Below are 452,263 nucleotides of genomic sequence, written 5' to 3' on the forward strand. Positions count from 1 at the left end.
GGGTACGCGGAGTAACCTCGCCCCGGCCCCTTGTGGACGCGCTGTCGACACCCCTCAGGGATCCGCGCCCCACACCCCCCACGGGTACTCCGTGCGAGGCCTGCGGTACCCTGACGCCATGCGTGCCGTACGCCTTCTGCTTAGCGAGCCGCGCTGAACACTGCCGACCGATGAACAGATCCGGTCGGACTCGGCGCGGCGCCCCCTCCTGTGCGAGGGGTTTTTTCGTTTGGCGATTCGATCACGGATCGATGAGCGAACGCTCGTAACCGCCGGCAGAGACGATCGATGGAGCTTTGAGGACATGAGCGAGACGAACACCGCTGCCGCCGCAGAGACGGCCGCGCCGCACCGCTACACGGCGGCCATGGCCGCCGACATCGAGGCACGCTGGCAGGACTTCTGGGACGCCGACGGCACCTACGCGGCGCCGAACCCGACGGGCGATCTGGCCGGTGACCCGGCCGTCGCCGCCCGGCCCAAGAAGTTCATCATGGACATGTTCCCCTATCCCTCGGGCGCGGGCCTGCACGTCGGCCACCCGCTGGGCTACATCGCCACCGACGTCTACGCCCGCCACCAGCGCATGACCGGCCACAACGTGCTGCACACGCTGGGCTTCGACGCCTTCGGCCTGCCCGCCGAGCAGTACGCCGTGCAGACCGGCACGCACCCGCGGATCTCCACCGAGTCCAACATGGAGAACATGAAGGCGCAGCTGCGCCGGCTGGGCCTGGGGCACGACAAGCGCCGCTCCTTCGCGACGATCGACCCCGAGTACTACAAGTGGACCCAGTGGATCTTCCTCCAGATCTTCAACTCCTGGTACGACACCGACGCGAAGAAGGCCCGCCCGATCGCCGAGCTGGTCGCCGCGTTCGAGGACGGCAGCCGCGAGGTGCCCGGCGGCCGTGAGTGGGCGGCGCTGGGCGCCGTAGAGCGCGCGGAGATCCTCGGCCAGTACCGCCTGGCGTACGCCTCCGACGCCCCCGTCAACTGGTGCCCGGGTCTGGGCACCGTCCTGGCCAACGAGGAGGTCACCGCCGACGGCCGTTCCGAGCGCGGCAACTTCCCCGTCTTCAAGGCCAAGCTGCGCCAGTGGAACATGCGCATCACCGCCTACGCGGACCGCCTGATCGACGACCTGGACGCGCTGGACTGGCCGGAGGCCATCAAGCTGCAGCAGCGCAACTGGATCGGCCGCTCCGAGGGCGCCCGCGTCGACTTCCAGGTCAGCGACACCGACGCCATCACGGTCTTCACCACCCGCCAGGACACCCTGTTCGGCGCCACCTACATGGTGCTGGCGCCCGAGCACGAGCTGGTCGACACCATCGTCCCGGTCGCCTGGCCCGAGGGCACCCACGACGTGTGGACCGGCGGGCACGCCACCCCGGCCGAGGCCGTCGCCAAGTACCGCGCGTTCGCCGCCGCCAAGTCGGACGTCGAGCGCCAGGCCGACGCCAAGGAGAAGACCGGCGTCTTCACCGGCGCGTTCGCCACCAACCCCGTCAGCGGCGAAAAGGTTCCCGTCTTCATCGCCGACTACGTACTGATGGGCTACGGCACCGGCGCGATCATGGCCGTGCCGGCGCACGACACCCGCGACTTCGCCTTCGCGCGCGCCTTCGAGCTGCCCATGCGCTGCGTCGTACAGCCCGACGACGACCGCGGCACCGACGCCTCGACGTGGGACGAGGCGTTCGCCTCCTATGAGGCGAAGCTCGTCAACTCCGCCAACGCCGAGATCTCGGTGGACGGCCTGGGCGTCGTCGAGGCCAAGGCCAGGATGACCGACTGGCTGACCGAGCGCGGCATCGGCGAGGGCACCGTCAACTTCCGGCTCCGCGACTGGCTGTTCAGCCGCCAGCGCTACTGGGGCGAGCCCTTCCCGATCGTCTACGACGAGGACGGCGTCGCCCACTCGCTGCCCGAGTCGATGCTGCCCCTGGAGCTGCCGGAGGTCGACGACTACTCGCCGCGCACCTTCGAGCCCGACGACGCCGACACCTCGCCGGAAACCCCGCTGTCCCGCAACGAGGACTGGGTCAACGTCGAGCTGGACCTGGGCGACGGCGTCAAGAAGTACCGCCGCGAGACCAACACCATGCCCAACTGGGCCGGTTCCTGCTGGTACGAGCTGCGCTACCTGGACCCGCACAACAGCGACAAGCTGGTCGACCCGGCCATCGAGCAGTACTGGATGGGCCCGCGCGAAGGCATGCCGACCGGCGGCGTCGACCTGTACGTCGGCGGCGCCGAGCACGCCGTGCTGCACCTGCTGTACGCGCGCTTCTGGTCCAAGGTGCTGTTCGACCTGGGACACATCTCGTCGGCCGAGCCGTTCCACAAGCTCTACAACCAGGGCATGATCCAGGCGTACGTCTACCGGGACGGCCGCGGCTTCCCGGTGCCGGCCGTCGAGGTCGAGGAGCGCGACGGGACGTTCTTCTTCGAGGGCGAGCCCGTCAAGCGCGAGCTGGGCAAGATGGGCAAGTCCCTGAAGAACGCGGTCACTCCGGACGAGATCTGCTCCGAGTACGGCGCCGACACCCTGCGCCTGTACGAGATGGCGATGGGCCCCCTGGACGTCTCGCGCCCCTGGGACACCCGCGCGGTCGTCGGCCAGTACCGGCTGCTGCAGCGCCTGTGGCGCAACATCGTCGACGAGGCGACCGGTGAGGTCACCGTCACCGACACCGAGCCCGACGAGGCGACCCTGCGCGCCCTGCACAAGGCGATCGACGGCGCCGGCGCAGACCTGGCGGGGCTGCGCTTCAACACGGCCATCGCCAAGATCACCGAACTGAACAACCACCTGACCAAGGCGGGCGGCCCGCTGTCCCGCTCCGTCGCCGAGCGGCTGGTGCTGCTGATCGCCCCGCTGGCCCCGCACATCGCCGAGGAACTGTGGCGCAAGCTGGGCCACACCGGCTCCGTGGTGCACGGCGACTTCCCCGTCGCCGACCCGGCGTACGTCGTGGACGAGGCCGTGACCTGCGTCGTGCAGATCAAGGGCAAGGTCAAGGCCCGACTGGAGGTGCCGCCGGGCATCTCCGACGACGATCTGGAGAAGCTCGCCCTGGCCGACGAGGCCGTCGTCGCGGCGCTGGGCGGCGCGGGCATCCGCAAGGTCATCGTGCGGGCGCCGAAGCTGGTGAACATCGTTCCCGCGTAGGGCCCGAAACGGCACTGGGGGCTTCCCCCTACGGGCAGGTTGGGGGTTCCGCGGGAACCCACGGCCTGCCCGTTCCGTTTACGGTGGAGGGGACGACACCGACCGAGGGGACGTTCATGGAAGCCGCGATCCTGATCCTGGCACTGCTGTTCGTCGCCTTCGTGGGGCTCGGCGTGTACGTGACGGTCAAGGTGGTCGGCGCCGCCAAGCGGGGCGTGGAGCGTACGGTCACCCAGGCCCGCAGGACCGTCGAGGACACCACGCTGCGCGCCAAGAGCGTGGGGCAGCCCGGCGTCGCGGGCCAGCTCGCCCAGCTGCGCCTCTCGCTGCGCACCTCGATGCGGGCCACCCAGGAGGCGCTGCACGCGCGGCTCGCCGAGGACGCGTCCCTGAAGGAGTCCCTCGCCCTGTTCGAGCGGCTCAGCGGGCACGGCCACGAACTGGACGACGAGCTCAGGCGCCTCGAGCGGGAGCCGGACAAGCGCAGGATCGCGGACCGGATGCCGGAGCTCCGCGAGCGCACCGAACGGATCACGCGCTCCGCGGACTCACTGCGCTGGGCCGCCCGGGACCGGGCCCGGCAGTTCGCCGACGACGAGCTCGCCTCGCTCAGCGAGCAGATCGAGATGGAGTCGGGCGCCCTGCGGGACTGGTCGGTCAAGGCGCCCACGGCGGACGGATCCGCGTCCTGGGATGATCTTTCGGACAACAACGTGCCCGCGCCGGGTCGCGCGTCCCAGGAGCCGCAGCGCGGCGGGCCGGCTCGCGAGGAGCCCCCGGCCGGGACACCGCAGGCGATAGGCACCGCCCAGCCGCAGGTGAGGTACCCGTGGCAGAAGGCACCCCGCCCCGAAGCCACGAGCTGAGCCGGCGGACACCGGCAGGAGCCGTGGGAACCGCGCCGTCGCCACCGACCCGAACTGATCATTCCACCAGGCCGGACTGCCGCGCGGCGCCCTCGGCGGGTAACCTCCCGCTCATGTCCCGCCATGTCGCGATCGTCACCGATTCAACGGCCTATCTGCCGCCGCAGACGATGGAGCGGCACAGCATCACCGCCGTGCCGCTGACCGTCGTCCTGGGGGACCAGGCGCTGGAAGAAGGCACGGAGATCTCGGCCCGCTCGCTGGCCCTCGCCCTGCAGAAACGACGCTCCGTCACCACGTCGAGGCCGAGCCCCGCGGTGTTCGCGGACACCTACGCGAAGATCGCCGAAGCGGGTGCCGAGGGGATCGTGTCGCTGCACCTGTCGGCCGAGTTCTCGGGCACCTACGACGCCGCCGTGCTCGCGGCCAAGGACGCTCCCGTGCCGGTGCGCGTGGTCGATACCGGGATGGTTGCGATGGCCCTCGGATTCTGCGCGCTGGCCGCGGCCCAGGTCGCCGATGCGGGCGGCACCCTGGACGAGGCAGTGGCCGCTGCCGAGAAGCGGGCCGGCGCGACCTCCGCCTTCTTCTACGTCGACACCCTCGACTATCTGCGCCGAGGCGGCCGCATCGGCGCCGCGCAGGCGCTGCTCGGCTCGGCCCTCGCCGTCAAGCCGCTGCTCCAGCTCGACGACGGCCGGATCGAGATGCTGGAGAAGGTGCGCACCGCTTCCAAGGCCATCGCCCGCCTGGAGGAGATCGTGGCCGACCGGGCGGGAAGCAGCCCCGTCGACATCGCGGTGCACCATCTCGCGGCGCCCGAGCGCGCCGCCGCACTGGCCGACAGGCTGCGGGCGCGGGTGCCTGGGCTGGTCGACCTGTACACCAGCGAGGTGGGGGCGGTGATCGGCGCGCACACGGGGCCGGGCCTGCTCGGCGCCATCGTCTCGCCGCGCTGAGCCGGTTCGAGGGAGGGTGGAATTCGGGCGGTGGGGGGAATCCGCGGGCTGAACCGCGCGACGCGAGCGGAAATCCGCGCGGGCTGATTCCCTCCAGCGGGTGACCGGGTTATCCACAACTGGTGGGTTGTCCACCGGAATTGAGGGTGATCAGCGGGTTCGCCCCGACGTGCCTAACGTTTCGTGGCATGGCAATCAGATCACCACGCACCGCCACGAGCGGACCCGGCCGGGCCCCCGGCTCCGACGGGCGAAGCCGGCCCGGTCACGGCCGCCGCAGCCGCACCGCGCGGCCCTGCGCCCCGGTCCCGACCGCACGCGGCCGCGCGGCCGCGCTCTTTCTCCCACCGCCTCCGGGTGGGCCACCGCCTCCGGGCACGGCCGCCCCGCCGCACGAGCCTCCACCGGCTCCCTCCTCATACCCGCCCGAACCGGCCGGGCGGGTGACTCCGGCCCACTGCGCCGCCGCACCGGGGGCGGGTGAGCGGGTCTGGGCTGCCGTGCGTGAACGGCTGCCGCTGTGGGCGCAGTCCAGGCTGAGTCTCGCGCCGCGCAGTCTGGCGGCGCTGTGCCTGGTCCTCCTCGTCACGGCCGGCTTCACGGCGCAGCACTTCTGGGCCGGACGTCCGCAGTCCGTACGCGCCCCGGACCTGGCCGAAGGGCAGGGGCCGCCCGCGCACGGCATGAAAAGCGCGGGCAACGACGCGGAACGCGGGGCCGGAGGCGGGGCGAGAGGTGGGACGACCGGTGGAACGACCGACCGGGTGGGCGCCGCGGCGATGTCCGGGCCGGTGGCCCAGCCGACGCCCTCGCCGGCCGGAGTGCTGGTCGTGGACGTCGCAGGGAAAGTGCAGCGGCCCGGGGTCTACCGCCTGCCCGCCGGATCGAGGGTCGCCGACGCCCTGACCGCGGCCGGAGGTGTGCGGAACGGAGCGGACGTGACCGGGCTCAACCGTGCGAGGCCGCTCACCGACGGGGAACAGGTGCTGGCCGGTGTGCCGGGCGCGGCACTTGGCGGACCGGGCGTGGGCGGCGCTTCCACCGGCGCCTCCGTCGCAGGCTCCCACAGCGGCTCGACGGGCGGGCCGGGCGGTCCGGTGAGCCTCAACTCCGCCTCGGCACAACAGCTGGACACGCTGCCGGGCGTCGGCCCCGTACTCGCCCAGCACATCGTCGACTACCGCGCCCAGCACGGCGGCTTCCGCTCGGTCGATGAACTGCGCGAGGTCAAGGGGATCGGCGAGGGGAAGTTCAACGACCTGCAAGCCCTGGTGCGGCTGTGAACCGCCTGAAGATCCATGCCGAGTCGGGCGCCCGGCTGGGGGCGGCCAACCCGTACCGGGAAGGACCGACGGACCTCCGCCTGGTCGGACCGGCCCTGGGCGCCTGGGGTGGCGCGGCCTGTGCCGTGAACTCCTCGATGAATCAGGCGAGTTGGGCGGCCGCGCTGTGTCTCGCGGTGGCGACCGTGCTGGTCGCGCCGGCCGTTCGGCGCGGGGTGCGGCGACGGGCCGGGAGTTCGAGGTCGGGGGAGGCCGATGCAACAGAAGAGGCGGATGCGGCAGGAGAGGTTGAAGGGGGCTGGAGGTATCGGGGCGCGGTCGCCGGGGTGTTGGTCTGTGTCGCGGTCGGGATCATGGCGGGCGGGCTGCACGCAGAGGAGGCGCGCCGGGGTCCCTTGCCGGGCCTGGCGAGGGAGTTCCGGCAGGTCACCGTGGAATTGGTGCTGAGCACCGACCCGAGGCCGACCCGCGCGGGCGGCTGGGGCGGAGCCTCGGTGGTGGTGGACGCGGAGGTGCGGCGTGTCGTCGGAGCGGACGGCGGAACGCGTGGCGTGCACACCCCGGTCCTCGTCCTGGCGCCCGGCAGCTGGCAGGGGCTGCTGCCCTCCACCCGGCTGCGGGTGACCGCGCGGCTCGCACCGGGCGACGGGAAGATCGCCGCCGTGCTCAAGGTGGCGAACGGGCCACCCCGGGTCGCGGGCGCACCAACTGCCGTGCAGAGACTGGCGGGTGAGCTGCGCGCCGGGCTGCGCTCGGCGGCCCAAGGGCTCGCGCCGGATGCGCGGGCGCTGTTGCCCGGCCTGGTCGTCGGCGACACGTCGAGGGTCACGCCCGAACTGCGCGCCGCATTCCGGGCGACCGACCTCACCCACCTCATGGCGGTGTCGGGCAGCAATTTGATGATCATTCTCGCCCTGCTGATCGGACCACCGGGGAGGGCGCTGCTGGCCGAGCGGGGCGGCCTCGCGCCACGTCTCGGGATTCCCCTGCGCCTGACCGCCGTGCTCGGCGGGGCGCTCACCCTCGCCTTCGTCGTGGTGTGCCGACCGGAGCCGAGTGTGCTGCGCGCCGCCGCGTGCGGGCTTGTCGCCCTGCTGGCCATCGGCACGGGCCGGCGCAGATCCCTGATCCCGGCGCTGGCGGCCGTCGTACTGCTCCTGGTGCTGTACACGCCCGAACTGGCCCGCAGTTACGGGTTCCTGCTCTCGGTCCTCGCCACCGGGGCGCTGCTCACGATCGCGCCGGGGTGGAGCCAGGCGATGCGACGGCGCGGGGTGCCCGACCGGCTCGCCGAGGTGCTGGCCGCCGCGGCGGCGGCGCAAGCGGTGTGCGCGCCGGTGGTGGCGGTGTTCGCGGCGCGGATCAGCCTGGTCGCGGTGCCCTGCAACCTGCTGGCCGAACCGGCGGTGGCCCTGGCGACGGTGGCGGGATTCGCCGCACTGGCGGCGGCCCCGGTCGCGCTGCCGGTCGCCGAGTTCTTCGCCTGGTGCGGAAGTTGGCCCACGCGCTGGATCGCGACGGTGGCCCGGACCGGAGCGGCACTGCCCGGCGCCGAGTGGGGGTGGCCGGGCGGCTGGTGCGGGGGAGCGCTGCTCGCGTTCGTCACCGTGGTGCTCGTGCTCGTGGCGCGGAAGCTGCCCCGGTATCCCTGGGCGGCCGCGGCGCTCGCCCTGGCGCTGTTGCTCGCGGTGGTGCGGCCGGCCCCGCTCACCAGGATCGTCACCGGCTGGCCGCCGCCCGACTGGTCGTACGCCATGTGTGACGTCGGTCAAGGGGACGCCACGGTGCTGGCGGCGGGGGCGGGGACGGCCGTGGTGATCGACGCCGGACCCGAGGCCCTGCCCGTCGACCGCTGCCTCCATGAACTGGGCGTCACCCGGATCCCCTTGCTCCTGCTGACCCACTTCCACGCGGACCACGTGGGGGGCCTCGCCGGGGTGTTGCGGGGGAGGTCGGTCGGGGTCATCGAGACGACGGGCTACGCGGAGCCGCCCGACCAGGCGGCATTCGTGCGGCGAATCGCGGCGGCGCACGGGGTGTCCGTGACGACGGCCGCATACGGCGAACGGCGCACGCTGGGCGGGCTCTCGTGGGAGGTGCTGTGGCCGCCGCCGGAACCGGGGCCGGTGCCCGACGGGCCGAACGACGCCAGCGTCACCCTGCTCGTCCACACCGCCGGCGGGCTGAGCCTGCTGCTGCCCGGCGACCTCGAACCCCCCGCCCAGCGAAGGCTGTTGCGGCAGAACCCGGCGCTGGCCCACGTGGACGTCCTGAAGGTGGCCCACCACGGTTCGGCACACCAGGACCCGGGGCTGCTCGGGCTCGTACGCCCGAGACTGGCGCTCATCTCCGTCGGGCTGGGCAACCGATACGGCCATCCCGCGCCGGGCACGATCGCCGTGCTGCGCGCGTGGGGCGCCGCGGTCCTGCGGACCGACACGGACGGGGCGATCGCGATCACCGGGGTGGGCGGCGGCCTGCGCGCGGTGCCCCGGGGACCCGACGCGACGCGGGCGGGAGCGGTGCGCCGGGCCTCGCCTCCTGAGACGACGGCCGCATGCGACGGGTGTGCGGGAGCGGTGCGCCGGGCCTCGCCTCCTGAGACGACGGCCGCATGCGACGGGTGTGCGGGAGCGGTGCGCCGGGCCTCGCCTCCTGAGACGACGGCCGCATGCGACGGGTGTACGGCCGGTCCGTCAGCGCGTTGGCAGGGAGCGGAACCGGACAAACGGAATGGCCAATTCGGGCCTCTGGTGACAGGTGCCTCAACTGTGCGCAGGCGCCGCGTTTGCCACGAACAGCACAACAGTGATCGAATGCGTCTTCGTCAAGGGGCCGCAGACCTGCTGTGGCGAGGACGGACGAGGATGTCTGCCCCCTGCGCGGCCCGGCAGATTCTTCTTCGCACGGGGGTGCGTGCACAGTGTTCAGCCGCTGGTTCGGCAAGAGCTCGACCAGTTCTCCACTTCGTACCGGGCCCCTGGCGGGCCTGTCCGTCCCGTCGACCGGGGGCGTGCTCGGCTGCCGGGTGCTCGACCCCGTCAACGAGCCTGTCCAGCGGGCCGAGTTCGTGGTCAGCGATACCTCGGGCCGACGGGTCGTCGGCGGTGAGACCGACCCGTTCGGCACGGTGGTCACCACGGTGCCGGCGGGCGAATACCGGCTGGCCGTCACGGCCGAGGGATACACGCCCTTCCACGGCAACGCCACCGTCACCGCGAGCGGGCTCACCGCGCTCGGCGACATCATGCTCCAGGTCGCCGCCCCGGTGGCGCTGCCGGATCCCGGTGAGTGGGAGCTCGACCCGACGCACTCCCAGATCGGGTTCACAGCGAGTCACATCGGACTCGCCCGTATCCACGGCCGGTTCAACACGTTCGCCGGGGCCATCCGCATAGGGGAGCGCATGGAGGGGTCCGCGATGCACGTCATCATCGACACCGCCTCCATCGACACCGGCGTCCAGATGCGCGACGACCACCTGCGGTCGGGCGACTTCCTGGACGTGGGGAGCTATCCGACGATGGAGTTCTACAGCGACCGCTTCGTACACCGGGGCGGCGGACGGTGGGCGATCATCGGCGGGCTCACGCTGCACGGCGTGAGCCGCACGGTGACGCTCGACACGCAGTACCTGGGCCTGGGAACGGGGCTCGGCGGCGAGACCAGGGGTGCCTGCCGGGCCACCACCGAGCTGCACCGCGAGGACTTCACGCTCACCTGGCAGACCATGCTCGCCCGGGGCATCGCGGCGATCGGATCGTCGATCTCGATCGACCTCGACATCCAGGTCGTGCCGAAGACGGGCTGAGCGGGCCCGACGGCTGCCCCGCTGCGGTCCATGCCGTACGGGGTCGCCGAGCGAGGTCGTCGTACGGGGTGCGCCGTACGGAGTCAGGGGGATTCCAGCCAGCCGTCGTGGTCGGCGACCAGGGTGTCCAGGGCCTTCGGGTCCAGGCGGCCGTCCGGGTCCTCCACGACGACGAGCCACTGGGCGTCCTCGGCGTCGTCCTCGCCGGCCAGGGCGTCGCGCACGAGCTGCGGCTCATCGGCGAGGCCGAACAGGTCGGACAGCTCGGTGGCGACCTCCTCGGCGGCGTCGCGGTCCGGGAGCACCAGTACGTGTCGGGTCACATCGTTCACCTGGTCATTCTCCGACATGCCGGGCGGGGTGGTGCCCGGTGGGGGGAGCGGACCGACGGGCACTGTCGGTGGCCCGTGGGATGCTGGACGACGATGGCCACCAGGAAGAATTCCACCGACGATCCGCTCGCCCCCGTCACGCTCGCCGTGGGCCAGGAGGACCTGCTCCTCGACCGCGCCGTGCAGCAGGTGGTGGCGGCCGCCCGTGCCGCCGACTCCGACACCGACGTGCGTGACCTGACCTCCGACCAGGTTCAGCCCGGCACGCTCGCCGAGCTGACCAGCCCCTCGCTCTTCGCGGAGCGGAAGGTCGTGGTCGTACGCAACGCGCACGATCTGTCCGCGGACACGATCAAGGACGTGAAGGCGTACCTCGACTCTCCCGCCGAAGAGATCACCCTGGTGCTCCTGCACGCGGGCGGCGCCAAGGGCAAGGGGCTGCTCGACGCCGCGCGCAAGTCGGGGGCGCGGGAAGTGGCGTGCCCCAAGACCACGAAGCCGGCCGAGCGGCTCACCTTCGTACGGCAGGAGTTCCGGGCGCTGGGGCGTTCGGCCACGCCGGAGGCCTGCCAGGCGCTGGTCGACTCGATCGGCAGCGATCTGCGCGAGCTCGCTTCCGCGGTGTCGCAGCTGTGCGCGGACGTGGAGGGGACGATCGACGAGGAGGTCGTCGGGCGGTACTACACGGGCCGTGCGGAGGCCTCCAGCTTCACCGTCGCCGACCGGGCGGTGGAGGGGCGGGCCGCGGAGGCGCTGGAAGCGCTGCGGTGGTCGCTGTCGACGGGGGTCGCGCCGGTGCTGATCACGAGCGCGCTCGCGCAGGGGGTGCGGGCAATCGGGAAGCTGTCCTCCGCGCGGGGGGGCCGGCCGGCGGATCTCGCACGGGAGTTGGGGATGCCGCCGTGGAAGATCGACCGGGTGCGGCAGCAGATGCGGGGGTGGACGCCGGAGGGGGTTTCTTCGGCCCTGCGGGCCGTGGCTGAGGCGGATGCGGGGGTAAAGGGTGGGGGGGACGATCCCGAGTACGCCCTGGAGAAGGCGGTCGTCGCGATTGCCCGAGCGGCTCGGGCGGGCCGCTAGGCCTCTCGCCGGCCCGGGGTTCGAGATCACCCGGGGCTTGCCCCCGGGCCCCTTGCCGTCGTGTGCGGACCGAGCCCGTGTCTCGCGCAGTTCCTCGCGCCCCTGTACCCGCTGTTGTCTGCGGACCGTGCCCCCTGACCCCGCTTTCGCGTGCGGGCCTGTGCGTGGCTGGTCGTGCAGTTCCCCGCGCCCCTGGGGGCCTGGGCTTCGCCCTGCCCCCCGGGCCCCTTGGACGGCCGGTTTTCGTGTGCGGACCGAGCCCGTGTCTCGCGCAGTTCCTCGCGCCCCTGTACCCGCTGTTGTCTGCGGACCGTGCCCCCTGACCCCGCTTTCGCGTGCGGGCCTGTGCGTGGCTGGTCGTGCAGTTCCCCGCGCCCCTGGGGGCCTGGGCTTCGCCCTGCCCCCCGGGCCCCTTGGACGGCCGGTTTTCGTGTGCGGGCCGTGCCCCGCGTCTCGCGCGGTTCCCCGCGCCCCTGACGGGGCGCGGGAGAGGCAACCTCGGCCCTTCGGGCGCGAAACGGGGTCTGGGGTGGGGCCGCAGGGCTAGGCGGCTCGGCGCCAGCTCACTGGGGGCTGGTAAGGGTGGCGGCGCCAGGCCGCCAGGGGGATCACGGGGGCCAGAGGCAGGGCGGGTTCTCCGGTCAGGGAGAGGAGGACCACGGCCAGAGCCGCCAGCTCGGCCTCGGTCGGGGTGCCTTTCAGCACGCGGAACAGGGGCTCAGTCGAATCGTTCGGCACGCTCGCTCCTCACTGCGGTGGGTTGCCGTGCTTGCGGGACGGCAGGTCTGCGTGCTTCGTGCGAAGCATCGCCAGGGCGGAGGACAGCACGGCCCGTGTCTCGGCCGGGTCGATCACGTCGTCGACCAGGCCCCGCTCGGCTGCGTAGTACGGGTGCATCAGTTCTGATTTGTACGCCGCGATCTTCGACGCGCGCACCGCCTCCGGATCGTCCGAACTCGCTATCTCCCGGCGGAAGATGACGTTCGCCGCACCTTCCGCGCCCATCACCGCGATCTCGTTGGTGGGCCACGCGTAGGTGAGGTCCGCGCCGATGGACTGGGAGTCCATGACGATGTACGCGCCGCCGTAGGCCTTGCGCAGGATGAGGGAGATGCGGGGGACGGTCGCGTTGCAGTAGGCGTACAGGAGCTTCGCGCCGTGGCGGATGATCCCACCGTGCTCCTGCGCGACACCCGGCAGGAAGCCCGGCACGTCGACCAGGGTGAGGAGCGGGATGTTGAAGGCGTCGCAGAGCTGCACGAAGCGGGCCGCCTTCTCACTTGCCTCGATGTCGAGGACGCCCGCGAGGAACTGCGGCTGGTTCGCCAGGATCCCCACCACGCGGCCGTCGATCCGGGCGAGGGCGCAGATGATGTTGCGTGCCCAGTGCTCATGGACTTCGAGCAGGTCGCCGTGGTCGACGATCTCCTCCACGACCTTGCGCATGTCGTACGGGCGGTTGCCGTCGGCCGGCACCAGGTCGAGGAGCACGTCGTTGCGGCGGTCGGCGGGGTCGTCACCGGGCGGCAGCGGCGGGGGCATCTCCCGGTTGTTCGACGGGAGCATCGAGATGAGGTAGCGCACCTCCGCGAGGCACGTCTCCTCGTCGTCGTGGACGAAGTGGGCCACGCCCGACACCCCGGCGTGCACGTCCGCGCCGCCGAGCCCGTTCTGGGTGATCTCCTCGCCCGTCACCGCCCGCACCACGTCGGGCCCTGTGATGAACATCTGCGATGTATCGCGGACCATGAAGACGAAGTCGGTCAGGGCGGGGGAGTACGCCGCGCCACCGGCGCACGGGCCGAGCATCACGCTGATCTGCGGGATCACACCCGAGGCCCGCGTGTTGCGCTGGAAGATGCCGCCGTAGCCGGCGAGCGCGCTGACGCCCTCCTGGATACGGGCGCCCGCGCCGTCGTTCAGCGACACCAGCGGGACACCGGCCGCGATGGCCATGTCCATGATCTTGTGGATCTTCGTGGCATGCGCCTCACCCAGCGCGCCGCCGAAGATACGGAAATCGTGGGCGTACACGAAGACCGTACGGCCCTCCACCGTGCCCCAGCCGGTGACCACACCATCGGTGTACGGCTTCTTCGCCTCCAGCCCGAACCCCACCGCACGGTGCCGGCGCAGCTGCTCGATCTCCTGGAAGGAGCCCGGGTCCAGGAGCAGGTCGATGCGCTCGCGGGCGGTCAGCTTGCCCTTGGCGCGCTGGGCCTCGGTCGCCTTCTCGCTCGGCCCGAGCCTCGCCTGCTCGCGCAGTACGTGCAGTTCGGCGACGCGCACGGCCGCGGTCTGCGGCGCCGGCTGATCAGTCACGGTCATGTTCGGTCCCCTCTTGTCGCGCGTTCCTGCGACGCATCTGCTGTGACACATCCCTTGCGACGCATTCGCTGTGACGCATTCGCTGTGACGCATTCGCTGTGACGCATCCGCTGTGACGCATTCGCTGTGACGCGCCCCTTGCGACGCGCTGCCTGTTACGCGCTTCTCGTTGCGCGCTTCTTGTTACGCGTTGTCATGGTGAGTCGCCCGCGCCCGGACCGCGTCCAGCAGGCTCGCCTGCTCCAGGCACTCCCCGGCGTCCGGCGACTCGACGGCACCCGAACGCACCGCGCGCACGAACGCCCTTACCGTGGCCGCGACTTGGTCGTGCGGAGCCAGCGTCAGCTCGCGCGGCCCGTGCGCGTCCGTGATCCACACCGCCGGCTTGTGGTCGGCGGGCGGAGTGAACGCCGGCTCGACGCGGATCCGGCCCTCGCTGCCCCACAGTTCGTACGCCGAGCGATAGGCGTGCTCCATGCCGAACGCCAGCTGCCCGAGCACCCCCGAAGGCGAGCGGACGAGCACCGCGCCCGACGTCTCCACCGCAGAGCCGCCCGAGCTCTCCAGGGCGGCGCCGACGATCTCCAGGCCCGCGCCCAGGAAGTACAGGGCCGCCCGCACCGGGTAGTAGCCGACGTCCAGGAGGGCGCCGCCGCCCAGCTCCGGGCGGTGTCTGATGTTCCCGGCCGGCAGCGCCGGGATCGCGAACGCCGCGCTGAAAGCCCGGAGTTGACCGATCGCACCGCTCGTCACCAGCTCCCGTACGACCGAGTGCTGGGGGTGATGGACGAACATGACGTTCTCCATCAGGACCAGGCCCGAGGCGCGCGCCAGGCCGAGCAGCGCCTCGGTGGTCGGCCGGTCGGCGGTCAACGGCTTCTCCGCCAGGACGTGCTTGCCCGCCCGCAGCGCCCGGCCCGCCCACTCGGCGTGCAGGGAGATGGGCAGCGGAACGTACACCGCGTCCACGTCGTCCCGGGTCAGGGCCGCGTCGTAGGACTCGACCGCGGCGCAGCCGAACTGCGCCGCGACCTCCCGAGCGCGGCCGCCGTCCCGGCTCGCCACCGCGGTCAGCTCGATGTCCGGGTCGGCCGCCATGGCGGGCAGCACCCGGCGGCGGGCGATGTCGGCGGTGCCGAGGACGGCGATGCGCAGGGGGCGTTCAGTCATGCGTCAGATGTCCCATGGCGTTGAGGCAGGCGAGGAGCGTCCTGGCCTGCACATTGACATAGTGGCCGTGCTTGATCAGATCCGTGAGCTGGCTGACCGTCACCCACTGGTACCCCGTGGGCGGTTCGATCGGTGCCTCCTGCTCGTCCGACTCGATGACCAGGTAGCGGTTCTCGGCGTACAGGAACCGGCCGCCCTCCTCGGAGTGGATGGCGTCGTAGCGGATGCGCTCCGCGGGCGCCGACATGACGAGGTCGAGGAACGGCGGGCGGACCTGGAGGCCCTCGAAGTTGTCCGGGGAGCACTGCACGGTGGGGGCCAGCTCGACGGTGTCGAGGAAACCGCCCTCGACCTTCGCGTTGGCGAGCACGTGCAGCACACCGTCGAACGAGCGGGTCAGGAAGGCGGCTATGCCCCGGCTGCACGGCTCGATCAGCGGCTGGGTCCAGCTGGTCACCTCGCGGTTGCCGGCCTGCACCTCGACCGCGACCACGTTGAACCAGCGGCCGTCGTCCTTGCCGATGCGCGCCTCGTCGCGGGTCCAGCCCGGCACGTCGTCCAGCGGGATCCGCTCCGCCTGCACGTCGTAGCGCGAACGCTCCGAGGTGAACCAGGACAGCAGGTCGACGTCGGTGAGCAGCGCGCCGGCCCATGGATCGCGCGAGCGGGCCAGGGCCTGGCTGAACTCGTCACTCGCCACGGCGCCCGCGCGGTAGGCCGGCAGACAGGCCAGCACGGTGCGCGAGTCCATGTTCACCAGGTTGTCCTGGTGCAGGAGTTCGGAGATCTGACCCAGCGTCAGCCAGCAGAAGTCCTCGTCGAGCGGGACGTCACCGTCCACTTCGACGATCATGTTGCGGTTGCTCTTGTGGTAGAACCACGAGCCGTGCTCGGACTGGAGCACATCGGCGAGGATGCGCCCGCGCCCGCTGCCCGTGAAGTACTCGATGTACTTCACGTCCGTGCCCTGGTGGACCTTGGTGTAATTGCTGCGGGTGGCCTGCACTGTGGGGGAGAGCTGGAGCAGATTGCGGTTGCCCGGCTCCATCTTGGCCTGCATCAAGAAGTGCAGTACGCCGTCGAACTCCTTCACCAGGATCCCGAGGATGCCGACCTCGGGCTGCTTGATGATGGGCTGGTACCACTCCTTGTGCGGGCCGTCGTCCGTGGTGACGTGCAGCCCCTCCACGCTGAAGAAGCGGCCGCTGGAGTGCACCAGGTTCCCGGTGTCCGGCTCGAAGGACCAGCCGCGCAGCTTGGAGAACGGGATGCGCTCGATGTGGAAGCGGCCCGCCTTCCTGCGCTCGGCGAACCAGTGGTGGAACTCCCCGGTGGTCAGGAGTCCGCCGGTGGTGGCCGCGGACGCCGCGATCCGGTCGGGGACCGACACCGGCTCACGGGGCTGGACCACCGGCTGAAGCTCAGTCAGCTCCGCAAGTGTCGACGACATGTACGCTCTCTCCTCGTCAGGGGTGCTGGGGTTGAGGGGTGTCGGGGGGCGTCACCAGCCGGCGACGAAGTCCCGGATCGAAGCCGTCATGAAGTCGGTGTGCTCGTCGGTGAGGCCGGGGTACACGCCGATCCAGAAGGTCTGCTCGGTGATGATGTCGGAGTTGGTGAGGTCGCCCACGATCCGGTGCGGTGCGTCCACGTAGGCGGGCTGGCGCGTCAGGTTGCCGGCGAACAGGTTGCGCGTGCCGATCTTCCGCTCCTCCAGGAAGTTCACCAACTCCTTGCGCTTGAACGGCGCGTCGGGGTCGACGGTGATGACGAAGCCGAACCAGCTGGGCTCGCTGCCCAGGGTGGCCTCCGGCAGGATCAGGTGCGGCACGCCCTCAAGACCCTCGCGCAGGCGCTGCCAGTTGCGGCGGCGGGCGGCGGTGAAGTCGTCGACCTTGTCGAGCTGGGTCAGACCGAGCGCGGCCTGGAGGTCGGTGGCCTTCAGGTTGTAGCCGATGTGCGAGTAGATGTACTTGTGGTCGTAGCCGGCCGGCAGCGTGCCCAGCTGGTACTGGAAGCGCTTGAAGCAGCGGTCGCTCTCGCCCGGCTCGCACCAGCAGTCGCGGCCCCAGTCGCGCAGCGACTCCACGATGCGGGCCAGCGCCAGGTTCGAGGTCAGCACGCAGCCGCCCTCGCCCATCGTCAGGTGGTGCGCCGGATAGAAGCTGACCGTGGTCAAGTCGCCGAAGGTGCCGGTGAGTTGCCCGTTGTAGAGCGAGCCGACCGCGTCGCAGTTGTCCTCGACGAGGAAGAGGTCGTTCTCCTCGGCGATCTGCGCGACCTCGGCGACCTCGAAGGGGTTGCCGAGCGCGTGCGCGACCATGATGGCGCGGGTCTTGGGGCCGACGGCCGCCTTGATGCGCTCGGCGGTCGTGTTGTACGTCTTCAGCTCGACGTCCACGAAGACGGGGATGAGACCGTTCTGCAGGATCGGGTTGACGGTGGTCGGGAAGCCCGCGGCCACCGTGATGACCTCGTCGCCCGGCTTGAGGGCGCGGTCCTCCAGGTGCGGCGAGAGGAGCGCCGACATCGCCAGCAGGTTGGCCGAGGAACCGGAGTTCACCAGGTGCGCCTTGCGCCGCTTCATGTAGCGGGCGAAGCGGGACTCGAACTTGCGGGAGCTGGTGCCCGCGGCTATCCGCATGTCGAGCGCCGCCTCCACCAGGGCCACCCGGTCCGCGGGCTCCAGGACCGCGCCGGAGGGCCAGATCTCGCTGACGCCCGGCACGAACTCGCCGGACTGCTCCTTCTCCAGGTGGTACTCCCGCACCTGTTCGAGAATCCGTGCCTTGGTGTCACTCATTTTGGCTGCCTCCATGGTCGTCAGTTCGGCACGAAGCCCTCAGCGGTGATCCGACACGGCCATCGTCGGGGGCGCGACTTGAAGGGCACTGGACAACGGCTCGCGATGGGCGGCGGACTCGGGACGCGGGGCGCCGGGCGACGGCACGCGCTCGACGGCGGCGCGGGCGTGGGCCAGCAGATCGCGCAGTGAATCGTCCAGGCTGCGCCGCGGCGACCAGCCCAGGAGCCGTTTCGCACGCCCGATGTCCATGCGCTGCCACTCCGCCTCCGGCGGCCGCCCGCCGGCGCTCGGCGACTCCACGATCTCGGCGGCCGCACCCGCCAGCTCGGTCAGCCGCAGCACCAGGCTGCGCACCGAAGTCGCCTGCCCGCCGCCGATGTTGAGGACCTGACCGCTCGCGCCGGAGCGGGCCGCGGCGAGCGCCGCGTCCGCCACGTCCCGTACGTCCACGAAGTCGCGGTGGGCGAGCAGCGGGGCGAGCCGCAGCGGCTCGGGGGCGGAGGTGGCCAGGTGATGGGCGACCATGCCGAGCAGGCTCGCCCGGTGCGTGCCGGGTCCCGACACGTTGGACACGCGCAGGACAAGGCCCTCCGCCCGCCCCGACGCCGCCGCGTCGAGCAGCGCGCGGGCCCCGGCCAGCTTCGAGCGGCCGTACGGGGTGACCGGCGAGGTCGGGGTGTCCTCGCTGATGCCGGTGCGCGGCACGGGTCCGTATTCGTGCACGGAGCCGAGCTGGATGAGCCGGGGCCGAGCGGTCAGCGGGGCGGTCGCCGCGACCAGGCGCTCCACCAGATCGGTGTTGGCGCGCGTCATGTCGTCCTCGGTGGCCTGCCACACGGCGCCCGCCGCGTTCACCACCGCGTGCGCGCCGCGCTCCGCGAGCAGCGCCGCGATGCGGTCCGGAGCGGAGCTCACCACATCAAGCGCCGTCGTTTCATAGGGAGTTGGCGGTCCGCTCACGCTGCGGGCGACCCCGGTCACCCGCCAGCCCGCCGCGTCGAACACCTCGCAGACGTGCCGGCCCACGAACCCCGTGGCGCCGAGCACCACCACCGATCCGGCCGCGCCGCCTCTGCCGCCTGCTCTTCGGTCGTTCACCGACACCGTTGCTACCTCCTGTATGCGCGGTTTGAGCGGCACTGTGGCGCGTGGCGCTCGGGGACCGCTGGACAGGTGGTCATGCGGCGCTACCGGAACTTGAGTACGGGCGCCTACCGTCCGCCACCATGAGGATCGAAGAGACCGCCGTACCGGACGCGTACCGCATCATGCCGAAGCTGCTGACGGACCCCCGCGGCAGTTTCCACGAGTCGTACCGCTACGACCTGCTCGCCGCCGAGACCGGACACGCCTTCGTGCCGCGCCAGGTCAACTACTCGGCGTCCTCGCGCAATACGGTGCGCGGGCTGCACGGCGTGGCCATCCCGCCGGGCCAGGCCAAGCTGGTCAGCTGCGTGCGCGGGGCGCTGCTCGACGTGGTCGTCGACGTACGCGTGGGTTCGCCCACGTTCGGCGAGCACGTGACGACGGTGCTCGACGCGCGGGACGGGCGGGCGATGTTCGTGGCGGAGGGGCTCGCGCACGGGTTCGTGGCGCTGACCGACGACACGTGCATCAGCTATCTGTGCTCCACCGAGTACGTGCCGGGTACGCAGCTCGACCTGCGGGCGTTCGACCCGGAGCTCGGGCTGCCGTGGTCGCGGTGGCTCACGGGGGATCCGGTGCTTTCCGAGAAGGACGCGGCGGCACCTACGGTGGGCGAGGCCGCGGAGCTCGGGTTGCTGCCCACGTACGCGCAGTGCCTCTCCCTCTACGCGAGGGGCCAGGAACGCCCCCGCCACGCCGCGTAGCCGCATCCGCGCCCCCTCGGCACTCCGGCCGCGCCCCGCACCGGCCCGAGAACGCCCCCATCCCGCGCAGTTCCCCGTGCCCCTTGGCTGCTCGGTGCCGGGCGGTGCGCACATCGTCGGCCCGTCCGGCGTTTGAGGACGAGGCCGTTCAGGCCGAACGGAGTCCGGGGCTGAGCCCCGGCAGCCCCGCTTTCGGGTGCGGACCGTGCGCGCGTCCCGCGCAGTTCCCCGCGCCCCCAGTAGGGCACCCGGCATGCCAAGTCGCCCGCGTCCGCCGTGGCGGAGGGGCACAGCGCTTGGGCCCGCTCCCGGAGGATTCCGGGGGCGGGCCCAAGGCGTTGTGTCAGCGCGTCAGTTGGGGTGTTTCCGCCGGGGTGAAGCCCAGCTCGGCCAGTGCGGTCGACGGGGACTCCTTTGCTGTGCCCCTCGCGGCCAGGTAGCCGTCGGGGCGGATCAGGAGCCAGGTGCCCGCGGGGGCGCCCAGGGCGGTGGACAGGTGGCCGGCCGGGTCGGACAGGGCGTCCGGGCCCGGGGTGTTGACCGTCCGGACGCGTACCGAGGGGCCGAAGCGGTGCTCGAAGGCCGGTCCGAAGGTGAGCAACAGCCATTCGGGACGCTGGAGTTCGGCGACGGTCTCCTGCCAGCCGGGGCTGGTCGCGAGGACCGGCGCGGTCACGCGGGCCACGCGTTCGCCGGGGCGTACGCCGGCGGAGGGAGCCGAGGCGTGGGCCAGGGGGCCGGCCGCGTAGCCGAGGCCGAGTGCCGACATGCCGCCCATGATCTTGCGCTGGATGCGGCCCTTGACCGGGGGCAGCGAGCGCAGGACCGTGAATGCGGCGCGCAACGCGGCCGCCGCCCTGCGGCTCTTCAGCTGGACCAGCATCGTCGCCATCTTGGTGGTGCGCAGCAACTCCGCGCCCACCGGCACCCGTTCGTCGCTGTAGCTGTCCAGGAGCGAGTCCGGGGCCTCGCCGCGCAGGACCGCGGCCAGCTTCCAGGACAGGTTGACCGCGTCCTGGACACCGGTGTTCATGCCCTGCCCGGAGGCCGGGCTGTGCACGTGGGCCGCGTCGCCGGCGAGCAGGACCCGGCCGGTGCGCATCGAGGCGATCATGCGCTGCTGGATGGTGAACACCGAGACCCAGGACGGCGATTCGACCACCGCGAGCTTGCCGGTGCCGGTGGTGATCTTCGCCGCGAAGCGCCGGGCCACCATCGCGTCGTCGCCGCCGTAGGACGTCTCCGCGGTGTCGAGCAGGCGCCACTTGCCGGGCTCGGGGAACGGGACCATCATCACGGTGCCGGTCGGGGTGCGCATCCAGTGGATGCTGTCCTTCGGCAGGTCGCAGTGCACGGTCGCGTCCGCGATCAGCCAGGTCTCGCTCGATTCGCCCTCCAGCTTCAGACCGAGCTGCTTGCGGATGGTGCTGTGGCCGCCGTCCGTGCCGACCAGCCAGTCCGCCGTCACGGTCTCGGCGGTGCCGTCGGCGTGGACGAGGCGGGCCCGTACACCCTCGGAGCCCAGGTCCTCGAACTCCGTGAGGCGCACGCCCCATTCGACCTCCACACCCCGGCGGGCCGTCGCGGTGCGCAGCACCTCCTCGGTGATGACCTGGTCGACCATCAGCGTGAACGGGAAGCGGGTGGGCAGCCGGCTGTAGTCGGTGTCGAAGCGGATCAGGCGGTTGCCGTTCTGGTGGAGCGTGAAGTGCTCCACCCGCTGGCCGCGCGGCAGCAGCTCGTCCAGGATGCCCATCTGGTCGTACGTCTCAAGGGTGCGGGCATGCGTGGCGAGCGCCCGGCTGGTGGTGGCGGGGCCGGCCGCCGCGTCCACGAGCCGGACCCGCACACCGTGCCGGGCCAGCTCGTGGGCGGCGCTGAGCCCGACCGGTCCTGCGCCCACGACCAGCACCTGGGGTGCGGACGCCGTCGCGTCGAGCAGTGTCACTTCTGGTCCCCCTGCGGCGCGTGCTTGACCGCCTTCCACCAGCCGGGATTGTCGCGGTACCAGGCGGCGGTCTCGGCGAGACCGTCCTCGAAGGAGATCCGCGGCGCGTAGCCCAGCTCTTCGGCGATCTTCGCCTCGCTCAGCGAATAGCGCAGGTCGTGGCCCTTGCGGTCGGCGACCCGGACCACCTTCGACCAGTCGTTTCCGGTCAGCTCCAGGAGGCGCTCGGTGATCTGGCGGTTGGTCTGCTCGTTGCCGCCGCCCACGTTGTAGATCTCGCCCGCGCGGCCCTCGGTGAGGACGAGCTGGATGGCCCGGCAGTGGTCGTCGACGTGCAGCCACTCACGGATGTTGGCGCCCTCGCCGTACAGCGGGACCGTCTCGCCTTCGAGCAGATTGGTCACGAAGCGCGGGATGAGCTTCTCGGGGTGCTGGTAGGGCCCGTAGTTGTTGGAGCAGCGGGTGATCGACACGTTCAGGCCGTGGGTGCGCCAGTAGGCGCGGGTGATGAGGTCCGAGCCCGCCTTGGAGGCGGCGTACGGGGAGTTGGGAAGGAGCGGCCACTCCTCGGTCCAGGAGCCCTCGTCGATGGAGCCGTACACCTCGTCGGTGGAGACGTGCACCACGCGCCGGACACCGGCGCGCAGCGCGGCCTCCATCACGTTCTGCGTGCCGCCGACGTTGGTGGCGATGAACTCGGCGGCCGACTCCAGGGAGCGGTCCACGTGGGACTCGGCGGCGAAGTGCACGACCGCGTCGTGGCCGGGAAACAGCTGAAGGAGCAGCGGCAGGTCGCAGATGTCGCCCTCGACGAAGGTGAGCCGGGGGTGGTCGGCGGGCAGATTCTCGCGGTTGCCCGCGTAGGTGAGCTTGTCGAGGACGGTGACCTCGGCGTTCTCGTACCCCTCGTAGCCGCCCGCGAGGAGTGTGCGGACGTAGTGCGAGCCGATGAAGCCCGCGCCGCCGGTGACCAGGATCTTGTTCAAGGCTCTCTTCTCCGTGCCGCTCTTGCCCGTGCCGCTCTTGCCCGTGCCGCTCTTGTCCGTGTCGGTGTTCGTCATGCCGCGACCTCCACGCGGGTGTGGTCGCCGACCACCAGACGGTGGTGGCGGCTGGCCAGGTCGATGCCCGTGACCGCGGCGCCCCGGCCGAGCAGGGAGCCGTGCAGGCCCCGCACCGCGGAGATCGTCGCACCGTCGAGGGCGATCGAGTAGTCGAGATGGGTGCCGGACAGGACGCAGTCACGGCCGATGGACGTGTGCGGCCCGACGTGGCTGTCCTCCAGGACGGTGCCCGCGCCGATCACGACGGGGCCCTCCACGAACGACCGGGTGATCTTCGCGCCGGCCTCGACGACGACCGCGCCGATCAGCACGCTCTGGTCGTCGACGTCGCCGTCCACGCGGCGCGCGATGCCGTCGAGGAGCATCTGGTTGCACTCCAGGACGTCCTCGACGCGTCCGGTGTCCTTCCAGTACCCCGAGTACTCCTGGGCCCGGACGGTCGCACCGCTGGTCACCAGCCACTGGATCGCGTCGGTGATCTCCAGCTCGCCGCGCGCGCTCGGCACGATCGAGTCGACGGCCTCGTGGATGGCCGGGGTGAAGAAGTAGACGCCGATGAGCGCCAGGTTGGAGCGCGGCACCGGGGGCTTCTCGACGAGCCGCTCCACCACACCCGTCGCGTCGACCTCGGCGACGCCGAAGGCCCGCGGGTCCTCGACCTGCGCGACCAGCACCTGCGCGGCCGGGCGCAGCGCGTGGAACTCCGCGGCCGCCTCGGCGATGCCGTCGGGGAGCATGTTGTCGCCGAGGTACATCACGAAGTCGTCGTCGCCGAGGAAGTCCTGCGCGAGCTGCACGCACTGGGCGAGACCCTTCGGGCTCTCCTGCGGGATGTACGTGATCTCGACGCCGAGCCGGGAGCCGTCGCCGATCGCCTCGGCTATCTCCTCGACGTGGTTGCCGACGATGATGCCGATCTCGGTGACGCCGAGGTCACGGATGTTGTCGAGCACCCGCTCCAGGACGGGCTTGTTGGCGATCGGGATGAGCTGCTTGGGCATGGAGTAGCTGAACGGGCGCAGTCGGCTTCCCGTACCGCCGCTCAGAACCAGAGCCTTCATGGGGTCCTCTTCTGTCGTGGTTACGTCGTGATCGACACATCAACAGGCACATGAATAGGGGATGTTGAGGAGCGCGGGTGGTCCTGTGGCCGCGGGTCAGGCGGCGGGCACCAGCCGGACGGTGGGGGTGGCGGCCTCCGTGGCGCGCGCGGAGGCGCCCTGGGCGAGGCCGTCGGCGCCGCCCTCGGTGAGACTCTCCACCAGGTCGGCGAAGGCGTCGGTGGCCTCGTGCAGCAGGGCCTCCGTCTCGGGTTCCAGGCCGGCGAAACCGCACGGGCCCTTGCGGATGCCGCCCGCGTGCACGAAGAAGCTCTCCGAGACGGCCCGCGGCTTCATCGACATCAGCACCGGGCGAAGCCCGTAGTCGAGCGCCAGCACATGGGCGAGCGAGCCGCCGGTGGCCAGCGGCAGCACGACCTTGCCCGCGAGGCCGAACTGCGGAAGGACGTCGAGGAAGGACTTGAGCAGCCCCGAGCAGCCCGCCTTGTAGACCGGAGTGGCCAGGACCACGGCGTCGGCCGCCGCGAACAGGGCCGCAGCATCGGCGAGTTGGGGGTTGCTGAGGTCGGCGCGCAGGAGCTCGGCCGCGGGCAGGGTGCGCACGGCGAGCGACTCCACGCGGTGCCCGCGGGCGGCGAGCCGCTCCGCGGCGAGAGTGAGCACCTGGTGGGTGCTGGAGACCGGCGACGGACTGCCGGAGACGGCGAGGATCGTCGGCATGGACAACCTCCTGGGATAAGAAGGGAGTTGCTCGTGGTCAAGTCCGGGCAACGGGCGGCGGTGCGAGCCGGATCGGGATCGGCGGCGGCGCAGCCCGGCCGGGGTCAGGCGGCGAGGGCCGGCTCGGCGGCCGTGGCCGCCTCGCGGCGCACCGCGGCGACCCGCTCAAGGGAAGCCAGTACCAGCTCCGGGTCGGCGACGAAGTCCACCAGGCAGGCGATCTCGTCGACACCGGCCGCCCGCACCCGGCGCGCGGTCTCGGTGCACTCCTCGACCGACCCGATCAGCGAGTTGCCCGACAGGTAACGGTTGAGGCCGAGCTCGGCCAGCTTGCGCTGCGCCTTCACCGCGGACAGCACCTCGCGGCCCTGCTTGTTGCCGCTCATCCGGCCGCCCGCCTCGACCGCGAGGGCCTCCAGATCGATGGCGGAGAGCAGATAGTCGCGCAGGCTGCCGCCGCCCACCCGGCGGGCCTCGTCGGCGTCGTCGGCGACGTAGGTGTGCATCATCACGGTGATCGTGCCGGGACCCTCCCAGCCGGCCTCGGCGCGCGCCGCCCGGTACAGGGCGATCTTGTCGCCGAGCGATTCGACGTCCTGGTTCTCCAGATGGGTCAGGATGTTGCAGCCGAGCCGGCCCGCCTCGCGGAAGGTGCCCTCGCTGCGCGAGGCGGTCACCCACACCGACAGGTCGTCCTGCACCGGACGCGGGAAGACGGGCAGCGTGGTCTCGACACCCAGCGGATTGGGCCCGGTCCAGTGCCCGGTGCGCCAGGCCGTCCTGATGTCACCGACATCCTTGATCATCTGCTCGCGCCGGTTCTCGTACTTGTCCGGCGCGATCACGAAGTCGTTGACGTTCCAGCCCGAGCCCACCGAGATCGCGACCCGGCCGCCCGATATGCCGTCCACCATCGCGAAGTCCTCGACGATGCGGGCGGCCGGGTGCAGGGGCGTCACGACGCTGCCGGCCCGGATCTGGATGCGGCCGGTCACCGCGGCGATCGCCGCCGACGTCACCGCCGGGTTGGGGAAGGCACCGCCGAAGCGGTGGAAGTGGCGCTCGGGCGTCGATACGAAGCCGAAGCCGAGCTCGTCGGCGCGGCGGGCCGCGTCGAGCATCAGACGGTAGGTCTCCTGAGCCCGGTCGCCGACCGCGGCGAAGAAGAAGACACCGAAGTCCAGCGGCCGCTCACCTGCCGAGCCGTCCGCACCCTGGCTGCCGGTCTGCCGGGAATCCGCGTTCATTTAGCGCTGCCTCCTTCCCCGTCGGACGTCGTCGCGGCGGGGTCGTCACCATGGGGGCTTGCTGCCCGGCGACACCATGGGGCGGCCTCCTCGCACCGGACTTGAGTCCCGGGCAGGCCGAGCGCTCCAGTACGGCTCAAGTCCTGCGCGAGTTCGACCCGTTGTCATGGATCGAGCGACAGACGAGGACGGCTCGAAGCCCGGGGTGCGGGGAACTGCGCGACCAGCCACGGACGGCCCGCAGCCGAACCCCGTACAACTCGCAGGGTGCGGGGTTCCGGCCCCGCAGGGCCGGCGTCCACCGACGCTCGATCCGGGGTCGAGGCAACCCCCTCACGCTCGGGTGACCCCCATCCGTTCCGATGACCACGAGGTTGCTGGATGACGACTCAGACGCTGGTTGCCGCGGACACCGGCACCGACACCGACCCCACCGTCCCCACCGTCTATGGGTTGCTCGCCGCGGCCGTGGCCACGCGCCCCGACGCCCCCGCGGTGCGCGACGCATCGGGCGTGTGGACCTACGCGGAACTGGACGCCTGGTCACGGGCGTACGCCGACTGGCTCACCGCCCAAGGCGTGGGGCACGCGGACCGGATCCTCGTCCGCGTCGGCAACACCCGCGCCTTCACCGCCCTGATGTTCGCCGCCCTGCGCCGCGGCATCGTCTTCGTGCCGGTCAACCCGGCGATGAAACGCTTCCACCTGAACACCGTCGTACCGGACTGCGACCCGGTCCTCGTGATCGGTCAGGACGCCGAAGACACCGCGATCCTGCGGGAGTTGACGAGCAGCCCGGTCTTCGGGCTCGACGAGGTGCGCCGCGGCGCCGAGGCGCTGTACGACGAGGCGCCCGCCACGCTCGACGAGGCGCCCGTCGCCCCCGACGACCTCGGACTGCTCATCTACACCTCGGGCTCCACCTCGGCGCCCAAGGCCGTGGTCAGCACCCACGCCCCGATCGTGTTCGCGGCCCGCGCCATCCAGGCCCGGCTGAACTACCGCGAGGACGACGTCGTCCTAGTGGCGGTGCCGGTCTCCTTCGACTACGGGCTCTACCAGATCCTGCTGTCCGTGATCGCCGGCGCCCAGGTGCTGCTGACCTCGCCCGACCGTCACGTACGGCTTCTCGGCACCCTGCACGAGCACAAGGTCACCGTCGTTCCGCTGGTGCCCTCGCTCGGCGAGATGCTGCTCACGCTGGCCAGGCGGGACCGCCGCGAGGCACCCCCGGTACGCCTCTTCACCAACACCGGCGCGGCCCTGACCGGGCCCGTCATCGCCCAGCTGCGCGCGGCCTTCCCGCACGCCCGGGTCTCCCCGATGTTCGGCACCACCGAGTGCAAGCGCATCACCGTGCTCGAACCGGACGGCGACATCGAGCGCCCCGGCTCGGTCGGCCGCGCACTGGACGGCACCGAGGTGCTGATCCTGGACGACGACGGCCGGCTGCTGCCGCCCGGCACCGTCGGCGAGATCTGCGTCCGGGGACCGCACATCATGACCGGCTACTGGCAGGCCCCGGAGCAGACCGCGCTGCGGTTCCGCCCCGACCCGGTCACCGGCGAGGTCACCCTGCACACCGGCGACTACGGGCACCTCGACACCGACGGCCACCTCTACTTCGAGGGGCGCCGCGACGACCTGTTCAAGCGCAAGGGCGTCCGCATGGGCACCCTGGAGATCGAGACGGCCGCGCTCGACATCGAGGGCGTCACGGCCGCCGCCGCCCTGGCCCCGGCCGAGGGCCACGACCTCACGCTGTACGCCGTCACCTCCCTGACGCCCGACGAGGTGCTCGCCCAGCTGACGGAGCGCCTGGAGGCCGCCAAGGTCCCCGCCGCCTGCCACCTGCTCGACGCGCTTCCGCTCACCCCGAACGGCAAGACCGACAAGCAGCGCCTGCGCCGCGAACAGAAGTGACCGAAGTTATCCCGTAAGGAGATTGAGCCATGACCACCACTGACGTCTCGTGGGACGCCGGCTTCGAACAGCTGCTGACCTCGGTCCTGCCACGGGTCACCGCCCCGCTGGACCCCGCGCTCGACCTCAAGGCCGTCGGCCTGGACTCGATGGCCACCATCGAGCTCCTGGTCCGCCTTGAGGACCAGTACGACGTGGAGATCCCCGAGGACAAGCTCACGGGCGCGACCTTCGCGACGCCGGGTGCGCTGTGGGCGGTACTCGCGGCCCAGCGCACCGCCGCACACGCCTGACCCGCACGCCACGTTTCCGCCGCACCATCCAACCCCCCACCCATATACGTCCTTTGGAGGACACCATGAGCCACCTCATCATCGGTCTCGCCGTCACCGTCGTCGTCTGCCTCGTCGTGAAGTTCGGCGGGGACGCGCTGAAGAAGCGCCGCGGCTAGTCCGTACCGGCCGTCCCCCGAAGGGGCCCCCGACCACTCCGGTCGGCGGGCCCCTTCCGCATGCGCGGGCCTCAGCCCCTGGCTCCGCCCTAGACCCCGACGCGTTTTCCCAAGGCCTTAAGGGCCAGGGGGACCCCCATGACGGGCTGAGGATGTCCATGCCGCCCGGCACCGAGCAGTTAAGGGGCGCGGGGAACTGCGCGAGAAGCGGGCACGGTCCGCACACGAAGGCGGGGTTAGGGGCGCGGGGAGCTGCGCGAACGGCCTCGGGCGTGGGAGCAAGGGGCAGGGCCCCTGCCGGGAGTGGCAAGGGCCCTGCTGTGAGGCGGAGTTGGGGATCAGCTCACGACCAGCCGCTCCAGATCCTCCACCACCCGCGCCGGACTCGGCATCTCCGCCATGTCCGCCCGCAACTCCTGCGCACACTTGAGGTAGCGCGGGTCGTCCAGCACGTCCCGGATCGCCTCGCGCACCTGGCCGGGGTCGTTCTGCGGGGCGGCCTCGCCGAGGACTCGGGCGGCGCCGGCCGCGGCCAGCAGTTCCGCCGAGGCGAACTGGTCGACGATCTGCGGGAGGACCACCTGGGGGAGGCCGAACGAGCACGAGGTGAGCGTCGTGTTGGCGCCCCCATGGTGGATGACCGCGTCGCAGTCGCGCAGGAACAGGTTGAGCGGGACAGGCTCGACGACACGGACGTTGTCCGGCACCGTGCCGAAGCCCTCGTGGAAGGACGCGTCCGCCGTCACCACCGCCTCGACGTTCTCCAGCCCGTCGAACGCCGCGATGATCGAGCGGTACAGCCCGGTCCCGTTGAGGACGAGAGTCTGGCGGCCCAGGCACACCACGACACGGCGCACCCCGTCCGCGGCCGGCCGGTGCAGCCGGTCGGGCACGGTGCCCGTGCCGTTGAAGGGGACGTAACCGATGGGTGCGCCCGGCGCCGCGCTCGGGTGGCGAAGGGCCGGCGGGCACGGGTCGAGCAGCAGGGTCGGGTCGGGCAGGCCGTCGAGGCCGAGGCGCTCGGCGGTCCCGTGCAGGAAGTTGCGGGCCGAGGCGCGCGAGGGCCCGCTCAGCGGGTCGACGCCCCAGCGGTGCTGCACGGAGGGGATGCCGAGGGCGCCGGCCACGAGCTGGCCGGCCAGCTCCATCTGCTCGGAGACGATGAGGTCGGGCCGCCACTCGCGGGCGAACTCCAGGTAGGAGCTGACCAGATAACGGGCGTGGGTCTCCCACAGCTTGGTGGCGCCCGCCATCTTCGCCGGCGGCGTCGGCCCCATCAGCTCCAACGGGCGTACGCCGGAGGGGAGATGACGCTGGAGGACGTCCAGGCCGTGGAAGCGGTCGCCGATGTCGACGGCCGAGATCCCGGCGGCGCGGGCCGCGTCGGTGACGTCAGGCTGCGCGGCGACCATCACCTCGTGGCCCGCTCCCCGCAGCGCCCAGGCCAGCGGCACCATGGGGGTGAAGTGCGTGGGGAAGGGGGTGCTCAGCATCAGTACGCGCATCGTCGTCGTCCTCCTCGGACTGTGGGGCGGCCTTCTCGGCGGGTGCGGGGGTGGAGGCGGGGGTGGGGGAGTCGGCGGACGCCTCAGCGCCAAAGGCGTCGGCGGGCTCCGCGTCCGACGGGCCGGCGGCCCCGTCGGCCAGCGCGTTCACGTCGACGTCCTTCATGAGCAGGGCGGTGACCAGCGCGACCAGCAGGAGCCCCGCGGCCGTCAGGAGCAGCGTGGACGTGGCGTGCGCGAAGGCGTCGGTCACCAGGTGGCGGCGGACCGCGTCGAGCCCGGCGAGCTGGGCGGCCGCGGCGTCCGGGTCCTTGACGCCGGAGGCTCCGGCCGCGGACGCGAAGCGGGCGCTGAGCACCGCGCCGAGCACCGTGCCGCCGATGGTGGTGCCCAGCATCGTGGCGAACCGGGACGTGGTGGTGACCACGCCCAACTGGTCCGCGGAAGCGGCCGATTGGGTCATGAACAGCGCGATCTGGGTCACGCCGCCCAGCCCCACCCCGAGCAGCAGGAGCAGCAGGTCGAGCTGCCAGACGCTGGCGTCGGCCACGGTGAGGCCGAGCCCGGCGACCGCGGTGGTCGCCGTCGCCGTGGTGGCCACCAGGACCGGCTTGCACCTGCCGGTACGAGTGATGATCTTGCCCCAGCCGAGGAAGACCAGCACGACGCCGACGGCGAGCGGGATCAAGTGCAGGCCGACCGCGTCGAGCGAGACGCCCCGCACGATGTTCAGGTAGTTGATGAGGAACACCGGCAGCGAAAGCAGCGCGAAGCCGCCCACGAACTGGAGGATCGCGGCGGGCCTGAACACCTTGTCCTTGAACAGGGTGAGCGGCATCAGCGGATCGGCCGCCTTCAGCTGCCGGGCCACGAACGCGCCGGCCATCAGGAAGCCGCCGTAGAAGTAGGGCAGGACCGGACCCGAGAACGAGTTGTGCTCGCCGTACGCCTTCACGCCCAGCAGCAGCGCGCACGTGGCGGCCGCGATGAGCACCGAGCCGAGGATGTCGACCTTCTGCCGGGTGCCCTTGACCGGGAGCCGCAGCGCCCAGGCCACGCCGGCCAGGGCGAGGCCCGCGAGCGGCACGTTGAGCAGGAAGATCCAGCGCCAGGACAGGTTCTCGCTGAGCGGCCCGCCGATCATGGGCCCGGCGATGATGCCGGCCGCTATGAGCGCGCCGCCCGCGTTGGAGCGTCCGGCCCGCGACTTGGGCGGGTACAGGGTGGCGATCACGATGAGCGTCATGCTCATCAGACCGCCGCCGCCGAGCCCCTGGACGGCACGGAAGACGATCAGCTGGGTGAGCGAGTGCGCGGTCGCGCACAGCGCGGAGCCCGCGAGGAACGTGCCGAGCGCCGCGAGGTAGATGCGGCGCGGCCCGTAACTGTCGCTGAGCCTGCCGTACAGCGGCTGCGCGGCCGTCGCGGCCAGCAGGTACGCGGTGATCAGCCAGGGGAAGCGGTCGATGCCGTGGGCCGGGTCGAGGTCGCGCACGATCGGCAGGACGGCCGAGGAGATGATCGAGCCGTCGAGCAGGGCCAGTGTCATGGTGGCCATCGCGCAGACGATGAACACCAGGACCTGGATGTCGCTCATGCCGTTCGGATTGGGCTTCTTCTCCTTGGCCGCCACGTCGGCCGTCTCCTGGGCTCCCGTCTTGGCCGCCTTCTGGGGGGCCGAGTCGTTTCCGGTGGCTTCGGCGGTCACGTCGGTGCTCACGCCAGTACCTCCTGACGTGTCGTCAACTGTTCGAGCAGGGGGACCGTGTCGGCCGCGCTGGGCATGGCGCGCACCTCGTCGCGCAAGCGCTCGGCGGCGGCGCGGAAGGCGGGCTCCGTGAGCAACCGGCCGATCGCGGCGGCGAGTTCGGGCTCGCTGTTCTGGCGTTCGGCGCTGTCCAGGGTGATCGCGGCGCCCGCCGCCGCGACCTTGTCGCCCGCGAGGAACGTCTCGTCGAGCTGCGGGAGCACCAGCTGGGGGATGCCGAGCGCGGCGGCGGCGAGCGTGGAGCCGGGCCCGCCGTGGTGGACCACGAGGTCGGCCCCGGGGAAGAGCAGGCCGGGCGCGCTCTCCCCGGTGTACGTCATGCCCTCGGGCAGGGCGCCGATCGCCGCCCGGTGCTCGGGGGCCGCGTGGACGACCGCCTCCACACCTCCCGCGGCGGACAGCGCGTCCAGGACCCGGCGAAGGAGCGGGGCTCCGTCCAGGTCGAGGGTGTAGCCGCCCAGCGCCACCGCGACCCGGCGCCCGGGTGCGGCCGTGTACGTCCAGGGCGTGCCGCCGCCGGTGTGCGGCTCGGGGCGGATCGGCCGGGCGGGGGGTGCGTCGGCGCTCCCGAGGGAGGTCGGCGCGGGGTCGAGGATCAGGTCCGGCTCCGGTACGGAGCCCAGACCCAGGCGCTCACACAGCGGGCCGAGCCACATCCGGGTCAGGCCCAGCATGAACGCGCTGGTGGGGGCCACGCCCCAGCGGTGCCAGACGCTCGGTACGCCCAGCACCTCGGCGACGATCGGGCCGGCGAACTCCATGTGGTCCGAGATCACCAGGTCGGCCCGCCACTCACGGGCCAGGTCGAGGTAGTCGTACAGGAAGTACGGGGCGTGGTTGCGCCACATCTGGGCGGCGCCGTCGATCTGCTGGGCCGGCGGGCGGCCCACCACCTCGATGGGGCGCAGGCCCTCGGGCCGACGGCCCCGGCGCAGATCCATGTAGTGGAAGGCCTCGCCGAACGTGGCGGTCGCGAGGCCCGCGGCCGCGGCGGGCCCGGTCACGTCGGGCTGCCCGGCGACGAGCACCTCGTGGCCCGCGCCGGTGAGCGCGCGGACCAGCGGCAGCAGGGGCAGGAAGTGCGTGTCGACGGGGGTGGCGATGATCAGTGCGCGCATCGGAGGTTCTCCAGGTCACGGACGACGGCGGCGGGGCTCGGCATGGCGGCCATGGTCTCGGCGAGGACGCCGGCGCCCTTGGCGAAGCGCTCCTCGGCGAGCAGGGTGCGTACGGCCTCGGCCACCTGGGCCGGGTCGTTCTGCGCCTCGGCGGTGCGCAGCGTCAGGCCGGCGTCGGCGGCGGCCAGCAGATCGCCGCCCTCGAACTGGTCGACCAGCTGCGGCATGATCAGCTGCGGTACGCCGAAACTCGCCACGGCGAGCAGGGTGTTGGCGCCGCCGTGGGTGACCACCGCGTCCGTCGTGTCGAGGAAGCCATTGAGCGGGGTCGGCGCGATGATGGTCACGTTGGACGGGATGGTGCCGAGCTCGTCGACGAACTCCTCCTGCACCGTCATCACCGCGTCGGTCTCCGGCAGGTCGCCGAAGGCCTCGACGATGCCGCGGAACATGGGGAGGCCGCCGAGCGAGATGGTCTGGCGGCCCATGGTCACGCAGACCCGGGGCTTGTCACCGCGGTGGCGCAGCCAACTCGGCACGGATCCCGTGCCGTTGAAGGGGATGTGCCGGATCGGCGCGCCGGCCGGCGCGCCCTTCACCAGGAGCTGCGGGGGCGCCGGGTCGAGCAGCAGATCGGGCTTGGGCAGGCCGCCCTCGATGCCGAGCCGCTCACAGGTGCCCTGGAGCAGGTCCTCGGCGGTGGCCCGCATCAGGTGGCTCATCGGGTCGACGCCCCAGCGGTGCGACACCACCGGGATCTTGTGCACGCCGCCGACGAGGCACGCGACCCAGTCGAAGATCTCGGAGATCACCAGATCGGGCTTGAACGCCGCGGCGACTTCGAGGTACTTGGGTGCCATGTAGCGGGTGTGCAGCACCCACACCCGGGAGCCGATCATGGTCATCTTCGGGGTGAGCGGCCCGACGATCTCGATGGGCCGCTTGTCGGGCGGCAGCGGCGGGCTGAGCAGGTCCTTGCCGAAGAACTGCCGTCCCACGGACACCGTGTTGAGGCCCGCCGAACGAGCCATCGGGATGATGTCGGGCTGCCCGGCGACCAGGACCTCGTGCCCGGCGCCGCGCAGCGCCCAGGCCAGCGGCACCATGCAGGTGAAGTGGGTGGACTCGGGGCTGCTCAGGATCAGTACACGCATGAGGTGTCCTTGGAGGGGGTGAGGGGAGCGGCGAGGGGCGCGGCCGGTGCGGCGGGGCCGCGGCGCAGACGCTCGGTGTACGAGGTCACCACCCGGTCCGCGATCTCGGCCGGGATCCGGTCGGTGCGTACCGAGGCGGTGATCAGGGCGCCGTCCGGCGTGATGCGGACGTCGAGCTCCAGCTCGGTGAACATGGTGGGCGCGCCGATGCGCGACAACTGGGCGGTGCAGTCGGCGAGTTCGAGGCGCGGGTCGGGGTCGTCCTGCATGAGGAAGCTCGGCATCGGGCGCAGCGACTCGCCGCCGCCGGTCAGCACCACGGTGCGGGCCAGCTGGGCGCCGCCGGTCTCCTGGGCGGCCAGCGCCTCGTCGACATGGGTGACCGCCCGCTCCAGGAGCCCGGCGCCGTCGTCCTTGTGCGGCGGCCAGAAGCGCAGGAAGAGCAGGTCGACCCGGCAGCTGATGGCGGAGGCGAGCACCTCGCTGCCGCGCCGGGCCACCGGGACCTTGACGGCGATGTCCTCCTGTCCCGTCAACTCCCTGAGTACCAGGCCGAATTGTGCGGCGAGGAGAGCGAAGCGGGTGGTGCCGAGTTCGCGGGCCCGCTCGTCCCAGCGGGCGAGCTCGGTGTTGGTGACGGTGAGCGAGGGGGAGTGGCCGGGCCCGGCGTTGATGTCGTTGTCGGCGCGGCCCGGCAGCTCCAGGGGTTCCTGAAGCTCCAGGTGGTCCTCCCAGTACTCGGCCTGCTCCGCCAGGTCCACCCGGGACATCACCCTGCGGTGGTCGGCGGACACCTCGGCGAGGGTCGCGGCCGGAGCCGGGAAGGCGGGGGCGCGGCCCGCGAGCCGGGCGGCGTAGGCGAGTGAGAGGTCGCCGGCGAGCACCGTCTCGGACGCCCCGTCGAACGCCACGTGGTGGGCGACCAGGCCGAACAGGGTGCGTCCGGTGTCCTCGGCGCGCACCGCGGCGCACCGCCACACCTCGGCGTCGCGCACCCGCAGCGGGGTGAGCGCGGCGGCCAGCCAGTCCCGGGCGGCCCGCCGCTCGTCGGCCGCGTCGTCGAGCAACAGCACCTCGGCGGCGGCCGGTGTCTCCGGCACCACCGCGTAACCGATCTCGTTGTTGCGGATCAAGTACCGCGCGTGCAGGGCCTGGTGGCGCAGATGGACGTCGCCGACCGCGCGCGTGAGGGCGTCGACGTCGACCGGCCCCTCGATCCACCAGGTCATCCGGCACAGGCCGCCGAGACCGTCCTTGTCGTGGGCGGCGGCGAACAGGAAGCCGGACTGCTCGGGCGGCAGCAGGATCTCGCCGGGTTCCAGGCCCGGGACCGGGGCGTCGGCGGCCTCGGCCGAGCGGGCCGTGGCGTCGAGCCACGCGGCGAGCCGGCGCACGGTCGGAGTGCGGAAGATCTGCGAGGGCTGTACGGCCGCGCCGAGCACCGCGTCCAGGTGCTGGCACAGCCGGGCCGCTTCGAGGGAGCTTCCGCCGAGCTCGAAGAACGAGACGTCGCCGGGCACGCGGTCGGTGTCGAGCACCGCCCGGAACCCGTCGGCGACCAGGGCCGCCGTGCCCTCGAACGACTCGGCGGGCCCGGCCGGATGCTCCCGCTCGGGACGCACCCGGGCGGCGAGATCGCGCCGGTCGACCTTGCCGTTGGCGAGCTGCGGGAACCGGTCGACGAGCTGGACCCGGCGGGGCACCAGATACTCCGGAAGCAGCTCGGCCAGGCGCCGGCGCAGCTCGGCGGGGCCGATCCCGGCGGCGCCGCGCGTGTAGAACAGCGCGAGCCCGTGATAGGAGCCGTCGGGCTTGGGCACCGGCACCACCGCGGCGCCGGTCACCGTGGCCACCCGCTCCACGGTGCGCTCCACCTCGGCGGGCTCGATCCGGTGGCCCCGGATCTTGATCTGTCGGTCGCCGCGGCCCGTGTAGTGGAACACGCCCTCGGCGGACCGGTTGCCCAAGTCACCCGTGCGGTAGAGGCGTTGGGGGTGTCCGTCGATCTCCACCTCGACGAAGACCTCCCGGGTCAACGCCGGATTCCCGAGGTAGCCCAGGGCGAGGCCGGGACCGCCCAGGCACAGCTCGCCGGTCTCGCCCGGCGCGCACACCCGGGTGCCGTCCAGGACGTACACATCGGTGTGCGCGAGCGCGCGGCCCAGCGGGATGCCGGCCGGATCGTCGCAGTCCTCGTCGCGCACCACGTGTGCGGTGACGACCGCGCCGCACTCGACGGGCCCGTACACGTTGAGCAGCGGGATGCCGGGGTGCTCGGCGAGGAAGGCGCGCACCCGGGGCGGGGCGGCCCGCTCGCCGCCGATGGACAGCCACTTCATCCCGGCGAAGGCGCCGACATCGGTGGTGACCAGCATGTTGAACAGCTGGGTCGTCATGAACGCGGCGTTGACGCCCTCCTCGGCGATCAGCGCCCGCAGGGTGCGCGGCACGAGGACCGTCTCGTCGAGCAGCACGGTGCGCCCGCCGGTCAGGAGCATGCTCCAGCAGTCGAGCGCGAAGCCGTCCCAGGTCGGGGGAGCGGTCTGCGGCATCACGGTGCCGGGGCCGAGCTCGGCGTAGAACGCCCCGTCGAACAGGCGCACCACGTTCTCGTGGCTCGACACCACACCCTTGGGAGCACCGGTGGAGCCCGAGGTGAAGAACACCGAGCAGGCGTCGGAGCCGCTCACCGCGACCGGCGCGGGGGTCAGGCCGCGCGCGGCGGTCAGCGACAGCTCCTCGGCGGGCGGCGCCCAGACGGGCACGGACCAGTCCCCGTCCACGGTGGTCACCAGGAGCGGCGCGCCCAGCCGGCCGGTCACTGCCTCGAGCCGGTCGACGGGCCAGCGGGCGTCCAGGACCGAATACGCGGCCCCGCACTTGAACAGCGCGAGCAGCACCGCGATCTGCGGGATGCCGCGCTCCATGAGCACCGGCACCAGATGGCCCCGCCGCACGCCGCGCGCCTGAAGGAGCGCCGCGTACGCGTCGGACACGGCGTCGAGCTCGCGGTAGGAGACGCCGACCCCCCTGTGGCGCACGGCGACCGCCTCCGGGAAACGGCGGGCCGCGTCCTGGAACAGGCCGTGCATCGTCTCGCCCCGCACGAAGCGGTTCGTGCCCGTCGTGGGCTCAAGGAGTACGGTCATCGTCTTCCTGTCTCCTCAGGTGTGGGAACGTCCGTGCGACCGGCTCTCACGCACTGCTCCAGGAAGCCCACCAGCCGGTCGGGGGTGGGCATCCGGTCGTTCTCGGCCCGCAGCGCCTCGGACCGCTCCCGGTAGGAGGGCCGCCGCAGCAGGTCCTGTACGGCGGCTCCCACCGCGCCCTCCTCGGCGTCCGCGGGCAGCGCGGTCCCCGCGCCCGATGCGCGCACCAGATGCGACCAGTGCTCCTGGAAGGCGTTGCGCGGCAGGAGCAGCTGCGGAAGCCCGTGGGTGACGGCGATCAGCCCGCTGCCGACGCCGCCGTGGTGGACCAGCGCGTCGCAGTGCGCGAGCAGCACGTCCAGCGGGAACGACTCCACCATCCGTACGCCGTAGGGGAGTTGACCGGTGTTCGCGGCCTGCTCGGGGGTGACCGCGAGAACGACGTCGGTGTCCAGGTCGAGCAGCGAGCGCACCACGTGGTCGCGCACCTCGTCCAGGGCGGACGTCGTGACGCCGCCGGTGACACACACCAGGGGGCGGCCCGAGCCGCGCTCCGAGCGCAGCCAGTCCGGAAGGGCGGCGGGGCCGGCGAACGGGATGTAGCGCATGTCGGCGCGGCGCACCCCGTGCGGCGGGCGAAGGCCCGGCGGGCACGGGTCGATCCACACCGAGGGGCCGACCACCGGGTCGGCGTCGAAACGCTCGAAGAGCCTGGCGTAGGAGGGGCGCAGTTCGGCCTCGCTCTCGCAGTGCACGCCGAGCGACACGCCCCAGGTGTGGCCGACCGCCGGGACCTTGACCGCGGCGGCGGCCACCAGGCCGGCCGCGGCCGCCGTGTCGTGCACCACGATGTCCGGGCGCCAGAAGCGGGCGAAGTCGACGAGGTCGTCGGTGAGGGTGTCGGCGACGGCGATCATCTTCTCGATGAGCGCCTCGCTCAGGTCGGCGTCCAGGACCGCGACCGACTCGGCCGCCGCCTTCAACCTGCCCGGACCGAGGCCGAGTCGGCGGGCCGCGACCTCGGCGGTCGCGGCCTCGTCACCGACGGGCACGGCCACCAGACCGGCCCGGGTGACCGGGGCCACGCACTGGGGCCGCACCGCCACCCGCACCTCGTGGCCCGCAAGGCGGCAGGCCCAGGCGAGGGGGATGATCCAGGGGACATGGGCCGGGCCGTGCCCCACGAACAACACGCGCATTCAGTTGCCTCACTCCATCGCGTACGGTCAGTGGCAGGGCAAGGGTGGGGGCATCCGCTCGAATGCGACTCGCGTCCGGTACGAACACGAAAGTGCCCGCAGGGGGAGTCCCTGCGGGCACGGTCGGACGAGCTGCGGATCAGGCGCGGCGGCCGCCCCTGCGGTAGGCGAAGGCCGCGAAGGCCGCGAGCAGCGCCGTCCACAGGGCGAGCACCCCGAGGCCGGTGCCGCTCGGCGCGGAGTTGGCGGCCGCGTCCCAGGAGAGCTGGGCATAGCGGTAGACCGGGGTCTCCTTCGACAGCGGCTGGAGCCAGCTGGGCAGCGTGTCGGTCGGCATCATCAGGCCGCCGAGCAGCGTGAGGGTCAGGTACGAGACGGTGCCGGCGATCTGGGCGAGCTGCGCCTTGAAGAGGTAGCCGATGCCGATGCCGAGCATCGCGAGCGGGGCGATGCCGACCCAAAGCAGCAGGAAGATCTCCAGCCAGGTGCCGGGCGACAGGTCGACGCCCCGGTAGAACTTGCCGATCAGGCCGATGACCACGATCGGCAGGATGCCGAGGCACGTGGCGACGGCGCCGCGGGCGATGACGACCTGCACCGGCGAGAGCGGGGTGAGGCGCAGCTGGCGCAGCCAGCCGAGCGCCCGGTCCTCGGCGATGCCGGTGCCGTTGGTGATGACCACGCCGAGCGCGCCGAACGCGGCCGCGCCCACCATCGCCCGCACCAGGGACTCCTGGTCGGGGCCGCCGCCCGCGAGGGTGACGTAGAGGCCGACCGGCATGATGAGGCTCATCATGAGGTAGCCGCCGTTGCGGACGAGCCGCAGGATTTCGAGGCGGATGTAACCGAGCATCAGGTGGTCCGTCCTTCCGGAGCGGCGGCCGCGTGGCGGGACTGGTGGGTGAGCGCGATGAAGGCCTCTTCCAGGCCCACGCCCGACACCTCCAGGTCGGTGAAGGCGTCGGCGCGGGAGAGCGCGTGCACCGTGGAGTCGGAGTCGCTGGTGCGCAGGTGGACGCGCCCGCCGCGGTGCTCCACGGAGGAGACGCCGGGCAGCAGGTCGAAGCCCTCCTGGCGGCCGCGCGGCACGAAGCTGACCGTGCGGCCCTCGATCATCGACTTGATCTGCGAGGTGGTGCCGTCGGCGACGACCCGGCCCGAGGCGATGACGACGACGCGGTCGGCGCTGTCGTCGGCCTCTTCGAGGTAGTGCGTCGAGAACAGGACGGTGTTGCCGCGCTCCGCGTACCGCTGCATCGCGGCCCACAGCTCACGCCGCGACTCGACGTCCAGGGCGGCGGTCGGCTCGTCCAGGACCACCAGGTCCGGGTCGCCGGCCAGTGCGAGGGCGAAGCGCACCCGCTGGGCCTGGCCGCCGGAGAGCCGGTCCACGTTCCGGTTCGCGATCTTGGAGAGCTCGGCCAGGTCCAGGATCTCCTGGAGCGGCAGCGGCTTGCGGTAGGTCTGACGCACGAAGTCGACCAGCTCGCGCACCGACACCCGGGGAATCATCTTCCCCTCCTGGAGCATGGCGCCCAAGTGGCCCGCCCGCATGGCGAGTTCGGGCTTCTTGCCGAAGACCTCGATGGTTCCCTGGTCCGGCGGGAAGAGCCCGAGGAGCATGTTGATGGTGGTGGACTTGCCGGCGCCGTTGGGGCCGAGGAGGGCGACCGTCTCACCGCGGCCGATCGTCAGATCGATCCCGTCGACGGCGCGGACGCTGCCGTACTCCTTGACGACACCCTTGAAAACGACCGCGGGCGGGCCGTGCTGTTCTGCCATGGGGGGTGGCACCTGTTCCCTTTCCTGTGTGAGTGAGCGCATGTCAGATCAGCCCTTCCAAGGTGTGGACCAGTTCCGTGGGGCCTGGCAGGCATTCGATCTCCGCGCGAACGTCCTGCGCGGCCTTGCGGTGGCGCTCGTTGTCCAGCAGACCGGCGAGGGCCTCCCGGACGAGCGAGGGGTCGTGCTGCTCGGCCTCGGTGGCGAGGCTGATCCCGGAACCGGACTCCTGGACGAGCCGGCCGGTGGTCTGGAGGAACGGCTTGTCGCCGGGCAGCACCAGCTGCGGGACGGCCGAGGCGAACGACGTCATGCTGGTGCCGCTGCCGCCGTGGTGGACGGCGAGCGCGGTGTGGCGCATCACCGGGCCGATCGGGAAGCGGTCGACGACCTTGACGGAGGACGGAATCCCGGCCAGCGCCGCGTGGTACTGGGCATCGATCGGGAACAGCACGTCGAGGCCCCGCTCGGTGCAGGCGTCCAGGACGTGCCGGAAGCCCAGCGGCAGCTCGCCCGTCTCGGCCAGCACCCGCCCGTGCCACATGCCCAGGCACAGCAGTGCCCGGGGCCGCTCGGGCCGCAGGACCGCCCAGTCGGGCAGTTCGGCGGTGCCGCAGTACGGCACGTACCGCGAGAGCAGGCCCGGGGTGTTGTCGCCCCCGGGGAGCAGCGAGGCCGGGCTCGGGTCGATGATCAGGGCCGGGTCGGGGAAGCCGTCCGCCCCGAACTCGGCGCACAGGTCGTGGAGTTGAATCCTGGCCTGGCGAAGGAGCGGGCTGGTGAAGTCGTCCGGGCCCCAGCGGTGGACGACACCGGGCACGCCGAGCGCCCCGGCGACCACGAGACCGCCGAACTCCACCGGGTCCGTCATCACCAGATCGGCCTCCCAGTGACGGCCGAGGTCCACCAGCTCGTCGATGTACCCGCCGAGCCGGGTGCGCCAGCGCTCGCCGGCCGCGTCCCACTCGGAGTCCGCGCGGCGGTCCATGCCGGCCCGGTCGGGCATCGCCACGGCGCCGGGCCGGGTCATCCGCTGGCGGGTCTCGCCGCCGCCGACGAGGCGCGTGTCGAGGCCGGCGGCGGAGGCGAACGTCACCAGCTCGGCGTCGCCCGCCACCAGCACCTGGTGCCCGGCCGCGCGCAACGCCCAGGTCAGCGCCACCATCGGCACGATGTGGCTGGGGACCAGAGCGGTCACTAGGACGCGCATGTCTTCTCCTGGGCGGTCGCGGCCACAAGGGCTTCGAGGTCGGTGACGAGCTGCTCCACCGGCGGGCAGGCGAGGACGGAGCGCCGCACGGCCGCCGCGCGCAGCCGGAAGGCCGGCTCGGTGAGGAGCCGCCCCAGCGCCTCGGTGACGGTCTCGCCGGTGACCCAGTAGGCGGGCAGGTTGATGCCGCTGCCGACGTCGGCCACGTGCTCGGCGGAGTTGGGCTGGTCGTCGTACATCGGTGTGACGAGCATCGGCGTACCGCTGCGCAGCCCCTCGCGGATGCTGCTGTGGCCGCCGTGCGTGACGAACACGTCCGCGGCTTCCAGCAGCACGTCCTGCGGCACCCACTCGGTGAGCAGCCGCACGTGCTCCGGCACCTCGCCGAACTCCTCGGGGTCGCGGCCCACGCCGATCGACACGAGCGCCGTGCACTCCAGACCGGAGACGGCCTCGATCACGGCGTGCAGCACCTCGTCGGACTTCCACGGCATGGACGGCGCCATCGTGCCGATCGAGGCGTACACCACCGGCTTGTCGTCGGGCAGGTGGGCGAGCCAGGGCAGGGCCTTGTCGTCGCTGCGGTAGGGCGCGGTCTGGCGGTAGTGGCGCAGGGTGCGCGGATCCAGGTCGTCGCCGGTGCACTCGGCCGGGAGCCAGCTGATCAGGCCGTGCCGGTAGACGGAGTTGTCGTCCTCCTCCGCGCGGGACGCGGGCAGGCCGAGCTCGGCGCGCAGCCGGTTCAGCGGCTCGTGCGTCACGGCGGGCGGCAGCAGGTGCGTCGAGCCGCCGGCCACCGCGATGTGCGGGATGCCGAGCGCTTCGGCGGCGAGCAGCCCGCCCATCTCCTCGCCCTCGCGGACGATGACGTCGGGCTTCCAGCCTGCGGCGATCTCCAGGATGTCGCGGGCCGCGGCCAGGGCCGGCGGCCCGAGCACACACTCCACGAGCCCGTCCTCGTACGCCTCCTGGTCGCCCCGGAACAGCGGGAGCGCGATCGCCTCGATGCAGAAGGGGTCCTTGGCCCAGTCGAAGCCCGCGGGGAAGAAGGTGAGCCCGTAGCTCACGCTCTCCTCGCGCATGGACTCGTCGTCGGCCACGGCGACGGTGTGCCCGGCCCGGACGGCGGCCTGGGCCAGGGGGATCAGCAGACGCAGATGCGACTTGCCCGCATGGGCGGTGAACAGGATGCGCACGGCGGGTCTCCGATGGGGGGTGGGAGCGGTCCGTGAGGACCGCCCGTCGGTCATGCCCAAGAGCGTGACCGGCCCCGCTCGAATGTCACTTGAGCCGCCCTTGTCCTGACCTTCCCCGGCCGCACTCAAGTCCGATTCGAGAGGCGGTGGCGACCTTGGGCGCATGCCGTATGCCCGAAGGATCCGACCGAACCGCCGAACAGGGGAGTAGCTGGATGCGTTGGAACGAGATCTATGTCGCCTCGCTCGGCACCTGGCTGCCCGAGCCCGTCCCGGTGGCCGAGGCCGTCGCGGCCGGGGAGTGCGGCCAGGAGTGGATCGACGACTTCGGGTACGAGTCGGTGCGGATCGCCCGCGAGAGCGAGGCGGAGGGCTGGACCGCGCCGCCGGACATGGCCGTCGCCGCGGGCCGCACCGCGCACCAGCGCTCCGGCCTGAACAAGTCCGCGTACTCCCTGCTCCTGCACGGCAGCACCTGGTTCCAGGGCCTCGACATCTGGCCGGCCGCGTCCTACATCGCCAAGCGCACCGTGGGCGCCACCGTGCCCGGCCTCGACGTGCAGCAGCGCTGCAACATCGGCATCAGCGGACTCGATCTGGCCGCCGCCCACCTCGCGGCCGGCTACGGCCGGGGCAGCGCGGTCATGCTCACCACCGCCGACCGCTTCGGCGGGCCCGGCGCCAACCGCTGGCAGCTGCGGCACGGCAACGCCTACGCCGACGGCGCGACCGCCACCGTCCTGTCCACCGAAGGCGGCTTCGCGCGCCTCGTGGCCACCGCGACCGTCGCCGACAACTCCCTGGAGCCGATGGCCCGCGGCGACGAGGAGTTCGCCCCCGTCTCGCGCGCCGCCGAACGGCAGATCGACCTCACCGCACGCGGCGACGCCCACAAGGCCGTCAGCGACGAGACGATGACCAACATCCGCTTCGGCAAGGTGATGCAGGAGGCCAAGCAGTCCGTCCTGGACGACGCGGGCCTGGAGATCGACGACATCGCGTTCGTCATCATCCCTTCCACCGGACGGATCAAGGGCCCCTTCCAGATCCACCACCTGCTCGGCGTCGACGAATCCGAGACCACCTGGGAGTTCGCCCGCCGCAGCGGCCACATCGGCGCCGGAGACTGGGCCGCAGGGCTCGAAAACCTGCTGCTCACGGGCCAGTTGAAGACCGGCGACCACGTGATGCTCTACGGCGGCGGAGCCGGCTACACCATCACCACCGCCGTGCTGGAAATCCTGGAGATCCCCGCCTGGGCCGCACCCGCCGCGGCCTGAACAAGCCGCCCGTCACAAGGAGTTGGCACACCCCATGGAGATAGTCGGCAGGGGCTTCCTGGCCGGACACCTGGCAGGCATCGCCGGCCACCACCCCGACGTGGTGGCGCTGGCCGCCGGGGTCTCGGCCGCCGGCGACATTCCGCCGGAGCAGTACACCCGCGAGTCCAAGCGTTTGTACGAGGTGCTGCGGCACTGCGAGAAAACGGGCAAGCGCCTGGTGTTCTTCTCCACCGCGTCCGCCGGGATGTACTCGGTGCCCGACGCCTCGCCCGGCCGTGAGGACGGCCCCGTCTACCCGGCGACCCCGTACGGCCGCCACAAACTGTCCCTCGAAGCGGTCGTCAAGTCCTCGGACGTCGAGTACCTGATCCTGCGCCTGTCGCACGTCGTCGGCTTCAACCAGCCGGCGCACCAGCTCCTGCCCGCACTGGTACGGCAGTTGGTCGGCGGCAGCATCCAGGTGTACCGCGGCGCGCAGCGCGACCTGATCGACGTCGAGGACGTCATCAAGATCGTGCACACGCTGCTCGTCGACGGCCGCACCCGTGACGTCGTCAACGTCGCCTCGGGCCACGCCCCGCGCATCGAGGACGTCGTCACCCACATGGAGGGCCTGCTCGGCGTCCGCGCCGAGAAGTCCTACGTGGAGGCATCCGGCGCCCAGCCCGTCTCCATCGACAAGCTCTGCCGCCTCGTGCCGCCGGTGTACGGGCTCGGCTTCGGACCGGAGTACTACCGCACGGTTCTCGACAAGTACGTCCACGCCTATGCGCAACTGCCGGTCACCGCGTAACCCATCCACCCGAAGAATCGGAAGGTCCACCCCATGAGCGAGAACAGCCCCGTCGTCGCGGTCGCCCACTTCGTCCTCAAGGACAAGCACAAGGCGAAGGGCGCCGAGTTCGAGAAGGCCTACCTCAAGTACAAGGAGGCCGTCGCCGCCAAGGACGGTCTGCTGCGCACCGCGCTGCTGCGCGGCATCAAGGAGCCCGACAACTTCGTCATCCTCACCTGGTGGCGGGACGCGGACGCGCACCGCACCGTCGTCGGCGACTGGCAGTTCTTCACCGCGGTGAGCAGCCGCTTCGTCTACCTCGCCGCCATCACCAGCGTGCACGGCCCGGTCCTGGCCGGCCAGAACGCGGCCGACGGGCTCGGCGAGCTCGCGGTGCCGTCCGCGGACGCGGCGGTCGCGCTCACCACGTTCACCCTGCGCGAGGGCGCCGACCAGCAGGCCTTCGAGGGCTCCTTCCTCGGCCACCTCTCCTTCGTCAAGGGCCACGAGGGCTTCCTCGGCCACCAGCTGGTGCACTCCAACCGGGAGACCGGCGCCTACGTCAACATCGGCTGGTGGAGCGGCCCCCAGGCCTACCTGCCGGTTCTGCGGAGCCCGGAGATGGCCGCCGACGCCCAGATCATGGCCGTGCACGCCGAGGTCAAGGGCGGCCTCTACACGGCGGTCGTCGACTCGGCCCGCACCGAGGTCGCGAACGTCTGAACCACCGCACACGAAAGGCGGGCCGGGTCTTCGAGACCCGGCCCGCCTTTCGTGTCCGACGCCTTCACCCTCACCGAGCGGTGAAGAGCCCCTCGGCCACCTCGATCGACGGGTTGCCGAACGCGATGGTGCGCAGCACCTTGCGGTACACCGGGGTGTGCTTGACGACGGCCGCCAGCTTCGGGCGCACCCGCGTCGCGAACGTGCCGGTCGACAGCATCGCCTTGGACTGCATGCCCTGGAGCCGCATCATCGTCGCGATGTCGGGCGCCCTGCGCTCCTCGAACCGCGACAGGAACGCGGCGCTCGCGTCGCCGCGGCCGACCGACTCGACGAGCAGCGGATGCAGCACGACCGCGTCCTGCACCGACAGGTTGATGCCCTGCGCGCCGATCGGGCTGTGCGTGTGCGCGGCGTCACCCATCAGCACGAGACCGTCCGCGGCCCACCGCTCGGCGCGCCCGGAGAACACGTCCAGGAGGCTCAGGTCGCGCAGCGAGGTGATCTGCCCGTCGATCAGGTCCGCATACGCCGGCACCGCCTTCGCCAGCTGCTCCTTGACGTGGCCGAGCCCCTGCGCGACGACATTCTTGTAGCCGCCGTGCGGCAGCGTCCAGCCGACCTGGATCCGGTCGGGCCAGGACCCGTACGCGAGGACCGGGCTGGTGCCCGCCCCCCTGAACACCCTTACGTCGTGGCTGCCTTGAGGCTCGCCGCTGGTCAGCTTGAACCACAGCACGTCCTGGTCGAACGCCTCGCTGCGGCCCGCCTCGATCCCGGCGAGCCTGCGCACCTTGGAGAACCGCCCGTCGGCGCCGACCACGACCGCGCTGTGGAAGACGTGCCCGTCGGCGGCGGCCCCCGTGATCCGGCCCCGCTCGTCGCGCAGCAGCGCGTTGACACGGCAGCCGTCCACGTACTCGAAGTCCGCGAACTCGGCGCAGTGCAGCAGGAGTTCGGTCAGCAGGTGCGACTGCGGGATGGACAGCAGATGGTCGTACGGGGCCGGGAGCGCGCGGTAGTCGATGTCGAGCAGCACCCGGTCCTGCTCCACGAGCCGGAAACGGTCGTGCTCGTGGCAGCCGCGGGCACGGGCGCCGTCCAGCACCCCGAGCCGGTCCAGGACCCTCATCGCGCCCGGCTGAAGGATCTCGCCGCGGAACTCCCGCTGGTGCGAGCGCGACCGCTCCACCACGCTCACCCGCACCCCGGACCTCAGGAGCAGCAGCGCGAGGGTCAGACCGGCGGGGCCCGCCCCGACGATGCACACGTCGCTGCGGTGCTCCTCGTCGACGCGGGCCCCGGCACGGACCTCCTCGGCGGCCGCGGTCATCGCTGCCCGGCCAGGACGAGCGCGGACCGCACGTCGGTGGTGGCCAGTTCGAGGACCCGGTCACGGCCGGCGGACGCCACGGCGAGCACGTCGGCCTGCACCACGACACCGCCGGGCCCCTGCGTCAGACGCCAGCGGCGCCGGTACAGCTCGGCCGGTCCCGGCGGCGTCAACGGCTTCTGCACGAGGGTGTGTCCGCCGTGCTCGATCTGTACGCTCCGCACACCGTCCCGGGTGCCGAACCAGGCGCTGTCGTCGCCCTCGCGCGGCGGCAGGGCCGCCAGGAGCCGGGCGTGCACCTCGGCCACCGAGCCGGACACCACCGCCCGGTCCTCCACCCGGATCACGTCCGAGGTCAGCGCGCCGGGCTGCTCCGTCTTGGACTTCAGGGTGCGCATCTGGAGCCCGCCGTGCCGGTCGAGCTCGCCCGCGGTGTCCTGCGGATCGGCGTCGGTGGTGAACCAGTGCCCGGACACCACCTGGCAGCCGCCGCCGGGGCGCGGCAGGAAGTCCCAGGTGCCGCCCAGCTCCTTGATCGGGCCCACCGAGCCCTGCTGCGCGAAGTCCATGCGCAGCGCCACCGGGTCGAGGGTCCGCCGGGAGGTCCAGATGCGCAGCCCGCCCTCGGGACCCGGGCGCACCGCCCAGAACTTCACCTCGTCGTCCTGCCCGTCCTGGGCGACGATCTCGGTGTGTGCGATCCAGGGGTAGAGCAGCGGCCAGTCGGCCACGTGCGTCAGCGCCCGGTAGACGGTGTCGGCGGACGCGTCGATCTCGATCCCGGCGCGCGTCCGGTGGATCTCCCTGTCGGTCGTGGAAGTGGTCACAGCGGTACCTCTCAAAGGATGGCGGGGGAGGGGGTGGCGGCGGCCTTGGCGCGGAGCATGCGGCTCAGGGTCAGACCGGGGTCGGTGACCACGACGGGCCCGAGCGCGGCATCGATGCGGGCGAGGAGCTCCGGGCCGAGCACGGCGTCGGCGGCCGCGAGGTTGCGGCCGATCTGCTCGGGCGCGGAGGCCCCGATGACGGCCGTGGCGACGGCCGCGTTTTGCAACACCCAGGCCAGCGCGAGCTGGGGCATCGTCAGGCCGGTCTCCTCGGCGAGCGCGGCGACCCGGCCGACCGCGGAGAGAACCTCGTCCGACAGGAAGCGGTAGCGCTGGATGGACACCTCGCCGCCCTGGGCGGCCACCGCCCGCGACCCGGCGGGCGCCTCACGGCCCGGCCGGTACTTTCCGGTCAGTACGCCGCCGGCCAGCGGTGACCAGACCATCTGGCCGATGCCGAGCGGTGCGCAGGCCGGCACGACCTCGGCCTCGACGACCCGCCACAGCATCGAGTACTGCGGCTGGTTGGAGACGAGCTCGATGCCCAGCTCACGGGCGAGCTCCGCGGCCCGCTCGATCTCGTCCGCGGCCCACTCCGAGACGCCGACGTGGCGGACCTTGCCCGCGGCGACGGCGTCCGCGAACGCGCCCATGGTCTCTTCGAGCGGCGTCGAGTCGTCGTACAGATGCGCCTGGTACAGGTCGATGTGGCCGGTGCCGAGGCGGCGCAGCGAGGCGTCGAGCGACTCGGCGATCCGGGTGCGCGACAGCGCCCCCGGGCCGGGCCCGCCGCCCCTGCCCACCTTGGTGCAGACCACGACGGCGTCCCGGTCGACGCCCGCGAGGGCCCGGCCGAGGTGCTCCTCGGCCCGGCCCTCGGCGTACGCGTCGGCGGTGTCGAACGTGGTGATGCCCGCATCCAGCGCGGCCCGCACGCAGGCGGACGCGGCCCGGTCGTCCAACTGGTTGCCGGCGGTCAGCGAGTTCCCGAACGCGACCCGGCTGACCACCGGTCCCGAGGCGCCGAGACGGCGGTACTCCATGGTGAATCCCTTCTCTGTGCGAACTCTCTGTCCCGGCCGTGGCCCGCCCCGCGAGCCGTCAGGCGCCGGCCGGGGCGAACGCGGCGCGGTTGCCCGCGACCGGGGCGGCGGGCGTGGTGCGCACCTCGGCGAGCGCGGCCAGCGCCCCGTACTGGGGCAGGGCGGTCGCCGCGAGCGCGGCCTCCGCGGTGCGCCAGCGGGTCAGGGCGGTGAACCCGCCGGGCCGCGCGAACAGCGACTTGGCGAGGTCGGCGGCGACGAAGCCGTCGAGGGCCGCGGCGGCCTCGGCGTGGGCGCGGAAGGCGCCGATGAAGGCTCCCGGGTCGCCCTCGACGGTGAAGGAGTCCACGAGGAGCACATCGCCGGGCTCGCCCGGGGCCCCGTCGAAGCGGGCGATCCCCATCGAGGGGTCGGCCTCCACGGAGACGATGGCGTGGAACTCCTCGGCGTGCTCCTGGAACGTGGCGCTCGCGAGGACCTCCTTGAAGTCCTCGGGACGCTCCCACCAGCCGAGGTTGATGTACACCTCGGGCCGGTCGGTGGAGCGCACCGCCTGGTGGGCGACGAAGCCGGGACGGGTGCGCATCCACTCCACGTGGGACAGGAAGCGCGCCTCGAACTCCTCGGCGCCCGCCGCGTCGAGCAGCGTGAACGTGTTGATGACGGTGAAGGACATGCGGGACCTCTCCGGTTCAGCCCGCGACGGGCTGACGAGCCGTCAACTGCTCGGCGAGCAGACGGCGTTGGATCTTTCCGTTGCCCGAGCGCGGGATCGCGTCGAGCGTCATGGCGTCGCGCACGTGCTGGTAGTACGGCAGGGCGTCATTGGCCCGCGCGATCACCTCCGCGAGCACGGCGTCGGCGCTCTCGTGGACGGGGCGGGCGCCCGCGAGCACCACGAGGGCGCCGGCGACCGCGCCGTGCCCGGCGTCGGCGAGCTCGACGACGACGACGTCGGCGACCCGCGGGTCACGGCGCAGGACGCGCTCCACGTCCGAGGGCGCGACCAGGAAGTTGTCGCACTTGAAGACGTCCTTGAGACGGTCCACCAGGAACAGCCGGCCGTCCTCGTCGATGCGGCCGACGTCGCCGGTGTTCAGCCAGCCGTCCGGTTCGAGACCCGTGCCGTCGGGCCCGCCCACATACCCCTGCATCACCTGCGGTCCGCGCAACTGCACCTCGCCGACGCCCTCGGCCGCGAGCACCGCACGCGACTCGATGTCGACGACACGGCACTCGGTCCCGGCGACGGGCGTGCCGACGGAGCCGTGCACCGGGTGGTCCGGGTCGTCGCTGTGGGTCAGCGGGGAGGTCTCGGCGAGCCCGTACCCCTGGAAGACCGGCACCCCGAACCGCTTGGACAGGCGGCGCGCGGCCGGCACCGGGAGGCCCGAGCCGCCCGACGCGATCCGCTGGATCGTCGGCAGGGAGAGGGAGTCCAGATCGGGGTCGGCCGCCAGCCGGGCCAGGCGTACCGGAAGGCTGTACAGGATCGTCGCCCCGTGCCGGTTGGCGGTCAGCAGCGCGTTGTACGGCTCAGGCGAGGCGCACAGCACCTGCGTGGCGCCCGCGGCGATCGCCGAGTTGAGGTGCATCGGGTGGTAGGTCGGCAGGTGGTTGAGGCTCACCGTCGAGCCGTCGAGCCGGTGCGCCCGTGCGATCTGCGCCGCGTTCACGGTCACGTTGCGGTGGCTGAGCCGGACCGCCTTGGGGCGACCGGTGGTGCCGCTGGTGAACTGGAGGGCCGCGGTGTCCCCGGGGCCCAGGCCATGCGGGGCGAGCGGCGCGTCGCTCGCGAGGACGTCCACGCCGTCACTGCCCGCGCCGATGAGCACGACGTCGTACAGCGCGGGCAGCCGGTCGCGGACCTTGTCCAGGCGCGCGTTCAGGGCCGGATCGATCAGGGCCACGCGGGCCCCGGCCAGACCGAGCACATGCGCCAGGTCGTCCTCGCGCAGCAGGGGGTTGACCACCGCGACGGTGTGGCCGGCCCGCACGGCCGCGTAGTACGCGACCGCGACATCCGGGTGCAGCACCGTACCGACCGCGACGACCGACGGCTCCGGCGCGAGCGCCCGGAGCCCGGCGGCCACCTTCGTCACCCGGGCGTCGAAGGTGGCGTAGTCCATCGTGAAGTCGTCGGTGACGACGGCGGCCCGCGCCGGGTGCGCGGCGGCCGCACGCGACAGCAGCTGGTCGAGCCGTTCCGGCACCTCGGGAAGCGTGTCAGCCACGGAGCGCCTCCGCGTAGGTGCGCGCCAGCTTCAGGGTGTTGGTGGAGTTGGTGGACAGCGCGCGGTGCACATAGGCACGGGCGTCGGCGACGGTCTTGCCCTCACCGAGGTACTTCTCGATGGTGTCGGTGCGCAGCGTGACGGTGTGCCGTGAGGTCACATCGACGCCGTCCGGCGTCTCCACGATCGTCCAGCGGCCGGTGTGCGCGGTCATGAGCCCCGGCACGGTGGTCTGCTTGTAGACGATGCGGTCCGGCGCGAACACGACCCGGATCGACTCGGTGGTGTGCACCGAACCGTCGGCGGTGCTGGTGTCCATCGCCATGACCTGCACGCCCGGCTCGTCCTCGGTCAGGTCCAGGCGCGCCACGTGCGGCAGCCGCTCGGGCCACAGGTCGGCCCGGTTCAGAAAGTCGAACACGTCACCGGCGTCGGCCTTCATGTGGACGGTGTCGTCGAAGGTGAAGACGAGCTCGTCCAACTGGGCGTGCTGCTCGGCGAGTTCCTTGATGTTGTTCAGCTCGGCCGCGCTGTTGCGGTCCACTGCCGCGCGGATCCACTCCACCGAGGCCGGCACGTCGTCGACGGCCTCGAAGTCGTGGTGGAGTTCGAGCAGCGCGGTCTCGGCGTCCACGGGCGAGACGACCCAGGCGCCGCCCATGCCGGCCACCGGCGGCGCGGAGACCTCCTGGCGGAAGTCGACCCGCAGCCGCTCCGGGTCGAAGGTGCGGCGCGAGATCCAGTTCTTGACGGCGCCGTTGGCGGTCGCCCAGATGTGGATGCGCTCCGCGCGGTCGTCCTGCTCCAGGTGCTCGACGTGCACGTTGGGGCCGAAGTACTGCGGCCACTTGGTGACATCGGCGACGATCCCGTACACGACCTCGGCGGGGGCGGCGACGGCGACGCTGTGGAGGGTGTGGTGCTTCGTTCCGGTCACGGACACGGGTGGATTCCTTCGCTGCTCGGGGAGTTGAGGGAGCCGTCGGGCTCGTCGGGGCCGGTCGGACCCCGTGGGGGTCAGAAGTTGCCGAGGCCGCCGCAGACGTTGAGGGCCTGCGCGGTGATCGAGGCGGCGGTGTCGGTGGCCAGGTAGCCGACGAGCCCCGCGACCTCCTCCGGGGTGGAGTAGCGGCCGAGCGGGATCTTGGAGGTGAACTTGGCGAGGATCGCGTCCTCGGAGGTGTCGTACGCCTCCGCGTAGCCCTGCCGCACGCGCTGCGCCATCGGCGTCTCGACATAGCCGGGGCACACCGCGTTCACGGTGATGCCGGTCGGGGCGAGCTCGTTGCCGAGCGCCTTGGTGAAGCCGACCACGCCGTGCTTGGAGGCGGAGTAGGGGGCGCCGAGCACCACGCCCTGCTTGCCCGCGGTGGAGGCGATGTTGATGATGCGGCCCCAGCCGCGCTCGCGCATGCCGCCCACGTTGAGCGCCTCACGCGTCACCCGGAACACGCTGTTCAGGTTGGTGTCGATGACGTCGTCCCACAGCTCGTCCGACACGTCGGCGGTCACGCCGCCGCCGCTGCGGCCCGCGTTGTTGACGACGACATCGACGCGCCCGTACGCGGCGACGGTGGCGGCCACGACGTCCTTGACCGACTCGGCGCTGCGGACGTCGGCGCTCGCGCCGGACACCTCCAGGCCCTCCTCGCGGAGCTCCTTCACGGTGAGCTCCACCGACTCGGCGTTGCGCGCGCAGATGAACACCGCGAGACCGGCCTCGCCCAGCGCCCGCGCCGACGCCAGGCCGATCCCGCTGGTCGCCCCGGTGATGAGCGCGACCCGGCGCTCGCTGGTGACCTTGGGCTGAGTCATACGAATCTCCTCGGATGAGTTGGTGTACGCGGCCAAAGTGCGCCGGGCCACTCGAACCGGTGTCGAGCCGGGCTTGACCCTCATTGCGGGGCGCGGCGGGCCCGCCGGCCCCCACCGGCGCACCAGCGGGGGTCGAGCGGGCGCCCCGATGCTCAGGGGGCAGGAAGATCCAGGAGGAGAGGACCCCCATGAGCGTCACCGAGCTGCCGCAGACCACCACGGCCGGGCTGTACACGGAGATCCAGCAGTTCTACGCGCAGCAGATGCATCTGCTCGACGACGGGCGCGTCGAGGAGTGGGCCCACACCTTCACCACCGACGGTGTGTTCGCCGCGAACGCGCAGCCGGTGCCGGCGGTCGGCCGCGAGGCCATCACCGCCGCGGCCGCCGCCGCGACGGAGGCGTACGCGAAGGCCGGCGTCCAGCGCCGCCACTGGCTGGGCATGGTCTCGGTCGAGGGCGTCGACGGCGACGTCGTGACGGCCCGCTGCTACGCCCTGGTCATCGAGACGCCGCGGGGCGGGCGGCCGGAGATCAAGGCGAGCACGCTGTGTGTGGACCGGGTGGTGCGGGTGGACGGTGCCTGGCAGATCCAGGACCGCCAGATCACCCGCGACGACCTGATCTGACGTCCCGCCCCTCCGGGGCCCCAGAACAAGTGCCCGCACGCGATCCCCCGGCGTGCGGGCACTTTTGCGCGTGCGCGGCGGGGAGGGTATGGGTGCGCGGCGGGGGTGGGTGCGCATGTCACCTGCGGGCCGTGCGTGGCTGGTCGCGCAGTTCCCCGCGCCCCCAACAGCACTGGGCGTGAGGCATTTTCAGCCCGTCCGGCGTTTGAGGACGAGCGCCCTTGAGGCGCGAACGGGGTCCGGGGCGGAGCCCCGGGAACGCAGAACGGCTGCCGCGTCCCGTAGGGGACGCGGCAGCCGAGGGAGGGGCTACGCCGCAGCCGTCGCGGACGACAGGCACTCGTTGATGAACTCCAGCAGCACCCGCGGCGTCGACGCCTCGGCCACCGTGTCGTCGGACAGCTGTATCTGGTAGTCGCGCTCGATGACCCCGGTCACCTGGAGGATCGCCAGGGAGTCGTACCCCAGGTCGTCGAACGGCACGTCCAGGACGTCGCCGTCCAGGTCGATCCCCTCGCCGACACCCGCGCACTCGCGCAGCAGCGTGGTCAGTTCCTTGAGATTCATGAAGCTCGCCTCTCTCAACGCCAGCAAATGGCAACTACAAATGGGGAGTTCAGTGCGCCGCGGTCACGACGGCCGCCGCGTTGAAGCCGCCGGTCCCGCGGGCCAGGACGAGTGCGGTGCGGACGGGCCCGCGCCGGGCCTCGGTGACCAGGTCGAGCGCGTCGGCCGCGACCGGCGAGGTGACGTTCACGGTCGGCGGGATCACCGCGTCCCGGATGGACAGCAGCGCCGCCGCCAGGTCGAGCGAGGCGCCACCGGCCGACAGGCGGCCCGTCATGGTCTTGGGGGCCGTCACCGGCACCCCGCGGGGGCCGAAGAGGGCGGTCAGCGCCGCCTCCTCCTGGCGGTCGAGCTCCGGCACCCCGGACGCGTCGGCGAAGACGACGTCCACGTCACCAGCGCTCAACCCGGCTTCGGCCAGAGCGAGTTCGGCCGCGCGCCGCAGGCCCGGCTCGCCACCGCGGCCCGGCCCCGGGTCGAACGTGGCGGCGTAACCCGAGAGCTGTCCGTAGATCCGCGCGCCGCGCTCACGCGCCGCCTCGGCGTCCTCCAGGACGAGGATCGCGCCGCCCTCACCGGCCACGTAACCGCTGGCCTCGCTGTCGAACGGCAGGAACGCGCGCGCCGGGTCGGCGACGGAGCTCATCCGGCCGCCGGCGAGCTGCGCCGTCCAGCCCCAGGGGCAGACCGCGCCGTCCACGCCGCCGGTGACGATGAGCTTGCTGCCCTTGCGCAGCTGGCGCCGGGCCTGCGCGACCGCGTCGAGCCCGCCCGCCTGCTCGGTGACCAGGACACCGCTGGGTCCGCGCAGCCCGTGCCGGATGGAGATCTGGCCGGTGTTGACGGCGTAGAACCAGGCGTACGACTGGTACGCCGAGACGTACTGGCCGCCCTTGCTCCACAGCGCCTGGAGCTCGCGCTGGCCGAATTCGAAGCCGCCCGCGGAGGCCGCGGTGACCGCGCCCGCCGCGTACGGCGGAAGCTCGGCCGGGTCGGCGCCGGAGTCCTCAAGGGCCTCCTTGGCGGCGGTCAGCGCGAGCCGCGTCATGTGGTCGGTCTGCGGAAGCAGCCGGCTCGGGATGTGGTCGGCGGCCTCGAAGCCGGGCACCTCGCCCGCGAGCGTCGCCGGGTAGCCGGAGGCGTCGAAGCGGGAGACCGGGCGGATGCCGCTCTCGCCGGCCACCGTCGCCTCCCACCAGGCCCGTGTGCCAAGGCCGTTGGGGGCGGTGACGCCGATCCCGGTGAACACCGCGGTGGCGGAGCGCACCGCCGTACGTTCGAGCAGCTCGCTCGTCATGCCGTCTTCCTCCGCTCGGGCTTGGTGAGCACGATCGCGCTCTGGAATCCGCCGAAGCCGCTGCCCACACTGAGCACGGTGTTGATCTCGCGCTCGCGGGCGTGGACCGGCGTGTAGTCGAGGTCGCACTTGGGGTCGGCCTCGTGCAGATTCGCGGTGGGCGGCACCATGCCGTGCTCGATGGCGAGCGCGGACGCGGCGATCTCCAGGGAGCCGATGGCGCCGAGCGAGTGCCCGATCATCGACTTGATGGAGGAGACGGGCGTCGCGTACGCGTGGTCGCCGAGGCTCTTCTTGAACGCGGCCGTCTCGTGGCGGTCGTTCTGCAGGGTGCCCGAGCCGTGCGCGTTGATGTAGTCGATGTCGGTGCCGGGGATCCCGGCCTCCTCCAGCGCCGCGCCGATGGCCTCGGCCATCTCCGCGCCGTCGGCCCGCAGGCCCGTCATGTTGTACGCGTTGGAGCGCGAGGCGAACCCGGCGATCTCGGCGTAGATGTGCGCGCCGCGCGCCACGGCCTGCTCGTACTCCTCCAGGACGAACACCGCGCTGCCCTCGCCGAGCACGAAGCCGTTGCGGGACTTGTCGAAGGGCCGCGAGGCCGTCTCCGGCTCGTCGTTGCGGTTCGATGTGGCCTTGATGGCGTCGAAGCAGGCGACCGAGATCGGCGAGATCGGCGCCTCGGTGGCCCCGGCGATCATCACGTCGGCGCTGCCCTCGCGGATCAGCTCGACGGCGTGGCCGACCGAGTCCAGGCCCGAGGTGCAGCCGGTGGAGACCACGGCCGTGGGGCCCTGCGCGCCGAACTCCCAGGCGACCTCCGCCGCGAACGAGCTCGGCACGAAGTAGTCGTAGAGGTGCGGCACGGCCCGCTCGTGGTCGACGAGCCACTCGGCGCCGTTGTTGCTGACCGCCGCGTACTCGTAGTCGAGCCCGGTGGTCGCGCCGACCGCGCTGCCGATGGTGACACCGGTACGGAACGGGTCGATGCCCGTCATGTCGAGGCCACTGTCCGAGACGGCCTCACGGGCGCCGACCAGGGCGAACTGGGCCGCCCTGTCCAGGCGTCCGGCCTGCTCCTCGGTCAGCCCCTGGGCGACGGGGTCGAAGTCGACCTCCGCGGCGATCCTCGACCGGAAGGCCGAAGCGTCGAAGAGCGTGACGGCCCTGGTCGCGGTGCGTCCCGCGGTCAGCAGGGACCAGTACTCCTTGGTGCCGACGCCTCCGGGGGCGACCACACCGATTCCGGTGATGACTACGCGTCGGCTCACCTGTCCCCCTCGTTGGGCTGGGCCTGGGGGTGCGCCCCGGGAATGTGCAGCACGGCTGCGTCACCTCTCTGATAGGTCCACTGTCAGATCCGCTGTCGGAAGGAGTCTCGTACCGTCCTCTTGACGCCCGCTCGACCCGCCGCCGTACTTCCCCTTGAGCGACTCCCGCAGCTCGAGGGCCACCTCGCGCAGCAGCTCGGGAACCACGCGCTCGCGTACGAAGAAGTGGTCGCCGGGCATGGTCTGGAGGCGGAAGTGGGTCACCGAGTAGTCGGCCCACTCGGCCACCTCCCACAGCGGCGCGATCGGGTCGTCCCGGCCGGCCAGCGCCATCAGCGGGGTGCCCACCGCCTTGTCGGCGTTGACCTGGCACAGGGCTTCGCCGAGGCGCAGGTCGTCGCGGAGCGCGGGGATCACGTGTCGCTGCCACAGCGAGCGGTCCCGGCCGCCGGCCTCGGGCGGCGCCGCCTCCAAGTCGACCAGGAGATCGATGAGTTCGTGGTCCGGGAGCCGCGCCCCGCGCAACAGCGTGTTGCGCAGGTGCGGCGGCGGTACGGCGCCGATGACCAGACGGGCCGGCGGCAGCAGGCCGTCGTCCTCCAGGGTCCGGGTCAGCGCGTGGGCGACCAGGCCGCCGAGGCTGTGCCCGTACAGGAGGTAGGGCCGGTCGAGCAGGGGGGTGATCAACTCCCGCAGCTCGTTCATGAGGTCGGTGGCGTCGGTGATCCGGGCTTCCTTGGCGCGCGGGCCGCGGCCCGGAAGGAGCACCGGCACCACCTCGGCCGTGTCGCCCAGGATCTTCTGCCACTTGGCGAAGGAGGAGATACCGGCGCCCGCGTGGTGGAAGCAGAACAGCCAGGGCGTCACGGTGTCCTCCCGTGTGGCGCTCCCGGATCTCATTCGTCGATCAGGGCGACGGCCCGGGTCCAGCCCGCCCCCGCTCCGGCGATCTTCACGGGGAAGCAGGACACCCGGAAGCCGTGCGTGGGCAGGGTGTCGAGGTGGGCGAGCCGCTCGACCTGGCAGTACTCGCGGCGCCGGCCCGCGAAGTGCGCGGGCCACAGGACCGACGTGTCGCCCGTCTCCTGGAAGGTGCGGATCATGTGCCCGAAGGGCGCGTCCAGGCTCCAGGCGTCGGTGCCGATGACACGGACGCCGAGGTCGAGCAGGAAGTCGGTGGCTGGGCCGTCGAGCCCCGCGAAATCGGTGAAGTATCGTGGTGTGCCCGCGTGTTGGGATGCCCCCGTGTGCAGCATCACGATGTCGAGGGGCCGCGGGGTGTAGCCGGTCTCGGCGATCTGCTTCTCGATGCGCTCGACACCGATGGCGCCGATGCCGACATCGCTCACGTCCAGGACGACGGCCGGGCGCAGGAACCAGTCGAGCGGCATCTCGTCGATGTGCCGGGGCCGCCCGTAGTCACCGACCGACCCGTAGTGCGAGGGCGCGTCCACGTGGGTGCCGGTGTGGCTGGTCAGGGTGAGCGTGTCCAGGGAGAGGAGTTCGCCCCCGGGCAGGTCCGCCGGGTCGAAGTCGAGCCCGAAGTGCTCCTTCATCTCCGCCGCCATGTGCGCGGCGCCCTCGGCGGGCGTCATGATCTCGTGGACGATCGGGTCCGGTTCCCAGCCGGCCGCGTCCACGGGCGACGACAGATCGATGACTCGCAAGGTAACCCCCAGTGTCGTTGGCGACGTTCGGGGGGCACTGTGCGTCCGCCTCCTAGAGGCGGGATCGAGCCACGCACGCGTCGGACCCCGCCCTGTGGGGGGAGAGGGCGGGGTCCGGACGCGTTGCTGCCGGGCGGTCGGGCCGCCCGTGCGCCGCTCAGGCGGCGAAGAGGTCGAGCACCGGGCGGCGCCCGGCCAGGTGCGAGTCGAGCGCCGGGTCACCGGCGAGCACCGCGCGGTGCAGCTGCTGGAGCCGCGCCGACGGGTCGAGACCCAGCTCCTCGGCGAGCCCGCGCCGCAGGTTCTGGAACACGTCCAGCGCCTGCCACTGCCGGCCGGAGCGGTAGAGCGCCACCATGCACTGGGCGTGCAGGCCCTCGTGCAGCGGGTGACGAGCCGTCAAAGAAGTGAGTTCCGCGAGCAGTTGCATGTGCCGCCCGAGCCGCAGATCGGAGTCGATGCGCTGCTCCAGGACACCGAGCCTGCTCTCCTCCAGGCGCACCAGCTCGATCTCCAGGAGCGGGCCGAGGCGGACGTCCACCAGGGCGGGTCCGCGCCACATGCCGAGCGCGTCGCGGTAGAGGGCCGCCGCGCTCTCGTCGTCGCCGCGCTCGGCCGCGCCGCGCCCGGTCGCCACCAGACGGTCGTACTCGTGCACGTCCACGTCGCCCGGGGTCACTTCGAGGAGGTAGCCGCCGTGCCGGGTGGCCAGCACCTCGCGTGCGGTGTAGGGGCTGTCCGGGCCGAGCGCCCCCGCGATCAGCCGGCGCAGCTGAAGGATGTACGTCTGGAGGGTGGTCAGCGCGCTGCGGGGCATGTCGGCCCCCCAGATCTCCTCCATCAGCGTCGGCACGGGCATGACCTGGTTGGCGTACACCGAGAGCAGCGCCAGTATCTGACGGGGCTTGCCGGCGCTCGGGACGACCGACGTGCCGCCCGATTCGGCCGTGAGCGGACCGAGAACCTTGATCTCCATGGGATTCCTCCGGGGTCGGATCTGCCGGATGACCCGATGGTGTGCGCCACCCGGCTCCAAGCACCCTCAAAAGCTGTCACCCGGGCCCGAGTTGTGGCAGTGCCGGGCTCCTGAACCCGGCATGTGAGTGTCCTGGACACAGGTATGAAAGTTTCATGTGCATCCCGTGAGCGCGGCACTGGGGCGGATTCGTCCGACCCGGCAGAGTTCTGGACGTCGGGCCGACCAGGAGTCGAGTACCGGCGGCTAGGGGGACACGTTCCCCCGGGCCTTCACCAGTTGTCTGCCAGGGGGAAAACATGAACGCGAATCTCGGCCTCGGTCTCACCGTCTCCGCCAGTGACGACCTCGTGATCGAGGAGTTCGGACAGTCCTCCTACTCGTTGCAGGCCGCGCTCTACACCCAGTGCATCGCGAGTTCGCTGCTGGTCACCGAGTCCGCCCAGCACGCCTGATGGCATCTGTGCGGACCGCGGAGCCCCGCCTGGGGTTCAAGCCGCACCTGCGGGTCGAGCAGGTGCCGGGTGAAGCGGTGTACCTGATCTCCGACCAGCGGGTGACCGCTCTGCACGGCGAGCAGATCGCCTGCCTCGCCCCGCTCCTCGACGGCACCAGGCCTCTCGACCGGATAACGGCAGACGCCGGGGACACTCTCCAGGCGGGCCAGGCGGCCCGACTGGTCCAGCGCCTGAACGGCGCCGGGCTTCTCTCGGACCGCGGCCCGGCAGAGGTGGCACCCCAGATCGCGGCTGAGCAGGCGTACTGGGAGGCGGCGGGCCTGGACGGTACCGCCACGGTGGCTGATCGCCCGCACACGCTGGTACGGGCCCTCTCGGTGGGCAGCGCAGATGTACGGGCTCTGGTCGATTGCCTGACCACCGCGGGCCTGACCGCCCTCGCCCCCGAGAACGACTGCCCGGACGCGCTGACCGTCGTCCTCTGTGACGACTACCTCGACCCCGCCCTCGCCGTGGTGGACGCCGCTCACCGTGCGGCAGGCCGCCGCTGGCTTCCGGTGAAGACCGAGGGAACCGAGCAGTGGATCGGCCCGTTCTTCGGGGACCCCGACGGGCCCTGCTGGTCCTGCCTGGCCGAACGCCTGTGGCGGTCCCGCCCCGTGGAGGCCCACGTCCAGCGGATGCTGGGACGATCAGGCCCGGTGCTCCGACCCTCGTGCGCTCTGCCGGCCGCACGAGTGGCCGCCATGCAGACCGCCGCGTTCGAAGCGGCCAAGTGGCTCTCGGGATACCGGCACTCCAGCCAGCTGTCCCTGCGAACGATCGATGGGCTCACTCTCGCCGACGAGCTCCACCCGGTGGTGAGGCGTCCGCAGTGCGCGGAGTGCGGCGAGCCGGGTATGACAGCCGCGCACGTGCAGACACCTGTGGTGCTGCGATCGCGCTTGAAGGTTGATACGGGCGGCGGCGGACACCGCACGATGAGCCTGGATCAATTCATGCACCGCTACGGTCACTTGATCGACCCGGTGACTGGTCTCGTCCGCGAAATCCGGCGTGACCCCCGCGGCCCCGAGTTCTTCAACTCGTTCTGCGCCGGGACCAATCCCGCCGCCGGCAAGGGCGGGATCGGCGGGATACGGGCCGGACTGCGCTCCACCTGCGGTGGCAAGGGAGCCACCGAACTGCAGGCCAGGGTAGGTGCGCTGGCGGAGGCCCTTGAGCGTCACTCCGGCCAGTTCGAGGGTACGGAAACCGTCGTGCGCGGCAGCTTCGCCACTCTCACCGACGAGGCCGTCCACCCCGACACCGTGCAGCTCTACGACCCCCGGCAGTTCGGCGGACGTGCGGAGTGGAACGCGGCGCACGGCCCCTTCCAGCACATCTGTGATCCGTTCGACGAGGAGGCGGAGACCGACTGGACACCCATATGGTCGGTCACCGAAGAGCGCCGGAAACTGCTGCCCACCGCACTGCTCTATTACGGAGTGACGCAGTCGCCGGGCCACGTCTCCTTCTTGAGCACCTCCAACGGCACCGCCGCCGGCGCCAGTCTGGAAGACGCGGTGCTCCAGGGGTTCCTCGAACTCGTCGAGCGTGATGCCCTCGCCCTGTGGTGGTACAATCGGACTCGTCAGCCCGGCGTCGACCTCGACGCTTTCGACGATCCCTGGATCGCCGAACTCCAGCGTGTACATGCGTCGTTGGACCGGGAAGTGTGGGTACTCGACCTGACCGCCGACCTCGGAATCCCCGTGATGGCCGCCCTTTCGAGGCGTACGGACCGCGCGTCGGGGCAGGCGGAAGACATCATGCTCGGCTTCGGCGCCCACTTCGACCCCGCGATCGCGCTGCGCCGCGCCCTGACCGAGCTCAACCAGATGATGCCGCACGTGGTGACAGCGGACGGCGGCATGTCCCGCACGCTGACCGAGGACCCGGACATACAGGAGTGGCTGCGCACTGCGGCAGTCCTGGCCTACCCCTATCTGGCCCCTTCGGACGCGGCGCCCACCGGTCCGGACACGCACCTCTACACGCCGCACGACGACCTGCGTGACGACATCGTGGCAGCAGTGGAGATCCTCAAGGCCAAGGGGCTGGAACTCCTGGTCCTCGACCAGACAAGACCCGATGTCGGACTGCCGGTGGTCAAGGTGGTGGTGCCCGGACTCAGACCCCACTGGGCCCGCTACGCTCCCGGACGCCTCTTCGACGTCCCCGTGGAGCTCGGCAGACTGGCCGCGCCGACCCCGTACGAGGACCTCAACCCGGTCCCCCTCTTCCTCTGAACCCGCTGGACCCGCACGTCGCACGCGCACACCACACCCTGCCCGGTGGAAGGACCCCCCTCATGCGTATCGACCGCCTCGCGGCCCGTGAACTCGGCGAGTTCTGGTCGCTGCGTGAGGACGTCATGGTCCTGTTCGGCCAGAACACCGTGCTGCGCACGCCCTGGGGGGAGCTGCGTCTGGAACGGCCGGGCCCGCTGCTGCGCGAGGCGCTGCACCGGATGCAGCTCGGCCCCGTGTCGCTGGGCAACGTGGTGCCGGGCTTCCCCGGCTATGACGTGCCCGAGGGCGAGTGGAACGGGGCGTCCAGGCAGCTGCTCCGCGCCCTGTCACCGCTCCAGCACGTCATCGTGCGTCACCTCGCGATCGGTGCCTCACCGCTCCTGAGTGTGGTTCCGATCTCACCCCGCGCCAGATTCCGCCCGCCCTCGGTGGCCCCAGGAGGCGAACTCCGTGTGCCGAAGGAAGCAGTGCTGCGCGGGCCGGGGCGCGACCCTGTGATCGCGTACGAGGGTGGTGATCATCGCGTCGAGCTGCACGGCCCGGACGCTCCGCGACTGCTCGTCCACCTACAGGGCGGGAAGGGCGATTTCCAGTCACCGCTCGATGTTCCGCTGCCGCAGGCGGTGGTGCGTGCCGCCCGCGCCTACGCGGTCGCCGCGGGCGTGCTCTCGGCGGTTGATCTCAACGGTGCGGCCCGGCTGTGAAAACCGGTCGAGCACTACAGGTTCGGCCGCCGGATTGCCTATGATCCGGTCCGGAGACGTGCTTCTGACCGGGCACCGAAAGCCATGGGGGACAGTTGAAAGCGGAAATAGTCGACGAGGCGGAGGTCTTCTTCGCTGATGTCGGCCATCAGGTGTTGCCACCTCGAAAAGCGATTGCCATCACGGCCGTGGTGCTCCTCGGCTTCTTCGTCATCGACGGCTCGTACGTCTGGTTCGAGCAGCCACCGCTGTGGGAGCTCGTCGGGGCCCTCCTTGGCTTTGCCGCCATCCTGGGGTTGCAACTCGGTCATTCTTTTCCCAGTCTTGCGCCGTGGTTCTCCCGCTACAGGTACGTGACGTGGGGGCTCCAGGGTCTGCTCGCCTATCTTCCGATCCTCCGGTTCGGGGTGGCTTGGGGCGGTATGGCGGTGTTCTTCACCGCTTCTGCGGTGCTGGTGTTCCCGGCGGTCACCGGCTGGTCGCTCTTCTGCCTCGGAGCCTTCGCGCAGAGCCTCGTCTTCTACCATTTCCGTACAGGCTGGAACTCCGCCGCCTACGCGGCGGTCGAGTCGGTCCTGATCCCGTTGATCGTGATCGGGCTCTCGCGGATGTCCGACATGATCGTGAAACTCCACCGCTCACGCGAGGAACTCTCGCGTCTGGCCGTGGCAGGCGAACGGCTTCGGTTCGCGCGCGATCTGCATGACGTTCTGGGCTTCAGCCTCTCAGCGATTTCCCTCAAGTGCGAGCTTGCCTACCGGTTGCTGGCGGATGCGCCTGCCAAGGCGCACGAGGAGCTCGGCGACGTGCTGAGCACCTCGCGCAAGGCGCTCGCCGACGTCCGCTCGGTCAGCCGGGGTTACCGCGAGATGTCTCTCTTCGGCGAGGCGAACGCCGCTGTCTCGATGCTGTCGGCCGCGGGCATCCGGACCCAACTGAAGATCGAAAGCACCGGGCTGCCCGCGGCGGCGGATACCGTCCTCGCTGCTGTGCTGCGTGAGGGCCTGACCAATATGCTGCGCCACAGCAAGGCGGAACAGTGCGAAATCAGGGCCGAACTCCGGGGGCGCACCGCGGTGTTGATCCTCGCCAACGACGGTGCCGGGCGCGCGAAGCATCCCAAGGGCGCCGCGGACGGCGGCCTGGCCGCGCTCGGCTCCCGGGTCGAGGAGATCGGAGGCACTCTCGCCCATGGCTGCGACGGGCAGGGCTGGTTCCGCCTCGAAGCCGTCGTCCCCCTCCCCGACCGTGCCGCGCACGCACTGAAGGCGGGGCCGCCGTCCGCACGCCAGTTCAGCGATGCCGAAAGGCCCGTGCGCGAGTCCCGTGGTCTCGGCCACGCCGACATGGTGCCGCGCGCCGCGTCAGCGATCGCCCTCTCGGTACTGGTCGGCTACTTCTTGGCCTACTCGATGGTCGCCCTGTCCTTCCAGCCCACCTTCGGCGAGGGAGTGGGGCTTGAGCTCTGCCTGTTCGCGGCGCTCGTGCTCCAATGCGTGGTCTCCTTCCAGTGGCGGTTCGCCAGGTCGGTCCGCAGACCGAGGCTGCTGCGCTACGGCGCGCTGGGGGCCCTCGTACTGCTTCACTGCGTGCCCCAGCTGTTCCTCGGCCGGATCTACCTGGGTCTGCCGGGCTTTGTCGCGGGCTCGGCACTTCTGGTGCTGCCCGCCGCTGCCGGGTGGCCGGCCCTCGCCGCGGTGACGGCCGGGGGAGGCGTCTCGCTCTACCTGGCCGAGGGGTCGCTCGAAGACATTACCTACGCGTCGGCGTACACCGTCATTTGCGCCCTCGTCGTCTTCGGCCTGTCCCGCATGGCCCAGCTGGCCTCCGAACTCCACTGGTCCCGCGCGGAGATCGCCCGGTTGGCGGTGACGACGGAGCGGCTCCGGTTCGCTCGGGACCTGCACGATCTGCTGGGGTTCAGCTTGTCCGCGATCACATTGAAGTGTGAGTTGGTTCGGCGTCTCGCGGAGAGCCGGCCGGTGCAGGCGCAGGAGGAGCTGACGGAGGTGTTGCAGATCGCGCGCCAGGCGCTCGCGGATGTGCGGACAGTGGCTGACGGGCGGCAGCGGATGAGCCTGTCGGCGGAGGCGGAGAGCGCCATGGCGATGCTGGCTGGTGTGGGCATCCGGGCTACCGTGGACACGGACTGCGGTGAACTGCCCGGTGACGTGGACACGGTGCTCGCCACCATGCTGCGCGAGGGTCTGACCAACATGCTGCGGCACAGCAAGGCCGCCCACTGCGAGATCACGGCGGAGCGGACCACCGCCGGAGTGCGGTTGACCCTGGTCAACGACGGCGTCGACGGGGACGCGGCGCCGGGGCTCGACTCCACAGTCGACGGCGGCAGCGGGATCGGCAACCTGACGACCCGGGTCAACGCGGTGAACGGCCGGCTGGAGGCGGGGGCTCGGGCGGACGGCTGGTTCGAGTTGAAGGCCGAGGTTGCCCTCCTGGCGGCTGCCGCCTGACGCCCAGGCAGGGACGGGCCACGACGTCGTACGTCCACGCAGCGTCGTGGCGGGGCCGACGCGGCACGCGGCATTTCCGCACAGCTGGATCCGGTCCGAAGAGGGGCTTCTGACCGAGGGCCACGAGGCATGGGGGACAGTTGGAAGCAGAAGTCGTCGGCCGTTCGGAACGAATATCCGCAGACGTGGGCAGCGTGTTCCTTCCGCCGCGTAAGGCAATAGCCGTGACCGCGGCCGCATTGCTCGGATTCTTCGTGATCGACGCCGTCTACATCTGGGCCGAGAGTCCGCCATGGTGGGAACTCGGCGCGGCCCTGATCGGATTCCTGGTCATCATGGGCCTGCAACTCGCGCACTCTTTTCCGCAGTTCGTGCCTGAACTTCATCGATACCGGTATGCGACCTGGAGCCTCCAGGCGGTCCTGGCCTACGCGCCGCTGGCCGTGTTCGGCTTCGCGTGGGGCGGGATGACGGAGTTCCTGACCGCCTCGTCGGTCCTCGTCCTCCCCGCGGTGATCGGCCTGCCGCTTTTCGGCGCCGGAGTGTTCACCTGCTGGAGCCTGTACAGCGAGCGCGACACCAGCACCCTTGTCTACAACGTCCTCGAAGGCGCCCTGATCCCCCTGATCATCATCGGACTCTCCCGGATGTCCGACTTGATCATCAAGCTGCACCGGTCCCGAGAGGAGCTCTCCCGGCTCGCGGTGGCGGGCGAGCGGCTCCGGTTCGCCCGCGACCTCCACGACGTCCTGGGCTTCAGCCTGTCCGCGATCTCCCTCAAGTGCGAGCTGGCGTACCGACTGTTGGCGGACGCGCCCGCCAAGGCACAGGAAGAGCTCGCCGACGTGCTGCGCACCTCGCGCAAGGCGCTGGCCGACGTCCGCTCGGTGAGCCGCGGCTACCGCGAGATGTCCCTGTCCGGCGAGGCCAAGGCGGCGGTCTCCATGCTGAGCGCCGCGGGCATCCGCACCACGCTCAAGTTCGAGGCCGGACAACTGCCCGCCCTGGTGGATACCGTCCTCGCGACCGCGCTGCGCGAGGGCCTCACCAACATGCTGCGCCACAGCAAGGCCGAGAGCTGTGAGATCCGGGCCGAACGCGTGGGCGCGAGCGCCGTTCTGACCCTCACCAACGACGGCATCGGCCGCGTCCGGCCCGCCAGGACCGCCACGGACGGCGGTCTCGCCGCGCTGGAGTGCCGCATCGCCGCGCTCGGCGGCACCCTCGGCCACGGCTGCGACGGCCAGGGCCTGTTCCGCCTCGAAGCCGTCGTACCCCTGCCCGACCGCGCGGAGGAGGACCGCGACGGGCATCCCGCGGCCGTCCCCGGCACGGACGACACCGAAGGGCCGGCGGCGCAGCCGCACGGCCACCGCGACCTCGTGCCCCGGGCCGCCTCCGCGATGACGCTCACCGTCCTGGTCGGCTACTTCCTCGCGTACTCGGTGGTCGCCGCCTCCTACCACCTGCCGCTCGGCCAGGCCGTCGCCACCGAACTCTGCATGTTCGCCACGCTCCTGCTGCAACTCACGATCTCCTTCCAGTGGCGCTTCGCCCGGCTGGCCCGGCACGGCCGCCCGCTGCGCTACGGCGCCCTGGCCGCGCTGCTGCTGCTGCAGTGCGTGCCCTGGTTCTTCCTCGGCCCGATCTACCTCGGCATGCCCGGCTTCGTCGCCGGCTCGGCGCTCCTGGTGCTGCCGGCGTACGGGGCCTGGTCGCTGAGCGCCGCCGTCTGCGTGGCCAGCGAGATCGTCTTCTACCAGGTGGACCGGGTCACGACGGAGCTCTTCTACGAGGCGGGCTACACCGTCATCTGTTCCCTGGTCGTGTTCGGCCTGTCCCGCATGGCCCAGCTCGCCTCCGACCTCCACTGGTCCCGCACGGAGATCGCGCGGCTCGCGGTGACGACGGAACGCCTGCGCTTCGCCCGCGACTTGCACGACCTGCTCGGATTCAGCCTGTCCGCGATCACGCTGAAGTGCGAGCTGGTCCGCCGCCTCGCGCAGACCAGACCCGTACAGGCGCAGGCGGAGCTGACGGAAGTCCTCCAGATCGCCCGCCAGGCCCTCGCCGACGTACGGACGGTGGCGGACGGCCGGCAGCGGATGAGCCTGTCCGCGGAGGCGGAGAGCGCGACCGCGATGCTGGCCGGCGTCGGGATCCGCGCGACGGTGGACACCGACTGCGGCGACCTGCCCGGCGACGTGGACACGGTGCTCGCGACGATGCTGCGCGAAGGCCTGACCAACATGCTGCGGCACAGCAAGGCCGCCCACTGCGAGATCAAGGCCGAACGCACCGACGCCGGCGTGCGGCTGACCCTCGTCAACGACGGCGTCGACGGCTGCGCGGCGGCGGGCCTCGGCTCCACGGCCGACGGCGGCAGCGGGATCGGCAACCTGACGACCCGGGTCAAGGCCGTGAACGGCCGTCTCGTGGCGGGGGCCCGGCCGGACGGCCGCTTCGAACTCAAGGCAGAGGTCGAACTCCTCGCCACCGCGGCGTGAGGGACCGCGGGACGCCCGCATGAAGGACGGCGCGCCGTCCGCGTGCCGATCCGCTGGGCGAGGCATCGCCCGCGACCGAAGAAGTGCAAGCTCATGGGGGAGAGTTGAGGACGGATGCGGCCGGCCGCACCGAGCGGGAACCGGTCGGAGGTCAGGGCCGCACGGCACAGGGCCGGTCGCTCCCTGGGGGGTGGGCGGTGCCTCAGGGGCAGGCGCTGCCGCAGCGCGCCGCGATCGCCATCACCGCCGTCGTGCTGGTCGGCTTCTTCGTCATCGATGGTGCGTGGGTGTGGTTCGCCCACCCGCCGCTGTGGGAAATGCCGGTCGCCGTACTCGGCTTCGCCGCCATCCTGGCGCTCCAGCTCGCACACTCCTTCCCGGGCCTCGCGCCGTGGTCCTCATCCCCGCGCCGCCGATGTGCGACCTGGGGGCTCCAAGGGCTGCTCACCTATCTGCCGATCCTGATGTTCGGGGTCGGCTGGGGAGGGATGGCGGCCTTCCTGACGGCGTCCGCGGTGCTCGTCTTCCCCGCGGTGGTCGGCTGGCCCCTCTTCTGCCTCGGGGCGCTGGGGGACAGCCTCGTGTTCCTCCACTTCGGGACCGGCTGGGAGACCGCGGTGTACGCGGCGATCGAGGCGGTCCTGATTCCGTTGATCGTGGTCGGTCTTTCGCGGATGTCGGACATGATCGTGAAACTGCACCGTTCGCGTGAGGAGCTGACACGGCTGGCGGTGGCGGGGGAGCGGCTGCGGTTCGCGCGTGATGTGAACGAGGTGCTCGGCTTCGGCCTGTCGGCGATGTCGCTCACATGTGAGTTGGCGTACCGGCTGTTGGCGAAGGAGCCGGCCAGGGCGTACGAGGAGATCGGCGCGGTGCTCGTCACCTCGCGCAGGGCGCTGGCGGATGTGCGCTCGGTGAGCCGGGGCTACCGCGAGATGTCGTTGTCCGACGAGGCGCACGGGGCCGTGCCGATGCTGTCGGCGGCGGGCATCCGCGTCTCGCTCGCCGTCGACGTGGGGGAGCTGCCCCGCACGGTGGACACGGTGCTCGCGGCGGTGCTGCGCGAGGGCCTGACGAACGTGCTGCGGCACAGCAAGGCCGAGGCGTGTGACATCCGGGCCGAAGTGAGGGACGCCTCCGCCGTGTTGACCCTCGCCAACGACGGCGTCGGGCGGGCCCGGGTGCCCAGGGCCGGCGGCACGGACGAAGGCCTGGCCGCGCTCGGCGCCCAGGTGCGGGAGCTCGGCGGCACTCTGTCCCACGGCCCGGACGAGCAGGGCCGGTTCCGCCTCGAAGCGGCCGTCCCGCTACGCGATTTCACCGGGCCGAGAGCCGCCGGGGCCCAGGAATCCGCCGGGGCCCAGGAACCCGGCGTGCGAGGGGAGTCCGGCGCGCACGCGGCCGACGAGCCCGACCCGGTGGCCCCTGCGCTTCGTGGACTGGGGCACCCCGATCTGCTTCCGCGTGCGGCCGCCGCGATCACGTTCGCGGTCCTGGTGGGCTACTTCCTGGCGTACTCGGAGATAGCCATGGCCTACCACCCCGCGCTCGGCCACGGCGCCGTGACGGAGCTCTGCATGGTCGCCACGCTCGTGCTGCAGCTCGCCATCTCGTTCCCGTGGCGATTCGACCGGCCCGTCCGCCGCCCGCGGGCGCTGCGGGCGGCTGCGCTGGCCGCGCTGGTGCTCCTCCAGTTCGCTCCGTTGCTGTTCCTCGGCCCGACCTGGATCGGACTCCCGGGCTTCGTCGGGGGCGCGGCGCTCCTGACGCTGCCGGCCGCGGCCGCCTGGCCCCTGCTCGCCGTCTTCACCGCCGTGAGCGCGGCGGAGCTGCACCTGACGGGCAACGGAGCCTGGGACATCACGTACCAGAGCGCCTACACCGTCATCTGCTCGTTGGTCGTGTTCGGTCTGTCGCGGATGGCGCAGTTGGCGTCGGAGCTGCATCGTTCGCGTGCGGAGATCGCGCGGCTCGCGGTGACGACGGAGCGGCTGCGGTTCGCTCGTGATCTGCACGACCTGCTGGGGTTCGGTCTGTCGGCGATCACGCTGAAGTGCGAGTTGGTGCGACGGCTCGTGGAGCGTCAACCCGCCCGTGCGCGGGCTGAGTTGACGGAGGTGCTGGGGATCGTGCGGCAGGCGCTCGCGGATGTGCGGGTGGTCGCGGAGGGCCGGCAGCGGATGAGTCTGGTCGCGGAGGTGGAGAGCGCGACCGCGATGCTGGCCGGGGTGGGGATCCGTGCGCGCGTGGACACGGCGGGCTGCGGTGAGCTGCCCGGCGACGTGGACACGGTGCTGGCGACCATGCTGCGCGAGGGCCTGACGAACGTACTGCGGCACAGCAGGGCCGCACGCTGCGAGATCCGGGCGGAACGAACCCGAGCCGGGGTACGGCTGACCCTGGCCAACGACGGGTTGCACGCACGCGCCGTCCCGGAGCCCGGCTCCACGGCCGGAGCGGCCGACGGCGGCAGCGGGCTCGGTAATCTGACGACGCGGGTCGAGGCGGTGAACGGCCGTCTCGTGGCGGGGGCGCGGCCCGACGGCTGGTTCGAGTTGAAGGCGGAGGTCGACCTGCCCGCCGTGGCCGGTTGACGGACAGTCACGTCCCCACGCGCCACGCGGAACCGCACCACTCGCCATCGAAGAGGCAGAAGCAAGCTCATGGGGGAGACTTGAGGATCGACGCAGTCGGCCGCGCGGAGGGGGGACCGGTGGGGGCGCCGGTGCGCGGGGATGGGCGCGAGGAGCGGCGCGGAGAGCGCAACGGGGAGTGGCGCGGGGAGTGGCGCGAGGCGGGGTGGGCGCTTCCTCGGCGTGCCGCGATCGGCGTCACCGCCGTGGTGCTCGTCGGGTTCTTCGTCATCGACGGCGCCTTCCTCTGGAAGGAGCACCCGCCGGTCTGGGAGGGCGTCGGCGCGGTCCTCGGCTTCCTCGCGATCTTCGTTCTCCAACTGGCCCACTCCTACCCGGCGTTCTTTCCCCGCCTCGCCCGCCACCGCACGGCGACCTGGACGACGCAGGCGCTGCTCTCCTACCTCCCGATGCTGCTGGTCGGCGATGCGTGGGGCGGCATGCAGGCGTTCCTCGGCGCGTCCGCCGTCCTGGTGTTCCCCGCGGCGGTCGGATGGCCGCTCCTCGGCGCGATCACCTGCGTCACCTGCACGGTCCTCGTGGAGATCGGAAGCGACAACGCGACCATTCTGTACAGCACCTTCGACGCCGTCCTGATCGGCCTCATCGTGATCGGCCTCTCACGGACGTCGGACCTGATCGTGAACCTGCACCGTTCGCGTGCCGAGCTGTCGCGGCTCGCCGTGGCGGAGGAGCGGCTGCGCTTCACCCGCGATCTGCACGACGTCCTCGGCTTCAGCCTCTCCGCCGTCGCCCTCAAGTGCGAGCTGGCGCACCGGCTGTTGGCGGAGGCGCCGGCCAAGGCGTACGAGGAACTCGGCGAGGTGCTCGCCACCTCGCGCAAGGCGCTGGCCGATGTGCGCTCGGTGAGCCGGGGCTACCGCGAGATGTCGCTGTCCGACGAGGCCGACGCGGCCGTGTCGATGCTGTCCGCGGCCGGCATCCGTACGACGCTGGCGTTCGAGGTCGGCCGCCCGCCCGCGGTGGTGGACACCGCGCTGGCGGCCGTACTGCGGGAGGGCCTGACGAACCTGCTGCGCCACAGCAAGGCCGAGGCCTGCGAGATCCGGGCCGAACTCCGCGCGGGCGCGGCGGTGTTGACCCTGGCCAACGACGGCAGCGCGCGGGTGCCGGGTGCCGGGGCGGGCGCGGGTGACGGCGCCGGGGGCCTCGCCGCGCTCGACTCCCGGGTACGGGAGCTGGGCGGCGCCCTGGCCCACGGCCCGGACGGGCGAGGCTGGTTCCGGCTCGAAGCGACCGTTCCGCTGCCCGACGGGCCGGAGCGTGCCGCGCGTCCGGAGCGTGCCGCGGGGCCGGAGTTCGGCGCGGGCCCGGAGTTCGGCGCGGGCCCGGAGGCCGGTGCGAGGCGGGGGCCCGGGGTGGATGGGCCCCTCGCGGATGACGCCGGCGTGTTCACGGGCGCCGGGCACGGTCGTCTGACGGGCGCCGGGCACGGTCGTCGGGCCGCGCGCCCGGGGCGCGGCCCCGGGCGGCCCGAGCTGCTTCCGCGTGCGGCGTCGGCGATCGCGTTCGCGGTCCTGGTCGGCTACTTCCTGGCGTACTCCGTGATCGCCATGTCCTACCTGCCGCCGCTCGGCGAGGCCGTGGCGATCGAGCTCTGCATGGCCGCCACGCTCGCCGTGCAGTGCGCGGTCTCCTTCCAGTGGCGGTTCGACCGCCTCGCCCGACACGGCCGTCGGCTGCGCCACGGCGCCCTTGCCGTGCTGGTGCTGCTCCAGGGCCTGCCGTGGCTGTTCTTCGGCCCGATCCGGCTGGGGCTTCCCGGCTTCGTCGGGGGCGCGGCGCTCCTGTCGCTGCCGGCCGCGGGCGCCTGGCCGTTGATCGTCGGCGTGACGGTGGCCGGCGACATCGCGGTGCACGAGGCGGGCGGCCCGCCCTGGGACTGCATGGACGAGGGCGCGTACACGGTGATGTGCGCTCTGGTCGTGTTCGGCCTGTCCCGCATGGCGCAGCTGGCGTCCGAACTGCACCGTTCCCGTACGGAGATCGCCCGCCTCGCGGTGACGACGGAGCGCCTGCGCTTCGCCCGCGATGTGCACGACCTGCTCGGGTTCAGCCTGTCCGCGATCACGCTGAAGTGCGAGCTGGTGCGCCGCATCGCGGAACGCCACCCCGTGCGGGCGGGGGTGGAGCTGACGGAGGTGCTGGGGATCGCGCGGCAGGCGCTGGCCGACGTACGGACGGTGGCGGACGGGCGGCAGCGGATGAGCCTGTGCGCGGAGGCGGAGAGCGCGACGGCGATGCTGGCGGGGGTGGGGATCCGGGCGACGGTCGACACGGCGGGCTGCGGGAAGCTGCCGGGCGACGTGGACACGGTGCTCGCGACGATGCTGCGCGAAGGCCTGACCAACATGCTGCGGCACAGCAGGGCCGCGCACTGCGAGATCCGCGCGGAGCGAACGCCCGGCGGGGTGCGGCTGACCCTGGCCAACGACGGATTGCACGCGTGCGCGGTACCGGGGCTCGGCTCCCCCGTGGAGGGCGGCAGCGGCCTCGGCAACCTGACGACCCGGGTCGAGGCGGTCAACGGCCGCTTGACGGCGGGCGCCCGGCCGGACGGCTGGTTCGAGCTGACGGCCGAGGTCGAGCTGACGGCGGTATGAGCCCGAAAGCCCCCGGGCCAAGCCCACCGGGGCGGCCCTGGCCCGGTGGCCGGTCCGGCCCCGGTGAAGGGCGACCGCGCCGGTGCGGCCCCGGCTCCGTGCAGTCGCGCCCCCGGCTCCGTGCAGCCGCGCCCACGCCCCGGGAGGAACGTTTCCCTCGGGGCTGCCGCGGGTGTCGCCGGGAGACGGGCCGGAGTCAGACCGAGTGCAGCCAGCCCGCTTCCCGGGCGATACGGATGGCATCGACCCGGTTACGCGCGTTGAGTTTGCTGACGGCCGAAGTCAGATAGTTGCGTACGGTGCCGGACGACAGGTGCAGCCGGGACGCGATCTGGCCGGCCTCCATGCCCTCGGACGCCAGTTGCAGCACCTCCCGCTCGCGGTCGGTGAGCGGGGACGGGCCCGAGTCGAGCGTGGCGAGCGCCAGCTGCGGGTCGATGACGCGCTCGCCCGCCGCCACCTGGCGGATCGCGGCGCACAGGCTGTCGGGGTCGGAGTCCTTCGGGAGGAACCCGGAGACGTGGGCGGCCAGCGCCCGTCTGAGGTTCCCCGGTCTGCCCAGACTGGTCAGGATGAGGGTGCGGCACTCCGGTACCGAGGTGTGCAGTCCCGCGGCGGCGGTGATCCCGTCGGTCCCGGGAAGGTCGATGTCGAGGACGGCGACATCCGGCCGCATGGCCATCGCGGTCGGCACGATGTCCGTACCCGACGACAGCTCGGCGACCACTTCCAGGTCGGACTCCAGTTCAATGAGCGACACCAATGCCTTGCGCAGCATATGCATGTCTTCGGCAATCAGAACGCGCACCATGGTGCCCCCCGTTGTGCTGGATCATGGGTCGGTCCCAGCGATTATGCAGTAGGCCACGAGGCGTGACCCGGGGCTGAGACTAATCCGGAACATGCCGTTTCAGGTCCGGTACGGGCGGATCGGCACCCGCACCTTTCAGCCAGAACCCGACCGAGGCTCAAGCGGCCGGTCCCATCCTCCCTCCACCCAGGCGCCGTCCGGCGGCCGGGGGGAAGGGAGAGGTGACGTGAACATGAACGGACACCCCAGCTCGGAAGGTGTTCTCTGACATGGCCGGCCGGGAAAATCAGGATGTTCCGGGCGGCTCGGGCCGCCGTCCCAAGGGCTCGTGGCGCCGCCTCATCGGCCGTTGCCTGCGTCCCGTGGGCGAAGCCCTCATGGTGCACGGCGGTGTCGACCTGTATCTGGCCGCCGCGGACGGGAACAGGGCCCGGCTGCACTCGCTCGACAGCGGGTTCCGTCTGACGCTGCGCACCGACGCCGACGGCCCGCCGCCCGGCCATCCCGAACGGCTGCGCCCCGATGTGCCGCTCACCCGTCAGGAACTCCTGCTCCTGCAGGACCTGCTGAACGAGGTGCCCGGACACAGAAGGTGAGCGGCCTGACCGCCGGGCACAGTTGATCTTCAAGTATCCGTCCAGTGGCGACGCGCAGAGTAGGGGGAGCCAACCATCCGTCCGAGCGTCAGGGAGCAGAGGATGACCCCAGCGAAGAGCTTCACGCAGGCACTGGCGGCGCGGTTCGCCGACCGGGCCGCACGGACCGCTCTGCTCTGCCTGGACGGTGAGGATGACGCCGAGGCGCGTACCTATCGCGAACTCGACGCACGGGCCAGGACCGTCGCGGCCGCGCTGGTGCGCCGCCGCGCGGCCGGCCGGCCCGTCCTCATCTCCATGGACGGCGGCCCGCACACCGTCGCCGCCCTCGTCGGCTGCCTGTACGCGGGCGCCGTCGCCGTGCCCGTGCCCCCGCCGGACACCTCGCGGGCCGCCGCCGAGCGCACCGCCGCGATCGCCGCCGAGACCGACGCGGCCGTCATGCTCACCGGGTCCGCGCACGCCCCCGAACTCTCCCGCCGCCTCGCGCGGGCCGGGCGGTCCTCGGTGGTGTGCCTGGCCGTCGACTGCCTGCCCGACGACGACGGCGACTGGCGGCCGCCCGCCCTCGACGGCGCCGACACCGCGCTGCTCCAGTACACCTCCGGGTCCACCGCCGCCCCGCGCGGCGTCCAGGTCACCCACGCCAACCTCCTCGCCACCATGGAGAGCCTGCGCACCGCGCTCGGCACCGACGAGGACTCCCGCATCGGCGGCTGGCTCCCGCTCCACCACGACCTCGGCCTGATCGGCCAGCTCCTGCACCCGCTCTGGCTCGGGGCCACCGCCGTCCTGATGTCCCAACACCGTTACGCGGCAGACCCGTTGAGCTGGCTGCGTGAGGTGTCCCGGCACCGGGTCACCGTCACCGCGGCCCCCGACTCCGCGTACGCCCGATGCCTGGCCGCCGTCACCGACGAGGACCTCGCCGCGCTCGACCTCGGCGCCCTCAGAACCGCGGTCAACGCCTCGGAACCGGTCTCCGCCGTCACCCTCACCGCCTTCGCCCACCGTTTCGCCGCCGCCGGCCTGCGGCCGGGCACCCTCGCCGCCGGATACGGCCTCGCCGAGGCCACGCTCCTGGTCAGCCTCGCCGACCGGCTGCCGCCCGCGCCGGCGATCGTGTCCGCCGAAGCCCTGGAGCGCGGCGAACTGTCGCCGCCCCTGCCCGGCCACCCGGTACGCGCCCTGGCAGGCTGCGGATCCGCGCGCGGGGTCACCGTACGCATCGTCGACCCGGCCAGCTCCGCCGTCCTGCCCGACGGGTCGGTCGGCGAGATCTGGGTGCGCGGCGAAGCCGTCGCCGACGGCTACTGGCGCCGTCCGCTGGAGACCTCCGCCACCTTCGGGCACGTCACCGCATTCGGCGAGCACGGCTTCCTGCGCACCGGCGACCTCGGCGCGCTGCGCGACGGCGAGCTGTATCTGACCGGCCGCATCAAGGACGCCCTCCTCGTCGACGGCCGCACCCTGCACCCGCAGGAGGCCGAGCGCCAACTCGCCCAGTCCGGCGCCCCGTTCGGGTCCGCCGTGGTGCTCTCCGCGCCCGCCGAACGGGAACAGATCGTGGCGATCCAGGAGATCCGCGGCGCCGGCTGGAGCCGCGGCCAGCTCGCCGACCTCGCCGAGCGCGTCCGCGGCTGCCTGCACGAGGAGTTCGGCGCCTCCCTCGGCGGCGTGGTCCTGGTCCGCCCCGGCACCGTGCGCCGCACCACCAGCGGCAAGGTCCGCCGCTCGCTGATGCGCGAGCTCTATCTGCGCGGCGAACTGCGCCCGCTGTACGCGTCGGCGCCGCCCTACGCCGCCGAAGGAGGCTGAGCCATGCCCGACACCGCCGTGCGGACCACGGACCCGGACGCACGTGAGGGAGCCGGCCGCGATGACGTACGCCACCGCGCCGAGCGGCTCGAATTCCGGTTCGGCGACCCCTGCGACCCGGCGAACCCGCTGGGCTTCCGCGCCCTGCTCGCCGCCGACGGGAACAGTGAACTGCTGGGTGCGGCCGAGGAGTTGCTCGACCAGGAGGGCTTCGGCGCCGAGCTGGTCCCGCTCTCGCTCGGCGGCCGGCTGCGCGACGCCGACGAGCTGATGCGGATACTGCGCCCGGTCTTCCGCCGCGACGTCGCCCTCGCCTTCGGCTACGGCATCACCTCGCTGTTCGCGGCCGCCCCCGTCTTCGCCGCCGGATCGACGCAGCAGCGCGAGAGCGTGGCCCGCCTGCTGGTGTCGGGCGGCCGCGCGGCCATCGTGCACCGCTCGCTCGCCCACGGCACGGCGATGCTGCGCGGCGAACTCACCGCCATGGAGTACTCCGGCGGCTTCGTCCTGGACGGCCGCAAGGACGTCGTCATCAATGCCGAACGCGCGGGCGCCGTCGTCGCCCACATCCGCACCGACCCCGCACCGGGCCCCGCCTCCCACTCGGTGTTCCTGCTCGACCCGGCCCAACTCCCGCCGGACGGGGTCCGGTTGCTCAAACGCCGGCCCACCACCGGCATGCGCGGCTGCCGCTTCGCCGGATACGAGTTCGATGAGTGCGAGGTGGGGCACGAGACGCTGGTCGGCGACGTCGGCTCCGGCGTACGGCTCGCCCTGCGCACCTTCCAGCTCAACCGGACCCTGATCACCGGCGCCGTCATCGCCTCCGTCGACACCGTGCTGCGCGCGGCCGTGCGGGCCGCGCTCGCCGGCGCCACCCTCGGCCGGCGCCAACGCGGTGTCCTGGCCGGGGTGTTCGCCGACCTGCTCGCGGGCGACGCCATGGCCACCGCCGTGCTGCGCGCCCTGTCCCTGCTGCCCGGCGCGGCCCACCTGGCCGCCGCCGAGCTGAAGTACCTCGTGCCGGATCTCCTCAGGGACGACCTGGAGGAACTCGCCACCGTCCTCGGCGCCGGCGGCTACAGCCGCGACACCGACCAGGGCACGCTCACCAAGCTCCTGCGCGACCTGCCCGCCGCCGGACTCGGTCACGCCGGAACCGCCTCCTGCCAGGCCGTGGTGATCCCCCAGCTCCCCGTCCTGGCACGGCACTCCTGGGGGAGCGAGCCCGAACCGCCCGCCACCCTGTTCCGCACCGGCGAACCCGTGCCCCACCTCGACATCGGCGGCCTGGAAGTCGCGGGCGGCGGCGACTTCCTGTCCGCGTCGCTCACCGCGTCCGCCGCCCGCCTCGCCGGCCGCGCACCCGACGGCCCGTACGGCGAGGCGCTCCGTACGATGACCGCCGCCTTCCACGCCGACCTGCTCGCCGTGCGCGAGGCCTGCCTCCTGATCGAACCCGGCGACCGGGCCGCGCTCGCGAGCCCCGCCACCGCCGCCCTCGCCGACCGGCACTCCGTGCTGTCCGCGGCCGGCGCCGCCCTCGCGGTGTGGGAGCACCACCGGGACGCCGCCGGATTCCTCGCCGACCCCGCCTGGCTGGTGCTCGCCCTGCACCGCTACGGGCGCAGGCTCGGCCTCACTCTTCCTCCGCTGCCGCCGGACTGCGTCGACCGGGTCGCGGAGGAACTGCTGGCGCGGTTTCGGGCCGGCCGCAGTTTCGACCTCCACGACGCGCCTCTGGCGGAAGCAGGTACCCCATGAGCCCCCTCACAAGGACGGGCATCGCCGAACCCCTTCTGATGCCGGGACCCGACAGCCCCTGGAGCCGGGTGCGGCAGTCCATGGCGTGGCACGGCCACGTCGTGGTGCACGCGAACTGGCGCGACTGGCTGCCCGCGGCCATCGCCGACCCCCAGCTGCGCCCGCTGCTCGGCGCCCGCGACTGGCAGCGCCTCAACAACCTTCCCGACCCCGAGGCCCGCGACCGCTTCGCCGCCTCCCGGCTCCTGGTGAAGTACACCGCCGGGGCCGCCCTGCAGACGCCGCCCGAGACGGTGGAGCTCGCCTCCAAGGCCGGCGGGCGCCCCTATCTGCGCGGCTGCGACCAGATCGAGGTCAGCCTCAGCCACACCCGGGACCTCCTGGTGGTGGGCCTCAACCGGCGCGGCCGGGTCGGCGTCGACACCGAACTCGCCGACCGCCGCATCCAGTACTCCGCCGTCCAGCGCCATCTGTGCACCCCCGCCGAGCGCCGCTGGCTCGCGCGGCTCGACGAGGCGGAACAGCAGCGCAGCCTGGTGCGGACCTGGACCCTGAAGGAGGCGTACACCAAGGCGCTCGGGCAGGGCATGCGGATGGGCTTCACCCAGTTCGGCTTCGACGAGGAGGCCACCACCCTGCTCACCCCGCAGGGCGAGCCCGCCTCGCACGGCGAGTGGGCCTTCGACACGTTCGCGCTCGACGGCGGCTATCTGGTGGGGGTGGCCTGCCACGACACGGGGCTGCGCGACGACGGCGACACGGCGGTCTCCACCATGCTCGACGAGGGCTTCCTCGGCGAGGTCGTCGACCTGGTCGGCCGCGTACCGCACTGAGCCCGTACGGCACTGAGCCCGTACGGCACGGCCGCGCGCGGACAGCACGAAGGCCCCGCCGCCTCCTGGGGAAGGAGGTGACGGGGCCTTCGCGTTACTTTTCACTAGCGCCGCGCCCGCGTGGCGAACGCGTCCGCGCGCGGCACTGGGGTGCCGTCGGGGAGCGGTAGAGGGGCCGCTTGGTCCCGTCGGGCGGGTCGTTCAGATGAAGCGGGGTGCGTCAGCCCTGGAGGCCGGCCACCTTGTGCGCCAGCGCCGACTTCTTGTTGGCGGCGGCGTTCTTGTGGATGACACCCTTCGAGACAGCCTTGTCGAGCTGACGCGAAGCGGCGCGGGTCGCAGCCGTGGCCTTCTCGACGTCGCCGGTGGCGACAGCCTCGTTGGCCTTGCGGATGAAGGTGCGCAGGGAGGACTTGACGGACTTGTTGCGCAGGCGCGCCTTCTCGTTCGTCTTGTTCCGCTTGATCTGGGACTTGATGTTCGCCACGAAAGAGCCTTTGCAGGTTCGATGATTCGATCTTCGGTCGTGTCCCGCCGCCGAAAGGGTGACGAGACACAGCTGTCCACGTTACCAGCCGGCCCTCGACCAGCCCAAACCGGGCGCAGCCCCGCGGGCGTGGGACGATAGGGGCTGCTCCTTACGTATCGAACCGTCGTCGACCCGAGACGAGGCGCCGCGACCAGACCCGCGGGCCTCAAGAATCAGGACCCTGCGTGCCCGCGACTCCTCCCAACGTGCCCGAGCCGAGCCGTACCGACCCGGCGCTGATCCGCAACTTCTGCATCATCGCCCACATCGACCACGGCAAGTCGACCCTTGCCGACCGGATGCTCCAGCTGACCGGCGTGGTCGACCAGCGGCAGATGCGCTCCCAGTACCTCGACCGCATGGACATCGAGCGCGAGCGCGGCATCACGATCAAGTCCCAGGCGGTCCGTCTGCCGTGGGCCCCCACCGAGGGCCCCGACCAGGGCCGGGCCCACATCCTGAACATGATCGACACCCCGGGCCACGTGGACTTCACGTACGAGGTGTCGCGCTCGCTCGCCGCCTGCGAGGGCACCGTCCTGCTCGTCGACGCCGCCCAGGGCATCGAGGCCCAGACGCTGGCCAACCTGTACCTGGCCATGGAGAACGACCTCACCATCGTTCCCGTCCTCAACAAGATCGACCTGCCGGCCGCGCAGCCCGAGAAGTTCTCCGAGGAGCTCGCCAACCTCATCGGCTGCCAGCCGGAGGACGTCCTGAAGGTCTCGGCGAAGACCGGCGTCGGCGTGGACGCGCTCCTGAACCGCGTGGTCCGTGACGTGCCGGCCCCGGTCGGCGTGGCCGACGCGCCCGCCCGCGCGATGATCTTCGACTCGGTGTACGACTCCTACCGCGGCGTCGTCACCTATGTCCGTGTCGTCGACGGCCAGCTCAACAAGCGCGAGCGCATCCGCATGATGTCGACCGGCGCCACCCACGAGCTCCTCGAGATCGGCGTCTCGTCCCCCGAGATGACCCCGGCCGACGGCATCGGCGTCGGCGAGGTGGGCTACATCATCACCGGCGTGAAGGACGTCCGTCAGTCCAAGGTCGGTGACACCATCACCAGCCTGCACAACGGAGCCACCGAGGCCCTCGGCGGCTACAAGGACCCGAAGCCGATGGTCTTCTCCGGTCTGTATCCGCTGGACGGCTCGGACTACCCGGACCTGCGCGAGGCCCTGGACAAGCTCCAGCTCAACGACGCCGCCCTGGTGTACGAGCCGGAGACCTCCGCGGCCCTCGGCTTCGGCTTCCGCGTCGGCTTCCTCGGCCTGCTGCACCTGGACGTGATCCGCGAGCGCCTGGAGCGCGAGTTCAACCTCGACCTCATCGCGACCGCGCCCAACGTGGTCTACCGGGTCGTCCTGGAGGACGGCAAGGAGGTCACGGTCACCAACCCGAGCGAGTTCCCCGAGGGCAAGATCTCGGACGTGTACGAGCCGGTCGTGCGGGCCACCATCCTCGCCCCGTCGGAGTTCATCGGCTCGATCATGGAACTGTGCCAGACCAGGCGCGGCACCCTGCTCGGCATGGACTACCTCTCCGAGGACCGCGTCGAGATCCGCTACACGCTGCCGCTCGCGGAGATCGTCTTCGACTTCTTCGACCAGCTGAAGTCGAAGACCCGTGGCTATGCCTCGCTGGACTACGAGCCCACCGGCGAGCAGGCCGCGAGCCTGGTCAAGGTCGACATCCTGCTGCACGGCGACAAGGTCGACGCCTTCTCGGCGGTCTGCCACAAGGACGCGGCCTACGCCTACGGCGTGCGCCTGGTCGCCAAGCTGCGCGAGCTCATCCCGCGCCAGGCCTTCGAGGTGCCCGTCCAGGCCGCGATCGGCTCCCGGGTCATCGCCCGCGAGACGATCCGCGCGATCCGCAAGGACGTCCTCGCCAAGTGCTACGGCGGCGACATCTCGCGCAAGCGCAAGCTGCTCGAAAAGCAGAAGGAGGGCAAGAAGCGCATGAAGATGGTGGGCTCCGTCGAGGTCCCCCAGGAAGCCTTCATCGCGGTGCTCTCCAGCGACGACTCGGGCGGCAAGAAGAAGTAGCGGGCCCCTGATCACGGGCTCTTCGCAGCATCGTCACAACGGACCCCCGGGCTTTCGCACGGGGGTCCGTTCGTTATGAAACCACTCTCCGTTGCCCCTTACGCGCCGGGCGACGGCGCTCTACTCTGATCACGGCCCGATGGTTACTCGCCAGTTAACAAGGGTCGGACAGCCAGAGCACTCGAACAACAAAACCAGTCGCGCAGCCTTGCCGCAGGCCAGCCCGGAGGACGTCGTGAGCGACACACAGACCTTGATCGAGAACCGGCCGCCGTCCGTGGCGACCCTCTTCGTCCAGCGCGTGGACGCGACGCCGGACGCGGAGGCCTACCGCTATCCCGTACCGGGAACGGGCACCACCCCCGACGAGTGGAAGTCGCTGAGCTGGGCCCAGGCCGCCGAGCGGGTCTACGCCATCGCGGCGGGCCTCGCCGACCTCGGCGTCGGTGCCGAGGAGCGCGTCGCCCTCGCCTCCTCCACCCGCGTCGAGTGGATCCTGGCCGACCTCGGCGTGATGTGCGCGGGCGCCGCCACGACCACGATCTACCCCTCCACCAACGCCGAGGAATCGGCGTTCATCCTGTCCGACTCCGAGAGCCGCGTCCTGATCGCCGAGGACGCCGCCCAGCTGGCCAAGGCCCGCGAGCGCCGCGCCGAGCTGCCGAACCTCCGGCACGTCGTGGTCATCGACCCGGCCGGCGCCGAACCCGCCGAGGGCGACCCGGAGGGCTGGGTGCTCAGCCTCGCCGACCTGGAGGCGCGCGGCGCGGCCCACCTGGAGAAGAACCCCGGGACGGTCAAGGAGCGGATCGCGGCCATCACCGCCGACCGCCTCGCCACCCTCATCTACACCTCGGGCACCACGGGCCGGCCCAAGGGCGTGCGCCTCCCGCACGACAACTGGTCGTACATGGCCAAGGCGATCGCGTCGACCGGCCTCATCACCGGCGAGGACGTGCAGTACCTGTGGCTGCCGCTCGCCCACGTCTTCGGCAAGGTGCTGACCTCCGGGCAGATCGAGGTCGGTCACGTCACCGCGGTCGACGGCCGCATCGACAAGATCATCGAGAATCTGCCGGTGGTCCAGCCGACCTACATGGCCGCGGTGCCGCGCATCTTCGAGAAGGTCTACAACGGCGTCGCGGGCAAGGCCCGGGAGGGCGGCGGCGCCAAGTACAAGATCTTCCAGTGGGCGGCCGGGGTGGCCCGCGAGTACGCCAAGGTCAGCCAGGACAACTACCGCCGCACCGGCCGCTCCGGCGCGCCCTTCGCCCTGTCGGCCAAGCACAAGGTGGCCGACGCGCTGGTCTACAGCAAGATCCGCGAGGCGTTCGGCGGACGGCTGCGGGCCTGCATCTCCGGCTCGGCCGCCCTCGCCCCCGACATCGGCTTCTTCTTCGCCGGCGCCGGCATCCACATCCTGGAGGGCTACGGCCTCACCGAGTCCTCCGCCGCCTCCTTCGTCAACCCGGGCGAGTCCTACCGCACCGGCACCGTCGGAAAGCCGCTGCCCGGCACCGAGGTGCGCATCGCGGACGACGGCGAGATCCTGCTGCGCGGCCCCGGCATCATGGAGGGCTACCACCAGCTGCCCGAGAAGACCGCCGAAGTCCTGGAATCCGACGGCTGGTTCCACACCGGCGACATCGGCGAACTGTCCGCCGACGGCTACCTGCGGATCACCGACCGCAAGAAGGACCTCATCAAGACGTCCGGCGGCAAGTACATCGCGCCCGCCGAGGTCGAGGGCCAGTTCAAAGCGGTCTGCCCGTTCGTCTCCAACATCCTGGTGCACGGCGCCGACCGGAACTTCTGCACCGCGCTGATCTCCCTGGACGAGCCCACCATCCTCGGCTGGGCCAAGGAACAGGGCCTGACCGGCTCGTACGCCGACGTGGTGGCCGCGCCGCAGACGGTCGAGATGGTCGAGGGCTATGTGAAGCGCCTCAACGAAGGTCTCCAGCGCTGGCAGACGATCAAGAAGTTCCGGCTGCTCCCGCGCGACCTCGACATCGAGCACGGCGAGCTGACCCCCAGCCTCAAGCTGAAGCGGCCCGTGGTGGAGCGCGAGTACCGGGCGCTGATCGACGAGATGTACGCGGGATCCCGGGAGGCCTGAGGAGGCCTGAGCGGGACCGGGGCGGGATCCGGGAGGGACCCGGGAGGGACCCGGAGCGGGGCGCCGCCGGGCCCCCGCCCGGCCCCGCCCGCCACCCGTGACCCCGGCGGCCTCCGGCGTGCCGGACAATGGGGGCATGCCTTCCGTACTGCCCGATGGTGAGCCCATGCCCGAGGACGGGTCGCTGCCCCGTCATGCCCTGGAGGGCGCGGGGGAGCGGCCGCTCGGGTTCTATCTCCACGTGCCGTACTGCGCGACGCGCTGCGGCTACTGCGACTTCAACACGTACACGGCGAGCGAACTGGTCGGCAAGGGCGGTGTCCTGGCCTCCCGCGACAACTACGCGGACATGGTCGTCGAGGAGATCCGCCTTGCCCGCAAGGTGCTCGACGGCGACCCCCGCCCGGTGCGCACGGTCTTCGTCGGCGGCGGCACCCCGACCCTGCTCGCCGCGGCCGACCTCGTCCGCATGCTGGCCGCCGTACGGGACGAGTTCGGCCTCGCCGACGACGCGGAGGTGACGACCGAGGCGAACCCGGAGTCGGTGAACCCCGCCTATCTGGCGGAGCTGCGGGCCGGCGGGTTCAACCGGGTCTCCTTCGGGATGCAGAGCGCCCGGCAGCACGTCCTGAAGGTCCTCGACCGCACGCACACCCCGGGCCGCCCCGAGGCGTGCGTCGCCGAGGCGCGCGCGGCGGGCTTCGACCACGTCAACCTCGACCTGATCTACGGCACCCCCGGCGAGAGCGACGACGACTGGCGGGCCTCGCTGACCGCGGCGGTCGGCGCCGGCCCCGACCACATCAGCGCGTACGCCCTCATCGTCGAGGAGGGCACCCAGCTCGCCCGCCGCATCCGGCGCGGCGAGGTCCCGATGACGGACGACGACGAGCACGCGGACCGCTACCTCATCGCGGACGAGGTGCTCGGGGCGGCGGGCTACTCCTGGTACGAGGTCTCCAACTGGGCCACCACGGAGGCGGGCCGCTGCCTGCACAACGAGCTGTACTGGCGCGGCGCGGACTGGTGGGGGGCGGGGCCCGGTGCGCACAGCCACGTGGGCGGGGTGCGGTGGTGGAACGTGAAGCACCCGGGTGCGTATGCCGCTGCGCTGGCGGGGGGTGGCTCGCCCGGTGCCGGGCGGGAGCTGCTGTCCGCGGAGGACCGCCGGGTGGAGCGCATCCTCCTGGAGGTGCGGCTCCGTGAGGGGTGCCCGCTGGACCTGCTGCGGCCGGCGGGGCTCGCGGCGGCGCGGGGTGCGGTGTCGTCGGGGCTGCTGTCGTCGTCCGCCTTCGCGGCGGGGCGGGCGGTGCTGACCCTGCGGGGGCGGTTGCTGGCGGATGCGGTCGTCCGCGACCTGGTCGACTGACCGGGTCTTTTTGCGCAGTTCCCCGCGCCCCCAAAACCCCGGTTCGTCTGCGGACCGTGCCCGCGTCCCGCGCAGTTCCCCGCGCCCCTTAGGTATTCGGTGCCGGGCAGCATGGGCCACCTCAGCCCGTCATGGGGGTCCCCCCTGCTCATTAAGAGCTTGGGGGAGGGTGGGAAAACTCCCGTGGGGGCTAGGGGGCCGTTACGAAATCGATCAGGTGTTCTACGGAGCCGAGCAGCGACGGGTCGAGGTCGCGATACGTCCGCACCCCCGCCAGGATCCGCTGCCACGCCGCCCCCGTGTTCTCCCGCCACCCGAGCGCCCGGCACACCCCCGTCTTCCAGTCCTGCCCCCGCGGCACCACCGGCCACCCCGCGATCCCGACGGACGCCGGCTTCACCGCCTCCCACACGTCGATGTAGGGATGACCGACGATCAGCACGTCGGGATGGGTCACGGACGCGGCGATGCGGGACTCCTTCGAGCCCGGGACCAGGTGGTCCACCAGGACACCGAGCCGCGCGTCCGGCCCCGGCGCGAACTCGGCGACGATCGCCGGAAGGTCGTCGATGCCCTCCAGGTACTCCACGACGACACCCTCGATGCGCAGGTCGTCACCCCACACCTTCTCCACGAGTTCCGCGTCGTGCCGGCCCTCGACGTAGATCCGGCCCGCTCGGGCCACCCGCGCCCGCGCCCCGGGCACGGCCACCGAACCGGACGCCGTGCGGGAGGGCCGTACGGGCGCCGGCGCGGTGGCCGAGGGACGTACGAGCGTGACGACCCGGCCTTCGAGGAGGAAGCCGCGCGGCTCCATCGGGAAGACCCGGTGCTTGCCGAAGCGGTCCTCCAGGGTGACCGTCGGCCCCTGAGCCGTCTTCTCGCAGCGGATCACGGCTCCGCAGAATCCCGTGGAGACCTCCTCGACCACGAGATCGGCCTCGGCGGCCACCTCGGGAACAGGGGCCTGCTTCTTCTTCCACGGCGGGGTCAGATCGGGGCTGTAGCTACGCATGGCCTCATCATTCGGGGCGGCGGGGCGGGTCAGTGGGTGGTCCGGCCGGGGGGCCGAGGGGTCGGCTCCGGGGAATGCGGCCAGGGCGGGGCCGGATCGGGGCTGTGGCTGCGCACGGGTCAGACGATACGGGCGGCCGCCGCTACGACACGCCGAATCCGGCGGCGAGTTGGTCACGCTGGGCGCGGACGAACGCCGCGTCCACCACGGCCCCGTGCCCGGGTACGTACACCGCCCCCTCGCCGCCCAGCGAGAGCAGCCGGTCGAGGGCGTCCGGCCAGCGCGCGGGCACCGCATCGGGGCCGGCCTGCGGCTCGCCCGACTCCTCCACGAGGTCCCCGCAGAACACGATCTCCGGCGATCCGGCGCCCGCGGGGACCAGTGCCACGAGATCGTGCCCGCTGTGCCCGGGGCCGATGTTGGCGAGCAGCACCTGGCGGCCGCCCAGATCGAGCGTCCACTCCCCGGACACCGCGTGGTGCGGCAGCACCAGGAGATCCGCCGCCTCGGCCGCGTCCCGCTCGGGCACCCCCTGCCGCACCGCGTCGCGACGCATCTCGTCGGGGGTCATGGCCCGCTCGATGCCGACGGCCGCGTACACCTCGGTCCCGGAGAAGGCCGCCGTGCCGAGGACGTGGTCGAAGTGGGGGTGGCTGAGCGCGATATGGGTCACACGGCGTCCGAAGAGAGCCTCGGCCTGCCTCCGCAGCTCCGCGCCCTCGCGCACCGTCGCGCCGGTGTCGTACAGGAGGAGCGAGTCCTCGCCGGCGATCAGTCCGGCCGTGGCGTCCCAGCCGGGAAGGCGCCTGCGGCCCACCCCGACACCGAGCCGCTCCCACCCGAACTCTTCCCAACCGACGTCCATGACGCGACGCTATCGCAATCGATGGGCGGCGCCGCGCGGTAGCGTGGTCGGCCGCCCTTGCTAGGGGCGCACCGGTCGGCCGTACACTGGCCGGGGGATTGCTGGCACTCGAACACAGCGAGTGCCAAACGGACGGCAACTGGAGGTGTGCGCGATGCTCAGTGAACGCAGGCTCGAGGTGCTGCGCGCCATCGTCCAGGACTACGTCGGCACCGAGGAACCGGTGGGCTCCAAGGCCCTCACCGAGCGCCACGCGCTCGGCGTCTCCCCGGCGACCGTGCGCAACGACATGGCCGTCCTGGAGGAGGAGGGCTTCATCGCCCAGCCCCACACCAGCGCCGGCCGCATCCCGACCGACAAGGGCTACCGGCTCTTCGTCGACCGGCTCGCGGGCGTCAAGCCCCTGTCGTCGCCGGAGCGCCGCGCGATCCAGAACTTCCTGGACAGCGCGGTCGACCTGGACGACGTCGTGGCCCGCACGGTGCGGCTGCTCGCGCAGCTGACCCGGCAGGTGGCGGTCGTCCAGTACCCGTCCCTGACGCGGTCCACGGTGCGGCACGTGGAGCTTCTCTCCCTCGCGGCGGCCCGGCTGATGCTGGTGCTGATCACGGACACCGGCCGGGTCGAGCAGCGCATGGTCGACTGCCCGGCGCCGTTCGGCGAGGCCTCGCTCGCGGACCTGCGGGCCCGGCTCAACGCACGGGTGGTGGGGCGCCGCTTCGCGGACGTGCCGCAGCTCGTGCAGGACTTGCCGGAGTCCTTCGAACCGGAGGACCGGGGAACCGTTTCGACGGTCCTCGCCACCCTCCTGGAAACCCTGGTCGAAGAGACCGAGGAGCGGCTGATGATCGGCGGCACCGCCAATCTCACCCGCTTCGGACACGACTTCCCGCTGACCATCAGGCCGGTGCTGGAAGCACTTGAGGAGCAGGTCGTGCTCCTCAAGCTGCTCGGCGAGGCCAAGGAATCGGGCATGACCGTACGTATCGGGCACGAGAACAACGCCCATGAAGGACTGAACTCCACGTCCGTCGTATCGGTCGGCTACGGTTCCGGCGGCGAGGCGGTCGCCAAACTCGGCGTGGTCGGACCGACCCGCATGGATTACCCCGGAACGATGGGAGCGGTACGCGCAGTGGCACGTTACGTCGGACAGATCCTGGCGGAGTCGTAAGTGGCCACGGACTACTACGCCGTACTCGGCGTGCGCCGCGACGCATCACAGGACGAGATCAAGAAGGCCTTCCGGAGGCTCGCGCGGGAACTCCACCCCGACGTGAACCCCGACCCGAAGACCCAGGAGCGGTTCAAGGAGATCAACGCCGCTTACGAGGTCCTCTCCGACCCGCAGAAGAAGCAGGTCTTCGACCTCGGCGGGGACCCGCTGTCGTCGTCGGGCGGCGGCGGGGCCGGCGGCTTCGGCGCGGGCGGCTTCGGGAACTTCTCGGACATCATGGACGCCTTCTTCGGCACGGCATCGCAGCGCGGCCCGCGCTCGCGGACCCGCCGCGGCCAGGACGCCATGATCCGCCTGGAGATCGACCTCAACGAGGCGGCCTTCGGCACCACCAAGGAGATCCAGGTCGACACCGCCGTGGTGTGCACGACCTGTTCGGGCGAGGGCGCCGCGCCCGGCACCTCCGCGCAGACCTGTGACATGTGTCGCGGTCGCGGCGAGGTGTCCCAGGTCACCCGGTCCTTCCTCGGCCAGGTCATGACCTCGCGGCCCTGCCCCCAGTGCCAGGGCTTCGGCACCGTCGTCCCCACCCCGTGCCCGGAGTGCGCGGGCGACGGCCGGATCCGCTCGCGGCGCACCCTCACCGTGAAGATCCCGGCCGGCGTCGACAACGGCACCCGGATCCAGCTCGCGGGCGAGGGCGAGGTCGGCCCCGGCGGCGGCCCCGCCGGCGACCTGTACGTGGAGATCCACGAGGTCGCGCACGACGTGTTCCAGCGGCGCGGCGACGACCTGCACTGCACGGTCACCATCCCCATGACGGCGGCGTCGCTCGGCACGAAGGTGCCGCTCCAGACGCTCGACGGCATGGAGGAGGTGGACATCCGTCCGGGCAGCCAGTCCGGCCAGTCCATCCCGCTGCACGGCCGCGGCATCACGCATCTGCGCGGCGGCGGGCGCGGCGACCTCATCGTGCACGTCGAGGTCCTGACCCCCAGCAAGCTCGACCCGGCGCAGGAGGACCTCCTGCGCCAGCTCGCGAAGCTGCGCGGAGAGGAACGCCCCACGGGCCAGTTCCAGCCCGGCCAGCAGGGCCTGTTCTCCCGCCTGAAGGACGCGTTCAACGGGCGCTGAGCCCTGCGGAAAGGGGCTGCGGGGTGATCCCCGCAGCCCCTTTTCTCTTTGGTTTCTCCATGGGCCGTGCCCCGGGTGACCGGGCTCACCCGGCCCGGCGGCAGGGGCGATTCGGCGCGCGAGCGACACCGTGGCACGATGCGAGCATGGCTTTGACCGATCTCTGCCGGTATCCGATCGTGCAGGCGCCCATGGCGGGCGGTGCCTCCGGTCCGGCGCTGGCCGCGGCCGTCTCCGAGGCCGGGGGGCTCGGATTCCTGGCCGCCGGGTACAAGACCGCCGACGGCATGTACCAGGAGATCAAGCAGGTGCGCGGCCTGACCGGCCGGCCGTTCGGCGTCAACCTGTTCATGCCGCAGGAGCCGCACACCGACCCCGCCGCCATCGAGGTGTACCGCCACCAGCTCGCGGGCGAGGCGACCTGGTACGACACCCCGCTCGGCGACGCCGACACCGGGGGCGACGACAACTACGAGGCCAAGCTGGCCATCCTGCGCGAGGACCCGGTCCCGGTCGTGTCGTTCACGTTCGGCTGCCCCGAGCGCGCCGTCATCGACGCGTTCGCGAAGGTCGGCACGTACACGATCGTCACCGTGACGACGCCCCAGGAGGCGCAGGCCGCGCAGTGGGCGGGCGCCGACGCGGTGTGCGTGCAGGGCATCGAGGCGGGCGGACACCAGGGCACCTACCGCGACGACCCGCAGACCGGCGGCGCGGGCCTCGGACTGCTCACGCTGATCGCCCTCGTACGCGAGAGCGTCCGGCTGCCGATCGTCGCGGCCGGCGGCCTGATGCGCGGCGCCCAGATCGCCGCGGTACTCGCGGCGGGCGCGGACGCGGCGCAGCTGGGCACCGCGTTCCTGGCGTGCCCCGAGTCGGGCGCGAACGCCCTGCACAAGCAGGCCCTGACCAACCCTCTCTTCGTGCGTACGGAGGTGACGCGGGCCTTCTCCGGGCGGCCCGCCCGGGGCCTGGTGAACCGCTTCATGCGCGAACACGGCCCGTACGCGCCCGCCGCCTATCCCCAGGTGCACCAGCTCACCGCCGGCCTGCGCAAGGCCGCGGCCGCCGCGGGTGACGCCCAGGGCATGGCGCTCTGGGCGGGCCAGGGCCACCGCCTGGCGCGCGACCTCCCCGCCGGCGGCCTCGTGGAGCTCCTGGCCGGCGAACTCGACGAAGCGGCAGCCGAGTTGACCACGAACCTGCAGAGCCTGAAGAACAAGAGGAGTACGTCATGACCGCCCCGGTCTTCGTCGTCGACACCGTGCCGGGCGTCGGCGCCTACGTCCTGGACGGCGCGGAGGGCCGGCACGCGGTGTCCGTCAAGCGGCTGCGCCCCGAGGAGGCGGTGACCCTCACCGACGGCGCGGGGAACTGGGCGGACGCGGTCGTCGTGGCCGCCGAGGGCAAGGACCGCCTGACCGTACGGGTCACCGCGGGCGCGAGCGAGGCCGAGCCCGAGGTGCGCGTCACCGTGGTGCAGGCGCTGCCCAAGGGCGACCGGGGCGAGGTCGCCGTGGAGACGATGACCGAGACCGGCGTCGACGCGATCGTGCCGTGGCAGGCCGGGCGCTGCATCACGCAGTGGAAGGGTGAACGCGGTGCCAAGTCCCTTGCCAAATGGCGCAGTACGGCCCGCGAGTCGGGCAAGCAGTCGCGCCGCGTCCGCTTCCCCGACGTGCGGGACGCCCTGACCACGAAGCAGGTCGCGGCCCTGCTGGCCGAGGCGGACCTCGCGGTGGTCCTGCACGAGGACCCCGATGTCGCCTCGGCGGCCCTGGCCACGGCGGATCTGCCCGCCCGCGGGGAGATCGTCCTGGTGGTGGGCCCCGAGGGCGGCGTCTCCCCGGACGAGCTGGCCGCCTTCGCCGCGGCGGGCGCGAAGCCGCACCGCCTGGGCGCGAGCGTGCTGCGCACGTCGACCGCGGGCACGGTGGCGGCGGCGGTCCTGATGTCCCGAACGGGCCGCTGGTCCTGAGGCCTGCCCCCTCCGCGCCGCAAGAAGCCCCCTGGGGCTCCGCCCCGGACCCCGGTTCGCGCCTTAAGGGCGCTCGTCCTCAATCTCCCCCAAGGCCTCAAGGGCCAGGGGGGACCCCCATGACGGGCTGAGGATGCCCATGCTGGCCGGCTCCGGGTGCCCTACAGGGGCGCGGGGCTGTGACATTGCGCTGCTCCGCAGCGGTGGGCGCGACCGTTCGGCTCCGGGTGCCCTACAGGGGCGCGGGGCTGTGACATTGCGCTGCTCCGCAGCGGTGGGCGCGACCGCTCGGCGCCGGGTGCCCTACAGGGGCGCGGGGCTGTGACATTGCGCGGCTCCGCCGCGGTGCGCGCGACCGCTCGGCTCCGGGCGCCCTACAGGGGCGCGGGGCTGTGACATTGCGCGGCTCCGCCGCGGTGGGCGCGACCGCTCGGCTCCGGGTGCCCTACAGGGGCGCGGGGCTGTGACATTGCGCGGCTCCGCCGCGGTGGGCGCGACCGTTCGGCTCCGGGTGCCCTACAGGGGCGCGGGGCTGTGACATTGCGCGGCTCCGCCGCGGTGGGCGCGACCGATCGGCTCCGGGTGCCCTACAGGGGCGCGGGGAACTGCGCGACCAGCCGTCCACGGCCCGCACACGAAAGCGGGTTTTAGGGGCGCGGGGAACTGCGCGAGACGCGGGCACGGTCCGCACACGAAGGCGGGGTTGAGGGGCGCGGGGAACTGCGCGAGCAACCACGCACGGCCCGCAGTCGACGTTTCAGGGGTCCGGGCGGAGCCCGAAGGGGGGCGGGGTGGTCCACGGGAGGGTGGGATGGCTGCAAGGGGGCTACCGCCCGGGGGGTCGCGGTGGCACCCTGACGCCATGGGGCCCACGAGGTCGAACCACCACCCGCGCCGCACGGCACACCGCGCACCGCCCTTCCCGCTGCTCGCCGCACTCGCCATCGGCGCGGTCACGGCCGTCACCGCCTGCGACCCCGTCGGCGGGCTCAACTCCGCCGCCGTGGCGCTCACCACGGACCAGGCCGCGACCACCGAGCTGGAGCATCACCACGTCGACGTCAAGTGGCTGACGTGCAACGCCGACCTCAACCGCGGTGCGAGCGCGACGCCTTCGGCCGCCGCCACCACGAAGGACGTCGCCGACCTGGACTGCCAGGGCGAGACCAGGGACGGCAGGGCCATCACCGTCAAGGGGAAGGTCACGCAGGAGGTCGAAGGCCGCTGCGTGAAGGGCGACCTGACGGCCAAGGTCGCCGGGAGGACCGTCTTCCGTTCCTCCGTCCTGGGCGACTGCGAGGCACCCGCCCCCGCCCCCACGGGCCGCGCGACGCCCCACCCGGGCGACAGCCCCGTGGCCACGGTCACGGTGACGGCCACCGTGACCGTCACGGAGTCCTTCCGCGGCAAGTAGGCCGCGTGCCGGTACGCCGTGGGCCACCCGCCCCGAGCCGGAGCGCCGCGCTCCGCGCCGCCTCCCGAACGCGTTGAGTAGCATGCGGTTACCTGATCAACGCGACCAAGGAGGACCGGACCGTGGCCGGAGAACCGCAGGCCGACTGCCTGTTCTGCAAAATCGTCTCGGGCGACGTCCCGGCGACCGTCGTGCGCGAGACCGAGACCACGGTGGCCTTCCGGGACATCAACCCCCAGGCCCCTACCCACGTCCTGGTCATCCCCCGGGTCCACCACCCCGACGCCGCCTCGCTCGCGGCCGCGGAACCGGCGATCCTCGCGGACGTCGTACGGGAGGCCGGCGAGGTCGCCCGCGCGGAAGGGGTCGACCGCAACGGCTACCGGCTCGTGTTCAACACCGGCAGCGGCGCGGGCCAGACCGTCTTCCACGCCCACGTGCACGTCCTGGGAGGCCGCGGCCTCCAGTGGCCCCCCGGATAGAACGAACCGGCACCGCCCGCATCTCGGCGGCGCGGCACCCCCGCACCCCGCACCCCGCCCCATCCGCTCGGCCCGCGTCGTCCGCACAGCAAGGCAACTCACCGTGTCCGTACGTGAATTGGTGGTGCTCGGCACCGCGAGCCAGGTCCCGACCCGCCACCGCAACCACAACGGCTACCTGCTGCGCTGGGACGGCGAGGGCATCCTCTTCGACCCCGGCGAGGGCACACAGCGGCAGATGCTGCGGGCCGGGGTCGCCGCGCACGACATCAACCGGATCTGCGTCACGCACTTCCACGGCGACCACTCGCTCGGCCTGGCCGGGGTGATCCAGCGGATCAACCTCGACCGGGTCCCGCATCCGGTCACCGCGCACTACCCGCTCAGCGGCGCGCACTTCTTCGAGCGCCTGCGGTACGCCACGGCCTACCGCGAGTCGGTCCAGCTCGGCCAGGAGCCGGTCGAGGGGGACGGCGCGGTGCTGGCCGCGACACCCGCGTACACGCTGGACGCCCGCCGCCTCTCGCACCCCGTCGAGTCCTACGGCTACCGTCTCGTGGAGCCCGACGGCCGCCGCATACTGCCCGAGCTGCTCGACCGGCATGGCATCAAGGGTCCCGACGTGGGGCGCCTCCAGCGCGAGGGCGAGCTGGACGGCGTCACCCTCGACGACGTCAGCGAGGTCCGGCGCGGACAGCGCTTCGCGTTCGTCATGGACACCCGCCTGTGCGACGGCGTACGCGAGCTGGCCGACGCCTGCGACATGCTGGTCATCGAGTCGACGTTCCTGGACGGCGACATCCAACTGGCCACCGATCACGGCCATTTGACGGCCGGCCAGGCGGCCTCGGTGGCCCGGGACGCGGGCGTACGCCACCTGGTCCTCACCCATTTCTCGCAGCGGTACACGGACCCCGAGGAGTTCGAGCGGCAGGCCCGTGCCGCCGGGTACGAGGGCGAACTGACCGTCGCCGCCGACCTCGTCCGGGTCCCGCTGCCCAAACGCACGGCGTAGTACCGGCACCCACCGGCCCCCACCCGCCCCCACCCCTCTCCCTTTGAGTCTCCCCCTTGAAGCACCACCGCTAGGAATCCCCCCATGCCGATCCCCAAGGCCGAACTCCACCTCCACATCGAAGGGACCCTCGAACCCGAGCTGGCCTTCGAGCTGGCCGCGCGCAACGGCGTCGAGCTGCCGTACGCCGACACCGAGGAGCTGCGCAAGGCGTACCTCTTCGACGACCTGCAGTCCTTCCTGAACCTGTACTACTCGCTGATGCGGGTACTGCGCACCGAGGACGACTTCGCGGCGCTCGCCGACGCCTATCTGGCACGGGCCGCCGCGCAGGGCGTGCGGCACGCCGAGATCTTCTTCGACCCGCAGGCACACATCGCACGGGGCATCGCGATGGGCACGGTGGTGGAAGGCCTGTGGCGGGCCCTGTCGGCGAGCGAGGAACGCCACGGGGTCTCGACCCGGCTCATCCTCTGCTTCCTGCGGGACGAGTCGGCCGAGTCCGCGCTGCTCACCCTTGAGGCTGCGCGGCCCTACCTGGACCGGATCACGGGCATCGGCCTCGACTCCGCGGAGGTCGGCCATCCGCCGGCGAAGTTCCGCGAGGTGTACGAGGCGGCGGCGGCTCTCGGGCTGCGGCGGGTCGCGCACGCGGGCGAGGAGGGGCCGCCGGCCTACATCACCGAGGCGCTGAACCTCCTCGGGGTGGAGCGGATCGACCACGGCCTGCGCGCCCTGGAGGACCCGGAGCTGGTGGCCCGCCTGGTCCGGGACCGGATCCCGCTGACGCTGTGCCCGCTGTCCAACGTACGGCTGCGGGCGGTCGACACGCTGGAGGAGCATCCGCTGCCGGCGATGATGGACGCGGGGCTGGTGTGCACGGTCAACTCCGATGACCCGGCGTACTTCGGGGGGTACGTGGACGACACGTTCCGCGCGGTGCGCGAGGGGTTGGGGCTCTCCCCGGACCGGCTCCGGGAGCTGGCCCGGAACTCCTTCGAGGCGGCGTTCCTCGACGACGACGAGGCGCGGCGGGCGCGCTACTTGTCCGAGGTGGCCGCCTACGACTTCCCGGAGTCCTGACCCCCCGGGGCCGGGGCGGGCTACGAGGCCAGGACCTTGCGGCGTCTTCTCGCTCGTGAGGCGATCGGGATCTCCGCGATCTCCTGCTCCGGCACCCCGATCTGCGGAAGCAGCGCCGCGGAGGCCAGACCCCGCCCCGCGACCACCGCCGCCGGCGTGCCACCCCGGCGCCGGATCGACCCCGGCACCAGCGGCCGTCCGGACGTGTGCACCGCCACCGCGCTCAGCGGCGCCGCGATGAGCAACAGCAGGGCGCACAGCACGTACCCCATGCCGGCGTACCCGGCGTACTGGGAGAGCAGGCTGCCCGTGAGCGGCCCGCAGGCCACCCCGAGGGAGGAGGCCGACCCGGCGAGGACAGCCCAGCGGCCGTGGGGGTCGAGCGAGGCGGACAGCCCGATCAGGTAGGAGAGGACCACCGGGTAGAAGACGTTCCACAGGATCTCGCCGCTCGCGAAGGAGACGAGCCCCCGCGCCGACGAGCTCGCCACGATGCACAGCGCGATGATCGCCGTGCCCGCCCCGATCGGCACCGCCCGCCCGAGCCGCGCGCCGAGCGCACCCGCACCGAGCACACCGAGCAGCCCCGCGCCGAGCCCGGCCGCGAAGACCATGCCGACGGTGACCTCGCTCAGGCCGGCCTGCGTGAGGCCGATCCGCCCGCTGACACCCCACAGCGCGTTCTGCGCAAGCGACCAGCAGAGCATCGTCGCGGCCAGGACCGTGCCGGAGCGCCGGTGCGGCAGCCGTACGCCGGGTGCCGCGCCCGCCGTCTCCACCGGCCGGCCCGAGCCGTACGCGCCGGGAAGCCACCGGGTCGCGGGCCACGACAGCGCCGCCACCACCGCGATCGCGGCGAGCGGGGTGGCGTGGCCGCCGCCGAGGTGAGGGATGGTCAGGTAGAGCGCACCCGCTGTCGCCGAGACCGAGAGCAGGCCGAGCGTGGAGGCGCGATGCGGATCGCGCTGGGCGGCGATGCCGGCCGCGGCCACCGCCGTTGCGGTGCCGGAGCCGAGCCCGCCGACGATCGCGCCGGCCACGACGAGCGGGATCAGCGTGGTGAGGGCGGCGGCCCCGTACCCGGTGATCGCGAGGAGCAGGCCGAGTCTGGCGAGCCGGCGCGGCCCGTGCCGCTCGACCCGGGAGGCGAGGGTGAAACCGGCGGTGGCCGAGCTCAACAGGAGGGTGGAGCCCACCAGTCCGGCTTCTGCGGGGGTGAGTCCGAGGCCGGCCGAGAGACGGCCGACGACGGTGGGAAGGAGGTACGCGGCGAGGTAACCGGCGGTGAAGACGGCGACCAGGGGCCAGGCGGCACGAGGGCGTGCGGACATGGGCGTTCCAAGGAACAGTGCCCGTGGGGCAGGGAGGTCAAAGAGGGGGGACGCGCCCGGTGTTGTACGGGGACGCGGGCCCAATTTGTATCAAGCGCCCCGAGTGCGCGAAAAGCTGGGACGACGTGATCTGGGTCACGTTTCGTTTGGCCCGGGATCCGCCGGGTAAAAGCGCGAATTCCGTTCGGGGGGACGGGGGTTGGGGCGGGCCGGAGGGGGCCGGTTCCTTGACGCTCGATAGTTCACATATCTAGTCTTGGTTTTTATTGGTGGACGTTCCGATGTGAAGAGGGTTGCCGCCGTGCAGGGACCGCAGAGGGCGCAGGGGTCACGGAAGCCGCAGGGATCACGGAAGGCGCAGGAGGCGCAGGAGGCGCACGGGGCGCCGGGGCGGCGGATCGCCGATGTGCGGCTCACCCCCGTCCTCGTCTGCGACCCCCCACTGCTCAACGTCCAGGGCGTGCATCAGCCGTACACGCCCCGCCTCGTCGTCGAGGTCGTCACGGCCGACGGCGTCGTCGGGATCGGCGAGACCTACGGCGACACGAAGTACCTCGACATCGCCCGGCCCTACGCCGACGCCCTGATCGGTCACGACGTGGCCGACCTCAACGGACTGTTCACATCGATGAACGTCATCGAGGTCGATGACGCCCAGGTCGACGACGCCGTCGATGTCGGAGGGCTGCGTGGCGCCCAGACCGCCGACAAGCTGCGCCTGTCGGTCGTCTCCGCCTTCGAGGTCGCCTGCCTGGACGCCCTCGGCAAGATCCAGGGCGTGCCGGTCCACACCCTGCTCGGCGGCAAGGTCCGCGACACCGTCGAATACAGCGCCTACCTCTTCTACCGCTGGGCCGAACACCCGGGCGGCGCGGGCGAGAAGGACACCTGGGGCGCGGCCCTCGACCCCGCAGGAATCGTCGAACAGGCCCGCCGTTTGGTGCGCGCGTACGGTTTCCGCTCCTTCAAGCTCAAGGGCGGTGTGTTCCCGCCCGAGCAGGAGGTCGCCGCGGTTCGCGCCCTGGCCGCCGCCTTCCCCGGCCACCCGCTCCGGCTCGACCCCAACGGCGGCTGGACCCCGGCGACCGCGCTGCGGGTCGCGGCCGAACTCGGCGATGTACTGGAGTACCTGGAGGACCCGGCGCCGGGCACGGCCGCGATGGCCGAGGTCGCGCGGGGCACCGAGGTGCCGCTCGCCACCAACATGTGCGTGACGACGTTCCCCGAGATCCGCGAGGCCTTCCTGACCGACGCCGTCCAGATCGTCCTGTCCGACCACCACTACTGGGGCGGGCTGCGCAACACCCGTGAACTCGCCGCGATCTGCCGGGTGTTCGGGGTCGGCCTGTCCATGCACTCCAACACGCACCTGGGGATCAGCCTCGCCGCCATGACCCACGTCGCCGCGACCGTCCCCCACCTCGACCACGCCTGCGACAGCCACTACCCGTGGCAGACCGAGGACGTGATCACCGCCCGGCACACGTTCCGCGCGGGGCACCTGACCGTGTCGGACGCCCCGGGCCTCGGCGTCGAGCTCGACCGCGCCGAACTTGCCCGGCTGCACCGGCGCTGGCTCGACGACGACGGCGCCCTGCGCGACCGCGACGACGCGGCCGCGATGCGGCGGGCCCCCGAGCACGAGGGGTGGACGACTCCGGCGCTGCCACGCTGGTAGCGGGGGCTTTCGCGCGCGCATCGGGCAGACTTGCCAGATCTGTACGCGAACGGAGAGCCCGCCGTGACGACACCACCCAGCAGAGAGCAGCCGCCGCACCCCGAGCACCACGAGGCCCAGCGCCCCTGTCCGGACGGCACACCCGAACCCGGCACGTCCGAACCCGGCGAGCGCAGCCCCCGGCGCCACACCTCGGGCGCCGAGCCGCGCCGGTCCTCCCGGCTCGACCCGCTCGACGGGCTCCGCGACCCCCGAGACCCGCCCTGCGACGTCTTCCTCACCGGCACGGTCTTCCTCGACATCATCTTCACCGGGCTCGACTCGGCGCCGGTGCGCGGTACCGAGTCCTGGGCGCGCGGCATGGGTTCGAGTCCGGGCGGCGTCGCCAACATGGCCACCGCGCTCGCCCGCCTCGGCCTGCACACCTCCCTCGCGGCGGCGTTCGGCGACGACCACTACGGCGACTACTGCTGGGACGCGCTGGAACAGGGCGAGGGCATCGACCTGTCGCCGTCGCACACCGTGCCCGGCTGGCACTCTCCGGTCACCGTGTCGATGGCGTACGAGGGCGAACGCACCATGGTCACCCACGGCCACGAGGCGCCCCACGCACTGTCCGCGCCCAACTGCCCGCCCCGCGCCCGCGCCGCCATCGCCTCCCTGGTGCCCGGCCGGCGCGAGGGCTGGATCGCGGACGCGGCACGCTCCGGCGCGCGCATCTTCGCGGACGTCGGCTGGGACGACACCGGCCGCTGGGACCTGGCCGCGCTCGAAGAGCTCGACCACTGCGAGGCGTTCCTGCCCAACGCGGCCGAGGCGATGCGCTACACCCGCACCGACTGCCCCCGCGCGGCGGCCCGCGCCCTGGCCGACAAGGTGCCGCTCGCGGTGGTGACCCTGGGCTCGGAGGGTGCGTACGCGGTGGACGGCGCGACGGGAGAGACGGCGGACGTCCCCGCCATCGCGGTGGAGGCCCTCGACCCCACCGGGGCGGGCGACGTCTTCGTGGCCGGCTTCGTCACCGGCACCCTCGCGGGCTGGCCCCTCGCCGACCGGCTCGCCTTCGCGGGGCTCACGGCCGCGCTGTCGGTCCAGGAGTTCGGCGGCTCGCTCTCGGCGCCGGGCTGGGCGGAGATCGCGAGCTGGTGGGAGCGGGTCCGCACCCTGGACGACCAGGACCCGGCGGCCCTGCGCCGCTACGCCTTCCTGTCCGACCTCCTCCCGGGCGCCGCCCGCACCTGGCCCCTGCGCCGGGCCCTCCCCACCTTGGGCTTCCGCAACCCGGCGTGAGCCTCGGGCGCGACCCGAGGGCGAAAACCCCTCGGCCGCATGCGCGGCAAGTCGTACGCTTGGTATCCCAGAGGCTCTCGATCAGCGAGACCCCTGCAACGGGAGGTATGTGCAGGCCACACGGCCGGCCCATGACGCAGACACCCACACACCCGCAGGCGCACGCCCAGATCACCATCCCGGCCAAGCACCCCATGGTGACCGTCCTGGGTTCGAGCGACTCCCTGCTGCGCGTGATCGAGAAGGCCTTCCCGTCGGCCGACATCCACGTACGGGGCAATGAGATCAGCGCCGTGGGAGACGCGACGGAAGTCGCCCTCATCCAGCGACTGTTCGACGAGATGTTGCTGGTGCTCCGCACCGGACAGCCGATGACGGAGGACGCAGTGGAACGCTCGGTCGCCATGCTCCGCGCAAGGGGCAACGCAGCGAACGGGGAGGGGAACGGCGAGACACCCGCCGAGGTGCTCACGCAGAACATCCTCTCCAACCGCGGCCGCACCATCCGCCCCAAGACCCTCAACCAGAAGCGGTACGTCGACGCGATCGACAAGCACACGATCGTCTTCGGTATCGGGCCCGCGGGCACCGGCAAGACCTACCTCGCCATGGCCAAGGCGGTCCAGGCCCTGCAGTCCAAGCAGGTCACCCGGATCATCCTGACCCGGCCCGCGGTGGAGGCCGGCGAGCGCCTCGGCTTCCTGCCCGGCACGCTCTACGAGAAGATCGACCCCTACCTGCGGCCGCTGTACGACGCCCTGCACGACATGCTCGACCCCGAGTCGATCCCGCGCCTGATGGCGGCCGGCACCATCGAGGTCGCACCCCTGGCCTACATGCGCGGGCGCACCCTGAACGACGCGTTCATCATCCTCGACGAGGCGCAGAACACCAGCGCCGAGCAGATGAAGATGTTCCTGACCAGGCTCGGCTTCGACTCGAAGATCGTCATCACCGGTGACGTCACCCAGGTCGACCTGCCGAGCGGCACCAAGAGCGGTCTGCGCCAGGTCCAGGACATCCTGGAGGGCGTCGACGACGTGCACTTCTCCCGGCTCACCTCGCAGGATGTCGTACGGCACAAGCTCGTCGGCCGTATCGTCGACGCGTACGAGCAGTACGACAGCCGCCAGGACCACAACGGGCAGCGCGGCCGAAACGGGAAGTAGAGCAGAGCGCACCATGTCGATCGACGTCAACAACGAGTCCGGAACCGAGGTCGACGAGCAGGCGATCCTCGACATCGCCCGCTACGCCCTCACACGGATGCGGATCCACCCGCTCTCCGAACTCTCGGTGATCGTCGTGGACGCCGAAGCCATGGAGCAGCTGCACATCCAGTGGATGGACCTGCCGGGCCCCACCGACGTCATGTCCTTCCCGATGGACGAGCTGCGTCCGCCGGCGAAGGACGACGACGCGGCGGAGGCCCCGCAGGGCCTCCTCGGCGACATCGTGCTGTGCCCCGAGGTCGCGAAGAAGCAGGGCGAGGACGCCGAGACGCAGCACTCCATGGACGAGGAGCTCCAGCTCCTCACCGTCCACGGCGTGCTGCACCTGCTCGGCTACGACCACGAGGAGCCGGACGAGAAGGCCGAGATGTTCGGCCTCCAGGCGGCCATCGTCGACGGCTGGCGAGCGGAGAAGGGCCTGACCGGCCCCTCACCGGCGCCGACCGTCTCATGACCGGGCAGCTCATCGCGGGAGCCGTCGCGCTCGTCGTCGTCGCCTGGCTCGCCGCCTGCGCCGAGGCCGGCCTCGCCCGCATCTCCTCCTTCCGCGCCGCCGAGGCGGTCCGCACCGGCCGGCGCGGCAGCGCCAAGCTCGCGCAGATCGCCGCCGAGCCCACGCGCTACCTCAACGTCGCCCTGCTCGTGCGGGTCGCCTGCGAGATGGCCGCCGGGGTCCTCGTCACCTACGTGTGCCTGGAGGAGTTCGGCCAGACATGGGCCGCGCTGCTCGTCGCCATCGCCGTGATGGTTCTCGTGTCGTACGTCGCCGTCGGCGTCTCGCCCCGCACCATCGGCCGCCAGCACCCCCTGAATACCGCGACGGCCGCCGCGTACGTGCTGCTGCCGCTGGCCAGGATCATGGGGCCGATCCCGCAGCTCCTGATCCTGCTCGGCAACGCGCTGACCCCCGGAAAGGGCTTCCGCAAGGGGCCGTTCGCCTCCGAGGCCGAGCTGCGCGCGATGGTCGACCTCGCCGAGGCGGAGTCGCTGATCGAGGACGACGAGCGCCGCATGGTGCACTCGGTGTTCGAGCTCGGCGACACCCTGGTGCGCGAGGTCATGGTGCCGCGCACCGACCTCGTCTGCATCGAGCGCTACAAGACGATCCGCCAGGCCCTCACCCTCGCCCTGCGCTCCGGTTTCTCGCGCATCCCGGTGACCGGCGAGAACGAGGACGACATCGTCGGGATCGTCTACCTCAAGGACCTGGTCCGCAAGACGCACATCAACCGGGACTCCGAGGCCGACCTCGTCTCCACCGCGATGCGGCCCGCCGCGTTCGTGCCCGACACCAAGAACGCCGGCGACCTGCTGCGCGAGATGCAGCAGCAGCGCAGCCACGTCGCCGTCGTCATCGACGAGTACGGCGGCACCGCGGGCATCGTCACCATCGAGGACATCCTCGAAGAGATCGTCGGCGAGATCACCGACGAGTACGACCGCGAACTGCCCCCGGTCACCGAGCTGGACGACGGCTGCTTCCGGGTCACCGCCCGCCTCGACATCGGCGACCTGGGCGAACTGTTCGGGTTCGACGAGTTCGACGACGAGGACGTGGAGACGGTGGGCGGGCTGCTCGCCAAGTCGCTCGGCCGGGTACCGATCGCCGGCGCGTCGGCCGTCGTGGAACTGCCCGACGCGCGCAGGCTGCGGCTCACCGCCGAATCCCCGGCCGGCCGCCGCAACAAGATCGTCACCGTGCTCGTGGAGCCGTCCAAGGACGACGACGAGGAGAAGGAGGCCGGGCGATGACAGCCGGGCGCCGGATGACGGCCAAGCAACTGCGGGCGTTCTGCCTGGAGTTCAACGCCGTGACCGAGGAGTTCCCGTTCAACCCGGAGACCTCGGTCTTCAAGGTGCTCGGCAAGGTCTTCGCGCTCACCGCGCTCGACTCCGAGCCGCTCACCGTCAACCTCAAGTGCGACCCCGACGAGGCGGTCCGGCTGCGCGAGGAGCACCCCGCGATCGTGCCGGGCTACCACATGAACAAGCGGCACTGGAACACCGTGAACACGGCGGAGCTCCCGGACCGGATGGTCCGGGAGCTCATCGAGGACTCGTACGACCTGGTGGTGGCCGGTCTGCCGAAGGCCGAGCGGCTCCGGCTCGACCGGCCCTGACCACTCAAGCCGCGCGCTTGCGCAGTCCGAGGCCGACCGCCACCAGGGCGGCCGCCGCGATCACGACACCCGCGTCGATCGCCAGCACCGTACGCACCCCGTCGAACAGCGAGGACTGCGTGGTGGCGAGCACGCCGAGCAGCGGGATGCCGACGGTGAGCCCGATCTGCTGGGTGGTGGTGACGAGCCCGGTCGCCAGGCCCTGCTCCTCGTCGGGCACCCCGCTGGTCACGGTCACGCCGTACGAGATGATCGCGCCCAGGTGGCACATGCTGGCCAGCGAGACGGCGACGGTGGCGAGCAGGACGCCCGAGTGGCTGCCGAGGCCGAGGAGCGCGGCGATGAACACGCCCTGGCCGAGCAGCGAGACGGCCAGCACGCGCCGCGAGCCGAAGCGGCCGATGAGCCGGGCCGCGTACGTGCCGGCGACGGCCGACGCGATCCCCTGGATGCCGAAGACCAGACCGGTCTCGAAGGACGAAAGACCCAGCGTCTCCTGGAGGTAGAGGGTCAGCACGAAGACGACCGTCGACATCATCGAGAAGGTGACGAGACCGCCCACGTTGCCCCAGGCCACCGTGCGGCGCTTCAGCATCGGCAGCGACACCAGCGGCGCCGCGGCCTTCGACTCGACGATCACGAACGCGGCGAGCAGGGCGATGCCCACCAGCAGCGTGCCCCACACGTCGACACCGCCGAAGCCGCGCTGGGCCGCCGTCGACAGGGAGTAGATCACCGCGAGCAGACCACCGGTGACGGTGACGGCGCCGGGCACGTCGAGCCGCGGCCGCTCGGGGGTGCGCGACTCGGGCAGCAGGCCGGGAGCGAGCGCCAGGACCACCGCCGCGAACGCCACGAGCAGGCCCATCGTGGAGCGCCAGCCGAGCGTGTCGGTCATGACACCGCCGAGCACCATGCCGATGGTGAAGCCCAGCGAGAGCAGCGTGCCGGAGATGCCGAGCGCCTTGTCGCGCTGCGGGCCCTCGGGGAACGTCGTGGTCAGCAGGGACATGCCGGTCGGCACGATGACGGCCGCGCCGAGGCCCTGCAGCGCGCGCCCGGTCAGGAACGAGGCCGGGTCCCAGGCGAGGGTGGCGAGCAGCGACGCCGCGCCGAACAGGGCGAGTCCCGTCAGGAACAGCTTCTTGCGGCCGAAGAGGTCGGCGATGCGGCCGAACAGGAGCAGGAAGCCGCCCGAAGGAAGCGCGAACGCGGTGACCGCCCACTGGAGCGCGGACCGGCTCAGGCCCAGGTCCGTGCCGAGCGTGGGCAGCGCCACGTTCAGCACGGAGAAGTCGAGCGCCACCATGAACTGGGCGGCGCACAGCACGAAGAGGACCAGCTTGGCCCGGCGGCTGAGCCGGGCGTCCGCGGGGGAGTGGGGTACGGAGGTGGAGGGGGGTACGGAACCGGAGGGGGGTACGGAACCGGAGGGGGCCGCGGTCTCGGGCCCGGTGACTGCTGTCGTCGTATCGATCGCCATGGCCCCACCTTCGCGGCCCGGGAATGCCCGTGGAGAGTGGGAACTTATCCTGTTGGTGGCACCACCAGGCAGCCGGCAGGGGGAGAGACAGTGGCTACACCGATCGACAAGCGGCGCCGCACTGAGTTGCGCGAGTTCTTGATGAGCAGACGGGCACGGATCACGCCCACCCAGGCCGGACTTCCCGACGGCGGGGCCCGCCGCCGCACCCCCGGGCTGCGCCGCGAGGAGGTCGCCGTGCTCGCCGGGGTCGGCGTCTCCTGGTACCAGTGGCTGGAGCAGGGCCGCGACATCACCGTCTCTCCGCAGGTGCTGGACTCGGTGGGCCGGGTCCTCCAACTGACCAGCGCCGAGCGCCGTCACCTGTACGTCCTGGCCGGGCTCAACCCGCCGGCCCCGGAGGTCGACCCGGACAACGCCGACATGTGCAACGGCCTGCAGCGCCTCATCGACGCCTGGATGCCGTTCCCGGCGCACATCATGGACGCGTACTGGAACACGGTCATGTACAACGACTCGGCGGCGCTCGTCCTCGGCATGCGACCCGAGATCGTGCAGAACTGCCTGATCGCGTTCTTCACCGATCCCCTCTACCGCGAGCGCGCCAAGCGCTGGGAGGAGATCGCCTGCAACGTCGTCGCCCAGTTCCGCGCGGCCTGCTCGGAGCGGCCCGACGACGAGGGGTTCCAGGCGGTCGTGGAGCACGCCAAGGAGCTCAGCCCGGAGTTCGTGGAGCTGTGGGAGCGGCGCGACGTCCAGCCCGGCGGGCAGCTCCGCAAGGAGATCGAGCATCCGGTGGTGGGCGCCCTGCACGTGGAGTCGACCCAGCTGCGGGTTCCGGCCCGCCCGGATCTGGTGATCGTGCTGCACACCCCGCTGCCGAACACCGAGACCGCCGAGAAGCTGGAGTGGCTGACCTCGCCGGAGGGCCGGCGCGGCTCGATGTACCCGGTCGCGGTCTGACCCCGGGGCTCGGGCGCCCCGCCGCCCCGCCGGTCGTCCCACTCCTTATGCTCGGGGCATGACTCAGAGCACCGAACTCGACCCCGAGGACCGCAAGATCATCACGCTGGCGCGCAGCGCCAGGGCCCGCAACGGCGTCGCCGAGGGCGCGGCCGTGCGCGACGAGACGGGCCGCACCTACGTTGCCGGCACGGTCGAGCTCGCCTCCCTGAAGCTTTCCGCGCTCCGGACGGCGGTCGCGATGGCCGTGGCGAGCGGAGCGACGTCGTTGGAAGCGGCGGCGGTGGTGACGGAGGCGGCGGTTCCTGCGGAGGCGGATGTGGCGGCGGTACGGGATCTGGGCGGGGCCGGGGTGAGGGTGTTCTTGGCGACGCCGGCGGGTGAGGTGAGCCGTACGCTCTGACCCCCCGGGGCACGTTTTCCCACCCTCCCCCAGGGCCTTGAGGGCCAGGGGGGACCCCCATGACGGGCTGAGGATGCCCATGCCGCCCGGCACCGAGTGGCCAGGGGCGCGGGGAACCGCGCGAGGAGCGGGCACGGTCCGCGGACGAAGCGGGGTTTTGAGGGGGCGCGGGGAACCGCGCGGGTGGGTGGCACGGGAGAAGCGGGGGCAGGGGGTGTTGGAGGGGGACCGCCCGGTCCCCCAACAATCAACGCGACGCCCCTTGCAATCCCAAGCCGCCCGCGCATCAATGGACGGCAGTCGAACCGACGGGCCGTCAGATCCATGGGGCGGACCGGCACGGGGTGCAGAGCCGCAACCCCGTACCGGAGTCGGACTCCCTCCGCGCACGTGAGCGCAGCCCCGTCAGAGCCATGCCCGCACGCCCGCGCACCCGTGCGCGTGGGCCGCCGGGGCTGCCGCGCGGTCGTGTGTCGATGACGCGGCAGACGATCAACTCCCTGTCATGGGAAGGGGAATCATGCGTAAGAGCACCAGCAGGCCGGTCGTGCGGGCCGCACTCGCGGTGGGAGCGGTGGCCGCCGCGGGCCTCGCCCTCGCGCCGAGCGCCGCGGCCGTCACGCCGACCACGGCGACCGCCACGTACGACTGCGGGACCTGGGGCGGTGGCGGGGCCACGCTCACCGCGACCCAGAGCGGTACGGCCGCGACCATCACGCTGACCTCGGCCGTCACCACCCCGATCGCGGTCGGGGCCAACCAGATCAGTGCGAACCTGACCCTCGCCAAGGCCGGCGGTGGCACCAGGGTGTTCAGCGGCAAGGCCAACCCGGCCCTGCCGGCGGGCAGTTCCGTCAAGATCGGGCCGCTCAACGGCACCGTCGCCGCCGGTGACAGCCTCAATTCGTACTTCGCCGGTACCGCCCTGAAGATGGTGATCTTCGGGATCACGGTGAACTGCGACGCGACGACCTCCCAGTCGCCGGGCCCGTTCGTCTTCTGATCCGCACGCGGCGCCCGCGGCGCACGCGCCACGCAGAACGAGCCGGTGCCGTCCCGGGCGGCGCCGGCTTCCGTGTGCCCCGCCGCAGCGGCCGCGTGTCCATGCGTGCGGCGCGAAATGCCGTGATCCTGCGGGATCTTGACAGTATCTGATGGGTCATCAGTTGGTGCGTCGGGATTCCATTGACTTCTTTTCGCGCCGAGCCGTCAATGGCCCCCTGCCGGCGCAGCCGAGCCGCGCTGTGCCACTTCAGGAAGGGGGGCACCGCCCATGTCGCTACGTCGAAGACGGCGTCTGGCCGCCGTATTGGGGGCGGTCGCACTCGCCGCGGGGACCGGCGCGCTCGCCGCACCCGCGAGCGCACTGGCCGCGACGCCCGTCGACTTCGCCACGCACTGCATCCCGCCGGCCATCGCCGGCATCCCGCCCATCGACGGCACCACGAACGCGACCATCACCGTCGACAACGCGGCACCCAAGGTCGGCGACAAGGTCACCGTCACCTACACGGTGAACAAGCCCGCCGCCAGCAACCCCGTCGACATCGCCCTGCCCGCCGACATCATGACCCCGACCGGCAAGGTCGTCCTCGCCGGAGCCCAGGCCGGCACCGTCGACGTCACGGGACCCAAGAAGAACGATCCGGTGCCCGGCAAGGGCGCGTTCCCGGCGTTCTCCATGAGCGGCAGCTTCACCGCCACCAAGGCCGGTGCGATCACCCTGTCGCCCGGCGACTACAACATCCACACCAGCTACATCATGGAGCTGGACACCCCCTGCACCGTCACCAACCCGCCCGCGCCCGTCTCCGAGACGGTCAACGCCACGGACGGCGGCGGCCAGGTCAACGAGCGGACCATCACGGCCGACCCCGCCTCCGGCAACGCCGGTGACCGCGCCACCGTCACCGGGTCCAAGTTCACCCCGAACGCGAACGTCACCGTCGCGGGCTGGAACGGCACCGCCACCACCGCAGACAAGATCACCTTCACGTCGGACGCCAACGGCGGCTTCACCGCCCGGCCGAAGATCACGGACCCGGCGACCACCGGGATCGTGGCCTACGAAGGAGCGGCCTGGGACCCGGCCAACGGCGCGGGCCCGGTCGCGTACACCGTCACCAGCGGACCCCCGCCGACCGGACCGAGCCAGAAGCTCAGCACGGCCGTGAACGCGGGCACCCTGTCCATGTCCCAGGCCGGTGACAGCGTCGATCTGAGCGCGGTCGACTTCGGCAAGGGCGGCGCCTCCACCGGCGATCTGAACACGGTGACGGTCCAGGACTTCCGCGGCGGCCCCGCCGGCTGGTCCCTGACCGGCAAGGTCACCGACTTCACCGGCCCCGGCGGCTCCATCGACGCGGGCAAGCTCGGCTGGACCCCCGCCTGCGCCGCGAAGGCCGGCTCCCCGTCCGTGTGCGCCGCGGGCTCGGCCGGAACCGTGGGCAGCGCCGGCGCGACCCTCGCCTCCACCCCGAACGCGGCGCTCACCGGCGGCGAGTTCACCGTCGACGCGAAGCTCTCGCTCGACGTGCCGGCGTTCACCCCGCCCGGCACCTACAGCGGCGTACTGACCCTCACCCTCACCTGATGTCCACCCGTGGGCCGGGCGCGCACCCGGCCGGCCCACCCGTCCCCGGGGGTCCCGCACCGTGCGCAAGCCGTCCGCCCTCCTCCTGGCCGCCGCCGTCCTCCTCGACGCCCTGCTCTCCCTCGGGCTCGCCGCGCCCGCGGCGCACGCCGCCGACAACGGCAACTGGGCCGTGTTTCCCGCGAGTTCGGGCGCGGGGCAGCGCCCGTACTTCTACCTCTCCGCCGGCCCGGGAACCACCCTCGACGACAAGGTGACCGTCACCAACAAGACGGCGGCGCCGCTGAGCTTCCGGCTCTACGGGGCCGACGCGTACAACACCGAGCGCGACGGCGGGTTCGCCGTGCGCGCCGAGAAGGAGAAGCAGACCGGGGTGGGGGCGTGGGTGAGGCCCGCGCGGAGCAGGATCACCGTCCCGGCCCGTTCCTCGCTCACCGTGCCCTTCACCCTCGCCGTGCCCGAGGGCGCAGAGCCCGGCGACCACGTCGGCGCCCTGATCGCGCTGGACGACCGGGTCACGCCGGGACCGGCCGGGAGCGGCAAGGTCGCCGTCGGCATCCAGCAGGCCGTGGGCGCCCGGGTCTATCTGCGGGTCGGCGGACCCACCGTGCCCGCTCTCGACGTCGAGCACGTCTCGCTGTCCCAGCACCGGCCGCTGGTGCCCGGCACGGGAGAGAGCCGCACCGACATCACGTACACGCTGCACAACCGCGGCAACGTCACGCTCAACCCGAAGGTCGACCTGAGCGCGAAGGGCCTCTTCGGCCGTACGCTGCTCAGCCGCGGCCTCACCAAGGTGCCATCGGAACTGCTGCCCGGACAGAAGGTGACGCTCACCGAGACGTGGCACGGCTCGCCCCAACTCGACTGGGGAGACGTCACGTTGACGGCGACCGCGAAGGACGCGAAGGGCTCCGCCGGGGCGTCGTTCCTGGCTCTGCCCTGGCTCGCCGGAGCCGTGCTGCTGGCCGCGGCCCTGGCGTTCGTCGCCCACCGCGTGATCCGCCACCGCGCCGGGCGGCGGACCGTGCGCGCGAGCGGTCCCCTCAGGTCCGCAGATATGACGCCCCGTTGAGGTCGAGGACCGTCCCCGACGCCCACTCGGCCGCCGGCGACGCCAGCCACAGCACGGCCGCCGCGATCTCGTCCGGCGACGCGACCCGGCCGAACGGGCTCTGCGCGCGGATCGCCGCGCCCTCCGCCCCGCTCAGCCGGTGCGCGACCCGCTCCGTCTCGAAGAAACCCGGCGCGACGGAGGCGACGCCGATGCCGTACGGGGCGAGATGCACGGCCAGGGACTGGCCCAGCGCGTGCACCGCGGCCTTCGTCGCCCCGTAGGCCGGATGGTCCGGCTCGCCGCGGAACGCCCCGCGCGAGCCGATGTTGACGATCCGGCCGCCCGTGCCCTGGTCGATCATGCGGCGCGCCGCGAGGTGGCTGAGGTTGGCCGTGGCGAGGAGATTGACCGACACATGGCTCTGCCAGGCCGCCGCCCAGTCCTCGTACGCGGTGGTGGCGAGGGGGTGCGGGAGGTTCACGGCGGCGTTGTTGACGAGCACGTCGATGCCGCCGAGGCCGGTGGCCGCGCTCTCGGCGACCGCGCGGGCGCCGTCCGGGCTCGACAGGTCGCCGCCGGCCAGCACGTGGCCCTCGCCGGGCAGGGAGGCGAGCGTCCGCTCGGCCTCCTCGCGTCGCGACCCGTAGTGCACGGCCACGATGTCGCCCCGTGCGGCGAAGGCCTGGGCCACGGCCCGGCCCAGCCCGCGGGTGGCTCCGCTGACGAGGACTCGGCGGGGGGTGTCGGGGGAGGGGGTATCCATGCCCCTCATGATGCCGTGACGCTGCGCGGCGGCGGGCGGTCCCGTGCGGCGAGCTCATCGCCCGGCCAGTGCCCGCTTTTTGTACTCGGTGCCGGGCGGCATCATCAGCCCGTCAGGCCTGTGAGGACGAGCCCTTCAGGCGCGAACGGGGTCTGGGGCGGAGCCACCCGGTCGGCCCGTCGGGTGGTGCCGGCCGGTGTGCCGAGGGGGCGCGCCCGTCGTGGCGGAGCCGCGCAAACGGGACAGCCCTGCCCCGAAAAAAGGGGGCCCGGGAGTCGCGGGGCCGGGTCGCCGGGTGGGTTTGGGGGCGGGATTGGGAGGGGCTGGGCGGCGTCGGGGTCGGGATCGGGGAGAATGGCGGCATGAGCGCTCGTACCCCTGCCGCTGACACCGCCGCCGAGACCACCCACCGGGCCGGCTTCGCCTGCTTCGTCGGTCGCCCCAACGCGGGCAAGTCCACCCTCACGAACGCTCTGGTCGGGCAGAAGGTGGCCATCACCTCCAACCGCCCGCAGACCACCCGGCACACCGTGCGCGGCATCGTGCACCGCCCGGACGCCCAGCTGATCCTCGTGGACACCCCCGGACTCCACAAGCCGCGCACCCTGCTCGGCGAGCGCCTCAACGACGTGGTCCGCACCACGTGGGCCGAGGTCGACGTGATCGGGTTCTGCCTGCCCGCCGACCAGAAGCTCGGTCCCGGCGACAAGTTCATCGTCAAGGAACTCGCGGGGATCAAGAAGACCCCCAAGATCGCGATCATCACCAAGACCGACCTGGTCGACTCCAAGACGCTGGCCGAACAGCTCATCGCCGTCGACCAGCTGTCCACGGAGCTCGGCTTCGAGTGGGCGCAGATCGTGCCGGTCTCGGCGGTCGGCGACGTCCAGGTCACGCTCCTCGCGGACCTGCTGATCCCGATGCTCCCCGAGAGCCCGCCGCTCTACCCCGAGGGCGACCTCACCGACGAGCCCGAGCAGGTCATGGTCGCCGAGCTGATCCGTGAGGCCGCCCTCGAAGGCGTACGGGACGAGCTGCCGCACTCCATCGCCGTCGTCGTGGAGGAGATGATCCCGCGCGAGGACCGGCCCGCCGACAAGCCGCTCCTCGACATCCACGCCAACGTCTACATCGAGCGCCCCAGCCAGAAGGGCATCATCATCGGCCCCAAGGGCAAGCGCCTGAAAGAGGTCGGCATGAAGTCCCGCAAGCACATCGAGGCGCTGCTCGGCACGCCGGTCTTCCTCGACCTCCACGTCAAGGTCGCCAAGGACTGGCAGCGCGACCCCAAGCAGCTGCGCAAGCTCGGATTCTGACCCGTAGCGCCGCACGCCACGACCCCCGCCGAGCACGTGTCGGCGGGGGTCGTCGGCTGTGGGCGGTTCCCGGTCAGGCGACCTTCGGGGCGCAGCGCATGCCGATGTAGCAGCAGGCGGTGCCGTCCTGGAGGGTGGCGAAGACGACCGGCATCCAGTCCGCGCTGTAGGCGCCGGAGCCCGCGCCCGCGAACACCGTGTCCGTGACGGCCACGAGTTCCATCTCCAGCGGCGGCGAGAAGTCCTTCATGCCGCCGACGAACTCGTACACCAGGTGCGGCTTGCCGTCCCGCTCGGAGACGGTGATGAGGACGCCCTCGCGCTCGTAGGTGCCGGTGAGCGGTGCGAAGTCCACGGCGACCGGCTCGGCGGGCGGCTCGAAGGGGGCGGGCATGCGCACCCCGGCCAGCTCGCCGAGGAGCTCGGTGAAGAGGTCCTCGTACAGCCGGCGCGCGTCGCCGCCGTTGGTCAGGAGCACCACCGCCACGCCGGCGCCCGGCACCACCCGCAGGAAGCCGTACTGGCCGATCGAGGCGCCGTCGTGGCCGAAGCCCTCGATGCCGTTCCAGTCGTACAGGGTCCAGCCGAGGCCCCAGCCGTCGGCGTGGACGGTCCACTTGTCGGGGGAGTCGACCTCGCGGGTCTGCATCGCGGCGACGCTCGCGGGGCTCAGCAGCCGGGTCCCGTCGGGGGCGGTGCCGCCCGCGAGGTGCAACTGGGCGAGCCGGGCGACGTCACCGGCGCTGGCGATGACCCGGCCGTAGGGGCCCGCCGAGCGCGGCATGAGGTCCCAGGCGGGGGCCGGCGCGGGGTCCTCGCCGTACTCGCCGAGGTGACCCATCGCGGCCCGGAACGCGAGCGCCTCCTCGGGCAGTGTCATCGTGTGGGTCACACCGAGCGGGTCGAGCACCAGATCCTTGAGGGCCTGGTCCCAGGTCGTGCCGGTGAGGACCTCGACGATGCGGCCCAGCACGTTGAAGCCGAGGCTGCTGTAGGAGCAGGCGCTGCCGGACGGGCAGTCCAGGGCGACGCCCTTGGCGGCATCGACGTACCGCTCGAGGCAGTCGTCGCCGCGCCCGGAATCGAAGGTGAAGTCGCAGGTCAGACCGCTGGTGTGGGAGAGCAGCTGCCGGGGTGTGATGGTGCGGCTCGCCTTGTCGTCGGCGACCGTGAAGTCGGGCAGCACCTCGCGGACCGGCGCGTCCAGATCCAGCTTCCCGGCGTCGACGAGCCGCATGACGAGCGTGGCGGTGTACGTCTTGGCGAGCGAGCCGAGCTGGAAGACCGAGTCGGTGGTGGCCGCCACGCCGGTGCCGGTGTGCAGCACCCCGCTCGCCAGCTCGTGGACCGTGCCGTGCGCCAGCACGGCGAGGGTGGCGCCGGGCACGTGGTGGGTCCGGCGGAGCTCGTCGAGCCGCGCCTGCCACGCGTCCAGGTAGAAGCGCTCCCCGTCGGACCCGCCGGCCCCCCAGGCCCCCTCGGCGCGCCATTCCCCCTGCTCGTCCCAGCTCACGTTCTTCGACATCGGGTTCCCCTCCCGGACTGCGTACGCTGTTCCCTTGCTGCGCACACTGTACGCAGAGAGGGTCGGGCGAGGCAAGGGCTGCCGTCGGGCCGGCGCGGGAGAAGTGCCGGGGCGTGGCGGTCCGGCGACCCGGACGGGCCTCGGACGGGGGCCGGTCCGGAGGCCAACAGGCCTTTGCCAAGTGCCAGTTGGGCGGCCAAAGGGCTGCGGGCCGCTGTCGGGCCGGCGGCCTCGCGGGTGGCGGGCGGCGGCCCGTCGGGGCGGCTCAACCGACAGCGGACGGCGTGCCGTTCGGCGTCACGGCGGCCCGACCGGCATCGGCCGACGGGTCGTTCGGCGCGCCAACTCGCCTCATTCGGAGGCCGGTTCGGCGATCAGGGCGGTGCCGACCGGGCGGAAGCCCAGGGTCGCGTACATCCGGGCCACATCCGCGTCGCCCGCCGACAGGAACACCGTCGTCACCCCCGCGGCCCGCGCGTGCGCGATCAGCGCCGCGGTCACCGCCCGCGCGAGCCCGCGCCGGCGCGCCGCGGGCAGGGTGCCCACCGCCACGATCTCGGTGACCCGCCCCACCGGATTGTGCATGCCGGAACAGAGCGGCAGGCCGTCCTCGAACGCGGCCGCCACCGCCGTGCGGCCCGCGCGGATCCGCTCGGCGACCTGCCCGGCCCGGCCGTCACCGGCGTGCGCGGTGACGGCCGCGGTCAGCTCGGTCCTGCCCGCCGGGCCAACTCCCGTACCGGGGGCGGCGAACGCCAGCTGCGGCACCACGAGCGCCGCGTGCAGCAGCGGATCGGACGCGTCCAGGACGCGCACCAGGGGATGGGGGTCTGCCGCGGGCGCCCCGGGGTCGAGGACCATCAGCGGGTGCTCGTGCACGGTGAGCCCCGACTCCTCGACCGCCGCGCGCAGCCCCGGGCTCACCTCGGCGACCCACTCGAAGGCCTCGGGTGCGCCGAGGGCGCGCTGGCGGGCCCGCACCGCGTCCACGTCGGCGGCCGACACGGGCCCGGAACGGCCCGGCGCGGGCCGCGCGTAATAGGGCCATCCGGCGCCCTCCCTGACGAAGAGCGTCAGTGCGCCGAAGTCCTCGGCACGGGCCGAACTCCTGGGCACGGCATCGTAGTACCGCTCAAGCGCGTCGAGCGGGGCGTCGACCGGGGCGGGGGAAGGCGGGTTCATGGTCCGCATCAAAGCAGGCCAACACCCCTACCGCACCCACGTTTCCGCCTGCCGGAACCGGCGTGCGCGCGGTCCTACGCCCCCTCCTTCAACACCCTTGAAATCAACTCCCGTTGAGCATCCGTCAGATCCGGGTCGGCGCAGTGCACCGTCCTGGCGCCCACGGTGATCACATAGTGGAAGCCGTCCGGAACGCCGGCCACCGGTTCGGCGTGGCCCTCGTGGAGCGCCGCCTTCACCAGCGCGCGCCACGCCTCGGCGTCGGACCGGCCCGAGGTGTCGATCTCGGCCCGGCGCTCGATGCCGGCGAACCCTCCTGAGCGACAAACCTGGATACGCATGGGCTCTGTCTAGCAGTCCCGGTCCCGCCGCGTCAGCGCGTACGCCTCAGGAGGCCGGAACACCCACCTGCGACCACGCCTTCAGGACCGCATCGGTCTCGGCGCCCGCGCCGTAGCGGTCCTTGGCCGCGGCCGCCGTCAGCTTCGCGAAGTCCTTGAACAGTGGCTGGGCGCCGAGCCGTCCTCCGGTGAGCACGTCGTACCAGATCTGCCCGGCGCGCTCCCACGCCTTCCCGCCGAGCGCGTCGGCGACGAGGTAGAAGGCGTGGTTGGGGATGCCGGAGTTGATGTGCACCCCGCCGTTGTCGCGGCCCGTCGTGACGTAGTGGTCCATCGTGGCGGGCTGCGGGTCCGTGCCGAGGACCGGGTCGTCGTAGGCGGTGCCGGGCGCCTTCATGGAACGCAGCGCCGCCCCGTGGATGCCGGGCGCGAGCAGACCCGCGCCGATCAGCCAGTCGGCCTGCCGGGCGTCCTGGCCGAGCGAGTACTGCTTGACCAGCGAGCCGAAGACGTCCGACATCGACTCGTTCAGGGCGCCCGGCTGGCCGAAGTAGGTGAGGTTGGCGGTGTGCTGGGTGACACCGTGGGTGAGCTCGTGGCCGATCACGTCGACGGGCAGCGTGAAGTCCAGGAAGACCTGGCCGTCCCCGTCGCCGAACACCATCTGGGTGCCGTTCCAGAAGGCGTTGTTGTACCCGTGGTCGAAGTGGACGGTCGCGTCGAGCGGCATCCCGTTCCCGTCGATCGAATGGCGCCCGTACGCCGCGAGATACAGCTCGAACGTCGCACCGAGCCCGTTGTACGCGCGGTTCACGGTGGCGTCCTGAACGGGCTCCGCCCCCTCGGCCCGTACCTGATGTCCGGGCAGGTCGGTGGAGTGCTGGGTGTCGTAGACGGTGCGGCTCGGCCGGTCCGCCGCGCCGTCCCCGGGCGCCCCCGGGGCCTCGGCGCCGAGGACTGTGGTCAGCCGGCGTTCGGTGCGCCGGGCGGCGTCCGCCACGAAGGTACGACGGGCGAGCCGCGCGAGCGCGGGGTCCTCGGCCTCGATGAGCCGGTCGAAGACGTGGGGCGGGACGATGCCGCAGAAAACGGCTTGCTGGGTGCTGGCGTCCATGCCGGAAATGTGGCACCGGCTCGTGACGCTGTCACTACGTGTCGCCATGATTGTGAAGCGTGCTTTCTCTACGCATGTTCCGGCCACTGCGCGGCGCGGCCCGGCAGGCCAGCGACGCGTGAAGCCGTGGCCATGGCATTCGTCACGTTTGGGCCGGTTTGATGGATGCGTCCCGCATACTGATACGCGTCCGGCGTTCGCGTCGGGCCTCGGCTAGGCTGCGGCATCATGCGTATCGGGCTGCTTCTTCTTAGCTGCCGCGGCGAGGGCCTGTAGTCGTAGGCCGACCCCCTCCCCGCGGGATCTGGTGTTGCGCTCGACAGTCGGCCGTCCCTCCCTTTGCCTCGAGGAGCCGCACGCCATGTCTCAGCCCGTCGGTCGCCCGACCCCCGTCACCAACGCCACCCGGATGCAGAAGCCCTCCGGGATGCCGATCCACAAGTACGGCCAGTACGACGCCGTGGACATCCCCGACCGCACCTGGCCCGACGGCCGCATCACCAGGGCCCCGCGCTGGCTGTCGACCGACCTGCGCGACGGCAACCAGGCGCTGATCGACCCCATGAGCCCGGCCCGCAAGCGCGAGATGTTCGACCTGCTGGTGCGCATGGGCTACAAGGAGATCGAGGTCGGCTTCCCCTCGTCCGGCGAGACCGACTTCAACTTCGTACGCTCCATCATCGAAGAGGGCGCCATCCCCGAGGACGTGACGATCTCCGTCCTGACCCAGGCCCGCGAAGAGCTGATCGAGCGCACCGTGGAGTCCCTGCGCGGCGCCCACCGCGCCACCGTCCACCTGTACAACGCGACCGCCCCCACCTTCCGCCGCGTGGTCTTCCGCGGCACGAAGGAGCAGGTCAAGCAGATCGCCGTGGACGGCACACGGCTGGTCATGGAGTACGCCGACAAGATCCTGGGCGACGAGACGATCTTCGGCTACCAGTACTCCCCGGAGATCTTCACGGACACCGAGCTGGACTTCGCCCTGGAGGTCTGCGAGGCGGTGTGCGACGTCTGGCAGCCCGAGGAGGGCCGCGAGATCATCCTCAACCTGCCCGCCACGGTGGAGCGTTCGACCCCGTCCACGCACGCGGACCGCTTCGAGTGGATGAGCCGCAACCTGACCCGGCGCGCGCACGTGTGCCTGTCCGTGCACCCCCACAACGACCGCGGCACCGCCGTCGCGGCGGCCGAGCTGGCGATCATGGCCGGTGCGGACCGCATCGAGGGCTGCCTGTTCGGCCAGGGCGAGCGCACCGGCAACGTCGACCTGGTGACCCTGGGCATGAACCTGTTCAGCCAGGGCGTGGACCCGCAGATCGACTTCTCCCAGATCGACGAGATCCGCCGCACCTCGGAGTACTGCAACCAGATGGAGGTCCACCCGCGCCACCCCTACGCGGGCGACCTGGTCTACACCGCCTTCTCCGGCTCCCACCAGGACGCCATCAAGAAGGGCTTCGACGCGATGGAGGCGGACGCGGCCGCGGCGGGCAAGACCGTCGACGACATCGAGTGGGCCGTCCCCTACCTGCCCATCGACCCCAAGGACGTCGGCCGCTCCTACGAGGCCGTCATCCGGGTCAACTCCCAGTCCGGCAAGGGCGGCATCGCCTACGTCCTGAAGAACGACCACAAGCTGGACCTGCCGCGCCGTATGCAGATCGAGTTCTCGAAGATCATCCAGCAGAAGACGGACTCCGAGGGCGGCGAGGTCACCCCCGCCGCGATCTGGTCGGTCTTCCAGGACGAGTACCTGCCCAACCCCGACAACCCGTGGGGCCGGATCCAGCTGCGTTCGGGCCAGACGACGACGGACACGGACGGTCGCGACACCCTGACGGTGGAAGCGGTCGTGGACGGCGCCGACACGGTCCTGACCGGCACCGGCAACGGTCCGATCTCGGCCTTCTTCGAGGCGCTGGCCGCGACGGGTGTGGACGCGCGACTGCTGGACTACCAGGAGCACACGATGAGCGAGGGCGCGTCCGCGCAGGCGGCGTCGTACATCGAGTGCGCGATCGACGGGGCGGTGCTGTGGGGCATCGGCATTGACGCGAATACGACGCGGGCGTCGCTGAAGGCGGTCATCTCGGCGGTCAATCGCGCCGCACGCTGATCCGCCCCGCTCGGCTTCCGACCCCGGGCCCGGCGGGGAGCGACCGCACAGTTCCCCGCGCGCCTTGGCCACTCGGTGCCGGTCGGTATGGGCATCTTTAGCCCGTCATGGGGGTCGTCATGGGGGTCCCCCCCTGGCCCTCGGGGGGGGTCCCCCCCTGGCCCTCGAGGCCTGGGGGGAGACCGAGGGCGAGCGCCCTTCAGGCGCGAACGGGGTCCGGGGCGGAGCCCCAGGGGCCTCCCCCGGAGGGTTTCCGGAAGGGGCGGGGCGGGGGCGACTCCCGGGGTCCGGGGCGAGGCCCTGGGAGGGGGACGGGCGGCGTCGGGATTTCGCCATTCGGGGGGCTCTCCTTCTTCCGGGGTGCTGACGCAACATCATGGATGTGGCTAACATCACGTCAACGCGGCAACGTTGCCGGAGCGTTACGGAGGTGCGCGGTGCGGCCAGCACAGGGACATAACGGTACGAACCTGAGCACCGGGTCGGCCCCCGGCCCCCGTCTGTGCCCCCGGCTCTGGTCCACCCGCACGCTGTGGCACACCGTCGGCGACGGGGAGTTCTTCTGCCCCGACTGCGGCGGCGACCGCAACTACCAGCGCCGCACGGGCCGCAGGCGCCTCACCGTCCTCGGTATTCCGCTCGTGACCCGCGGCAGCGCGGGCCCGGTGGTCGAATGCGCCGCCTGCCGCGGGCACTTCGGCACGGAGACCCTGGACCACCCCACCACGACCCGCTTCTCCGCGATGCTCCGCGACGCCGTGCACACCGTCGCCCTCGCCGTCCTCGCCGCGGGCGGCACCTCGTCCCGTACGGTCACCGGCACCGCCGTCGCCACCGTCAGAGCGGCCGGGTTCGAGGACTGTACGGAGGACCAGCTCGTCGCCCTCATCGAAGCCCTCGCCGCCGACACCGGCCGCTTCCTCGCCGACCCGGTCGACGACACCGACCCCTGCGGCGCCGCGCTCGCCATCGAACTCCACGAGGCGCTGGAACCCCTCGCCCCCCACCTCGCCCCCGCGGGCCGCGAGTCGATCCTGCTCCAGGGCGCACGCATCGCCCTCGCGGACGGCCCGTACAGCCCGGCCGAACGCGAGGTCCTCAGCACCGTCGGCGGCGCCCTCTCGCTCTGCGCGGACGACACCGCCCGCCTCCTCGCGGCGGCCCGCACACCCTCCTGAAGGCTCGGGCCGGCGGCCTGCCGCCCCGGTTCACGAGCTTTCCTCCCGGGCCCTTCGCGGCGCCGGACCCCCCGCCGCGAGCAGGCCGAGGATGAGGGTGGGCGCGGCCGGGTACTCCCGAGCGGCCCCGCCGTACTCCCCGGGGAGTAACGACAGCGCACCGGACGCCCGCGGGCGTACACGCGATCTCGGCCGCCGGCCGGACGAACCGCGCCCTCGCGGACGGGACGCTGGAACCAGCCGGGCAGGCCACAGGGGCCCTTCCGAGGCCCGGCCGGAGGGGGACCCACCATGGGGTCGACACGACCGGTACCACCGGACACCAAGGCGTCAACTACCCTGCGGCGACGCGCAGTTCCCTGGGGCATCCTCGCCCTGTGGGTGATCGTGCTCGCCGTCGCCGGCTCGTTCGCCGGCAAGCTCGGTGACGTCCAACGGGACCAGACCGGCGACTACCTGCCGGCCGGCGCCGACTCCACCCAGGTCGCCACGGTCCAGGACCGGCTGCCCGGCGGGGAGATCACCGGCCTCGTACTCGTCTACCACCGTGACAGCGGCCTCACCGCCGCCGACCGGGCCACCGCCGCCCGCCAGGTCGCCTCGGTCACCGTCGCGCCGGGCACGGACGCCGTGAAACCGCCCGCCGAACTGGCCCGGTCCACGGACCCCAAGGACTTCGCGGCCGTCCAGCACGGCCCCGCCGTCACGTCCAAGGACGGCACCACCCTCATGTACGCCCTCTCCACCGCCGCACCCGCCAAGAACGACGACGCCCGCAAGGCCCTCGTCGACGACGTGCGGCAGCGGACCACCGCCGCCACCGGCACCGACGGCATGACCGTGCACGTCGGCGGCGACGGCGCGCTCGCCGTCGACGCACGCGGAATCTTCGGCTCCCTCGACGGCACGCTGATGATCGCCACCGGCCTGGTCGTCGCACTCCTGCTCATCCTGACCTACCGCAGCCCCGTCCTGTGGCTGGTGCCGCTGCTCACGGTCGCGGCGGGCGCGGTGTGCGCACGGGCCTGCGTCTACGCCCTCGCCACCTGGACCGGAATCACCGTGACCAGCCAGAGCGCCGGCATCATGACCGTCCTCGTGTTCGGCGCCGGCACCGACTACGCGCTGCTGCTCGTTGCCCGCTATCGCGACGAACTCCACCGCATCCCCCAGCCGTACGACGCGATGCGCGCCGCCCTGCGCGGCTGCGGGCCGGCACTGCTCGCCTCCTGCGGCACGGTCGTGGCGGGCCTCGCCTGCCTGTACGCCGCCGACCTCAACAACATCAGGGGACTCGGCCCGGTCGGCGCGATCGGCGTGCTCTGCGCGCTCGCCGCGATGCTCACCCTGCTGCCCGCGCTGCTGGTCCTGCTCGGACGACGCGTGTTCTGGCCGCTCGTCCCGGCCTACGGAAGCGAACCCGAACGCCGCCGCCGGGACCTGTTCGCCGCGATGGGAAGCTCGGCCGCCAAACGGCCCATCGCCGTACTGCTCACCGGAGTCGTCCTCCTGGGCGCCCTCGCGCTCGGCGCGTTCAACCTGCCCGGCGCGCTCAAGCAGGACGACAGCTACACCGCCCCACCCGAGTCGGCCGTCGCCATGACCACCCTCGCCACCGCCTTCCCCGACCGCAGCAGCCGCCCCATCCAGGTCGTGACCCCCACCGGGGGCGCCGACCGCACGCTCGCCGACGCCCGCGCCGTCGAAGGCGTCGCGAGCGCCGAACGCGGCCGCAGCGGCGGTGGCTGGACCGAGATCTCCGTCACCGCCAAGGACGCGCCCGAATCGGCCGGCGAAACCGCCACCATCACCCGGCTGAGGGACCGCCTCACCGGCGCGCACGTCGGCGGCGCCAGCGCCCAGGCCCTCGACCTGGCCGACACCGACGCCCGCGACCGGCTGATCGTCATCCCCCTCGTCCTCGCCTGCGTCCTGCTCGTCCTCGCCCTGCTGCTGCGCAGCCTCGTCGCACCCCTGCTCCTCGTCACCGCCGTCGTCCTGGTGTGGGGAGCGGCCCTGGGCATCGGCGGCCTCGTCTTCGGGCCCCTCCTCGGCTTCTCCGGCCTCGACCCGGGACTGCCCCTGCTGACGTTCGTCTTCCTGGTCGCCCTCGGCGTGGACTACGGCATCTTCCTCATGCACCGCACCCGCGAGGAAGCCCTGAGCGGAGCCGCACCACGCGACGCCGCACTGACCGCCCTGCGCACCACCGGCGGGGTCATCGCCTCGGCCGGCACGGTCCTCGCCGCGACGTTCGCCGTCCTCACCTCGCTGCACCTGGTGATGTTCGTCGAACTCGGCACGATCATCGCCGTCGGCGTGCTCCTCGACACCTTCCTCGTCCGCACCTACCTCGTGACCAGCGCCAACCTGCTGCTCGGCCGCGCCGTGTGGTGGCCGGGCCGGCTCGCGCGCAGCCCGCACACCACCGAACCGGCGCCGCCCCTGGTCCGCACGCCGCACTGAGGGAGCCGAGGGAGCTTGAGGGAGCCGAGGGAGACCATGGCAAGGTGGCAGACGTGAACCGACCCACCGGCGAGGCGACCCGGGGCCCGCGACCGGGGGAGCGGCTGACGCACCTGCTGCACCGCGACCCCGGCCTCGCCGCCCACCCCCTGCGGGCCGACGCCGCGCTCGCCGCCGGCGCCGCACTGCTCGGCGCGGCCATCGCCTACGCCGACACCGCCCTGCGCCCCGACGCCACCGGCTGGGCCCTGCTCACGGGCGCCGCCCTCGCCCTGGTGGGGCGGCGCAGGCACCCGATGGCGGTCCTCGCCGTGATCGTGGCCTGTATCGCCCCGTACCAGCTCCTGGGCAACGCCCACATGGGGACCATGCCGATCGCGATGGCCGCGCTCTACACGGTCGCGGCGACCGGCACGGTCCGCCGCACCGCGACCGTCGGCGCCGGCGTCGTGGCCATCGCCATCGCCGGCATGTCCGTCAACGGCGTCCACCGCGCCTTCGACGTGTTCCGCACCTCAGGATGGCTGGTCGCGGCCCTCGTCCTCGGCGTCGCCGTGCACAACTCCCGCGCCTACGTGGCCGAACAGCGGGCCGCCGCCGCCCGCGAGAGCGAGCGCCACCTCACCGAGGAACGCCTGCGCATCGCCCGCGACCTGCACGACCTGCTCGCCCACAGCATCACCCTGATCGGCGTGCGCACCTCGGTCGCCGCCCACGTCCTGACCGCGTCCCCCGACCGCCTCGACCGGGCGGCGGTGGCGGCCGCACTCGACTCCATCGCCGACACCTGCCGCGAGGCCCGCGCCGAACTGCGCACCACCCTGACCGTGCTGCGCGCCGACGAACACGGACCGCTGCCCGACCTCACCGGCCTGCCCGACCTGGCCCGCAGCGCGAAGGCCGAGCTCTCCGTCGACACCCACGGGGTGCGCGTGCCGCCCGCCGTCGCCGCCGCCGCCTACCGCATCGTCCAGGAGTCCCTCACCAACGCGGTACGCCACGCGGGGCCCGACGCCACCGCACGGATCCGCGTCGAGGCCGCCGGGCGGACACTGCGGGTCACCGTCACCGACGACGGCCCGGTCCGGGCCCCCGCCGCCGGTCCGGGCTCCGCCCCCGACTCCGGGTTCGGAATCCTCGGCATGCGCGAACGCGCCCGCAGCGTCGGCGGCACCCTGGAGGCGGGACCGCACCCCGGCGGCGGCTTCCAGGTCACCGCGCACCTTCCGCTCGTACCGCGTCCCGTGGACGACAAGCCCCTGGAGGCGACCGCATGACCACCGCGCCCGGCGAACCCATCCGGGTCCTGCTCGCCGACGACCAGACGCTCGTGCGCTCCGCCTTCGCGATGCTCGTCGAGTCCGCACCCGACATGGCCGTCGTCGGCGAGGCCGGCACCGGTGCGCAGGCCGTGGCCCTCGCCCGGACGGCGCGGGCCGATGTCGTCGTCATGGACCTGCGGATGCCCGGCACCGACGGCATCGAGGCCACCCGCCGGATCGCCGCCGACGAAGACCTCGCCGGGGTGAAGGTCCTCGTCCTGACCACGTACGACACCGACGACAACGTCCTGGAGGCCCTACGGGCCGGCGCCTGCGGATTCCTCGTGAAGGACACCCGCCCCGCCGAACTCCTCGACGCCATCCGCACGGTGGCCGCCGGCGACGCCCTGCTCTCCCCGGGCCCGACGGCGAGCCTCATCGCCCGCGTCCTGCGCGCCCCGCGCCCGGCGACGGGCGGCGGCGCCGCGGCCGTGACCGCCCTCTCCGAGCGCGAACGCGAAGTCCTCACCCTGGTGGCCCGCGGCCTGAACAACACGGAGATCGCCGACACCCTCGCCCTGAGCCCGCTCACCGCGAAGACCCATGTGAGCCGCATCATGGGCAAGTGCGGGGTGCGCGACCGGGCGCAGCTGGTGATCCTGGCGTACGAATCGGGGCTCGTCGCACCGGGCGCGTGAGGCGCGCGGGGGCCGCGGGGGCCGGCGGGGACGCCGGGGCGCGGGGGCCGGCGGTGACGAGCGAGCGGCGGTCCCGGCGCCGGCCAGGGGGTTCAGCCCCGGCCCGGCTCCTGCGTGCCGTCGGCCGGCTCGATCAGGGAATCCTGCGAGGGCCGCGTCTTGGCGGCGCCCTTCGCCGGATCGGCGGCGGCGGGCAGCGGGGCGAGCTCGGCGCCGTTCCAGCGCAGCGTGGTCGCGGACTGGCGGTCACGGCCGCCCGCGGGCTCGGTGACCACCAGATCGGAGCCGAGCGTCTCGGCGCTCATGCCGGGACGCCCCGCGTACTCGAGAACGGCATGCGCCCGCTCGCCCACCGCGGTGTAGACCCACAAGATGGTGCGACCCAAGTCGTCGTAGGCCAGGACCAGTTCACGCTCGCCGTCCCCCGTCAGGTCGGCGTACGCGGGCGGCCGCAGCCGGCACGACGGGCCGTCCGGGCACTCCTTGAGGCCGCTCTGCACCGCACGGTCGGTGCCGGGATCGGCGGCGAGCAGCCGCACCCCGTCGATCCGCGTCAGATCCCCGCCCGGCACGACCACGCCCGGCACCGGGCCCCGCGCGTGAAAACCCTGGCCGGGCCTGGCGGGCGCCACGGCGGCGGTGTGGTCGGGCCACAGCGGCGAAGGGGTCACCGACGTGGACGGGGTGGGCGCGGGACCGTCGTCCCGCACCCCCTCGCCCGCCGAGCATCCCGCGAGCGCCAGCACGGCAAGCGCACAGGCCGCACCGCGAGCACGGCGGCCGGTCGTGGGCAGCGGCATGTCCGGTCCGTCCAGGGTTCAGGGGGCGAAGCCACCGGTGAGTACCGGTGCGTATCGGTGAGCATCGGTGAGGTCCTGCAGATCCTGCTCTGCCGCAATGGTGCCCCATCGCCCTGTGCGCGCCGCCGAAACCGCCCCTCCCCGCGCCCCAGGGCCGCCCCAACCCGCTTGAGCCACAAGGCCCGCCCCATCCCAGGTGATCCCTGCCACGCCGCTCGGCACTCGACCCCAGGGGGCGCGCCCGGCGCGCGCCGCCCGTGCAGGACAATGGGCGCATGAGTCTGTTCCGTGATGACGGCATCGTGCTGCGCACCCAGAAGCTGGGTGAGGCGGACCGCATCATCACGCTGCTCACCCGCAACCACGGCCGCGTGCGGGCCGTGGCGCGCGGCGTGCGGCGCACCAAGTCGAAGTTCGGGGCGCGTCTCGAACCGTTCAGCCACGTCGACGTGCAGTTCTTCGCGCGCGGCAGCGAACTCGTCGGCCGCGGCCTGCCGCTGTGTACCCAGAGTGAGACCATCGCTCCGTACGGTGGCGGCATCGTCAGCGACTACGCCCGCTACACCGCCGGCACGGCCATGCTGGAGACGGCCGAACGGTTCACCGACAACGAGGGCGAGCCGGCCGTCCAGCAGTACCTGCTGCTCGTCGGCGGCCTGCGCACCCTGGCCCGCGCCGAACACGCCCCCCACCTCATCCTCGACGCCTTCCTGCTGCGTTCCCTCGCCGTCAACGGCTACGCGCCGAGCTTCGAGGACTGCGCGAAGTGCGGCATCCACGGACCCAACCGGTTCTTCTCCGTCGCGGGCGGCGGCGTGGTGTGCGGTGACTGCCGCGTCCCCGGCAGCGTCGTACCCTCTGCGGAGGCCGTCGGACTGCTCAGCGCGCTGCTCACGGGGGACTGGGAGACGGCGGACGCGAGCGAGCCGAGGCATGTGCGGGAGGGAAGCGGGCTCGTATCGGCCTACCTGCACTGGCACTTGGAGCGCGGCCTGCGCTCCCTGCGGTACGTAGAGAAGACCTGAACGTTCACAGCACCCACAGCATCCACAGCACCCACAGCACCCACAGCACTTACAGCATTCAGCACCCAGAGCATCTAGGGAGAGAGCTCCACATGGCAGTACGCGGAATCCTGGGCGGGCGGTCACGGCGCGACTACAAGACCCCCGAGCCGCACCCCTCGGGCGCGGTGCCGCCGAAGATCCCGGCCGAGCTGGTGCCGAACCACGTCGCCTGCGTCATGGACGGCAACGGCCGCTGGGCCAAGGACCGCGGGCTGCCCCGCACCGAGGGCCACAAGGTCGGCGAGGGCGTCGTCCTGGACGTCCTCAAGGGCTGCCTGGAGATGGGCGTCAAGAACCTCTCCCTGTACGCCTTCTCCACCGAGAACTGGAAGCGCTCGCCCGAAGAGGTCCGCTTCCTGATGAACTTCAACCGCGACGTCATCCGGCGCCGCCGCGACGAGATGAACGAGCTCGGCATCCGCATCCGCTGGGTGGGCCGCATGCCCAAGATGTGGAAGTCCGTCGTCCAGGAACTCCAGGTCGCCCAGGAACAGACCGTCGACAACGACGCGATGACGCTGTACTTCTGCGTCAACTACGGCGGCCGCGCCGAACTCGCCGATGCCGCGCAGGCCATCGCGCGCGATGTCGCCGCGGGCAAGCTCGACCCGTCGAAGGTCAACGAGAAGACCTTCGCGAAGTACCTGTACTACCCGGACATGCCCGACGTCGACCTGTTCCTGCGCCCCAGCGGCGAGCAGCGCACCTCCAACTACCTGATCTGGCAGTCCAGTTACGCGGAGATGGTCTTCCAGGACGTGCTGTGGCCGGACTTCGACCGGCGTGACCTGTGGCGCGCCTGCCTCGAATTCGCCTCCCGCGACCGCCGCTTCGGCGGAGCCATCCCGAACGAGGCGCTGGCCGCCCTGGACAAATCCGGCGACCTACCCCGCCAGTGAGTCCCCGGCCCCCGGCCCCCCGGGGGCTCCGCCCCCAGACCCCCGTTCGCGCCTCAAGAGCGCTCGTCCCCAAGCGCCGGACAAGCTGAAATGCCCGATGCCGGCCCGCACCAGTGCCGCTAGGGGCGCGGGGAACTGCGCGAGAAGCGGGCACGGTCCGCAGACGAGAACGGGTTTTGGGGGCGCGGGGAACTGCGCGAACGGCCCCCGCGGCCCGGGGCCAAAGGGAAGAGGCCCGCGCGCGCAGCGCCGGGCCTCAAGGGGGCTGGGGCGGGCCCCAGGGAACGTGGGTCTGGGGCGGGGCCCAGGGCACGCGTCGGGGGCTAGGGCGCTGGAGCGGCAGCGCAGGACTCGCACGTGCCGAAGATCTCCACCGTGTGCGCCACATTCACGTACCCGTGCTGCGCCGCGATCGACTCCGCCCACTTCTCGACCGCCGGTCCCTCGACCTCCACCGCCTTGCCGCACACCCGGCACACCAGGTGATGGTGGTGGTCGCCGGAGGAGCAGCGGCGGTACACCGACTCGCCGTCGCTGGTGCGCAGCACATCCACCTCGCCCGCGTCCGCGAGGGACTGGAGCGTGCGGTAGACGGTGGTCAGGCCCACCGAGTCACCCCGGTGCTTGAGCATGTCGTGCAGTTCCTGTGCGCTGCGGAATTCGTCCACCTCGTCAAGCGCCGCCGCCACCGCGGCACGCTGCCGGGTCGACCGGCCTCGTACGGGGGCGGTATTGGACCCGCCGAGCGGCGCTGTCGTCACAGGTGCCTCCAAGCCTTGACCCGTACAAACCTTCCTCGGGCCATTGTGCCAGTTCCCGCTCAGGCCGTGACCTCGCCGGCCGGAGGCTTTGCCGGGGCGGGCACGCCCGCGGGCACGCCCGCGGGCACGCCCGCGGGCACGCCCGCGGGCACGTCGAGGCCGCATTCGCCCTCGGCCGGCGCGGCGGCCCTGGACCGGGCCCGGCGCCTGGCCAGGGGGGTGGCGAGCGTGGTCAGGACGATGAAGATCGCGATGGTGAACAGGACGATGACGGCGCCGGGCGGCACGTCCTCGTAGTACGTGACGACCGTTCCGCTCAGCGTGACCGTCACGCCGATGGCCACCGCGATCGCGAAGGTCCAGGCGAAGCTGCGGGACAGCTGCTGGGCGGCCGCGACCGGCACCACCATGAGCGCGGAGACCAGGAGCAGGCCCACGACGCGCATCGCGACCGTGACCGTGACGGCCGCCGTGACCGCCGTCAGGAGGTTGAGGGCGCGCACCGGAAGACCCGTCACCCGTGCGAACTCCTCGTCCTGGCTGAGCGCGAACAGCTGGCGGCGCAGGCCGACCGTCACGGCGAGGACGAACGCCGCGAGGAGGCCGATGGCCCAGACGTCGGACCGCGAGACCGTGGAGAGGGACCCGAAGAGGTAGGAGTTGAGGTTGGCGGTGGAGCCGCCCGGCGCGAGGTTGATGAACAGGACACCGCCCGCCATGCCGCCGTAGAACAGCATCGCGAGGGCGATGTCGCCGCGCGTCTTGCCGTACCAGCGGATGAGTTCCATGGTGACCGCGCCGAGCACGGAGATGAGGGTGGCCATCCACACCGGTGAGGTGGAGAGCAGGAAGCCCAGGCCGACGCCGGTCATCGCCACATGGCCGATGCCGTCGCCCATGAGGGCCTGGCGGCGCTGGACCAGGTAGATCCCGACGGCGGGCGCCGTGATGCCGACGAGGGCCGCGGCGAACAACGACCTTTGCATGAACGGGGAGTTGAGGAGTTCCATCATGATCAGGTCAGCAGTCCCGTGCGTACCGGCTCGGCGGCCGTGTGCGGATGTACGTGGTCGTGGCCGGGCAGAGCGTGCTGGCCAACGGCCCTCGGCGGGGGGCCGTCGTGCACGACGCAGCCGTCGCGCAGCACCACCGCCCGGTCGATCAACGGCTCCAGCGGACCGAGCTCGTGCAGGACGAGCAGGACCGAGGCGCCGGCGGCGACCTGTTGGCGCAGGGTCGCCGCGAGGATCTCCTGGCTCTCGATGTCTACGCCCGCCATGGGCTCGTCCATGATCAGCAGTTCGGGTTCGGCGGCCAGGGCCCGTGCGATCAGGACGCGTTGGTGCTGGCCGCCGGAGAGCGCGTCCACGGAGTCCTTGGCGCGGTCGGCGAGGCCCACGGCCGCGATCGCCCGGTCGACGGCCTCGCGGTCGGCCCTGCGCAGGATCCCGAAGCGGGTCCGGGAGAGGCGGCCGGTGGAGACGACCTCGCGGATCGTGGCGGGCACCCCGCCCGCGGCCGTGGTGCGCTGCGGTACGTAGCCGACCCGCCCCCAGGCGCGAAAGCGCCGGCGCGGGGTGCCGAAGATCTCGACGGAGCCGCCGCTGAGCGGCACCTGTCCGATGATGGTGCGGATCGCGGTGGACTTGCCGGAGCCGTTCGCGCCGAGCAGTGCCACGACCTCGCCGGCCTCCACGGCCAGGTCGATGCCGCGCAGGACGGGACGCGAGCCGAGTTCGGCGGTCACCTTGGTGAGCGATATGACGGGCGCCATGGCAGGTGCCTCCAAAGCGGTGGGGAGGGTGGTCACTTGGCGGTGAGCGCCGTGGTCAGGGCGGTCAGGTTGGACCGCATCACCGAGAAGTAGTCGGTGCCCCTGGAGCGGTCGGTGATGCCTTCGAGGGGGTCGAGCACATCGGTCTTGAGCGAGGTGTCCGACGCCAGGGTCTTGGCGGTCTTGTCGCTGACCAGCGTCTCGTAGAAGACGGTCGTCACGCCGTCGGCCTTCGCCATCCTCTGGAGGTCCTTGATCCGTGCCGGGCTGGGCTCGGAGTCCGGGTCGAGGCCGTTGATGGCCTCTTCGGTCAGCCCGTAGCGCTCGGCGAGGTAGCCGAAGGCGGCGTGGGTGGTGATGAAGACGCGGGAGGCGAGGGTCGTGGAGTCCTTGAGGGCGGCCGCGTACTCCTTGTCGAGGGCGCCGAGCCTGCCCACCAGGGTGTCGGTGTTCTTGCGGTAGTCCGCGGCGTGCGCCGGGTCGGCCTTCGCCAGTGCGGCGCCGACGCCCTTGGCGACCTCGGCGTACTTGACCGGGTCGAGCCAGATGTGCGGGTCGTCGCCGGCCTCGGAGTGGCTGTGGCCGTGGTCGCCGTGGTCCTCTCCGGCCCCGGCGGTGTCCCCGGCAGCGGTGTCCCCGGCGGCGGCGTGGTCGTGGGCCGCGGCGTGGCCGCCCACTTCGTTGCCGTGCTTCTCCATCGAGGTGAGCGTCGAGGCGTCGACCTTCGTCTTGACGTCGGCCTGTTCGACCGCCTTGTCCACGGCGGGCTGGAGGCCCTTGAGGTAGACGACCGCGTCGGCGTCGTTGAGCTTCACGATCTGGCGGGCCCTGAGCTCCAGGTCGTGCGGTTCCACGCCGGGCTTGGTCAGGGCGGTGACCGCGACGTGGTCCCCGCCTATCTGCTCGGTCAGGAACTGCAGCGGGTAGAACGACGCCACCACGTCCAGCCTGCCGTCCTTGCGGCCGCCGCCGGCGCCGTCCGCACCGCAGGCCGAGAGGGCGGTGAGGCCGAGGAGGGCGGCGCAGGAGAGGGCGGCCGTAGGTATGAGGCGGCGTACGTTCATGACATCCATTTTCAACAAAGATGGAAACGGTTGTCAATAATCAGGACGAGTGGCCCCTGCGCCGACCCCGGACCGACCCCCGCACGAGGGCCCGCGCGGCAACCGATTTGATAGAGGGGGTGCGGCCGCCGCTAATCTGAGGCATTCGCCGTTCCCCCGTTCACGTCGTCGTTAATGAAGAGAGCACCGTGGCCGCCGACAAGATCGACACCATCGTCAACCTGAGCAAGCGCCGTGGCTTCGTCTACCCGTGCAGCGAGATCTACGGTGGTCAGCGTGCCGCCTGGGACTACGGGCCGCTGGGTGTCGAGCTGAAGGAGAACCTGAAGCGCCAGTGGTGGCGCTACATGGTCACCTCGCGTGAGGACGTCGTCGGCATCGACTCGTCGGTGATCCTGGCCTCCGAAGTGTGGGAGGCCTCCGGCCACGTCGCCACCTTCACCGACCCGCTCACCGAGTGCACCTCCTGCCACAAGCGTTTCCGCGCGGACCACCTCGAAGAGGCGTACGAGGAGAAGCACGGCAAGGCCCCCGCGGGCGGCCTCGCCGACCTCAACTGCCCCAACTGCGGCAACAAGGGCACCTTCACCGAGCCCAAGAGCTTCTCCGGCCTGCTCTCCACCCACCTCGGCCCCACCCAGGACACCGCCTCGGTCGCCTACCTGCGCCCCGAGACCGCCCAGGGCATCTTCACCAACTTCGGCCAGGTCCAGCAGACTTCCCGCAAGAAGCCGCCATTCGGCATCGCGCAGATGGGCAAGTCCTTCCGCAACGAGATCACGCCCGGCAACTTCATCTTCCGCACCCGCGAGTTCGAGCAGATGGAGATGGAGTTCTTCGTCAAGCCCGGCGAGGACGAGCAGTGGCAGGAATACTGGATGGAGCAGCGCTGGAACTGGTACACCGGTCTCGGCCTGCGTGAAGAGAACATGCGCTGGTACGAGCACCCCGCGGAGAAGCTCTCCCACTACTCCAAGCGCACCGCCGACATCGAGTACCGCTTCAGCTTCGGCGGCAGCGAGTGGGGCGAGCTCGAGGGCGTCGCCAACCGCACCGACTACGACCTCACCGCCCACTCCAAGGCCTCCGGCCACGACCTGGTCTACTTCGACCAGGAAGCCGGCGAGCGCTGGACCCCGTACGTCATCGAGCCCGCCGCCGGTGTCGGCCGCGCCATGCTCGCCTTCCTCCTCGACGCCTACAACGAGGACGAGGCGCCCAACGCCAAGGGCGTCATGGAAAAGCGCGCCGTGATGCGCCTCGACCCGCGCCTCGCGCCGGTCAAGGTCGCCGTCCTGCCGCTGTCCCGAAACCCCCAGCTCTCCCCGAAGGCGAAGGGCCTCGCGGCGGACCTGCGGCAGAACTGGAACATCGAGTTCGACGACGCCGGTGCGATCGGGCGCCGCTACCGTCGCCAGGACGAGATCGGTACGCCGTTCTGTGTCACCGTCGACTTCGACACGCTCGACGACAACGCGGTGACGGTGCGCGAGCGGGACACGATGGCGCAGGAGCGGGTCTCGCTGGACCAGATCCAGCAGTACCTCGCCACCCGCCTCCTCGGCTGCTGACCCCCGGCCCCCTGGGAACCCCACCCCCGGGACTCCGCCCCGGGCCCTCGTGGCCCGTCGGGGCGGGGCCCGGGGGTCCCCTTCCGGCCCCGGGCGGCATACCCAGCCTGTCCGGCGTCTGAGGACGAGCGCCCTTCAGGCGCTAACGACGAGCGCCCTTGAGGCGCGAACGGGGTCCGGGGCGAAGCCCCAGGATCCTTTTCACCCACGGAGGGTTGCGGAAAGGGGCGGGGTGGGGCGAACCCCCGGGGTCTGGGGCGAAGTCCCAGGGCCCCGGCTTCCGACTGCGGACCGTACGTGGCTGGTCGCGCAGTTCCCCGCGCCCCTTGGAGGGCACCCGGAGTCGCAGGTCGCGCCCGCCGTGGCGGAGACACGCGGTGCTACAGCCCCCCGCCCCTTGCAGGGCGCCCGGTGCCGAGCGGTCGCGCCCGCCGTGGCGGAGCCGCGCACGGCCACGGCCCGCCCCTGGGCGGCACCGGCGCCGGACGCCGTCAGCGGGTGCGCAGGGCGACCCGCGCGCACACCGCCGCCATCGGCAACTCCACCGCCACCGCCAACGCCAGAGCCGTCGCAAGCTCCCCACCCGGCGCCGCCGTCGTCACGTCGAACCACACGTCCACCAGCAGAACCGCCGCCGTCGCGGCAGCGACCTGCGCCGCACGCGGATCGTCGCGCCGCAGCAGCACACCCGTACCCGTAAGACCCGCCGCGAGCAGCGCGTCCAGACCCACCCACGCCGTCGACCAGTTGGACACCTCCGTCGACTGCGGAAGCGTCCTCGCCAGCACCACCATCCACGGCACGAGCGCCAGCCCCGCCCCGGTCAGCACGGTCGCCAACCGCGGCCGGCGCCGTATGCCCCACACGCCCCCGACACTGGACACCGGCCGGCTCCTACGGGTCTGCGGGGCGACGAGAGTCATGGCGCCGGGCTCCTTCCGGCCCGGCGGTCCCTCCGCCCGAGCACAGCACCAGACTTCCCCGCCGCGCCGCCCCGGTCAGTAACGCGGCTGTCCGAACCCAAGGTGGTGCTGGCTACACCCCCAGCCGGGCACCACCATGATGGAACCCTCCTGACCAGCCCAACTACCCTGTGCGCATGGCAACTCCCGGCCCGCTGCGGCGCGCGTACCACTGGAGCGCCGCACACGCGCCGTGGTCCGCGTGGGCCTGGCGCAACACCGCCCTCGTGGCGGCGTCCATACCCGTGGCGGTCCCCGCGGCGCTCGCCCTCGCCTACACGTTCTCCAACCCCGGGCACCTCCTCAAGACCCTCGGATTCGTCCTCCTGCTGCGCCCGCTGCTCACCTCACTCCAGCGCAGCCGCCTCTGGTCACTGACCGGCCTCGACATCCCGAAGATCCGCTGGACGCACCGCTGGTACCACCCCCTCGGACTGCTCCCGCGCCTGCGCGCCGAGTCGACCTGGCGGCAGTACGGCTACCACCTGCTCGTCTCCCCGCTCACCGCGCTCGGCGGCGCCGTCGTCGTCCTCGGCTGGGCCTTCGGCGCCGGCTGCGCCCTCGTCTTCGCCTGGGCCTGGGCGCTGCCCGCGCAGTACCGGCCCGCGGGCTGGACCGAGGAGTACACCGCCCTCACCGTCCTCGGCGTCCTCCTCCTCATCGCAACGCCCTGGCTCGCGGCCCTGATCGCCCGCCTCGACAACCACGCCGCCACCATCCTGCTCGGCCCCAACCGCGCCAAGGAACTGGAACGCCGCGTCGAGAACCTCGCCGAGAGCCGCGCCGACATCCTCGACGCCGCCGACCTCGAACGCCGCCGCATCGAACGCGACCTCCACGACGGCGCCCAACAGCGCCTGGTCTCCCTCGCCATGAACCTCGGCATCGCCCGCGCCACCCTCACCGACCTGCCGCCCGAAGCCCGCGCCGTCATCGACGAAGCCCACCGCGAGGCCAAGGAAGCCATCGAAGAACTCAGCAACCTCGTACGGGGACTGCACCCCGCCGTCCTGGAGGACCGCGGCCTCGACGCCGCCATCTCCGGCATCGCCGCCCGCGCCCCCTTCCCCGTCGACCTCACCGTGGACCTGCCCCGACGGCCCTCGCCCACCGTGGAGGCCGTCGCCTACTTCGTCGTCTCCGAAACCCTCGCCAACATCGCCAAACACGCCCGCGCGACCCGCTGTTCGGTCCACGTCCGCCGCCACGCCGCCCTCCTGACGATCACCGTCGGCGACAACGGCATCGGCGGCGCCGACCCCGCCCGCGGCACCGGACTGCTCGGCCTGCACAAGCGCGTAGGGTCGGTCGACGGAACCCTCACCATCAACAGCCCCCACGGGGGTCCGACCACCATCACTGTGGAGCTGCCGTGCGGGCTGTGATCGCCGAAGACTCGGTACTGCTGCGGATAGGCCTCGTCAAAGTCCTCGACATGGCCGGATTCGACGTCGCCGCCGAGACCGGCGACGCCGAGAGCCTGCTCACGGCCGTCGAAACCCACCGGCCCGACCTCGCCCTCGTCGACGTCCGCATGCCACCCGGATTCACCGACGAAGGCGTACGCGCCGCCCTGATGATCCGTCAACAATGGCCCGGCACAGCCGTGTTGCTCCTCTCGCAGTACGTCGAGGAGCGCTACGCGGCCGACCTGCTCGCCACCCAGAGCGGCGGTATCGGCTACCTCCTCAAGCAACGCGTCGCCGACGTCGAGGAATTCATCGACGCCCTCAAGCGCGTCGCCGCCGGCGGCACCGCCCTCGACCCCCAGGTCGTCGCCCAGCTCCTGCTGCGCCGAGGAGGCGGACCCGACCCGCTCGAACGCCTCACCCCCCGCGAACGCGAGGTCCTCGCCCTCATGGCGGAAGGCCGCTCCAACGCCGGGATCGCCGGCCAACTCGTCGTCAGCGAAAGCGCCGTGGCCAAACACATCAACAACATCTTCGCCAAACTCGACCTGCCCGTCGCCGACGGCGACCACCGCCGCGTCCTCGCCGTCCTCCGCTTCCTCGACGGCGGCCCCGCGTGAAGCCGACCCCGCCGAACCACCCGACCCCGCCGAACCACCCGACCCCGCCGAACCACCCGACCCCGCCGAACCACCCGAGCCCGCCGAACCACCCGAGCCCGCCGAACCACCCGAGCCGGCCCGCGCCCCCGACCGAGCCCCCACGCGTACCGCCTCCGGCGCACGAGGAGACGCGGGACGCGAGGAGCGCCGGGGCGCCGAGGGAGGCAGGGACGGCGCGAGGAGCCGGGGCGGCGAAGGCGACCGCGCCGACGCGGGAGCGGCCGCGCCGCCGCACCGCATGGATCATCGCGGCGTTCGCCGGCGCCCTGTTCGTCGTGGCACCGTTCACCTTCTGGACCGTGGCCGACGCCATCAGCGACACGCAGCCCTACGCGAGCCCCGACAACGGCCGCGCCCACACCGTCAACGCCGTCGAAGTGGACGCCGGAGCCGCACAGATCACCATCACCAGCGGCCCCGCCCGACACGTCACCGTGCACGGCAGCCTCACCTGGTCGATGAAACGGCCCAAGATCGAGCAGACCTGGGACGGCGACACCCTCAAGGTGAAGACCCGCTGCGTCGGCTTCGTCGACCAGTTCCTGCAGAACTGCCAGGTCGACCTGAACCTCGCCGTGCCCGCCGGGGTCAGCCTCACCGTGCACAGCGGCTCCGGTGAGATCAAGGTCCGCGACCTGACCGGCCCGGTCGACCTGCACGGCGGATCCGGCGGCATGAAGCTGTACGCACTCAAGGGACCGGTCACGGCGAAGGTCGCATCCGGCGAACTCCAGGCCGACCAACTCGCCTCCCCCGACGTGTCGTTGACGACCGGCTCCGGGGCCATCGACGCCGACTTCGCCGCCCCGCCCCAGCACGTCAAGGCGAAGACCGGCTCCGGCAGCGTCGACGTCACCGTGCCCGAAGGCGCCCGCTACCGCGTCACCGGATCCTCCGGCTCCGGCGGCCGCAGCATCCAGCAAGGCGTGGTCGACCACGACTCCGACCGCATCCTCGACATCTCCAGCGGCTCCGGATCGGTCAACGTCGGCCACCCCGGCTTCTGACCCCGGGTTGCCAAGCGGCCGGCCACTGACACCGCTGCCGACGAGGCACAACCGGTAGCCCACACAACCGGTAGCCCGCACGACGGGGGCCGGCACGACGGGAGTCCGCACGACGGCGGCTCGCACTACAGGGGCCCACACGACAGAGCCCGCACGACGGCGCCCTGACGCGTCCTAACGCCTCAGCCCGTTCACCAACAGGTCCACCACCGCCCCGAAATCGTCCCGGATCGACGGCCGCGACCACTCCGCCGCATACACCGGATCATGGAAGCGCCCCGTCGCGTCGAACACCGCGCGCGCCGCCGACCCCGGAGCATCGGGAACCCCGAACTCCCCCCGCTCCACACCGAATCGGACGATCACCGTGAGCTGCGCCACCAACTCGGCGATATGCTCCTCCACCACCCGGCTGTTCTCCCGCAGCAGCACCTCATACGTCCCGAACAGCTCCGGATCGTCCCCCGCCTTGTGCATCTTCGCCAGGAACAGCTCACTCAGCCACAGCCGCAGCACCACCGCCGACTCCAGGTCCTGACGGGACGCGATCTCCCGCAACAGGTCCGTCGAGCGGTTCAGCCACCGCTCGGTGACCGCCTCCCGCAACGCCGCCTTCGTACGGAAATGGCGGTAGACACTGCCATGACTCACCCCGAGCTGACGCGCGACATCGACGACCGTCGCCTTCGCCGGTCCGTGGCGGCGCAGCACCTCCTCGGTCGCGACGAGGATGCGCTCGGCGGTCAGTGGTTCCGTACTCATGGCCATGACGTTACCTGCCGATCGAAGCCGCCCGACGGGCCTGTGGACAACCCCGGTGACGGACTTGTCCACAGGCCCCGGCCTGCTGCCCGACCCGGCCCGACGGCTCAGTGCTCGCTGTCCAGATGGGCCATCTGAGCCTCGGGATAACGCTCGCCGGCCGCCGCCCCGGCCGGCACCGCGCCCTCGATCGCCGCCAGATCGTCCCCGCTCAGCGCCACGTCCAGCGCGCCGAGCGCCTCGGAGAGCCGCTCCCGCGTCCGCGCACCCACCAGCGGCACGATGTCCGCGCCCCGCCCCTCACCCTGCGCCAGCACCCAGGCGATGGCGATCTGCGCCACCGAGACGCCCTTCTGCTCGGCGATCTTGCGCAACGCCTCCACGAGACCGAGGTTGTGCCGGAGGTTCTCGCCCTGGAAGCGCGGGCTCATCCCGCGGAAATCACCCGGGGCCAGCTGCCGGTCCGGCGAGAAGTGCCCGCTGATCAGACCGCGCGAGAGGACCCCGTACGCCGTGACGCCGATGCCCAGCTCGACCGCGGCCGGCAGGATCTCCTCCTCGATGCCGCGCGAGACCAGCGAGTACTCGATCTGGAGATCCGAGATCGGGGCCACGGCCGCGGCCCGGCGCAGCGTGGCCGCACCGACCTCGGAGAGCCCGATGTGCCGTACGTGACCGGCCTCGACCAGCTCGGCGATGGCGCCGACCGTCTCCTCGATCGGCACGTCCGGGTCGATCCGGGCGATCCGGTAGATGTCGATGTGGTCGACCCCGAGGCGCTGCAACGAGTACGCGGCGAAGTTCTTCACCGCGGCGGGCCGTCCGTCATAGCCGGACCAGCCGCCGTCCGGGTCGCGGAGCGCCCCGAACTTCACGCTGGTCAGCGCGCGTTCGCGGGAGGCGGCGGGGGCGGCACGCAGCGCCTCGCCGATCAGCATCTCGTTGTGGCCCATGGCGTAGAAGTCGCCGGTGTCCAGGAGGGTGACGCCGGCGTCGAGCGCGGCGTGCACGGTGGCGATGGACTCGCCCCGGTCGGCCTCTCCGTACAGGGCGGACATGCCCATGCAGCCGAGGCCGAGTGCGGAGGTCCGGGGGCCGGTGGTGCCGAGGGTGCGGGTTCGCATGAAGGGGCTCCTTGGGGGTGGGGAGGGGGTGACGGTGGGAGGTGCGTCCACCATCGCATGACAGCTGACAGATTTCAATATTTGTCAGTCGTCATGCCTTCCGTGTCGTCCCCGGCGAGCCACAGGCCCGGCGAAAACTGGTACGGGTCACCCCCTCCGGCCAGGTAGCGTCGCCCTCATGGCTAAGAGTCGTAACAACCTGCTCGGTGTTGGTGGACAGCGCAAGAAGGTGTCCCGCAACGGAGACCAGGGCTCGGTCCAGGGGAGCGCGGCGGACCGCAGGTCGGCCGTGGACAAGAAGGAGGAGCTGCTGCGCAAGATGCGCGAGCGCGCCAACCCCACGACGGACCCCACGACGGACCCCGCTACGGAGGCCGGCGCGAGCTGAGCCGCCGCACACGCCGAAGGGCCCGGACCGCGATCACGGTCCGGGCCCTTCGCTCTCCGGCCCGCCGGCTCTCCTGCCCGCCAGCTCACCCGCTCACCGCATGACGCGCGGCAGTCGCAGGCCGAGGAGGGCCGTGACGACGATGAGGCCGAGCTGGGCGAGGAGCGTGATGACGAGCGCGTCGCGCATGCCCAGCGACGAGGCAAGAGCGAGGAAGAGCGTGCCCAGGGTGGCCACGCCGAGGGCGAGTGCGGACTGCTGGGTGGTGACCACCACGCCGCCGCCCACCCCGGCCCGGTCGGCCGGTATGTCGGAGAGCATCAGGCGGATGAGGACCGGGAGTTGGAGGCCCTGACCGAGTCCGGCCACCGCGACACCGGGCGCGATGTCGACGACGGTCAGGCCCGACCAGCCGTGCCACACGGTCAGCGTGAGCACAACGATGCCCACGGCCTGGATCACTCCGCCCGCGCTCACCACGCGTGTCCCGAACCGGCCGATCAGCCGGGGTCCGGCCAGCGACGCGGTGAAGAAGGCGAGCGCCATCGGGACCAGCGCGAGACCGGCGGCGACCGGGCCCATCCGCAGCCCCTGCTGCAGCACCACCGCGACCACGAACATGAAGCCGCTGAAGCCGATCGAGAACGGCACGACCATCACGAGGCCGCGGCGCAGCGAGATGGTCTCCAGCAGGCTCGGCGGCACGAGCGGCGTCCGCCCCCGCCGGTCCGCGCGCCGCTCGACCAGGAAGAACGCGGTCGACGCGAACGGGAAGACGCCGAGCGAGACCCAGGTCCACAGCGGCCAGCCCGCGGCCCGCCCCTCGGTCAGCGGGAGCAGCAGCGACAGCAAGGACAGTGCGAGGAGCAGCGTGCCCGCCACGTCGATCGTGGCCGGCCGGTCCGAGCGGGTCTCGGGAACGGTGCGGACCGCGAGGACCAGGCCCACGATCGCGACCGGCACGTTCACCAGGAACACCGACCGCCACCCCGTCCCGGCGATGTCGGCCGCGACCAGGACGCCGCCGAGGATCTGTCCGGCGACCATGGACAGGCCGCCGGTCGCCCCGTACAGGCTCATCGCCTTGGCGCGGCGCGGGCCCTGTGTGGTGGCCTGGATGGTGGCCAGGACCTGCGGCAGCATCAGGGCCGCCGCGGCGCCTTGTGCGACACGGGCGACGACCAGGGTCCAGGCGGTCGGCGCGAGTCCGCAGGCGAGCGAGGTGAGGGCGAACGCCGCCATGCCCATGAGGAAGAGCCTGCGCCGGCCCGCCATGTCGCCGAGCCGCCCGCCGAGCACGAGCAGCACGGCGTAGGCGAGGCCGTACCCGGAGACCACGAGTTCCAGCATCGCGGGGCCGGCTGCGAGGTCGCTGTCCATGGACGGCAGGGCGACATTGACGATAAAGAAGTCGATCATGGGCAGTGCCGCGCCGAGCAGCACCGTGAACAGCCCGAGGGGCCCGATGACCGGGGAGGCGGCGGGAGGAGCGGGAGGAGCGGGCGAAGCCGGAGGAGCGGGCAAGACGGGAGAAGCGGACGGAGGAGAAAGGGCGGACGCGGAAGAAAGGGGGGAGGAGGGAGAGAGAGGGGAAGTCCTGGTGGGGCGGGAGGGGCGGGGAGCCGTCCGTACGGTTGTCTCGTTCACGATGTCGCTCACGATGAGGACGATCCTCCTCTCCTGAGCCTGGTACCAGAGTCTCCTTGTCCTGGTACCAGCACTACCTGGAAACCGGCTGACAAGGGCTTGTGGGTACGGCACTCTGAGACCATGAGCACTGTGGCACCGGCGAGCGACGTCCGCCGCCATGAGCTGGCCGAGTTCCTGCGCAGCCGCCGTGAGCGGATCACCCCCGAGCAGGTCGGCCTGCCGCCCGGCCGGCGCCGGCGCACCCCGGGACTGCGCCGCGAGGAGGTCGCACAGCTCTCCGCCGTCGGCGTCACCTGGTACACGTGGCTGGAGCAGGCCCGCGACATCCAGGTCTCCCCGCAGGTCCTCGACGCCCTGGCGCGGGCCCTGCTGCTCGACCCCAGCGAGCGCAGCCACCTCTTCGCGCTGGCCGGCACCCTCGACCCCACACCCAACGCACCGTGCCCGCGCCTCACCCCGGCGCTGCACGCCATGCTCGACCAGCTCGGCCCGATCCCGGCCTGCGTCCAGAACAGCCGCTACGACATCCTCGCGTACAACCAGACGTACGGGCGGCTCCTGTGCGACCTCGACGCGCTGGCGCCCGAGGACCGCAACTGCCTGTGGCTGACCTTCACCAACGCCGACTGGCGGGCCTCCGTCGTCGATCTGCCGGACATGAACCGGGTGATGGCCGCCAAGTTCCGCGCCTCGATGGCCGAGCACCTCGCCGAGCCGGCCTGGAAGACGCTCCTCGCCCGCCTCGAAGGGGCCTCCCCGGAGTTCCGCGAGGTGTGGGCCCGGCACGAGGTCGTCAACCAGGGCGGCAAGACCAAGTACCTGCGCAACGCCCACGTCGGGCTGCTCTCCGTCGAGCACACCAACCTGTGGCTCGGCCCGTCGGCGGGCCCGCGGCTCGTCATGTACGTGCCCTGTGACGACGAGACCCGCGGCCGCCTGGAACGGCTCCAGGCACTGGCCGCAGCGGACCGCGGTCAGGCGTTGGCGTCGGCCGGCGTCTGAGCCACCGCGGTCAGGCGTTGGCGTCGGCCGGCGTCTGAGCCACCGGAGCCTCCAGACGCCGCGCGGTGCGGCGCGCCGACTCGCGCGCCCACTTCCCGCTGGTCGCGAGCCCCAAAAACAGCACGCTCAGACCGCACCCCGCGATGATCCACCACGCGGGCCGCGCAGCATCCGGGAAATGACCGGCGTACGCGCCGGCCGAGACCCCCGCCATGCCGCCCGCAAGCACCGCGCCGATCACCGCGACACCCAGCGTCTGGCCGATCTGGCGGCTGGTGGAGGCGACCGCCGCCGCCACACCCGCCTGGGAGCGGGGCATTCCGGAGACAGCGGTGTTGGTGATGGGCGCGTTCACCATGCCGAAGCCGAGCCCGAACAGGACATACCCGGTGAACAGCAGCGATGTGGTCCGCTCGGCGTCGAACAGGGCGAAGAGCAGCCCGCTCGCGGCCATCGCGACCCCCGCGATCAAAAGCGAGAGCCGCGGACCCCGATTGCCGACGAGACGGCCCGAGATCGGTGCGCACACGAAGGTGAGCGCGGCCATGGGCAGCATGTACAGCCCGGCGTTCAGGGCGCTCAGACCGCGGGCGTTCTGCAGATAGAGGGTGTTGAGGAAGAGGAACCCACTGAGCGCGGAGAAGGCCGAGACCGCTATCACGGTCGCGCCGCTGAACGGGGCACTGCGGAAGAACCGCAGGTCGATGAGGGGCTCGGCGCGCCTCGGCTCGTACAGCAGGAGCCCGGCGAGCGAAGCGACGGCGACCGCGATGAAGGCGAGGATCTTCGGCGAGTCCCAGCCCGCGCTCGGCACCTCGATGATCGCGTACGTCAGCGAGCCGAGCAGCGCGATGACCAGGAGCTGGCCGACCGGGTCGGGGCGGCGCGGCCTGGGCGCGCGCGACTCCGGGACGTAGCGCCAGGTCAGGAAGAGCGCGATCACTCCGACCGGCAGGTTGAGCCAGAAGATCGAGCGCCAGCCCACCGACTCGACCAGGGCGCCGCCGACGATCGGGCCCATGGCCATCGAGATGCCGACGACGGCGCCCCAGACGCCGATGGCGCGGGCGCGTTCGCGGGCGTCGGTGAAGGTGTTGGTGATGATCGACATCGCGACGGGGTTGAGCATCGAGCCGCCGACCGCCTGCACCATCCGGAAGACCACGAGGGAGGTCAGGTTGGGCGCGAGCGAGCAGAGCAGCGAGCCGATGGTGAACAGCACCAGACCCGTCTGGAAGACCTTGCGGCGGCCGATGCGGTCGGCGGTCGAGCCCGACAGCATCAGGAGCGAGGCCAGGACGAGGGTGTAGGCGTCGATCGTCCACTGCAGGCCGGAGACCTCGGCGTGGAAGTCCTTCTGCAGGGAAGGGAGGGCAACGTTGAGGACGGTGTTGTCGAGGCTGACGATCAGCAGGCTCAGGCAGCAGATCGCCAGGATGAGCATCCGTCGGCGGGGGGTCGGCTCGGACATGGCTTCGATAGTACGCCTAACTAATGAACCCTCGGTGACCCGAGGCAGGTGGCGGCGGTCCCGGTATCCCGCACGGTCCCGCGCGGGTCCGGCCGGCCGCGCACCCGTTGTCCACAGGCCCGGACGGGACCCGGCCCGCATGCGCGACAATGAACAGATGACCACGCTCTCCATCGGCCCGCACACCGTGCAGCCACCCGTGGTGCTCGCACCCATGGCCGGCATCACCAACGCCCCGTTCCGCACCCTGTGCCGCGAGTTCTCCGGCGGCAAGGGCCTGTTCGTCAGCGAGATGATCACCACGCGGGCGCTGGTCGAGCGCAACGAGAAGACCATGCAGCTCATCCACTTCGACGCGACCGAGACCCCGCGCTCGATCCAGCTGTACGGAGTGGACCCGGTCACCGTCGGCAAGGCCGTCCGCATGATCGTGGACGAGAACCTCGCCGACCACATCGACCTCAACTTCGGCTGCCCCGTGCCCAAGGTGACCCGCAAGGGCGGCGGCTCGGCCCTGCCCTACAAGCGGCCGCTGCTGCGCGCGATCCTGCACGAGGCCGTCACGGGCGCGGGCGACCTGCCCGTCACCATGAAGATGCGCAAGGGCATCGACGACGACCACATCACCTATCTGGACGCCGGCCGGATCGCCGTCGAGGAGGGCGTCACCGCGATCGCCCTGCACGGCCGCACCGCCGCCCAGCACTACGGCGGCACCGCCGACTGGGACGCCATCGCCCGCCTCAAGGACCACGTCCCGGAGATCCCGGTGCTCGGCAACGGCGACATCTGGTGCGCCGAGGACGCTCTGCGCATGGTCAAGGAGACCGGCTGCGACGGCGTCGTGGTCGGCCGCGGCTGTCTGGGCCGGCCCTGGCTCTTCGGCGACCTGGTGGCCGCGTTCGAGGGCACCGACTCCTTCGCGCGCCCCACGCTGCGCACGGTCTCCGAGGTGATGCTGCGCCACGCGACGCTGCTGGGTGAGTGGATCGGCGACGAGACGCGCGGTGTGATCGACTTCCGCAAGCACGTCGCCTGGTACCTGAAGGGATTCGCGGTCGGCTCCGCGATGCGCAAGTCCCTGGCCGTCACCTCGTCCCTGGAGGAGCTGGCCGCTCAGTTGAGCGAGCTCGACCTGGACCAGTCGTGGCCGGACGGCGCGGACGGCCCGCGCGGCAGAACGTCCGGAAACAACCGGGTCGTCCTGCCGGACGGCTGGCTGAAGGACCCGTACGACTGCTCCGGCATCACGATGGAGGCCGAGCTGGACACCTCCGGAGGCTGATCCGAGCCGGTCCGGACGTTCGCGGACGTGCGCGGACGGTCCCGGACCGTCCAAAGAGCGGTCCGAAGTCTGGAATCCCGCTCGATCGAGCGCGTGATTCTCGCCACCCCTGATGGGGGTTGCGCTCAGATGAGCGATTTACGCGTGGCTGCATCTCTGAAAGGGGTGGCACTCAGTGCCACCCCTTCTGTGTTCAAGCAGTAAACTCACCTGTCGTCAGGTCCGCTCAAAAGAGCGGATCTAGACCCTTTCTTGACCTACTCCGTTCAAGTGATGAAGACATTCCTCGGCTCGTCGTTACGCGCCAGTCACTTTCGATCTGGTGGCGGACGAGTGGTTACGACCCCGTGACGCGCAAGTGGACGTACCCAGACACCTTCGATCTGGGTATGTTCCTCGCCGTCAGGGCAGCCACCGCGGATTCGAGGAGTCGAGACCCGTGTCGGAAGACAAAGACCTCCAGCACACCCAGAAGTTCGTCTACGACTTCACCGAGGGGAACAGGAACCTCAAGGACCTCCTCGGAGGCAAGGGCGCGAACCTCGCCGAGATGACCAATCTCGGTCTCCCGGTCCCGCCCGGGTTCACGATCACCACCGAGGCGTGCAAGGTCTACCTCGACAGCGGCAACGAGCCGGCCGAGCTGCGCGACGAGGTCAGCGCACACCTCGACGCCCTCCAGCAGGCGATGGGCAAGAAGCTCGGCCAGGCCGACGACCCGCTGCTCGTCTCCGTCCGCTCCGGCGCCAAGTTCTCCATGCCCGGCATGATGGACACCGTCCTGAACATCGGGCTCTCCGACGCGTCGGTCACCGGCCTCGCCAAGCAGTCCGGCGACGAGCGTTTCGCCTGGGACTCCTACCGCCGCCTGATCCAGATGTTCGGCAAGACCGTCCTCGGCGTCGACGGAGAGCTCTTCGAGGAGGCCCTCGAAGACGCCAAGGCCGCCAAGAAGGTCACCGTCGACACCGACCTCGACGCGAGCGACCTGAAGAAACTCGTCAAGCACTTCAAGAAGATCGTCAAGGCCGAGGCCGGACGCGACTTCCCGCAGGACCCGCGCGAGCAGATGGACCTCGCGATCCGCTCGGTCTTCGAGTCGTGGAACACCGACCGCGCCAAGCTCTACCGCCGCCAGGAACGCATCCCCGGCGACCTCGGCACCGCCGTCAACATCTGCTCCATGGTCTTCGGCAACCTCGGCCCCGACTCCGGCACCGGCGTCGCCTTCACCCGCGACCCCGCCTCCGGCCACCAGGGCGTCTACGGCGACTACCTCCAGAACGCACAGGGCGAGGACGTCGTCGCCGGCATCCGCAACACCGTGGCCCTCGCCGACCTGGAGGGCATCGACAAGAAGTCCTACGACCAGCTCATGCAGATCATGGAGACCCTGGAGACCCACTACAAGGATCTCTGCGACATCGAGTTCACCATCGAGCGCGGCCAGCTGTGGATGCTCCAGACCCGCGTCGGCAAGCGCACCGCCGGCGCCGCCTTCCGCATCGCCACCCAGCTCGTCGACCAGGGCCTCATCGACGAGGCCGAGGCGCTCCAGCGCGTCAACGGCGCCCAGCTCGCCCAGCTGATGTTCCCCCGCTTCGACGACGGCGCCAGGAGCGACCTCATCGGCCGGGGCATCGCCGCCTCGCCCGGCGCCGCCGTCGGCAAGGCCGTCTTCGACTCCTACACCGCCGTCAAGTGGTCGCGCTCCGGCGAGAAGGTCATCCTGATCCGCCGCGAGACCAACCCCGACGACCTCGACGGCATGATCGCCTCCGAGGGCATCCTCACCTCGCGCGGCGGCAAGACCTCGCACGCCGCCGTCGTCGCCCGCGGCATGGGCAAGACCTGTGTCTGCGGCGCCGAGGAGCTGGAGGTCGACACCAAGCGCCGCCGCATGACCACCCAGGCCGGCACCGTCGTCGAAGAGGGCGACATCGTCTCCATCGACGGCTCCACCGGCAAGGTCTACCTCGGCGAGGTCCCCGTCGTGCCGTCCCCGGTCGTCGAGTACTTCGAGGGCCGCATGCACGCCGGCGCCGACGACGCCGACGAACTCGTCGGAGCAGTGCACCGCGTCATGGCCTACGCCGACCGCGTACGCCGCCTGCGCGTACGCGCCAACGCCGACAACGCCGAGGACGCCCTGCGGGCCCGCCGCTTCGGCGCCCAGGGCATCGGCCTGTGCCGCACCGAGCACATGTTCCTCGGCGAGCGGCGCGAGATGGTCGAGCGGCTCATCCTCGCCGACACCGACGACGAGCGCGAGACGGCACTCAGTGCCCTGCTGCCGCTCCAGAAGAAGGACTTCGTCGAGCTGTTCGAGGCGATGGACGGACTCCCCGTCACCGTGCGCCTCCTGGACCCGCCGCTGCACGAGTTCCTGCCCGACATCACCGAACTGTCGGTGCGCGTCGCACTCGCCGAGTCCCGCAAGGACGCCAACGAGAACGACCTGCGCCTGCTCCAGGCCGTCCACAAGCTGCACGAGCAGAACCCGATGCTGGGCCTGCGCGGCGTCCGCCTGGGCCTGGTCATCCCCGGCCTGTTCGCCATGCAGGTGCGGGCGATCGCCGAAGCCGCCGCCGAGCGCAAGAACGCCAAGGGCGACCCCCGCCCCGAGATCATGATCCCGCTGGTCGGCACCGTCCAGGAACTGGAGATCGTCCGCGAGGAGGCCGACGCCGTCATCGCCGAGGTCGAAGCCGCCACCGGAACCGAACTCAAGCTGACCATCGGCACCATGATCGAGCTGCCCCGCGCCGCCCTGACCGCCGGCCAGATCGCCGAAGCCGCCCAGTTCTTCAGCTTCGGCACCAACGACCTCACCCAGACCGTCTGGGGCTTCTCCCGCGACGACGTCGAGGCCAGCTTCTTCACCGCCTACCTGGAGAAGGGCATCTTCGGAGTCTCGCCGTTCGAGACCATCGACAAGGACGGCGTCGGCTCGCTCGTGCGCTCCGCCGTCCAGGCCGGCCGCGCCACCCGCCCCGACCTCAAGCTCGGCGTCTGCGGCGAACACGGCGGCGACCCCGAGTCGGTGCACTTCTTCCACGAGGTCGGCCTGGACTACGTGTCCTGCTCGCCGTTCCGCATCCCGGTCGCCCGCCTGGAGGCCGGCCGCGCGGCCGCCGTGTCCCCCGCGGCGGACAAGGGCAGCGACTCGCGCTGAGACCCCGGAACCGCCGCCGGGTCCCCGACCCTCACCAACCGATCCGGCGGCGGCTCCGGCCACCAAGAAGGGGCAGCAACCCTGTGCGGGGGTGCTGCCCCTTTCGCGTTCACGGCCCCCGCGGGACGCGGTAAGCGTTTGCCCCAACGCCTTCGCACTACACCTACCGGGTGTGCGACCGCTTAATTCCTGTTGAATGGCGGACATTTAACGGAGCGGTGGCCGGAAATGCAGAGTGCGGTTCACGGATCCCCACCCGTGAACCGCACTCTGTCAACCACGCCGAGCACGGAGCCGCCACCTACGCCCACCGCCGCCAGAGCCTGTGAAGCCCCCCACGGTCTTCGCAGAATCTTTCCGGTTGGCTCGGTGTCGTGCCCGACGAGGTACAGCCTTTCGTCCCCGGGGCCCCTTCCGCGAGGCCTTTCAACTGTGGCTGAAAGGCCCGTGGTCACGGGCAGTGACGGGAGGCATACTCAGTCGAGTCGGTCGGGGGATCAATTGCGGATGCAACACAACGCAACAGGTTGCAACACAGTGGACAGGTGGGGTTTCGGTGCTGCGCATTCATTTCACCGGCGAGGATCTGGCTCGGCTCCGTATGGCGCCGGGTCCCGACACGCTGTGGGAAACGATTCTCAGCTTTCACCGCTTAAGGGACCGGCGGGGCGCCTCCGTATTCGGCGAATGGCGACAGGAAACTCGCGCCAGGCTGAGCGGAGAAACACGATTGCTCTCCGCAGTCGTTCCATGTCGCGGATATTTCCCCGACTTCCTCACCCCGCCCCGGGGCCCGCATTCCCTCGACGCCGGACTTGAACGCATTCGCGAAACCAGCCCCGAACGCCTGAACGAAGAACTCTCCCGGCTCCCCGGCGGCCGCCCGGCCACCGGCTGGGCCGCCTCCCTCGCCGACGGCTGCACCACCCAACTCGGCCGCCTCGCCGACGCGTTGGGCGCCTACCACCACGCAGCCGTCTCCCCGTACTGGGCCCACATACAGACCCGCGTCGACGCCGACCGCGCCGCCCGCGGCCGCGCCCTGCTCGACGGCGGAGCCGGCGAACTCCTCGCCTCACTGCCGCCCATGCTGCGCTGGCACGCACCCGTCCTCGAAGCCGACTACCCGGTCGACCGCGAACTCCATCTGAACGGACGCGGGCTGCTCCTCCAGCCCTCGTTCTTCTGCCGCCGCACCCCCGTCGCACTCCAGAACCCGAAACTCCCGCCCGTCCTCGTCTACCCGGTCACCCACACCCAGGCGCCCTACGAATCCCCGCCCGGCCCCGACCGCGGCACCTCGCTCGGCCGCCTCGTCGGCCACACCCGCTCCAGCGTGCTCCACGCCATCGGCAACGGCTGCACCACCAGCGAACTCGCCCGCAGGGCCGGCGTCTCCCTCGCCTCCGCGAGCCAGCACGCCGGAGTCCTGCGCGACGCCGGCCTCCTCGTCACCCTGCGGCACGGCAACTCCGTCCTGCACACCCTCACCCCGCTCGGCACCGCCCTGCTGAGCGGCGGCACCCCCTACGTGCCAAGGCCCCGTCAGTCGTCGATCCCCGAACGCTCCACGCCCGCCACGATGTAACGCTGCAACAGCAGGAAGACCAGGACCAGCGGAACGATGGAGACGGCCGCCGCCACGAACAGCTCATGCAGACGCACCACTTGAGCCGTCGTGAACGTCGACAGAGCCACCTGGACCGTCCACGCCTCACGGTCCTGCCCGATCACCAGCGGCCACAGAAAAGAATTCCAGGCACCGATGAACACAATGGTGGCGACGGCCGCGAACACCGGACGCGCATTGGGCACCACGATCCGCCAGTACGTCCGCCAATACCCAAGACCGTCGACCCGCGCCGCATCCTCCAGCTCACGTGGAAATCCCGTGAAGAATTGGCGGAAGACGAAGCACGCGAACCCCGAGAACAGGGTCGGAACGATCAGACCACGCAAGCTCGACACCCAGCCGAGCGACGACACAAGAACAAAACTTGGTACGAACGTGACCGCCGCCGGAACCATCAGCGTCCCGATCACCGCATAGAAGACCTGGTTGGCGAACCGGTACGGGATCCGCGCGAGCCCGTACCCGGCGAGCGAGGCCAACACCACGGTCCCCACCGTCGTCGCCACCGCGATCAACGCCGAGTTGAGCAACGACCGCGCCATCGGGACCGCCGGATCCCCGAACACCTCCCGCACGTTCGACCAGTGCACCGTGGACGGGAAGAACGTCCACCCCGGCGACGTGATGTCCGCCTCGGAAGCCAGACCGTTGCGCACCAGCAGATAGAACGGAACCAGGAACAGCAGCGCCAGCACGACCAGAACCACCGCACGCAGAGCCCGCCCCGCCCGCACCAGCGCATCCTGCGGCCCCGCCCCCGCCCCCGCACCCGCCCGCCCCGGTGCCCTCACGCCTCGGCCTCCTTCCTGCCCAGACCGAACCAACGCGCCTGGAACACCGTCACCACCGCGATGATCAGAGCCAGGATCACCGCACCCGCACTGCCCATCCCCAGGTTCTGCCCCTGACCCAGCGCCGTGTAGTAGAGATACACCAACGGCGGCCGCGCATACGGCGGATAACCCCGCGCATCCGACAACAGGTTGTAGAACTCGTCGAACGCCTGAAACGCGTTGATCACCAACAACAGCACCACCGCGACCGAGGTCGTACGCAGCTGCGGAAAAGTGATGTGCCGGAACACCTGCCAGCCAGGCCGCGCCCCGTCGACCGCGGCCGCCTCGTACAACCGGGGACTGATCCGCTGGAGCCCCGCCAGGAAGAGAATCATGTAGAACCCGGCCTGAAGCCACAGCCGCACCGTCACGATGACCAGCCAGTACCAGGGCGGATGCGTCGTCGACAGCCACGCCGTCTGATCGACACCGAACCAGCCGAGCACCGTGTTCGCCAGACCGAACCGCACCCCGTTGAAGATCGACAGCTTCCAGATCAGAGCCGCGACCACATACGAACAGGCGGCGGGCAGGAAGAACACCGAACGGAAGAACGCCTGGAAGCGCCGGGTCCGGTTCACCATGAGCGCGAGGGCCAGCGCCAGAACGTACGTCGCGGGCACGATGAACAGCGAGAACACCGCGAACGTGCCCAGACTGGACGTGAACGCGCCGTCCCGCAGCATCGCCGTGTAATTGTCCAAGCCCACGAAGTCGGTGGGCGAGACCGTGTTGTGGGCGTCGAAGAAGCTCAGGTAGACACTCCACAGGAGCGGGACGTACGTGAAGAGAGCGAGCCCGGCCGCGAACGGCCCGACGAAGATCCAGAACCAGAGCGTGTTGCTCGCAGGGCGTCGCACGGTGGTCAGCGCTTCTTCACCCGCTGAAGTTCGTCATTGGTCTTACGGATGACAGATTTCAACTCACCGTCAGGGCTTGCCCCGTCCTTGATGATCCGGCTCAGCGCATCCTGATAGGCGCTCTGCATCGTCGGCGTCCACAGCAACGGCTGCGCGTAACCGTTCTCCGTCACGAGCCCCACCACCTCGGCCGCCGCACCCTGCCTCAGCTTGGCCGCCTTCCTGGCGAGCGAGAGCCGGGCCGGGATGTGGAAGCCGTACGACAGCGCGAAGTCCTCCTGGAAATCGGCGCGTTCCACCCAGAGCCACTTCACATACGCCTTCGCCTCGGCCTGGCGCTTCGAGCGCGTCGACACCGCGGCGGCATACGCCCCGACCGGCACCGACGGCTTCCCGCCAGGACCGTCCTTCGGGAACGGCAGCACCCCGAAGTCGTCCCCGAGCGCCTGCTGCACCGCCGGCAGCGCCCACAGCCCCGACCACTGCATCGCGGTCAGACCCTGCACGAACGCCGACGGGTCCGACCAGTCGCTCGGCGCACCCAGCAGCAGCGACTTGTCGGTGTACAGCGTGCGCAGCTTGCCGAGAGCACGGGCGGCCGCCGGGTCGTCGAAGCCCGCCCGGCCATCGCCGGTGACCAGACTCAACCCGGCCGCGTACAGCGGCGTACCGCCCAGTACACCCGCGCCGCCGTCGTTCCCGAGGAACAGCCCCTTGACCTTGTTCCTCGTCAACGCCCTGGCCGCGTCGACCAGTTCGTCCAGCGTGCCGGGCGGCTGGACACCCGCGTCCTTCAGGAGACTCCTGCGGTAGTAGAGGAACTGCGTGTCGACGACCTGCGGGACACCCCAGATCTTCCCGTCGTACGTCTTCGGCGCGAGCACCGCCGGATTGAAATCGTCCTTCACGCCGTCGAACAGAGCCGTGAGATCCGTGACCTGCCCGCCCTGAATCTGGTCAAGGGTCGGCCCGTTCACCTCGAAGACGTCCGGCCCCGACGCCGTGAGCAGCGCCGCCGCCGTCTGCTGGTCGTAATTGCCCGGCCGCCACTGCACCGTGACCTTCGCCCCGTCGTACGCGGCCGCGTACCGGCGCACCGCCGCCTCGGTCCCGCTCTCCCCGTACTGGTGATACCAGTGGGCGAGCGCGACCTCGCCGTCAGCCGAACCGCCCTTGTCCCGGCCCGAGTTGGAGCCGCACGCGGTGAGCAGGCCGAGAGCGGCCCCCGTGCCGAGCAGTGCCCTGCGGCTGATCGTCATGGCGTACGCCCCTCGCTCGTCATCCCGCCGTACCGCTGTCCGTCATCCCGCCGTACCGCTCAACGATCAACCATGAGGGACGATTGCGACAGGGCTATTGCGGCGGTGTGTCGGTCGCGGACGCACCCCGCGTGAGGAGGCCGAAAAAATTGACCGCGAGACGGCGATGAGTTTCCGCCCGGCCCGCCGTCTACCCCTCGTAAGCGATGCCACCGCCCCCGAGGGAGCACACCATGCCCACCATGATCTTCGTCAATCTGCCGGTGAAGGACCTGGACCGTTCCAAGGAATTCTTCGGCAAGCTGGGCTACACCTTCAACCCCCAGTTCACCGACGAGAACGCCGGCTGCCTGGTCATCAGCGACACGATCTACGCCATGCTCCTGACCGAGCCGTTCTTCAAGGGGTTCACCCAGCGCCAGATCGCCGACACCGCCACCACCGTCGAGTCGATCGTCTGCCTCAGCGCGGACAGCCGCGAAGAAGTCGACCGCCTCGTCGACACCGCGCTGACCTCCGGCGGCGCGCCCGCCAACGACACCATGGAACAGGGCCCCATGTACGGCCGCTCCTTCCTGGACCCCGACGGGCACCACTGGGAGGTCATGTACATGGACCCGGCCGCGGTCAACGGCTGACGGCTGACAGGGATCACGGGACGGCTGACAGGGATCACGGGACGGCTGACAGAAATCAACGACTGGCAGCGATCATCTGCCGGCCCTTGCGTCACGCCACCACTACACCCCGTACGTCACGCCGGTGAGCCCCTCGGACGCCGACCACAGGCGCTCACCGGCGACGTCGTTCAGCGTCCAGGCCGCCCGCCAGGACGGGGCGGGGGCGCCGCGCCACATCATCAGGGACGGCCCCGTGAACGAGTCGGGCCGCACCCCCGGCGCGGTCGCCGCGTACAGCGTGGGCAGCGCGCCGGCCTCGGCGGGCTGGGCCATGATCCGATTGCCGAGCTCGACGATCCGCTCGGCCGTCCTGCGGCCCTCCATCCGTACGGCCTGCGTCTGCAGGTTGGTGGCGGCGTAACCGGGATGCGCGGCCGCCGCCACGACATCCGAACCCGCCGCCGCGAGCCGCCGCGCCAGCTCGTGGACGAACAGCAGATTCGCCGACTTGGAGCGGCCGTAGGCGACCCAACGCCGGTAGCGGCGCTCACTGTTCAGATCACGGATGTCAATATTGGCCAGCGCGTGCATGCCACTCGACAGGCTCACCACGCGGCCCGCCCCGGCCGCCCGCAACCGGGGCAGGAGCAGCCCGGTGAGCGCGAAGTGGCCGAGATGGTTGACCCCGAACTGCGTCTCGAACCCGTCGGCGGTCCTGCCGTGGGGGAGCGCCATCACGCCCGCGTTGTTGATCAGCAGATCGAGCCGCTCGTACGGGAAGGCCTCCGCGAACGCCCGCACCGAGGCGAGGTCGGCCAGATCGAGCCGCCTGAACTCCACGTCCGCGCCCGGGACCTCACGGCGCACGCGCTCCCCGGCCTCCTGGCCCCGCGCCTCGCTGCGACAGGCCAGCACCACCCGCGCGCCGCGACGGGCGAGCTCGCGCGCGGTGACGAGACCGATCCCGCTGTTCGCCCCGGTGACGACCGCCGTGCGGCCGCTCTGATCGGGGATGTCCTGAGCGCTCCAGCCACGATTCATACGCCCACCGTACCGGCCGGTATGCCGGGAGGGGGTGTGGTCGGCCGGCGGGAATGCTCGGGCACGTGCGTCTGCACGGTCACATACGTCCGTACGGTCTGCGCCTCGTCGTCGAGGCAGGCCCCGGTCTCCAGGTCGAAGCGGTGCCTGAGGAGCGGGGAGGCCACGTAGGGGCGGCCCTCCGGTGTCGAGCCGAGCAGTCCGCGGGAGAGGACGTAGGCGCCGGTGAACGGGTCACGGTTGTCGATCGCGTACGTCCGGCCGCGCCGGTCGGTGAAGACGGCGGCCTGGCGGCCGTCGGGCAGGAGGGCGGCGACGCCGCGTCCCGGTGTGAGGCGGGCGGTCTCGCAGACAGCGATCGAGCCTTCTTCCAGCTTGAGGTGGACCATGGTCATCGGGTGGCTCCCAGGGTGAGGAGGGGAAGTTCCGGCTTGATCTGGTCGCGCTCGGGCACGAAGCGCACCGAGGGGTCGGGCGCGCCGGGCGCGTTCACGAAGGACACGAAGCGGGCGAGGCGCTCGGGGTCGTCGAGGGTTCCGGCCCATTCGTCGCGGTAGCCCGCCACGTGCGCGGCCATCAGGGCTTCGAGCTCGGCGCAGATGCCGAGCGAGTCGTCGACCACCACGTCCCTGACGTGGCCGAGGCCTCCCTCGATCCGCTCCAGCCACACCGAGGTGCGCTCCAGGCGGTCGGCGGTGCGGATGTAGAACATCAGGAATCTGTCGATCAGACGGACAAGTTCGTCATCCGTCAGGTCCTGGGCGAGCAGATCGGCGTGGCGCGGGCTCGCGCCGCCGTTGCCGCCGACGTACAGGTTCCATCCGTTGGCCGTGGCGATGATGCCGAAGTCCTTCGACTGGGCCTCGGCGCACTCGCGGGCGCACCCGGAGACCGCCGATTTCAGTTTGTGCGGTGAGCGCAGGCCCCGGTAGCGGAGCTCCAGGTCGATCGCCATCCGTACCGAATCCTGCACCCCGTAGCGGCACCACGTCTGTCCCACACACGACTTGACGGTGCGCAGTGACTTTCCGTACGCGTGCCCGGACTCGAAGCCGGCGTCCACCAACCGGGCCCAGATGGCGGGGAGTTGGTCGACGCGGGCGCCGAAGAGGTCGATGCGCTGGCCGCCCGTGATCTTCGTGTAGAGGCCGAAGTCGCGGGCGACTTCGCCGATCACGATGAGTTTCTCCGGGGTGATCTCGCCGCCGGGGATGCGCGGCACGACCGAATAGGAGCCGTTGCGCTGCAAGTTGGCGAGGAAGTGGTCGTTGGTGTCCTGGAGCGCGGCCTGTTCGCCGTCCAGGATGTGCCCGTTGCCGAGGGCGGCCAGGATGGAGGCGACCGTGGGTTTGCAGATCTCGCAGCCCTCGCCGCCCCGCGCCTGGGTGCGCCCGTGTCCGTCGAGGAGTTCGGTGAAGGTCGTCAGGCGCAGGGCGAGCGCGATCTCGTACAGCTCTTGGCGGGTCTGGGCGAAGCAGGTGCACAACCCGGTGTCGCCGGACTTCGGCAGCAGCATCTCCAGTGTCCTGACGCAACTGCCGCATCCCGTACCGGCCTTGGTGCACCGTTTGACGTCGGGCAGCGTGGCGCAGGCGGTGATGGCTTCCTTGGTGACGTTGTGGCAGGAGCAGATGACGGCGTCGTCGGGCAGCGATTCCGGGCCGAGCGCGGCCGGCGTGCCGAGCCCGGCCGGCAGGACCAGCTGCTCGGGGGCGACCGGCGGGACGTGCCCGGTGAGCGGGCGCAGCATGGCGTAGGCGTCGGCGTCGCCGACCAGGACGCCGCCGAGGAGCAGACCGTCGGAGGAGATGACGAGCTTCTTGTAGACGCCGGAGCGGGAGTCGGAGTAGACGACGTCGAGGCTGCCTGCGGCGGTGCCGTGCGCGTCGCCGAACGATGCGACGTCGACGCCGAGCAGTTTCAGTTTGGTCGACAGGTCGGCCCCGGTGAAGGCGCGTTCGGCGGTGGCGGCGATGGTGTCGGCGGCGGTCTCCGCCATGTCGTAGCCGGGTGCGACGAGCCCGTACACCCGGCCGTCCGAGGCCAGGGCGCACTCGCCGATCGCGAAGACCGCGGGGTCGCTGGTGCGGCACTGCTCGTCGACGACGATGCCGCCGCGTTCGCCGACGGCGAGTCCGCAGGCGCGGGCCAGCTGGTCGCGGGGGCGGACGCCGGCGGAGAAGACCACGAGGTCGGTCGACAGATGAGAGCTGTCGGAAAGTGTCATTCCATTGACGCGTCCCTCACCGTCCGCGGTGATGTCCTGGGTGCCGACCCCCGTGTGAACGGTGAGGCCCATGTTCTCGATGGTGCGCAGCAGCGCCGCGCCGCCGCCCTCGTCGACCTGTACCGGCATCAGGCGTGGCGCGAATTCCACGATGTGGGTGTCGAGGCCGAGCCCGCGCAACGCACCTGCCGCCTCCAGGCCGAGGAGGCCGCCGCCCACCACCGCGCCGGTCGTCGCGGTCTTCGCGTACGCCTCGATGGCGAGCAGGTCCTCGATGGTGCGGTAGACGAAGCAGCCGGGGAGGTCCTTGCCCGGGACGGGCGGTACGAAGGGGTACGAGCCGGTCGCCAGGACGAGCGTGTCGTACGCGAAGGTGCGGCCCGAGCGGGCGGTGACGGTGCGCGACGCCCGGTCGATCGTCTCGGCGGGGTCGTCCAGGTGCAGCTCCATGCCGTGCTCGCGCAGGAAGCCGTCGGGCACGAGGCCGAGCTGGTCGGGTGTCCTTCCCTCGAAGTACGAGGTGAGGTGGACGCGGTCGTACGCCGGGCGGGGCTCCTCGCACAGCACGACCACCCGGGTCCGCCCGGTCGCCCCGCGCTCGGCGAGGGCCTCCAGGAAGCGCTGGCCGACCATGCCGTGGCCGATGACCACGAGGGTGGGAAGGTGTTCGGTGGGCACGTCAGGAACCTCCGTCGTGGGTGAGCAGGTGGAGCAGGGGCGTGTCGGGCAGGTCCTCGTCGCCCTCCCAGGTCCGGGCGAGCGTCCCGACCGCGCCGAGATCGCCGACGAGTACGCCCCCGACCAGGCGGTCGCCGCGCACGACGACCTTGCGGTAGGCGCCCCGGGTCGCGTCCGCGAGGTGGGCCACGTCGTCGCCGGGGCGTGGTGTGGGCTCGCCGAACGCGGCCAGGTCCAGGGGACGCGGGCCGCCCAGGGTGAGCCGGGTGAGGCCCCGGGTCCCCGGATAGGAGCCGTGCCCGGTGGCGAGCAACCTCCCCAGCGCGTCGGCCTGTTCGAGCGCGGGGCCCGCGAGTCCGTACACCGTGCCGCGATGCTCGGCGCAGTCGCCGACGGCGTGGATGAAGGGGTCGGAGGTGCGCAGCTCGTCGTCGACGACGACGCCTCGGCGGACTTCGAGCCCGGCGGCGAGGGCGAGGCCGGTGCGGGGGCGGACGCCGGTGGCGAGGACGACGAGTTCGGCGCCGAGGACGAAGCCGTCGGCGAGCTCGACGTCGGTGCCGGCCGGTCCCGTGAGCCCGCGCACCCGGCACTCGGTGTGTACTTCCACGCCGAGGCGTTCGAGATGGATGCGCACCAAGGCGGATGCGACGTCGTCCAGTTGACGTTCCATCAGACGCTCGCCTTGTTGGGCGAGGACGACCTGGGTTCCTCGTTCGGCGAGCGCCCGCGCCGCCATCACCCCGAGCAGCCCGCCTCCGATGACTACGGCGCGGGCGCCCGCGCGGGCCCGATCGCGCAGGGCGATCGCGTCGTCGAGGGTGCGGAAGGGGTGCACTCCGTCGGGCAGTCGGCCCTCGCGCAGGCCCCGCAGCGGCGGCAGTACCGGGTTGGAGCCGGTCGCGAGCACGAGGCGGCCGTAGGGGACGGCGCTGCCGTCGTCGCAGTGCACCACCCGGGCCGCGCGGTCGATCCGCGCCGCCCGCACACCCCGGCGCACCGGCACCGGGGGCAGGGTGATGACCTCGGGCCCGTAGCGTCCGGCGAGGACCTCCGCGAGGAGCACCCGGTTGTACGGTGCGTGGGCCTCCTCGCCGATGACGGTCACCGGGACATGCCGGGCCAGGCGGGCACCCGCCGTGCCGCCGCCGATCACCACGATGTCCGTACTCATGTGCCCAGCGTGGGCGCCGGCTGTTTCCCGACCGCATCCCGGCGATTACCGCGGGGGAACCTTGCGCTCAGCGGAGCGGGGGGCGGGGTGTGAGGGGCGGGGTGTGAGGGGCGGGCTCGCGCCGGTTCTCCGGGGTGGGGGGCGACTCGCGTCGATGGTGGGGGGGGGTGGGGTAAACCGAACCATGAAGATCCGTGCTGGCACGATCGAATGGGCGGCGTGTGGGCGGGAGCCTTGGGACATGGACCTCGCGCAGCGGCATTCCGCACCCACACCGATCGCATCCGTACGGCCGGGCTCGCTCCCGCCGGTACCAACCCCGTCCGCACGGGCCTCGTCCGCGCCGACCCCGCCTCCGTCGGATCCAGCCCCCGCTACAGCTGCGGCTCCCGCCCCGGCTCCCGCTCCCGCTTCGGCTCCCGCTTCGGCCCCGCCGAACCGCTGGAGAACGTTCCTGCGTGAGCCGTTCCGCGCCGCGACCTGGCTGCGGTTCGCCTATCTCGTGCTGGCCGTGCCCGTCGGCGTGCTGTGCCTCCCTCTGGCCCTTGTCGGTGGCCCGGCCGGCCGTATCCAGCGCGGGCTCGCCCGCAGGTTCCTCGGCGTGGAGGCGGCCGATCCGGGCCGTGGCGCTCGCACCGGACTGCTCGCCGTGGCCCACGCCGTGATCGGTCTGCCGCTGAACCTGATGGCGCTCACCGTGTCGGGCTACTTCTGGACGGTCGTCGTGATCAACCTGGCCTATCCCCTGCGTCCCGACGGCGATCCGAGCCAGGCGTGGGGCGGGCCGACGATGGCCGGCGCGTGGGCGGTGCACGGCATAGGGGGCGGGGTGTCCTTCCTGCTCATCACGCCCTGGGTGATGAGGGGCTTCACCGTGATCCAGGCCCGCCTGGTCAAGGGCTTCCTCGGCGCGGACCGCACCGGACTCCTGAAGGCCACGTCGATCGCCGTGGCGCTGGCCCTGGTCTGCGCGATCCTGTCCATACCCGTGATCCACCAGCTCTGACCGCCGGGCCTAGGTTGTTCCCATGCACCGTCTGCGCCTGGCGCGATCCGTGGAGTTCCCCTATCGCCGGGACCGGCTGGCCGCCGTGGCGCGGGCCGCGCTCTACTCGCTCGTCGCGCTGCCGTTCGCCCTCGCAGGCCTCGTCGTGGTCGCCGTGGTCCTGTCGGCCGGCGCCGTGGTGTCGTGGACGGCGCCGGGGCTCTGGCTGGTCGCTGCCGGTGTCCGGGGTGCGCTGGCGCTCGGCGGGGTCCAACGTGCCCTGGCCCGCCGCCTGTTGGGGCTGGAGATCGAGGCGCCGCCGCGCGCGGAGAGCACCGGGGTGTTCGACTGGCGGCGTTCCGTGCTGGGAGGCAGGCCCGGATGGCGGGCGGTGTGCTGCGCCCTGGCCGCACCGCTGACGGCCCTGCTGCCCTTGCTCGCCGTGTACGTCGGCTTCGTCCAGGGGGTGCTCCTGACCCTGTATCCGGTGCTCAAGCGGTGGAACTACTTCACGATCAGGGAGCCCGACGGTTCCGTACGGCATGTGGGGATGGAGGTGGGGGGAGTGGAGTTCGACAGCTGGCCGCGGTGGCTGGCGCCGTTCGCCCTCGGCCTGCTCCTCCTGTACGTGGCGCCGTGGCTCGACCGCCATGCGCTCACCCCGCACCGGATGCTGCTCACCGCGCTGCTCGGGCCCGACCGGGCGGACCGGCGGATCCAGACCCTGGAGGAGACCCGCGCGCAGGCCGTCGACGACGCGGCGGCGACCCTGCGCCGTATCGAACGCGACCTGCACGACGGGACGCAGGCCCGCCTGGTGGGCCTGGGCATGCATCTCACGATGATCCGCGAACTGGTGGCGGGCGGCGCCGATCCGGAGCGGATCCTCAACGTCGTCGAGACCGCTCAGAGCAATGCGAAGCAGGCCGTCGCCGACCTGCGCCACCTGGTCAAGGGCATCCATCCGCCGGTGCTCGACCAGGGCCTCGACACCGCGCTCGCGACCCTCGCGGCGGACAGTGCGCTGCCGGTGCGGGTGGAGTGCGGCATCGAGGGCAGGCCGAGTCCGGCGATCGAGTCCATCGCGTACTTCTGCACGGCCGAACTGCTCGCCAACGCCGCGAAGCACAGCGGGGCTTCGGAGGTGAAGGTCACGGTGACCGGCGCGGCGCGGATCCTGCTGCTCGTCGTCGAGGACGACGGGCGCGGGGGAGCGGTGGTGGGCGCGGGCAGCGGTCTCGCCGGGTTGCGGGCCAGGGTGCGTACGGTCGACGGATCACTGACCTGCAACAGCCCCGCCGGGGGGCCCACGGCGGTGAGCGTGGTGCTGCCGTTCGGCGAGCGGAGATCGCCCAGTACCTTTACCGGCACGGGCCCCGGCACGGGCCCCGGCACGGGCGCCGAGTCCGGCAACACCGGCACGGGCCCCGGCTCCGGCTCCGGCTCCGGCGCGGGGGCGTCGCGTCGGCACCGCCGGGGGAACCCACACCCGATCGGCTCTCCACCCCCGGCCGGCTCTCCACCCCCGGCCGACCCTCCGCCCCCGGCCGGCTCTCCAGCCCGGAACGGCTCCACACAACAGAACGGGTCACCGCATGCGCGTCGTCATCGCTGAGGACTCCTCGATCCTGCGCGACGGGCTGGTCCAGCTCTTGGAGTTGCGCGGCGTGGAGGTGGCGGCCGCGGTGCCGGACGCGCGGGCGCTGCTCGCCGCGGTCGCCGAACACCGGCCCGACGCGGCGGTGGTGGACATCCGGCTGCCGCCGACCCAGACCGACGAGGGTCTGCGCGCGGCCGTGGAGATCCGCCGCACGGCGCCGGACACCGGGGTGCTGATCTTCTCGCAGTACGTGGAGACGGCCTATGCGGCGCAGCTCATCGGCGACGGCGGGGCAGGGGTCGGTTATCTGCTCAAGGAACGCGTCGTGGACATCGGCGAGTTCGTGAGCGCGCTGGAGCGGGTGGCGGCGGGCGGCACCGCGCTCGACCCGGAGGTGGTGGCCCAGCTGTTCGGCGCGAGCCGACGGGCCGCCGCGCTCGACGCGCTCACCCCGCGCGAACGGGAGGTGCTGGGTCTGATGGCGGAGGGCCGCACCAACCATGCGATCGCCGAGGGGTTCGGGGTGTCGGAGCGGGCGGTGGAGAAGCACATCGCGAACATCTTCACCAAACTGGACCTGCCCCCCTCGGAGTCCGGCCACCGCAGGGTCCTGGCGGTCCTGCGCTATCTGGACCGCGCGAGCGGCTGACGTACCGGGTGGGCCGGGTGGGCCGGGTTCCGAGCCCGCTGGGGAACGGATCGTCATCCCGTCCGTACGGCGCGGGGAGGTCATGACGCACGGTGACTGTTGTTGATCGTTCTTTGGCGGGGCTCTTAATGTCAAGGATGAGTTGCGGTTTATTGGTGTGGGGGCGCACACTTCACGCATGACCGGCACGCCTCGAACCAGGACCCCGCAGGCCGCCCTCACCGACGCCCAGAAGCGAGAGCTCGATCGCGCCAAGAAGGCGGCCGACGACGCAGCCACCGCCTTCCGGAGAGCCGCCGGACGGCTCGCCATCGAACTCGGCAGGGGCGGCGCTCCCGCCGTGGCCCGGCACATGGGCTGGACGCCGCAGTACGTCTCGACCCTCGCCGCCGCCTACCGGGCCGATCAGGGGCAGGCCGAGGGGAGCGAGGCGGCATGAGCACCGCACCGCGGCCCGGCAGGCACGTGCCGCCCATGCCCGAGCGGAATCCGAAGGCGCTGCGGGCCGCCATCTCCGAGCACACCCCCCAGCTCCTCGCCGACTTCGACGCGCACTGGAAGTGGGCCATTGCCGATGCGTACGACTTGGCCCCAGTGCCGGCGTTCCTCGCACAGTGGTGGGCCGAGTTCGCCATCGCCCGCGATCCGGAGCTCGACCGACAGGTGCACGACCTGGAGGCCCGCGCCGCGGACGCGTCGACGAACGACGAGGCCATGCATCTCCTGACGCGGGCCGCGCACCTGCGGAGGGAAGCGGGTAAGGCGGAGCCCGGTCAGTGAGTGATCTGATGGGGCCGCCGTGGCAGCTGGACTGGGTCGATACGGCCCGAGCGGCGAGAGGCGCCCTGCCCAGACGGGTCCGGGATCTGCTCGACGACATCCGCGCCGAGCTGATCACCGTGCCCGACCCATACTTCCGCGGAGTCGACAACCTGCCGGACCTTCCCGACAGTTGCCGGATCGCCCCTCTCCGGTCGACGGTGCCGAACGGGCTGCATGTCTGCTACTTCGACCATGGGCGGGGCTGGATTCACTACACGTTCGTCCGTCGCACAGCCGATCCACAGATCATCGTCGAGGAAGTGTTCTGGCAGTGACGGGCCCGGCTCGTCGTGATGTTCCCTGAGCCGACGTCAGCTCGCTCTTAATGGGCGGTCAGGCGATCCTCAAGGGCGCCTTAAGGATCGCGGATCCGTCGCTGACCAGGGTTTTTTGCAGGGTGGGCCGACCTAGGCTGCCGGGCGTGACGATCGAGGCCACCGACCCGCAGCTTGCCGCGTACCCGGCGTTGTCCGCCTATCTCGCGCTCCAGGCCCGGCAGGAGCACCAGGAGGATTACCCGGGAGAACGCCAGGAGGGCTGGCGGGAGGGATGGCTGGCGGAGCACCCGGGGGAGCAGCGGCAGGTTGTGGTGCGGCCCGTGCGGGTGCGGCCGCGGGTTTTGCGGCGCGGGGTGCTCGCGGGGGCGGGCGGGGTCGGGTTGTTGTGGGGGGCGCAGGCCGAGCCGTCCGCGCGGCTGGACGTGCTCTTCGCGGGCGGAGCGCATCTGTCGGGGCTGCTCGCCGGCTACGGCGTCCTGGTGATGCTGCTGCTCATGGCCCGCGTCCCGGCCGTCGAACACGGCGTCGGCGCCGACCGGCTCGCCCGCTGGCACGCGCTCGGCGGGCGCTACGTGCTGACGCTCGTCGGCGCGCACCTGGTGCTCGCGCTGTGCGCGTACGCCGCGTACACCGGCACCGACCTGCTGCGGTCGGCCACGCGGCTGCTCGGTTACGGAGGGATCCTGGCGGCCGCGCTCGGTACGCTCGCGTTCGGGGCGGCCGGGGTCAGCTCGGTGCGGGCGGCACGGGCGCGGATCTCGCAGGAGACGTGGCGCGCCCTGCACTTCCTCACCTACCTCGGCGCCGCGCTCGCCTTCGCGCACCAGCTGGTCGGGCCCGACGTGGCGGGCAACCGGCTCACCGTGTGGGCCTGGGCGATGCTGCACGCGACCGTCGCCGTGCTGATCGTCTGGTACCGGGGCGTCGTTCCGGTGCGCCAGGCCCTGCGCCACGCGCTGTACGTCGTCGAGGTGCGGGACGAGAGACCCGACGTGGTGTCCGTCGTGATGCGCGGCACCGGACTCGACGCGCTGCGCGCCGAACCCGGACAGTTCCTGCGCTGGCGGTTCCTGCGGCGCAGGCTCTGGCACACCTCGCTGCCGTTCTCGCTGTCCGCGCCGGTCAGGGACGACACCGTACGCATCACCGTGAAGGCGCTCGGCGTGCACAGCCGGCGGATCAGACGGCTGCGTCCCGGCACCCGGGTCCTGGCCACCGGGCCGTTCGGCGCGATGACCCCGCACCGCCGTACCCGCCGCAAGGTGCTGCTCCTGGCCGGCGGGGTGGGCATCACGCCGATGCGGGTGCTGTTCGAGACGCTGCCCGCCGGGCCCGGCGACCTCACCCTGCTCTACCGGGCCAACAACGCCGCCCAGTTGGTGCTGCGCGACGAGCTGGAGGCCATCGCCGTCCAGCGGGGGGCCGCGCTGCACTACCTCCTCGGGCCCTCCGACGCGTCCTTCGACCCGCTCGCGCCGCAGGCCCTGCGCAACCTCGTCCCCCACCTCGCCGAGCACGACGTCTTCCTCTGCGGACCGGGCCCCATGGCGCAGGCGGCGACCGCCTCGCTCATCCGGGCGGGCGTCCCCGAGGAGCACATCCACACCGAGCAGTTCAGCTTCTGAGGGCGGGGCGTCCGGTCCCGTCACCGCCAGAGTGACCGTCAGCGTCCGAGTGACCGTCACTGCCACTGTCAGCGTCAGCGTCAGCGTCGACGAATCGAGGAGTCGCAGAGCCATGGCCCGTCACCGCAGGTGCACCGCCCCCGTTCCGCTCGACCGTGCCCGGCGCCGGCTCGCCGCGGGGCTCACCGCGGCGAGCGCGCTCGCCGCGACGTTCCTGGCCGTGTCCGTCACCCCGGCCGCGCCACCCGCCCCCGACCGGGCCGTGGACGTGCACGACCTCGGCGGGGCCCCGCGCGGTCACCGCTAGCGGCGTGCCGCGTGGGGCGCGGCGGCCTTCAGAAAGCCCTCGCCGAGCCCACGGCGCCCGCCGGGCCCGGCCCCGCCGCCCCCGTACCTGCCCCCGCCGCCCCCCGGACCACTCCCGTCAGATGGGCGAAGGCGACCACGTTGCCCCGGTAGCCGCCCTTCTTCGTGAAGCCGCCGCCGCAGGTGATCAGCCGCAGTTCCGGGCGCGTCGCGGCCCCGTACACCTTGGCGTCCGGGAACGCGTCGTTCTCGTACACCTCGACCGCGTCGACGTCGAACACCGCGGTCGCGCCGTCCCGGCGGGTCACCTCGACCCGGCTGCCCTTCTTCAGCGCGCCGAGCGCGTAGAAGACGGCGGGGCCGTGCGCGTCGTCGACGTGGCCGGCCATCACGGAGGTGCCGCGGGAGCCCGGGGGAGTGCCGTCCTTGTACCAGCCCGCCACGTTCGTGTTCCCGGGCGGCGGTACGTCCAGGCTGTGGTCGGGGCCCAGCCCGAGGCGCATCACGGGCGCGTCCACGCCGATCGAGGGGATGGCGACGCGTACGGGTTCGGAGGGCGCGAGGCCATCGGCGGGCGGGAGTTGGGGCACGGCCCGCGCGGCGTCACCGGCCGTGGCATCGGCCGCGCGGCCTGCGTGGCCCGGCGCGGGCCCCGCAGCGAACGCCTGCGCCGCCGACGGCCGGGGCGGCTCCACGGTGTCCATACCCCGCTCGATCAGCCACAGGCCGGCGAACGCGGCGATCACCATCAGCCAGCCCGCGTTGCGCCGTGCGGCCGGGGCCGACAAGGGCGGTCAGCCCCGGCCCTGCGTGCCGCTCGCCCGGCGACGCAGCAGCCAGGTGCCGCCCACGGCGGCCGCGACGAGTACCGCCGCGCCCACCGCGATCTCGGTGGTGTCGGGGCGGACGCTGCCGCCGACACCGGTCTTGACGTGGCCCCGCGGGTCGCTGCCCTCCCAGGGCTTGTCGTGGCCGTCCCGCCCCTGCTGGTCCTTCCACTCCCACGGCTTGTCACGGCCGTCGCGGGACTCCCGGTCCTTCCACTCCCACGACGTGTCGGTGTCCCGTTGGCCGCCGTCGCCGCCGGTGACCTTCAGCTGGGCCTCGACGGTCTTGCCGTTGTCGCACCGCACGCCGATGCGGAAGGAGCCCGGCTTGGTGTGCTGGGCGACCTTGAACTGCCCGGCGAGGACCTCCTTGTGCGTGGAGGCCGCCATCGGGAAGTCGCCGGCGCCCACCGCGTTCGCGTCGCCGGTGCCGCGCCCCGACGAACCGCACGCCGTGGTGTTCGCGGTGACCGTGGCGCCGGGCGAGGCACTCGTCGGCCACAGTTCGAGGGAGCCGCCGGGCTGGTTGTCGGCGTACGCGAGCGCACCCGCCGGGCCCAGCACGGCGGCGCCCGCCAGCAGGGCACTCGTCAGGAGTCGGGCAGTACGCATGGATCCTCCGAAGGCGCGGTCACAGGCCGCCACCGCTTCCGGCACTTCCGCAGGCTGTCCCGCGGCTGTTGCGGCTGCTGTGGCTATCGCGGCTGCTGTGGCTGCTGGTGGTCGTACGGGTGCTTCCGCCTTCGACTTAACGGGCGTCCGGGCCGCCGTGCCCGTCGGCGAGGGGCGAACGAGTGACGCGGGGTGGGCCGTACGGGTGGCCGCTCACGCCGGGTGAATCACATCCCACGGCGCCTCCTCGAACGCCCGCCACACCACCTTCATGAGCTCCGCGTCGACCGAGAACTCCCGCTCGTCGATCCGGCCCACCGGGGCGATCCCGCGGGAATTGGTGAGGAACGCCGCGCTGTAGGCACCGAGGCCGGCCAGGGTGACCTCGCGGCGCACCGACGTCAGGCCGTACGCCGCGAGCCTCGGTTCGAGCACCGCCTTGGTGACGCCGAGCAGCGCGGGACGGTCCGGCCACACCACCGCGGTGCCGTCCCAGAAGCCGATGTTGGTGATCGAGCCCTCCGAGACGACGCCGCCCGGCCCGGTCAGGAGGGCCTCGCTGAAGCCCTGGCGGCGGGCCAGGCGGCCGTAGTAGGCCTGGGCGAAACCGCCGAGGTGCTTGAGGTGGGCGACCGGCCGCTCGTACGGCACGGAGAGCAGCGACTGTGCGGTGGACGGCATGTCGACGGGTTCGTTGACGACGACCATCGGGGTGGGGGCGTCGTCGGGCCCGTACACGTAGACGCGCACCGCCGCGTCCGGGGTGCCGGCGGCGTCGAGGGCCCCCGCGACCAGGGAGCGGATCCGTTCGCCGGGCATGGCGGGGCCGAACAGCTCGCGGGTGGCCTCGTCGAGCCTGGCCAGGTGATGGGCGAGGCCGCGGACCCGTCCGTCGCGCACCTGCATGGCGGTGAAGTGCCCGTAGCCGCCGGTCAGGGCGGGAACGAGGAGGTTCTCGGCGTCGGCGGGGCGGCCGTCGATCTCGACGTACGGAAGTGTCATGCGCCACAACATAGTTCGCCCCCGAACGGGCTTGACCTCGACCAAGCTTGAGGTTGAATCCTTCTCGGCATGGACATCACCACAGCCGCACCGGCTGCCCTCAAGCTCACCGTCGTCGTCGCCTCCAACCGCGAGGGCCGCTTCGCGCCGGTCGTCGCCGACTGGTTCCTCGCCCGTGCCCGGGAACACCAGGGCCTGGCCGTCGAGGTGGTCGACCTCGCCGAGACCGAGCTTCCGACCGCCCTCTCCCGCAACCCCTCGCCCGCCACCCAGGCCCAACTCGCCCTTGTTACACCGAAGTTGGCGGATGCCGACGCATTCGTCGTGATCACGCCCGAATACAACCACTCCTTCCCCGCCCCGCTGAAGAACGTGATCGACTGGCACTTCGCGCAGTGGCAGGCCAAGCCGGTCGGCTTCGTCTCCTACGGCGGGATCTCCGGCGGGCTGCGCGCCGTCGAGCAGCTGCGGCAGGTCTTCGCGGAGCTGCACGCCGTGACCGTGCGGGACACGGTCAGCTTCCACCAGGCGCACGGTCTCTTCGACGAGGACGGCGAGCACCGCGAGCCGTTGCAGGCCGACGCCGCCGTGAAGAAGATGCTCGACCAGGTGATCTGGTGGGCGCAGGCGCTGCGCGACGCCAAGGCGCTCCGCCCGTACGCCGGTTGAGCGGGGCCGAGGGCGGGGTCGGGGGCGGGGTCGGGGTCGGGGGCGCGCGCCCGGGGCGGGTGCTCAGGCCGCGGGCAGGCTGACCACGGCGAGCGCACCGCCCCCGCGCGGCGCGTTGCACAGGGTCACCTCGGCGCCGATGACGTGCGCCTGGCCCAGGGTGATGGTCAGCCCGAGGCCCGTGCCCTGACCGCGTTCCCTGGCGCCCGTAACGAAGCGCTGCGGGCCGTCCTTCAGGAGGCGCTCGGGGAACCCGGGCCCGTGGTCACGCACGCGGACCGAGGTCCCGTCCACCGTCACTTCGACGGGTTCGGCGCCGTGCCGCCTGGCATTGGCGACGAGGTTGGCGACGATCCGCTCCAGGCGGCGGGCGTCGGTACGGACGAGGACACCCGGGCCGGTGGGGCCGGTGGGGCCGTCGGTGGGGCCGATGGGGTCTGGGCCGGTGGGACCGGTGGGGTCCGGGCCGGTGGGTTCGGTGGGGGCGGGGGCCTCCGAACGAGCGGCATCCCTGGTGGGCCGGTCCGCGGCGGCGGGGCCGGATCCGCCCGTCGGCTGTCCACCACGGCGCGCCAACTCCTGGCTCATGCCGCACCGTTGGAGGATCGTCGCCATCGTGCGGTCGAGGGGCAGCACCTCAAGGTGCGGCCTCTCGGCGTTCGCGTCGAGGCGGGCGACCTCCAGCAGGTCCTCGGTCAGGGTGCGCAGCGCGTCGACCCTGTTGCGGACGAGCTCGGTCGGGCGGCTCGGGGGCAGCAGTTCGGCGGCCGTGTGCAGGCCGGTCAGCGGGGTGCGCAGCTCGTGCGCGACGTCCGCGGTGAAGCGCTGCTCGGCCACCAGGCGCTCCTGGAGGGACGCGGCCATCGTGTCCACCGCGCAGGCCAGCTCCGCCACCTCGTCCTGCCGGCCGGGCCCCGGCCGGCCGATCCTGGCGTCGAGTTCGCCCCCGCTGATGCGGCGCGCGGTGGCCGCGGCGGTACGCAGCCTACGGCTCAGCCTGCTGGCCAGCCCGGCCCCGCCCAGCGCCGCGAGCCCGACCACGACGGCGCCCCAGGCCACCAACTCGCCGTCCAGTTGCCGCAGTTCACCCACCGCGGCGTTCAGCGGCCGGCGCACCGAGAGAACCCGGTCGCCCACGGGGCGCGCCGCCCACACCGCCGGATGGGGGCCCGCGAGGTCCAGATAGGTGCTCCGCCTCCCGGCCAGCGCAGAGGCGCGCAGCGGGCCGGGCAGGTCCGGGGCGTTGAGCGCGGCCTGCGTGTCACCCCGGTCCACCTGCCCCGTGAGCTCGTACACCTGCCGTACGTGCATGAGCTGCGCGAGCGCGGACTCGCGGGCCGTCGAGGCGATCTGCGCGGAGCGCGACTGATGGATGAGCAGGCCGATGGTGACGGCCACCAGGGCGCAGCCCGCCGCGAGCAGTGCGGCGATCTTCCAGCGCAGGCTCAGCCCACGGGGCGCCCGGAGGGCTCGGCCCCACCGATCGCGGAACGACCCGTCACGGAACCACCCGTCACGGAACCACCCGTCGTGCGCCGGACGCCGTCGGCGCGGGGCGGGCATCACGAGGCGTCCCGGCCGTCGGCCGCCCGGCTCGCCCCGGGCGTCCCGGGCGAGCGCGGGCTCGTGTTCTTTTCCGGGCCGTCGGGGCCGTCGGAGCCACCAGGGCTGCCGGGGCCACCAGGGCTGCCGGGGTCACCCGGGCCGCCCGAGCCGGGCCCCGTGCCCGGGGTCGCCGGGGCGATGTCGCGGTAGGTCTTGGCCTCGCTGACGGGGGACAGCCGGGTCCCGTTCCAGCGGTAGCGGACCGTCTGCTGCGCCCCGTCGTCGGCGGCGCCCCGGGTCACGAGGTCGGCGCCGACGGTCTCGACCGCCAGACGGCTGCCGGCGGTGTACAGGATCGGGACGACCTTGCCGGCGCGGGCGGTGTAGACGATGACGACCGTGCGCCGGCTCTCCAGGTCCGCCGAGATGATCAGTTCGGGTGTGCCGTCGTGACCCGTCAGGTCGTGCAGCACGGGCGGGCGGATGCCCGTACGCCCCGGGCGGTCGATCAGCGGCAGCCGGGTCAGCCCCTTGGCCGCGGGATCCGCGTTCAGGATCGCCTTCGGGTCCATGGCACCCAGTCCTCCCTTCGGCACCGGGGGCGCGTCGGCGAGCGGCGCGCGCGGCTCGGCACGGCCGGAGCCCATCACGCCGTTGCGCCGCGCGTCGCTCTCGTACCAGGCGGGCCACAGCTGCTCGGCGCGCGGCTGGAGGGGGACCGCGGAGGCCCGGTCGCCCTCGACGAGGCCGGAGCGCGCGCCGCGGCCGGACAGCGCGACGAGCACCGCGACGACGCCGAGCGCGGCGGCGCCCACGGCGACGGCTGTTCGGATCGTCCGCAGGGAAGGGAGCATGGCCATGTCGGCCGAGACTAGGAAGGGATCATCACGGATTGCGGCACGTCGTGTAACAGCCGTGCGTACGCCCCGCTCCTGCGGCAGGATCGGGACTTTGAGCCCTGCCGGTGGGCCCCGGCCGCACGACCCCGTCGTCCCGGCAGGCCCCGGCCACATCACCGAGGGAGGACACCGTGCCATCGGCCGAAGTGCTGAGCGTGTGGACCACGACCGACAGCGAGGACAAGGCGGCGGCGCTCGCCCGCGGCGCGGTGGAGGCCCGCCTCGCCGCCTGCGCGCAGATCGCGGGCCCCGTCACCTCCGTCTACCACTGGGCGGGCGGCATCGAGACGACCCGGGAGTGGCAGGTCCTCTTCAAGACCACGGCCGGCCGCTACCGGGCCCTCGAACGCCACCTCCTGGCCGCCCACGACTACGAGACGCCCGAGATCCTCGCGGCCCCCGTGGCGGCCGGGAGCCCCGCGTACCTGTCGTGGATCGCGGCCGAGACGCTCGCCCGGTGACCCGCGCCGTCGAACCCCCGTTCCCCTTCTTCGTGTACGGCACGCTGCGCCCCGGGGAGCGCCACCACCGGCGTTTTCTGCACGGCCGTACCGTCGCCGAACGCCCGGCCCTGCTGCACGGGGCCGTCCTGTACGACGGCCCCGGCCACCCGTACGCCACCGCCGGAGCCGGCACGATCACCGGCACCCTCATCGAGGTCGACCCGGCCGGACACGGTGAACTCCTCGCCGCGCTCGACGCGTTGGAGGAGTATGCCGGTCCGGGGAACCCCCGCAACCGCTACGACCGGGTGGCGCGCGAGGTGGCCCCGGCACCCTCCGCCCCGCCCGTGCTCGCCTGGGTCTACCTCGCCTCGCCCCGCCTGGCCCGCGAACTCCTCGCGGGCGGCGCCGCCATCCCCGGCGGGGACTGGCTCAGCCGGGCGGCCGGGCCGGTTCCACCCGTACCGCGCACACCTTGAACTCGGGCATCTTCGAGACCGGGTCGAGCGCCGGGTTCGTCACGGTGTTGGCCCGGCCCTCGCCCGCCCAGTGGAACGGCATGAACACGGTGTCCGAGCGGATCGCGGAGGTGACGCGGGCCGGGGCGGTGGCCTGCCCGCGCCGCGAGGTCACCGTCACCGCGTCGCCGTCGCCCACCCCGATCCGCGCGGCGAGCAGGGGATGCATCTCGACGAAGGCACCGGGCGCGGCCGCATGCAGCTCGGGCACCCGCCGCGTCTGGGCGCCCGACTGGTACTGGGCGAGCACACGGCCCGTCGTGAGCACCACCGGGTACGCGCCGTCGGTCTCCTCGGCCGGCCCGCGGTGGGTGACCTCCACGAACCTGGCCCGGCCGTCCGCGGTCGCGAACCGGTCGAGGAAGAGCCGGGGCGTGCCCGGATGCCCCTCGTCGGGGCAGGGCCAGAACACGCCGTCCTCGGCCTCGATCCTGCGATAGCTGATGCCCGCGTAGTCCGCGGCTCCGCCGGCCGACGCCCGGCGCAGCTCCTCGAACACCTCCTCCGGTTCGGCCGGGAAACCCTTCGCCGTCTCCTCGCAACCGAGCCGTCCGGCAAGGGAGTTGAGGATCTGCAGGTCGCTGCGTACGCCGTCCGGCGGGGTGACGGCGGCACGGCGCAGCAGGACCCGGCCCTCCAGGTTGGTCATCGTGCCGCTCTCCTCCGCCCACTGCGTCACCGGCAGCACCACGTCCGCGAGTTCGGCGGTCTCCGAGAGCACCACGTCCGCCACGGCGAGGAAGTCCAACGCGCGGAGCCTGCCCTCGACATGGGCCGCGCGCGGCGCCGAGACGACCGGATTCGAGCCCATCACCAGCAGGCCCCGCACCTCGCCGCCGAGCGCGTCGAGAAGCTCGTAGGCGCTGCGCCCCGGCCCGGGGAGCGAGTCGGGCGGAACGCCCCACACCCCGGCCACATGGGCGCGGGCCGCGGGGTCGGTGAGCTTGCGGTATCCCGGCAACTGGTCCGCTTTTTGGCCGTGTTCGCGCCCGCCCTGCCCGTTGCCCTGGCCGGTGAGGCAGCCGTATCCGGACAGGGGCCGGCCCGCCCGGCCGGTCGCGAGGCAGAAGTTGATCCACGCGCCCACCGTGTCGGTGCCCGTGGCGTGCTGCTCGGCGCCGCGCGCGGTCAGCACCATCCCGTCCGGCGTACCGCAGAACAGGCCGACAGCCGCGCGGATTTGGGGCACGGGCACCCCGGTGATCCTCTCGACGAGCTCCGGCCAGTGCGCCATGACCGCCGCCCTCGCCGCCTCCCAGCCCGTGGTCCGCTCTGCCATGAACTCCTCGTCGACGCGGCCCTGGGCCACCACCAGGTGCAGCAGACCGAGCGCCAGCGCCAGGTCGGTGCCGGGGCGCGGCGCCAGATGCAGGTCCGCCAGCTCGGCCGTCTTCGTCCTGCGCGGATCGACAACGATCAACGTGCCGCCGTTTTCCCGCAGTTCGCGCAGGTGGCGCACGGCAGGGGGCATGGTCTCGGCCGGGTTGGCGCCCACCAGGATCACACAGCCGGTCCGCGCCACGTCCTCCAGCGGGAACGGCAGGCCCCGGTCGATGCCGAACGCCCGCTGGTGGGCGGCGGCCGCCGACGACATGCAGAACCGCCCGTTGTAGTCGATCTGCGAGGTCCCGAGCACCACCCGGGCGAACTTTCCGAGCGCGTACGCCTTCTCGTTGGTGAGGCCGCCGCCGCCGAACACCCCGACCGCGTCGGCGCCGTGCTCCTCGCGCACCGAGCCGAGCCGTGCCGCGACCAGCGCGAGTGCCTCCTCCCAGGTGGCCGGCGCGAGCCTGCCGGTGTCGGCGCGGCGGATCAGCGGCTCGGTCAGGCGCAGCCGCCGGGAGAGCAGCGCGGGCGCGGACGAACCCTTGCCGCACAGCGCGCCCCGGTTCACCGGGAAATCGCGCGGGACCACGTCGAGACCGCCGGGCGCGCCGTCCGCGGCCCGCAGCCCCATGCCGCACTGGAGCGAGCAGTACGGGCAGTGGGTGGCGGTCACGGGGGAGGGCGCTGCGGCGTCGGTGGGCATGCGCCCAGGCTGCGCCCGGCGTGTTACGCCCGCCCCCGCCCGCCGGTTACGCGCCCGGTGCCACGCCCTCATCGCGGCCGGCCCCGCGCCGTGAGGAGCCCGTGCGCCCGGTGGCCCGCGCCTCGCCGCCGGCCGTGAGGAGCGCGTGCCGCGCTACCCGGCCGGGCCCGTCAACGCCCGTGCGACGCCTGGCTCCTTGGGGCCGAGGAAGGTGGGGTCGGGCTTGAACACCACGTCCAGGAGCGCCTTTCCCGCGGCGAACACCTCGCGGGTGCCGCCGTAGTACCAGGTCGCGTCGTGCGCGGCGTCGACGCCCACCCCGTAGGAGCGCACGCCCGCCGCCTCGCACAGGGCGACCGCGCGCCGGATGTGGAACCCCTGGCTGACCAGCACGGCCCGGTCCACCCCGAAGATCTTCTTCGCCCGCACGCAGGAATCCCAGGTGTCGAACCCGGCGAAGTCGGCGACCACGTGCGTGCCGGGCACGCCGTGCCGCACGAGATAGCCGCGCATCGCGCCGGGCTCGTCGTAGTCGGTGCGGCTGTTGTCGCCGGTGACCAGGACCGCCTTCACCTTCCCCGCCCGGTACAGCCGCACCGCGGCGTCGAGGCGGCCGGCGAGATAGGGCGAGGGCTCGCCCTTCCACAGACCGGCCCCGAACACCACGGCGACCCCGGACGCCGGCGCGTCGGCCACGGTGCCGACCCGGCCGCCCGTGCTCGCGTACATCCACGTGGCCGGCGCGAGCGCGAGCACGCACGCGGCGGCCACGGCCTGCACCAGGCGCCGCCGTCCCGCGCGGGTACGGGGCAGGCGCGGTCGCCCCACTCGGATGCGCGGCACGTGGTCCCCCTGCTGATCGGATGGCCGTCGGTGTGCGGCGGCGTACGTCGGCTTACGTCGGGATGGACGCGGGGGGCGCCGTTTCGGTTCGCCGCAGGACGGGTCAGCGGGCCGCGAGGTGGGTGTCCGCCAGGCTCCGTACCCGCTCGGCCTGCTCGCGCTGGTCCGGCTCGCGCAGGGCGGCGGCGTCGGCGAGCCGGTGAATGTCCGTACGCCACTCACCCGTGACGGCGGCCGGCACCGCGATGCGTGCGAAGCCGCGCTCCAGCAGCCCGCGGGCGGTGCCGGGTTGCTCCCGCAGGACGGCCTTGACGGCCGCGACACCGTTGGCGAGTGCGCTGGCCGCGAGCGACCAGCCGGCGCCGCCGGCCGCCGCGCCGCGCCGCGCGCCGCTGTCGTCGCCGTCCGGCGCGCGGGCCGCTCGCACATCCAGGTCGAGCCGCCAGAACAGGGGCAGCCCGGCGAAGCAGACGAAGAGCAGCCGGCGGACGGGCGAGCCCTGGAACTCGGGGTCGGCGCGCACGGAGAGCAGGGGACGGACCCCGGTCAGGAGCGCGGGAACCCGGGCCCGGGACGCGCCGAACTCGGCGCCGGCCACCGTCCAGGCCACATCGATGTCGCTGTACGCGTCCGCCGTACCCCGCGCGAGCGAGCCGCGCAGGGACGCGCACGACCCGGGGGAGCCGTCGCGCAGGGCGGCGAGGAGCTCGGCGGCGAGCGCGTCACGAACGGCGGGGTCAGGGGACACGGGGTCAGGGGACACGGGGTCAAGGGTCATGGGAGGAGCCTCCGTTCGCCTGGAGCCCCGAGTCTGCCGCACCCCGGCACTTCCGCACCCCCGTCTCCCCGCGCCTGTGAGGCCCCCGACACCCCCCGTGACCGCCCCGCAACGACCCGGCAACGTGCGCCCGGCAGGATCGGGGCATGACGGAGCAGCGGCAGCCCATGGCCACGGCGGAACAGCGGCCGCCCATGGCCATGACGGAACAGCGGCAGCCCATGGCCATGACGGAGACGGCGCGTGGCCGGGTGTCGCGCGGAAGGCGGGGCGGGGGCGGGGGGCCCGCGCTCGTCGCCGTCGCGCACGGCAGCCGTGACCCCGCCGCGCTGCGGACGGTCACCGCGCTCCTGGACCGGGTGCGCGCGCTGAGGCCGGATCTCGACGTCCGGCTCGCCCACATCGAGATCGAACGCCCGCTGCTGTCCGACGCCCTCGCCGAGCTGCGCGGGCAGGCCGTCCTCGTACCGCTGCTGCTCGGCCTCGGCCATCACGTCAAGCACGACATCCCGCACACCCTGGCCACCGCGGGCGGACACCTGGACGCCCGCGTCGCGGCGCCGCTCGGGCCGCACCCGCTGCTCGTCGAGGCGCTGCACGGGCGGCTCGTCGAGGCCGGCCTGCGGCTCGGCCCCCGTACCGCGGCCAGCGCGGTCGTGCTCGCCGCCGCCGGGTCGCGCGACCCCGACGCGGCCGCCGGCACCCGCCGCACCGCGGCTCTGCTCAGCGAGCGGCTCGGCGGGGTGCCGGTGGTGCCCGCCTACGCCTCCGGCGCCTCGCCCACCGTGCCCGAGGCGCTGCGCGCACTCGCCGCGCGCGGCAGGCACCGCGTGGCGATCGCCTCGTACCTCACCGCACCGGGACGGTTCGCGGCGCAGTGCGCGGCCGAGGCGCCATGGCTCGCGGCCGCGCCCCTGGGGGCGCATCCGGCCGTGGCGCGGCTCGTACTGCACCGCTACGCAGGGGCGTTGACGCCGTCAACACCGTCAACGCCGCCGCCTCCCGCCGCACCGGGCGCGGCGCGGGCACGCGTGACCGTGTGACGCTCCTTCAGGGCACCCCGGCGTGCCCGGCGTACCCGGCGTGCCCGCCGCGTTCTTCCGGGTGCGTCTGCGCGGCCCGTGAACACGCCCCCTTGAGCACACTTGTCACTGTCTCCGTTTAGTGTCGGTGCATGGAGTTCTACGCCGAGGCCGACACCGAGCGCTGGGCCGCCGAGCCCGACAAGCGGCCCGGCCGCACCGCCTTCCAGCGCGATCGTGCGCGCGTGCTGCACTCGGGGGCGCTGCGCCGCCTGTCCGGCAAGACGCAGGTCGTCACGCCGGGCTCGCGCAGTCAGGTCTGGGACGCGAGTCCGCGCACCCGGCTCACGCACTCCCTCGAATGCGCCCAGGTGGGCCGCGAGCTCGGCGCCGCGCTCGGCTGCGATCCCGACCTCGTCGAAGCCGCCTGCCTCGCCCACGACATGGGGCACCCGCCGTTCGGTCACAACGGCGAGCAGGCGCTCAACGAATTCGCCAAGGACATCGGCGGCTTCGAGGGCAACGCCCAGTCGCTGCGCCTGCTCACCCGGCTCGAACCGAAGCGCTTCGTGCGCTCGTCGGTGACCGGCGAGCCCGTCAGCGTCGGCCTCAACCTGACCCGCGCCGCCCTGGACGCGGCGACCAAGTACCCCTGGGCGCGGGGCGGCCACCCGAGCGACCCGGCCTCCGTGAAGTTCGGGGTCTACGAGGACGACCTGCCGGTCTTCGCCTGGGTCAGACAGGGCGCCGAGCCCTACCGCAAGTGCTTCGAGGCCCAGGTCATGGACTGGTCCGACGACGTGGCGTACTCGGTCCACGACTTCGAGGACGGCCTGCACGCCGGGCACATCGACCCCCGGGCGCTGCTGTCCGCGACCGAGCGGGACCAGGTGTGGCGCGTCGCCGTCGGACGGTACGTGCCCGACGACACCGACCCGCAGGAGCTGGCCGACGCCCTGGACCGGCTCATGGAGCAGGAGTGGTGGCCGCACGGATACGACGGCTCCGCGGTCTCCCAGGCCCGCCTCAAGGACGCCACGAGCCAGCTCATCGGCCGGTTCTGTCTGGCCGCCGAGAGCGCCACCCGCGCCGAGCACGGCACGGGACACCTCACGCGGTACGGGGCCGAGCTGGTCGTCCCGCGCGCGGCCCGCAACGAATGCGCCGTACTGAAAGCGGTGGCCGACCGCTACGTCATGCAGCGCGACGAGCAGGAGCGGCTCCGCGCCGACCAGCGCGTCGTGCTGGCCGAGCTCGCCGAAGCGCTGACCGTACGGGCCCCTTCCGAGGGGCTCGACCCGCAGTTCCGCGCGCTGTACGACGAGGCGGACGACGACCGCGACAGGAAGCGCGTGATCGTCGACCAGATCGGCTCGCTCACCGACGCCGCGGCGCGCTCGCTCCACTCCAGACTCACCGTGCACCACCGGTAATCCAGGCCGACCCGGCGTCCCAACGGAGCAAGCCCTCTTCCCCCGCCACGCTCCGTGCGGGACGCTCGCAGATGGCGGCGCCGCGCAGCAAGCACCGAGGAGGCATCAAGTGGTCGACGCAGATCGGACATTCGTCATCGTGGGAGGCGGTCTCGCCGGGGCGAAAGCCGCCGAGACCCTCCGCAGCGACGGTTTCAGCGGGCGGGTGATCCTCATCGGCGACGAACGCGACCACCCCTACGAACGGCCGCCCCTGTCCAAGGGGTTCCTGACCGGCAAGGAGGAACGCGACAGCGTCTTCGTGCACGAGGCCGCCTGGTACGCACAGCGTGACATCGAGCTCCACCTGGGCCAGCCCGTCACCGCCATCGACCGGGACGCCAAGACGGTCCGGCTCGGTGACGGCGCGCTCATCCAGTACGACCGGCTGCTGCTGGCCACCGGCGCCGAGCCGCGCCGCCTGGACATCCCCGGCACCGACCTGGCGGGCGTCCACCACCTGCGGCGCCTGGCCCACTCCGAGCGGCTGCGGCACGTCCTGAAGGCGCTCGGCCGCGACAACGGCCACCTCGTGATCTCGGGCGCCGGCTGGATCGGCCTGGAGGTCGCGGCCGCCGCACGGGGCTACGGCGCGGAGGTCACCGTCGTCGAGCCGGCGGCCACCCCGCTCCACAACGTGCTCGGCCCGGAACTGGGCCAGCTCTTCACCGACCTGCACGCCGAGCACGGCGTCCGGTTCCACTTCGGCGCCCGCCTCACCGAGATCGTCGGCCAGGACGGCATGGTCCTCGCCGCCCGCACCGACGACGGCGAGGAGCACCCCGCGCACGACGTGCTGGCCGCGATCGGCGCCGCCCCGCGCACCTCGCTCGCCGAGACGGCCGGGCTCGCCATGGTCGACCGGGCGCACGGCGGCGGCATCGCCGTGGACGCCTCGCTGCGCACGTCCGACCCCGACATCTTCGCGGCCGGTGACGTGGCGGCCGTCCACCACCCGCTGTTCGACACCCGGCTGCGCGTCGAACACTGGGCCAACGCCCTCAACGGCGGCCCGGCCGCCGCTCGGGCGATGCTCGACCAGGAGGTGTCGTACGACCGCGTCCCCTACTTCTTCTCCGACCAGTACGACGTCGGCCTCGAATACTCGGGCTGGGCGCCGCCCGGCACCTACGACCAGGTCGTGATCCGGGGCGACACGGGCAAGCGCGAGTTCATCGCGTTCTGGCTCAAGGACCGCCGGGTGCTCGCCGGAATGAACGTCAACGTGTGGGATGTCACAGAGCCCATCCAGGCCCTGATCCGGGGCGGCGCCGAGGTGGACACCGAGGCGCTCGCCGATCCGTCGGTCGCACTCGGCTCCCTCGCACCCTGAGTGTCGTGGCGTCCCCGTAGACTTCACGCGTGGCAGGCAGGATCAACGATGACGACGTGAAGGCGGTACGGGACGCGGTCCCGATCGACGCCGTCGTGTCCGAGTACCTGCAGCTGCGCAACGCGGGCGGCGGCAACCTCAAGGGCCTGTGCCCCTTTCACGACGAGAAGTCGCCGTCCTTCCAGGTCAGCCCGAGCAAGGGTCTCTTCCACTGCTTCGGCTGCCAGGAGGGCGGCGACACGATCGCCTTCGTGCGGAAGATCGACCACCTGTCGTTCTCCGAGGCGGTCGAGCGGCTCGCCGCCACCGCGGGCATCACCCTGCGCTACGAAGAGGGCGGCTACAACCCCTCCCACCAGCGCGGCGAACGCATCCGCCTGGTCGAGGCCCACAAGGCGGCCGCCCAGTTCTACAGCGAGCAGCTCGGCAGTCCCGAGGCGGAGATCGGCCGTGCGTTCCTCGCGGAGCGCGGCTTCGACCAGGCGGCGGCCGCCCACTTCGGCGTGGGCTACAGCCCGGCCGGCTGGGACCATCTGACGCGCTTCCTGCGCGGCAAGGGCTTCTCCGACAAGGAACTGCTGACCTCGGGCCTCGCCCAGGAGAGCCGCCGCAACCCCATCGACCGTTTCCGCGGCCGGCTGATGTGGCCGATCCGCGACGTGTCGGGCGAGGTCGTCGGCTTCGGCGCGCGCAAGCTGCGCGACGACGACAACGGCCCGAAGTACCTCAACACCCCCGAGACGCCGATCTACAAGAAGTCGCAGGTCCTGTACGGCATCGACCTGGCGAAGAAGGACATCGCCAAGTCCAGCCGCGCCGTGGTCGTCGAGGGCTACACCGACGTCATGGCGTGCCATCTGGCCGGCGTCACCACGGCGATCGCGACCTGTGGCACGGCCTTCGGCGGCGACCACATCAAGATCCTTCGCCGCCTCCTGATGGACAACGGCTCGGCCCGTGTCATCTTCACCTTCGACGGCGACGCGGCCGGCCAGAAGGCCGCCCTGCGAGCCTTCGAGGACGATCAGAAGTTCGCCGCCGAGACGTACATCGCGATCGCGCCGGACAACATGGACCCGTGCGACCTGCGCCTGGCCAAGGGCGACGAGGCCGTCGCCGAGCTGGTCCAGCCCCGCACCCCGCTCTTCGAGTTCGCGATCCGTCAGATCGTCGCGCGCTACGACCTGGAGACCCCGGCCGGCCGGGCCGCCGCCCTCGACGAGGCGGCGCCCATCGTCGCCCGCATCAAGAACGTGGCGTCCCAGCACGAGGTGGCCGTCCAACTCGCGGGCATCCTCGGCATCCTGGACACCCAGTTCGTCGTCAAGCGCGTCGCTCAGCTCGCCCGCTGGGCCCGCGACCGCGGCGGCAAGGGCCCCGCGCCCGCCCCCGGCCGCCGCCCGCCGTACGAGGGTGCGGCCCCCGGCCCGTCCTTCGCCTCCGGGCCCGCCCTGAACCTGCGCAGCCCCGCCCACCGCACCGAACGCGAGCTCCTCAAGCTGGCGTTGCAGCACCCGCACCTGGTGTCCCCGGCGTTCGACGCGTACGGCGTGGACGAGTTCACCGCCCCGCCCTACGCCGCGGTCCGCCAGTGCATCCAGGAAGCGGGCGGCGCCACCGACGCCCCCTCCGACTACCTGCCTGCCGTCATGGACCGCGCGCCCAACGACGTGGTGCGCGCCCTGGTCACCGAGCTGGCCGTGGAGGCCGTCCACGCCCGCACCGTCGACGAGGCGTACGCGGGCGAGCAGTTGGTCGCGGTGCGCCGCCGCGCCGTGGACCGCCGCCTCCTGGACATCCAGGGCTCCCTCGCACGCCTCGGCCAGCACGGCGACCCGGCCCAACTGGCCGCCGTCCAGAACGAGTTGTGGGTCCTCCAGCAGTACGGCCAGGCCCTGCGCAACAAGGGCGCGGCCGCGCTCTAGGGCGTGGCTCCGCAGTCCCGTCCGGCCGCCGCGTGCCACCCCCGACGGCTCCGTCCGGGTAACCACCCGCTCACGCACGGCTTCAAAAAGTCACCGCACGCCCGTCGCGGCGACGCTGTGTCGTACCCCACACTGGATGGCGGTGCCTGAGTCCTCGGAGCGCGGCCGGCCCACCCTCGCCGGTGGGCTCCTCACCCCCGCGGATCCGCTCAACGATGTGCACGGGACGGAAAGCGGCCCGGCCGCCCCCCGTCCCGCTGCCGCACGCCCCCGATCCGGCAGCGATCACCCTGGAGGTCGCCCCCGTGCAGACCCGGACCCTGACCGACCACGACGTCGTCACGGCGGCCGCACCGCCCCAGCCGCGGGCCGTGCACCGCCCCGAGGCGGTGCCGTCCGGGCCGGACGCGGGGCCCGCGTCCGGCCCCCCCGAGGAAGAGGCCCCCGAACCCCCCCGCCCGCGGCCGAGCCGCGCGGACACCGGGGGCCCCTCCTCCGACCTGTTCCGCCAGTACCTGCGCGAGATCGGACGCATCCCGCTGCTCACCGCCGTCGAGGAGGTCGAACTCTCCCGGCGCGTCGAGGCCGGCCTGTTCGCCGAGGAGAAGCTGAACACCACCCCCGACCTGGACTCCCAACTCGCGCTAGATCTCGACAAGTTGGTCGTCATGGGTCGGATGGCGAAGCGCCGGCTCATCGAGGCGAACCTGCGGCTCGTGGTGTCCGTGGCCAAGCGGTACGTGGGGCGCGGCCTGACGATGCTCGACCTCGTCCAGGAAGGAAACCTCGGACTGATCAGGGCGGTCGAGAAGTTCGACTACGCGCGCGGCTACAAGTTCTCCACGTACGCGACCTGGTGGATCCGCCAGGCCATGTCCCGGGCGCTCGCCGACCAGGCCCGCACCATCCGCGTCCCCGTCCACGTCGTCGAACTCATCAACCGCGTGGTGCGCGTCCAGCGCCGGATGCTCCAGGAGCGCGGCTACGAGCCGACGCCCGAGGAGGTCGCCGCCCACCTCGACCTGACGCCCGAGCGGGTCGGCGAGGTGCTGCGCCTGGCGCAGGAGCCGGTCTCGCTGCACGCGCCGGTGGGGGAGGAGGACGATGTCGCGCTCGGCGACCTCATCGAGGACGGGGACGCCGCGTCGCCCGTCGAGTCCGCCGCGTTCCTGCTGCTGCGCCAGCATCTGGAAGCCGTGCTCTCCACGCTGGGCGAGCGCGAACGCAAGGTGGTGCAGCTGCGGTACGGGCTCGCGGACGGGCGGCCGCGCACGCTTGAGGAGATAGGCCGGATCTTCGGGGTGACCCGCGAGCGGATCCGCCAGATCGAGTCGAAGACGCTGAACAAGCTCCGCGACCACGCGTTCGCGGATCAGCTGCGCGGCTATCTGGACTGAACGGAAAGAGGCACGGGACGGACAGAGGCACGGGACGGACAGAGGCACTGAACGGAAAGAGGCACGGGACGGAAAGAGGCCGGTGCGCTGCCTGCGCACCGGCCCCAACTCCCGTACCGATCAGTCGACCTCGGCCACCGCTTGCGCGAACTGGGCCGCGTACAGGCGCGCGTACGCCCCGTCCGCCGCCAACAGCTCGTCGTGCGTGCCCTGTTCGACGATCGAGCCGTTCTCCATCACCAGGATGACGTCCGCGTCCCGGATCGTGGAGAGCCGGTGCGCGATGACGAACGACGTACGCCCGTGGGCGAGCCGCGCCATCGCCTTCTGGATCAGCACCTCGGTGCGGGTGTCGACCGAGCTCGTCGCCTCGTCGAGGACCAGGATCACCGGGTCGGACAGGAACGCCCGCGCGATGGTGATGAGCTGCTTCTCGCCCGCGCTGACGCCCGTGCCCTCGTCGTCGATGACGGTGTCGTAGCCCTCGGGGAGCGTCCGGATGAAGCGGTCCGCGTGGGCCGCCTTCGCCGCCTCCTCGATCTCCTCGCGCGTGACGTCCTTGGGCGCGCCGTACGCGATGTTGTCCGCGATGGAGCCGCCGAACAGCCAGGTGTCCTGGAGCACCATGCCGATGCCGGCGCGCAGTTCCTCGCGGGTCATCCGCGCCGCGTCCACCCCGTCCAGGGTGATCCGGCCGCCGGTGACCTCGTAGAACCGCATGAGCAGATTGACCAGCGTCGTCTTGCCGGCGCCCGTCGGGCCGACGATCGCAACCGTGTGGCCGGGCTCCACCGTCAGCGAGAGGTCCTCGATGAGCGGCTTGTCCTGCTCGTAGCGGAACGACACGTGCTCCAGCGCGACCGCGCCGCGCAGTACCTCGGGACGCTCGGGCGTCGCGGTGTCCGGCTCCTGCTCCTCCGCGTCGAGCAGCTCGAAGATCCGCTCGGCGGACGCGACTCCGGACTGCACCAGGTTCGCCATCGAGGCGACCTGGGTCAGCGGCATCGAGAACTGCCGCGAGTACTGGATGAACGCCTGCACGTCACCGATGGACAGCGAGCCCGTCGCGACCCGCAGCCCGCCGACGACGGCGACCAGGACGTAGTTCAGGTTGGACACGAACATCATCAGCGGCTGCATGACGCCGCTGTTGAACTGCGCCTTGAACGAAGCTTCGTACAGCGCGTCGTTCTGCTCGGCGAACGCGTCCGCCGACTCCTGCTGGCGTCCGAACACCTTCACCAGGGCGTGCCCGGTGTACATCTCCTCGATGTGCGCGTTCAGTTTGCCCGTGGACTTCCACTGCTGGACGAACTGGGGCTGCGAGCGCTTGCCCACCTTCGTCGCCACGACGATCGACAGCGGCACCGTGATCAGCGCCACGAGCGCGAGCAGCGGCGAGATCCAGAACATCATCACGAGGACGCCGACGATGGTGAGCAGCGAGTTGATGAGCTGGCCCATCGTCTGCTGCATCGTCTGCGAGATGTTGTCCATGTCGTTGGTGGCGCGGCTGAGCACCTCGCCGCGCTTGGCCTTGTCGAAGTAGGACAGGGGCAGCCGCGACATCTTGGTCTGGATGTCCTCGCGCATCCGGAACACCGTCTTGTTGATGGCGCGGTTGGAGAGCCGCGTCGCCACCAGCATGAGCAGGCCCGCGCCCACGTACACCGCGAGCGCGGCGAGCAGCACGCCGCCCACCCCGCCGAAGTCGATGCCGTGGCCCGGGGTGAAGTCCACCCCGGACAGCATGTCGGCGAGGCCGCCCTGACCCTTGTGCCGCAGGTCGGCCAGGGCCTGGGCCTTGCTGACGCCCTCGGGGATCCGGCGTCCGACGACCCCGGCGAAGACCAGGTCGGTCGCCCTGCCGAGAATCTTGGGGCCGACCACCGAGAGGCCGACGCTGCACACCACCGCGACGAGCATCACGCTCAGCGTGGCCTTCTCCGGAGCGAGCCGTTTGACCAGCCGTTTTCCGGAGTCCTTGAAGTTCATCGACCGCTGATCCGGGCCGCCGCCCATCATCATGCGTCCACCGGCCCCGCTCATGCCGCCTCAGCCTCCGTCAGCTGGGAGAGCACGATCTCCCGGTACGTCTCGTTGTCGGCCATCAGTTCGTGATGGCGTCCGGTCCCGACGACCCGTCCCTCGTCGAGGACGACGATGCGGTCGGCTTCCCGGATGGTGGAGACCCGCTGGGCGACGATCACGACCGTGGCGTCGGCGGTCTCCCGCGCGAGCGCGGAGCGCAGCGCGGCGTCCGTGGCGTAATCGAGCGCCGAGAACGAGTCGTCGAAGAGGTAGATCTCCGGGCGCTGCACCAGGGTCCGCGCGATGGCGATCCGCTGGCGCTGGCCGCCCGACACGTTCGTGCCGCCCTGGGCGATCGGCGCGTCGAGGCCGCCCTCCAGCTTGGTGACGAACTCCTTGGCCTGCGCCACGTCCAGGGCGTGCCACAGCTCGTCGTCGGTCGCGTCGGGGTTGCCGTAGCGCAGGTTCGTGGCGACCGTGCCCGAGAACAGGTACGGCTTCTGCGGTACGAGCGAGACGGTCTTGGCGAGCAGGACCGGGTCGAGGGTGCGCACGTCCTCGCCGTCGACCAGGACCTGCCCGTCGGTGGCGTCGATCAGCCGGGGCACCAGGCTGAGCAGCGTCGACTTGCCGCTGCCCGTCGAGCCGATGATGGCGGTGATCTCGCCGGGCCGGGCCACGAGCTCCACGCCGCGCAGCACCGACGCCTCGGCGCCGGGGTACTTGAAGTCGGCGCCCCGCACCTCCAGATGGCCGTGCCGGCGCAGTTCGAGGACGGGGGCCTTGGGCGGCACCACACTGGTGTCGGTCGCGAGGACCTCCTCGATGCGCTCGGCGCAGACCTCGGCGCGCGGCACCATCATGAACATGAAGGTGGCCATCATGACGGCCATCACGATCTGCATGAGGTACGCCAGGAACGCGGTGAGCTGGCCGATCTCCATGTGGCCGCTGTCGATGCGGTGGGCACCGAACCACACGACGGCGACCGACGAGACGTTCACGACGGTCATCACGGTCGGGAACATCAATGCCATCAGGCGGCCGGTGGCGAGCGAGACGGCGGTGAGTTCGGTGTTGGCGCCCCTGAAGCGCTCCTGCTCGTACTCGTCCCGTACGAAGGCCCGGATGACGCGGTTGCCGGTGATCTGCTCGCGCAGCACCCGGTTCACCGTGTCCAGACGGGTCTGCATGGTGCGGAACAGCGGCCGCATCCTGCGCACGATCAGCGAGACCGCGATGCCGAGGACGGGGACGACGGCGAGCAGCACGCCGGAGAGCGGGACGTCCTGGCCGAGCGCCATGATGATGCCGCCGACGCACATGATCGGCGCGGACACCATGAGGGTGAACGACATCAGGACCAGCATCTGGACCTGCTGGACGTCATTGGTGGTACGGGTGATCAGGGACGGCGCCCCGAAGTGCCCGACCTCGCGGGCGGAGAAGGACTGCACCCGCGCGAAGACGGCGGCCCGGACGTCCCGTCCGAGGGCCGCCGCGGTCCTGGCGCCGAAGAAGATGGCGCCGATGTTGCAGAACACCTGGACGAGGCTGATGGCGATCATGATGCCGCCGTGTCCGAGGATGTAACCCGTGTCCCCGTTCACGACGCCCTCGTCGATGATGTTCGCGTTCAGGGTGGGCAGGTAAAGGGAGGCGCTGGTCTGCAGCAGCTGCAGCAGCACCAGGACCGCAATCGGTTTTTTGTACGGCCCTAGATGGGTCCGCAGGAGTCGTATGAGCACGCGCAGGCTCTCCGGGTCGGCAAGATCGGGGGTTCGACCCCCCATCTTGCGACACTCCACCCCGGGAAGCTCAAGCGATTATCAAGCTGGAGTCAAAAGGAATAGCAAAGTGCGTACATCGGGTCCGCGTCAAGCACCCTGGCCGAAAGCACCGGGGTGGATCTCGTCACGCGTCGCGATGTACTGCTGACGCACCGCCTGCCCCACGGCCAGCTCCTCACCGGGCTCGAAGACCTGCGCCGAAGCCCCCTGCCAGGCCGGCGGCGTGTGTGCGGCGAGCGTGCCGCGGGAGACGCCGAGGGCCCAGGCGGCCTGCCGGGCCGCGCCGAGCGCCGCGTACTCGGCGGGCTGCGGCACGACGACCTGTGTGCCGAAGAGGGCCGGCGCGGCCGCCTGCACGGCGGGCAGTTCGGCCGCGGCGCCGAGCAGGAACACCCGCCGCACCTCGACCCCGCGCCGGCGCAGCACGTCCAGGGCGTCGGCAAGCGAGCAGAGCATCCCCTCGAAGGCGGCCCGCGCCAGGTGCTCGGGCTTCATCGACTCGCGCCGCAGCCCCGTCAACGTGCCCGCCGCGTGCGGAAGCTGAGGGGTCCGCTCGCCTTCGAGGTAGGGCAGCAGGACCAGGCCGCTCGCGCCGGGCGTGGACTTCAGGGCGAGTTCGCTGAGCGCGGCGAGGTCGTCGACGCCGAGCATCTGCGCCGTTCCGCGCAGGGCACGGACGGCGTTGCTCGTATGCACGACCGGCAGATGCATGCCGGTCGCGTCGGCGAACGACGTAATCATCCCGCTCGGGTCGGCCAGCGCCTCGTGGTGCACGGCCATCACGGAACCCGATGCGCCGAGCGAGACCACCGCGTCGCCCGCGCCGACCCCGAGCCCGAACGCGGCCGCCATGGTCTCGCCCGTGCCGGCCGAGATCAGCAGCCCCTCGGGGGTGGTGCCGGCCGCGTCGGAGGGCCCGAGCACCTCGGGCAGCGCTACCTGATGGCCGAGCGCGAGCTCGACGAGATCGGGGCGGTAGAAACCGGTGGCGGCCGACCAGTAGCCGGTGCCGGAGGCGGCGCCGCGGTCGGTGGTGCGCCGGGCGGGGCGGCCGAGCAACTGCCACACCAGCCAGTCGTGGGCCTGGAGCACACCGGCGGTGCGCTGGGCGGCCTCCGGCTCGTCGCGCGCGAGCCAGCGCAGCTTGGACACGGCCTGGGCCGCCTGCGGCACACATCCCACGGCCTGCGCCCAGGCCTCCCGGCTGCCGAGCCCGTCCACCAGATCGGCGGCGGCGACCTGGGCCCGCTTGTCGTTGCCGGTCAGCGCGGGCCGTACGAGATTGCCCTGGCCGTCCAGCGGCAGGAGGCCGTGCTGCTGGGCCGAGACCCCGATGGCCTGGACCCCTTCGAGGAGGCCGCCGGCCGCGGCCTCGCCGAGCGACAGCAGCCATGCCTGCGGATCGACCTCGGTGGCTTTCGGTTCGACCGGATGAGGGGCGTACCCCTGGCGCAGCACGGCGCCCGTGTCCGTGTCGCAGACGACGATGCGCGTGAAGGCGGAAGAGCTGTCAAGACCGGCGACTATCCCCATGCCGACGATTCTGCCGCACCGGCGGGGCCGGGGAGACGGCAGTGGTCCGGACAACGCTGTCGCACGGCCCGCCGGACCCGCCGCCGATCAGGTGTTGGAGGTGCCCCAGTCGTCCTCGGTGCCCTGACCGCGCCGGCGCAGCGAGCGCATCCGGCCCGAGACGGAGGCGGGCACCTTGTCGCCGAACCTGTCGCCGACCTTGTCGCTCACCGCGTGCAGCGCCTTGCCGGCCACCTGGCGCGAGGTCTGCGCCGCCGACTCGGCGGTGTTGCGCACCGCGGGGTTCTGCGCCACCTGACGTGCGGACTTCTTCAACTGCTCGTAGCGCTCGCGGCCGGCCTTGGTGCCGAGCACGTATCCGAGGGCCAGTCCGGCGACGAACGTGAGCCGGTATCGCATGGCGGTCACCCTTCCCTAGCGTGTGTGCCGCGCCTACCCGCGCGGCCCCGTGATCACCCGGGGCGGAACCGATTGGCGGAGCACCCCCCTGCTTGCGCTAATGTATGTGTCGCAGCGAACGCACGCCGCCCGGGTCACCCCAGGTGGGTACGTTCTACGCAACGAGGCATTCCCCTGTAGCTCAATTGGCAGAGCAGCCGACTGTTAATCGGCAGGTTACTGGTTCGAGTCCAGTCGGGGGAGCTCGGTCTCCTGTAGCTCAATTGGCAGAGCAGCCGACTGTTAATCGGCAGGTTACTGGTTCGAGTCCAGTCGGGAGAGCAGCGGAAACGGACCCTTCGGGGTCCTTTTTCGTATCCGGGGGAACCGCAGGGATCCCCGCGAAGTCCTCATGGGCGTGCGAAGCCGACCATCCGAGGCAGGAGATCGTATGAGCGGCTATGCTGCGGCAGACGGCGCGCACACATGTGCGCGACGCGCCGTAAGGGGCGGTAGCTCAGCCGGTTAGAGCAGCGGACTCATAATCCGTCGGCCGTGGGTTCGAGTCCCACCCGCCCCACTACGAGGCGCAGGTGCAGAAACGATCTGGCCTGCGCCTTTGGCGTTCCCCCAGCTGTGCGGCGGATCTGGTCCCGCCCGGCCGGGCAGGCCGTGACCGCGGGGTCGGGCGACCTCCATCGAGTGATCACCCGTCCGGACCCGTGACCGAGTCGCGCGTGTCGCGGCGCGACGCCTGCCGGGGGTGCCTCGCCCCCGGCAGGCGTCCTTCGCGGGCCGCTAGGACGCGGCGACCATGCGCACCTCGCTACACCCGCGCTGCTTCGCCTCGTTGTCCGCGAACGCCTTCAGGGCGGCGTTCGCGAAGTCGGGGGAGTAGCGGGGGACCGGGTACGTGACGTCGTTCATGTCCACCTCCCTGAGGCGGGTGATGAGGAACGCCGCGGGCTCGGTGGACCCGGGGCACGTGGCGGTGGCCGACGCGCGGTCGTTGGTGCCGCCCGGTCCTGCCGATGAGCCGCTCTCGCCACTCGCCCGGAACGCCTTCGCGGCGGCACCGTAGAAGGCGTACACGCCGTAGCCCGGCTTGTCGGTGTCGGTGACGAGGTAGCAGTTCACCTGGGGCGTCCGGCTGTCCGCCGGGTACTCCATCGCCTGGGGGACCCCGTTGCGGGCCGCCTGCGGGGCGAGGCCGCGCAGTGCGGCGCAGGATCCGCGCGACTGGTCCAGCGGCGCGGGGGGCCTGCCCTGGGAGCCGGCGGGGGGCGGGTTCACTTCCTTCAGCCGTGCGCCCGCGTTCGCGTGGCACCCGTACGTGGCGGCCGCCTTCTGCGCGGTCTCGGCGGTGACACGTCCGAGACCGGTCAGAACGGCCGGCGCGGCGCCGTCCGGCTTGTTGATGAGCACACCGAGCGCGATGAGGGCCTTGCCCGGGGCGTTCTGGCAATCCAGCGTCACCATGACGGTCTCATCGGTGCGGTTGCGGACGATGCCGGGCCAGCCCGCACCGAGCGGCGCCGCCTGCGCCGCGACTCCACTGCTGACGTCGGTGAACCAGGCGCGGGGCTCGGTGGAGACAGCCGTGTCCTTGCTCCATTGCAGGCTCACCGTCAGGGCGCCGTCGGCACCGCTGTCGGCCCTCTTGACCATGCAGTCGGTCAAGAGCCCGTGCCCGCTGTCGAGTTGCTCGGCACGGAGCTCCGAGGACTGCAGGGCGTCGGGAAGGCCGCCTTGGGCCAGGAGTCCGCCACACGCCCGGTCCACCGACCTGGCGTTGCGCCAGGAGTCGTATGCGCCCGTGCTGTAGAGGACTTGGGCCGTCACGGCCAGAACGGCCACGAATATCCCCAGGTACCAGCCCGCGCGCCTGCGTCGGAGCCTGGACTTGTTCTGCATGGTGCTCATTCCGCCGAGGACCGTCCCACCGCGCGTCAACGGTCGGCCCGCAGATGGTCGAGTGCGTAGTTGCGGCCGTCGCTGTAACTGCTCTGGCCGTCCTGGAGAACGGACTGCGTGTAGCTGCTGTCGATGTCGTGACCGCGGCTCTGCGCCCACTGCCTGACCATGTGCTCGACGTCGCGCTGGCCGGCGTCATAGGTCTTGGCGTTCTCTTCCGTGGCCGCGAGGTTCGCCTCGGCGGTGTGCTCCTTGTTGGACTCGTACGTCCACAGGTCGAGGCTCTTCGTGGCGAGGTCCCCGACGGGGCTGAGGTCGGAGACGGGGTTGAACATCAGCGCCGTACTCAGAGAGGTGCCCAGTCCATGGTTGAAGTCGGCGGCCCACTGGGTCTTCTTGAACCGCTCGTCATAGATGATGTCCGCCCGGATCCCGTCGTAGGCGCCTATGGCACGCGAGTTCTTCCTGACGGGAACGCCGATGTCGGTCGCGTTCGCATCCTGGGGAAGGCCGGCCAGTACGTCGTGCGAGTACACCTGCTCCGCCCCGTAGAGGTGTCCGAAGGCCTCGGGGTCGTTGGCGATGCCGCGCATGACTTTGGTCAGGTCCCCGACCGGAGCGGCCAGGTGGGCGCCCCCCTGCTTGTCGGTCCAGACGCCGCCTGCCTCGCCCGTGTAATGAGAGTCCGTGTACCCGAACGTCTCATGCGTGTCGGCCGTGTAGGACGTCAGGATGTGCGCCAGCGGCTGGGTGAGGTTCTTGGGGAGGTTGTCGGCATGCTTGTCCTCGTTCAGCGTCGCGATGGTCTGCTGGAGGATGTTCGCCTGGGCTGCGGTGTGCTGCCCGATGGGGTGGTACGCGCCCGGCGCGCCCCCCGTCGTCGCGGCCTCCAGCGCCGCGCCGAAGCCCTGGCGGACGTCGCCGTCCTCCACGCCGACCGGCATGCCCTGCGTGGTGCCACCCGGCGGCGTCGCGAAGTGGTCCACGACGGTGTCCCAGTCGCGGCCGTGCAACAGGTACTTGAGGTTGTCGTTGTGGGCCGGGTCCAGGTACGCGGTGCTGGTCGCCGGGTCGTGGGACATGATGCCGAGAACGCCGTCGAGGGGGTCGTTGGCGAACCAGCCCCGGTCGGCGCCGCTGAACTTGTCCCGTTGCGACCAGACGGAGCCGAGCTTTCCCTGGGCCGTGTAGGCCGTCTCGGCGTGGCGGATGTCGTCCGCGGTGTCCGTCAGGAACTGCCCGGAATAGCCGCTTCCGCGCTGCATGAGGGTGACCAGGCTCTGGTAGCCGCGGACTCGCTCGTCCGGAATCTTGCTGAGGCCGTCCAGTTTGAATTCCTCGGTCCCGGCCTTCTGCATGTCGCTGCGGAAACGCTTGTAGAAGGCGGAGCCGGTGTCGTGCGTGGCCGTGGCCAGCGTCGTGGCGAGGCCCTTCTGGATGTCCAGGTACTGGCCGCTCTGCTTCTTGTCCTTGTAATAGGCGAGGTTGTCGAGGGAGTTGGAGAGCTTCAGGGTCCCGTCGGCGCCCAGGTCGTCCAGCAGGGTCTGACTGAACGCCTTGTCGCCGGAGTTGTCACGGAAGAGGCGCTGCAACTCCTGGTAGTCGTGGGCGGTCGCCTTCCCCGCGTCGACGCGGAGCGCGATGTCCCTGCCTTCGTCGGCCTCGTACTCCTCGATGTCGCCCTTGGCCCGGCCGTTGAAGCCGTTGCTGGTCCCATCGCTGATGACGGAGTCCTTGACCACTTGGACGAGGGCGACTTCGAATCCCTCGTCCGCGTCGCAGACGCTCCGTACGGCGTTGTCGATACGGGTCTGCCAGCCACCGGCCGCCTGCCTCGACGACTGCTGGTAATCCGGATCGTGGTGGTAGGCGCTCATCTCGGCCTGGGTGAGCTTGCTGGTGTCGAAGGTGACGTATCCGGTCGCCGAGACGGTCATGCCGTCCTTGATGGCGGCGTCCCGTTCGGACTCCAGCTTCTTGCGCAGATCCACGAACTGCGTGTGCGCGTCCCGGAGCAGGGAGGCCATCGCCTTGGCTTCGGTCTGCGCGCTCTTGTACTCGTTCAAGGTGATGCCGAAGGTGGCGTTGGCGGCCTGCGAGCTCTCACCCACCCATTGCGTGGGGAGCGTGATCGTGTGCACCTTGTCGTGGTACAGCGTCTCCCGTTCGTGGAACTGCCCCGCCATCTCGTCCCACTTCGTCGCCGCCGTGGTCAGGGTGGACAGATCGGTTGCCAATATCTCTTGGTACGTGGGCATGTGAAGTCCTGGGAATCCGTGATGTCGGGGGGCGTCGGATCAGTAGTGATCCAAGGAGGAAGGGACGCGCGCGATTCCGTGGTTGATGGCGCGGTCGGTGTTGAGGAAGAGCGTGTTCGTGCCCCGCAGCGCCGCCTTCTCCGCTCCGAGCCGGTTCATGAGCGCCTGAACCTGCTCGCTCCAGGTGGTCTGTGCCTTCTTCAGAGCACCGGACGTCGCCCAGCCCTGCCCGTCATGGGGGCCGAACTCCTTGACCGCCGCCGCTGTCGCCTCGTCGGCGTGGCTGCCCGACTTCCGGGTGTCCGGTTCGAGATGGCCCTCGATGGTGTTCGCGGCGGACCTCTTCGCCTCTGGAGTGGAGGTGAAGTCGGGCTGCCCGGTGCCCGGGAAGAGGCCCGGCCCCGGGGTCTGGTGATCCAGGCTCAGGCCGGTTCCGCTGCTGTGTTCACCGGTCGTGGCCATTGTCGTGCTCCTGGTCTGGTGTTGGTTGCGCGGGACGTCCGCGGCGCGGGAAGGGTTCCTTTGCATCCTGGGCTCCGCACCGCGGCCCCGAGCGCGGCTTGAGGGCTTTCTGAGGTACGGAACCGGAAACTCTTGATCATGATATTAAGGACCGGAACGGGCCGCGGGCATCGGCCGCGGCCGACCGCGCCGAGGGCCCGCGGTACGTGAAACGTTCATGGAGATCTGCATACGAGAAGCCCCCGGTGCCTCGCACGGGATGTGCGGGTGGCGGGGGCTTCTCGGTGGGTCCCTGGGTTTACGAAGCCTTCACAGGGCGGACTGGAACGCCGAGGCGCTGGGGACGTTGACGGCGGTCGTCATGACGCGGCCGAGGGCGGCCGGTGCGTGGCCGGCGTGCTGGGCGGCGGCGCGAGCGGCGAGGGGGACGCGCCGGGCGGTCGCCGGGGCGGTGGTGGTGCGGGCGGCGGCGGAGATCAGGGTGTTCATGGTGGGCCTCTCGGCGAGATGCGTCGCCGCCCCCGCCTGATGAAGGCGGGGGCGGCGACGACGTTTACTGATCGGGGGAAGCGTAGCGGCGGGCGGGGGGTTCGGCGCGCGCGTGTAGGCGTGGCGTAAAGGTGGTCCCCGCAACGGGTTTCGGGCGCCGGGCCCCCGACCTGAGGCGATGGGTGCGGGCTCGGCCCGTGGCCGGTCCGGGCGGCCGCACAACCGTCGCGAAACTGTTGTCGGGGCCTACGGCCGCCCGGGGTACGGGTGCCGGTACGAAGAGGATGTCCGGCCCGCTGTGAGGTCGGCCCTACCTCGCGCCTCCCGGCCGGGGTTAGCATCCCGCGTGACCGAACAAGCCGAGCAGCCCGCCCAGACCCCCGTACCGCCGCGCGGCGCAGCCGGATCCGGGACAGGGCCCGACACCGCGCCGGGAGCCGGGCCGGGGGCCGGGGCCGCGGCCGGGCGGAGCCGGGGGCGGATATTCGCCGACCTCACCCCGTTCCGGATATCGGCGGACTACCGCAGGCTCTGGTTCGGGAACATGGTGTCGTGGGTCGGCAGCGGCATGACCGCGCTCGCGATCTCCCTCCAGGTCTACGACCTCACCGGCTCCAGCTTCTACGTCGGCCTGGTCGGCATCTTCACCCTCGTACCCCTGGTCGCGTTCGGGCTGTACGGGGGCGCCATCGCCGACACCGTGGACCGCCGCAAGCTCGGCCTCTACAGCGCGCTCGGATCCGCCGCGCTCTCCGCGGCGCTCTCGGCCGGGACGTTCGCCGGGGTCGCGAACGTGTGGTTCCTGTACGCCGTCATCGCACTCCAGTCGATCTGTCAGGCGCTGAACGGGCCGGCCCGCTCGGCGATGATCCCCAAGCTGCTGCCGCCCGAGCACCTGCCCGCGGCCAACGCCCTCAACTCCATGATCATGACGACCGGCACGCTCGTCGGCCCGATGCTGGGCGGGCTCGTCGTCGGCTTCGCCGGGTACAAGACGGCGTACCTGATCGACGCGATCACCTTCGCCGCCTCCCTGTACGCGATGTGGCGGCTGCCCGCGATGCTGCCGGAGCGGGCCGGCGGGGCGAAACGGCCCTCGGTCATGGAGGGCCTGCGGTTCCTGGCCACCCGGCCCAACCTGCGGATGACGTTCTTCAGCGACTTCTGCGCGATGATCCTGGCCCACCCCCGCGCCCTGTTCCCTGCCGTGGCCGTCCTCTGGTACGGCGGCGACGCCCGCACCACGGGGCTGCTCGTCGCCGCGCCCGCCATCGGCGCGCTCCTCGGCGGGGTGTTCTCCGGCTGGCAGGGACGCATCCACCGGCACGGGCTCGCGGTGTTGATCTCGGTCGGCGGGTGGGGCGCGGCCATCGCGGTGTTCGGCCTGACCCGGCACCTGTGGCTCGGCCTGTTCATGCTCGCGCTCGCCGGGTTCTCCGACACGGTGTCGATGGTGTTCCGCAACACGATGATGCAGGTCGCGGCGCCGGACGACATGCGGGGCCGGCTCCAGGGCGTCTTCATCGTCGTGGTCGCCGGCGGGCCGAGGCTCGGCGACTTCCTCGCGGGCACGGTGGCCGACCTGACGTCGCCGGGTGTCATGGTGGTGGGGGGTGGGCTGGCCTGTGTCCTCGCGGTGACGGTACTTGGCCTGAGCCGGCGGGGGTTTGCGCGTTACGACGCGCGGAATCCGGTCCCGTAGCGGGTCCGGGTCCCCCCCCGTACGGCTCGGCGGGGCCGCGGCTCCCTGGGGCTCCGCCCCGGACCCCGTACGCGCGTCTTCCCACCCACCCGCCCGTGCGGCAAGTCGGAAGGGTGCGGCTCCCTGGGGCTCCGCCCCGGACCCCGTATCGCGCCTGAAGGGCGCTCGTCCTCGATCTCCCCCAAGGCCTCAAGGGCCAGGGGCCCCATGAGGGGCTGAGGATGCCCATGCTGCCCGGCACCGAGTAGTTGAGGGGCGCGGGGAACTGCGCGAGACGCGGGCACGGTCTGCACACGAAGGCGGGTTTTTAGGGGCGCGGGGAACTGCGCGACCAGCTGTCCACGGTCCGCGGACGAAGGCGGGGTCAGGGGCGCGGGGTGCGAGCGCCCCGCCCGCAGCGCCCGCACCGCGCCCGGCCGGGCTACGCTCCCAACACCCCCCGCGCCACTCCCAGCTCCACCAAGTCCTGGGGACGCAACCGCAGTTGGGACGCCGTTCGCCGCACCTCCGACTCGTCCCGTTTCAAGATCGCCGCCGCCAGTTCCGGGGCGATCACCGAGAAGTAGCTGTCCGCCGTCACCCACGTGCGGTCGGGGGACGTCAGGGCGAGCGCGCCGCCCGAGCCGCCCTCGCCGATGACCAGCGTGGTCACCGGGACGCGCGCGGAGGCCACCGCCGCGAATGCCTCCGCGATCGCCGCGCCCTGCCCGGCACGTTCCGCCGCCGCGTCGTTCGCCGCGCCCGGGGTGTCCACGAGGGTCAGGACCGGGATGCCCAGGCGGTCGGCGAGGCGGATGACGCGCGCCGCGGTGCGGTAGCCGGCCGGGCGGGTCGCGGTGCCGGTCTGCGCCGCGTACGCGTAACTCGCCCCCCGGTGCAGGCCGAAGCCGCACAGCGTCCCGGGATCCACGCCCCCGCACCGGTCGCCCAGCAGCGCCTGGCGGTGCGGGAAGTACGCGTCCAGGTAGGCCTCCGCGCGCGGCCGCCCCGCCGCGCGGGCCCGGGTCACCGCCTCCCAGCCGTCCGCCGGGAGCCCCGACTCCCCGAACGGGTCCGGGGGCGGCGCCGGCCGGGACCCGCCGGTGCCCAGCAGCGTCAGCCAGCCCGCGAGGACACCCCGGAGGTTCTCCTTCCGTACGATCGCGTCGATCTGGCCCGCCGCCAGCTGACCCTCCGCCCGGTAGGCCGCCGGGTCCGCGTCCGCCGGGCGGACCCGGGAGCCCGCGAAACCGATCTGGGCGCCCGGCAGGGCGAGGACCACATCGGCGCCCGCGCCGAGCGTGGCCCAGCCGCCGCCCGTAGTCGGGTCGCGCAACACCGCGATCTGCGGCAGTCCCGCCGTCGTGAGCAGCGCCGACTGCCGTGCCACGCGCTGGAGTTGGGTCAGCGCGAGCATGCCTTCCTGCATGCGGCTGCCGCCGGTCGCGATCAGCGAGACGAGAGGAAGACGGCGCTCGCGTGCCGTCTCGTACGCCAGCTCCAGGCGGTCGCCCGTCCGCTGCCCGAGCGAGCCCCCGAGAAAGCCGAACTCGAAGGACAGCAGCACGCACGGCCGCCCCTCGACCGAGGCCACTCCGCAGACCACCGACTCCGTCTCGCCGGTACGCTCCGTGGCCCGTGCGCGCGAGGTGCCGTAGCCCGTCCAGGAGAGGGGGCCGTCGTCCGTGAAGTCCCTTTCGGGTGCGGCCAGTTCCTCGAACTCCCCTGCCACCAGGGCGATCGCCGCCCGCGCAGGGATCCGCTGGGACGTGTCAGACATGCAGGGCTCGCTTCATGATCTTGCCCATGTCGTTGCGGGGCAGTTCGGACAGGTAGCGCACCACGCGCGGGCGCTTGTGCGGGGCCAGCTGGGCGGCCACGAAGTCGCTCAACTCCGATGCCGGGGGAGGGGATTGGGGGTCGCGCGGCACCACCCATGCCACGATCCGCTCGCCCAGGTCCTCGTCCGGTTCGCCCGTCACCGCGGCCTCGCGGACACCGGGGTGGTCGAGCAGTACGTTCTCGATCTCACCCGCGCCGATCTTGTAACCGCCGCTCTTGATGAGGTCGGTGGCCCTGCGGCCGACGATCCGTACCTGACCGTCCGCGTCCACGCCCGCCATGTCTCCGGTGCGGAACCAGCCGTCGTCGGTGAACGCCGCGGCGGTCGCCTCCGGGCGGTTCAGATAGCCGCTGAACAGGTTCGGCCCGCGCACCTGGATCTCGCCGATCCCGTCGGCCTCGTCGGCGAGGCGCAGGCCCACGCCGGGGAGCGGGGCGCCGACCGTGCCGGGGCGGGCCCCGCCGTCCGCGCGCTCGGCGCACAGCATCAGCGTCTCGGTCATGCCGTACCGTTCGATCACGGCCCGGCCCGTGGCCCGCGTGATGCGCCGGTGGTCGGGCGCCGGCAGCGCCGCGGAGCCGGACACCAGGAGCCGCGCACCCGCCAGCGCCTTCGTCAACTCCCGGTCCTCGTCAACGGCTTCGGCGATCCGGTGGTACATCGTCGGCACCCCGAACAGCATGGTCGCGCCCGTCGACAGCTCACGCGTGACGCCCTCCACGGAGAAGCGGCCGAGGTGGCGCACCGAGCCGCCGCGGCGCAGCGGGCCGAGGACGCCCAGGATCAGCCCGTGGACGTGGAACAGCGGAAGCCCGTGCACCAGGACGTCGTCCGCGGTCCATGCCCAGGCCTCCTGGAGTGCGTCGAGGGTCGCCGCGATCGCCCGGCGGGGCAGCACCGCACCCTTCGGCGGGCCGGTGGTCCCCGAGGTGTAGACGATCAGCGCGGGCGACTCGTCGCCGGCCTCGGCGGGCAGCCCGGCCACCGAACCGGTCAGCGGTACGTCGATGCGGGTCACGCCGGCGAGCGCGGGCGGAAGGGCGTCGTCGGGCGAGGTGAGCACCGCCGTCGGCGCGCTGTCGCCGACGATGTGGGCCAGCTCCCGCTCGCCGGTCCTCGGGTTCAGCGGCACCACGGGCACGCCCGCGACGAGGGCCGCCACCACGCCCACCACGGTCCGCGGGGTCGGCGTCGCCCAGACCGCGACCCGCCCGGCGCCCTTGAGGCGGGTGGCCAACGAGCCCGCCGCGCCGGCCAGTTCGGCGTACGTCAACGCGTACCCGCCGAAGCGGACGGCCTCCCGGGGCTCGGCGGCGTACAGGGAAGGAAAGAGAGGGGACACGTACGGGACTCCTCGGCGTCGACGGCGGGGCGGCGCCCGAACCGTGCCGGCCCCGGGTCGTCGACCCTGCGCGGCGCCGTCCGGACGCATGATCCGCATCCTGCCGCACCCGCACCCGCACCCGTGTCCCCCTGGAGCCCGCCCGAAGCGTGAGCACCGTCACGGGTGATCACTCCAGCGGGGCCTGCCAGGTCAGGGTCGTGCCGCGGATGCCGTCGTCGCGCATGCCGTTGTCGACGACGGTGAGCCGGACCGCGGGCCGCCCGTCCGGCAGTTCGGCGCCCGCGTCGACGACGACGCGCACCGAGGAGGCCCCGGCCCGGCGGTGCGCCGCGGCCAGCGCGCCGCGCAGGGCCGCGACCAGCTGGGTGTCCACGGGCTCGCCGACCAGCGCGTCGACCGCGCCGTCGAACCGCACCGAGGGCCGGAAGCCGAGCAGCGCGGCCGCGCCCGCCGTCTCGCGCAGGACCCGGCCGCGCAGCGTCGTCGGGGCGTCGGCGGGCGGCTGCTGGAGGGCGAAGATCGCGGTGCGTACCTCCTGAATGGTGGAGTCGAGTTCGTCGACGGCCCGGGTGAGCAGCTCGTCCGTGTCGTCGACCGCGGCCTTCTCGGCGCGGCGCCGGGTCGACTCCAGCATCATCTCGGTGGCGAAAAGGCGCTGGACCACCAGGTCGTGGAGGTCGCGGGCGATCCGGTCGCGGTCCTCGTAGACCGCGAGCTGCTCGCGGTTGTGCTGGGCGTCGGCCAGGACGAGGGCGAGGGCGGCCTGCGAGGCGAACTGGGAGGCGAGCAGCCGGTCCACCGCCGTGTACGGGCGGGCGCCGCGCCGGCGGGGCAGCGCGAGCGTGCCGATGAGCTTGCCGCCGCTCTGGAGGGGCAGCATCATGCTCGGCCCGAACCGGGTGCGTACGTGGGTGGTCATCCGGGGGTCGGTCGCCGAGTCCTCCAGGAACACCGGTTCCCCGCCCAGGAGTTGGACCAGGACCGGCGAGCCGGGCTCGATCGTCGTGCCGATGATGTCGTCGGGGTCGTCCGGCGCGGACGCGGCGACGATCTCCATGCCGCCGGCCGCGGTGGGCTGGAGCACGACCCCGGCCGCGGCGTCGGCGAGCAGTCGCGCCCGCTCGGCCACCGTCATCAGGGCGTTCGCGGCGCTGTCGCCGGTGAGCAGGGAGGTGGTGACGGCGGCCGCGCCGTCGATCCAGCGCTCCCGCAGCCGTACGGTCTCGTACAGCCGGGCGTTGCCGACGGCGATGCCGGCCTGCGCGGCGAGGACCCGCAGCAGCGCCAGGTCGTCCTCGGTGAAGGGTCCGCCGCGCTTCTCGGTGAGGTAGAGGTTGCCGAACACCTGGGTGTGCACGCGGATCGGGACGCCGAGGAACGAGCGCATCGGCGGGTGGCCCGGCGGCAGGCCGGCCGAGCGGGGGTCGTCGAGCAGGTCGTCCAGGCGCAGCGGCTGGGGGTCCTGGACGAGGGCGCCGAGCAACCCCGTACGCCCGTCGGGGAGTGGGCCGATCCGCTCGCGCTCGGCGTCGGAGAGGCCGGAGGTGAACAGCTCGGTGAGGCGCCCGCGCTCGGGATCGATCACGCCGAGCGCCCCGTACCGCGCCTGGGTCAGCTCGGTCGCGGTGTCCACGATGTGCTGGAGGGTGGTGCGCAGTTCGAGGTCGGTCCCGACGCTGAGCACGGCCTGGAGCAGCATCGGCAGCCGGGGCGCCGCGCTGTCCGGTTCCCGGTCGGGGGTGGGCGGTCCGGGGGCGTGGGGTCCCTCGGATGCCGGGCGGGCCGGTGGCGGTGGCGGTTCGGGGGTGTGCGGGGCCGGGGGCTTCGTGCGCGTCCGGGCCGTCGGCCGGGGGTCGTGCCGTTCCTCGGTCGGCGTGCGGGCCGGGCCCGCGGGGCCGGGGTTCTCCGGGCCCGCGGGGCCCGTGCCGCCCCGGCTCTCCGCTTCACTCATCCTTCGAGGATCCCTCACCGCCGCCGTACGGCCCCGGCGGCGCGGCTGTCGTGCCGCTCACTCGGACATCGGGCTGAGGACCATCGGCTGGATCTTGCCTTCCAGCATCGCGCCGAGGCCCTGGATGGCGCACACGTCGGGGCGTTCCGCGATGTGCACCGGCACGCCCGTGGAGTCGCGCAGCATCTGGTCGAGGCCGGGGAGCAGCGCGCTGCCGCCGACCATCATGATGCCGCGCTCGGCCAGGTCGGCGACCAGGTCGGGCGGGCACTCGCGGAGCACCTTGCCGATGCCGTCGAGGACCGCGGTGAGCGGGGTGTGGATCGCGTTGCGCACGGCGGCGGTGTCGACCTGCACCGAGCGGGCGAGGCCGGTTGCCACGTCGCGGCCGTGGATCTCGGTGGACGCGGGGCCCTGCGGGGTGAGGCCGTTGCCGCGCAGGGCCAGTTGCAGCGGGCGTACGGACTGGCTCGGCAGCATCAACTCGTGCTGGTGGCGCAGGTGTTGGATGACCGCGTGGTCGATGGCCTCGCCGCCGACCGGGATGCGTACGGCCGTGACGATGGCACCGAGGGAGAGCACGGCGATCTGTGTGGTGGCGGCGCCACACACCATGATCATGGTGGCGGTGGGCTGCTCCACGGGGAGCCCGCACCCCACGGCCGCCGCGATCAGGGTGTCGACGAGCTCGACCCGGCGGGCGCCGAGCCCCACCAGGGTCTCCATCGCGGCGCGCTGGGCGAGCGGGTCGCTGTCGTGCGGGGTGCAGGCGGCGGCGCGCAGCCTCGGCTTGCGGCGCAGTTGGCGGCGCAGCTTCTCGCCGAGCAGATGGCGCAGCATGCGCTGGGCCATCTCGATGTCGACGACCGTGCCGCCGGACACCGGGCGGGCCACCCGGATGTAGTCGGGGGTACGGCCGGTCATCTGCTCGGCGAACGTGCCGACCGCGATGAGCGCACCGGTGCGCGTGTTGACGGCGGCCACGCTCGGCTCGTCCACGACGAGCCCCGCTCCCTTGATGTAGACCCGGGTCCTGGCGGCTCCGAGGTCTACGGCTACATGGCAACGGCGCAACTGCTCAAGACTGACGGTCACGGCAGATCCTCCCGAGAGCGGTACGTGTTTCGCTTCCTGCGACCGGTACGTAGTTCGCATCATGTGGCCGCTCGAAGACCGGCGCGCGCTGGGATGCGCCGGTCGGGGAGGACGGGCTGACGGGCAGCCAGAAAGCGGAAGCGGGCAGGGGGAGGCGCCGTGCCGCCAGAAGCCGGAAGCGGGAAGCCGGAAGCGGGCAGGGGCACGCCGGGCCGCCGGAGCGCGGAACCCGGATCGGGCCGGCTCGTTACGGCAGGAGCCGTTGCAGCAGCCCCCAGGTGAACTCCGCAACGCGCGCCCGGCCGTCCGGCGGGGTGACCTCCAGCTGCCAGCGGGTCGGCGCCGAGCCCTCCATCGGGCGGGCCGGAGGAAAGGCCCGCGCCGCCTCGTCCACCGTGCACGACCAGGGCCGCAGGTCGGCCACCCCGCGCAGCTCGGGGCCCGGTATGCCGGGGGCCCTGATCAGCCACTCGTTCCACACCGCGCCCCCGGGCCCCGCCAGCACCTCGAACCGCAGCCGTGGCCAGAGCGGCACCGGCCACAGCTGTGCCTCGCACTCCAGGTCACCGATCCTGCGCGGCACGACCGCCTCGGGCGGCCCGAGCACCGAGCGGTAGCGGGACAGCGCTCCGCGGGAGCGGGAGGAGCGGAGCATTCCCTGCCAGCGTTTGTTGGCCTCGCGCATGTCCGCGATCGAGGCGCCCAGCTCGTGGCGCGCGTCCTCGACGAGGCCCGGCTGGTGATCGGCCATCCGCCGCAGCAGCACGAGTTGGAACTCCAGCGGGCCGAACGGACGCGTCACGGTTTCCGTCATGACGTCCATCCTGCCCGGCCCCACTGACAACGCCCCGGTCCATGGCGATTCGTCACGCGGCCGCGCCCGGGACGGCGTCCTTCCGCACAAGATCCACACATCTCCGGCCCCTTTTGTTGCCCGGCCGCCGCATAGCCTCCCGGAGCCATGGATTACTGCCACTCCTGCCGACGGCACCTCAACGGCGCCCTGGCCTGCGCCGGCTGCGGAACCCCGGCGCAAGAGCTGGCGCCCGCACCCGAGGACGAGCTCCTCGTGTATGCCGGCGCGCCGTCCCGCGGCGGAGCGGAGGTGCTCGCGCCCTCCGGCCATCGCCGTGCCGCCCGCAAAGGGCGGCGGGCCCGCCGCAAGCGGGGAAAGGTGGTCCTCTTCGGATCGGCCGGTCTGGTCCTGGTGGCCGGGGCCGTGGGATTCGTCCAGATGGCGATGGAGCCGCCGGTCAACGACCGCGCCTCGTCCGTGCACGAGGACGAGACGATCTCCGACCCCCAGCCGCTTCCCTCCGGTCCGTCCGGCGGCGCGGTGACGGCACCGTCCAGACCCACCGCCGAGCCGGTGGCCTCGCGGGGACGCGGCTCCGGTGCGGGTACCGGGGCGCCGGGTGGAGCGGGTGCGCCGCGGCCCGCCAGTCCCTCGCCGAAGGGGACGGTCTCCGGGCCCGCCGCCCCCCGGCCCTCCTCGTCCGAGCCCACGTCCTCCGCCTCGCCGGGGGCGTCCGATATGCCCGGTCCCGGCGAGTCCGTGCCCCCGTCGCCGTCGGCTTCGGCTCCGGCGCCTCCTCCGCCTGCGCCCTCGCCCACGCCCAGCAAGACGTGTCACCGCATCTTGTGGTGGTGCGCGTGACCTCGTGGTGCGCCTGATCCCCGCGCCTCTTCGAGGAGTCCGCGGTCAGGTTGAGGACGCCCGCCGTCGGGCGTTCCGCGTCACGTGCCCAGCATCCTCTTCAGCAGGTCCCGCAGCACCCGACGCTCCTGAGGCGACAGCTCCGCCAGCGGCTCCCTCGCGAAGTTCAGCGATTCGCGCAGGTGGACGGCGACGCCGTGGCCTTCCGCGGTGGGGGCGGCGAGTTTGACCCGGCGGTCGGCCGGGTCGGGGCGGCGTTCCACCAGGCCGCGGGCTTCGAGGCGGTCGACGATGCCCGTGATGTTCGACGGCTCGCACTTCAGTTTCTGGGCGATCTGCCGCATGGGCATCGGTTCGTGGGAGAGCAGACCGAGCACCCGGGCCTGGGCTCCGGTGAGGGAGTGCTCGGCGGCGGCCCGCTCGTACTCCTCGTAGTAGCGGCTGACGATCGTGCCGATCAGCTCGACGACTTCGAGGCTCAGGGGATCCGTTCGGGGGGCCATGCCCTCAGCCTACCGACTTACTTGACAATCTCAAATATGTGGGAGCATGGTTCTTTCAGTGCCTGAAGTATTTGGGCGGCGGCACGCGGCCGTTCGGTCGCACCGCGGCCGTGCGCCGCGTGTCGCGTGCCCGGAGCGGAGGTACTGATGTGCCCGACGTACCGCATACCGATCAGTTTTTGCTTCGCAGGAGGACGCACCCCATGGCCACCTCACCCGCACTGCCCGCCACCAGCCGCGCCTGGCACCTCGTCGCCCGTCCGAACGGCTGGCCCGTGCCGTCCGACTTCGCGCTGCGGGAGACCCCCGTCGCCGAGCCGGCTCCCGGCCACATCCTGGTCCGCAACATCGCCATGTCGGTCGACCCGTACATGCGCGGCCGGATGAACGACACGAAGTCCTACGTCGCGCCGTTCGAGCTGGAGCAGCCCATGCAGGGCGGGGCGGTCGGCGAGGTCATCGCCTCCCGCGACGACAGGTTCGCGGTCGGCGACCACGTCCTGCACCCCCTCGGCTGGCGCGAGTACGCCGACCTGGACGCCGCGCACGCCACCAAGGTGGACGCCGGGATCGCCCCGCTCTCCGCCTACCTCGGCGTCCTGGGCATGCCCGGCCTCACCGCGTACGCGGGCCTGCTCGACGTGGCCTCCTTCAAGGAGGGCGACGCCGTGTTCGTCTCCGGCGCGGCCGGCGCCGTCGGCAGCCAGGTCGGCCAGATCGCCCGGCTCAAGGGCGCCTCCCGGGTCATCGGCTCCGCCGGTTCCGACGAGAAGGTCAAGTGGCTCGTGGAGGAGCTCGGCTTCGACGCCGCCTTCAACTACAAGAAGGGCCCGGTCCTGGAGCAACTGCGCGCGGCCGCCCCGGACGGCATCGACGTCTACTTCGACAACGTCGGCGGCGAGCACCTGGAAGCCGCCATCTCGACGCTCAACGTCCACGGCCGCGCCACGCTCTGCGGTGCGATCGCGGGCTACAACGACACCGAGCCCACCCCGGGCCCGCGCAACATGCTGATGATCATCGGCAAGCGGCTTCAGCTCAAGGGCGTCCTGGTCGGCGACCACTACGGCATGCAGCAGCAGTTCGTCGGCGAGGTCGCGGGCTGGCTGGCCTCCGGCGAGCTCAAGTACAACGAGACCGTCGTCGAGGGCATCGAGAACGGCGTCGACGCCTTCCTCGGCATGCTGCGCGGCGAGAACACCGGAAAGATGGTCGTCTCGCTCGGCAAGTGACCCCCTGGGGAGTGTGCGCCGCGCGCGACGGGTACGCGGCCGGGGTACGCGGGAGCGAGTGAGGCACCGGGACCCCACCGAGTGAGCCACCGCACACTCCGCCTCACGGTTTCCGCGATCCGATAAGGTTTTTCCACATCCCGGCGGCCGTGAGGCGCGAGCGGCCGCGTACCCAGGAGGAGCACCCCAGCATGTCCATTCAGAAGTCCGAGGTTCTCTACACCGCCGTCGCCACCGCCGAGAACGGCCGTGACGGCCGCGTCTCCACCGACGACGGCCAGCTGGACGTCGTGGTCAACCCCCCGAAGGAGATGGGCGGCAACGGCGCGGGCACCAACCCCGAGCAGCTCTTCGCCGCCGGTTACAGCGCCTGCTTCCAGGGCGCCCTCGGCGTCGTCGCGCGCAACGAGAAGGCCGACATCTCCGGCTCGACCGTCACCGCGCACGTCGGCATCGGCAAGAACGACGACGGTTTCGGCATCTACGTCGAGATCACCGCGACCATTCCGAACGTGGACCGCGCCACCGCCCAGGACCTCATCGAGAAGGCCCACCAGGTCTGCCCGTACTCCAAGGCGACCCGCGGCAACATCACGGTGAACCTCGCCGTCGCGTAACCCGCATCCGACGAAGGACCGCGCCCCGACAGGCGCGGTCCTTCGTCATGATGGCCCACATGACATTTCCCGAAACGGCCCCGTACGACCACGGCATGCTCGACACCGGTGACGGAAACCGCGTCTACTGGGAGGTCTGCGGGAACCCCGAGGGCAAGCCCGCGGTCGTGGTGCACGGCGGCCCGGGGTCCGGCGCGACACCGTTCTGGCGCCGCTACTTCGACCCCGCCCGCTACCGGGTCGTCCTCTTCGACCAGCGCGGCTGCGGCCGCTCCACGCCGACGGCCGGCGACGCCTCGACCGGCCTCGCCACCAACACCACGCACCATCTGATCGCCGACATGGAGCGCCTGCGTGCGCACCTGTCCCTCGACAAGTGGCTCGTTTTCGGCGGCTCCTGGGGCGCCACGCTCGGCATGGCGTACGCACAGGCGCACCCGGAGCGGGTCAGCGAGGTCGTCCTCGTCTCGGTCACGACGACCAGCCGCGCCGAAGTGGAATGGGTCACCGAGGGCGTCGGGGTCCACTTTCCCGAGGCATGGGCCGCCTACCGGGACGCCGGGCGGCCCCGGGAGGGGGAGCGCGTGGTCGACGCGTACGCCCGGCTGCTCGCCGACCCCGATCCCGCGGTGCGCGAGAGGGCCGCGTACGACTGGTGCCGCTGGGAGGAGACCCACGTACGGCCGCCGGGGGCCCGGCTCCCGGACGACTTCGGTGACTCGCGGTACGCCGACCCGGACGTCCGCATGACCATCGCCCGCCTAGTCACTCTTCCCCAAGCTCTCAATGAGCAGGGGAGACCCCAATGTGGCGCCACGCCGCATGGCTCGAAGAAGGTCAACTAGTCGCGGGAGCGGCCGAGTTGACGGGCATACCCGGCGTGCTGATCACCGGGGCGCAGGACGTGAGCTCGCCGCCCGACCCGGCCCGCGCGCTCGCGGCGCGCTGGCCGGGGTGCGAGCTCCGGGTGATCGACGACGCGCGCCACGGTTTCGGCCACCCGGAGGTGAGCGCCGCGGCCCAGGCCGCGCTCGACCGGTTCGCCCGCGCCTGAGCGGGCGGTGCGGGTGCGAGCGGTGCGGGTGCGGTCCGTGCGGTCCGTGCGGTGCGGTGCGGTCCGTGCGGGCGGCGCGTGACGTCCGGGCGGCGCGTGACGTCCGACGCTCCGGATTCCCTCTCCGGCCGGCCGGATAGGGTCGCAGGCATGCGTGACATAGGGGCGGGCTTCGGATATCTGGTCAAGGGGCAGCGGTGGGCCGCCGGGCACGGCAGGTCGCTCGGCATCGGACTGCTGCCCGGCCTCATCACCCTCGTCCTGTACGCGGGCGCGCTGATCGGGCTCGCCTACGGCGCGGACGACGTCGCGGGCTGGGCCACCCCGTTCGCCGACGGCTGGTCCTCGCCCTGGCTCGGCCTGTTCCGCGGGTTCCTCACGGTGCTGGTCTTCGCGCTCGGCCTGTTCCTCGCGGTGATCTCCTTCACCGCGGTGACCCTGCTCGTCGGGCAGCCCTTCTACGAGAAGCTCTCCGCCGACGTGGACCGCGCCGAGAGCGGCGGCGCGGCCCCCGAGTCGGGCCTCCCGCTCTGGCGCGAGCTGTGGATCTCCGCGCGTGACTCCCTGCGCGTCCTGGTGAGGGTCGCGTTCTACGGCATCGTGCTCTTCGGGCTCGGCTTCGTCCCGGTGATCGGGCAGAGCGTGATCCCGGCGATCGGGTTCTGCGTCACGGGCTTCTTCCTCGCCGAGGAACTCACCGCGGTCGCCCTCCAGCGCCGCGGCATGGAACTGCGGCCCCGCCTCGCCCTGTTGCGCTCGCGCCGCCTGCTGGTCCTGGGCTTCGGTGTGCCTCTCGCCCTCGCCTTCGTCGTCCCGCTGGTCGCGGTCTTCCTGATGCCGGGAGCGGTGGCGGGCGCGACCTTGATGGTGCGCGACCTGCTCGGCGAGTCGGACGGCTCCGGCGAGGACGGCTCCGACGCGAACCGCTCCGACGCGGACGGCTCGGCGGCGGACGCGGAAGTGGGTGCGGCCGGCGCGGCCCCGGCCCCCTTCCGGGCTCCCTAGCGCCCGTCCCCCCGGCCGGCCCTAGCGAGCCGCCCCCGCCGCCACGGCCACGATCGCCCGCATCTGGGCCACGATGTCGAGACGGTTGCGTACGAACTGGGGATCGCTCACCGTGCCCGTCCTCGGGTCGGTGTTGTCCGGGCCGAACTCCAGGACCGGCGTGTGCACATGGCCGCCCGGGATGCGCAGGCCGAGGCGGTCGCGGAGCAGGGTGGCCCGGTAGGCGATCTCGTTGGAGAGGTAGTCGCCGCCGCCCCCGGCCCGCGCCGCCGAGCCGGGCGTCGGCCCGTCGGGCCGGTCGACCGGGGTCGTCGTGCCGGCCGGGATCTCGGTGACGTCGGTGTGGTCGTACACCGGGAAGCGGCCCGTGTCCGCGGCCACGATGTCCTGGTACGGCAGCGTCGTACGGGTCCACTGGGGCTGGGTGGCCGGGTCGTGCACGGGGACGGGGCCGGTGCTCGACGCGTCGGCGTTGTCCGGGAAACCGCCCCGCCAGGCCCCGTTGAACCGCTCGACGTCGATCCGCCCCACACGGCCCTGGCTCACCGTGGTGAACAGGTCCACCTTCGGAAGCACCGGGGTGAGTGCCCGCTCGACCGCCCCGTCCGCGAAGTCCTGCCAGCGCACCGGGAAGGTCATGGTCTCGATCCGGGCGCGCTGCCCGTCGGCGGTGCGGATCCAGGTGCCGTCCAGGGCGAGCGCGGTCGCGCCCGAGGGGTTGCTGATGCGGATGTCGCTGTCCAGCGTGAACGGGTCGAAGCCGGTCAGCAGGATCCGCCGGTAGCCCCTGCCCGCGGGATAGCCGAGGGTGGTCTGGCCGCGCGAGGTCTGTTCGACGCGGTCGATCAGGGCCGTCCGCTGCGTCCGGGTCAGGTCGAACTCCGCTGTCCAGAGCCTGAGTTCACGGGTCAGGCCGAGCCGGGCCCAGTACAGCGGGCGGTCGTCGTCGCGGCTCAGGTCGCCGCCGGCCGGGCCCCGGCCCTGCACCCGGTCGACCGCCCGTCGCCACAGCCGCGTGCCCTCGCGTTCGACGAGCCGCTGGGCCGCGTCGTAGGACCGCACGCCGTGCAGGGCACGGGCGAACTCCGGTGTCACATCGGCGAATCCGCTGCGCGCGAGGATCTCCTTCGGCACCGCCCCGTCGAGGCGCCGCTCCTCGACCGTGGCCGTCCGCGGCGCCGTCGCCTGCCCCGGGGCCGCCTGCGCCGGGGTCGCCCGCGCCGGGGCCGGGCCGAGCAGGGCGCAGAACGTCAGCGCCGCCAGGGCCGGGCCGAACCGTGCCACCCGTACACGTCGTCGCACCGTGGATCCTTCCGTCGGGGTCGGGTGGCGCCCAGTATTGGCAAGGAACTCCCCTGTGGATAGGGGGACTTATGAGCCGTCGGGACCGTGGAGCAGCGTCACGAAGTCGTGGAAGGCGCCCGCCATGTCCACCGATTCGGGGTCCAGGAGCCATTGGTACTGCAGGCCGTCCATCACCGCGGCGAGCAGCGGCGCGGCACGCTCCGGGGTGAGGCCGCCGGGCAGCAGGTCGCCGAATTCGGCCCGCAGCACCGCCGTCATCTCCTCGCGCACCTGGGTGTAGCGGCGGGTGAAGAAGGGGCGGGCCGGATGGCCGTCGGTCACCGACTCGCCGAGCAGCGCCGAGAACGTCTGGACGATGCCGGGCCGCATGGCGTTGTACTCGACGAGGGCCGCGAGCAGTTCGAGGCGCCAGCCGTCGGGGGAGGCCCGCCGCCCTCCGGTGTCCCACTGGTCACGCTCGTCGAGGACGGCCACGAGCAGCGCCTCCTTGGTGGGGAAGTAGTGGAGCAGGCCCTGCTGGGTGAGGCCGACTCGCTCGGCCACCGCGCCGAGCGAGGCGCCCCGGTAGCCGCGCTCAGCGATCACCTCGAGGGCGGCGCGCAGGATCTCCGCGCGCCGTTCCTCGCTTCTGGTGCTCCTGGTCCTCGCCATGTCTGCCCCCGCTTCGTGCCGGCCCTTCGATGGTCCGAGAGGACCGTACGGCATCCTATTATCACGGTAAGGTAACTAACCCTACCGTTCTACAGGTGAACCGGTCACCATGGGCCCATCAGCGGACTTCTCCGAGGAGGTACGGCCGTGGCTGGCGCATCAGTTTCCACCCCCGACTACACCGAGGCCGTCGAGGCGGCTCTGGGCAAACTCGACCTGGAGGCCAAGACCCGGCTCCTCGCCGGGCAGGACATGTGGTCCCTGCCCGCGCTCCCCGAGATCGGGCTGAAATCCCTGGTCATGTCCGACGGGCCGATCGGAGTGCGCGGCGTCCGCTGGACCGCCGACGACCCCTCGATCGCCCTGCCCTCGCCCACCGCGCTCGCCGCCACCTGGGACCCGGAGCTCGCCCGCGGGGCCGGCACCGTGCTCGCGCAGGAGGCCCGCCGCAAGGGCGTCCACGTGCTGCTCGCGCCGACGGTCAACCTGCACCGCACCCCGCTCGGCGGCCGGCACTTCGAGTGCTACTCCGAGGACCCGTGCCTCACCGGGGAGATCGCCTCCGGCTACGTCAACGGCGTCCAGGGCGGCGGCGTCGGCACCACCGTCAAGCACTTCGTCGCCAACGACGCCGAGACCGACCGCTTCACCGTCGACAACGTCATCGCCCCCCGCCCGCTGCGCGAGCTCTACCTCGCCCCCTTCGAGACGATCGTCGAAAACGCCCACCCCTGGGGCATCATGTCGGCCTACAACCAGGTCAACGGCACCACGATGACCGAACACGGCCACCTGCAGAACGACGTCCTGCGCGGCGAGTGGGGCTTCGACGGGTTCATCGTCTCCGACTGGATGGCCGCCCGCTCCACCGTCGGCGACATCCTCGGCGGTCTCGACGTCGCGATGCCCGGCCCGGCGACCGTGTACGGCGACGCGCTCGCCGCGGCCGTCCGCGGGGGCGACGTCGACGAGGCGGTCGTCGACGACGCGGTGCGCAACGTGCTGCGGCTCGCCGCGCGCGTCGGCATCCTCGACGGCGTCGAGCCCGCCGTCACCGACCTTCCCGCCGCCCTCGACGGCCAGGCCCTGGCCCGCGAGGTCGCGCGCCGCGCCTTCGTCCTCGTACGCAACGAACACGACACCCTGCCCATCGACCCGGCGCGCGAGCGCACGGTGGCGCTCATCGGCGCCGCCGCCCGCGATGCCCGCGTCCTGGGCGGCGGCTCGGCCACCGTCTTCCCCGAGCGCGTCGTCTCCCCGCTCGACGGCCTCACCGCCGCCCTGCCCGAGGGCGCCCTCACCTACACCGTCGGCGCCGACCCCAGTGACGAACTCGCCCCGGCCGACCAGGGTTTCGAGCTGCGCGCCGTGTGCCGCGACGCCGAGGGGAACGTCCTCGGCACCGGCTCGCTGCCCACCGGCCAGGTCCAGTGGATCGGCGACGACCTGCCCGCCGGGGTCACCCACGAGAACCTGCACTCCATCGAGGTCACCGGCACCTTCACCCCCCGCGAGAGCGGCGAGCACACCTTCGGTACCCGGGGCATCGGCGCGTTCGCCCTCACCGTCGACGGCCGCGCCCTGTGGGAGGGCACCCAGCAACTGAGGGAGGGCGCCGACCCGTTCGAGGCGTTCTTCGGCGCCCCCGCCGAACGCGGCCGCACCCACCTCACCGCGGGCGAGCCCGTCGAGGTGTCGCTGCTGCACACCGTGCACCGGATGCCCGGCGCCGCGCTCACCGCCGTGATGTTCTCGCTCACCCACCTCGGCCCGCAGCGCGACGCGGACGAACTCATCGCCGAGGCGGTCGAGTCGGCGCGCTCCGCCGACCTCGCCGTGGTGGTGGTCGCCACCACCGACCGCGTCGAGTCCGAGGGCTTCGACCGGCGCGACCTGCGCCTGCCCGGCCGCCAGGACGACCTGGTGCGGGCCGTCGCCGCCGCCAACCCGCGCACCGTCGTGATCGTCAACTCCGGCTCGCCGGTGGAGCTTCCGTGGCGCGAGGACGTCGCGGCGGTACTGCTCAGCTGGTTCCCCGGGCAGGAGGGCGGCGCCGCGCTCGCCGACGTGCTGCTCGGCCACGCCGAGCCCGGCGGGCGCCTGCCCACCACCTGGCCGGCCCGCCTCGCCGACGCCCCCGTCACCGAGGTGCACCCTGTGGACGGCCGGCTTCCCTACGAGGAAGGCCTGTTCATCGGCTACCGGGCGTACGACCGGGACGCGGTGAAGCCCGCGTACTCCTTCGGACACGGGCTCGGATACACGACCTGGGAGTACGAGTCCCTCGAAGTGACCCCCGCGCTCGCCACGGTCCGCATCCGCAACACGGGTGCGCGGGCCGGGCGCGAGACCGTCCAGATCTATCTGGCCCCGGTCGCCGACGCGGTCGAGCGGCCTCGACGCTGGCTCGCCGGGTTCGCCTCCGTGGAGGGTGCGCCGGGCGAATCGGTCGAGGTCGAAATCCCGCTGCGCGGGCGGGCGTTCGAGATCTGGGACGAGTCGGCGGGCTCCTTCCGCTTCGTCCCCGGACAGTACGAGGTGCGGGCGTGTCACTCGCTGGTGGACGCGCGGCTGGGGGCGACGCTGGAGGTGTAGCCCTCGGAGGGTGGGGGGCGGGCGCATTTGGAGGCACCCGCGCCCCCAACCCCGCTGTCGTGTGCGGACCGTGCCCACGTCCCGCGCGGTTCCTCGCGCCCCTTACGTGGCTCGGTGGAGGCATGGTCAGCCCGTCCGGAGTTCGAGGACGAGCGCCCTTCAGGCGCGATACGGGGTCCGGGGCGGAGCCCCAGGGGGCTCAGGGGGTGGGGGCCGTGACCCTGTCGTAGGCGATCTTCGCCAGGTGGGCCTGGCCGTCCTTGCTGGGGTGGAACCAGTCCCACGGGCTGAGCTGGGTGCCGGTGAAGGCGTAGGAGAAGACCGCACCGCCGTCGTACCGACAGGCCCGGTCCTTCGCGCAGACGTCCCTGAGCACCTCGTTGTACGCCACCACCCGCTCGTACACCTCACCCCGCCGCGTGGACGCCGCCGCACCCAGATCGTCCGCGTCGGCCAGCATCGACTGGCAGATGCCGAGCTTCCAGATCTGCTTGCCCAGCGGGCTGCCCCGGCCGGTCGACCACAGCCGCTTGAGGTCGGGCACACTCGCCACGTACACCTGGGACGTGGGGGAGGCCGCGCGCAGCGTGTGCAGCGCCTGCTCGAACTGGGTGCGGAAGGACGCCACCGGGGTCATCGCCGTCACATCGTCGCGGCAGGCGTCGTTGGCTCCCGTCATCACCGTGACGAGCCCCGGGTGCTCGGCCGCCGCCAGGCCCATCTGGGCCGGCAGATCGGACATGCGCGCGCCGGTCTTCGCGTAGTTCCAGCTGCGGGTGGGCGCCGCCGGGCCCAGCAGACGCACCGCGAGCGAGTCGACGCTGGCGTCGCTGCCGGTGGCCCAGGACACCTCCGGGCAGTCGGCCAGGACCGTACAGGCGTCGAAGCCCCGGGTTATCGAATCGCCCACCGCCGCCAGCGAGGCGGGGCTGCGGTTCCAGGCCGGCGAGGGGCTCGGCGAGGGCTTCTTCGAGGCGGACGGCCGTGCCGGGGAGTGGCCGCCGCCCGAGGAGCAGCCGGCGCTCAGGGCGAGGGCGCCCGCCGCGAGCACGGCGGCCGTGACGCGAACACGTCGGCTACGGCGGCTGTCCGGCATCCAGGGTCCCTCTCCGTGCGGCGGTCGTCGGTTTTCGCGGCGTCCTCGCGGGTGAAAGCTTGGTGTCCGAAGGCGCTCCGACCGACAGTACGACACCCTTGGCGGGGCTCCGCGCGATAGCTTTGGCCCGTCCAGCCAGAAGGACCGCGCCAGACGGCTCCGGTAAATTACATCACGTCACATACTGTCCCTTTTCAGGAGATTCGCTCCCGATGCTGTTTACTGTTGAACCCAGGGGCAGAATGTCAGGTGCTGTCCTGACCGGGAACGGCAGGGGCGCGAGGCCGCTGGGGAAGGCGAACCTCGAACCGCACTGGAGGTCCCGGTGACGACACGTGGAGTTCTCTACGTCCACTCCGCCCCGCGCGCGCTGTGCCCGCACGTCGAATGGGCCGTGGCCGGCGTCCTGGGGGTGCGCGTCCAGCTCGACTGGATCCGCCAGCCCGCATCGCCCGGCACCTGGAGAGCCGAGTTCTCCTGGCGGGGCGAACCCGGCACGGCCTCCAAGCTCGCCTCCGCGCTGCGCGGCTGGCACCTGCTGCGCTTCGAGGTCACGGCCGAGCCCTGCGCCACCGCCGAGGGCGAGCGCTACAGCGCCACGCCCGACCTCGGCATCTTCCACGCCGTGACCGGCATGCACGGCGACATCCTGATCCCGGAGGACCGGCTGCGGGCCGCCCTCGCCCGCTCCGTGCAGGGCGAGACCGACCTGGAGGCCGAGATCGCCAAGCTGCTCGGCAAGCCCTGGGACGACGAGCTGGAGCCCTTCCGCTACGCGGGAGAGGGCGCCCCGGTGCGCTGGCTGCACCAGGTCGTCTGATCACCCGGACACACCCCGCGTATGCGAAAGGGCCCCACCGGACGGTGGGGCCCTTTTCGTCGGGTACGGAGCCGTGGACGCCTCCGCGGACCGCTCGGAGCGAGCAGACGGCCCGGAGCGAGCAGACGGCCCGGTGCGAGCAGACCGCTCAGACCGAGCGGAAGGCGAGCACCACGTTGTGGCCGCCGAAGCCGAACGAGTTGTTGATCGCGGAGATCGACCCCTCGGGCAGCTTGCGCGGCTCGCTGCTCACCAGGGACGCGTCGACCTCGTCGTCGAGGTCGTCGATGTTGATGGTCGGCGGGGCCGTGCGGTGGTACAGGGCGAGGACCGTGGCGACGGTCTCGATGCCGCCCGCGCCACCCAGGAGGTGGCCGGTCATCGACTTCGTCGCGGAGATCGCCACGTGGTCCAGGTCGTCGCCGAGGACCTTGCGCAGCGCCTTGATCTCGGCGATGTCGCCCTGCGGCGTCGAGGTGGCGTGCGCGTTGAGGTGGACCACCTCGGACGGCTTCAGATCGGTGGCGTCGAGCAGGTTCTGCACCGCGGCGGCCACACCGCGACCGGTCGGCTCGGGCTGCGCGATGTGGTGGCTGTCGGCCGACAGGCCCTGGCCCAGCACCTCGCAGTAGACCCGCGCACCGCGCTTCTTGGCGTGCTCGGCGGACTCCAGGACCACCACGCCGGCGCCCTCACCCAGGACGAAGCCGTCACGGGCCTTGTCGTAGGGGCGCGAGGCCTGCTCGGGGTGGTCGTTGTTCTTGGACATCGCCATCATGTTGGCGAACGCCGCGATGGGCAGCGGGTGAATGGCCGCCTCGGTACCGCCGGCGACCACGACATCGGCGCGGCCGGTGCGGATCATCTCGACGGCGTACCCGATGGCCTCGGCGCCCGACGCGCACGCGGAGACGGGGGTGTGCACGCCCGCACGGGCGTTGACCTCGAGGCCGACGTTGGCCGAGGGGCCGTTCGGCATGAGCATGGGCACGGTGTGCGGGGAGACGCGGCGTACGCCCTTCTCCTTCAGCACGTCGTACTGGTCGAGCAGGGTGGTGACACCGCCGATGCCCGACGCGATGACCGTGCCGAGCCGCTCCGGCGCGATACCGGCCTCGTCGCCCGCCGGGGCGGTGAAGCCGGCGTCCGCCCAGGCCTCCTTGGCCGCGATCAGCGCGAACTGCGCCGAGCGGTCCAGCTTGCGGGCCAGCGGGCGGGGCAGCACCTCACCGGGGTCGACCGCGGCCGGAGCCGCGATCCTGACCGGCAGTTCGGCGAAGCGCTCACCCTCCAGGGGGCGGACACCGGAGCGTCCCGCCAGCAGACCTTCCCAGGTCGAGGCGGTGTCGCCACCCAGCGGTGTGGTTGCGCCGATACCGGTGACGACCACGGTGCGATTGGTCGAGCTCACAGGAAGTTTCTCCACGTGTGTAAGGGACGTGAATCAGCGGCGCCACCGCTGGGTGGCAGCCCGAATTCAGGTCCTGAATCAGGCCTGGTGGTTCAGGATGTAGTCGGCGGCGTCGCCAACGGTCTTCAGGTTCTTGACGTCCTCGTCCGGGATCTTGACGTCGAAGCGCTCTTCGGCGGCGACGACGACCTCGACCATGGACAGCGAGTCGACGTCCAGGTCGTCGGTGAAGGACTTGTCCAGCTGGACGTCCTCGACCGGGATACCAGCGATCTCGTTGACGATCTCGGCGAGACCCTCGACGATCTCTTCCTGCGTGGCGGCCATGTTGGCGCTCCTTCGGTGTTAATGCTTCGAATTACGGGCTTCCGGAATATCCGGAGTGCCTAGGGGAGGGTAACGACCGTCGCGGCGTACACGAGACCCGCCCCGAAGCCGATGACGAGCGCGGTGTCGCCGCTCTTCGCCTGTCCGGTCGCCAGGAGCCGCTCCATTGCGAGCGGGATCGAGGCGGCCGAGGTGTTGCCGGTGGTCTCCACGTCACGGGCGACCGTGACGTGGTCCGGCAGTTTGAGAGTCTTCACCATCGAGTCGATGATCCGCATGTTGGCCTGGTGCGGAATGAAGACGTCCAGGTCGTCCGGGCTGATTCCGGCCGCGTCCAGCGCCTGCTGGGCGACCTTCGCCATCTCGAACACGGCCCAGCGGAAGACCGCCTGGCCCTCCTGCGTGATCGCGGGGAACTTGCCCGAGCTGTCGTACTCGGTCCACGGCACGGTCTGCTTGATGGTCTCCGACTTGTCGCCCTCGGAACCCCAGATCGTGGGGCCGATGGCCGGCTCGTCCGAGGGTCCCACGACGACCGCGCCCGCGCCGTCGCCGAACAGGAACGCCGTCGCACGGTCCTGAAGGTCGGTCAGGTCGCTGAGCCGCTCCACGCCGATGACCAGGACGTACTCGGCGGAACCCTCGACGACCATGCCCTTGGCCAGGGTCAGACCGTAGCCGAAGCCCGCGCAGCCGGCCGAGATGTCGAACGCGGCGGCCTTGTCGGTGCCCAGCTTGTCGGCGATCTCGGTCGCCACCGCCGGGGTCTGCTTGAAGTGCGAGACGGTGGAGACGATCACACCGCCGATCTGGTCGGCGGTGATTCCGGCGTCGGCGATCGCCTTGCCGGAGGCCTCGATCGACATCGCGGCCACGGTCTCCTCGGGGGAGGCCCAGTGCCGCGTGGCGATGCCGGAGCGCGAACGGATCCACTCGTCCGAGGAGTCGATCGTCTCCAGGATCACCTCGTTGGGCACCACCCGCACGGGCCGGTAGCCGCCCACGCCCATGATGCGCGCGTACGGTGCGCCCTTGCTGGGCCGGATCTTCGACATGGCTCTTCGCTCCTTAGGCGGATGCGTGCTCGGCGATGAGCGCGCGAGCCGCGTCGAGGTCGGCGGGGGTCTTCAGGGCAAGGGTCTTCACGCCCTGCATCGCACGCTTGGCGAGGCCGGTCAGCGTGCCACCGGGGCACAGCTCGACCAGGGCCGTCGCGCCGAGCTCCGTGAACGTCTCCATGCACAGGTCCCAACGGACCGGATTGGAGACCTGGTTGACCAGGCGGGCCACGATCTCCTGGCCGCTCGCCACGGTCTTGCCGTCCGCGTTCGAGACGTAGGTGAACCGCGGGTCGGCGATGTCCAGGGACGTGGCGGCCTCTTCGAGGGACGCCACCGCGGGGGCCATGTGGCGCGTGTGGAACGCGCCGGCCACCTTGAGGGCCACCACGCGGCGCACGCCCTCGGGCTTGTCGGCCTCCAGGGCGGCGAGCTGCTCGGCGGTGCCGGCGGCCACGATCTGGCCCGCGCCGTTCACGTTCGCCGGCGTCAGGCCGAGCTTCTCCAGGTGCGGCAGCACGTTCTCGGCGTCGCCGCCGAGCAGCGCGGCCATGCCGGTCGGCGTCACGGCCGCGGCCTCGGCCATGCCCAGGCCCCGCTTGCGCACGAAGCCGAGCGCGGCCTCCTCGGACAGGACGCCCGCGAACGCGGTGGCGGTGATCTCTCCGACGCTGTGGCCCGCGACGGCGCCGGGGGTGACATCACCCAGCGCGGCGGCGGACAGCAGACCCGCGGCGACCAGCAGGGGCTGGGCCACGGCGGTGTCCCGGATCGCGTCGGCGTCGGCCTGCGTGCCGTAGTGGACGAGGTCGAGACCGATGGCGTCCGACCACGCGGCGAGCCGGTCGGCCGCGCCGGGAAGGTCGAGCCAAGGAGTCAGGAAGCCGGGCGTCTGAGCGCCTTGGCCGGGAGCGACGAGTACGAGCACTCTCACACTCTCTCTTGTGGACGGCTCGGTACGCCCGTGGGGACAGGGACGAAGAACCGTCGGGGGAATTGTGGGTGTCCGACAAAAGTCTAGGACTGCGAATCTCCGTCGGCCAAGCGCCCCAGGATCAGCGCGATCCTCAGCGTGAACGCGGAGCGCACGTCGGACGGCGACCACCCGGTGACGTCCGTCACACGTCGGAGCCGGTAGCGAACGGTATTGGGGTGGACGAACAACATCCGGGCCGCACCCTCAAGACTGCTCGCCTGCTCCAGATAAACGCTCAAGGTTTCCAGGAGCGCGGAGCCGGCTTCCTCCAGCGGTCTGTAGATCTCCTCCACCAGCTGCTCGCGCGCGGCAGGATCGGACGCGATCGCCCGCTCCGGCAGGAGATCGTCCGCGAGAACCGGCCGCGGGGCGTCCTGCCAGGCCGAACACGCCTTCAGGCCGGCCGCCGCGGCCTGCGCGGACCGTGTCGCCGCCAGCAGGTCGGGCACCACGGGTCCGGCCACCACGGGACCCGCGGCGTACGGCCCGATCAGGCCCTTCGCCACTTGGAGCGGATTGTCGCTGCCGCCCGCGATGACGACCAGGCGGTTGCCGAGCACCCCGGTGAGGACCTGCAGCTTGGTGTGCCGTGCGGCCCGCCGGATCGCCTCCACGGTCAGCTCGCTGTCGCCGTCAGGGGCCGTGCCGAGCACCACGCACACGTGCTCCGGCGAGTTCCAGCCCAGCGCCGCGGCCCGGGACACCGCGCCCTCGTCGGCCTCGCCCGACAGCACCGCGTTGACGACCAGGGATTCGAGCCGGGCGTCCCACGCGCCACGGGCCTCGGCGGCCTGCGCGTACACCTGGGCCGTCGCGAAGGCGATCTCACGGGCGTACACGAGGAGCGCCTCGCGCAGGATCGACTCGTCGCCCGGCGCCGCGACCTCGTCGATCGCGGTCTCCATGACCTCGATGGTGGTGCGCACCATCTCCACGGTCTGGCGCAGGGTGATCGCGCGCGTCAGCTCGCGCGGGGCCGTGCCGAAGACGTCGGTGGAGATCGCCTGCGGCGTCTCGGGATGCCGGAACCACTCGGTGAAGGCCGCGATGCCGGCCTGGGCGACCAGACCGATCCACGACCGGTTCTCCGGCGGCATCGCCCGGTACCACGGCAGCGTCGCGTCCATACGGGCGATCGCGTTCGCCGCGAGCCGGCCCGAGGACTGCTCAAGACGCTTCAGGGTCGCCGCGTGTGGATGGGCATTCTTCGCGGGGTGTACGGGATCGGGTGCTGGCACGGGGACAAGAGTGCCTTATCGGGAACCCTCTTCGCCGGGCCGGGGTGAGTCCCGGCGACAAACGGGCGGGGCCGGCGCCGCGGGGTCTACGGTGGTGGGCGTGATTTCAGTCAGGCGCGGCGACGAGCGCTATCCGGGCGGCGACCCGGATGCCGGCATCGAGTCCTTGCACGCCTTCTCCTTCGGCCGGTTCTACGACCCGGACAACCTGCGCTTCGGGTCCGTCCTCGCCTGCAACGAGGAGCGGCTCGCGCCCGGCGCCGGGTTCGACGAGCACCCGCACAGCCACACCGAGATCCTCACCTGGGTCGTCGAGGGCGAGCTCACCCACCGCGACTCGGCGGGCCACACCACGCTGGTGCGCCCCGGCGACGTGCAGTGCCTGAGCTCCGCGGGCGGCGTCCGGCACGAGGAACGCAACGAAGGCCAGGACCCGCTGGTCTTCCTCCAGATGTGGCTCGCGCCGACGAAGCCGGGAGGCGCCCCCGCGTACGACATCGTGCGGGGCATCGCCGACTCCACGCCCTACGCGGTGCGCCCCGCGGGCGCCATGCTCCACGTCCGCCGTCTCGCGAGCGGTGAGCGCACCGCCGTTCCGGACGCGCCCGGTGTGTACGTCCATGTCGTGCGCGGCCGGGTCCGCCTGGCGCGGGAGGAGCTCGCGCCGGGCGACTCGGCGCGGATCACCGGCGCGGCAGGCCTGGAACTGGCGGCGGACGAAGCCGCCGAGGTCCTTGTGTGGGAGCTCGGCTCCGTGTGAGGCCGGCGGACGCCGCGCGCGGCTCAGCGCCGGGTGTACTCGGCGAGCACCGCGTCGGTGAAGGCCGGCCACACCTCGGCGGCCCACGGCCCGAACGCGCGGTCCGTCAGCGCCACACAGGCCAGGCCCGCGTCGGGGTCGACCCACAGGAACGTTCCGGCCTGGCCGAAGTGGCCGAAGGTGCGCGGCGAGGACGAACTGCCCGTCCAGTGCGGCGACTTGGCGCCGCGGATCTCGAAACCGAGGCCCCAGTCGTTGGGGTTCTGGTGGCCGTAGCCCGGCAGCACGCCCTTGAGGCCCGGGTACTGCACGTGCATCGCCTCGGCGACGGTCGCCGGGTGGAGCAGCCGCGGCACCTGTACCTCCGCGGCGAAGCGCGCGAGGTCCTCGACGGTGGAGACGCCGTCCTTGGCGGGGGAGCCCTCCACCGTGGTGGACGCCATGCCGAGCGGCTCGAACACGGCCTGGCGCACGTAGTCGGCGAAGGGGATGCCGGACTGCTTCGCGATGTGGTCGCCGAGCTCCTCGAACCCCGCGTTGGAGTACAGGCGCCGGTCCCCGGGCGGGGCCATCACCCGGTGCTCGTCGAAGGCCAGCCCCGAGGTGTGCGCGAGCAGGTGCCGGACGGTGGCTCCGGAGGGCCCGGCCGGCTCGTCGAGCTCGACCGCCCCCTCCTCGTACGCGACGAGGGCCGCGTACGCGGCGAGCGGCTTGGTGACGGAGGCGAGGGGGAACCGGTGGGACACCGGCCCGTGGGTGCCGGCAAGCGTTCCGTCGGCCCGCACCACGGCCGCCGCCGCGGTCGGTACGGGCCAGGTCTCGATGATCCGCAGGCTCTCCATGTGTACGAGCCTAGTGGCCCCCGATGCGGTGCCCGGCCCCGCCCGTCGGGTTGCCGGGGCCGCCGGGCCGGTATTCGATCGTCCCGAGTACGCGATCGTCCCGGCCGGTGTGCGGATGTGCGGACGTGCGGACCGGAGCGCCGGCCGGCGCGTGGAGCGGCGTATGGAGGGGCGGCTGCCGGACACGACACGAGAACGTCACGCAATCGGCTTGCTTGGAGTGCACTCGAAGGTTCTAGCGTGGAGGGCATGACGGTGATCGAAAGCACAGCGGTGCGAGTGGAGCGGGCCCGGCAGGACCTCTGCTCGACGGATCCGCGCCACCCGCGCCCCGACGGCCAGGACCGCTACACGATCAGCGAGGTCGTCGCGTCCACCGGACTCACCGCGCACACCCTGCGCTGGTACGAGCGGATCGGCCTGATGCCGCACGTGGACCGCTCGCACACCGGACAGCGGCGGTTCAGCAACAAGGACCTCGACTGGCTCTCCTTCGTCGGCAAGCTCCGCCTGACCGGCATGCCGGTCGCCGACATGGTCCGCTACGCCGAACTCGTCCGCGAGGGAGCGCACACCTTCGAGGCGCGCCAGGAACTCCTGGAGCGGACCCGGCGCGATGTGGTCGCACGCATGGCGGAACTCCAGGACACGCTCGCCGTGCTCGACTACAAGATCGACTATTACGCGGACGCCCGCAAGGCGTCGGAAAGGGCCTGAACCCCCATGAGCAACAGCCCGGTTGAGAAGATCAGCACCGTACGGCTCGGGACCGACGGCCCACGGATCGGCGTCCAGGGCTTCGGCGCCATGGGCATCAGCGAGTTCTACGGCGCCACCGACGAGGCCGCCGCACGCGACACCCTGGAGGCGACGGTCGAGGCGGGCGTCACCCTCATCGACACCGCCGACATCTACGGCTCCGGCGCCAACGAGGAGTTCCTCGCCCCCTTCCTCGCCGCCCACCGCGACCAGGTGACCCTGGCCACCAAGTTCGCCGTCGAGCGCCGCGCCGACGACCCGCGGTACCGGGGCATCAACAACAGCCCCGCCTACATCAAGAAGGCCGTCGAGGCGAGCCTGCGCCGCCTGAACACCGACGTCATCGACCTGTACTACATGCACCGCCGCAACCCCGACGTGCCGCTCGCCGAGTCCGTCGGCGCGATGGCCGAGCTGGTCGCCGAGGGCAAGGTGAAGTACCTGGGCCTGAGCGAGGTCACCGGCGCCGAGCTGCGCGAGGCGTACGCCGTGCACCCCATCGCCGCCCTCCAGTCGGAGTGGTCCGTCTTCAGCCGCGACGTCGAGCACAGCGCGGTCGCGGCCGCCGCCGAACTCGGCGTCACCTTCGTGCCGTACTCCCCGCTCGGCCGCGGCTTCCTCACCGGAGCCTTCGCGGACGCGGGCAAGGAGCTGAGCGAGGGCGACTTCCGCAGGTTCCAGCCGCGCTTCACCGGTGACAACGCCGCCACCAACGCCGCCCTGCTCGAACCCCTCCACGAGATCGCGGCGGCACACGGCGCGACGACCGCGCAGATCGCGCTGGCCTGGGTGCAGCAGCGGGCCCAGGTGCACGGCCTGACCGTCGTGCCGATCCCCGGCACCCGCAAGCGCAGCCGCCTCCTGGAGAACGCCGGCGCCGCCCGCATCACGCTGAGCGCCAAGGAGCTGGTGCTCCTCGAACCGATCGCCGGGAAGGTGGCGGGCGACCGCTACCCCGACATGTCCTCCACCTCGGCGGCCCGCGAGCGGTAGGCCGCGCCCGCCGTCCGCCCTGGAACCGCCGCTACAGCTCCGCCAGGAGCTCCGCCTTCTTCGCGGTGAACTCGTCGTCGGTCACCAGGCCGGCCCGGTGCAGGTCGCCGAGGTGGCGGATCCTTTCCGCGATGTCCGCGGGGTCGCGCCGTGCCGACGGCACGGGCACCGTCTGGTGCGGGGTCGAGGGCCCGCCGCCTCCGCCCCGTACCGCCGCCAGGACCGCCGCCGCGAAGGGCAGCGACTCGTGGACGGGGCCGTAGCCGAGACCGAAGACGACGGACGCCGGATCGCGGTCGGCCGGCCCGGCACCCTCGTGGCCGGGGCTCCCGTGTCCGGAGCCTCCGTGTCCGGCGCACCCGTCCGTCCGTTCCGGCTCCCGGCGCAGCAGCCGCAGGTGCCCGTCGAAGACCTCGGGGGAGCGCCACTCGACGCCGCTGAGTGCGGCCACCGGGAAGGTCTGGTCGCCTGCCTTCCACTTCTCCGAGGACGCGCCCGTCCAGAACCAGCGGAAGCTGACCTGCCGTCCGTCGAAGGCCGCCCTGCCGTCGTACGCCTTGAAGTTCAGCGGGGCCTCGGGCGCCGCGACGAGATGGCGGTCGGCGGGTTTCGATGCGTACGGTGCCAACGACGACCGCAGCTCGTCCGTGTAGTACTCGGCGAGCGTCTCGCGTTCGGCGGGCAGCACCAGGCGGTAGGGGTCGCAGCCCTCCTTCAACTGGCCCGCCGCGGCCTCCATCAGCGGATCGGCGCCCTGCCTCGGCACCGCGTGCAGCACCACAGTGCCGCGTTTGCCCGGGGAGAGCGTCACCGACTCCAACGCCTCGTGGGGGATGCGCCGTTCGCGCAGCGCCTGGAAGAGCTTCGGCGCACGGATCCCCCGTTCGAAGCGGATGAGCACGGAGTCGGTCTCGAACTCCCAGGTGGCATGAATTCCGGCCAGCACATCACCCATGCGCCTCATCGTAGGCGGCGCACGCCCGCGCGTCGCCCCTCGGAGGAAACCCCGTCCTCGCACCACGCCACGGGCGATCACGCGGTGTCTGCGCGTGTCAGCCCGGCAGAGTGCCCGTCAAGCCGCGGACCGGTCGGAAATCCCGTCGGCGCAGTCGGCGTCGGCGGCGCTGCAGCCGACCGTCCGGTATGCGCCAACTCCGATCGCGGCGAAGTTGGCGAGGCTCTGCGTGCCCGGCTCGAAATAGCCGGTGTGGCCGATCGCTCCGGAGGACGAGAGGACGCGGGCGCCGAAGGCCGTCGTGACCGGGTCGGCGCCGTGTCCGAGGCCCGCGACGTCCAGATACGGCACGTCCTGGATCCAGTCGTCCCTGTCCCGCATCGCCCAGACCTGCGCCTTGGTGCCCAGCTGGGCGGCGTTGTTCACCCGCATTCCGGGGCTGCCGGCCACCGCGATGTCGCTGACGCGGGGCGGCAGTTCGCGCGTGGAGACCCCGCACACCACCGAGCCGTAGCTGTGGCAGAACAGCTCGACCGGGGAGGTGCCGGGCAGCGCGCGCACCATGGCGGAAAGCCGCACCGCTCCCTCCTCGGCCAGCCTGCCGATCGCCGCGTCGATGCCGAGCCCGGCGGGCGCCGTGTAGTCGGCCCAGGCGATCACGGCGGTCCGGGTACCGGGGGACGCGGTGTGCTCGGCCGCGTACAGCGACTCGGCCATGCCGACCGGGGCGGTGTTGGCGCGGCTGCTCTTCTCGAAGGTCAGGACGTTGGTGTCGACTCCCGGGATGATCACGGAGATGCGCTGGGCGTGGTCCAGGTCGCCGAAGACCTCCGCGACCCGGCCGGTGTCGGAGGGGTCGAAGGCGAGGATCTGGCGGCCGTCGTCGAGCAGCGAGTCGAACCGGTGCATCCGCCGGGACGCGTTCTGGCGGCCGTCGGCGGACAGCCGCGGGTCGGCCGTGCGTTTCTTCTCGACGGTGCGCGCCTCGGCGAGCGCGACCCGGTTGGCCCGGTAGCGCAGGGTCACGGGGGCACCGTTGAGGTTGCCGACGACCAGCGGGTAGCGGTCGGCGAGGCGGTCGCGCTCGGCCGCGGTGATAGAGCCGAAGAACTGCGCCAGCTGCTTCGCGGTGCCGTCCGCCCTGGGCAGCTTGTGGCCGTCTATGGTGTCGCGCGCCCAGGCGGCGAGGGCCTTGGCGCGGGGCTCGGAGTCGCCGGAGTGGCCGCGGATCGCCGTCCAGCCGGAGGTCGCGAGCATGACGAACACGACGGCGAGCGCGAGCACTGCGCGCCAGGCGTTCAATGTGGGGGAGGAGTCGAAGGAAGTCACTGCTGAACACAGTAGGAGACCCGGGAGCCCCTCCGGGCTGACAGTGACTCAGATCACGTTTGAGCGGGGGGCGGCCTCACCAACCGCGCGCGCGGGCGCACGCTCCGTACGGCGCCGGCACCGTACGCCAGGGGGCGTGGCCACGCTGTGATGCCGCTGTGCCGCAGGTCACCGTGTGGCCGGACGGCGGGATTCAGGCCCGCCAGTCGTCGGCGAGCGCTGGGCCGAGGTGATCCAGATAGGCCGAGGTCAGCCCGCGGATCGCGGTCACGCTGGGGTCTCCGCCCTGGCCCCACAGGCCGCCCGCGACCCGCATCACGCCGGTGAAGGCGGCCACGGCCACCCGGGGTCGCGGGTCGGCGTCGATGTCGAGGCCCTCGCGCTCGGCGATCAGCCGCGCGATGTGCTCCTCGATCTCCGCCGAACGGCGCAGATGGACCGCGAGCAGCGCGGGGGTCGACTCGATCACCTGGTACGTCCGCATGTACAGGGCGACCGGCACCACGGGGGACAGGCGCTCCTCGATCGTGTCCCAGGCCGAGAGCACCGCACGGCGCATCGCGGTGAACGGGCCCTCGGCGGGCGGCCGTTCGCGCAGCGCGTCCACGAAGTGCCACTCGACGGTGTCCTGCGCCGCGAAGACCACGGCTTCCTTGTTCGCGAAGTAGCGGAAGAAGGTGCGCTGCGAGACGTCGACGGCGTCCGCGATCTCGTCGACCGTCGTCTGCTCGTAGCCCTGGGTGGTGAAGAGTTCGAGCGCCGCCCGCAGCAGTGCGTCGCGGGTGCGCTGCTTCTTCAGCTCGCGCAGGCCGCCCGCGGGCGTCACCGGGCGCTGCTCCACCGTCACTTCAGGGTCCTCTTTCGGTCAATTTGGCGTGTTCAGTCTAGCTGTGAGCTACGTGACAGTTACCGACTTGTGAAATGGTTTGTCAACTGTCAGTGGCTGACACTAGCCTCGATCGCATGACTAGTCAGACCACCGTCGAAAAGGCGCCACAGGACGAGATACCGGTGCCGGCCAAGGGGCTGCGCGGCCACCCCTGGCTGACGCTCTTCGCCGTGGCCATCGGCGTGATGATGGTCGCGCTCGACGGCACCATCGTGGCGATCGCGAACCCCGCCATCCAGAAGAACCTGGGAGCCTCGCTCCAGGACGTCCAGTGGATCACCAATGGCTACATGCTGGCCCTGGCCGTCTCCCTGATCACCGCGGGCAAGCTCGGCGACCGGTTCGGGCACCGCCAGACCTTCCTCATCGGTGTCGTCGGTTTCGGCGCCGCCTCTGGCGCCATCGGCCTCTCGCACAGCGTCACCTTCGTCATCGCCTTCCGCGTCCTTCAGGGACTGTTCGGCGCGCTCCTCATGCCGGCCGCGCTCGGCCTGCTGCGCGCCACCTTCCCGGCCGAGAAGCTGAACATGGCGATCGGCATCTGGGGCATGGTCATCGGTGCCTCCACCGCGGGCGGCCCGATCCTCGGCGGCGTGCTCGTCGAGCACGTCAACTGGCAGTCGGTCTTCTTCATCAACGTGCCGGTGGGCCTGATCGCGCTGGTCCTCGGCCTCGTGATCCTGCGGGACCACCGCGCGCAGAACGCCCCCAAGTCGTTCGACATCGTCGGCATCGTGCTGCTTTCGGTCGCGATGTTCTGCATGATCTGGGCGCTCATCAAGGGCTCGGAGTACGGCTGGGGCAGCGGCAGGACCCTCGGGTTCATCGCGGCCGCCGTGATCTGCTTCGTGCTCTTCGCCCTGTGGGAGACCAAGGTCAAGGAGCCGCTGATCCCGCTCGGCCTGTTCCGGTCCGTGCCGCTGTCCGCGGGCACGATCCTGATGATCCTGATGGCGTTCGCCTTCATGGGCGGGCTCTTCTTCGTCACCTTCTACCTGCAGAACGTGCACGGCATGTCGGCCGTCGACAGCGGTCTGCACCTCCTGCCGCTCACCGGCATGATGATCGTCGCCTCGCCGGTCGCGGGCGCCCTGATCACCAAGCTCGGCCCGCGCGTCCCGCTGGTCGGCGGCATGGTCTGCACCGCCGTCGCCATGTTCGGGATGTCCCGCCTCACCATCGACACGGGCACCTTCACCATGTCGATCTGGTTCGCGCTGCTCGGCATGGGCCTGGCGCCCGTCATGGTCGGCGCGACCGAGGTCATCGTCGGCAACGCGCCGCTGGAGCTGTCCGGTGTCGCCGGCGGTCTCCAGCAGGCCGGTATGCAGGTCGGCGGCTCGCTCGGCACCGCGGTGCTCGGCGCCGTGATGTCCTCCGAGGTCACCTCCAAGCTCCCGGACAACTGGGCCGCCGCCAAGCTGCCGCCCATGACGCCCGGCCAGACCGCGGACTTCTCCAAGGCCGTCGAGGTCGGCATGGGCCCGGTCCAGCCGAACACCCCGCCCCAGATCGCGGCCAGGATCGCGGGCGTCGCGCACGACACGTTCGTGTCGGGCATGAGCACCGCGTTCACCGTCGCCGGGATCGTGGCGGTGCTCGCCGCCGCGGTCGCCCTGTTCACCAAGCGCGGCGTGAACGCGCAGGAGGGCGCGGGCGTGGGTCACATCTGATCCCGTCAACTCCCGTACCCGAAGGCCCCGCCGGACACGATCCGGTGGGGCCTTCACCTATTCGGATGGTTACGCGCACGACCCCCCGCCCGGCGGAACCGGCCGGGGGTGCCGCCCGTTCTCCGATTCCAACTGATCGAATCGACACGGGGGTTGATGACTCATGCGTACAACGACGACCACAGTGGCCCTGCTCGCCGCGACCGCCTTCCTGCTGCCCGCGGCCGCCCCGGCCACCGCGACCCCGCGCATGGGGGACTGCGCGCCGGGCGAGCTCTGCCTCTGGACGAAGGGCGCGTTCAAGGGCCCGCGGCAGGTGTACGACCTGACACGCACCGACATCGAGAGCTGCACCCCGCTGCCGCCGGGCGCCGACGTCCAGTCGCTGGCCAACCGCACGGGGCGGCCCGTCACCACCTACCAGTCGGCCGAGTGCGCGGAGACCGCCGAGTTCGACACGTATCCGGGTGGCGGGACCTGGGTCCCCCAAGTTCCCTATCGGGTGCGGGCGTTCAAGGTGTGGGAGAGCTGAGACGTGGTACCCGACTCCTAGGAGGCCGAGCCGACAACCCCAGGGAGTGATGATGGCGGGCTTCGGACACAGCACCCATACGCGCAGGACCCCCCGGTCACGGAACCGCATGTGGCCCCGGACCGGGCCGGACCGCGCGACGCTGGGCATCATCGGACTGACCTGCGCGGTCGCGGGATTCTTCGTTCTCGGGATCGTGCTCGGCCCGGTCGCGATCGCCTGCGGCTGGGTGGCCATGGGGCGCCGCTGGAACTCCGGCACGGTGCCGGCCCTGGTAGCCGTGGTCCTGGGTGCCATCGACACGCTGCTGGCCGTCATCGCGCTCATAGCAGCGGCATCCCTGGGCAACGGCATCTTCTGACGGTGCCGCACCGGTACAAGGGGGGCGAGCCCCGATAGGGCTCGCCCCCTTCACCCTGCCGTAGCGCGGCTGCGTCGCCGTGGGCGCTACCACTCAACTCCGGGTGCCCTGCTAGGGGCGCGGGGCTGTGACACTTGCGCGGCTGCGCCGCGGTGGGCGCGGCCGGTGGATGCCGGATCACCCACGAAGGGGCGCGGGGCTGTGACACTTGCGCGGCTGCGCCGCGGTGGGCGCGGCCGGTGGATGCCGGATCACCCACGAAGGGGCGCGGGGAACTGCGCCACCAGCCACGCACGGTCCGCCGTCGAAGGCCGGGCCCTCGGAAGAACCCCACCCCACCCCGCCCCTTCCCGAAACCCGCCGGGGGTGAAAAGGCCCCTGGGGCTCCCGCCCCAGACCCCGTATCGCGCCTGAAGGGCGCTCGTCCTCAATCTCCCCCAAGGCCTTAAGGGCCAGGGGGGACCCCCATGACGGGCTGGGGATGTCTATGCGGCCCGGCACCGAGCGGTTAGGGGGCGCGGGGAACTGCGCGAGACGCGGGCACGGTCCGCAGTCGTAAGCCGGGGCCCGGGGCTCAGCCCCAGACCAGGTTCGCGCCTTAAGGGCCAGGGGACCCTCATGACAGGCTGAGGATGTCTATGCGGCCCGGCACCGGACACCTAAGGGGCGCGGGGAACTGCGCGAGAAGCGGGCACGGTCCGCAGTCGTAAGCCGGGGCCCGGGGCTCCGCCCCAGACCAGGTTCGCGCCTTAAGGGCCAGGGGGACCCTCATGACAGGCTGAGGATGTCCATGCTGCCCGGCATCGAACGGCTAAGGGGCGCGGGGAACTGCGCGAGAAGCGGGGGCACGGCGCAGACAAACCGGGCTTTCAGGGGGGCGCGGGGAACCGCGCGAGCAACCCAGCACGGCCTCTGCCCGGCACCCCACCAAGGCCGCCCCGGTCAGACCCGCGAAAGCGATCCCGCGGAAGCGATGGGCCCCGGGGAGAATCCCCGCGGCACCCACCACCCCGCCGCACGACCGACTACCACCTACTGCCTACGCATCGCCCCCGGCCGCCCCAGGATCCGCCGCACCGACATCGAGCAACCGGTACCGGTCGACCGCCTGCTTCAGCGCCGACCGGTCGACCTTGCCCTCCCGGGCCAGTTCCGTCAGGACGGCCAGCACGATCGACTGCGCGTCGATGTGGAAGAAGCGCCGCGCCGCACCCCGCGTGTCCGCGAAGCCGAACCCGTCCGCGCCGAGCGACTGGTACGTGCCCGGCACCCAGCGCGCGATCTGGTCCGGAACGGCCCGCATCCAGTCGGAGACGGCCACGAAAGGACCCTGCGCACCCTGGAGCTTCCGCGTCACGAAGGGGACGCGCTGCTCCTCCTCGGGGTGCAGGAGGTTGTGCTCCTCCACCGCCACGGCCTCGCGGCGCAGCTCGTTCCAGGAGGTCGCCGACCACACGTCGGCCCGCACGTTCCACTCCTCGGCGAGGATCCGCTGCGCCTCGATCGCCCACGGCACGGCCACGCCGGACGCCATGATCTGCGCCGGGATGGAACCCGACGTGCCCGCGGCGAAACGGTGGATGCCCTTGAGGATGCCGTCCACGTCGACGTCCGCCGGCTCGGCCGGATGCTGGATCGGCTCGTTGTAGACGGTGAGGTAGTAGAAGACGTCCTCGCTGTCCGGACCGTACATCCGGCGCAGACCGTCCTTGACGATGTGCGCGATCTCGTAGCCGAACGCCGGGTCGTAGGCGACACACGCCGGGTTGGTCGAGGCGAGCAACTGCGAGTGCCCGTCCGCGTGCTGGAGACCCTCACCGGTCAGCGTCGTACGACCCGCCGTCGCGCCGAGGACGAATCCGCGCGCCAGCTGGTCGGCCATCTGCCAGAACTGGTCGCCGGTGCGCTGGAAACCGAACATCGAGTAGAAGACGTACACCGGGATCAGCGGCTCGCCGTGCGTGGCGTACGCCGAACCCGCCGCGATCAGCGACGCGGTGCAACCGGCCTCGGAGATGCCGTCGTGCAGCATCTGCCCGGTCGGCGACTCCTTGTAGGCGAGCAGCAGTTCGCGGTCGACCGCCTCGTACTGCTGGCCCAGCGGGTTGTAGATCTTGGCGCTCGGGAAGAACGCGTCCATGCCGAACGTGCGGTACTCGTCGGGCGCGATCAGCACGAACCGCTTGCCGATCTCCTTGTCCCGCATCAGGTCCTTCAGGATGCGGACGAACGCCATCGTCGTGGCGATCGACTGCTGACCCGAGCCCTTCTTGGCCACCGCGTACGTCTTGTCCTCGGGCAGGGCCAGCGGCTTGGACCGCACCACGCGCGTCGGCACGTAGCCGCCGAGCCCGAGCCGGCGGTCGTGCATGTACTGGATCTCCTCGGACTTGCGTCCGGGGTGGTAGTACGGCGGCGCGCCGGACTCCAGCTCCTGGTCCGTGATCGGGATGTGCAGCCGGTCCCGGAAGCCCTTGAGGTCGTCGACCGTCAGCTTCTTCATCTGGTGGGTCGCGTTGCGGCCCTCGAAGTTCGGGCCGAGCGTCCAGCCCTTGACGGTGTGCGCGAGGATCACCGTCGGCTGGCCCTTGTGCTCCTTGGCCGCCGCGAACGCCGCGAAGATCTTCTTGTGGTCGTGGCCGCCGCGCCCCAGGTGCAGGATCTGCTGGTCGGTCATGTTCTCGACCATGGCGCGCAGCCGCTGGTCGTCACCGAAGAAGTGGTCGCGGATGTAGGCGCCGGTCTCGGTGGCGTACGTCTGGAACTGGCCGTCCGGCGTGGTGTTCATCCGGTTGACCAGGATGCCGTCCCGGTCCTGGGCCAGCAGCGGGTCCCAACTGCGGTCCCAGATCAGCTTGATGACGTTCCATCCGGCGCCGCGGAACTGCGACTCCAGCTCCTGGATGATCTTGCCGTTGCCGCGCACGGGGCCGTCGAGACGCTGGAGGTTGCAGTTGACGACGAACGTCAGGTTGTCCAGGTTCTCGCGGGCCGCGATGGACAGCTGGCCGAGCGACTCGGGCTCGTCCATCTCGCCGTCGCCGAGGAACGCCCACACGTGCGAGTTGGAGGTGTCGGCGATGCCGCGCGCCTCCATGTAGCGGTTCATCCGCGCCTGGTAGATCGCGCCGAGCGGGCCGAGACCCATCGAGACGGTCGGGAACTCCCAGAAGTCCGGCATGAGCCGCGGGTGCGGGTAGGACGAAAGGCCGTACGGGGCCTTCGACTTCTCCTGGCGGAAGGCGTCGAGCTGCTGCTCGCTGAGCCGGTCGAGCAGGAAGGCGCGGGCGTAGATGCCGGGCGAGGCGTGGCCCTGGAAGAAGATCTGGTCGCCGCCGTCCTCCTCCTTGCCGCGGAAGAAGTGGTTGAAGCCCACGTCGTACAGCGAGGCGGAGGAGGCGAAGGTCGCGATGTGGCCGCCGACGCCGATGCCCGGACGCTGGGCCCTCGACACCATCACGGCCGCGTTCCAGCGGGTCGCGTTGAGGACCTTGCGCTCGATCTCCTCATTGCCGGGGAAGAACGGCTCGTCCTTGGTGGCGATCGTGTTGACGTAGTCCGTGCTGCGCATCTCGGGCACGGCCACGCGCTTCTCGCGGGCCCGCTCGATCAGCCGGAGCATCAGATAGCGGGCCCGTTCCCGGCCGCGCTCGTCGACGGCGGCGTCCAGGGAGTCGAGCCACTCCTGGGTCTCTTCGGGATCGAAGTCCGGGACCTGGCTCGGCAGGCCGCCAATGATGATCGGGTTGCGATCGGATCCGGAAGCCACGCTGTTCCTTCACTGTCGGGGGATGCGGAAGACAGCCAATTCTGCGCCGCATCCCATCGTGTACCGCTGGGGCGCAAACGTCATCTCTACTGAGAGGTAACCGAGAGGTAACCGTCACCGGAGCAGGAAGTAGGCTCAGGGCCTGGACGGGTCGGGCCAAATCGCAACCTTACGCTCAACCCGGCCATCAGTTCCCGAAGGGTGTTCGGCCCCGAATGGAGTACCCCGAGGAACACAACGGCACAAACAGTCACCAATCGTGTGGGATGAATCACCGACGGGGATGCGGATTCCCCTGAACACGGCCACACTGGCCCCCAAAGGGCGGGTTCGGGTGCCGGGTACTTGCGAGATTCGTCCCGCCCGTGTGGACTACGCCCCATGCCACGCGTATGCGCGCGGCTGAAGAACTTACCGAATCAAGATCAGGAGGCAAGCCGTGAGCGCGACCGCGGACCACGCGGAGGAGCGGACCAACCCGGCCATGAGGCTGGGGTTCGAGCCCGGACAGGTGGTCCAGGAGATCGGTTACGACGAAGACGTCGACCAGGATCTCCGCGAGGGCATCGAGTCCATTATTGGCCAGGACCTCGTCGACGAGGAGTATGACGACACAGCCGACGTCGTGGTGCTCTGGTTCCGCGACGAGGACGGCGACCTTACGGACGCCCTGGTGGACGCCATCGGTCTCCTTGAGGACGGTGGCGCGGTGCTGCTGCTGACTCCGAAGACCGGCCGGGACGGGTACGTCGAGCCCAGCGACGTCAATGACGCCGCGCAGACGGCCGGCCTGTCGGCGGCCAAGAGCGTCAGCGTCGGGAAGGACTGGTCGGGCACGCGCCTGAAGTCCCCCAAGCGCTGATCCCTCCTCACGCCCCACAGGGCCCCCTCAGGCTGTTGCCCGAGGGGGCCCTGTGCATGGCGGGGTGCGTAGGGTGGGTGTCACCAGATCGGCCCATTGAAGGGAAGGCGTCTCCATGGCTATCGAGGTCGGCACCAAGGCCCCGGAGTTCGAGCTCAAGGACAACCACGGCAGGACCGTGAAGCTCAGCGACTTCCGCGGCGAGAAGAACGTGGTGCTGCTCTTCTACCCGTTCGCCTTCACCGGCGTCTGCACGGGTGAGCTGTGCGAACTGCGCGACAACCTGCCGAAGTTCGTCAACGACGACACCCAGCTGCTCGCCGTCTCCAACGACTCCATCCACACCCTGCGCGTCTTCGCCGAGCAGGAGGGCCTCGAATACCCGCTGGTCTCCGACTTCTGGCCGCACGGCGATGTGAGCCGCGCGTACGGCGTCTTCGACGAGGACAAGGGGTGCGCGGTGCGCGGCACCTTCGTCATCGACAAGGAGGGTGTGGTCCGCTGGACCGTAGTGAACGGTCTTCCCGACGCCCGCGACCTCAACGAGTACCTCAAGGCGCTCGACACCCTCTGAGGACGCGGCACCCCGGGCCGGGCGCACGGCCGACACCCTGGTGGCCGTTCGGCCGAATCGTCTGTTTGACCCGGGAACCGGTCACTAGGATCCATTCGTTGATCCGATGCCAACGTACGACGGGGACGCTGACCAAGCTTGCCCCTCACACCATTGGGAGGACTCGTGGGAGTCAGCCTCAGCAAGGGCGGCAACGTCTCGCTGACCAAGGCCGCCCCCAACCTGACCGCGGTCATCGTCGGTCTGGGATGGGACGCACGCACCACCACCGGAGGTGACTTCGACCTGGACGCCAGCGCCCTGCTGACCAACGACCAGGGCAAGGTCACCAACGACTCGAACTTCGTGTTCTTCAACAACCTCAAGAGCCCCGACGGCTCGGTCGAGCACACCGGTGACAACCTCACCGGTGAGGGCGAGGGCGACGACGAGGTCATCAAGGTGAACCTGGCCGGAGTCCCGGCCGACGTCGCCAAGATCGTCTTCCCGGTCTCGATCTACGAGGCCGAGAGCCGCCAGCAGTCCTTCGGCCAGGTGCGCAACGCCTACATCCGCGTCGTGAACCAGGCGGACAACTCCGAGCTGGCCCGTTACGACCTGAGCGAGGACGCCTCGACGGAGACCGCGATGGTCTTCGGCGAGCTGTACCGCAACGGCGCGGAGTGGAAGTTCCGCGCCATCGGCCAGGGCTATGCCTCGGGCCTGCGCGGCATCGCGCAGGACTTCGGCGTCAACGTCTGAGCCGACCCGTTCTTCCGTCCGGCGCCGCACCCCTGTGGTGCGGCGCCGGACGCGCTCACCACTTGTTCCACTTCTCGGGGAGGACACGAACATGGGCGTCACGCTCGCCAAGGGGGGCAATGTCTCCCTCTCCAAGGCCGCACCGAACCTGACCCAGGTGCTCGTCGGTCTCGGCTGGGATGCGCGCTCCACCACCGGAGCCGACTTCGACCTCGACGCCAGCGCCCTGCTGTGCGCCAACGGACGCGTGCTCGGCGACGAGTACTTCGTCTTCTACAACAACCTCACCAGCCCCGAGGGGTCCGTCGAGCACACCGGTGACAACCTGACGGGTGAGGGCGAGGGCGACGACGAGTCGCTGATCGTCGACCTGACGAAGGTCCCGGCCGGCTGCGACAAGATCGTCTTTCCCGTCTCCATCCACGACGCGGACAACCGTGGCCAGACCTTCGGACAGGTCGCCAACGCGTTCATCCGCGTGGTCAACCAGGCCGACGGCCAGGAGCTGGCCCGTTACGACCTGAGCGAGGACGCCTCGACGGAGACCGCGATGATCTTCGGAGAGCTGTACCGCTACAGCGGCGAGTGGAAGTTCCGTGCAGTTGGCCAGGGGTACGCGTCCGGCCTGCGGGGCATCGCCCTAGACTTCGGGGTCAACGTCTCCTAAAGAGATCACCCGGATGCCTTCAAGTCGAGTGCCGTCGGGGCTGGTCCCTGCCGGGGGTCCGGGGGTCGCCCCCGGGAGACAGCAGCGCAAAGCCGTGCGCGGTGCGGGGGGACACCCGCTCTCCGCAGGGCCGGCCCGCTCTACACGATGGGGAAGTAAGTGCTTCTGAAAACCTTCGGCTGGTCATTCGTGATCACCGCGATCGGCCTGGCCCTGGCCGTGCTCTACGACGGGTGGACGGCGTTCGGGGTCGTCGCCATCCTGGCGGTCCTCGAAATCTCGCTGTCCTTCGACAACGCGGTGGTCAACGCCGGAATCCTGAAGAAGATGAGCGCCTTCTGGCAGAAGATCTTCCTCACGGTCGGCGTTCTGATCGCCGTCTTCGGCATGCGCCTGGTCTTCCCCGTCGTCATCGTCGCGATCAGCGCCAAGATCGGCCCCATCGACGCCGTCGACCTCGCGCTCAACGACGCCGACCGCTACCAGCAGCTGGTGACCGACGCGCACCCCTCAATCGCCGCCTTCGGTGGCATGTTCCTGCTGATGATCTTCCTCGACTTCATTTTCGAGGACCGTGACATCAAGTGGCTCGCCTGGCTGGAGCGCCCACTGGCCAAGCTCGGCAAGGTCGACATGCTGTCGGTCTGCATCGCCCTGATCGTCCTGCTCGTCGCCTCCATGACGTTCGCGACCCACGCCCACCAGCACGGCGGCGTCCACGTCGACAAGGCACAGACCGTACTGATCTCCGGTATCGCCGGCCTCATCACGTACCTCGTCGTCGGCGGCCTCTCCGGCTACTTCGAGAACCGCCTCGAAGAGGACGAGGAGCGCGAGCACGAGGAGGAGGAAGAGGCCAAGCGCACCGGCAGCAAGGTGTCCGCCGTCGTCATGGCCGGCAAGGCCGCGTTCTTCATGTTCCTCTACCTGGAGGTCCTGGACGCGTCGTTCTCCTTCGACGGCGTCATCGGCGCCTTCGCCATCACCAACGACATCGTCCTGATGGCGCTCGGCCTCGGCATCGGCGCGATGTACGTACGGTCGCTCACCGTCTACCTGGTCCGCCAGGGCACCCTCGACGACTACGTCTACCTGGAGCACGGAGCGCACTACGCGATCGGTGCGCTGGCCGTGATTCTGCTCGTCACCATCCAGTACGAGATCAACGAGGTCATCACGGGTCTGGTCGGCGTGGTCCTCATCGCCTGGTCCTTCCTGTCCTCCGTGCGCCGCAACCGCCGCATCGAGGCGGCCGGCGGCGAGGGCGCGGGCGACCGGGCGGAAGTGGGCTCCGGGGTGTGACCCCGGTGCTCCCGGAGCGCACGCCCCAGGGCGTGTGATCCGGCTCAGAATGAGGAACGCTCTCTGCGGGGCGGCCCGAGGCTTCGGCCTCGCCGGCCGCCCCGCAGAGTTGTACCGGCGTCCGGCCGGCCAGTGTGCGGGGACAGTTCACGGACCTATGGGGTGGGGGCAATGGCGTTCTGGGACGGCCTGTGGCGAGGCAGGGCCTCACAGTTCGACTCGGGCAGCGCGGCGACCAACACGATCGAGCTGACCCGACGGCACAACACGGTCTCCCTCGGCAAGCAGGGCGCCAACACCGGCAGCCTGCGCGTCAATCTGTCGTGGCGGATGCGGACCTCGGACTTCGGGGGCAAGCCCGAGCAGAGCGGACGGCTGCTGCGCCATCCGCTCCAGTTCTTCAAGCCGGAAATGGTCCAGGGCCACACACAGTCGATGGTGAACGTGGACCTCGACCTCGGCTGCCTGTACGAACTCCAGGACGGCACCAAGGGCGTCGTCCAGCCGCTCGGCAACTTCCTGGGCGCCACCAACAAGCCGCCCTACGTGGAGTGCAGCGGCGACGACCGCTTCGGCTCGGCCTCCGGCGAGACCATCTTCGTCAACCTCGACCACCGGGACGAGATAAAGCGGCTGCTGATCTTCGTCTACATCTACGACCAGACCCCGGCCTTCGACCGCACCCACGCCAAGGTGACGCTCTACCCGAGCAACGGCCCGCGCATCGAGATCGAACTGGACGAGCGCGCCCCCGAGGCCCGCTCCTGCGCCGTGGTGTCCATCGAGAACGTCAAGGGCGACATGGTGGTGCGCCGCGAGGTGAAGTTCGTGTACGGCTTCCAGGCCGAGCTGGACCGCCTCTACGGCTGGGGGCTCCAGTGGGGCCGCGGCTACAAGACCAAGGCCTGAGCCGCGGGACCCGCCGCGCCGGGCGTCCGCGGCCTACGGGCGGATGAACTGCGGCCCCATGGGCGGCAGGACGAACGTGGGGTCCGGCGCCTGGGCCGGCACGCCCTGGGGATAGCCGTACGCGGGCTGCGGCGAGGCCGGCTGCGGATAGCCGTAGGTCGGCTGCGCGGCCGGCGGCCGGGCCGGGGGAGCGGGGTGCGGGTAGCCGTAGGCGGGCTGGGCGGCGTGCTGCGGCAGCGGCTGGGGCACGGACGGCGCACTGGGCGCACTCGGCGCGCTGTCGGCCCCCTCGCCGTCGTCCACCGAGATGCCGTACTCGGTGGCGAGTCCGACCAGGCCGGTCGGGTAGCCCTGGCCCACCGCACGGAACTTCCAGCCGTCGCCGCGGCGGTACAGCTCGCCGCAGATGATCGCGGTCTCCTCGCCGGTCTCCGGCTTCACATCGAACAGCGCGAGCGGCTCGCCACCCGACACCGCCGCGTCGAACAGAAGGATCCGCAGGTCACGGACGGCACGGAAGGTCGCACCGTCCGACGACGCGGTGATCAGCACGCGGTCGACGGACCGGTCGAGCGCGGCAAGGTCCGCCTCGACGGTGTCGGTGAGCCCCTCGACGACACGCTTCTTCGGCAGCCGGCGCACCAGGCCCGAGGGATGGCGCGGCTGGTTGTAGAAGACGAAGTCCTCGTCCGAGCGCACCCGGCCGTCGGCGGCGAGCAGCAGCGCCGATGCATCCACGTCAGGGATGTCGGCGCCGGGCGACCAGCGGAGCACGGCCCGTACGGCCGGGGCGTCCAGCGGGACGTTCGATCCCTTCAGCATCGCGTGCGTCATGCCCGTCATCCTGCCTTCCCGCGGGCCCCTCGGACAACGCGGGGCCCGGCCCGATCCTCCCGTGGCGTACACGGCGGGGACCACGGGGCGTGACGATGCAGATGAGTTACCTGAATTTCATGCACTTGGGGAACTCTTGACACGTGTTCCTACGTACTATTACCGGCCACCCAAATTCTCGGCCGTCCTGGCAGTACGGGGTATGTAGATGCGTCATTTCGGGCACGTCCCGGCGGCTGTGCGGAAGGATCTCTTCCACCAGGAGCCCTGCGAATTCACCGCCGGCTCCTCCGCACGCGTGCTGTCGGCCGCCCTGGGCGCCACCCTCTACAGCCCGGCCACCCGGCCGTCCCTCGCCGATGACGTCCTGAAGCAGGCCGGCCGCGGCGTCGTGTCCATGGTCCTGTGCCTGGAGGACTCGATCGACGACGCGGAGGTGGTGGCCGCCGAGGCCAACCTGGTCCGCCAGTTCGCCGGCCTCGACGCCCGTGGCGAGGACATCCCGCTGCTCTTCGTGCGCGTCCGCGACCCGCTCCAGATACCCGACCTGGTGCGACGCCTGGGCTCCTCCGCCCGGCTGCTCAGCGGCTTCGTCCTGCCGAAGTTCACCGAGGAGCGCGGGCTCGCCTTCCTCGAGGCGCTCACCGCCGCCGAGTCCGCGAGCGGGCACCGCCTGTTCGCCATGCCGGTCCTCGAATCGCCCGAACTGCTCCACCTGGAGAGCCGCGCCGAGACCCTGGCCGGAATCGCTCGCACCGTGGAGAAGTACCGTGAGCGGGTTCTCGCCCTCCGCCTCGGCGTCACCGATTTCTGCGCCGCCTACGGCCTGCGCCGCTCGCCCGACATGACGGCGTACGACGTACAGATCGTGGCCGGCGTCATCGCGGACGTGGTGAACGTCCTCGGCCGCGCCGACGGCAGCGGCTTCACCATCACCGGCCCGGTGTGGGAGTACTTCCGGCTCCAGGAGCGGATGTTCAAGCCCCAGCTGCGCCGCAGCCCCTTCCTCGAAGGACGCGCCGAGAACCTGCGCACCGCCCTGATCGAGCACGACCTCGACGGGCTGCTCCGCGAGATCGAGCTCGACCGGGCCAACGGGCTGCTCGGCAAGACCTGCATCCACCCCTCGCACGTGGTGCCCGTCCACGCCCTTTCGGTGGTCAGTCACGAGGAGTTCAGCGACGCCCAGGACATCCTGCGGCCCGAACGGAACGGCGGCGGGGTACTGCGCTCGGCGTACACGAACAAGATGAACGAGGTGAAGCCGCACCGCGCCTGGGCCGAGCGCACCCTGCTGCGGGCCGAGGTGTTCGGCGTCGCCGCCGAGGACGTCGGCTTCGTGGACCTGCTGACCGCGGGCCTGGCCGTATGACGCGCGCGCCGCACGGATCCGCGCATGAATCGCGAACCAACAGCACCAACAGAGGGACACAGCACCGTGGTTGAGTGGTCGGGAACGTGGGTGGCCGAGCGGCTCGGAGTCGAGCTCGTCGGGGACGAGGGCCTGAGCGCCCTGCTCGGCCTCGCCCTGCGCCGCAATCCCAAGCGCGCCCACCTGCTCGTCTCCAACGTCCTGGGCAAACACGTGCCGCAGAGCCCGGCCGTGGTGTGGCGCGCCGGCCATGAACTGGGCGTACGGGTGCGGGAGTTGCTCGGTGACGAGAGGGCCGGGCGGGCCGTCGTGCTCGGGTACGCCGAGACCGCGACCGGCCTCGGCCACTCGGTCGCCGACGGCCTGGCCCTCGCTCCCTGCCTCCACTCCACCCGCCGGCCGGTCGAGGGCGTGGCCACGGCGGGCGGCTTCGAGGAGTCTCACTCCCACGCCACCTCCCACCTGCTGCTCCCCGAGGGCCCCCGACTCCTCGCGGGGAGCGGCCCGTTGGTCCTGGTGGACGACGAGTTCTCGACCGGCAACACCGTGCTCAACACCATCCGCGACCTGCACGCCCGCTACCCCCGCGACCACTATGTGATCGTCGCTCTCGTCGACATGCGCTCCCCGCAGGACCGCGACCGTCTCGCCGGCTTCGCGCGGGAGATCGGCGCCCGCGTAGACCTGATCGCCTCGGCGTCGGGCACGGTGCGGCTGCCCGAGGGGGTGCTGGAGAAGGGGCGGGCGCTGGTGGAGGAGTACGCGACGCCCGACGCCGGACGGCCTCCCTCCGGGGACGGGGCTCGGAGCCGGACGTACGACCGCGTCGACCTGCGCTGGCCCACCGGCCTCCCCGACGGGGGCCGGCACGGGTTCACCCCGGCCCACCGGGCCGCGCTGGAGGCCGCCCTTCCCGACATGGCGGGCCGGCTCGCCGAGGCGCTGGGCGTCCCCGGAACCGCACGGAGGCCGCGCGTCCTCGTCCTCGGCTTCGAGGAGCTGATGTACGCGCCGCTGCGCCTGGCCGTCGCCCTCGAAGAGCTCGGCGGGGCCGAGGTGCGCTACTCCACCACCACCCGCTCGCCCGTGCTCGCCGTCGACGACCCCGGTTACGCCATCCGTACCCGCCTCGCCTTCCCCGCGCACGACGACCCGGCCGACGGACCGGGGGAGCGGTACGCGTACAACGTCGCGGGCGGCGGCTTCGACGCGGTCGTGGCGGTCGTCGACTCGACCGCCGACACTCCCCAACTGCACGCCCCGGACGGCCTGTTGGCGCAGCTCTGCGCCCACATGCCGCACGTCGTCCTCGCCGTACTGCCCTCGTACGTACCCCAAGGTGCCCCCATGCCCGAGCCGCTGCGCGGTCCCGCCTTCTCCTCCTACGCGCCCGACGAGGTGGGGTGGCTGCTCAAGGACCTGTCCGAGGCCGAGCTCGAAGCCCCCACCGAGGAGCGCGAGGAGGCCATCCAGAGCGGCGGCGCCCACTACGCGGAGTCGCTGCCGGTCGAATACCAGCCGAGCCCGCAGTACCAGGAGCTGTTCCGCGCCGCGCTCGACGCCTCGGCGCCCCGGATCGCGCGGGCCGTCGGCGTGGTCACCGAGACGGTCCTGGCCGAGAGGTCGCCGCGCCCCGTCCTCGTCTCGCTCGCCCGCGCCGGCACGCCCGTCGGTGTCCTGATGCGCCGCTGGGCCCGGCACCGCCACGGCCTGGACCTGCCGCACTACGCGGTCTCCATCGTGCGCGGCCGCGGCATCGACCCCAACGCGCTGCGCTGGCTCGCCGCCCACCACGACCCGGCCGATGTCGTGTTCGTCGACGGCTGGACCGGAAAGGGCGCCATCACGCGCGAACTGGCCGCCGCGATAGGGGAGTTCCCCGAGTTCGCGGGATTCGTCCCGGAGATCGCCGTGCTGGCCGATCCCGGCTCCTGTGTGCGCACCTACGGCACCCGCGAGGACTTCCTGATCCCGTCCGCGTGTCTCAACTCGACGGTGTCCGGCCTCATTTCGCGCACCGTGCTGCGCCAGGACCTGATAGGCCCCAACGACTTCCACGGCGCCAAGTTCTATCGGGAGCTGGCGGGCGCCGACGTCTCCGGCGACTTCCTCGACGCGGTGGCCGCCCGCTTCGACGAGGTCGGCGCCGACGTGGACCGCGAGGCGAAGGACCTGCGCGACACGGACCGCACCCCGAGCTGGGAGGGGTGGGCCGCCGTCGAGCGGATCAGCGAGGAGTACGGCATCCACGACGTCAACCTGGTCAAGCCCGGCGTCGGCGAGACCACCCGGGTGCTCCTGCGCCGGGTCCCGTGGAAGATCCTCGCCGGGCGGGGCGCGGGCGCCGACCTCGACCACGTCCGTCTGCTCGCCGAGCAGCGCGGCGTACCGGTCGAGGAGGTGGACGGCCTGCCCTACAGCTGTGTGGGCCTGATCCACCCCCGGTTCACCCGGGGTGCGACCGGCGCCGACGGCAGGGCGGTGGCCGCCAAGTGAGCACCGCGCCCGTCCTCGTCGCGAGCGACCTCGACCGCACTCTGATCTACTCCGCGGGCGCCCTCGCCCTCGCCCTCACCGGACCCGACGAGCGGGCGCCGCGGCTGCTCTGCGTCGAGGTGTACGAGCACAAGCCCCTCTCGTACGTCACCGAACACGCGGCGCATCTGCTTGCCGAGCTGAAGTCGGCGGCCGTGTTCGTGCCGGCCACGACCCGGACGCGCGCGCAGTACCAGCGCATCCGACTTCCCGGCCCGCCCTCACGGTTCGCGATCTGCGCCAACGGGGGCCATGTGCTCGTCGACGGCGTGTCCGACCCGGACTGGGCCGGCGCGGTCGCGGCCCGCATCGCCGGCGAGTGCGCCCCGCTCGACGAGGTCCGCACCCATCTGCGGACCACCGCCGACCCGCGGTGGCTGCGCAAGGAACGGACCGCCGAGGACCTCTTCGCCTACCTCGTGGTCGAGCGCGAGCTGCTGCCCGAGGAGTGGGTGAAGGAACTCGCGGCCTGGGCCGAGCCGCGCGGCTGGACGGTCTCCCTCCAGGGCCGCAAGATCTACGCCGTCCCGAAGCCGCTCACCAAGAGCGCGGCGGTACGGGAGATCGCCCGGCGCACCGGCGCCCGACTCACCCTGGCCGCAGGGGACTCGCTCCTCGACGCCGACCTGCTGCTCGCCGCCGACGAGGCCTGGCGTCCGGGCCACGGCGAGCTCGCCGAAGCAGGCTGGCGGGCGCCGGGCACCGAGGTGCTGGCCGAGCGCGGTGTGCTCGCCGGCGAGGAGATCCTGCGCCGCTTCCTGGCGCGGGCGACGCGCTGAGCGACGGTGGTTCCGGCCGGTTGCGCGGCGGGTACGGTCGCCGCATGACCAAGGGAAACAGCACCAAGATCACGGACGAGCTGTACGCCTACATGCTGGCTCACAACCCGCCGCTCGACGCGGTCCAGCAGGACCTGGTGAACACCACGTACGCCCGCCTGCCGGACCATGCGGGCATGCAGTCGGCCGAGGAGCAGGCGCCGCTCCTCGCCTTCCTGGTACGCCTGGTGAACGCGCGTCACGTGGTGGAGGTGGGCACCTTCACCGGCTTCTCGGCCCTCGCCATGGCGCAGGCGCTGCCCGCCGACGGCACGCTGATCGCGTGCGACGTGTCCGAGGAGTGGACGGCGTACGGCAAGGAGGCGTGGGCGAAGGCGGGCGTCGCGGACCGCATCGACCTGCGGATCGCCCCGGCGCTCGACACGCTGCGCGCGATGCCGGCCGAGCCGCACATCGACTTCGCGTACCTGGATGCCGACAAGGGGAACTACATCGCGTACTGGGAGGAGCTGGTGCCGCGGCTGCGGGCGGGGGGTCTGATCGCCACGGACAATGTGCTCTTCCACGGGAAGGTGCTGGACCCGGCGGCCGGAGGTTCGGCCGAGGGGATCCGGGCGTTCAACGAGCATGTGGTGGCGGACGGGCGGATGGACAGCGTGATGCTGACCGTCGCGGACGGCCTGACACTGTCGCGCAAGCGTTAGCTCGCGGGCTCGCGGGGTTCGGGGTGGCGGGGTTCGGCGGGGCCGGTCCGCTCTCGGGCGCGGCCCGTGCGTGGTTGCTCGCGCCGTCCCCCGCGCCCCTTGCCTACTCGGTGCCGGCCGGCATGGACATCCTCAGCCCGTCATGGGGTCCCCCCTGGCCCTTGAGGCCTTGGGAGAGTTTGAGGACGAGCGCCCTTGAGGCGCGAACGGGGTCTGGGGCGGAGCCCCAGGGGCCCTTTCACCCCCGGAGGGTTGCGGAAGGGGCGGGGTGCGGCGACTCCCGGGGTCGGATCAGCCGCAGCAGCCGCCTCCGCAACAGCCCCCACCCCCACCCCCGCCGCCCCCGGCCGGCGCGGGGCCGGACTTTGCGGAGCCGCCCACGGCCACCGTGGAAAGCAGCTTCACCGTGTCGTCGTGGCCCACCGGGCACGCCGCGGGCGCGGCGGACTCCGCCATCGGACGGCTGAGTTCGAACGTATCGCCGCAGGAGCGGCAGCGGTATTCATAGCGAGGCATGGCCTCAGACTAAGCGGTACCTGGGGCCGGAAGTCCGTCCACTTCCGGCCCCAGGGGCAGATCCCCGGGCCGGAGGGGTGCGCAGGAGTGCGGAGGGGCCCGGAGGGGCTCATGGATGGTCGCGCAGGGACAGGTCGAGCAGTTCGAGCACCGCCATGTACGCCCCGTCCGCGTCGCCCTCCCGTACGGACCGCACGACCTCGGCATGGGCGGGCAGCGAATCCTCGTGCCCCCGGGGGCCCCCGTGCCGGCCCCGGGCCACGAGCGCGGGCACGATCACCCGGCGCAGCTGGTCGAAGAAGCGGTTGTGCGAGGCGGCCAGCAGGGCGGTGTGGAAGGACGTGTCGGCGCGCACCGCGAGTACGGGGTCGCTTCCGGCCGCGCGCATCGCGTCGAGCGAGGCGTCCAGGGCCGCGAGATCCTCGTCCGTGCGGCGCTCGGCGGCGAGCGAGGCGGCGGCGGGCTCGATGGCGCGGCGCAGGTCCAGGACGTCGGCGAAGAAGTCGTGCGGCGCACCTGCCGCCAGCTTCCAGCGCAGGACGTCGCCGTCGAGCAGGTTCCAGTCGGCGCGCGGCCGCACGAACGTGCCGCGTTTCTGCCGCGCGTCGAGCAGCCCCTTGGCGGTGAGCACCTTCACGGCCTCGCGCAGGACGGTCTGGCTGACGCCCAACTCGGCCATCAGTGCGGGCAGTTCGAGGGTGTCGCCCTCGTCGTACGTGCCGTCGAAGATGCGCAGGGCCAGCCCCTCGACGGCGGACCGATGGACGCCGCGCCCGATGTAGGTGGCCTCGCTCACTGGTGGCTCCACTCCTCGAAATCGGCCGAACGCTCCCCGGCACTCCCCGACGCCAGGTAAAGCGTTGCACAAGTATTAGTTAATTAGCAATTAATCGCGCGCGAGGCAAAGGAAAGGCCCGGGATCCGATCCGGTCCCGGGCGGGGTGTGGGGGCTGCGCGGTGGGCGGGTCTGCGGGATGCAGCAGGGGGGGCTGGGGCTGGGGGCTGGGGGCTGCCCTGGAGCGGGTCAGAGCTCCTCGGGGGTCTCGTGGCGCGCCTTCCAGTACGGGTTGTCGTGCGGCAGGAAGCCGGTCACCCGCCCGTACATCCCGAACACCATCAGGAGCAGACCGACCACGAAGCTGAACAGCACGTTCTGGATCTTGAAGGCGAGGAAATTGTGCGTGGTGTCGAGCAGCGCCAGGTTCACGAACCCGCTGATCAGGAAGAGCACGCCGAGCACGATGTTGAGGGTCGAGGCGAAGTTGCCGCCCCTGAACGCCCCGTACAGGAGCAGCAGGCCGACGACGAGGGAAATCACGCTCAGCGCGCCATTGGTGCTCAGCCCGGCCACGGTGTCGCCGCCCGTGTCGAAGAAGCCGATCTGGTGGACGAGACCGAGGATGCCGAAGACCAGCAGGACCACTCCCATGACTCCGCCGCCGATGCGGTAGACCCGGTTGAGCCGGTGGTCGACCGGCAGGTGCTCGTTGAGCGAGACCCGGCTGTGGTTGAAGCGCTGCGAAATCGTGTGGGTGGCCATAGTGGGGGCCCTCCTCATCCCTGGACACGCGGGGCGTACGTACCCGGGCACGGGCAGCGCTCGGGCGTACGTACTCAAGCGTGCGCCCGGCTGCGGCCGTCAACAACTCAGCGGCGGGGGGAGCGGGACGGAAGGGGGCCGGGTCGAAGGCTCCGGGTGGGGGCCGGGCGGAAGCGGGGGCGGGCCGGGTCAGGCGCCGTGGCCCAGTTCCTCGCGGATGCGGGCCACCACCTGCGCCACGGTCTGCCGCACCGCCTCGGTCTCCGTCAGGAAGTGCCAGTAGTCCGGATGCCTGCCCTCCAGCGAGGCGATCGCCCGGTCGAGGCGCGCCACCGAATCGTCCAGGGGCCGGGCGTGCCGCGGGTCCGGAGTGGCGCGGCCGGACATCGCCAGGCGCTGGGCGTCGCGGATCGCGAACCGGGTGCGCTGGATCTCCTGCTGCGGGTCCTTCGCCACGGCGTCGAGCCGGCGCAGCCGGTCCCCGGCCGCCGACACGGCCTCGTCCGTGGAGTTGAGCAGCGCCCGCACCGTACTCAGGCGCGACGTCGCGTCCGCCCACCGCTGCTCCTCGCGCGCCGCGGCGGCCTCCTTGAGCTTGTCCTCGGCCTGCCGTACGGAGACGGCGGCCTGCTCGGGGACCTGCTGGAGATCCTGCCAGCAGGCGGCGGTGAAGCGGCGGCGCAGCTCGCTCAGGACCGGGTCGACCTGGCCGGCCCGGGTGGTGAGCGCCTGGGCCCGGGTGCGCAGCGACACCAGCCTGCGGTCGATCTCGGCGGCCTTGGCGGGCAGTTGCTCGGCCTCGGCCCGCAGCGCCTCGGCGTCCCGCAGCACGCGGTCGGCGCGCTGGATCGTCTCCGGCACGCCGTGCTGCCCGGCGCCCTGGTTGAGCTTGGTGAGCTCCGGGCCGAGCGCGGCGAGCCGGGCCGCGAGGTCGTCGGCGCGCAGCCCCGACGCCCGCACAGAGTCGAGGGCGGTGCTGGCGCCGAGCAGCGCGTGCCGGGCCCGCTCGACGGCGGGGGCGAGCCGGGCGAGCTGGGCCTCGGCGGTGTCGAGGAGCGGGCGCAGGCTGCGCTCGAAGCGGTCGAGCTCGCCCTTCACCCGGACCAGTTCGTCCTTGGCCGCCGTCAGCTCGGTACGCGCACGCGAGGCCACGGAGGCGTCCAGGTCGTCGCGGTCGAGATCGTGGGCGTCGACGGCGGTGATGTACTGGTTGGAGACCTCGTCGATACGGCGCCCGAGGGCCGCGAAGTCGTCGGCGGCCCGGCGGCCCGCCTGCGAACCGTCCACGGCCGTGATCGTCTCGATGGAGATCCGCAGGTCGCGCTGGGCGGTGTCGAGTTCGTAGAACGCGGCCGCCGCGGCGTCCTTGGCGGCCTGCGCGTCCGCCCGCACACTCTCACCGCGCCCGCCGAACCACCGCCGCGTGCCGCCCCCGGCGAACGCGCCGGGCAGCACCGCGGCACCGAGCACCACGGGGAACACCATGAGCGCCAGCACGTCCCGGACGGTGGCACCCGCTCTGCTGTACGGCCGCGCGTGTGTCGCCGTCACATCCCTCTCCCGTGCTGTGTCGCCCTGCCCGGTCCATTCTCCCACCAGGTAAGGACGAACACACGGCCCGGTCAGTTCACGCTTCTCCCTCGCTTCTCGACGGGGTCATCGGGTCTCGGCGGGTTCATCGGTTCCCGGCGGTTCGTCGACTCCCGGCGGGTTCAGCTGTGCCGGATGGTGACCCGGCCGTCGTCGCTGCGCGCGGTCAGCACGTGCGGACTGGATGCGGAGCGGTCCACGCCCACGTCGACGCGGCCGTCGTCCGACCGGGCCGCGACCTTGTACGTACCCTGCGGCACGGTGAGGTCGACCCGGCCGTCGTCGCTGGTGGCCGCGACGTTGTCGGGGACCACGGCGAAGGTCAGCGCCACCCGGCCGCTGTCCGAGCCGGCCCGTACGGTCCCGGCCCGGAGGCCCTCGCCGTCGATGCGCCCGTTGTCGCTGGTCATGTCCAGCGGTCCCGAGGAGTCCTTGACCGTGACCCGGCCGTTGTCGCAGACGATCTTCAGCGGGGTGTCGAACCCGCTCGCCTCGACCCGGCCGTCGGCGTCGTGCACGGTCACCGCCACCCCGCGCGGTACCTTCACCTCGTGCCGGGCGTCGCAGCTCTTGATCAGCCCGCCGCACTTCACGGTGAGGCTCAGCGTGCGGCCGTCCAGGGCCCAGCTCGCGTCGGGCCCGCTGCCGAACGCGGCCCAGCCGTCCACCTGGCGGTCGACCTCGACGTCCCGCACGTCGGCGGGTGTCACGACGAGCGTGGAACGGCCGGCCTCGATGGTCAGCGCCTTCCCGGCAAAGGCGAAGTTCTTGTGCTCGACGGGCGCGTCCGAGGGGTCCGAACTCCCGCACCCCGTGAGCGTGAACGCCAGCAGCCCGGCCCCGCCCGCGGCGAGCAGCGTGGTGCGACGGCACAATGCCATGGTGATCTTCCCCCTGTATTGCCTGTATGGCCCGCGGTGGCCGTGCCGCCCGTGCGGCCGTGTGCCCCCACGCTAGGCAATTCGGCTCCCGCCCGCCCTGGAGCCTGCCTCCGAACCCACCCTGGTGCCAGCCCCACCCCGGGCCCGCCCCACGATCTGGTTTGCGGCGGCACCCCGTGCGCCATGTACGCTGTCCCTCCATCCACGGGTGTGTAGCTCAGGGGTAGAGCGCTGCTCTTACAAAGCAGATGTCGGCGGTTCGAAACCGTCCACGCCCACCAGATGACAGGCGGCGTCGGCTGCTTGAGGCCCAGGTCGTCGCGTTGCACGACCTGGGCCTCAGTCGTTTCTGAACGTTCTGACTACGCGTCAACCCAGTCTCGCTACAGTCCTACTACGAGACCCCGGCTCCTAAATATCTCCTAACGGATCTTCACCGTTGCCGCAGCTCAGGGCACACCAGCGGCGGCCCCCCTCCCTGTGATGGAGGGGGGCCGCCTTGTGTGCCGCGAGACGCTTACTACAGGGCCACCTGTGCGGCATCTCGCGGCAGCTTGTGGAGGTGTGACTGTTCTCCTTGCCTAACGGTTACCTGGTCACACCGTTGTTCACACGATCGAGTGAACAAGCATTCGAATTACGGACACTACCCGCAGCCCTGCGGCATATGCCGGTGCGCCGCAGGGCTGTGCGAGCGGGGCGCCCCGGGAGGGGTCGGACCTCAGTCTCGTTTCATGATCATAAAAAGCCTCAAAGTAGCTGCTGACTTATGATCTTGATCGGTCGAGCGTTTGGGAGTGCTCGCCGATCAGCCCGACTGGATCTCTACCGCTCGACAGCGGCTGGGCCGGCGTATCCGAGACGCACGCATGGACGCGGATCTAACCCAAGAGGAGCTCGCTGAGCGGGCTCGGATTGACCGATCGACGATCCAGCGGATCGAGCTGGGTCAGAACGACGCACGTTTCAGTCACCTCCTGATGATCAGCGAGGCCATCCGCGTACCGCTGCGGGACCTCATGCCATGACCGGCGGGGGCTGGGCCGGATACGTGAGTGAACCATCCGTTTCCGGCTAGCGGAAGCGGATTGCACATACACGCACGTGCTGTTTCTTGCAGTGGACACTCACCCTGCCGTGCCCGGACCTGCAAGGGAAGGGTGCGCGCGCATATATGCACAACTCGCAGGTGCGCTTCCATCACACCCCGTGTGTTCCCGTGACCGCTCGTCAATCCGTGGCCTGAGCTGCGGGGTTACCGTCGCGGAGCGCGACAGGCCGGATCGCCCTTGACGTGCCGGTAGTTGTCCGGGCGGGCCCCGCTCATCGAGGCGCCGGCCTCGGTCTCTCGGATCCTGATGGCGGCGCCCTCGATCGGGCGGTCGCAGTAGAGGCAGAACTTGATGCGGCTCATCGCGGTCATGAGGCTCGCCTCCTGGGTCCGGTCTGGACGGGTACGAGAAGGAGGTGGGCGATGCGCTCGGCGCAGCCGGCCTCATGGCCGCGCTCGCCGATTTCGTAGCCGAAGCTGGTGACGTAGCGGTCGCCTTCCGTGGCAATGTTCTCGGTGAGCATCTCGTGGAGGGGGTTGGCCGCCTGCAGGGTGGTCTCGCTGTCGGTGAGGTCGACGGTGAGGCCGCGGTCCTGGAGGTGGCCTGCGAGTTTCTGCAGGTCGGTGTCCATGCAGGAATGATCTCAACGGGGAGGTCTGGGCGGGATAGGACACCCTATGACACGGAGTTGATCATGCGGACGGTGGCGATCACGGGCACGCGCAAGACCGGGCACCGCAGCCTGGACGAGTACGCCGGCTTGTTCGCGGCGTACCTCCGGCCGTTTGCCGACAGCCACTTCTACATCGGCGGGGCCAGCGGCATTGACTCCATGACCTTGCTGTGGCTCGCGGGCAACACCAGTGCCCAGCTCACTGTCGTCGCTCCCGGCACCGTCGACCAGCAGCCGGCCGATGCCCGCCAGGCCATCGCCCGGACCAGGGACCGCATCAAGGAGATCGTCGAGCTCAAGGCCGGCGAGCTCCGCACCCCCGCCTACCATGCCCGGAACCGGTGGATGGTCGACCACGCGTCCATGGCCATCGGATTCCCGAACGCCCAAGACCCGACGGGCGGGACGTGGCAGACCCTCAACTACACGGCGGAGCAGAGGAAACCACGGCTGATCGTGCCCGTGTAAGCGGGATTTGCGCCACGATGGCCTGATGGACGAGAGAGCGGCCGGCGCGACAACCCTGAAACGGCTGCGCCAGCGCCGCGGCCTGTCCCTCGCCGACACCGCGCGCGCCCTGATCGCGATCGCCCGGCGAATCGGCCAGCCCGGAGCGTCCCTGCCCACGGTGGCCGGGCTGCAACGGTCCGTCTCACGCTGGGAGTCGACGAAGCCGACGCTGCCGGACGCGCGACACCAGCTGCTCCTCGCCCACCTGTACGGCCGCACCCCGGCCGGGTCGATCGCCCTTGGCGCCGGCTCGGACTTCGCCGAGCTACTAGACGCGCTCACTCATCTCGGCGAGGGTGCGGGCCAGGTGGCTGAGCTGCGGTCGATGCTGGTGCGGACGGCCACCGATCAGGGCGGCGGGATGCTGGCCTTGCTGTCCACGGGCGCGCAGGCCGGTCTCGCTGCGGCCATCGCCGATCCGTCCCGCGTTGACGACGATCTGGTGGCCGGGCTGTCGACGGTCGTCTCGGATGTCAACGCGCAGGTCGGCAGCCTGCCTTTCGTGCGCCTGCAGCTTCTCCTCGCCCCGACGCTGGAGGCCTGCCGCCAACTCGCCGTCGGCCCCGTCCCTGAGCCGCTGCTCCCCCGCCTGCGGGGCGTGTCGGTGGCCGCGCACACGCTGGCCGGACGGTTGGCGTTCGAGACCCGCGACGATGCCGCCTCCCGCGGCCTGTACGCGACGGCGACCCGGGAGGCTGGGCTGCTGGACCCGTGGCGGCGGGCCACGGTCCACATGAGCCACGCTCTGACCACGCTGTATTCGACGCAGGGCCTCGACGGCGCCCGAACGTTGGTGGACGACGCGGTGCGGGACGCCCGTACCGGGGGCAGCGTTGTCGTGCGGGCCCGTGCCCACGCACTGCAGGCGGAGATCGCGGCTCGGGCGGGTGAGGAGCGGCAGGCGCAGGCCGCTCTGGGGCTGGCCTGGTACGACTTGGAGCGTGACCACCAGGGCGACCCGTCGGCAAGCAGTTTCAGCCCGGGACATCTGCGCGGGTTCGAGGGCGTCTGTGAGCTATACGTCGGCGACGCCGCCTTGGCCCACGACCGCTTCGCTGCCGCGGCCGGCGCCTTGTCGGCACCTAGGGAGCAGGTGCAGCGCGCGATCGCGGCGACGGATCAGGCGCTGGCCAGGATCCGGCTGGATGACCCGCGGTCGGCGGCTGAGCTGTTGCACGAGTGCGTGCTGGCCGCGGCATCAACTGGGGGCCGGGTGCCGGCGATTCGGCTTCGGCGGGCTCGTCGGGAACTACGGCCGTGGCGGCGCGAGGACTGGGTTGCCGACCTTGATGATCATCTGATGGACGTGCTCGGTTCCTGACGGGGCAGTCCGATTGTCAGTGCCCGGCAGTAGCCTTGATCCATGCCTACTACACCTGCCACCCCGCGTCCCTCCGCGCGCCCCGCGTCGGTGGTCAACGCCGAGATCCGTGGGCTCGTCGAGGCCGGCGGGCTCGGGTCGGACGAGTACGAGCTGCTGCTCGTCGAGTGGGAGGCCGCGGTGCGGTCGGAGGGCCTGCGCAGCGACGTGACGAAGGCGGCATAGGATCCAGCCTCGTGGCTGAGACTGATATCCCCGAGACCCCTGAGCAGGCGCGCGAGACGGCGCGTCAGGCCGACCATGCGCGGCTGGTAGAGCTGAAACGATCCGCCGAAGCCGCCCGCGCCGAGGTGCAGGCGGGCGCCTACTACGAGGGCGCGTGGGATCCGTGGCGGAAGCTCGCCGAGGAGTACCAGGTCGAGCTGACCGCGCACGTCAAGGAGTACGGCGGCAACCGGTACGAGGTGGAGAAGAGCGTCTGGGCCGCCCTCCATGAGGCTGAGGCCGCCTGAGCTACGGCCGCCATCCCTCGCGGTAGTCCGGGTGGTCGCTGTATGGCTGGGCAAGGAGACGGACTGTACGGCGCAGGGTGTTCACCGCTCCGGTCATCAGGTCGTGTGGCACCGTGCCCGCCTCAGCCTTGCTCAGTGAGAACTCGGCCTGCTCCAGGTCGCGGAGGATCTGCCGCTTGGCCTCGATCTCGGCGAGGACGCGGGCCGGGTCGTGGCGGGCGATGTGCCGTGCCTGCCCCACCGTTAGTTTTCCGCTCTTGTCGTACAGCATGATGTCTTCGGGCGGGCCGTCGTCTTGTGTCCATCGGCCGCTGGTTTCGCCCTTGGCGCCGAGCGCTGCCGATTCGGCATCGTCGTAGCGGTCGCGCAGGAACTGCACGAGGTCGTCCATGGTCGTCTCCTATAGCGAGGACTGGAACGCGGACGCGGACGGCACGGTGTCGGCGGCCGTGGTGACGCGGTCGAGGTTGGCGGGGATGCGTCCGGCGTGCTGGGCTGCGGCCCGTGCGGCGAGCGGGATCCGGCGGGTGGCCTGCGGGGCGGCGGCGGGCCGCGCGGCGGCCGAGACGAGCGTGGTCATGGCTCATTGTGCATGGCGCCGGTTACGGAGTCTGACCCTTGCCGAATCCGTCGATCCGCCACACCTTGTCGGCGCCGACCTGGTCGGCCGCATCCTCGATCGGGTCTCGGTAGGTCCACTCGGCGAGCGGTGCGACCTCCAGCTTGTCGCCGTGGACCCGTTCGGCCTCGACGAGCCAGGCGTACAAGTCCTCGCGACCGATATCGGCGGGCGGCTGCAGTGTGCTCAGGAACGGGTGCTGCGCGGTAAGTGCCGGGATGCAGGCGTCAGCAACGGCCGAGAGCTGGTGGGTGTATACGTCCTGGCCGGTCATGTGCCGGAGCAGGTCGTACAGGCCGTCCATGTGGCGGTGGGACAGCATCCGGTCCGTTGTGATGGTCAGGACGTCGGCGAGAGGGATCAAGGCCATACGGTCCTCCAGCTATGGCAGTGCCCCGTCGCGAGCGCTGTCTCGCGACGGGGCTTCCAGCAACAAGCTCAGCAGTACTAGGCGTTGTTGATGCGATCCACGGTACCGGCGGGCACTGACAACGGCGGGCGGGTCAGTCGTCGTATCCGGGCTCGATCTCGCCGTCGTCGCAGCAGTCGGCCAACTCGCCGTCGACCTCGTCCCCACAGCCGTTGCACCACCAGTAGACCGGGGTGCGGTCGTCGACTGCGGGCTCGTTCGCGCTGTCGTTCATGGTCCCTCCTCGGGATGTGGAGCAGCAGGATACGGGCGGGCGCCCCGCGTGGGCGGGGTACGGTACGGGCGGTGCCCCGGCTGCTTTCCTCAGCCGGGGCACCACTACGTTCAAAACCTCGGTCACCGGGCGACCGGCATCTGGCAGGTGCGGCAGCCGACCTTCCGGCCCGCGAAGAACAGCGGGGCGTACACGTGAGGACGAAACTCAGCATCCGCCACAGGCGCGTCGTCCGGCCGCGCTGTCAGGGACGCTCGGCCGTCATAGGAAACGCACTGCACGACGACGACCGTGAAGACGCCGAACGGTTGCATGCCGCCATGTACGGCCAAGTCGTGCCCGATGTGGTGGACCAAGGCCTCGTGGTAGTCGCCCGGCGTGGTCGGGCTGGGGCGCACGACGGTGGTGAGCATAGGGATTCCTCCTTGATGGATGGGGGGTCACCGGGACCCGGAAAGCCTGCTGAGCGCCTCACGGTCAATCAGGCCCGCAGCGAGGAGAGCGCGGGCCGCGTTGTAGTGAGGGGGGTTACTGGCGGGTGTGTGCTCTTCGTTGTGAATGAACTCGGCGAGACTGCGCTCCAGATCTTTCTCGGTTACCTCTTCCATGACCTCTCCCTGCTTGTCGCCGGTTTCTGTTTAACAAGAATCGCGCAAGCCGCCCCCCTTGTCAACCCGTACATGCAGATGGATGCTAGATTCTGTTAAACACTTACCTAGGGGGAGCGATGGGACGACCCGCCACCGGACAGACCAAGGTCATGGGCTTCCGACCGCCGAAGCCGCTGCGCGACGAGTTCGAAGCGCTCGCCAAGTCCGAGGAGCGCTCGCCCTCCGACGCGCTCGTTGAGGCCATGCATGACTGGGTCAAGAAGAAGCGGCGCGAACGGACCGCCGAGTAGGAGCAGCCCGAAGCGCCGTAGACTCGAACACGTGTCCGAACAGCCGTCTCGTCTCACCCAGCTCCACTTCCTGCGCCGCTACCTGCTCCAGGAGCTCGCCCGGGTCGACGGCTGGATCGCGCGCGAGGAGGAACGCGCTGCCGCCATGGCCCGCAAGGCGCCCCCGCCCCCACCGGACTGGGTGATCTCCACCATGAGCAGTGGCCGCGGGGCCCTACCGCAGGGCGTCCACACGGGCACCTGCGGCATGGCCCCCGGAGCCCGACGGCCCATCACCCGCGAGCAGGCCCTCGCCGCGCTCAGCGAAGGGATCCCGGCCTGCGAGTTCTGCCGGCCCGACACCGGGCTCGGCTGGCTGGAGTGAGCCGGCCGCCGCACCCTGGATCCATGGCCGATCGCCGGATCATCGTCGTCTATCCGCCCGACGAGCAGGGCGCTCGCCGCGTGCGCATCGACGGCACGATCCTCGGCCGGGCCACCGACCTGCACGACCTCGTCATCTGGCTCCGCCGGGCCGGGCTGGATGTCGACGACCTTGATGTCGTCCGGTCGCCGCTCATCGAATGGCGCGGCGGCGGGCCGGACTTCTGGGAGGCGGAATGAGCCAACCACAAACGTGAAACATGCAACTCCCCTACCGCCGCCCGAGTTGCGGGATGGTGTCCGGCATGGAATCCACCGAGAACACAGGCTTCGTTCAGGTAGTCATCCAGACCATCGGCACCCTGCACCCGGGCGCGATCGACCTCATCGGCGACGGCCTCTTCTACGACCTCAGCGACAAGCTGCGGAACCCCCACGAGGACCCGGCGATGCGCCACAAGACCGGGCTGGACCGGGAGGTGTACCAGCACGTGATCAACACCCCGGGAGCAGACCCGTTGATCAACCGCATCGTCACCGAAACGCAAGCCCTCATCGCCCAGCGCTCCGAAAACCTCCAGCTCACCCACGTGACGATCGCGTGCCGCGGGGGACGCCACAGGTCGGTGGCCATCGCGGAAATCGCGGCACAGTACCTGCGTGCCGAGGGAGCCGGCGTCGAGATCGAGCACCGGCACATCGAGCAGCCCGTAGTGCAGTAAGGACACCCCGCAGCGCGAGTACCGGCCGCTTGAACCCTCCCGAAGGGGGACAGGCTCGTCGGCGCGGTGGACCCGCGGCGTAGGGCTACGTGGCGTCGGATCCGGATCGTCGGCGCAAGACGCTGCGCAGTCGACGCGCGGCGTGGCGTCCGCCGCTCTTCCACCACTGCCAGCTGAAGTACACGGTGACTGCTGCCGTGATCGCGGCCCATGCGGTCTCACCGGAGAGGGCCCTCTCGGTGCAGACGAGGGACAAGGTGACGGTCACGGCGGCATACGAGCGGAACGCCGTGATCCACCCTGCTTGGGCGGCTCCTGCGATGCTCAAGGCGATGCATACGGCGATGTCGGCCAGGAGCGTGTTCATGGTGGGCCCCCAAGGGCGGGATGCGGCGGCAGTCACGGTGCCGGGCGATGCCGTGGGCGTGGTCGTCTCTGAGATCGCCGCCGGCGCTGGTGTGGACCCCCGCAGTGGCGGGGAAGTCGTGCAGCTCGGCAGGAGGCCAAGACCCTGTTCGCGGTAAACCCCGCAGCGGCGGGGAGCTTTCACCGTAGCGCGGGTGCCGCTCGGCCGTGGCGGGTTCGCCAGTTAGGGCCTGAGCCTGTTTCTAAGTCTGTAGACACGACTACAATCAAGCTGTAGAGTGGTCTACAGAAGGGGCGAGGGTCGCACCCAGGAGAGGCCGCCATGCTGACGATCACCACACGCGCCGGCGATTACTACGGCGACGGCAGCAGCAATCACATCTGGGAGACCCGCGACGCCGACGGTGAACTCATCGCGGAGCTCTACATCTCCACCGACCGCAACGAGATCATGAACATCGAGGTCAATGAGGACCACCGCGGCGAAGGCCACGCCCGCGCCCTCTATCAGGCCGCCAGCTCGCAGATCCCCGTCTTCCATGCACCCGTCGCCCACCGCACCGCCGAGGGCAACGCCTTCGCAGAGGCCGTAGGCGGCGAAACCGTCGCCGCTTACCCCTGCGACTGCCACGCCTGCAACTTCACTGAGGAGTGACACATGCAGCGCTATGAACTCGAAGCCTGGCTCGGCGACGACCACGGCCTCACCGACGACCAGATCGACGAACTCCTGCGCACCGCCGACGACATCGCGGAGCGCTACCCCGATGAGGACGACAAAGACGACCGCGAAGCCTCCCTTACTGCCGCCTACCGGCTCATGACCGAATCGTCCGAAGAACTCATCGCGGAACTCGCCAACGAGCGCGCCAACGCCCGCCTGGCAGAGCGGAAGGCCTTTGTCGGGCTGCGCCAGATCGCCGTCACCCGCATCAACAACGATGACGCCACTGAGGCCGGGTTCGCGAAGCAGGCAGGCATCGACCGCATGACCGTCCGCAAGTGGCTCGGGAAGCGCTAGCTACTCGTATTCAAGACGGACGCCTCTGACCCACCGTTGCAGCGGGGCCCGGCCAAGGGGGCGCTCAGGCCAGTGAGGTGCAGTCCCGGAGCCCAATATGGCAGCAGGAAGCCCCCGCCGCCCGAAGGCGGCGGGGGAAGGTCAGTCCGGGTCGGGCGCGGGCGGAAGGTCGGGCTCCAGGAACAGTCCCTCGTACTCGGGCGGCGGGGGTTCGGGCTGGGGGTCGAGGACGCCGATGTCGACGAGCGTGCCGGCGTCCGCCGCGCCCGTGTCAGGCGGCGGGGGAAGCTGGCGAGGAGGACGAGTCGGCATCGGCGGTCTCCTTTCGGCGCTGCACGCGCAGCACCATGCGTGTCGCCTGGACCAGTAGGACGGCGACGACCAGCAGCAGGGCGGTACGGATGAGCCGCAGGATGGCGGCTGGGGCCCCGTCCGTGCCGGTGATCGTGATCAGGACGGTGTACAGGCCGAGGCCGCCGATGGCCCCGGCGAACGTCATCAGATACCAGCCGACCGGCGTGGACCTCCAAGCCGCCTTGCGGTGGTAGGTCACGACGAACACGCCCGCGCACAGGACGATCAGGGCCGATACGGAGACGTTGGCGAGTTCTGCGCAGGTCATGGGGCGCCTCCCTCGACAGCGCGGCGGAACAGTTCGGCAAAGTGGTTGCGTTCGCGGGCCGCCCGCAGCCGTGCGGCGGCCTCGCTGACCTGTGGTTGCCGTTCCTCTGCCGCCCGCTTGTCGTTCTCGGCGCGGGCCAGTGCGTGCGTCGCCGCCTGCTGGCCCGGGGTGGATGTGCGGCGATCATGACGGTGGAGTAGGGACCTGATCCAATGGATCACTGGCGGCCACCTCCTCCTGCCGTGCGGTGACCTTGGGAAGCGCGGTCAGGACCCGGTCGGCGGTACGGGACAGTTCCAGCAGCTCATCAACCTGCTCCCGCTCCAGTCTTCGCGCCTCCTCCGACGAGGAGTGCGCCGCCCGCCATGTGTCGCGTTCCTCTCTGACGTCGTCGTAGGTGCGCCGTGGGATGAGGCGGCCGGTCAGCACCATCAGGACGACGAGCGCCAGCAGGGCGACAGCGCCGCCCTGGGTGACGTTGATGCCGAGCAGGTCACCGCTCACAGGACGCCTCCTCGTGACGTGCAGGATCTCAATCAGACCGCCGACGGCCCGGCCGGCTCGATCGGAGCCTTCTCGATGGCCGGGGAGACCTGGCCGCGGGTCAGGAACACGAGCACCGACAGGACGACCGCGTTGAGCGAACCGACCGTCTCGGGTGCCACGTTGAAGTGGTACGCGGCGAGGAGCGCGACACCGGCGCCGATCACACCAGTGAACGCGGCCGGGGCGATCGGCCGGGTCATGGCGGCTGTGACCGCAGCGAACAGGGCGGTGATCAGGGCGACGATCGCGCCGGACTGGTCGGTCGTCAGGCCCACCCCGAACGTCACGATCAGGGACAGGACAGCGGAGATGATGCCGATGATGACGGCGGGTTCACGTCCGAAGATTCTCATGGATGATCCTTCAGCTTTCGAGGCGCTTGGCCTGGACGTCAGCGACCGCGTTGGCGATCGCCGTGATCTGGTCCGGGGTGAGCCCGGTCGTCTTCAGCGAGGCAACGGTGTCGGCGAGGGTGTCGACCTTCTTACTCACCGCGGCGACGCCTGCCGATGCGGCCGCAGCCTGCGATGCGGCGTTGGCGACGGTCTGGTGGATGTCGGGCTTGTCGCCGTGCGAGTAGCCCCAGATCTTGACTACGTCGGCGTCGCTGAGCGGCATGTCGTCCTCCTGTTGGGGTTGTGTTCCGAGCGCCCACGAGCGGAGCGCGCCGGCGTCGAGGTGGCAGTAGTCCTTGTCCACGGTGGAAGCGCTGTACTGGTGGAACAGCCACGGCGCTTGAATGCCGGGATCCCCGGCGGCGCGGCCGGCGGTGGCGATCCACAGGAAGTCGCCGTAGTAGCCGGTCTTGTCGACGTTCCGCCAGTAGTCGACGTTGGCGTACATGCCGACCCTGTTGTTGGGGAGCTTCGCCTTCACGTACCGCAGCCACGCGTCCTTGTACGCGGCCTGCGTGGACTTGGGGACGCTCTTGTTGGCGTCGTCGTAGCCCTCCCAGTCGAGGACCACGAGGTCGCCCGGCTTCCACGCGACTTGCTTCAGGAAGTAGTCGGCTTCCTTCTGCGGGCTGTTCGACATGTGCGGGTAGTAGTACGCGCCCCACACCAGCCCGTTGGCCTTGGCGTGGTCGCGCTGCTGCGACCAGCGGGGGTTGATGTACGAGAGCCCTTCGGCGACCTTCACGAAGACGAAGGAGAGACCGCTCGTACTCGGTGCCGTCGACTGGTACGAAGCCCAGTCCTGGCCGTAGATGCCCACTTCAGCCTCCTAGGCGATGGCGTTCGAGATGCGGTTCATGCCGACGCCGATGGCGACATTGAGGGAGCCGCCACTGTTCTGGTTGGCGCAGACCTCCAGGTACTGGCCGGCCGCGGTGAAGATGACGGTTCCCGAGGCGCTGGCCGCGGCGTTGCCGTTGGAGCCGCGCGCGATGGAGAACCTCGCCGTGTTCGAGCCGACGCCGGACCCGTTGAGACGGACTTCGGCGCGACCGTCTGCCGATCCGAGAAGACCGGGCCACACGATCGCGCCCATCACCGCGTAGGTTCCGGGGGTGGTGGCGACGAGCCGTGTCGGCTGCCCGGCGGACCACATGCCGGGCTGGTTCGCCGAGATCTGCGCACCCAAGTTGAGGGCGGTGTAGGCGCTTGGGCTGGTGGTCAGCGTGACGGACCCGTTGTACGTCTGGACCTGCGGCGCCTCATACGTCAGCCACTGCGTGCCGTCGTAGTACGTCATGGTGTTGGTGTCCTGCAGCCAGCACTGCATGCCCTCGACGGGTGAGCCGATGGCCGCGTTGCGGGCGGACGCGGACGCGAACCGCAGGATCGTCCGCTGCGTCAGCGCGTTGATCGTCGAGGACACGGCCGCTTCGATGTTCGGGGCGTCCGTCAGCGACGGTATGGAGATGCTCTGGCCGTAGTTGTCGGTGGTGGCCACGCGGCCCCCTTCCTAGGTGAGCCGGATCCGGGCGACGTCGAGCGCGGCCCAGGATGCGGTGCCGGTGAAGTCGGAGATCTGGATGTCGCCAGACGGGAAAATGTCGAGGACCGCGAACAAACTCGTATTGATCTCGGTCGCGAACCTGCACTTCGAGACGGGCCGGGCGGCAGCCGGCAGGTTCGCGATGACGGAGGCGCTCGTCGTCGACGCGGGGGCTTTCGCGAGGCCGCACAGCGACACCGTGCCGTCCCCGTTGATCCGGTACGCGGGCGAGTAGTACGGCGAGCCCCACGCCGACCAGGTCCCGGAGAACGTCAGCGGCTGCCACGTCCCGGCGGTGGTGGTCGGCGCGATCCGGCCGCTGGTGAACCAGTTCCCGGCGCTGGAGACCGTGACGACGATCGTGTCGCCGACAGTCGGGGTGGCGTACATGTCGCTGCGCCGGACCGTGATCCCGTCGGTGGTGATGATCGTGCCGTCGGTGTTGACCGTCGCGACGACGGCGAGGCGCCAGTCCGCGCCGCGCACGGCCGGAGTGGTCGCCCCTGCCGCTTGCGCCTGCTGGAACAGGGCATCGGAAAGGCCCGCGACGACAGCTTGTCGGGATGTGGTCACGTGCCCTCCTTCGCGGAGATCGTCTGCATGGCGAAGACGGTGCTCGTGTCCAGCGGAACCGGGAAGCTCTGGATCTGGTGCAGCTCTTTGGAGCCGTCCGGGTAGACGACGCGGATCACGTCGCCGGGCTCCAGGGCCGGGTTGGGCAGGCTCGACAGGTCAGCCGTCGCGTTCGGCGCCTTCGCCGCCGCGAGCTTCAGGCCGGCCGCGGCTCCGGCCTGCACAGAGTTGATGAGCGTCGACGAGGTGTAGAAGAGCGGCCGCCTGCCGAACGGGCCGCCCCAGTACGTGGGCGATGTCGGGTCGGAGTCGGTGACCAGCGCCGAGACGGGGGCGACGCCCGACTCGGTGTTCTCGCCGCGGGCCAGCACGGCGTTGTATACCTTGTCGGCCGACATGGAGCGGTTCGCCGACACGTAGACGCCTCCCTCACCTGCGGCGACGGTCCAGACTGGCATGGTCGTGTTGATGTCCGGCAGGGTGGCGATGATGAACGTTCCGTCGGCGTCGGCGTAGACCTCGGCGCCCATAGCCGCGGCGATCTCAGCGACCGATGCCATGGGGTCGGAGGCGATGTCCCAGGTCCGCGGGCCGATCGTGGTGTCCGTGGCCCGGTTGATGACGGACGCCGCCGGTATCGACCGCTGGATCAGTGCGGTGATCGCGGAGACCGCCGAGCCCGTCGCCTTGTACGGGACGGTGAACTGGTCATCCTGGACCACACACTCCAGGCTCTTCCCGGCGAGCGTGACCGGGCCTTCGTCGACGTCACCGCCGATCGAGTCGATCCGGAACAACCCGAGCGGCACGAGCTCAGACGTCCCATCGGCGTAGGTCACGCCCCGACTGATCCGGAGCTGGGCCCCGTACACATTGAGCGAGGCCTTCGCGGTGCGTGGGATGAGGCTGGTGTCGGCGATAGTCACTGAGCAGGTCCGGCGGGTGACGCTGCCTCGGTCGACGGTCACCGACCCGCCGGAGATGTCCAGCGACTGGGTGCCGCCGTCCGCCGTGAACAAGAGCGCGGTGGTGACCGGGGCATACGATTCGGCGAGCGCGGCCAGGAATCGCGCGGAGACGCTGTACATCAGCCTCCCACCCGCCGGTTGAGGCGGACGTCCTCCCAGGTGTCGAACGCGGCGAGGACATCGCCCCAGGTCGCGAACTCGGAGAGGATGTCCTGCCAGGTTCGGCCAGCAGATCCGGCGACGCCGAGCGTGACCGGCATATCGACCTGGGTCAGGGGCAGCGTCCAGGTGCGGATCGGGTCCGTGGCGGCGCCGGCGCCGCGGGCCTCGGTGACCTGGCCGACCATGACGTACATGTCCGAGACGCCGTACCCGGGAGTCGCCTGCCACAGCAGGACCGTCCCGTCGTCCAGCAGCCAGTGCAGCGCGGCCCGGTCGGCGTCAGTCTGGGTGAACACCACGAGGTCCCCGGCGAGGCCGCCCCGGACGTCGGAGAGGATCACCGGGTTGCGGCGGCCCCGGACGTGGATCTCGGACTGGGTCGCGGGCCGCTGCCAGTCCGGGGCTTTGGCGACCATGACTTTGAGGTTCTTCTGTGGGTTGGCGGGGTTCTTCAGCCACGCGTACTGCGCGTTCCCGGCGTCGAGGGTGACGCTGTTGGAGGTGCGCTGCTCGACCAGGGCGCCGGTGCTGTCGCGGGTCTCGACGTAGTAGAAGACGGGCGTGCCGAGCGGCGCCTCGTAGTCCTCGATGACCAGCTCCGCGCCGGTGATGAGCTGCCCTTGAATGAGGCCCGTGCTGCCGCGCACCAGGGTGCGGGAGGCGTCGGGGAGCTGCCGCCACACGCTGATGTAGTCGCCGATGGACAGCTCGCGCATGGTCAGGGTGATGGAGGCGCTGCCGTCGTCACCGTCCGCCTCGATCTCGGCGAGGCTCGGCCACAGGCTGATCTGGTCGAGACGCAGCACCGAGCTGGTGGCCGTCGCGGTCAGCGTGTACTCAACGGCCGCCTGTGTCGCATTCGCTGGCGCGGTGAAGCTGTCGGTGGTCTGCCACCAGCCCGGCGTGGGCGCCGCGGCCGACGAGGACGCCGTGAGACCGAGGTCGGTGTTGGTGGCGCTGTACCAACGAACTCCACGAGTCCAGGTCCAGCCGCCCGCGCTGACGTTGGAGTCGACCTCCAGCCGGAAGCCTCTGCCGCCGGAACCGGTGGGCAGTGGAAACTTGGCTGAGCGGATGACGCTGGTGGTGGCGGTGGAGGAGGTGATGGTGCCCGCGTAGGCGCCGCCGAAGAAGAAAGTCCCCCACGGCGTGGCCCGGCTGACGACGGCGACACCGGATGCGGTGGTCCAGCCCGCGACGCCCTGCTCGAAGCTGAAGTCGGCGTAGGGCACCACGCTTCCGGCGTGGATTTTCGGCGCCGGGGTGATGACGACGCCGTCGGTGCGGACGACTTGGGCGGCCGTGCCCGACGTGATGCCGATGGCTACGTCGACCGAGGCCGTGTTCGCCGGGGCCGTGTCGGAGACGAACTGCCGGTACCAGCCGGTCCCTGGCGCCGCGAGGGTTGACCTGGTCGCCTGCAGCTGGGTGCCGGCGGCGTTCTGGAAGCGCAGCTCGATCCAGCACGTCGAAGCCGACGTTGGGGGGTTGATGTAGGCGTAGGCCAGATACTCCTGGCCCGCGGCGGCGGGCGGCCAGTCCGTGGTGCGGCACGCGGCGTTGCCGGTCGCGGCGACCGTCATTGCCAGCACCTGGCCACCGGCCAGGTAATTGTCGACGGCCCACGACACCATCGGCGTCTGGAGACTGATCGAGCAGTTGCTTTCGCTGATCCAGTCGCCGATCCCGCGTTCCATGGTCTCGGTGCTGAAGGCGAGCATGTTGCCGGTGGTGCGGATGGGGAATCCGAGGTAGACGTTTTCGAAGTAGCCGATGACCCCGGCTGCGGCCGGGGTCATGACCGAGACGACGACCTGCGCCTGTGTCGCATTGGTAGGCGGGATGGCGGCGACGCCGATGCGGTGCCACGTCGCCGACGCCGATGCCGTGGTCACCGACCACGAGATGCTGATCTCCGTGTTCGTGGAGGTCAGCCAGCGGATCCCGATGCGTTCCGGCATGGTCGCGCCGGACGCGTCGGCGAACGCCTGGTACTCGAAGCCCATGTTGGCGATCACCGGGTACGCGGCGACCGTCCGGGCCTGCATTTCGCCCGACGCCAGCGACGTCAACTTGAGCGCCCCGTCGCCGTTCCGGCCGCCCGACCCGAGCGAGATCGAGCAGTTCGTCTTGGCGACCCAGCCGGACGTGTTCGGGTCGATGGACTCGGTGACCGCTGACAGGAAGTTGCCGGGAATCGCCATGGTCACCTCCGTCCCGCAGCGAGGGCTGCCGTCATGTGGCCCGCGAAGGAGTGGACTTGGCCGTCGGCGACGTCCGCGACGTAGGCGTGCAGGGTGGGGCCGTCCTGGACGACGAGCGTCACTGGCTGCCCGGACCCGAACCCGCCCGTTGACGGCTCTGCCGCCATGCGCGTCAGCGCGTTGGCCTGCTGCGTCGTGAACACCGGCTCCGGCCTTCCGGTCCCGTTGTAGGCAAGGTTCATGCCGGGCTGGAGGTATCCGCCGGAGTCGTAGCCGTGCCCCTGGCCGAGGAAGCTGAGGCCCGGACCGTACCGGTGCTTGGCGTAGTTCAGGGCCGCGAGCAGGTTGTCGTAGCCGTTGAAGATGTCGCCGTGACCAGGGAACTTGTACGCGTTGAACGTCGCAGAGATCGTCTGCATCAGACCCTTGGCGAGGTCCCCGGTGCGGTTGTTGATGTCGCCGATGTTTCCCTGAACCGCACGCTCGTTGCCGCCGGATTCGGTGGCGATCTGCCGCAGGATCCGGGCGACCATGTCCGGGCTCGTCGACAGGCCGTTCGCCGCCAGAGCCTGGATGACCTGTGGCGTCCACCTGGTCACACCGGACCCGGACGGGGCGCCGGCACTGCCGCCACCGAAGAGGCCGCCGACCGAGGCGACGGTCTTCTTGAGCAGGCCCAGGAGTCCGTCGAGCATGTGCTTCGGCAGCCCTCCGACTGCCTTGCCGATCGGCGTACTGCCGACACCGCCACTGATCTTCGACAGGATCGGCTTGATCAGCGAGCCCCACGCCTTGCTCGGGTCGGAGAACAGGTCGACGCCCGCCTTGGCGAGGTCGACGCCCTTGCTGAACCCGGACTTGATCCAGCCGCCCACCTTGCTGAGCCCGCCGAAGATCCCGCCATCGGAGAACCCAGGCAGACCGAGGGCTTGCTGGACGCCTGCGACGCCACCGCCGCGGGCCGCGGCGTTCATCGACTCGACGTACTGCGGGCCGACCGCGCGCGTCCACTCCGGGCGCATGACGGCCTCGCCCCCGGACAGGGCCGCGAGATGCACGTCCCTGCCAGGGGTGTAGCCGGGCAGGATGCCGCCCGTCGCGAAGGTGTACTTGGGCAGCGGACTCAGATCGACGATCTTCGCGACCGAGTTCCAGACCGGCCGGATCCCGTTGTTGTAGACCGTATCGACAATGAACTGGACGGGCTTCTGGACGATGTCGTGGACCTTGCCCCAGGAGATGCCGATGCCCTTCTGGGCAAGATCGAACGCGTCGCCGACCAGTCGAACGGCCGACTTCACCTTGTCGAACGCGGGCTTGATGCCGTGGTCGTAGAGCCAGTTGGCTGTGGACGCGATGCCGTTGAAGACGGGTTGGATCTGGTTGTGCCACAGCCAGGACGCGGCCGACGCTATGCCCTCAAAAGCGGGCTTGATCGCGTTCTGCCACAGCCATGCGGCGACCGCGGCGACGGCGCGGAACTTGGCGACGACATTGTCGAACGCGGGCTTGATCCCGTTCTGCCACAGCCACGTCGCGATCGCTGCAACGATCTTGAATTGGATGACCAACGGTGTGATCAAGACCGTGAGAATGACCGCGAACAGGATGCGCGCCGCCAGAGAGATGGCATCCCAGGCAGGCTTGATCGCGTTCTGCCACAGCCAGACCGCGGCTGCCCCCAGGTACTGCAGGCCGGTCCAGATCGCCGAGAAGACCGGTTGCAACGCCACCTGCCACAACCAGGTCGCACCCGCGGCGATGGCATTCCACGTACCGACCACGGCATCGTGGAACCACTGGAAGTGGTTGTAGGCGTACACCACTGCCGCGACGACCAGGGCGATCACCACGATGATCGCCGTTACGACGGCGACGATCGGGTTGGCTTCGAACGCCAGGTTCGCTGCAGCGATCGCTGCAGTCCACCCTTGCGTCAGCAGGATCACGACGAGCATCAGCCCGCGGTACGCGACGATCGCGACGTTCACCGCGACCTGCGCGAGGGCGTACAGGCGGGTCGCGACGAAAAGCCCGTACATAAGTTGCACGAGGCCGGGCATGTTGATCGCCAGCCACGACAGGCCGTTGGCCAGGTCGGTGACGACCGTCAATGCGACATCAGCCAGCGGACCTAGCGCCTTGGAGATGTCGAAGAACGCGTCGGCGATGGACCGCAGCATCTGGGAGACCAGCGGAGCGTGCTCGGAGGAGTACGCCAGGAACCGCTCGAACTCCGGGCTCCCCTTGAGGCTTTTGCCCCAGTCGGCGAACCGGTCGCCGAGCTTCTCCAGCCGTGTGCCCATGTCGTCGACATGCGGCAGGAAGGCGTCGACGATGCCGCCCATGCCCACGAACAGGCGGCCGAAGAAGAGGCCGAGACTGACGAGCGCGGGGAAGACACTCGTGGCCAAGTCCTGCTTGAAGGTCTTCCACCAAGGCGACTTGAGGCCGGCCGACACGTGGTCCTGCAGGACTTTGATCGCGTCGGCGGCGGCGTACACGAACGGCGTCAGGCCGGGCAGGGCGTTCTTCAGCCCGATCAGGGCCCGGGTGAAGATGGGCATCACTGCTGGCTGGAGAGCCGTCGACCAGGCCTTGAACGCATCCTTCAGTGACAGGAACGCATTGAACGTGTCCCGGGTCGCCGGCGTCATCTTGTCGAGCAGCGCCTGGTACTTGGCCTGCGCGATGGCAGCCTGATCCACACCCCCGGCAGCGGACAGCGCCGAGGAAGCGATCTGCCGCTGAGCGGAGGCGATGGAGTCCGCGGCCTGCGCCTGGGCCTGGGCTGCGGCCCGCTCGGAGTCGGCAACCCGCTGCTGGGCGTCGGCGATCGCGCGCGCGTTGGCGACAGCGGTACGAGCCTGGGATGCCTGCGCATCCTTCAGCGCCTGGGTCTTGTCGGCGACTTCCTGCTGCGCCTGGGCGAGCTTGTCCTGCGCGGACTTGACGGCGTCGGAGCCCTCGACCCCGGCCTTGTTCGCGGCGGCCGTCTTGTCCTTGAGGCGGGCAACCTGAATGCCCTGCTCTTTGAGGTGCTGGACGGCTTCCTCGTAGGCGAGCTGCGCCTGCTGGCGCTGCATGACGGTCGCCGTCGGGTCTGCGAGGGACTTCTGGAGCGCATCCTGCGCTTCTTTGACCTGGAACGTGGCGTCCCTCTGCGACAGCTGCGAGTCCTTCAGCTGATTGTTGAGGTCTTCCAAGTCCATCGCGGCCTGCTTGCGGGCGGCCGTCAGGTCGAGCTGCGCCTTCGTCGCGTCCTTCTGTGACTGGGCGAGGGACTTCTCGGCGTCCTGGACCGCGCGGGCGGCCTGCTGCGTGGCGAGCGCGGCCTGCTGCTCGGCGTCACCGACCGCGCGCTTGGCCTGGACGATCTGCTCGTTGGCCTGCGTGATCTGGAGCGCCCCGTTGCGTTCGGCCGACGCCAGGGCCTGCTGGGCGCCGGCCGCCTGGAGCGCTTTGGAGGCGCCCTGTGAAGCGGCCTGACCGCCCTTGTACGTTGCGTTCGTCGACGCGTCCTGAGCGGCCTTCTGCGCCTGAAGCGCACCAGCGATCGACGTGATCGCGGGAAGCGCCACGGCCGCCAGCGCGCCGACACCGACACCCGCCGCCACCAGGGACGAAGTGAAAAGCCCCGTGCCCGCGGCGAGTACAGGCCCGAACGGCAGCGCTGCCAGCGCGCCGACAGCGATCGTCAGCTGGAAGACGGCACCGAGCGCAGCCGACGTGTCGATGTTGATCGACTTTTTCTTGTCAAGTCCGTCAACCGCAGCCTGAACTGCGGCGAGCTGCGCATAGGCAGCCGCGGCATCGATCCGGACAGATACGTCTGCCTTGCTCGCCGACAGGCGCTCCAGCCGCGCCCGAATGTCGTCCATCCGAGCAAGCGCTGTGGCGGCATCGATGTCGATGCCGATGCGCTTGTCTTTGAGCTCGGTCAGCTTGGCACGCAGGGCGGCGATCTCCGCCTCGGCCGGGGTGGTGTCGGCGCCGATGTTGATGTTCGGCAGAGCCGCTTCAGCCTGGGCGATCGCCGCACGCACCCGCTGGCCGAGGAGCCCATCCGTCTCAAGGCGAACGGTCCCCGGGTTTGCGGAGATCCGGTCGATCTCCTCGCGGACCAGCTTGAGTTCGGCCCGCGCCTTCGCGGTGTCCGCGCGCACCGTGACGTCGGGGTGTGCGGCACCAAGCCGGGTGAGCTCGGCCTCGATGTCGTCGATCTCAGCGCGCGCTGTCGCCGCGTCGATGTCGACACCGATCCGCTTGCTGGCCAGGGTCTCCATCCGGGCGCGCAGGGCCTGAAGGTCGGCATCGGCCTCGGACGTGTTCGCGTCGATCTTGATTTTGGGCAGCGACTTGAATGCCGCCTCCAGGCGGGCCTTCATGGCCCGCGCGAAAGCACCGCCCGTCTCCTCGCCCTGCTTCGTCGCTGCGGGCCGCGCGGTCTGGCCGCCCTGGGTGACCCCGTCCCGGATGGCGCCACGGATCGCCGCGGTGATGCGGGCTGCGATCTGCGACCCGATCTCCTCGCCGATCCGTACACCGATCCCGGCGATCTGTGCCTGCATCGCCGGGCCGAAAGCACGCCCGGCCGCCGAGCCGGCATCCTCACCGGCTCGGGTTGCGGCCGGGACGAGGGCGGACTTCAGCCGCTGGTAGATCCCCTGGGTGTTGGGGATGACATCGACCTCGACCGAACCGACACTGATCGCCACGGGAGCCTCCTCCCGCGCGTCAGGCCGCGCCTCCGTTGATCAACTTGAAGAGTCGTTCAGCAGCCGCATCCGACAGGGCGGCCTTGGGGCGGGGGGCCTTGGCGCCGGGCCGCCTGATCGGCTCGGGCGGGGTGTGCTTGCGACCCTTGCCGTCACTGTTCGCGAGGATGGTGATGTACTCCAGGCGCCGGACCCCATCCGCGATGGCCGCGAGGAGCTGTTCCGCCTGCGACCAGCGGCCCTTCTCCGGCTCGCCCTTGTCCGCCTGCTCGACGAGTTCCTCGTCAGAGAGACCGTTGCGCAGGGCCGTCATGGTCGCCGACTCGGGAGGCAGGTGCTGGATCAGGACCCGCAGCCGCCGGGAAGTCATTCGGTCGCGCCAGAACTCCGTGAGCTGGTCGCCGTCGCGCGGGTAGTAGCGGGCCAGGTCGGCCTCTATCGCCTCCGCGTGCGCCTCGACGACCGACCGGGTCCACGCGATTTTCCCAGACCTTCGCCGGCCCGGTTCGCGGCCGAGACGACGAATGCCTCGAACTCGTCGTTCGTCGGGTCGATTTCGTCGTACAGCTCCAAGTCGTCCGGGTGGATGACGTGCTCGGCGAACGCGGCGAAGTCAGCCCGCGACAGCATGGCCTGCCACGACTGGCGCCAGGCGCCGGGGGGGATGACCCGGATTTCCTCACCGGCGAGGAGGGCGGTCACGTAGTGGCCTTCCACCTCGGCCTGCTGTGCATCGACGGGACTTCCCTCTGCGTCGTCCTCGTAGTCTTCGAGCTCCGGCTCGACCGGGGCCGGAGCGGCAGCCCGTCGGGCGACGGCCGCGGTTTTGCGGGGGCTGGTGGTGCGGTTGTTCGTAGCCATGGGCGCGGGCCTCCTGGGTGCGCGGCGCGGGCAGAGGAAGGAAGGTGGTGGACGGGCCGGGCCCGCGCCGACGGTCGGCCCGCCCACCAGTCGAGGGGGTCAGGACCCCGTGTAGGCGGGCGTCGCCGGCACCTTGTCGGAGTGGTAGACCGTGTTCCCGGCGTCGTCCGGGTAGGCGGTGATGGTGACCTCGTAGCCAGCCATGGCGTCCTGCTTGAACGTCACGTCGGACCGGTCACTGACCTCGCCCTGGGGGACGTAGAAGCCCTTCGCGGTGTCGCCGTCCATGACGAGGAACCACCAGGCCCTGCGGTCGGGTTGCGGCGACGCGGTCTCGGCGAAGCTGGTGACGCCGGAGACGGGGTCGAGGTCGTCCGCGTCGATCCGGTACATGATCGACTGGACGGCTACGCGAGCCGTCTCCCACAACGTGAGCTTGAACGTCCGCACGGACTTGGTGATCTGCGTGCGGAACGGGGAAGTCAGGCCCCACGGCGTGAACTCCTGGCTCGACTCGTCGAAGCCGTAGACCAGGCCGTCGTCCGAGATGGCGCCGAGCGGTTCCCACGGAGTGAGCGGCTGAACGGAAGGGTCGGCGGGGGCCGTCGTACCAGCAGCGGCAACCCAGCCACCGCCGTTGGCACCGATGACTGTCAGGTCCGCCGCGCGGGTGATGTTGACCATGAGGAGGTCTCCAGACATGCAGAAACCCCGCACGGCGGCGGGGTCAGGGACAGGGTCCGGCGCGGGCCCGACCGGTCAGGAGACCGGGTGACAGTACAGCTGGTAGGTGGCTCCGACGCGTCGGAGCCCCGTGTTCTCGTAGGGACGTTGAGCAGGACGGGCGATCAGGTCGATCGCCCCGAACACGGCATTCGTTGTCCTGGAGCCGCGCAGCTGCCCAGCCAGCAGGCCCCGGATCGTCGCCGACAAGGCGATGGCTCCGGCGCGCGTCGCGTCGTAGACGTCAATGTCGACGAGCGACCTATCGAGCCGCAGGCCGTCATCGCCACCGCCCACCACCTGCACCTGAACTGTGGGCAGTTCCTGGAGCAGGTTGTTGTCGAGCTCGTCACGGACGACGACCTCGTCACCGAGCCGGGCCTGAAGCCAGACGATCAACTCCAGCTCGACGTCGACCGAGCCGACCGCGGCCGCCATCAGCGGCCACCAGCCTGAGCAGCCCTCAGCAGGACATGGTGCGGGTGGACCTTCTCGGTGCCGTACTCCACCCAGCGGGCGTAGTAGGCGCTGTTCCCCACCACGGCGACGGGACGCTTCTTCTGCGAGCGGCCCACCGGCTTGCGCACGACCTTGACGTACCAAGACGCCTTGTAGACCCCCGGATGCGGATCACCAGGGCCACCCACGGGAGAGATCGCCTCAGCAACCCCCTTGATGATCTCGGCGCGACGCAAGAGCTCGCCCTGGATCATCTCCGAGTTGAGGAGCTGGCCGACGCCGCGCGTCGACATCTTGAACCGGGCCTGTCGTCCTGCCACTGTGGCACCTCGCTAACCAAGGGGGAATCGTGATCGCGGTCGAATCCATCGGCGGACAGGTCCAGTTCGACGGGCAGACCGTCACCATCAGGCGGACCAGCCGCATGGCCAAGTCCACGCTCGGCACTGCCGACACGATCATTCCGATCGGGCACATAGGCGCCGTCGAATGGACCGAACCCCGCTGGTACAAGGCCGGGCACATCCGGTTCGCCATCGCCGGCAGCCAGTCGGCCGCGTCACCGACGCCCGTCAACCGAGACCGGAACGCTGTCATCTTCGGGAAGAAGGAGCTGCCCGCCTTCGAGAAGCTCCGGCTCGCCGTTCAGGACGCCATCAGCCGGTAACCCGGTCCGCGGCGAACTGCACAGGACCGCGCGTGCCCGTGAAGGGGTTGTGACCCCAGTCGCCGGGCTCGCCCGTGATCTCGCAGACGACACCGCGTACCCGGGCCTTGTCCGTGGTGCGCAGCACCGTCCCGGCGGGCGCGTACACGGTCCAGCCGACGATGACCGTGTCCCGGTCCTGCTGTTCCTGGCCTCCCACGGCAGGAGCCTGCTGGCGGGGCGTCACGACACAGCCGGGCACGTCGAACGACTCGTCGGGACCCGGCAGGGGCTGGCCGCGCGGATCCCGGCCAGGCGAGGTGCCGGTCCGGATGATCCGTACCGTCTCCCCGAACACATAGGGGCCGGGCATCTACACCCACCCCCAGCCCGGCTCGAACTCCAAGCCCGGCTCATAGGTGTCGTCGACCGGCCACGTCGGCGACGGGTCGGCCGTCGTTGGCGTCGGGTCGATCGTGAACGCTCCGCCCCGGCCTGCCAGGGACTTGAGGGCCGCCTTGTCGGCCTTCGTCAGATACAGGCCCCCGCTTCCGCTGGGGCGCTGCACCGACATCGGGCCGATCGTCTCGTAGCTGACCTGCTGCGGGTTCACGTAGGCACGGCCGGCGACCGACAGGACCACCGCCGTGGCATCGTCGGGCAGCGGCTTCACCACGGACTGGCACAGGGCGACAGCCTGCGTCAGCAGCAGATCGGCGCGCGCCCCGTCGATCTCCTCCAGGCCCAGATACAGGCCCAGATCCTCGGCCGTCGGAGGACTGAACGTCATGACCGCCTCCTACGCCAGGGCTTCCACCGCATCGCACCAGGCAGCCAGGTCGGCTGCCGGATCGAGTTCCGCGCTGCGAGCCTTCGCGCGCTTCGACGCCAGCCGGTACTCGGCCGGCGCCGCGAGTTTGCGCAGGACCGCCTCGTAGCCGTCGACGTCGTTGCGGTCAACGAAGATCCCGGCCTCGCCGAGCGACTCGCACAGCCCCGGCGTCGGATGAGCGACGACCGGGATCCCAGAGGCGAGCGCCTCCACCCCGGCCCGGCCCCAGCTCTCATAACTGGACGGCATCAGCAGCACCCGAGTACGGGCATAGACCCGTTCCCGCATCTCGTGACCGCTGACGTGCTGAACGACCTCGACGTTCGGAAAGGCGGGGAGGATCTGCTCCCCGTAGGCGCCGGCGACCGCGAGGAACTCGGTGTCCGGCATCCGTTCGGCGAGCTTCTCCAGGACCCGGCCGCCCTTCTCCAAGTTGCAGTTGACGAGCGTCACCTTGCCGCCCGGCTTCGTCCGGTACTCCTCGGCCAGGACCGGGGGGCGCACAATCATGGTGCTCTCCGAGCGAACCGACTTGGGGTACTCGGCGTAGAACAGCTCAGCCTCGCGCTCCATCCACTGCGAGTTGTAGACCGCCAGGGCCGTGCCCCCGGACATGACGTCGCGGAACGTCGGCCTGAACGTGTTGTGGCAGACCACCGTGACGGGCTTGCCGTAGCCGCGGGCGATCGCCAGCGTCGACGGCACGTTCTCCAGGTGCGACACCAGAAGATCGGCCTGCCGCACCGCCGTTGAGAAGTCGAGGCGCGCCGACAGCGGGATGACCGTGACGCCGTCGATGTCATAGGGCTGACCGTCACCTGTGTAACGCGACAGCCACACCTCAACCCTGTGACCACGGCCGACCAGCGCCCGCAGCATGCTGTGAAGCATCCACTCCGCACCAGCGTTGTGGCGGGGCGGATAGCCGTGCAGCCGGGCAACAATCCGCATCGCCCGGCCCACGGTCGGGCTCACGAAGCGCCGGCGGTCGCCACGAAACGCACGAACGCCTCCGCGTCGCCGAGGACGAACCCGTAGTACGCCTCGGCGAGGAGGAGAACGAGGTTCTCCTGGAACGCGGAGTGCACGCCGCCGTCCTCGTCGATGTACGTCGCCTCGCGGCTGATCTTGACGCTGATGTCCATGCCGACGCCGTAAGCGGTCTGCGACCAGTCGCCGCCGATTGCCCGCAGACCGGAGTCCACGCTGGTGGACTGGCGGCGGACCTTGCCCGACACGCTGCGCGAATACGCGAGCGGGTTTCCGATGAGTGATCCGGCCATCGCCATGCCCGTGCCCGTGTCCCGAGTCTCCACGAAGATCGGGCGACCGGTGGTGTCCGTGGCGCCCATCAGCTTCGGCTGGAGGCGGTAGTCGGCGACGGTACCGGTGTATTCCCAGTCGTCGTCGACGATGTCCTCCATGCCGTTGACGAAGTCCTTCCAGATCCCGCCGGTGGACTGCCCGGTCGTACCGAGGACGCGTTCCTTCGTGGTCATCGCCAGGTAGTCGGCGAACGGCCCGGTCGCGCCCTTCATAGTGCGGCCGTGGATTGCGGCCCGGTCGAAGGCGCGGGAGAACGCGGTCGGCAGGTCGGCCTGGAGCTGCGTCCACAAGCCTGCCGCGTTGGAGTCGACGACTTCCATCGCCACCGGAATCAGGACAGCGATCTTCTTGCCGCTCATGGACTTGATGTTGACGCCGCCAGTGCCAAGCGGCTTACGCCCGGCCTGGTCGACCCAGTCGGCCGTCGGCACATCGAGCGGCACCGGGACCGCCGTGGCCGCGGCCATCGACAGCGGCACCTTCTTCGCCAGCGACATCACGGCGGACTGTTCGACAGACTTCTCGAAGATCGGGCCCACCAGGGTGGGCGGGAGGAACGTCGCATCGACGTCGCTCAGCTTGATCGGATTTGTGTGAGCCATGGAGGGCTACCTCTCTCAGCGCCCCCTGCTGAGGGCGCCCTTCATGAAGGCGGCGAACTCGTTCGCCGGATCGTTGGGGGTTCGATTGCCGTTACCCGACGAGCCCTGAGCTCGGTCCGGGCGGGGGGCGCGGGGCCCCTCGTCGGGGCGGGCCCAGTGCGGCTTGCGCTTGAGGAGATCCGCGAGGTCGGCCCGGATCGCGTCCGTGTCGATGCCGCCGTCCTCATCCACATACGCGGTGAGGTCCAGGGCGCCGGCGGCGTCCTCGGGATCGGCGAACTCCTTGCTCGCCAGGGCCTCGACCTTGGAGGCGACTGCGGTACGTAGCGCCTGCGCCTCACGCTTCTGCGCGGCGGTGAGCTGCTCGGTGAGCCGCTCCGACTCCGACTTCTGCGCGTCCTCAAGCTCCTTCGCCCTCTTGGCGAGGGGCTCCAGTTCCTTGAGGCGCTTGCGGAGGTTCTCCGCCTCGGAGTTCTTCTTCTTCAGCGCCGCCTCGGCGCGCTTCCTGTCGAACGGCTCCTCGTCGACCTCCGCCTCCGGGGCGGTCTCGGTCTCCTGCGGCTCCTCGACGGTCTCGCCGGTCTCCTCGTTTTCGGGCATGGTGAACTGGCCCTCCAGGGGCTGAGAAAGGCCACCACCAGGGCGGCCATGGGGATTTACAACGTGGGCAGATGCCCGTGATCGGCGAGAGCCTGCCGGAACCGGCGAAGCTGATCGCCCGGATAAGGCGCGGCATAGTCGCGGTACAACCGCTCCCACTCCCGCGCATGATCGGACAGCTCGAACCGCTGCCCCTTGAACACCGGGATCACGCCGCAATGACAGCCGTCGTGAGCCCGGAAACCTGCCGTGTCCTGCTTGTACACAACCCCGCGGCTCGCCAGCAGCTTGCAGAACGCGCACGCACCCAGCGATGCCGCCCGCGCCCACGCAGTGGCCTGCCGGTCCTGGCGCACCGCCTCCTGGACGGTGCCCCGGCCCTGATCCGCCACCAGCTTCTGCGTGACCGCCTCCGCCTTCTTCTCCGCCTGATCCAGCCGGACTTCGAGCGGCTCAAGCTGCGCGGGTGTCGTCTTCGGGTCCTCCGGATCCCGGGGCCACAGATCCTTGGTGGCCCACCGCAGCGACTCGTCGACCTGCTCGTCCGGTGGCGGATCCAGCAGAGGGACCGTGAACCGGCCCGTCACCTGGGCCGCGACCCGCTCGGCGTCGTAGTAGTCCGCCGCCAGCGCATGCGACGCGGCGCCGTACTGGTCCACCGCCGCACGGACCGCCATCAGCCAGTCCGGCAGCGTCGCCGACAGCCGCGACGGGATGATCAGGCGCCTGAGCTTCTTCATGTCCCGGCCCAGCAACCCCGACAGGGCGGCCTGCGCCCGCCGGTAGCGGCGCGCGCCGTCCCCGGCGTCAGAGACCAGGCTGGGCATCCGTGGCCCCCGCGTCCGCCGGCGCCGCAGGCTGCGGTACCGGAACCTGAGTCAGCCGGGCCACCAGATCGCTGCCCTGCGAGCGGCGGCGCTCCGCCTGAACCCGCTGCCGCTGGTCCTCGGTCAGCCCCGCCATCTCCAGGACAACATCGCCGTCAGCGGGAAGGATACCCGATTGGACCATCTTCACCGCGGCGTCGGTCTGGGCGGCGATCGTCGGGGTGGCCGGGTTGCGCCACACCGCCTCGATCCGCCGCGTCTTGTCCGGCGGCACGCCGTCGCGCACCCACAGAGCGAGGCGCATGACCTCCCGCCACGACGCCCCGAACCGCCTGGTGCGGCGTTCGGCCTTCTTCACCAGCTGGCCCTCAGCCGAGCGGATCGCGTCCGCCGACGCCGGGTTGTCGCTGGTGTAGCCCAGCATGTGCGGCGGCAGACCCAGCTGCGTCGCCATGATCCGCGCATACAGGTCGATGATCTTCGTCTGCCCGGACGGGTCATGCGCCGTGAAAGCGCCCACCGTCGGCACATTGCCGTCCTCGTCCCGCTCCAGCGCCAGAACACGCCCGATGTACGTGTCCCAGGCGCTCTTGGCGTTGCCCTCGGCATCTTGGAACGCGGACTCTGCGGCACCCAGGATGTAGCGCTGCGGCGCACCGAAGAACTCTGCGGCGACTTCCATGCCCATGAGCCGGCGGCACGCCGCATCGGTGATCGACATGACCTCGGGCGTGATCTCCGAGCGGCCCACGCGGTCCGCCGTGCGCTGCCGGTTCGCCATTCGCACCACCGGCACTACACCGAGCTGGTGAATGTCGCGGTCGATGACCTCCCAACCGCCGTTCACCTGCACCGCATACACCGTCTGGTCCGGCAGATACAGCACCGTCAGCCGCTCGCTCGCGCTCAGGCCGTACCCGCCGCCCTGGCACTCCCGAAGCGCGGCCACCGCCATCCGGATCCGTGCGTCCCAGTGCATCGTCATGTCCAGCGGCGACTCCACCGAGATCAGCGGCGGGCAGTCAGCGGTACCGCAGTCGCCCGAGCCGACCGCGATGTACTCGCGGCCATACGTCAGGGCATCCAGGTGCGCCAGGCTCGCCTCGTCGAACAGGTCGTTGGCCTGGGCGATCTCGGTGAGGTCCGTCGAATCGGAGCCGTCCGCCCAGCGGAACGCCTCCAGATCCAGACGCTGCTCCAGCGCCTCCACACCGATCCTCGGCCAGCCGATCACCGTGTGCAGCATCGTCAACTGCGGAGGGATGCTGATTCCCAGGTCACGGACCCGCTGCTCACCGTTGAAGTACGCGTCGAGCAGCTCCAAATGCATCCGGTGCGCCATCAGATCGGTACGCAGCGAGGTGACCAGATCCACCTCGTCATTCGACAGCGACAGCAGAGGCAGAGTGGGGATGGACGTTGTCACCGCAGCACCACCACCCTTCCCTTACCCCGCGCCGTCGACCGCTTCGCCCACGCCGGAGAGTTCATGACCATCCGGCGCAGCATCCGCGCGCCGATCGCACAGACCGCCAAGTCGACTTTCCGGGACGACTCGCGGTGCTCCTTGCCGATCGAATAGCCCCAGGCGTTCGTGCGGCGCCGGGCATTCGCGACGTGCTGCCGCAGCACCTTGTGGCCGTCATGCGTCAACTGCCGCTCCAGAACATCCCGGTAAAACCGGTCCACGGCCTCCGTGAACGCCTGCTGGCGTCGCCGGTCACGCATGTCCCACATCACCGCATGCTGGCCGTGACCACTGGCCACGGCCTTCAGCGTCAGGCGCTTGCCGTAGCGCTGCGCCCACGCGTCGATGTAGCCGTCCCAGTAGCGCTCGCCGTCCGCATCGTCGAACCCGGAACCCGGGTCGGCGAAGAACGCCAGCGGCTTGTACTCGGCGAACACCCGGTCCACGACACCGTCGACCTCCTCGCGCGGCACCCGCCAAGGCGTGCCCTCCGGCCAGTTCGCCGGCCGCTGCCACACGCCGAGCGTCTGCAGGTGCCCGTCGGAGAGGCGGCATGCCACCAGGCCCGTCGCGTCGTCGGACTTGGAGCCGTCGAAGAACAGCACCAGCTGGTCGCCCGGGGCGAGTTCGATGCCCTCGTGCGGGCAGGCGTCCCACTCGTAGCGGGCCAGGAACGCGTCCTCCGACGCAACGATCTGGTTGAACCAGAACCGGCGGCTGCGGGACGGCGGGTTACGGACGTCGAGGATCGACGCCTTCAGCCGCTCAATGTCCAGCCACGTCGAATCCCCGCGGACCGCCCGCAGGGTCGGCTCGATCCACGCCTCGGTCAGCTTCGCCTCGGCCGGCGCCTCCAGGCTGTCGTAGAACAGCCCGACGTCCGCGGCCCGGCCCGACTCCGCCGACTCGAACGCCTCACGGGTCCGCTCGGCGACACTGTCCTCGCCGGGCTCATAGGCGTTCGTGTTCGCCAGGGTGCGGGACTGACCGTCCGCCGACTTGGTCGCGTTGCGCTCGATGACCGCGGCCATCTCGTGCCCCTGGTTCGACTCCAGCCAGTGATGCGTCTCGCCGAGCGACACGAACGTCGGCCGGCCGCCCTCAAGGGCGCGAGGCGAGCTGGTCACGGCCTCGATGCGGGCCCGGCCCTTGTCGGCATAGATGATCTCCTTGCCGAGGTCGATGCGGTACTCCTCGATCGCCCGCTTCGTCAGGATCGACGGAAACAGCGTCATCGTGTTCCGCGTCTGGTCCTGCGACACCGCCGCGATCTGCACCCACGCCGCCGGATGCTGCATCCCCAGCGGCTGCCCGGCCGGGACGCCCCACTCGTTGCCCTCGTCCGCGACCTCGGCGAAACGGCACGGGCCGACGAACTCGAACGCCGACCAGGTGGCGATCAGCGGGTCCTTGCCCCAGCCCTTCAGGCGCTGGATCACGCCGTCCCGCCACAGGAACCGGTTCGTCACCGGATCCATCGCGTACCACCACAGCGTCAGCCGCGCCTGCTCCGGCGTGTACCGCCACGGCCGGCCCGCATAGTGCTGCAGGTACGTCGCCGTCCAGGCCAGCGCATGCCAGCCCAGCGTGTACTCCGGCAGCACGAATCGGCCGTCCGGACCACGCCGCCACGACGGGCCGAGCGTGAACGGGGTGACAACATCCGGGACTTGCTCAGCGGCCGGCGAGGTCACGGTAGGCATCCAGCGGCCTCACCGTCGCCAGCTGTGGACCCGACGGCTTGCGCTCCAGCTCCATGCGGGCGCGGCGCCGGTCGCCCTCCGTCGTCAGCAGCGACGCCATCACCGAGTTCAGTGCGGCAACCAGTTGGCCGTTCGGCGGCCGGTCCGTCTGCAGGGCCCGCGACATGAGCTCCGCGGCATACCGGGCCATCGCCCAGTCCGACGGCTCATAGAACGCCGCCTGCCCGGACTCGCGCAGAGACAGATACCAGTCGGTGGCGATCTCGTGCCAGTGCCGATCAGGCTCCGGCAGGTCCGGCAGATCGAGCGGCGGGCCGGCAGCTGCCTGGACGACGGGCAGGCCCTCCTCCAGGTTCCGGCGCCGGCGTTCCTCGGTGCGCTTGGGGACAGGTCCACGAGTGCCCACGGCGACCTCCAGGGTCAACAGGGCGCCACCAGGGCGCCGATGGGGGCTGATGAAGGGACGCGACAGGGGCGGCCACCAGGGCGAACCTTGATCGCGTACATGTGTTTGTGCAGGTCAGAGGCCTAGGAAACCCGTACAGATTTCCAGGTGCTATACGGCCCCGATCAAAAAAAGATCATGATCAAGGTAAATCCCCCAGGTGATCATGAAACTTTTGGATCAAGGAAAACTTTGGATTGATCTTGAGATTCGCCTTGATCGAAGATCTTGGAATCCTGAGATCAACGATCAAGATGAAATGTTGATCGATTCGATCAACATCAACTCACAATCGATCACATGCGATCGACGAGCGATGACCATCACTAGCAGTGCTCGCACACCTGCACTGCCCGACCGCCTCACCCCTACCGCCCGGCGCCCGCCTACCCCCGCCGACGCCCTGCCCTCAGCGCCTTGGCGTGCACCGACGTCGTCATCCCCGTGGCTGCCATGTGCCTGAGCTGGCAGTACCCCTTGGCCCTGGGGCCGAGGTACTTGCCGACCTCCCGCACGCAGCGCGACCAGTCACCTGGTGCACCCCATCGAATCTTGGCTGCGCCCTTGCCGTGGGTCCAGTACTGCCGGAGTTGCTCAGCGCCGCCGGGCCTGCGTCCTGTGCCGCCCTGCTTGCCTGCCATGTGGATCACTCCTCATCAGGCTGATCGTCGTCTCTCTGGATGTAGGCGATGTGCTGTGCCGGCACGGCCAAGGCCAGGCCGGTGGGCGTGGTGAACACAGCCCAGCTATCGCTGAGTTCGACAGCGAGCTCGGGCTCGTCGATGTACGTGTTGCCGCTCGGGCCGGCCGTGTGGGCGATGAGGTAGCGCGGCATGGTCACCTCAGTCCTGGGTGCGGTTCTGTTGGCCGTGTGCGGCCCTCTGTTGTGCGCGGGGCGGCGTTGCCTTCAGCGCTGGACTTGAGCCCGTGGCAGATCGCGCACACGCCTTGCAGCCGGTCTTCTGCGTGGTCGTCGGCCTTGGCCACGATGTGGTCGCAGTGCGTGGACTTCCGCACACCACAGAGCTTGCAGATCGGATCGCGGGCCAGCACGCGGGCTCTGATCTGCCGCCAGTTCGACGGAAGCCGGGCCTTGCGGTCCGAGCCCTGCCAGCCGCCGCTCATGCGGGGTGGTGGGCAAGACCGAGTTCGAACCCCTTGTCAGTCGGCTCGACTGTGGTGACGACGCCGCTGACGATGACGTGGCCGTCCGTACCGACAGCCATGAAGGCCTGCCCAACTAGCGGATGGGCGGCCCCGACAGGGTCGCTCCAGGTACAGCTGCATGGCACGTCGTTGACGAGGAGGCGGTTATCTCGGATCGCGGCACGGAGGCGGTCGCTGGGCGGGTACGTCACTACGCCTCCTAGTCAGGGCTTCCAGCGCGGGTCGTGGGCAAGGTGCGGCGCAAGGATGGCCATCGCCCTGTCAACTGGCGTCAGCTCAGAGGCAGGGGTTGGACAGGCCAAGCCTCGCGGCTGCCAGTCCTCGCTCGCGGAGCCGATGAAGTGCTGATCGATGTACTCGTCCGCGATGCTGTTGAAGGAGTCGGCGAGACTCGCTTCGAGCGCTGCCCAAAGGTCCTCGGTCACGATGCCTCCACTCTTCTGCCATTCACGCCGTCAGCGCCCGCCGTATGCCCTCTTCGAGGGTGACCTTCGGGTCGTAGAACGCGAGCATCTTCTTCGGGTCGCAGACGCGGTGGTGGACGCCTTGCGGCGCGTCGCCCCGGTGCTTGATGACGGGGCTGTATCCGGCGTCCTGCGTCACGTGCCCGGCAAGCTCGTCGAACGATGTCGCCCTGCCCCAGCCCAAGTTGACGGGGCCGCGCACGTCTTGGTCGACGGCTGCGAGGGTCGCGCCGACGAGGTCGTCGACGTGGATCCAGTCGCGGGTGGAGTCGCCGCTGCCCCACACCTCGAACGGATCCTGGCGCTCGCGCGCCCGCTGGATGAAAGCCGGGAACGGGTAGGCCGGATCCTGGTCGCTGCCGTAGCCGGAGAACGGCCGCAGGACCGTCATGCGCGTGCCCTCAGCCTCGGCGTACTGGCAGAGCTGCTCGCCGGTCAGCTTGGCGAGCCCGTAGGTCGCATCCGGCTTGCCGGGCTGCTCGTAGTCGATGTCCGCCTCGGCGAGCCGGTGAATTTCGCCGGGCTGCTGAAGCGCGACCGGGTAGGCGGCGGAGCTGGAGAAGTACACGGCGCGCGGTGTCCCCGATCGGGCCAGCCAGCGCATGTACCAGGAGTCCAGCGCGAGGTTGGTGGCGACGCCGAGCGGGGAGCCGTCGATGCTGGCCCGGCCGCCGACGATCGCCGCGCAGTGGATCGCGAGATCGAACGGCGCCTCGTTGGTACGGAAGAAGTCCAGGGCGTCGTACCGGCTGACGTTCGGCGCGGCCCTCAGGTCGAGGGCCGTGACGTAGTCGCCGCGCTCCGACAAGGCGCGGTGCAGGTGGCGGCCGACGAACCCGGCGGCACCCGTGAGGAGGACGCGCATGGTCACCACCACCTGATGCGTGTGCGTGCAGCATGCCGGAGGGCATCAGCTTCGCGGTCGGCCAGAGCGAGGTGTCCGGGCGACATCATGAAGAGGATCACGTCGTCGTGGCGACCCGGGCTGTACGGAGGCAGCGTTCCACCGCGCGCAGGCTGACGGACTCGAAGGAGTCGGAGACTTAGCCTCAGAAGGCGGCGCATCAGCTCGCCACCTTCACGGCCTTGTACACGCCCCACGGCAGTTCGCTGTCGATGGGCTCAAGGCCGATGCGGGCGCAGGCGTCGGCTTGCTGCTCGCGCGACCAGGTCGTAACGCCGATCCAGTGGCTCGCCTCCGACGGCCGATCGCTGACGGGCCAGTCGAAGACCAGCGTGCCGCCGAGCTTCGTCGCCGCCCGCAGCCTGGTGATGATGTCGAGGCAGTCGGCGTAACTGTGGTGGATAAGCACGGCGAGCGCATACACGGCGTCCATGCGGCGCCTACCGAGATGGCTGGCGATGCCGTCGGCCGACGCGTGGACCGTGGTCAGATCGGGCGCGCGGTCGGTGAGCCGGTCGAGCATCCGCTGCGACGAGTCGACGGCCGTCACCTCGTAGCCGAGCGCGGCCATGGGGATCGCGACGCGGCCGTCACCACAGCCGAAGTCCATGACCTTGGCGCCGGCGGGGATGACCGCGGCGAGCATGGCGGCCTGCTGCCGCCCGGACTCCCAGTACGCATCCTCGGAGACGCGGCGGAGCGGGTGGATGTCCTGCGGGTCGGCCTGGTCCCAGGCGTCGATGACGTCGGCGGCGGTCATGCTGCCTCCTCGACGAGCGCCCGAAGTTTCTCAAGGTCAGCGGTCAGCGCACCGTCGTCCTTGTACGCGTAGTAGGCGGTCGCATCGGCGGTGACCTGCTCGGAGCTGTTGCACTCCTCGTAGCCCGCGTCCAGTTGGGCTTTGCCCGCTGCGGGGTGGAGGTGCTCGATGACCATGTCGTCGAGGTAGGTAATCCGCTGCATGCCGACTCCCCAGTCCTTCCAGACGAGGTCGACGCACAGGTGCACGAACTGCGGCGGCGCCATGTAGCCGAGCGTCGTGACGATGTCCGACGTCATGGCCACGGCGGTCGGCATCAGTTCGCCCTGGAGCAGGTCGTTGCCGTAGACGATGCCGGGCCCGCCGGACAGGCACTCGCGGATGCGGGCGTCCCAGCCAGCCGTGCGGGGCCGGTGATCGTCGCCCATGAAGCCGAGGAAGCGGTAGGCCGAAGCTGCCTTCACGGCCTGGCGGTTGAGGGTGCCGACGAGCCGCTCGCGCTCCCCGAACACGAACCGGAGCCGGCCGTCAGCCTCATACGCGGTGGCGTGAGCCTCGTACCGGGCGAGCTGCGGGTCGTCCGTGTCGACGGCGAACAGCACGCCGGCCGTCGCGCCAGTCGCATCCCACGCCGTCATGATCTCGGGGATGGCCTGGGGACGGTTGCGGGTGGGGATGATGACGAGCAGGTCGTCGACCATGTGCGCCTCCGATGGTGTGGGAGGCGCACGGCGGCGGCTCTACTTGATGGCCCACTGGGCGGTCTGGTCGGCGAATCCGGAGTTCATCGCGAACTGAATCGTGGCGATCTTCGAGTCCTTCGGGACTTCGAAGACGATCCAGCCGAGCGCCTTGTCGCCGGGCGGGACCTTGAGGGAGGCGGCCATGGACGGCCCGGCGGTGACGTCGCCGAACATCGTCCCGAATCGCTGGCCTTGGTCGTCGGCGACCTGCATGCCGTTGCCAGGGCTGTCGCTGTAGACGGCCGTGCCCGTGTTAACGACCTGCACTTGCGCGGCCACCCAGCGCTTGCCGGTGTCGGGCCCCATGGCCGGCTCGGAGCTCTTGGCCGGGTCGGCCCACTTGGTGACGGTGACGTCGAGCTTCTGGCCGTCCTCGTTGCCCGTGACGGAGATGGTGTCGCCGACGGCTGCCTTCTTGGCGGCGCTCGGGCTTGCCTTCGTTGTGCCGGCCTCGCTGGAGGCCGGGGCCTTCGATGCTGGCGCCGTCTTCACGCTGTCGTCCTGGCACGCCGTTGTGGCCGCCAGAAGGGCGCCGGCTACAGCCAGGCCGCTGATGAGTCTTCGCATGATGCCCCCAGGTGTTGCTGAGATGAGGGCAGCATTGTGCGACTGTCAACGGTTCAACTGTGTTGGTGTTGCCGGTTCGTGACGCTTTGGGGGCCGCCAGGTGACGCAACGGCCGTCAGGCGGTGGTGTTGTCGGTGACGAGCCCCAGCGCCGCGAGGGCTGCCAGGAGCGAGGCGTAGGCCGTCCCGTCGCCGTGCGAACCGCTCACAACGGGCCGGGAGACGGCCGCAGCGCCGAAGAAGCCCGCGGTGCCATTGGCGCCGTTGAGGAGATGCCGCACCGAGCCGTCGCCGCCGGTGATGTTGACGGGGCCGGTCGAGTTCATGCCCGCCAGGAACGCGGTGCCCTGCTCGATGGCGGCGAGCCGGTTGAAGATGTCGTCCAAGAAGCCGTTCAGCGTGGTCACCGTGCCGCTGAGGCTGGTGAGGGCCGCCGTGGTGGCCGCGCCGATCGCCGCGGGGGTGACCGGATCGGCGCCGGCTGCTGCGTGACTGCTCGCGTGAGCGGTGGGCGTGCGGGAGTTGGTGGTGGACGGATCATCGCTCTTGAGGGCGATCGTCGGTCCTGCCCCGGCGGCCCCAAGAGTCGGCTGCGGGCCGGTCGGGCCCGTAGCTCCGGCAGGACCCTGGGGGCCTGTAGCGCCGGTGGCTCCCGTATCGCCCTTTGGTCCCGTTGGCCCAGTGGCGCCCGCCGCACCGGTGTCGCCCTTTGGCCCGGTCGCGCCTGCGGCCCCGGTCGAGCCCTGCGGGCCGGTGTTCCCAGTGTCGCCCTTGGGCCCTGCGGGTCCGGTTGCTCCCGTGGCGCCGGTCGGCCCCGTAGGCCCGGCGGGGCCCGCGGGTCCGGCCACGGCGATGTATTCGCCGGTGGACGGTTCGGCTACGGGTGCCAGGTCGGCGAGTTCGATGGTTCCCATGTCGGCGGTCAGCAGTACCGGATAGGAGCGTCCTGGCGCGTCGTAGGGCGCTTCGGTGACCCGGTAGGTCCACAGCCGGTCGGGTTGATGCCGTCGGCGTCGCAGGCCAGGACGGTGAGCGTGCAGGCCCCGTTGACCCAGTCGGCGCGGGCTTCGCCCATGACGATGAGTCCGTGTTCGGCGGAGGAGATCGCGTCGACCTCGGGCCGGAGCGTGAGCCGGCCGCGCATGGGGCCGCCATCGGGATGCTGGCGGGTGTCGACGATGGTGACCGTCTGGAGGCCTGGCGGGAGCGTCACGGGCACCTCCGGACGGGGAGTTGGGCCCGCTCCGGCCCGAGGGTGAAGTCGGCCGGAGCGGGTGTCCCGCCTGGAGCCCGGGAGAGCGGCGGGATGTCGGGGCGCGAACCTGGGGGGTCGGGCGCCCCGAGTATGGGGGTCAGGCGGCGCGGCGCAGGATGCGCTGGGCACGCGGCCGGACGGTGCGTTCGGCGGCTGCGATCTGCGTCTGCGTGTAGATGCGGCGGCCGTGCTCGTCGTGGCGCGGGTCGGTGAGGATGCCGCGCCGCTCCCAGCTGTAGATCGTCTCCTTGGTGCGGTCCGTGAACTCGGCGGCCTGCTTGATCGTGAACCAGATCTCGCCGTTGGCGTCTTCACGGTAGGTGTCCATGCGGCACCTCCCCGGACATGCGAAAACCCCCGCACGAGGCGGGGGTTGACTTTGGGCGCACTGGTAGCGCTGTTACGCATTGTGCATAGAGATGATCTGCTTGTCCAGCAGGTGCGTCGGCTACTTCGTCTTCGACGTGCCGGGCGTGGGCTGGTCGGGCTTGGGGAAATGGCCGCCGCGCGAGGCCTGATAGGTCGTCTCGTGCTTCGGATCGGGCCGCGTCTGAGGGGCGATGGGCATCGTCTTGCGGAGTGCCATGATGGCGTTTCCTGTCTCGCGTAGGGATGGGGCCCGGGGCGGTTTCCTCGCCTGGCAGCAGTGGGCCGCCCCGGGGTCAGTTGGTCGCGCGGGGGTTCTTGGACAGCACCCGCACGTGGGTCCGGGCGGGGTTCTCGACGTCGTCCACGGTTTCGATCATCAGGTCCCCCACTCGCCGCCGAACGGGTGTAGCTGTAGCTGTAGCTTCGGGTGTAGCTGGATCCTGACCTGCGGGAACTACACCTACAGTCGGGGTTACGGTCGAAGCCGGAGAGGGGCAGGGGAGCGCGTCCAAGCGCACCCCGGTCGACACCCGGCGGCCGCGCATCCGGACGGACCCTGACACCGGCACCCCGGCGGCCGCGAGCGAGGCCCTCACCCGGGCCGGTGTCCACGCCTCCCCGGTCAGCTCGCCTAGGAGGTCGGGCAGCACGGCAAGGTGGACCCCCGAGCGGGGACCGATGACGCGTCGAATGAGGTCGACGAACTCGGTGTCCGAGAGGGTCGAGACGGGGGTCTCCTCGACCGGTTCCGGGGCCTCGGCAGCGGCCGCCGTCGGCGCCGGCTTCCGGGGCGGCTGGCCCGCGCGCCAGGCTGTGGCGCCGAGCAGTGGGAGCACGACCCATAGGACCGCAGGGGCGGCGCGGACGATGCGCCACGCGATCCATACCCCCGCCACGACGAGGGCGAGGCGAACCCAGCAGCCCACCGACGCCTGCCAGCCGGTTAGGTCGTCGCGGCGCCCGGCCCGTACCCACGCGCTGGCGCGGTCGACGAGGCGCCGGGCAAGCAGCGTCGCGCCGGTGGCGAGCCGTGTCGCAGCCCGGTTGAGGCGGCTCACAGGATGCCCCCGAAGCCATTCACCGCGGCCACCAACTGGTCGCCGCCCTGGTTCACGAGGCCGGGCAGCCAGTTGAGGAGGCTCGCCACTCCGGCGGTGATGCACAGGGTGGAGCCGACCAGCGCGCCGCCCGCCGTGCGCTTCTTGTCCTGCTTCCCGGCGGCACGCCAGCCGAGGACGATCGCGATCGTCGCGCCGAACACCACGATCGCGCCGTTCGGCGTGAGCGCCCCGAGGCTGCCGTGCGCGAGTGTCGTGCTGGCCCCTCGCCCGGTGACGGCGGAGACGGCCTTGTCGCCGACGCCGTTGGTCACGCCTGGGGTGCAGCCTGCGAGCCAGCCCATGAGGCCACCAGTGCACATCGTCGACAGGGCGCCGAGGAGGAACCCGGACCCGAACGGGGCGAGCTGCTTGGGGTCGCGGCTGCCCTTCCACCAGGGGCGGAGGTTCGCCCAGGTGATGGCAAGGGTGAGGGCCAGTCCGGCGAGGGACAGGCCGGCGGTGCTGCCGTTCACCGGGTCACCCCCGTGAGTGCGGTGACCGGGTCGAACCAGGACATGGCGCCGCTTGCGCCGACGATCGCGGCGACGAGGAGCGTGCGGGCCCACCAGCGGCGGGACCGGTCGAGGAGCAGCGTCACGCCGAGGGCTACGACGGCGAGGGTGTAGGCGCCGCCGGTGCTGGCTTCGGCACGGCACTGGTGCAGTGTCTCCGCCCATGCGGTGATCAGGCTGTAGCCGTGCGGCAGGACAGGCAACGCGGCGATCCCTGCGGCCAGTACGGACTGCACGGGACGCAGCCACTCCCAGAGCCACGACCAGTCCCTCGACGCCTCAGGCTCCGGGACGGGATAGACGAGGTCCACCGTGACCCGCACGTCGAGCGGGCCGGGCGTCGGCGGATCCGGCATGGCGTACCAGGACGGCCGCGCGGGCGGCGGCGGAGGAGGGGGCGGCGGCGCCGCGGGCAGGGGGATCGGGATGTGAACGCCGGGCGGGATGATCCGCGTCGGCTCGATCGGGGTGGGCATGGCGGGGCTCACAGAAGGTAGGCCGACGCGGCGGCGCTGCTCACGGTCGTTGCGGCCAGGGTGAGCGCGGGCCGGTGGTGGCCGGCGTGCCAGGCGGCGACGATGAGGAGCGCGGCGAGCGCGTCGGTGAGGCGGGTGGCGGCGGGGGTGGTGAGGCCGAGGGCGACGCACAGGTGCCACCCGTCGGCCAGATCGCGGAGTTCGAGGTGGGCCACGGTCACCACGCCCGCCAGGTGAGGGCGAGGCACAGGGCGCCGGTGGCGATGCAGGACGTGGCGACGAACAGCACGGCGTGTACGAGAACGGCGTGAGGGATGTCGTCGCGGTAGGTGCCGACGGCGAGGCCAAGCGCGGCGGCGATCGCCATGACGGGAAAGCCGATCATCAGGGCGAGGAGCATCAGTTGTAGCCCTCCCCGCCCCGCCCGACGTCTCCGTCGGGGTCCTGTTGCGCGGGTGTTGCGCCCGGCGGGGCGGGGCGTTTTTTGGCGCGGGACAATACGGCCCGGACCTGGTTCTGTCCGACGTCCAGACGGTGGCGCAGAGCCACGCCCTTGACGATGTCCGCTGCGGGCGCAGCAGGGCCGAGCAACACCGCAACATCGAGGATCGCGTCGGCCTTGGTCAGCGCGGGCCGTTCCTCTGTGACCTGCGGCGCAACAGGTGCTGCGCCCTGTTGCGCCTCCCGTTCCACGGTCACTTCGGCGGGGCGGAAGCCGAGCACGAGCGCCACCTGTACGGCGTCGACGATCACGCCGTAGGAGATCAGCTGTGAGGCCAGTTCGGCCGGCGGCAGCGCGGGTTGCGCCTCGTGGGCGATACGGATCGCCTCGGCCGGATCCATCTCCGCGAAGCGTCGTCGCAGCACTGCTGTAGCCGACCTGTCCTTGCTGTCCGCAGCGGGTGTTGCGCCCGTGTTGCGGGCCGCGTGCTCGATGTGGTCGACGGCCCGCTGCTTGACGCTGCGCCCTGCGCGTGCCGGGGCGAGGAGCCAGACCCAGCCGCCGAACGCTGGCGGCCGGAACGGGATCTCGCCGCGTTCGACACGCGCCCGGTAGCGAGCGGCGGACCAGGCGAGGCCGGACGGCAGGAGCAGTGCCAGGGTGGGGCTGGAGAAGAGGATCGCGGCGGGCACGACGGGCATGTGGGCGTCGAGGAGCCGGGCGTGGGTGGTGTTGAGGTAGCAGGAGACGCTGGCCATGACGAGAGTGCCGAGTACGGCGCCGATCGCGGCACGGCCTTCCTGCACGGCGACGGAGGCGAGGTACATGCAGGCGATGGCTGCGCCGTCGAACACGGCGACCGCGCCGTAGGCGAACAGTGCCGGGACGCCGTAGGTGTCGTGCGCGACGACGTACAGGGACCAGCCGGTCATGGCGAGAGCGGCGATGGAAACAGCGCTGATGGAGACGCGCCAGGCGTTGCGGTTCATGTGAAGGCCCGTCCAAGGGGGTGGCCGGGCCGCGCGCTGGGGGCGTCGCGGCCCGGCCGGCTGGTGGTCAGCTGGGCTGTTCGGCGTATGCGGCAGCGTTGGTGAACGCGTCGCGGGCGGCGTCGCGCCAGAGGCCGACGGTCCAGCGGTCGGGCTGGGTCTGGAGTTCCTGGACGCGGTGCACGAGCGCTTCGCCGCGCGCTTGCTCCTCGTAGGCGAGGGCGGGGGCGGACTGGCCGTCCATGGTCACCACTCCCCGAACGTGCACACGGGCCCGCAGACCCGACGCTGGTGCGGGCCGCCCGGCGCAAAGTGCGCACGGTGCGCGGCGTCGCGCTGCTCCTGGTCGCGGCGCGTCTTGTCGGCCTGCCAGGACACGGGCTTGGCGCCGCGGGCGAGCTCCTCGCAGCGCGGGCAGTGGTCGACGAGGCGGCCGAAGCTGCCCTTGTGGGTGTGCTTCGTCGTCATGCCGCACCGCCCGCCGCGCGCCGCAGGATCAGCGCGTACTCGCCGCGCGTGATCGGCGTGCCGTCGGTGATGCGCGGCATGTGGCGCAGCACCTCGCGCTCGACATCGTCGGCGCGGGTCGAGCGGAAGCCGTGGGCCTCGGTGGCGTAGCGCAGGGCGAGGGCCAGGCGGCTCGGCTCGCGCATGGCGCCGGCGGGGCGCACGGCGGAGATTCGGTCGGCGATGGCCGTCAGGACGGCGCGGGCGTCGACGCTGGGGCTGGTGGCCTGACGCAGCGCTTCGTCCTGCTGAGTGGGGTGCTGCTGGGCGCTATCGGTACTGCGCAAAGCGCCAGTACGATCGTTCATGGCTGTTCCTCCTGGTGATGCAGGTGGACGGCTGGCCCGGCCCGATGTGTCACCACCGGGCCGGGGTTGAGGCGGGGCCTGGTGTGTCACCACCGGGCCCCGCCGTTGTTCAGCCCCGGCCTGTTGTGTCACCAACGGCCGGGGCTTCGTGCTGTGTTGAGACTAGAACGAGTACTGGCGCTTTGACAAGTACTCTGGAAGGGTGGTGCCATGCCAGACGCCGACGAGAAGGGGGGCTACCCCGAGATGGTGACCTTCACTGAGATCGCCAAGCGGCTCAACGCCGGCGAATACCTGGCACGGCCGATCACCCGCCAGGGCGTGCGGTACATCGCCGACCACGACCCGTCCTGGCCCGTCCCCCGCGAGAACTGGTTGCGGATCGGCAACGCCTGGGCCGTCCCCTGGGGCCCCATCGAGATGTTCTTCCGATCCCGCACCACCCGCGGCAGAGGCCCGAACAAGCCAGCCGCTGAATAGCCCCCTGGCGCGGCGCCCCCGACATCAGGTCGGGGGCGCCGCGCTGTCAGCTCGCCATCGCTATCCGTGCGGCGAGCGCGAGGTCATCGCGGGTGAACAGGGAGGCGCAGGCGCCGCACTCCGTGTACGCCTCCCAGTCGCGCTTGCGCAGGGCGAGCGAGTCGCAGCGGGGGCACGGCTGATCAACGGGCCGGACCCTGGGGCGGAGCTGGGTGATGCCTCGAACGGCGCGCATCATCGAGTAGAGCTCATCGCGCATCTCCCCCACCCAAGGCTGTATCGCAGCCCAGCCGAGGTGAGGTTCGAGCCAGCCGGCGAGAGCTTCCTCCGTGCGGATCCGGGGACCGTGAACGTGCCGCTCCTCGGTGATGAGCTGCACCCAGCCGCCGAGAGTCCCGCTGATCGGGATATCGCCGTGCTGGTCGCCGTCAGCGTCCCAGACAGCTTCGAGTGCCGCCGGGCCGACGAGATTCAGCGTGTCGAGCCGGCCGGGCAGGGGCGGGGTGCGGGTGCCGGTGCGGCCCTGGTCGCCGGTGACCTCGCGCAGCATGCTGCCGTGGCGCAGGACGATGAGCTGCTGCGGGAGCTCGGTGAGCCAGCCGGACATCTGCCGCACGCAGGGATCACAGAGCAGCTGGCGGGTGGCGAGTTCGTGGGCGCGAAGTTCGCCGGTACAGGTGGCGGCGACGCAAGGGCGAGCGATGTCGTTCACGGCGGGCTCCATGGTGCGGTGGGTCAGGGGGTGACGGTGTGGCCGATGGCGCGGAGGTTGAGCACTTCGGCTTCGTCGTCGAGGAGGCAGGCCGCTGCGTCGGCGTCGAGGCCGGTGGCGGCGATCGTGACGGCGCAGTGCTCCAGGAGGGCGACGACGGCCGCGCAGCTGATGTAGGGCTGGCCGTCCTGGGCGGCGGCGAGCGGCAGGAACATCGCGAGGCTGACGCGGTCGGTCACGACGTCTCCTGGTCGACCTCGTCGGCCCAGTTGGCGAGTTGCTGGCCCAGGTATCGCGCTTGGGCGGGGTTGAGCAGGACTGCGGGGTCGTCGCTGGCGTCGATGGAGAGGCGCAGCCACGGCCAGGGGATGCCGTCTTCGGGCTGGTCGTCGCGTCCGTCGCGGGTGATGTGCGAGGGGATGAGCGCGAGGCCGATGTTGCCGCCGCGCGGATCGTCCTTGTCGGGCAGGACGTGTGAGCCCTGGTAGATCCACGGCATGCCCAGGTCTTCCGGGTCGCCGTCTCCGTCGCCGCCGATGCCTTCAATGGTTGCGTAGATGCTCACAGCGTCTCCTCGGGCAGCATCAGGTCGGTGATGGTGTCGGGCCAGTCGCGGTAGGCGGGCCGACGGGTGGCGGGCCAGGGTGCGCCGTGCGCGCCGAGCCCGGAGTGGTAGCCGGGGCAGTCGACGTGGGCCTCCTCGGCCGGGGCGTGAAGGTCGAGCCAGGCCTGCTTGTTGGGGTCGAGGGCGGTCACGGCTGCTCCAGGACGTAGCCGGTGCGGCGGGGCTTGCCGTCGCGGGTGAGCGGCGAGTCGTGGAAGGCAGTCGCGAGGATCGAGCGGGGCCGCTTGCCGGTGACGGCATCCACCACGTCGACGCGATTGGAGCCGGGAAGGCAGGCGGCGACGGAGACACGGATCGGCGGGATGTCTCGCGGATCGCAGGAGCGGTAGATCTGTCCGGGCTCGATGGTCATGTCGGTTCCTTCCGGGCGGGGTTGGGGTGGCGGGGCGCCTGCGTAGCCCTGAGAGCCGCGCAGAGCGCCCGATTTAGCGGATTACCTGATTGGCGCGTTCGGGCGCGAGAGGGGCCTTCAGAGGCTTTCCTGGGGCCGCTTTGCGGCTCATCGGGGCTGCCGGTGCACGCTCGAACGCCTTCCCGGTGGTCTTGATCTCCGCGTGGAGCGCCAGGTTGAGGTCGAACAGGGGCACGGTCCGGGCGTCCCGCCGGTCCGCCGAGTCGGCCAGCGCGGCGACGGCCCTCAAGCGCGCCTCCGCGTCCCGGCCCCGGCGAACCTGGCAGCCCAGGCGCTCGCCGGTCACCGCCCGGCTGCGCACCAGGTGTCCGATCCCGGCGCGCAGCCGGCCCGCCTCCGCCGCGGTCAACGGCCCCCGCTCGGCGCGGTCGACGAGGATCAGCAGCTGCGCCACCGTCGGCGGCCGGCCGGTCACCCCCGCCTCCCGGCGACGATCCGCCCGGCCGGGTCGAGGTGCCCGTCGGCGGTGGCGAGGAGCCGTAGCGCGCGGGCCAGGACGTCGGCCGGGGACTCGTAGCGGTAGCAGCGGCGCAGGACCTCCGCCGTCGCCGCCTTCAGCGTCGGATGCATCGGACGCGGGGCGGTCACGGCTGGCTCCCGTTGATCAGGCGGGCGACGGCCAGGGCGTGGCGCAAGTCCTCGGGCATGGCGGCGTCCTCGCGGACCTCGATGTCAGTCCAGCTGTCCAGCCAGTTGGCAAGGGGTTCCCGTGCCGCCACGAGTCCAGCAATAGCCGGGGTGGCGGTCATGGCGCCGACGAATCGGGTGCTGCGCAGCTTCTGGGCCGCAGCCGTGAGATCGGCAACGGGGCTGGTGTCGGTCATCGCTGCGTCTCCTCGGCGGTGTCGATGAGGCCCGCCGCCCGGTCGGCGATCTTCGCGAGCTTGGCGGTGAGGACGTCCTCGGGGTTGCCGACGATCGAGGCGAGCGCGACGGCGGCGGTCACGATCACGTCGCAGAGTTCGTCCTGAACGTCCGGGACGATGTGCGTGATCCCCTTGCGCGGGTTCTGGCCCTGCACCCCAATCCAGGCCTGGGCGACCTCCCCCGCCTCCTCGGTGATCTTCAGTAGGCGCAGGGTGATCTCTGCGTCGCTGCGCCCGTTCTTCGAGTCGAGCCAATCCACGAGGCTGCGGATCGTGGACCACTGGTCAGTGCTGAGCATCGGATTCCTCCGGGTCGGGTGGTCGGGGCGGTCAGGCGGGACTCAGCGGCAGTCGGAGCACGGATCGACGCCGCACAGCGAGTGGTCCCGGCGGATGGCGCGGTCGATGCCCGGAGGGATCGCGTGGTCGACGGCGCGCGCCATGGCAGGGCGTCGCTCGTCGAAGTAGGCGATCGTGCAGCCTTCGCCGCCGATGAACGTGCGCTTCATGTGGTTGGCCATGCGGCGCCACATCTCGCCCTGCTCTGGCTTCCCGGCGGCTGTCGCCTCGCGGTGGAAGCGGGACAGTCTGTCGATGTCGTGCTGGATCTTTTCGCGGGCCCAGGCGAGGGCGTCGGGGTCGTTGTCGAAACGGTTCGGGTCGGTCATGGGTTTCTCCTCGGTGTGGTGGCGGGTCAGGGGGCTGGCGGGCGGCCACGGCGGTCGTCGTGGCACGGCAGAGGTCAGGCGGCGTCGGCCGGCTCGCGGAGTGCGGCGAGGAGACGTTCGCGGTTGGCCTGCTGCTGCGCCGGACTGAGCGGCACACGGCCAGCAGGTCCAAGGGCGCGGCCCGTCGGGACGGCTTCGGCGTACAGGCGGCCCAGCAGGTCGGCAGGCGGCATCCGAAGAACCCTGCGGGCCTCGGCGACCGTGTTGCGGTGGCAGCCCACCCGGAAGGCGACGGACGCATCGGTGTGCCCGGCGCGGATCAGGGCGGCGATGTCGGCGCGAATCTTCATGCCGCCACCTGCTCGGCTTCTTCGTACCGGCGGGCGTGGACCGTGGCCCGCTCCCGTCCGTCCTCGTGGCACGGGACGGTCGGGGTGACTTGGCAGGCGGGGCAGCAGGCCGTGTTCTGCGCCCAGGCGGACATGCGCTGCGGATGCGGCAGAGCCATCCGCCGCTGATTCGACGGGACTTCGCACGGCTTGTGCGCGCCGACCCCGCAGTGCGGGCACGGGAGCGAGCGGGCCGGATGATGGCCGGCGCGCAGCTGGTGGCGGATCGAGTCGGGCATCGGGGCCTGGTACTTCACGGGTTCCTCCTCAGGTCGGTGCATGGCTTGCAGCCGCAGGTCTGGCCGGGATCGGCGTCGATCCCGCCGTGGTGCTCGGCGGCGACCACGTGTGCGCGGTACGCCTCCAGGGCGCGCATCCAAGCGCCGGGCGGCTGCGGAGGCGGCGGGTCCGGCGGCCGGGAGCCGGTCTGCCAAGCGCCGGCCCGGTAGCCGGGTGGCCGCGGCGGAGGGACGGTCGGGGGCTTCTCGCGGCGGGCCCGGCCCTCGGCGATCTGCTGCCGCAGGAACGCCGCCAGGTCGCCCTGGGCGCGCATCTCCCGGATGTCGTCGCGTCCGACGTCACTCACCGGACGCCTCCCGCTCCTGAAGCTCCTGGAGCTTGGCCATCGAGGCGGCGCGGCGACGCTCGATCTCCGCCGGAGACTCCAGTTGCGCGGGGCCGCCGTTCGCGACCCGAGTACGTGCGGCGTGCGGCGTGTGGAGTTCCTTCCGGCCGCCCCGACTGCCCGGCACATCCACCGCACACGGACGGCCAACTGCCGCCCGGCAGACGGGACAGCCGACCCCGAGCGGACCAGGACGCTTCACCTCGGCGACCTCCACGCCCGGGATCGACGGCAGGCTCGCCGCAACCCCGGCAACGAGTTCAGCAACCGGACGGCGACGCAACGGAACGCCGTCGGCCGCCTTCGTCCGCTGAGCCCGAAGCGCAGCGAGATAGGCAGGCACGTCGTCCGGATCGGCATCCGGGATCTCTGCGGGCAGGCCGGGGCCCTGAAAGTCGGAGGCCCGGTTGCCGCGCTGGCGCCGTATCTCGCCGATGATCTCGGCCGGGCTGACGAACGGCTGGCGGCCGGCGACCGCGGCAGCGGCGGCACGGGCCTCGGCCATGGGCCACGCGGTGAGGACGTCGTGCCAGGCGTCGGGGGTGAACTCGTCGAACTTCTGCTGGGGGCAGAGGGCTTTGACGTAGCGGGTGAGGACTACGGCCTCTTCTGGGGTCACTTCTCCTCCTGCATGCGGGACTTGGCGCGGGCCATGGCCCGGTCGAACAGGTCGTTGGTTTCCTGCTGCTGGCGGCCGGCCGGGGCGAGGCCGCCGACGACGGCAGGCAGGTAGGCGACGCCGTCCTGCTGCTCGGGCGCTTCGAGAGAGCGCCAGCCCTGGACCCACGCTGACGCTCCGGCGGGCTGGCCTTTGAGGCGGGCGGAGTTGATCGCGTAGGCGACCATTGCCGGGATGCCGACGCGCTCGATGGCTTGGCGGGTGTACTCCCAGCCGGACTCTCTGAGGTCCCAGGCGATGCCGTTGAGTCCGGCGGTGGCGATGGCCTTTTTGAGGGGCGCGAGCTGATCGGGGAGACCGCTCGGACGCGCGCCGCTTGCAGCACCAGTACTTCCGTAGGAAGTACTTGGGGTAGGGGCAGGGGACGGGGTGTCGTTACTAACGGCGTTACGAATCTCGTTGACCTGCGCGTCTCGACGGTTTGCGAGGTGGTTTTCTCGCGCGTTCGTGTCGCCGTCGTGTCGCCGTCGTGTCGCGAAGCTGTCGTTTCCGGTGTCCTGAGCTCCCCCCGTAACGGCGTTACGGGGGGCGTTACTGTCTCGCGACTCGGGGGTGTGCTTGGCGTCCCGCTCGGCACGCTTCCGCTCCCGGAACGCCTTCTGCCGGGCGGCGTTCGCGGCCCGCTCCGCTTGGACGCGGGCACGGTCGGGGTTGTACACAAGGAAGTCGTGGATCTGCCAGCCACCGTCCACGCGATCCCAGAGCTGACGGTCTTCAAGCTCCGCCGCCGCCGCCTTCAGGCCGCGGACGTGAGCGATGACGCGCAACTCCTCGTCTCTCACTAGCCCTTCAGTGAGGTTCTCTGAGGCCCAGCAGAGCGCCGAGATGTACAGCCGGAAGGCGCGGTCGGACAGCAGCGCGACCTTTCGGTGCGATGGGAACCTGTCGTCCAAGCGGACCCACGTCATGTGCGGCTTCTTCCTGGCGGTACGGGTAAGGGGTGCGGGTGCCGGGCTAGCGGGGGCCGGCGCGGGCCGGGCGGGAGGCGGTCACGCGGCGGATGCCAACTGCGGCTGGGTGTGCCGGTCGATGTCTTCGCCGGTGATCGCTTCGACGAGCGCGGAGACGATGACTTCGGCGCAGTTGGGGGTGACGGCGTTGCCGTACTGGCGGACTTTTTCGCGCTTGGAGCCGAGGACGATGTACTGGTCGGCGAAGCTCATGGCCCGGCCGATCTCGTGGGGTTCGAGCATGCGGAACCGGACGTCGTCGATGTCCACCTTGCCCTGGACGAGGGCGTACCGGTCGCGGGTGGAGAGCGTGCCGATCGGCTCGTGGACGGGGCGGGCCTGGCCGTTGCCGTAGTACGGCACCAGCAGGTGCTCCCAGGTGACCAGCGACTGGTGCCCGGCCGTCGTCAGGGTGCGCAGGTACTCGGCGGCCGTGGTGCAGTGCTCGCCGCCGTCCCCGGTGCGGCTGCCGTTGTTGCGCATCACGAACGCCGGGACGTCCGGGGTGACGAGGCCGTGGTGGTTGCCGTTGGCGGAGACGGTGCCGAGGGCTTCGCGGATGGAGCGGCCGCGGAGCTGGTCGCCGCCGCCGCGCATGGTGACCATGAACGGGAGCCAGGCCAGGCCGGTTTCGTTGCGGGCGGTCTGGGTGCGCAGCGGGTTGTTCGCGCTCGCGGGCTCCTTGCCGTCGCGGCCCTCGACCGGGATGAGGAGGGGCGGGATCGCGAGCCCGTCGTTCTCGCGGGTGGTGCGGGTCGGGATCGGGTCCCACACCGGGACCGCGTCGTTGCGCCAGGTGCCCCCGGCCGGGACGACGGTGGGGACGGCGAACTTGTCGAGGCCGGCCTGGATGCGGGCGAGGGTCTTATCGGCGAGGGGCTTGGTGCGGTCGCCGATCCGCTGGCCCGGCAGCGTCCAGTCGATCGCGACCGCGGCGGGCAGCGTCTCCGGTTCCACGACCTGGCTGCGGCAGGTGCTGTTGGGGCAGCGGTAGACGTACTGCTGCCGGTAGCGGCCCATGTCCCGGCCCGGGGCCTTGAACCGCTGCACGGCCTGGACCCACTGGTCGCAGCCGGGGCACCAGGCGCGGGGGCGCAGCCACTTGTCCCAGTCGGGGGTGCGGGCCAGCGATCGGTGCCAGTACGCGACGTACAGGCGGTCGCGGGACTGGGGCGCCTTGTGGACGGTGCGGGGGTCGGCGTGCATCGAGTTGAGGGCGATGACCCGGGTGTCGTAGCCGAGCTTCCTGATTTCGCCGATCCAGCGGTCCCACTGGTCCCAGGCCCGGACGTCGACGACGTTCTCGACGACGCCGGCCTTCACCAGCCCGCCGCGTTGCTGGACGCCCCGCAGGTACATGGGGACTTCCTCCATCAGTGCGCGGGAGCGCTCGACTTCCTCCGAGGGGGCGAACTCGTCTCCGAACAGGTCGCCTTGCTGGCTGGTGGCGAAGTCCCGCTTCTTGCCGCGGGCGTTCGACCACTGCGGGCATTCCGGGGACGCCCAGAAGATGTCGGTGACTGGCCACTGCTCGACCGGAGCCTCGCGGATGTCACCGCGGTAGTGGTCGACTTGGGGGAAGTTCGCGGTGTGCGAGTCGATGGCCTTCTGCCAGTGGTTCGCCGCGCGCTCGACCCGGACGCCGGGGATGGCGTGCATGCCCTGCGAGCTGCCGCCCGCACCGCAAAACCAGTCCATGACGGTGAGCGCGTCGTTGTCGTTGCGGTACATCACGCTGCCTCCTTGTATGCGCTGCGGTAGATCTGGAGTGCACGCTGGAGTCCGTCGCGGGTGACGCCGAGGCGTTCGGCTGCGTGCTCACGGGTGTAGCCCTGGGCTTCGAGTTCGAGGCTGTCTTCGGACAGGGCGACGTAACGGGGCACGTGTTGGCCGGTGTCCTGCTGGGCGGCGGGGTCGTCGATCGTGTCGTCGTCCCAGGCCGCAGGCGGCCCCCAGGAGAGTCGGGCGGCTCGTCGCCGGTTGGGTTCGCAGTCTCCGGGGCGGTTGCCGAGGCTCTTGTAGGCGAGCGTTACGGCATCGGCTGTCCGGCCGTCGACGACGGTCCAGTGGCCGTTCAGGAGAAAGCTGAGGGTGGCGATGTGGAGGCCGCTCTCCGCAGCGATGGCCTGGCGGGTGTGGCCGAGAGCGATGAGCGCCCGGAGCCGGCGGGTCGTGCCGGTGGCGGGCCGGTCGGAGATCCCGTCGAAGGAGTTCGGCCGGACAGCGAGGAGGCGGAGGGCCTGGTCGCGGCGGCAGGTCTTGCTTCGCCCGGACAGGAGGTAACTGATCGTCCCCTGGGCGAGGTCGGCGTGGCGGGCAATGAGGGTTTGGCTCATGCCGCTGGCGAGGAGCATCTCGATGTGCGGTACGAGTTCGGCGCGGGGGACGCGGTTGGGGCGCCCTTCGAGGATGTTCCGGGCGCGCTGGACGCCGTAGAGGCGGTTGGCTCGGGTGCATGCCTGACAGCGGCAAGGGCGGCGGGTTCGCGTGCCCTTGTAGCGCCGGTAACTCCCGTGCGGCGGGAGGGGCTTGCTGGCGGTGGTCACTGCTGGTCTCCCGTCGGGTAGAGGGGCTGGATGCTGTCGGCGTAGGCGTCGAGGCGCTGGTCGAGTTCGGCGGCCGCACGGGCTGCCGCATCGACGGGGTCGGGCGCCGGGGCTGGCGGTTCACTGCGGCGCTGCCCTCGGCTCCTGATCCGGCGGCCGGCCCGGATGGCGAGGCGGGCGGTGGCGGTGAGGAGCGTGAGGTAGGCGACGGCCAGGTACACGGCGAGGGCGCGGGCGGCGTAGATCGCGAAGGTGGTCATGCTGCCCTCCCGGCTCGTGCAGCTGCTGTGCCGCGCCAGGTGCGCACTCCGCTGTGGTGGGCGGTGGGCCGGTCGGAGCAGGCCCAGCCGGCGGTGCGGACGTAACCCTCGTCTTTGAGGAGCGTCATCAACCTGCCCCAGTGATGCGCGGGGTCGGGCGGGTCCGCCAGGTCACGGTTCTTGGCGACCTCGTAGCAGGTGAACGTCCGTCCAGCAGCGGCGACTTCGAGGAACACCGGCCACACTTCGGCGAGCCAGGTCTCGTAGTCCTCGGCCTTCCGCTGGCTGGCGGTCTTGGTCGCCGCCGGAACGGTTCCGTCGAGCGCGGGTTGAATGAGCGTCGTCATGCCTCGATTGCTACGGCACGACTCCGACACGTCTTTGGTTTCACGATCTTGCATGTGGTGTTCCTCCAGTTCAGACGGCTTGCCGACTGGAACGGACGATGTTTCACGGAGGCTCAGAGCGTGGTTTCCTAGTGGCGAGCCGGCCGCATTGCCCGCGGCCGGCTCAGGCGCATGCGGGCTACTACTCGGGGTTCTCGCGCAGTTCGGTGGCCTCGGGGGCCGGGGCGGCACTCAGCCAGGCGAGGAGCGGCGCAGCGATGTCGCGGGCTCCGTTGGGCCGCTCGATGACCTTGCGGCTGAGGCCGGGGCAGCGGGACTTGAGGACTTCGAGCCGGTTGTCGAGGTCCATGGAGACCGCGATGTCGAACTCGTACTCGATGCCTTTGCGCTGCTCAGGGCGGGTCCCGACGCGCCTCGGGGACTTGCCAGGCTCCAGCACCCACTCGGTGTAGGAGCGCATCGAGGCGACGACGTGGCCGGGGTAGGCGAGGATCGCGGCGACCATGTCGTTCTGGAGCGGCGTCCCGTCCTTCCAGCCGGCGAACTTGTTGCCGCCGTACTTGCTGCTGGCCTTGTCGACCTGGTCGAGGGTGCCTTCGGCTCCGGTCCAGAAGTGGCTGAGGCTGTCGACGAACACGGTCGGGTATCCGGCCTGGGCTGCGGCGTCCAGGACGCGGATCAGGTCGCGGGGGTTGTAGGTGTCCATCGGGCAGCTGTCGAACTGGATGCCGCCGATGCCCGCGTAGAGGCTGGCCGCGCCCTTCTCGGTGTCGATGACCGCGAAGGGCTTGCCCTCGGACAGGCCGTGGGCGATGCCGAGGCCGGTCCACGTCTTGCCGGAGCCGGAGACGCCCTGAATGGACAGGCGGGCTTTGCGTCCGGCCTTGGTGGCTGGCCGGAAGGCGAAGCCGTTGTCGCCACCGGCGGCCGGGTTCTGGCGGCCGGCGCGCACGGGCGGGGGAAGCTGGTTCACGGACTGCTCCTAGCTGTTGTACTGGCGCTCGACCCAGGCGGGGAGCGGGATGAGGGCGGTGGTCGGGAAGTAGCCGGGCCAGTGGCCGGTGGCGCGGCCGTGGGCGTAGTGGTAGAGGGCCTTCTCGTTGAGGCGCCGGCCGATGTCCATGGCGGTCACGTCGAGTTCGGCGACGGTCACCAGGTAGGGCGGCTGTTTCTCCTGGAAGATGAAGACGAACCGGGCCTCGGGGCCGACGAGTTCGAGCTCCCAGGCGCCCGTGCGGTACCAGTCCGCTTGTTGGTGGTAAGCCCACTTGTGGACGGTCTTGGAGATCTCTTCGGGGTCCACGCTGGTGGTCGTCTTGTAGTCGACGATCTCGTTGGCACGCAGCCAGTCGGGCCGTGCTCGGCGCCAGATCCCGTCGGCTTCCCAGAACATCGACTGTTCGGCAACACCGGACCCGGGTTCCAGCAGGGCCGCTGCCTCGGGGTGCTGGCGCAGCGCCTCGGCCATGGCCTTCACGCCGTCGAGCTCGGCTCGCTTCAGCGGCACTGCGCCAGCGGCACGGACTTCGGCAATCTCAGTCTTCGCGGCCTTGCTATCCCACCGGTCGTAGTCGACCAGCACCAGCTCGGGCCCGTCGCCAAGGACGAGCTTGTGGGCGGCGGTGCCGACGTCGAAGGCCTTCTTCGGCGGCTGCGGGTTGTCGAGGTTCCACTTGAACCGGGCCGGGCAGTCGGCGAGTTGGCGGGCGCCGGTCGAGGAGAGGCTGCCGCCGGGAATCGGATCCGAGTGGTAGAGGTCGGCGGGGATGTCGTACAGGCCGGGGATGATCTCGGCCGTCTCCGTCGCGGCGGTCACAGGGCGCGCTTCTTGGTGCAGGGCTCGCAGACGTAGCCCTCGACGCGCTCGGCGAACGGCCCGTCGGTGTCGCCGCAGTCCGCGCAGTGCGGCTGCGTCGCGGCGGCGAGGAGCTTCGACAGCCCCTCCTCGTCGTAGCGGGCCATGTGGAGCGCTGCCGACAGCGCCGGGTACGCGCCGCGCAGAGTCGCCCTGTTGATGACGTCGGCGCTCTCGATGGCCGCCATGAGGTGCTGGGTGAAGGTGCCGGGCTGCTGGCCGCCGACTCGGCCGTAGTGCCACAGGACGTGGCGTGCGGCCTCGGGCGGGATGGTGATGTTCTCGGTGCTCATGGTGCGGGCCTTTCGGGTGTGGGATGCCGGGCTCCCGCGCCCGGTTGGGGGGTGTTGGGCGCGGGAGCCGCGGCTGGCAGCCGGAGCGAGGGGGAGGCTCGACAGCTGCCGGTATGGGTGGTGGTGGGGTCCGCGCCACTGGCCGATGTCATCCGGAGGCGCGGACCGGTCTAGGCGGCGCCGAACTGAAGGACTCCCTGCGCGAACCGCGGCTTGGCGAGGTCGTGGTAGTCGGAGTTGAGGTCGATGCCGATGTACTTCCGGCCGAGCCCCACGGCCGCTACGCCGGTGGTGCCGGCGCCGGAAAACGGATCCAGCACAGTCCCGCCGGTCTTGCAGCCGGCCTTGATGCAGCGGGTCGCCAGTTCGAGGGGCATGACGGCGAAGTGGGCTTCGCGGAGGCGTGCCGGTGCGATGGCCCAGACGTCTCCGGGGTTGGCGCCGTTCGGGTGGGCGGCGAGACTCGGGATGGTTTCTCCGGCTCTGTCGCCGCTCGCCCCGTGACGGCCGCTGGCGCCTGCGGCCTTGCGTTCTTGCCATGTGGCGCCGGGCCGGGACTGCGGGGCTTCGCGCACCGCGTCCAGGTCGAACCGGTACTGGTCCTGTGCGGTGAGGAAATAGACGATCTCGTGCTTGCTGCGGAACCGGTCGGTGACGGGTTCGGGCATGCAGCTCGTCTTGTGCCAGACGATCTTGTTGCGCAGGATCCAGCCGTCGCCCCACAGCGCCAGGCAGACCCGCTCCGGGATGAGTTGCAGGCTTTTCAGCTGTCCCGGAGCCGACCGGGCCGCGGGGCCCACGCCGGCACGGCTGCGGCACTCGATTGCGGAGCCGTAGGAGTCGCCCAAGTTCAGCCACAGCGTGCCGTCCTCGGCGAGGACACGCCGTGCTTCGGTGAACACCGCCCGAAGGGTGTCGATGTACTCCTCGGGCGTGGGCTCCAGCCCGTACTGGCCGGGCGTGCCGTAGTTCCGCAGCCCGTAGTACGGCGGGCTCGTGACGATGCAGTCCACCGACCGGTCCGCCAGGGTACGGAGCACCGCAAGGGCGTCACCGAGGAGGAGAGTTACCTGCTCGTCCTGGTAGTAGGGATCCATCACGCCACCTCCAGGCGGGTCTGGATGCCGATCGCCGCGGCTGTCCGGGGTGTCTTCGCTGCCTCGCCGGTGAGGAGGGCAGGACTGCACTGCGGCGACCGCCCGGACCGGCAGATCTGGATGACCGACTCGATCTGTGTCTGGTTCTTCCGCTCGAAGTCGTGTGCGCGTTCCTCGTCCGTGGTGCGGGAGTCCATGAGGAGCGGCGCCGACCGGTGGTCGCGGAGCGTGGCGGACAGGCCGACGGGCCATTCGCTGGGGCTCTGCGGGTTGTAGTGGTTGCGGTGCCAGTGCCGGGCGAGGGCGGTGTGGGCGGGGCAGAGGTCCGTCGGGACGGGCTTGTCCATCACGCCACCTCCTGCGGCACGTCGAGGAGGGGCAGCGTCTGCGTGGTCTCGTTGCTGGTGTCGCGGTACGGCACGGGCGAGACGTAGGGCAGGACCACGTCGGGCGAGTACGGCCGGACGAGTTCGCACGGCACTTCGGTGATCCGGGGCCGGGCCTGGATGACGGCCTGGCGGAGGCGCTCCTGCTCGGCGCCGGCGCGGATCACCTTGCTCTGGAGCCGCCGGACTTCGGCGACCGCCGCGTCCCGCTCCCGCTCGGCCTGGGCGATGCGCATTTCGTCGCGCAGGGAGTTCATCAGGGCTTTGTGGACGGCACAGTTCAGGTCCGAGGTCTCGCCGATGAGCATCCGGTTGTCGGCGAGCAGCTTGGCGATCTGGTCCTTCAGCTGGGTCGGGGTCTGGCCGGCGTGCCGGGCGCGGCTGATCGTGGCCTGCCACGGGAGGGTGAGCGTCATGACTGGTCCCCCTGGCGCTGGTGCGGGATGGCGGTACGGGCGGCTTCGCGGCGGGCGCGGCGCTGGTCGCTGAGGTGTTGACCCCAGACCACGAGGCCGAGGGCGACCGCGCCGATCGCGGCGGCGATGAAGTTGGCGGCCATCACGCCCCCTCGTGGCGGGTGAGGATCTCGGCGAGTCCGGCGTCGACGTCGAGCACGTCGTTGAGCTGGCGGACCATGGTGTCGTTGGCGGTGCGCATCATGGCGTCGATGTCGTCGTCGTCCAGGTCGGCATCGACGGCCTCGGCGATCTCGGCGCAGTCGGCGCACTGGCCGAGGGCAACCAGCTCGCGGAGCTTGCAGTTCTCGGCGTCGAGACGCTTGGCCTGCTGCTCGCCGATCCGAACCTTCTGCCGAGCCTCGGTCAACTCGCCCTGAACGGAGGCGAGGTCGGCTCCCAGGCGCTCGCGGATCATGCGTTCGTGCAGCGGGAGGACTGCTGCGACCCAGTGCTTGACCGAGTCGTAGATGGACCAAGCGAGGTCCGCAGCGTGCTCGGCCTCATCGGCGGCGAAGACCAGCTCGTCCCACTCGGCGGCGGTCAGGGCGATCGGCGGGAAGTCAGTCGTCATCGCGCTCACCGGCCTTCGGGCCGCAGGTGCAGCGGGAGGCTTCCACGTCCTGGTTGATGCGGCAGGCGCACCCGAGGCCGATGGAGACGGCCTGAACGGTCCCGTGGCAGTCGTCGCAGCGGGCGGCCTCGCCACCGTGCAGGTCGATGAGAGCCCGCACCGTCTCGACGGGCACGTAGCCGTACACCGTTTCGGTCGGCGCTTCGGGATCGTCGACGTACTGCTCCCACGTCCCCCACGGTTCAGGGCGGGCGGACGGGAATCCGACTTCAACTTCGGTGTACGGCCCCGGATAGTCCGACGGGGCGTTCGAGCCGAACGTGAATCCGCCGAGCGCCGGACGAGGGGTGCAGTAGTTTCCCGACCCGGCGATCACCGACAGGGAGAAACCGTCAGCGCACACGATGCGGTTCGGAATGACGCGGTTACCTGCCTCGTCGTACTGGCTGTTTCCGGAAGCGGCGATGCGGTCAAGGGTGCTCATCGGTTCCCCCAGGTTTGTCGGCATGCCCAGATCAGGGCGGCGATGGAAGCGGCGGTTTCGGCGGCCGCGAGGACGGCCACGATGCGGAGGCTCGGGCTCATGCCGCCGCCTCCTTGGCCTCGCCGCCGAAGGGGCGGTCAGGGCAGAAGTGCGGTCCCGAGTGCGCGGCGTAGGCCTCCAGATAGGCCGACTCATTCACGGCCTGAAGCAGCTCCAGCCGCTCCGTGAGCAGCGCGTTCAGCTCCTTGGCGTTGCGGAGCTCGCGTTCCAGGTCGGTGCTCACCAGCCCCACCGGCCCAGCGCGTGCGGCAGGGTCATCAGGCTGTTGGTGTCGGTCCGCCAGGTCTGCGACCGCGACCAGTCCGCCGTGGGGAACGCGCCCTGCACGAGCGCGGCGAGCTGCCGGGAGTCTCCGGAGCGGAGTTTCAGGGCCCGGCCCGACGCGTCTCGGACCAGGGCCATGAACACCACCTCGGGGTCGCCGTGGGCGTCCGTCCAGACCGGGGTCAGCAGCACCGTGTGCGCGGCCGGGACGATCTGGTGGATGCGGTAGCCCAGCTGCTTCACGTGGCGGCGACGGCGGCCCGCAGACGACTTGCACGGGCGGGTCGGCAGGTGCTCAGCGACGGTGCTCATCACGCCACCGCCTTCGCGGCGAGCAGCAGGGTGTCCACGACCTCGGCCGGCGTGCGGGCGTCGGCGTCGTTCCAGTCCGCGATCCGCTCGACCGGGTCCTCCCCTACCGTCCCGGAGACAATTCGCGGCGACAGGTCGGCGACGGCCTCGGCGAGCAGCCCATCCAGTTCCTCCGGCGGCTGCGGGATCCCCGTCACAGCGACGGAGAGAGCGCCGAGAGCGCATACGCGCAGGCTGTGCACGGGCGGCGAACCTTCCGCATCGATGTCGTAGAACCAGCCCTTGCAGTGGCCGTTCGTCTGGATCACATCGGCGGCCTTCTCGTACACGGCGGCCAGTTGCGGGTTGCTCATGACGCCCCTCCACGGGTGCACTCGGTGCGGGTGTAGTCGCGGCCCCGCAGGTCGGGGTCGATGTCGAGGAACTGGTGCCACTGCTCCGCAAGGCGGCCATCCGGCACGGGCACGGCTGCGTGGGCGTGCGCGGAGATCTCCGCGATCTGCCGCTCCAGAGCCGCGGCACGCTGACGGGCGACCAGCGCCTTCATCTCTGCTGCGAGACGAGGCAGCGGCACGTCCAGGCGCTCGATCGGGTTCGTGGGAGTCGCCATCACCGGTCACCCGCCTCGGCGTCGTCGCGGCCAAGCAGCGGGCCGGCGATGTCCTCGACGAACACGAACTTCTTGCCGTCCTCGTTCCGCCACGTCCTCGCCAATGCCGCACGGTGCAGGCGGTCCTTGAGGGCGTCGCGCTCGACCCGCAGTCGGTCCAGTTCGGCGAGCAGTGCGGGGACGTCCTCGCGGGCGTGAGCGATGAACGCGGCGTCGTCCTGGTTGTTGTTGCCGAGATAGCCGAGGCTCACCGAGAGCAGGCCCGTCTCGTCTTCGACCAGGCGCTCCAGCGACGGCTTGTGGTTTTCCACGTGCCACGGACCTTCGGTGGCGGCCTCGACGCGGGCCCGGATCTCGGCCTCGCGCACCGGCGTCAGTGACTGTCCGGCGACGCCGTAGGGGGCTTCCGCCCCGTGCTCGGCGATCCGGGCGTCGATGGCCCGCATCATCTGCGCGACCAACTCGACGCGCTCCCCGGCAGGGAACGACGGCAGTTCGGCGCGACGGACGTCAGCGGCAGCCTCGGCGCGGACCGCGTCGTAGAAGGCGGCCAGCAGATCGGATGCCACATCGGCAGGGATGTCATGGTCCATAGCCATGACCAGCTGCTTGAACTCGGGAGTGGTCGCGATACTCATCGCGCACCGCCGTTGGCGAGTTCCGGGCGGGACGTCAGCGGGTGCGGCTCCAGCGACAGCCAGTCGCAGCCGGCAGACAGGCGGATCGAACCGTCGTCTTCCTGCTTTGCGTCGTCGATCCTGAACGGCAGCCTCGCGGCGGCGTCGACGAACTGGCCCTTGGCCAACTCGCGGTCGGCGAAGACACCGAGGACAGTGCCGCCCTCACCGAACTCGCCCTGCATCAGCAGCCAGACCACGCCCGCACCTCGCGGTACCTCGGTGGCCGGTGAGACAATCTTGTTCACGAGCTTCTCGCTCTCTCTCGCAGGTAGTTGCGTGCAGAGGTGTGGATCTCGGAGGGCCGTCTGCCGGGGACTTGGCGGTTACCGGCGGCCGGCCCGCATAGCCGCCTAGGCGGCGGGGGCGACCTGTCCGCGGTCGTGCTCGCGGCGGATGTCGTCGGGCGTGAAGGTGATCCGCCCGCCGTCCGTGTGGTGGAAGACCTCGCGGCGGTAGCACTTTTCCTTGAGGCTGCGGACGCTGCGGTAGGGCAGGAGCTGCTTCTCGACGACCTCTTCCGGCGTCCAGCGGATGAGGTCCAGTTCCTCGGCGGCCTTCCGTGCCAGTGCGGAGCGTCGGGCCTTGGTGACTGTCTGCATGGGGGGCGCCTTCGTGGCCTTGGCGGTCACGTCGTCTCCTTGTGAGTTATGGCGTCTGGCGGCACGTTCAGTGCGCTGGCGACCTTCAGGACCGGCTCGTCGTCCGGCTCTCGGATGAGCCCCCTCTCCAGGCGGGAGAGGTAACCCCTGTTCAGTCCGGTTGCCGTCTGCATGGCGCGCAGGCTCATGTTCTGAGCTGTGCGGATCGCCCTTATGGCCGTTCCGTTCGGTCTCACGTTTAGAAACTAGACCCAGTTTCGCTACATGCGCAAGCGGTCTGGGGACGCAGTTTGTAGATTTTCTGGACGTGACACTCGGTGACAGGGGCGCACGCGTCGCGTATGTCGGGCGCCCCCTGCAACCCTGAGTGCTTGAATTGGCTACTAATGTGCAGGTCAAAGCCCAGAAACTGGACTTCTGGGTTGCACAGAAATAAGGCATGATGCGGAGTCATGGACCAGGACTGGGCAGCACTGGGCGAGGCACTGAAGGCCGCACGCAAGGCGCGCCGTCCCGAGGTGCGGCAAGACGACGTGGCGGCAGCGCTCAACATCAGCCGCTCGACCATCGCGAACATCGAGGGCGGCCAGCGGTTCTCGAAGGTCACCGGGGCAATTCGCGCCTATGCGCAGTTCCTCAACTGGACCTTCGACTCGCCCGAGCGAGTGCTGGCCGGCGGCGAGCCCACGGTCATTTCGGGCAGCCAGGCACCGGTGCGACCAACCTCGCGCGCGGACGACGCCGGCCTCCCTATGGCGGTGCAGGACGAACTCGACCGTGAGGGTGTGCTCGTGGACACGGCCGTCATCCCGCTCGGAGACGGCACCAACATGGTCGTCGTCGTCAAGGGCGGCTCGAAGAACCCGACTCCCGAGGAGCGCCTGCGTCATCTCGAAGCGTGGCGCCGCGCGCGAGAGCACCTCAAGGAGCTCGACAACCCCATCGGCGACCCGGCCAACGGCCAGTAGCACGAGGCCATTTCAGTCACTACAAACCCTGCACAACTGACCCGAATGTGTGGTTGCATGACCGAACGCTGACTATGGGGCCACCAGTCGGATCAAGCGGGGTGCCGATGTGTGTCCATGTGTACAGCGCTGCCGGTCTTCCAGACGGAACCCTGGTATGGGTCAAGAGGGAACCACTCCACATTCGCGTCTACGCCGACGAGTCCCTAGTTGGGGTCGGCGGGACCCTCACGGCCGCGGGGCATGACGAAGTGAACCGTGCCCTCGCCGGCCTCCTCGGATCGCCCACGCTCGAAACGGCTAAGTCCTGCCATTAACCCCTGCTGTCATCGGCGGCTGGAGGACAATGGGCAGTACCGGCAAGGGGGTTGAGGTCATGGCCTACGGCGAAAAGGTCTACAAGGTCCGCAACGGCAAGCAGACCAAGCAGTTCACCTGGCGATGCAAGTACAAGCTGGCCAACGGCAAGTACGGCACCGAGCCTGGATTCCCCACGAAGAAGAAGGCCGAGGAGTGGGGCGAGGAGCAGGAGGCCGCCATCCGGGCCGGCCGCTGGATCGACCCGGCTCTCCAGCGGATGCACTTCGGCGAGTTCGCCCGGAAGTGGATGAAGGCCAAGCCCAAGCGCGGCAACACGGTCGGCAAGCGGTGGAACCTGCTGGAGCAGCACATCCTGCCCACGTGGGAGCACACGCCGATGATCGCCATCAACTGGTTCGACGTCGATGCCTGGCAGCAGGGCCTGTCCTGCGACGAGACGACCGCCGGTCACGCGGTCAGTCTGATGTCGTCGATCCTGACCGGCGCGGTCGACGCCAAGCACCTGTCGGTGAATCCGCTGTACGCCCGACGACGGACGCGTGCCGCCGCAGGTATGGCCGGCGCGAGCCAGAAGAAGAAGGATGAGGAGAAGTGGGCGCCGCCGGAGGTCGTGTTGCAGATGGCGCAACGCCTGGGCCCGGCAATCGGGCTGCACGTCATCGCGACCGCGTTCACGGGGCTCGGCTGGGGCGAAGGGGCCGGGCTACACCGAGACAACGTTCTGCGCACGCGACGGCAGGCGTATGACGGCGGCTGGTTCGAATGTCCCGTGATCAGGGTGGATGAGGAGGTGGGGGAGCTCGTTGAGTACGAGGGGCGCGACGAGGAGGGCAACAAGACGGGGATGGTGCACCGGCTGGAGCCGCCGAAGAACGGCACCCGCGGACGGGACATCGACGTGCCCCCATTCCTGACAGAGCTGCTGCGGTACCACCTTGCGGACTGGCCGCACGAGTACGTGTTCTGCACGCCGTCGGGTAAGTGGTGGCGCCGTTCCAACTTCACCCGGGCCCACATCCGGCCGGCGGCGGATGGCCGCGAGGCGCTGCCGACGGTCAAGGGGCACCAGCCGCGGCCTGCATGGGATCCGATCATGCCTGGGCTGACCATGAGGGCCTTGCGGCACACGCACGACACCTATCAGGAGCAGATCGGGGTACGGCCGGCCTTGATGTTCGAGCAGGCGGGCCACAAGCGCCCGGGAATCAAGGCGGTGTACCAGCACCCAACGCCTGCGATGCGCCAGGAACGTCTTGACGGATTGCAGGAGATCTACGAGCGGGCGATGCATAATCTGAAGTGGCGCACGCTGTGGGGCCGGGTCGACTTGAAGAAAGCTCCCCGAGGAGTTGATCTCCCAAATATCTCCCAAACGATCAATCGGGATCATGGGCGTGCTGCGTGACCGCAGGTCAAAGGGCTGAGGCAAGGTCATAGAGGCCTGTTTACCTCGGCTCTTACAAAGCAGATGTCGGCGGTTCGAAACCGTCCACGCCCACCGGTAGTAAGAACAGGCGAGAGCCTGTTGAGAAGCCCCCCGGTCGTCATCGGCCGGGGGGCTTCTCTGTGACCACAGTCCGCAAAGAGCCCACTTCCCGACGCAATCGGCGTGCCCCCGCGCGGATGTCGTACGGCGGTGAGAGGCCCCGGCGGCAGGGCTGGCCGGCCGGGGTGGTGAGTGCTAGGGCTCAGCCCTTCGGTTTGGGGACGATGACGATGGGGCCACTGTCGTCGGAGTGCCGGCACGACGCGGCCACGGAGGCGAGTTGATGCTCGGGCGACTGCCACAGGCCGAGGTCGACGGTGCAGCCGGCGCTCTTGATGTGCCGGTCCGTGGCGAGGCCGACGCCCCGATCGCGCAGCCGCTCCACGCCGAGTCCGTCTATACCGAGTGGCGCCACCACGTCCGCAACGGACTTGAGCAGGTGCGGGACGGCGCCCTCATACGCTCTGCCACCAGACGCGTCTGTTCCGCGGCCACTTTTCGGCACTCGTCCCGGGCCTGGTGCAGACCGGATGAGGGCGCGGCGAGAGCAGGGGTGGCCGCGTGGGGCGTTTCGTGTGTACGACTCATGTGTACGACGGCTCCCTCGTATCGGTTGAACTCGTCTCGGTGAAGGTGAGGAGCCGCCAACCCGCGCACATCGCGCTGTACTTGACGGCGTTCGAGGAGTTGCGCGGCATGGCGGTCCACGGGGCCGAGGCCCGGTCCCTCGTCGTGCGGGCCCTCGGCGCGTTGCACTGACCGCGCGCCCTCACCGCGACCGCCCGCCCCCGGGCCGCAAAGGCGCCGTCCCCCGCCGAGCGGTCGCGGTGTGCGGCGGGAAGGGGACAATGGGAACTGCGCCGCCGCACCCGCGCGGCGCACCCGCTTCGCACTGGAGCGTCCGAGGAGCAGACATGGGTCGCATGCGTCGGCAGAAGGCCAAGGCAGCAGTCCTCATGGGCGCCGTCGCGGCGCTTGCCGTCACGGTCGGACCGGCCGGGGCGGCCGCTGGAGAGGGCCGGCAGGTTGAGCCCACCACCGTCGTGGTCGACTGTTCCGGGCAGTCCCAGGTCCGGCCGACCAGCTACCTGATCGCCTGCGGTGACGGGAACAACGGGCTGGTCTCCCTGCACTGGACGCAGTGGGGGCAGACGTCCGCGGAAGGCCGGGGCTCGGACGTGGTGAACGACTGCGTCCCCTACTGCGCCGCCGGCCGCTTCCACGAGTTCCCCGTGACGGTCCGGCTCGACACCGTCCGCCCCAGGCCCGGCCAGTCCGGGGAGGCGTACTTCACCGTTCTGCACGTGCACTACACGGCCGCTACCCCGCCCCGCACGCCCCGCGACGCGACGTACTCGATCGTGGGTGCGTGAGGCCGGGTCCGCGAGGCCCGGTTTCCCGGCCCCCGGGGGACCTCAGCGGGAAGCCCCGTCGGTGGGTGCGGACGGGGCTTCGCGGCGGCGCCGCAGCGGGCTCGGGGAAACGCTCGACGCCGGTTTCCGGCGGGCCAGGAGCGGGGGAGGACGCCGCCGGATGGCCGAGATTACGCCTGTGGTTGGCTGAAACGTAACCCCTGTGCGGGGTGAGACTTCGACCGTCGCGCGGGGCCGTGGAGGACGCTGTCCCGGGCTCGGGATATTCTCCGCCGTCCGCGTGCCGCACGGACGCGGCACGGACGCGGCACGGACGCGGCACGGACGCGGCACGGACGCGGCATGGGCCGGCTTCGGGGCGGGCCGGGAGCGAGGGGGAGCGGGCCATGGGTGTACGGCGGGATCTTCGGGCGGCGTACGAGCGTGCCTGTGCGAGCGAGCCCAGTTACGCGGAGGTCGGCGCGACCGGCGGGCCGGGGCTGCCGACGGCGGGCGGCGCGTATCGGGTCTTCCGGCGCCGGATCACGGTCGGGCACGGTCCCGAGGCGTTCGAGCGGGCCGGGACGTACGTGTTGACCTGGGGCGTTCAGCGCGGTGCGGGCTTCGGGGTGTACCCGGCCCCGGGGGTGTCGGAGGCGACCGGAGTGTCCACCACCTCTTCCGCGATCACCGCCCCCTCCGCGATCCCTGCCCCCTCTGCGATCGCCGCTCCCGGCGCCACCGCGCTGGTCGTTCTGCGCCTCCCCGGGCTTCTCGGGCTCCCCTGGCTCCCCGGGTTCCCCCGTCTCGTCATTCCCTGCCGCGTCGTGTGGACCGTGCGTTCCGCCGAGCGCATCGGGTTCGCCTACGGCACGCTGCCCGGACACCCCGAGTGCGGTGAGGAGTCGTTCGTCGTGGGGCGGGAGGCGGACGGGCTCGTATGGTTCGAGGTCGCAGCGTTCTCCCGGCCCGCCACCTGGTACGCCCGGCTCGGCGGCCCCCTCACGCGGCTGCTCCAGGATCTGGCCACCCGGCGCTACCTGCGGGCGGTGGCCGCCGCCGCCGTACGCCCGTGAGGGGACGCGCGCGGGTGCCGTACACCCTGTGGGGCAACGCGCGCCGCTGCCGTACGCCCGTACGCCCGTGGGGGAACGCGCGCCGGGCGGATCACGTCCCCCAGGGAGGTGCGGGGACGTACGGCGGGCGGTGGCACACTGGCGGCCGATCGATGAAGGCGGGGAAGGGAAGCTTGTCGTGGCGATGATGCGAAATCTGCGGAGGGCGGTGCGCCGCGCCTATCGCAGGAGCGTCGACCTCAGCCACCCCGCGCGCTCGCCGCTGGGGAGCGCCGTCGTCAACTGCGCGGTGTACGTCGACGGGATACGGCAGCAGGACGACGGCCCGGTGGACGAGGCGCTGCGCCGGGTGCGCAAGCTCGGCGGCGGAGCCTTCGTGTGGATCGGGCTGCACGAGCCGACCGAGGGGGAGTTCGCCGGGCTCGCCGAGCTGTTCGGGCTGCACCCGCTGGCCGTCGAGGACGCCATCACGGCCCACCAGCGGCCCAAGGTCGTCCCGTACGACGACACGCTGTTCGCGGTGTTCAAGACGTGCCGGTACGTCGAGCACGAGGAACTCACCGCCACCAGCGAAGTGGTGGACACCGGCGAGCTGATGGTGTTCACCGGGCCCGACTTCGTCATCACCGTCCGGCACGGCATGAACGGCTCGCTCGGACCGCTGCGGGAGGCCCTGGAGTGTGAGCGCGAGCAGCTCACCAAAGGTCCTTCGGCGGTGCTGCACGCCCTCGTCGACCAGGTCGTCGACGAGTACGTGGAGGTCGCCGACGCCATGCAGAGCGACATGGACGCCGTCGAGACCGCCGTCTTCGCCGAGAACGCCGAACGCGGCGACGCGGGACGCATCTACCAGCTCAAGCGCGAAGTCCTCGAACTGAAGCGGGCGGTGGCGCCGCTCGACCGGCCCCTGCAGAAGCTCGCCGGTGAAGCGATGCCCTCCGTCGCCCCCGAGATCAGGCCGTACTTCCGTGACGTGGCCGACCATCTGCTGCGCACCACCGAGCAGATCGCCTCCTTCGACGGCCTGCTCGATTCCATACTGCAGGCCCACCTCGCCCAGGTGACCGTCGCCCAGAACGAGGACATGCGAAAGATCACCGCTTGGGCCGCCATCGTCGCCGTGCCGACCATGGTGTGCGGCATCTACGGCATGAACTTCGAGAACATGCCCGAACTGCACTGGCGTTACGGCTACTTCATGGCGCTCGGCCTCATGGCCGCGGCCTGTTTCGTCATTCACCGCGGGTTCCGGCGCAACGGCTGGCTGTAGCCGGCCGTTGCGCCGGAACGCGATCAGTCGCGGTCGCGCGAGAAGAGGCCCTGGCGCTCGCGCTCGTAGCGCCGCTCCCAGCGGTCCATGCGGTCCCGCCGCGCGCGGTAGGCGCGGTAGGTGGCGTCCGGACGGCCGGTCCCGGCCCCGGCGCCGGGGCCGGAGGACGAGCCGCCGCCCGAACGGCGCCGGCCGGTGAACAGGACGGCCACGACGGCCACCCAGAGGACGATGCCGCCGGGGCCGAGGCCGAATCCGTAGAGGGTCAGGGCGAGAAGGATCATCCAGAGGATCATGATGGGTCCTTGTAAGGCGGTCCGGGAGCTTCCCCCCGGTCCCCGGGTCGAGCCCTCAAGTTACTGCGCCGCGGGGGCAGTTGGCGCGTGAGTTAATCGCCTGCCGCCCGCCCCTGCACCCCGGGACGCCCGCCCCGACCCGCTCTCGGCCCGCGCTGCGACCCGCTCTCAGCCCGCGCTGCGACGGCTCTCCGCCAGGCCGCGCAGCCGTTCCATCTCGCGCCGGTCGCGCTTGGTCGGCCGGCCGAGGCCGCGGTCGCGTACGCCCGCCGCGAGCGCGTCCGCGCGGGCGGGCGGCGGCGGGCTCTTGTCGATGTACGCCTCCGCCGCGACCGGGGCGCCGACCCGCTTGCGCAGCAGCTGGACGACCTTCACGATCCGCTCGCGGCCGTCGAGGCGCACCCGCACCTCGTCACCGGCCTTCACCAGGTGGGAGGCCTTCACGCGCTCACCGTTGACATGGACGTGGCCGCCCCGGCAGGCCGTGCCCGCCTGGGAGCGCGTCTTGGTCAGCCGGACCGACCAGATCCAGCTGTCGACGCGCACGGGGCCGGTGCTTGTGCCGTTGCCGTTCGCTGCTTCCGCCATGCCTCCGACTCTAGACGGCGTGCCCGGCGCAGCCTCGCGGTTTTCGGCCGGGGAGCCGGTCCCGGGGCTCGGCCGGGGAGCCGCTCCCGGGCCGTTGTCAGTGGCGTCGGTCACACTGGAGGCATGTGCAGAAGCATCAAGACATTGAGGCCGCCGGCGATGCCGGAGGAGGCCACGGAGGACGACATCAGGGCCGCGGCCCTGCAGTACGTGCGCAAGGTGTCCGGGTTCCGGGCGCCGGCCGCGCACAACAGGGAGGTGTTCGAGCGTGCGGTGGACGAGATAGCGGAGGCGACCCGCGAGCTCCTGGCCGGGCTTGAGGTGCGGGGCGCGGCCGCGAAGAGCTCCGCCTGACCCCGGCGGCGCTCTGGGCTCGCTCGGAAGGACAAGCGCGCGCTCTCATAGAGAGTGGCGCGAGCCTCGGCGAGAGTGCGCGGGCTTCCGTCGGGAGACGCGCGGATCGTGTCGGGAAACGCGCGGATCGTGTCGCGAGACGCGCGGGTCGTGTCGGGAGACGCTGCGGGCGCCCGCAGCGAACCGGCGGGCTCCTCGTCAGGAAACCGGCGCGGGCGCCGGCGACGGGCGCTTGACGACGTACGCGGCGAGGGCGCCCGCCGCGAACAGGGCGAGGAGCGACACGGCGGTGCCCAGCCAGGTCGCGCCGAGCCACTGGCCACCGAAGTAGCCGAGCCCCACGCTGTACGTCGCCCAGGCCACGCCCGCAAGCGCCGACCAGGGCAGGAACTCGCGGACCTTGCGCCGTGCCGCGCCCGCGCCCAGCGAGACGACGGAGCGCCCGGCCGGGGCGAAGCGCGCGATGACGACGAGGCCGCCGCCGCCCCGGCTCAGCGCGATGCCGAGTCGTTCCTGCGCACGGGTCAGGCGGCGTGAGCGGGCGATGGCGCGCTCCAGGCGGGCGCCGCCGCGAAGCGCCAGGCGGTACGCGATGAGGTCGCCCAGGACGGAGGCTATGGCGGCGCACGCGGCGAGGGCGAGCAGATCGGCGTGGCCGGCCCGGGTGGCGTCCCCGGCCCCGGCGGCGGTCGCCGACCCCGCGGCCGTTGTCGCCGCCGTGATCACGAGCACCCCGCTGGGAAGGACGGGGAGGAAGACGTCGAGCAGCACGGAGAGGGCGACCACGGCGTAGATCCAGGGGCTCGACGTGAGCGCCCCCACACTCTCCAGCACGTTCGCTCCTCAGCGGCTTGTCGTTTCCCCGGACGGTGAATACCGCGGTGTCGCGGGGAAGCGGCAGGGGCGGCGGTACAGCCTTAGAGCGTACGCCCGGACCTGCGCGGGTTTCCGTCAGGGGTGGTGGTGCGACGCCGCGGCATGCCGCTGCCCGGAGTTCGGCGGGTGAACTCCGGGCAGCGGACGGGGTGTTGCGCGCCGAGCGGCGGCGGGGCTCAGGCGGCGACGGTCTCGCGCTGGGCGTCCGCGGCCGGGCGGGCGGTGCGGCGGGAGCCGAAGAGCTGGTCGAGGGCGAAGGCGCCGGGGCCCGTGAACGCGAGGAGCAGGAAGGCCCAGCAGTACATCGCGGAGGGCTCGCCGCCGTTCTGCAGGGGGAGCAGCGCGTGGGACTGGTGGACGCTGAAGTAGGCGTACGCCATGGAGCCCGAGGAGATCAGGGCGGCGGGGCGGGTGAAGAGGCCGGCCAGCACCAGGATGCCGCCGACCAGCTGTATCACCGCGGCGTACCAGCCGGGCCAGGTGCCCGCGGGGATGGAGCCGCCGCCCATCGTGCCGCCGAAGACGCCGAACAGGGAGGCCGCGCCGTGGCAGGCGAAGAGGAGGCCGATGACTATGCGGAACAGGGCCAGCGCGTACGGGCGCGCGCCGGCGACGTCGAGCGTGGGGGAAGCCATGGGGGGCTCCTTCGGTTGGGGACGTGACCGATGGGGTCCACAGGTTAGGCAGGCCTCAGTAGTGCTTGCAAGTTCAACATAATTAATTGCTTGTTTCGGGCGGCTGAATTGAGCCAGGAGGGGCGCCGGGGGCGAGTGGGCGGTCGAGAACGGTCTCCCATTGGGCTGGACCAATGCGCCGTCGTCGGTTGCGACGTGCCTGTTCGAGGCGCAGGTGTGCGGAACGGCCGTGCAGCGCAAGGGTCATCAGCTGGTTGCCGAACCAAGGGCCGCCGGTCCTGCGCCAGTCGAGCACGGGCTGTACCACTCGGCCGTGCCGCGCCAGGACGCGTCCGAGCCTGCGCCCCAGCCGGCTCCAGCCGAAGCGGAATCCGGCCCGCACGGGGGCCGGAACCGAGTTGTGGACGGGCGAACACGTCAACTGTGCGACGTAGGAGGCGGGTTGAGGGGCAACATTTGGCCAGAAGGGTTCCGCCACATAGGCGTGGTGCACGTCCCCCGACAGGACGCTGATCGTGGCCGGGGCGCCGGGGCCCGACCCCACGCGGGCGATCAGATCGCCGAGGAGGGCGAACGAGGCGGGAAACGCGGCCCAGTGCTCCAGGTCCGCCCGGCGCCGCAGCCGCTCTGCGGCGCGTGCCCAGCGCGGCCCGCGCGAGCCCGCGCAGAGCGCCGCGTTCCAGCCCTCCGCGTCATGGATGAGCGGAGGGAGCAGCCAGGGCAGCGAGGTGCCGATCAGCAGATGGTCGAAGGAGCCCGGGGCGTCGAGCACCTGCTCGCGCAGCCACCGCGCCTCGCCGGGGTCGAGCATCGCCCGCCGGTCCTCGGCCAGGACGCGGGCCGCCCGCGTGTCCACCATGACCAGACGGGTGCGGCCGAAGTCGCGCCGGTAGCTCCAGCGCACGGACGCCGGGTCCGCGTCGGCCCGCGCCACGAAGGAGCGCAGCGCCTCCGTGCCGTCCGGCACGCTCCGCACCGTCGCGTACAGCGGGTCGGCGGCGAGCTCGGCGGGGGAGAGGTTGCCCAGGTGCTGATACACCCAGTACGACATGAGCCCGCTGAGCACCCGCTCCTGCCACCAGGGCGTGGCCCGCATCTCGGCGAGCCAGGCGGCGCTGGAGTTCCAGTCGTCGATCACGTCGTGGTCGTCGAAGATGTGGCAGCTCGGCACGGTGGAGAGCAGCCATCGCACCTCCGGATCTCGCCAGGACTCGTCGTACAGCCGGGTGTACTCCTCGTAGTCCGCGACCCCGGCGCCCGGGGCGTCGCGCAGGTCCCGGCGGGCGGCCAGCCAGCGCCGCGTGTCCGGCGAGACGCTGTCGGCGTACACCTGGTCGCCCAGGAGCAGCAGGACGCCGGGCCGCTCGGCCCGCGGGTCGGCCGCGAGCCGCGCGGCGAGGGCGTCGAGTGCGTCCGTGCCGGCGGGGTCGGGCGCGCGGCGGCAGGAGCCGAAGGTGACGCGCAGCCCGGTGGCCCCGGCCGCAGGGACGGTGAGGGTGCTCGGCGGGAATCCGGAGCCGGGCGCCGGCCAGACCGGCCGCCCGTCGAGCAGCACCTCGTAGGAGGTGGTGGTGCCCGGTGTCAGCCCCTCCACCGGGACCAGGGCGTAGTGGTGCCCCGCGATCTGGAACGTGCGCGCGCTGCCCCGGGCGCCGTCGGCGCAGCGCACACCGGCCGTGCACGGCCGGTCGGTCTCGACCCAGACCGTGGCGCCGCCGCACGGATCCAGGTAGCGCAGCAGTGGACCCAGGCGAAGCCCGGCCATGGAACCCCCTCCGTCGTCGATCCGTTCGTAGGAGTACGGACGGTACGGAACGAGGAGACGACGCGACAGGTTCCGGCGGTCGTCACAACCGCCGTGACATCAGCAGCCGTTGAGGATGGACTGGAGGGTGGACTTCTCGGCGGAGTCGACCGTGAGGCTGTAGTAGTGCTTCACGTCGACCCACATTCGCGCGTAGGTACAGCGGTAGGAGGTGAGCGAGGGCAGCCACTTGGCCGGGTCCTTGTCGCCCTTGGACTGGTTGACGTTGTCGGTGACCGCGATCAGCTGGGGGCGTGTCAGGTCGTTGGCGAAGCCCTGGCGCTGGGGGGTGGTCCAGGCGTTCGCGCCCGAACGCCAGGCCTCGGCGAGCGGCACGATGTGGTCGATGTCCACGTCGGCCGAGGCGGACCAGGTGGCGCCGTCGTAGGCGGAGTACCAACTGCCGCCGGTGGCAGCGCAGCTGGAGTCGGTCGTCACGTTCGTGCCGTCGCGCTTGAGGACGACCTCGCGGGTGTTGCAGGTGCCGGACTGGGTGATCCAGTGCGGGAACTTGTCGCGGCTGTACCCCGTCAGCGAGCCCTCCGCCTGCACGGTCAGCTCGCCCAGGTAGGTGCGGGCGGTGGCGGCGCTCACCGGGGTGGGCGGCGCGGCCTCGGCGGCCGGGGCGGTGATCAGCGCACCGGCCGCGGCGAGCGCGGCCGCGGCGGCGAAGACGGCCGTGCGACGCGCGTAGACGCGGGGCGTGCGGACTGCTATGGCGTCTGACATGCGAACTCCCTTGATGTGGGGGGAACTTGACCGGCCGCGGGACGGGCGGTCCGGCCAGCGTGGCGGCGCCGGGTTGCCTGGGGATGGGCGCCAGGTAACAGCGTGGCGACATGGTCACGTCAGATCAAGACTTCGGACGACACTGCGGCGACACCGCCCCGCACCGCGCCTGACATACCGTCTCCAAGAGCCGCACGCCGTACGGTTGACGCGTGCTGCTGCCCGTGAACATCACGCTCGGAGCCGTCCTCGTCGCCCTGCTCCTCGCCGCGGCGGGCGTGGCCGCCGCGGCGCACCTGGGGCGCCACCGCGAGATCCTGATCGCGGGGGTGCGGGCGGCGGTCCAACTCGGCGTGGTGGCCCTGGCGATCCACTGGGTCGTCCGCTCGGTTCCGCTTCTCCTCGGCTTCCTGCTGCTGATGTTCGCGGTCGCGGTACGCACCGCGGGGCGCCGGATGACCGCCAACCGCACCTGGCGATGGGCGGCCGCCCCCATCGCCGCCGGAGTGGTCCCGGTCGTCGCGGCGCTGCTGCTCACCGGACTCGTCCCCGTCAAGGGCATCGCCCTGATCCCCGTCACCGGCATCCTCATCGGCGGCGCGCTCACCGCGACCGTCCTCGGCGGGCGCCGCGCGCTCGACGAGCTGACCGCGCGGCGCGGCGAGGTGGAGGCGGGGATGGCGCTCGGACTGCCCGACCGGGACGCCCGCCTGGAGATCGCCAGGCCCGCCGCGTCCGACGCGCTGCTGCCCGGCCTCGATCAGACGAGGACGGTGGGCCTTGTCACGCTGCCCGGGGCGTTCGTCGGCATGCTGCTCGGCGGCGCTTCCCCCGTGCAGGCGGGCGCGGTCCAGCTCTTCGTCCTGGTCGCCCTCATGGCCGTACAGGCGATCGCCGTGTCGGTGGTGCTCGAACTCGTCGCGCGCGGCAGAGTGCACCGTGAGGCCCGGGACCTTGGTCCCTGACGGGGCGCGTACGGCATGCCGTACCCTTGAGGACGCAGAAGGGGAGTAGCTCTTCGCCGGAACGTCGACATACTGCCGAGTCCCCCAGGGGTCTTGGCCGGCGCCCGGAGGCGAGTGCCCGTGAGGGCCCCGCCAGCGAGACCTTCGGCCGCAGTGACCATGACCTTCATGGCGCCGCCGTGCCGAAGCGACCCCGGATCCAGCTCGGAACTGCTCTCGGTGCGGCCACGCCCGACCGATAGAGGAACCCTTCCGTGCTCAGCTTCACGATCATGGCGATCACCTTCGGCGTGATCTTCCTTGCCGAACTCCCCGACAAGACCGCGCTCGCCGGACTGATGCTCGGCACCCGCTACAAGGCGTCGTACGTCTTCGTCGGCGTCGCGGCCGCCTTCGCCGTCCATGTCGTCCTCGCCATCGCGGCGGGCAGCGTGCTGACCCTGCTGCCGCACCGGCTGCTCCAGGCGATCGTCGGCGTGCTCTTCCTCGCGGGCGCGGCGATGCTGCTCTTCAAGAAGGGCGAGGACGACGAGGAAGTGAAGCCGCCCGCCGACCAGTCCTTCTGGAAGGTGTCGGGGGCCGGCTTCATGCTCATCCTGGTCGCCGAGTTCGGTGACCTGACCCAGATCATGACCGCCAACCTGGCCGCGCGGTACGACAGCCCGCTGTCCGTGGGTATCGGTGCGGTGCTCGGCCTGTGGGCGGTCGCCGGGCTCGGCATCGTGGGCGGACGGACCCTGATGAAGCATGTGCCGCTGCGCCTGATCACCAAGGTGGCGGCCTGCCTGATGCTGGCCCTCGCCGGCTTCAGCCTGTTCGAGGCGATCGCGGGCTGAGCCGCGGGGCCGGCCTTCGGGGCCGGTCTTCGCGACCGAGCCCCGGGGCCGGTGCCCCGGGGCCGGGATGCGAAAACGGCCCCCGTGGTAGGACGGGGGCCGTTCGTGCGGGGGCTGCCCGACGCCGGTCCGGGAGGCCTGGCGTCTGTGCAGCGGGCGCCCGGCGTCAGCCGGTGATCTCCAGGCGCAGGGCGCCGTCCGCGCCGGCGGTGACGGTGAGGTGCGTGAGGTCGGGGACGTGGACGGTGGGCTCGTGGGCACCCGCCCGCGGGCCCACGCCCACGACGCGCATCCCCGCGGCCCTGCCTGCCGCGATGCCGGCCTCGGAGTCCTCGAAGACGACGCAGTCCGCCGGGGCGAAGCCCAGTTCGGCCGCGCCCTTGAGGAAGCCCTCCGGGTCCGGCTTGCTCGCGCCCACGGACTCGGCCGTGATCCGCACCTCGGGCATCGGCAGTCCCGCGGCCGTCATGCGGGCACGGGCGAGTGCCGCGTCGGCGGAGGTGACCAGGGCGTGCGGCAGCTCGGCGATGGCGGCCATGAAGGCACCGGCCCCGGCGACCGGCACGACGCCCTCGGTGTCCGCGGTCTCCTCGGCGAGCATCACCTTGTTGTCGGCGTGGTTCTGCTCCATCGGCCGGTCCGGGAGCAGCACGGCCATCGTGGCGTAGCCCTGGCGGCCGTGGACGACCTTGAGGGCGGCCTCCGGGTCGAGGCCGTTGCGCTCGGCCCAACGGCGCCAGCAGCGCTCGACCACGGCGTCGGAGTTCACGATCGTGCCGTCCATGTCCAAAAGGAGGGCGCGGGCGGTCAGGACGGTGGTGGTCGTGGTGCTGGCCGACATCGGCGGACTCCAGAGCGCGGGAGGGCGCATGGGGGACGGAAGAACAGGGGTGACGCAAAGACAAAGGTGACCCCCGCCCGCCGGTCAGGGAGTGCAGGCAGGGATCACTTTGTTCCACCACGATACAAAACGAGGAGGGGTTTGTGCCACCCGCCCCCTTTTCCGGGGCCGGTCCGTCACCCGTCTAGGGCCGGTCCGTCACCGATTCGAGGGCGCTCCGCGTCTGCGGTCCGTACACCCCGGCCGGGTCGCCGCTGACGCCGAGATAGGACTGGAAGTCGCGCACCGAGCGCTCCGTACGCGAGCCGAAGGTGCCGTCGATGCTGCCGGTGTAGAGGCCCAACTGGCCCAGCCGCTCCTGGAGTTCGAGCACCCCGGGCCCGCTGTCGCCCCGCCGGAGCGGCTGGCTCGGGGGCGGCGCGAGGGGCTTGCCCTCGGGGGCGCGCGAGGACCGCGGGGACGCGGAGGGCGGGGGCGCCGCGGGCGCGGACTTGGACGGGCCCGGCGCGGCGGCCCGGGACGCGGACGAGGTCCCGGACGGCGACGGCGACGGCGCGACCGGGGCCGACGCGGACGCCGAGCGGCTCGGGGCGGGCTTCCTCGTGTGCGGGGCGGAGGCCGAGGGGGCCGCGGACGCGGTGTCGGCGCCGCTGTACGGGACCCCGGTGTCCACGGCGTCGGGCAGCGCCTGCTTCGGCGTCGCGTCGTCGGCGAACAGGGTGCTCGCGAACGCCGCCGTGGCGATGACGGCGGCGGTGGCGGCCCCGATGGTCAGCACGGCGAGCCGGCGTCGCCTGCGCCTCCGTGCGCCCGCCGCGGGCCGGCCGGGACTGAAGGAGCGGTGGGCGGGGTAGGGCATCGCGGCCGTGCCCGCGCCCACGGAGTCGCTCCCCGGCGCCGTGCCCCCGTCCGCCGAACCCCCGGCCGCGCCCTGTGCCGTCACGGCCGCCGCGATCGGGCCCACCGTCGGGGGAGCGGTCACCCCGAACCGCGTGGTCCGGTCGGCGTCGCCGTCGGCACCGGCGTGGCTGTGGGCGTCCGCGTCGCCGTCGGCGCCCGCGTCGGTCGCCACACCGTCGGCCGGGGGCGGTGCGCCGTTCGGCAGGACGACGTACGGCCGGATGCGCAGCGGGTCGAAGTCCTCGGCGGCGGCGGCCTCCGCCGAGCGTCCGGCGTGCGCGGTCGCGGCGGTGCGCGGGGCGCAGGCGCAGCCGGGTCTGCCGTCCACCCCGCGTTCCGCGCCGCATTCAGGACAGCCGTGTCCGGTCATCGTCGGGTCCCCTCCCCTTGGACTGCGAGCGATTATGCCCGGCGCCCCGCGGCCGCCCGGGGTGTGCGGCCGTGCTCCGGCAGGCCATTTCCGTACATTCCGATCAAGATGGTGTGACGAGTCCGAGCACACCAACGGATGGGACGTGGGCCATGGCTCAGGGAACCGTTCCCGCCACCGTCGCCCCCGGTGAGGGGCACGAACGGCGGACCGTGCTGGTCGCCATCGGCGCGCTGCTGCTCGGCATGCTGCTCGCCGCGCTCGACCAGACGATCGTCTCGACGGCGCTGCCGACCATCGTCAGCGAGCTGGGCGGGATGGAGCACCTGTCATGGGTGGTCACGGCGTACATGCTGGCGTCCACCGCCGCCACCCCGCTCTGGGGCAAGCTCGGCGACCAGTACGGCCGCAAGAAGCTGTTCCAGGCGGCGATCGTCATCTTCCTCATCGGCTCCGCGCTGTGCGGCGTGGCGCAGAACATGGGCGAGCTGATCGGCTTCCGCGCGCTCCAGGGCCTCGGCGGCGGCGGCCTCATGGTCCTGTCCATGGCGATCGTCGGCGACCTCGTATCGCCGCGCGAACGCGGCAAGTACCAGGGCCTGTTCGGCGCCGTCTTCGGCGCGACGAGTGTGCTGGGCCCACTGCTCGGCGGGTTCTTCACCGAACAGCTCAGCTGGCGCTGGGTGTTCTACATCAACCTGCCCATCGGCGTCGTCGCGCTCCTGGTCATCGCCGCCGTGCTGCACATCCCGTCGCGCGGCACCCGCCACACCATCGACTACCTGGGCACCTTCCTCATCGCCTCCGTCGCGACCTGCCTGGTCCTGGTCGCCTCGCTCGGCGGCACGACGTGGCCCTGGGCCTCGGCACAGATCATCGGGCTCGCGGTGCTCGGCCTGGTGCTGCTCGTGGCGTTCATCGCGGTGGAGCGCAAGGCCGTCGAGCCGGTCCTGCCGCTGAAGCTGTTCCGCATCCGCACCTTCAGCCTCGTGGCCGGCATCAGCTTCGTCGTGGGCTTCGCCATGTTCGGCGCGATGACGTACCTGCCGACGTTCCTCCAGGTCGTGCGCGGCATCTCGCCCACCATGTCCGGGGTGCACATGCTGCCCATGGTGTTGGGTCTGCTGCTCACCTCCACGGCGTCCGGTCAGGTCGTGTCCCGCACGGGGCGGTGGAAGGCCTTTCCCATCGCGGGCACGGCGGTCACCACCATCGGCCTGCTGCTCCTGCACCGGCTCTCCGAGACGAGCCCCACCTGGGAGATGAGCGTCTACTTCTTCGTCTTCGGCGCCGGCCTCGGCCTGGTCATGCAGGTCCTGGTCCTGGTCGTGCAGAACGCCGTCGACTACGCGGACCTGGGCGTCGCCACCTCGGGCGCCACCTTCTTCCGCTCCATCGGAGCCTCGTTCGGCGTCGCCATCTTCGGCACGATCTTCACCAACCGGCTCACCGGCAAGCTCTCCGACGCCCTGGCCGGGCGGCGGCTTCCGCCCGGCGTGGGCCCCGCCACCATCTCCGCCGACCCGCGCGCCATCGGTCAACTCCCGCCCGCCGCACGCCAACCCGTGCTGCACGCCTACGCGTCGTCCATCACCGACGTCTTCCTGTACGCGGCCCCGGTCGTCCTCCTCGCGTTCGTGACCGCGTGGTTCCTCAAGGAGGACAAGCTGCGGGGCGCGGTCACCGCGCCCGACACCAGCCAGACCCTCGCCTCGAACCCCGTCGAGCGGTCCTCCTACGACGAGTGCGCGCGCGCCCTTTCGGTGCTCGGCACCCGTGAGGGGCGCCGCGAGATCTACGAAACGATCACCCGCAAGGCGGACCTCGACCTCCAGCCCGCGGCCAGCTGGCTGCTCCTGCGCATCAACAAGTACGGGTCCGCCGACCCCGGGGTGCTCGCCGAGCGCAGCCCCGTACCGCTGCACGTCATCACCGATGCGGCCCGCCAGGTCGAGGAGCGCGGGCTCGCCGAGCGCGACGGCATGCCGCTGGTCCTCACGGACGAGGGCAGGCGGACCGCGGTCCGCCTGTCGGCTGCGCGCGAGGAGTCCCTGGCCGAGCTGCTCGGCGACTGGTGGGGCCCGGACCGTCCCACCGACCTGGTGAAGCTGGTGACGGAGCTCTCCGCGGAGATGTCGGGCTCCGACGAGGAACAGCCGCACTCGCCGCTGGCCCGCCAGGACCTCAGGACCCAGGGACACGGGGAGGCGCAGCCCAAGCCCTAGCAGGACCCTGTAGCTACAGCTACAGCTACAGCTCCTTCGCGAACCAGCGCTCGCGGTAGGGGCCCTCGCTGTACGGGGCCACCTCGCGGTAGCCGTGTTTCGCGTACAGGCCCCGTGCCTCGACCAGGTCGTGCCGGGTGTCAAGGGCGACCCGGCGCGCGCCGAGGCGACGGGCCGCGTCCTCAAGGGCGTGGAGCAGTGCCCCGCCGCCCCCGGTCCCGCGGGCGAAGGGGCGGACGAAGACACGGGTGAGTTCGGCGGTCGCCGGTGACGTCCCGTCGATCACGGGCGCCCGTGCGAACAGGAGCACGCCGCCGCACGCCGCGGGTCGCCCCTCGTACCGCCCGACCACGAAGTCGCCTGTGGGCTGGCCGAGTTGGTCGGCGCCGTCGTCGGTGAGCCCGCGCTCGATCTCCGCGGGGGTGGCGGGCCGGCCGTACCACCGGCTCGCCACCTCGTCGTAGTAATCGCGGCGCAGCAGGCTCGCGTCGGGGGTGTCGGGCCGCTCGGCAGCCATGATCCAACTCATGGCCCCCTGCCTACCCCGGCGGCGCACACCCCGGCCACCGAATTAAAACGCCCGGCCGGGCGCGAACGGTCCGACCCGGCCGGATCAGGCCTTGGGCGCTGCCTGCTGGACGACCTCGAAGGACCAGAGCGTGGATCCGGACGCCGCCGGCTTGGGCCGCTCGCCGCCCTCGCCCTGCCCGCCGCCGTGCGCCCCGCGCATCGACGTGGCCATCCAGTTCTGGAAGTCCTCCTCGCTGCGCCAGCGCGTGTAGACGAGGTACTGGTCCGTGCCCTCCGCCGGGCGCAGCAGCTCGAACCACTCGAAGCCGTCGGAGTTCTCCACCGACCCCGCCCGCGAGGCGAACCGCTTCTCCAGCACCTCGCGCTGCTCGTCCGGCACGGTCAGTACGTTGATCTTTACGACGCTGGGCACGCGACACCTCTCCTCGGAAGGGCGCCGGGCGGCGCGCCTCCACCTCGTCCACGGTCCATGGTCCATGGTCCGTCCGCGATCAGTGTGCTACACGGCTCTCGGGTACGGGCCCGCGGCCGTCCGCCGGGTCCGCAGCCGCCACACGGCGAGGCCCGCCCCGACGGCCACCACCAGCGCGCCCCCCACCGTCAGGAGCCAGGCCGGGACTCCGCCCACGGTCATCAACTCATCCGTGTACCAAGCGCGTTGGAAGTCCGTGTCGGCGGGTGCCCGACGGATCTCGTGATCACCGGTGATCCCGGCCGGCCGGGGGAAGTGCTGGGTCAGGGCCGTCACGTAGACCGAGGGGGCGTGGCCCGTCAGCTCGCCGAGCGCGCCGCCCGGGTTCGCGACCCGGCCCGCGAAGAGCGTCTGCGGCGTGTCGCCCCCGATGGCGGACGCCGTTTCCATCCGGTGGGCGCCCAGCAGATAGAGGTCCAGCGTCTGCGGGGTCTTCGCGAGGCGCGAGAGACGCATGGGATAGACGGGGCGCTCGCTGGCGAAGGTCAGGCTCAGCGGATCGAGCGGGCCGCCCAGCGTCCGGCCGGCCTGGTCGGGAGCGAGCCGGATCGCCACGTACTCCCACTTCTGGTCGACGTAGGGCCGCAGCTCGGTGGCGAGGGCCGGGGGCAGCTGGAAGCCGTTGTGGGCGAGCCAGTCGCGCAGCGCCGTCGGGTCGGTCGCGGTCAGCGTGGCCACGTCGAACGGGCCGAGGCGCTCCCGGCCGACCACCTGCACGGGCGGGGTCGCCCCCGCACGCGGCGCGCCGTCGCCGACACGGCGGTCCTCGGCGAACGGCCAGTCGCCGTCCTTGGGCCAGAAGTACGCGCGGGTGCGGTGCACGGGCGCGGAGATCTGCTCCAGCTGGTCGAAGAGGTGCCGGTCGCCCAGTTTCACCGTCGCCCGGCTCGGCACCGGCATGATCCACGCGGCGCGCGGCGCGTTCCCGTCGACCGTGAGCCGCATGACGATCTGCTCGCTCCGGCCGTCCCACCGGACGGCCGAGGTCTCCTGCCGCACGCTCAGCTGCCGCCCGCTCTGCGGCACCATGGCCCCGCAGCCGCAGGCGTAGGCGGGCGCCACCAGCGAGCCCAGTTGCAGCGCCAGCAGCGTCATGGCCACCAGTAGTGCCCGCCGCCATGGTCCCCGCGCGCCCGTCATGCCCTCGTACCCCCGTGTGATCGATCGCTCCGGCAGTTGGTCGATCGGCACTGTCGGCCGACGGGAGCTACGACGACGGTGCGGTGCCCGCGGTTCCGGTTCTGTGCGGCTCGGCGATTGGGCCGGTCGGCGCGGGTCGGCGGGGCAGTGGGTCAGCGGTCAGCAGGGCAGCGGGTCGGGCCGCCGGGTCAGCGGGCCGGGCCGGCGGAGCCGTCGCCGAGGGCCGACACATGAGCGGGGACGCCCGTGCCCGCGGGCAGGGCGGGGTCCGGCTCGGGCGCTCCGAAGCGTGTATGGACCGGGATCACGCCGGCCCACAGGCCGAGCTCGCCGTCGGGTCCGTCCGCGTCGTCGGGCGGCCCCGATGCCACCTTGACGGACGCTTCGTCCAGCGGCAGGGCGAGCAGCGAAGTGGCCGCCAGTTCCTTGGAGTTGGGGCGCCGCGCGTAGTCCCACTGTCCGGGTGCGCAGTGTTCTGTCAGGACCCTGAGACCGTGCAACAGCTCGTCGCCCCCGGTGATCAGCCGGGGCACGGCGTAGATCATCGCGCTGCGGTAGTTGACCCCGTGCTCGAAGACCGACCGGGCGAGCACGAGCCCGTCGACGTGGGTCACGGTCACGCACACCGTCGCCTGCGGAGCCCGGACGACGCTGCGGCTGGCGACGGATCCGTGCACGAACAGCGTCCGCGTCGCAAAGTCGACGCCGTACACCGTCGGCACCACCATCGGGGTGCCGTCGACGACGACCCCGAGGTGGCAGACGAAACCGGCGCCGAGGATCGTGTCGAGGTCGGCCACCCGGGTGCTGCCCTGGTCGCGCAGCCGCCGGTGCCGGGTGCGCTCCGTGACGGCCAGTTCGGCCGGGCGGGCCTCCCCGTGCGCGTCTTCGTACGCATCTTCGTACGCATCGTCGTGCACGTGCTGATGCGGTTGCTGTGCTGCCATTTTCCTGCCGATTCCGTCGCGAGGGAGTCTTGTCGCAACTGTTTCAGTAGGAAGCGCGGTCGGCAAGGGAACTTCGGCTCCGGATGGGGACGGGGGCGGGGGGCGGGGGGCAGGAGGCCTGCGGGAGAAGACCGCGAGCGAAGAGGAGACAGGGGCCGGGGCGTAGGAGGGATGGACCCTGTCTCCCGGTTCGGGGCCGCGCCGGGTCGGGGCCGCGCCGGGTCGGCGCGGCGACGGGCGCCCGGAGCGGTCAACTACGGTTCACGGCAAGGCCCTTGATGCCGTTCAGCCAGGCCGAGCGGAGCCGGCGGGGCTCGCCCGCGAGGCGCAGATCGGGCAGGACGTCCGCGATGGCGTTGAAGATCAGGTTGATTTCGAGGACCGCGAGGGATTTGCCCAGGCAGAAGTGCGGGCCGCCGCCGCCGAAGCCGAGGTGGGGGTTGGGATCCCGGGTGATGTCGAAGCGTTCGGGGTTCTCGAAGACCTCGGGGTCGTAGTTGGCGGAGGAGTAGAAGATGCCGACGCGGTCGCCCGCCTTGATCTTCTGGCCGCCCAGCTCGGTGTCCTGGGTCGCCGTGCGCTGGAAGGCGACCACGGGCGTGGCCCAGCGCACGATCTCCTCGGCAGCGGTCGCGGGACGCTCGCGTTTGTAGAGTTCCCACTGGTCGGGGTTGGTCAGGAAGGCGTGCATGCCGTGACTGATCGCGTTCCGGGTCGTCTCGTTGCCGGCCACCGCGAGCAGGATGACGAAGAAGCCGAACTCGTCGGAGAGCAGATTGCCCTCGCCCTCGGCCGCCACCAGCTGCGACACGATGTCCTTGGCCGGGCACTCCTTGCGCGCCGCCGCCAGGTTCATCGCGTACGACACCAGTTCCATCGCCGCCTCGGCGCCGATCTCCTCGGTGATCGCGTACTCGGGATCGTCGTACGCCGCCATCTTGTTGGACCAGTCGAAGATCTTGGTGCGGTCCTCCTGGGGGACGCCGATGAGCTCGGCGATGGCCTGGAGGGGGAGCTCCACCGCGATGTTGGTGACGAAATCGAAGGCGCCGTCGTTCTTGTTGGCTTCCAACAGCGCCGCGTCCACGATGGAGCGGGCGCGGTCGCGCAGCGCGCCCTCCAGGGAGCGGATCGCGCGCGGGGTGAAGCCGCGCTGGACGATCTGGCGGACCCGGGAGTGCTCGGGCGGGTCCATGTTGAGCATGATCAGTTTCTGTACGTCGATCTGCTCGCGGCTGATCGACTCGTTGAAGCGGATCACCGCGGTGTTGGTGGTGGAGGAGAACAGCTCCGGGTGGGTGGAGACGTACTTGACGTCGGCGTGCCGCGTCACCGCCCAGTAGCCGTCGTCCTGGAAGCCGGCGATACCGGTCGGCTGGGCGCACCACCACACCGGGGCGGTGCCGCGCAGTTCGGCGAACTCCGGGTGCGGTACGCGGGATTGGAGCAGGTCCGGGTCGGTGAAGTCGAACCCGTCGGGCAGGTGGGGGCAACGCATCGGCCACTCCATGTCTGACGGTCCATCAGAAGTTGAGGGAAAGGTAGTAACGGGTTCTACAACAAGCAAGGCTCGCGGCGTCATCTGTTGCGCACTGAACTGCCCATGAGAGGCGTGCACAACCCTTGCGTACCCGGGGTAGCTCTCATAAGACTGCACTCAGAACTAGAACGCGTATCAGTTCGTGGCCGTGCGGTGCCGGGACACCCAGCGGCTGTGTCAGGAGAGGACGAGCTCATGGCCGCGGAACCCGTCATCGTCGAAGCCGTACGCACGCCCATCGGCAAGCGCGGAGGCGCGCTCGCCAATCTGCACCCCGCCTATCTGCTCGGCGAGACCTACCGCGAACTCCTCGGCCGCACCGGCATTCACGCCGACTGCGTCGAACAGATCGTCGGCGGCACGGTCACCCACGCCGGCGAACAGTCCATGAACCCGGCGCGCAACGCCTGGCTCGCGGTGGGGCTGCCGTACGAGACCGCCGCGACCACCGTCGACTGCCAGTGCGGATCCTCGCAGCAGGCCAGCCACATGGTCGCGAACATGATCGCGGCGGGAGTCATCGACGTCGGGATCAGCTGCGGTGTCGAGGCGATGTCCCGGGTGCCGCTCGGCTCCGGCTCCAAGCACGGCCCCGGCAAGCCCTGGCCCGACGAATGGAACGTGGACCTGCCCAACCAGTTCGAGGCGGCCGAGCGGATCGCCCGCAAACGGGGGCTGACGCGGGAGCGGGTCGACGCCCTCGGGCTCCTGTCGCAGGAGCGGGCGGCGACGGCCTGGGGCGAGGAGCGCTTCAAACGCGAGACGTTCGCCGTGCAGGTGCCCACGACGGAGGAGGAGCAGGCGGCGGGGCAGGGCATGTGGCGGCTGGTCGACCGCGACGAGGGGCTGCGCGACACGTCCATCGAGGCGCTCGGGCGGCTCAAGCCGGTCATGCCCACGGCGGTGCACACGGCGGGCAACTCCTCGCAGATATCGGACGGTTCGGCGGCCATCATGTGGGCGTCCAAGCGGATGGCCCGCGCGCTGAAGCTCAGGCCCCGGGCCCGGATCGTGGCGCAGGCGCTGGTCGGATCCGACCCGCACTTCCACCTCGACGGGCCGATCGACGCGACGCGCGCGGTGCTCGGGAAGGCCGGGATGTCCCTGCGCGACATCGACCTCGTCGAGATCAACGAGGCGTTCGCGTCGGTGGTGCTGAGCTGGGCGCAGGTCTTCGAGCAGGACCTGGAGAAGGTGAACGTGAACGGGGGTGCGATCGCGCTCGGGCATCCGGTGGGGGCGACCGGGGCCCGTCTGATCGCAACGGCGTTGCATGAGCTGGAGCGGCGGGACAAGGAGTTCGCGTTGATCACGATGTGTGCGGGTGGGGCGCTGGCGACCGGCACGATCATCCAACGCCTGTCATGAGACCCGGCTGGGGCTCCGCCCCGGACCCCGCGCCCCTCAACCACTCGGCGCCGGCCGGTACGGGCCACCCAAGCCCGTCCGGCGCTTGAGGACGAGCGCCCTCAATCCGCGAACGGGGAACTGCGCGGGCGGCCGCCCCGGAAGGGCGGAACGCCCCCAGGGGGTGGGCCCAGGACCCCTGTTGGTGCGGGGGGTTGCCGGATGTTCGCGGTGCGCGGGGGTGCCTACGGTCGGGGGATGGTTCATCTCAGTGTTCGGATCGCCGCCGTCCTCTCCCTTGTCGCGGGGGGAGTCGGGGCAGCCGCCCCGACCGTCCAGGCCCGCCCTGCCCAGCGGGGCGATCTCGTCAAGGTCGAGGCCGTGTCCACCCGCACCCCCGCCCAGGTCTCCGACTTCCTCACGTCGGCCGGCATCGACAGCAGCGAGGTCCGCCACGGCGTACGCGGATACCGCCTCACGTACCGCACACTCACCCCGCAAGGCATCGGCACCACCGCCACCGGCCTGCTCGTGCTGCCCGATGACGGGCGCCACACCCGGCTCGATGTCGTCGCGGACACCCACGGCACCATGGTCGACCGGGACTACGCGCCCTCCGCGAGCGAGGACGACGGACGGCTGTCGCCCTATCTGCACGCTTCCGTAGGCCGGGCCGTCGCAGCGCCCGACTATCTGGGCCTCGGCAGGGGGCCCGGCCCGCACCCCTACATGGACACCCCCTCGGCCGTGTCCGCCTCGCTCGACATGTTGCGGGCCACACGAACCGCCGCCCGCAAACTGGGGCGCCCCTTGACCGGGGACGTGTACGGGACGGGGTTCTCACAGGGCGGGCAGGTCGCCATGGCGCTCGGCCGGGCGCTGAGCCAGGGCGCCGACGCCCATTTCCGGCTGAAGGCGCTCGCGCCGGTGTCGGGACCGTACGACATCGCGGGACAAGAGGTGCCCGCGCTCTTCGACGGGCGGGTGAACGACACCAGCGGGGTGCTGTACATGGCGTACTGGCTCACCGCGCAGAATCGGCTCCGCCCCCTGTACGCGAACACGGCGGACGCCTTCCGGGAGCCGTACGCCGCCGTCGTCGAGGGGCTGCTCGACACCCGGCACACCACGGAGGAGGTACTCACGGCGCTGCCCGGCACCGTGAAGGAGATGCTCACGCCGGAGTTCTACGAGCGGCTCCAGCATCCCCGAGGCGCCCTGCTCGACGCCATGCGGGACAACGACCACACCTGCGACTGGAAGCCCCGCGTGCCAGTCCGGCTCTACACCGCGAGCGGCGACACCGACGTGCCGATCGGCAACACGCTCAGCTGCGCCCGGCAACTGGCCGCACACGGGAAGAAGGTCCCAGTGACCGACCAGGGAGCGGTCGGCCACAGCGGGGCCTTCGGAAAGTCGCTGCCGCAGATCGTGCGACTCTTCGACTCCGTCGCCGGTACGGCTTAGTACCAGCTGTTCTGCTGCCAGAAGCTCCACGCACCGCACGGGCTGCCGTAACGGTCGTTCATGTAGCTCAGACCCCACTTGATCTGGGTCGCCGGGTTGGACTTCCAGTCGGCGCCCGCGGAGGCCATCTTCGAGCCGGGCAGGGCCTGGACCAGGCCGTACGCGCCGGAAGAGGCGTTGGTGGCCGACGGGTTCCAGCCGGACTCGTGGTTCACGATCTTGCTGAAGCACTGGAACTGCTGCGCCGGCATCATCTTCTGCGCGATGGCCTGGGCGCTCGTCGGGGCGGCCTGGGCCGGGGCGGCGGCCATGGCGACACCGGCGGCGGCGAGCACCGTGGCGCCGGCGGCGGCGATGGACTTCTTACGAGCGGTGAAACGGGCGGCGAAAGACAACGCGAAACCTAACGTCGGGGACATGGTCGTCGCGCTCGGCCGGACGTCTCGAAGACTTGTACAAGACTTCAACGGCGGGGGAACCCGTAAGGAGTCGGCCCGGTAGTGGACCGGGCGGTTCCGGCGACTCGAACAGTTGTAACCGGCCCCGTGGGTCGCCCGCAACGACCCCATTTACTAGTGGGAGTCGCACCAGAGGCGCAACGCCCCCGGGGGTGTAAGGAGGGGATAAGGCCAGGTCACCCCGGCTCCGAGGGGTCGGTTGGATCATGTGGAACGGCCACTACCGCGGTTCGTAGGGGACCAACGGCCTGTGGGCGGCCTCACCCCGGCGGGACCCTTTTCAGGCCTCGAATGTGACCTGGGCCTCGAAGGCGGCCCGCCGTGTGGCCCTGCGCAGCGCCTTGAGCACCGTCGCGCCGAGCGCCAGCGTCAGCACCACCGTGAGCGCCGCGCGCCCCAGGTCCCAGCCGAGCGAGGTGGCCGCGCAGTACGCGAAGAAGCGCACCAGGTTGTCGTGCAGCGGGTCGCCCGGGTGGAAGGAGATGCCCGACGACATGCCGCCGATGAAAGTCCAGCCCTGGAGGTTCATGACCGTCCCGTACGCGAAGGACGCCAGCGCGCCGTACAGGGCGAGCAGGGCCGTCTCGGCCCGGCCGCGCAGCCGGTGCGGCCCCGGCAGCAGCCCGGCCCCCATCGTGAACCAACCCATCGCCAGCATCTGGAACGGCATCCACGGCCCGACCCCGCCGGTCAGCAGAGCCGAGGCGAACATCGTCACCGAGCCCAGCACGAACCCGAACCCCGGGCCGAGCACCCGGCCGCTCAGCACCATCAGGAAGAACATCGGCTCCAGGCCGGCGGTGCCCGCCCCCAGGGGACGCAGCGCGGCGCCCACCGCGGCCAGCACTCCGAGCATCGCGACGGCCTTCGCGTCCAGGCCGTCGTCGGCGATGGTGGCGACCACCACACCCACCAGGAGCGGGAGGAGCGCGGCGAAGAGCCAGGGGGCGTCCCGCGCGTGCGCGAGCCCCGAGTCCGCGTCGGCGAGCAGCGGCCAGCCGAAGGCCGCGATGCCGATGAGGGTGATGACGGAGAGGGCCGCGATCGCGCGCGGGCCCAGACGGACGGGGCGGATCGGGCGGATGGGGCTGGCGGAACGGGAGACGTCGGCAGAACGGGAGGCGTCGGCGGGACGCGAGGGGCTTGTGGTGCGTTTCGTGTTGCGTGTCACGACAGGGCCTCGCGGACTTGCGGGACGGTCAGCCAGTGCTGCGGCGCGAGCACCTTGGCGACCTGCGGGGCGAACGCGGGCGAGGAGACGACCACCTCGGCGGTCGGGCCGTCCGCGACGACCTCGCCTCCCGCGAGGATCACCACGCGATGGGCGAGCTCGGCGGCCAGCTCCACGTCGTGCGTGGCGAGAACGATGGCGTGCCCCTCCGCGGCGAGCACCCGCAGCACCGCGATCAGGCGGGCCTTCGCCGCGTAGTCGAGGCCGCGGGTCGGCTCGTCGAGGAGGAGAAGGGGAGGGCGGCCGGTCAGCACGATGGCGAGGGCGAGGGCGAGACGCTGCCCCTCGGACAGGTCGCGGGGATGGGTGTCGTCCGCCACGCCCGGCAGCAGCTCGGAGACGAGCGCGCGGCAGCGGCCGGGGGCGGCGCCCGCGTCCTCGTCCGCGGCGGCGCACTCGGCGGCCACGGTGTCGGCGTACAACAGGTCCCGCGGTTCCTGCGGTACGAGGCCGACCTCGCGGATCAGTTCGCGCGGCGACGTGCGGTGAGGGGTGCGGCCGCCCACGGTGACCGAGCCGGCGGTGGGCTCGATCATGCCGACGAGAGTGCTGAGCAGCGTGGACTTGCCGGCCCCGTTGCGGCCCATCAGGGCGATGGTCTCGCCCGGGGCGACGGCGAGGTCCACGTGGCGCAAGGCCTCCACGCGGCCGCGGCGCACTCCGAGGGCGCTGACCGTCGCGGTGGTGGTGGGCGTGGTCGCGGTGGCCGGGGGGCGGCGGAAGAGGGTGGCCAGGGTGCGTTTCTCGGCTGAACGCCGGGTGTGGGGGGTGGCGCCGGAGCGGGGGGCGCTCGGGGTGACGGAGGCCGGCCGGGGGGTGTGGGCCGAGAGCCGCTCGCGCAGGGGGGCGGCCAGGCGGCGGGCGTCCCGGACGGACAGGGGGAGGGGCGACCAGCCCGCCAGGTGACCCAGGGCCACCACCGGGGGGTGCACGGGGGAGACGCGCATGATGTCGGCGGGGGTTCCCATCACCGGCGGAGCGCCGGGAGCGGGCAGCAGGATGACCTGGTCGGCGTACTGGACCACCCGTTCCAGGCGGTGCTCGGCGAGCAGGACCGTCGTGCCGAGGTCGTGTACCAGGCGTTGCAGGACGGACAGGACGTCCTCCGCCGCGGCCGGGTCGAGAGCCGAGGTCGGCTCGTCCAGGACCAGCACCTTCGGGTGCGGGGTGAGCACCGAGCCGATCGCGACGCGCTGCTGCTGGCCGCCGGAGAGGGTGGCGATCGGACGGTCGCGCAGCTCCGCGAGGCCCAGCAGGTCGAGGGTCTCCTCGACGCGGCGCCTCATCACCGCGGGCGCGAGCCCCAACGACTCCATTCCGTAGGCGAGTTCGTCCTCCACGGTGTCGGTGACGAAGTGGGCGAGCGGGTCCTGGCCCACCGTGCCGACCAGATCGGCGAGTTCGCGCGGCTTGTGGGTGCGGGTGTCGCGGCCGTCCACGGTCACCCGGCCGCGCAGGGTGCCGCCGGTGAAGTGCGGGACGAGCCCGGAGACCGTACCGAGCAGCGTCGACTTGCCGACCCCGGACGGGCCGATCAACAGGACCAACTCCCCTTCGGGAACGGCCAGTTCGACGCCGCGTACGGTCGGCTCGTCGGCGGCGTCGTACGTGACCGACACGTTCTCGAACCGGATCACTGCGACTCCTTGGGAGGTACGGGCGCGACGAACGCCGGGAGCAGGCCGGCGAGCAGCGAAAGGGCGGGCCACAGCGGCAGGCCCGGCGCGGTCAGCGGCACGACGCCGAGGGTCAGCGCGTCGGGGGCGTATGTACCCGCCCACACGGTCAGCGCGGCGACGGTCACGCCCGAACCGGCCACGAGCCAGGACCGCGCTCCCCAGCGGTCGGGGCGGTAGCGGGTGCGGATCTGGCGGCGGCCGCCGAGGCGCAGCCCGGCGAGGCAGGCGAGCAGTCCGCCGAGCAGTACGGGCACGCCGTAGCCCGCGCCCTCGGAGGCGAGCAGCCCGTACGTCCCCGCGCACACGCCGAGCAGGCCGCCCAGGGTGAGGACGGTGGTGGTGTGGCGAACGGCGGCGGGGACCCGGGCGCTGCGGCCGTAGCCACGGGCGTCCATCGAGGCGGCGACGGCGACCGAGCGCTCCAGGGCGCCTTCCAGCACCGGCAGGCCGATCTGCGCGATCGCCCTGATGCCGCCGGTGGGACGGCCGCGCAGCCTTCGCGCGGTACGCAGCCGTACGACGTCGGCGACCATGTTCGGCGCGAACGTCATGGCGACGACCACGGCGACGCCGGCCTCGTACAGGGCGCCGGGCAGCGACTTGAGGAGACGGGCGGGGTTGGCGAGCGCGTTCGCCGCGCCCACGCAGATCAGCAGGGTGGCGAGCCTCGCGCCGTCGTACAGGGCGAAGAGCATGCCCTCCGCCGTGACCCGGCCGCCCACGCGGATGCCCTTCGCCCAGTCGGGGAGCGGGAGTTGGGGGAGCGTGAAGAGGGTGTGGCTGCCGGGGATCGGCGAGCCGAGGACCAGGTTGAAGACGAGACGGATGCCGACGACGAACAGGCCGATCTTGATGAACGCGGTGTAGGACCGGGCCCAGGGGGCGTCGGTCTTCCGGGCCGCCACGACGTAGCCGGCGACGCCGACGAGGAGGCCGAGCAGGAGGGGATTGTTCGTGCGCGACGCGGCCGTGGCGAGACCGAGCGCCCAGAGCCACCAGGCCCCGGGGTGCACGGCGTTGCTCCGGGCGGCCACCGGAGCGGTGAGCCTGCGGCGCGGAGTGGGGGCGCCCGGGGCTCCCCAGGGGATGAGCCTGCGGCTTGTGGTGGAGGTGCTCGGGGCCTCGAAGGGAGTGAGCCTGCGGCTCGGGCGGCCGGGGGGCGGTGGGGGGTCGTTCGGGGTGGGGGGCATGGCGGGGGTCAGTTCCTGCGGCGGCGGGACTGCCAGACCGCCGCCGCGCCCAGGGCGAGGACCGCGGCCACTCCGGCCAGGAGGCCCACCGAGGGGCCGGAGCCGCCGTCGTCGGTCTGCTTGGCCGGTTCGGGCTTTCCGGCCGTGTCGCCCACCTGCTCGCCACAGCCCGTGTGCGGGTACCCGCCGATCGCGCACAGCAGGGCCGCGCTGTTGTAGCGGAGCGGCTTGGCGACGGCGGCGAGGGCGTCCGCCGTGGTGGCGTCCGGGGGAACCTGGGCGCAGGCGGTGCGCGGTGCGGGCGGGGTGTCGCCCTGGGCGGCGTCCTGCGGCGTACCGAAGTCGATGACGAGCGCGACCCGCTTGGTGCCGTCCTTGGTCGGCGTCGCACCGCACACCGCCTCGAAGGACGGCGCCGAACGCGGCTTGGTGGCGTCGGCCGAGTCCGCGCTCACCGCGAAACGGAAGCCCTCCACCGAGCCGTCGCCGGGGTGCGCGGATGCCGGGCCCTGGGTGGCGTACGTCCAGGCGTCGCCGGTCTGGTCCCAGAACGACCAGTAGCGGTAGCCGGCGGCCTGGGCCGATCCCGTCCCGGCGGCCAGCGCCACCAGGGTGAGGAGCAGCGCGGCCGCCGAAGCGAGTCGCGTCCGCATCACAGGTGCTGGTTCTTCTTGCGGCCGCTGATCAGGAAGCCGACGCCGATGCCGGCGACGAGACCGACGCCCACGATCCACCAGACGGAGATGCCGTCGTCGCTCTTGTCGTCCTTCTTCGCGTCGTCCTTCTTCTCGGTGGCGGACGCCGACGAGGAGGCCGCCTTGGGGGCGGGGCCGGTGGCGTTGAGGGCCTGGACGAGGTCGGCGCCGCCGAAGTGCCTCGGGTCGGCGCCGGTCGCGTCGGCGGCGAGGACGAGCTGGGCGTAGGCGGCCGGGCCGTTCTCCTTGGCCCAGGCGCCGGCGTTCTTGGAGAGCCAGTCGGCGGACTTCTTCGCCTGGTCCGGCAGGCCCGCCGCGGCGAGCGCGACGACCGCGTCGGCCGTGTTGCCGACGTCGGGCTGGTCGGTGGCGCCCGGCATGGCGGACTTCAGGAAGCCGGTCGGGGCCAGCGTCCTGGCGAGGTAGGCGGCCCCGTTGTGCGCGCCCTGCTCGGGAGTGGCGGCCTTCTCGCAGGCCGTGCCCTTGGTGTCGGGGGTGCCCGCGGTGGCGGTGAGGCCCTTGCCGAGGGAGCCGGTCACGGCGGCGGCGGTCGCATCGGCGTTGGCGTACAGCTTCTGCGTCTTGGGGTCGGGCTGGAAGGCGAAGGCGCCCGCGCCGGCGGGGTCGTCGCACGGCAGCGCGAAGGTGAGCAGCGCGTCGAAGGGGGACTTTCCGCCCTTGGCCGACTTCACGGCGGCGGGCTTGTCGCCGGCGGCGGCCAGCGCGCCGATCACAATGGCCGTGGAGTTGGCGTCGCTGCCGCCCGCGCCCGGGGTGTACGGCCAGCCGCCGTCGTCCTGCTGCACCGACTTCAGCCAGGCGACGCCCTTCGTGACGGCGTCGGTGTGACCGCCCACCGCGACGAGTGCCTGTACGGCGGCGGAGGTGGCGTTGGTGTCCAGCTTCGTCGCGTCGCACGCCTTGGCGGTGTCGACGCGGAACGCCATGAAGGAGCCGTCGGCGCACTGCTGCCCGGCGAGCCAGCCGACCGCCTGGTCGGCGGGGGTGACGGCGGCCTTCTCCTGGGCGAGGAAGGCGAGGGACTGCCGGAAGACTCCGTCGTACTGGGGGTCCTTCGTGCCGTAGAGGCCCGGCGGGACCGCCGCGGGGGACGGCACGGCGTCGGCGACGGCGGCCGGGGCGGCTGCGCCGAGGACGGCGGTGGCTGCGGCGATTGCTGCGGCGCAGCGGCGTACGGTCATGGCGGGCGGTGCCTCTCCTGCGGGGGAGCGCGGGCACGGGTGCACGCTGCACCCGGCTCGGCTCCGTATACCTCGACGGTGCCGGTCACCTGCGGTGTGCGGGTGACGCGTGAGCCGGTCATGCGGTGACGGGGCGTTCCGGCTGCCACCGGGGTGTGCGGTGGTTCACGGCTGCGGGTCAGCGCCGGGTTTGCACCGGCTTTCCCCCGTACGGGGCATGACGACGATGCGTTCACCTTACCGGTGTGAGGGTGGGGGGCGTTCGCGCAGTTCCCCGCGCCCCTTGACCCCGCCTTTCGTCTGCGGACCGTGCTCGCCTCCCGCGCAGTTCCTCGCGCCCCTTGTAGGGCACCCGGGGTCGGATGGCTCGCGCCTATCGCGGCGGAGCCGCGCAATGTCGCAGCCCTGCGTCCCTGACGGGGCTCAGCAGGGGCACCCTCAGCCCGTCATGGGGGTGCCCCTGGCCCTTGAGGGCTTGGGGGAGTCTGAGGACGAGTGCCGTTTGGGCGCGATACGGGGTCTGGGGCGGAGCCCCAGGGGGTCGGGCGGGGCTCGTCATAGGGACCGGTATCGGGTGACCCCGCCCCCCGCCCCCTCGACCCGCTCGACCCGTCCCAGCTTCTCCAGCCTCCGGACATGCGCCTCCGCCTCGGAGACGGCGATCGTGCGCGAGCCGTACGGGATCTGCTCCCAGGGCCGGTTCCACTCCATGCGCTCGGCCAGCTGCCACGGGGTGAGCGGCGTGGACAGCAGGGTCAGCAGGTCGCTGAGGCGGTCCTCGTGATGGGCCAGCAACTCGGCCACCCGCACCCCCGGCTCCGTGAACGGATGCTGGTGCGCGGGCAGCACCTCGGCGACCCCGAGGCGGCCGACGCGTTCGAGGGAGTCGAGGTAGTCGCCGAGCGGGTCGGCCCCGGCCGCGTCGTCGGGGTCCTCGTACAGGCCGATGTGCGGGGTGATGCCGGGCAGTAGGTGATCGCCGCTGAACATGCGCCCGTTGCCCGGGAGTTGAGCCGGGTGCTCCTCCTCCAGGTGGAGGCAGACGTGGCCCGGCGTGTGCCCCGGCGTCCAGATCGCGCGGAGCCGGCGCCCGGCGAGCGGCAGCAGCTCGCCCGGCACGATCTCGCGGTCGGGCAGCGCCGCCCGGAGTCCGGGCAGGGCCCGCCCCCGCCCGGAGGCGCGGGCCCCGCGCAGGGGGGCGAGGTGCTCGTCGGGCGCCCCGACCGCCGCGAGCTTGGCGCACAAGTAGTCGAGCCAGACGCCCGGTTCGGCCTCGCGGGTGCGGCGTACGACTGCGGTGTCGGCGGGATGCATCGCGATCCAGGCGCCCGAGGCGTCCCTGACCTGGCCGGAGAGGCCGTGGTGGTCGGGATGGTGGTGGGTGATGACCACACCGTGAACGGCGGAGACGTCCGTACCGAGGGCGCGCAGCCCCGCGGCGAGGGTGTCCCAGGAGGCCGGGTCGTCCCACCCGGTGTCGACGAGCACCGGGCCCCGGTCGGTGTCGACGAGATGGACCAGGGTGTGGCCGAGCGGGTTGTCCGGGATGGGCACCTTGATGGAGTGGACTCCGCCTCCGTGGTCGCTCACCTGAGGCTCGGCTGGCTCCTGCGGCATGGAGTCCTCGTCTCTGTGGGGCTCGCGGCGAAACTCCCCCGGGGTGCGCGTCCGGCGGCCCGCCCTTGCGGTCACTATAACTAGAACTGGTTTCAGTGGTCGCCTCGGTCACGCAACTTCCCGGTGCCCCGTTTTCGCGGGGAGTCCCTGCCGCGCCGCGCCGAGCGCCTCCATCGCGGCCCCGCTCCGGCCCGCTCCGGCCGTTCCAGCCGTGGACTCCTGGAACTAGAACTGGTATCAGTTCTGAAACAGAGTCAGGTCCCCCCAAACGGGGCTCCCCAACCCAGCCCAGCCGAGCCCAGTCCAGCCAAGCCCAGCCCAGCCAAACCCAGCCCAGCCAAACCCAGCACCAGCCCCAGCCCCAGCCAAGCCCGCGCCGCAGGAGGCACCAGGCATGACCGAGCTCGTGGAACACGGACAGCTGTTCATCGGCGGGGAGTTGACCGACCCCCTCGGTTCCGACGTCATCGAGGTGATCTCGCCCCACACCGAGCAGGTCATCGGTCGCGTACCCCACGCGAGCCGGGCCGACGTGGACCGGGCCGTGGCCGCCGCGCGCACCTCCTTCGACACCGGGCCCTGGGCGCGGGCCACGCCCGAGGAGCGCATCGAGGTGGTGTCGCGGATCAAGGACGCGATCCTGGCGCGGCACGAGGAGATCGCCCGGTCGATCAGCTCGCAGAACGGGTCGCCGTACTCCTGGAGCGTGCTCGCCCAGGCGCTCGGCGCGATGATGGTGTGGGACTCGGCCATCACCGTCGCACGCCAATTCCCGTACGAGGAAAGGCGGTCGGGCGCGCTCGGCCCGCTCCTCGTGCGGCGCGAGCCGGTCGGCGTCGTGGCGGCCGTGGTGCCGTGGAACGTGCCCCAGTTCGTGGCCGCGGCCAAGCTCGCCCCCGCGCTCCTCACCGGCTGCTCGGTGGTCCTCAAGCCGTCGCCCGAGACGCCGCTCGACTCCTACATCCTCGGCGAGATCGCCGCCGAGGCCGGGCTTCCCGAGGGCGTCCTGTCGATCCTGCCCGCGGACCGCGAGGTCAGCGAGTACCTCGTCGGACACCCCGGCGTCGACAAGGTGGCCTTCACCGGATCCGTCGCGGCCGGCAAGCGCGTGATGGAGGTCGCCGCGCGCAACCTCACCCGCGTCACCCTGGAGCTCGGCGGCAAGTCGGCCGCCGTGATCCTTCCCGACGCCGACCTGGAGGCGACCGTCGCGGGTGTGGTGCCGGCGGCCTGGATGAACAACGGGCAGGCCTGTGTGGCCCAGACCCGCATCCTCGCGCCGCGGGCCCGCTACGACGAGTTCGCCGAGGCGTTCGCCGCGGCCGCGGGCGCGCTCGTCGTCGGGGACCCGATGGACGCGGCCACCCAGGTCGGACCGCTCGTCGCCGAGCGGCAGCAGCGCCGCTCGCTCGACTACATCCGGATCGGGCAGGAGGAGGGCGCCAAGATCCTCAGCGGGGGCGGCCGGCCGGCCGGACTCGACCACGGCTGGTACGTGGAGCCGACCCTGTTCGGCGGGGTCGACAACACCATGCGCATCGCCCGCGAGGAGATCTTCGGGCCGGTCATCTGCCTGCTGCCGTACGGGGACGAGGCCGAGGCGCTCCGGATCGCCAACGACTCCGACTACGGGCTCAGCGGCAGCGTGTGGACCGGCGACGTCGAGCACGGCATCGACTTCGGGCGCCGGGTGCGGACCGGGACCTTCAACGTCAACACCTTCAGCCTGGACATGCTCGGCCCGTTCGGCGGCTACAAGTCCTCCGGTGTGGGACGGGAGTTCGGGCCCGAGGGATTCGGCGAGTACCTGGAACACAAGATGATCCACCTTCCCGCCGGACACGGAGGCGAGTGATGGGCGACCGCTGGCACATCGAGGTCGACCGGGGCGTGTGCATCGGCTCGGGCATGTGCGTCAACCACGCACCCGACGGCTTCGAGCTCGACACCGCGCGCCAGTCCCATCCGCGTACCGCCGACACGGACGCCAACGAGAAGGTCCTGGCCGCCGCCGAGGGCTGCCCGGTCGAGGCCATCCTGATCACCCTGCTCGACTCCCGCGAAACCGTCTTCCCGCCCGAGGACTGAGCCGGGGTCAGCCCCCGGTGAACGCCCCTCGAGTACCCCGCGCGAGCACCACCCGGCCCCCTCTGTTCGAGCTCTGCGAACACAGGTTGATCCATGCGTAGCGCATGGTGACCTCATGACAGGCGTGACTGTCCCGGTCCGTCGGCGGCGTGGAAAAGTCATGGCCACGCCGTCGAGGGGGGAGCACCAACTCGATGTGATGACATCGAGGGGGAGGCACGATGGACAAGCGGTACGAGGTCTTCTGTCTGGCGGACAGATATTTCTACGAGACCCCGGACCGCTTGTCCTCCTCGCGCACCGGTGCCCGTGTGCCGCTCTTCGAGCTGGCCGAGCGCCCCGCCCCGCAGGGCTGGACCTCCCAACTCTCCGGCGACTGGCTGCACTTCAATCCGGACGGCATACCCGGCCGCAGACCGATGCCGCAGCAGGGCTGGAAGATCCACATATCCGCCTGTCTCGGCAACGCCGAGAAGATCGCGCAGATCGTGTGGGACTACTGCGTCCCGCGGGCCGTCCCGTTCAAGTTCGTGCCGGGACGCCGGCCGCTGCACCTGCGCAACTCCAAGTACGCGGGACGCGGCTCCAGCGGCAAGTTCGTCACGATCTACCCGGCCGACGACGCCCAGTTCCAGCTCATACTCGAAGAGTTGGGCGCCCTGCTCGAAGGCGAGCCGGGGCCGTACGTCCTCAGCGATCTGCGCTGGGGCCAGGGCCCCCTCTACGTCCGCTACGGCGGCTTCACCAAGCGGCACTGCGTCGACAGGAACGGCGTCCTGGTCACGGCGATCGAGAACGCCGACGGGGTGCTCGTGCCCGACCGCCGCGACCCCGTCTTCCATCTTCCCGAGTGGGTCGCGCTGCCCGAGTTCCTCGCGCCGCACCTCGCGGCCCGCAACGCGACCGGCACCGGTGACCTGCCCTACCGCATCGAGCGCGCCCTGCACTTCTCCAACGGAGGCGGCGTCTACGCCGGGACCGACACCCGCACCGGCGAGAAGGTCGTCCTGAAGGAAGCGCGGCCGTACGCCGGGCTCGCCGCGGACGGCGCCGACGCCGTGGCCCGCCTGGAGCAGGAGAGAGCGGCCCTGGAGCAGGTCGCGGGGAGCGGTGTCGCACCCGCCGTGCGCGACTGGTTCACCCTCGGCGAGCACCGCTTCCTCGTCATGGACTTCCTCGAAGGCCGCTCCCTCAACTCCTTCTTCGCCTACCGCCACCCGCTCATCGGCGCCGATCCGGACCCGGACGCGATCGCCGAGTACACCCGGTGGGCGCTGCGCATCGTGGCGGCGACCGAGGACGCGGTGGCCGCCGTGCACGAGTGCGGCATCGTCTTCAACGACCTGCACATGTTCAACATCATGGTCGACCCCGACGAACAGGGCGTGCGGCTCCTCGACTTCGAGGCGGCGCTGCCCGTCGACGACCACATCGGCCAGGCCATGGCCCACCCCGGCTTCATCGCCCCCCTGGACCGCAAGGGCTTCGACGTCGACCGCTACGCACTGGCGTGCCTGCGGATCGCGCTGTTCGTGCCGATGACGAGCCTGCTGGTCATCGACCGCGCCAAGGCCGCCCACCTCGCCGAGATCGCCGCCTCCCAGTTCCCCGGTCTGCCCGCCGGCTACCTCGACGAAGCGGTCCGGGTGATCGAGGGGGAGCCCGCGCCGGACGCCGGGCGCGCTCCCGCCGCCCCGGGCCACGGGCGGGTGCGGTTCGAGCCGGGCGACTGGCCCGCGAGCCGGGACTCCATGGCCCGCGCCATCCTCGCCTCCGCCACCCCCGAGCGCGACGACCGGCTCTTCCCCGGCGACATCGCCCAGTTCGCCACGGGCGGCGGCCTCGGCCTCGCCCACGGCGCGGCCGGAGTGCTGTACGCGCTCGCCGAGACCGGTGCCGCCCGCTACCCCGAGGGCGAGCAGTGGCTGCTCGCGCACACCGCCCCGCCGCCGTCCGGGAGCCCGCTCGGCCTCTACGACGGGCTGGCCGGCGCCGCGTACGTCCTCGACCGGCTCGGCCACACCGAACGGGCCCGCGAGCTGATCGAGACCGTCCTGGCCGAGAAATGGCAGCGACTCGCCCCCGAACTCCACGGCGGACTCGCCGGTCTTGGCCTCGTGCTCGACCAACTCGGCTTCAAGGAGCAGGCGTTGGAGGTCGCGGACGTGCTCGCCGAGCGCGCGGGCGAGGGTCGCCGCGCCGGGCTGCTGCACGGCGCCGCCGGGCCGGCCCTGTTCTGCCTGCGCCTGTACGAGTCCACCGGTGACCCCGCGCTGCTCGACCGGGCCGCCGAGGAACTGCGCCGCGACCTCGACCGCTGCGTCGTCAACCCGTCCGGCACCCTGGTCGTCAACGACACCACCCGGACCCTTCCCTACCTCGGCGGGGGCAGCGTCGGCATCGCCGCCGTCCTCGACGACTTCCTCGCCCACCGGCCCGACGAGGCGTTCCGCACGGCGCGTGAGCAGATCCTGCCCGCCGCCCGCTCCCGGTACTACGCGCAGTCCGGCCTCTTCAACGGGCGCGCCGGCATGGTGCTCCACCTCGCGAGGACCGGGGCGCCACGGGAGTGGACCGACGAGCAGATCCGCGGCCTCGGCTGGTTCGCGCTTCCCTACGAAGGCCATCTCGCCTTTCCCGGCGACCAGTTGATGCGCCTGTCCATGGACCTCGGAACCGGCACGGCGGGCTGCCTCCTGGCACTCGGCGCCGCCCTCGCCGACCGGCCCGTCGGACTGCCCTTCCTGGCGCCCCTCCCCGCCGCCCCGCCGGGCGGCCCCACGAACGGCCCCATCCGGGGCTGAACACCCCGTCCCCACGGACGGTTCCGCACGATCGCCGACAAAGGAGAAAGCAATGTCCCTTCTCGACCTGCAGAACCTCGACGTTGAGCTCGACATCGACGAGGGCGACGGCGGCCACGGCGGCGGTCACGGCGGCGGCAGCTCCCTGAGCCTGCTGCTCTGTGACAGCGTCGCGAGCGTGTCGCTCTGCCTGTGACACCTGCTTGATCCGCTGAAGCAGTGATTGACGCGGCCCCGCCCGGCACCGCTCGCCGGCCGGGGCCGCCGCACGCGGGAGGCCGCCTTGCTGTTGCGTGAAACCATCCGGCAGAGCGCCGGCCCCGGCACCCTGATCCTGATCCTGAGCTGCGCCTCCGCCGGCGCCGGGCTCGCCCTGCCCGCGGCGCTCGGCCGCGCGCTCGACCTGGTGCTCGCGGGACGGCAGCCGCAGGCAGGCCCCTGGATCGCGTGGTGTGTCGCGCTCACCGTACTCGCGGTGCTCGTCGGCGCCCTCGAATCGGCCGTCACCGCCACCGCGACCGCCCGCAGCGCCGCCTGGCTGCGCCGCCGCGTCCTCGGTCACGTCCTGGACGCCGAAACACGACAGGCTTGCTCGGAAGGCGAGTTGGTCGCACGGCTCACCGGCAACGCGGTACAGGGCGCGACCGTGCCCGTCTCCGTCGCCGCCGCCGTCGCCGCGGTCCTCACCCCGGTCGGCGGCCTCGTCGCCCTCGCGCTCACCGACTGGCTGACCGCCGTGGTGGTGCTCGCCGGAATGCCCCTGTTCGCCCTGCTCCTGAAGGTGTTCGTGCGCGGCTCCGGCGCCAGCAGCGCGGGCTATCTGCGCGTGCAGGGCGAGATCGCGGGCCGGCTGCTCGAAGCGGTGCGCGGCGCCCGCACCATCGCCGCCGCCGGACACCCCGAACGCGACGCGCGGCGCATCCTTGCCCCGCTGCCCGACCTTTCCCGCCAGGGCCACCGCATGTGGGAGGTCCTCGGCCGCTCCACCGCGCAGGCCGCGGTGCTGCTGCCGCTGCTCCAGCTCACGGTCCTCGCCGTCGCCGGACTGCGTGTGGCGGGCGGCGACCTGAGCGTCGGCGGCCTCCTCGCCGCCTGGCGCTACGCGGCGCTCGCCACCGGCACCGGCGCCCTGGTCGGCATGGTCAACACCCTGACCCGCGGCCGCACCGCGCTGGCCCGGCTCCAGGACGTGACCGCCGCCCCCGTCACGACGTACGGGAATGGCCGACTCCCCACAGGATCGGGTGAGTTGAGGCTCCGGGGGGTGACGCACGGCCCGCTGCGCGGTCTCGACCTGACCGTGCCCGGCGGGTCCGTCGTGGCCGTCGTCGGGCGCTCCGGCAGCGGCAAGTCGGCGCTCGCCGCCGTAGCGGGCCGGCTCGCCGACCCCGAGCGCGGCACGGTCGCCCTCGACGGCGTACCCCTGCCGTCGCTCGCCCGTGACGAACTGCGCCGCGAGGTCGGCTACGCCTTCGCCCGGCCCGTCCTGCTCGGCGCCACCGTGGGCGCCACCATCGCCTACGGTGCCCACGACCCGGGCGACGCCGCGGTGCGGGAGGCGGCCCGCGCCGCCTGCGCCGACGACTTCATCCGCACGATGCCCGACGGCTACGCCACGCCCTGCGCCGACGCCCCGCTCTCCGGCGGCGAGTGCCAACGCCTCGGCCTGGCACGGGCGTTCGCGCACCGCGGGCGACTCCTCATCCTGGACGACGCGACCTCAAGCCTCGACTCCGCGACCGAACTCAAGATCTCCCAGGCGCTGCTGCACGGCAGCGGCACCCGGATCGTCATCGCCCTGAAGGCCTCCACCGCGGCCCGCGCCGACCTGGTGGTGTGGCTGGAGGACGGCCGCCCGCGCGCCGTCGCCCCCCACCACGAGCTGCATCGACTCGCCGACTACCGCGCGGTGTTCGGGGAGGCCGAGGCGGCGTGCTGATGAGTCTGCTCGGGCGCCACAAGCGGGTGCTGCTGCGCCTGGCCGCATGGTCGCTGCTCGAATCCGCCCAGACCTTCCTCCTCGGCTTCGCCCTCGCCCGCGCGCTCGACGACGGCTTCCTCGCCGGCCGCGCCGCCACCGGTGTCGGCTGGCTCGCGGCCGCCGCCGTGGCCGTCCTCGCCGGAGCCCTCGGCACCCGCCGGGTCTACGGGGCCGTCGCCGCGTTCGTGGAGCCCGTACGCGACGACCTCGTCCGGGCCGTGGTGGCGCGCGGGCTGCGCGAGGCCGACGACGCGGCCCTGTCCCGCCTCACCCAGCAGGTCGAGCTGGCCCGCGACACCCTCGCCGGGCTCGTCCTGGTCGCCCGCACCTTCGTCTTCACCGCCGCGGGCGCCCTCATCGGCCTCTTCGCGCTCGCGCCCGCCCTGCTCGCCGTGGTCGGGGGCCCGCTGGTCGTGGGCCTGCTGCTCTTCGCCGTCACCCTCGGCCCGCTCGCCCGCCGCCAGGAGGAGTTCCTCGCCGCCGACGAGCGTCTCGCCGCCGAACTCGGCCTGATCGCGGGCGGGTTGCGCGACATCGCGGCCTCGGGCGCCCAGGAGCGGGCCGCCGCCGGCGCGGGGGCCCGCATCGACGACGAGTACCGCGCCGCGCGCTCCTTGGCGTACTGGGGCACGGCCAGGACGTTCGCCGTCGGCATCGGCGGACGGCTGCCCCTGGTGCTGCTCCTGGCCACCCCGCCCTGGCTGCTGCGCCACGGGGTCACCGCGGGCGGCCTGGCCGGCGCGCTCGCCTACCTCACCCAGTCGTTGCTGCCCGCCCTCCAGGCCCTGGTGCAGGGCCTCGGCACCTCCGGCGCCCGCCTCTCCGTGGTGCTGCGCCGGCTGACCCCGGGGCAGGAGCGCCGCCCCGCCGACCCGCCGAGCCCGGACGGGGCGTGGCCGGTGCGCCTGAACGGGCTCGTCTTCGCGTACGGGCCGGGCGCCGCGCCCGTCATCGACCGGCTCGGCCTGGCCGTGCCGGCCGGCGAACGCCTCGCGGTGGCGGGGCCGAGCGGCATCGGCAAGTCGACGCTGCTCGCCCTGATCGCCGGGGTGCTGCGACCGGACGCCGGGACGGTGGCCCTCGGCTGCGAGCGGGTGCTCGTACCGCAGGAGGCATACGTCTTCACCGCCACGCTCCGGGAGAACCTCGGCTACTTCAGCCCCCAACTCCCGTGCGACGAGGCCTTGGTGGCGTCGGCGCGGGCGGTGGGGGCGGGTTCGCTGCTGACCCGCATCGGCGGGCTCGACGCCATGGTCGATCCCGCCGCGCTGTCCAACGCCGAGCGGCAGCTCCTGGCCCTGGCCCGAGCCCATGTCTCGCCCGCGCCGCTGGTCCTGCTCGACGAGGCGACCTGTCATCTGGATCCGGCCGCGGAGGCGCGTGCGGAGCGGGCCTTCACCGGGCGCACCCTCGTGATCGTCGCCCACCGCACCGGATCGGCACGGCGTGCGGACCGGGTCCTGCTGATGGACGGGGCCCGTGCCGAACTCGGCACCCACGAGGAGCTCCTCGCCCGTTCCGTGTTCTACCGCGACCTCACCGGAAACGGGCCCTCACACCCACCCCTCCCCCTGGGAGATTCTGATCGCGTCGACCCGGTTGCGCGCCCCCGTCTTGCGGGTGATGGCGGCCATGTAATTGCGTACGGTGCCGTTGGAAAGATGGAGCCGCAGGGCGATGTCGGAGACCGAGGCGCCCTCCGCGGCGAGTGAGAGCACGCTCAACTCGCGTCGGGTGAGCGGCATTTCGGCGGCTCTGAGGAAACTGAACCCGAGCGAGTCGTCGACGAACCGTTTCCCTTCGGCGACCTGTCTTATCGCGAGGACGAGCTGCTCGGGCGTGCCCCCCTTGTCCACGTAGCCGCGGGCCTGGGCGTCGGCCGCCCGCTTCAGGGGACCCGGACGGTGTGCGTCGGCCAGGACCAGGAGCCGGCTCTTGCCGGTGCCGGGCCGGCAGCCGGTCAGTTCGCCGAGCGGTGCGATTCCGTAGGACTCCGAACAGTCCAGGTCGGCCGCGCAGACGTCCGGGCTCAATAATCGCGACAGCGCCGGGGCGCCGCGCCATGCCGCGTGGTGGATTTCGAGGTCGGGCTCGCGTGCGAGGCGGTCGGCCAGGGCCAACCGCAAAAGACACGCGTCGTGCACGAGAAGTACCCGGATCACGTTTCCAGCTCCCTCAAGGTCGATCGCTACCGGCGCCTTCGTTGGGCACGCAACGATTCTGGGCGGCGGTTACCCCTGACATGCGCCGGGCGAACGGATCGGTGGGGGGCACTGGGGGCGCGCACCCGCGCACGAGTGGCGCGGTACGCGCCGCCGGGGCGCATACGGCGGGGCCCGGTTCGGTCCCGGCCCCCCTCCCCACCAGCACCTCACCCCGGCCTCGGCCCCCGCCCGGGGGAGCGCGCCACCCGGCCCCGCCACCCGGCCCCGCCGTCCGGCCCCGCCGTCCGGTTCTCGCCCTGAACCGTGCCCGCTGCTCGCGCAGTTCCCCGCGCCCCTGAACCCCGCCTTCGTGTGCGGACCGTGCCCGCTTCTCGCGCAGTTCCCCGCGCCCCTTGAAAACCCCGGTTCGGCTGCGGACCGTGCCCGCTTCTCGCGCAGTTCCCCGCGCCCCTGAACCCCGCCTTCGTGTGCGGTCCGTGCCCGCTGCTCGCGCAGTTCCCCGCGCCCCTTGAAAACCCCGGTTCGGCTGCGGACCGTGCCCGCTTCTCGCGCAGTTCCCCGCGCCCCTGAACCCCGCCTTCGTGTGCGGTCCGTGCCCGCTGCTCGCGCAGTTCCCCGCGCCCCTGAACCCCGCCTTCGTGTGCGGACCGTGCCCGCTTCTCGCGCAGTTCCCCGCGCCCCTTGAAAACCCCGGTTCGGCTGCGGTCCGTGCCCGCTGCTCGCGCAGTTCCCCGCGCCCCTTGAAAACCCCGGTTCGGCTGCGGACCGTGCCCGCTTCTCGCGCAGTTCCCCGCGCCCCTAGTAGGTGATCCGGTGTCGAGCGGTCGCGCACGTCGCGGTGGAGCCGCGCACATGTCACAGCCCCGCGCCCCTAGTAGGTGATCCGGTGTCGAGCGGTCGTGCCCGCGGCTAGCGGGGTGGGGGTGTGGTGAGGTCGATCAGTTTGCACACCGTTTCGATGTCGATCTTGACCTGGGCGATGGACGCCCGGCCCGAGAGCCACGTGATCAGGGCCGAGTGCCAGGTGTGCTCGATGACCCGGACCGCCGAGAGCTGCTCCGGGGTCGGATGGTCGAGGCCCATCGCGTCCAGGATGATCGCCGTGGTCTGCCGCGAGACCGTGTCCACCTCGGGGCTCACCGAGCGGTCCGCGAAGGTGAGCGCCCGCACCATCGCGTCCGCCAGATGCGGCTCGCGCTGGAGCGCGCGGAAGGCCCGCATGAGAGTTTCGGCCACCCGCTCGGCCGAGGCCTCGCCGGACGGCGGGTGCTTGCGCAGCGTGCTGTGCATGTGCTGCAACTGGTCCTGCATGGTGGCGACCAACAGGTGGATCTTGGACGGGAAATAGCGGTACAAGGTGCCGAGCGCGACCCCCGCGGCCTCGGCCACCTCACGCATCTGCACCGCGTCGAAGCCGCCGCGGCTGGCCAGCTGGGCGCTCGCGTGCAGGATGCGGCGGCGCCGCGCCTCCTGGCGTTCCGTCAGGGGAGGAGAGGCCGCGGTGGCCGCCTTGACTTCCGCTGTCATGTGTACCGTTCCGTTTGTCCGGTTCTCTGCCACGGTCTTCGGCGGCCCAGCATGGCAGGGGCCCCGTCGTGGCGCGAATCACCTGATCCGCTCCTTACAGTCGCACTACCTGCCGGTAGATTCGATGCTCCTTGAGTGAGCGAAGCACGCTCAAGAAGGATCAAGTCTGGAACTTGTTCTAGATTAGCGCGAGCGGTTACGCTCCGGCGAAACGCAGTGATGAAGGGGGCCGCGAGTGACCGCTGAGGCCATAGAGGCAGGCCCCCGCACCGGGGACGCCGGCCGTGCGGGCGACGGCCCGCTGCGGATCGCGCTCCTGACCTACAAGGGGAACCCGTTCTGCGGCGGCCAGGGCGTCTACGTCCGCCACCTCTCGCGCGAACTCGCCCGGCTCGGGCACCACGTCGAGGTGATCGGCGCCCAGCCCTACCCCGTGCTCGACGAGGGCGTTCCCCTCACCGAGCTCCCCAGCATGGACCTGTACCGCTCGCCCGACCCCTTCCGCACGCCCGCGCGGGACGAGTACCGGGACTGGATCGACCACCTCGAAGTGGCCACCATGCGCACCGGCGGCTTCCCCGAGCCGCTCACCTTCTCGCTCCGCGCCCGGCGTCATCTGGCCGCCCGCCGCGGCGAGTTCGACGTCGTCCACGACAACCAGACGCTCGGCTACGGGCTGCTCGGCGCCCTCGGCGCGCCCCTGGTCACCACGATCCACCACCCCATCACCGTGGACCGGGGGCTCGAACTGGACGCGGCCCCCGACTGGAAGCGCCGCCTCTCCGTGCGCCGCTGGTACGGCTTCACGCAGATGCAGAAGCGGGTGGCCCGCCGGCTGCCCAGCGTGCTCACCGTCTCCGGCACCTCCAAGGGCGAGATCGTCGACCACCTCGGGGTGCGCGAGGACCGCATCGAGGTCGTGCACATCGGTGCCGACACCGCCCTGTGGTCGCCCGACCCCGCCGTCGCCGAAGTCCCCGGCCGGATCGTGACCACGTCGAGCGCCGACGTTCCGCTCAAGGGCCTGGTCTTCCTCGTCGAGGCCCTCGCCAAGGTGCGCGCCGAACACCCCGACGCCCACCTCGTCGTCGTCGGCAGGCGCGCCGAGGACGGACCCGTCGCCCAGGCCATCGAGAAGTACGGACTCGGCCACGCCGTCGAGTTCGTCAAGGGCATCACCGACGCCGAACTCGTCGACCTCGTGCGCTCCGCGCAGATCGCCTGCGTACCGTCGCTGTACGAGGGCTTCTCGCTGCCCGCGGCCGAGGCCATGGCCACCGGCACCCCGCTGCTCGCCACGACCGGCGGCGCCATTCCGGAGGTCGCGGGCACCGACGGCGAAACCTGCCTCGCGGTGCCGCCCGGTGACGCGGGAGCGCTGGCCGCCGGCCTCACCCGGCTCCTCGCCGACCCGGCGCTGCGCGGCCGCCTCGGCGCGGCCGGGCGCGAACGGGTCCTGGAACGCTTCACCTGGCGCCGCGCGGCCATCGGCACCGCGGACCTGTACCGCTCGGCGATCGCCGCCCAGGGCCGCGCGGCCCGGAAGGCCGCCAGGTGATCCGCGGCGCCGGCCCCCGGCGCCCCGCGCCCGCCCCCACGGGCCGCTCCGTGCGCGCCGCGGTCCGACGGGCCGCCCGGTGACGACGCGCCACCCCGAAACCCCGGCCGAACCCATCCCCCCGTCCGCGAAAGCAGGCATCCGTGCTGACCGTCGACTTCTCCCGTTTCCCGCTCGCCCCGGGCGACCGCGTGCTCGACCTGGGCTGCGGCGCGGGCCGGCACGCCTTCGAGTGCTACCGGCGCGGCGCCCAGGTCGTGGCCCTCGACCAGAACGGCGAGGAGATCCGCGAGGTCGCGAAGTGGTTCGCCGCGATGAAGGAGGCCGGTGAGGCACCCGAGGGAGCGACCGCCACCGCCATGGAGGGCGACGCGCTCAATCTCCCCTTCCCCGACGAGTCCTTCGACGTCGTGATCATCTCCGAGGTCATGGAGCACATCCCCGACGACAAGGGCGTGCTCGCCGAGATGGTCCGCGTCCTGAGGCCCGGCGGCCGCATCGCGGTCACCGTGCCGCGGTACGGGCCCGAGAAGGTGTGCTGGGCGCTCTCCGACGCCTACCACGAGGTCGAGGGCGGCCACATCCGCATCTACCGGGCCACCGAGCTCATCGGCAAGATGAAGCAGGCCGGCCTCAAGCCGTACGGCAGCCACCACGCGCACGCGCTGCACTCGCCGTACTGGTGGCTCAAGTGCGCCTTCGGCGTCGACAACGACAAGGCGCTGCCGGTGAAGGCGTACCACCAGCTCCTGGTCTGGGACATCATGAAGACGCCCGGCATCAGCACCGTCACCCGGCTCGCCGAGCGGGCCCTCAACCCGGTCGTCGGCAAGAGCTTCGTGGCGTACGCGACCAAGCCGCACCTGCCCGTGCTCGCGGAGAAGCCCGCGGAGAAGCCCGCAGAGAAGAGCGCCGCCAAGTGACCTCTCCGGAGCGCACCGAGCACCTCGTCCTGCCCGGGGTGCTCACCGCCGGGCAGGCCGGGCGGACGGTCGCCGCGCTGCTCGCGGTGCAGCGCGCCGACGGCGCCATCCCCTGGTTCCGCGGCCACCACCTGGACCCGTGGGACCACACCGAGGCGGCGATGGCCCTGGACGCGGCGGGCGAGCACGCCGCCGCCGAGCGCGCCTACGACTGGCTGGTCCGGCACCAGAACGCGGACGGTTCCTGGTACGCCGCCTACCACGACGGCGAGCACGACAAGGTCACCGACCACGGCCAGGAGTCCAACTTCGTCGCCTACATCGCCGTCGGGGTCTGGCACCACTACCTCGCCACCGGCGACGACACCTTCCTCGACCGCATGTGGCCCGCGGTCCACGCCGCCGTCGAGTGGGTCCTCGCCCTCCAGCAGAGCGGCGGCCAGATCGGCTGGAAACGCGAGGAGGACGGCACCGCCGTCACCGACGCGCTGCTCACCGGAAGCTCCTCCGTGCACCACGCGCTGCGCTGCGCGCTCGCCGTCGCCGAACAGCTCGAAGAGCCGCAGCCCGACTGGGAGTTGGCGACCGGCGCGCTCGCCCACGCCATCGAGCACCACCCCGAACGCTTCCTCGACAAGTCCCGCTACTCCATGGACTGGTACTACCCCGTCCTCGGCGGCGCGCTCACCGGCGCCGCGGCGCAGGCCCGCATCGCATCGATGTGGGAGGCGTTCGTGGTGCCCGGCCTCGGCGTGCGCTGCGTGCTGCCGAACCCGTGGGTCACCGGCGGCGAGAGCTGCGAACTCGCCCTCGCGCTCTGGGCGATGGGGGAGTCGGACCGGGCCCTTGAGATCCTCCAGTCCATCCGGCACCTGCGGGACGAGGCGTCGGGCATGTACTGGACGGGGTACGTCTTCGAGGGCGACCGCGCGATGTGGCCGGAGGAGCTCACCACGTGGACGGCCGGCTCGCTGCTGCTCGCGGTGGCGGCGCTCGGCGGCGACGAGGCGACCGGCGCGGTGTTCGGCGGGGAACGGCTCCCCAGGGGCCTCGCGCCCTCCTGCTGCGGCTGAGCGGGTGGAGAGCGGCCCCGCGGCGCCCGGCCCGCGGGCCGGGTGACCCGCCTTCCCCCGCGCAACGCACCCGTACGGAGTCGCCCGAGTGGCGCAGCGCGATGGGGCGGGTGAGGCTGCCGGGGAGGCCGAACATCCCCCGGAGGTCATCGTGCCCACTATCTTCCCCATCCGCCGCATAATCGTGGCGGTCGTCCTGTCTTGCGCCGTCCTGGTGTCGACGACCGCCTGCGGAGGAGAGACCCGGTCCGACCGGTCTCAGACGCAGAACGCCGCGCTCACCGCGGCCGAGAGTTCCCCGTCGCCCAGCGCGTCCGCGGAGCGGCAGAAGCTCGCCAAGACGCGCTTCGTCGCCAACGCCGGACTCGCGGCGGGCGCCGCCTACCAGTGGATCATCAAGCCGTACAAGGCGGGCAAGTTCAAGAAGGGCGCGAAGGGCCGTACGTTCGCCCTCGTCAAGGCCGGTCTGGCCGGTGCGTTCACGTACAACCGTCTGAAGGCGGCGAGCGAGAACGCCAAGGGCGACCCGCTGCTCTCCAAGGCCGTGGCGCCCCTCGCTTCGGGCATCGAGTCGCTCAAGGGGCTGGGCGGCAAGCTGCGCAAGGGCGACGCGAACGACAACGACGTCGGCATGTTCGAGAACATGATCAACGGCGTCAAGGGTGCCGGCAAGGACGCGGGTGCGCCGGTCACGGACAAGGTGCCGTCCGCGGGCCAGCTCAGCGGTGGCTGAGCGGCGCGGCTAGGCGTTCAGCTCCGCGAGCGTGCGGAGCGTGACAGGGTCCGGTGAGGTGACCAGAAGGTCCGTCACCGGGCCCTTGCGCCACAACTCCAGCCGTTCCGCGATGCGTTGACGCGGTCCGACCAGGGAGATCTCGTCGGCGAACGCGTCCGGCACGGCCAGCACGGCCTCGTCGCGACGGCCCGCGAGGAACAGCTCCTGAATGCGGCGGGCCGCGTCGCCGTATCCCATGCGCGTCATCAGGTCGGCGTGGAAGTTGCGGGCCGCGTGGCCCATGCCGCCGATGTAGAAGCCCAGCATCGCCTTCACCGGCAACAGACCGTCGGCGACGTCGTCGCACACGTGGGCCCGCACCATGGGGGCCACGAGGAAGCCGTCGCGCAGCTCGGTGAGGGAGGCGGCGTACGCGTCCGTGCGGGTCGGCGACCAGTACAGCGGGAGCCAGCCGTCCGCGATGCGGGTGGTCTGGGCGATGTTCTTGGGGCCCTCGGCGCCCAGGAGCACGGGGATGTCCGGACGCAGGGGGTGGGTGATGGACTTGAGGGGTTTGCCGAGGCCGGTGCCGTCGGCACCCGTGTAGGGGTGGGCGTGGAAGCGGCCGTCGAGCTCCACCGGCCCCTCGCGGCGCAGTACTTGGCGGATGACCTCCACGTACTCGCGGGTCGCGGTCAGCGGGCTCGACGGGAAGGGCCGTCCGTACCAGCCCTCGACGACCTGGGGGCCCGAGAGCCCGAGGCCCAGCATCATCCGGCCCCCGGAGAGGTGGTCGAGGGTGAGGGCGTGCATGGCGGTGGCGGTGGGGGTGCGGGCGGCCATCTGCGCGACGGCCGTGCCGAGCCGGATGCGCGAGGTGTGGGCGGCGATCCAGGCCAGCGGGGTGAACGCGTCCGATCCCCAGGCCTCCGCCGTCCACACCGAGTGGTAGCCGAACTCCTCGGCCGCGCGGGCCAGTTCGAGATGGGCCGGGTTCGGCCCGCGCCCCCAGTAGCCGAGTGCGAGTCCCAGGCGCATGTGCCGCCCCCTCCAGGAGAACCAACGCAGAACCGGCCCGGCATTGAACTGACGGACCGTCAGGGGACTGTAGGGCAACGGCCCCCCGCCCGGAAGGGGCGGGGGGCCGTTGTGGGTCCTGGCGCGGGCCGATCAGCCGCGCTGGATCCCCGTGGTGTCCTGCAGCACGCCGCGGCGGCCGTCCTGCGTCTGGGCGACCAGGCCGGGACCGCGCTGGTCGACGGCCAGGTACCAGGTGCCCGGGGCGAGTTCGGCGATCGGGGTGGGCGAGCCGTCCTCCGCGTACAGCGGGCGGGCGACGGGGACCGCGAACCAGAACGGGGCGAAGTCGCCGGCCGGGGCGGCCGCCGCGGCGGGCTGCGCCTGGCTGTCCTGGTGCATGTCCGCGGCCGGGGCCTGCGCCTGGGCCGGGGCCTGGGCCTGCGCGCCGAACGGCTGGGCCTGGGCGCCGGGCTGGCCACCGAGGCTCGGGTCGCCGGGGTGGGCGCCGTAGGGCTGCTGCTGGGCGGCGCCGGGGTAGCCGTAGCCACCGGCCGGCTGGGCCGCGCCCGGGTAGCCGTACGTCTGGGGTGCGGCGGGGCTCGGGGTGCCCATCAGCGGCGCCTTCAGCGCGCCGACCAGCGGCGAGGCGACCGCGGCGGCGGCCAGCACCAGGGCGGCGATGAGGCCGAGGATCATGCCGGCGCCCGAGTCGTGCGCGTCGATGATCGTCCAGAACGCGGTCCACGCGGCGAAGACGGTGAAGGCGACGCCGAACTGCGTGAGGTCGAGCCCCACGACCTTCTTGGGCTGCGGCAGCGAACGGCCGACGACCGTCAGTGCCGCACCGATGATGCCCGCGAGGAAGATGCTCATCAGGAGCGAGAGCGAGTCCCAGGCGTTCGGCTCGTCGATGCTCGGGCAGAACTGCCCGGAACAGCTCGGAGCGGACGTGAGATTCAGGAACGAGGCGATGAACAGCACCACCGCTGCACCGATCACCACGCCGTCGCCTCGTGTGAGGGAGCGGATGTTCACGTAAAAGTCCTCTTTTATGTCGTCTCGTCGGGGCGGTCATCGCTGCCGCCGGTGTGTACGTGCACACGGCGTGAAGCTCTAGGTGGTTCCCCCTGTTACGGAGAATCTATCGTCTGGATCTGTGGGCCGTACGGCGGGTCGGGAGCCTACCCGCCCAGGAACGACGTAATGCCGTCGGCGATGCCCTGGGCCGCCTTCTGGTGCCAGTCCGCGCTCTTGAGGAGCGCCGAATCCCGGGAATCACGCATGTTGCCGCACTCGATGAACACCTTGGGAACGGTCGACAGGTTGAGCCCGCCGAGGTCGCTGCGGGTGTCGAGCGCGGTGCCGTCGCCCACGTAGTTGGAGGCGTTCATGCCCGTGTCCAGGACGAACTTCCCCGCGATCCGCACACCGAGTTCACGCGAAGGCCCCACGATCGGGGCGGTGTCGGCGGCGCCGCCCTTCACCTTCGCGGGCAGGATCACATGGAAACCGCGCTGGCCCTCGGCCACACCGTCCGCGTGCACCGAGACGACGGCGGCCGCCTTCGCCCGATTGCCGATCCGGGCCCGCTCGTCCACACACGGGCCGAATGTCCGGTCACCGTTCTGGGTGAAGACCACCGTGGCGCCCTGCTTTTCCAGGATCACCCTGATCCGGCGCGACACATCGAGCGTGAACTCGGCCTCCGTATAACCGTCGTTGGTCTCGGTGCCGGTGGTGTCGCATTCCTTCTCGTTCGTTCCGATGTCCACCGGCTCATTGATCTCTTTTGTATGCCGGAAATTATTCGGATTGTGACCCGGGTCGATGACGACGGTCTTTCCGGCGAGCGGTCCGGTGCCGGATCCGCCCGGCGCCGTCGGGGCGGCCGAGCGCGGGATGCCCGTCGCCGTGAGGGTCGCGGTGCCGGCCCCCGGGGGCGCGGACGGCGCGGTGCGGCTCGGCGCGGGCAGCGCCCTCGGCGGCTTGCCGTCCTGCCCGCCGGGGCTGCCCGCCGCCTGCCAGACCAGCCAGCCCGCGAGGACGGTCGGCGCGAGGGCGGCGAGGGTGACGAGGGCCCGGCGGCGCCCGCGGCGCGACCGGCTGTCCGGATTCGATGACTCGCTGTCGTACGACACGGGTGCGATGCTAGGCCGTCGCTTTCGGATCCTGCCCGACCCGCGCCGCCCGCGAGCGCGCCGTGCCGCGCGGCCGGACCGCGCGGGCCCCCGGGGGTGTCACAGCGCGGCGGACGTCCGGCGCAGGACGCGCAGCGAGTCGGTCGCCGAGACCTCGGTGAACGCGCCGGACTCCAGCGCCCGCAGGTAGATGCGGTACGGGGCCTGGCCGGTGAACTCGTCCACCGGATCCGGGAAGACGTCGTGGATGACGAGGGTGCCGTCCTCGGCGAGCTTCGGCGCCCAGCCCTCGTAGTCGGCGGTGGCGTGCTCGTCGGTGTGCCCCCCGTCGATGAAGACGAAGCCGAGCCGCCCGCCCCACACCCGCGCCACCTGGGGCGAGCGCCCGACCACCGCGATCACGTGGTCCTCGAGGCCGGCCGCGTGCAGGGTCCGCCGGAAGGCGGGGAGGGTGTCCATCCGCCCGACCTCGGCGTCGACGACCGTCGGGTCGTGGTACTCCCAGCCCGGCTGCTGCTCCTCGCTGCCGCGATGGTGGTCGACGGTGACCGCGACCGTGCCGCTCGCGCGCGCGGCCTCCGCGAGCAGGATCGTGGAGCGCCCGCAGTAGGTGCCGACCTCCAGGAGCGGCAGCCCGAGCGCCCCCGCCGCGGCGGCCGCCTCGTACAGCGCCAGTCCTTCCCGTACGGGCATGAAGCCCTTCGCCGCCTCGAAGGCGGCCAGGATCTGCGGCTCGGGAGAGGCCACGGCCCGGCTCCTTTGGGTCGTAGGTGTGTGGGCGGTCCATGGTGCCGTACGTGCGGCCGGCGGCCGTGGGCGGGCGGGGTCCGCAACCTCACCGGCGTCTGACCTTCCGTCAGATTGGAACGTGTTCTACTCTGGCGCCGTTCCGGGTCCGGCGACGGGTGAGGGCGTACATGGGCATCGCGATCACACAAGAACAGCGGGAGCTCGCCGACGCGGTGCGCGGGCTGCTCGCGCGGGCCGCGCCGGTGGACGAGGTGCGCAAGCTCCTCGACTCGCCCGCGGCCGCCGGCGCACGGCCGCCGTTCTGGGACCGCCTGGTGGAACAGGGGCTGCTCGGCGTCCACCTCGGCGAGGAGTTCGGCGGGGGCGGGCTCTGCGAACTCGCCGTCGTCCTGGAGGAGGCCGGGCGCGCACTGCTGCCGGGGCCCTATCTGCCCACGGTGCTCGCCGCGGAACTGCTGCGCAGGGCGTCAGGGCACGACGCCCTCGTGGCCGACCTCGCCGAAGGCCGCAGGACCGCCGCCGTGGCGCTCGGCGCGGGCACCCTCACCGCCGTCGGCCGCGCGGACGGCCGGCTCCTCGACGGAACCGCGGCGCCCGTACTGGCCGCCGAGCAGGCCGAGTTGGTGATCCTCCCCGCGCGGCAGGGCGACCGGACGGTGTGGCTCGCCGTGGACGCCGAGGCGCTGCGGATCACCGCGCACCGCGGCGCCGATCCCACCCGGCGCACCGCCGAGGTGCGGGCCGAGCGCGTGATGGTCCCGCCCGGCCGCGCCCTCGACGTGGATGCGGACCTGGTCCACGACCTGGCCGCCCTGCTGTTCTCCGCCGAATCCTGCGGCACCGCGGCGCGGGCCCTGGAGACGGCCACCGCGTACGCGAAGGTGCGGGAGCAGTTCGGACGGCCCATCGGCCGGTTCCAGGCGGTCAAGCACCTCTGCGCGGACATGCTCGTACGCCTCGAACAGGCCCGCGCCCTGGTGTGGGACGCGGCGCGCGCCATGGACGAGCCGCCCGAAGTGCGCGGCCTCGCCGCCTCGCTCGCCGCGGCCACCGCCCTCGACGCCGCGTTCACCTGCGCCAAGGACTGCGTGCAGATCCTCGGCGGCATCGGCTTCACCTGGGAGCACGACGCCCACCTGTATCTGCGCCGCGCCCTGGTCGCCCGCCAGCTCCTGGGCCCCGGGGACACCCACCGCCTGCGGGCCGCCCGCCTCGCCCACGGCGGCGCCCGCAGGGAGCTGCGCATGGAGCTGCCGCCCGAGGCCGAGAACCACCGCGCCGCGGCGCGGGCGGCCGCCGAAGCGGTGCGGGGCCTCGACCCGGGTGCCGCCCGCCGCGCCCTGGCCCCCACCGGATACGCCGCCCCGCACCTCCCGGCGCCGTACGGACTCGGTGCGGGACCCGTGCAACAGCTGGTGATCCAGGAGGAGTTGAGGCGCGCCGGAGTCACGGTCGGCGAACTCGGCATCGCGACCTGGGTGGTGCCCTCGCTCCTCGCGTACGGCACCGGCCCCCAGCAGGACCGCTTCCTCGCCCCCACCCTGCGCGGCGAACTCCTGTGGTGCCAGCTCTTCTCCGAACCCGGCGCGGGCTCCGACCTCGCCTCGCTGCGCACCAGGGCCGAGCGCACCGCGGACGGCGGCTGGCGCGTCACCGGACAGAAGGTGTGGACGAGCGCCGCGCAGTGGGCCGACTACGGCATCCTGCTGGCCCGCACCGACCCGGACGCCCCCAAGCACAAGGGGCTCACCTACTTCCTCGTCGACATGAAGCGCGCCGAGGGCATCGACATCCGCCCGCTGAAGGAGATCACCGGCGACTCCCTCTTCAACGAGGTCTACTTCGACGGGGCGCTGCTGCCCGCCGACGCCGTCGTCGGCGAAGTGAACGGCGGCTGGCGGGTCGCCCGCAACACCCTCGGCAACGAACGGGTGCACATGGCCGACCAGGTGGCCTTCGACACCGGTCTCGAAGCGCTGATCGCCCGCGCGGGGGAGCTCGACGGGGCGTACCGGGCGCGGATCGGCGCGCTCGCCGCCGAGGCCCACGCGCTGGCCTGCATCGGGCTTCGCACCACCATGCGGCAGGTGTCCGGCCTGGAACCCGGCGCGGGGGCCAGTCTGCGCAAGCTCATCCAGACCCCGCACCAGCAGAAGGTCGCCGAACTCGCCCTCGAGCTCCTCGGCCCCGACGGCGCGGCCGCCGAAGGCCCCGCCGAGCGCGCCGTGCACGGCTTCCTCATGTCGCGCTGCCTGACCATCGCGGGCGGCACCACCCAGGTCCAGCTCAACGTCGTCGCCGAGCGCATCCTCGGCCTGCCCCGAGACTGAAGGGTCCCGTCTGTCGTGAAGAGCTACATCGTCGGTGTCGGCATGACCAAGTTCGAGAAGCCGGAGTCCCGCGACTGGCAGTACTGGGACATGGCGAAGGAGGCGGGCGGCGCAGCCCTCGCGGACGCGGGCGTCGACTACGGCGCGGTCGAGCAGGCCCCCGTCGGCTACTGCTTCCAGACGTCGACGGCCGGTCAACGCGCCGTCTACGAACTGGGGTTGACGGGCATCCCCGTCTACAACGTCAACAACAACTGCGCGACCGGGTCCAGCGCGCTGATGCTGGCGCGGCAGCTCGTGGAGGGCGGTGTGAGCGACTGCGTCCTCGCGCTCGGCTTCGAGAAGATGAAGCGGGGCGCGCTCGGCGGCGGCTCGGACGGCGGCGACTTCGCGACGTCCCCGGTGGCCCGGCACTACGGCGTCATGGCGGCGCGCCACGGCTTCGAGATGACCCCGCCCACCGCGCAGATCTTCGGCAACGCCGCGCGCGAGCACATGGAGCGGTACGGCACGACCGCGGCGCAGCTCGCCGCGGTGGGCGCCAAGAACCACCGCCACTCCGTGAACAACCCCAACGCGCAGTTCCAGGACGCCTACACGGTGGACGAGATCCTGGCGGCCAGGACCATCCACCGGCCGCTGACCAAGCTCCAGTGCTCACCGACCTCGGACGGAGCCGCCGCGGCGGTCGTCGCATCGGAACGCTTCGTGGACCGAAATGGCCTGCACGACAAGGCCGTTGAGATCGCCGGCCAGTCGATGACCACCGACACCGAGGAGTCGTTCGCGTCGGGAAGCTGCATCGACGCGGTGGGGGCGCCCATGTCGCGCGAGGCCGGCCGCCAGGCGTTCGAGCGGGCGGGGCTCGGCATCGAGGACGTCGACGTGATCGAGCTGCACGACTGCTTCTCGATCAACGAACTGCTCACGTACGAGGCGCTCGGGATGTGCGGGGCGGGGGAGTCGGGGAAGCTGGTGGAGTCCGGCGCGACGACATACGGCGGCCGCTGGGTGGTCAACCCCTCCGGAGGGCTGATCTCGAAGGGCCATCCCCTCGGCGCGACCGGGCTCGCGCAGGCGGCGGAGCTGGTGTGGCAGCTGCGAGGGGTCGCCGGGGCGCGGCAGGTCGAGGGCGCGCGGGTGGGCCTCGCCCACAACATCGGCCTGGGCGGCGCGGCGGTGGTGACGGTACTGCGCCGCTGAGCCTGCTGGGTTTGCTCTGTCGCGCCGTGCGGGCTCGTGACGTCGGCGCCGGTCGGCCATCCAGGACCTGGCGCGTTCGACGGCCCGCCGGCGGCGCCCGCATCGCGATCAAGACCAGGACCACGCCCACGACCCCGACTTCGGCCCCGTCACGGGATGGCCGGTGGCCGTGAACGCTGGTCGTCGAGTAGACGTCCCAGGGTGACGATCAGCGCCCGCCCCGGAGTGGTCTCGACGGTGCGGGTCACCAGGACGTCCCGCAGCGGTTCGACGATCACCGCCGTGAAGGTTGTCCCGTGCGGCGATGGGCCTCGTCGCAAGTCCCCATCTCCTGTTGGCTCCGCACCCGTTGGGCGTCGTGGCCGGCGATGAGAGGATCACGGCCTGTCCGGATCAGGACGTTGCCGAGTTCGAACGGCGGAGGTGTGCGGTGGGGCTGGGAACAGTGGTCGTCACCGGGGCGGCAGGGAACATCGGCTCGGTCGTGCGCCGGGCGTTGCGCAGCGAGGTGGGCCGCCTGGTTCTGCTCGACCGCGTTCCGCTCCAGGTCGAGGCCGCGAACGAGGTGGTCCATATCGTCGATCTTCGGGACGCGGCCGCCGTCGCGACCGCGCTCGTGGGTGCGGACGCCGTGCTCCATCTGGGCGGTCTGCCGGACGAGGCGCCGCTCGAGCATCTGCTGGACGCGAATGTGCTGGGCACCCACCATGTCCTGGAGGCTGCCCGGAGGGCGTCGATTCCGCGGGTCGTGCTGGCCAGCAGCAACCGCGTGAGCGGGTTCTATCCCACGGCCCATCGCACTGGCCCACAGGAACCAGTGCGCCCCGACGGCCTGTACGGGGTGAGCAAGGCAGCCATCGAGGCCCTGGGGCGGCTGTATGCGGACAAGTTCGATGTCTCCGTGATCTGCCTGCGTATCGGCAGCTTCGAGGCGGCGCCCACCGAGTCGCGCCACCTGGCGACTTGGCTCAGCCCGCGTGATGCCGTCGGCTTCTGCCGCGCCGCACTTACCGCCCCGCTCTCCACGCGCTTTGCCACGGCGTACGCCGTCTCTGCCAACACCCGCCGCTTCTGGGAACTCCCCGCGGAAGCCGAACTGGCCTACACGCCCGTCGACAACGCCGAAACCCATGCATCGGACATCCCTGACGCCGACGTCCCTGCCGATCCCGAAGCCCCGCAGGCCGGCCCGTATGCCCTGCCCGAGTTCACGTTGAAACACATCCGGCCCTGACTCGCCATCGCCCGGTCCAGGGTTCGTTCGGACTCGGCGTCGTCCGGCACTTCGTAGGCGACCGGCATGCCCATGCAGCCGAGACCCACGGCTGACACACGCGGTCCGTGCGTGCCGCGTGCGGTACCTCACGAGGAGCTCCTCCTGGTGCGGAACGGATCGTCGCGGGGCTTCGGATCGTCGCGGGAGCGGACAGACCGGCCCGCAAGGCGGTCCGGGCAGTCTCCGCGGCCGCCGGATCCATGTATGGCCGCAGCGCCAGCGGCCCGTCCTGGATCTCGATGACCTCGCGGTGGAGGCGGTAGGTGATAGTGCCGGGCATCAGGCGGACGAGCAGGGAGGACCGCTGTGGCTCCAGGACCACAGGAGGACGGGCGGCGGATCGAGCCCGAGCTGCACGGTGAGCACGGCCGTGGCGCGATGAGCACAGGGGATGAGACAGGCCCCTGTGCCGATCCCAGTGCCTGCCGTCGGGGAAAGCGGGTGTAATGGGCGTCCCCTGCGTGCGAGCATGACTCGCATGGCCTACGCGTCCACTGACACCCACATATCCACCCCCACCAAAACCCCCCGCACCTGGCCGGTCGTCCTCGCCGCCTGCGCGGGTCAGTTCCTCGTCGTGCTCGACGTCTCCGTCGTCAACGTCGCCCTCCCCTCCATGCGCACCGGCCTCGGGATGAGCGCGGGCGGGCTGCAGTGGGTGGTCAACGCGTACGCCATCGCCTTCGCCGGGTTCATGCTGCTCGGCGGACGCGCGGGCGACCTGTACGGACGCAAGCGGATGTTCCTCGTGGGGCTCGGCCTGTTCACCGTGGCCAGCCTCGGCGGCGGCCTCGCCCAGGAGGGCTGGCAGCTGCTCGCCGCGCGGGCCGCCCAGGGGCTCGGGGCCGCGGTGCTCGCGCCGGCCACCCTCACCATCCTGACCGCCGCCGTACCCGAGGGCGCCGCCCGCACCCGGGCCATCGGCACCTGGGCCGCGGTCGGCGCGGGCGGCGGCGCGGCGGGCGGCCTCGTCGGAGGGGCGCTCACCGACGCCCTGTCGTGGCGCTGGGTCCTGCTCATCAACGTGCCCGTCGGCGCGCTCGTGCTGCTCGGCGCCGCGCTCTGGATCACCGAGTCGCGGGCCGGCGGGCGCCACCGACTCGACCTGCCCGGGGCCGTCCTCGTCACGGTCGGGCTCGCGACCCTCTCGTACGGCATCGTGCAGACGGAGGAGTCGGGCTGGGGCGCCCCGGCGACGCTGGTGCCGCTCCTCGGCGGGCTCGCCCTGCTGCTCGCGTTCCTCGCCGTCGAGGCCAGGACCGCGGCTCCCCTCATGCCGCTGCGGCTCTTCCGGCTGCGGGGTGTCTCCGCCGCCAACGCCGTGATGTTCGTGTGCGGCTCGGCGATGTTCTGCACCTGGTTCTTCATGACCCTGTACGCGCAGAACGTGCTGGGCTACACCCCGCTCGGCGCGGGCCTCGCCCTGATTCCCAGCTCGCTCAGCGTGGTCCTCGGCTCGAAGCTGGCGCCGCGCATCATGCCGAGGACCGGCGCGCGCAACCTGACCGTGCTCGGCATGCTGGTGACCGCGGCCGGGTTCGGCTGGCAGTCCACGATGCGGGCGGACGACCCGTACTGGCTGGCGATCCTGGTGCCCGGCATCCTCATGATGACCGGAGCGGGCCTCGCCACGACTCCCCTTGCCGCGCTGGCCACTTCGGGGGCGGAGCCGGGTGAGGCCGGCCTCGTCTCCGGCCTGATCAACACGTCGAGGACGATGGGCGGGGCGCTGGGGCTCGCCGTCCTGTCCACGGTCGCGGCGTCCAGGACCGGCGTGGTCCAGAGCGCCGAGAACCTCACCGCCGGGTACGCCCTCGCCTTCCGCGTCGGCGGATTCGTCCTGCTGGCCAGCGTGGTGCTCGCGCTGGTGTGGCTGCCCCGGGCGGCGCGCACGGCCGTACGCGGCTGAGGCGGGCCCCGAGGGGGGGCGTCCGCTACAGCCAGCCCTGCTGACGGGCCGACCGCACCGCCTCCATGCGGTTGCGGGTGCCGGTCTTGCCGATCGCGGACGACAGGTAGTTGCGGACCGTCGACTCCGACAGGTGCAGCTTGCCCGCGATGTCGGAGACCGTCGCCCCGTCCACCGAGGCGTTCAGGACGTCGCGTTCGCGCGCGGTCAGCGGGCTCGGGCCCGCGCTGAGGGCGGCCGCGGCGAGCGCCGGGTCGATGACGGTCTCGCCGCGCAGCACCCGCCGGATCGCCTCGGCGAGGTCCTCGACCGGTCCGTCCTTCACGAGGAACCCGGCCGCGCCCGCCTCCATCGCGCGGCGCAGATAGCCGGGCCTGCCGAACGTGGTGAGGATCAGGACCCGGCAGTCCGGCACCTCCTCGCGCAGCTCCGCCGCCGCGTCGAGGCCGCTCTTGCCCGGCAGTTCGATGTCGAGCAGGGCCACGTCGGGCCGCGCCACGAGCGCCTCGGGCACGATCTTGTCGCCGGCCGAGACCTGCGCGACGACCTCCATGTCCTCTTCGAGACCGAGCAGCAGGGCGAGCGCGCCGCGCATCATGCCCTGGTCCTCGGCGAGGAGAACTCTGACGGATTTCGCGGGTCGGTGGTCCTGGGGCATCTCGTCCATGGGGTCAGGCTACGGCCACGGCGCCCCGGGCCCGCGACGCGTTCCGCCGCGTTGGCGCGGACGAGTTCCGGACGGGGCTCAGGGGCGGCCGGGGGCCGTGCTCAGTTCGGCGTCCAGGGCCGTGTCCTGCGGGTCCACCGGGAGTTCGGCGCCGACCCGGAAGCCGGTGCGGGGCGCGGGGCCCGCCGTCAGGGAACCGCCCGCCGCGGCGAGACGTTCGGTGAGGCCCTTCAGGCCGTTGCCGCCGGTCCGCGGGGTCGGGGCGGGCGCGACGGGGGCGCCCCTGCCGTTGTCGGTGACCGTCAGGGTGACCCGCTCCGGCGTGCCCTCGATCACGATCTCGCAGCGCGTCGCCGCACTGTGGCGTACGACGTTGGTGACGGCCTCGCGGACCACCCAGCCGAGCAGCGCCTCGGCCTGCGCGGGCAGCGGGGGGCCCGACTGGCGCACCAGCGGCTCCACTTCGGCCGCGCTCAGGGCCGAGCGGGCCCGGTCGAGTTCGGTGGCGAGGCTGCCCTCGCGATAGCCGGTGACGGCCTCGCGGATCTCGGTGAGCGCCTGGCGGCCGACCGACTCGATGTCGGCGACCTGGCCGAGCGCCGCGTCCAGGTCGCGCGGCGCGATCCGGCGGGCGGCCTCCGACTTCACGACGATCACCGAGAGGGTGTGGCCCAGCAGGTCGTGCAGATCGCGCGAGAAGCGCAGCCGCTCCTTCTCGACAGCGGTACGCGCCAACTCCTGCCGCGTGTCGCGCAGTTCGCGGATCGTCTCGGAGAGCGAGAGGAGCGCGGCGATCACCATCCCGGACAGGAACGTCCCGTACGCGATGGTCATGTTGTCCCACGGGTCGCCGGTCTTGATGCCGGAGATGACCCCCACCGAGCCGGCGAGCACGATGATCACGACGCCCAGCCGCTTGTCCCGCAGCACGGCGCCGCAGGTGAGCGAGAGCAGCGGGAAGAACAGCAGCCACACCCCGCCGTAGCCGAGTCCGAGGGCGTAGGTGACGGCGGCGAGGGCGCCGAGCAGGACCAGGGTCGTCCGCTCCTGGCGCCGCCGCTTGTCGAAGGCGCGGAAGGCGACCAGCGCGTACAGGACCGCGAAGGCGAGGATGCCGAGGGCGCCGAGCTCCGGGTGGGCGACCTTGCCCTTGGCCACGTCGATGACGGCGCCCGTGCCCATCAGGAGCCACGGCAGGAAGGTGTAGCCGTTGGCGGGCGGGCCCGGGAACTCGTCGGCCTTCGCGCCCCGCGCGGGCAGCTTCGGCAGCAGTGATGGCATCGCGTTCTCTCCGTACTGACGGCTCATGAGGTCACCCGGTCCCGGCGCCGGAGCTCACGCGGTCCGTGCGGACCGACGGTAGGAGACCACGGCGTACGCACCGAAGGCCACCAGCCAGGCTGTCATCAGCGCGATGGTCGCCGCACCCGGGGCGTGGCCCTGCGAGGTGGCCCAGCCGAGATCGGCGAAGCGGTGTGTCGGAGTGTACTCGGCGATCGTGCGCAGCCAGCCGGGGAAGGCCGTGACCGGGAACCACAGGCCGCCGAGGATCGCGAGGCCCATCAGGCAGGCCACGTTGACGACGCCGGTGGCCTGTGCGGAGAGCCGGTAGCCGTTGCCGAGGCCGAGCATCGTGAAGGGCAGCGCCCCGATCCACAGGAGCAGCGTGAGCGCGCCCCACTGCCAGGCGTCCAGGCGCACCCCGTTGATCAGCGCGCCGGAGAGGAACACGGCGAGGATGCCGGGCAGGACGGTCACCGAGCCGCTGATCGCCCGCCCGGTCACCACCTTCGTCGGGGAGAGCGGGGCGATCCGCATCTGCCGAAGCCAGCCGATCGACTTGTCGGACGCGACCCCGGTCCCGACGCCCAGGGCGGCGCCCAGCGCGCCGTACGCCGCCATGCCGATCATCGACTGGACCTTCCAGTCGTCGCCGTTGCCGGCGCCGCCGATGTTGGTGAAGAGCAGATACATCAGCACGGGCATCCCGATACCGAAGATCACGAAGGATGCGTCGCGGAGCGTGCGCCGCATCTCCAGCTTGATGTACTCGACCATCAGACGGTCTCGCTTTCGCGTGCGGTGAGGGAGAGGAAGGCGTCTTCCAGGCTGGCGGGGGCCACTTCGAGGCGGCGTACGGCGCCCATGGCGGCGAGCGCCACGACGGTGGCGTCCGAGTCGTCGGTGCGCAGCCTGGCCCGGTCGCCGTGGATCTCGACGGTGACCACGCCGGGCAGCAGCGACAGGCCGGCGCTGGAGGTGCCCGCGAGGTCGAAGGAGACCAGGCTGCCGCCGGCGGCCCGCTTGATCTGCTCGCCCGGACCGTCGGCGACGATGCGGCCCTGGTCGATGACGACGATGCGGTCCGCGTTGTCGTCGGCCTCCTCTAGGTAATGGGTGGAGAACATGACCGTGTTGCCGCGGTCGGCGTAGGTGCGCATCGACTCCCAGAACGCACGGCGCGCCTCGACGTCGAGGGCGGCCGTCGGCTCGTCGAGCAGCAGCAGCTCGGGGTTCCCGGCGAGCGCCATCGCGAACCGGACGCGCTGGGTCTGGCCGCCGGACAGCTTGTCGACGCGGCGGTCGGCGAAATCGGCGAGGCCGGCCAGCGCCAGCGCCTCGGCGACCGGCATCGGCTTCGGGTACATGCTGCCGATGAAGAACACCAGCTCCCGCACGGTGACCCGGGGGATCGGGCTGCCCTCCTGGAGCATCGCCCCGACGAGCCCGTCCCGTACCGCCCGCTCCGGGCTCCGGCCGAAGATCCGCACCTCGCCGGAGTCGGGCTCGTTCAGGCCGAGCAGGAGGCTGATGGTGGTGGACTTGCCGGCGCCGTTGCGGCCGAGCAGGGCCACGGTCTCGCCGCGCCCGATGGACAGCTCTGCCCCGTTCACGGCCCGGACCGCCCCGTAGGACTTCACCACCCCGCTGAAGCGGACCGCGGTGGCGCTCTGTGTCGTCGTCTGCGTCATGTCCAAGACGCTACGGAGCGGGCCCGGTCCCGCGGCAGATGCGCATGTACGGACCTGGGCAGGACAAATGTCATGGGGTACCCCCGCCGAAAGGGGCACGAGGTGGCCACGGGGCGTCCCCGCCGCGAGAACTGACGTAGCGTCAGGAGGCTTCACAACTGCCGGGGCGTGCGCTATACCTGGGGGCCATCGGCCTAGAACGCGTTCTAGAACGGGTCCGGCAGCGAGCGGATCCGGTCCGGACGGGTCCTCGGTCCGGTCCAGTACGACCTCGGTGGGGCCGACGGTGCGGACGGCCGCACCGAGGTCTTTTCCCCGTGCCCGCACACCGCTCAAGGAGCAGCATCCACATGCCCATTGATGCCGCGAAGGCGATCGCCGCCGAGCCCCGGTCCACCACCATCACGTGGGACCACAAGGACGTCCAGCTCTACCACCTGGGTCTGGGCGCCGGCACGCCCGCCACCGACCCCGACGAGCTGCGCTACACCCTGGAGTCCCGGCTGCACGTGCTGCCCTCCTTCGCGACCGTCGCGGGCGCCGGCATGGGCGTGGTCGGCGGCCTCTCCGCACCCGGCATCGAGGTGGACCTGGCGGCCGTGCTGCACGGCGGCCAGGCCATCACCGTGCACCGGCCGGTCCCGGTGCGCGGCCGGGCCACCTCGACCTCCCGCGTCGCCGCCGTGTACGACAAGGGCAAGGCCGCGATCCTGGTCCTGCGCACCGAGGCCGCCGACGCGGACGGCCCGCTCTGGACCAGCGACGCGCAGATCTTCGTACGCGGCGAGGGCGGCTTCGGCGGCGACCGGGGGCCCTCGGCCCGCGTCGAGCAGCCCGAACGCGACCCGGACCAGATCGTCGAGCGCCCCGTCCGCGAGGAACAGGCGCTCCTCTACCGCCTGTCGGGCGACTGGAACCCGCTGCACGCCGACCCCGACTTCGCCAAGCTGGCCGGCTTCGACCGGCCGATCCTGCACGGGCTGTGCACCTACGGGATGACGCTGAAGGCCGTCGTGGACACGCTGCTCGACGGCGACGTGACTCGCGTCCGCTCGTACGCCACCCGCTTCACCGGGATCGTCTTCCCGGGCGAGACCCTGCGCGTCCGGATGTGGTCGGGTCCCGGCCGGATCCAGGTGTCGGTGACGGCCGTCGAGCGGGACGACGCGCCGGTCCTGTCCGACACGATCGTGGAGACCAACTGAGCTGTTCCGTCCGGTACTTGTTCCGGTACTTGTTCCGGTAGTTGATGGGGATCGAGGGGAGCCGCACCATGCGCGCAGCCGTACTGCACGAGATAGGCCAGGACAAGCTCGACGTGGTCGACGACATGGAGGCGACCGGCTTCGGCCCGGGGAAGGTCAAGCTCCGCGTCCGCGCCACCGGCCTGTGCCACTCCGACCTCTCGGCGATGAGCGGGGTGCTGCCGCAGCCCGCGCCGTTCGTGCCCGGCCACGAGGGAGCGGGCGAGGTCATCGACGTCGGCGACGGGGTGACGAGCCTGAAGCAGGGCGACCGGGTCCTGATGTGCTGGCTTCCGGCCTGCGGGGCGTGTCCGTCCTGCAAGCGCGGCCAGACCCAGCTCTGCCTGGCCGGGTTCATGAACGCCGGCACCCCCAACTTCCGCCGCTCCGGCGGCGACGTGTTCGGCTTCGCCGGCACCGGCACCTTCGCCGAGGAGGTCGTCGTCGCGGCCGGCTGCGCGGTCCCGATCCCCGACGACGTTCCGTACGAGATCGCCGCGCTCATCGGCTGCGGGGTGACCACGGGCCTGGGAGCCGCCATCAACACCGCGAAGGTGGAGGCGGGTTCGTCGGTCGCCGTGATCGGGTGCGGCGGCGTCGGCATCTCCACCATCCAGGGTGCCCGGGTGCAGGGTGCCGCCCAGATCGTCGCCGTCGACCCGGTGGCGTCGCGGCGCGAGGCGGCGCTCAGGTTCGGTGCCACGGAGGCGGTCTCGCCCGAGGAGTTCGCCGACGCCAAGCAGCGGATCACCGCGGGCGAGGGCTTCGACTACGTCTTCGAGGTGGTCGGCCGCTCCGCGACCGCCCGCACCGCCTACGAGAACACCCGGCGCGGCGGCACGCTGTGCGTGGTCGGGGCGGGCGCCATGGACGACTTCTTCCAGGTCAACATGTTCGAGCTGTTCTTCGACGAGAAGCGCATCCTGCCGTCCATGTACGGCGGGGGCGACGTGCTGCGCTCCTACGAGCGTGCCATCGCGCTGTGGCGGGCGGGCCGCATCGACCTGGAGAGCCTGATCACCCACCGGGTGCAGCTCGCCGGGATCAACGACGCGCTCGACCAGATGCGCAGCGGCGAGGCCCTGCGCACCTGCATCGCGATCTGACCCGATCCGGCATCGGCCCGTCCCTTGTCCACCCCCTTGTCCATCCCTCCTGTCCGTCCCTCCTGTCCATCCCCCTTGCGAGAGGACCCAACCGGCATGGCAGCACTGCCACTTGAAGGCCTGTCCGCGATCGTGACCGGCGCCGGGCGCGGGCTCGGCAGGGCCGAGGCGCTCGAACTGGCCCGGCTCGGCGCGGCCGTCGTCGTCAACGACTTCGGGCAGCCGGGCCGCGACGGCTCCGGCCAGGCGTCGAAGGGGCCCGCCGAGGAGGTCGCCGCCGAGATCCGCGCGGCGGGCGGCCGGGCCACCGCCCACACCGGCGACGTGGCCGACCACCAACAGGCCGGCGAACTCGTCCAGTTGGCGATCGACACGTACGGCAAGCTCGACATCCTGGTCAACAACGCGGGCATCCTGCGGGACCGGATGATCTTCTCGATGAGCGAGGCCGAGTGGGACTCGGTGATCCATGTGCACCTCAAGGGGCACTTCAACACCACCCACTTCGCCGCGGCGCACTGGCGCGAACGCTCCAAGGCGGCGGGCGGCCCGGTCTACGGCCGCATCGTCAACACGTCCTCCGAGGCCTTCCTCGCCGGGTCGGCGGGCCAGCCCAACTATGCGGCGGCCAAGGGCGGCATCGTCGGCCTCACCACCTCGACGGCGCTCGCGCTCGGCAAGTACGGGGTCACGGCCAACGCGATCTGCCCGCGTGCGCGTACGCGGATGACGGAGGACGTGTTCGCGGGCTTCGCGGAGCCGGGGGAGGGGCAGCTCGACCCGCTGGCACCCGAGCACGTCTCGCCCCTGGTGGGCTATCTGGCGTCGCCCGCGGCGGCCCAGGTCAACGGGCAGCTCCTGGTGGTGCACGGGGGGATGGTCGCGATCGTCGAACGGCCGCGGGTGGCGGCGAAGTTCGACACGTCGAAGGAGGTCTTCTCTTACGAGGAGCTGGACGAGCTGATCTCTCCGTACTACGCGGGCCGGCCTGCGGGGGAGACGTTCGCGGCGGCGGAGGTGCTGGGGCTGCGTCGCGGTTGAACCCTGGCTTCCCGGCTGCCTCCCGGGTCTCCGCCCCGGACCCCGATCCGGCCCGCGCCCCTTGCCTGCTGGGTGCCGGGCGGCATACCCAGCCCGTCCGGCGTTTGAGGACGAGTGCCCTTAAGGCGCGAACGGGGTCTGGGGCGGAGCCTCAGAGGCTCGAACCTCGGACCCTTTCCACCCCCGGAGGTTTTCGGGAGGGGGCGGGGTGGGGCGAGTCCCGGGGTCCGGGGCGGAGCCCCAGGGCCCTCGGCTTCCGGTTGCGGACCGTGCGTGGCTGGTCGCGCAGTTCCCCGCGCCCCTGTGGGGCCCCCGGAGTCGGCCGGTCGCGCTCCCCGTGGCGGGGCCGCGCAAGTGTCACAGTCCCGCGCCCCTGTGGGGCACTCGGGGTCGGCCGGTCGCGCTTACCGGGGCGGGGCCGCGCAAGTGTCACAGTCCCGCGCCCCTGTGGGGCACTCGGGGTCGGCCGGTCGCGCTTACCGGGGCGGGGCCGCGCAAGTGTCACAGTCCCGCGCCCCTGTGGGGCACTCGGGGTCGGCCGGTCGCGCTTACCGCGGCGGGGCCGCGCAAGTGTCACAGTCCCGCGCCCCTTGTAGGGCACCCGGAGTCGCAGGTGGTCGTGCCGGTTAGGTGTCCGGGTTTTCGTCGCGTCGGTGGCGTCCGTGGGGCGGGGTCACGGAATCCTCCGTAGACGCCGCACCGCCCCGGTGCCGCCCCGCGCTGTCGTTGCCCGTCTCCTGCGGACGGGTGTCGGTCTGGTTGGACATGAGCTGTGGTCACCCCGTAGTCGTCTTCACACGTGCAGGCCGCCGATTCTAACGATCTTCCGATGCGGGCCGACGGCCGGTCAGGGGCGCCTGCCCCAGAGGCACCGGCTTGGCCGCCGCGGGCTTGGCGGGAGCCGGCGGCGGCGCGGGCGCCGGGTCGGCCGGGGCGGGTACGTCCCGCACCGCGCACGGGCTCGCCTCCGTGACGTACGGAAGCCTCAGCACCCCCTGAGGCGTCCACAGGCCGGTGCCCGCCAACCACCCCTCGGGCGCGGCCAGTTGGTGCAGGTGGCGGCCGGCCGGGCGCCAGATGCCGACCCAGGTGCCGGCCGCCGCGTCGATGCGCAGGGCCACCGCACAGGACTCCGGCATCAGAACCTGTCCCGGCTGTACGGCGAACGGCGTGATCGCCGCGTCGGCCAGGCGCAGGCACTCCGGGAAGCGCACCGGGAGCGCGGAGCCGAGCACCCCCCAGCCGAGCCGGTCGTGGCCCGGGGCGTCCGAGCGGATCAGGAGCAGCCCGCTGTCGGCGTCGGCGAGCAGCAGCCGGTCGTCGCTGTCCTCGGTGATCTGGAGCAGCTCGCTGACCTCGCCGCCGCGTTCCAGGTCGACGGCGACCGCCTTGGTGCGGCCCTCCAGCTCCCGGTCGAGGGCGAGCATCCGGCCGGTGCGGTCGAGCCAGGCCCCGCCCGAGCAGCGCCCCTTGACCCGCGCGACCAGCTCGGGGCCGAACGCGCCGCCCGCCACCAGCCACAGCGCCGTGGAGTCGGTGCCCACGGCGAGTGCGTACGCGCAGCTGCCGTCCGGGGACGGCGGGAGCAGGGTGAGCTCGTCGGCGTCGGCGTCGACCGCGCCCAGGGGCAGTTCGCCGGTGGCCGGCCCGCTGGGGTAGAGCAGGGCGAAGGAGTGCCGGTCGGCGATCCTGCGCTGGATGAGCACCCTGCCGTCCGCCATGGGCAGCACCCCGGTGCCGGGCTCCTCCGGCTGGTTGCCGGGGAGCGGCACCGCGTACGGCTCGGGGCCGTCGAGCGTCCAGCGCTCGGGGAACCAGGCCGCGCCGCCGCCCTCGTCGCGCACCAGCCTCGCGGCGTACGAACCGTTCGCCGTGATGGCGAATCCCGTACTCCTGACCGCGCCGCCCTCGGCAGCGGTCTCGATGGCCAAAGCCGTCATCAGATGGGTCACCTCCGGCCACCGAAGCTAGTTTTCGCCGCTCGCGCCGGACAACACGAGACCACGCGCTTCACACCAATGGGTGGCGGTCCCGCGATTCGCCGGTGGTGTGTGGGACGGATGTGCAGGAACGATTTGTATAAGGTCAGGCGTGCCCAAGGAGCACCGGCCGGATGTGTTCGAGGCCGGACCCGAGACCATCGACCGGGCCGACGTCGAACAACCTGAAGGCCGGCAAGGCCGGACAGGCCGGCAAGGCCGGACGGGCCGAGGACGTCAAGGACCGGACGGGGCACCTCGTGCTCGGCGCCGCCGCCGACTCCGTCCTCGACGACCTGCACGGCTCCCGGCGAAGAAGTAGCCACCGGCGGCCGACCGGCGGGGCGCGGAGCGCAGGTAACCTGTCTGCGTGCCCCGTCTGTCTGAAGTCATCGCCGCGCTCGACGCCCTCTGGCCGCCCGAGCGGGCCGAGGGGTGGGACGCCGTCGGCACCGTCTGCGGCGACCCCGATGCCGAGGTGCGCCGGGTCCTGTTCGCCGTCGACCCCGTCCAGGACATCGTGGACGAGGCCGTCACGCTCGGCGCCGACCTGGTCGTCACCCACCACCCGCTCTATCTGCGCGGCACGACCACGGTCGCCGCCGGCCACTTCAAGGGCCGCGTGGTGCACACCCTGATCAAGCACGACATCGCCCTGCACGTCGCGCACACCAACGCCGACACCGCCGACCCGGGCGTGAGCGACGCCCTGGCCGGTGCCCTCGACGTACGTGTCCTGCGGCCCCTCGTGCCCGATTCCTCCGACCCGGCGGGCCGCCGCGGCCTCGGCCGCGTCTGCGAGGTGGAGCCCCCGATGACGCTCGGCGCGTTCGCCGCCCGCGCCGCGGCCCGGCTCCCCGCCACCTCGCAGGGCATCCGCGTCGCCGGCGACCCCGACGCGCTCGTGAAGACCGTCGCGGTCAGCGGCGGCTCCGGCGACAGCCTCTTCGACGCCGTACGCGCCTCGGGAGCCGACGCCTTCCTCACCGCGGACCTCCGCCACCACCCGGTCTCCGAAGCCACCCAGCGCTCCGCGCTCGGCCTGGTCGACGCCGCGCACTGGGCCACCGAGTGGCCCTGGTGCGAGCAGGCCGCGGCCCAGCTCGACGAGATCTCCGACCGTCACGGCTGGGACCTCAGGGTCCACGTCTCGAAGACGGTCACCGACCCCTGGTCGGCCCACCACACCTCCCCTTCTATTGATGGAGCCCCCAACTGAACGCCGCGCCCGCCGACCAGATCCGCCTCCTCGACGTACAGGCGCTGGATGTCCGCCTGTCGCAGCTCGCGCACAAGCGCACCTCGCTGCCCGAGCACGCCGAGATCGACTCGCTCACCAAGGACCTCACCCAGCTGCGCGACCTCCTGGTCGCCTCGCAGACCGAGGAGAGCGACACCGCCCGCGAGCAGACCAAGGCCGAGCAGGACGTGGACCAAGTGCGCCAGCGCGCCGTCCGTGACCAGCAGCGCCTCGACTCGGGCGCGGTCTCCTCGTCGAAGGACCTGGAGAGCCTCCAGCGTGAGATCGTCTCGCTCGCCAAGCGCCAGGGCGACCTCGAAGACGTGGTCCTCGAAGTCATGGAGCGCCGCGAGGCCGCCCAGGAGCGGGCCGCCGAGCTGACCGAGCGCGTCTCCTCCGTGCAGGCCAAGACCGACGACGCCACCACGCGCCGCGACACCGCGCTCGCCGGGCTCGACGCCGAGATCGCCTCGGTGACCAAGGAGCGCGAGGTCGTCGCCGGGTCCGTGCCGGCCGACCTCCTCAAGCTCTACGACAAGCTGCGCGCCCAGCAGGGCGGCGTCGGCGCGGCCCGCCTCTACCAGCGCCGTTGCGAGGGATGCCGCCTGGAGCTCAACATCACCGAGGTCAACGAGGTCAAGGCCGCGGCCCCGGACGCGGTCCTGCGCTGCGAGAACTGCCGCCGCATCCTGGTGCGCACCTCGGAATCGGGTCTGTAAGTGCCGTCCGTGCCGTCCGTGCCGTCCGAGGCGTCCGAGGCGGGCCGGCGGTTCGTCGTCGAGGCCGACGGCGGCTCCCGGGGCAACCCGGGACCCGCCGGCTACGGCGCGGTCGTCCTCGACCCGACGACCGGCGAGACGCTCGCCGAGGCCGCCGAATTCATCGGTGTCGCCACGAACAACGTCGCCGAGTACAAGGGGCTCATCGCCGGCCTGCGCGCCGCGCGCGAGCTAGACCCGGCCGCGCGGGTGCGGGTCCGCATGGACTCCAAGCTCGTCGTCGAGCAGATGTCGGGCCGCTGGAAGATCAAGCACCCGGACATGAAGCCGCTCGCCGCCGAGGCGGGGCGGATCCTGCCGCCCTCGCAGGTGACGTACGAGTGGATCCCGCGCGAGCGCAACAAGCACGCGGACCGGCTCGCCAACGAGGCGATGGACGCGGGCAAGCGGGGGCAGCGCTGGGAGCCCTCGGCGTCCACGGCCGACCTCTCGGCTTCGGCCGACGCGGCTGCGGCGCGCGTGGTCGGGGACCAGGCGGCGGGTGCGGCCAGGGCACGGGCGGCGCTTGCGGGAGCGGGTGCGGTGACTTCGGAGGCGGAGGCGGAGGCGCAGGCGGAGGCAGGGCCGGCGTCGGTTGTGGTGCCGGTTCCGGCGGGCGGGGCGGCCGGGCGTGGCGCTTCGGCGTCGGCGCGCGTACTCCCGACTCCCCTACCGGACAAGCCTGTTGAGACCGCCTCGGCATCGGTCTCGTCCTCCGCTACCGTCGGCTGGGGTGCCTCAGCCGATCTGGGTGCGCCCGCCACGTTCGTCCTGCTGCGGCACGGCGAGACGGCGCTCACCCCCGCGAAGCGGTTCTCCGGCAGCGGGGGAACCGACCCCGAGCTCTCGGCGGTCGGGCGCGGCCAGGCCGAACGGGCCGCCGCGGCCTTCGCCGAGCGTGGCACCATCGAGGTGATCGTCTCGTCCCCGCTGCGCCGGTGCCGGGAGACCGCGGCCGCGGTGGCGGGCCGCCTCGGGCTCGACGTGCACATCGAAGAGGGACTGCGCGAAACGGACTTCGGGGCGTGGGAGGGGCTCACCTTCGCCGAGGTGCGGGCCCGCTACCCGGACGACCTGGACGCCTGGCTGGCCTCCGCGAAGGCTGCCCCGACCGGCGGCGGCGAGAGCTTCGCCACGGTGGCGCGGCGGGTCGCCGCGGCCCGGGACCGGCTCGTCGCCGCGCACCCCCGGCGCACGGTGCTCGCGGTGACCCATGTGACCCCGATCAAGACCCTGGTCAGGCTGGCCCTGGGGGCGCCGCCCGAGTCCCTGTTCCGGATGGAACTCTCGGCGGCATCGGTCTCGGCGGTGGCGTATTACGGGGACGGCAACGCGTCGGTACGGCTGTTGAACGACACGGGGCACCTGCGGTAGCTGGGCTGGGCTGGGCTGAGCTGGGCTGAGCGGAGCTGGGATGGGCGCCGGGCGGGTGGGCGCGTGGGTCCTCGGGCGCGGGTTCGCGGGGGTTGCTCGCGCCGCTCCTCGCGCCCCGCGCAACCTGTCTTCGGGTGTGGGCCGAGTGGGGCGGTCGCGTAGTTTCCCCGCGTCCCTTTCGGGGCCCAACCCCCTTGGTGGGCAGGGGAGTTCAGCCTCGCAATGCTGCCGCCTCGCGGGCCAGCGATACGATGCGGGGCCAGTCGCGGGCGGCTATCGCGTCCGCGGGGAGCATCCATGTGCCGCCCACGCAGCCCACGTTCGGCAGGGCCAGGTACGAGGGGGCCGAGGCGAGCGAGATGCCGCCGGTCGGGCAGAAGCGGGCGCGGGGGAGCGGGGCGGAGAGCGACCTGAGGTAGGCCGTGCCGCCCGCCGCCTCCGCCGGGAAGAACTTCATCTCCGTTACGCCGCTTTCGAGCAGCGCCACCACCTCCGAGGCCGTCGAGACTCCGGGCAGGAACGGCACGCCCGACGCCTTCATCGCGTCCAGCAGTGCGGGGGTCCAGCCCGGACTCACCAGGAAGCGGGCGCCCGCCTCGACGGCGTCGGAGACCCCGGCCGGCGTGGTCACCGTGCCCGCCCCGACCACCGCGCCCGGCACCTGCTCCGCCACGGCCCGGATGGCGTCGAGCGCGGCGGGGGTGCGCAGGGTCACCTCGATCGCGGGCAGTCCGCCCGCCACGAGCGCCCGCGCGAGCGGCACGGCGTCGGCGACGTCGTCGATGACCACGACCGGCAGGACGGGGGCGAGGTCCAGGACGGACGCGGGCGCGGGGACGGGGGAGGGCATGGCTGAGGGCGTCATGGGCCCATCCTGCCGGGGGTCTGCGGAGCATGCAACGAGCGTTGCGCATGATGCAACAGTTCGCTGGGCTCGTCGGTTCTAGTGGATCTGCGTCACGATCACGTCCAGGGACCAGGCCCGGCCCGGCTTGGCCGGAGGCTCGGCCTCCACGGTGTAGCCGAGTGCGCCCAGGACCTCCACGAGTTCGGCCGGGTCGGCGGGTGTCGCGCCCGCGGTGAGCAGATCGCGCACGAGCCGGCCCTTGGTCGCCTTGTTGAAGTGGCTGACGACCGAGCGCTTCTCCACTCCGTCGACGACCTGCGCGTGCAGCACCCGTACGGTGGCGGTGCGCCCGGCCACGGCACCCTTGGGCTTCCACGCGGCGGCGTACGCGGAGGAGCGCAGATCGAGGACGAGGCCCGTGCCCGCGGCCTCGGTCATGACCGGGTCCATCACGGTCCGCCAGTACGCCCCGAGCGCCCCGAGACCGGGCAGCTTCACGCCCATCGAGCAGCGGTAGGAGGGAATCCGGTCGCCGGTGTGCACGGCGCCCCACAGCCCCGAGAAGACCAGCAGCGTCTTCGCGGCCCGGCGCTTGGCGGCGGCGTCGAGGGTGGCGAGGCCGAGGGCGTCGTACAGCACGCCGGTGTAGATCTCGCCGGCCGGGCGGGTGCCCGCCGTGCGCAGCTCGATGTTCTTGGCGACCTCGCCGCGCAGACCCTCGCTCAGCCCCAGTACGTCGCGTGCCTTGTCCTCGTCGGCGACGCACAGTTCGACGAGCTCGTCGAGGACGGCGGCGCGGGCGGGCGCGAGGCCCGGCAGGGACAGCGACTCCGCCTTCAGCGGCGCTCCGCGACCCGAAGCGGCCTTTCCTTCGGAGGGCGGCAACAGCACCAGCACGGCGGTTCTCCTTCGTGGCGTACGGGGGGGGAGGGGGTGCGGCCCCTCGCGCCAGCGTAGCGCTGCGCTGTGCTTGACCAGGCCTTGAGCCTGCCAGGGCCGGGCGATGCGCCCGGCACCCCACGGTGCTCCGCCCCGGGCCCCGCCCCCGGGCCCTCCTCAAGCGCCGGAGGGGCTGGATTCTCCCCCCGGGGTGGTGTGGTGCGCCCGGCATCCCTCGGGGCTCCGCCTCGGGCCCCGCTCCTCAAGCGCCGGAGGGGCTGGATTCGCGGGGTGGTGTGGTGCGCCCGGCACTCCTCGGGGCTCCGCCCGGGGCCCGGCCCCTCAAGTGCCGGAGGGGCTGGATTTGCCTCCCCCTCGGGGCTGGAGTGGTGCCCCCTCGCCGGAGTGGGCCCCCCGGGCCGGAGCGGTGTTCCCCGCGGGTGGGACGGGGCGGCCCGCGGTTCGGGGCGGCTCGGGGCTCCTCTGGGTTACGACGTGCCGCTCGCCGCCCCCAGGCCTACGCTCGGATGCATGCCACGTCGTCTCCTCCATGTGCAGGGCGCCGCCGAGGCGCCATTGCGGGCCGCGTTGAGTGCGTTGCGGGTCTCGCTCGGTGTTCCCGAGGGGTTTCCGGCGGACGTCATGGCGGAGGCGGAGCGTGTCGCCGGTGCGCCCCGGGTGCCCGCCCACGACGCGACCGGCATCGAGCTCTTCACCATCGACCCGCCCACCTCCACCGACCTCGACCAGGCGATGCACCTGGAGCGCAGGGCGGGCGGGGGCTATCGCGTGCACTACGCCATCGCCGACGTCGCCGCGTTCGTCACGCCGGGCGGGGCCCTGGACGCCGAGGCGCACCGCCGCGTGACCACCCTGTACTTCCCGGACGGCAAGACCCCGCTGCACCCCACCGTCCTGTCGGAGGACGCGGCCAGCCTGCTCCCGGGGCGGACGCGCCCCGCGCTGCTCTGGCGGATCGACCTCGACGCGGACGGCGCCGCCACCGCCACCGATGTGCGCCGCGCCCTCGTCCGCAGCCGCGCCAAGCTCGACTACGAGGGCGTACAGAAGCAGATCGACTCCGGCACCGCACCCGAACCCCTGGCGCTGCTGCGGGACATCGGCATCCTGCGCGAGCAGCAGGAACTCGCCCGTGGCGGCATCTCGCTCAACGTGCCCGAGCAGGAGATCGTCGCGCACGACCACCACTACGACCTCACCTACCGCGCCCCCTTGCCCGCCGACGGCTGGAACGCCCAGATCTCCCTGCTCACCGGCATCGCGGGCGCCGAGCTGATGCTGGCGTACGGCACCGGGATCCTGCGCACCCTGCCCAGCGCCCCGGACGGGGCGGTCGCCCGGCTGCGCCGCTCGGCGCGGGCGCTGGGCATCGACTGGCCCCACCACGTCCCGTACGCGGCGGTCGTCCGCTCCCTCGACCCGCGCGAGCCGAACCACGCCGCCTTCCTCCAGGAGTGCACGTCCCTGCTGCGCGGCGCCGGGTACACCGTGTTCACCGGCGGCGCCGCGCCCGAACGCGCCGTGCACGCCGCGGTGGCCGCCCCGTACACCCATTGCACCGCCCCGCTGCGCCGCCTCGTGGACCGGTACGCCGGCGAACTGTGCCTGGCCGCGGTGGCGGGGCAGGAGCCGCCCGCGTGGGTGGCGGCCGCGCTCGACGCGGTGCCGAAGGAGATGGCCCGGGGCACGAGCCGCGCCAACACGGTGGAGCGCGAGAGCGTGGACATCGTGGAGGCGGCGCTGCTCAAGGACCGGGTGGGTGAGGTCTTCGACGCGACGGTCGTCGACGTGAAGGAACAGCAACCGACCGTCGGTACCGTGCACTTGACCGACCCCGCGGTCGTGGCCCGCATCGAGAGCAACGACAGCCTCCCGCTCGGCGAGCGGTTGCGGGTCCGCCTCACCCAGGCCGACCCCGGCACCGCGAAGGTCCTGTTCGCCCCGGCGTGAGCGCTCAGGCCGCCGCGGCCGCCCGCAGCGCCTTCACCAGCTCCGCCGACTCGTCCGCGTGGAAGCGCACGGTCCTCACCTCCCGCCGCCCGCCCAGAAGTCGTACGTAGGTGACGGGCTCGCTCAGCTCCACGGTGAGGGAGGTCTGGGAGCCGACGGCCAGGTCCAGGACGTTGTCCGAGGTCTGCGCGCCCGCGCCCTGGAACCTCAACTCGCCGCGGACGCGGACTATGTGGTCCAGCGGGACGACCAGATCGATCCGGGCGCCGGCGCGCAGCCGCAGGGTGTCCGGCGTCAGCACGTGCGGCCGGGTCACGGCCGCGGCCTGCATGCCGAGCACCAGCAGGACCGTATAGAGGTCCAGGACGAACATCGCCGCGTGCACGGCCGGCCATGGGCGTACCAGGAATGACACCCCGGCCGTCTCGACGACGCAGACGAACGCCAGCCCGTACACCGTGGCGGCCTGCGGGCTCGCGTACCCGAACGCACGGTCCACCGGGCCCACTTGATGCCTGCGCCGGGTGATCCACAGGCCGAAGCTCTCGAACACCCGGGCCTCGTGGGCCAACAGCCGGAGCAACGGCTCCGGCAGGAGGCCGCGGCGCCGCGGGGCGTGGCGGGGGAGGTCGCGGCGCGGGAGGTCGTGGGTCATGGCGTCGTCCCGTTCGTCAGGGTCGCGACGCTGCGCATCGCTCGTCGGACCGCCTCCGCCTGGGCGGGCGCCAGGTCGGCGAGGAAGGCTTTGAGGACGCTCTGGCCGGCCGGGCCGGTGGTCGCCGGTGGACCTGATTGCCCGCCCGCGCCCGGATGTGCGCGCGCCTCCGGGTGCGCGGTGATCGCCTCGTCCGGATCGGGCGGAAGGCAGGCGGCGAGCGCCCGCGCCGCCTCGTCGACCCGGGGGTCGCACGGGTCCGCGTCCGCCAGCGCGTCGAGCAGGGCGTACACCTCGTGCGCGCGCTCGACGGCGCCCGGCGCCGCGGCCGTGCTCCGGACGGCACGCAGGAGCAGGTCCCGCTCCTCGGGAGCGGCGCCGGTCGTCATGAGAGTGAGCAGCTCGCGGTCCTTGGAGGCCATGGCCGAGCCGGTCGTATCCGTACCCAACGCGCCGAAAAGATCGGCCAGTTCGGGCGAGAACTCGTCGTCGGCCGACAGGGGTTTGTGCTCGGCCCGGACGAGGAGCGCGGCGAGCCGGGCCCGCCGGGCGGCGATCCGCGCCTCCTGGCGGGCCAGGTCGGCATCCAACTCGCGCAGGACCGCGGCCAGTTCGTTCCCGGCGTCGTCGGCGATCACGCCGCGCACCTCGTCGAGACCGAGCCCGAGTTCGGTGAGGCGGCGGATACGGGCGAGCGCGACGGCGTCCCGCACGGTGTACTGCCGGTAGCCGTTGGGCAGGCGGCCGGGTTCCGGCAGCAGCCCCAGCTGGTGGTAGTGCCTGACCGCTCGCGTGGTCACCCCGGTCAGTGCGGCGATCTCCGAGATCCGCATGGCCTCATTAGAAACGTTGACGCCGCGGCAGAGTCAAGCCGTTGCCGCCGGGCGCATCGCGTCGTCAGGGGCTCGGCCGTCGTGTCGCGCCGCGGCGGGTAGCATGGTCGGCACGGCAGACGAGCCGGGCGGGCGGCCGCGTGGAGATCCTTCGGATCTTCCCGAGGAACGTCCGGGCTCCACAAGGCAGGGTGGTGGCCAACGGCCACCCGGGGTGACCCGCGGGACAGTGCCACAGAAAACAGACCGCCGGGGATTTCGGTCCCCGGTAAGGGTGAAACGGTGGTGTAAGAGACCACCAGCGCCTGAGGTGACTCAGGCGGCTAGGTAAACCCCACCCGGAGCAAGGTCAAGAGGGAGCACCCCGGTGCTCCTGCGCGGACGATCGAGGGCAGCCTGCCCGAGTCCGCGGGTAGACCGCACGAGGCCGGCGGCAACGCCGGTCCTAGATGGATGGCCGTCGCCCCGACGACCGCGAGGTCCCGGGGTACAGAACCCGGCGTACAGCCCGACTCGTCTGCTGCACCCGCCCTGACCAGGGATGACGCCTTGGTTGTGGCGGGATTTTTCATGCCGGAGCGCCGTGGAGCGCTGTGGAGCGCCGTGGAGTGCCGGGAAATGGTTCGGTTTCCTCGGGTTGCCGGGATACCTGTGCGGTCCGGATCGCCAGGACATGGCCGGGGATACGGGATTGGGACACGGCGGGATACTTTATGCATCCCGAGATCCAATGTATCGACTCAGGAGTGCCCGTCGATGATCGTGATCAACCTTGGCCCCGAGCAGAGGGTCGACCCCGCCGACGACGACCTCGGACGGGACCGTACCGGCTACAGCTCCACCATGAGCCCGATCGCCCTGTACGACGCCGGTCACGGCGCCTGGCACCTTGGTGAGCGTGCCCACAAGGAGCGCTTCGCCCTCATGATCTTCGACGGCGCCGGGGTGCTCGCCGTCGAGATCGACCGCATCGAGCCGGTGCCGACCGGGACGGGCGGGAAGGCGAGCGGGCGGCGGTCCGTGATCCACGGCGAGATCCTCGCCGCGGGGCACCCCGTCCACGACGCCCACGTGGGCAAGCCCTCTCCGATCCCGCCGCAGCGCAACCCGATCGGGTACTACGACGCCGCGGCCGAGCAGGTCTCCTGCCTCTGCGGGTGCGGCGAGAAGATCCCCGCCGGCAAGGACTTCGTCCAAGGGCACGACCAGACCGCCGTGCGCGACCGGGTGAGCCAGATCGGCACGGTCAGGGACTTCATCGAGTGGTTCGACCGCGCTCATGGCGCCTGGCCGGACATCAACGTCATCCATGAACCGGTCACGTTGGACGGCACTGCGACCGGGGCCCCGGCCCGGATGCGGCACCGGTTGGGCTGCGATCACTTCCCCGTGGACGAATCCGGCCGCGTCCTCAACACTGCGCGCGCAGCCACCCGGCGCGAGCTGGAGACGCTTCGCCCGTGCAAGCACTGCGTCAGCACCTCGGCCAAGGCTGCGCGAGAGCGGTAACCGGGGGCGCCGGCAGGGCCGGGGGGTGGCACGGGCGGGTTCAGGCGATCGCGCGTGGGGCGGAAGACGCGTGCGCGGGGCGGGCCGGGAGGGGGTCGGGCAGGACCACCTGGACCAGGTAGGGCCGGCCCGCGACGGCGCCCGGGTCGTGGTCGAGCAGGACCGCCGCGGGTGACCAGCCGCCGGCGCGCAGGGCGTCGAAGGGGCGGGACCACTGGACGGGGGCCGTACGGGACGCGGACGGCGGGCACTCCTGGTCCGGGCGCACGGCGGGTACGGCCCGGAGGCGGCCGCGCAGCGCGCGGTCGACGGCGCGGTGGACGGCGGCGGAACGCACCGCCGCCGTGGCGATGACGGTCTCCCGGCCCGGGGCGAGGCGCAGCGCGCAGGCGGGCAGGGAGAGCAGCTCCGACACGTCGTGCACCACGAGGGTGCCGGACGCGCGCAGCGGTGCGACGGCGCAGCTCTCGCAGTCGGCCGGGTGGCAGGACCCGGAGCAGGCCGGGCGGAGGTCCAGGCGCGGGATCCGGAGACCGGGTGCGGTGAGCCGCTCGGCGATCACCGACTCGCACTGCTGGGCGAGACCCTCCTCGACGGCGCTCAGCCAGGTGAACCCGGCCGCGGCGCCGACCGGCGGTCCCGCGGCCGTCCCGCCGGTCGCGGGCACATCCGGGGCGTGGACGCGGCGCAGTTCGCCCGTCACCAGGTCCATGCCCCAGCGTGCGCCCGGACCCCGGCCCGCGGCCGCACGGGCGGCGAGCGCGTCGAGCAGCGAGTCCATGTCGGCGGTCGTCCCGGCGAGCGCCGGGTCGGCCGCAGCCAGGGCGCGCACCCGCTCGGGGTCGGCCGCCGCGCCGCCCACCACGGCGACGAAGGCCGCCCGCGCCTCCGCCTCGGTGGGGATGCGCCTTGGCTCCTCGCTGGTCATGTTCGGCTGTTCCTCTCGGTGGTCGCTGCCGAAGGGCTGGATCGGTTCATGGAACCTGGCCGCGATGTTCAGCCGATATATTCCTGATCTCCGGCCCGATCTCCGGCCTGGCTCGACGGCCCGTGCGGCGGACCGGGAGCCGCGTAGGCGACGGCCGCGGCGTACCCCCGGGCCACGGTGAGATCCATCAGGGTCCACCTGGGGAGGCCGGCCGGGCCGGGGCCGGTGCCCACGTAGTCGACGTCGGGCGAAACGCCGAGCCCCGTGCCGATGCCCTTCAGATAGGCCTCCTTGCGGCACCAGCAGCGGCCGAAGGCGGCCCGCCGGTCCTCGGGCCCCGCGAGCAGCGCCAACTCGGCGGTCTCCCGCGGGTGCAGGGTGGTCGCGAGTTCGTCCGCGACCGCCGCGTCGGGCAGGCGCTCCACGTCCACACCGACCGGAGTCGGCCCGAACGCGAGGAGCACCTGGTCGCCGCTGTGGGAGAGCGAGAAGTGCAGCCCGGAACCGGGCACGGCGGGGCGGCCGTGGGGCTCCGCGCACAGCGGGCAGGGTTCGCGGTCCAGGACCACGTCGGCCGGATCGACGGCGAGATAGGAGCCGAGCAGCCGGCGCAGGGCCAGGTGTGCGGTGGCGTAACGGTTCCGGTCGGCGGGGGAGCGGAACTGGCTCCAGCGCCGGCGTTCGGCCGCGTCCAGGACCCGTTGGACGTCGGCCGTCGCCTCCTCCTGTTCGCCGACCGTCACCTGCCAGATGTCCAGCTCGTGCGGGCGGGGCAGGGCCAGGGGCGTGGGCGTGGGCACCGGTGTGGGCACGGGCGTGGGCAGAGGGGCGGCGGTGAGCACGCGGGGCCGCCGGCCGGAGGGGGCAAGGACGGTGTTCGGGAGAGTTGCGGGCATCGAGACCTCGGTGTTCGGTCGGCGCCGGGTGGGTTGGTGGAGGGGTGGGGCGGTGATGGGTGGGTCGGTGGAGGTCGCCGGTGGGAGTCGGCGGGAGCCGGCCCGCCGGCGCCGCGCGTCAGACGGCGGTCGTGCGGTGACGGATCTCCAAGGTGCAGCACTTGACGCTGCCACCTCCCTTGAGGAGTTCCGACAGGTCCAGGCCGATGGGCTCGAAGCCCCGCTCCCGCAGCTGGCGCGCCACACCCGTGGCGGCCTCCGGCAGGATGACGTGGTAGCCGTCGCTGACCGCGTTGAGGCCGAACACCTCCGCGTCGGCCTCGCTGACCCGGATCGCGTCGGGAAAGAGACGTTCGAGCACGGCACGGCTGCCCGGCGAGAAGGCCTCGGGGAAGTACATGATCTCGTCACCGTCGAGGACGGTGAGAGCGGTGTCGAGGTGGTAGAACCGCGGGTCCACGAGGTTCAGGCCGATCACCGGCCGGCCGAAGAACTCCTGCGCCTCCGCATGCCCCTCGGGCGCGCTGCGGAAGCCGGTCCCGGCCAGCAGCCAGCTGCGGGTGACCAGGAAGTCCCCCTCGCCCTCGTTGACATGGGCCGGGTCGTGGAGCTCGGCGAAGCCGTGCGTGCGGAACCAGTCGAGGTAGGCGGGCCCCTCGGCGGCGCGCTCGATGTTGCGGAACCGGACCCCGAGGACCTTGCCGTCCACCACGGTCGCGCCGTTGGCCGCGTACACCATGTCGGGGTAGCCGGGGAGCGGGTCGATCAGGTCGACGGTGTGGCCGAGCTCCTGGTGGAGGGCGAACAGCTGCTCCCACTGGGCGATGGCGAGATCGGTGTCCACCGGCTTGGCCGGGTCCATCCACGGGTTGATCGCGTAGGTGACCTCGAAGTGCGTCGGGCGGCACATGAGGTAGTGGCGGGTGCGGGCGGTGCGGGCGGGCTTGTTCATGGTGTTCCTCCGGAACGTTGTGGTTCGCAGGGGTGCGAAGGGGTGTCGAGCGAAGTGAAGTGAAGTGAAGTGAAGTGGGTTACGGATCAGGTGAGTTGACGGTGAGGTGACGGGACCGAAGGCGCTGAGGTCAGACGGTCAGAGCGAGGTACGCGTCGTCGAAGCCGGGGCCCAGCCGCTCGCCGTCGTCCCAGGGGGCGAGCTTCTGGAGGCAGACCTGGTCGTGCCAGCGGCCTCCGGCGTGCAGATGGCCGCGCGAGACGCCCACGGCCCGGAACCCGTGCTTGTCGAGGACGCGCCGGGACGCCGCGTTGTCGAGCCGGACGTACGCGTCGATCCGGTGCAGCCCGAGCTCGAAGAAGGCGATCTCCAGGAGCTGGCCGACGGCGCTGCTCGCGTACCCCCGGCCGCCGAACGCCCGCGGCACCCAGTAACCGACCGAGGCGCCCATCAGGTGGCCCAGCGCGATGTTGGTGAGGTTGATCCGGCCGACCGGTCGCCCGTCGAGCTCCATGATCCAGGGCAGCATCCGCCCGGCCGCGGATTCCCGCAGGGCCTCCGCGACGGACTCGTGCTGTCCCCGCGGGGTGAAGAACGCGTCGGGCTCGTCGGGTTCCCACTGCCGCAGGAACTCCCGGTCCCGGAGGTAGAGCTCGGCGAGGGGTTCGCTGTCCGCCGCCCGAAGTGGCCTGATGCGCATGGGGGTTCAGCTCTCCTTTCGGGCGGGGAAGTCCCGCAGGCGGCGGACCGGGCTCGCGAGCAGGACCAGGGCGGCGCCGAGGAGGACCGTGGACATGATCCAGATCGTGGTCCGGGTGCCCAGCGCGTCGCCGAGCGCGCCGCCCAGCAGGGCTCCGACGGGGATCGCCCCGTAACTGATGGTGGAGCTGCTGGCCCGGACCCGGCCGAGGAGTTCGGTCGGGCAGTAGGTCTGGTAGAAGCTGCCCGCGATGACGTTGCCCGCGATCACTCCGCACACCGCCACGCCCCAGGCCACCGCGCTCACCGCGATGGGCAACTGCCGTCCGCCGAGCGGCACGAGGAAGATGAAGGGGGCGACCACGAACATGCAGAGCAGCAGTCCGCGGGCGCTCCCGAAGCGGCGTGCGATCCGGCCCGCGACCGCCGCGCCGGCCAGACCGCCGGCGCTGACCACCGCGAACACGGTGCCGACGGAGCCGGGCGCCAGGCCGGCGTCCCGCAGCAGGAACACCGTCTGGACGGCCTGGATGCCGTTGAGGGCGAGGTTGCCCAGCATGGCGAAGCAGGCCAGCGCGCGCAGGTAGGGGTCGCCGAGCAGGAAGCGGAGGCCCTCGGCGATCTCGTGCCGCAGGGCGCGTCGTTGCGCCGGCGGCGGGGGTTCCTCCCGGACGTCGATCCGGCTGAGGCAGAACGCGGAGACCAGGTAGCTCAGGGCGTCCGCGAACAGTCCCGTGACCGCGCCGAGCAGCTGCGTGAGCAGTCCCGCCACACCGGGGCCCGCGACCTCCGCCGCGGCCTCGCCGCCCCGCAGTTTGGTGTTCGCCTCCATGATGTCGGCGGAGTCGACCACGGAGGGCAGCAGGGCGCCGTACGCGGTGCTGAAGAACACCTTGGCGACGCCGGACAGCAGGGCCACCGCCACCACGTGGACGACGGTGAGCCGTCCCGTCCAGGCGGCGACCGGCACGCTGGCGAACAGCACCATCAGGGCGAGGTCGCAGACCAGCATCACCTTGCGGCGCCGCCAGCGGTCCACCCAGGCGCCGGCCGGCAGGCCGATGAAAAGCCACGGTATCCAGGCGGCCGCCGTCAGCACGCCCATCAGGAGCGGGCTCGCGTGCAGCGACACCGCCGCCACCAGGGAGAGCGACACGTTGCCGATGGCGGTTCCCAGGCCGCTGACCGTCTCCCCCAGCCACAGCCGGCGGAAGTCGGCCGAGCCCCACAGGCCCCAGCGGCGCCGTGGCGGGCTGTGCGGCGCCGGCGGTTTCCCGGGCGCGTACGTCGTACTCATCGGGTCTCTCCCTGATCCGTCGTGGCCAGCCTCTTGGCGACCGCCTCCGCGATGGCGGCGATCGGGCCGGGCCGGGTCATCGCGCCGTGCGAGCAGGCGATGGTGTGGTGTTCGATCAGGCCGGTCACGTGGGGGCGCCAGGCACCCTCGTACGGCCAGTCGTCGGGCTTGTCGAGCGAGGCGCCGACGAACAGGGCATCGCCGTCGAAGACACCCGGGCGGTGCGCGTCCAGGAGCACGTGGTGCTCGGTGTAGATACGGGGCAGATCGGCGGCGGCCGGCCCGAGCATGGCTTCCAGTGCCGCCAGGCCCTCCTCGGCGTCCGCGCCGTCCTCGTAGCCCAGCGATGCCAGGAGCATGGCGACCGGGTCCTCCTCCACGAGCGGGCCGGGGGCGGCCGCGGGCTCCGCGGCCGGGGTCACCGGGTAGCCGTCGAGCAGCGTCAGGGAGGCGACCTGCTCCCCCTGCTCCTGGAGGAGCACGGCGACCGCGTGGGCGACCACGGCGCCGAACGACCAGCCGAGCAGGTGGTAGGGGCCGGCCGGCTGGACCGAGCGGATCCTTCGCAGGTACTCGGCCGCCATGGCGTCGATGCTGTCCGGAGTGCCGCCCCGCAGCCCCGGCGCCTGCAGGCCGTACACCGGCTGGTCCGCCGTCAGATGGCGCAGTAGTCCCGAGTAGACCCAGCTGATGCCGGCGGCCGGGTGCACACAGAAGAGCGGGGCTCGGGTGCCTCCGGTACGCAGCGGGAGCAGCACGTCGAAGGCGTCCCGCGCGCTGTGTTCGCCATCGAGGTGGTGGGCGAGGCCGGCGACGGTGGGGTGTTCGAAGAGGGTGCGGATGCCGAGGTCGGCGCCGAGCACGGCGCGGACGCGGCTCAACAGCCGGGTGGCGAGCAGGGAGTGGCCGCCGAGGTCGAAGAAGCCGTCGTCAATGGTGACGGAGGTGAGTCCGAGCACCTCGGCGAAGAGTTCGGTGAGGAGGGATTCGCGGGGCGTGTGGGGCGGGCGGCCGGTCCTGGCGCCGGTGAACTCGGGGGCGGGCAGGGCCTTGCGGTCGAGTTTTCCGTTGACGTTGAGGGGGAGCGCGTCGAGCACGGCCACGGCGGACGGCACCATGTAGTTGGGCAGGAGGCCCGCGGCGTACGCGCGTACGTCGGCCGCCTGGGCGGTGCCGGTGAGGTAGGCGGCGAGGCGGTCCTGGTGGGCGACGACGACCGCCTGGGTGACGCCGGGGTGCTGGGTGAGGACGGCTTCGACCTCGCCGAGTTCGATGCGGAAGCCGCGGATCTTGACCTGGTGGTCGGTGCGGCCGAGGTATTCGAGGTCGCCGTCGCGGGTGCGGCGGGCGAGGTCGCCGGTGCGGTACATGCGCTCACCCGGCGCGAAGGGGTCGGCGACGAAACGTTCCGCGGTGAGGGCGGGGCGGCCGAGGTAGCCGCGGGCCAGACCCGCGCCGGAGATGTAGAGCTCGCCCGCGACGCCGGGCGGGACCATGCGCAGGCCCGCGTCCAGCACGTACACCCGGGTGTTGGCCACCGGCCGCCCGATCAGGGGCTTGGCGGTGTCCGGGCCGAGGGTGGCGGCCGTCGACCACACGGTGGTCTCCGTCGGTCCGTACAGGTTGGTGACCTCGGGCGAAAGGGAGCGCATCGCGTCGGCGAGGGCGGGCGGCAGTGCCTCGCCGCCGACCAGCAGCCGCAGGCCGCGGACCGCGTCCGCGTGCTCGGCGAGCAGGGCCTGCCACAGGCTGGGGGTGGCCTGGACCACGGTGGTCCTCGAACGTTCGATCAGGGCGGCGAGCGCGCCCGGATCGCGCACGGTGTCGTCGTCCGCGACGACCACCGCCGCACCGGCGATCAGCGGCAGGTACATCTCCAGGGCGGAGATGTCGAAGGCGAGCGTGGTCAGTGCGAGGACCCGGTCCTCGGCGTCCAGCGGGAAGCGGTCGGCCATCGTGGCAAGGAAGTTGACCAGACCGCCGTGCGTGACGACGACGCCCTTGGGCTTGCCCGTCGAGCCGGAAGTGAAGATCGCGTACGCGGCGTGGTCGTGCGTGACCGGGGCCGGCTGCCAGGCCGGGCCTTCGGCGTCCGCGCCGCCGTCGTACCCGTCCCGTCCCGCTCGGGGTTCCTGATCGGTGCGGATCACCGGCAGGCCCGGGACATTCAGGGTCACCGCGCCGTCGGTGAGCAGCAGGGCCGGGGCGGCCTCGGCGAGGATCGCCTCCACGCGCTGCGCCGGCTGGCGCGGGTCGAGCGGTACGTACGCCGCTCCCGTCCGCTGCACCGCGAGGGCGGCGACGCAGAAGTCGGCCGACCGGGGCAGGGCGATGGCGACGAGCCGTTCCGGGGCGGCGCCGGCCGCGGCGAGGCGGCGGGCGAGCCGGTCGGCGCGCGCGTCCAACTGGGCGTAGCTGACGACCGTTTCGCCGTCGATGACCGCGGGCGCGTCCGGGGTGCGGGCGGCCTGCGCGCCGATCAGATCGGCGACGGTGCCCGCCACCAGCGGCCGGGCGGTGTCATTGCCCCGCACGAGCGCCGCGAGGTCGCCGTCCGCCAGCAGGTCGAGCGAGCCGACGGGCAGGTCCGGGTACGCCACCACCTGGTGCAGCAGACGCCCGAGCGCGGCCAGCAGCTCCTCGGCGGTCTCGCGGTCGAACAGGTCGCTCGCGTATTCGAGGGCGCCGTCGAGCCCGGCCGGTGCTCCGTCGGGGTCGTGCCGCTCGGCCAGGCCGAGGAGGAGGTCGAACTTGGCCGAGCCGGACTCCTCGACGGGCTCGGGTCGCACCGTCGCACCGGGGAAGTCGAGGTCGGCCTCGGCGGTGTTGTTCAACGACAGCATCACCTGGAAGAGGGGGTGGCGGGCCATGGAGCGGACCGGGTTGAGTTCTTCGACGAGGCGTTCGAAGGGCACGTCCTGGTGGGCGTAGGCGGCGAGGCTGGTGGTGCGGACGCGGGCCAGGAGGTCCGCGAAGCTGGGCCGGCCCGACAGGTCGACGCGGGCCACCAGCGTGTTGGCGAAGAGCCCGACGAGGTCGGTGAGCGCTTCCTCGGTGCGGCCCGCCACCGGTGATCCGACCGGAATGTCGTCCCCGGCGCCGTAGCGGCCGAGCAGTGCGGCGAACGCGGCCTGGAACAGCATGAACGGCGTGACGTGGTGCTCGCGCGCCAGCTCGGTCAGCCGCGCGTGCACCTCCGGGCCGAACTCCCTGCGCACCACGTCACCGCGGTAGCTGGCCTCGGCCGGCCGGGGCCGGTCGGTGGGGAGGGACAGTTCGTCGGGCAGGTCCGCCAACTGGTCTTTCCAATAGGTGAGTTGGTCGCCCAACGGAGTCTCCCGGGTGTCGCCCGCACCGAGCAGTTCGTGCTGCCACAGGGTGTAGTCGGCGTACTGGAGGGGGAGGGCGTCCCAGGTGGGGGCGGTGTCGGTGAGACGGGCTTCGTAGGCGGTGGCGAGGTCGGTGAACAGGGGGCGCAGGGACCAGCCGTCGCCGGCGATGTGGTGCAGGACGAGAACGAGGACGTGCTCGTCGGGTCCTTCGGCGATGAGGTAGGCGTGCAGGGGGACGTCGGTCGCGAGGTGGAAGAGGTGACGGGTGACGTCGGCGGCGGGCCGGTCGGTGAGGGTGAGCAGGGGCGCGGGCGGGGTGTCGAGGACGAGCTGGTGGGGGATGCCCTCGACGCTGGGGAAGACGGTGCGCAGCGATTCGTGGCGGGCCACCACGTCACCGAGGGCGGCCTCCAGCGCGCCGGTGTCGAGGGGACCGTGGAGACGGACGGCGAACGGCACGTTGTAGGTGGCGCTCGGGCCCTCGACCTGGTCGATGAACCAGAGCCGCTGCTGGGCGAAGGAGAGGGGAAGGCGGTCGGGGCGGGCCGCCGGGCGCAGTGCGGGGCGGGGAATGGAGGCGGTGAGCCGGTCGGTGAGCCGGGCGACGGTGGGGGCCTGGAAGAGATCGGCGACGGAGAGTTCGGCGCCCAGGACCGAACGGATGCGGGTGATGAGCCGGGTGGCGAGCAGGGAGTGGCCGCCCAGGGCGAAGAAGTCGTCGTCGATCCCCACCGCGTCCACGCCCAGGACCGAGGCGAACAGGCCGCACAGCACCTGCTCCCGCGGCGTACGGGGCTCGCGTCCCGGCAGCTCCGTCCCACGGGCCGGCTCGGGCAGCCGCTTGCGGTCCACCTTGCCGCTGGTGTTCAGGGGCAGGGCGTCCAGGACCACGATCGCCGCGGGGACCATGTGCGGAGGCAGGGACCGCACGGCGTGCTGTCGGAGTCCTTCGGCGAGGGCCGGCCGGTCGCCCTGCGGGGTGCAGTAGGCCACCAGGCGCTTGTCGCCGTCGTCCTCGCGGACCACGACCACGACCTGCCCGACCCCTTCGCACCCCATCAACTCGGCCTCGATCTCGCCCAGTTCGATGCGGAACCCGCGGATCTTGACCTGGTCGTCGCCGCGGCCCCGGAACTCCAGGGTGCCGTCGGCGCGCCACCGCACCAGGTCGCCGGTGCGGTACATCCGCTCGCCCGCGAGGAACGGGCAGGCCACGAACCGCTCGCCGGTCAGGGCGGGCCGGCCCAGGTAGCCGCGGGCGAGCCCGGCGCCCGCGACGTACAGCTCACCGGGCACGCCGACCGCGACCGGCTCCAGGCGGTCGTCGAGCGCGTACACCCGGGTGTTGTCGAGCGGGCCGCCGATCGGCACGCGCCCGGTCGCCAGGTCGGAGACGGCGACGGGGTGCGCGGTGGCGGCCGTGGTGATCTCGGTGGGGCCGTACAGGTTCTGGACCAGCAGGCCCGGCACGCGCTCAAGGACGCGCCGCATCGTGGTCGCCGACGCCGCGTCGCCGCCGGTGGCGACCACGCGCAGGCCGGCGAAGGTCTCCGGGGCCTCCTCCGCGACCAGGTCGAACAGCCCCTTGGTGAGGAAAAGCGAGGACACCCCGAACTCCTCCACGGCCGCGCGCAGACGGACGGGATCGAGGGCGCCCGCGGGGGCCACCACGACGGTGCCGCCCGAGAGCAGCGGCACCCACAGCTCGTAGGTCGCCGCGTCGAACGCGTGCGGCGAGTGCAGCAGCATCCGGTCGGGGGCGTCGGTCGTGAACCGGTGGTCGGTGGCGAAGGCGACGACGTCCCGGTGCGTGATGGCCACACCCTTGGGCAGGCCCGTCGAGCCCGAGGTGTACATCGCGTAGGCCAGCTGGTCCGGGTGGACGTCCACCGGAGCGAAGCCCACGGGGGCAGCCTCCCGGTCGCCGTCGGAGTCCGGACGGACGACCGGGAGGTCCACGTCGAAGCCCAGCTCGTCGCGGTCGCTCACCAGGACGGCGGCGCGGGTCTCGGCCAGGATCCGGGCGAGCCGCTCCGGCGGCAGCGTGGTGTGCAGCGGCACGTACACGCCGCCCGCCTTCAGGACGGCGAGGGTGGCGACGACGACGTCCGCCGAACGCTCCATCAGCAGCGCCACCGGAGTCTCGCGGTCGACGCCGAGCCCCGCGAGGCGGACCGCCATCCGGTCGGTCGCCTCGTCCAACTCGCGGTAGGTGTACGTGACGTCGTCGGCCGCGACGGCCACGGCGTCCGGCGTGCGGGCCGCCTGAGCCGCGAACGCGGCGGTCAGGGTCGGCTCGGTGACCGCGGGGCGCGCGGTGTCGTTGCGCTCGACGAGCAGCAGCCGGCGTTCCTCGTCCCCGAGGACGTCGAGCGTGCCGACGGGGGCGTCGGGCGCGGCGGCCGCCGCCGCGAGCAGCCGGACCAGGCTCCCCGCGATCCGCTCCGCCGTCGCCGTGTCGAACAGGTCGGTGGCGAAGTCCAGGGCGCCGTCGATGCCGGCCGGGTTGCCGTCGCCGTCGTAGGACTCCTCCATGATGGCGTTGAGGTCGAACTTGGCGGCAATGGCCCCGGTGGACTCCGCGGCGGTGTCGAGACCGGGCAGCTCCCACGCGGCCCGCTCGTTGTTCTGCAGGACGAGCATGATCTGGAACAGCGGGTGGCGCGCTGTCGAGCGGACCGGGTTCAGCTCCTCGACGAGACGCTCGAACGGCAGGTCCTGGTGGGCGTAGGCGGCCAGGTCGGTCTCGCGGACACGGGCCAGGAGCTCCCCGAAGGTGGGGTCGCCCGAGGTGTCGGTGCGCAGCACCAGGGTGTTGACGAAGAACCCGACGAGGTCGTCGAGGGCCTCGTGCGAGCGGCCCGCGACGGCCGTCCCGATCGGCACGTCGGTGCCGCCGCCCAGGCGCGAGACCAGGGCCGCGAGGCCGGCCTGCAGCACCATGAACAGGGTGACCCGGTGCGTCCGCGCCAACGCCCGCAGCCGCGCGTGGAGCTCGGCGTCGAGCGTCACGGTGACGCGCCCGGCCCGGTGGCTCGGCACGGTTGGCCGCACCCGGTCCGCGGTCAGTGCCAGCTCCTCCGGAAGGCCCGTCAAGGTCTGGCTCCAATATGCGAGTTGACGGGATATCAGGCTGTCGGCCCGCTCCTCGTCGCCCAGCACCGCGCGCTGCCACAGCGCGTAGTCGGCGTATTGGACCGGCAGCGGCTCCCAGCCGGGGGCCTCGCCCGCGCACCGGGCGGTGTAGGCGGTGGTCAGGTCGCGGATCAGCGGGCCGGTCGACCAGCCGTCGTCCGCGATGTGGTGCAGGACGAGGAGCAGCAGATGCTCGCGCGGCGCGATGCGCAGCAGCGCGGCCCGCGCCGGGATGTCCGTGGCCAGGTCGAAGGGGCGCCGCGCGAAGGCTTCCGCCACCGCGGGGGCCTCGTCCTCGGCGCACTCGACGACGTCGAGGACGAAGCCGGCCCGCTCGGCGGGCAGGACGTGCTGGCACGGCAGGCCGCCGGTCTCGGTCACGACGGTGCGCAGGCTCTCGTGGCGGCCGACGACATCGGCGAGCGCCGCGTTCAGGGCCGCGTCGTCGAGGGCGCCGCGCAGCCGCAGCGCGACGGGCACGTTGTAGCGGGCGCTCGGGCCCTCCATCCGGTCGATCAGCCACAGGCGCTGCTGCGCGAAGGACAGCGGGACGGCCTCGGGGCGGGGCCCGGCGACGAGCGCGGGACGGGCCGCGGCGTCACTGTCGAGGTGGTCGCCGAGGCCGGCGACGGTGGGGTGTTCGAAGAGGGTGCGGATGCCGAGGTCGGCGCCGAGCACGGTACGGACGCGGCTCAACAGCCGGGTCGCGAGCAGGGAGTGGCCGCCGAGGTCGAAGAAACTGTCGTCGATGGAGAGGGCCGTCAGGCCGAGCACCTCGGCGAAGAGTTCGCACAGAATGTTCTCGCGGGGTGTGCGGGGGGCGCGGCCTTCGCTGGTGCCGGTGAATTCCGGGGCCGGGAGGGCCTTGCGGTCGAGCTTGCCGTTGACGTTCAGGGGGAGCGCGTCGAGCACGGCCACGGCGGACGGCACCATGTAGTTGGGCAGGAGGCCCGCGGCGTACGCGCGTACGTCGGCCGCCTGGGCGGTGCCGGTGATGTAGGCGGCGAGCCGGCCCTGGTCGGCGATGACGACCGCCTGGGACACGTGCGGATGCTGGGTGAGGACGGTCTCGATCTCGCCGAGTTCGATGCGGAAGCCGCGGATCTTGACCTGGTGGTCGGTGCGGCCGAGGTATTCGAGGTCGCCGTCGCGGGTGCGGCGGGCGAGGTCGCCGGTGCGGTACATGCGCTCGCCGGGGGTGAAGGGGTCGGCGACGAAGCGTTCCGCGGTGAGGGCGGGGCGGCCGAGGTAGCCGCGGGCCATGCCGGCGCCGGAGATGTAGAGCTCGCCCGCGACGCCGGGCGGGACCACGCGCAGGCCCGCGTCCAGCACGTACACCCGGGTGTTGGCCACCGGCCGCCCGATCAGCGGCTCTTCGTGCTCGGCGAGACGGGCGTGCAGCGCGTCGACGGAGTACTCGGTCGGACCGTACAGGTTGTGCCCGGTGACGCCGGGCGTCTCGCGCAGCGCGCTCCACAGGGCCTGCCCCGCTGCCTCGCCGCCGATCAGGAGGACCGGCAGGCGCCGCTGCTCCAACAACCCTTCCTCCAGGAGCTGTTCGGCGTAGGTGGGAGTGACGTCCATGACGTCGACGCGGGCCTCGGCCGCGTAGCGCACCACCGCTCGGGCGTCGCGGCGCTGGTCGTCGTCCAGCAGATGCAGTTCGTGTCCCGCCACCATCCACAGGAGGCCTTCCCAGGATGTGTCGAAGGACAGCGAGGCGGTCAGCGCCGCGCGGAACCGGCGCCCCGGGTGGGCGCGTTCGGCCTCGGCGATGGTGCGGGAGCGATGGAAGGCGTACAGGTTGGCCACGCCGCGGTGCTCGATCACGACGCCCTTGGGGCGACCCGTGGAGCCCGACGTGTAGATCACATAGGCGGCGTTGCGCGCACCCGGGCGGCGCCCGGGGTCGGTGTCGGGCACGGCCGGTCCCGTCTCGTCCAGGCTCACCAGGCCGATGCCGTCCAGGACGTGCGGGACGGGCCAGCGCTCGTGCGTGACGGCGAGGAACGGCGCCGCGTCGTCGAGCATCTGGGTGAGGCGGTCGGCGGGGTAGTCCGCGTCCAGCGGCAGGTAGGCGCCGCCGGCCTTGAGGACCGCGAGGATGGCGGTCACCGATTCGGCGCAGCGGGTGAGCGCGAGGGCGACGATCCGCTCCGGGCCGACGCCCGCGGCGACGAGCCGGTGGGCGAGCCGGTTGGCCCGCTCGTTCAGCTCCCGGTAGGTCAGCGCGGTACCCGCGCTGACCAGGGCGACGGCCTGCGGGGTCCGGGCGGCCTGGGCCTCGAACAGTTCGTGCAACAGCCGCTGGTCGAGGGCGAGTTCGGTGTCGTTCCAGCGGGCCAGCGCTTCGAGGTCGCCGTCCGGCACAAGGTCCAGGTCGTCCAGCGGGCGGGCGGGCTGCGCCGCGGCCCCGCGCAGCAGCGCCACGAGACCGGCCGCCAGACGCTCGGCGCTCTCCCGGTCGAACAGGTCGCTCGCGTACTCAAGAGCGCCGTCGAGCCCCGCCGGGGCGCCGTCGGCCGCCGCCCGCTCGGCCAGGTTCAGGGTCAGGTCGAACTGGGAGGAGGCGGTGTCGAGCGGCTCGTCCTCCACGCGGACCCCGGGGAAGCGCAGACCGCCCTCGCCGGTGTTGTTGAAGGCCAGCATCACCTGGAAGAGGGGGTGGCGGGCCATGGAGCGGACCGGGTTGAGTTCTTCGACGAGGCGTTCGAAGGGCACGTCCTGGTGGGCGTAGGCGGCGAGGCTGGTGGTGCGGACGCGGGCCAGGAGGTCCGCGAAGCTCGGCCGGCCCGACAGGTCGACGCGCAGCACCAGGGTGTTTGTGAAGAAGCCGACCAGATCGGTGAGGGCCTCCTCGGTGCGGCCCGCCACGGGCGTGCCCAGCGGCACGTCATCGCCCGCGCCGTAGCGGCCGAGCAGTGCGGCGAACGCGGCCTGGAACAGCATGAACGGCGTGACGTGGTGCTCGCGGGCCAGCTCGGTCAGGCGCGCGTGGAGCGCGGAGTCCAGCGCCAGGGGAACGACGCCGCCGCGATAGCTGGGTTCGGCGGGACGGGGCCGGTCGGCGGGCAGCGACAGCTCGTCGGGAAGGTCGGCCAACTGGCGCTTCCAGTAGGCGAGTTGAGTGCCGATGGGGCTGTGCTCGGTGTCGCCCGCACCGAGCAGTTCGTGCTGCCACAGGGTGTAGTCGGCGTACTGGAGGGGGAGGGCGTCCCAGGTGGGGGCGGTGTCGGTGAGACGGGCTTCGTAGGCGGTGGCGAGGTCGGTGAACAGGGGGCGCAGGGACCAGCCGTCGCCGGCGATGTGGTGCAGGACGAGAACGAGGACGTGCTCGTCGGGTCCTTCGGCGATGAGGTAGGCGTGCAGGGGGACGTCGGTCGCGAGGTGGAAGAGGTGGCCGCCGGCCTCGGCGGCGGGCCGGTCGGTGAGGGTGAGCAGGGGCGCGGGCGGGGTGTCGAGGACGAGCTGGTGGGGGACGCCGTCGAGGGCGGGGAAGACGGTGCGCAGCGATTCGTGGCGGGCCACCACGTCACCGAGGGCGGCCTCCAGCGCGCCGGTGTCGAGGGGACCGTGGAGACGGACGGCGAACGGCACGTTGTAGGTGGCGCTCGGGCCCTCGACCTGGTCGATGAACCAGAGCCGCTGCTGGGCGAAGGAGAGGGGAAGGCGGTCGGGGCGGGCCGAAGGACGCAGTGCGGGGCGGGTGGTGGAATCCGTCAGGCGGTCGATGAGCCGGGCCACCGTGGGTGCCTGGAAGAAGTCGGCGACGGAGAGTTCGGCGCCCAGGACCGAACGGATGCGGGTGATGAGCCGGGTGGCGAGCAGGGAGTGGCCGCCCAGGGCGAAGAAGTCGTCGTCGATCCCCACCGCGTCCACGCCCAGGACCGAGGCGAACAGGCCGCACAGCACCTGCTCCCGCTCGGTGCGCGCGGCACGGCCCGGCCCGCCGCCCGTGAAGTCCGGTGCGGGCAGGGCCTTGCGGTCGACCTTGTCGTTGGCGTTGCGCGGCAGGGCGTCGAGGACCACGACGTGCGGAACCATGTAGCCGGGCAGGCTGTCGACGGCATGCCGGCGCACATCGGCCGCGAGGTCCCCCTGCGCGCCCTGCGGGGTGCAGTAGGCCACCAGGCGCTTGTCGCCGTCGTCCTCGCGGACCACGACCACGACCTGGCCTACGCCCTCGTGCCGCCCGAGGGCGGCCTCGATCTCGCCGAGTTCGATGCGGAAGCCGCGGATCTTGACCTGGTCGTCGCCGCGGCCCAGGTATTCCAGGGTGCCGTCGGCGCGCCACCGCACCAGGTCGCCGGTGCGGTACATCCGTTCGCCCGCGAGGAACGGGCAGGCCACGAACCGCTCGCCGGTCAGGGCCGGCCGGCCCAGGTAGCCGCGGGCCAGGCCCGCGCCGCTGACGTACAGCTCACCCGGAACGCCCGTGGGGACCGGCTGGAGCCGCTCGTCCAGGACATAGGCCCCCATGTTGTCCAGGGGGGCGCCGATCGGCACCCGGGCGCCGGCCGCGTCCTGCGCGGTGACCAGGTGGAAGGCGGCGAACGTCGTCGTCTCGGTAGGGCCGTAGCCATTGCCGAGGACGAGACCGGGGCAGGCGTCGAGCACCCGCCGCATCGCCGTCGCCGACGCCGCGTCGCCGCCGGTGGTCACCGCGCGCAGCCCGGCGAAGGTCTCCGGGCTCTCCTCGGCGACCAGATCGAAAAGACCCTTGGTCAGCCAGAGCGCCGTGACCCGGTGGCGCGCGATCACCGTCCGCAGCCGGGCCGGGTCGAGCGCGCCCGGCGGCGCGACGACGACGGTCCCGCCGGACAGCAGTGGCGCCCACAGCTCGTAGGTCGACGCGTCGAACGCGTGCGGCGAGTGCAGCAGGATCCGCTCGTGACCGCCGCCCTCCCACCGGTGGTCCGTCGCGAGGGCCACCACGTCACGGTGCCGGACGGCCACGCCCTTGGGCAGGCCCGTCGAACCCGAGGTGTACATCACGTACGCGAGCTGTTCCGGGTGGACCCGCGGCAGCTCCGGGGCCGGGTCGGGGCACCCGCCGGCCACCGGGGTCCCGTCGGGGCGGACCACGCGGGCCGCCGGCTCGAAGCCGAGGTCGGTCCGGTCGGTGAGCAGGGCCACCGCTCCGGTCTCGGCCAGCACCCAGGCCAGCCGCTCCGGAGGCAGGGCGGCGTGCAGCGGTACGTAGACCCCGCCCGCCCGCACAATGGCCAGCGTGGCCACGACCACGTCCACCGAGCGCTCCAGGAGCATGGCCACCGGCGACTCGGCGCGCACGCCCAGCGCGGCCAGCCGCAGCGCCAGGCGGTCCACCCGGTCGGCCAGTTCGGCGTAGCCGAGGCGCACGCCGTCCGCGACCACCGCCGCCGCGTCCGGTGTCCGGGCCGCCTGCGCGGCGAACGCCGCCGGCAGCGACGCCTCGGGCAGTTCCGCCCGCGCGGTGTCGTTCCAGCCGGCCAGGATCCGCTCCCGCTCCTCGGGCCCGATCAGGACGGCGTCCCCGATCCGCGCCTGCGGGCGGGCAGCCACCGCGTCGAGGAGCCGCACCAGCGAGGCGGCCAGCCGCTCCACGGTCGCCCGGTCGAACAGGTCGGCCGCGTACTCGACGGCGCCGGTGAGACCACCGGGCGTGCCGTCGGCCCCGAAGCACTCCGTCATGCCGATGTTGAGGTCGAACTTGGCGACCCGCAGGCCGAGCGGCTCGGGCTCGCAGCGCAGGCCGGCCAGGCCGAAGTCGGCCCGTTCGTTGTTCTGCAGGACGAACATCACCTGGAACAAGGGGTGGCGGGCCGGCGAGCGGAGCGGGTTGAGCTCCTCGACGAGGCGCTCGAAGGGCACGTCCTCGTGGGCGTGGGCCTGCAACTGGGTCTCGCGGACCCGGCCGAGGAGCTCGCCGAAGGTCGGGTCGCCCGAGGTGTCGGTGCGCAGCACCAGGGTGTTGACGAAGAACCCGACCAGGTCGTCGAGGGCCTCGTCGGTGCGGCCCGTCACCACCGAGCCGACGGGGACGTCCGTGCCCGCGCCGAAACGGGTCAGCAGCGCGGCGAGACCCGCCTGCAGCACCATGAACAGGGTGACCCGGTGGGCGCGCGCCAACGCGGCGAGCCGCCCGTGCAGTGCGGCGTCGATCCGGAACTCGAACCCGTCCGCGCGGGCGCTCGGCACTGGCGGTCTGGCGCGGTCGAAAGGCAGCGCCAGCTCTTCGGGGGCTCCGGCCAGCCGCTCCCGCCAGTAGTCGAGTTGCCGCGAGAGGAGGCTCTGCGGGTCGCTGTCCTCGCCGAGGACCTGGCGCTGCCACAGCGCGTAGTCGGCGTACCGCACCGGCAGCGGCTCCCAGGCGGGGGCACCGCCCGCGCACCGGGCGGTGTAGGCGGTGGCCAGGTCGCGCAGGAACGGGCCCTGGGACCAGCCGTCGCCGGCGATGTGGTGGAGCACCACGAGCAGCACGTGTTCCTCGGGGCCGAGCGCGAACACCGTGACCCGCAGGGGCAGTTCGGCGCCGAGGTCGAAGGCCCACGCCGCCGCCGCGTCGCGCAGCGCCGGGTAGACCTGCGGGTCCGCCGAGCAGTCGACGACGTCGAAGGCGAGATCCGTGACGGCGGTGTCGGCCGGCACCACCCGCTGCACGGGGACGCCCGCGACGGCCGGGAAGACCGTGCGCAGCGTCTCGTGCCGGGTGACGACGTCCGCGGTCGCCGCCCGCAGGGCATCCCGGTCCAGTGCGCCGCGCAGACGCAGGGCGAACGGCAGGTTGTAGAGGGGGCCGGGCCCCTCGATCTGGTCGATCAGCCACAGGCGCTGCTGCGCAAACGAAACCGGGATCACGGATTTTGTCCTTACGTCACTATGCGGGGAGGAGTCACACGGAGAGGGCGGCGCCCGGCAGGGCGGCCGGCAGTACGCCGGGCCGGCAGGCGAGGAGATCGACGGGCTCGCCCATCGCGACGGCGATCTTTCGCTCACCCACGAAGGGGTCGCGCCCGTGCGAGGTGAGGATGTTGTCGACGAGCAGGAGGTCGCCCCGCTGCCAGGGCTCCCGCACCGTCGCCGCCTCGTAGGCCTCGTTGATGCTCGCCACCTCGTCCTCGGTGAGCGGGATCCCGTCGCCGACACCGGTGTTGAACGGCAGGCCGTCCGAGCCGAACTCCTCGGTGAGGGCCTCGCGGATGACCGGGTCGAGGGACCACTCGTTCCAGAAGGCGAGGTGGTTGAACCAGGTCTCCTCGCCGGTCTCCGGGTGGACGATGGTGCCGGGGCGCAGCTGGCGGGTGCGCAGCCGGCCGTCGTCCTGCCACTCGGCGGCGATGTGGTTCTCCGCGCAGTACGCGTCGACCGCCGCCGGGTCCTCGGTGGCGAACGCGGTGCGCCAGTCGAGCGAGACGTACTCGGAGTAGGTGCGGGTCAGGGTCCAGCCGGTGGCCCGGACGCGCTCGACGATCCCGGCCGGCAGGTTGGCCAGCACCTTGCGGCAGTCCGCCACCGGGGTGGCGCCGCCCTCGTCCGCGGCGGTGAGGCAGGCGAAGAGGAGGCGGCCCGGGAAGGTGAGGGTGTAGCTGTTCTCGTTGTGCATCCGGATCGACTGGGGCGCCGGCAGGTCGGTCGAGGAGGCCACGCCGTTACCGAAGTCGCTGCGCGGGGTGGCCTTTTCCCGGTACGGGGTGGGGCGGGGCAGCAGGACGTCGCGGACCTGGGCGACGTCCTCGCTGGTGGCCACCGGCAGGCCGCGCAGGAACAGCGCGCCGTGCTCGGCGAGGTCCGCCTGGAGCTGGGGGAGATGGGCGCGGAGCCATGCGGTGGCCGCGGCCATGGTGTCGATGCCGGAGATCCGGGTCAGGGCCGGGCGGCCCGGGGCGATCTCCCAGTGCGGTGTCTGTGTCATGTCCGTGCCTCAGCCGGCCAGCGCGGCGACGAGGCTCGCGGGGCGGATGTCGGTCCAGTTCTCCTCGATGTGGGCGAGGCAGGCCTGGCGGGTGTCCTCGCCGAAGACGACCGTCCAGCCGGCCGGTACGTCGATCCAGCTCGGCCAGAGCGAGTGCTGGTTCTCCTCGTTGACCAGGACCCGGTAGGTGCCGTTCTCGTCCTCGAAGGGGTTCGACATGGTGGTTCCTCCATGAGTGGTGTGCGACGTGCGCGGAGTGCGACGTGCGCGGTGTGCGCGAGGTGCGCGGAGTCGGGTGGGCGGCGGGCGGGCGGCCGCGGTGTTCGCGCCGGTGACGCGGGGTGGGCGTCCCGTCCGGGCTCGTTCAAGCTATCGGCGGGCAGTGCCGCCGCCCGGCAGGAATTCAGGCAGCTGAGCGGAAGTTCGGCGTGCCCTCGGGCGCACCGCGCCGGGCGCGCTCGCGCCCGATGACCGAGGTCAGGACGTCGACCGGGCCAGGCTGTTCCACGGTCGCCAGCAGGTGGCCGCCGCGGACCACCGTGAGCCCGAAGCCGCCGGTGGTGTGCCGCGACCAGCCCGCGAGGCGGTCGGGGTCGAGCATCGGGTCGGCGTCACCGGCGATCGCGTACAGATCGGCACCGAGCGGCGGGGCGCCGTGGTGCCGGTAGGTGCCGAGCACGGCCAGGTCGGCACGGATGGCGCGCAGCGCCATGTCCCTCAACTCCGGTTCCGCGGCGATGAGTTCGCCCATGCCGGCGAGGCGCAGCAGGTCCTCCGCGGCGCGTTGCGGCTGCGGGGGGCCGCCCCACTCGTCGGGCGGGGAGGCGGACGCGGCGACCACCGCGTCCGGGCGCCGGTCCTCGGGCAGCGCGCGCGCCACCTCGTAGGCGAGCAGCGAGCCGAAGCTCTGCCCGTAGAAACCGAAGCGGCCGCCCAGGTGCGGGCGCAGGACGTCGACGACGGTGCGCACGAGCAGGTCGAACGTGGCGGGCATCGGATGCCGCCCGCGCCCGCCGCGCGCGGGCATCCGCAGCGCCCAGACCTCGGCGGCCGGCGCCAGGCGGTGCGCGAGGCGGGTGAAGGCGGTGGCGTCACCGCCGGCGTGCGGGAAGCAGAACAGCCGGTACGGGCGGTGCTCCTGCGGGGCCGGCACGAAGAGCCAGTCCCCTTCGACGCGGGGGCGGGGGCCGTTCACCGGGCGCCCGCCCCGCCGCCGACCAGCGCGGGCCGGCGGGGCGCGTCCGCGCTCGTGGCCCGGCGGACCGTCTCGGTGAAGTCGGCGAGGTCGCGCGAGTCGAGCAGGTGGCGCAGCTGGAGCTCGATGCCCAGCCTGCGGCGCAGCACGTGGGTGACGCGCAGGGCGGCGAGCGAGTGGCCGCCCAGGGACAGGAAGTCGTCCTCCGGCCGGATGTCGTCCCGGACGAGGACGGTGCGCCACACCTCGGCGACCTGCTCCGCGAGGGCGGAGTCCTGCGGGTCCGACGCCGGCATCGAGTCCGCCGGACTTGCCGAGCTTGCCGTCTGAGCCGTCTGAGCCGGCTGTGCCTCCTGGACCGACCGCGCCGGGGCCGCCGGACGTGCCGACGAACGCAACGCGGCCAGGGCGTCGTAGTCCACCTTGCCGTTGGGCGTGAGCGGCAGCGCGTCGAGGACCAGCACGGCGGCCGGGACCATGTGCGCGGGCAGCGCCGTACGGGCGTGGGCCAGCACCGCGTCGCCGTCCGCGGCGCGGTCGCCGGTGGTCGTGACGTAGCCGACCAGCTGCTGGTCGCCGTGCACGGTGCGGTGGACGGCGACGGCCGCGGTGGAGACACCCGGGTGACGGGCGAGCGCCGCCTCGATCTCCCCGGGCTCGACGCGGAAGCCGCGCAGCTTGACCTGCCGGTCGGCGCGGCCGCCGAACAGCAGCGTGCCGTCCGTGCCGTACCGGGCCAGGTCGCCGGTGCGGTACAGGCGGGCGCCGGGCGTGAACGGGGAGGCGACGAACCGCTCCGCGGTCAGACCCGGGCGGCGCACATAGCCGTGGGCGACGCCGGGGCCCTCGATGTACAGCTCGCCCGTGGCGCCTGCCTCCACCGGGCACAACCGCTCGTCGAGCAGGTGCACGCCCACGCCGGGCAGCGGCGCGCCGAGGTGCGGCGCCGGGCCGGTGATCCTCGTGGCGGTGGAGTCGACCGTGCACTCGGTGGGCCCGTACAGGTTGAGCGCGTCGATGCCGCCCGCGCCGATCTCGTCCCAGACGCGGGCCGGGACCGGCTCACCGCCCATGAACAGGCGCACCCGGCGGTCCGCGAACGACTCGCGCAGCAACTCCCAGTGCGAGGGTGTCAGGTCCAGATCGCTCACGCCGTGCTCGTCGAGCAGGGCGACCAGGCGCGCCGGGTCGGTCCTGGTCGCCTCGTCGATCACGACCACCTCGTCGCCGCGGCACACCCGAGCCCACTGCTGTACCGAGGCGTCGAAGGAGACGCTGGCGCTCCAGCCCACGACCGCGGGCTCGGCCCGGTACATCGCCAGGCCGGAGAGGCCGGCGAGCAGGGCGGCGACGCCGCCGCGGGTGGCTTCGACGCCCTTGGGGATGCCGGTGGAGCCCGAGGTGTAGATGACGTAGGCCGCGTCGGCCGCGGTGACCGGGGCGTCGGGAGCGGCGGCGCCGGCCGCGTCCGGGGTGAGCACCGGCACGTCCGCGGCGAGCGGCACCGCGTGCTGACCGGACGTCAGGAGCAGGGCGATGTCCGCGTCCTGGGCCATGAAGGCGAGCCGCTCGCGAGGGTAGGCCGGGTCGAGCGGGACGTAGGCGGCGCCGGTGCGCCACACGGCGAGCAGGGCGACCAGGAGGTCGGTGGTGCGGGGCAGGTGGATCCCGACCCGGTCGCCGCGCCCGACGCCGTGGGCGCGCAGCGCGCCGGCCAGGGCCTCGCTGCGCCGGGCCAGGGCGGCGAAGGTCAGCGCGCCGTCGGTGCCGCGGACGGCGATCCGGTCCGGGGTGGCGTCGGCGGCGGCCAGGAAGCCGGCCAGCGGGTCGACGCTGGAGGCGGCGGGGGCGGGGGCGGGGGCGTTGAGGGTCATGCGGGAGGTTCCTTCCGGGTGAGGTTCTAGGTGTTCGAGGCGCTCGTGGTGTTCGAGGCGCTCGTGGTGTCCGTGGTGTCCGTGGTGTCCGGGGTGGCCGTGGTGGTCGTTGTGGCCGGGGTATCCGGGGTTTTCCAGGCGCTCGTGGTGTTCGAGGTGTGCGTGGTCTCCGCCGTGGTCGGGGTCTCCGCAGGGTTCGTGGTCTCCGCCGTGGTCGGGGTCGGGCCAGTTCGTACGGCGGGGCGTGCGGAGGGGCGTGCGGAGGGTCATACGGCCGCGTCGAGTTCGGCGAGGGCCGCCGCGTAGGCGTCCATGAAGGCTTCGGCGAGCTCGTCCGGCACCACGGACCGCTGGTGGTCCACGGCCAGCAGCACGCGGTCGGACACCGGGTCCTGGATGAGCGAGGCGCCGAACGCGAAGCTGTTGGGCTCGTGGCGCATCGTCGGCTCGCAGCCGATCCGCCCGTCCACGATCCGCGCGTCGCTCAGCTGCCCGAGGGCGTGGAAGCGCAGGAACCCGAACTGGCTGTCCAGGCGCGGCCCTGCCATCAGGCGGGCCAGGCGGGCGACCGGCACCCGGCGGTGCGGCATCATCTCCAGCTCCTCGCGGTGCGCCGCGCGCACCAGGGCCAGCGGGTCGTCGTCGCGGGGCTCGGCCACCAGCGGCACGGTGTTGAGGAACAGCCCGTAGACCTCGGTGCCGTCCAGCCGTTCCAGCCGGCCGTTCATCGCGAGGCCGGTGGTGACCCGGCGGCGGCCGGTGATCCGTTGCAGGGCCCGCAAGTGGGCGGCGAGCGCCACCGACTTGACCGGGACCGCGGTGGCGTCGGCGACCCTGCGCAGCTGTCCCGGGGCGTCGGGCAGCACCCGTTCGACGGTGCGCGCCAGTTCGTGGGTGGCACCCGCGCCCTCCCACAGCTCGGCGCTGACGCCGTCGAGCTTGGCGCGCCAGTAGGCCAGGGAATCGGGGTCGGCCGCGGCCTCGCGCTCGACGGTCACGAAGTCGCGGAACGTCGAACGGGGCGGCGCGGCCGGCTCCGCGCCCGGGTCGGCCGCCAACTCGGTGTGGCGTTCCAGGAGTTCGGTCATCAAGGAGGTGAAGCTCCAGCCGTCCAGGATCGCGTGGTGCTCGCAGATGGTGAGCTGGAACGACGCGTCGGTGAGCCGCTGCACGGTGATCCGGAACAGGGGCGGCGCCATCAGGTCGAAGGGCGTCGACCGGTTCTGCTCGAAGACGGCCAGGACGCGCGCGTCCCGCTCCTCCCCGGACAGGCCGCGCAGGTCCTCGAAGGCGACCGGGGGCGGCAGGTCACCGTGGACGAGCTGCAACGGCTCGCGGTAGCCGGAGAGGTCGAGGCCGGTGCGCAGGACCGGGTGGCGGCCCATCGCCTCGATGACGGACCGGCGGAACGCGTCCTCGTCCAGCGGCCCGGCGATCTCGTAGCTGTTGACGTTGTGGTAGCTGTCGGTCCCGCCGGCGATCTCCATGTGGAAGACCATGCCGAGCTGCATGGAGACCATCGGGTACGCGTCCACGACCGTGACCGGGAGTTCGGCACGCGTCTCCGCGTCCACCAGCGCGAACGGTTCGGCCGCGCCCGCCGTGTCCGCCACCGGCCGGGCCAGCGGCGCGAGCGCGGCGATCGTCGGGCCGTTGAACACGTCCCGCAGGGTGACCGCCCAGCCGCTCTCGTGCAGCCGGCCGGCCAGCTGCACGGCACGGATCGAGTCGCCGCCCAGGTGGAAGAAGTCGTCGTGCACACCGATGTCCGTGATGCCGAGCACCTCCGCCCACACCGCGGCGAAGACCCGCTCCACCGCGGTACGGGGGGCCACGTGCCCGGCACCGGGCCGGGCGCCGGTGAGCGGACCGGGCGCGGGCAGTGCCGCGCGGTCGATCTTGCCGTTGACGGTCAGCGGCAGGGAGTCGAGGACGGTGACGGTGGCCGGGATCATGTACTCGGGAAGCGAGCGGGCCAGGAACTCGCGTATCCCGGCGGGTTCCCGCCCGGTGACGTAGGCGGCCAGACGCTGGTCGTGGACGCTCACCACACAGGCCTCCACGTCCGGATGCGCGGTCAACGCGCTCTCGATCTCGCCGAGTTCGATCCGGAAGCCGCGCAGCTTGACCTGGAAGTCGGCCCGTCCGACGTACTCGAGACCCCCGCCGGGCAGCCGTTTGGCGACGTCGCCGGTGCGGTAGAGCCGGGCCCCGGGGACGGCGGCGTACGGGTCGGCGACGAAGCGGGTGGCGGTGAGGCCGGGGCGGGTCCAGTAGCCGTGGGCGAGGCTGCCGCCGCCGATGTACAGCTCACCGGGCACCCCCACCGGGCAGGGCCGCAGCCAGTCGTCGAGGACGACCGCGCTCAGGTGCGGCATCGGCGTGCCGATCAGGCTGCGCCCGAAGCCCTCGGCCCGCTCGATGTCGTGGGTGGTGACGTGGACGGTGGTCTCCGTGATCCCGTACAGGTTGCAGAGCCGGGCCGGGGGCCGCGGGCTCAGGGCGTACCAGCGGTCCACCACCGCCGGGTCGAGGGCCTCCCCGCCGAGCATGATCTGCCGCAGTGCGGGCAGCTCCCGCGGCCGTCCGCGCAGGGTGAGTTCGAGCTGGCGCAGCGCGGAGGGCGTCAGGCAGAGGAAGGAGACGCCCTCCTCGGCGAGGAGCTCCACGAACTCCTCCGGCGAGCGGCTGGTGACGTAGGGGACGACGACCAGCCGGCCGCCGTGGTGCAGGGCGCCCCACAGCTCCCAGACGGTCCAGTCGAAGGCGTAGCTGTGGAAGAGCGTCCACACCTCCTGGCCCTCGCGCGGCGTGAAGTCGAAGTGCCCGGCACCCGATGCCATCAGCCTGCTGACGTGCTCGTGCGCGACGGCCACGCCCTTGGGCCGGCCCGTGGAGCCGGAGGTGAAGATGATGTACGCGGTGTCGCCGGGGCGGACCGCGACGGCCGGGCGGGTGGCCGGAAGGGCGGCCAGCAGCGGCGCCACCGCGGCCGGTTCGAGGAGGTGCCAGGGCCCCGGCGGGACCCGGTCGGGCCGGTCGCTGATCACGACGGTGGCCCCGGTGTCGCCGAAGACCGTCGCCGCGCGGTCGGCGGGCGCCGTCAGGTCCACCGGCACGTAGGCGGCGCCCGCCTTCAGCACGCCGAGCACGGAGACCGGGATGGCCTCGGTGCGGTCGAGCAGCAGCCCGACCCGGTCGCCGGGCCGTACGCCGCGGGCGATCAGGGCGTGGGCAAGCCGGTTGGCCCGCTCGTCGAGCTCGCGGTAGGTCAGCGAGGTGGCGCCGCAGGTGAGGGCGGTGCGGTCGCCGTACGCGTCGGCGGCCTCCTCGAAGAGCCGGTGCAGGGTGCGCCCCTCGGGGGCGTGGACCGGGCCGGCGGGCGACGCCTCGGTGCCGGTCAGCTCGCGCACCGTCCGCCCGGGGGCCTCCAGCGCCGCCGCGAGCAGGGTCCGCCAGTCGTCGGCCATCCGGCGCACCGAGTCCGTGTCGAACAGGTCCGAGCGGAACTCGGCCTCGCCGCGCAGCTCGCCGTCGTCGTAGAGGGACCAGGTCAGGTCGAACTTGGTGGTGCCGTTGGACTGGGTGCGCCGCGCGGCGGAGGCCGGCCCGAACCGCAGCGGGGCGCGGTCCTCGGTGTGCGAGCCGAACACCACCTGCACGAGCGGCGCGTGCTGGACGGAACGGTCAAGACCGAGGTGGTCGACGATCGTGTCGAAGGGTGCGTCGAGGTAGCCGTACGCGTCGAGCGCCACGTCCTCGACGTGGTGGAGCAGCTCACGGAAGGTGATGCCCGCGTCCAGCCGGATCCGCAGCGGCAGCAGATTGACGAAGTAGCCGACCAGGTTCTCCAGTTCGGGCCGGTTGCGGGTGGTCACCGGGGTCCCGACGATCATGTCCTCGGCGCCCGTGTACTGGTTCAGGAGCGCGGCGAACGCGGCGAGCTGCACCATGAAGGGGGTGACCCCCTCCGTCTCGGCGAGCGCCCGCACCCGGTCCGCGGTGCCGGCCGGAAGGCCGAAGCCGGTGGTCCGGCCGCGGTGGGTCGGTACGTCCGGCCGGGGCCGGTCGGTGGGCAGTTCCAGCAGACCGGGGGCGCCGGCCAGCCGGTCCTTCCAGTACGCCAGGTGCTCCTCGAAGGAGCCGGCGGCCTCCTCGGCCGCGTAGTCGGCGTACTGCGTGGTCAACTCCGGCAGGACGGGCGGGCGTTGTTCGGTGAGGGCGGTGTACACCTCCGCGAGCTCCGTCTCGAAGACGTCGGCCGACCAGCCGTCCCAGACGATGTGATGGACGACGAGGACCAGGGCGGTGCCGTTCTCGCCGCGGTGCAGGAGCGAGGCCCGCAGCAGGGGTCCCGCGGACAGGTCGAAGGGGGTGGCGGCCTCGGCCGCGATCAGTTCCCCGGCCCGGCGCCGCTGCTCGTCCTCGGGAAGCTCCCGCAGGTCGGTGACGTCCAGCGGGATGTGCAGGCCGTCGTGGACCAGCTGGCCGGGTCCCTCGGGGAGCAGGGCGAACGTGGTGCGCAGGGCCTCGTGCCGGGTGACGACCGTGTTGAGGGCGTGCTCGAGGAAGGCCGGGTCGACGGAGCCGGTGAAGGTGAAGATCCAGGGGATGTTGTAGGTCGCGGTGCCGGGGTTCCACTGGTCGAGGAACCACAGGCCGCGCTGGAGCCCGGAGACCGGGGCCGAGCGGGCCGTGGCCGCTTCGGTGGCTGAACTCACTGTTCTCATACCTTTCTTGGACGGGACGATCAGCGCTGAAGCAGCTGCTCGGCGATCGCGCTCGGGGTCTTGGCCCGGAACACCAGCTGCGGCGGCACCCGGGTGCCGGTCTCGCGGGTGAGCCGCATCGCGACGCGTACCGCGGACAGCGAATTGCCCCCGATCCGGAAGAAGTTGTCGTGGCGGCCCACCCCGTCGACCCCGACGACGTCGCGGATCGCCGCGATGACGAGGCGCTCGACGGCGGCCGGACGGCCGGTCCCCGGCACGTCCGACCCGGGCACGTCGGACCCGGCGGGCGCGGGGGCCGGGGCCGCCTGGGCGGGGGCGGGCAGTGCGGTGCGGTCGACCTTGCCGTTGGTGTTCAGCGGCAGGGCGTCCAGGACGTCGAGGGTCGAGGGGACCATGTGGGCGGGCAGTTGCTCGGCCAGGCAGCTGAGGATGGCCTCGGTGTCGGCGGCCACGCCGCCGGTGGTGACGTAGGCCGCGAGGCGACTGGTGCCCGATGCGGTCCGGTGGACGGTGACCGCCGCCTCCCGCACGTCGGGGCGCCGGGTGAGCAGGTCCTCGATCTCTCCGGGCTCGACCCTGAAGCCCCGGATCTTGATCTGGTCGTCCGCCCGGCCGGTGATCTCCAGGAGTCCGTCCTCGGTCTGATGCCCCAGGTCGCCGGTGCGGTAGATGCGGCGCCCGTGGCCGTACGGGTCGGCGACGAACCGGGCGGCGGTGAGACCGGGCCGGCCCCAGTAGCCCAGGGCCAGGCCGGCGCCGGTGGCGTACAGCTCGCCGGTCACCCCCGCCGGCACCGGCCGCAGGGCCTCGTCGAGGACCAGGACGCCCTTCCCGTTGAGCGGGCGGCCGATCGGGATGGAGGACGCGGCGACGTCCTCGGGCCCGACCGTGTGGCAGGTGGTCAGACCCAGGCTCTCCACCGGCCCGTAGCCGTTGGCGACGCGCAGGCCGGGGAACATGTCGAGCGCCTTGGCGACGTGGGTCACCGAGGCCCGCTCGCCGGCCGTGAACGCGGTGTGCACCCCGGCGTAGACGTCCGGGAACTCCTCCAGGAGGAAGTTGAACAGGCTTGCCGAGAGCTGGAGTTGGGTGACGTTGTGGCGGCGGGTCAGGTCGGCGACGGCCTCCGGGTCGGGCCGCTGGCCCGGCTGGAGCACACAGACGCCGCCGAAGAGCAGCGCCCCGTACAGTTCGAGCGCGAAGGCGTCCCAGGAGACCGGGGAGCACTGGAGCCACACCTCGCGCGGGCCGAAGCGGGCGTAGTCCTGGCCGAGGTAGGTGGCGGTGAGCGCGCGGTGCGGGACGGCGACGCCCTTGGGGCGGCCCGTCGACCCGGACGTGAACATCACGCAGGCCAGGTCGTCACCGGTGACCGGCACGTCCGGGGCGTGCTCGGGGGCCGCGGCGAGCAGCCCCGCGGCGGCATCCAGGTCGACGCGCTCGCCGGGCCAGTCGAAGGGCACCGGCTCCTCCCGGTGGGTGATCAGGAGGCGCGCCCCGCTGTCGGCGGCCGCCGCGGCGAGCCGGGCGGGCGGGAACTCCGGGTCGAGCAGGGTGTATCCGGCGCCGGTCTTCAGGGCCGCGAGCAGCGCGACCACCAGGTCGAAGCCCCGCTCCACCAGGATCGCCACGACCGTGCCGCGGCCCGCCCCGCGCCCGGCCAGGTGGTGGGCGAGACGGTTGGCGCGCCGCTCCAGCTCGCCGTAGCTCAGCTCCGTGCCGTCGGCGATCAGCGCGGTGGCGTCGGGGGTGCGGGCGGCGGCCGCCTCGAACAGGCGGTGCGCCGGGGCAGCGACGGCGGCGGCGAGCGTGCCGAGCCAGGCGTCACAGAGCGCCTCGATGGTGGCCGGCTCGAACAGGTCGCTGTCGTATTCAAAGCGTCCCGTGTAGCCCGTGCCGCGGTCGTCGACCGAGATGGACAGGTCGAAGCGGGACACGCCGTGCATGTGCAGCTCGCGGGTGACCTCCATGCCGTCGACGGTGAGCGGCCGCGAGTCCAGGGCGTGCATCTCCAGGACGACCTGGCAGAGCGGGTTGCGGTCCTGCGGCGGGTCGGTGACCACCCGGTCGACGATCGCGTCGAAGGGGGCCTCCTGGTTGCGGTAGGCGCCGATCGAGACCTCGCGCGCCTGGCGCACCAGATCGGTGAACCCGGTGTCCGGCCCGATCCGCAGACGCAACGGCAGCAGGTTGACGAAGTAGCCGATCAGATCCGTGAGTTCGGCGCGCCCGCGCACGTTCACCGCGGCCCCGATGGTCAGGTCCCGCTCGCCCGAGCGGCGGTGCAGCGTCATCGCGAGAGCGGCGAGCAGCACCATGTAGGGGGTGGCGTCCTCGCTGCGGGCGAGGTCCCGTACGGCCCGTGCCACCGGCTCCGGCATCGTGAAGGAGTGGTGGGCGCCGCGGAACGCCTGGAGTTCGGGGCGTGGATGGTCCGTGGGCAGTGCCTCGCTCTGCGGTACGTCCCGCAACTGGTTCTCCCAATAGGTGAGTTGAGACGTCACGGCGTCGGCCGACGCCGGGTGGTGGCGCCAGGCGCTGTAGTCCGTGTACTGGAGCGCCGGCTCGGGCAGCCGGTGCGGCCGGCCGGCGCGCAGCGCCTCGTAGGCCTCCTTCAGTTCGCGCTCCAGGACGGGCAGCGAGCCCTCGTCCCAGACGATGTGGTGCATCACCAGGACCAGGACGGTGCGTTCGCCGTCGCGGCGCAGCACATGGGCGCGCAGCAGCGGGCCGTTCTCCAGGTCGAGGGGGAGCCGGGCGGTGGCGGTGATCAGTTCGTCCAGCCGTCCTTCCGGCGCGTCCGTGACGGTGAACGGCACGTCGGCCGTCGCCCGCACCACCTGGCGGGGGCCCTCCTCGCCGAGGACGAACACCGTGCGCAGGCTCTCGTGGCGGGCCACGACCGTGTCGAGGGCGGCGTGCAGCAACTCGGTGTCCACCGCGCCGTCGAAGCGGAACACCCATGGCACGTGGTAGGTCGCCGAGCCCGGATACCACTGGTCGAGGAACCACAGGCCGCGCTGGAAGGGCGACAGCGGGGCCTCGGTGCGCCCGGAGCGGCTCAGCGGGGGGCGCCCCTCGTCCGCCGGGGCGGTCACCGCCGCGGCGAACTCGGCGAGCGTGGGCGCGTCGAAGACCGCATAGGGGGAGATCACGCCGAACGCGTCGGCGATCCGGCCCACCACCCGCACCGCGGTCAGGGAATCCCCGCCCAGCTGGAAGAAGTTGTCGTGCGCGCCCACGCGGGGGACGTCGAGGACGTCGGACCAGACGGCGGCCAGCAGTTGTTCGGCCTCGGTGCGCGGCGCCACGTGGGCGCCCTGCGCGGCGCCGCCCTCCGGGCCGGGCAGGGGCAGCGCCGCCCGGTCGACCTTGCCGTTGGCGGTCAGCGGGAAGGCGTCGAGGACCACCAGGGCCGCCGGGACCATGTGCTCCGGCAGCCGCGCGGCGAGGAAGCCGCGCAGCTCCTCGCGCTCGGGCGCGGCTTCGTCGGCCACGGTGACGTGCGCGGTCAGCCGCCCCCCGGGCGCGGTGACGACACAGGCGGCCACGGCCGGGTGCGCGGCCAGTACCTGCTCGACCTCGCCCGGCTCGACCCGGAAGCCGCGCACCTTCACCTGGTGGTCGGCGCGCCCGAGGAAGATCAGCGCGCCGTCCCGCTCGTCCTGGCGGACCAGGTCGCCGGTGCGGTACATGCGGGCCCCGGGCGTGGCGGCGAACGGGTCGGCCACGAAGCGCTCGGCCGTGGGTGCGGGCCGCCCCCAGTAGCCCGATGCGAGCAGCGGGCCGCCGACGTACAGCTCACCGGCGGCGCCGGGGGCGACCGGGCGCAGCCCGTCGTCGAGGACGTAGAGGGCGCGCTGCCCCAGGGCGGCGCCGATGGGCACCAGTTCGTCGTCCGCGCCGAGGTCCCGGACGACCGAGGTGATCACCGTCTCGGTGGGGCCGTAGGCGTTGATGAGCGCGACCCCGGTCGCCTCGCGCCAGGCGGCCGCCGCCTCCGGGTAGAGCCGGTCGCTCCCGGAGATCATCAGTCGCAGGGCCGCGGGGACCCGGGCGCCGGCCCGTACGGCCGTGGCGATCTCCTGGAAGTAGCCGGCCGACAGGTTGGCGACGCTCACGCCCTCCCGGTCGAGCAGGCCGAGCAGTTCGCCCGGGGCGAGCAGCGCCCGGTCGGGAACGACCAGGCGGGCGCCGGTGGTCAGCGCGGTGAGCACCTGCTCGATGGCCACGTCGACGGTGGGCCGGGCGAGCGCCAGCACGGTGTCCGCGCGGGTCGTCCCGAAACACCGGACCGCCGCCGCGACATGCCCGGCGAGCTCCCGCACGGATACGTGAACGCCCTTGGGGACACCGGTGGTTCCGGAGGTGTAGATGATGTAGCCGGCGCCGCCGGGCCGCTCGGGGGCGCCGGTGACGAGGAGTTCGCCGTCGGTGAGGAACGCGGTCGCTCCGGCGTCCCGGGCGATGAAGGCGTTGCGCTCCGAGGGGGCCGCCGCGTCCAGCGGAAGGTAGATCCCGCCGGCGCGGAGCACGGCGAGCAGCGCCACCACATGGTCGGCGCGGTCGGCCGAGGACACCGCGACGACCTGACCCGGCGCGATCCGCCAGGCCAACGCCAGGCTGAGGCGGTGGAGTTGGACGTAGGTCAAGGTCCTGCCGGCCCCGAGCACCGCGGGGCTCGAGGGGTGGCGGCGCACCGCCGACTCGAAGGCGTCTGTGATGGTGTCTGAAGACATGGTTCAACCCCGCTGGATGAAGGAGTCGGAGAACTGGGAAGGGGGGGAGGGGCCGCGATGCCGGAGTGGGCCGCAATACCCGTGACGCTAGGGCGGGTTCGACGTCCCGGCCGGAAGATGCGGGGGAAGATGAACGGCAGTATCGGCCGGCCGGGGACGGGCCTCGCGGCGCCAGGGTCCTTCGTCCGGATCAGGCCAGGCACGAGCCGGCGAAGAGGTCCTGACGGCCGGGCGTCCAGACGTCGTCCGGATCCAGCGCGTCGGCGGAGTACTTCCCCAACGCGCTGATGAGGAGCCGCAGTTCGGCGGCCAGGCAGTCCAGGAACCGGATCAGTCCCCGGTCCGGATCCTCGGCCACCGCGAGCAGCGCGGCCCGCCCCAGGCCCACCGCGCGGGCGCCCAGGGCGAGGCTCTTGGCGGCCCGGCAGCCCTCCCACATCCGGCCCGACACCAGCAGGCACGGCGGCGGGTCGGCCGCGAGGCGGTGCAGCGCGGCGGAGAGCGGCAGGCCGACCTGCGCGGTGAAGGCGAGCGGCGCCCAGCCGGTGCCGCCCTCGGCGCCGTCCACGGTGACCGCGTCGGCGCCGGCGTCGACGGCGACCCTGGCGGCCTCGGCCACGTCCCGCCCGGGGTGCAGCTTGACCCAGACCCGTGCGCGCGGGAAGTTGTTGCGCATCAGCCGGATCTGCTGGCGCAGGATCTCCGCGGTGAAGGTGCCGGGACTGCTGGAGCGCAGGACATGGCCCCCGCCCAGGATCTCCGCGTCGAGCCCGAACCGGCCCTCCAGGCGGCCGGCCCGCGCCGCGTCCAGGACGGTCATGCCCCCGAGCCCCGGCTTGGCCCCCTGCCCGGTCTTCAGCTCGAAGGCGAGCCGGCCGGAGTCGAGCAGCGGACGGGCCGCGGGGTCGCTGTAGACGAGGTTCCACACCTCCGCGTCGGCGTCCTCGGTGCTCTGCTGCACCGCCACGCCGCCGCTGCCGTCGGGCAGTTCACCCGCGTACGCGCTCAGCCGGCCCAGCAGGGAGCGCGAGGCGTCCTCGTCCAGGCGGCCGTACCCGTCGACCGGGACCACGTTCTCCCCGATGACCATCGGGACGCCCGCGGCGCCGGCCTGGCGGCTGAGGGCAAGGCCCGGGTCGCCGCCCGCGGCGCGGGTGGAGCCGAGCGCCGACACGTACACCGGCAGCGGGGCGGTGAACCCGCCGATCGTGGTGGTGAGGTCGACGTCGCCGTACAGCGGCTCGCGCCCCAGCTCGATCAGCTTCGCGAGCCGGCCCTCCATGAAGACGGGCGGAACCAGACGCATCGCGTCCAGTTCGTCGCCGACGGCCGGTGCGGTGGCGCCGAACAGCACCCGCCCGTAGGACTCGGCCGGCGGGAAGGCGGCCGCAGCGCCGGTCCGGGCGCGGCGGCGCACCTCCTCCTCGGGGAAACCGGGGGCGGTCACCGTCGCGAGGGTGTCCACGGTCGCGGTCACGGCGAGACCACCCCGGGGAGCTTGGGGAAGGCGCTGGCCTGCCAGGCCGCGTCGCGGCCCGCGACGTACCGCGTCAGCCGCTCGACGCCGATGCCGAAGCCCGAGCTCGCGGGCACGCCCTCGCGCACCAGGTCCAGGTACCAGCGGTACTTGTCCGGGTTCTCGCCGGTCTCGCGGATCCGGGTGACGATGGCGGCGTAGTCGTTGGTCCGCTCGCTGCCGCTGCACAGTTCGCCGTAGCCCTCGGGCGCGATCAGGTCGAAGTTGCGCAGCACGCCGGGTTCGGTGCGGGACTCGCGGTCGTAGAAGCCGCGCGAGCCCTTGGGATAGTCGGTCACGAAGAACGGGCGGCTCGCCTTGTCCGAAAGCAGCGCCTCGCCCGCCCAGTCGATCTCCGCGTCCGGGTTCTGGTCGTGTCCCGACGCCCGCAGGCCGGCGACCGCCTCGGCGTGCGTGGTCCGGCCGAAGCCGCCGCGCAGCAGGTCGGCGAACGCGTCGACGTCGCGGCCCAGCAGGGCGAAGTCGTCGGGCAGCGCGGCACTGGTGCGGCCCACCACATGGACCACGAGCTCCTCCAGGAGGTCGAGCACCTGGTCCCGCCCCGCGCCCGCGACCTCCACGTCCAGCTGGTGGAACTCGGCGAGGTGCCGGTGGGTGTCGGTGGTCTCCAGCGGCTCCAGGCGGACGTTGGGGGCGATGCAGAAGATCTTGTCGAAGGCGAGCAGGGAGGCCTGCTTGTAGAGGATGGCGCTGGTCATGAGCTTGTAGCGGTGGCCGTAGAAGTCGACGTCGACCTGCTTGGCGCCGCGGGAGCCGGGATCGGTGACCGGGCCGATCACCGGCGGGAGCAGCTCGGTGAATCCGGCCGCCGTGAGGAACTCGCGGGCGGCACCCAGCAGATGGTTCTGGATCCGCAGGGTGCTGCGGGTCGCGGGAGAGGTGAGGTGCGCCCGGGGAGCGGGCAGGGGTGAGCGGACGTCGTCGGGCATGGTGGGTCTCCGGTCGTCGGGTTCGCTGAAGGGGGGCGCCTGTACGGGCGTGGGCCGGGCCGAGTGGTGCGGGCGTGGGCCGGGCCGAGTGGTGCGGGCGGTGCGGGCGGTGCGGGCGGTGCGGGCGGTGCGGGTCGGGCAGGTGGTGCGGGCGGGGCGGTGGTCATACGCCGCTGAAGGCCCGTTGGTCGAAGGTGCGCCGCACGTGGGAGAGGGCGCCGAGCAGATCGGCGGAGCCGACGATCGCCCGCCCGCCCCGCACCCGTCGGCCCGGCAGCGGCAGCGCCCCGGTCTCGGCCCACTGGAGGCGGCCCTCGGAGTCGAGGAGGCTGCGCACCCGGCCCGCGTTGTCGGGATGGAGGCAGTACGGAACGTCCAGGTATCCCTTGGCGAAGGCGAGCACCAGCGCCCGGCCGATGTCGTCGTCGAGATCGAGGACGGCCTCGACCAGCGCCCGCGCCTCGGCGTGGATCCCCGTGTCGGGGACCGGCCCGGCGGACGGGGGCGTCGCGGCGGCGGTGGCGGCGGCGGTCTCCAGGGCGCGGACGTTCTCCTCGACGGTCGGGATCCGGTGCGCCTCGGCCGTCGTCTTCACCACGAGCCGGGCCGCGCCGGTGCGCACCGCGAGCCGGGCCGCCTCGTCCAGGAGCAGTTGGGCGCCGCCCGGCGAGAGCGGGTACAGGCCCATGTAGGCGTAGAGCACCACGTGCCAGTCCACGTCCGGCAACAGCTCGGCCGCGAGCGCCGCGAGGACGGTGAGGGCCTCCTCGTCCTGGTGGGCGTTGGCCTGCTGGGCGTAGCTGAGCGAGATGCTGCGCAGGCCGTGCCGGCGGAAGAAGAGCGCTTCGAGGACGCTGAGGGCGACCAGCAGCGCGGGCGGGCAGAGCTGGCCCATCATGCAGCCGCCGAAGGTCTCCAGGTGCGGCAGGACATCACCCTGGTGCGCCTCGGCCAGCAGGCCGCAGCACCGCTCCCAGTCGGCCACCGCGGTGGCCAGCGGGACGCGGCTGTAGGGCAGGCAGTACGAGACGGGGCCGCCCTCGGTCGCGTGCAGCCCGCAGGCCTGGAGCGCGGCGAAGACCGGTCCTGGACGGGCCGAGCCGTGCCGGACCTGGACCGGGAAGTCCGGCCCGCAGATCCCTTCGAGGACGCCCCGGGTGACCCGGGGCGCGTGGGTGGCGATGGGGTAGCCGTTGAGCGGGGCGCCCTGCGCCACCGCCCGCCGGGCCGCGGCCAGTTCACCGGTCCTGGTGTAGCTGTCCACGGTGATGGTGCCGACCGTGGTGGCCGCGGCGAGGCGCGTGGCGTGCAGGCCCGCACGCATCGGGCCGGGGCGGCTCATCCCCATGCGCGGCTGCACGACCAGGGTGCCCGCGGCCCGCGCACGGGCCACGAAGCCGCCGAACGAGACCGGGGGCGCCGTCATGCCGCCACCGCGGTCGAGCGGCGTGACAGGTACGACGTGAACCGGCCGATCGCCCCGGTCCCGGTGAAGACCTCGTCGAAGCCGGCCTTCCGCAAGGCGTGGCCCGCCTGCGCGTCGGCCTCGTCGGTGATGCCGAGCTTCCCGCCGATCACCGTGGGCGTGGCGAGGAGTTCGGGCTCCGCGCGCAGCCGCGCGATCACCCGCAGACCGTCCAGCCGGCCGTGTCCGTTCACGCTGCTGAGCACGATCAGGTCCGGTCTCGCACGTCTGCAGTGGTCGACGAGCAGGTCGTCGGGGACGCAGGCCCCCAGGTTGGTGACCCGGTGTCCGTGTTCCTCCAGCAGGAGTTGGAGGTACACCAGGTTCCAGGTGTGCGCGTCCGACGCCATGGTCGATACGACGATGTCCAGGGCTTCGGGCGCGGCGGCGGTGAACGTCACGGCAATCCTCGTCAGGTGGTGTGGTCGGTAAGGGGCGCGGGCAAGGGAGGGGCCGGCGGGGGAGGGTCAGGAAGCGAGCGCTTCCACGAGCGCCCGCGCGGTGTGCCCGCCGGCGGCCGGGGCAGGGGCGAGGGCCCCGGCCGGTTCCCGGCACACGGCGCGCGAGAGGTTGAGGACGGCGAAGCGGGCACCGTCCCGGGACGGAACCAGCCGGACCAGGCCGCGCAGCAGCAGCTCGTGCACCGTCTGGAGGAACTCCGGCGCCGAGTGCCCGCTCGACGCGACGGCCTCGTCCACCGACCAGTCGCGCGCCGACACGGCAAGGAGCACCAGCAACTCCCGCTGCCGCTCGGTCAGCAGGCGGTGCGCCTCGTCCAGGGCGTGGCGCAGGTCGCCGCGTTCGCACAGGGTCACCGGCGGCGCGGGCAGGCTGAAGGGGGTGGCGGCCAGCCTGGCCAGCAGCGAGGCGGGCGACTCCAGCAGCGTCCAGCCCGCGGCGTACTCCAGGGCCCGGGGCAGCCCGTCCAGGTACCGGCAGAGTTCGGCGATCTCGGGCCGGTCGGCCGGGTCGAGCGCCAGACCGGGGCGCAGCCGCCGCATATGGGCCAGGAGCAGACGCGCGGCCGCGCTCTCCATGGCGTCGGCGGGGTCGGTGCCCGGTCCGGGCACCGACAGCGGCGCCAGCGGGACCACCTGTTCGCCGTCCAGCCCCAGCGGCGTCCTGGAGGTGATCAGGACCCGCACCTCGGGGCAGTGGCGGAACAGGTCGTCCAGGACGGCGGATCCGACGGTGGCGTCGGCTCCGTCGAGGACCAGCAGCGTGGGCCGGTCGCCGATCAGGCCGGCGAGGGAGTCGAACCGGCCCGGCCCGCCGGGCGTGCCCGTCCGGCTCGCGGGGCCGGCACCGGCCGCCGTGGCCTCCCGCCCGCAGGCCACCCAGCGGACCGGCCATCCGGCCGACTGGTGCACGCGCCAGGCCACGTCCAGCGCGAGCCGGGACTTGCCCACGCCGCCGAGACCGACCAGGGACAGCAGGCGGTCGCCGTGCGCGGTCAGGGCCTGGGTGAGGGTCTCGGCCTCTGCCTCCCGCCCGATGATCGCGCCCCGCGGCGCGGGCGGCGCGACCGTCTCCTCGACGTGGGCCCGCCGGCGTGCCGCGGCCTCGAAGACGGAGCGCGTGCGGCCCCGCAGACCGAGGGCGTCCGCCACCAGGCGCACCGTCTCCTGGCGCGGGCGCTGCACGCGGCCCGCCTCCATGTCCCGTACGGCCCGCACGCTGAGCGACGCGTGGTCGGCCAGGCACTGCTGGGTGAGGCCCGCCCGTTCCCGCTGGAACTTGAGCAGCTCCCCGAAACTGGACACCGCCGGTACGCCGTCCATGCCGATCCTCCCCGGTCACACGCTGGTCGATGACGTGCGGGGCCGTGGCCGGCCGCCGCACGGCACCGATGGTCACCGAGGGGGATCTACGCCGGCTCGTCGTCGCGTGACGGGCCCGGCGACGGCGCGTGACCCGACGAATATCGGCTGTATATCGGCGGCGGCCAGACTCGGTGACGAGCGAACGGGGCGGACCGGCCCGGGACCTCACTCACCTCACGAACACGCCACGGCAGAGCGGACGGCAACCCATGATGCAGCGTTCCCCCAAGACCTCGATCAAGCGCAGGGCCGCCGTTGTGGTCACCTCGATCTGTGCGGGCGTCCTGCTGGGCACCGCGTCCTACTCGGCCGTGGCGGTCGACCACCACCGGCCCGTCACCGTTCAGGCCGACGGCGTGAGCGGCGGCGGACGGACCTCCGACCCGCAGGAGTGGAACAGCACGGGCGGCTGAACACCGCGCGGTCGACGAAGGGGAGCGGCCCGGCGGACTTTCCGCCGGGCCGCTCGTGCGTCGGTCAGGCGTCGGCCGGGGCGGAGAGCAGCCCGGCGATACGGGTCGCCTCGTGTGCCTCGGGCAGGCCGAGCCGGGCGAACACGCTCTGCGCGTCCTTGAGCCGGGCGAGCCCCGCCTCGCGGTCCCCGAGGTCGGCCAGCACCTGACCGATCACCAGGAGCGAGTGCCCGCGCTCGCGTTCCAGGCCGAGCTCCTCGCAGAGCGCGAGGGCCCGCTCGGCCTCGGCCAGGGCGACATCGAGCGACCCCCGCACCCGCAGCGTCTCGGCCAGCCGGAACCTCGCCTGCGCCTCGCGCCCGCGGATCCGGGCCGAGCCGCACATGTCCAGGCACCGGGTGAAGCTGGTGACGGCCTCCGGGTACCGGCCGGCCTCGTGCATCGCCATGCCGTGCACGTACCAGGCGTAGGAGATGCCGTGCGGGTCCTCCAGCGTGTGCAGTTGGGCCAGCACCCGCTCGCAGGAGGCGGCGGCTTCCTCCGGCAGACCACTGCGCAGCCGCGCGTGGGCCGCGTTCAGGGTGGTCACCAGCTCGCCGGAGCGGTGCCCCAGCTCCCGGGCGAGCTCGATCGCCCGGTCGTAGCATTCGACCGCGTCGCCGTAGCGCTGCTGGTACTGGGCGATCAGGCCCCGGTCGTTGAGCAGCTGCCGCAGGATGACCTTGTCGCCGACCCGTCGGCAGGCGTCGGTCGCGAGCCGCGCGTGCAGCTCGGCCTCGGCGAGCTGGGTGAAGTGCAGGGCGGCGTTGCCGCACACGAACCGGGCCCGCCCCTCGGCCTGGTCGTCGCCCTGCAGGGCCGCCGTCTCCGCCACCATCCGTGCGGCGGCCGCGAGTTGGGTGTACGACACGTCCCGCGCGAACGGGGTGAGGCAGACCAGCAGATCGGCGGCGGTGCGCAGGACGCGCGGGTCCCTGCCCGGGGTGCTCCGGGCGGCGAGGGCGATCGCGGTGGTGGCACAGTCGAACTCCGACACCACCCAGGCGCGCGCCTCGGCCAGGGAGGGGAAGGCCGGACGGGGCCGGACGCCGTGACCGAGCACGGCACCCACCGGATCGCCGGGCACCATGATCTGGAAGGCGGCGCAGGCACCGGCGAGCAGGTGGTCGAGCAGCCGGCGCAGGACCGCGCCCTCCTCCGTGCCCTCCCGCGTGCCGTCCTCCGTGCCGTCCGGCCCGTCCCCGGACGCCGCCGGGTGCTCGCCGCCGAGCTGCAGCGCGAACGAGCGGACCAGGTCGTGGTAGCGGTAGCGGCTGGGCAGCGGCGCCTCCAGCATGGCCGCGTCGACCAGCGACTCCAGCAGCTCCTCCGCATCCATCGGGTCGAGACCGAGGGCCGCCGCGGCGCTCTCCAGGCCGATGCCGGCCCGGGTGACCGGCGCGAGCAGCCGGAACGAGCTCGCCTGATCGCCGGTCAGCTGGTGGTATCCGAGCTCGAAGGCGGCCGCCACGGCGAGGTCACCGGCCCGCAGTTCGCTGATCCGCCGGCGCTCGTCGGCGAGCCGGCCGGTCATCGACGCGATGGTCCAGCGCGGCCGGGCGGCGAGCCGGGCCGCCATGATCCGTACGGCCAGCGGGAGATGACCGCAGAGCGCCACCAGCTCGACCGCGGCACCGGGCTCCTCCGCCACCCGCTGGGCGCCGGCGACCTCCCGCAGGAGCCCCAGCGCTTCTTCCGTGTCGAACACGTCGAGGTCGGTCTGGAAGGTGGCCGGCAGGCCGGTGAGTCTCGCTCTGCTGGTGACGATCACCCCGCACTCGGCGGACCCCGGCAGCAGCGGTCTGATCTGCGCGGGGTCGCGGGCGTTGTCCAGCGTCAACAGGACCCGGCGGCCGTCCAGCGTGGTGCGCAGCAGCCGGGCGCGGTCCTCCGGCGACGTCGGCACCCCGGGACCGGGGACGCCGAGCGCGGTGAGGAAGCTGCCGAGCACGGTGCCCGGGTCGGCCGGCTCCAGGCTGTTGCCGCGCAGATCGACGTAGAGCTGTCCGTCGGGGAAGTGCCGCTTGACCAGATGCGCACCCATCACGGCCAGGGTGCTCTTGCCGATGCCGCCCATGCCGGTGATGGAGACCACCGGGAGCGAGACCCGCTCCGGGCTTCCGAGCGCGTCGCACAGCGCATCGAGGGCGGCGGCGCGGCCGGTGAAGTCCGCGGTGGCGGGCGGCAGTTGGGCCGGCCGCCCGGTCGGCGGCCGCTGCGGGGGCTCGGCGGCCGGCGGCTCGACCGCGACGACGCCCCGCTCCCGGGGTGCCGCGAGCAGCAGCGGATCGCTCGCGAGGATCCGCTCGTGCAGCGCGCACAGTTCGGGCCCCGGGTCGATGCCCAGTTCCTCGGCCAGCACGTGCCGCGCCCGACCGAACGCCGCCAGCGCCTCGGCCTGCCGCCCCGTCGCGTACAGCGCCCGCATCAGGAAGCCGTAGGGCCGCTCCTGCATCGGGTACTCGTGGGTGAAGGCGATGAGCTCCGGTATGAGCAGCTCGTGGCGTCTCTCGCGCAGGTGGTGGTCGAAGCGCTCCTCGATGAGGGTGAGCCGCAGCGCGACGAGCCGGGACCGCTGCTGCTCGGCGAAGGGTCCGGGCACGCCGGCCAGCGGCTCGCCCTGCCACAGGGCGAGGGCCTCGGTCAGCAGGCGGCCGCACTCCGCCTCGTCGCCCGCGTCCCTGGCCCGTACGGCGCCGGCCGCCAGCTCCTCGGCGCGCACCGCGTCCACCGCGTCCGGGTCGACGAGCAGTTGGTAGCCGTCCCGCAGGGAGACCAGGCGCCGGGGCGTGGAGCGGTCCTCCTCGACGATCCGCCGCAGCCGCCACGCGTAGGTGCGCAGGCTCGCCAGCGCGGAGTCCGGCGCCGCTTCTCCCCAGATCGCGGCGATCAGCTCGTGGGCGGCCGCGGCCCGCCCCGACCGCAGGAGCAGCGCCGCGAGCAGGGCCTGCTGCTGGGGTGCCCCGGTCGCGAAGTCGGCCTCACCGCGCATGACCCGTACGGCACCCAACACCGTGAACCGGATGTCCTTGCTCATGAAACCAGCGCCCCCTCGCTCCGCTGCCGCCCCCATCCGGCGGCGCACTGCTCTCGCGCCCCGAACCCCCAGGGAAGTATCCATCACCGCCCTCGCAACGCCATGGCTGAGGCGATACTCGTCCGTATATGAGGGCTTGTGGGGCGGCCCCGGCCCGGCGGCGCAGGGTTTCCCCCGGTACGCCTCCGGTCGGCCCGGCGCCGCGGCTTCCCGGCGCGGCCGCGCCCGGCACACCGTCCGGACAGGACTCCGCCGAGCCGCCGCGCGCACCCGCCCCCACCAGCATCCATCGCCCTGTGTGACCGCCCGTTCATCCTCCGTGTGGCGGAACGCCCCCCGCGGTCGTAGCGTGATCTGCGGCACCGACCGGAAGCCGCGCTCCGACCATGCGGCGGGTGCCGCACACGTCGACTCGGGGACACGAGGTGAAACGCCGTGCCTTCCCTGCACTTTCCCGTGATGCTCGCGCTCGCAGCGGGCGCCCTCTTCCTCTGGCGCAAAGGCGGCACCAAGCTGTCCCACGCGCTCATCTGCGCCGGATTCGGTTTCTGTCTCGCCGATACGGCCGTGGCTCCTTCGCTGCACACCGCGCTCAACTCCGTCACCGGCATGCTCGGGCAACTTGGCTGAGGCGGCCCGCGCGGACGTGGAGGGGCAGCACCGCGACGGTGCGGCGGTGTACGTCCCGCAGACGCTCCCCAGCACGCACCACGGCCGACACCCGCCGACGGCACCACAGCCGGGCACCCACCGACAGCACCACAGCCGGCACCACCGACAGGCTCACCGACAGCCCCACCGACCGGGAGAGATCGTGACCATCGCCATCGACAAGCTGACCGACCCGGCCGTACGGGCCTTCGTCGGCGCCCTCAACTCCGGTGACCGCGATGCCTTCACCGCGGCCCTGGCCCCCGGAGCCACCATGTCCGACGACGGCGCGGACCGCGACGTCGCCGACTGGACCGAGCGCGAGATCTTCTCCTCCGGCGGCCACATGGACATCGAGAACCAGACCCGCGACGGGCTCGCCCTGGTCGCCAACTACCGCAACGACACGTGGGGCGAGATGCGCACCGCCTGGCGCTTCACCGTCGACGGCGACGGCAGGATCAGCCGCTTCGAGACCGGTCAGGCCTGACCCGTCCCGTCCCGGCCGGGCCCGCCGTCGCTCACGCCGTGATGCGCGTGCCCACGCCGCTCACCCGCACCCGGGGATCGCCCGCGTGCAGCGTCACCGTGAGCTCGCCGGGACGGCCGAGGTCCTCGCCCTGGTACAGGGTCAGCACCGACTCCTCGGCGACCAGGCCCAGTTCACGCGCGTACGCCCCGAACGCGGCGGCCGCCGCCCCCGTGGCCGGGTCCTCCACGACGCCGCCGACCGGGAACGGATCGCGGACGTGGAACACCGAGTCCGAGGCGCGCCACACGAGCTGGACGGTGGTCAGGTCGAGCCGGTGCATCAGCGCCGTCAGCCGGTCGACGTCGTACGCCAGGTCCGCGAGGCGTTCGCGGGTGGCCGCGCCCAGGACCAGATGGCGGGCGCCGGCGAACGCGATCCGGGGCGCGATCGCGGGGTCGAGATCCCCGGCCGGCCAGTCGAGGGCGGCCAACGCCTCGGCGAGATCCTCCGCCCCGACCGGCTCGGAGTGCGGCTCGACGCTGGTCAGGGTGGCGCGAAGGCGGCCGCTCGCCGGGTCGTGGGCGACGGTCACCGGCACCGTGCCGGCAGGTGTCGCGAACGTCAGCTCCCCGGTCCCGATCCGCTCGCCCAGCGCGATCGCCGTCGCCACGGTGGCGTGCCCGCAGAACGGCACCTCGGCCTTCGGGCTGAAGAACCGCAGCGTGAACGCGCGGCCCGGCTCCCCGAGCCCCTGCGGCGGCGCCGTCAAGAACGCCGACTCGCTGTAGCCGAGCGTGGCGGCGATCGCCAGCATCGCGGCGTCGTCGAGCCCGGCGGCGTCCAGGACGACCCCGGCCGGGTTGCCCCCGGCGGGGTCGCTCGCGAAGGCGGTGTAGCGGAGGATCCCGGGCTGCGTGTCGTTCGTCATGACCGGCCCAACTCCCCATCCCGCGCGCCTATTCCGGCCACCCCGGCGTGGTCGGACGCGGAGGGTCCCAGCCGTACGCGGAGGTGCGCTCAGCCGCGCCCGATGTACGGCATCGTCGTGGCGAGCACGGTCGCGAACTGGATGTTCGCCTCCAGCGGCAGCTCCGCCATGTGCACCACCGTGCGCGCCACGTCCCGCGCGTCCATCACCGGCTCCACCGCCAGCTCCCCGTTGGCCTGCGGGATGCCGGTCTGCATGCGCTGCGTCATCTCGGTCGCGGCGTTGCCGATGTCGATCTGTCCCACGGCGATCCGGTACGGGCGGCCGTCCAGGGAGAGCGACTTGGTCAGTCCGGTCATCGCGTGCTTGGTCGCCGTGTACGCCACCGAGTTCGGCCGGGGTGCGTGCGCCGAGATCGACCCGTTGTTGATGATCCGGCCACCCTGGGGGGTCTGCTCCTTCATCGCGCGGAACGCCGCCTGGGCGCAGAGGAAGGCGCCGGTCAGATTCACGTCCACGACCGAGCGCCACGCCTCGTAGGACAGGTCCTCGACGGGCACCCCGCCGGGCCCGAACGTGCCCGCGTTGTTGAAGAGCAGATCCAGCCGCCCGTGCGCCGAGAGCGCCGCCGAGAACAGCGCGTTCACGTCGTCCGGTGAGGTCACGTCCGTCACTACGCTCAGGACGCGGGCCGTGGGGCCCGCCAGCGCGGCGGTCTCGTCGAGCGCCTCGGCGCGGCGCCCCGCCAGCGCCACCGACCAGCCCGCGCCGGCCAGCGCGAGCGCCACGGAGCGGCCGATGCCGGACCCGGCCCCGGTCACGACGGCAGACTTCTGCGAGGTGATGTCCATGGCCACGGAGCGTACGGGAGGGCGCGTTTCGTGAGACGGCACGTCCGCGATGTGGGAGCCGCGCGCCGTCGGCCGGACCGGTGTGACCCGTCCCTCCCCCCCGTCACGGTCCGGGTGGTCCCGCCACCGCGAGCGGGCTGCGACGATGGTCATTCGTTGCAACTTTCAAGGAGATACCTCGATGCCGGAGCGCGGCGGCCAGGACGGCCAGGGCCCCCTGTCGACCCCCTCGACCCCCATACCGACCACGGCCGACGCGGCGCCCGCCGGGACAGGTCCGGCCGGCAGGCCCCCCGCGGCCACCGCGGCCGTCCGCCGCACGAGCCTCCTCGTCACGCTCGTCCTCGGCGGGCTCACCGCGCTCCCGCCGCTGTCCATGGACATGTACCTGCCGGCGCTGCCCGAGGTCACCGACGCGCTGCGCGCGCCCGCCGCGACCGTCCAGCTCACCCTCACCGCGTGCCTGGCCGGCATGGCGCTCGGCCAGCTCGTCGTCGGGCCCATGAGCGACAAGTGGGGGCGGCGCCGCCCGCTCCTCGTCGGCATGATCGTGTACGTCCTGGCCACCGCGGTGTGCGCGTTCGCGCCCGACATCGAACTGCTCATCGCCTTCCGCCTGTTGCAGGGCCTGGCCGGAGCCGCCGGCATCGTCATCGCCCGAGCCGTGGTGCGCGACCTCTACGACGGGGTCGAGATGGCCCGGTTCTTCTCCACCCTGATGCTGATATCCGGCGTCGCGCCCGTGGTCGCCCCGCTGATCGGCGGACAGGTGCTGCGGCTGACCGACTGGCGGGGCGTCTTCGCCGTCCTGACCGTCATCGGGGCCGTGCTCACCGCCGTCGTCTTCACATGGCTGCACGAGACGCTGCCCGCGGAGCGCCGCCACTCCGGCGGGGTGGGCGAGGCGCTGCGCACCATGGGCGGGCTGCTCAAGGACCGCGTGTTCACCGGCTACATGCTCGCGGGCGGCTTCGCCTTCGCCGCGCTGTTCGCCTACATATCGGCCTCGCCGTTCGTGGTGCAGGAGATCTACGGCGCGTCCCCGCAGACCTTCTCGCTGCTGTTCGGCCTGAACTCGGTCGGCCTCGTCGTCGTCGGCCAGATCAACGGCAAGCTCCTCATCGGCCGCGTCAGCCTCGACAAGGCGCTCGGCCTCGGCCTCGCCGTGATCACCCTGGCGGCCACCGCCCTGCTCCTCATGACGTCCGGAGCGTTCGGCGACGTGGGCCTCGCGCCGATCGCGGCCGGCCTGTTCGTGCTGATGTCGGCGATGGGTCTGGCGATGCCCAACACCAACGCCCAGGCCCTGATGCGCACCCCGAACGCCGCCGGCTCCGCCTCCGCACTGCTCGGCACCTCCTCCTTCCTGGTCGGCGCCGTGGCCTCGCCGCTCGTCGGCATCGCGGGCGACGCCACCGCCGTACCCATGGCGGTCGTGCAGCTCGCCTCCGCGGTCGCCGCGCTGCTGTGCTTCCTGCTCCTGTGCCGCCCCTGGCAGCGCGGACACGAGCCGCTCGCCGCGGCCGCCGCCCCGGCGGCGCGCAACGGGGCGCCGGGGCAAAAGTAGACTCCCCCCGGTGAACCACTCCCTCCCCATCCCGGACGTCCTGCGCTCGGCCCTGGCCGGACTGCTCGACGGGCTGCCGCCCTCGGGGACCGCGGGCGCCGTCGACCGGCTGATCAGCCACTACCGCGGCGTCGTCCCCACCCACGCCCCCGTGCTGCGCGACCGCTCCGACGTCGCCGCGTACGCCGCGTACCGCATGCCCGCCACCTTCGAGGCGGTACGCGCCGCCCTCGACGCGTTCCGGGACGCGGCCGGGCCGTGGACCCCCGCCACCCACACCGACATCGGCGGCGGCACCGGATCCGCGAGCTGGGCGGTCGCCGAGGCATGGCAGGACGCGACGTCACCCGTCGCCACCACGGTCCTCGACTGGGCGGAGCCCGCGCTCGCCGTCGGCCGTGAACTCGCCGAGGCCTCCGGGCTGCCGGGGCTGCGCACCGCCCGGTGGGAGCGCGCCCGCATCGGCTCGGCCCTCACCCTGGACGGTGCCGACCTCGTCACCGTCTCGTACGTCCTGAACGAACTCACCGCCGACGACCGGCGCACCCTGGTGGACGCGGCGGCCGGCGCCGCCACCGGAGCCGTCCTCATCGTGGAGCCGGGCACCCCCGACGGCTACGCCCGCGTCATCGAGGCACGCGACCGGCTGATCGCGGCGGGGCTGCACATCGCCGCGCCGTGCCCGCACAGCGCCGCCTGCCCCATCGAGCCCGGCACCGACTGGTGCCACTTCTCGGCCCGCGTCAGCCGCTCCTCCCTGCACCGCCAGGTCAAGGGCGGCTCCCTCGCCTTCGAGGACGAGAAGTTCAGCTATGTCGCCGCCACCCGTTTCCCGCCGGCGCCCGTCCCCGCGCGGATCACCCGGCGGCCCCAGATCCGCAAGGGCCAGGTGCTGCTCGACCTGTGCGTACGGGACGAGCGACTGGGCCGCGAGACGGTCAGCAAGCGGCACGGCCCGCTGTACCGGGCGGCCCGGGACGCGGAGTGGGGCGACGCGTGGCCACCCCACTCCGAGGACCCGGACTCCTCCTCCTAGCTAGCTTCCGGCTTCGAGCTTCCGGCCGGCCGGGCCGGTCAGGGACGCAGTTCCTGCGTGCAGCACTTCACGCTGCCGCCGCCCTTGAGCAGCTCGCCCAGATCCATGCCGATCGGCTCGTAGCCCCGTGCGCGCAGCGGGTCGTACAGGCCGACGGCGCCCTGGGGGAGCAGGACGTTGCGGCCGTCGCTCACCGCGTTGAGCCCGAGGGCCGCGGCGTCCGGTTCCTCGGCGATCAGGGCGTGCGGGAAGAGCCTGGACAGCACGGCCCGGCTGCCGGGGGAGAAGGCCGGCGGGTAGTACATGATCTCGTCGGCCGTGTCGTCGAGGACGCACAGGGCCGTGTCCAGGTGGTAGTAGCGCGGATCCACCAGGTCGAGGCCGATGACGGGGCGGCCGAAGAACTCCTGCGCCTCGTCGTGCGAGAGCGGGCTCGAACGGAAGCCGCGGCCGGCCAGCACATAGGAGTCCGTGACGGCGAAGTCTCCCTCGCCCTCGTTGATGTGGGCCGGCTCGTGGACGGTGGCGAAGCCGTGCGCGCGGAACCAGTCGCGGTGGACCTCGGCCTCCGCCGCCCGCTCGGCATGCGCGAAGCGGGCGCCGAGCACGCGGCCGTCGATCACGGTCGCGCCGTTGGCGGCGAAGACCATGTCGGGCAGGTCGGGGCGGGGGTCGAGCAGTTCGACGGTGTGGCCGAGCGCGCGGTAGCGGTCGCGCAGGTCCTCCCACTGGGCCAGGGCCAGCGGCAGATCGACGGGCTTCTCGGGGTCCATCCAGGGGTTGATGGAGTACGTGACCTTGAAGTGTGCCGGTGGGCACATCAGATAGCGCCGGGGTCTGGCGGTTCTCGGGGTACGGAGGTCACGGGCTGCAGGAGGCAATGAGGGCTCCTCACGGGCGACTTGGGCCGCACGGTCGTGCAGCCGCGTGCAGCCCATGGTCCGCCGTGGCGGGCGTCCGCGCAGTGCACCGTCCGGGTGTTTTTCTCCTGGCCCGTGCGGTTCATCCGTACGTCCACGGCACGCACGTCGCCGTACGCCTCTGCCGCGCCTGCCGTACCGGCGGTACGCGCGCTGTGCCGTAGCTCACGTGTGCGGCCCCGGCCCCGATTCGTCGTGCTCCGGCCATGCGCGGGCCGCCCGCAGGTCATGGGCGGGCCATGTCACACCCCCCGGATGTCCGGTGCGGTCACCCGGGGAGCAGGATGGTGGGACGATGTTCAGCGTGGACGAGAGTCCCTTGGGGTCGACCGTGAGGTGAGGGGATAGATGGGCGCCGAGTTCGGCCGTTCCCGCGGCGAGGAGAGCAAACTGTCCCGCTGGCTGCGCAGGCGGCCCAAGGACGTTCCGGGCGCGGACCAGGGCCGCCTCGGGCTGCTGCTGGCCGTGGCCGCCGCCGGTCTGCCGCTCGCGCCCGCCGCGTACCCCGTGGGTTTCCGGTGTTCCTGCGAGCGCGTCGGATGTCCCACGCCCGCCCGCCACCCCGTCTCCTTCGCCTGGCAGACGCAGTCGACGACCGACCCCGCCCAGATCGAACGGTGGGCGCTCGGCCAGCCCGAGGCCAATTTCATCACCGCGACCGGCATGGTCCACGACGTGCTCGACGTACCGCTCGACGCGGGGCGCGAGGCGCTGGCCCGGCTGCTGTCCGAGGGGATCGACGTCGGTCCCGTCGCCGAGGCGGCCGGCGAGGGCGACCACGGGCGGATGCTGTTCTTCACCGCGACGCGGGGCACGCCCGAGGACGAGGACGAGTGGTGGCCCTGCGAGCTCGACTGCCATCCCGAGACGATGGACGAGCATCCTGGGCTGCGGTGGCACTGCCGGGGGAGCTATGTGCTCGTGCCGCCTGCGCGATTGCCGGGGGAGCTTGAGGTGGCCTGGGTGCGGGGGCCGGAGCATGGGCTTCCGGATCCGCTGACGGTGCTTGAGGCGTTGACGGACGCGTGTGCCCGCTACGCGGGAGAGGCCGGCCCCCACGCCGCCGCCTGGCCCCTGGGCCGCTGACCCCCCTGGGGCTCCGCCCCGGACCCCGTTCGCCCGTTTTCCCACCCACCCGCCCGTGCGGCGGGTCGAGAGGCTCGGCCCCCTGGGGCTCCGCCCCGGACCCCGTTCGCGCCTTAAGGGCGCTCGTCGGGCTGAGGTTGCCCATCCTGCCCGGCACCGAGTGGTTAAGGGGCGCGGGGAACTGCGCGGGACGCGGGCACGGTCCGCGGACGAAGGCGGGGTCAGGGGCGCGGGGCACTGCGCGACCACCCCCCACCGGGCCGCACCCGAAAGCGAACCGAGTTTCTAGGGGCGCGGGGAACTGCGCGAGAAGCGGGCACGGTCCGCAGATGAACCGGGGTTTGCACGGGGCGCGGGGAGCTGGGCGAGGGCTATTCGCCTCGCACGCCCACCAGGCCCTGCACCCGGTTCGCCACCAGAACTTCCCCCTTCGCCGGCACCAGCGCCAGCTCGTTCGAGATCCACTCCCGGGTCAGGGACGACGTGGCCCGGCCCGTCAGGAGGGCCTTCTCGTCGGGGGTGATGTCCAGGCGGACCCCCTTCGCCACGGTCTGCCGCTCGAAGTGCCGGGCGGCGAAGAAGACCAGGGCCCGCCCGTCGGCCGTCCGCAAGGACAGCGGCGCGAAGTCCCCCTCGGACAGCGGCTGGTCGATGAACTGGCTGACCCGCCCCGACCGCACCGCGTCCTTGCGCCGCGCCTCCCGCCAGCCACTGGTGTGCTCGCCGTCCGCGAAGACGGGAGGCTTCCCGCCCTGGAGATAGGACGCGTAGTCCGCGCTGAGCTCCTTCGGCGCGACCGCGAGCGAGGTGTCGCCCGCCCGCACCGGCTCCGCCCAGCCGTCCTTGTCCTTCTTGAAGGCGGGCACGTCACCCGCGCCGAGGACCGACAGGTAGGCCAGCTTCCACCCCTGGTCGGGCCCGCCGCGCGTGAAGAGGAGCAGCCAGCGCGTGTCCCCGGGACCCTTGTCGTCCTGGTCGCGGTTGGAGTCGGTGTCGGCGACGAACCAGCGCGGCCAGCCGGCCTGCTTGGGTATCGCGTACGCGGTGTCGCCCAGCGCCAGCGGGGTGTACCGCGCGTTGCCGGACGGGCTCGTCACATGGCGGACCGAGAAGCCGGCCTGTGTCGTCGCGCCGAACGCGCCGGTGACCCGGCCCGCGTCGAGGGCCGGGTCGTAGGCCTTGTTGGCCCGGTTGTAGGCGTCGGTGAAGTCGGTGAGCGCCTGGGCCGCCTCAGCCCTCGTCGCCGACGGTACGACTTCCCGCTCCCCGTGCACCGTCACGCAGCCGCTCGCGGTCACCGTCAATACGGTCGCCGTCACGAGCCCCGCCGTCAGCCGACCCACCCTGCTCATGAACCGCCTTCTGTCCCTCGACGTTCGCAGCCCCCACGGACTTCCGGAACCCTACCGGGGCGAAGAACAGGCCGAGCGTGGGGATCAGGTACAGGACCCAGACGATCGACTGGAGGACGGTCGGGTCGGGCTGGAAGTTGAGGACACCCTTGAGGAGAGTGCCGTACCAGCTGTCCGGCGGGATCGTCGAACTGATGTCGAAGGCAAGGGAGTTGATGCCCGGCAGGAAGTCGGCCTCCTGCAGGTCGTGCACCCCGTACGCGAGGACGCCCGCCGCGACGACCACCAGCATGCCACCGGTCCACGTGAAGAACTTCGCCAGGTTGATCTTCAGGGCGCCGCGGTAGAACAGCCAGCCGAGGAACACCGCGGTGGCGAGGCCCAGCAGGGCGCCGATCATCGGCTGGGCGGTGCCGTTCTCGGAACCCGCCGCGTGCACCGAGGTCCACACGAACAGCGCGGTCTCCAGGCCCTCACGGCCCACCGCGAGGAACGCGGTCGCCACGAGCGCCCCGGTGCCCATCAGGAGCGCCGAGTCGAGCTTGCCCTGGAGCTCGCTCTTCAGGTGCCGCGCGGTGCGCCGCATCCAGAAGACCATCCAGGTGACCAGGCCCACGGCGATGATCGACAGCGAACCGCCGAGCCCCTCCTGCGCCTTGAAGGTCATTTCCTGGGAGCCGAATTCGAGACCCGCACCGAACGCGAACGCGACGATCACGGCTACCGCGATGCCGGCCCACACCGGCTTCAGGGCGTCCCTGCGGCCGGTCTTGACCAGGTAGGCGACCAGGATGCACACGACGAGGCTCGCTTCGAGTCCCTCGCGCAGGCCGATCAGATAGTTGGCGAACATGTCTTCCTCTCAGCCGAAGAGTCCCCGGCCCCACCAGTCGCCCTTGTCGCGGACGCCCGGCGGGACCGCGAAAATCGCCGAACCCACGTGCTGGATGTATTCGTTGAGCGCGTCATGGCGGGCCAGGGAGCGCTGGAGCGGCAGGAACCCCTTGCGCACGTCACGCTGGTACGCAAGGAAGAACAGGCCCGCGTCCAGGCGGCCGAGGCCGTCCGTGCCGTCCGTGAAGGAGTAGCCGCGGCGCAGGATGCGTACGCCGTCGTTGGAGTCGGGGTGCGCGAGGCGGACGTGCGCGGTCGGCTTCATCGCCTTCAGGAACGGCTCGTCGCGCTCCTTGGCCTTGCCGACCGGGGCGCCCTCGCCCTTGTCGCGGCCGAAGACGTCCTCCTGCTCCTGGAGCGAGGTGCGGTCCCACGTCTCGATGTGCATGCGGATGCGGCGGGCCACCAGGTAGGAGCCGCCGGTCATCCAGGCGGAGCCGTCCTTGGCGCCGACCCACACGTGGTCGTCGAGCGCCTTGGTGTCGGTGCCCGAGACGTTCCGGGTGCCGTCCTTGAAGCCCATCATGTTGCGCGGGGTCTGCGCGTCCGGCGTCGTCGACGACGTCTTGCCGAAGCCGAGCTGCGACCAGCGGATGGCGACCTTGCCCATGCCGATGCGGGCCAGGTTGCGGATCGCGTGCACCGCCACCTGCGGGTCGTCGGCGCAGGCCTGGACGCACAGGTCGCCGCCGCTGCGCCCCGGTTCGAGGTTGTCGCCGGGGAACTGCTCGATGTCGACGAGCGCCTCGGGCCGCTTGCCCTCCAGGCCGAAGCGGTCCTTGGCGAAGAGGGAGGGGCCGACGCCGAAGGTCAGGGTCAGCCGGCAGGGCCTGAGGCCGAGCGCCTCGCCGGTGTCGTCCGGCGGCGCCTCGGCGAGACCGCCGTAGGCGCCCTCGCCGACCGTCTTGCCCTCGGTCATCGCGGCGGCCGCCACCGTCCAGTCCTTGAGCAGCTGGACCAGCTCGGCGCGGTCCTTCGTCGTCACGTCGAAGGACGCGAAGTGCAGCCGGTCCTGGACGGCGGTGGCTATGCCGGCCTGGTGGTCGCCGTGGAAGGGCACCGCGGCGCCCGTGTCGGCGGCGGGCACCGCGTCGCTTCCACCGCCCTTCACGACGGCGACCGTGCCACCGGCCGCGGCGGCGCCCAGCGCGAGCCCCGCCCCGCCCCAGCCGAGCAGCGCCCGGCGTGAGGGGGACCTACCGGTCCCCGTGGCATCGGTCGTGTCGCTCATGACGGTTCTCCTCCTGGCTGCGGTGTTACTTCGCGACGGCTGCGGCGAGCTTCGAGAGCGGCTCGGCGAGCGCGTTCACGGCGTCGGAAAGCTGCTTGCGGTCACCATCGCTCACCTTGTCGTACGAAGTGAAATCGTAGGAGGTCTTGTCCGTGCGGTACTTGTCGAGAAGGGTGTTCAGGGAGGCGAACTGCTTGTCAAGCTCGGTGGTGAGCGCCGCGTCGTTCTTCGCGGCGACCGGCTTGAGCAGCTCGTACGCCTTCTGCGCGCCCTCGACGTTGCCCTTGAAGTCGGACAGGTCGGTGTGGCTGTAGCGGTCCTCCTCACCGGTGATCTTGCCGGTGGCGACCTCGTCGAGGAGTTCCTTGGCGCCGTTGGCCATCGAGGTCGGGGTGATCTCGGCGGTGCCGACCCGCTTCTGCCAGTCGGTCAGGTCCTTGTCCAGCTCGGTGGCGAGGGCCTTCTCGTCGTCGCCGATCTTGCCGTCGACCCAGAGGGACTTCTCCAGCCGGTGCCAGCCGGTCCACTTCTGGCCCTTCTCCAGGCCGTCCTCGCGGGTGTCGGTCTTCGGGTCGATGTCACCGAAGGACTCCGCGACCGGCTCGGTGCGCTCCCAGCCCAGGCGCGAGGGGGCGAACGCCTTCTTGGCGGCGTCCACGTCGCCGGCCCGCACCGCGTCGGTGAAGACCTTGACCTTGGGCAGGGTCTCGTCGGCCTGCTCCTGCGCGTACTTGCGGTACTCGGCGACGGCCGCGTCCAGCTGCGGGTTGCGCTTGACGGCGGTGCCGCCGGTGATGGTGACCTTCTGGCGGATGCCGTCGCCCTTCATGCCGGGCTTGCAGGCGACCTCGTACGAGCCGGCCTTCACCTCGGCGGTGAGCTGCTGCTTGAGGCCGGGGCCTATGTTCTCGCGCTCGGCGACGATGCGGTCGTCCGGGAACAGCAGGTAGACCTCGGTGACCTTGGAGCCCTTGTTCTCGATGTCGAACTTGACGTGCCCGGCCGGGAAGTCGGTCTTCGACAGCTTGCAGGCGCTGTCGGTGGCCGTCACCTGGACGGAGCCGTCGGCGCCGCCGGCCTTGGCATCGCTCTTGTCGGCGCAGCCCGTGACGGCGGTCAGGGCCGCGACGGCCGCGGCGGCGGTGACGACGGAAGTACGGACGGGTCGCATGCGGGCTCCACGCTGGGTTCAGGGTCGACAGGTCGACTGAGGCGGACCTAACTTAACCGAGCCTTACCTGACCGATACCCACTGGGTGCGTGATTCAGCTCTCACCGATCACAACGGGGCCACAAATCGAGCCGAACACCCCTCCCTGGGGCTCCGCCCCAGACCCCGTATCGCGCCTAAAGGGCGCTCGTCCTCAATTGCCGGACGGGCTGACTATGCCCGTGCGGGCCGGCACCGAGTAGTTAAGGGGCGCGGGGAACTGCGCGAGCGGCCACGCGCGGCCCGCACCCGAAAACAGGCCGTTCAAGGGGTGCGGGGAACTGCGCGAAACCGCCACCCCCCGCGGAGCGCTACGCGCTGAGGGGAAACTCCTCTCCGAGCTCCCTGAACACAGCCGTGTTCAAAGCGAAAGCCCGCTTGCACTCGTCGACGACCCGCCGCTTCTCCAGCTCGTCCACCGCCAGCGCATCGAGCCGCTCGCGGTAACCCCGCTTGAACGCCGCCGGGTTGGCGATCCCCTCGAAGACGTAGAACCGCACGCCGTCGCCCTTGCGGGCGAACCCCCACGTGCGCTCCGCCTTGTCGCGGATGATCTGGCCGCCCGACAGGTCGCCGAGGTAGCGGGTGTAGTGGTGGGCCACATATCCGGCCGGCCACGTCCGCGCGCACTCCGCGACGCGCTCGGCGTACGCGGCCGTCGAGGGCAGCGGGGTGGCCGTGCGCTGCCAGTCGGGCCCGCGCAGATGGGCCAGGTCCCGCTCCAGCTCGGCCGTGCGCATCAACGCCGGCTGGATGAAAGGCCCGGCCACCGGGTCGTCGGTGAGCGCCGCCGCGGCTTCCTCCAGGGCCCGGTACACGAACCAGAGCTGCTCGGTGTAGCGGGCGTAGGCGTCGACGCCGAGCCGGCCGCCCAGCAGGTCCCCCATGAACGTCGAGGTCTCCGCCTCCGTGTGCTGTTCGTGCGACGCGGTGCGGATCATCGTGGAGAACGGCGTGGTCACGGGCGTGGTCAAGGCGGGCCTCCGGGGACCGAGGGTGCGGGGACCAATCGGATCGTCCCAGGTTAGGGTTACCTAAGCCAATGGGTTCCCGACGTCCTGTCGGTAAAAATGTACCCGCTCGGCCACGGCATGACACGTGCGAGAAAAATGGCCCCGGGCCGGGGTCACGGCAGGGTGAGGATCTCCGTGCCGGTCTCCGTCACCACCAGCGTGTGCTCGAACTGGGCCGTCCGCTTGCGGTCCTTGGTGACGACCGTCCAGCCGTCCTCCCACATGTCGTACTCGTGGGTCCCGAGCGTCAGCATCGGCTCGATGGTGAAGGTCATGCCCGGCTTGATCACGGTCGTGGCGTGCGGGGCGTCGTAGTGCGGCACGATGAGCCCGGAGTGGAAGGCCGTGCTGATCCCGTGGCCCGTGAAGTCCCGTACGACGCCGTAGCCGAAGCGCTTGGCGTACGACTCGATGACGCGGCCGATGATGTTGATCTGGCGGCCGGGCCGGACGGCCTTGATCGCGCGGTCCAGGGACTCCCGGGTCCGCTCGACCAGCAGCCTGGACTCCTCGTCGACGTCGCCGCAGAAATACGTGGCGTTGTTGTCGCCGTGCACGCCCCCGATGTACGCGGTGACGTCCAGATTCACGATGTCGCCGTCCTTCAGGACGGTCGAGTCGGGGATGCCGTGGCAGATGACCTCGTTCACGGAGGAGCACAGCGACTTGGGGAAGCCGCGGTAGCCCAGGGTCGAGGGGTAGGCACCGTGGTCGCACATGAACTCGTGGGCGACCCGGTCGAGCTCGTCCGTGGTCACCCCCGGCGCGATGTGCTTGGCCGCCTCCTCCATCGCCCGCGCCGCGATCCGGCCCGCGGTCCGCATCAGCTCGATGGTTTCGGGGGTCTGCACTTCGGGGCCGGTGTACGGCGTGGGCATGGGCTTCCCGACGTACTCGGGACGCCGGATGTTGCCCGGGACGGAACGGGCCGGAGAGATCTCCCCGGGCGCGAGCAGGGACTGCGACTTCGGCTGGCCAGACATGCCGGCGAGTCTATCCAGCGGGTGTGGGGCAGCATGGCTTCGAGGTCCTCGGGGCACCTGTCCCCGGGGCGCCCGGTCCCGGTCCGCCCGGGTCCCCGGTCCACCCGGTCCCGGTTCCGGTCCACCCGGTTCCGGTCCACCCTCCCGGTCCACCGTTCCAGGAAGAGGCACCCCATGGCTCTGTTCAAGAGGCGCACCGTCGGCAAGCCCGGCGAGTGGTACTACTGCCTGACCCACCACAAGGTCGAGGAGGGCCCGGAGTGCCCGGCCAAGGACCGCTTCGGCCCGTACCAGAGCCGTGAGGAGGCCGAGCACGCGATGCAGAACGCGCAGGAGCGGAACCTGGAGTGGGAGAACGATCCCAAGTGGCACGACAAGTCGGCGTCGCAGGACGGCACCGACTGAGCCGTGCACGGCCGGCCCCGGTGATCGACCGGCCGCTCCCGCCCCGGTCGTCGCGGTGGACCTGGGGCGGGGGTGCGGGCCGCGCCGGAGCGACGAGCCCGTGGACGCGGCCTACGAATTCAGCGAGTCGGCGGCGCGGCGGTATTCGGCGTTGATGCGCTGGGCCTCTTCGAGCTGGTCCTCAAGGATGACGATCCGGCAGGCGGCCTCGATGGGTGTGCCCTGGTCGACGAGTTCGCGGGCTCGGGCGGCGACGCGCAGCTGGTAGCGCGAATAGCGGCGGTGGCCCCCGGCGGAGCGCAGCGGGGTGATGAGGCGGGCTTCGCCGATGGCGCGCAGGAAGCCCTGGGTGGTGCCGAGCATTTCGGCGGCCCTGCCCATGGTGTAGGCGGGATAGTCGTCGTCGTCGAGACGGCCGTTGAAGTCGTCTGCTGTCATTTGCACCTCTCCGTGAAACACGTTGAGGGGCTCCGGTGCCCTGTGGCACCGGAGCCCCGAAGGAACGGTTACACCATCTGCCGGCCGTGGTCCTGCGCCGACTCGCTGTTTCCGCGGACCCGACCGGTATGGCGTCGGGGGTGCGGGGATCGCAGTTGCTTGACCGGAGACCACCTCACTGTCGCGATGTCCTGCGGTACCCGGACTCGTATCGCACGTCCGGGCGATCCTGATGGCGTGGCTCCTCCGTTCTTCCCTCGGGGTTTCTCGATTGCGCCTACGAGAAAAACCATAGTCACGGCGCCTCTCAATGTCTACCGTGGCCGCCATAGATTTTCTGGTGTTCGACGGCGAGACAGTGCGCTTCGAACAGCGGAGCGTTCTGGCTCTCCCCGGCCGCGCGTACGGGCCGTGGGGCCCTAGACCGCCGTGGTGGTGGGCCGTTCGGCCGCGCGGCGGCGTGCCGCGTCCTCGTCGGTGGACGAGTCGTAGGTGATGAGCTTGGGCAGGGCGGAGGCAAGGAGTCCCACCACGGCCACGCATGCCACGCCGCCCGACCACACCGCCGTCCTGGTGCCGGTCCAGCCGGCCATCGCGCCCGCCCGGACCTGCCCGAGCTGCGGGCCGACGCTGTAGGAGAGCACCTCGATCCCGGCGAGACGGCCCCGCAGCTCCTCCGGGATCGTCTGGTTCCAGATCGTGGAGCGGCCGAGCCCGCTCAGCATGTCGCCGGCGCCCGCCACGCAGAGGCAGACGAGCACGAGCCAGATGTTGCCGAGCAGCCCCGCGCCGGTCATCGCCGTACCCCAGACCACCGCGCCGACCACGACGAACAGGCCGTGCCGCCGCACCCGCGAGGTCCAGCCGCTGGTGAGGCTGAGCAGCACCGAACCGGCCGAGCCCGCGGCGTACATCAGGCCCAGCGCCCAGTTCGCGTCCAGGCTGTCGGCGAGGAAGGGGAAGATCGCGTTCGGGAACGCGAAGAACATCGCGGCCAGGTCGACCGCGTAGGTCCCGAGCAGCACCGGGCGCGACCACGCGTAGCGGGCGCCCTCCGCTATGCCGCGCAGCGACGGCTTCTTCGCGTCGTGGGCCGGCGGCGCCGGGGTGAGGCGGGCACACATCACGACCGACACGGTGAAGGTGCCGATCGTCGTGGCGTACGCCGTGGCCGTGCCCGCGTACGCCACGACCAGGCCCGCGAGGGAGGGTCCCGCGATCGCGCCGAGCTGCCAGCGCAGCGCGTTGAGCGCGGCGGCCGCGGTCAGCTGGTCGTGCGGGACGATCCGGGCCATCAGCGAGTCGAGCGCCGGGCGTTGCAGACCGGCGAGCGCGGAGACGCCCGCGGCGACCACGTACAGCGGCCACAGCATCGGGCTCGGGAGCAGCGCGTTGACGAGCAGGACCAGCGCGAGCAGGCCGAGGCCCGCCTCGGTGGCGAGGATGACCTTGCGGCGGTCCACGGCGTCGGCGAGTGCGCCGCCGTACAGGCCGAAGACGACCAGCGGGACCAGTTCCACCGCGCCCATCGCGCCCACCGCGAGCGGTGAGTCCGTCAGCTCCTTGATCTGCAGCGGCAGCGCGACCATCGCCATGAAGCTGCCGAAGTTGGTGATCAGACCCTGCACCCAGAGCAGCCGGAAATCGGCGGAGGCCCGCCAGGGGGCGAGGTCGGGCAGGATCGAGCGCAGGCGGGACGCGGGAGGTTGTTCGGGCACGAGCGGCCATGCTCCGGGCCCGCGGCGCCGGACGCAAACGAATTAGCAGGCGCGGGCGGCACGCGGCCGTCGGCCCCCCCTTCGCCCACGGCCCGTCACCAGCGTCCCGGTGGCGGAGCCGTCAGCTGGTCGGCCAGGCGGCCCAGGCGGTCGCGGAAGCGGCGCGGCCCGCGCTGCGGCGGCAGGGTGTTCTCGCCGGCGGCGGCGCTGACCAGGTGCTGCACGGTGTCCAGGTCCAGTTCGGCGTCCGGCGCGACCGTCAGCAGCTCGTGGGCCAGGCCCCGTACCTCGCGGTCGCCGCCGCCGTCCAGGGCGAGCACCGTCGCGCCCGCCCGGCGTGCGTCGTGGACGCGTTCGAGCAGGCCGTCGGCGGGGCGCTCGGGCGCCACCACGAGCAGCGTCTCGCCGCGCCGCGCCGCTTCGAGGCGGCCGAGCCCGACCGACAGGTGGGGCGGCCCGCCCGGCTCGGTGCGGTGGCGCACCAGGGTCGGGCTCAGCTCGGGCAGCCCCGACCATGCCGCCTCGTCGGTGAGGTGCGCGGCCAGGTGCCACGGCTCGTACGCCTCGGTGCCGACCAGCAGCAGCCCGCCGCCGTGCGGCACGACGGAGGAGCGGAGCACGCCCGCGAAGCGGCGGGTGGCCCGCAGCCACTCCGTCCCGGCGAGCACTTCCCGCAGCAGGGCGACCCGTACGGCATCCATGCCCGCCAGCCTGCCGCACCGGGCGTGCCCGCGGGCCGGAACGCGTCTTCCTCATCCGAACGAAGCCCCCGGCTACGGCCGAGTAAGGTCGCCGTCATGACTTCCACTGACAACGCCGGGAACCCCGCGAAGCCCGCCGCGAAGGACCCCTGGGAGCTGCCGGACGTGTCCGGACTCGTCGTCGGCGTGCTCGGCGGCACCGGCGACCAGGGCCGGGGCCTGGCCTACCGGCTCGCCAGGGCCGGCCAGAAGGTGATCATCGGCTCGCGGGCCGCCGAGCGCGCACAGGCGGCCGCCGGCGAACTCGGGCTCGGCGTCGAGGGCGCCGACAACGCCGAGTGCGCGCGGCGCAGCGACCTCGTGATCGTGGCGGTGCCGTGGGACGGCCACGCCAAGACCCTCGAATCGCTGCGTGAGGAACTCGCGGGCAAGCTCGTCGTCGACTGCGTCAACCCGCTCGGCTTCGACAAGCAGGGCGCGTACGCCCTGAAGCCCGAGGAGGGCAGCGCCGCCCAGCAGGCAGCCGCGCTGCTGCCGGACTCGCGGGTGACCGCCGCCTTCCACCACCTGTCGGCGGTGCTGCTCCAGGACGCCTCGGTCGAGGAGATCGACACGGACGTGATGGTGCTCGGCGAGGCCCGCGCCGACACGGACATCGTGCAGGCGCTCGCCGCCCGCATCCCCGGCATGCGGGGCGTCTTCGCGGGGCGGCTGCGCAACGCCCACCAGGTCGAGTCGCTCGTCGCCAACCTGATCTCGGTCAACCGCCGGTACAAGGCGCACGCGGGGCTGCGCGTCACCGACGTCTGAGCCCGCCCGCGCCGCCCGGCACGCGGGTCACAGGACGGGGGCCGGCGCCGATGGGGGACACTGGACGGGCGGGCGCCGAGCGTGCCCGCCCGTCCGGACCTCGCCGCCCGTCCGTGTCGACCCGCCCCCCGCGGGTCGACAAGCCGGCGCGCGTTCCGACCGCCACCCGCCCGCCTTCGTCCCGCTCGACCGCAGTGCCGAAAGCAGCCGTACCCGACAGGAGCCGACCTCCATGCCCCGCCTCGCTCTGTACGCCCTCGTCGTCTGTGTCCTCGCCGTCGCCGCGGCCGTGGTCTCCTTCGCCCGGGGCAGCTGGCTCGGAATCGTCTGGGTGCTGCTCGTCGGCCTCTCGTCCAACATGTGCTGGTACTACCTGCGCCGGGCCCGCGTCGAGCGCGTCGGCGCTAGCCCTGCGGAGTGAGCGACAGGCTCGGCAGCTCGCCCCAGAACTGATAGAGGTCGCGCCCCGTCGCCGCCGCCAGGTCGGACACCCCGAGACCGCCCAGGATCGCGTAGACCAGCTTGAAGAACTCCTGGTTGATCTCGGGAATCCACAGCAGCCCGAACACCGCGAGCAGCCCGAACGGGGCGAACGGCTCGACCTGGCGCCGCGCCGCGTGCGACAGCCACGGCTCGATGATCCCGTAGCCGTCGAGGCCCGGCACCGGCAGGAAGTTCAGGATCGCCGCCGTCACCTGGAGCAGCGCGAGGAACGCCAGCGCGGCACGGAAGTCGGCCGGCACCCCGTCGAGAGCGTCCAGCCAGAACGGGGCCGTGCACACGATCGCGAACAGCACGTTGGTGAGCGGGCCCGCGGCCGAGATCAGGCTGTGCCGCCACCGGCCCCTGATGCGCCCGCGCTCGATGAAGACCGCACCGCCGGGCAGGCCGATGCCGCCCATGATCACGAAGACGACGGGCAGCACGATCGACAGCAGTGCGTGGGTGTACTTCAGCGGATTGAGCGTGAGGTAGCCCTTCGCCCCGACCGTGATGTCCCCGCCGTGCAGCGCGGTGCGGGCGTGCGCGTACTCGTGCAGGCACAGCGACACCACCCAGGCGGACGTCACGAACAGGAAGACGGCCAGGCCGCGCGAGGAGGCGTAACTCGTCCACACCGCCCATCCCGAGACGGCCATGACGGCGACGATCCCGAGGAAGACCGGACTGATCCGCCGGTCGTGGTTGCGGGAGGGTGCGGTGGCCATGCGGTGGGCTCCAGTGCTGGTGGGACGGTCGGACGGGACGCGCCCGACCGTACAGGGGCTGGGTGTCCAACGTCTGCGGAACACCGTCGAGTTCCGGGCCCGCGGCCCGGGGCGGCGCCGCGTCGATGAGAATGGGAGGCGTGCGCTACCGGATTCTCGGCAACACCCAGGCCCATCACCTCGACGGCAGACCCGTCGCCGTCGGCGGTGCGCGGCTGCGCGCCCTCCTGACGGCGCTCGCGCTGCGGCCGGGCCGGGCCGTCCCCGTGGGCGTCCTGGTGGCAGAGGTGTGGGGCGACGAGCCGCCCGCCGACGCCCCCGGCGCGCTCCAGGCGCTGGTCGGCCGGCTGCGCCGGGGTCTGGGGCACGGCGCGGTCTTCTCCGCGGAGAGCGGTGGATACGGGCTCGCCGCCGAGGCCGACGACATCGACCTGCACCGCTTCGAGCGGCTCGCCGCCGACGGCGCCCGCGCCCTGGAGGAGGGCGACGCGGCGAAGGCGGCGACGCTGCTCGACGACGCGCTCGCGCTGTGGGCGGGGCCCGCCCTCGCCGACCTGCCCGACCCCGGCGCCCTCGCCGCCCGCGCCGACAGCCGCAGGCTCGATGCCCGCCGGTTCCGGCTCGACGCCGCGCTCGCGCTCGGCCGCGCCGACGAGACGCTGGCCGAGCTGGCCGCGCTGTGCGGGAGCCACCCCCTGGACGAGCCGCTGAACGCCCTGCGCATCCGGGCGCTGCGCTCCGCGGGCCGCCCCGCCGAGGCGCTCGCCGCGTACGAGAACGTGCGCGCCACCCTCGCCGACGAGCTCGGCACCGACCCCGGGCCCGAACTGCGCTCCATCCACGCCGAGTTGCTCAGCCCGGCCGAGCCCCCGCCACCCGCGCCCGCGCCGGCCCCCGGCAATCTGCGGGCCCGCCTCACCTCCTTCGTCGGACGCGACACCGAACTCGTGGACATTCGCGGCGACCTCGGATCCGCCCGGCTCGTCACGCTGCTCGGGCCCGGCGGCGCCGGCAAGACCCGCCTCTCGCAGGAGGCCGCCGAGGGGGCGGCGGAGCGCTGGCCGGACGGGGTGTGGCTGGCCGAGCTCGCGCCACTCGACGACCCGGCCGGGGTGCCCGCCGCCGTGCTCACCGCCGTCGGCGCCCGCAAGACGGTGCTGCACTCGGCCGGCGCCGAGGAGCTGAGGGTCGTCGACCGGCACGCGGACGACGCGCTGGTCCGGCTCGCCGAACACTGCGGGCCGCGCCGCATGCTGCTGCTCCTGGACAACTGCGAGCACGTGATCGGCGCGGCCGCCGAACTCGCCGAGTACCTCCTGGCCCGCTGCCCGCACCTGGTCGTCCTCGCCACCAGCCGTGAACCGCTGGGCGTGCCGGGCGAGTTGGTGCGCCCCGTCGAACCGCTCGCCGCGCCCTTCGCGCTGCGGCTGTTCGCCGAGCGGGGCGCGTCCGCCAGGCCCGGCTTCCGCGTCGACGACGACCCGGAGGCCGCCGCCGAGATCTGCCGGCGCCTGGACGGCCTGCCGCTCGCCATCGAGCTGGCCGCCGCACGCCTACGCATGCTGACACCCCGTCAGATCGCGGACCGGCTCGACGACCGCTTCCGGCTGCTCACCAGCGGCAGCCGCACCGTGCTGCCCCGCCAGCAGACCCTGCGGGCCGTTGTCGACTGGTCCTGGGAACTCCTCGAAGCGGCCGAGCGCGCCGCGCTCGGCCGGCTCGCCGTCTTCGCGGGCGGCTGCGACCTGGAGGCCGCCGAAGCGGTGTGCGCGCAGGACGGCCCGCCCGGGGAGGTTGCCGCGGTCGGCGCCCACGACGTGCCCGACGTGCTCGGCTCGCTCGTCGACAAGTCGCTCGTCGTGGCCGCGCCCGACGACGCCGGCCGGATGCGCTACCGGCTGCTCGAAACCGTCGCCGAATACGCGGGGGAGCGCCTCGACGACGCCGGTGACCGCGCCGGCGCCGAGCGGCGCCACCTCACGTACTACCGCGAGCTGGCCCGCCGCACCGACCGCGAGCTGCGCGGGCCCGGACAGCGTGAGGCGATCGACCGCCTGGAGCGCGAGTACGAGAACGTGCGCACCGCGCTGCGACGCGCCGTCGCGCTGCGCGACGAGCAGGAGGCGCTCTGCCTCGTGCACACCATGCTCTGGTACTGGCAGATGCGCGACCAGCGCGTCGAATCGCGGCACTGGGCGCAGGAGGCGGCGAGCCTCGGCCCCGACCCGTTCGCGCCGCCCGTGGCGCCCGTACCGCCGGTGCGCGTGTGCTGCACGGACGCTCCGCCGCCCATGGCTCCCGACGTGCTGGAAGAGGCGCGGCGCGGGGTGCACCTGGTCCAGGTGGCCTCCATGGACCACGACGCGGACGTGTGGGCCTCCCCGGAGGCCATGGAGCGGATCCGCGTGATCGCCGCGGCCTACCGGCCCGGCCTGCCGCAGACCTGCCGCGTGCCCGGCTCGCTCTGGTTCTTCCCCGTCGTCCTCACCGGCGACCAGGAACTCCTGCAGACGGTCCTCGACGAGACGGTGCGGGCCTGCGAGGAGTTCGGTTACGAGTGGGAGCTGGCCGCCGCCCTCCAGATGCGCGCCAACGTCCTCGCCAACCGCACCGTCTGGTCGGGCGACGCGGCCGGCGATGCCGACGCCAGCCTCGCGATGTTCCGGCGCCTCGGGGACGCCTGGGGCGCTGCCGAGGCGCTGGCCGCCCGCGGCGAGGCGCGCGAGAAGCGCGGCGAATTCGCCCTGGCCGCCGAGGACTTCGCGGCCGCCCTGCGCTACGCCGAGCAGCTCGGCGCGCACGCCCAGGTGATTCTGCTCAGGGCCAGGCTCGCGGGCATGCTCCTGGAGACGGGGGAGGAGGAGCGCGGCGAGACGATGCTGCGCGAGATCCTCACCGACGACCGCCGCTCGGGCGTCGAGGCGCGGCTCGCGGCCCGGCTCGTCCTGACCGTGTGGCTGGGCCGCACCCGCCGGTTCGACGAGGCGCGCGAGCAGGTCGAGGTGATGCTGCGCGACTTCGGCTCCGCCACGCTCATGCTGTTCGAGGGGTTCGTCCTCGGTGTGCGGGCCTGGCTCGGCAATGAGCAGGGCCGGTTCGCCGACGCGCTGGCCGACGCGGTGGCCGCGCTCGAGCGCGCCGACGAGCCGCTCGCGCGGATGGTGGCGCCCGAGATGCCCGCCATCCAACTCCTCAGCGCGGCCTGGGCGTTCGCCGGACTGGGCGCCGACCACGGCACGGACGCGGCCCGCCTGATCGGCGTGCACGACGCCCTGCTCCCCGCCGGCCACTTCTCCTCGCCCGTCGAGGTGGAGCAGCGCGCATCCGCGGAGCGCGCCGCGCGCGCCGTGCTCGACGACCGTGCGTACGTCGCCGCGTACGCCGAAGGCGGCGGCCTCTCCGTGGAGGAGGCCACCGCCCTGGTGCGACGCGATCGCAAGAGCTGACGCACCGTCAACAGTGAATGCGCGCTTGCGCTGTCAGGTGCGCTTGCGGAACTTGGCGACCGCCAGCGGAGCCATCACTAGCGTGATCCCCGCCGACCAGGCGAGCGTCATCAGTGCGGAGTGGGCGACGGGGCCGCCGGTCATCAGGCCGCGCGCCGCGTCCGCCAGATTGGACAGCGGGTTGTAGTCGGTGAAGGACTGGAGCCAGCCCGGCATCGTGGTCGGCCTGGCGAAGATGGACGAACCGAACTGCAGCGGCATCAGCACGAGCATGGCCACTCCCTGGACGGCCTGGACCGTCTTCATGGTGAGTCCGAGCAGGATGAAGATCCACATGAGGGAGGCGCCGAAGACGAGCGACAGGCCGATGGCGGCGAACAGGCCCCACACCGATGTGTTGATGCTGAGCCCCAGGATGAAGCCCATGACCAGCAGGATCGTGGTCGCCACCAGCATGCGGCCGACCTCGACGACCATCTTCGCGATGAGGACGGACGACCGGGCGATGGGCATCGTCCGGAACCGGTCCATCACCCCCTTCTTGAAGTCGTCGTTGACGCCGGTGCCGACCGCCATCGCGATGTTCAGGCCCATCATCGCCATCAGGCCGGGCACCAGGTAGTTGACGTACTGGCCGCGGTTGCCGTCGCCGAACATGGCGCCGCCGAAGACGTACACGAAGAGCAGCACGAAGATGATCGGCATCAGCACGGCGTCGAACATCGACTCCGGGTCGGCCTTGATCTGAAGCATGTTGCGGCGCGCCAGGGCGCCGATGTGGCGCAGGTTGGCGCGCAGACCGATCCGCGGGTCTCCGGAGCCGGCGGCCGGCCGCGGGGCCGGAGGGGTCTGCTGGGCAGGCGCGTTGACGGTGGCAGTGGTGGTGGTGCTCATGCCGCGACCTCCTCGGTCTCACGGGTGGCGTCCTGGGAATCGGCGGTCTTCTGGCCGGTGATGGCCAGGAACACCTCGTCCAGGCTGGGAAGGTGGGTGCCTATGTGGGCGATGCCGTAGCCGTGCGCCCCCAACAGGCCGACAACGGCCGTCAGTTGCTCGTCGCTGAGGATCGGCACGTTGAGCACGCTCTCGTCGGGCACCACCTGGGTGCCCGAGATCCCGGCGAGGCCCGCCTCGGTGACGGCCCGCGCCATCGCACCCAGCTGCTCCGGGTCGGTGGGCCGGATCTGCAGGGTGCGGCCGCCGACCCGTGCCTTGAGCTCGTCGACCTCGCCGTTGGCGATGACCTTGCCGCGGTCGATGACGGTCAGCTCACCCGCCAGCTGCTCGGCCTCCTCCATGTACTGCGTGGTCAGCAGCACCGTGGAGCCCTCGGCGACCATGCGGCGCACCTCGTCCCACACCTCGTTGCGGGTGCGCGGGTCCAGCCCCGTGGTCGGCTCGTCCAGGTACAGCACGGCCGGCTGGCCGATCATGGAGGCGGCCAGGTCGAGCCTGCGGCGCATGCCGCCCGAGTACGTCAGCGCGGGCCGCTTGGCGGCGTCCGTGAGCGAGAAGCGCTCCAGGAGCTCGTCGGCGCGGGAGCGGGCGTCCTTGCGGGACAGGTCGAGCAGCCGGCCGATCATGTACAGGTTCTCGCGGCCGGAGAGCTTCTCGTCGACCGAGGCGTACTGCCCGGTCAGGCCGATGGTGCGGCGCAGCTGGCGGGGCTGCCTCACCACGTCGTACCCGGCCACCACCGCGGTTCCGGCGTCCGGCACGAGCAGGGTGGACAGACAGCGCACGAGCGTGGTCTTGCCGGCGCCGTTCGGCCCGAGGACACCGAGCACGGTGCCCTCGCGGACGTCCAGGTCGACGCCGTCCAGCGCCTTGGTGTCGCCGAAGTGCTTCACCAGCCCCCGTACGGAGACGGCTGTGCCGGCACCGGCCGTGCCGTCCCCGTTGCTGCTGAACTTCTTGTCGATTCGCGTCATGGACACCAAGGTGCCAGGTGCCACCGACAATCCGCCGACAGCCGGCCGACAGACGACGGACAGCCCGCCGATGGGGGAAGTCGGCGGACTGTCGTCGTGACCGCAGTGGCTGAAGGGGGAGCGACGGTCAGTGGAAGGTGTGCTCCTCGGCGGGGAACGCCCCGCCGACGACCTCTCCGGCGAACGCCTTCGCCGCGTTCCCGAGGGACTCGCGCAGGTTCATGTACTGCTTGGTGAAGCGCGGGGTCCTGCCGGGCGTGAGGCCCACCATGTCGGTGTAGACCAGCACCTGCGCGTCGCACGCGGCGCCCGCGCCGATGCCCACCGTCGGGATGTGCAGGTTGCGGGTCACCTCGGCGGCGAGCTCCGCGGGGACCAGTTCGAGCACGAGGGCGAAGGCGCCCGCGTCCTGGACCGCCTTGGCGTCGCGCAGCAGCTGGTGCGCCGCCTCGTCGCCACGGCCCTGCACCCGGTAGCCCAGGGTGTTCACCGACTGCGGCGTGAGGCCGACGTGGCCCATGACGGGAATGCCGGAGTCGACGAGCAGCCGGATCTGCTCGTGGCTGCGCTCGCCGCCCTCCAGCTTGACCGCGCCGACGCCCGCGTCCTTGACCAGGCGCATGGCGCTGCGCAGCGCCTGTACCGGACCCTCCTGGTACGAGCCGAAGGGCAGGTCGGCCACGACGAGGGAGCGCGAGGTGCCCCGCACGACGGCCGCGGACAGCATGGTGATCTCGTCCAGAGTGACCGGGACGGTCGTCTCGTATCCGAGGTGGCAGTTGCCCATCGAGTCGCCCACGAGCAGGACCGGGATGCCGGCCTCGTCGAAGACGGACGCGGTCATCGCGTCGTAGGCGGTGAGCATGGGCCACTTCTCGCCGCGCGCCTTGGCGGCGGCGATGTCGTGCACGGTGATGCGCCGAGTGCCCTTGCCTCCGTACAGCGCCTTGGGATCGCTGCTGTCGGAAGCCTTCTGGTTCTGGGCAGCCTGAACGTGTTGCGTCATCGCAACGGCTCCTGTTCGTCATCTCGAAGCGCCCTCACGGCGTCTCCGGACCACATCCATGGTGGCATCCCGTGCCCCCCGCCGGGAAGTGGGTGTGACGCGAAGCCACATCGGCGCGGTGCCGTGAGCAAAGACTCCCTATACGAGACGGCGCCGTATCGAAATTGATTTACGCTGGTGCACATGTCAACCACGCCTGCCGCGTCCGGCGCCCCGGCCGCCCCCCGGATACCCGAAGCCGTCCACCGCCGACGCTGGGCGATCCTCGCCGTCCTGATGCTCAGCCTGCTGATCGTCGTCCTGGACAACTCGATCCTCAACGTCGCCGTCAAGACGATCGCGAGCCCCGCACCCACCGGTCTCGGCGCCACCCAGAGCGAGCTGGAGTGGGCGATCAACGCCTATACGCTCGTCTTCGCCGGACTGCTCTTCACCTCGGGACTGCTCGGCGACCGGCTCGGCCGCAAGAAGATCCTGCTCTTCGGCATCACCGTCTTCGGCCTCGGCTCGGTGCTCGCGGCCTTCTCCAACTCCCCGGACCAGCTCATCGCGTTCCGCGCCCTGATGGGCCTCGGCGGCGCCTTCGTGATGCCCGCCACCCTCGCCGTCCTGATGAACGTCTTCGAGCGCGACGAGCAGCCCAAGGCGATCGGCATCTGGGCCGGCGGCGTGGGCCTCGCCATCGCGATCGGCCCGATCACCGGCGGCGTCCTGCTCCAGCACTTCTGGTGGGGCTCGGTCTTCCTCGTCAACGTGCCCGTCGTGATCATCGCGCTGATCGCGATGGTCGTGCTCGTCCCGGACTCCAAGGACCCGAGCCCCGGCAAGCTCGACCCGGTGGGCGTGCTGCTGTCCGTCGTGGGTCTCGTGCTGCTCGTGTACGGCATCATCCACGGCGGCGAACTCGCGGACTTCACCGATCCGACGGTGCTCGCCACGATCCTGGGCGGCATCGCGGTCCTGGTGGCCTTCGTCGTGTACGAGAAGCGCTGCGACCACCCCGCCATCGACATCGGCTACTTCAAGAAGCCCGCCTTCTCGGCCGCCGTCGTCGCCATCGCACTGACCTTCTTCGCGCTGATGGGCGTGACCTTCTTCTCCGTCTTCTACATGCAGAGCGTGCGCGGCTACAGCGCCCTGCAGTCCGGGCTCCTCATCCTGCCGCTCGCCGTCGCCCAGATGCTCTTCGCGCCGCGCGCCCGGCTCGTCGTCGACCGGTTCGGCGCGCGCGCCGTCTGCACCGCCGGACTGATCCTGGTGGCCATCGGCCTCGCCGCCTTCGGCCTGTTCGACGCGAACACCCCGATCTGGCTCATGGAGGTCGTCTTCTTCCTCCAGGGCACCGGAATGGCGCACATCATGCCGCCCGTCACCGTCTCCATCATGCAGTCGCTGCCGCGCGAGAAGGCCGGCTCGGGCTCCGCGGTCAACAACACCTTCCGCCAGGTCGGCGGCGCGCTCGGTGTGGCCGTGCTCGGCTCGCTGCTCTCCACCGTGTACCGCGGCGACATCGAGGGCCACCTCGGCGCCGTCCCCGAAGGGGCGCGCAAGGCGGCCGGCGAATCCATCGAGGCGACCCTCGGCATCGCCGAGCGGATGGGCCCCGCGGGCAAGGCCCTGATCGGCCCGGCCCACGACGCCTTCATCCACGCCATGCACATCACCGCCCTCGCCTCGTCCGGGGTGGCGCTGCTCGGCGCGGTCGTCGTCGCCCTGTTCCTGCCGCCGAAGCCGCCCGCGGCCGCTTCCCCCACGGAGCAGGACCGTCCCACCGAGGCCGCCCGCCGCTAGGGAGTGTCTTCGAAGTGGCGTCGTCCGCCCGCCGGCCGGACGGGACGTCGACGACACGCCCCAGGGCCTTTGGGACAATCGGGGGTCGGCGAGGAGAAGCGGAGCGGGCGTGACCCTGATGGACGACCAGCACAAGCACGGCGAACCACGGCGCGGGCGGCCCCGCTCCGAAGCCGTGGAGCGCCAGATCCTGGAAGCCGTGATCGCGCTGCTGGAAGAAGGCGTACCGCTCGCCGAGCTCTCCATCGAACGCATCGCCCGCACCGCAGGCGTCGGCAAGGCCACCATCTACCGGCGCTGGGCCGGCAAGGAGGAGCTGTACGTCGAGGTCGTCCGGTCCATGGAGTCGCCGAGCCCGCCGCTGCCCGGCCACTCCCTGCGGGGCGACCTCGTCGCCACCGTCGACAACGTACGGCTGCGGGGCGCGGCCAAGCGGTCCTCCGCCCTGCTGCACAACGTCTTCGCCCAGATGCAGAGCTATCCCAAGCTCTGGTCCAAGTACCACAGCCTGGTCGTCGATCCCCGCCGCCGGCTCCTCGACGAGGTGCTGCGGCGGGGCATCGAGAACGGGGAGATCCGCGCGGACATCGACGTCGATCTGGTCGGTGACCTCCTGGTCGCCCCGATGCTGGTGCGCACCCTGTGGCGGCCCGACGCCGAACTGCCGGGACCCGAGCTCGCCGAGCACATCGTCGACGCCGTCCTCGAAGGGCTGCGCCCGGCCCGTTGAATGTGCGCGTTGTGTCACAGGGCCCCGCGCACGGCTCCGACCTGGAACCCCGCACCGCGCCCGTTCGTCCTGCTGGCCGTGGAGATGTCGTGCGAGGAGCGCGACGGCAGGGAAGGCCGCCCCGTTTTCGCCTAGGGTCGAACAGCGGGGAACGGTGTGCGAGAACAGCAGTGAGGACAGCGGTATGGCGCGGGCGTACATGACGGAGACGGGCGACGGAAGCGCGGAGGACGAGCGCACCCGGTCCCGGTTCCAACGCCTGCTCGACGGCTGGCGCGGCGACCCCGGGATCTGGCGCCGAGGGATGGCGCTCACCGCCATCGCCGTCGTGATCGCCCTCGTGATGATCCTGCACTCGCACATTCCCAACTCGGTCGGCAACCTCGGCTCGCTCTCCGAGACCTTCCTGCCCTGGCTCGGCGTGTTCGTGCCGGTCCTGCTCGGCCTCGCGCTGTGGCGCCGCTCGGCGACCGCCCTGATCGCGCTGCTGCTTCCGGTCATCATCTGGCTCAACATGTTCGGCGGGCTGCTCACCGACAAGCAGAGCGCGGGCGGCAACCTGGTCGTGGCGACCCACAACGTCAACGCCGACAACCCCGACCCGGTCGGCACGGCCCGGCAGGTCGCCGCCTCCGGCGCGCAGATCGTGGCGCTCGAGGAGATCCCGGGCGACAAGGTGGCGACGTACAAGCAGGCCCTCGCCGACCTCTACCCGTACCACTCGGTGCAGGGCACGGTCGGCCTGTGGTCCAAGTACGAGCTGAGCGACAGCCGGCCGGTCGACATCAAGATGGGCTGGACGCGGGCGATGCGCTCCACCGTGAAGACCCCGACCGGCGACGTCGCGGTGTACGTCGCCCACATGCCGTCCGTACGGGTCAAGCTGAACGCCGGCTTCACCGCCAACCAGCGGGACAACAGCGCCTACACGCTGGGCGAGGCGATCTCCGCCGAACCCAGCCAGAAGGTGATCCTGCTCGGCGACCTCAACGGCACGATGAACGACCGCTCCCTGAACAACATCACCGCGCAGATGCGCTCCACCCAGGGAGCCGCGGGCGACGGCTACGGCTTCAGCTGGCCGGCCGCGTTCCCGATGGCCCGCATCGACCAGATCATGGTGAAGGGCATCCAGCCGAAGTCGTCCTGGACGCTGGCGAGGACGGGCAGCGACCATCTGCCGGTCGCGGCGCGCCTCCAGGTCTGAGGCCGCGCCTCCAGGTCCGAGGCGCGCCCCGAGGTCCGAGGCCGGGCCTCCCCGGCCGGGGCCCGGCCCGCCCCGGCCGACGTGCGCGAGCCCGCCCCCGCGCCGATCATGGGCGCATGACGACCACGGATGCCTCCGACGAAGAAGTCGCCACGGACGAAGGGACCACACGGCGGTTCATCTCCTGGGTGACGCTCGGCCTGATGACGACGGCGTCCGTCGCGAGCCTGCGCCCGTCGCCCTCGATGGCCATCTACGGCCTGGCCGCCGTCTTCCTCTACCTCCTGCCGGCCGTCGTCTTCCTGCTCCCCACCGCCCTGGTCGGCGCGGAGCTGGCCTCCGGCTGGACCGGCGGCATCTACCGCTGGGTGAGCGAGGCGCTCGGCAAACCGCTCGGCTTCCTCGCCGTCTGGTGCCAGTTCGCCATGACGATCGCCTACTACCCGAGCCTGCTCGCCTACGTCGCCTCGACCTTCGCGTACGTCATCAACCCGAGGCTCGCCGAGAACGGGCTCTACGTCGCCGTCGTCATCGTCGTCATCTACTGGACCGGGGTGTGGATCTCCTCCCGGGGCACGAAGACGGTCGCCGGGCTCAGCTCCCTCGGTCTCGTCATCGGCACCCTCGTCCCCGGCGTCGTCCTGGTGATCCTCGGCTTCGTCTTCCTCGGCCAGGGCAACCCGTCGGCGGCTCCCATGAGCCCCTCGCACTGGCTGCCGCCGTGGACCGGCCTCGCCAGCCTGGTCCTCGTCGTCAACAACTTCCTTTCGTACGCGGGCATGGAGATGAACGGCGTCCACGTGTCCTCGCTGCGCCACCCCAAGCGCGAGTACCCCAGGTCGATGTTCCTCGCGACCGGCCTGGTGCTGCTGATCTTCATCCTTCCGGCCCTGGCCATCTCCTGGGTCATGCCGTCCGA

General features: G+C 71.9%; 427 protein-coding genes, 5 tRNA genes, 1 other RNA gene and 5 pseudogenes (1 of these 438 running past the window's edge). 174 read left to right on the forward strand and 264 right to left on the reverse strand.

Features of this window, described 5'->3' with window-relative positions; all coding sequences use genetic code 11:
* The first annotated feature begins 304 nt into the window (after positions 1-304).
* The 6 genes and pseudogenes from leuS (at position 305) to OG432_RS23185 (ending at position 10,097) form a co-directional block, all read left to right on the forward strand.
* Positions 305-3,178 carry a leucine--tRNA ligase gene (leuS, locus tag OG432_RS23160; RefSeq protein ID WP_328312865.1) on the forward strand — a complete coding sequence of 958 codons (2,874 nt, stop codon included), beginning with the start codon at positions 305-307 and terminating at the stop codon, positions 3,176-3,178.
* Between the two features lie 116 nt (positions 3,179-3,294).
* A complete protein-coding gene (locus tag OG432_RS23165) occupies positions 3,295-4,044 on the forward strand; it encodes a hypothetical protein (protein WP_328312866.1) in 750 nt (249 codons plus the stop codon).
* A gap of 113 nt (positions 4,045-4,157) precedes the next feature.
* The gene (locus OG432_RS23170; protein ID WP_328312867.1) at positions 4,158-5,003 is read left to right on the forward strand and encodes a DegV family protein; all 846 of its coding nucleotides are present in this window, start codon (positions 4,158-4,160) and stop codon (positions 5,001-5,003) included.
* A gap of 500 nt (positions 5,004-5,503) precedes the next feature.
* Entirely contained in the window at positions 5,504-6,286 is a 783-nt protein-coding gene (locus OG432_RS23175; RefSeq protein WP_328312868.1) for a ComEA family DNA-binding protein, read from the forward strand.
* Between the two features lie 35 nt (positions 6,287-6,321).
* Positions 6,322-8,781, forward strand: a pseudogene (locus tag OG432_RS23180) (ComEC/Rec2 family competence protein); the annotation flags it as partial.
* 428 nt (positions 8,782-9,209) lie between these two features.
* Positions 9,210-10,097 carry a YceI family protein gene (locus OG432_RS23185; protein ID WP_443058438.1) on the forward strand — a complete coding sequence of 296 codons (888 nt, stop codon included), beginning with the start codon at positions 9,210-9,212 and terminating at the stop codon, positions 10,095-10,097.
* Between the two features lie 83 nt (positions 10,098-10,180).
* Here the strand turns inward: OG432_RS23185 and OG432_RS23190 are convergent, their stop codons facing one another.
* The gene (locus OG432_RS23190) at positions 10,181-10,429 is read right to left on the reverse strand and encodes a hypothetical protein (RefSeq protein ID WP_328315211.1); all 249 of its coding nucleotides are present in this window, start codon (positions 10,427-10,429) and stop codon (positions 10,181-10,183) included.
* 93 nt (positions 10,430-10,522) lie between these two features.
* Between OG432_RS23190 and holA the strand changes: the two genes are divergently transcribed.
* Entirely contained in the window at positions 10,523-11,509 is a 987-nt protein-coding gene (gene holA, locus OG432_RS23195; protein ID WP_328312869.1) for a DNA polymerase III subunit delta, read from the forward strand.
* Positions 11,510-12,052: 543 nt separating this feature from the next.
* Here the strand turns inward: holA and OG432_RS23200 are convergent.
* The 6 genes from OG432_RS23200 to OG432_RS23225 form a co-directional block, all read right to left on the reverse strand.
* On the reverse strand, positions 12,053-12,247 hold the full coding sequence (locus OG432_RS23200) for an acyl-CoA carboxylase subunit epsilon (RefSeq protein WP_328312870.1): 195 nt from the start codon (positions 12,245-12,247) through the stop codon (positions 12,053-12,055).
* Positions 12,248-12,256: 9 nt separating this feature from the next.
* Positions 12,257-13,837: an acyl-CoA carboxylase subunit beta gene (locus OG432_RS23205; protein WP_328312871.1), complete on the reverse strand. Its 1,581-nt coding sequence runs from the start codon at positions 13,835-13,837 to the stop codon at positions 12,257-12,259.
* A gap of 183 nt (positions 13,838-14,020) precedes the next feature.
* Positions 14,021-15,007, reverse strand: a complete 987-nt coding sequence (locus OG432_RS23210) for a Gfo/Idh/MocA family protein (protein WP_328312872.1) — start codon at positions 15,005-15,007, stop codon at positions 14,021-14,023.
* A complete protein-coding gene (locus tag OG432_RS23215; RefSeq protein WP_328312873.1) occupies positions 15,000-16,457 on the reverse strand; it encodes an NDP-hexose 2,3-dehydratase family protein in 1,458 nt (485 codons plus the stop codon). Before OG432_RS23215 ends, OG432_RS23210 begins: the two co-directional genes overlap by 8 nt.
* Before the next feature lie 51 nt (positions 16,458-16,508).
* Complete coding sequence (gene rfbH, locus OG432_RS23220) at positions 16,509-17,810, reverse strand: lipopolysaccharide biosynthesis protein RfbH (protein ID WP_328312874.1); 1,302 nt, start codon at positions 17,808-17,810, stop codon at positions 16,509-16,511.
* A gap of 39 nt (positions 17,811-17,849) precedes the next feature.
* Entirely contained in the window at positions 17,850-18,911 is a 1,062-nt protein-coding gene (locus OG432_RS23225) for an NAD-dependent epimerase/dehydratase family protein (RefSeq protein ID WP_328312875.1), read from the reverse strand.
* Positions 18,912-19,039: 128 nt separating this feature from the next.
* Between OG432_RS23225 and OG432_RS23230 the strand changes: the two genes are divergently transcribed.
* Entirely contained in the window at positions 19,040-19,663 is a 624-nt protein-coding gene (locus OG432_RS23230) for a dTDP-4-dehydrorhamnose 3,5-epimerase family protein (RefSeq protein ID WP_328312876.1), read from the forward strand.
* Between the two features lie 343 nt (positions 19,664-20,006).
* Here the strand turns inward: OG432_RS23230 and OG432_RS23235 are convergent, their stop codons facing one another.
* From OG432_RS23235 to OG432_RS23255, 5 genes are all read right to left on the reverse strand, one after another.
* Positions 20,007-21,611 (reverse strand): FAD-dependent oxidoreductase, encoded by a 1,605-nt coding sequence (locus OG432_RS23235; RefSeq protein WP_328312877.1) that lies wholly within the window; start codon positions 21,609-21,611, stop codon positions 20,007-20,009.
* Positions 21,608-22,672 carry a dTDP-glucose 4,6-dehydratase gene (gene rfbB, locus OG432_RS23240; protein WP_328312878.1) on the reverse strand — a complete coding sequence of 355 codons (1,065 nt, stop codon included), beginning with the start codon at positions 22,670-22,672 and terminating at the stop codon, positions 21,608-21,610. Before rfbB ends, OG432_RS23235 begins: the two co-directional genes overlap by 4 nt.
* Positions 22,669-23,736, reverse strand: a complete 1,068-nt coding sequence (locus OG432_RS23245; RefSeq protein ID WP_328312879.1) for a glucose-1-phosphate thymidylyltransferase — start codon at positions 23,734-23,736, stop codon at positions 22,669-22,671. Before OG432_RS23245 ends, rfbB begins: the two co-directional genes overlap by 4 nt.
* A 96-nt stretch (positions 23,737-23,832) precedes the next feature.
* Complete coding sequence (gene ssuE, locus OG432_RS23250) at positions 23,833-24,456, reverse strand: NADPH-dependent FMN reductase (protein WP_328312880.1); 624 nt, start codon at positions 24,454-24,456, stop codon at positions 23,833-23,835.
* Positions 24,457-24,560: 104 nt separating this feature from the next.
* Positions 24,561-25,703: a MupA/Atu3671 family FMN-dependent luciferase-like monooxygenase gene (locus OG432_RS23255; RefSeq protein ID WP_328312881.1), complete on the reverse strand. Its 1,143-nt coding sequence runs from the start codon at positions 25,701-25,703 to the stop codon at positions 24,561-24,563.
* Between the two features lie 381 nt (positions 25,704-26,084).
* Between OG432_RS23255 and OG432_RS23260 the strand changes: the two genes are divergently transcribed.
* Together OG432_RS23260 and OG432_RS23265 are read left to right on the forward strand one after the other, a co-directional pair.
* Complete coding sequence (locus OG432_RS23260; protein ID WP_328312882.1) at positions 26,085-27,626, forward strand: class I adenylate-forming enzyme family protein; 1,542 nt, start codon at positions 26,085-26,087, stop codon at positions 27,624-27,626.
* Between the two features lie 29 nt (positions 27,627-27,655).
* Positions 27,656-27,919, forward strand: coding sequence for a phosphopantetheine-binding protein (locus tag OG432_RS23265; protein WP_328312883.1), 264 nt, complete (start codon positions 27,656-27,658; stop codon positions 27,917-27,919).
* A 496-nt stretch (positions 27,920-28,415) separates the two neighbouring features.
* On the opposite strand, the gene OG432_RS23270 is transcribed toward OG432_RS23265, so the two are convergent.
* The 10 genes from OG432_RS23270 to OG432_RS23315 all read right to left on the reverse strand — a co-directional run bounded on the left by OG432_RS23270 (position 28,416) and on the right by OG432_RS23315 (position 42,158).
* Positions 28,416-29,582, reverse strand: coding sequence for a nucleotide disphospho-sugar-binding domain-containing protein (locus OG432_RS23270; RefSeq protein ID WP_328312884.1), 1,167 nt, complete (start codon positions 29,580-29,582; stop codon positions 28,416-28,418).
* Positions 29,470-31,302: an MFS transporter gene (locus tag OG432_RS23275; protein WP_328312885.1), complete on the reverse strand. Its 1,833-nt coding sequence runs from the start codon at positions 31,300-31,302 to the stop codon at positions 29,470-29,472. Before OG432_RS23275 ends, OG432_RS23270 begins: the two co-directional genes overlap by 113 nt.
* Entirely contained in the window at positions 31,299-32,468 is a 1,170-nt protein-coding gene (locus OG432_RS23280) for a glycosyltransferase (RefSeq protein WP_328312886.1), read from the reverse strand. The genes OG432_RS23275 and OG432_RS23280 overlap by 4 nt, the downstream gene beginning before the upstream one ends.
* The gene (locus OG432_RS23285) at positions 32,456-33,622 is read right to left on the reverse strand and encodes a nucleotide disphospho-sugar-binding domain-containing protein (protein WP_328312887.1); all 1,167 of its coding nucleotides are present in this window, start codon (positions 33,620-33,622) and stop codon (positions 32,456-32,458) included. The genes OG432_RS23280 and OG432_RS23285 overlap by 13 nt, the downstream gene beginning before the upstream one ends.
* Complete coding sequence (locus OG432_RS23290; RefSeq protein WP_328312888.1) at positions 33,610-36,771, reverse strand: AMP-binding protein; 3,162 nt, start codon at positions 36,769-36,771, stop codon at positions 33,610-33,612. Before OG432_RS23290 ends, OG432_RS23285 begins: the two co-directional genes overlap by 13 nt.
* A complete protein-coding gene (locus OG432_RS23295; protein WP_328312889.1) occupies positions 36,768-37,970 on the reverse strand; it encodes a nucleotide disphospho-sugar-binding domain-containing protein in 1,203 nt (400 codons plus the stop codon). Before OG432_RS23295 ends, OG432_RS23290 begins: the two co-directional genes overlap by 4 nt.
* Positions 37,971-38,109: 139 nt before the next feature.
* Positions 38,110-38,823 carry an ABC transporter permease gene (locus tag OG432_RS23300; RefSeq protein WP_161254873.1) on the reverse strand — a complete coding sequence of 238 codons (714 nt, stop codon included), beginning with the start codon at positions 38,821-38,823 and terminating at the stop codon, positions 38,110-38,112.
* Entirely contained in the window at positions 38,823-39,752 is a 930-nt protein-coding gene (locus tag OG432_RS23305) for an ABC transporter ATP-binding protein (RefSeq protein WP_328312890.1), read from the reverse strand. The genes OG432_RS23300 and OG432_RS23305 overlap by 1 nt, the downstream gene beginning before the upstream one ends.
* A gap of 43 nt (positions 39,753-39,795) precedes the next feature.
* A complete protein-coding gene (locus OG432_RS23310) occupies positions 39,796-40,962 on the reverse strand; it encodes a nucleotide disphospho-sugar-binding domain-containing protein (RefSeq protein ID WP_328312891.1) in 1,167 nt (388 codons plus the stop codon).
* Positions 40,950-42,158, reverse strand: coding sequence for a glycosyltransferase (locus OG432_RS23315; protein WP_328312892.1), 1,209 nt, complete (start codon positions 42,156-42,158; stop codon positions 40,950-40,952). The genes OG432_RS23310 and OG432_RS23315 overlap by 13 nt, the downstream gene beginning before the upstream one ends.
* A gap of 215 nt (positions 42,159-42,373) precedes the next feature.
* Here OG432_RS23315 and OG432_RS23320 point away from each other — a divergent pair, with 215 nt between their 5' ends.
* Genes OG432_RS23320 through OG432_RS23330 form a run of 3 tightly spaced genes read left to right on the forward strand, consistent with a single transcriptional unit; the run spans position 42,374 to position 44,939 of the window.
* Positions 42,374-43,438 (forward strand): ketoacyl-ACP synthase III family protein, encoded by a 1,065-nt coding sequence (locus tag OG432_RS23320; protein WP_328312893.1) that lies wholly within the window; start codon positions 42,374-42,376, stop codon positions 43,436-43,438.
* 34 nt (positions 43,439-43,472) lie between these two features.
* The gene (locus tag OG432_RS23325; RefSeq protein WP_328312894.1) at positions 43,473-44,234 is read left to right on the forward strand and encodes an NAD-dependent epimerase/dehydratase family protein; all 762 of its coding nucleotides are present in this window, start codon (positions 43,473-43,475) and stop codon (positions 44,232-44,234) included.
* 33 nt (positions 44,235-44,267) lie between these two features.
* Positions 44,268-44,939 carry an antibiotic biosynthesis monooxygenase gene (locus tag OG432_RS23330; RefSeq protein ID WP_328312895.1) on the forward strand — a complete coding sequence of 224 codons (672 nt, stop codon included), beginning with the start codon at positions 44,268-44,270 and terminating at the stop codon, positions 44,937-44,939.
* A gap of 70 nt (positions 44,940-45,009) precedes the next feature.
* On the opposite strand, the gene OG432_RS23335 is transcribed toward OG432_RS23330, so the two are convergent.
* The 7 genes from OG432_RS23335 to fabG all read right to left on the reverse strand — a co-directional run bounded on the left by OG432_RS23335 (position 45,010) and on the right by fabG (position 52,191).
* On the reverse strand, positions 45,010-46,272 hold the full coding sequence (locus OG432_RS23335; RefSeq protein ID WP_328312896.1) for an FAD-dependent monooxygenase: 1,263 nt from the start codon (positions 46,270-46,272) through the stop codon (positions 45,010-45,012).
* Entirely contained in the window at positions 46,269-47,099 is an 831-nt protein-coding gene (locus OG432_RS23340) for an SRPBCC family protein (RefSeq protein ID WP_328312897.1), read from the reverse strand. Before OG432_RS23340 ends, OG432_RS23335 begins: the two co-directional genes overlap by 4 nt.
* Before the next feature lie 11 nt (positions 47,100-47,110).
* Complete coding sequence (locus OG432_RS23345) at positions 47,111-48,142, reverse strand: aldo/keto reductase (protein WP_328312898.1); 1,032 nt, start codon at positions 48,140-48,142, stop codon at positions 47,111-47,113.
* Between the two features lie 58 nt (positions 48,143-48,200).
* Positions 48,201-48,818, reverse strand: a complete 618-nt coding sequence (locus OG432_RS23350; protein ID WP_328312899.1) for an antibiotic biosynthesis monooxygenase family protein — start codon at positions 48,816-48,818, stop codon at positions 48,201-48,203.
* A 16-nt stretch (positions 48,819-48,834) separates the two neighbouring features.
* Positions 48,835-50,376, reverse strand: coding sequence for a class I adenylate-forming enzyme family protein (locus OG432_RS23355; protein WP_328312900.1), 1,542 nt, complete (start codon positions 50,374-50,376; stop codon positions 48,835-48,837).
* Complete coding sequence (locus tag OG432_RS23360) at positions 50,369-51,319, reverse strand: aromatase/cyclase (RefSeq protein ID WP_328312901.1); 951 nt, start codon at positions 51,317-51,319, stop codon at positions 50,369-50,371. Before OG432_RS23360 ends, OG432_RS23355 begins: the two co-directional genes overlap by 8 nt.
* A 74-nt stretch (positions 51,320-51,393) precedes the next feature.
* Positions 51,394-52,191: a 3-oxoacyl-ACP reductase FabG gene (fabG, locus tag OG432_RS23365; protein WP_328312902.1), complete on the reverse strand. Its 798-nt coding sequence runs from the start codon at positions 52,189-52,191 to the stop codon at positions 51,394-51,396.
* Positions 52,192-52,379: 188 nt separating this feature from the next.
* Here fabG and OG432_RS23370 point away from each other — a divergent pair, with 188 nt between their 5' ends.
* A complete protein-coding gene (locus tag OG432_RS23370) occupies positions 52,380-52,820 on the forward strand; it encodes a nuclear transport factor 2 family protein (RefSeq protein ID WP_328312903.1) in 441 nt (146 codons plus the stop codon).
* Positions 52,821-53,129: 309 nt separating this feature from the next.
* Here the strand turns inward: OG432_RS23370 and OG432_RS23375 are convergent, their stop codons facing one another.
* The 6 genes from OG432_RS23375 to OG432_RS23400 all read right to left on the reverse strand — a co-directional run bounded on the left by OG432_RS23375 (position 53,130) and on the right by OG432_RS23400 (position 58,595).
* The gene (locus OG432_RS23375) at positions 53,130-53,387 is read right to left on the reverse strand and encodes an acyl carrier protein (protein ID WP_328312904.1); all 258 of its coding nucleotides are present in this window, start codon (positions 53,385-53,387) and stop codon (positions 53,130-53,132) included.
* A 49-nt stretch (positions 53,388-53,436) separates the two neighbouring features.
* Positions 53,437-54,684 carry a ketosynthase chain-length factor gene (locus OG432_RS23380; RefSeq protein WP_328312905.1) on the reverse strand — a complete coding sequence of 416 codons (1,248 nt, stop codon included), beginning with the start codon at positions 54,682-54,684 and terminating at the stop codon, positions 53,437-53,439.
* The gene (locus tag OG432_RS23385; RefSeq protein ID WP_328312906.1) at positions 54,681-55,952 is read right to left on the reverse strand and encodes a beta-ketoacyl-[acyl-carrier-protein] synthase family protein; all 1,272 of its coding nucleotides are present in this window, start codon (positions 55,950-55,952) and stop codon (positions 54,681-54,683) included. Before OG432_RS23385 ends, OG432_RS23380 begins: the two co-directional genes overlap by 4 nt.
* Positions 55,953-56,012: 60 nt before the next feature.
* The gene (locus OG432_RS23390; protein WP_328312907.1) at positions 56,013-56,819 is read right to left on the reverse strand and encodes a thioesterase II family protein; all 807 of its coding nucleotides are present in this window, start codon (positions 56,817-56,819) and stop codon (positions 56,013-56,015) included.
* A 29-nt stretch (positions 56,820-56,848) separates the two neighbouring features.
* Positions 56,849-57,619, reverse strand: a complete 771-nt coding sequence (locus OG432_RS23395; protein ID WP_328312908.1) for a cyclase family protein — start codon at positions 57,617-57,619, stop codon at positions 56,849-56,851.
* Between the two features lie 157 nt (positions 57,620-57,776).
* Positions 57,777-58,595: an AfsR/SARP family transcriptional regulator gene (locus OG432_RS23400; protein WP_328312909.1), complete on the reverse strand. Its 819-nt coding sequence runs from the start codon at positions 58,593-58,595 to the stop codon at positions 57,777-57,779.
* A gap of 299 nt (positions 58,596-58,894) precedes the next feature.
* Between OG432_RS23400 and OG432_RS23405 the strand changes: the two genes are divergently transcribed.
* The 7 genes from OG432_RS23405 to OG432_RS23435 all read left to right on the forward strand — a co-directional run bounded on the left by OG432_RS23405 (position 58,895) and on the right by OG432_RS23435 (position 72,289).
* Positions 58,895-59,050: a hypothetical protein gene (locus tag OG432_RS23405; protein WP_328312910.1), complete on the forward strand. Its 156-nt coding sequence runs from the start codon at positions 58,895-58,897 to the stop codon at positions 59,048-59,050.
* The gene (locus tag OG432_RS23410) at positions 59,050-61,344 is read left to right on the forward strand and encodes a TOMM precursor leader peptide-binding protein (protein ID WP_328312911.1); all 2,295 of its coding nucleotides are present in this window, start codon (positions 59,050-59,052) and stop codon (positions 61,342-61,344) included. Before OG432_RS23405 ends, OG432_RS23410 begins: the two co-directional genes overlap by 1 nt.
* Before the next feature lie 62 nt (positions 61,345-61,406).
* Entirely contained in the window at positions 61,407-62,051 is a 645-nt protein-coding gene (locus OG432_RS23415) for a hypothetical protein (protein WP_328312912.1), read from the forward strand.
* 95 nt (positions 62,052-62,146) lie between these two features.
* Positions 62,147-64,525 (forward strand): sensor histidine kinase, encoded by a 2,379-nt coding sequence (locus OG432_RS23420; RefSeq protein ID WP_328312913.1) that lies wholly within the window; start codon positions 62,147-62,149, stop codon positions 64,523-64,525.
* 224 nt (positions 64,526-64,749) lie between these two features.
* Positions 64,750-67,032 carry a sensor histidine kinase gene (locus OG432_RS23425; RefSeq protein ID WP_328312914.1) on the forward strand — a complete coding sequence of 761 codons (2,283 nt, stop codon included), beginning with the start codon at positions 64,750-64,752 and terminating at the stop codon, positions 67,030-67,032.
* A 197-nt stretch (positions 67,033-67,229) separates the two neighbouring features.
* Entirely contained in the window at positions 67,230-69,626 is a 2,397-nt protein-coding gene (locus OG432_RS23430; protein WP_328312915.1) for a sensor histidine kinase, read from the forward strand.
* Positions 69,627-69,706: 80 nt separating this feature from the next.
* Positions 69,707-72,289 carry a histidine kinase gene (locus OG432_RS23435; RefSeq protein ID WP_328312916.1) on the forward strand — a complete coding sequence of 861 codons (2,583 nt, stop codon included), beginning with the start codon at positions 69,707-69,709 and terminating at the stop codon, positions 72,287-72,289.
* Positions 72,290-72,485: 196 nt separating this feature from the next.
* Here OG432_RS23435 and OG432_RS23440 read toward each other — a convergent pair whose 3' ends face one another.
* Positions 72,486-73,100 (reverse strand): response regulator transcription factor, encoded by a 615-nt coding sequence (locus tag OG432_RS23440; RefSeq protein ID WP_053726109.1) that lies wholly within the window; start codon positions 73,098-73,100, stop codon positions 72,486-72,488.
* A 269-nt stretch (positions 73,101-73,369) separates the two neighbouring features.
* Between OG432_RS23440 and OG432_RS23445 the strand changes: the two genes are divergently transcribed.
* The 4 genes from OG432_RS23445 to OG432_RS23460 all read left to right on the forward strand — a co-directional run bounded on the left by OG432_RS23445 (position 73,370) and on the right by OG432_RS23460 (position 78,111).
* Positions 73,370-73,696 (forward strand): DUF6059 family protein, encoded by a 327-nt coding sequence (locus tag OG432_RS23445; RefSeq protein ID WP_328312917.1) that lies wholly within the window; start codon positions 73,370-73,372, stop codon positions 73,694-73,696.
* A gap of 102 nt (positions 73,697-73,798) precedes the next feature.
* Positions 73,799-75,514 (forward strand): fatty acyl-AMP ligase, encoded by a 1,716-nt coding sequence (locus OG432_RS23450; RefSeq protein ID WP_328312918.1) that lies wholly within the window; start codon positions 73,799-73,801, stop codon positions 75,512-75,514.
* 3 nt (positions 75,515-75,517) lie between these two features.
* Complete coding sequence (locus OG432_RS23455) at positions 75,518-77,278, forward strand: acyl-CoA dehydrogenase family protein (protein WP_328312919.1); 1,761 nt, start codon at positions 75,518-75,520, stop codon at positions 77,276-77,278.
* The gene (locus OG432_RS23460; RefSeq protein WP_328312920.1) at positions 77,275-78,111 is read left to right on the forward strand and encodes a 4'-phosphopantetheinyl transferase family protein; all 837 of its coding nucleotides are present in this window, start codon (positions 77,275-77,277) and stop codon (positions 78,109-78,111) included. The genes OG432_RS23455 and OG432_RS23460 overlap by 4 nt, the downstream gene beginning before the upstream one ends.
* A 220-nt stretch (positions 78,112-78,331) precedes the next feature.
* On the opposite strand, the gene rpsT is transcribed toward OG432_RS23460, so the two are convergent.
* Entirely contained in the window at positions 78,332-78,598 is a 267-nt protein-coding gene (rpsT, locus tag OG432_RS23465) for a 30S ribosomal protein S20 (RefSeq protein ID WP_328312921.1), read from the reverse strand.
* Between the two features lie 227 nt (positions 78,599-78,825).
* Here rpsT and lepA point away from each other — a divergent pair, with 227 nt between their 5' ends.
* The 3 genes from lepA (at position 78,826) to hemW (ending at position 84,179) form a co-directional block, all read left to right on the forward strand.
* Positions 78,826-80,691 (forward strand): translation elongation factor 4, encoded by a 1,866-nt coding sequence (gene lepA, locus OG432_RS23470; protein WP_328312922.1) that lies wholly within the window; start codon positions 78,826-78,828, stop codon positions 80,689-80,691.
* Between the two features lie 235 nt (positions 80,692-80,926).
* On the forward strand, positions 80,927-82,810 hold the full coding sequence (locus OG432_RS23475) for an AMP-dependent synthetase/ligase (protein ID WP_328312923.1): 1,884 nt from the start codon (positions 80,927-80,929) through the stop codon (positions 82,808-82,810).
* A gap of 136 nt (positions 82,811-82,946) precedes the next feature.
* Positions 82,947-84,179, forward strand: coding sequence for a radical SAM family heme chaperone HemW (gene hemW, locus OG432_RS23480; protein ID WP_328312924.1), 1,233 nt, complete (start codon positions 82,947-82,949; stop codon positions 84,177-84,179).
* A gap of 190 nt (positions 84,180-84,369) precedes the next feature.
* Here hemW and OG432_RS23485 read toward each other — a convergent pair whose 3' ends face one another.
* Positions 84,370-85,194, reverse strand: coding sequence for a DUF3097 domain-containing protein (locus tag OG432_RS23485; RefSeq protein WP_328312925.1), 825 nt, complete (start codon positions 85,192-85,194; stop codon positions 84,370-84,372).
* Between the two features lie 142 nt (positions 85,195-85,336).
* Entirely contained in the window at positions 85,337-86,059 is a 723-nt protein-coding gene (locus OG432_RS23490; protein WP_328312926.1) for an MBL fold metallo-hydrolase, read from the reverse strand.
* Positions 86,060-86,213: 154 nt separating this feature from the next.
* Here OG432_RS23490 and hrcA point away from each other — a divergent pair, with 154 nt between their 5' ends.
* From hrcA to OG432_RS23530, 8 genes are all read left to right on the forward strand, one after another.
* The gene (gene hrcA / locus OG432_RS23495) at positions 86,214-87,233 is read left to right on the forward strand and encodes a heat-inducible transcriptional repressor HrcA (RefSeq protein WP_053726096.1); all 1,020 of its coding nucleotides are present in this window, start codon (positions 86,214-86,216) and stop codon (positions 87,231-87,233) included.
* Positions 87,234-88,370, forward strand: a complete 1,137-nt coding sequence (gene dnaJ, locus OG432_RS23500; protein ID WP_328312927.1) for a molecular chaperone DnaJ — start codon at positions 87,234-87,236, stop codon at positions 88,368-88,370.
* Between the two features lie 146 nt (positions 88,371-88,516).
* Positions 88,517-89,608 carry a nitronate monooxygenase gene (locus OG432_RS23505; RefSeq protein WP_328312928.1) on the forward strand — a complete coding sequence of 364 codons (1,092 nt, stop codon included), beginning with the start codon at positions 88,517-88,519 and terminating at the stop codon, positions 89,606-89,608.
* Positions 89,605-90,348 (forward strand): 16S rRNA (uracil(1498)-N(3))-methyltransferase, encoded by a 744-nt coding sequence (locus tag OG432_RS23510; protein ID WP_328312929.1) that lies wholly within the window; start codon positions 89,605-89,607, stop codon positions 90,346-90,348. The genes OG432_RS23505 and OG432_RS23510 overlap by 4 nt, the downstream gene beginning before the upstream one ends.
* Before the next feature lie 862 nt (positions 90,349-91,210).
* Positions 91,211-91,762, forward strand: coding sequence for a hypothetical protein (locus OG432_RS23515; RefSeq protein WP_328312930.1), 552 nt, complete (start codon positions 91,211-91,213; stop codon positions 91,760-91,762).
* 122 nt (positions 91,763-91,884) lie between these two features.
* A complete protein-coding gene (locus OG432_RS23520) occupies positions 91,885-92,244 on the forward strand; it encodes a histidine triad nucleotide-binding protein (RefSeq protein WP_328312931.1) in 360 nt (119 codons plus the stop codon).
* Positions 92,245-92,347: 103 nt separating this feature from the next.
* Entirely contained in the window at positions 92,348-93,259 is a 912-nt protein-coding gene (locus tag OG432_RS23525; protein WP_328312932.1) for a ribonuclease Z, read from the forward strand.
* An 84-nt stretch (positions 93,260-93,343) separates the two neighbouring features.
* On the forward strand, positions 93,344-94,342 hold the full coding sequence (locus OG432_RS23530) for an adenosine deaminase (RefSeq protein WP_328312933.1): 999 nt from the start codon (positions 93,344-93,346) through the stop codon (positions 94,340-94,342).
* A gap of 20 nt (positions 94,343-94,362) precedes the next feature.
* Here the strand turns inward: OG432_RS23530 and OG432_RS23535 are convergent, their stop codons facing one another.
* Entirely contained in the window at positions 94,363-95,673 is a 1,311-nt protein-coding gene (locus OG432_RS23535) for an MFS transporter (protein WP_328312934.1), read from the reverse strand.
* A 397-nt stretch (positions 95,674-96,070) separates the two neighbouring features.
* On the opposite strand from OG432_RS23535, the gene OG432_RS23540 reads away from it, so the two are divergent.
* The 6 genes from OG432_RS23540 (at position 96,071) to OG432_RS23565 (ending at position 101,993) form a co-directional block, all read left to right on the forward strand.
* Positions 96,071-97,351, forward strand: a complete 1,281-nt coding sequence (locus OG432_RS23540) for an enolase C-terminal domain-like protein (RefSeq protein ID WP_328315212.1) — start codon at positions 96,071-96,073, stop codon at positions 97,349-97,351.
* 63 nt (positions 97,352-97,414) lie between these two features.
* On the forward strand, positions 97,415-98,641 hold the full coding sequence (locus OG432_RS23545) for a carbohydrate kinase family protein (RefSeq protein ID WP_328312935.1): 1,227 nt from the start codon (positions 97,415-97,417) through the stop codon (positions 98,639-98,641).
* Between the two features lie 131 nt (positions 98,642-98,772).
* Positions 98,773-99,810, forward strand: coding sequence for a PhoH family protein (locus OG432_RS23550; RefSeq protein ID WP_328312936.1), 1,038 nt, complete (start codon positions 98,773-98,775; stop codon positions 99,808-99,810).
* 13 nt (positions 99,811-99,823) lie between these two features.
* On the forward strand, positions 99,824-100,327 hold the full coding sequence (gene ybeY / locus OG432_RS23555) for an rRNA maturation RNase YbeY (protein ID WP_328312937.1): 504 nt from the start codon (positions 99,824-99,826) through the stop codon (positions 100,325-100,327).
* Positions 100,324-101,625 (forward strand): hemolysin family protein, encoded by a 1,302-nt coding sequence (locus tag OG432_RS23560; RefSeq protein ID WP_328312938.1) that lies wholly within the window; start codon positions 100,324-100,326, stop codon positions 101,623-101,625. Before ybeY ends, OG432_RS23560 begins: the two co-directional genes overlap by 4 nt.
* Before the next feature lie 14 nt (positions 101,626-101,639).
* Positions 101,640-101,993 carry an MmcQ/YjbR family DNA-binding protein gene (locus tag OG432_RS23565; RefSeq protein WP_328315213.1) on the forward strand — a complete coding sequence of 118 codons (354 nt, stop codon included), beginning with the start codon at positions 101,640-101,642 and terminating at the stop codon, positions 101,991-101,993.
* A gap of 4 nt (positions 101,994-101,997) precedes the next feature.
* On the opposite strand, the gene OG432_RS23570 is transcribed toward OG432_RS23565, so the two are convergent.
* Positions 101,998-103,476 carry an MFS transporter gene (locus OG432_RS23570; protein WP_328312939.1) on the reverse strand — a complete coding sequence of 493 codons (1,479 nt, stop codon included), beginning with the start codon at positions 103,474-103,476 and terminating at the stop codon, positions 101,998-102,000.
* Between the two features lie 141 nt (positions 103,477-103,617).
* On the opposite strand from OG432_RS23570, the gene OG432_RS23575 reads away from it, so the two are divergent.
* From OG432_RS23575 to OG432_RS23595, 5 genes are all read left to right on the forward strand, one after another.
* Positions 103,618-104,439 carry a helix-turn-helix transcriptional regulator gene (locus OG432_RS23575; protein WP_328315214.1) on the forward strand — a complete coding sequence of 274 codons (822 nt, stop codon included), beginning with the start codon at positions 103,618-103,620 and terminating at the stop codon, positions 104,437-104,439.
* Positions 104,440-104,497: 58 nt separating this feature from the next.
* The gene (locus tag OG432_RS23580) at positions 104,498-104,842 is read left to right on the forward strand and encodes a cytidine deaminase (RefSeq protein WP_328312940.1); all 345 of its coding nucleotides are present in this window, start codon (positions 104,498-104,500) and stop codon (positions 104,840-104,842) included.
* Between the two features lie 520 nt (positions 104,843-105,362).
* Positions 105,363-105,845: a hypothetical protein gene (locus tag OG432_RS23585; protein ID WP_328312941.1), complete on the forward strand. Its 483-nt coding sequence runs from the start codon at positions 105,363-105,365 to the stop codon at positions 105,843-105,845.
* A 270-nt stretch (positions 105,846-106,115) separates the two neighbouring features.
* A complete protein-coding gene (locus tag OG432_RS23590) occupies positions 106,116-107,435 on the forward strand; it encodes a beta-xylosidase (protein WP_328312942.1) in 1,320 nt (439 codons plus the stop codon).
* A gap of 61 nt (positions 107,436-107,496) precedes the next feature.
* Positions 107,497-108,510 (forward strand): WxL protein peptidoglycan domain-containing protein, encoded by a 1,014-nt coding sequence (locus OG432_RS23595; RefSeq protein WP_328312943.1) that lies wholly within the window; start codon positions 107,497-107,499, stop codon positions 108,508-108,510.
* Here OG432_RS23595 and OG432_RS23600 read toward each other — a convergent pair.
* The gene (locus tag OG432_RS23600; protein ID WP_328312944.1) at positions 108,482-109,255 is read right to left on the reverse strand and encodes an SDR family NAD(P)-dependent oxidoreductase; all 774 of its coding nucleotides are present in this window, start codon (positions 109,253-109,255) and stop codon (positions 108,482-108,484) included. The two genes, OG432_RS23595 and OG432_RS23600, sit on opposite strands and share 29 nt — an antisense overlap.
* 362 nt (positions 109,256-109,617) lie before the next feature.
* Between OG432_RS23600 and era the strand changes: the two genes are divergently transcribed.
* Entirely contained in the window at positions 109,618-110,571 is a 954-nt protein-coding gene (gene era / locus OG432_RS23605) for a GTPase Era (RefSeq protein ID WP_328312945.1), read from the forward strand.
* Positions 110,572-110,644: 73 nt separating this feature from the next.
* Here the strand turns inward: era and OG432_RS23610 are convergent, their stop codons facing one another.
* From OG432_RS23610 to OG432_RS23625, 4 genes are all read right to left on the reverse strand, one after another.
* The gene (locus OG432_RS23610; protein ID WP_328312946.1) at positions 110,645-112,096 is read right to left on the reverse strand and encodes a serine hydrolase domain-containing protein; all 1,452 of its coding nucleotides are present in this window, start codon (positions 112,094-112,096) and stop codon (positions 110,645-110,647) included.
* Between the two features lie 351 nt (positions 112,097-112,447).
* Positions 112,448-113,278, reverse strand: a complete 831-nt coding sequence (locus OG432_RS23615; RefSeq protein ID WP_328312947.1) for a GNAT family N-acetyltransferase — start codon at positions 113,276-113,278, stop codon at positions 112,448-112,450.
* Between the two features lie 74 nt (positions 113,279-113,352).
* Entirely contained in the window at positions 113,353-113,619 is a 267-nt protein-coding gene (locus OG432_RS23620; protein WP_328312948.1) for a protealysin inhibitor emfourin, read from the reverse strand.
* Between the two features lie 46 nt (positions 113,620-113,665).
* Complete coding sequence (locus tag OG432_RS23625; RefSeq protein WP_328312949.1) at positions 113,666-114,733, reverse strand: M4 family metallopeptidase; 1,068 nt, start codon at positions 114,731-114,733, stop codon at positions 113,666-113,668.
* 361 nt (positions 114,734-115,094) lie between these two features.
* Between OG432_RS23625 and leuA the strand changes: the two genes are divergently transcribed.
* The 5 genes from leuA (at position 115,095) to OG432_RS23650 (ending at position 122,456) form a co-directional block, all read left to right on the forward strand.
* Complete coding sequence (gene leuA / locus OG432_RS23630; protein ID WP_328312950.1) at positions 115,095-116,852, forward strand: 2-isopropylmalate synthase; 1,758 nt, start codon at positions 115,095-115,097, stop codon at positions 116,850-116,852.
* 437 nt (positions 116,853-117,289) lie between these two features.
* The gene (locus tag OG432_RS23635) at positions 117,290-118,030 is read left to right on the forward strand and encodes a TerB family tellurite resistance protein (RefSeq protein WP_443058439.1); all 741 of its coding nucleotides are present in this window, start codon (positions 117,290-117,292) and stop codon (positions 118,028-118,030) included.
* Positions 118,031-118,321: 291 nt separating this feature from the next.
* Positions 118,322-120,496: an MMPL family transporter gene (locus OG432_RS23640; RefSeq protein WP_328312951.1), complete on the forward strand. Its 2,175-nt coding sequence runs from the start codon at positions 118,322-118,324 to the stop codon at positions 120,494-120,496.
* A 53-nt stretch (positions 120,497-120,549) separates the two neighbouring features.
* The gene (locus OG432_RS23645; RefSeq protein WP_328312952.1) at positions 120,550-121,773 is read left to right on the forward strand and encodes a sensor histidine kinase; all 1,224 of its coding nucleotides are present in this window, start codon (positions 120,550-120,552) and stop codon (positions 121,771-121,773) included.
* Positions 121,770-122,456 carry a response regulator transcription factor gene (locus OG432_RS23650; RefSeq protein WP_328312953.1) on the forward strand — a complete coding sequence of 229 codons (687 nt, stop codon included), beginning with the start codon at positions 121,770-121,772 and terminating at the stop codon, positions 122,454-122,456. The genes OG432_RS23645 and OG432_RS23650 overlap by 4 nt, the downstream gene beginning before the upstream one ends.
* Positions 122,457-122,548: 92 nt before the next feature.
* On the opposite strand, the gene OG432_RS23655 is transcribed toward OG432_RS23650, so the two are convergent.
* Positions 122,549-123,256 (reverse strand): hypothetical protein, encoded by a 708-nt coding sequence (locus OG432_RS23655; RefSeq protein WP_328312954.1) that lies wholly within the window; start codon positions 123,254-123,256, stop codon positions 122,549-122,551.
* A gap of 275 nt (positions 123,257-123,531) precedes the next feature.
* Here OG432_RS23655 and recO point away from each other — a divergent pair, with 275 nt between their 5' ends.
* Both recO and OG432_RS23665 read left to right on the forward strand, forming a co-directional pair.
* The gene (gene recO / locus OG432_RS23660; RefSeq protein WP_328312955.1) at positions 123,532-124,281 is read left to right on the forward strand and encodes a DNA repair protein RecO; all 750 of its coding nucleotides are present in this window, start codon (positions 123,532-123,534) and stop codon (positions 124,279-124,281) included.
* Between the two features lie 92 nt (positions 124,282-124,373).
* A complete protein-coding gene (locus tag OG432_RS23665) occupies positions 124,374-125,222 on the forward strand; it encodes an isoprenyl transferase (protein WP_328312956.1) in 849 nt (282 codons plus the stop codon).
* A 323-nt stretch (positions 125,223-125,545) separates the two neighbouring features.
* Here the strand turns inward: OG432_RS23665 and OG432_RS23670 are convergent, their stop codons facing one another.
* The 4 genes from OG432_RS23670 to OG432_RS23685 are packed head-to-tail and all read right to left on the reverse strand — an operon-like array spanning position 125,546 to position 128,821.
* Positions 125,546-125,983 (reverse strand): Fur family transcriptional regulator, encoded by a 438-nt coding sequence (locus OG432_RS23670; protein ID WP_328312957.1) that lies wholly within the window; start codon positions 125,981-125,983, stop codon positions 125,546-125,548.
* Positions 125,984-126,042: 59 nt separating this feature from the next.
* Positions 126,043-126,993 (reverse strand): metal ABC transporter permease, encoded by a 951-nt coding sequence (locus OG432_RS23675; protein ID WP_328315216.1) that lies wholly within the window; start codon positions 126,991-126,993, stop codon positions 126,043-126,045.
* 5 nt (positions 126,994-126,998) lie between these two features.
* Positions 126,999-127,757, reverse strand: a complete 759-nt coding sequence (locus tag OG432_RS23680) for a metal ABC transporter ATP-binding protein (protein WP_328312958.1) — start codon at positions 127,755-127,757, stop codon at positions 126,999-127,001.
* A gap of 32 nt (positions 127,758-127,789) precedes the next feature.
* The gene (locus OG432_RS23685; RefSeq protein ID WP_328312959.1) at positions 127,790-128,821 is read right to left on the reverse strand and encodes a metal ABC transporter substrate-binding protein; all 1,032 of its coding nucleotides are present in this window, start codon (positions 128,819-128,821) and stop codon (positions 127,790-127,792) included.
* A 188-nt stretch (positions 128,822-129,009) separates the two neighbouring features.
* Between OG432_RS23685 and OG432_RS23690 the strand changes: the two genes are divergently transcribed.
* Positions 129,010-130,392: a glycine--tRNA ligase gene (locus OG432_RS23690; protein ID WP_328312960.1), complete on the forward strand. Its 1,383-nt coding sequence runs from the start codon at positions 129,010-129,012 to the stop codon at positions 130,390-130,392.
* 491 nt (positions 130,393-130,883) lie between these two features.
* On the opposite strand, the gene OG432_RS23695 is transcribed toward OG432_RS23690, so the two are convergent.
* Positions 130,884-131,315: a hypothetical protein gene (locus OG432_RS23695; RefSeq protein ID WP_328312961.1), complete on the reverse strand. Its 432-nt coding sequence runs from the start codon at positions 131,313-131,315 to the stop codon at positions 130,884-130,886.
* 176 nt (positions 131,316-131,491) lie between these two features.
* Between OG432_RS23695 and OG432_RS23700 the strand changes: the two genes are divergently transcribed.
* From OG432_RS23700 to OG432_RS23710, 3 genes are read left to right on the forward strand one after another with little or no spacing between them, the layout of a single operon-like run.
* Positions 131,492-132,739, forward strand: coding sequence for a sensor histidine kinase (locus tag OG432_RS23700; RefSeq protein WP_328312962.1), 1,248 nt, complete (start codon positions 131,492-131,494; stop codon positions 132,737-132,739).
* Positions 132,727-133,383 (forward strand): response regulator transcription factor, encoded by a 657-nt coding sequence (locus OG432_RS23705; protein WP_328312963.1) that lies wholly within the window; start codon positions 132,727-132,729, stop codon positions 133,381-133,383. Before OG432_RS23700 ends, OG432_RS23705 begins: the two co-directional genes overlap by 13 nt.
* A complete protein-coding gene (locus OG432_RS23710; protein WP_328312964.1) occupies positions 133,380-134,432 on the forward strand; it encodes a DUF4097 family beta strand repeat-containing protein in 1,053 nt (350 codons plus the stop codon). Before OG432_RS23705 ends, OG432_RS23710 begins: the two co-directional genes overlap by 4 nt.
* Before the next feature lie 174 nt (positions 134,433-134,606).
* Here OG432_RS23710 and OG432_RS23715 read toward each other — a convergent pair whose 3' ends face one another.
* Together OG432_RS23715 and OG432_RS23720 are read right to left on the reverse strand one after the other, a co-directional pair.
* Positions 134,607-135,200: a TetR/AcrR family transcriptional regulator gene (locus tag OG432_RS23715; protein ID WP_328315217.1), complete on the reverse strand. Its 594-nt coding sequence runs from the start codon at positions 135,198-135,200 to the stop codon at positions 134,607-134,609.
* Between the two features lie 101 nt (positions 135,201-135,301).
* Entirely contained in the window at positions 135,302-136,318 is a 1,017-nt protein-coding gene (locus OG432_RS23720; protein WP_328312965.1) for an aldo/keto reductase, read from the reverse strand.
* 178 nt (positions 136,319-136,496) lie between these two features.
* Here OG432_RS23720 and OG432_RS23725 point away from each other — a divergent pair, with 178 nt between their 5' ends.
* Positions 136,497-136,706, forward strand: coding sequence for a DUF6243 family protein (locus tag OG432_RS23725; RefSeq protein WP_328312966.1), 210 nt, complete (start codon positions 136,497-136,499; stop codon positions 136,704-136,706).
* A 93-nt stretch (positions 136,707-136,799) separates the two neighbouring features.
* Here OG432_RS23725 and OG432_RS23730 read toward each other — a convergent pair whose 3' ends face one another.
* The gene (locus OG432_RS23730; RefSeq protein WP_328312967.1) at positions 136,800-138,230 is read right to left on the reverse strand and encodes an MFS transporter; all 1,431 of its coding nucleotides are present in this window, start codon (positions 138,228-138,230) and stop codon (positions 136,800-136,802) included.
* A gap of 246 nt (positions 138,231-138,476) precedes the next feature.
* Between OG432_RS23730 and OG432_RS23735 the strand changes: the two genes are divergently transcribed.
* Complete coding sequence (locus OG432_RS23735; protein ID WP_328312968.1) at positions 138,477-139,358, forward strand: MmyB family transcriptional regulator; 882 nt, start codon at positions 138,477-138,479, stop codon at positions 139,356-139,358.
* 10 nt (positions 139,359-139,368) lie between these two features.
* Here OG432_RS23735 and OG432_RS23740 read toward each other — a convergent pair whose 3' ends face one another.
* A complete protein-coding gene (locus OG432_RS23740; protein WP_328312969.1) occupies positions 139,369-140,829 on the reverse strand; it encodes an MFS transporter in 1,461 nt (486 codons plus the stop codon).
* Positions 140,830-140,968: 139 nt separating this feature from the next.
* On the opposite strand from OG432_RS23740, the gene dusB reads away from it, so the two are divergent.
* The 3 genes from dusB (at position 140,969) to OG432_RS23755 (ending at position 146,877) form a co-directional block, all read left to right on the forward strand.
* Entirely contained in the window at positions 140,969-142,114 is a 1,146-nt protein-coding gene (dusB, locus tag OG432_RS23745) for a tRNA dihydrouridine synthase DusB (protein ID WP_443058440.1), read from the forward strand.
* 439 nt (positions 142,115-142,553) lie between these two features.
* Entirely contained in the window at positions 142,554-145,289 is a 2,736-nt protein-coding gene (gene ppdK, locus OG432_RS23750; protein ID WP_328312971.1) for a pyruvate, phosphate dikinase, read from the forward strand.
* Between the two features lie 556 nt (positions 145,290-145,845).
* The gene (locus tag OG432_RS23755; protein ID WP_328312972.1) at positions 145,846-146,877 is read left to right on the forward strand and encodes an ArsR/SmtB family transcription factor; all 1,032 of its coding nucleotides are present in this window, start codon (positions 145,846-145,848) and stop codon (positions 146,875-146,877) included.
* Here the strand turns inward: OG432_RS23755 and OG432_RS23760 are convergent.
* The 3 genes from OG432_RS23760 to OG432_RS23770 form a co-directional block, all read right to left on the reverse strand.
* Positions 146,835-147,617 (reverse strand): carbohydrate ABC transporter permease, encoded by a 783-nt coding sequence (locus OG432_RS23760; RefSeq protein ID WP_328312973.1) that lies wholly within the window; start codon positions 147,615-147,617, stop codon positions 146,835-146,837. The two genes, OG432_RS23755 and OG432_RS23760, sit on opposite strands and share 43 nt — an antisense overlap.
* Before the next feature lie 92 nt (positions 147,618-147,709).
* The gene (locus tag OG432_RS23765; protein ID WP_328312974.1) at positions 147,710-148,618 is read right to left on the reverse strand and encodes a carbohydrate ABC transporter permease; all 909 of its coding nucleotides are present in this window, start codon (positions 148,616-148,618) and stop codon (positions 147,710-147,712) included.
* A 5-nt stretch (positions 148,619-148,623) separates the two neighbouring features.
* On the reverse strand, positions 148,624-149,877 hold the full coding sequence (locus OG432_RS23770; protein ID WP_328312975.1) for an ABC transporter substrate-binding protein: 1,254 nt from the start codon (positions 149,875-149,877) through the stop codon (positions 148,624-148,626).
* 233 nt (positions 149,878-150,110) lie between these two features.
* On the opposite strand from OG432_RS23770, the gene OG432_RS23775 reads away from it, so the two are divergent.
* Positions 150,111-150,515 carry a VOC family protein gene (locus OG432_RS23775; protein WP_328312976.1) on the forward strand — a complete coding sequence of 135 codons (405 nt, stop codon included), beginning with the start codon at positions 150,111-150,113 and terminating at the stop codon, positions 150,513-150,515.
* 102 nt (positions 150,516-150,617) lie between these two features.
* Here OG432_RS23775 and OG432_RS23780 read toward each other — a convergent pair whose 3' ends face one another.
* From OG432_RS23780 to OG432_RS23795, 4 genes are read right to left on the reverse strand one after another with little or no spacing between them, the layout of a single operon-like run.
* Positions 150,618-151,538: an oxidoreductase gene (locus OG432_RS23780; protein ID WP_328312977.1), complete on the reverse strand. Its 921-nt coding sequence runs from the start codon at positions 151,536-151,538 to the stop codon at positions 150,618-150,620.
* A complete protein-coding gene (gene nirD, locus OG432_RS23785) occupies positions 151,535-151,933 on the reverse strand; it encodes a nitrite reductase small subunit NirD (RefSeq protein ID WP_328312978.1) in 399 nt (132 codons plus the stop codon). The genes OG432_RS23780 and nirD overlap by 4 nt, the downstream gene beginning before the upstream one ends.
* On the reverse strand, positions 151,930-154,398 hold the full coding sequence (gene nirB / locus OG432_RS23790) for a nitrite reductase large subunit NirB (RefSeq protein WP_328315218.1): 2,469 nt from the start codon (positions 154,396-154,398) through the stop codon (positions 151,930-151,932). The genes nirD and nirB overlap by 4 nt, the downstream gene beginning before the upstream one ends.
* 46 nt (positions 154,399-154,444) lie before the next feature.
* The gene (locus tag OG432_RS23795; protein WP_328312979.1) at positions 154,445-155,617 is read right to left on the reverse strand and encodes an NAD(P)/FAD-dependent oxidoreductase; all 1,173 of its coding nucleotides are present in this window, start codon (positions 155,615-155,617) and stop codon (positions 154,445-154,447) included.
* A gap of 234 nt (positions 155,618-155,851) precedes the next feature.
* Between OG432_RS23795 and OG432_RS23800 the strand changes: the two genes are divergently transcribed.
* The 9 genes from OG432_RS23800 to OG432_RS23840 all read left to right on the forward strand — a co-directional run bounded on the left by OG432_RS23800 (position 155,852) and on the right by OG432_RS23840 (position 161,883).
* On the forward strand, positions 155,852-156,079 hold the full coding sequence (locus tag OG432_RS23800; protein ID WP_328312980.1) for a hypothetical protein: 228 nt from the start codon (positions 155,852-155,854) through the stop codon (positions 156,077-156,079).
* Between the two features lie 40 nt (positions 156,080-156,119).
* Entirely contained in the window at positions 156,120-156,623 is a 504-nt protein-coding gene (locus tag OG432_RS23805; RefSeq protein ID WP_328312981.1) for a sensor domain-containing protein, read from the forward strand.
* 22 nt (positions 156,624-156,645) lie between these two features.
* The gene (locus tag OG432_RS23810) at positions 156,646-158,217 is read left to right on the forward strand and encodes a sensor histidine kinase (protein WP_328312982.1); all 1,572 of its coding nucleotides are present in this window, start codon (positions 156,646-156,648) and stop codon (positions 158,215-158,217) included.
* Positions 158,198-158,851 carry a response regulator transcription factor gene (locus tag OG432_RS23815; protein WP_328312983.1) on the forward strand — a complete coding sequence of 218 codons (654 nt, stop codon included), beginning with the start codon at positions 158,198-158,200 and terminating at the stop codon, positions 158,849-158,851. The genes OG432_RS23810 and OG432_RS23815 overlap by 20 nt, the downstream gene beginning before the upstream one ends.
* Positions 158,852-159,029: 178 nt before the next feature.
* The gene (locus OG432_RS23820) at positions 159,030-159,290 is read left to right on the forward strand and encodes a hypothetical protein (protein ID WP_328312984.1); all 261 of its coding nucleotides are present in this window, start codon (positions 159,030-159,032) and stop codon (positions 159,288-159,290) included.
* Entirely contained in the window at positions 159,287-159,631 is a 345-nt protein-coding gene (locus OG432_RS23825) for a DUF6247 family protein (RefSeq protein WP_328312985.1), read from the forward strand. The genes OG432_RS23820 and OG432_RS23825 overlap by 4 nt, the downstream gene beginning before the upstream one ends.
* Positions 159,628-159,948 carry a hypothetical protein gene (locus OG432_RS23830; RefSeq protein ID WP_328312986.1) on the forward strand — a complete coding sequence of 107 codons (321 nt, stop codon included), beginning with the start codon at positions 159,628-159,630 and terminating at the stop codon, positions 159,946-159,948. Before OG432_RS23825 ends, OG432_RS23830 begins: the two co-directional genes overlap by 4 nt.
* 146 nt (positions 159,949-160,094) lie before the next feature.
* A complete protein-coding gene (locus OG432_RS23835) occupies positions 160,095-161,576 on the forward strand; it encodes a ferredoxin reductase family protein (protein WP_328312987.1) in 1,482 nt (493 codons plus the stop codon).
* Positions 161,577-161,688: 112 nt separating this feature from the next.
* Positions 161,689-161,883: a hypothetical protein gene (locus tag OG432_RS23840; protein ID WP_328312988.1), complete on the forward strand. Its 195-nt coding sequence runs from the start codon at positions 161,689-161,691 to the stop codon at positions 161,881-161,883.
* 28 nt (positions 161,884-161,911) lie between these two features.
* On the opposite strand, the gene OG432_RS23845 is transcribed toward OG432_RS23840, so the two are convergent.
* From OG432_RS23845 to OG432_RS23855, 3 genes are all read right to left on the reverse strand, one after another.
* A complete protein-coding gene (locus OG432_RS23845; RefSeq protein WP_328315219.1) occupies positions 161,912-162,631 on the reverse strand; it encodes a class F sortase in 720 nt (239 codons plus the stop codon).
* Positions 162,632-162,676: 45 nt separating this feature from the next.
* Positions 162,677-163,321, reverse strand: coding sequence for a hypothetical protein (locus tag OG432_RS23850; RefSeq protein ID WP_328312989.1), 645 nt, complete (start codon positions 163,319-163,321; stop codon positions 162,677-162,679).
* Positions 163,322-163,534: 213 nt separating this feature from the next.
* Complete coding sequence (locus OG432_RS23855; RefSeq protein WP_328312990.1) at positions 163,535-164,323, reverse strand: aminotransferase class IV; 789 nt, start codon at positions 164,321-164,323, stop codon at positions 163,535-163,537.
* A gap of 69 nt (positions 164,324-164,392) precedes the next feature.
* Between OG432_RS23855 and OG432_RS23860 the strand changes: the two genes are divergently transcribed.
* Complete coding sequence (locus OG432_RS23860; protein ID WP_328312991.1) at positions 164,393-164,992, forward strand: NADPH-dependent FMN reductase; 600 nt, start codon at positions 164,393-164,395, stop codon at positions 164,990-164,992.
* 63 nt (positions 164,993-165,055) lie between these two features.
* On the opposite strand, the gene OG432_RS23865 is transcribed toward OG432_RS23860, so the two are convergent.
* Together OG432_RS23865 and OG432_RS23870 are read right to left on the reverse strand one after the other, a co-directional pair.
* Complete coding sequence (locus OG432_RS23865; RefSeq protein ID WP_328312992.1) at positions 165,056-166,555, reverse strand: HAMP domain-containing sensor histidine kinase; 1,500 nt, start codon at positions 166,553-166,555, stop codon at positions 165,056-165,058.
* Positions 166,555-167,397 carry a hypothetical protein gene (locus tag OG432_RS23870; RefSeq protein ID WP_328312993.1) on the reverse strand — a complete coding sequence of 281 codons (843 nt, stop codon included), beginning with the start codon at positions 167,395-167,397 and terminating at the stop codon, positions 166,555-166,557. Before OG432_RS23870 ends, OG432_RS23865 begins: the two co-directional genes overlap by 1 nt.
* 170 nt (positions 167,398-167,567) lie before the next feature.
* Between OG432_RS23870 and cutA the strand changes: the two genes are divergently transcribed.
* Together cutA and OG432_RS23880 are read left to right on the forward strand one after the other, a co-directional pair.
* Positions 167,568-167,897, forward strand: a complete 330-nt coding sequence (cutA, locus tag OG432_RS23875) for a divalent-cation tolerance protein CutA (protein WP_328312994.1) — start codon at positions 167,568-167,570, stop codon at positions 167,895-167,897.
* Positions 167,894-168,358 (forward strand): gamma-glutamylcyclotransferase family protein, encoded by a 465-nt coding sequence (locus tag OG432_RS23880; RefSeq protein WP_328312995.1) that lies wholly within the window; start codon positions 167,894-167,896, stop codon positions 168,356-168,358. The genes cutA and OG432_RS23880 overlap by 4 nt, the downstream gene beginning before the upstream one ends.
* On the opposite strand, the gene OG432_RS23885 is transcribed toward OG432_RS23880, so the two are convergent.
* The 3 genes from OG432_RS23885 to OG432_RS23895 all read right to left on the reverse strand — a co-directional run bounded on the left by OG432_RS23885 (position 168,312) and on the right by OG432_RS23895 (position 172,017).
* Complete coding sequence (locus OG432_RS23885; protein WP_328312996.1) at positions 168,312-170,426, reverse strand: molybdopterin oxidoreductase family protein; 2,115 nt, start codon at positions 170,424-170,426, stop codon at positions 168,312-168,314. The genes OG432_RS23880 and OG432_RS23885 overlap by 47 nt on opposite strands.
* Before the next feature lie 153 nt (positions 170,427-170,579).
* Positions 170,580-171,269 (reverse strand): SanA/YdcF family protein, encoded by a 690-nt coding sequence (locus OG432_RS23890; RefSeq protein WP_328312997.1) that lies wholly within the window; start codon positions 171,267-171,269, stop codon positions 170,580-170,582.
* Positions 171,270-171,372: 103 nt separating this feature from the next.
* On the reverse strand, positions 171,373-172,017 hold the full coding sequence (locus OG432_RS23895; protein ID WP_328312998.1) for a hypothetical protein: 645 nt from the start codon (positions 172,015-172,017) through the stop codon (positions 171,373-171,375).
* 257 nt (positions 172,018-172,274) lie between these two features.
* Between OG432_RS23895 and OG432_RS23900 the strand changes: the two genes are divergently transcribed.
* From OG432_RS23900 to OG432_RS23920, 5 genes are all read left to right on the forward strand, one after another.
* On the forward strand, positions 172,275-173,090 hold the full coding sequence (locus OG432_RS23900) for a sirohydrochlorin chelatase (RefSeq protein ID WP_328315220.1): 816 nt from the start codon (positions 172,275-172,277) through the stop codon (positions 173,088-173,090).
* Between the two features lie 131 nt (positions 173,091-173,221).
* Positions 173,222-174,502, forward strand: coding sequence for a deoxyguanosinetriphosphate triphosphohydrolase (locus tag OG432_RS23905; RefSeq protein WP_328312999.1), 1,281 nt, complete (start codon positions 173,222-173,224; stop codon positions 174,500-174,502).
* A 109-nt stretch (positions 174,503-174,611) separates the two neighbouring features.
* Entirely contained in the window at positions 174,612-175,874 is a 1,263-nt protein-coding gene (locus tag OG432_RS23910) for an NAD(P)/FAD-dependent oxidoreductase (RefSeq protein ID WP_328313000.1), read from the forward strand.
* A 29-nt stretch (positions 175,875-175,903) separates the two neighbouring features.
* Positions 175,904-177,799 carry a DNA primase gene (gene dnaG, locus OG432_RS23915; protein WP_328313001.1) on the forward strand — a complete coding sequence of 632 codons (1,896 nt, stop codon included), beginning with the start codon at positions 175,904-175,906 and terminating at the stop codon, positions 177,797-177,799.
* 305 nt (positions 177,800-178,104) lie between these two features.
* Complete coding sequence (locus OG432_RS23920; protein ID WP_443058441.1) at positions 178,105-179,196, forward strand: RNA polymerase sigma factor; 1,092 nt, start codon at positions 178,105-178,107, stop codon at positions 179,194-179,196.
* A 120-nt stretch (positions 179,197-179,316) separates the two neighbouring features.
* On the opposite strand, the gene OG432_RS23925 is transcribed toward OG432_RS23920, so the two are convergent.
* The 4 genes from OG432_RS23925 to OG432_RS23940 form a co-directional block, all read right to left on the reverse strand.
* Positions 179,317-181,245 carry an ABC transporter ATP-binding protein gene (locus OG432_RS23925; protein ID WP_328313002.1) on the reverse strand — a complete coding sequence of 643 codons (1,929 nt, stop codon included), beginning with the start codon at positions 181,243-181,245 and terminating at the stop codon, positions 179,317-179,319.
* The gene (locus tag OG432_RS23930; protein WP_328313003.1) at positions 181,242-182,975 is read right to left on the reverse strand and encodes an ABC transporter ATP-binding protein; all 1,734 of its coding nucleotides are present in this window, start codon (positions 182,973-182,975) and stop codon (positions 181,242-181,244) included. The genes OG432_RS23925 and OG432_RS23930 overlap by 4 nt, the downstream gene beginning before the upstream one ends.
* 129 nt (positions 182,976-183,104) lie before the next feature.
* A complete protein-coding gene (locus OG432_RS23935) occupies positions 183,105-184,550 on the reverse strand; it encodes an FGGY family carbohydrate kinase (RefSeq protein WP_328313004.1) in 1,446 nt (481 codons plus the stop codon).
* Positions 184,551-184,637: 87 nt separating this feature from the next.
* The gene (locus tag OG432_RS23940; RefSeq protein WP_328315221.1) at positions 184,638-184,949 is read right to left on the reverse strand and encodes a YtxH domain-containing protein; all 312 of its coding nucleotides are present in this window, start codon (positions 184,947-184,949) and stop codon (positions 184,638-184,640) included.
* 170 nt (positions 184,950-185,119) lie between these two features.
* Here OG432_RS23940 and OG432_RS23945 point away from each other — a divergent pair.
* From OG432_RS23945 to OG432_RS23955, 3 genes are all read left to right on the forward strand, one after another.
* Positions 185,120-185,192 (forward strand) — tRNA-Asn (locus tag OG432_RS23945).
* A 5-nt stretch (positions 185,193-185,197) separates the two neighbouring features.
* Positions 185,198-185,270, forward strand: a tRNA-Asn gene (locus tag OG432_RS23950).
* 164 nt (positions 185,271-185,434) lie between these two features.
* A tRNA-Ile gene (locus OG432_RS23955) sits at positions 185,435-185,508 on the forward strand.
* Between the two features lie 218 nt (positions 185,509-185,726).
* On the opposite strand, the gene OG432_RS23960 is transcribed toward OG432_RS23955, so the two are convergent.
* The 4 genes from OG432_RS23960 to OG432_RS23975 form a co-directional block, all read right to left on the reverse strand.
* Positions 185,727-186,851 (reverse strand): hypothetical protein, encoded by a 1,125-nt coding sequence (locus OG432_RS23960; RefSeq protein WP_328313005.1) that lies wholly within the window; start codon positions 186,849-186,851, stop codon positions 185,727-185,729.
* 26 nt (positions 186,852-186,877) lie between these two features.
* The gene (locus OG432_RS23965; RefSeq protein ID WP_328313006.1) at positions 186,878-189,100 is read right to left on the reverse strand and encodes a hypothetical protein; all 2,223 of its coding nucleotides are present in this window, start codon (positions 189,098-189,100) and stop codon (positions 186,878-186,880) included.
* A 39-nt stretch (positions 189,101-189,139) separates the two neighbouring features.
* Positions 189,140-189,562 (reverse strand): hypothetical protein, encoded by a 423-nt coding sequence (locus OG432_RS23970; protein ID WP_328313007.1) that lies wholly within the window; start codon positions 189,560-189,562, stop codon positions 189,140-189,142.
* Positions 189,563-189,871: 309 nt separating this feature from the next.
* Positions 189,872-190,051, reverse strand: a complete 180-nt coding sequence (locus OG432_RS23975) for a hypothetical protein (protein WP_328313008.1) — start codon at positions 190,049-190,051, stop codon at positions 189,872-189,874.
* A 481-nt stretch (positions 190,052-190,532) separates the two neighbouring features.
* Here OG432_RS23975 and OG432_RS23980 point away from each other — a divergent pair, with 481 nt between their 5' ends.
* Positions 190,533-191,753: an MFS transporter gene (locus OG432_RS23980; protein ID WP_328315222.1), complete on the forward strand. Its 1,221-nt coding sequence runs from the start codon at positions 190,533-190,535 to the stop codon at positions 191,751-191,753.
* Between the two features lie 421 nt (positions 191,754-192,174).
* On the opposite strand, the gene OG432_RS23985 is transcribed toward OG432_RS23980, so the two are convergent.
* The 5 genes from OG432_RS23985 to OG432_RS24005 form a co-directional block, all read right to left on the reverse strand.
* Positions 192,175-193,512 (reverse strand): carboxyl transferase domain-containing protein, encoded by a 1,338-nt coding sequence (locus OG432_RS23985; RefSeq protein WP_328313009.1) that lies wholly within the window; start codon positions 193,510-193,512, stop codon positions 192,175-192,177.
* Positions 193,505-194,917, reverse strand: a complete 1,413-nt coding sequence (locus OG432_RS23990) for an acyl-CoA synthetase (RefSeq protein WP_328313010.1) — start codon at positions 194,915-194,917, stop codon at positions 193,505-193,507. Before OG432_RS23990 ends, OG432_RS23985 begins: the two co-directional genes overlap by 8 nt.
* A gap of 169 nt (positions 194,918-195,086) precedes the next feature.
* A complete protein-coding gene (locus OG432_RS23995) occupies positions 195,087-196,619 on the reverse strand; it encodes a sensor histidine kinase (protein WP_328315223.1) in 1,533 nt (510 codons plus the stop codon).
* A gap of 309 nt (positions 196,620-196,928) precedes the next feature.
* Positions 196,929-197,966 carry a rod shape-determining protein gene (locus OG432_RS24000; protein WP_328313011.1) on the reverse strand — a complete coding sequence of 346 codons (1,038 nt, stop codon included), beginning with the start codon at positions 197,964-197,966 and terminating at the stop codon, positions 196,929-196,931.
* A 247-nt stretch (positions 197,967-198,213) separates the two neighbouring features.
* Positions 198,214-198,780: a hypothetical protein gene (locus OG432_RS24005; RefSeq protein ID WP_328313012.1), complete on the reverse strand. Its 567-nt coding sequence runs from the start codon at positions 198,778-198,780 to the stop codon at positions 198,214-198,216.
* Positions 198,781-198,927: 147 nt separating this feature from the next.
* On the opposite strand from OG432_RS24005, the gene OG432_RS24010 reads away from it, so the two are divergent.
* Positions 198,928-199,623: an SCO2400 family protein gene (locus OG432_RS24010; RefSeq protein ID WP_328313013.1), complete on the forward strand. Its 696-nt coding sequence runs from the start codon at positions 198,928-198,930 to the stop codon at positions 199,621-199,623.
* An 80-nt stretch (positions 199,624-199,703) separates the two neighbouring features.
* Here OG432_RS24010 and OG432_RS24015 read toward each other — a convergent pair whose 3' ends face one another.
* Positions 199,704-200,126 carry a MarR family winged helix-turn-helix transcriptional regulator gene (locus OG432_RS24015; protein ID WP_328313014.1) on the reverse strand — a complete coding sequence of 141 codons (423 nt, stop codon included), beginning with the start codon at positions 200,124-200,126 and terminating at the stop codon, positions 199,704-199,706.
* Between the two features lie 203 nt (positions 200,127-200,329).
* Between OG432_RS24015 and OG432_RS24020 the strand changes: the two genes are divergently transcribed.
* The 4 genes and pseudogenes from OG432_RS24020 to OG432_RS24040 all read left to right on the forward strand — a co-directional run bounded on the left by OG432_RS24020 (position 200,330) and on the right by OG432_RS24040 (position 204,034).
* The gene (locus tag OG432_RS24020; RefSeq protein WP_328313015.1) at positions 200,330-201,358 is read left to right on the forward strand and encodes an NADP-dependent oxidoreductase; all 1,029 of its coding nucleotides are present in this window, start codon (positions 200,330-200,332) and stop codon (positions 201,356-201,358) included.
* A 191-nt stretch (positions 201,359-201,549) separates the two neighbouring features.
* The gene (locus OG432_RS24025) at positions 201,550-201,975 is read left to right on the forward strand and encodes an organic hydroperoxide resistance protein (RefSeq protein WP_100576701.1); all 426 of its coding nucleotides are present in this window, start codon (positions 201,550-201,552) and stop codon (positions 201,973-201,975) included.
* Positions 201,976-202,025: 50 nt separating this feature from the next.
* A pseudogene (locus OG432_RS24030) lies at positions 202,026-203,029 on the forward strand (alpha/beta fold hydrolase).
* 150 nt (positions 203,030-203,179) lie between these two features.
* On the forward strand, positions 203,180-204,034 hold the full coding sequence (locus OG432_RS24040; RefSeq protein ID WP_328313018.1) for an EI24 domain-containing protein: 855 nt from the start codon (positions 203,180-203,182) through the stop codon (positions 204,032-204,034).
* 21 nt (positions 204,035-204,055) lie between these two features.
* Here the strand turns inward: OG432_RS24040 and OG432_RS24045 are convergent, their stop codons facing one another.
* Entirely contained in the window at positions 204,056-205,336 is a 1,281-nt protein-coding gene (locus OG432_RS24045; protein ID WP_443058442.1) for a pyroglutamyl peptidase, read from the reverse strand.
* 69 nt (positions 205,337-205,405) lie between these two features.
* Positions 205,406-205,990 (reverse strand): TetR/AcrR family transcriptional regulator, encoded by a 585-nt coding sequence (locus tag OG432_RS24050; RefSeq protein WP_328313019.1) that lies wholly within the window; start codon positions 205,988-205,990, stop codon positions 205,406-205,408.
* Between the two features lie 147 nt (positions 205,991-206,137).
* Here OG432_RS24050 and OG432_RS24055 point away from each other — a divergent pair, with 147 nt between their 5' ends.
* Positions 206,138-208,585 carry a glycoside hydrolase family 3 protein gene (locus OG432_RS24055; RefSeq protein WP_328313020.1) on the forward strand — a complete coding sequence of 816 codons (2,448 nt, stop codon included), beginning with the start codon at positions 206,138-206,140 and terminating at the stop codon, positions 208,583-208,585.
* Positions 208,586-208,784: 199 nt separating this feature from the next.
* On the opposite strand, the gene OG432_RS24060 is transcribed toward OG432_RS24055, so the two are convergent.
* Entirely contained in the window at positions 208,785-209,681 is an 897-nt protein-coding gene (locus OG432_RS24060) for an SGNH/GDSL hydrolase family protein (RefSeq protein ID WP_328313021.1), read from the reverse strand.
* Positions 209,682-210,006: 325 nt separating this feature from the next.
* On the opposite strand from OG432_RS24060, the gene OG432_RS24065 reads away from it, so the two are divergent.
* A complete protein-coding gene (locus tag OG432_RS24065; protein WP_267053406.1) occupies positions 210,007-210,501 on the forward strand; it encodes a DUF3145 domain-containing protein in 495 nt (164 codons plus the stop codon).
* Positions 210,502-210,649: 148 nt separating this feature from the next.
* On the opposite strand, the gene fabF is transcribed toward OG432_RS24065, so the two are convergent.
* The 5 genes from fabF to OG432_RS24090 form a co-directional block, all read right to left on the reverse strand.
* Positions 210,650-211,912, reverse strand: coding sequence for a beta-ketoacyl-ACP synthase II (fabF, locus tag OG432_RS24070; RefSeq protein ID WP_328313022.1), 1,263 nt, complete (start codon positions 211,910-211,912; stop codon positions 210,650-210,652).
* A gap of 78 nt (positions 211,913-211,990) precedes the next feature.
* The gene (locus tag OG432_RS24075) at positions 211,991-212,239 is read right to left on the reverse strand and encodes an acyl carrier protein (RefSeq protein ID WP_328313023.1); all 249 of its coding nucleotides are present in this window, start codon (positions 212,237-212,239) and stop codon (positions 211,991-211,993) included.
* 59 nt (positions 212,240-212,298) lie between these two features.
* A complete protein-coding gene (locus tag OG432_RS24080; RefSeq protein ID WP_328313024.1) occupies positions 212,299-213,294 on the reverse strand; it encodes a ketoacyl-ACP synthase III in 996 nt (331 codons plus the stop codon).
* 13 nt (positions 213,295-213,307) lie between these two features.
* Positions 213,308-214,225: an ACP S-malonyltransferase gene (locus OG432_RS24085; protein WP_328313025.1), complete on the reverse strand. Its 918-nt coding sequence runs from the start codon at positions 214,223-214,225 to the stop codon at positions 213,308-213,310.
* A gap of 89 nt (positions 214,226-214,314) precedes the next feature.
* Positions 214,315-215,511 (reverse strand): PucR family transcriptional regulator, encoded by a 1,197-nt coding sequence (locus tag OG432_RS24090; RefSeq protein WP_328313026.1) that lies wholly within the window; start codon positions 215,509-215,511, stop codon positions 214,315-214,317.
* Positions 215,512-215,611: 100 nt separating this feature from the next.
* Here OG432_RS24090 and OG432_RS24095 point away from each other — a divergent pair, with 100 nt between their 5' ends.
* Positions 215,612-216,271: a pirin family protein gene (locus OG432_RS24095; RefSeq protein ID WP_328313027.1), complete on the forward strand. Its 660-nt coding sequence runs from the start codon at positions 215,612-215,614 to the stop codon at positions 216,269-216,271.
* A gap of 23 nt (positions 216,272-216,294) precedes the next feature.
* Here OG432_RS24095 and OG432_RS24100 read toward each other — a convergent pair whose 3' ends face one another.
* Complete coding sequence (locus tag OG432_RS24100; protein ID WP_328313028.1) at positions 216,295-217,113, reverse strand: serine hydrolase domain-containing protein; 819 nt, start codon at positions 217,111-217,113, stop codon at positions 216,295-216,297.
* A gap of 249 nt (positions 217,114-217,362) precedes the next feature.
* On the opposite strand from OG432_RS24100, the gene OG432_RS24105 reads away from it, so the two are divergent.
* Positions 217,363-217,830: a MerR family transcriptional regulator gene (locus tag OG432_RS24105; protein ID WP_328313029.1), complete on the forward strand. Its 468-nt coding sequence runs from the start codon at positions 217,363-217,365 to the stop codon at positions 217,828-217,830.
* A gap of 6 nt (positions 217,831-217,836) precedes the next feature.
* A complete protein-coding gene (locus OG432_RS24110; RefSeq protein ID WP_328313030.1) occupies positions 217,837-218,865 on the forward strand; it encodes an aldo/keto reductase in 1,029 nt (342 codons plus the stop codon).
* A gap of 31 nt (positions 218,866-218,896) precedes the next feature.
* Here the strand turns inward: OG432_RS24110 and OG432_RS24115 are convergent, their stop codons facing one another.
* The 3 genes from OG432_RS24115 to OG432_RS24125 form a co-directional block, all read right to left on the reverse strand.
* Positions 218,897-219,820: a DUF4429 domain-containing protein gene (locus tag OG432_RS24115; protein ID WP_328313031.1), complete on the reverse strand. Its 924-nt coding sequence runs from the start codon at positions 219,818-219,820 to the stop codon at positions 218,897-218,899.
* A gap of 117 nt (positions 219,821-219,937) precedes the next feature.
* On the reverse strand, positions 219,938-221,149 hold the full coding sequence (locus tag OG432_RS24120) for an alpha/beta hydrolase (protein ID WP_328313032.1): 1,212 nt from the start codon (positions 221,147-221,149) through the stop codon (positions 219,938-219,940).
* Positions 221,150-221,342: 193 nt separating this feature from the next.
* Complete coding sequence (locus OG432_RS24125; protein ID WP_328313033.1) at positions 221,343-221,996, reverse strand: TetR/AcrR family transcriptional regulator; 654 nt, start codon at positions 221,994-221,996, stop codon at positions 221,343-221,345.
* Between the two features lie 116 nt (positions 221,997-222,112).
* Between OG432_RS24125 and OG432_RS24130 the strand changes: the two genes are divergently transcribed.
* The 3 genes from OG432_RS24130 (at position 222,113) to OG432_RS24140 (ending at position 224,604) form a co-directional block, all read left to right on the forward strand.
* Positions 222,113-223,711, forward strand: coding sequence for an MFS transporter (locus tag OG432_RS24130; protein WP_328313034.1), 1,599 nt, complete (start codon positions 222,113-222,115; stop codon positions 223,709-223,711).
* Between the two features lie 163 nt (positions 223,712-223,874).
* On the forward strand, positions 223,875-224,243 hold the full coding sequence (locus OG432_RS24135) for a peptidase inhibitor family I36 protein (RefSeq protein ID WP_328313035.1): 369 nt from the start codon (positions 223,875-223,877) through the stop codon (positions 224,241-224,243).
* A 52-nt stretch (positions 224,244-224,295) separates the two neighbouring features.
* Positions 224,296-224,604 carry a small hydrophobic protein gene (locus OG432_RS24140; RefSeq protein WP_443058443.1) on the forward strand — a complete coding sequence of 103 codons (309 nt, stop codon included), beginning with the start codon at positions 224,296-224,298 and terminating at the stop codon, positions 224,602-224,604.
* A gap of 1,039 nt (positions 224,605-225,643) precedes the next feature.
* Here the strand turns inward: OG432_RS24140 and aceE are convergent.
* Entirely contained in the window at positions 225,644-228,373 is a 2,730-nt protein-coding gene (gene aceE, locus OG432_RS24145; RefSeq protein ID WP_328313037.1) for a pyruvate dehydrogenase (acetyl-transferring), homodimeric type, read from the reverse strand.
* Between the two features lie 439 nt (positions 228,374-228,812).
* Between aceE and OG432_RS24150 the strand changes: the two genes are divergently transcribed.
* The 6 genes from OG432_RS24150 to OG432_RS24175 all read left to right on the forward strand — a co-directional run bounded on the left by OG432_RS24150 (position 228,813) and on the right by OG432_RS24175 (position 233,428).
* A complete protein-coding gene (locus OG432_RS24150) occupies positions 228,813-229,235 on the forward strand; it encodes a DUF3052 domain-containing protein (protein ID WP_267053425.1) in 423 nt (140 codons plus the stop codon).
* 115 nt (positions 229,236-229,350) lie between these two features.
* A complete protein-coding gene (locus OG432_RS24155; protein ID WP_328313038.1) occupies positions 229,351-229,809 on the forward strand; it encodes a peroxiredoxin in 459 nt (152 codons plus the stop codon).
* Between the two features lie 165 nt (positions 229,810-229,974).
* A complete protein-coding gene (locus tag OG432_RS24160; protein WP_267053427.1) occupies positions 229,975-230,550 on the forward strand; it encodes a TerD family protein in 576 nt (191 codons plus the stop codon).
* Between the two features lie 91 nt (positions 230,551-230,641).
* Entirely contained in the window at positions 230,642-231,217 is a 576-nt protein-coding gene (locus OG432_RS24165; RefSeq protein ID WP_328313039.1) for a TerD family protein, read from the forward strand.
* Positions 231,218-231,376: 159 nt separating this feature from the next.
* Positions 231,377-232,519 (forward strand): DUF475 domain-containing protein, encoded by a 1,143-nt coding sequence (locus tag OG432_RS24170; RefSeq protein ID WP_328313040.1) that lies wholly within the window; start codon positions 231,377-231,379, stop codon positions 232,517-232,519.
* Positions 232,520-232,690: 171 nt separating this feature from the next.
* Positions 232,691-233,428: a TerD family protein gene (locus OG432_RS24175; protein WP_328313041.1), complete on the forward strand. Its 738-nt coding sequence runs from the start codon at positions 232,691-232,693 to the stop codon at positions 233,426-233,428.
* Positions 233,429-233,461: 33 nt separating this feature from the next.
* Here OG432_RS24175 and OG432_RS24180 read toward each other — a convergent pair whose 3' ends face one another.
* Entirely contained in the window at positions 233,462-234,262 is an 801-nt protein-coding gene (locus tag OG432_RS24180) for a TerD family protein (protein ID WP_443058444.1), read from the reverse strand.
* A gap of 208 nt (positions 234,263-234,470) precedes the next feature.
* Between OG432_RS24180 and OG432_RS24185 the strand changes: the two genes are divergently transcribed.
* The 4 genes from OG432_RS24185 to OG432_RS24200 are packed head-to-tail and all read left to right on the forward strand — an operon-like array spanning position 234,471 to position 239,652.
* Positions 234,471-235,634, forward strand: a complete 1,164-nt coding sequence (locus OG432_RS24185) for an HpcH/HpaI aldolase/citrate lyase family protein (RefSeq protein WP_328313043.1) — start codon at positions 234,471-234,473, stop codon at positions 235,632-235,634.
* 24 nt (positions 235,635-235,658) lie between these two features.
* Positions 235,659-238,130 (forward strand): phosphoribosyltransferase, encoded by a 2,472-nt coding sequence (locus tag OG432_RS24190; RefSeq protein WP_443058445.1) that lies wholly within the window; start codon positions 235,659-235,661, stop codon positions 238,128-238,130.
* On the forward strand, positions 238,127-238,948 hold the full coding sequence (locus tag OG432_RS24195) for an HAD family hydrolase (protein WP_328313045.1): 822 nt from the start codon (positions 238,127-238,129) through the stop codon (positions 238,946-238,948). The genes OG432_RS24190 and OG432_RS24195 overlap by 4 nt, the downstream gene beginning before the upstream one ends.
* Positions 238,949-238,992: 44 nt before the next feature.
* On the forward strand, positions 238,993-239,652 hold the full coding sequence (locus OG432_RS24200) for an O-methyltransferase (protein ID WP_328313046.1): 660 nt from the start codon (positions 238,993-238,995) through the stop codon (positions 239,650-239,652).
* A gap of 291 nt (positions 239,653-239,943) precedes the next feature.
* Here the strand turns inward: OG432_RS24200 and OG432_RS24205 are convergent, their stop codons facing one another.
* The 5 genes from OG432_RS24205 to OG432_RS24225 form a co-directional block, all read right to left on the reverse strand.
* Entirely contained in the window at positions 239,944-240,168 is a 225-nt protein-coding gene (locus OG432_RS24205) for an FmdB family zinc ribbon protein (RefSeq protein ID WP_328313047.1), read from the reverse strand.
* 109 nt (positions 240,169-240,277) lie between these two features.
* Positions 240,278-240,964 (reverse strand): FadR/GntR family transcriptional regulator, encoded by a 687-nt coding sequence (locus OG432_RS24210; protein WP_328313048.1) that lies wholly within the window; start codon positions 240,962-240,964, stop codon positions 240,278-240,280.
* A 228-nt stretch (positions 240,965-241,192) separates the two neighbouring features.
* The gene (locus tag OG432_RS24215; RefSeq protein WP_328313049.1) at positions 241,193-241,708 is read right to left on the reverse strand and encodes a DUF4383 domain-containing protein; all 516 of its coding nucleotides are present in this window, start codon (positions 241,706-241,708) and stop codon (positions 241,193-241,195) included.
* 189 nt (positions 241,709-241,897) lie between these two features.
* Positions 241,898-243,259, reverse strand: a complete 1,362-nt coding sequence (locus tag OG432_RS24220) for a hypothetical protein (RefSeq protein ID WP_328313050.1) — start codon at positions 243,257-243,259, stop codon at positions 241,898-241,900.
* Positions 243,260-243,420: 161 nt separating this feature from the next.
* A complete protein-coding gene (locus tag OG432_RS24225; RefSeq protein ID WP_328313051.1) occupies positions 243,421-244,179 on the reverse strand; it encodes a DUF4097 family beta strand repeat-containing protein in 759 nt (252 codons plus the stop codon).
* Between the two features lie 206 nt (positions 244,180-244,385).
* Here OG432_RS24225 and OG432_RS24230 point away from each other — a divergent pair.
* Together OG432_RS24230 and OG432_RS24235 are read left to right on the forward strand one after the other, a co-directional pair.
* Positions 244,386-244,460 (forward strand) — tRNA-Val (locus tag OG432_RS24230).
* 516 nt (positions 244,461-244,976) lie between these two features.
* Positions 244,977-245,207: a helix-turn-helix domain-containing protein gene (locus OG432_RS24235; RefSeq protein WP_328313052.1), complete on the forward strand. Its 231-nt coding sequence runs from the start codon at positions 244,977-244,979 to the stop codon at positions 245,205-245,207.
* A 227-nt stretch (positions 245,208-245,434) separates the two neighbouring features.
* On the opposite strand, the gene OG432_RS24240 is transcribed toward OG432_RS24235, so the two are convergent.
* A complete protein-coding gene (locus OG432_RS24240; protein WP_328313053.1) occupies positions 245,435-245,602 on the reverse strand; it encodes a hypothetical protein in 168 nt (55 codons plus the stop codon).
* Positions 245,599-245,862 carry a hypothetical protein gene (locus OG432_RS24245; protein WP_328313054.1) on the reverse strand — a complete coding sequence of 88 codons (264 nt, stop codon included), beginning with the start codon at positions 245,860-245,862 and terminating at the stop codon, positions 245,599-245,601. Before OG432_RS24245 ends, OG432_RS24240 begins: the two co-directional genes overlap by 4 nt.
* Before the next feature lie 63 nt (positions 245,863-245,925).
* Here OG432_RS24245 and OG432_RS24250 point away from each other — a divergent pair, with 63 nt between their 5' ends.
* Genes OG432_RS24250 through OG432_RS24265 form a run of 4 tightly spaced genes read left to right on the forward strand, consistent with a single transcriptional unit; the run spans position 245,926 to position 248,247 of the window.
* Positions 245,926-246,372 (forward strand): hypothetical protein, encoded by a 447-nt coding sequence (locus tag OG432_RS24250; protein ID WP_328313055.1) that lies wholly within the window; start codon positions 245,926-245,928, stop codon positions 246,370-246,372.
* A 25-nt stretch (positions 246,373-246,397) separates the two neighbouring features.
* On the forward strand, positions 246,398-247,735 hold the full coding sequence (locus OG432_RS24255) for a hypothetical protein (protein WP_328313056.1): 1,338 nt from the start codon (positions 246,398-246,400) through the stop codon (positions 247,733-247,735).
* A 42-nt stretch (positions 247,736-247,777) separates the two neighbouring features.
* Complete coding sequence (locus OG432_RS24260) at positions 247,778-247,960, forward strand: hypothetical protein (protein ID WP_328313057.1); 183 nt, start codon at positions 247,778-247,780, stop codon at positions 247,958-247,960.
* An 11-nt stretch (positions 247,961-247,971) separates the two neighbouring features.
* Positions 247,972-248,247, forward strand: coding sequence for a hypothetical protein (locus OG432_RS24265; protein WP_328313058.1), 276 nt, complete (start codon positions 247,972-247,974; stop codon positions 248,245-248,247).
* A 1-nt stretch (position 248,248) separates the two neighbouring features.
* Here OG432_RS24265 and OG432_RS24270 read toward each other — a convergent pair whose 3' ends face one another.
* From OG432_RS24270 to OG432_RS24295, 6 genes are all read right to left on the reverse strand, one after another.
* Positions 248,249-248,638: a DUF6221 family protein gene (locus tag OG432_RS24270; protein WP_328313059.1), complete on the reverse strand. Its 390-nt coding sequence runs from the start codon at positions 248,636-248,638 to the stop codon at positions 248,249-248,251.
* A gap of 9 nt (positions 248,639-248,647) precedes the next feature.
* Complete coding sequence (locus OG432_RS24275; RefSeq protein WP_328313060.1) at positions 248,648-248,827, reverse strand: hypothetical protein; 180 nt, start codon at positions 248,825-248,827, stop codon at positions 248,648-248,650.
* Between the two features lie 22 nt (positions 248,828-248,849).
* Entirely contained in the window at positions 248,850-249,236 is a 387-nt protein-coding gene (locus tag OG432_RS24280) for a DUF7736 domain-containing protein (protein ID WP_328313061.1), read from the reverse strand.
* Positions 249,237-249,369: 133 nt separating this feature from the next.
* Positions 249,370-249,510 (reverse strand): hypothetical protein, encoded by a 141-nt coding sequence (locus tag OG432_RS24285; protein WP_328313062.1) that lies wholly within the window; start codon positions 249,508-249,510, stop codon positions 249,370-249,372.
* A gap of 122 nt (positions 249,511-249,632) precedes the next feature.
* Complete coding sequence (locus OG432_RS24290; RefSeq protein ID WP_328313063.1) at positions 249,633-249,923, reverse strand: hypothetical protein; 291 nt, start codon at positions 249,921-249,923, stop codon at positions 249,633-249,635.
* Positions 249,924-249,950: 27 nt separating this feature from the next.
* Positions 249,951-250,118 (reverse strand): hypothetical protein, encoded by a 168-nt coding sequence (locus OG432_RS24295; RefSeq protein ID WP_328313064.1) that lies wholly within the window; start codon positions 250,116-250,118, stop codon positions 249,951-249,953.
* A gap of 119 nt (positions 250,119-250,237) precedes the next feature.
* On the opposite strand from OG432_RS24295, the gene OG432_RS24300 reads away from it, so the two are divergent.
* The 4 genes from OG432_RS24300 (at position 250,238) to OG432_RS24315 (ending at position 251,496) form a co-directional block, all read left to right on the forward strand.
* Positions 250,238-250,411 (forward strand): hypothetical protein, encoded by a 174-nt coding sequence (locus tag OG432_RS24300; protein WP_328313065.1) that lies wholly within the window; start codon positions 250,238-250,240, stop codon positions 250,409-250,411.
* 31 nt (positions 250,412-250,442) lie between these two features.
* Positions 250,443-250,775, forward strand: a complete 333-nt coding sequence (locus tag OG432_RS24305) for a DUF6233 domain-containing protein (protein WP_328313066.1) — start codon at positions 250,443-250,445, stop codon at positions 250,773-250,775.
* 23 nt (positions 250,776-250,798) lie between these two features.
* Complete coding sequence (locus tag OG432_RS24310) at positions 250,799-251,014, forward strand: hypothetical protein (RefSeq protein WP_328313067.1); 216 nt, start codon at positions 250,799-250,801, stop codon at positions 251,012-251,014.
* Between the two features lie 65 nt (positions 251,015-251,079).
* Positions 251,080-251,496 (forward strand): RapZ C-terminal domain-containing protein, encoded by a 417-nt coding sequence (locus OG432_RS24315; protein WP_328313068.1) that lies wholly within the window; start codon positions 251,080-251,082, stop codon positions 251,494-251,496.
* 85 nt (positions 251,497-251,581) lie between these two features.
* Here the strand turns inward: OG432_RS24315 and OG432_RS24320 are convergent, their stop codons facing one another.
* A complete protein-coding gene (locus OG432_RS24320; protein ID WP_328313069.1) occupies positions 251,582-251,863 on the reverse strand; it encodes a hypothetical protein in 282 nt (93 codons plus the stop codon).
* A 321-nt stretch (positions 251,864-252,184) separates the two neighbouring features.
* Between OG432_RS24320 and OG432_RS24325 the strand changes: the two genes are divergently transcribed.
* Positions 252,185-252,517, forward strand: coding sequence for a hypothetical protein (locus OG432_RS24325; RefSeq protein WP_328313070.1), 333 nt, complete (start codon positions 252,185-252,187; stop codon positions 252,515-252,517).
* A gap of 3 nt (positions 252,518-252,520) precedes the next feature.
* The gene (locus OG432_RS24330; protein WP_328313071.1) at positions 252,521-252,883 is read left to right on the forward strand and encodes a hypothetical protein; all 363 of its coding nucleotides are present in this window, start codon (positions 252,521-252,523) and stop codon (positions 252,881-252,883) included.
* Between the two features lie 141 nt (positions 252,884-253,024).
* Here the strand turns inward: OG432_RS24330 and OG432_RS24335 are convergent, their stop codons facing one another.
* From OG432_RS24335 to OG432_RS24405, 16 genes are all read right to left on the reverse strand, one after another.
* Positions 253,025-253,195, reverse strand: coding sequence for a hypothetical protein (locus tag OG432_RS24335; RefSeq protein ID WP_328313072.1), 171 nt, complete (start codon positions 253,193-253,195; stop codon positions 253,025-253,027).
* Positions 253,155-253,505 (reverse strand): putative phage holin, encoded by a 351-nt coding sequence (locus OG432_RS24340; RefSeq protein WP_328313073.1) that lies wholly within the window; start codon positions 253,503-253,505, stop codon positions 253,155-253,157. Before OG432_RS24340 ends, OG432_RS24335 begins: the two co-directional genes overlap by 41 nt.
* Positions 253,502-253,726 (reverse strand): DUF7620 family protein, encoded by a 225-nt coding sequence (locus OG432_RS34955; RefSeq protein ID WP_443058446.1) that lies wholly within the window; start codon positions 253,724-253,726, stop codon positions 253,502-253,504. The genes OG432_RS24340 and OG432_RS34955 overlap by 4 nt, the downstream gene beginning before the upstream one ends.
* Positions 253,689-254,009, reverse strand: a complete 321-nt coding sequence (locus tag OG432_RS24345) for a hypothetical protein (RefSeq protein ID WP_328313074.1) — start codon at positions 254,007-254,009, stop codon at positions 253,689-253,691. The genes OG432_RS34955 and OG432_RS24345 overlap by 38 nt, the downstream gene beginning before the upstream one ends.
* A gap of 32 nt (positions 254,010-254,041) precedes the next feature.
* Entirely contained in the window at positions 254,042-254,404 is a 363-nt protein-coding gene (locus tag OG432_RS24350) for a hypothetical protein (RefSeq protein WP_328313075.1), read from the reverse strand.
* A gap of 10 nt (positions 254,405-254,414) precedes the next feature.
* Positions 254,415-255,266, reverse strand: coding sequence for a glycoside hydrolase family 25 protein (locus tag OG432_RS24355; RefSeq protein WP_328313076.1), 852 nt, complete (start codon positions 255,264-255,266; stop codon positions 254,415-254,417).
* A gap of 9 nt (positions 255,267-255,275) precedes the next feature.
* Positions 255,276-255,947: a hypothetical protein gene (locus OG432_RS24360; RefSeq protein WP_328313077.1), complete on the reverse strand. Its 672-nt coding sequence runs from the start codon at positions 255,945-255,947 to the stop codon at positions 255,276-255,278.
* Between the two features lie 12 nt (positions 255,948-255,959).
* Complete coding sequence (locus OG432_RS24365) at positions 255,960-256,565, reverse strand: hypothetical protein (RefSeq protein ID WP_328313078.1); 606 nt, start codon at positions 256,563-256,565, stop codon at positions 255,960-255,962.
* Positions 256,562-257,653: a DUF5047 domain-containing protein gene (locus OG432_RS24370; protein WP_328313079.1), complete on the reverse strand. Its 1,092-nt coding sequence runs from the start codon at positions 257,651-257,653 to the stop codon at positions 256,562-256,564. The genes OG432_RS24365 and OG432_RS24370 overlap by 4 nt, the downstream gene beginning before the upstream one ends.
* Complete coding sequence (locus OG432_RS24375) at positions 257,653-259,899, reverse strand: hypothetical protein (RefSeq protein ID WP_328313080.1); 2,247 nt, start codon at positions 259,897-259,899, stop codon at positions 257,653-257,655. The genes OG432_RS24370 and OG432_RS24375 overlap by 1 nt, the downstream gene beginning before the upstream one ends.
* Positions 259,900-259,901: 2 nt before the next feature.
* The gene (locus tag OG432_RS24380; protein WP_328313081.1) at positions 259,902-264,617 is read right to left on the reverse strand and encodes a hypothetical protein; all 4,716 of its coding nucleotides are present in this window, start codon (positions 264,615-264,617) and stop codon (positions 259,902-259,904) included.
* Positions 264,618-264,636: 19 nt separating this feature from the next.
* Positions 264,637-264,987 (reverse strand): hypothetical protein, encoded by a 351-nt coding sequence (locus OG432_RS24385; protein ID WP_328313082.1) that lies wholly within the window; start codon positions 264,985-264,987, stop codon positions 264,637-264,639.
* A gap of 65 nt (positions 264,988-265,052) precedes the next feature.
* Positions 265,053-265,478, reverse strand: coding sequence for a hypothetical protein (locus OG432_RS24390; protein ID WP_328313083.1), 426 nt, complete (start codon positions 265,476-265,478; stop codon positions 265,053-265,055).
* Between the two features lie 99 nt (positions 265,479-265,577).
* The gene (locus OG432_RS24395) at positions 265,578-266,180 is read right to left on the reverse strand and encodes a phage tail tube protein (RefSeq protein ID WP_328313084.1); all 603 of its coding nucleotides are present in this window, start codon (positions 266,178-266,180) and stop codon (positions 265,578-265,580) included.
* 57 nt (positions 266,181-266,237) lie between these two features.
* A complete protein-coding gene (locus OG432_RS24400; protein ID WP_328313085.1) occupies positions 266,238-266,639 on the reverse strand; it encodes a hypothetical protein in 402 nt (133 codons plus the stop codon).
* Entirely contained in the window at positions 266,639-266,980 is a 342-nt protein-coding gene (locus OG432_RS24405) for an HK97 gp10 family phage protein (RefSeq protein ID WP_328313086.1), read from the reverse strand. The genes OG432_RS24400 and OG432_RS24405 overlap by 1 nt, the downstream gene beginning before the upstream one ends.
* A 29-nt stretch (positions 266,981-267,009) precedes the next feature.
* On the opposite strand from OG432_RS24405, the gene OG432_RS24410 reads away from it, so the two are divergent.
* Entirely contained in the window at positions 267,010-267,327 is a 318-nt protein-coding gene (locus tag OG432_RS24410) for a DUF4429 domain-containing protein (protein ID WP_328313087.1), read from the forward strand.
* Here the strand turns inward: OG432_RS24410 and OG432_RS24415 are convergent.
* The 27 genes from OG432_RS24415 to OG432_RS24545 form a co-directional block, all read right to left on the reverse strand.
* Positions 267,317-267,679, reverse strand: a complete 363-nt coding sequence (locus tag OG432_RS24415; protein WP_328313088.1) for a hypothetical protein — start codon at positions 267,677-267,679, stop codon at positions 267,317-267,319. The two genes, OG432_RS24410 and OG432_RS24415, sit on opposite strands and share 11 nt — an antisense overlap.
* A complete protein-coding gene (locus OG432_RS24420) occupies positions 267,680-268,096 on the reverse strand; it encodes a hypothetical protein (RefSeq protein ID WP_328313089.1) in 417 nt (138 codons plus the stop codon).
* Between the two features lie 9 nt (positions 268,097-268,105).
* Positions 268,106-269,017 (reverse strand): glycosyltransferase family 4 protein, encoded by a 912-nt coding sequence (locus OG432_RS24425; RefSeq protein ID WP_328313090.1) that lies wholly within the window; start codon positions 269,015-269,017, stop codon positions 268,106-268,108.
* Positions 269,018-269,109: 92 nt separating this feature from the next.
* Positions 269,110-270,066 carry a phage major capsid protein gene (locus tag OG432_RS24430; protein WP_328313091.1) on the reverse strand — a complete coding sequence of 319 codons (957 nt, stop codon included), beginning with the start codon at positions 270,064-270,066 and terminating at the stop codon, positions 269,110-269,112.
* Between the two features lie 15 nt (positions 270,067-270,081).
* Positions 270,082-270,666, reverse strand: a complete 585-nt coding sequence (locus OG432_RS24435) for a hypothetical protein (RefSeq protein ID WP_328313092.1) — start codon at positions 270,664-270,666, stop codon at positions 270,082-270,084.
* Positions 270,667-270,722: 56 nt separating this feature from the next.
* Positions 270,723-271,493 carry a VG15 protein gene (locus OG432_RS24440; RefSeq protein ID WP_328313093.1) on the reverse strand — a complete coding sequence of 257 codons (771 nt, stop codon included), beginning with the start codon at positions 271,491-271,493 and terminating at the stop codon, positions 270,723-270,725.
* The gene (locus OG432_RS24445) at positions 271,474-272,919 is read right to left on the reverse strand and encodes a phage portal protein (RefSeq protein ID WP_328313094.1); all 1,446 of its coding nucleotides are present in this window, start codon (positions 272,917-272,919) and stop codon (positions 271,474-271,476) included. Before OG432_RS24445 ends, OG432_RS24440 begins: the two co-directional genes overlap by 20 nt.
* The gene (locus OG432_RS24450) at positions 272,916-274,664 is read right to left on the reverse strand and encodes a terminase (RefSeq protein WP_328313095.1); all 1,749 of its coding nucleotides are present in this window, start codon (positions 274,662-274,664) and stop codon (positions 272,916-272,918) included. The genes OG432_RS24445 and OG432_RS24450 overlap by 4 nt, the downstream gene beginning before the upstream one ends.
* Complete coding sequence (locus OG432_RS24455) at positions 274,636-275,070, reverse strand: phage terminase small subunit (protein WP_328313096.1); 435 nt, start codon at positions 275,068-275,070, stop codon at positions 274,636-274,638. Before OG432_RS24455 ends, OG432_RS24450 begins: the two co-directional genes overlap by 29 nt.
* Positions 275,071-275,755: 685 nt before the next feature.
* Positions 275,756-275,944: a hypothetical protein gene (locus tag OG432_RS24460; RefSeq protein ID WP_328313097.1), complete on the reverse strand. Its 189-nt coding sequence runs from the start codon at positions 275,942-275,944 to the stop codon at positions 275,756-275,758.
* A gap of 535 nt (positions 275,945-276,479) precedes the next feature.
* On the reverse strand, positions 276,480-276,701 hold the full coding sequence (locus OG432_RS24465; protein ID WP_328313098.1) for a hypothetical protein: 222 nt from the start codon (positions 276,699-276,701) through the stop codon (positions 276,480-276,482).
* 22 nt (positions 276,702-276,723) lie between these two features.
* Positions 276,724-277,605 carry an NAD-dependent epimerase/dehydratase family protein gene (locus OG432_RS24470; RefSeq protein ID WP_328313099.1) on the reverse strand — a complete coding sequence of 294 codons (882 nt, stop codon included), beginning with the start codon at positions 277,603-277,605 and terminating at the stop codon, positions 276,724-276,726.
* 199 nt (positions 277,606-277,804) lie between these two features.
* Complete coding sequence (locus OG432_RS24475; RefSeq protein WP_328313100.1) at positions 277,805-278,404, reverse strand: class I SAM-dependent methyltransferase; 600 nt, start codon at positions 278,402-278,404, stop codon at positions 277,805-277,807.
* Positions 278,401-279,105: a hypothetical protein gene (locus OG432_RS24480; protein WP_328313101.1), complete on the reverse strand. Its 705-nt coding sequence runs from the start codon at positions 279,103-279,105 to the stop codon at positions 278,401-278,403. The genes OG432_RS24475 and OG432_RS24480 overlap by 4 nt, the downstream gene beginning before the upstream one ends.
* A gap of 39 nt (positions 279,106-279,144) precedes the next feature.
* Positions 279,145-279,639: a DUF4352 domain-containing protein gene (locus tag OG432_RS24485; RefSeq protein WP_328313102.1), complete on the reverse strand. Its 495-nt coding sequence runs from the start codon at positions 279,637-279,639 to the stop codon at positions 279,145-279,147.
* Between the two features lie 190 nt (positions 279,640-279,829).
* Complete coding sequence (locus OG432_RS24490; protein WP_328313103.1) at positions 279,830-280,627, reverse strand: hypothetical protein; 798 nt, start codon at positions 280,625-280,627, stop codon at positions 279,830-279,832.
* An 8-nt stretch (positions 280,628-280,635) separates the two neighbouring features.
* Complete coding sequence (locus OG432_RS24495; RefSeq protein WP_328313104.1) at positions 280,636-280,926, reverse strand: hypothetical protein; 291 nt, start codon at positions 280,924-280,926, stop codon at positions 280,636-280,638.
* A gap of 139 nt (positions 280,927-281,065) precedes the next feature.
* The gene (locus OG432_RS24500; RefSeq protein ID WP_328313105.1) at positions 281,066-281,296 is read right to left on the reverse strand and encodes a MerR family transcriptional regulator; all 231 of its coding nucleotides are present in this window, start codon (positions 281,294-281,296) and stop codon (positions 281,066-281,068) included.
* A gap of 120 nt (positions 281,297-281,416) precedes the next feature.
* Positions 281,417-281,554, reverse strand: coding sequence for a hypothetical protein (locus OG432_RS24505; RefSeq protein WP_328313106.1), 138 nt, complete (start codon positions 281,552-281,554; stop codon positions 281,417-281,419).
* Positions 281,555-282,391: 837 nt separating this feature from the next.
* Positions 282,392-282,910 carry a hypothetical protein gene (locus OG432_RS24510; protein WP_328313107.1) on the reverse strand — a complete coding sequence of 173 codons (519 nt, stop codon included), beginning with the start codon at positions 282,908-282,910 and terminating at the stop codon, positions 282,392-282,394.
* A complete protein-coding gene (locus OG432_RS24515) occupies positions 282,907-283,425 on the reverse strand; it encodes a hypothetical protein (protein WP_328313108.1) in 519 nt (172 codons plus the stop codon). Before OG432_RS24515 ends, OG432_RS24510 begins: the two co-directional genes overlap by 4 nt.
* 8 nt (positions 283,426-283,433) lie before the next feature.
* Positions 283,434-283,649, reverse strand: a complete 216-nt coding sequence (locus OG432_RS24520) for a hypothetical protein (RefSeq protein WP_328313109.1) — start codon at positions 283,647-283,649, stop codon at positions 283,434-283,436.
* Positions 283,643-283,825, reverse strand: coding sequence for a hypothetical protein (locus OG432_RS24525; RefSeq protein WP_328313110.1), 183 nt, complete (start codon positions 283,823-283,825; stop codon positions 283,643-283,645). Before OG432_RS24525 ends, OG432_RS24520 begins: the two co-directional genes overlap by 7 nt.
* On the reverse strand, positions 283,825-284,856 hold the full coding sequence (locus OG432_RS24530; RefSeq protein WP_328313111.1) for a hypothetical protein: 1,032 nt from the start codon (positions 284,854-284,856) through the stop codon (positions 283,825-283,827). The genes OG432_RS24525 and OG432_RS24530 overlap by 1 nt, the downstream gene beginning before the upstream one ends.
* A 67-nt stretch (positions 284,857-284,923) precedes the next feature.
* On the reverse strand, positions 284,924-285,100 hold the full coding sequence (locus tag OG432_RS24535) for a hypothetical protein (RefSeq protein ID WP_328313112.1): 177 nt from the start codon (positions 285,098-285,100) through the stop codon (positions 284,924-284,926).
* A 2-nt stretch (positions 285,101-285,102) separates the two neighbouring features.
* Positions 285,103-285,324 (reverse strand): hypothetical protein, encoded by a 222-nt coding sequence (locus OG432_RS24540; protein ID WP_328313113.1) that lies wholly within the window; start codon positions 285,322-285,324, stop codon positions 285,103-285,105.
* A complete protein-coding gene (locus tag OG432_RS24545) occupies positions 285,321-285,671 on the reverse strand; it encodes a hypothetical protein (RefSeq protein WP_328313114.1) in 351 nt (116 codons plus the stop codon). The genes OG432_RS24540 and OG432_RS24545 overlap by 4 nt, the downstream gene beginning before the upstream one ends.
* A gap of 210 nt (positions 285,672-285,881) precedes the next feature.
* Between OG432_RS24545 and OG432_RS24550 the strand changes: the two genes are divergently transcribed.
* Entirely contained in the window at positions 285,882-286,151 is a 270-nt protein-coding gene (locus tag OG432_RS24550) for a hypothetical protein (protein ID WP_328313115.1), read from the forward strand.
* A gap of 46 nt (positions 286,152-286,197) precedes the next feature.
* On the opposite strand, the gene OG432_RS24555 is transcribed toward OG432_RS24550, so the two are convergent.
* The 36 genes from OG432_RS24555 to OG432_RS24730 all read right to left on the reverse strand — a co-directional run bounded on the left by OG432_RS24555 (position 286,198) and on the right by OG432_RS24730 (position 303,135).
* A complete protein-coding gene (locus OG432_RS24555; protein ID WP_328313116.1) occupies positions 286,198-286,863 on the reverse strand; it encodes a hypothetical protein in 666 nt (221 codons plus the stop codon).
* 23 nt (positions 286,864-286,886) lie between these two features.
* Positions 286,887-287,102, reverse strand: coding sequence for a hypothetical protein (locus OG432_RS24560; RefSeq protein WP_328313117.1), 216 nt, complete (start codon positions 287,100-287,102; stop codon positions 286,887-286,889).
* Positions 287,099-287,428 (reverse strand): hypothetical protein, encoded by a 330-nt coding sequence (locus OG432_RS24565; protein WP_328313118.1) that lies wholly within the window; start codon positions 287,426-287,428, stop codon positions 287,099-287,101. The genes OG432_RS24560 and OG432_RS24565 overlap by 4 nt, the downstream gene beginning before the upstream one ends.
* Entirely contained in the window at positions 287,425-287,619 is a 195-nt protein-coding gene (locus OG432_RS24570; protein WP_328313119.1) for a hypothetical protein, read from the reverse strand. Before OG432_RS24570 ends, OG432_RS24565 begins: the two co-directional genes overlap by 4 nt.
* Positions 287,616-287,840 carry a hypothetical protein gene (locus OG432_RS24575; RefSeq protein ID WP_328313120.1) on the reverse strand — a complete coding sequence of 75 codons (225 nt, stop codon included), beginning with the start codon at positions 287,838-287,840 and terminating at the stop codon, positions 287,616-287,618. The genes OG432_RS24570 and OG432_RS24575 overlap by 4 nt, the downstream gene beginning before the upstream one ends.
* Positions 287,841-287,913: 73 nt before the next feature.
* Positions 287,914-288,315, reverse strand: a complete 402-nt coding sequence (locus tag OG432_RS24580; RefSeq protein ID WP_328313121.1) for a hypothetical protein — start codon at positions 288,313-288,315, stop codon at positions 287,914-287,916.
* Positions 288,312-288,488, reverse strand: coding sequence for a hypothetical protein (locus tag OG432_RS24585; RefSeq protein ID WP_328313122.1), 177 nt, complete (start codon positions 288,486-288,488; stop codon positions 288,312-288,314). The genes OG432_RS24580 and OG432_RS24585 overlap by 4 nt, the downstream gene beginning before the upstream one ends.
* Positions 288,485-288,724 carry a hypothetical protein gene (locus OG432_RS24590; RefSeq protein ID WP_328313123.1) on the reverse strand — a complete coding sequence of 80 codons (240 nt, stop codon included), beginning with the start codon at positions 288,722-288,724 and terminating at the stop codon, positions 288,485-288,487. Before OG432_RS24590 ends, OG432_RS24585 begins: the two co-directional genes overlap by 4 nt.
* Positions 288,721-289,065 carry a MazG-like family protein gene (locus OG432_RS24595; protein WP_328313124.1) on the reverse strand — a complete coding sequence of 115 codons (345 nt, stop codon included), beginning with the start codon at positions 289,063-289,065 and terminating at the stop codon, positions 288,721-288,723. Before OG432_RS24595 ends, OG432_RS24590 begins: the two co-directional genes overlap by 4 nt.
* Positions 289,066-289,107: 42 nt before the next feature.
* Complete coding sequence (locus OG432_RS24600) at positions 289,108-289,434, reverse strand: hypothetical protein (protein WP_328313125.1); 327 nt, start codon at positions 289,432-289,434, stop codon at positions 289,108-289,110.
* 74 nt (positions 289,435-289,508) lie between these two features.
* The gene (locus OG432_RS24605) at positions 289,509-289,784 is read right to left on the reverse strand and encodes a helix-turn-helix domain-containing protein (RefSeq protein WP_328313126.1); all 276 of its coding nucleotides are present in this window, start codon (positions 289,782-289,784) and stop codon (positions 289,509-289,511) included.
* Positions 289,781-290,080: a zinc finger domain-containing protein gene (locus tag OG432_RS24610; RefSeq protein ID WP_328313127.1), complete on the reverse strand. Its 300-nt coding sequence runs from the start codon at positions 290,078-290,080 to the stop codon at positions 289,781-289,783. Before OG432_RS24610 ends, OG432_RS24605 begins: the two co-directional genes overlap by 4 nt.
* Positions 290,077-290,409 (reverse strand): hypothetical protein, encoded by a 333-nt coding sequence (locus tag OG432_RS24615; protein ID WP_328313128.1) that lies wholly within the window; start codon positions 290,407-290,409, stop codon positions 290,077-290,079. Before OG432_RS24615 ends, OG432_RS24610 begins: the two co-directional genes overlap by 4 nt.
* Positions 290,402-291,067 carry a zinc finger domain-containing protein gene (locus OG432_RS24620; protein ID WP_328313129.1) on the reverse strand — a complete coding sequence of 222 codons (666 nt, stop codon included), beginning with the start codon at positions 291,065-291,067 and terminating at the stop codon, positions 290,402-290,404. The genes OG432_RS24615 and OG432_RS24620 overlap by 8 nt, the downstream gene beginning before the upstream one ends.
* Complete coding sequence (locus tag OG432_RS24625) at positions 291,064-292,035, reverse strand: hypothetical protein (RefSeq protein ID WP_328313130.1); 972 nt, start codon at positions 292,033-292,035, stop codon at positions 291,064-291,066. The genes OG432_RS24620 and OG432_RS24625 overlap by 4 nt, the downstream gene beginning before the upstream one ends.
* 81 nt (positions 292,036-292,116) lie before the next feature.
* Entirely contained in the window at positions 292,117-293,808 is a 1,692-nt protein-coding gene (locus OG432_RS24630; RefSeq protein ID WP_328313131.1) for a DNA cytosine methyltransferase, read from the reverse strand.
* Positions 293,808-294,623, reverse strand: a complete 816-nt coding sequence (locus OG432_RS24635; protein ID WP_328313132.1) for a hypothetical protein — start codon at positions 294,621-294,623, stop codon at positions 293,808-293,810. Before OG432_RS24635 ends, OG432_RS24630 begins: the two co-directional genes overlap by 1 nt.
* On the reverse strand, positions 294,620-294,883 hold the full coding sequence (locus OG432_RS24640; protein WP_328313133.1) for a hypothetical protein: 264 nt from the start codon (positions 294,881-294,883) through the stop codon (positions 294,620-294,622). Before OG432_RS24640 ends, OG432_RS24635 begins: the two co-directional genes overlap by 4 nt.
* A complete protein-coding gene (locus OG432_RS24645; RefSeq protein WP_328313134.1) occupies positions 294,880-295,230 on the reverse strand; it encodes a hypothetical protein in 351 nt (116 codons plus the stop codon). The genes OG432_RS24640 and OG432_RS24645 overlap by 4 nt, the downstream gene beginning before the upstream one ends.
* A gap of 181 nt (positions 295,231-295,411) precedes the next feature.
* Positions 295,412-296,203, reverse strand: a complete 792-nt coding sequence (locus tag OG432_RS24650) for an ATP-binding protein (protein ID WP_328313135.1) — start codon at positions 296,201-296,203, stop codon at positions 295,412-295,414.
* A 9-nt stretch (positions 296,204-296,212) separates the two neighbouring features.
* The gene (locus OG432_RS24655; RefSeq protein ID WP_328313136.1) at positions 296,213-297,046 is read right to left on the reverse strand and encodes a PD-(D/E)XK nuclease-like domain-containing protein; all 834 of its coding nucleotides are present in this window, start codon (positions 297,044-297,046) and stop codon (positions 296,213-296,215) included.
* Positions 297,043-297,378 carry a hypothetical protein gene (locus OG432_RS24660; protein ID WP_328313137.1) on the reverse strand — a complete coding sequence of 112 codons (336 nt, stop codon included), beginning with the start codon at positions 297,376-297,378 and terminating at the stop codon, positions 297,043-297,045. The genes OG432_RS24655 and OG432_RS24660 overlap by 4 nt, the downstream gene beginning before the upstream one ends.
* A 170-nt stretch (positions 297,379-297,548) precedes the next feature.
* Complete coding sequence (locus OG432_RS24665; RefSeq protein ID WP_328313138.1) at positions 297,549-298,475, reverse strand: DNA-methyltransferase; 927 nt, start codon at positions 298,473-298,475, stop codon at positions 297,549-297,551.
* Positions 298,475-298,822, reverse strand: coding sequence for a hypothetical protein (locus tag OG432_RS24670; RefSeq protein ID WP_328313139.1), 348 nt, complete (start codon positions 298,820-298,822; stop codon positions 298,475-298,477). Before OG432_RS24670 ends, OG432_RS24665 begins: the two co-directional genes overlap by 1 nt.
* Positions 298,822-299,277 (reverse strand): hypothetical protein, encoded by a 456-nt coding sequence (locus OG432_RS24675; protein WP_328313140.1) that lies wholly within the window; start codon positions 299,275-299,277, stop codon positions 298,822-298,824. The genes OG432_RS24670 and OG432_RS24675 overlap by 1 nt, the downstream gene beginning before the upstream one ends.
* On the reverse strand, positions 299,274-299,420 hold the full coding sequence (locus tag OG432_RS24680) for a hypothetical protein (protein ID WP_328313141.1): 147 nt from the start codon (positions 299,418-299,420) through the stop codon (positions 299,274-299,276). Before OG432_RS24680 ends, OG432_RS24675 begins: the two co-directional genes overlap by 4 nt.
* On the reverse strand, positions 299,420-299,890 hold the full coding sequence (locus tag OG432_RS24685) for a hypothetical protein (protein WP_328313142.1): 471 nt from the start codon (positions 299,888-299,890) through the stop codon (positions 299,420-299,422). The genes OG432_RS24680 and OG432_RS24685 overlap by 1 nt, the downstream gene beginning before the upstream one ends.
* Positions 299,880-300,374, reverse strand: coding sequence for a hypothetical protein (locus OG432_RS24690; RefSeq protein WP_328313143.1), 495 nt, complete (start codon positions 300,372-300,374; stop codon positions 299,880-299,882). The genes OG432_RS24685 and OG432_RS24690 overlap by 11 nt, the downstream gene beginning before the upstream one ends.
* Before the next feature lie 97 nt (positions 300,375-300,471).
* Positions 300,472-300,657 (reverse strand): hypothetical protein, encoded by a 186-nt coding sequence (locus OG432_RS24695; RefSeq protein ID WP_328313144.1) that lies wholly within the window; start codon positions 300,655-300,657, stop codon positions 300,472-300,474.
* Positions 300,654-301,010: a hypothetical protein gene (locus OG432_RS24700; RefSeq protein ID WP_328313145.1), complete on the reverse strand. Its 357-nt coding sequence runs from the start codon at positions 301,008-301,010 to the stop codon at positions 300,654-300,656. Before OG432_RS24700 ends, OG432_RS24695 begins: the two co-directional genes overlap by 4 nt.
* Entirely contained in the window at positions 301,010-301,363 is a 354-nt protein-coding gene (locus OG432_RS24705) for a DUF6197 family protein (RefSeq protein WP_328313146.1), read from the reverse strand. Before OG432_RS24705 ends, OG432_RS24700 begins: the two co-directional genes overlap by 1 nt.
* Complete coding sequence (locus OG432_RS24710; protein WP_328313147.1) at positions 301,360-301,620, reverse strand: hypothetical protein; 261 nt, start codon at positions 301,618-301,620, stop codon at positions 301,360-301,362. Before OG432_RS24710 ends, OG432_RS24705 begins: the two co-directional genes overlap by 4 nt.
* Positions 301,620-302,258, reverse strand: a complete 639-nt coding sequence (locus OG432_RS24715) for a hypothetical protein (RefSeq protein ID WP_328313148.1) — start codon at positions 302,256-302,258, stop codon at positions 301,620-301,622. Before OG432_RS24715 ends, OG432_RS24710 begins: the two co-directional genes overlap by 1 nt.
* Entirely contained in the window at positions 302,255-302,545 is a 291-nt protein-coding gene (locus OG432_RS24720; RefSeq protein WP_328313149.1) for a hypothetical protein, read from the reverse strand. The genes OG432_RS24715 and OG432_RS24720 overlap by 4 nt, the downstream gene beginning before the upstream one ends.
* Before the next feature lie 105 nt (positions 302,546-302,650).
* Complete coding sequence (locus OG432_RS24725) at positions 302,651-302,929, reverse strand: hypothetical protein (protein ID WP_328313150.1); 279 nt, start codon at positions 302,927-302,929, stop codon at positions 302,651-302,653.
* Positions 302,926-303,135: a helix-turn-helix domain-containing protein gene (locus OG432_RS24730; RefSeq protein ID WP_328313151.1), complete on the reverse strand. Its 210-nt coding sequence runs from the start codon at positions 303,133-303,135 to the stop codon at positions 302,926-302,928. Before OG432_RS24730 ends, OG432_RS24725 begins: the two co-directional genes overlap by 4 nt.
* Before the next feature lie 216 nt (positions 303,136-303,351).
* Between OG432_RS24730 and OG432_RS24735 the strand changes: the two genes are divergently transcribed.
* From OG432_RS24735 to OG432_RS24745, 3 genes are all read left to right on the forward strand, one after another.
* Positions 303,352-303,867 carry a helix-turn-helix domain-containing protein gene (locus OG432_RS24735; protein WP_328313152.1) on the forward strand — a complete coding sequence of 172 codons (516 nt, stop codon included), beginning with the start codon at positions 303,352-303,354 and terminating at the stop codon, positions 303,865-303,867.
* A 376-nt stretch (positions 303,868-304,243) separates the two neighbouring features.
* Positions 304,244-305,593, forward strand: coding sequence for a hypothetical protein (locus OG432_RS24740; RefSeq protein WP_328313153.1), 1,350 nt, complete (start codon positions 304,244-304,246; stop codon positions 305,591-305,593).
* Positions 305,579-305,686, forward strand: a tRNA-Val gene (locus OG432_RS24745). Before OG432_RS24740 ends, OG432_RS24745 begins: the two co-directional genes overlap by 15 nt.
* A gap of 190 nt (positions 305,687-305,876) precedes the next feature.
* Here OG432_RS24745 and OG432_RS24750 read toward each other — a convergent pair.
* The gene (locus OG432_RS24750; RefSeq protein ID WP_328313154.1) at positions 305,877-306,092 is read right to left on the reverse strand and encodes a hypothetical protein; all 216 of its coding nucleotides are present in this window, start codon (positions 306,090-306,092) and stop codon (positions 305,877-305,879) included.
* A gap of 167 nt (positions 306,093-306,259) precedes the next feature.
* Between OG432_RS24750 and OG432_RS24755 the strand changes: the two are divergent.
* The 4 genes and pseudogenes from OG432_RS24755 to corA all read left to right on the forward strand — a co-directional run.
* Positions 306,260-306,433, forward strand: a pseudogene (locus tag OG432_RS24755) (transcriptional regulator); the annotation flags it as partial.
* A gap of 155 nt (positions 306,434-306,588) precedes the next feature.
* A complete protein-coding gene (locus OG432_RS24760; protein WP_328313156.1) occupies positions 306,589-307,047 on the forward strand; it encodes a hypothetical protein in 459 nt (152 codons plus the stop codon).
* A gap of 386 nt (positions 307,048-307,433) precedes the next feature.
* A complete protein-coding gene (locus tag OG432_RS24765) occupies positions 307,434-308,102 on the forward strand; it encodes a DUF1990 family protein (RefSeq protein ID WP_328313157.1) in 669 nt (222 codons plus the stop codon).
* A 184-nt stretch (positions 308,103-308,286) separates the two neighbouring features.
* Positions 308,287-309,372 carry a magnesium/cobalt transporter CorA gene (corA, locus tag OG432_RS24770; protein ID WP_328315225.1) on the forward strand — a complete coding sequence of 362 codons (1,086 nt, stop codon included), beginning with the start codon at positions 308,287-308,289 and terminating at the stop codon, positions 309,370-309,372.
* 23 nt (positions 309,373-309,395) lie between these two features.
* Here corA and OG432_RS24775 read toward each other — a convergent pair whose 3' ends face one another.
* On the reverse strand, positions 309,396-309,668 hold the full coding sequence (locus OG432_RS24775; RefSeq protein ID WP_328313158.1) for a hypothetical protein: 273 nt from the start codon (positions 309,666-309,668) through the stop codon (positions 309,396-309,398).
* 168 nt (positions 309,669-309,836) lie between these two features.
* Positions 309,837-310,256 carry an RNA-binding S4 domain-containing protein gene (locus tag OG432_RS24780; RefSeq protein ID WP_443058447.1) on the reverse strand — a complete coding sequence of 140 codons (420 nt, stop codon included), beginning with the start codon at positions 310,254-310,256 and terminating at the stop codon, positions 309,837-309,839.
* Between the two features lie 123 nt (positions 310,257-310,379).
* Between OG432_RS24780 and OG432_RS24785 the strand changes: the two genes are divergently transcribed.
* Positions 310,380-310,610, forward strand: a complete 231-nt coding sequence (locus OG432_RS24785) for a DUF2277 domain-containing protein (protein WP_328313160.1) — start codon at positions 310,380-310,382, stop codon at positions 310,608-310,610.
* Positions 310,611-310,808: 198 nt separating this feature from the next.
* On the opposite strand, the gene OG432_RS24790 is transcribed toward OG432_RS24785, so the two are convergent.
* The 4 genes from OG432_RS24790 to OG432_RS24805 form a co-directional block, all read right to left on the reverse strand.
* Complete coding sequence (locus OG432_RS24790) at positions 310,809-311,444, reverse strand: DedA family protein (protein ID WP_328313161.1); 636 nt, start codon at positions 311,442-311,444, stop codon at positions 310,809-310,811.
* A gap of 218 nt (positions 311,445-311,662) precedes the next feature.
* Positions 311,663-312,121, reverse strand: a complete 459-nt coding sequence (locus OG432_RS24795) for a DoxX family protein (protein ID WP_328313162.1) — start codon at positions 312,119-312,121, stop codon at positions 311,663-311,665.
* 82 nt (positions 312,122-312,203) lie between these two features.
* On the reverse strand, positions 312,204-313,886 hold the full coding sequence (locus tag OG432_RS24800; RefSeq protein WP_328313163.1) for an alkaline phosphatase D family protein: 1,683 nt from the start codon (positions 313,884-313,886) through the stop codon (positions 312,204-312,206).
* A gap of 99 nt (positions 313,887-313,985) precedes the next feature.
* Complete coding sequence (locus OG432_RS24805; protein ID WP_328313164.1) at positions 313,986-314,654, reverse strand: HNH endonuclease family protein; 669 nt, start codon at positions 314,652-314,654, stop codon at positions 313,986-313,988.
* Between the two features lie 212 nt (positions 314,655-314,866).
* Here OG432_RS24805 and OG432_RS24810 point away from each other — a divergent pair, with 212 nt between their 5' ends.
* Both OG432_RS24810 and OG432_RS24815 read left to right on the forward strand, forming a co-directional pair.
* Positions 314,867-315,619, forward strand: a complete 753-nt coding sequence (locus OG432_RS24810) for an ABC transporter permease (RefSeq protein WP_328313165.1) — start codon at positions 314,867-314,869, stop codon at positions 315,617-315,619.
* A gap of 254 nt (positions 315,620-315,873) precedes the next feature.
* The gene (locus OG432_RS24815; RefSeq protein WP_328313166.1) at positions 315,874-316,455 is read left to right on the forward strand and encodes a TMEM165/GDT1 family protein; all 582 of its coding nucleotides are present in this window, start codon (positions 315,874-315,876) and stop codon (positions 316,453-316,455) included.
* A gap of 166 nt (positions 316,456-316,621) precedes the next feature.
* Here OG432_RS24815 and OG432_RS24820 read toward each other — a convergent pair whose 3' ends face one another.
* Both OG432_RS24820 and OG432_RS24825 read right to left on the reverse strand, forming a co-directional pair.
* The gene (locus OG432_RS24820; protein ID WP_328313167.1) at positions 316,622-317,296 is read right to left on the reverse strand and encodes an HAD-IA family hydrolase; all 675 of its coding nucleotides are present in this window, start codon (positions 317,294-317,296) and stop codon (positions 316,622-316,624) included.
* A gap of 184 nt (positions 317,297-317,480) precedes the next feature.
* Positions 317,481-318,524 (reverse strand): peptidoglycan-binding domain-containing protein, encoded by a 1,044-nt coding sequence (locus OG432_RS24825; RefSeq protein WP_328313168.1) that lies wholly within the window; start codon positions 318,522-318,524, stop codon positions 317,481-317,483.
* Positions 318,525-318,637: 113 nt separating this feature from the next.
* Between OG432_RS24825 and OG432_RS24830 the strand changes: the two genes are divergently transcribed.
* Positions 318,638-320,791 (forward strand): MDR family MFS transporter, encoded by a 2,154-nt coding sequence (locus OG432_RS24830; protein ID WP_328313169.1) that lies wholly within the window; start codon positions 318,638-318,640, stop codon positions 320,789-320,791.
* A gap of 25 nt (positions 320,792-320,816) precedes the next feature.
* On the opposite strand, the gene OG432_RS24835 is transcribed toward OG432_RS24830, so the two are convergent.
* From OG432_RS24835 to OG432_RS24855, 5 genes are all read right to left on the reverse strand, one after another.
* A complete protein-coding gene (locus tag OG432_RS24835; protein ID WP_328313170.1) occupies positions 320,817-321,320 on the reverse strand; it encodes a GNAT family N-acetyltransferase in 504 nt (167 codons plus the stop codon).
* Between the two features lie 84 nt (positions 321,321-321,404).
* Positions 321,405-321,734, reverse strand: coding sequence for an antibiotic biosynthesis monooxygenase family protein (locus OG432_RS24840; RefSeq protein WP_328313171.1), 330 nt, complete (start codon positions 321,732-321,734; stop codon positions 321,405-321,407).
* Between the two features lie 87 nt (positions 321,735-321,821).
* On the reverse strand, positions 321,822-322,889 hold the full coding sequence (locus tag OG432_RS24845; RefSeq protein WP_328313172.1) for a DUF2330 domain-containing protein: 1,068 nt from the start codon (positions 322,887-322,889) through the stop codon (positions 321,822-321,824).
* A 233-nt stretch (positions 322,890-323,122) separates the two neighbouring features.
* Positions 323,123-323,881, reverse strand: a complete 759-nt coding sequence (locus OG432_RS24850; RefSeq protein ID WP_328313173.1) for a pyridoxamine 5'-phosphate oxidase family protein — start codon at positions 323,879-323,881, stop codon at positions 323,123-323,125.
* 250 nt (positions 323,882-324,131) lie between these two features.
* The gene (locus OG432_RS24855) at positions 324,132-325,379 is read right to left on the reverse strand and encodes a cytochrome P450 (RefSeq protein WP_328313174.1); all 1,248 of its coding nucleotides are present in this window, start codon (positions 325,377-325,379) and stop codon (positions 324,132-324,134) included.
* 237 nt (positions 325,380-325,616) lie between these two features.
* Between OG432_RS24855 and OG432_RS24860 the strand changes: the two genes are divergently transcribed.
* Together OG432_RS24860 and OG432_RS24865 are read left to right on the forward strand one after the other, a co-directional pair.
* Positions 325,617-326,789: a steroid 3-ketoacyl-CoA thiolase gene (locus OG432_RS24860; RefSeq protein WP_328313175.1), complete on the forward strand. Its 1,173-nt coding sequence runs from the start codon at positions 325,617-325,619 to the stop codon at positions 326,787-326,789.
* Between the two features lie 237 nt (positions 326,790-327,026).
* Complete coding sequence (locus tag OG432_RS24865) at positions 327,027-328,235, forward strand: alpha/beta hydrolase (protein WP_328313176.1); 1,209 nt, start codon at positions 327,027-327,029, stop codon at positions 328,233-328,235.
* On the opposite strand, the gene OG432_RS24870 is transcribed toward OG432_RS24865, so the two are convergent.
* From OG432_RS24870 to OG432_RS24900, 7 genes are all read right to left on the reverse strand, one after another.
* The gene (locus tag OG432_RS24870) at positions 328,232-328,654 is read right to left on the reverse strand and encodes a transglycosylase SLT domain-containing protein (RefSeq protein WP_328313177.1); all 423 of its coding nucleotides are present in this window, start codon (positions 328,652-328,654) and stop codon (positions 328,232-328,234) included. The genes OG432_RS24865 and OG432_RS24870 overlap by 4 nt on opposite strands.
* A 319-nt stretch (positions 328,655-328,973) precedes the next feature.
* The gene (locus OG432_RS24875; RefSeq protein ID WP_328315226.1) at positions 328,974-329,777 is read right to left on the reverse strand and encodes an ECF transporter S component; all 804 of its coding nucleotides are present in this window, start codon (positions 329,775-329,777) and stop codon (positions 328,974-328,976) included.
* 83 nt (positions 329,778-329,860) lie between these two features.
* Entirely contained in the window at positions 329,861-331,561 is a 1,701-nt protein-coding gene (locus tag OG432_RS24880) for an ABC transporter ATP-binding protein (RefSeq protein ID WP_328313178.1), read from the reverse strand.
* Complete coding sequence (locus OG432_RS24885; RefSeq protein ID WP_328313179.1) at positions 331,558-332,793, reverse strand: energy-coupling factor transporter transmembrane component T; 1,236 nt, start codon at positions 332,791-332,793, stop codon at positions 331,558-331,560. The genes OG432_RS24880 and OG432_RS24885 overlap by 4 nt, the downstream gene beginning before the upstream one ends.
* 8 nt (positions 332,794-332,801) lie before the next feature.
* Complete coding sequence (locus tag OG432_RS24890; RefSeq protein WP_328313180.1) at positions 332,802-333,446, reverse strand: SCO2322 family protein; 645 nt, start codon at positions 333,444-333,446, stop codon at positions 332,802-332,804.
* A complete protein-coding gene (locus OG432_RS24895; RefSeq protein ID WP_328313181.1) occupies positions 333,446-334,690 on the reverse strand; it encodes a prenyltransferase/squalene oxidase repeat-containing protein in 1,245 nt (414 codons plus the stop codon). Before OG432_RS24895 ends, OG432_RS24890 begins: the two co-directional genes overlap by 1 nt.
* 555 nt (positions 334,691-335,245) lie before the next feature.
* Positions 335,246-336,307, reverse strand: coding sequence for an MBL fold metallo-hydrolase (locus OG432_RS24900; RefSeq protein WP_328313182.1), 1,062 nt, complete (start codon positions 336,305-336,307; stop codon positions 335,246-335,248).
* Between the two features lie 394 nt (positions 336,308-336,701).
* Here OG432_RS24900 and OG432_RS24905 point away from each other — a divergent pair, with 394 nt between their 5' ends.
* The 6 genes and pseudogenes from OG432_RS24905 to OG432_RS24930 all read left to right on the forward strand — a co-directional run.
* Positions 336,702-338,162: an aldehyde dehydrogenase gene (locus OG432_RS24905; protein ID WP_328313183.1), complete on the forward strand. Its 1,461-nt coding sequence runs from the start codon at positions 336,702-336,704 to the stop codon at positions 338,160-338,162.
* Positions 338,162-338,395: a ferredoxin gene (locus OG432_RS24910; RefSeq protein WP_328313184.1), complete on the forward strand. Its 234-nt coding sequence runs from the start codon at positions 338,162-338,164 to the stop codon at positions 338,393-338,395. The genes OG432_RS24905 and OG432_RS24910 overlap by 1 nt, the downstream gene beginning before the upstream one ends.
* 221 nt (positions 338,396-338,616) lie before the next feature.
* Positions 338,617-341,199, forward strand: a complete 2,583-nt coding sequence (lanKC, locus tag OG432_RS24915) for a class III lanthionine synthetase LanKC (RefSeq protein WP_328313185.1) — start codon at positions 338,617-338,619, stop codon at positions 341,197-341,199.
* Between the two features lie 52 nt (positions 341,200-341,251).
* Positions 341,252-341,395, forward strand: coding sequence for a SapB/AmfS family lanthipeptide (locus tag OG432_RS24920; RefSeq protein ID WP_328313186.1), 144 nt, complete (start codon positions 341,252-341,254; stop codon positions 341,393-341,395).
* Between the two features lie 87 nt (positions 341,396-341,482).
* The gene (locus OG432_RS24925) at positions 341,483-343,138 is read left to right on the forward strand and encodes an ABC transporter ATP-binding protein (RefSeq protein WP_328313187.1); all 1,656 of its coding nucleotides are present in this window, start codon (positions 341,483-341,485) and stop codon (positions 343,136-343,138) included.
* A pseudogene (locus tag OG432_RS24930) lies at positions 343,138-344,520 on the forward strand (ATP-binding cassette domain-containing protein); the annotation flags it as partial. The gene OG432_RS24925 and the pseudogene OG432_RS24930, both read left to right, overlap by 1 nt.
* Positions 344,521-344,733: 213 nt before the next feature.
* Here the strand turns inward: OG432_RS24930 and OG432_RS24935 are convergent.
* On the reverse strand, positions 344,734-345,342 hold the full coding sequence (locus OG432_RS24935; RefSeq protein WP_328313188.1) for a response regulator transcription factor: 609 nt from the start codon (positions 345,340-345,342) through the stop codon (positions 344,734-344,736).
* Between the two features lie 912 nt (positions 345,343-346,254).
* Positions 346,255-346,872 carry a TetR family transcriptional regulator gene (locus tag OG432_RS24940; RefSeq protein WP_328313189.1) on the reverse strand — a complete coding sequence of 206 codons (618 nt, stop codon included), beginning with the start codon at positions 346,870-346,872 and terminating at the stop codon, positions 346,255-346,257.
* 235 nt (positions 346,873-347,107) lie between these two features.
* Here OG432_RS24940 and OG432_RS24945 point away from each other — a divergent pair, with 235 nt between their 5' ends.
* The 4 genes from OG432_RS24945 (at position 347,108) to OG432_RS24960 (ending at position 351,159) form a co-directional block, all read left to right on the forward strand.
* On the forward strand, positions 347,108-348,430 hold the full coding sequence (locus tag OG432_RS24945; RefSeq protein WP_328313190.1) for a glycosyltransferase family 4 protein: 1,323 nt from the start codon (positions 347,108-347,110) through the stop codon (positions 348,428-348,430).
* 143 nt (positions 348,431-348,573) lie between these two features.
* A complete protein-coding gene (locus OG432_RS24950) occupies positions 348,574-349,353 on the forward strand; it encodes a class I SAM-dependent methyltransferase (protein ID WP_328313191.1) in 780 nt (259 codons plus the stop codon).
* Positions 349,350-350,426, forward strand: coding sequence for a prenyltransferase (locus OG432_RS24955; RefSeq protein ID WP_328313192.1), 1,077 nt, complete (start codon positions 349,350-349,352; stop codon positions 350,424-350,426). Before OG432_RS24950 ends, OG432_RS24955 begins: the two co-directional genes overlap by 4 nt.
* Positions 350,427-350,577: 151 nt before the next feature.
* Positions 350,578-351,159, forward strand: a complete 582-nt coding sequence (locus OG432_RS24960) for a hypothetical protein (protein ID WP_328313193.1) — start codon at positions 350,578-350,580, stop codon at positions 351,157-351,159.
* Positions 351,160-351,168: 9 nt separating this feature from the next.
* Here OG432_RS24960 and OG432_RS24965 read toward each other — a convergent pair whose 3' ends face one another.
* From OG432_RS24965 to OG432_RS24980, 4 genes are all read right to left on the reverse strand, one after another.
* The gene (locus OG432_RS24965; RefSeq protein ID WP_328313194.1) at positions 351,169-352,179 is read right to left on the reverse strand and encodes an LLM class F420-dependent oxidoreductase; all 1,011 of its coding nucleotides are present in this window, start codon (positions 352,177-352,179) and stop codon (positions 351,169-351,171) included.
* A 132-nt stretch (positions 352,180-352,311) separates the two neighbouring features.
* Positions 352,312-353,196, reverse strand: a complete 885-nt coding sequence (locus OG432_RS24970; RefSeq protein WP_328313195.1) for a DUF5336 domain-containing protein — start codon at positions 353,194-353,196, stop codon at positions 352,312-352,314.
* A 146-nt stretch (positions 353,197-353,342) separates the two neighbouring features.
* The gene (locus tag OG432_RS24975) at positions 353,343-354,299 is read right to left on the reverse strand and encodes an N-acetylmuramoyl-L-alanine amidase (protein WP_328313196.1); all 957 of its coding nucleotides are present in this window, start codon (positions 354,297-354,299) and stop codon (positions 353,343-353,345) included.
* A gap of 99 nt (positions 354,300-354,398) precedes the next feature.
* The gene (locus OG432_RS24980; RefSeq protein ID WP_328315227.1) at positions 354,399-354,992 is read right to left on the reverse strand and encodes a class I SAM-dependent methyltransferase; all 594 of its coding nucleotides are present in this window, start codon (positions 354,990-354,992) and stop codon (positions 354,399-354,401) included.
* Positions 354,993-355,216: 224 nt separating this feature from the next.
* Between OG432_RS24980 and OG432_RS24985 the strand changes: the two genes are divergently transcribed.
* On the forward strand, positions 355,217-357,379 hold the full coding sequence (locus OG432_RS24985; protein WP_328313197.1) for an acyl-CoA dehydrogenase: 2,163 nt from the start codon (positions 355,217-355,219) through the stop codon (positions 357,377-357,379).
* A 15-nt stretch (positions 357,380-357,394) separates the two neighbouring features.
* On the forward strand, positions 357,395-358,582 hold the full coding sequence (locus tag OG432_RS24990; RefSeq protein WP_328313198.1) for a lipid-transfer protein: 1,188 nt from the start codon (positions 357,395-357,397) through the stop codon (positions 358,580-358,582).
* Positions 358,583-358,731: 149 nt separating this feature from the next.
* Here the strand turns inward: OG432_RS24990 and OG432_RS24995 are convergent, their stop codons facing one another.
* Complete coding sequence (locus OG432_RS24995) at positions 358,732-358,860, reverse strand: hypothetical protein (RefSeq protein ID WP_328313199.1); 129 nt, start codon at positions 358,858-358,860, stop codon at positions 358,732-358,734.
* A 26-nt stretch (positions 358,861-358,886) separates the two neighbouring features.
* On the opposite strand from OG432_RS24995, the gene OG432_RS25000 reads away from it, so the two are divergent.
* Complete coding sequence (locus OG432_RS25000) at positions 358,887-359,816, forward strand: NAD-dependent epimerase/dehydratase family protein (RefSeq protein WP_328313200.1); 930 nt, start codon at positions 358,887-358,889, stop codon at positions 359,814-359,816.
* On the opposite strand, the gene OG432_RS34960 is transcribed toward OG432_RS25000, so the two are convergent.
* The gene (locus OG432_RS34960; protein WP_443058448.1) at positions 359,791-360,363 is read right to left on the reverse strand and encodes a DUF6545 domain-containing protein; all 573 of its coding nucleotides are present in this window, start codon (positions 360,361-360,363) and stop codon (positions 359,791-359,793) included. The genes OG432_RS25000 and OG432_RS34960 overlap by 26 nt on opposite strands.
* Here OG432_RS34960 and OG432_RS25005 point away from each other — a divergent pair.
* Entirely contained in the window at positions 360,337-361,767 is a 1,431-nt protein-coding gene (locus OG432_RS25005) for an MFS transporter (RefSeq protein ID WP_328313201.1), read from the forward strand. The two genes, OG432_RS34960 and OG432_RS25005, sit on opposite strands and share 27 nt — an antisense overlap.
* Positions 361,768-361,792: 25 nt before the next feature.
* Here the strand turns inward: OG432_RS25005 and OG432_RS25010 are convergent, their stop codons facing one another.
* The 4 genes from OG432_RS25010 to OG432_RS25025 all read right to left on the reverse strand — a co-directional run bounded on the left by OG432_RS25010 (position 361,793) and on the right by OG432_RS25025 (position 365,406).
* Positions 361,793-362,434: a response regulator transcription factor gene (locus OG432_RS25010; protein ID WP_328313202.1), complete on the reverse strand. Its 642-nt coding sequence runs from the start codon at positions 362,432-362,434 to the stop codon at positions 361,793-361,795.
* A gap of 78 nt (positions 362,435-362,512) precedes the next feature.
* Positions 362,513-363,715, reverse strand: a complete 1,203-nt coding sequence (locus OG432_RS25015) for a sensor histidine kinase (RefSeq protein ID WP_328313203.1) — start codon at positions 363,713-363,715, stop codon at positions 362,513-362,515.
* A 54-nt stretch (positions 363,716-363,769) separates the two neighbouring features.
* Positions 363,770-364,492 carry an ABC transporter permease gene (locus tag OG432_RS25020; RefSeq protein ID WP_328313204.1) on the reverse strand — a complete coding sequence of 241 codons (723 nt, stop codon included), beginning with the start codon at positions 364,490-364,492 and terminating at the stop codon, positions 363,770-363,772.
* A complete protein-coding gene (locus tag OG432_RS25025; protein WP_328313205.1) occupies positions 364,492-365,406 on the reverse strand; it encodes an ABC transporter ATP-binding protein in 915 nt (304 codons plus the stop codon). The genes OG432_RS25020 and OG432_RS25025 overlap by 1 nt, the downstream gene beginning before the upstream one ends.
* A 350-nt stretch (positions 365,407-365,756) precedes the next feature.
* Between OG432_RS25025 and OG432_RS25030 the strand changes: the two genes are divergently transcribed.
* From OG432_RS25030 to OG432_RS25040, 3 genes are all read left to right on the forward strand, one after another.
* Entirely contained in the window at positions 365,757-366,611 is an 855-nt protein-coding gene (locus OG432_RS25030) for a MaoC/PaaZ C-terminal domain-containing protein (RefSeq protein ID WP_328313206.1), read from the forward strand.
* A 68-nt stretch (positions 366,612-366,679) separates the two neighbouring features.
* On the forward strand, positions 366,680-367,756 hold the full coding sequence (locus tag OG432_RS25035; RefSeq protein ID WP_328313207.1) for a Zn-dependent alcohol dehydrogenase: 1,077 nt from the start codon (positions 366,680-366,682) through the stop codon (positions 367,754-367,756).
* Positions 367,757-367,852: 96 nt separating this feature from the next.
* Entirely contained in the window at positions 367,853-368,797 is a 945-nt protein-coding gene (locus tag OG432_RS25040) for a 3-oxoacyl-ACP reductase (RefSeq protein WP_328313208.1), read from the forward strand.
* Positions 368,798-369,612: 815 nt separating this feature from the next.
* Here OG432_RS25040 and OG432_RS25045 read toward each other — a convergent pair.
* On the reverse strand, positions 369,613-370,737 hold the full coding sequence (locus OG432_RS25045; RefSeq protein ID WP_328313209.1) for a hypothetical protein: 1,125 nt from the start codon (positions 370,735-370,737) through the stop codon (positions 369,613-369,615).
* Between the two features lie 409 nt (positions 370,738-371,146).
* On the opposite strand from OG432_RS25045, the gene OG432_RS25050 reads away from it, so the two are divergent.
* From OG432_RS25050 to OG432_RS25060, 3 genes are read left to right on the forward strand one after another with little or no spacing between them, the layout of a single operon-like run.
* Positions 371,147-371,995: a Nif3-like dinuclear metal center hexameric protein gene (locus OG432_RS25050; RefSeq protein WP_328313210.1), complete on the forward strand. Its 849-nt coding sequence runs from the start codon at positions 371,147-371,149 to the stop codon at positions 371,993-371,995.
* The gene (locus OG432_RS25055) at positions 371,992-372,735 is read left to right on the forward strand and encodes a zinc ribbon domain-containing protein (protein WP_328315228.1); all 744 of its coding nucleotides are present in this window, start codon (positions 371,992-371,994) and stop codon (positions 372,733-372,735) included. Before OG432_RS25050 ends, OG432_RS25055 begins: the two co-directional genes overlap by 4 nt.
* 9 nt (positions 372,736-372,744) lie before the next feature.
* Positions 372,745-374,148: a bifunctional RNase H/acid phosphatase gene (locus OG432_RS25060; RefSeq protein ID WP_328313211.1), complete on the forward strand. Its 1,404-nt coding sequence runs from the start codon at positions 372,745-372,747 to the stop codon at positions 374,146-374,148.
* A gap of 211 nt (positions 374,149-374,359) precedes the next feature.
* On the opposite strand, the gene eda is transcribed toward OG432_RS25060, so the two are convergent.
* A complete protein-coding gene (gene eda, locus OG432_RS25065) occupies positions 374,360-375,013 on the reverse strand; it encodes a bifunctional 4-hydroxy-2-oxoglutarate aldolase/2-dehydro-3-deoxy-phosphogluconate aldolase (protein WP_328313212.1) in 654 nt (217 codons plus the stop codon).
* Positions 375,014-375,091: 78 nt separating this feature from the next.
* Complete coding sequence (yaaA, locus tag OG432_RS25070; protein ID WP_328313213.1) at positions 375,092-375,892, reverse strand: peroxide stress protein YaaA; 801 nt, start codon at positions 375,890-375,892, stop codon at positions 375,092-375,094.
* Positions 375,893-376,405: 513 nt separating this feature from the next.
* On the opposite strand from yaaA, the gene OG432_RS25075 reads away from it, so the two are divergent.
* Positions 376,406-377,845, forward strand: coding sequence for an RNB domain-containing ribonuclease (locus OG432_RS25075; protein ID WP_328313214.1), 1,440 nt, complete (start codon positions 376,406-376,408; stop codon positions 377,843-377,845).
* 4 nt (positions 377,846-377,849) lie between these two features.
* Here OG432_RS25075 and OG432_RS25080 read toward each other — a convergent pair whose 3' ends face one another.
* Positions 377,850-378,500 carry a hypothetical protein gene (locus OG432_RS25080; protein WP_328313215.1) on the reverse strand — a complete coding sequence of 217 codons (651 nt, stop codon included), beginning with the start codon at positions 378,498-378,500 and terminating at the stop codon, positions 377,850-377,852.
* Positions 378,497-379,333, reverse strand: a complete 837-nt coding sequence (locus tag OG432_RS25085; RefSeq protein WP_328313216.1) for a MerR family transcriptional regulator — start codon at positions 379,331-379,333, stop codon at positions 378,497-378,499. Before OG432_RS25085 ends, OG432_RS25080 begins: the two co-directional genes overlap by 4 nt.
* Before the next feature lie 120 nt (positions 379,334-379,453).
* On the opposite strand from OG432_RS25085, the gene rnpB reads away from it, so the two are divergent.
* Positions 379,454-379,853, forward strand: an RNA gene (gene rnpB / locus OG432_RS25090) — RNase P RNA component class A.
* 236 nt (positions 379,854-380,089) lie between these two features.
* Positions 380,090-380,842 carry a hypothetical protein gene (locus OG432_RS25095; protein WP_328313217.1) on the forward strand — a complete coding sequence of 251 codons (753 nt, stop codon included), beginning with the start codon at positions 380,090-380,092 and terminating at the stop codon, positions 380,840-380,842.
* A gap of 40 nt (positions 380,843-380,882) precedes the next feature.
* Here the strand turns inward: OG432_RS25095 and OG432_RS25100 are convergent, their stop codons facing one another.
* The 10 genes and pseudogenes from OG432_RS25100 to OG432_RS25145 all read right to left on the reverse strand — a co-directional run bounded on the left by OG432_RS25100 (position 380,883) and on the right by OG432_RS25145 (position 403,044).
* Positions 380,883-381,770: a hypothetical protein gene (locus tag OG432_RS25100; RefSeq protein ID WP_328313218.1), complete on the reverse strand. Its 888-nt coding sequence runs from the start codon at positions 381,768-381,770 to the stop codon at positions 380,883-380,885.
* 68 nt (positions 381,771-381,838) lie between these two features.
* Positions 381,839-382,666: a 4'-phosphopantetheinyl transferase family protein gene (locus OG432_RS25105; protein WP_328313219.1), complete on the reverse strand. Its 828-nt coding sequence runs from the start codon at positions 382,664-382,666 to the stop codon at positions 381,839-381,841.
* Positions 382,667-382,784: 118 nt separating this feature from the next.
* On the reverse strand, positions 382,785-383,618 hold the full coding sequence (ddaH, locus tag OG432_RS25110) for a dimethylargininase (RefSeq protein WP_328313220.1): 834 nt from the start codon (positions 383,616-383,618) through the stop codon (positions 382,785-382,787).
* Positions 383,619-383,748: 130 nt separating this feature from the next.
* Positions 383,749-384,318: a GNAT family N-acetyltransferase gene (locus OG432_RS25115; RefSeq protein WP_328313221.1), complete on the reverse strand. Its 570-nt coding sequence runs from the start codon at positions 384,316-384,318 to the stop codon at positions 383,749-383,751.
* A gap of 6 nt (positions 384,319-384,324) precedes the next feature.
* Positions 384,325-385,614, reverse strand: a complete 1,290-nt coding sequence (locus tag OG432_RS25120; RefSeq protein ID WP_328313222.1) for an MFS transporter — start codon at positions 385,612-385,614, stop codon at positions 384,325-384,327.
* Positions 385,611-398,921 (reverse strand): annotated as a pseudogene (locus tag OG432_RS25125) (amino acid adenylation domain-containing protein); the annotation flags it as partial. The gene OG432_RS25120 and the pseudogene OG432_RS25125, both read right to left, overlap by 4 nt.
* A 34-nt stretch (positions 398,922-398,955) precedes the next feature.
* On the reverse strand, positions 398,956-399,975 hold the full coding sequence (locus OG432_RS25130) for a TauD/TfdA family dioxygenase (RefSeq protein ID WP_328313224.1): 1,020 nt from the start codon (positions 399,973-399,975) through the stop codon (positions 398,956-398,958).
* Between the two features lie 9 nt (positions 399,976-399,984).
* Positions 399,985-400,194 carry an MbtH family protein gene (locus OG432_RS25135; RefSeq protein ID WP_328313225.1) on the reverse strand — a complete coding sequence of 70 codons (210 nt, stop codon included), beginning with the start codon at positions 400,192-400,194 and terminating at the stop codon, positions 399,985-399,987.
* 184 nt (positions 400,195-400,378) lie between these two features.
* Complete coding sequence (locus tag OG432_RS25140) at positions 400,379-401,170, reverse strand: thioesterase II family protein (protein ID WP_328313226.1); 792 nt, start codon at positions 401,168-401,170, stop codon at positions 400,379-400,381.
* Positions 401,167-403,044 (reverse strand): non-ribosomal peptide synthetase, encoded by a 1,878-nt coding sequence (locus OG432_RS25145; RefSeq protein ID WP_328313227.1) that lies wholly within the window; start codon positions 403,042-403,044, stop codon positions 401,167-401,169. Before OG432_RS25145 ends, OG432_RS25140 begins: the two co-directional genes overlap by 4 nt.
* A 30-nt stretch (positions 403,045-403,074) precedes the next feature.
* On the opposite strand from OG432_RS25145, the gene OG432_RS25150 reads away from it, so the two are divergent.
* A complete protein-coding gene (locus tag OG432_RS25150; RefSeq protein WP_328313228.1) occupies positions 403,075-403,350 on the forward strand; it encodes a hypothetical protein in 276 nt (91 codons plus the stop codon).
* Here OG432_RS25150 and OG432_RS25155 read toward each other — a convergent pair.
* The 7 genes from OG432_RS25155 to OG432_RS25185 form a co-directional block, all read right to left on the reverse strand.
* Positions 403,311-407,765 (reverse strand): amino acid adenylation domain-containing protein, encoded by a 4,455-nt coding sequence (locus tag OG432_RS25155; RefSeq protein WP_328313229.1) that lies wholly within the window; start codon positions 407,763-407,765, stop codon positions 403,311-403,313. The two genes, OG432_RS25150 and OG432_RS25155, sit on opposite strands and share 40 nt — an antisense overlap.
* A 29-nt stretch (positions 407,766-407,794) precedes the next feature.
* Positions 407,795-412,516: a non-ribosomal peptide synthetase gene (locus OG432_RS25160; RefSeq protein WP_328313230.1), complete on the reverse strand. Its 4,722-nt coding sequence runs from the start codon at positions 412,514-412,516 to the stop codon at positions 407,795-407,797.
* 190 nt (positions 412,517-412,706) lie between these two features.
* Complete coding sequence (locus tag OG432_RS25165; protein WP_328313231.1) at positions 412,707-413,993, reverse strand: glutamate synthase-related protein; 1,287 nt, start codon at positions 413,991-413,993, stop codon at positions 412,707-412,709.
* Positions 413,990-414,982, reverse strand: coding sequence for an asparagine synthetase A (locus OG432_RS25170; RefSeq protein WP_328313232.1), 993 nt, complete (start codon positions 414,980-414,982; stop codon positions 413,990-413,992). Before OG432_RS25170 ends, OG432_RS25165 begins: the two co-directional genes overlap by 4 nt.
* Positions 414,983-415,145: 163 nt before the next feature.
* Complete coding sequence (locus OG432_RS25175) at positions 415,146-416,408, reverse strand: methylaspartate mutase (protein WP_328313233.1); 1,263 nt, start codon at positions 416,406-416,408, stop codon at positions 415,146-415,148.
* Positions 416,405-416,797 (reverse strand): cobalamin B12-binding domain-containing protein, encoded by a 393-nt coding sequence (locus tag OG432_RS25180; RefSeq protein ID WP_443058601.1) that lies wholly within the window; start codon positions 416,795-416,797, stop codon positions 416,405-416,407. The genes OG432_RS25175 and OG432_RS25180 overlap by 4 nt, the downstream gene beginning before the upstream one ends.
* Before the next feature lie 117 nt (positions 416,798-416,914).
* Positions 416,915-418,228 (reverse strand): helix-turn-helix domain-containing protein, encoded by a 1,314-nt coding sequence (locus tag OG432_RS25185; RefSeq protein ID WP_328313235.1) that lies wholly within the window; start codon positions 418,226-418,228, stop codon positions 416,915-416,917.
* Between the two features lie 251 nt (positions 418,229-418,479).
* On the opposite strand from OG432_RS25185, the gene OG432_RS25190 reads away from it, so the two are divergent.
* Entirely contained in the window at positions 418,480-418,683 is a 204-nt protein-coding gene (locus tag OG432_RS25190) for a hypothetical protein (protein WP_328313236.1), read from the forward strand.
* A 64-nt stretch (positions 418,684-418,747) separates the two neighbouring features.
* Here OG432_RS25190 and OG432_RS25195 read toward each other — a convergent pair whose 3' ends face one another.
* Entirely contained in the window at positions 418,748-421,759 is a 3,012-nt protein-coding gene (locus OG432_RS25195) for an AfsR/SARP family transcriptional regulator (protein WP_328313237.1), read from the reverse strand.
* Positions 421,760-422,194: 435 nt separating this feature from the next.
* Between OG432_RS25195 and OG432_RS25200 the strand changes: the two genes are divergently transcribed.
* Together OG432_RS25200 and OG432_RS25205 are read left to right on the forward strand one after the other, a co-directional pair.
* Positions 422,195-422,389, forward strand: a complete 195-nt coding sequence (locus OG432_RS25200) for a hypothetical protein (RefSeq protein WP_328313238.1) — start codon at positions 422,195-422,197, stop codon at positions 422,387-422,389.
* Between the two features lie 184 nt (positions 422,390-422,573).
* Entirely contained in the window at positions 422,574-422,900 is a 327-nt protein-coding gene (locus OG432_RS25205; protein WP_328313239.1) for a nuclear transport factor 2 family protein, read from the forward strand.
* A 31-nt stretch (positions 422,901-422,931) separates the two neighbouring features.
* Here OG432_RS25205 and OG432_RS25210 read toward each other — a convergent pair whose 3' ends face one another.
* Both OG432_RS25210 and OG432_RS25215 read right to left on the reverse strand, forming a co-directional pair.
* Positions 422,932-423,810, reverse strand: a complete 879-nt coding sequence (locus OG432_RS25210; RefSeq protein WP_328313240.1) for a PhzF family phenazine biosynthesis protein — start codon at positions 423,808-423,810, stop codon at positions 422,932-422,934.
* 89 nt (positions 423,811-423,899) lie between these two features.
* Complete coding sequence (locus tag OG432_RS25215; RefSeq protein ID WP_328313241.1) at positions 423,900-424,661, reverse strand: SDR family oxidoreductase; 762 nt, start codon at positions 424,659-424,661, stop codon at positions 423,900-423,902.
* Positions 424,662-424,842: 181 nt separating this feature from the next.
* Between OG432_RS25215 and OG432_RS25220 the strand changes: the two genes are divergently transcribed.
* Together OG432_RS25220 and OG432_RS25225 are read left to right on the forward strand one after the other, a co-directional pair.
* On the forward strand, positions 424,843-426,228 hold the full coding sequence (locus OG432_RS25220; protein ID WP_328313242.1) for a Bcr/CflA family multidrug efflux MFS transporter: 1,386 nt from the start codon (positions 424,843-424,845) through the stop codon (positions 426,226-426,228).
* A gap of 10 nt (positions 426,229-426,238) precedes the next feature.
* Positions 426,239-427,264, forward strand: a complete 1,026-nt coding sequence (locus OG432_RS25225) for a small ribosomal subunit Rsm22 family protein (protein WP_328313243.1) — start codon at positions 426,239-426,241, stop codon at positions 427,262-427,264.
* Between the two features lie 38 nt (positions 427,265-427,302).
* Here the strand turns inward: OG432_RS25225 and ddaH (OG432_RS25230) are convergent, their stop codons facing one another.
* A complete protein-coding gene (ddaH, locus tag OG432_RS25230) occupies positions 427,303-428,202 on the reverse strand; it encodes a dimethylargininase (protein WP_443058450.1) in 900 nt (299 codons plus the stop codon).
* 330 nt (positions 428,203-428,532) lie between these two features.
* Between ddaH (OG432_RS25230) and OG432_RS25235 the strand changes: the two genes are divergently transcribed.
* A complete protein-coding gene (locus tag OG432_RS25235; protein WP_328313245.1) occupies positions 428,533-429,270 on the forward strand; it encodes a bifunctional DNA primase/polymerase in 738 nt (245 codons plus the stop codon).
* 371 nt (positions 429,271-429,641) lie between these two features.
* On the opposite strand, the gene OG432_RS25240 is transcribed toward OG432_RS25235, so the two are convergent.
* The 6 genes from OG432_RS25240 to map form a co-directional block, all read right to left on the reverse strand.
* Positions 429,642-430,613: a hypothetical protein gene (locus OG432_RS25240; RefSeq protein WP_328315229.1), complete on the reverse strand. Its 972-nt coding sequence runs from the start codon at positions 430,611-430,613 to the stop codon at positions 429,642-429,644.
* Positions 430,501-431,475 (reverse strand): iron uptake transporter permease EfeU, encoded by a 975-nt coding sequence (efeU, locus tag OG432_RS25245; RefSeq protein WP_328313246.1) that lies wholly within the window; start codon positions 431,473-431,475, stop codon positions 430,501-430,503. Before efeU ends, OG432_RS25240 begins: the two co-directional genes overlap by 113 nt.
* A 9-nt stretch (positions 431,476-431,484) precedes the next feature.
* Positions 431,485-432,747, reverse strand: a complete 1,263-nt coding sequence (gene efeB / locus OG432_RS25250; protein WP_328313247.1) for an iron uptake transporter deferrochelatase/peroxidase subunit — start codon at positions 432,745-432,747, stop codon at positions 431,485-431,487.
* Positions 432,748-432,772: 25 nt separating this feature from the next.
* Positions 432,773-433,918, reverse strand: coding sequence for an iron uptake system protein EfeO (gene efeO, locus OG432_RS25255; RefSeq protein ID WP_328313248.1), 1,146 nt, complete (start codon positions 433,916-433,918; stop codon positions 432,773-432,775).
* Between the two features lie 350 nt (positions 433,919-434,268).
* Complete coding sequence (locus OG432_RS25260; RefSeq protein WP_328315230.1) at positions 434,269-434,898, reverse strand: biliverdin-producing heme oxygenase; 630 nt, start codon at positions 434,896-434,898, stop codon at positions 434,269-434,271.
* Positions 434,899-435,083: 185 nt separating this feature from the next.
* Entirely contained in the window at positions 435,084-435,953 is an 870-nt protein-coding gene (gene map / locus OG432_RS25265; RefSeq protein WP_328313249.1) for a type I methionyl aminopeptidase, read from the reverse strand.
* Between the two features lie 174 nt (positions 435,954-436,127).
* Here map and OG432_RS25270 point away from each other — a divergent pair, with 174 nt between their 5' ends.
* Positions 436,128-436,358 carry a hypothetical protein gene (locus OG432_RS25270; protein WP_328313250.1) on the forward strand — a complete coding sequence of 77 codons (231 nt, stop codon included), beginning with the start codon at positions 436,128-436,130 and terminating at the stop codon, positions 436,356-436,358.
* Between the two features lie 111 nt (positions 436,359-436,469).
* On the opposite strand, the gene OG432_RS25275 is transcribed toward OG432_RS25270, so the two are convergent.
* From OG432_RS25275 to OG432_RS25285, 3 genes are all read right to left on the reverse strand, one after another.
* On the reverse strand, positions 436,470-436,796 hold the full coding sequence (locus tag OG432_RS25275) for a MerR family transcriptional regulator (protein WP_328313251.1): 327 nt from the start codon (positions 436,794-436,796) through the stop codon (positions 436,470-436,472).
* Positions 436,797-437,215: 419 nt separating this feature from the next.
* A complete protein-coding gene (locus OG432_RS25280) occupies positions 437,216-438,514 on the reverse strand; it encodes an MFS transporter (protein ID WP_328313252.1) in 1,299 nt (432 codons plus the stop codon).
* 95 nt (positions 438,515-438,609) lie between these two features.
* Positions 438,610-439,215 (reverse strand): hypothetical protein, encoded by a 606-nt coding sequence (locus tag OG432_RS25285; RefSeq protein WP_328313253.1) that lies wholly within the window; start codon positions 439,213-439,215, stop codon positions 438,610-438,612.
* Between the two features lie 96 nt (positions 439,216-439,311).
* Here OG432_RS25285 and npdG point away from each other — a divergent pair, with 96 nt between their 5' ends.
* Positions 439,312-440,025: an NADPH-dependent F420 reductase gene (gene npdG / locus OG432_RS25290; RefSeq protein ID WP_328313254.1), complete on the forward strand. Its 714-nt coding sequence runs from the start codon at positions 439,312-439,314 to the stop codon at positions 440,023-440,025.
* 232 nt (positions 440,026-440,257) lie between these two features.
* The gene (locus OG432_RS25295) at positions 440,258-440,446 is read left to right on the forward strand and encodes a hypothetical protein (RefSeq protein ID WP_328313255.1); all 189 of its coding nucleotides are present in this window, start codon (positions 440,258-440,260) and stop codon (positions 440,444-440,446) included.
* On the opposite strand, the gene OG432_RS25300 is transcribed toward OG432_RS25295, so the two are convergent.
* Complete coding sequence (locus tag OG432_RS25300) at positions 440,430-441,233, reverse strand: site-2 protease family protein (RefSeq protein ID WP_328313256.1); 804 nt, start codon at positions 441,231-441,233, stop codon at positions 440,430-440,432. The two genes, OG432_RS25295 and OG432_RS25300, sit on opposite strands and share 17 nt — an antisense overlap.
* 131 nt (positions 441,234-441,364) lie before the next feature.
* On the opposite strand from OG432_RS25300, the gene OG432_RS25305 reads away from it, so the two are divergent.
* Positions 441,365-444,679: an ATP-binding protein gene (locus tag OG432_RS25305; RefSeq protein WP_328315231.1), complete on the forward strand. Its 3,315-nt coding sequence runs from the start codon at positions 441,365-441,367 to the stop codon at positions 444,677-444,679.
* 33 nt (positions 444,680-444,712) lie between these two features.
* On the opposite strand, the gene OG432_RS25310 is transcribed toward OG432_RS25305, so the two are convergent.
* The 3 genes from OG432_RS25310 to panB all read right to left on the reverse strand — a co-directional run bounded on the left by OG432_RS25310 (position 444,713) and on the right by panB (position 447,616).
* Positions 444,713-445,573, reverse strand: a complete 861-nt coding sequence (locus OG432_RS25310; RefSeq protein WP_328313257.1) for an ABC transporter permease — start codon at positions 445,571-445,573, stop codon at positions 444,713-444,715.
* Complete coding sequence (locus OG432_RS25315; RefSeq protein WP_328313258.1) at positions 445,570-446,610, reverse strand: ATP-binding cassette domain-containing protein; 1,041 nt, start codon at positions 446,608-446,610, stop codon at positions 445,570-445,572. The genes OG432_RS25310 and OG432_RS25315 overlap by 4 nt, the downstream gene beginning before the upstream one ends.
* Before the next feature lie 127 nt (positions 446,611-446,737).
* Positions 446,738-447,616 (reverse strand): 3-methyl-2-oxobutanoate hydroxymethyltransferase, encoded by an 879-nt coding sequence (panB, locus tag OG432_RS25320; RefSeq protein ID WP_328313259.1) that lies wholly within the window; start codon positions 447,614-447,616, stop codon positions 446,738-446,740.
* Between the two features lie 183 nt (positions 447,617-447,799).
* On the opposite strand from panB, the gene OG432_RS25325 reads away from it, so the two are divergent.
* The 4 genes from OG432_RS25325 to OG432_RS25340 all read left to right on the forward strand — a co-directional run.
* Entirely contained in the window at positions 447,800-449,407 is a 1,608-nt protein-coding gene (locus tag OG432_RS25325) for an MFS transporter (protein WP_328313260.1), read from the forward strand.
* A 118-nt stretch (positions 449,408-449,525) separates the two neighbouring features.
* Positions 449,526-450,137: a TetR/AcrR family transcriptional regulator gene (locus OG432_RS25330; RefSeq protein ID WP_328315232.1), complete on the forward strand. Its 612-nt coding sequence runs from the start codon at positions 449,526-449,528 to the stop codon at positions 450,135-450,137.
* Between the two features lie 304 nt (positions 450,138-450,441).
* Entirely contained in the window at positions 450,442-451,344 is a 903-nt protein-coding gene (locus OG432_RS25335; RefSeq protein WP_443058603.1) for an endonuclease/exonuclease/phosphatase family protein, read from the forward strand.
* Between the two features lie 116 nt (positions 451,345-451,460).
* Positions 451,461-452,263, forward strand: the 5' portion of a protein-coding gene (locus OG432_RS25340; RefSeq protein WP_328313262.1) for an APC family permease. 631 nt of this gene lie beyond the right edge of the window; 803 of the gene's 1,434 nt are visible here — the first part of the coding sequence; its start codon is at positions 451,461-451,463; its stop codon lies off the right edge, out of view.

Source organism: Streptomyces sp. NBC_00442, assembly GCF_036014195.1.
GTDB lineage: Bacteria > Actinomycetota > Actinomycetes > Streptomycetales > Streptomycetaceae > Streptomyces.

Coding starts and splice junctions, on each gene's coding strand:
- OG432_RS25105 (WP_328313219.1), bottom strand. CDS start 382,666: ATGCCCGCAACTCTCCCGAACACCGTCCTTGCCCCCTCCGGCCGGCGG.
- OG432_RS23885 (WP_328312996.1), bottom strand. CDS start 170,426: ATGCCCACCGACGCCGCAGCGCCCTCCCCCGTGACCGCCACCCACTGC.
- OG432_RS23925 (WP_328313002.1), bottom strand. CDS start 181,245: ATGAGCGGGGCCGGTGGACGCATGATGATGGGCGGCGGCCCGGATCAG.
- OG432_RS25175 (WP_328313233.1), bottom strand. CDS start 416,408: ATGACGGCGCCCCCGGTCTCGTTCGGCGGCTTCGTGGCCCGTGCGCGG.
- OG432_RS23285 (WP_328312887.1), bottom strand. CDS start 33,622: ATGCGTGTACTGATCCTGAGCAGCCCCGAGTCCACCCACTTCACCTGC.
- OG432_RS25010 (WP_328313202.1), bottom strand. CDS start 362,434: ATGGACGAGATGCCCCAGGACCACCGACCCGCGAAATCCGTCAGAGTT.
- OG432_RS23850 (WP_328312989.1), bottom strand. CDS start 163,321: ATGCGTACTGCCCGACTCCTGACGAGTGCCCTGCTGGCGGGCGCCGCC.
- OG432_RS24315 (WP_328313068.1), top strand. CDS start 251,080: ATGGAATCCACCGAGAACACAGGCTTCGTTCAGGTAGTCATCCAGACC.
- OG432_RS23905 (WP_328312999.1), top strand. CDS start 173,222: ATGGAGTTCTACGCCGAGGCCGACACCGAGCGCTGGGCCGCCGAGCCC.
- OG432_RS23400 (WP_328312909.1), bottom strand. CDS start 58,595: ATGGAGATCAAGGTTCTCGGTCCGCTCACGGCCGAATCGGGCGGCACG.
- OG432_RS23665 (WP_328312956.1), top strand. CDS start 124,374: ATGGCAGTACGCGGAATCCTGGGCGGGCGGTCACGGCGCGACTACAAG.
- OG432_RS24400 (WP_328313085.1), bottom strand. CDS start 266,639: ATGGCGGCCGCGGTCGGCTCGGTCGACGTCGAGCTGGAGTTGATCGTC.
- OG432_RS23510 (WP_328312929.1), top strand. CDS start 89,605: ATGACCGCCCCGGTCTTCGTCGTCGACACCGTGCCGGGCGTCGGCGCC.
- OG432_RS24525 (WP_328313110.1), bottom strand. CDS start 283,825: ATGCTCCTCGCCCTGATGATCGGCTTTCCCGTCATGGCGATCGCCGCC.
- OG432_RS24330 (WP_328313071.1), top strand. CDS start 252,521: ATGCAGCGCTATGAACTCGAAGCCTGGCTCGGCGACGACCACGGCCTC.
- OG432_RS24710 (WP_328313147.1), bottom strand. CDS start 301,620: ATGGCGACTCCCACGAACCCGATCGAGCGCCTGGACGTGCCGCTGCCT.
- OG432_RS25210 (WP_328313240.1), bottom strand. CDS start 423,810: ATGACGAACGACACGCAGCCCGGGATCCTCCGCTACACCGCCTTCGCG.
- OG432_RS24290 (WP_328313063.1), bottom strand. CDS start 249,923: ATGCTCACCACCGTCGTGCGCCCCAGCCCGACCACGCCGGGCGACTAC.
- OG432_RS25270 (WP_328313250.1), top strand. CDS start 436,128: ATGGCTCTGTTCAAGAGGCGCACCGTCGGCAAGCCCGGCGAGTGGTAC.
- OG432_RS24800 (WP_328313163.1), bottom strand. CDS start 313,886: ATGGCCGGGCTTCGCCTGGGTCCACTGCTGCGCTACCTGGATCCGTGC.
- OG432_RS24215 (WP_328313049.1), bottom strand. CDS start 241,708: ATGGCCACCCACACGATTTCGCAGCGCTTCAACCACAGCCGGGTCTCG.
- OG432_RS23575 (WP_328315214.1), top strand. CDS start 103,618: ATGAGCAGACGGGCACGGATCACGCCCACCCAGGCCGGACTTCCCGAC.
- OG432_RS23530 (WP_328312933.1), top strand. CDS start 93,344: ATGCCGATCCCCAAGGCCGAACTCCACCTCCACATCGAAGGGACCCTC.
- OG432_RS24100 (WP_328313028.1), bottom strand. CDS start 217,113: ATGGAGAGCCTGCGGATCATCGAGACCTGGCCCGTACCGACCGCGGCG.
- OG432_RS24020 (WP_328313015.1), top strand. CDS start 200,330: ATGGCCACCTCACCCGCACTGCCCGCCACCAGCCGCGCCTGGCACCTC.
- OG432_RS23940 (WP_328315221.1), bottom strand. CDS start 184,949: ATGCGATACCGGCTCACGTTCGTCGCCGGACTGGCCCTCGGATACGTG.
- OG432_RS25100 (WP_328313218.1), bottom strand. CDS start 381,770: ATGACCAGCGAGGAGCCAAGGCGCATCCCCACCGAGGCGGAGGCGCGG.
- OG432_RS24275 (WP_328313060.1), bottom strand. CDS start 248,827: ATGACCACGCTCGTCTCGGCCGCCGCGCGGCCCGCCGCCGCCCCGCAG.
- OG432_RS25260 (WP_328315230.1), bottom strand. CDS start 434,898: ATGATCCGCACCGCGTCGCACGAACAGCACACGGAGGCGGAGACCTCG.
- OG432_RS24835 (WP_328313170.1), bottom strand. CDS start 321,320: ATGAGTTGGATCATGGCTGCCGAGCGGCCCGACACCCCCGACGCGAGC.
- OG432_RS25130 (WP_328313224.1), bottom strand. CDS start 399,975: ATGACACAGACACCGCACTGGGAGATCGCCCCGGGCCGCCCGGCCCTG.
- panB (WP_328313259.1), bottom strand. CDS start 447,616: ATGACGCAACACGTTCAGGCTGCCCAGAACCAGAAGGCTTCCGACAGC.
- OG432_RS25120 (WP_328313222.1), bottom strand. CDS start 385,614: ATGAGTACGACGTACGCGCCCGGGAAACCGCCGGCGCCGCACAGCCCG.
- OG432_RS24860 (WP_328313175.1), top strand. CDS start 325,617: ATGGCCGCGGAACCCGTCATCGTCGAAGCCGTACGCACGCCCATCGGC.
- OG432_RS24920 (WP_328313186.1), top strand. CDS start 341,252: ATGTCCCTTCTCGACCTGCAGAACCTCGACGTTGAGCTCGACATCGAC.
- OG432_RS25095 (WP_328313217.1), top strand. CDS start 380,090: ATGATCGTGATCAACCTTGGCCCCGAGCAGAGGGTCGACCCCGCCGAC.
- OG432_RS23610 (WP_328312946.1), bottom strand. CDS start 112,096: ATGTCGAAGAACGTGAGCTGGGACGAGCAGGGGGAATGGCGCGCCGAG.
- OG432_RS24245 (WP_328313054.1), bottom strand. CDS start 245,862: ATGGACACCGACCTGCAGAAACTCGCAGGCCACCTCCAGGACCGCGGC.
- OG432_RS24200 (WP_328313046.1), top strand. CDS start 238,993: ATGACCAAGGGAAACAGCACCAAGATCACGGACGAGCTGTACGCCTAC.
- OG432_RS23205 (WP_328312871.1), bottom strand. CDS start 13,837: ATGACCGTGACTGATCAGCCGGCGCCGCAGACCGCGGCCGTGCGCGTC.
- OG432_RS23625 (WP_328312949.1), bottom strand. CDS start 114,733: ATGGACGCCAGCACCCAGCAAGCCGTTTTCTGCGGCATCGTCCCGCCC.
- OG432_RS23490 (WP_328312926.1), bottom strand. CDS start 86,059: ATGGACGTCGGTTGGGAAGAGTTCGGGTGGGAGCGGCTCGGTGTCGGG.
- OG432_RS23295 (WP_328312889.1), bottom strand. CDS start 37,970: ATGCGCGTGTTGTTCGTGGGGCACGGCCCGGCCCATGTCCCCTGGATC.
- OG432_RS23780 (WP_328312977.1), bottom strand. CDS start 151,538: ATGAATCGTGGCTGGAGCGCTCAGGACATCCCCGATCAGAGCGGCCGC.
- OG432_RS24505 (WP_328313106.1), bottom strand. CDS start 281,554: ATGGCACTCCGCAAGACGATGCCCATCGCCCCTCAGACGCGGCCCGAT.
- OG432_RS24740 (WP_328313153.1), top strand. CDS start 304,244: ATGGCCTACGGCGAAAAGGTCTACAAGGTCCGCAACGGCAAGCAGACC.
- OG432_RS24855 (WP_328313174.1), bottom strand. CDS start 325,379: ATGCGTTGCCCCCACCTGCCCGACGGGTTCGACTTCACCGACCCGGAC.
- OG432_RS25235 (WP_328313245.1), top strand. CDS start 428,533: ATGGGCGCCGAGTTCGGCCGTTCCCGCGGCGAGGAGAGCAAACTGTCC.
- OG432_RS24295 (WP_328313064.1), bottom strand. CDS start 250,118: ATGGAAGAGGTAACCGAGAAAGATCTGGAGCGCAGTCTCGCCGAGTTC.
- OG432_RS25180 (WP_443058601.1), bottom strand. CDS start 416,797: ATGGCGTCGGACGCGCACACCTGGAACCTGGTGTACCTCCAACTCCTG.
- OG432_RS24460 (WP_328313097.1), bottom strand. CDS start 275,944: ATGCCGCGCTACCTCATCGCCCACACGGCCGGCCCGAGCGGCAACACG.
- efeO (WP_328313248.1), bottom strand. CDS start 433,918: ATGCGACCCGTCCGTACTTCCGTCGTCACCGCCGCCGCGGCCGTCGCG.
- OG432_RS24780 (WP_443058447.1), bottom strand. CDS start 310,256: ATGGCGGAAGCAGCGAACGGCAACGGCACAAGCACCGGCCCCGTGCGC.
- ddaH (WP_328313220.1), bottom strand. CDS start 383,618: ATGAACAAGCCCGCCCGCACCGCCCGCACCCGCCACTACCTCATGTGC.
- OG432_RS23965 (WP_328313006.1), bottom strand. CDS start 189,100: ATGCCCACGTACCAAGAGATATTGGCAACCGATCTGTCCACCCTGACC.
- OG432_RS24320 (WP_328313069.1), bottom strand. CDS start 251,863: ATGAACACGCTCCTGGCCGACATCGCCGTATGCATCGCCTTGAGCATC.
- OG432_RS25310 (WP_328313257.1), bottom strand. CDS start 445,573: ATGAGCACCACCACCACTGCCACCGTCAACGCGCCTGCCCAGCAGACC.
- OG432_RS25330 (WP_328315232.1), top strand. CDS start 449,526: ATGGACGACCAGCACAAGCACGGCGAACCACGGCGCGGGCGGCCCCGC.
- OG432_RS25145 (WP_328313227.1), bottom strand. CDS start 403,044: ATGACCCTCAACGCCCCCGCCCCCGCCCCCGCCGCCTCCAGCGTCGAC.
- OG432_RS23695 (WP_328312961.1), bottom strand. CDS start 131,315: ATGACTCTCGTCGCCCCGCAGACCCGTAGGAGCCGGCCGGTGTCCAGT.
- OG432_RS24415 (WP_328313088.1), bottom strand. CDS start 267,679: ATGCCCGGCCCCTATGTGTTCGGGGAGACGGTACGGATCATCCGGACC.
- OG432_RS23700 (WP_328312962.1), top strand. CDS start 131,492: ATGGCAACTCCCGGCCCGCTGCGGCGCGCGTACCACTGGAGCGCCGCA.
- OG432_RS24325 (WP_328313070.1), top strand. CDS start 252,185: ATGCTGACGATCACCACACGCGCCGGCGATTACTACGGCGACGGCAGC.
- OG432_RS24155 (WP_328313038.1), top strand. CDS start 229,351: ATGGCTATCGAGGTCGGCACCAAGGCCCCGGAGTTCGAGCTCAAGGAC.
- OG432_RS24135 (WP_328313035.1), top strand. CDS start 223,875: ATGCGTACAACGACGACCACAGTGGCCCTGCTCGCCGCGACCGCCTTC.
- eda (WP_328313212.1), bottom strand. CDS start 375,013: ATGACGCCCTCAGCCATGCCCTCCCCCGTCCCCGCGCCCGCGTCCGTC.
- OG432_RS23370 (WP_328312903.1), top strand. CDS start 52,380: ATGAGCGTCACCGAGCTGCCGCAGACCACCACGGCCGGGCTGTACACG.
- OG432_RS23820 (WP_328312984.1), top strand. CDS start 159,030: ATGACCGGCACGCCTCGAACCAGGACCCCGCAGGCCGCCCTCACCGAC.
- fabG (WP_328312902.1), bottom strand. CDS start 52,191: ATGACTCAGCCCAAGGTCACCAGCGAGCGCCGGGTCGCGCTCATCACC.
- OG432_RS24490 (WP_328313103.1), bottom strand. CDS start 280,627: ATGGGAACCATCGAACTCGCCGACCTGGCACCCGTAGCCGAACCGTCC.
- OG432_RS23815 (WP_328312983.1), top strand. CDS start 158,198: ATGCGCGTCGTCATCGCTGAGGACTCCTCGATCCTGCGCGACGGGCTG.
- OG432_RS23970 (WP_328313007.1), bottom strand. CDS start 189,562: ATGGCCACGACCGGTGAACACAGCAGCGGAACCGGCCTGAGCCTGGAT.
- OG432_RS23770 (WP_328312975.1), bottom strand. CDS start 149,877: ATGACGATCAGCCGCAGGGCACTGCTCGGCACGGGGGCCGCTCTCGGC.
- OG432_RS23270 (WP_328312884.1), bottom strand. CDS start 29,582: ATGCGCGTACTGATGCTGAGCACCCCCTTCCCCACGCACTTCACCCCC.
- OG432_RS24470 (WP_328313099.1), bottom strand. CDS start 277,605: ATGCGCGTCCTCCTCACGGGTGCCGCCGGGTTCGTCGGCCGCCACCTG.
- OG432_RS23375 (WP_328312904.1), bottom strand. CDS start 53,387: ATGAATCTCAAGGAACTGACCACGCTGCTGCGCGAGTGCGCGGGTGTC.
- OG432_RS25075 (WP_328313214.1), top strand. CDS start 376,406: ATGCCACGTCGTCTCCTCCATGTGCAGGGCGCCGCCGAGGCGCCATTG.
- leuA (WP_328312950.1), top strand. CDS start 115,095: ATGTCTCAGCCCGTCGGTCGCCCGACCCCCGTCACCAACGCCACCCGG.
- OG432_RS24705 (WP_328313146.1), bottom strand. CDS start 301,363: ATGAGCAACCCGCAACTGGCCGCCGTGTACGAGAAGGCCGCCGATGTG.
- OG432_RS23310 (WP_328312891.1), bottom strand. CDS start 40,962: ATGCGCGTCCTAGTGACCGCTCTGGTCCCCAGCCACATCGTGCCGATG.
- OG432_RS24270 (WP_328313059.1), bottom strand. CDS start 248,638: ATGGACGACCTCGTGCAGTTCCTGCGCGACCGCTACGACGATGCCGAA.
- OG432_RS24425 (WP_328313090.1), bottom strand. CDS start 269,017: ATGCTGCGGGCGCTGGTCGGCCGTGGTCACAGGGTTGAGGTGTGGCTG.
- OG432_RS23725 (WP_328312966.1), top strand. CDS start 136,497: ATGGCTAAGAGTCGTAACAACCTGCTCGGTGTTGGTGGACAGCGCAAG.
- OG432_RS25185 (WP_328313235.1), bottom strand. CDS start 418,228: ATGGACGGCGTACCGGCGGTGTCCAGTTTCGGGGAGCTGCTCAAGTTC.
- OG432_RS24140 (WP_443058443.1), top strand. CDS start 224,296: ATGGCGGGCTTCGGACACAGCACCCATACGCGCAGGACCCCCCGGTCA.
- OG432_RS23245 (WP_328312879.1), bottom strand. CDS start 23,736: ATGAAGGCTCTGGTTCTGAGCGGCGGTACGGGAAGCCGACTGCGCCCG.
- OG432_RS23535 (WP_328312934.1), bottom strand. CDS start 95,673: ATGTCCGCACGCCCTCGTGCCGCCTGGCCCCTGGTCGCCGTCTTCACC.
- OG432_RS23485 (WP_328312925.1), bottom strand. CDS start 85,194: ATGCGTAGCTACAGCCCCGATCTGACCCCGCCGTGGAAGAAGAAGCAG.
- OG432_RS25305 (WP_328315231.1), top strand. CDS start 441,365: ATGGGAGGCGTGCGCTACCGGATTCTCGGCAACACCCAGGCCCATCAC.
- OG432_RS24190 (WP_443058445.1), top strand. CDS start 235,659: ATGAATCGCGAACCAACAGCACCAACAGAGGGACACAGCACCGTGGTT.
- OG432_RS25315 (WP_328313258.1), bottom strand. CDS start 446,610: ATGACGCGAATCGACAAGAAGTTCAGCAGCAACGGGGACGGCACGGCC.
- OG432_RS24165 (WP_328313039.1), top strand. CDS start 230,642: ATGGGCGTCACGCTCGCCAAGGGGGGCAATGTCTCCCTCTCCAAGGCC.
- map (WP_328313249.1), bottom strand. CDS start 435,953: ATGTCTGGCCAGCCGAAGTCGCAGTCCCTGCTCGCGCCCGGGGAGATC.
- OG432_RS24605 (WP_328313126.1), bottom strand. CDS start 289,784: ATGAAGATTCGCGCCGACATCGCCGCCCTGATCCGCGCCGGGCACACC.
- OG432_RS23655 (WP_328312954.1), bottom strand. CDS start 123,256: ATGCCGCTGCCCACGACCGGCCGCCGTGCTCGCGGTGCGGCCTGTGCG.
- OG432_RS24640 (WP_328313133.1), bottom strand. CDS start 294,883: ATGACCACCTTCGCGATCTACGCCGCCCGCGCCCTCGCCGTGTACCTG.
- OG432_RS24535 (WP_328313112.1), bottom strand. CDS start 285,100: ATGGACGGCCAGTCCGCCCCCGCCCTCGCCTACGAGGAGCAAGCGCGC.
- OG432_RS23450 (WP_328312918.1), top strand. CDS start 73,799: ATGACCCCAGCGAAGAGCTTCACGCAGGCACTGGCGGCGCGGTTCGCC.
- OG432_RS23740 (WP_328312969.1), bottom strand. CDS start 140,829: ATGTCCGAGCCGACCCCCCGCCGACGGATGCTCATCCTGGCGATCTGC.
- OG432_RS23335 (WP_328312896.1), bottom strand. CDS start 46,272: ATGACCGCGGCCGCCGAGGAGGTCCGTGCCGGGGCCCGCGTCGACGAG.
- OG432_RS24130 (WP_328313034.1), top strand. CDS start 222,113: ATGACTAGTCAGACCACCGTCGAAAAGGCGCCACAGGACGAGATACCG.
- OG432_RS24905 (WP_328313183.1), top strand. CDS start 336,702: ATGACCGAGCTCGTGGAACACGGACAGCTGTTCATCGGCGGGGAGTTG.
- OG432_RS24440 (WP_328313093.1), bottom strand. CDS start 271,493: ATGCCCAGCCTGGTCTCTGACGCCGGGGACGGCGCGCGCCGCTACCGG.
- rfbH (WP_328312874.1), bottom strand. CDS start 17,810: ATGAGTGACACCAAGGCACGGATTCTCGAACAGGTGCGGGAGTACCAC.
- OG432_RS23350 (WP_328312899.1), bottom strand. CDS start 48,818: ATGTCCTTCACCGTCATCAACACGTTCACGCTGCTCGACGCGGCGGGC.
- OG432_RS25020 (WP_328313204.1), bottom strand. CDS start 364,492: ATGGTCGAGTACATCAAGCTGGAGATGCGGCGCACGCTCCGCGACGCA.
- OG432_RS24775 (WP_328313158.1), bottom strand. CDS start 309,668: ATGATCCTCTGGATGATCCTTCTCGCCCTGACCCTCTACGGATTCGGC.
- OG432_RS25190 (WP_328313236.1), top strand. CDS start 418,480: ATGATGCAGCGTTCCCCCAAGACCTCGATCAAGCGCAGGGCCGCCGTT.
- OG432_RS23170 (WP_328312867.1), top strand. CDS start 4,158: ATGTCCCGCCATGTCGCGATCGTCACCGATTCAACGGCCTATCTGCCG.
- hemW (WP_328312924.1), top strand. CDS start 82,947: ATGCCTTCCGTACTGCCCGATGGTGAGCCCATGCCCGAGGACGGGTCG.
- OG432_RS24700 (WP_328313145.1), bottom strand. CDS start 301,010: ATGAGCACCGTCGCTGAGCACCTGCCGACCCGCCCGTGCAAGTCGTCT.
- OG432_RS24540 (WP_328313113.1), bottom strand. CDS start 285,324: ATGACGACGAAGCACACCCACAAGGGCAGCTTCGGCCGCCTCGTCGAC.
- OG432_RS24630 (WP_328313131.1), bottom strand. CDS start 293,808: ATGTACCGCAACGACAACGACGCGCTCACCGTCATGGACTGGTTTTGC.
- OG432_RS23305 (WP_328312890.1), bottom strand. CDS start 39,752: ATGGCAGAACAGCACGGCCCGCCCGCGGTCGTTTTCAAGGGTGTCGTC.
- OG432_RS24795 (WP_328313162.1), bottom strand. CDS start 312,121: ATGGCTTCCCCCACGCTCGACGTCGCCGGCGCGCGCCCGTACGCGCTG.
- OG432_RS23260 (WP_328312882.1), top strand. CDS start 26,085: ATGACGACTCAGACGCTGGTTGCCGCGGACACCGGCACCGACACCGAC.
- OG432_RS23615 (WP_328312947.1), bottom strand. CDS start 113,278: ATGAACCCGCCTTCCCCCGCCCCGGTCGACGCCCCGCTCGACGCGCTT.
- OG432_RS23795 (WP_328312979.1), bottom strand. CDS start 155,617: ATGAGTACGGACATCGTGGTGATCGGCGGCGGCACGGCGGGTGCCCGC.
- OG432_RS23845 (WP_328315219.1), bottom strand. CDS start 162,631: ATGGTGATCGCCGCGTTCGCCGGCCTGTGGCTGATCGAGCGGGGTATG.
- OG432_RS23570 (WP_328312939.1), bottom strand. CDS start 103,476: ATGGCGATCGATACGACGACAGCAGTCACCGGGCCCGAGACCGCGGCC.
- OG432_RS23580 (WP_328312940.1), top strand. CDS start 104,498: ATGACTCAGAGCACCGAACTCGACCCCGAGGACCGCAAGATCATCACG.
- OG432_RS23445 (WP_328312917.1), top strand. CDS start 73,370: ATGGCCGGCCGGGAAAATCAGGATGTTCCGGGCGGCTCGGGCCGCCGT.
- era (WP_328312945.1), top strand. CDS start 109,618: ATGAGCGCTCGTACCCCTGCCGCTGACACCGCCGCCGAGACCACCCAC.
- OG432_RS24735 (WP_328313152.1), top strand. CDS start 303,352: ATGGACCAGGACTGGGCAGCACTGGGCGAGGCACTGAAGGCCGCACGC.
- OG432_RS23675 (WP_328315216.1), bottom strand. CDS start 126,993: ATGGAACTCCTCAACTCCCCGTTCATGCAAAGGTCGTTGTTCGCCGCG.
- OG432_RS23405 (WP_328312910.1), top strand. CDS start 58,895: ATGAACGCGAATCTCGGCCTCGGTCTCACCGTCTCCGCCAGTGACGAC.
- OG432_RS24530 (WP_328313111.1), bottom strand. CDS start 284,856: ATGAACCGCAACGCCTGGCGCGTCTCCATCAGCGCTGTTTCCATCGCC.
- OG432_RS24645 (WP_328313134.1), bottom strand. CDS start 295,230: ATGACGACGCTCATTCAACCCGCGCTCGACGGAACCGTTCCGGCGGCG.
- OG432_RS23330 (WP_328312895.1), top strand. CDS start 44,268: ATGAGCGAGAACAGCCCCGTCGTCGCGGTCGCCCACTTCGTCCTCAAG.
- OG432_RS23325 (WP_328312894.1), top strand. CDS start 43,473: ATGGAGATAGTCGGCAGGGGCTTCCTGGCCGGACACCTGGCAGGCATC.
- OG432_RS25040 (WP_328313208.1), top strand. CDS start 367,853: ATGGCAGCACTGCCACTTGAAGGCCTGTCCGCGATCGTGACCGGCGCC.
- leuS (WP_328312865.1), top strand. CDS start 305: ATGAGCGAGACGAACACCGCTGCCGCCGCAGAGACGGCCGCGCCGCAC.
- OG432_RS24765 (WP_328313157.1), top strand. CDS start 307,434: ATGGGTGTACGGCGGGATCTTCGGGCGGCGTACGAGCGTGCCTGTGCG.
- OG432_RS23960 (WP_328313005.1), bottom strand. CDS start 186,851: ATGAGCACCATGCAGAACAAGTCCAGGCTCCGACGCAGGCGCGCGGGC.
- OG432_RS25195 (WP_328313237.1), bottom strand. CDS start 421,759: ATGAGCAAGGACATCCGGTTCACGGTGTTGGGTGCCGTACGGGTCATG.
- OG432_RS24785 (WP_328313160.1), top strand. CDS start 310,380: ATGTGCAGAAGCATCAAGACATTGAGGCCGCCGGCGATGCCGGAGGAG.
- OG432_RS24205 (WP_328313047.1), bottom strand. CDS start 240,168: ATGCCTCGCTATGAATACCGCTGCCGCTCCTGCGGCGATACGTTCGAA.
- OG432_RS23870 (WP_328312993.1), bottom strand. CDS start 167,397: ATGGCCATGCTCCCTTCCCTGCGGACGATCCGAACAGCCGTCGCCGTG.
- OG432_RS24940 (WP_328313189.1), bottom strand. CDS start 346,872: ATGACAGCGGAAGTCAAGGCGGCCACCGCGGCCTCTCCTCCCCTGACG.
- OG432_RS24670 (WP_328313139.1), bottom strand. CDS start 298,822: ATGGACAAGCCCGTCCCGACGGACCTCTGCCCCGCCCACACCGCCCTC.
- OG432_RS25285 (WP_328313253.1), bottom strand. CDS start 439,215: ATGGATGCCGTACGGGTCGCCCTGCTGCGGGAAGTGCTCGCCGGGACG.
- OG432_RS25160 (WP_328313230.1), bottom strand. CDS start 412,516: ATGTCTTCAGACACCATCACAGACGCCTTCGAGTCGGCGGTGCGCCGC.
- OG432_RS24900 (WP_328313182.1), bottom strand. CDS start 336,307: ATGCCGCAGGAGCCAGCCGAGCCTCAGGTGAGCGACCACGGAGGCGGA.
- OG432_RS24685 (WP_328313142.1), bottom strand. CDS start 299,890: ATGACGACTGACTTCCCGCCGATCGCCCTGACCGCCGCCGAGTGGGAC.
- OG432_RS25035 (WP_328313207.1), top strand. CDS start 366,680: ATGCGCGCAGCCGTACTGCACGAGATAGGCCAGGACAAGCTCGACGTG.
- OG432_RS24025 (WP_100576701.1), top strand. CDS start 201,550: ATGTCCATTCAGAAGTCCGAGGTTCTCTACACCGCCGTCGCCACCGCC.
- OG432_RS24175 (WP_328313041.1), top strand. CDS start 232,691: ATGGCGTTCTGGGACGGCCTGTGGCGAGGCAGGGCCTCACAGTTCGAC.
- OG432_RS25030 (WP_328313206.1), top strand. CDS start 365,757: ATGCCCATTGATGCCGCGAAGGCGATCGCCGCCGAGCCCCGGTCCACC.
- ddaH (WP_443058450.1), bottom strand. CDS start 428,202: ATGGGCTGCACGCGGCTGCACGACCGTGCGGCCCAAGTCGCCCGTGAG.
- OG432_RS23455 (WP_328312919.1), top strand. CDS start 75,518: ATGCCCGACACCGCCGTGCGGACCACGGACCCGGACGCACGTGAGGGA.
- rfbB (WP_328312878.1), bottom strand. CDS start 22,672: ATGACGAACACCGACACGGACAAGAGCGGCACGGGCAAGAGCGGCACG.
- OG432_RS23380 (WP_328312905.1), bottom strand. CDS start 54,684: ATGACGAGCGAGCTGCTCGAACGTACGGCGGTGCGCTCCGCCACCGCG.
- OG432_RS24595 (WP_328313124.1), bottom strand. CDS start 289,065: ATGCTCAGCACTGACCAGTGGTCCACGATCCGCAGCCTCGTGGATTGG.
- OG432_RS24080 (WP_328313024.1), bottom strand. CDS start 213,294: ATGTCGAAGATCCGGCCCAGCAAGGGCGCACCGTACGCGCGCATCATG.
- OG432_RS24240 (WP_328313053.1), bottom strand. CDS start 245,602: ATGACCGCGATGAGCCGCATCAAGTTCTGCCTCTACTGCGACCGCCCG.
- dusB (WP_443058440.1), top strand. CDS start 140,969: ATGCGCGACAATGAACAGATGACCACGCTCTCCATCGGCCCGCACACC.
- OG432_RS24500 (WP_328313105.1), bottom strand. CDS start 281,296: ATGGACACCTACCGTGAAGACGCCAACGGCGAGATCTGGTTCACGATC.
- OG432_RS24060 (WP_328313021.1), bottom strand. CDS start 209,681: ATGCCGGACAGCCGCCGTAGCCGACGTGTTCGCGTCACGGCCGCCGTG.
- OG432_RS23410 (WP_328312911.1), top strand. CDS start 59,050: ATGGCATCTGTGCGGACCGCGGAGCCCCGCCTGGGGTTCAAGCCGCAC.
- OG432_RS24015 (WP_328313014.1), bottom strand. CDS start 200,126: ATGGCCCCCCGAACGGATCCCCTGAGCCTCGAAGTCGTCGAGCTGATC.
- OG432_RS25335 (WP_443058603.1), top strand. CDS start 450,442: ATGGCGCTCACCGCCATCGCCGTCGTGATCGCCCTCGTGATGATCCTG.
- OG432_RS24480 (WP_328313101.1), bottom strand. CDS start 279,105: ATGGTCGACGACCTGCTCGTCATCATCCCCACCCGCAACCGTCCCCAG.
- OG432_RS24910 (WP_328313184.1), top strand. CDS start 338,162: ATGGGCGACCGCTGGCACATCGAGGTCGACCGGGGCGTGTGCATCGGC.
- recO (WP_328312955.1), top strand. CDS start 123,532: ATGAGTCTGTTCCGTGATGACGGCATCGTGCTGCGCACCCAGAAGCTG.
- OG432_RS24545 (WP_328313114.1), bottom strand. CDS start 285,671: ATGAACGATCGTACTGGCGCTTTGCGCAGTACCGATAGCGCCCAGCAG.
- OG432_RS25085 (WP_328313216.1), bottom strand. CDS start 379,333: ATGCGGATCTCGGAGATCGCCGCACTGACCGGGGTGACCACGCGAGCG.
- OG432_RS25045 (WP_328313209.1), bottom strand. CDS start 370,737: ATGACGGCTTTGGCCATCGAGACCGCTGCCGAGGGCGGCGCGGTCAGG.
- OG432_RS24760 (WP_328313156.1), top strand. CDS start 306,589: ATGGGTCGCATGCGTCGGCAGAAGGCCAAGGCAGCAGTCCTCATGGGC.
- OG432_RS24965 (WP_328313194.1), bottom strand. CDS start 352,179: ATGCGCCTGGGACTCGCACTCGGCTACTGGGGGCGCGGGCCGAACCCG.
- OG432_RS23265 (WP_328312883.1), top strand. CDS start 27,656: ATGACCACCACTGACGTCTCGTGGGACGCCGGCTTCGAACAGCTGCTG.
- OG432_RS23935 (WP_328313004.1), bottom strand. CDS start 184,550: ATGGGGATAGTCGCCGGTCTTGACAGCTCTTCCGCCTTCACGCGCATC.
- OG432_RS24280 (WP_328313061.1), bottom strand. CDS start 249,236: ATGGCCTTGATCCCTCTCGCCGACGTCCTGACCATCACAACGGACCGG.
- OG432_RS23290 (WP_328312888.1), bottom strand. CDS start 36,771: ATGACCGTACTCCTTGAGCCCACGACGGGCACGAACCGCTTCGTGCGG.
- OG432_RS25325 (WP_328313260.1), top strand. CDS start 447,800: ATGTCAACCACGCCTGCCGCGTCCGGCGCCCCGGCCGCCCCCCGGATA.
- OG432_RS24665 (WP_328313138.1), bottom strand. CDS start 298,475: ATGGATCCCTACTACCAGGACGAGCAGGTAACTCTCCTCCTCGGTGAC.
- OG432_RS24350 (WP_328313075.1), bottom strand. CDS start 254,404: ATGAGAATCTTCGGACGTGAACCCGCCGTCATCATCGGCATCATCTCC.
- OG432_RS23345 (WP_328312898.1), bottom strand. CDS start 48,142: ATGGAGTACCGCCGTCTCGGCGCCTCGGGACCGGTGGTCAGCCGGGTC.
- hrcA (WP_053726096.1), top strand. CDS start 86,214: ATGCTCAGTGAACGCAGGCTCGAGGTGCTGCGCGCCATCGTCCAGGAC.
- OG432_RS24075 (WP_328313023.1), bottom strand. CDS start 212,239: ATGGCCGCCACGCAGGAAGAGATCGTCGAGGGTCTCGCCGAGATCGTC.
- OG432_RS23165 (WP_328312866.1), top strand. CDS start 3,295: ATGGAAGCCGCGATCCTGATCCTGGCACTGCTGTTCGTCGCCTTCGTG.
- OG432_RS24625 (WP_328313130.1), bottom strand. CDS start 292,035: ATGACGTGGGTCCGCTTGGACGACAGGTTCCCATCGCACCGAAAGGTC.
- OG432_RS23320 (WP_328312893.1), top strand. CDS start 42,374: ATGCGTTGGAACGAGATCTATGTCGCCTCGCTCGGCACCTGGCTGCCC.
- OG432_RS24225 (WP_328313051.1), bottom strand. CDS start 244,179: ATGGCATTGTGCCGTCGCACCACGCTGCTCGCCGCGGGCGGGGCCGGG.
- OG432_RS24660 (WP_328313137.1), bottom strand. CDS start 297,378: ATGAGCACCGAGAACATCACCATCCCGCCCGAGGCCGCACGCCACGTC.
- ssuE (WP_328312880.1), bottom strand. CDS start 24,456: ATGCCGACGATCCTCGCCGTCTCCGGCAGTCCGTCGCCGGTCTCCAGC.
- OG432_RS24010 (WP_328313013.1), top strand. CDS start 198,928: ATGGATTACTGCCACTCCTGCCGACGGCACCTCAACGGCGCCCTGGCC.
- OG432_RS24590 (WP_328313123.1), bottom strand. CDS start 288,724: ATGACCGACACCAGCCCCGTTGCCGATCTCACGGCTGCGGCCCAGAAG.
- OG432_RS23230 (WP_328312876.1), top strand. CDS start 19,040: ATGAGGATCGAAGAGACCGCCGTACCGGACGCGTACCGCATCATGCCG.
- OG432_RS24845 (WP_328313172.1), bottom strand. CDS start 322,889: ATGACGCTGCTGGCGCTGCAACTGGGCTCGCTGGTGGCGCCCGCCTAC.
- OG432_RS24340 (WP_328313073.1), bottom strand. CDS start 253,505: ATGACCTGCGCAGAACTCGCCAACGTCTCCGTATCGGCCCTGATCGTC.
- OG432_RS23585 (WP_328312941.1), top strand. CDS start 105,363: ATGCGTAAGAGCACCAGCAGGCCGGTCGTGCGGGCCGCACTCGCGGTG.
- OG432_RS23680 (WP_328312958.1), bottom strand. CDS start 127,757: ATGGCGCCCGTCATATCGCTCACCAAGGTGACCGCCGAACTCGGCTCG.
- OG432_RS24680 (WP_328313141.1), bottom strand. CDS start 299,420: ATGGCCGCCAACTTCATCGCCGCCGCGATCGGCGCGGTCGCCCTCGGC.
- OG432_RS23255 (WP_328312881.1), bottom strand. CDS start 25,703: ATGAACGCGGATTCCCGGCAGACCGGCAGCCAGGGTGCGGACGGCTCG.
- OG432_RS24385 (WP_328313082.1), bottom strand. CDS start 264,987: ATGACTTCCCGGCGGCTGCGGGTCCTGATCCAGCACCTGCCTCCCGAG.
- OG432_RS24715 (WP_328313148.1), bottom strand. CDS start 302,258: ATGAGTATCGCGACCACTCCCGAGTTCAAGCAGCTGGTCATGGCTATG.
- OG432_RS23550 (WP_328312936.1), top strand. CDS start 98,773: ATGACGCAGACACCCACACACCCGCAGGCGCACGCCCAGATCACCATC.
- OG432_RS24395 (WP_328313084.1), bottom strand. CDS start 266,180: ATGTCTGGAGACCTCCTCATGGTCAACATCACCCGCGCGGCGGACCTG.
- OG432_RS24335 (WP_328313072.1), bottom strand. CDS start 253,195: ATGCCGACTCGTCCTCCTCGCCAGCTTCCCCCGCCGCCTGACACGGGC.
- OG432_RS24575 (WP_328313120.1), bottom strand. CDS start 287,840: ATGACCATCGAGCCCGGACAGATCTACCGCTCCTGCGATCCGCGAGAC.
- OG432_RS24820 (WP_328313167.1), bottom strand. CDS start 317,296: ATGTCGGCCAGCACCACGACCACCACCGTCCTGACCGCCCGCGCCCTC.
- OG432_RS24895 (WP_328313181.1), bottom strand. CDS start 334,690: ATGACCGTACGCCGCTGCGCCGCAGCAATCGCCGCAGCCACCGCCGTC.
- OG432_RS23300 (WP_161254873.1), bottom strand. CDS start 38,823: ATGCTCGGTTACATCCGCCTCGAAATCCTGCGGCTCGTCCGCAACGGC.
- OG432_RS24430 (WP_328313091.1), bottom strand. CDS start 270,066: ATGGCTCACACAAATCCGATCAAGCTGAGCGACGTCGATGCGACGTTC.
- OG432_RS24250 (WP_328313055.1), top strand. CDS start 245,926: ATGCGGACGGTGGCGATCACGGGCACGCGCAAGACCGGGCACCGCAGC.
- OG432_RS24370 (WP_328313079.1), bottom strand. CDS start 257,653: ATGTACAGCGTCTCCGCGCGATTCCTGGCCGCGCTCGCCGAATCGTAT.
- ybeY (WP_328312937.1), top strand. CDS start 99,824: ATGTCGATCGACGTCAACAACGAGTCCGGAACCGAGGTCGACGAGCAG.
- OG432_RS24675 (WP_328313140.1), bottom strand. CDS start 299,277: ATGACGCTCACCCTCCCGTGGCAGGCCACGATCAGCCGCGCCCGGCAC.
- OG432_RS23590 (WP_328312942.1), top strand. CDS start 106,116: ATGTCGCTACGTCGAAGACGGCGTCTGGCCGCCGTATTGGGGGCGGTC.
- OG432_RS24985 (WP_328313197.1), top strand. CDS start 355,217: ATGGGCATCGCGATCACACAAGAACAGCGGGAGCTCGCCGACGCGGTG.
- OG432_RS25295 (WP_328313255.1), top strand. CDS start 440,258: ATGCCCCGCCTCGCTCTGTACGCCCTCGTCGTCTGTGTCCTCGCCGTC.
- OG432_RS23735 (WP_328312968.1), top strand. CDS start 138,477: ATGAGCACTGTGGCACCGGCGAGCGACGTCCGCCGCCATGAGCTGGCC.
- OG432_RS24865 (WP_328313176.1), top strand. CDS start 327,027: ATGGTTCATCTCAGTGTTCGGATCGCCGCCGTCCTCTCCCTTGTCGCG.
- OG432_RS25135 (WP_328313225.1), bottom strand. CDS start 400,194: ATGTCGAACCCCTTCGAGGACGAGAACGGCACCTACCGGGTCCTGGTC.
- OG432_RS25220 (WP_328313242.1), top strand. CDS start 424,843: ATGCCGGAGCGCGGCGGCCAGGACGGCCAGGGCCCCCTGTCGACCCCC.
- lanKC (WP_328313185.1), top strand. CDS start 338,617: ATGGACAAGCGGTACGAGGTCTTCTGTCTGGCGGACAGATATTTCTAC.
- OG432_RS24980 (WP_328315227.1), bottom strand. CDS start 354,992: ATGCCCGTACGGGAAGGACTGGCGCTGTACGAGGCGGCCGCCGCGGCG.
- nirB (WP_328315218.1), bottom strand. CDS start 154,398: ATGGTCGGCCAGCGCTTCCTGGAGGCCCTCGCCGAGCGCGGGGCGACC.
- OG432_RS24475 (WP_328313100.1), bottom strand. CDS start 278,404: ATGACCGCCGCCGACGTCATCGACGCCTGGGACCAGGCCGACCCGCAG.
- OG432_RS23825 (WP_328312985.1), top strand. CDS start 159,287: ATGAGCACCGCACCGCGGCCCGGCAGGCACGTGCCGCCCATGCCCGAG.
- OG432_RS23515 (WP_328312930.1), top strand. CDS start 91,211: ATGGGGCCCACGAGGTCGAACCACCACCCGCGCCGCACGGCACACCGC.
- OG432_RS23985 (WP_328313009.1), bottom strand. CDS start 193,512: ATGTCTGACACGTCCCAGCGGATCCCTGCGCGGGCGGCGATCGCCCTG.
- OG432_RS24600 (WP_328313125.1), bottom strand. CDS start 289,434: ATGACCGACCCGAACCGTTTCGACAACGACCCCGACGCCCTCGCCTGG.
- OG432_RS23975 (WP_328313008.1), bottom strand. CDS start 190,051: ATGAACACCCTGATCTCCGCCGCCGCCCGCACCACCACCGCCCCGGCG.
- OG432_RS25025 (WP_328313205.1), bottom strand. CDS start 365,406: ATGACGCAGACGACGACACAGAGCGCCACCGCGGTCCGCTTCAGCGGG.
- OG432_RS24550 (WP_328313115.1), top strand. CDS start 285,882: ATGCCAGACGCCGACGAGAAGGGGGGCTACCCCGAGATGGTGACCTTC.
- holA (WP_328312869.1), top strand. CDS start 10,523: ATGGCCACCAGGAAGAATTCCACCGACGATCCGCTCGCCCCCGTCACG.
- OG432_RS24180 (WP_443058444.1), bottom strand. CDS start 234,262: ATGACGCACGCGATGCTGAAGGGATCGAACGTCCCGCTGGACGCCCCG.
- OG432_RS23560 (WP_328312938.1), top strand. CDS start 100,324: ATGACCGGGCAGCTCATCGCGGGAGCCGTCGCGCTCGTCGTCGTCGCC.
- OG432_RS25215 (WP_328313241.1), bottom strand. CDS start 424,661: ATGGACATCACCTCGCAGAAGTCTGCCGTCGTGACCGGGGCCGGGTCC.
- OG432_RS24890 (WP_328313180.1), bottom strand. CDS start 333,446: ATGCGGACGCGACTCGCTTCGGCGGCCGCGCTGCTCCTCACCCTGGTG.
- OG432_RS24390 (WP_328313083.1), bottom strand. CDS start 265,478: ATGGCTACGAACAACCGCACCACCAGCCCCCGCAAAACCGCGGCCGTC.
- OG432_RS24285 (WP_328313062.1), bottom strand. CDS start 249,510: ATGAACGACAGCGCGAACGAGCCCGCAGTCGACGACCGCACCCCGGTC.
- OG432_RS24850 (WP_328313173.1), bottom strand. CDS start 323,881: ATGGCAGCACAGCAACCGCATCAGCACGTGCACGACGATGCGTACGAA.
- OG432_RS23900 (WP_328315220.1), top strand. CDS start 172,275: ATGACGGAGACGGCGCGTGGCCGGGTGTCGCGCGGAAGGCGGGGCGGG.
- OG432_RS23565 (WP_328315213.1), top strand. CDS start 101,640: ATGACGGCCAAGCAACTGCGGGCGTTCTGCCTGGAGTTCAACGCCGTG.
- OG432_RS23620 (WP_328312948.1), bottom strand. CDS start 113,619: ATGCGTATCCAGGTTTGTCGCTCAGGAGGGTTCGCCGGCATCGAGCGC.
- OG432_RS23720 (WP_328312965.1), bottom strand. CDS start 136,318: ATGCGAACCCGCACCCTCGGCACCACCGGCCCCCGGACCTCCGCACTC.
- nirD (WP_328312978.1), bottom strand. CDS start 151,933: ATGACCATGGTCCACCTCAAGCTGGAAGAAGGCTCGATCGCTGTCTGC.
- OG432_RS25000 (WP_328313200.1), top strand. CDS start 358,887: ATGGGCCTCGTCGCAAGTCCCCATCTCCTGTTGGCTCCGCACCCGTTG.
- OG432_RS24885 (WP_328313179.1), bottom strand. CDS start 332,793: ATGCCCCCCACCCCGAACGACCCCCCACCGCCCCCCGGCCGCCCGAGC.
- OG432_RS24110 (WP_328313030.1), top strand. CDS start 217,837: ATGAGCAACAGCCCGGTTGAGAAGATCAGCACCGTACGGCTCGGGACC.
- OG432_RS23995 (WP_328315223.1), bottom strand. CDS start 196,619: ATGCTGCTCCAGGCCGTGCTCAGCGTCGGGACCGACCTCGAACTGCGC.
- OG432_RS23210 (WP_328312872.1), bottom strand. CDS start 15,007: ATGACTGAACGCCCCCTGCGCATCGCCGTCCTCGGCACCGCCGACATC.
- OG432_RS25275 (WP_328313251.1), bottom strand. CDS start 436,796: ATGACAGCAGACGACTTCAACGGCCGTCTCGACGACGACGACTATCCC.
- OG432_RS24300 (WP_328313065.1), top strand. CDS start 250,238: ATGGGACGACCCGCCACCGGACAGACCAAGGTCATGGGCTTCCGACCG.
- OG432_RS24375 (WP_328313080.1), bottom strand. CDS start 259,899: ATGGCGATTCCCGGCAACTTCCTGTCAGCGGTCACCGAGTCCATCGAC.
- OG432_RS25300 (WP_328313256.1), bottom strand. CDS start 441,233: ATGGCCACCGCACCCTCCCGCAACCACGACCGGCGGATCAGTCCGGTC.
- OG432_RS24050 (WP_328313019.1), bottom strand. CDS start 205,990: ATGGCGAGGACCAGGAGCACCAGAAGCGAGGAACGGCGCGCGGAGATC.
- OG432_RS24435 (WP_328313092.1), bottom strand. CDS start 270,666: ATGCCCGAAAACGAGGAGACCGGCGAGACCGTCGAGGAGCCGCAGGAG.
- OG432_RS23840 (WP_328312988.1), top strand. CDS start 161,689: ATGGCCCGTCACCGCAGGTGCACCGCCCCCGTTCCGCTCGACCGTGCC.
- OG432_RS23715 (WP_328315217.1), bottom strand. CDS start 135,200: ATGGCCATGAGTACGGAACCACTGACCGCCGAGCGCATCCTCGTCGCG.
- OG432_RS23640 (WP_328312951.1), top strand. CDS start 118,322: ATGGGGTCGACACGACCGGTACCACCGGACACCAAGGCGTCAACTACC.
- efeU (WP_328313246.1), bottom strand. CDS start 431,475: ATGTTCGCCAACTATCTGATCGGCCTGCGCGAGGGACTCGAAGCGAGC.
- OG432_RS24105 (WP_328313029.1), top strand. CDS start 217,363: ATGACGGTGATCGAAAGCACAGCGGTGCGAGTGGAGCGGGCCCGGCAG.
- OG432_RS23810 (WP_328312982.1), top strand. CDS start 156,646: ATGCACCGTCTGCGCCTGGCGCGATCCGTGGAGTTCCCCTATCGCCGG.
- OG432_RS24040 (WP_328313018.1), top strand. CDS start 203,180: ATGCGTGACATAGGGGCGGGCTTCGGATATCTGGTCAAGGGGCAGCGG.
- OG432_RS25015 (WP_328313203.1), bottom strand. CDS start 363,715: ATGCCATCACTGCTGCCGAAGCTGCCCGCGCGGGGCGCGAAGGCCGAC.
- efeB (WP_328313247.1), bottom strand. CDS start 432,747: ATGAGCGACACGACCGATGCCACGGGGACCGGTAGGTCCCCCTCACGC.
- OG432_RS23775 (WP_328312976.1), top strand. CDS start 150,111: ATGCCCACCATGATCTTCGTCAATCTGCCGGTGAAGGACCTGGACCGT.
- OG432_RS23855 (WP_328312990.1), bottom strand. CDS start 164,323: ATGACACTTCCGTACGTCGAGATCGACGGCCGCCCCGCCGACGCCGAG.
- OG432_RS23215 (WP_328312873.1), bottom strand. CDS start 16,457: ATGTCGTCGACACTTGCGGAGCTGACTGAGCTTCAGCCGGTGGTCCAG.
- OG432_RS23865 (WP_328312992.1), bottom strand. CDS start 166,555: ATGCCCGCCCCGCGCCGACGGCGTCCGGCGCACGACGGGTGGTTCCGT.
- OG432_RS23600 (WP_328312944.1), bottom strand. CDS start 109,255: ATGGATACCCCCTCCCCCGACACCCCCCGCCGAGTCCTCGTCAGCGGA.
- OG432_RS24260 (WP_328313057.1), top strand. CDS start 247,778: ATGCCTACTACACCTGCCACCCCGCGTCCCTCCGCGCGCCCCGCGTCG.
- OG432_RS24515 (WP_328313108.1), bottom strand. CDS start 283,425: ATGCCCACCCCGATCGAGCCGACGCGGATCATCCCGCCCGGCGTTCAC.
- OG432_RS24690 (WP_328313143.1), bottom strand. CDS start 300,374: ATGAGCACCCTTGACCGCATCGCCGCTTCCGGAAACAGCCAGTACGAC.
- OG432_RS23860 (WP_328312991.1), top strand. CDS start 164,393: ATGGACATCACCACAGCCGCACCGGCTGCCCTCAAGCTCACCGTCGTC.
- OG432_RS25115 (WP_328313221.1), bottom strand. CDS start 384,318: ATGCGCATCAGGCCACTTCGGGCGGCGGACAGCGAACCCCTCGCCGAG.
- OG432_RS24255 (WP_328313056.1), top strand. CDS start 246,398: ATGGACGAGAGAGCGGCCGGCGCGACAACCCTGAAACGGCTGCGCCAG.
- OG432_RS25080 (WP_328313215.1), bottom strand. CDS start 378,500: ATGACCCACGACCTCCCGCGCCGCGACCTCCCCCGCCACGCCCCGCGG.
- OG432_RS23280 (WP_328312886.1), bottom strand. CDS start 32,468: ATGCGCGCACTGATCATCGCCACCCCCGTCGACACGCACTTCCTGCCC.
- corA (WP_328315225.1), top strand. CDS start 308,287: ATGATGCGAAATCTGCGGAGGGCGGTGCGCCGCGCCTATCGCAGGAGC.
- OG432_RS23440 (WP_053726109.1), bottom strand. CDS start 73,100: ATGGTGCGCGTTCTGATTGCCGAAGACATGCATATGCTGCGCAAGGCA.
- OG432_RS23415 (WP_328312912.1), top strand. CDS start 61,407: ATGCGTATCGACCGCCTCGCGGCCCGTGAACTCGGCGAGTTCTGGTCG.
- OG432_RS25005 (WP_328313201.1), top strand. CDS start 360,337: ATGGCCTACGCGTCCACTGACACCCACATATCCACCCCCACCAAAACC.
- OG432_RS24005 (WP_328313012.1), bottom strand. CDS start 198,780: ATGACGGAAACCGTGACGCGTCCGTTCGGCCCGCTGGAGTTCCAACTC.
- OG432_RS24420 (WP_328313089.1), bottom strand. CDS start 268,096: ATGACGTTCAGTCCTCCGACGGCCGAGGATCTGGGCCTGTATCTGGGC.
- OG432_RS23460 (WP_328312920.1), top strand. CDS start 77,275: ATGAGCCCCCTCACAAGGACGGGCATCGCCGAACCCCTTCTGATGCCG.
- OG432_RS24185 (WP_328313043.1), top strand. CDS start 234,471: ATGCGTCATTTCGGGCACGTCCCGGCGGCTGTGCGGAAGGATCTCTTC.
- npdG (WP_328313254.1), top strand. CDS start 439,312: ATGACTTCCACTGACAACGCCGGGAACCCCGCGAAGCCCGCCGCGAAG.
- OG432_RS24870 (WP_328313177.1), bottom strand. CDS start 328,654: ATGTCCCCGACGTTAGGTTTCGCGTTGTCTTTCGCCGCCCGTTTCACC.
- OG432_RS24450 (WP_328313095.1), bottom strand. CDS start 274,664: ATGCCTACCGTGACCTCGCCGGCCGCTGAGCAAGTCCCGGATGTTGTC.
- OG432_RS24115 (WP_328313031.1), bottom strand. CDS start 219,820: ATGGGTGATGTGCTGGCCGGAATTCATGCCACCTGGGAGTTCGAGACC.
- OG432_RS24310 (WP_328313067.1), top strand. CDS start 250,799: ATGGCCGATCGCCGGATCATCGTCGTCTATCCGCCCGACGAGCAGGGC.
- OG432_RS23650 (WP_328312953.1), top strand. CDS start 121,770: ATGACCACCGCGCCCGGCGAACCCATCCGGGTCCTGCTCGCCGACGAC.
- OG432_RS24805 (WP_328313164.1), bottom strand. CDS start 314,654: ATGTCAGACGCCATAGCAGTCCGCACGCCCCGCGTCTACGCGCGTCGC.
- OG432_RS23685 (WP_328312959.1), bottom strand. CDS start 128,821: ATGAACGTACGCCGCCTCATACCTACGGCCGCCCTCTCCTGCGCCGCC.
- OG432_RS25170 (WP_328313232.1), bottom strand. CDS start 414,982: ATGCCCGACGACGTCCGCTCACCCCTGCCCGCTCCCCGGGCGCACCTC.
- OG432_RS23505 (WP_328312928.1), top strand. CDS start 88,517: ATGGCTTTGACCGATCTCTGCCGGTATCCGATCGTGCAGGCGCCCATG.